The sequence below is a fragment of the Pseudomonas sp. ATCC 43928 genome (assembly GCF_005938665.2).
In the GTDB taxonomy this organism is placed as follows: domain Bacteria; phylum Pseudomonadota; class Gammaproteobacteria; order Pseudomonadales; family Pseudomonadaceae; genus Aquipseudomonas.
Genome location: NZ_CP041753.1, coordinates 230,687 through 692,059, shown reverse-complemented (window position 1 = coordinate 692,059; position 461,373 = coordinate 230,687). Strand labels below are relative to the sequence as shown.

The window sequence follows — 461,373 nt, the reverse complement described above, 5'->3', positions numbered from 1 at the left end:
ACCCCGAGTTTCGCCAGCGCATTGCCAAGGGTCCGCAGTTCCTTGACTCCCTGCTGGACAAGGAAGGCGTGATCTATGGCGTGACCACCGGTTATGGCGATTCCTGTGTGGTGGCGGTGCCGCTGCACCACGTCGAAGCCCTGCCTCGTCATCTGTACACATTCCACGGCTGCGGCCTGGGCAAACTGCTCGATGCCCAGGCCACCCGTGCGGTGCTGGCGGCACGTTTACAGTCGCTGTGCCAGGGCGTGTCCGGAGTACGCGTGGAGTTGCTGGAGCGCCTGCAAGCGTTCCTCGAACACGACATCCTGCCGCTGATTCCGGAAGAAGGTTCCGTGGGCGCCAGCGGTGATCTGACGCCGCTGTCCTACGTCGCCGCGACCTTGTCCGGCGAGCGCGAAGTGATGTTCCGCGGCGAACGCCGGCAAGCGGCTGATGTGCACAAGGAACTGGGTTGGCAACCGCTGGTATTGCGCCCCAAGGAAGCCCTGGCGCTGATGAACGGCACCGCCGTGATGACCGGCCTTGCGTGCCTGGCTTACGCCCGTGCCGATTACCTGCTGCAACTGGCCACACGCATCACCGCGCTGAACGTGGTCGCTTTGCAGGGCAACCCGGAGCACTTCGACGAGCGCCTGTTCGCCGCCAAACCCCATCCAGGGCAGATGCAAGTTGCCGCGTGGCTGCGCAAGGATCTGGCGATCGACGCGCCGACCGCGCCGCTGCATCGCCTGCAAGACCGTTACTCCCTGCGTTGCGCGCCACACGTGCTCGGTGTACTGGCCGACAGCCTGAACTGGCTGCGCTCGTTCATCGAGATCGAACTCAACAGCGCCAACGACAACCCGATCATCGACGCCGAAGCCGAACGCGTGCTGCACGGCGGGCACTTCTACGGCGGCCACATTGCGTTCGCCATGGACAGCCTGAAAAACCTGGTGGCCAACGTCGCCGACTTGCTCGACCGTCAACTCGCGCTGCTGGTGGACGAACGCTACAACCATGGCTTGCCGAGCAACCTGTCCGGCGCCACCGCCGACCGTGCGATGCTCAATCACGGCTTCAAGGCCGTGCAGATCGGCACCAGCGCCTGGACCGCCGAAGCCCTGAAAAACACCATGCCGGCCAGCGTCTTCTCGCGCTCCACCGAGTGCCACAACCAGGACAAAGTCAGCATGGGCACCATCGCTGCCCGCGACGCCATCCGCGTGCTGGAGCTGACCGAACAGGTTGCCGCCGCCACGCTGCTGGCCGCCAATCAAGGCGTGTGGCTGCGCGGCCAGGCTGAAGACGCGCGTCCACTGCCACCGGCCCTGGCCGCGATGCACGAGGAATTGGCCAAGGACTTCCCGCCGGTCATCGAAGACCGTGCCCTGGAAGGCGAATTGCGTCTGTGCCTGCAACGCATCGCCGAGCAACACTGGAGGCTGCATGCGTAGCAAGGGAGTGCTTCACACCGATACGGAAATCCTCGTCCCGTTCTTTGACGTCGACACCATGAACGTGGTCTGGCACGGCCATTACGTCAAATACCTGGAAGTCGCCCGCTGTGCGCTGCTGGACAGGATCGGCCACAACTACGACGCCATGGTTGCGTCGGGTTACGCCTGGCCTGTGATCGACTTGCAGTTGCGCTATGTGCGCGGCGCCGTGTTCGGCCAGAAGCTGAATGTGCGCGCCAGCCTGGTGGAATGGGAGAACCGACTGAAGATCAATTACCTGATCAGCGATCTCGCAACCGGCGAACGTCTGACCCGCGCTGTTTCAGTGCAGGTTGCCGTCGACATGAGCAGCCGCGAAATGCAGTTGGCTTCGCCCAAGGTGTTTACCGACGCGGTTGAAAGGGTGCTGCCATGAATTTGCGATTCCTTTGTAGCAGCTGGCGAAGCCTGCGTTCGACTGCGCAGCAGTCGCCACCGGATATGCCTGAACGACGGCTTCGCCGCCGGACGCAGCCTCGCAGGCTCGGCAGCTGCTACGGGATTGGTGTGAGCTTGATATTTATGCTGGGCTTTTCATCGTTGGCCCAGGCCTTCGATCTGCAGCAACTGAGCGATCAACTGGCCAAACCCGATGTGATCCACGGCAACTTCATCCAGGAAAAACACCTGCGCGCCCTGCCCCAGCCACTGACCAGCAAGGGCACCTTCGTTCTCGCGAAGAATCACGGCTTGCTCTGGCTGCTGAAAACGCCGCTGCAGCAGGACTACCGCATCAGCGACAAGGGCATTGCCCGGCGGGATGCCAGCGGCTGGCAAATGCTGCCGAGCAAGAGTGCCGGCGCCGAACAGAACCGTTTGTTCCTCGCCGTGCTGCAAGGCGACAGCAGTGGCCTGCAACGGGATTTCGAGCTGTCGCTGAGTGGTGATGCCCAGAACTGGAAACTGACCCTGACCCCGCGTTCGATGCTGCTCAAACAGGTGTTCAATCAGATCAACATTGACGGCGGCGAACTGGTACACAACATCGAGCTGCTCGAAACCCAGGGTGACCGAACCCTGTTGCGCATGCAGGACAGCACCAGCGCCCAACCTTTGAGCGATGCGGAGCAACATGACTTTGCCGAGTGAACGGATGCTGCCGCGGCTGTTCCTGGTCCTGCTGCTGGCGGTACTCGCACTCGCCGGTTGGCAGTGGCGCGACGGCACTCCGCTGTCGGCCAACCTGATGGAACTGGTGCCAGGCACCGCGCCGGACGCGCTGGAGCTGCGCGCCGAACAACGCATGCAAGAACCGTTGAACCGGGAAATGCTGGTACTGGTCGGCCATAAAGACCGTCAGCAAGCCATCGCCATGGCGCAAAAACTCGGTGAACAGTGGCAAGCCAGCGGCGTGTTCGAAAAGGTCCAGTGGAACCTGCAAGCCGACTTGCCAGCGCTGCGCACGCAATTGCTGCAAGGCCGACTGGCGATGCTGTCCGCGGCCGACCGTCAGCAACTCATCGAGCATCCCGACGCCTTTATCCAGCAACGGGTACAAGCCCTGTTCGACCCCTTCACCGGGTTCAGCCTGGTGCCGAGCCAGGATGACTGGCTCGGCCTGACCGGGCGCATCCAGAACAGCCAGCCACAGCGCGGTTCGGTGCAGTTGGACATCGGCAGCGGCGTGCTGGTCGCCGATGCCGACGGCAAGAGCTGGGTGATGCTGCGGGCGCGAACCGTCGGCAACGCATTCGACATGAACCTGCCGCTGCAAGTGGCTGACCTGCTCCAGCACAGTCGCGAAGAAGCCGCCCAGGCGGATGTGCAACTGCTCGCTGCCAGCGGCCTGCTGTATGCCGCCAGCGGTCAACGGCAAGCCGCGCGCGAGATCACCTGGGTCGGTGGCGGCGCCACGATGGGGATTTTGTTGCTGCTGTTGCTGGCCTTCCGGCGTTGGCGGGTGGTGCTGGCGTTCGTCCCGGTGCTGGTGGGCATGCTGTTCGGCGCGGTGGCCTGCGTGGCACTGTTCGGTCAGATGCATGTGATGACGCTGGTGCTGGGCTCAAGCCTGATCGGCGTGGCGGTGGATTACCCACTGCATTACCTGTCGAAAAGCTGGAGCCTGAAACCCTGGCACAGTTGGCCGGCGTTGCGCCTGACCCTGCCAGGGCTGACGCTGAGCCTGATCACCAGTTGCATCGGCTACCTGGCCCTGGCCTGGACGCCGTTCCCGGCCCTGACCCAGATTGCCGTGTTCTCCGCCGCTGGCCTGCTCGGCGCTTATCTGTCAGCGGTGTGCCTGCTGCCGGCGCTGCTCAAGGGCGCGCAACTGCGTCCGGCGCAATGGCCGATGCGCATTGCCGAGTCTTTGCTGGCGCTGCGCGAGTCGCTGCTCAAATACGTACGCACGCCGGTGTTGCTGGCGCTATTGATCGCGTTCTGTGTTGGCGGTCTGTTGCAGTTGCAAACAAAAAACGACATTCGCCAATGGGTCGGCGCACCGCAGCAACTGACGGACGAAGCCCAGACCATTGCGCGCATCACCGGCTATCAACCCACCAGCCAGTTTTTCCTGGTGCGCGCGGCCAATCAGCAGGAGTTGCTCGAACGCCAGACGGCACTGAGCGAGCGCCTGGATCAGTTGGTCAACCTGGAAAAACTCCAGGGCTACCTGTCGCTCAACCAGTTGGTCAGCCCGCCGAGCGAACAGCGCAAAGTGCGTGATGCTCTGGGCAAGCTGCCGCAGTTCTGGCAACCGTTGCTCGAGCTTGGCGTGCCTGCCGACGCGCTGCAAGCCGAGTTGGTGAAGCTACAGGCGCTGCCCACCGAAGATATCGACGCGGCCCTGGCTGGCCCATTGGCCGAGCCCTACCGCACCCTGTGGCTGGGGCCGACCGATAACGGCGTGGCCGCGATGGTCAGCCTGCAAGGTTTGAACAATCCGGCGTTGTTGCGGGTCCAGGCGCTGGACTTGCCGGGTGTGCAACTGGTCGACCGCCTCGGCGACCTGAACAAGGTATTTGCCGCAACTCAAATCAGCGCCGCTGAATTGAAACTCGCCTCCTGCGTGTTGATCGTGCTGGTGCTGATTCTGCCATTCGGTCTCGGTGGCGCACTGCGAATTGTCTCCCTGCCACTACTGGCGGCCCTGTGCAGCCTGGCAAGCCTCGGCTGGCTCGGGCAGCCGCTGACGCTGTTCAGCCTGTTCGGCCTGCTGCTGGTGACAGCCATCAGCGTCGACTACGCGATCCTCATGCGCGAACAGATCGGCGGCGCCGCCGCGAGCCTGTTGGGCACCATGCTGGCAGCCGCAACCACATGGCTATCGTTTGGCCTGCTGGCGGTGTCCAGCACACCGGCGGTGAGCAACTTCGGCCTGTCGGTGAGCCTCGGCCTGGCGTACAGCTTCATCCTGGCGCCGTGGGCCGGACGCCAAGTCCACACCGCCCCGGTTGCGGAGCCAGCAGCATGATGGTCGCGGCGTTCTGGGTCATGGCCCTGGTGTTGTTCGCCATGGCCACCCACGTCGGTCGACGTTTCGGTCTGATTCCGATCGTCAGCCAGTTGTTGCTGGCAACCTTCGGCCTGCCGCTGCTGATGTATTTCTGGATCGAACCAGGCTGGCATCTCAGCGGTGCCGACCTGATCTCGCCGGGTTGGCTGAAGAACCTCTACAGCCTGAGCTTTGCCTTGCTGCTGGGGCACATCCTCAGCGACGTGATCGACCTGCGACTGGATCGCCAGAGCCTGAAAATCGCCCTGCCGAGTTTCTGCATTCCCTTTGCCTGCGGGCTGGCGACAGCGGTCTGGTTACTGCCGCCACAGCCGTGGATCAGCTCGCTGGCGGTCGGTCTGTTGTTCGCCATCACCGCGATTCCGGTGTTGTACCTGTACCTGCGACACATCAACTACCCGCGCGCCGCCACCCGACGCCTGGTGCAGACCGCGATCCTGATCGACCTGACTTGCTGGACCCTGTTCGCGTTCGCCCAAGGCAGCCTGCACCTGAGCAGCCTCTTGCTGCCGCTGGCAGGCGCCTGTCTGCCGTTATTGCTGCGACTGCTCGGGTTGCGCCAACCGTTGCTGCACAGCGGCTGCTTCTTCGCGCTGCTGGTGGTCGCCGAGCACTTCAAGCTCAATGCGCTGATTTTCGGCATCGGTTACCTGCTGTGCATGGCCGCGCTCAAGGTGTCGCTGGTACTGCCATTGCCAACGGCGTGGATGAGTCGTTTGCAGACCTGGATCGCCATCCCGTTGATCCTCACGTTCGGCATCGTGCAGATCAACGTACACAGCGCCCTCGACAGTCTCGGTGGGGTGCAACTGGCCGCGCTCCTGTTGTTGCCGATCGCCAGCAAATTGTTGGGCAACTGGCTGGGCCTCGGCTGGGCCGGCGTCTCGTTTGAAGGTGCCAGCCGCTGGCGGGAAAGCCTTTTACTGAATATCCGCGGCTTGAGCGAGATCGTCTTTCTCAACCTGCTGCTGCAACAACAACTCATCAGCCCCGAGCTGTATTTCGCGCTGATGTTGATGGGCCTGGTCGCAACCCTGCTGCCGGCACTCGCCGGCATGCACCGAATCCCTTTGAACATCGCCGCCCCGGCAAGGAGCACCCGTGCCAACAGTTGAAATGGAACGTCGTCAGGTGGTGGTGATCGGTGCCGGCCCCTCGGGCGCCATCGCCGCCGCGCTGCTCAAGCGCAAAGGCCATGATGTGCTGATGATCGAACGCCAGCATTTCCCGCGGTTTTCCATCGGTGAAAGCCTGCTATCCCACTGCCTGGATTTCGTCGAAGAAGCCGGCATGCTCGACGCGGTCAATGCGGCCGGTTTCCAATTGAAGAACGGTGCGGCATTCGCCTGGGGCGATCAGTACAGCACCTTCGATTTCGGTGAGACGTTCAGCAACGGCAAGCCGACGACCTTCCAGGTCCAGCGCGCCGACTTTGACAAACTGCTGGCCGATCAGGCTGAACTGCAGGGAGTCGACGTCCGTTACGGCGAAGCCATCGTCAGCGTTGATTTCAGCTTGGCGAAACCGCAGCTCGATGTGCTTCGCGAAGATGGCAGCCAATACCGCGTCGAGGCCGATTTCGTGCTCGATGCCAGCGGCTACGGTCGCGTACTGCCACGCTTGCTGGACCTTGAGGCACCGTCGAACTTTCCGGTGCGCCAAGCCGTGTTCACCCACGTCGAAGACTGTATCGACAGCCCGGCTTTCGAACGGGAAAAAATCCTCATTACCACCCATCCGACCCAGCGCGACATCTGGTTCTGGACCATCCCGTTCAGCAACGGTCGCTGCTCGGTGGGCGTCGTGGCAGCCGCCGAACACTTCGCAGGCCGCACCGAGAACCTGGACGACTGCCTGCGCGGCTTCATCGCCGAAACGCCAAGCCTGGCAGGGGTGCTGAACAACTCCGTATGGGATACCCCTGCGCGGACCATCGGCGGCTACTCGGCCAACGTCAAAACCCTGCATGGCCCTGGCTTCGCCTTGTTGGGCAATGCCGCGGAATTTCTTGACCCGGTGTTCTCCTCCGGCGTGACCATCGCCATGCGTTCGGCGAGCATGGCCGCCGGGGTGTTGCACCGCCAACTGCAAGGTGAAAGCGTCGACTGGCAGACCGAATTCGCCGAACCGCTCAAGCGCGGCGTCGATACCTTCCGTTGCTACGTCGAGGGCTGGTACGCAGGGACTTTTCAGGATGTGATTTTCTATCAGGGCGGTACAGAGGATATTCGCCGCATGATCAGCTCGATCCTCGCGGGTTACGCCTGGGATGAACGCAACCCGTTCGTCAGCGAAGCCAAACGTCGACTGCGGATGATCTCAGACCTGTGCGCCAGGGAAGAGACATGAGTTATTTGAGCGACAACTACGTCGAAGAAACCCGTTTCGGCTTCTGGTTCCTGCGCAGCCACACCTGGCAGCACCACGTATTGCGAGTGGCGATCAATGACTTGCGCAGCCTGTTCAGCGAGCCATTGCCCAACAAACCGGTCTTGCTGGACGCCGGGTGCGGCCAGGGCAAATCGTTCCAGTACCTGCGCCAGACCTTCGCGCCCAAGCATCTGATCGGACTGGATGCCGACCCTCACAGCCTGAACCTGAGCGGCGAAGAAGCGGCCCGCCAGGGCATGGAGGTAGAGCTGATCGGCAGTGACTGCGCGAGCATTAAAGTGCCGGACGCCAGTGTCGATCTGCTGTTCTGCCACCAGACCTTCCATCATCTTGTCGAGCAGGATCAGGCCCTGGCCGAGTTCTATCGGGTGCTCAAGCCGGGCGGTTATCTGCTGTTCGCCGAGTCCACCGAGGCTTACATTGATACGTGGGTGATTCGCTGGTTGTTCCGCCACCCGATGCACGTGCAAAAGAGCGCCGCCGGCTACCTGGAGATGATTCGTCGGCAGGGTTTTGAATTCGGCCCGAAAAACGTGTCTTACCCTTACTTGTGGTGGAGTCGCGCCAAGGATTTCGGCCTGCTCGAACGCTTCGGCTTGCGCCAGCCAAAACCCTTTGGCCAACGGGAAGAAACCCTGGTCAATGTGGTCGCGCGCAAGCCCCTTGAAGAGAGTGTCTGATGATCCGTTTCCTGCTTCTGGGTTGTGTCCTGCTACTGAGCGCCTGTGCCAGTCAGACGCCGCTGCCCGAGCGAACCCCGAACCTGGCGTTGCCACTGCAACTGCATATCGAACGGCAGATGGCCGAGCAGCGTCAGGACTGGCTCCTGGTGATCCAGCGTGAAGGCCCGGGCATTCGCTGGTCGATGATGGACCCGTTGGGGATTCCCGTGGCACGACAGAAACTGATCGATGGCCAATGGCAAGCCGACGGTCTGCTACCACCCAATCCGGAAGCCCGGGAGCTGTTCGCCGCCCTGTTGTTTGCATTGACTCCCGAAGGCGAGTTGCACGGCAACTATCCCGCTGCCCGGCAGCATGACGGGCAACGATCATTGTCAGCGCGCTGGAACATCCGCTATTCACAACCAAGTCTTTCGCAACCACCGAGCTTTGAATTGAACGTATCCCAAGGCCCGCACTATCGCGTCACCCCGTTAGGCGAAAACACGCCATGACCGCTTACCTGAATGCCCTCGGGGTAATCTGCGCCCTCGGCCGCGACAAGCAGGAAGTCGCCCGCAACCTGTTTGCCGGCGATTGCTCGGGCATACGCAACGAGGCCGGCTGGGTCGCGGAGCGCTCGTTGCCAGTGGCGGCGGTGCGTGGTGAGCTGGCACCGATTCCGGCTGAGCTGGCTCATCAAAGCAGTCGCAACAATCAATTGCTGCTGGAGGCCGCGCTGCAAATTCGCCAAGACATCGAGCAGGCGATCCAGACCTACGGCCGCGACCGTATCGGCGTCATTCTGGGCACCAGCACCTCAGGCATCGACGAAGCCAGCCGCGGCCTGGCCCATTACATCCGCGAACATCACTTCCCGGCCGATTATGACTATCAGCAGCAAGAGCTCGGCGCTCCGGCGACGTTTCTCGCCGACTGGCTGCAATTGAGCGGCCCGGCCTATGTGATCTCCACCGCCTGCACCTCCAGCGCCCGCGCGCTGATGAGTGCCCAGCGGCTGCTCGACCTGGGCATGTGCGATGCCGTGTTGTGCGGTGGTGTCGACAGCTTGTGCAAGCTGACCCTCAACGGTTTCTCTGCCCTGGAAGCGGTGTCCGAGCAACGCTGCAACCCGTTTTCGGCGAACCGCAACGGCATCAATATCGGCGAAGCCGCGGTGCTGTTCCTGATGAGCAAAACCGCCGGCAGCAGCCAACCGATTGCTTTGCTCGGCAGTGGCGCCAGCTCCGATGCACACCATATTTCCGCGCCGGAACCCACCGGCCGTGGCGCCCGGCAAGCCATGCACAAAGCCTTGAGCCGCGCAGGCCTGCAACCCCAACAGATCAGCTATCTGAACCTGCACGGCACCGCCACCCAACACAATGACGCCATGGAAAGCCTGGCTGTGACGGCGCTGTTTCCACAAGGCGTGCCTTGCTCATCGACCAAACCGATGACCGGCCATACCCTCGGCGCCGCTGGTGCCCTGGAAGCGGCGTTCTGCTGGTTGAGCCTGAGCGCGGATAACCACGAGCATGCCCTGCCGCCCCATGTCTGGGACGGGCAGCCCGACCCCGAGTTGCCGGCGTTGCATTGGGTGACCCCGACCGACCACCTGACGTCCATTGCACCCCGCTACCTGATGAGTAATTCCTTTGCCTTTGGTGGCAATAACGTCAGCCTGATTATCGGAGACGCCTCATGATTACCTGGCCGCTCGCCGAATTGCTGCCCCATGCCGGCGACATGATCCTCATCGATCAGATCCTGTCGTTCGACGACGAGCAGATCTATACCCGACTCACCGTCAAACCCGGCGGCCTGTTCAATCGCCCCGACGGCAGTCTGCCGGCCTGGGTCGGCATCGAGCTGATGGCCCAGAGCGTCGCCGCTTATGCCGGTTGCCATGCGCGCCAGAAAGGCAATGCGGTGGAACTGGGCTTCCTGCTCGGCAGCCGCAAATTCGAATGCAACGTGGAACACTTCCCCGCCGGCACCGAGCTGACTATCCACGGGATACGCTCGCTGGAAGACGATAACGGCATGGGCGTATTCGAATGCCACATCACCGCCCCCGGCATCCACGCGACCGCTCGGTTGAACGTGTTCCGCCCGCCTCAAGCCGCTCAATATCTGCATGAATCCCAAGGAGTCGAGTGATGACTGAATCCGTACTGGTCACCGGCTCCAGCCGTGGTATTGGCCGCGCCATCGCATTGCGTCTGGCCCGAGCGGGGCATGACATCGTGCTGCACTGCCGCAGCGGCTTGGCGGACGCCGAAGCCGTCAAAGCCGAAGTGGAAACCTTGGGCCGCAACGCGCGCATCCTGCAATTCGACGTCAGCAACCGCGCCAGCTGCAAAGCGATCCTTGAAGCCGATGTCGAAGCCCATGGCGCCTATTACGGCGTGGTGCTCAACGCTGGCCTGACCCGCGACGGTGCTTTTCCGGCCCTGAGCGAGGAGGATTGGGATGTGGTGATGCGCACCAACCTCGACGGTTTCTACAACGTGCTGCACCCGGTGATGATGCCGATGATCCGTCGTCGCGCCGCCGGACGGATTGTCTGCATTACTTCGGTGTCCGGGCTGATCGGCAATCGCGGGCAGGTCAATTACAGCGCCTCCAAGGCCGGTCTGATCGGCGCGGCCAAGGCATTGGCGATTGAGCTGGGCAAGCGCAAAATCACGGTTAACTGTGTCGCACCCGGCCTGATCGACACGGCGATGCTCGATGAAAACGTGCCGGTGGAAGAACTGATGAAAATGATCCCCGCACAACGCATGGGCACCCCGGAAGAGGTGGCCAGCGCAGTGAATTTCCTGATGTCGGCGGAAGCTTCGTACATCACCCGGCAGGTTCTGGCCGTCAACGGAGGCCTGTGCTGATGAAGCGCGTCGTCGTCACCGGCATGGCCGGCATCACCTCACTGGGCAGCGACTGGGACACCATCGCCGCCAACTTCGCCGCCAACCGCAGCGGCATTCGTCGCATGCACGAGTGGGATCGCTTTACCGAACTCAATACCCGCCTGGCCGGGCCGATAGACGACTTCGAGGTGCCCGGCCACTGGACGCGCAAGCAACTGCGCAGCATGGGCCGGGTATCGCGGCTAGCGGTCGGCGCTGCAGAACAGGCCCTGGCGGACGCCGGGCTGTTGGGTGATGAGTCGATCAAGGACGGGCGCATGGGCGTGTCCTGCGGCTCGTCCACCGGCAGCACCGACGAGATCAAGGCGTTCGGCAAAATGTTGCTCAATTCGGTGGCCGAAGGCCTGAACGCCAACTCCTACGTGCGGATGATGCCGCACACCACGGCAGCGAATATCAGCATCTTCTTCGGCCTCACCGGCCGACTGATCCCGACCTCCAGTGCCTGCACCAGCGGTAGCCAGGGCATCGGTTACGCCTACGAGTCGATCAAGTTCGGCCGCCTGCCGCTGATGCTCGCCGGCGGCGCCGAAGAGCTGTGCCCGACCGAGGCCATGGTGTTCGATGCGCTCTACGCCACCAGCCTGAAAAACGATGCCCCGCAAACCAGCCCGCGCCCTTACGACAGCGGCCGCGATGGCCTGGTCATCGGTGAGGGCGGCGGCATGCTGGTACTCGAAGAGCTCGAACACGCCCTGGCGCGTGGCGCCCGCATCCACGCCGAGATCGTCGGTTTCGGCAGCAACGCCGATGGCCAGCATGCCACCCGCCCCGAGCTGATCACCATGCGCCGGGCCATGGAGCTGGCTTTGGAAGACGCCGGGCTCGACCCAAGCGCCATCGGCTATGTAAATGGTCACGGCACAGCGACAGAACAGGGTGATATTGCCGAAACACTGGCGACCAACAGTTTGTTCGGCGAACACATGCCGATCAGCTCGCAGAAGAGCTTCCTCGGCCACACCCTGGGAGCCTGCGGCGCGCTGGAGTCCTGGTTCAGCATCGAAATGATGAACCGCGACCTGTACGTGCACACCTTCAACCTCGACGAGGTCGATCCACAGTGCGGCAAGCTCGATTACCTGCGCGGTGAATTCCGGCAGATGAGCAACCAGTACGTGATGAACAACAACTTCGCTTTTGGTGGGGTCAACACCTCGTTGATCTTCCGCCGCTGGTCGTAAACGAAATATCAGGGTCAAGGAGACCAGCATGCCGGCGCCAACGCCGTGACCAACCTCGTCAGCTTCTACAAGAGCAATGAGCGCAAGGATGCCAAGACCTATGAGTGCCACGCTGGGGCGATCATGGCCGGGGTTGCGTTGAAGGGGGATTTGGCGAAGCTTCAGCAACAACACTTGTGGTGAGGGGCTTGCCCCCACGCTCAGCGCAGGGGCCGCCCAGACACTTACTGCGCTTGAATCAACTTGCTTTCAGCGACACCAGCACGGCCTGTCTTGTCGTCGACGACTTGCAGGTTGTTACGCGCCTTGATGAAACCCACTTTCACTTCCTGCCAGACAAAGTAGTTTTTGCCCGCTTCTGCGGTGAGTTTCAGTTCCGAGTCGTTTTCCGCCGAAGACACCAGCGTCTGCTGGCCAGCCGGGACGGCCAACATCAGATAGGACTTGGCGACTGTCTGCCCTACAGGCTTGCCATTGAGGGTCACTGGCATTTTCACCCCGGCGCCCATGCTCTCGTTGCGATAAACGTAGATATTGGCTTTGTCGGGGCTCACTTGGAAAGTCTTCGCTTGAGCGTCCTGGGTCTCATCGGCCATTTTTACCGAAGCACAACCACCGGTCAGAGCAAACAATGCCAGCAATGCGGTGAACGTTAACTGCTTGAACATCCTGTATCTCCCTAGTTTGTGATGAGTCCAATGACGGTATCGGCCGATACGTTAAAAGACCTAGGGCTGCACCCAATAAAAACCTTGTAGCGCTATGGCATCAGCTTACGCGTCAACAACTCCACAAACGCCTTGGCCATCGGCGACTTCTGATCCTTGCGCTGCACCAGCCACACCGCCGAAATCGCCTCTGGATCGAGCAATGGCCGATACACCACGCCATCAATGCGCATCCGCTGATAAGACGCTGGCAACACCGATACCCCCAAACCCGCCGCCACCAGCCCGATGATGGTCATCGCCTCGCCCGCCTCCTGGGCAAAGTGCGGGCTGAAGCCGGCGTCCCGCGCCAGGCTGAGCAGTTGTGCGTACAGACCGCTGCCATAGCTGCGCGGGAAAAATACGAACGGCTCGAGGGCCAGAGCGGACAGGAACAGACCTTCTTCGCTGCCATCCACCAGCGGATGCTTGGAGCTGAGCACCGCCACCAATGGCTCACGCATCAGTTCCACCACGCTGAGGGAGTCCGGCAAGCCCAACGGGCGCATGATGCCGACCTCGATCGACTCGTCCACCAGCGCATCGGCCACTTGGGTGCTGCTCATTTCCCGCAGGTTCAGGTGCACCGCCGGGAAGCGCTGGCGAAATGAGAAAATCGCCTGGGGAATGGTCGAGTTGAACGGCGCCGACGAGGTGAAGCCGATCTTCAGTTCACCCAATTCACCAAGTTGTGCCCGCCGAGCCACATCCGCCGCTTTGTCGACCTGAGCCAGCGCCAGCCGCGCCTCTTCCAGAAACAGCCGACCGGCCTCACTCAGCTCGACCCGACGATTGGTCCGCTCGAACAGACGCGCCCCCACTTCCTGTTCCAGCGCCTGAATCTGCTGGCTCAGCGGCGGCTGCGAGATGCCCAGCACTTGGGCGGCGCGGCCGAAATGCAGTTCTTCGGCGACGGCAATGAAGTAGCGCAGGTGACGCAATTCCATGAAAACTCCATTAGGTCGTTAAACCTATCAAACAGGTCGAACAATATATTGGATAGAAACATTAGCCAGCTATATGATTTTTTCATTGCCTGACCGGCTGCGTCCTCCGAGGTCCGAAGTGAAAACTGCTGTCGCCCCACTCGCCCATGAAATCCCGCCCGCCGCGCTGAATGATGTCGTCGCTGAACATAACGAGATCTACATCGAGAAAGGCACACCGATGTTTATGCGCACGGTGCTGGCGCTGTTCTCCGGAGGCTTCGCGACCTTTGCCCTGCTCTACTGCGTACAGCCGATGATGCCGCTGCTGTCCCGCGAGTTTTCCATCAATGCGGCCCAGAGCAGCCTGATCCTGTCGGTCGCCACCGGCCTTCTCGCCATCGGCTTGCTGATCACCGGCCCCATCTCCGATCGCATCGGGCGTAAACCGGTGATGGTCGCCGCACTGTTCGCCGCCGCACTGTGCACCATGGCCAGTGCGATGATGCCGAGCTGGCAAGGCGTGCTGGTGATGCGGGCGCTGGTCGGGCTGTCGTTGAGCGGTCTGGCGGCGGTGGCGATGACTTACCTGAGCGAAGAGATCCACCCGCAGCACATTGGCCTGGCCATGGGCTTGTACATCGGTGGCAATGCCATCGGCGGCATGTGTGGACGCTTGATCGTCGGGGTGCTGATCGACTTCGTCAGCTGGCACACGGCAATGCTGGTCATCGGCGGCCTGGCGCTGATTGCCGCCGCGGTGTTCTGGAAAATCCTCCCCGAATCGCGCAACTTCCGCGCCCGCTCGCTGCACCCGCGTAGCCTGCTCGACGGCTTCACCATGCACTTTCGCGACGCCGGCCTGCCGCTGCTGTTTGTCGAAGCGTTCGTGCTGATGGGCGCGTTCGTTACCCTGTTCAACTACATCGGCTATCGCCTGCTGGCCGAGCCGTATCACATGGACCAGGCCTTCGTCGGGCTACTCTCGGTGGTGTACCTGTCGGGCATCTACAGCTCGGCGAAAATCGGCGCCCTGGCCGACCAGCTCGGCCGGCGCAAAGTGCTCTGGGCAACCATTGTGGTGATGCTCGCGGGCCTTGCGTTGACGATGTTTACGCCCCTGCCAGTAGTGATCTTCGGCATGCTGGTCTTCACCTTCGGCTTCTTCGGCGCGCATTCGGTGGCCAGCAGCTGGATCGGTCGTCGCGCGACCAAGGCCAAGGGGCAGGCGACGTCGTTGTACCTGTTCAGCTATTACGCCGGGTCGAGTATCGCGGGTACGGCGGGCGGTATGGCCTGGCATCTGGGTGGCTGGAACGGGATCGGGCTGTTCATCAGCGGATTGCTGGTGATTGCGCTGTTGGTGGCGTTGAAATTGGCGAAGTTGCCGCCGTTGGAGAATTTGAAAGCTTAAGGCTGCGATCTTTTTGATTTTGATGCAAAAACGCCCGGCAAATGCCGGGCGTTTTTTATCGGGCGACGATCACTCGTGATACTGCGCCGACAGCTCATGCACCGCGCGCAAGAAAGCGCCTGCGTGCTCCGGATCGACTTCCGGGGTAATGCCATGGCCGAGGTTGAACACGTGGCCGCTGCCCTTGCCGTAGCTGGCGAGGATCCGGCCGACTTCGGTGCGGATGGCCTCTGGCTTGGCGTAAAGCACGGTCGGGTCCATGTTGCCTTGCAGGGCGACTTTGTTGCCGACGCGTTGGCGGGCTTCGCCAATGTCACAGGTCCAGTCCAGGCCCAGCGCATCAGCGCCGGCGTCGGCGATGCTTTCCAGCCACAGGCCGCCATTTTTGGTGAACAGGATGACCGGCACTTTGCGGCCTTCGTGTTCGCGGATCAGGCCGCTGACGATTTTGCGCATGTAGGCCAGGGAGAATTCCTGGTACGCCGCCGCCGAGAGATTTCCGCCCCAGGTGTCGAAGATCTGCACTGCTTGTGCGCCGGCCAGGATCTGGCCATTGAGGTACGAGGTGACCGACTGCGCAAGCTTGTCCAGCAGCAGGTGCATGGCTTGCGGGTTGTCGTAGAGCATGGCCTTGGTCTTGCGGAAGTCTTTCGACGAACCGCCTTCAACCATGTAGGTGGCCAGGGTCCATGGGCTGCCGGAAAAACCGATCAGCGGCACACGGCCGTTCAGTTCGCGGCGGATGGTGCTGACTGCGTCCATGACGTAGCCGAGGTCTTTCTGTGGATCAGGAATCGGCAAGGCTTCGATGTCAGCCAGGGTGCTGACGACCTTTTTGAAGCGTGGACCTTCACCGGTCTCGAAGTACAGGCCCTGGCCCATGGCATCGGGGATGGTCAGGATGTCGGAGAAGAGGATCGCCGCGTCCAGTTGTGGATAGCGGTCGAGCGGTTGCATCGTGACTTCGCAAGCGAACGCCGGGTTCATGCACAGGCTCATGAAGTCACCGGCCTTGGCACGGCTGGCGCGGTATTCCGGCAGGTAGCGACCGGCCTGACGCATCATCCACACTGGGGTGACGTCTACGGGTTGCTTGAGCAGGGCGCGAAGGAAACGGTCGTTCTTCAGGGCAGTCATGTCGGCATCCGGAAAAAAAGTGCGGGCATTTTCTCAGAGCGCGACGCAAAAGGCACGGCAAGAGCCGATCCTTTTGTCTATCGGGTCAATTTGTCGCGGTGAAATGCAGACTTTGCAGCACCACAAAACACTGTAGGAGCCGGCTTGCTGGCGATTCAGACGACGCGGTGTATCAGGTACACCGCGTTATCGTTCATCGCCAGCAAGCTGGCTCCTACAGGGTCAGGCGTCGATCAGACGCCCAGGTAATCGAGGATCCCTTCAGCGGCATTGCGGCCTTCGAAGATCGCCGTCACCACTAGGTCGGAACCGCGCACCATGTCACCACCGGCGAAGATTTTCGGGTTGCTGGTCTGGTGCTTGTACTGGCCTTGCTCCGGCGCCACGACGCGGCCCTGGCTGTCGGTCTGGATGCTGAACTGCTCGAACCACGACGCCGGGCTTGGACGGAAACCAAACGCGATGACCACGGCGTCGGCCGGGATGATCTCTTCGGAACCCGGGATCGGCTCGGGGCTGCGACGGCCACGGGCATCCGGCTCGCCGAGACGGGTCTCGACCACCTTCACGCCTTCGACACGGTCTTCTCCGACGATTGCGATCGGCTGGCGGTTGTAGAGGAATTTCACGCCTTCTTCCTTGGCGTTCTTCACCTCTTTGCGCGAGCCCGGCATGTTCGCTTCGTCACGACGATAGGCACAGGTCACCGCCTTGGCGCCCTGACGAATCGAGGTACGGTTGCAGTCCATCGCCGTGTCGCCGCCGCCCAGCACCACCACCTTCTTGCCTTTCATGTCGACGAAATCTTCCGGCGACTTTTCAAAGCCCAGGTTGCGGTTGACGTTGGCGATCAGGAAGTCCAGCGCGTCGTGCACGCCTGGCAGGTCCTCGCCGGCGAAGCCGCCCTTCATGTAGGTGTAGGTGCCCATGCCCATGAAGACCGCATCGAACTCTTCGAGCAGTTGTTCCATGGTCACGTCCTTGCCCACTTCGGTGTTCAGGCGGAACTCGATGCCCATGCCGGTGAAGACTTCGCGGCGATTGCTCAGCACGGTCTTTTCCAGCTTGAACTCGGGAATGCCGAAGGTCAGCAGACCGCCGATTTCCGGGTTCTTGTCGAACACCACCGGCGTCACGCCGCCACGCACCAGCACGTCGGCACAGCCCAGGCCCGCAGGGCCCGCACCGATTACCGCAACACGCTTGCCAGTCGGCTTGACCTTGGACATGTCCGGGCGCCAGCCCATGGCGAACGCGGTGTCAGTGATGTACTTCTCGACCGAACCGATGGTCACTGCACCGAAACCGTCATTGAGGGTGCAGGCCCCCTCGCACAGACGATCCTGCGGGCACACCCGGCCGCAGACTTCCGGCAAGGTGTTGGTCTGGTGCGACAACTCGGCGGCCTGGAGGATGTTGCCCTCGGCCACCAATTTGAGCCAGTTGGGAATGAAGTTGTGCACCGGGCACTTCCATTCGCAATACGGGTTACCGCAGCCCAGGCAGCGGTGGGCCTGGTCGGCCGACTGCTGGGGTTTGAACGGTTCGTAGATTTCCACGAACTCTTTCTTGCGTTGACGCAACAGTTTCTTCTTCGGATCCTTGCGCCCGACATCGATGAACTGGAAGTCGTTATTCAGACGTTCAGCCATAGTTAAAACCTCATCAAACTCTTCAGGCGCATATCACTGCGGGTTGGCACGGGTGCTGGAAAGCAACGATTTCAGGTTGGCAGCCTTGGGCTTGACCAGCCAGAAACGACGCAGATAGTCATCGAGGTTTTCAGCGAGGTTACGACCCCACTCGCTGTCGGTTTCCTCGACGTATTCGTTCAGCACGCGTTGCAGGTGGCTGCGATAGGCTTCCATCGCCTCACCGCTGATCCGCTGGATTTCCACCAGTTCGTGGTTGACCCGGTCAACGAAGGTGTTGTCCTGGTCGAGCACGTAGGCGAAACCACCGGTCATGCCTGAGCCGAAGTTGTAACCGGTCTTGCCCAGAACGCAGACGAAACCACCGGTCATGTACTCGCAGCAGTGATCGCCTGTGCCTTCCACCACAGTGTGAGCACCGGAGTTACGCACCGCGAAACGCTCGCCAGCGGTGCCGGCGGCGAACAGCTTGCCGCCAGTGGCGCCATACAGGCAGGTGTTGCCGATGATGGCACTGTCCTGCGTCTTGTAGAGGCTGCCTTTCGGCGGAACGATGACCAGTTTGCCGCCGGTCATGCCTTTGCCGACGTAGTCGTTTGCGTCGCCTTCCAGGTACATGTTCAGGCCACCAGCGTTCCACACGCCGAAGCTCTGACCCGCCGTCCCTTTGAAGCGGAAGGTGATCGGCGCGTTGGCCATGCCCTGGTTACCGTGTTTGCGGGCGATTTCACCGGAGATCCGCGCGCCGATGGAACGGTCGCAGTTGCAGATATCCAGGGCGAAATCGGCACCGCTCAGGTCGTTGATTGCCGAGGTGGCCATGTCGACCATTTTCTCGGCCAGCAGGCCTTTGTCGAACGGCGGGTTGCGGTCGACCTGGCAGAATTGAGGCTTGTCTGCCGGGATGTGATCGCTGCCGAGCAACGGAGTCAGGTCCAGGTGGTTCTGCTTGGCGGTCTGGCCTTCGAGGACTTCCAGCAGATCGGTACGACCGATCAGCTCTTCGAGGGAGCGCACGCCCAGCTTGGCCAGCCACTCACGGGTTTCTTCGGCGACGTAGGTGAAGAAATTCACCACCATGTCGACGGTCCCGATGTAGTGATCCTTGCGCAGCTTCTCGTTCTGAGTCGCAACGCCGGTGGCGCAGTTGTTCAGGTGGCAGATGCGCAGGTATTTGCAGCCCAGGGCGATCATTGGCGCGGTGCCGAAGCCGAAGCTTTCAGCGCCGAGAATGGCTGCCTTGATCACGTCGAGGCCGGTTTTCAGGCCACCATCGGTTTGTACCCGGACTTTGCCGCGCAGGTCGTTGCCACGCAGGGTCTGGTGGGTTTCGGCCAGGCCGAGTTCCCACGGTGCGCCCGCGTATTTGATCGAGGTCAGTGGCGATGCACCGGTGCCGCCGTCGTAGCCGGAGATGGTGATCAAGTCCGCGTAGGCCTTGGCCACACCGGCCGCGATGGTGCCGACGCCCGCTTCTGCCACCAGTTTCACCGAAACCAGCGCATTCGGGTTGACTTGTTTCAGGTCGAAAATCAGCTGCGACAAGTCTTCGATCGAATAGATGTCGTGGTGCGGCGGAGGCGAAATCAGGGTCACGCCCGGCACTGCGTAACGCAGCTTGGCGATCAGACCGTTGACCTTGCCGCCTGGCAACTGACCACCTTCGCCGGGCTTGGCACCCTGGGCGACTTTGATCTGCAGCACTTCGGCGTTGACCAGGTATTCCGGGGTCACACCGAAGCGGCCAGTGGCGACTTGCTTGATTTTCGAGCTCTTGATGGTGCCGTAGCGCGCCGGGTCTTCGCCGCCTTCGCCGGAGTTCGAACGCGCACCGAGGCGGTTCATGGCTTCGGCCAGGGCTTCGTGGGCTTCCGGCGACAGGGCGCCCAGCGAAATACCAGCGGAGTCGAAGCGCTTGAGCACCGACTCCAGAGGCTCGACTTCGCTGATGTCCATCGGCGTGTCGAGGGTCTTGACCTTGAGCAGGTCGCGGATCATCGACACCGGGCGGTTATCCACCAGTGACGTGTATTCCTTGAACTTGCTGTAGTCGCCCTGCTGCACTGCGGCTTGCAAGGTGTTGACCACGTCAGGGTTGTAGGCGTGATATTCGCCACCGTGGACGAACTTCAGCAGACCGCCTTGCTGGATCGGCTTGCGCGGGCTCCAGGCTTCAGCCGCCAGGGCTTTCTGCTCGGCTTCGATGTCGACGAAGCGTGCACCCTTGATGCGGCTTGGCACACCACGGAAGCTCAGTTCGCAGACTTCTTCGGACAGACCGATGGCCTCGAACAGCTGTGCACCGCGATACGACGTGATGGTCGAGATGCCCATCTTCGACAGGATCTTGAGCAGGCCCTTGGTGATGCCTTTGCGGTAGTTCTTGAACACCTCATAGAGGTCGCCCAGCACTTCACCGGTGCGGATCAGGTCACCCAGCACTTCATAGGCCAGGAACGGGTAGACCGCCGAGGCGCCGAAACCGATCAGCACCGCGAAGTGGTGCGGATCACGAGCGGTCGCGGTTTCCACCAGAATGTTGGAGTCGCAACGCAGGCCTTTTTCGGTCAGGCGATGGTGCACGGCACCAGTCGCCAGCGAAGCGTGGATCGGCAGCTTGCCCGGAGCAATGTGACGGTCACTCAGTACGACCTGGGTGCGACCGGCGCGAACGGCTTCTTCAGCCTGATCGGCGACGTTACGCACCGCGGCTTCGAGACCGACGCTCTCGTCATAGTTGAGGTCGATGATCTGACGCTCGAAGCCTGGGCGATCGAGGTTCATCAGCGAGCGCCACTTGGCCGGAGAAATGACCGGCGAGCTGAGGATCACGCGCGAGGCGTGTTCCGGCGACTCCTGGAAGATGTTGCGCTCGGCACCGAGGCAGACTTCCAGCGACATGACGATGGCTTCGCGCAGCGGGTCGATCGGCGGGTTGGTGACCTGCGCGAACTGCTGACGGAAATAGTCGTACGGCGTGCGCACGCGCTGGGACAGCACGGCCATCGGCGTATCGTCGCCCATCGAGCCGACGGCTTCGTAGCCTTGCTCGCCGAGCGGACGCAGCACCTGGTCGCGCTCTTCGAACGTGACCTGGTACATCTTCATGTACTGCTTGAGCTGGTCGACGTCGTAGAACGCTGAACCGTGGTCGTTGTCTTCCATGGTCGCCTGAATGCGCAGGGCATTCTTGCGCAGCCATTGCTTGTACGGATGACGGGACTTCAAGCGGTTGTCGATGGCGTCGGTGTCGAGGATCTGACCGGTTTCGGTGTCCACGGCAAAGATCTGGCCCGGGCCGACACGCCCCTTGGCGATCACGTCCTCAGGCTGGTAGTTCCAGACACCGATTTCCGAGGCCAGGGTGATGAAACCGTTCTTGGTGGTCACCCAACGCGCCGGCCGCAGGCCGTTACGGTCGAGCAGGCACACCGCGTAGCGACCGTCGGTCATTACTACGCCAGCCGGGCCGTCCCACGGTTCCATGTGCATCGAGTTGTATTCGTAGAACGCACGCAGATCCGGGTCCATGGTTTCGACGTTCTGCCACGCAGGCGGGATGATCATCCGCACGCCACGGAACAGGTCGATGCCACCGGTGACCATCAGCTCGAGCATGTTGTCCATGCTGGAGGAGTCGGAACCGACACGGTTCACCAGCGGGCCGAGTTCATCCAGATCCATCAGATCATTGGTGAACTTGGTGCGACGGGCCTGCGCCCAGTTGCGGTTGCCGGTGATGGTGTTGATTTCGCCGTTGTGGGCAAGGAAGCGGAACGGCTGCGCCAGCGGCCATTTCGGCAGCGTGTTGGTCGAAAAGCGCTGGTGGAACACGCAGATCGAAGTTTGCAGGCGCTGGTCGCTCAGGTCTGGATAGAAGGCGGTCAAGTCCGCCGGCATCATCAGGCCTTTGTAAATAATGGTCTTGTGGGAAAAGCTGCAGATGTAGTGATCGACATCGGCGGCGTTGGCCACGGACGAACGACGACGGGCGCTGAACAGCTTGATCGCCATGTCCTGATCGCTCAGGCCTTCACCACCGACGAACACTTGCTCGATCAGCGGCAGGCGCTCGAGGGCCAGGCGGCCGAGGACGCTGGTGTCGATCGGCACTTTGCGCCAGCCGACCAGGGTCAGGCCTTCGGCCAGGATTTCGCGGTTCATGTTCTCGCGAGCGGCTTCGGCTTTCACCGGATCCTGGTTGAAGAAGACCATGCCCACGGCATATTGCTTGGGCAGTTCGACGCCGAAGGTTTCCTGGGCGATGGCACGCAGGAACACATCCGGCTTTTGAATCAGCAGACCGCAACCGTCACCGGTCTTGCCGTCGGCGTTGATCCCACCGCGGTGGGTCATGCAGGTCAGGGCCTCAATGGCCGTTTGCAAAAGGGTATGACTGGGCTCGCCCTGCATATGGGCTATCAGGCCAAAACCGCAGTTATCCTTGAATTCATCTGGTTGGTACAGACCTGCTTTCATAGACACTTTCTCACCAGGCTGCCTCTTATCGAGGCAAATTTCTTTTCAATTCAACCAGTTACCATCCGCGCCGAACGTACGCCAGCTTTGCGGGGGCAAAAGGGAGGTCATTGTACACACCGACACAGAGGCTCACAAATTTGACGACGAAATGTCGCAAATCCATGTCGCATTTGTGAAAGGTTTAAAGCGATATGCTGTGCTAGTCAAAACTTTTTTAATTTTGACCGCAGCGACTCAAAGACTACTGTGACGCAGACACCACAAGGCACGCGGCCGCAGGGACTGTTGGCGCTTGCTGGCGAACCGCGTTGCACGCCAACGTGCGCGAGGCAAGGCGCGGGATGCTGCCAATGGTTGTTCCCTTGGCAAATCCCGCAACGCAGCCTCGCGCACGTTGGCGCGCAACCCGAAGGGACGCGCCCCATTTGACGCTGGGCAGCGTTGCTCGGAACTTATTTGGAAAAACCAAACAGCGTTCCTCGCGCCTCGCCCAGCGTCAAATGGGGCTGCGTCGCGGTCGTCAGCAAGCGCCAACAGTCCCTGGAGGCGGCATGCGCTTGTAGAAATTTTGAGGTGCTTGGAGAGGCGGCCTGGGTAAGGCCGCCGAATCTTCAGCGAGTTGTTGCCAGTTCCTGTTGGACGCTGGCGACAGTGCGAGGCCAAGGTTTACCAGCCTGAACCTTCGCTGGCAAGGCCTTGATGGCAGTAACGGCTGCATCGCGGTTGGCGAAGCTACCGTAGGTGATGACGTAAAGCGGCTTGCCGTTGAGCACTTTCTTGAAATAACGGTACTCGCCGCCCTGCTCCTTGACGAAGTTTTGCGCGGTCGATTCGGAGCTGGTGCCAAGGATCTGCACTACATAGCTGCCCGGTGCCTGGCCTGCGTACCAGCTGCCACCAGCGGCTTTGGCCACGGTAGCTGGCTTCTCGGCGGGTTTGGCCACGACGGCCGGCTTGGCGGGCGCTGGAGCCGGTTTGGCAGCCGGTGCAGGCGCTGGCGCTGGCTTGGCCACAGGCGCGACAGGCTTGGCGGTCGCGACTTGAGTCGGCGCAGGCGTCGGCTTGGCAGCCGGTGTCGGCGCGGGCCCCGCTGGAACGCCTGCCGGTGGCGCAGTGGTGGTCACGGTCGGCGGTGTGGCGCTGGAGCCTTCGACCGGTACGCCATCATCGCCTTCGGTAATGCCTCCAGCCGCTTCGGCCAACGGACCACGCATCACTGGCTGCGAGTTACCGACCAACGGCAATGGCATCGGTTGCGTATTACCGGCGAACTCCACGGAGGGAGCGCCTGCACTGTTAGGTTTTGGCGTGCCCTGGCCCAGCGGCAGTTGTGCCTGTTCGTTGGCAGGCGCGCCGGTGGTCGGTGCTTTGTTGCGACCTGGCATCAACCAGGCGGCAGCTACCGCGACCACGACGACGGCGGAAATTGCCAATACGTGTTTCTTCGGCATGTTGAACCCCATACTTGGACGCTTGACCGCTGAGCGGCTGGCAATCATGGCTTCGATCATTGCATCGCGGGCGACCTGGTTGATGTTGCCAGGCCAACCGTCGGAGCTTTCGTGAATATCAGAGATCTGATCCGCGGTGAAAAGTTCGATTCCCCGGCCAGCACCTTCAAGACGCTGATCCAGATATTCGCGGGTTTCTTCTTCGGTGTAGGGCTGCAATTCGATGACGTGAAAACGCTCTTCCTCGAGGCTCAGCGCATCAAGTTGAGCAATCAGCGAGGACTCACCGAACAGGAATACATGCGGACGACCTTCCGGCGCGCCGGCAGCCAGGGCCAACAAGGCTTCCAGTGCAGACTCGTCGAGTTGCTCGGCGTCATCCACCAGCAAATAGACTTCCTGCCCCGTGAGCGCAAGCTGCACCACTTGAGCCAGGATCGCACCGATCTCGGCCTGAGCAACGTCCAGCGCCTGAGCCACTTGATTCAGCACGCCAGCGGCGTCGCCGGCGCCACGGGCGGAAACCACCACGCTCTGCACTGACTGTTTGTTGGTGCTGGCTACCAGGGCCTGACGCAACAGGGTTTTGCCGCTGCCTTGCGGACCGGTGACCACCAGCAGCAACTGGCTGTAGCGAGCCAGGTGGTGCAACTGGCCCAGCACCGGCTTGCGCTGGGCCGGGAAGAATTTGAAGCCAGGCACCCGTGGAGCGAAAGGGTCATGACTTAACTGGTAATGGCCGAGGAAAGCCTCGTCGGCATGCAAACTAGTCATCGGGATCTTATTAACCTTTAAGCTGAGCCAGGGCGCGGTAATCCGCTCCCAGCGTGGCCTGTAAAACCTCTTTCGGATAATCGTCGGTCACCACCGCTTCGCCCATGTGGCGCAGCAGCACCAGGCGCAAACGACCGTCGATCACTTTCTTGTCAATTGCCATGTGTTCGAGAAAATCGGCTTCAGTCATCTCTTCCGGCGGGATGACCGGCAGGCCGGCGCGCTGGAACAGGCGAATACCGCGATTACGCTCCTCTTCGCTGATCCAGCCCAGCCGTGCGGACATTTCCAGAGCCATCACGGTGCCAGCAGCGACTGCTTCACCATGCAACCAGACACCATAGCCCATATGGGTTTCGATCGCGTGGCCGAAGGTATGCCCCAGGTTCAACGTGGCACGCACGCCGGTCTCTTTCTCGTCGGCACCCACCACTGCCGCCTTGGCCGCACAGGAACGTTCGATAGCGTAAGTCAGGGCGACCTGGTCCAGGGCGCGCAGTCGATCGACGTTTTCTTCGAGCCAGGTCAGGAATGGCTCGTCACAGATCAGCCCGTACTTGATGACTTCCGCCAGCCCGGCAGACAGTTCGCGGGCCGGCAGTGTATTGAGGGTGGCGGTATCGATCAGCACCACGTTGGGCTGATAGAAGGCGCCGACCATGTTCTTGCCCAGCGGATGATTGATCCCGGTCTTGCCGCCCACCGAAGAATCTACTTGCGACAGCAACGTGGTCGGCACCTGGATGAAATCGACGCCTCGCTGGTAGCAGGCCGCGGCAAAACCGGCCATGTCACCGATCACGCCGCCACCGAGGGCAATCACCGTGGTGCGACGGTCGTGCCGAGCAGTCAGCAGGCCATCGAAAATCAGTTGCAGGGTTTCCCAGGTCTTGAAGGCTTCGCCATCGGGCAGCACCACGGAAATGACCGAGAACTGCGCCAGACTGCGGGTCAGACGCTCGAGGTAGAGCGGCGCGACGGTCTCGTTGGAGATGATCGCCACCTGCCGCCCGCGGATATGCGGGGCTAGCAGCTCAGGCTTATCCAACAAACCTTCGCCAATATGAATCGGGTAGCTGCGCTCGCCTAGATCGACCTTGAGTGTCTGCATGTGTCCCCACAGTGAAGATGGAATCAGGCGTCCTGCCTTGAGTTTACGAATTCCATGGCGTCTGCTGGTGTGACGCCGTCCGGTAATCATCCGCCACAACTTTGAGCGGCTGCGACAGGACGCCGAGGATAGCGCATTTCGCCCCGTGCATTAACGGGGCGGCAGCTGCTGCAAGCGTTCGAGAATATCGAGCACCACCATCCGCGGTGGCCGCTCATCGGTTTCCACCACCAGGTCGGCGATTTCCCGATACAGCGGGTCACGGATCGCAAGCAAGTCCCGCAGGGTCTTGGCCGGATCGGCGGTACGCAGCAGTGGCCGATTGCGATCGCGAGCCGTTCGGCCCACTTGCTGCTCGACAGACGCGTGCAGATAGACCACCCGACCACCGGCGTGCAGCGCCCGACGATTGGCCTCGCGCATTACCGCTCCGCCACCGGTCGCCAACACCACGCCGTCGGACGCGCACAGCTCGGCAATCATCGCCTGCTCGCGGTCACGAAAGCCCGGTTCGCCTTCTTTATCGAAAATCCACGGGATATTGGCGCCCGTGCGCAATTCAATTTCCTTATCGGAATCTTTGAACGGCAGGCGCAGCTCTTTGGCCAGCAACCGGCCGATGGTGCTTTTTCCAGCCCCCATCGGTCCAACAAGAATCAAATTTCGCACAGAATCAATGACTCACAGCAATCGCCTGATTGTTCATGATACGCGGAGTGAGAAATACCAGCAGCTCGGATTTTTTCTCCGAAACCACGTCACGCCGGAAAAGGCGGCCAAGATACGGTACATCACCGAGAAATGGCACCTTATCTACAACCTTGCTCTGAGTATTTGAGAAAACCCCACCAATCACGATGGTCTCGCCGTCGTTGACCAATACCTTGGCGTTGACCTCGTTTTTCTTGATCGGCGGTACATCCTGCACTTTGTTCAGGTAGTCCGGTTCGTCCTTGGTGACCTTGACCTCCATGATGATGCGGTTGTCCGGGGTGATCTGCGGCGTCACTTCCAGGGACAGCGAGGCCTCCTTGAACGACACCGAAGTGGCACCGCTGGAGCTGGCTTCCTGATAGGGGATTTCGGTGCCCTTGAGGATTTTCGCGGTTTCCTTGTCTGACGTGACCACCTTGGGCTGCGAGACGATTTCCCCGTTGCCGGTTTTTTCCATGGCCGTCAGCTCAAGGTCCAGCAGCACATTGTCGGTAATGAAGGCGATGCCGATCCCCGAGGTGTTGGAGGAAGTCCCAAGGTCGACGAACGGCGAGTTGGTGCTGGTGCTGCCCGGCGTGCCGACGGTGGTCGAAGAGCCGTTGACCCCGGAGCCGTTCCAATTACCCTTCTGCACCGAACCGCCCCAGCGCACGCCGAGGCTTTTGTCGTAATCGACGTTGGCTTCAACGATGCGCGCCTCGATCATCACCTGACGCACTGGAATATCCAGCTGTGCAACGATGCGACGCAGCTCGTCGAGGCGGTCCTGGGTCTGGTAGGCAATGATGTTGTTGGTCCGCTCATCGACAGTGATTGAACCGCGCTCGTCGACTTTCGCCTCGGCGCTGGTCACCGACTGGAACAGCTTGGCGATATCGGCAGCCTTGGCGTAGTTGACCTGCAACAGCTCGCGACGCAGAGGCGCCAGTTCGGCGATTTGTTTCTGCGACTCCAGCTCCTGACGCTCCCGGGCGGCGATTTCATCGGCCGGCGCCACCAGCAACACATTGCCAATCTTGCGCTTATCCAGGCCTTTGGTTTTCAACACCAGGTCCAGCGCCTGATCCCACGGCACATTCTGCAGGCGCAACGTGATGCCGCCCTGCACCGTGTCACTGGCCACCAGATTGAGGTTGGTGAAATCGGCGATCAATTGCAGCACCGAGCGCACATCGATGTCCTGGAAATTCAACGAGAGCTTTTCGCCGCTGTAGGCAAAACGTTCGGCGTTGCGTTTTTGCAAGTCATCGACAGTCATCGGCCGGATGCTGATGGTCAGTTTGTTATCGGTCTGGTAGGTCGAATAATCGAAGGCGCCGCTGGGCTCGATGCTGATGATGGCCCGGTCGCCCGTGGCGCTGGCGTTGACGAACTGCACCGGGGTAGCGAAATCCTTGACGTCGAGGCGTACGCGCAACCGCTCAGGCAATTGAGTTTTGGTGAAGCCGACGATGATCTTGCCATCGCGTTCCTGAATGTCCGGGGCAATGGATGGATCCGACAGATCGATAACCACGTTGCCTTCACCCTGGGTGCCACGCTGGAAATCCACGCCACGAATAGCCTTGCCCACGGGAGCACTGGCTCTGGCGGGTGCGGGTACCGCCGTGGCCGCGCGTGGTGCGCTGGCAATCGGTTTTGACGCCTTGTTACCGGCCGCCTGCCCGACGACCACGAACAGGTTGTTGCCTTCGACACGTGCGCTATACGGAGTCAGTTGAGTCAGACCGATGATCAGCCGCGTGCGGTCCTTGGCTTCCACCACCGTGGCGCTGCGGGCATTGCCGCCGCCCAGGTCACGACTCTTGTTCGCCAGCTGACTGGTAACTCCCGGCAAATCCAGCGCAATCCGCGCAGGCTGCTCAGTCGTATAGCCATGAGGCTGCGGTGGCGGCCCGTCGAACGACAACTTCAGCTCGACACGGTCACCAGGCAGCGCGGCGACATCCAGCGCTTTGAGGTTGGCCGCCTGTACCAACGGCGACAGAAACGCTATCCATAGCGAAATACCGAAGGTTGAGAAAATCCTGTTCATTGTTCGAGTTCCACTATGAGTGCTCTTTCAAAGGGATGGTCCGCGGCCGCTCCAGCCAGGCGCCTTCGCCATCGGGAACGATTTCGACCACATCGACTTGCGAAGCGCTGATGGCGACGATCCGTCCATCATTACGTCCCAGGTAATCGCCGACTTTCAGCCGATGCACACCGCCCGCCCCGCGCAGCAGCGCAAAGGAGCCGGAGGCATTGGAGATTGTGCCGACCATTTCAAATTGTTCGATGTTGAAGCCTTCGAGGTACTGCTTGACCCGGTTGGGGTCGGGCTTGACGTTGCGCGAGCCGTGCTTCTGGCCAGCCAGATCGACTCTGACCTGCCGGGAGAACGGACTGCGCAGGTTGGCAGCGCTGTAGGTGAATGTCGGATAAGACTGGAATGTCGGCGTTGGTTCAATTTTGCCGGGCGCTCGCAGGCGCACTTCGTTCAGGTAGGCGTCGATGTCGCTGAAACCATTGTCACCGCCACAACCGGCCAGGACGACCAGAGACATCACCATCGACAGGCAACGAATCGGGTTCATTTCTGCAACCCCTTGTCGTTGTAGCGGTAGGTCTTGGCAAGGATGCTCATGCGCAACTTCGGACCGCCTTCGGGATTGGCCGGCACCAAGTCGAAATCATGCAGGGTGACGATCCGCGGCAACCCCGCCACGCCGCTGACGAAAGTGGCCAGGTCGTGATAGGCGCCGGTGACGGTGATCTGGATAGGGAGTTCGATGTAGAACTGCTGGGTGACCTCCGGCAGCAGCTTGATCTCTTCGAACTCCAGGCCACTGCCCAGGCCGGTGCGGGTGATGTCCTCCAGCAGGCCGGGCACTTCGGTGTCGCTGGGCAATTGCCGTAATAGCATGCCGAAGGAGTTCTCCATTTCCTTCATCTGCTGGGTATACAGCTCAAGATTGGCCGCCATGTGGGCTTTGGTCGCAAACTGCTCCTTGAGCGTCGACTCCTCCTCACGCTTGAGTTCCAGGTGGCTTTCCAGGTCGCTGATCAGGAAGCTATAGCCCAGAGCCATCACCAGCACCATCAGCAGAACACTCGCAAGAACCTTGATCGCCCTTGGCCAGGAACCCATGTTGTTGGTGTCCAGATCGCTGATGTCGATCTGGCGCAACCCTTCGAGCCATTCGGACAGCCTCATTTAGCCACCCCCACAATTGCCGGCTGAGTCTGACGGACGGTCAACTGAAAAATATTGGCCTGATCCAGCTGACCGGCGGTGGTCGCTTTGACTTCCGTGAGATTGGGCGCATCAAACCAGTCGGATGCATCTAGATTGCGCATCAAATCCGAAACACGATTGTTGGACTCCGCCGCGCCGGTGATGGACAAGGTCTTGCCGATCATTTTCACTTCGGTGAAATACACGCCGTCCGGCAAGGTGCGCGCCAACTGATCGAAGATCCTCCCGCTGATCGGCCGGTTGCCTTGCAGGTCCTGGATGATGCGCATACGCTCAACGAGCTGCTGGCGACGAGCCTTCAGATCGCTGATCTGTTTGATCCGTTCGTCGACCACGGCAATCTGCTTGGCGATGTAATCGTTACGCGCGACTTGTCGATCAATGGCGCTGTTAATGACCTGGTCCGTGATCAGCAGTGCCCCCACCGACCCTGCCAGCACACCGGCCAACGCCAGCAAAAAGCGTTTGCGCCGCGCTTCGCGCAACTCTTCACGCCAGGGTAAAAGATTGATCCGTGCCATCAGTCGAAACTCCTGAGGGCCAGCCCGCAGGCGATCATCAGTGCCGGCGCATCGCTCGCCAGGGCACTGGCGTTGACCCTGCTGCTCAGGGTCATGTCGGAGAATGGGTTAGCGACCTGGGTCGGCGTACCCAGACGCTGCTCGATCAACCGATCCAGCCCTGGGACCGAGGCAGTGCCGCCGGCCAGGAGAATGTGATCGACCGAGCTGTATTGGCCGGAGGCAAAGAAAAACTGCAATGAGCGCGATACTTGTTGCACCAACGCATCCCGAAACGGCTGCAAGACCTCACTGACGTAATCGTCCGGCAAACCACCCTGTTTCTTCGCCAACCCAGCCTGCTCGACCGTCAGGCCATAACGGCGCTGGATTTCTTCCGTCAGTTGTCGGCCGCCGAACAATTGTTCGCGGGTGTAGATGATCCGCCCATTATTCAACACGCTCAGGGTGGTCATGGTGGCGCCGATATCGACTACCGCCACGGTCAGATGCTCCTGAGAGGCGGCCAGCTGGGTTGCCAGCAAGCCGAACGCTCGCTCCAGGGCATAGGCTTCGACATCGACTACTCGCGCGGTCAGCCCGGCCAGGGCCAGGGCCGCTTCACGAACCTCGACGTTTTCCTTGCGACAGGCGGCCAGCAGCACATTGACCCGCTCGGGGTTGCGCACTGACGCGCCTTGCACTTCAAAGTCGATCGCCACTTCATCCAGCGGATACGGGATGTACTGATCGGCCTCGATCTTCAGCTGGTTTTCCATCTCGTCGTCGGAAAGACCGGCGTCCATCTCGATGGTCTTGGTGATCACCGCCGAGCCGGCGACCGCCACGGCGACGTTCCTCTGGCTGGTTTTGGCCTTGAGCAGCACGCGCGCAAGGGCCTGCCCCACGCCTTCGAGCTCGGCAATATTTTTTTCGACCACGGCACTGGCGGGCAGCGGCTCGACCGCATAGGCCTCGACCCGATAACGGTCGCCTTGGCGGCTTAACTCCAACAGCTTCACCGACGTAGAGCTGATGTCGATCCCCAGAAGCGCATTGGTTTTTTTATTGAAGAGTCCTAGCACTACCAATTCCCTATGACTATCCGTGAGTTACGGACTCTGTAATATCCATTGCGTTCAATACCCCCCGTCTTGACAGAAGCGCAAATGACGCTCCCTGCGGAAAAATGCTTATAATGCCGAGCGTTTTTCCGCTTTCACTGCAAGCGCGGGTCATTCTCTTTATAGCCTGAACCCTGATGCCTAATTCATTCTTTGCCCTGGATATCCAAAAGCCTTGATTCGTCTGCTGAAATTCTTCGGTTGGTCCATCGTCGCCGTTTTCTGCGGACTGCTCCTGGGTCTGAGCGGCGCCTTTCTTTACCTTAGCCCTGGATTGCCATCTGTGGAGGCGCTGAGAAGCATTCAGTTGCAGATTCCTTTGCGGGTGTACAGCAGCGACAACAAGTTGATCGCAGAATTTGGCGAAATGCGCCGTACGCCGATCCGTTTCGCCGACATTCCCCCCAATTTCATTAATGCGTTACTAAGTGCTGAAGACGACAATTTCGCCAACCACTACGGCGTCGATCCCAGCAGCCTGATGCGTGCCGCCACCCAGCTGGTAAAGAGCGGACACATTCAGTCCGGCGGCAGCACCATCACCATGCAGGTGGCGAAGAACTTCTTCCTGAGCAGCGAACGCAGCTTCTCGCGCAAAACCACCGAAATCCTCCTGGCCCTGCAGATCGAACGGCAGCTGACCAAGGACGAAATCCTCGAGCTGTACGTCAACAAGATTTATCTGGGCAACCGCGCCTATGGCATCGAGGCAGCGGCGCAGGTCTATTACGGCAAGTCGATTCGTGACGTCAGCCTGGCGCAGATGGCGATGATCGCCGGTCTGCCAAAAGCCCCGTCGCGCTTCAACCCGCTGGCCAACCCGGCCCGCAGCAAGGAGCGTCGCGACTGGATCCTGGGGCGCATGTACAAGCTCGGCAAGATCACCGAAGCCGACTACACCGCGGCGATCAACGAACCGCTGAACGCCAGCTATCACGTGCCGACTCCGGAAGTGAACGCACCGTACGTCGCCGAAATGGCCCGCGCCGAAATGGTCGGTCGCTATGGCAGCGATGCGTACACCGAAGGTTTCCGCGTCACCACCACGGTGCCGAGCGATTTGCAGGAAATGGCCAACAGCGCGGTTCACGAAGGCTTGATGACCTACGATCAACGGCACGGTTATCGCGGCCCCGAGTCACGCCTGCCGGGTAAAACCCGAGAGGCCTGGACCCAGGAACTGACCAAGCAGCGGACCATCAGCAGCCTGGAGCCGGCGATCGTGACCCAGGTCGACAAGAACGGCGTGCAGGTGCTGACCCGCACCGGCGAAGAACACGTCGCCTGGGACACCATGAAGTGGGCCCGTCCGTTCCTGAACACCAACAGCATGGGCGCCAATCCGAAGCAGCCGTCGGACGTCGCGCAGGTCGGCGATCTGATTCGCGTACAACGTCAGCCGGACAATTCGCTCAAATTCAGCCAGATTCCGCAGGCCCAGGGCGCACTGGTGTCCCTCGATCCGCAGAACGGTGCCATTCGTTCCCTGGTCGGCGGTTTTGCCTTCGAGCAGAGCAACTACAACCGCGCCATGCAGGCCAAGCGCCAGCCAGGTTCGAGCTTCAAGCCGTTCGTCTATAGTGCCGCCCTGGATAACGGCTACACCGCCGCCAGCCTGGTGAACGACGCACCGATCGTGTTCGTCGACGAGTACCTGGACAAGGTCTGGCGCCCGAAGAACGACACCAACACCTTCCTCGGCCCTATCCGCATGCGTGAAGCGCTCTACAAGTCGCGCAACCTGGTATCGATCCGCCTGCTGCAAGCGCTGGGCGTCGACCGCACCATCGACTACATCAGCAAGTTCGGCTTCAACAAGCAGGACCTGCCACGCAACCTGTCCCTGGCATTGGGCACCGCGACCCTGACGCCAATGGAGATCGCCACTGGCTGGAGCACCTTCGCCAACGGCGGCTACAAGATTTCCCCGTATATCATCGACAAGATTGAAAGCCGCAACGGCGACACACTGTTCGTTGCCAACCCGCCGAGCGTTCCGAAAGGCAACGTAGTCAGCGACGGCATCGCCGTGCCGGCCGCCAATACCTTCACCGTCAACGCCATCCCAGGCGAAGCGCCGGGCGCCCAGCCAGTGTCACAAGCGCCAGCGGTGGCCGAACGTATCATCGATGGTCGCACCACCTACATCCTCAACAGCATGCTTGAGGACGTGATCAAACTCGGTACTGGCCGTCGTGCGCTGGCCTTGGGCCGCAGTGACATTGCGGGCAAGACCGGCACCACCAACGAATCCAAGGACGCCTGGTTCTCCGGCTACAACGCCGATTACGTGACCACCGTCTGGACCGGCTTCGACCAACCGGAAAGCCTGGGTAAACGCGAGTTCGGCGGCACCGTCGCCCTGCCGATCTGGATGAACTACATGGGCGCTGCCCTCAAAGGCAAGCCAGCCCATACCCAGCCGGAACCTGAAGGCATCCTTAGCCTGCGGGTCGACCCGGTCAGCGGTCGTGCAGCCACCCCAAGCACGCCAGGCGCCTACTTTGAGCTGTTCAAGGCCGAAGATACGCCACCGTCGGTGAACGAGCTGGGTAACGGCAATGTGCCGGGCAGCCCGCTACCAGCGGACGAAGCGGCGCCGATCGATTTGTTCTGATCGCCACAACACCAAAAAGCCCCGCCTTCGAAAGAAGTGCGGGGCTTTTTATTGCCTGCCTGCAAACCACTCAGATACAAAAAAGCCCCGACTCAGAATGAGCCGGGGCCTTTGGTTGAAGCGCTACAACGGCTTAGCCGTTGAACACGTCATCCACGCTTTTCAGCGGGTAGTTCTTCGGATACGGCAGGGTCGCCACGCCGGTCTCGATTGCAGCCTTGGCCACGGCATCGGAGATCAGGGTGATCAGACGGGCATCCATTGGTTTCGGGATGATGTACTCACGACCGAATTCCAGCTTGATGCCGCCGTAGGCATCGCACACTTCCTGAGGCACTGGCAGCTTGGCCAGTTCACGCAGGGCGTTGGCAGCAGCCACTTTCATTTCTTCGTTGATGCGCTTGGCGCGAACGTCCAGGGCGCCACGGAAGATGAACGGGAAGCCCAGTACGTTGTTGACCTGGTTCGGGTAGTCCGAACGGCCGGTGGCCATGATCACGTCGTTGCGAGTGGCGTGCGCCAGTTCCGGGGAGATTTCCGGATCCGGGTTCGAGCATGCGAACACGATCGGGTTGGCCGCCATGGATTTCAGGCCTTCAGCGCTCAGCAGGTTCGGGCCGGACAGGCCAACAAACACGTCGGCGCCTTCCAGTGCGTCAGCCAGGGTGCGCTTGTCAGTCGCGTGAGCGAAGACGGCCTTGTACTGGTTCAGGTCATCACGGCCGGAGTGGATCACACCGGTACGGTCAACCATGTAGATGTTTTCGATGTTGGCGCCCATGCTCACCAGCAATTTCATGCAGGAGATGGCGGCAGCACCGGCGCCCAGGCAGACGATCTTGGCTTCCGGCAGGGTTTTACCGGCGATTTCCAGGGCGTTGATCATGCCGGCAGCGGTCACGATCGCGGTACCGTGCTGGTCATCGTGGAATACCGGAATGTCGCACTGCTCGATCAGAGCGCGTTCGATTTCAAAGCACTCAGGCGCCTTGATGTCTTCCAGGTTGATGCCACCGAAGGTGATGGAGATACGTTTGACGGTGTCGATGAAGGCTTGCGGGCTTTCGGAGTCGACTTCGATGTCGAACACGTCGATGCCGGCGAAGCGCTTGAACAGAACACCTTTACCTTCCATCACCGGCTTGGAAGCCAATGGACCGAGGTTACCCAGGCCCAGAATCGCGGTGCCATCGGAAATGACTGCAACCAGGTTGCCTTTGCCGGTGTATTTGTAGGCCAGTTCAGGATCGCGGGCGATTTCGCGTACTGGTTCGGCTACGCCGGGGCTGTAGGCCAGCGACAGGTCGCGGGCGGTAGCAGTGGCCTTGGTGAGCTCGACACTCAGCTTCCCTGGACGAGGATTGGCGTGATATTCGAGAGCGGCAGTTTTCAAATCAGACATGTGGGCATTCCGCTTTTTACTGTTGGACAGACGGACCGCCGAGGATACTCGTGTCGCAAAGTCCCCACAAGACTGACCAGTCACCCCTGTCAAGCGCCCTGCCCTACGACTTTGGGCCAAGAGCCACGGAATACAAGGGATAGACTGTTCACAATCCACAGAATAAATGTCTACAATTTTTCTTGCGGCGCGACCTGCAACATCGCCGGATCGGTCAGCGGCAAAAGCCAGCGTGCCTGCCCGGGCTTCAGCCCGCCACGGCGCGAACGATCCACGACCCAGCCACGAGCCTCGATTTGCTTGCCTTTGAGCTTCTCAAGCGACGCGCCATCGAATTGCCCCAGCAAATTGGGTGCAACCCGCAACACAACTGAATCCTGCAACTCGATCCAAACCCCGCCGCGATTGCGCTGAACCTTGCTCACACGACCACTGAGCACGGCGAAGCCGGACGCGTTGATCTGCTCCGCTTTCAGTACAGGTGACTGTCGCCACAGCCCGAGGCCGGCCTGACGAGCACTGCGTTCCGCCGCCTGCTGGCAGCCGACCAAATCGACGTTCGGCGCTACCGCGACCTGAAAACCGAGACCTTCAGCAAGCATCTGCGCTTCGAGGTTGGCGCCATCGACGCTGTAGACATGGGCCAGGGTGCGGCCGTAATGGTCCTTGCCTTCTTTACCCGGCAGCAAACCGACCCGCCCGTCGCTGGCGGCCACCAGGGCTTCCAGGCGTTTGCGCGCGGCCTCGGCGAACGGCTCGTCGGAACGACCCTGCTTGCCCAGCTCCGGCGTGTTCAAACCGATCATGCGCACACTGCGCCCATCGCTCAGACGCAAGGTGTCGCCATCCACCACCCGCTGGACTGCGACCGGCGTCAGCCCGCTCGGCGCCGGGCAGAAGGCCTGGGCACCGGAAAGCCAAATCGCAGACATAAAAAAGGCGCCCGCGAGGGACGCCTTTTTTATCAGCATGGAAAAACCGTAACGGCTTCCCAAGTTGATCGGCCTTAGGCCTTTTTCGCGCCGAAAGCACCGAAACGGTCTGCGAAACGCTGAACGCGGCCGCCAGTGTCCAGAGTCTTTTGCTTACCGGTGTAGAACGGGTGGCATTCGTTGCAAACGTCGATCGCCAGGGCTTTGCCGTAGGTCGAACGGGTTTCGAACTTGTTGCCGCAGCTGCAGGTAACAGCAACTGCTGGGTATTCTGGATGGATATCAGCTTTCATGGTGTCTTCCTCAGGCTAGCGTGCCGCCACCCAACACTATTGTTGAATACCGCACGTAATTAGGCCGCGGATTCTACCAGACCTTTGCAAACACGCAAGCTGTCGTGGGTGCCCTCCATCAGGAAAGACTGTTCAATGTTGACGGCGTCTTTTAACGCCATGCTGCGTTGCTACTCCTCCCCATAGCGCGCTATGAGTCGTCGTAGCGCCTTGCCTGGCATTAAAATCCACTCGTCAACACTTGAACGCTTTCCTGATGGAGGACACAAATCCGACCGTCTGCTAGGCTCCCGGCCTTCGTCATCGCTCCCCTATCGAGAAAACAATCGCGTGCCCAACGCCATTCTGCGCCTCGCCCTGCCTTCGCCCCTGCGCCGCCTGTTCGACTATCGCGCCCCGGCTGGAGTCCTGCGCGCCCAGTTACACCCGGGCATGCGTTTGCGGGTGCCGTTCGGCCGGCGGGAGATGATCGGAATTCTGGTGGAGATCACCGACCACAGCGAAGTCCCGACAGAAAAGCTCAAACCGGCGCTGGCCCTGCTCGATGCCGTACCGCCGCTGCCACCCGCGCTGTTCAAGCTGTGCCTGTGGACGTCCCAGTATTATCAGCACAGCCTCGGCGACACGTTGAGCTGGGCGCTGCCGGTGTTGCTGCGTCAGGGTGAACTGGCCGAAGCCCGTCAGGAGCGGTTCTGGTCCGCCGCGCCCGGCGCCAGCCTCGATGACCCGCGCATCGCCCGCGCCCCGCGGCAGCGCGAAGCCCTGGCGACCCTGGCGCAACATCCCCACGGCGTCGCCCATCAGTTGCTGAGCAAACTGATGCTGAGCAAGGACAGCCTCGATCTGTTGCTGGCCAAGGATCTGGTGCAGGTAGACATCCGCAGGCACGCGCCCGGCGCTCGCCACGAACACTGGCTGGCACAACCGGAATTGCCGCTCAACCCGGAGCAGCGCGCCGCTTATGAAGCGATTCGCGCCGGGTTCGACAGTTATCACGCGTTCCTGCTGGCCGGCGTCACCGGCAGCGGCAAGACCGAAGTCTATTTGCAACTGATCCGCGAAACCCTCGAGGCCGGCAAGCAAGCCCTGGTGTTGATCCCGGAGATCAACCTCGGCCCGCAAACCCTGGCGCGCTTCGAACAGCGCTTCAATGCACGCATCGCACTGATCCACTCCGCCGTCAACGACCGCGAGCGCCTGGACGCCTGGCTGGCCGCCCGGGATGGCGAAGCCGACATTATTATCGGCACCCGTTCGGCGCTGTTCACACCGATGAAGAACCCCGGCCTGATCATCATCGATGAAGAGCACGACGGCTCCTATAAACAGCAGGAAGGCTTGCGCTACCACGCCCGCGACCTGGCGCTGGTTCGCGCCCGGCAGGAAAACATCCCGATTGTCCTCGGCTCCGCCACGCCTTCGCTGGAAAGCCTGCAAAACGCCTACACCGGTCGTTACGGCCTGCTGCGCCTGAATGAGCGCGCCGGTGGTGCCAAGCAACCGCGCTTCCTGCGCCTGGACGTGAAAAGTCGTCCACTGGACAGCGGCATTTCCGGGCCGATGCAGCAAGCCATCGGTCAGACCCTCGCCGCCGGCCAGCAGGTGCTGGTGTTCCTCAACCGTCGAGGGTTCGCCCCGACACTGCTCTGCCACGATTGCGGCTGGATGTCCGAATGCCAGCGTTGCGACGCGCGAATGACCGTGCACCAGCGCTCGGGCGAATTGCGTTGCCATCATTGTGGCTACGTCGAGCGCGTGCCTCGGCATTGCCCAAAGTGCGGCAAGGTCGATTTGCGGCCCGTGGGCGCCGGTACCGAGCGTGCCGAGGAACGCTTGGGGATTCTGTTTCCGGACGTCCCGGTGCTGCGGGTCGACCGCGACAGTACTTCACGCAAAGACGCGATGAATCAGTTGTTCGCGACCATCCAGAAAGGCCAGCCGTGCATTCTGGTCGGCACACAGATGCTTGCCAAAGGGCACCACTTCCCTCGGGTGACCCTGGTGTCGATTCTCGATGCCGACGGCGGGTTGTTCTCTGGCGACTTCCGCGCCAGCGAGCGCATGGCGCAGTTGATCGTGCAGGTCGCCGGGCGCGCGGGGCGGGCCGAAGAACCGGGCAAAGTGATTATCCAGACGCACCTGGCGGACCACCCGCTGCTGGTGCAACTGACCGAACAGGGCTACTTCGCCTTCGCCGAACAGGCGCTGAGCGAGCGCCGCTCCGCCGGGTTGCCGCCATTTGCGCATCTCGCGCTGCTGCGGGCCGAAGCGCACAAACCGGGGCAGGCCGAAGGGTTCCTCGATGAAGCGTGCAGTGAGGCCGAACGACTGCTGACCGAACAGCATCTGACCGGCATCGAGTTGCTGGGGCCGGTTCCGGCACCGATGGAGCGCCGGGCCGGGCGCTATCGCGCACAGTTATTGCTGCAAGCCACGGCCCGGGCGCCACTGCATCGATTGTTGAGCAGTTGGTTGCTGGCTTTGGAGCAGATGCCCAGTGGGCGGGCAGTGCGTTGGTCTTTGGATGTCGACCCTGTGGATTTGTATTGATTGGAAGGTTGCTTTCGCGAGCAAGCCCGCGATAGCGGTCGAATAGTCACCACATATCCATAACCTGCCCGCTATAGTTGGCAAGCCCGTCTTCGCAACGGATAATGCCCAGTTTTTCCACTAGCGCACTGAAGCGCCGCCGCGCCTGCGGTCGAAAGAGAAGACCATGAAAGACACCATTCGCCAGCTGATCCAACAAGCCATCACCCAACTCGTCAACGAAGGTGTGTTGCCTGAAGGCCTGTCGCCGGCGATCCAGGTGGAAAACTCCCGTGACAAGACTCACGGCGACTTCGCCAGCAACATCGCGATGATGCTGGCCAAACCGGCCGGCATGAAACCCCGTGACCTGGCCGAGAAAATCATCGCCGCGCTGCCGGCTGACGAAAACGTCTCCAAAGCCGAAATCGCCGGCCCTGGCTTCCTGAACTTCTTCCAGAACACCCAAGCCCTGGCGACCCGCCTGGACGCGGCCCTGGCCGACGACCACATCGGCGTACGCAAGACCGGCCCGGTGCAGCGCACCGTGGTTGACCTGTCGGCCCCGAACCTGGCCAAAGAGATGCACGTCGGCCACTTGCGCTCGACCATCATCGGCGACGGCGTGGCCCGGGTGCTGGAGTTCCTCGGCGACACCGTGATCCGTCAGAACCATGTCGGCGACTGGGGCACCCAGTTCGGCATGCTGATGGCTTATCTGCAGGAAAACCCGATCACCAGCGACGAGCTGTCGGACCTGGAAAACTTCTACCGCGCCGCCAAGCAGCGCTTCGACGAATCCGAAGAGTTCGCCGACCGTGCCCGCGGCCTGGTGGTCAAGCTGCAAGCCGGCGACCCGGACTGCCTGGCCCTGTGGACCAAGTTCAAGGACATCTCGCTGTCCCACTGCCAGAAAATCTACGAGCTGCTGAACGTCAAACTGACCATGGCCGACGTGATGGGTGAAAGCGCCTATAACGACGACCTGATCAACGTGGTCAACGACCTCAAGGCCAAGGGCATGCTGGTCGAGAGCAACGGCGCCCAGTGCGTGTTCCTCGACGAGTTCAAGAACGCCGAGGGCGAACCGCTGCCAGTGATCATCGTCAAGGCCGACGGCGGCTACCTCTATGCCACCACCGACCTGGCGGCCGTGCGCTACCGCAGCGGCGTGCTGAAAGCCGATCGCGCGCTGTACTTCGTTGACCAGCGCCAGGCCCTGCACTTCCAGCAGGTATTCCAGGTCGCGCGTCAGGCCGGCTTCGTGACCCATCCGATGGAAATGGAGCACATGGGCTTCGGCACCATGAACGGCGCCGACGGCCGTCCGTTCAAGACCCGTGACGGCGGCACCGTGAAGCTGATCGACCTGCTGACCGAAGCCCAGGAACGCGCCTACACGCTGGTGAAGGAGAAGAACCCGGAGTTGGCCGAAGACGAGCTGCGCAACATCGCCAAGGTCGTGGGCATTGGCGCGGTGAAGTACGCCGACCTGTCCAAGCACCGCACCAGCGACTACAGCTTCAACTTCGACCTGATGCTGAACTTCGAAGGCAACACCGCACCGTACCTGCTGTACGCCTACACCCGAGTGGCCGGCGTGTTCCGCAAGCTCGGCAAGGACTTCAGCGAAGTCGAAGGGCAAATCGTCCTCGAAGCGCCGCACGAACATGAGCTGGCGGCGAAACTGGCGCAGTTCGGCGAAATCCTGAATAACGTGTCCGACAAAGGCACGCCGCACATTCTCTGCACCTACCTGTACGATGTTGCCGGCCTGTTCTCCAGTTTCTACGAGAACTGCCCGATCCTCGGCGCCGATACCCCGGCGCAAATGCAGAGCCGTCTGCGCCTTGCTGCGTTGACCGGCCGCACTCTCAAGCAAGGCCTGGAACTCTTGGGTCTGGAAACTCTGGAGCGTATGTAAGTTGGCTGCCAAGAAAAAACCTGCACCCAAGCGTGGCGCCAGCCGTTACCAAGCTCCTGCAAAGCAACCGATCCCGGGCTGGCTGTGGATGGCCATCGGCCTGACGGTCGGCGCGTTCATTGTGTTCCTGATGAAGCTGGAGCCGGGCAAGGGCAGTGACAGCGTCAAGCGCGAGAAGGTCGAGCAACAGCAGAAAGCGACCAAGATCGCCGAAGCCAACAAGACCCCGCCGAGCCCGACGCAACCGGTGAAGCCGAAGTACGACTTCTACACCTTGCTGCCGGAATCGGAAGTGATCGTGCCGCCGGATGCGGTACCGGAGAAAACCCTTCCGACGCCACAGGTGCCGGCCGTGCCGACCACACCGGTGACGCCTGCGGAAGCGGCGAAGATCGACACCGCCCGGGCTCAGGCGGCATTGGCCGGCATCACTCCGCCGCCACCGCCACCGGTGGCTAAAGCGGCGCCGGTGACCAAGTTCTTCCTGCAGGCCGGTTCGTTCCGCAAGCAAGCCGATGCCGACAAGGTTCGGGCGCAGATCATCCTGCTGGGTCAGGCCGTGGCGGTTGAATCCGGCACGGTGAAGGACGAGACCTGGTACCGGGTGCTGGTCGGCCCGTTCAGCAACCGCGAACAACTGACCACCGCCCAGAAGCAACTGGCGGGCAGTGGCTTCAGTAACCTGTTGTTACAACAACGCCAGAGCCGCTAATTTCGTCAAGGACACTGCGTCATCGTTCTTCGCGGGCAAGCCTCGCTCCTACAGGATCACGTAAATCTCTGTAGGAGCGAGGCTTGCCCGCGAAGGCGTCAGAACAGACAACACATTCATCCCTGCCCACCACCGCTCGTCCCCCGCCGCGTCCTACAGTTGAAAAACGCTCCACCACCCCCATATGAGTTGGCATAAGGCATTTTCGCCCCGCTGCGTGGAGACTCTCCCTTGACCACCATCGTTTCAGTTCGCCGCCACGGCAAAGTCGTCATGGGCGGCGACGGCCAGGTTTCGCTCGGCAATACCGTGATGAAAGGCAACGCGAAGAAAGTTCGCCGCCTGTACCACGGTCAGGTTATCGCCGGTTTTGCCGGGGCTACCGCTGACGCCTTCACCCTCTTCGAACGTTTCGAAGGCCAACTCGAAAAACATCAGGGCCACCTGGTTCGCGCCGCTGTCGAACTCGCCAAAGAATGGCGCACTGACCGCTCCCTCAGCCGCCTCGAAGCCATGCTCGCGGTCGCCAACAAGGATGCCTCTCTGATCATCACCGGCAACGGTGACGTGGTTGAGCCTGAAGAAGGCCTGATCGCCATGGGTTCCGGCGGCGGCTACGCCCAGGCTGCGGCCAGCGCGCTGTTGAAAAAGACCGACCTGTCGGCCCGGGAAATCGTCGAAACCGCTTTGGGCATCGCTGGCGACATCTGCGTGTTCACCAACCACAACATCACCATCGAGGAGCAGGATCTCGCTGAGTAAGCCTGTCTTGGCCTAGCGCCACGGCTCACTTTTGCTTGAGGACCGCCAATTACTATGCCCATGACCCCCCGTGAAATCGTCCACGAACTCAATCGCCATATCATCGGCCAGGACGATGCCAAACGCGCCGTCGCCATTGCCTTGCGCAACCGCTGGCGCCGGATGCAGCTGCCCGAAGAGCTGCGCGTCGAAGTCACCCCCAAGAACATTCTGATGATCGGCCCGACCGGCGTCGGTAAAACCGAGATCGCCCGCCGCCTGGCCAAACTCGCCAACGCACCGTTCATCAAAGTCGAAGCAACCAAGTTCACCGAAGTCGGCTACGTCGGCCGCGACGTCGAGTCGATCATTCGCGATCTGGCTGATGCCGCGATCAAACTGCTGCGCGAACAGGAAATGACCAAGGTTCGCCACCGCGCCGAAGACGCCGCCGAAGAACGCATCCTCGACGCCTTGCTGCCACCGGCACGCATGGGTTTCAGCAACGAAGACGCCGCCCCGGCCCAGGACTCCAACACCCGCCAGCTGTTCCGCAAGCGCCTGCGTGAAGGTCAGCTGGACGACAAGGAGATCGAAATCGAAGTCGCCGAAATCACCGGCGTCGATATCTCCGCGCCACCGGGCATGGAAGAAATGACCAACCAGTTGCAGAGCCTGTTCGCCAACATGGGCAAGGGCAAGCGCAAGAGCCGCAAGCTCAAGGTCAAGGAAGCGCTGAAACTGGTTCGCGACGAAGAAGCCGGTCGCCTGGTCAACGAAGAAGAGTTGAAGGCCAAGGCGCTGGAAGCTGTCGAACAGCACGGCATCGTGTTCATCGACGAAATCGACAAGGTCGCCAAGCGCGGCAATACCGGTGGCGTCGACGTATCCCGTGAAGGCGTACAGCGCGACTTGCTGCCGCTGATCGAAGGCTGCACCGTCAACACCAAACTGGGCATGGTCAAGACCGACCACATCCTGTTCATCGCCTCTGGCGCATTCCACCTGAGCAAGCCGAGTGATCTGGTGCCGGAGCTGCAAGGTCGCCTGCCGATTCGGGTCGAACTCAAGGCCCTGAGCCCGGAAGATTTCGAGCGTATCCTCAGCGAACCGCATGCCTCTCTCACCGAGCAGTATTGCGCGCTACTGAAAACCGAAGGCCTGCTCATCGAGTTCCAGCCGGACGGCATCAAGCGTATTGCCGAGATTGCCTGGCAGGTCAACGAGAAGACCGAGAACATCGGCGCCCGTCGCCTGCACACCTTGCTGGAGCGTCTGCTTGAAGAGGTGTCGTTCAGCGCCGGCGATCTGGCCAGCACCCATGACGAAAAGGCGATCCTGATCGATGCCGATTACGTCAACAGCCACTTGGGCGAATTGGCGCAGAACGAAGACCTGTCCCGTTATATCCTGTAGGTCTCATTCTGTGTGAGCGGGCTTCCGTGGCGAGGGAGCTTGCTCCCGCTGGGTCGCGAAGCGGCCCCAAAGTCGGTGAATGCGGTTTATCTACAAGACCTCATTCGCCGGATTTACGACTGCTACGCAGCCGAGCGGGAGCAAGCTCCCTCGCCACAGATCACCCGCCGACACAGGGCCTTCATACAAACGGAAGATCGGCCCCATGACGACCCAACTCCCCACCGACATCAAACTGCACAAAGCCTCGAAAACCCTGACGCTCAAATACGCGTCCGGCGAGGAGTATCACCTGCCCGCAGAATTCCTTCGCGTGCACTCTCCTTCCGCCGAGGTCCAGGGCCACGGCAAACCTATCCTGCAATTTGGCAAGATCGGCGTAGGCCTGAGCAAGGTCGAACCAGCCGGTCAGTACGCACTGAAATTGACCTTCGACGACGGCCACGACAGCGGCCTGTTCACCTGGGAATATCTGTACCAGTTGGCGGTGCGCCAAGAGGATCTGTGGAACGATTATCTTGCCGAACTCAAAGCGGCTGGAAAGACCCGTGATCCGAACGAGTCGGTCGTCAAGCTGATGCTCTAGGTCAGGCCTCGAGGTATTTAGAGGGCATTTTCTAATTCCATCTGTTTGAATGCTTGGCTGCCGGGTCAACGATTGGCCCGCTTGCGAAAAAAATTAAACTCGGGTAACCAATGGAGCTGGCAAGTTCCGTGCATTTGTAGCTATGCGCAATTAACGGTCACCCCGAGCAGTAGTACCTGGCGTTTGCTGTGTGACTACACAGCTGGGCTCAGGTACTCGCCTCAGGACAATGGAGCGTCGTAGATGAGTAACAAGCAAAACGATGACCTGAAATTCCAGGCTTCAGAAAATACCTTGGGACTGAATCCTGTTGTTGGGCTGCGTAGAAAGGATCTACTGGGCTCTGCCCGAATGGTGCTGACCCAGGCCATCAGACAACCCATCCACAGTGCCAGGCACGTCGCCCATTTCGGCATCGAACTCAAGAACGTGCTGTTCGGAAAATCCGAGCTTCAACCGCAAAGCGACGACCGCCGTTTCCTCGACCCGGCCTGGAGCCAGAACCCTCTCTACAAACGTTATTTGCAAACTTATCTGGCGTGGCGCAAGGAGCTCCATACCTGGATCGATAAGAGCAATCTCTCGCCCAAGGACGTCGCTCGCGGGCATTTCGTGATCAACCTCATGACCGAAGCCATGGCCCCGACCAACACGGCAGCCAACCCGGCGGCGGTCAAACGCTTCTTCGAAACCGGCGGCAAAAGCCTGCTCGACGGCCTCTCTCATCTGGCCAAGGATCTGATCCACAACGGCGGGATGCCGAGCCAGGTCAACATGGGCGCGTTCGAAGTCGGCAAGAGCCTGGGTGTGACCGAAGGCGCGGTGGTCTTTCGCAACGACGTGCTGGAGCTGATCCAGTACAAGCCGATCACCGAGCAAGTGCATGAACGCCCACTGCTGGTGGTGCCGCCGCAAATCAACAAGTTCTATGTTTTCGACCTCAGCCCGGACAAGAGCCTGGCGCGCTTCTGCCTGCGCAACAACATGCAGACGTTCATCGTCAGCTGGCGCAACCCGACCAAGGAACAACGCGAGTGGGGTCTGTCGACCTACATCGAAGCACTCAAGGAAGCGGTCGACGTGGTCACCGCGATCACCGGCAGCAAAGACGTGAACATGCTCGGTGCCTGCTCCGGCGGCATTACCTGCACCGCGCTGCTGGGTCATTACGCAGCGATCGGCGAGAAGAAAGTAAACGCCCTGACGCTGCTGGTCAGCGTGCTCGACACCACCCTCGACAGCGACGTGGCCCTGTTCGTCGACGAGCAGACCCTCGAAGCCGCCAAGCGCCACTCCTACCAGGCCGGTGTGCTGGAAGGTCGCGACATGGCGAAAGTCTTCGCCTGGATGCGTCCCAACGACTTGATCTGGAACTACTGGGTCAACAACTACCTGTTGGGCAACGAGCCACCGGTGTTCGACATTCTGTTCTGGAACAACGACACCACTCGCCTGCCGGCCGCCTTCCACGGCGACCTGATCGAGATGTTCAAAAACAACCCACTGATCCGCCCCAATGCACTGGAAGTGTGCGGCACACCGATCGACCTCAAACAGGTCGATGCCGACATCTTTTCCCTGGCTGGCACCAACGATCACATCACCCCGTGGAAGTCCTGCTACAAGTCGGCACAACTGTTCGGCGGCAAGGTCGAGTTCGTGCTGTCCAGCAGCGGACATATCCAGAGCATTCTGAACCCGCCGGGCAATCCGAAAGCACGCTACATGACCAGCACCGACATGCCGGTCAAGGCCGAGGACTGGATGGAAAATTCCACCAAGCACACCGACTCCTGGTGGTTGCATTGGCAGGCGTGGCAGGCCGAACGCTCGGGCAAACTGAAGAAATCCCCCGCCAACCTTGGCAACAAGGCCTATCCCGCGGGTGAGGCGTCGCCAGGCACGTATGTGCACGAACGTTGAGCTTCAAACAACTCGCAGTCCGCGGCACTGGGAGGTGCCGCGATTGTCATTAATCAGCCTCGAGGCCAGCCTCGAACATTCTGCGACGGCCCGGGATGGCCCGATCAGCGTTTAAAACCTACAGGGCTTCGTGCATGCCGCAACCGTTCGTATTTCGTACCGTCAACCTGGATGGGCAAACCCTCCGCACCGCGGTACGCCCCGGCAAGCCTCACTTGACGCCCTTGCTGATTTTCAACGGCATCGGCGCCAACCTGGAGCTGATATTTCCGTTCGTCCAGGCGCTGGATCCGGACCTGGAAGTCATCGCCTTCGACGTACCCGGTGTCGGCGGCTCATCCACTCCCAGCCGGCCGTATCGCTTTTCGGGCCTGGCGAAACTGACCGCGCGAATGCTCGACTATCTCGATTACGGGCAGGTCAATGTGATCGGCGTGTCATGGGGTGGCGCCCTGGCGCAGCAATTTGCCTATGACTATCCCGAGCGCTGCAAGAAGCTGGTGCTGGCAGCCACAGCGGCCGGCACAGTGATGGTACCGGGTAAACCGAAAGTGCTGTGGATGATGGCCAGCCCACGACGCTACATCCAGCCGTCCCATGTGATTCGCATCGCGCCGATGATCTATGGCGGCTCGTTCCGTCGCGATCCAACCCTGGCGGCCAGTCACGCCGCGCGGGTTCGCTCGGCAGGCAAACTGGGCTACTACTGGCAGCTGTTCGCCGGGTTTGGCTGGACCAGCATTCACTGGCTGCACAAGATCCAACAGCCGACCCTGGTGCTGGCCGGCGACGACGACCCACTGATCCCGCTGATCAATATGCGCATGCTGGCCTGGCGAATTCCCAATGCCCAATTGCACATCATCGACGACGGGCATCTGTTCTTGATTACCCGGGCCGAAGCGGTGGCACCGATCATCATGAAGTTTCTCGAAGAGGAACGTCAGCGCGCTGTGATGCATCCGCATCCGGCGCCATCGGGCAGTTGACCGGCCCCGGCTTTGGTTCAGGAAAAGAGCGTCGACAGGACGTCGTACCGCGCAACAATCCGCAACAACGTCTATGGTGATTTGTTCGGTGAGTTTGTTTTTGGCCTGATGACGAAGGAGTGTTGACTCATGCGCGACAAACCAGCGAAGGGCTCCTTGCCCACTCCCGCTGCATTCATCAACGCACAGAGTGCGGTTACCGGTCTGCGCGGCCGGGACTTGCTTTCAACCTTGCGCAGCCTGGCCACCCATGGCCTGCGCAACCCGGTGTACACGGCCCGGCATGCCTTGAAGCTGGGCGGCCAGCTTGGCCGCGTGTTGTTGGGTGAAACCCTGCATCCGATCAATCCGCAAGACAATCGCTTTGCCGACCCGGCGTGGAGCCTCAACCCTTTTTATCGCCGCAGCTTGCAGGCCTACCTGAGTTGGCAGAAGGAGGTCAAAAACTGGATCGACGAGAGCAACCTGAGCCCGGACGATCGCGCCCGCGCCCACTTTGCGTTTGCCTTGATCAACGACGCCGTGGCGCCGTCCAACACCCTGCTCAATCCGCTGGCGGTCAAGGAGATCTTCAACTCTGGCGGTCACAGCCTGGTGCGGGGTATCGGCCATTTGCTTGACGATCTGCTGCACAACGACGGCTTGCCCAGACAGGTCACCAAACAAGCATTCGAGGTAGGCAAAACAGTCGCCACCACCACCGGCTCCGTGGTGTTTCGCAATGAGCTGCTGGAACTGATCCAGTACAAGCCGATGAGCGAAAAACAGTATTCCAAGCCGTTGCTGATCGTGCCGCCACAGATCAACAAGTTCTACATTTTCGATTTGAGCCCCAGTAACAGCTTCGTCCAGTTCGCCCTTAAAAACGGCTTGCAGACCTTCGTGATCAGCTGGCGCAATCCTGATGTGCGTCACCGCGAATGGGGGCTGTCGTCTTACGTCGAAGCCACCGAAGAAGCGATGAATGTGTGCCGGGCGATTACCGGCTCCCGCGACGTCAACCTGATGGGTGCCTGCGCCGGCGGGCTGACCATCGCCGCGCTGCAAGGGCACTTGCAGGCCAAGCGGCAGCTGCGGCGGGTGTCCAGCGCGACCTATCTGGTGAGCCTGCTCGACAGTCAGATAGAAAGCCCGGCCACCCTCTTCGTCGACGAACAAACGCTGGAAGCGGCCAAGCGCCGCTCATATCAGAAGGGCGTTCTGGAAGGTCGCGACATGGCCAGGGTTTTTGCCTGGATGCGCCCCAACGATTTGATCTGGAATTACTTCGTCAATAACTACCTGCTGGGCAAGGAGCCACCGGCGTTCGACATCCTCTACTGGAACAATGACAACACGCGCCTGCCGGCAGCGTTTCATGGCGATCTGCTGGACTTCTTCAAGCACAACCCGCTGAGTCATCCGGGTGGGCTGGAAGTGTGCGGCACACCGATCGACCTGCAGAAAGTCACCGTCGACAGTTTCAGCGTGGCCGGCATGAACGATCACATCACCCCGTGGGATGCGGTGTATCGCTCGACTTTGCTACTGGGTGGCGAGCGACGCTTCGTGCTGTCGAGCAGCGGTCATGTGCAGAGCATTCTCAACCCGCCGCACAACTCGAAAGCCAACTACGTCGAGAACCCGAAACTGAGCAGCGACCCGCGGGCCTGGTATTACGACGCCAAACGCGTCGACGGCAGTTGGTGGACACAATGGCTGAGCTGGATTCAGGAACGCTCCGGCGCACTACACGAAACCAAGATGACCCTCGGCAACCAGAACTATCCACCGATGGAGGCGGCACCCGGTACTTACGTGCGCGTGCGCTGACGTTCAATGAACCACGGCCGCCAATGGCCGTGGCCTGACTCGACCATTAAGAAGACTGGATGAAAACCCGCGACCGGATTCTCGAATGTGCCCTGCAGTTGTTCAATCAGAAGGGCGAACCGAACGTGTCCACCATGGAGGTGGCCAACGAAATGGGCATCAGCCCGGGCAACCTCTACTACCACTTCCACGGCAAGGAGCCGCTGATCCTGGGGCTGTTCGAACGCTTCCAGACCGAACTGACGCCCTTGCTCGATCCACCGTCCGATGTGGAGTTGGCCCCCGAAGATTACTGGCTGTTCCTGCACCTGATCGTCGAACGCCTGGCACAATACCGGTTTCTGTTCCAGGACTTGTCGAACCTTGCCGGCCGCCTGCCGAAACTGGCCAAGGGGATACGCAACCTGCTCAATGCGTTGAAGCGCACACTGGCTTCATTGCTGGCACAGTTGAAGGCTCAGGGGCAGTTGGTCAGCGACACCCAGGCGCTGGGACAACTGGTGGAGCAAATCACCATGACATTGCTGTTCTCGCTGGACTATCAGCGGATTCTCGACCGTGAAGGTGAAGTACGACTGGTGGTGTACCAGATCATGATGCTGGTGGCGCCGCATTTGTTGCCGCCGGTCAAAGTCGCGACCGAGCGGTTGGCGTTGCAGTACCTCGAAGAGCACAACTGACCCGGTGGGTCTTCGATGGTTTCTGGAATCCATGCACAAACAAAAACGCCCGACCTTTACAGGCCGGGCGTTTTTTTGCGTCCTGGAAATCAGGACTGACTGGTTGGCGCCGATGGAGTCGGTGCGATAGTCGGGGTTACAGCAGGGGTCGGCGCAGCGGCGGAGTTCGCCGGACTGACCGGGGTTGCCGGTTTGGCGGCAGCCACTGCTGGTTTCGGAGCGGCCGCTTTCGGGGCGGCTGGTTTTTTCACTGCTGGCTTCTTCGCCGCAGCGGGTTTGGCCGCTGCGGTTTTAGCTGCAGGTTTGGCCGCCGGTTTAGCGGCTGGTTTTGCAGCAGCTTTTGCAGCGGGTTTAGCGGCCGCTTTGGCTGCAGGTTTCGCAGCAGCAGTTTTGGCGGCAGGTTTCGCTGCGGCCTTGGCCAATGGTTTGGCAGCGCTTTTGGCTGCCGGTTTGGCCGCTGCGGTTTTCGCCGCAACAGGCGCAACCTTGGCACCGGTGAGTTTTTCGATTTGCTTGGTCAGGGTATCGACCTTGCTGTGCAGTGCCTTGACCTCATTGCGGCTCGGTACACCCAGGCGCGAAATGGCGCTGTTCAGGCGCTTGTCGAAAGCCCCTTCCAGCTCATCCCACTTGCCCAGTGCGCGATCTTTCACTCCGCTGATGCGCGACTTGGCCGACGAAGCGGAGTCCTTGGCAGCATCGACTTTCTTGCCGACAGCGCTCTTGGTGAGCTTCTCGGCTTTCTCGCCGTCCTTAACCAATGCATCGAAGAGTTTGCTGCCGTCAGAATCAATCTTCGAGTACACGCCTAAACCAGCCAGCCAGATCTTGCGGGAGTAGTCTTCGACCTTCCCGATCCACGAGCTGCCTTCTTTTTCAGTATTCTTTTTGCCAGCCATCCCGTTCTCCTTAAGATTTACGCGCGACACGTTCGAGCAATGCTGTCAGCTCATCGAGCTTAGCAGAGAGTGTCTCCACGTCATGTTTAGACGGAATGCCGATACGATTCAAGGCACTTGCGATACGCGTATCGAAAGCCTTCTCGACTTTGTCGAGTTGAAGTTCGACTTTGCCTTTGAAAGTACTCACTTCACTCTTGGCTTCATCGATCTCGGCATTAGCCGCTTCAAGTTTCTCAGCAACTACTTTTTTGCCTTTCTTTTCAACAGCTTGACCAGCCTTGATCAACTCTTGAACGTACTCGCTACCTTCTTGACCGACCTTGGTGTAAGCACCCAGGCTCGCCAGCCAGATCTTGCGGGCATACGATCTGACGTCGTTCAGAGTGCTGGTCTCAACGTCGACTTTTTTCTTCACAATAACTTTGGCCATGGTCCACCTCACGCGCAGAAGGGTTGAGGAACTGCCCGCGAAAGTGTCGGGCTCAGGCACAAAGTAGGGAGAAAAATTAGAAACGGCACCCTAACAACCGCAACAATTGCGTGCCGTGGAATACCTGTAGGAGCGAAGCTTGCTCGCGAAGGGGCCGGTCCATCCGCACCATCTTCGATGGCAGGAACTCTGCCTTCGCGAGCAAGCTTCGCTCCTACGGGTCGTCATCACGCGAGGGCTTTGTCGAGAGCCCTTTCGATTTCCGATTTGATGGTGCTGCTCATGGCGGACATCAACAGCCCCAGTTCGACATCGACCCGGATCGAATCCTCGCCCACATGCACCGCCCCTTTCACACCGGAGCGCTTGAGGTTCAGCGTGTCGCCAGACCACTGTGGCTCCAGGCCATATTGATCGGACAGTTTCTGCGCCAACTTGTCGGCCTTCTCGCGGGCCGCTTCCTTACCCAGGCCATGGGCACGCTCAACACTAATATGGGCCATCGAATGACTCCTGCTTTATGGACACTTCCTGAAGCATCTTGACCGTTACTGCGTCAAAACGTCCCGGTTTCTCTATATCTTACCTTCAGCCTTGCCAAGACAAAGCAGGCCACCGGGATTAGAATGTCCCGCATTCTATTTTGGTGACAGCGATATGACTGATCAGCGCAAAGGCAGCGATGCCGAACCCACCACTCACTTCGGCTTCAAAAACGTTCCGGAAAGCCAGAAAGCGGAAAAAGTCGCTGAGGTTTTCCACTCGGTAGCCGCCAAGTACGACTTGATGAACGACCTCCTGTCGGGCGGCATGCACCGTCTGTGGAAGCGTTTCGCGATCGAACTGTCGGGCGTGCGTGCCGGTAACCGCGTGCTGGACATCGCCGGCGGCACTGGCGACCTGACCAAAAAGTTTTCGCATCTTGTGGGACCGACCGGTCAGGTAGTGTTGGCCGACATCAACGAATCCATGCTCAAGGTCGGTCGTGACCGCCTGCTGGATCTGGGTGTGTCCGGCAACGTCGAATTCGTCCAGGCCGACGCTGAAAAGCTGCCGTTCCCGGACAACCACTTCGACTGCGTGACCATCGCTTTCGGCCTGCGCAACGTGACGCATAAAGAAGACGCCCTGCGCTCGATGCTGCGCGTGCTCAAGCCCGGCGGTCGCCTGCTGGTGCTGGAGTTCTCCAAACCCACCAACGCACTGATGTCCAAAGCCTACGATGCCTATTCGTTCGCCTTCATGCCGTTGATGGGCAAGCTGATCACCAATGATTCGGAAAGCTATCGCTACCTGGCCGAATCGATCCGCATGCACCCGAATCAGGAAACCCTGAAGTCGATGATGGTCGAGGCCGGTTTCGACCGCGTGACCTACCACAACATGACCGCAGGCATCGTCGCCCTGCACCGTGGCATCAAACCCTGATGTTGCTGGCCGGCCTGCTCGCCAGCGTTGAACTCGGTCTGAACCGGGTGCTGCGTCTCGACAGCACGGCGCTGCCGCGGCTGGCGCATTTGAGTGGCAAGGTGATTGCCGTCGACTGCCGCAGCCCGGCGTTGCAATTGTTCATCCTGCCCAGCGATGAAGGCCTGATGCTGGCGTCCCACTGGGAAACCGGTGCCGACTGCACCTTGCGCGCACCGGCCTCAAGCCTGCTGAAACTGGCGACGAGCAAAGACAAGACGTCGGTGCTGCATGCCCCGGAAGTCGAACTCGACGGCGACAGCGGCGTGCTGCTGGAACTGGCGGCGGTCCTTCAGGACCTGGAGCTGGACTGGGAGTATGAACTCTCGCGCTGGCTGGGGCCTGTGGCCACGCAACTGGTCGGAGGTCATCTGCGCAGCCGCGCACGCTGGTATCAGCAAGGGTTCGCCAGCCTCAACCAGAACCTGGGCGAATACCTGGCCGAAGAATCGCGCACCCTGGTCGGTCAGCGCGAAGCGGAAGCCCGTTTCAGTGAACTGGACCAGATCAAACTCGATCTGGAACGTCTCGAGGCGCGTTTCGAGCGCCTTTCCCGATCCCTCGACCCAAGCGATAACGCATGAAGCTGCTTGCCGTCCGCCGTTTGTTGCGCATCCAGCGCGTCGTGATCCGCTACCGCCTCGATGACCTGCTGTTCGCCCTGCCATTGCCCTGGTTTCTGCTGGCGCTGCGCTATGCCTTGCCGTGGCGCTGGTTCCCGCGCAAGCCCCTGGACCTGAGCCGTGGCGCACGATTGCGCCTGGCGTTGCAGGACCTTGGGCCGATTTTCATCAAGTTCGGCCAGATCCTTTCGACACGCCGCGACCTGCTACCCGAAGACATCGCCGATGAGTTGATGATGTTGCAGGACCGCGTGCCGCCGTTCGACTCACAAGTGTCGGTCCGGCTGATCGAAGAGCAGCTCGGCAAAAAGATCAGTGAAGTCTTCTCTCGTTTCGACGTCGAACCGCTGGCCTCGGCCTCGGTGGCGCAGGTGCATGCCGCGCAGCTGAAAACCGGTGAAGAAGTGGTGGTCAAGGTGATCCGCCCGGGCCTCAAACCGGTGATTGCCCAGGACCTGGCATGGCTGTTCATTCTGGCCCGCGCCGCGGAAAAACTCTCGGCCGACGCCCGTCTGCTACACCCGGTGGACGTGGTCAGTGATTACGAAAAAACCATCTACGACGAACTCGACCTCCTGCGCGAAGCCGCCAACGCCAGCCAGTTGAAGCGCAACTTCGACGGTTCGCCCCTACTGTATGTGCCGCAAGTCTATTGGGACTGGTGCCGACCGAAAGTGCTGGTGATGGAGCGCATCTACGGGATTCAGGTCACCGACCTCGCGACCCTGGCCGACCAGCGCACCGACATGAAAATGCTCGCCGAGCGTGGCGTGGAGATCTTCTTCACCCAGGTGTTCCGCGACAGCTTCTTCCACGCCGACATGCACCCCGGCAACATTTTCGTCAGCACCGTGCAGCCCTGGAGCCCGCAGTACATCGCCATCGACTGCGGCATCGTCGGCAGCCTGACCCCGGAAGACCAGGACTATCTGGCGCGCAACCTGTTCGCGTTTTTCAAGCGTGACTACCGGCGTGTCGCGCAATTACACATCGACTCGGGCTGGGTACCGGCGGAAACCAAGCTCAACGAATTCGAAGCGGCGATCCGCACGGTGTGCGAGCCGATCTTCGAAAAACCGTTGAAAGATATTTCCTTTGGTCAGGTACTGATGCGCCTGTTCCAGACCGCTCGACGCTTCAACATGGAAGTGCAGCCGCAGTTGGTCTTGCTGCAAAAAACCCTGTTGAACATCGAAGGCCTGGGTCGTCAGTTGTACCCGGACCTCGATCTGTGGAACACCGCCCAGCCGTTCCTCGAACGCTGGATGCGCGAGCGCGTCAGCCCCAAAGCCTTGCTGGGCAACGTGCAGAGCCAGTTCGAGCAACTCCCGCACCTGGCCAACATGGCCCGCGACCTGCTTGAGCGCATGTCCCAACCCCACGCCAACGACCCGCCGCCTCCGTGGCACCGGCGCAAGGACGACGTGTTCCTGCGCCTGCTCGGTACCGCTCATCTGGCGGGTGGCACGATACTCGCAGCCGGTGGCCCGTTGCACGAACTGGGGCATTGGCCCGCCGGAATCATGGTGGCGATCGGCTTGTATCTGGTCGTTCGCCGATAGCCAGTTGGATCATCGGCTGGCACACTGTTTGAACGCTGAATTTGAACATTGGCCTCAACTATTGAAGTAGAGCCCGCTGTCGGAGTCGAAGATGAAAAACTGGCTGGACGAGATCAAGTGGGACGCCGATGGCCTGGTGCCCGCGATTGCCCAGGATCACAAGACCGGACGCGTCCTGATGATGGCCTGGATGAACCGCGAAGCACTGCAATTGACCGCCGCCGAGAACCGTGCCATTTACTGGTCACGTTCCCGTGGCAAGCTGTGGCGCAAGGGCGAAGAGTCCGGCCACGTGCAAATCCTGCATGAGATGCGCCTGGACTGTGACGCTGACGTGATCATCCTGATGGTCGAGCAGATCGGCGACATCGCCTGCCATACCGGCCGTCAGAGCTGCTTCTACCGCGTTTTCGAGAACGGCGACTGGAAAACCGTCGACCCGGTTCTCAAAGACCCGCACGCTATCTATTGCGCAGGACATACTCATGACTGACACCCTGACCCGTCTGGCCCAGGTGCTGGAAGAACGCAAAGGCGCCGCCGCCGACAGCTCGTACGTCGCCAGCCTGTACCACAAGGGCTTGAACAAGATTCTGGAAAAGGTCGGCGAAGAGTCGGTCGAAACCATTATCGCCGCCAAGGATGCCGCCATCAGCGGTGACTGCAGCGATGTGATCTACGAGACCGCCGACCTGTGGTTCCACAGCATGGTCATGCTCGCCCAGTTGGGGCAACATCCACAGGCTGTGCTCGATGAACTGGACCGTCGCTTCGGTCTGTCCGGACACGTCGAGAAAGCCTCGCGTCCGTCCGCCTGAATAATTATTAGAGAGGAACGCAACATGGGCATTTTTGACTGGAAACACTGGATCGTCATCCTGGTTGTCGTGGTGCTGGTGTTCGGCACCAAGAAACTGAAAAATCTCGGCACTGACGTGGGCGAGTCGATCAAGGGCTTTCGCAAGGCCATGAACGACGAAGAGAAACCGGCCGACCCGACTGCGACTCCGGCCCAACCGGTTCCGCCGACCCAGCCACAGGCCACAACGTCTGTGAACCCGCCGCACACCATCGACGTGCAGGCGCAAAAAGTCGAAGAGCCGATCCGCAAAGACTCGTGAGCACTGACTAATGTTTGGTATCAGCTTCTCTGAACTGCTGCTCGTCGGCCTCGTCGCCCTGCTGGTGCTGGGCCCCGAGCGCCTGCCGGGTGCTGCGCGCACCGCTGGCCTGTGGGTCGGGCGGCTGAAGCGCAGCTTCAACGCGATCAAACAGGAAGTTGAACGTGAAATCGGTGCCGACGAAATTCGCCGGCAACTGCACAACGAGCACATTCTGTCCCTGGAGCAGGAGGCGCGGAAGATTTTCACGCCGACCCAGCAGGAGCCAACGCCGGTGGAACCTGTGGCGACGCCGACGATTCATGCGCCAACAGCTGAAGTCACGCCGGCGGTTGCAGCTGCTGAACCTGCGCCTGCCAGCCCAGTAGAACCTGTTGCTCCTGCCGCTGCGCCGACAACCCCGGCGCCTCACGACACCACTTTGCCGCCGCGAGCCCCATGAGCGATCTCCCCGAAAACGACCAGCACATGCCACTGGTCTCGCACCTCACCGAGTTGCGCACCCGTCTGCTGCGCTGTGTAGCGGCGATTTTCATTATCTTCGCCGGGTTGTTCGCCTTCACCCAGCAGATCTACACCTTCGTCTCCACGCCGCTGCGCCAGTACCTGCCGGCCGGCGCGACGATGATCGCCACCGACGTGTCGTCGCCGTTCCTGACGCCGCTGAAGCTGACCATGATGGTCTCGCTGTTCCTGGCAATCCCGGTGATCCTGCATCAGATCTGGGGTTTCATCGCGCCAGGCCTGTACAAGCACGAGAAGCGCATCGCCGTGCCGTTGCTGGTCTCCAGCATCCTGCTGTTCTACACCGGCATGGCCTTCGCCTATTTCCTGGTGTTCCCGCTGATCTTCAAGTTCTTCGCCGCTGCCACCCCGGCCGGCGTGGAAATGATGACCGACATCACCAGCTACCTCGATTTCGTCATGACGCTGTTCTTCGCCTTCGGCGTGGCGTTCGAGATCCCGGTGGCCGTGGTGCTGCTGGTGTGGATCGGCGTGGTCAACGTCGCCTACCTGAAGAAAATCCGCCCGTATGTGGTCATCGGCTGCTTCGTGGTCGGCATGATCCTGACGCCGCCGGACATCTTCTCGCAGACGCTGTTGGCCGTACCAATGTGGTTGCTGTTCGAGATCGGCGTCCTGTTCGGCAGCCTGATCAGCAAACGCGGCGAGCACCCGGACGAAAAACCGGCTGACGATCACAACGATCAGCCGCCAGCGACCCAAGCGTGAACCTGCTGCTCCTCGAGGAGGCCGATTTCATTGCGGCCGACCGGGCGATCCTGCGCGATCGCCGCTTGACCCATATGCAGGAAGTCCATCGCTGTGAAGTGGGTGACAGCATGCGCGTCGGGCGTATCGACGGGCTGATGGGCGCCGCCGAAGTACTGCGCCTGGACGCCGACGAAGCCGAGTTGCGCGTCACCCTCGACCAGCCGCCACCAGCCAAGCTGCCACTGACCCTGGTGTTGGCCCTGCCACGCCCGAAAATGCTCCGCAGGGTGTTTCAGACCGTGGCCGCCATGGGTGTGCCACGAATCGTTCTGGTAAACAGCTATCGCGTCGAGAAGAGCTTCTGGCAAACCCCGTTCCTGGAACCTGAGGCGATTCGCGAACAATTGATCCTGGGGCTTGAACAAGCCCGGGACAGCGTGCTGCCAGAGGTCGTCATCGAGAAGCGTTTCAAACCTTTTGTCGAAGATCGCCTGCCAGCAATCACTGAAGGCACTTTCGGCCTGGTCGGTCATCCCGGCAATTACCCGCCCTGCCCCCGTGGCTTGGACGAACCCGTGACCTTGGCCATCGGCCCCGAAGGCGGCTGGATTCCTTACGAAATCGACCTGCTGGCCAAGGCCGGCCTGCAACCGGTGCAGCTCGGCGAGCGCATCCTGCGGGTCGAAACCGCCGTCACTGCACTGCTTTCGCGGCTGTTCTAACCCAGACACTTACCCTTGTGGCGAGGGAGCTTGTCGGATCGCCGCACCGTCCCGCTCGGCTGCGAAGCAGTCGTAAAACAGGTGAATGCGGTCTTGCCGGGAAAAGCGGTGGCCGCTTCGCGCCCAAGCGGGAGCAAGCTCCCTCGCCACAGGTTTTGCTCACCTACAGGTTCCAGCCTGCCTGCCGATACAGTCCCCATAAAACCAATCAATGGTCCGAGGGAGTCGCTGCATGTACCGATGGCTAGCCGAGAAACTGGGAAACGTAAGCGTCAATCGCAAGTTGAGTGTCGGCTTTGGCCTCGTGCTGCTCATGACCCTCCTGATCACTTTCACTGGCTGGAATAGCCTGGGCAGTGTGATCAGTCGCGCAGACAAGCAGAGCTACATCTCCGGCCTCAACGAGTTGGGCAAGGATTTGCGAACCGCCCGTCTCGACTACGAAATGCGCCGTGGCGAACAAGGCCCGGCAGCCGTCAGCGAACTCTTGGGCAAGCTTGACGATGGCGTGCAAGTCGCCCTCAAAATGTTTGTGCGCATCTCGGACCAGGAAGTGCTCAATCAGCAACTGGCCACCATCGGTGATTACAAACGCGCCTTTGCCGACATGACTCAAGCGACGCAGAACCGCGAATCGGCCCGATCCAAGCTCGGCGCCACCGCCGACAACGCTGTGGCCAAGGTGACAGAAGTCGAAAAGTCCTTGCTGCAAGGCGACAGCGTCACTCAATTCAACAACGTGGTCGAGCTGAGCAAACTGCTCCAGCAAGCGCGCTTCCAGGTTCGCGGTTATACCTACAGCGGCAAGCCCGAAGCCGAGCAACCCGCGCTGGATGCCATCGACAACGCCCTGAAAAACCTTGAAAGCCTGCCGGGCAAACTGCCAGAACAACACAGCGCCAACCTGCAACAAGCCACCGAATCGCTCAAGGGCTACCGTGTCGCAGTCAGCCAGTTCCGCGATTCGCAAGTGGCCAGCGCCGTCGCCCTCAAGAAGATGGTGGATCAAGAGACCCGCTTGAATGACCTGAGCGCACAACTGACCCGCTCGCAAACCGACAAACGTAACCAGGAGACGGCCCAAGCGAAAAGCACGCTGATCATCGTGACCGTCCTGGCATTGGCGTTTGGTCTGCTCGCAGCCTGGATCATTACGCGGCAGATCGTCGTTCCACTGCAACAGACGTTGGTGGCAGTCGAACGTGTTGCCTCGGGCGATCTGAGCCATAACCTTGAGGTCGCTCGCAGCGACGAGCTGGGTCAATTACAAAGCACCCTTCAGCGGATGGTCGTCAGTCTGCGGGAACTGATCGGCGGCATCAGCGACGGCGTGACCCAAATCGCCAGCGCTGCTGAAGAACTGTCTGCCGTTACCGAGCAGACCAGCGCCGGGGTCAACAGTCAGAAGGTCGAAACCGATCAGGTGGCCACCGCCATGCACGAAATGACCGCCACCGTTCAGGAAGTCGCGCGCAATGCCGAGGAAGCGTCCGAAGCCGCCGTCGCCGCCGACCAGCAGGCCCGCGAGGGTGACAGGGTGGTCGGCGAAGCCATCGCCCAGATCGAGCGCCTGGCCCTCGAAGTCGGCAATTCCACTGCCGCCATGGGCGATCTGAAGCGCGAAAGCGACAAGATCGGCAGCGTGCTCGACGTGATCAAATCCGTGGCCCAGCAAACCAACCTGCTGGCGCTCAACGCCGCCATCGAAGCCGCTCGCGCCGGTGAAGCCGGGCGTGGCTTTGCAGTGGTCGCCGACGAGGTCCGCAGCCTGGCCCAGCGTACTCAGAAGTCCACCGAAGAAATCGAAGAGCTGATCGTTGGCCTGCAAACCGGCACTCAGCAAGTCGCGACCATCATGGACAACAGCCGCAGCCTGACCGACAGCAGCGTCGAACTGACCCGCCGTGCCGGTGGCTCACTGGAAAGCATCACCCGTACCGTGTCGGCGATCCAGTCGATGAACCAGCAGATCGCCGCTGCCGCCGAACAACAGAGCGCGGTGGCCGAGGAGATCAATCGCAGCGTGTTGAACGTGCGTGACGTGTCCGAGCAGACCTCGGCCGCGAGTGAAGAGACCGCGGCCTCCAGCGTCGAGCTGGCGCGGTTGGGGACGCATTTGCAGATGCTGGTGGGCAGATTCAAGGTTTAACACCACACAAAGCAAAAAGATCGCAGCATTCGGCAGCCTGTAGTAGGAGCTGCCGAAGGCTGCGATCTTTTTTGGGCGATGCGGTTACAAAACCTGGCGCAAAAACGCCTGCGCACGGGGATCCTTCGGTGCATCGAAGAACTCGGCCGGCGAGGCGTCTTCAAGCAATTTGCCGTGATCGAAGAACAGCACCCGGTCCGCCACTTCCCGGGCGAAGCCCATTTCATGGGTAACGCAAACCATGGTCATGCCTTCCACGGCCAGGGTCTTCATCACATCCAGCACTTCACCGACCATTTCCGGGTCGAGCGCCGACGTCGGCTCATCGAACAGCATGACTTTCGGCTCCATCGCCAACGCCCGGGCGATGGCCACGCGCTGCTGCTGACCACCGGACAGGCGCGATGGAAACTCGTGGGCCTTCTGAGCGATACCAACCTTTTCCAGCAACACCATGGCCTTGGCCTCGCGCTCCTTCTTGCCGCGCTTGCGCACGACTTTCTGGGCCAGGCAGAGGTTTTCCAGCACGGTCATGTGCGGGAACAGGTTGAAATGCTGAAACACCATGCCGACTTCGCGGCGGTAGGCATTGACGTCGGTTTTCGGGTCGGCCAGTTGCAGACCGTCGATGCTCACCGAACCGGAGTCGAACGCTTCCAGGCCATTCAGGCAGCGCAGAAAGGTCGACTTGCCGGAACCGGACGGGCCGATCACCACCAATACTTCGCCCTTCGCCACTTGGGTGGTGACGTTGTCCACCGCGCGAACCACCTGGCCGCGGGTGTCGAAGACTTTTATCAGATCGCGGACTTCAATCACTTTGCGCGAGCCTCCGCTCAAGCCGACTGGCGATTTTCGACAGCGGCAGGTTGATCAACAGGTACAACCCGGCCACGCAGAACAGGATTTCGAACGGCGAGAACGAGGTGGTGATGACTTCACGACCGCTTTTCAACAGTTCGGTAATCGCGATCACCGACACCAGCGAGGTGTCTTTGACCAGACTGATGAACTGCCCGGCCAGCGGTGGCAGCACGCGCTTGAACGCTTGCGGCAGCACCACGTGGCGCATCGACTGGCCACCGCTCAAACCGAGGGAGCGCGCCGCTTCGTTCTGGCCGCGTGCAATCGATTGCACGCCAGAGCGGATGATCTCCGCCACGTAGGCACCGGTGAACAGCGATAGCGCGGCGATCCCGGCGAACTCCCGGGAGAGGTTCATCACGGTGCCGATGAAGAAGTAGAAAATGAAAATCTGCACCAGCAGCGGCGTACCGCGCACCAGCTCGACGTAGATCGTCGAGAGGTCGCGCAGGGTCGGGTTGTTCGACAGGCGGCACAGCCCGGTGGCCAGGCCGATCAGCAGGCCAAGCACGCCAGACACCAGGGACAACCACAACGTGGTCCAGAGACCCCATAGCAGCGGGCCGGCGGCCCAATGCCGGGTCACGCCGATCACATCGCCTTCGGCCACATCATCGCCTTGCGCGACTTGCAGGCTGTTGTCGTCAACCGTCAGGTGCTGCTCATCCCCGGCATCATTGCGCAGGGTGACTTCAGCCTTGCCGCCCTTGCGCACCAGCTCGCTGACGGTGGAGATGTCGGCCGCACGCTGGGACTCTTCGGCGTGGTAGGCGAAGTACTGCGGCACGCGGTTCCAGCGCCACTCGTAGGACATCAGCGAGGTGGCGTAGTACAACGCGCCGGCCAGGCCGATCAGCACCAGCACGGTTAATACGTGCCAGGGCCATTGGGCTTTTTTCTGTTTCATTAAACGTTTCTCTGATTCGCTCGTTCCCACGCTCTGCGTGGGAATGCATCCAGTGACGCTCTGCGTCACGCTTGCGAAGGAACGCGGAGCGTCCCGGGCGGCATTCCCACGCAGAGCGTGGGAACGATCAAGTAGAGGTGTTACTCCATGTCCTTGAGCCAAGCGGTGTCTTTAAACCACTTGTCATGGATGCGATCGTAGGTGCCGTCCTCGTGAATCTGGTGCAGGAAGTTGTTGATGAAGTTGAGGCTGTCGTAATCGCCTTTCTTCAGGCCGAAAGCCAAAGGCTCATAGGTGAACGGCTTGTCGAGGAACAGCAGTTTGCCGTTGCCGACCTTGTTCACCGCCACGACGTTGTAAGGCGCGTCGTAGATGAAGGCGTCAGCCTTGCCGTTGACCACGTCGAGCACCGCTTCCTGCTCGTTGTCGTAGCCGTGGTACTTGGCTTTGGAAATGAGTTTTTTGGCGACCATCTCGCCGGTGGTGCCGAGCTTGGAGGTGATGCGGTAGTCGGCGGTATTCAGGTCTTTATAGGACTTGATGGTGCCTTCCAGCTCCTTGCGGATCAGCAGTGTCTGGCCGACCACGATGAAGGGCTCGCTGAAGTTCAGGCGCAGGTTGCGTTCCTGGGTCAGGGTCATGCCACTGCCGATCATGTCGAACTTGTCGGTCAGCAGGGCCGGGATGATGCCGTCGTAGCCGGTGGATACCATTTCCAGCTTGACGCCCATGGCCTTGGCCATGGCTTTGAGGATGTCGACTTCGAAGCCGATGATTTCGCCGCGCTTGTTGGTCATTTCGAACGGCATGTAGGTCGGGTCCATGCCGACTTTCAGCGTGCCGCGTTTGACCGCGTCATCGATGGCACCGGCCTGCACCGCGCTGACTGCAACCAATGCCGTGACGCCGACCAGCAGCATCGACAGATACTTCTTCATCTTCAAGTCCCCAAAACCCATCGCATTGTGAGGCACGCAAACCGCAGGTTTCCTTTGGGAAACCGGCAGATACGAACAGAAAGTTGTCCGGGCGCACCAATTCGGGGACGGATGCTAACGCACTCGGCCGTTTGCACAAGGGGTTGAGGGAGATTTGTTTGATCGTTCCCACGCAGAACACGGGAGCGATCATCAGCACAAAAAAAACCCCGCTTTCGCGGGGTTTTTCATTATGCCAACTGAGGCTGCACGCTCAACGGCTTGAGCGGCAACAGCGGCGCATGCGGATCGGCATCCACCGAAGTGCGCCAGGCCTGCAGCCACTCGGCATGGCCTTCGCTCCAGACCTGCTCATGCAAGCGACCCAGTGCCACCGGATCACTCAGCAGGGCCACGCGCTCGTTGTTGGTCAGCCCTTCAGGCCCGACCTTCATCGCATGGCGAACCCGCTCGATGCGCAGCCATTCGATCGGCTCGGCCTGACGGTGACGAGACGTCGCCAGCGCACACGCCAACGCGTTCTGCTGTGGATCGACCACCGACCGGACGAAGCCGTCGTGCAGTGCATGCCAGCGGTTTTCGTGGGTGTACTGATCGGTCGCCAGCAATGCCTGCGGCGGATTGTATTCCTCAGGAATCAGGAACAGGCTCTCGTCACGGGATTTCAGGCCCAGGCCGACACGACTGGAGATCACCGACACCGGAATCGACAGCATCAGCGAACCGACGATCGGCACCAGCCACCAGAGGAAGCTCGGGTTCAGCCAGATCACCAGCAGCGCCCAGAAGAAACCCAGCGCTGTTTGCGGACCGTGACGCTTGACCGCCTCGCTCCAGGGCGTGGAGTCGTCGTCACGTTGCGGCGAGTTCCAGGTCGCGGCCCAGCCGAGGAACGCGGCGAGCACGAAACGGGTGTGGAAAATCATCCGCACCGGCGCCAGCAGCATGGAGAACAACATTTCCAGCAGCATCGACAGCGTCACCTTGAACCTGCCACCGAACTCTTTCGCGCCTTTGGCCCAGATCAGGATGATGCTCAGCAGCTTCGGCAGGAACAGCAGCACGATAGTCGTCGAGAACAGTGCGATCGCCTTGTCCGGGTGCCATTGTGGCCACAGCGGATAGAGCTGGCGCGGTTCCAGGAAGTACTGCGGCTCCATCAGCGTGTTGGTCGCCAGCAGGGCTGTCGACAGCACGAGGAAGAAGAACCACAACGGCGCCGACAAGTAAGACATCACGCCTGTCAGGAACACCGCACGGTGTACCGGGTGCATGCCCTTGACCAGGAACAGCCGGAAGTTCATCAGGTTGCCGTGGCACCAGCGACGGTCACGCTTGAGTTCGTCCAGCAGGTTCGGTGGCAGTTCTTCGTAGCTGCCCGGCAAGTCATAGGCAATCCACACGCCCCAGCCGGCACGGCGCATCAGCGCCGCTTCAACGAAGTCGTGGGACAGAATCGCACCGGCGAACGCGCCTTTACCGGGCAACGGCGCCAGGGCGCAGTGCTCGATGAACGGCTTCATGCGGATGATCGCGTTGTGGCCCCAGTAGTGGGATTCGCCCAACTGCCAAAAGTGCAGGCCAGCGGTGAACAGTGGACCGTACACGCGGGTGGCGAACTGCTGCATACGCGCATAAAGGGTGTCCATGCCCGACGCACGCGGCGCGGTCTGGATGATCCCGGCGTCCGGCGTGGCTTCCATCAGGCGCACCAGGCTGCTCAGGCATTCGCCACTCATTACGCTGTCGGCGTCGAGCACGACCATGTATTTGTAGTCACCACCCCAACGACGGCAGAAGTCGTCGAGGTTGCCGCTTTTACGTTTTACGCGACGACGACGGCGGCGGTAGAAGATCTTGCCGAAGCCCTTGGCTTCACGGCAGACGTCCAGCCAGGCCTGCTGTTCGGCGACGCAGATATCGGCGTCGTTACTGTCGCTGAGCACGAAAAAGTCGAAGCGATCCAGGTTACCCGAGGCTGCAACCGACTCGAAGGTCGCCCGCAAACCGGCGAACACCCGCGGCACGTCTTCGTTGCAGATTGGCATCACCAATGCGGTGCGTGCGTCCTTGGCGATCGGCTCGTTGCCGGCGCTGGCGCCGGAAATGCGGTACTTGTCGCGACCGGTGATCAACTCGAGGAAGCCCATCAGCGCGGTCCAGAAACCGGCCGACACCCAGCAGAACAGAATCCCGAACAGAATCAGGATGCTGGTTTGCAACACGTAAGGCAGCACCTGGGCCGCAGTTTGCAGCAGCGGTTGGTGCAGGACTTCTTCCAGATCGACGAACGACCAGCCCTGGTACGGCATGATGCCTTTCATGTACCAGCCGGCGACGATCGTCTGACCGAGCATCAGCACCAGCAGAATGTAACGACGGATCGAACCGACGGTGCGCCAGCGAGCTGCTGGCAACACGTTCTCGTCTTTCGGCGGCTTCGGCGGGTTGGTGCGACCGGTCAGCCGACGCCAGCCACGCACCAGGATATTGGTGCGCCATGGCTCCGGAACGACTTTGGTCCGACGGATCGGCGGGGCTGCCTTGAGGCAAACCCGACCACTGGCGTCGAGTCCCAACATTTGCGCATCCGCCAGTTCTTCGGCGGTGTTCAGGGTCAGGCGCCGCCCGACCGACGCCTGGGCGGCATCGGTCGGCGCGTCGAACGCCTGGGACGACAGACGTTCGTGCAACTCACTGAAAGACTTGCAGCCCGCGAGTTCCGCGCGCTGCTCGTCGGTCATCGGCAAATGCGCCAGGTACTCGGCAAGCGTTTGTGGCTGTACTTGTGAATTACTCATCGGCAGGCAACTGATAGCTCCAGGTCTCGGTCAGGACTTGTTCAGTCGGTGCCGATTCCGGTGTGGCAGGGGCCGCTTCGGCAGCGACAGGCTGCTTGGCGTCTTTGTTGTCCTTGTCCTTGGTGTCCTTGACTTGCTGGGCTTGCGCTTCAGCTTGCTTGGCCTCCTTGTCCTTCTTCTCCTGCTGCTTGGCGGCGATCTTGTCGGCCTTGGCAACGGAAGAGCTGGACGCTGGCGCCGTGGTCTTGATCGTCTCGGCCGGCGTGATGGTCTTGACCAGTGCTGCACGCATTTCAGTGGACTTGCCCGGATCCTTGATCTTCATCCGCAGGGTCAGGCGCCAGCCCTTGGTTTCAGGGTTGTAACGGACACTGTTCTCGACCAGTTCCGCGTTGTCGCCAACGCTAACCTGGCTGCGTACTTCAGCATCTTCTGGCAAGTCTTGCAGGGACGGACCTTGGAAATCCACCAGGTAGGCCACGCTGCCGTCCGGCTGACGAATCAGGTTCGACTGCTTCACGTCACCCGTGGAACGCAGGGTCTGTTGAACCCAGGCGCTGTCCGCCGAATGCAGGGCGGCTTCGTCGATGGTCCAGTGCATGCGATAGGCGACGTCCAGGGGTTGGCCAGGCTCTGGCAGTTTTTCCGGACTCCAGAAAGCAACGATATTGTCGTTGGTTTCGTCAGCGGTAGGAATCTCCACCAGATCGACGGAACCCTTGCCCCAATCGCCTTTCGGCTCGATCCAGGCACTTGGGCGCTTGTCGTAGCGGTCATCGAGGTCTTCGTAGTGGCTGAAGTCACGGCCACGTTGCAGCAAGCCGAAACCGCGCGGGTTCTCGATCGAGAAGTTGCTCACGGCCAGGTGTTTCGGGTTGTTCAATGGGCGCCAGATCCATTCGCCGTTGCCGGCATGGATCGACAGACCGCTGGAGTCGTGCAGTTCGCGACGGTAGTTCAGCACTTTCGACGGCTGGTTGGCGCCGAACAGGAACATGCTGGTCAGCGGCGCAACGCCAAGTTTGGTGACCTTGTCACGCAGGAACATCTTGGCCTTGACGTCGACGACCGTGTCGCTGCCCGGACGCAGGGTCAGGCGATAGGCACCAGTGGCGCGCGGCGAATCCAGCAGGGCGAAGATCACCAGGTGCTTGTCACCCGGCTTCGGCTGCTGAATCCAGAACTCGGTGAAACGCGGGAACTCTTCGCCGGACGGCAAAGCGGTATCGATGGCCATGCCGCGAGCGGACAAGCCATAGGTGTGGCCCTTGCCGACGACGCGGAAGTAACTCGCGCCGAGCATGGTCATGATTTCGTCTTGCTTGTCGGCCTTGTTGATCGGGTAGAGCACACGGAAACCGGCATAACCCAGCTGCTCGGTGGCTTTAGGATCGAACTTCATATCGCCGAAATCGAAACGACTTGGGTCGTATTTGATCTCTTCGACGGTGTTGGCCGTGATTTCGTTGATTTTCACCGGCGTATCGAAGTGCATGCCCTGGTGATAGAACGACAGCTTGAATGGGGTTTTCTGGTTAGCCCACTCGGCTTTTTCGGTGAGGAAGCGGATTTTTTGATAATCCGCGAATTTCATTTCACGAAATTCATTCGGCAGGTTACTGCGCGGGGCTTCGTATTTTTGCCCGGCCAGCTCTTTTGCCTTGACCGATACGTCATCCAGATTGAATGCCCAAAGCTGGCCGGCGCTGAACAGGCAGAGCAGTGCAGAGCCCGCTACCAGAGCATTTCGAAACCGTTTGGCAGACAATTTTGGTGCATTACAGGGACTAACAATCACGAGCAACCCTCGCCGAAAACAGATCAAAAAACCAACGGCCAGTTAAAGTGCCAGCACGGTGTACGGTGGAAAAAACCGACCCTGCGGACCACTCTTGCCAAGTTGGCGAGCATTGTTCCGACTCCCATGGGGCAAAATGATTCCCCAACAGGCCGCGGACAAGTCTCTACCTAAGTCAAAATGGACCAACGAACGCTGATCCCCGTAGCGCGCGATTATCTAGTAGGCCGCGTTACAACGCATCAGGGGGAAGCAAGTATTTATCGGGAAAAGCCTCTGTTTTCAGCCGAAATGCCCTTAAAAACATGTTTCAAGCGCTTTCACGTCTGTAACAGGAAGGTTACCGGGCCATCATTGACCAGGTGCACCTGCATATCCGCGCCGAATCTACCTGATGCCACAGTGCCATGCACCTGTTTCGCTTTGCCCAATAGATAGTCGAACAGCGCCTCGCCCAAGGCCGGGGGGGCTGCAGTCGAAAAACTCGGACGCAACCCGTTTTTGGTATCGGCGGCCAGGGTGAACTGCGAGACCAGCAACAACCCGCCGTCCACGTCAGCCAAGGACAGATTCATCTTGCCCTCGGCGTCACTGAATACTCGATAGTTAAGCAGTTTATGCAGAAGTTTGTCGGCGCTGGCCTGCGTGTCGTCGGGTTCGACCGCCACCAGCACCAGCAACCCCTGATCTATCGCACCCACCACCTCTCCCGCGACCTCGACTCGCGCGCCGCGCACGCGTTGCAGCAGGGCCTTCATGCTTCGTCAGGCGACAGGTCGAGCAAGCGACGGGCCATCTGATCGGCGGCGCGTACCAATGCATCGGTGATCCCCGGTTCGGACGCCGCATGGCCGGCGTCGCGGATCACCTGCAGTTCGCTGTTCGGCCAGGCTTGATGCAGTTCCCAGGCGTTGTCCAGCGGGCAGATCACGTCATAGCGACCATGGACGATGACGCCGGGCAAATGGGCGATCTTGCCCATGTCGCGGATCAGCTGATTCGGCTCAAGGAAAGCGTTGTTGGTGAAGTAGTGGCATTCGATGCGGGCGATGGACAACGCACGCTGGGGTTCGGAGAAACGATCGACCACAAGCGGGTTCGGACGCAAGGTCGCGGTGCGGCCTTCCCAGATGGACCAGGCCTTGGCCGCATGCATCTGGGCGATCTGGTCGTTGCCGACCAGGCGTTTGTGGAATGCCGTGAGCAAGTCGTCGCGCTCGTCCAGCGGGATCGGCGCGATGTAGTCCTGCCAGTAATCGGGGAACAGGCGACTGGCGCCACACTGGTAGAACCACTCGATTTCCTGGGGACGGCAGAGAAAAATCCCGCGCAGAATCAGACCGTGCACGCGCTCCGGGTGGGTTTGCGCGTAAGCCAGGGCCAGGGTCGAACCCCAGGAACCGCCGAACAGCACCCATTTGTCGATGCCCAGGTGCTTGCGAATCCGCTCGAGATCGGCGACCAGATCCCAGGTGGTGTTGTTCTCAAGGCTGGCGTGGGGCGTGGAGCGACCGCAACCGCGCTGGTCGAAGGTGACGATGCGATACAGGTTCGGATCGAAATACCGGCGGCTCTGCGCATCACACCCGGCGCCAGGGCCGCCGTGAATGAACACTACCGGCAAACCTTCCGGTGAACCGCTTTCGTCGACATACAGCGTATGGGTTTTATCGACGGCCAGATCGTGCCGGGCGTGGGGTTTGATCTGCGGGTACAAAGTCTGCATTGCGCGCTCCGTAAGGGGTCGAGGTCATCCCTGTAGGGACTTCTATTATTCTGCCGTCCGGCATCATAAACCCGAATTACTTCAATGAGCATGCCCCTTGCAGCGTCAGCGCTTGTCAGCCCGTCTTGTCAGCCAAATAGCCGAGCAGGGTTTCATAGAGTCGGTCGACCTCGGCAACCTGCCCCCGCGCCCGCAAGCACCCGTGAACCAGCCCCTGACCGTAATAAAGCATTGCGCTCACGCCGGCGGCGTTGAGTCGCCCGGCGTAAAGCACGCCGTCATCGCGTAGCGGATCGAACTGCGCCACAGCGATCAGCGCCGGCGGTAGGCCGCTGAAGTCGGCGGCGAGCAAGGGCATCGCATAGGCCGTTGGCTGACGGATACCACCCAGGTACAGCGTGTGATAACAATCCAGATCGCTGCTGCTGAGCAATGGCGCGTCGGCGCATTCGCCGCGTGATGGCAACCGGTGATCACCGCCCAGGCCCGGATAGATCAGCACCTGCGCACAAGGCGCCGGTTCGCCGGCATCGCGCAAGGCCAGACACAGCGCAGCGGCAAGGTTGCCGCCAGCGCTGTCGCCAGCCACCAGCGTCCGCGCCGGGTCGAGTTGAAACGGCCCCGTGCGCAACGCACGCCAGACACTCAGACAGTCATTGAACGCCGCTGGAAACGGATGCTCCGGCGCCAGCCGATAATCGACGGCGATCACCAACACACCGAGCACCGATGCCAGTTCGGCGCAGATGAAGTCGTGGGAATCCAGATCCCCCACCACCCAACCGCCGCCATGCAGATACACAATGCAGGGCCAACCGTTGGTCGGCGGAGGAACCGGTGGTTGCCAGGCGCGCACCGCGACTCCCGCCAACTCGAAATCGACCACCTCAAGCCCCGCGGGATGTGGCGGGGTAAACGCCCGGCACATCTCGCTGTAGGCCTGACGCATACCGGCGAGGCTGCTGTCGGTGCTGTTGAAGCTGAGGGTTTTCTCGACGAAAGCCGCCATCTGTTCAGAGAGTGGATAACAAGCCATGGACTACAGCCAGTCAGTTCGAAGTTTTTGATTGATAACCTTTGCCGCGGTCAATTTTTGAGACTGGCCTGAACGGTTGCCACGCCATCCTTGCCATCGAAACTGCTGACACCCGCCAGCCAGCGCTGAAGGTCTTCGGGATGATCACGCAGCCACTGTTTGGCGACATCCTGCGGCGTCTTGCGCTCCATGATCGGCACCATCAACTGGCTTTCCTGGGCAGCGGTGAAGGTCAGGTTTTCCAATAGACGGTTCACGTTCGGGCAACGCTCTGCATAGTCCGGCGCGGTCACGGTGGAAACGGTCGCCGCGCCTTCGTTCGGGCCATAGACGTCTTCGCTGCCGGTCAGGTAGGCGATGTTCATGTTGATGTTCATCGGATGCGGGGTCCAGCCGACGAATACCACGAACTCCTTGCGATTGACCGCCCGCTGCACGGCGGCGAGCATCCCGGCCTCACCGGACTCGATCAGCTTGAAGTCCTTCAAACCGAAGCGGTTGGTCTCGATCATGGTTTTGATGGTGGTGTTGGCGCCGCTGCCCGGCTCGATGCCGTAGATCTTGCCGCCGAGCTGCTCCTTGAATCTGGCGATATCGGCGAAGGTTTTCAGGCCGGCGGCAGCGACGTAGTCAGGTACGGCGAGCGTTGCCTGGGCGTCGGCCAGGCTCGGTTTGTCCATGACCTTCACTTGATTGGCCGCGACGAACGGGGCGATGTTCTTGTCCATCGCCGGTTTCCAGTAGCCGAGGAAGATATCGAGGCGTTTGTCGCGAATGCCGGCGAAGATGATTTGCTGCACGGCGCTGGTTTGCTTGCTTTCATAGCCAAGGCCATTGAGCAGCACATCAGCCATGCCGCTGGTGGCAATGACGTCGGTCCAGTTGACCACGCCCATGCGCACGGTCTTGCAGGAAGCGGGGTCGTTGGCGAAAACGCTGGTGCTCAGAAGAGCAGTGCCGGTGAGGATTAACAGACAGCGGTTGAACAGTCGTTTCATCGGGAAGGCTCGCTCGGCAGCAGATTATTGTGGGCCCGGTGTCTTTGTGCACCGTGCCCACAACGTTACGCAGCGCCGAGTCGGCAAAAGTGACCTGTGGCGACCGTGTTTTGCACGGTGGCGACTGTCCTGATGCGTTACCAAGGTGAACACTAATCTATGGCGAGGGAGCTTGCTCCCGCTGGGTTTCGAAGCTGCCCCCAAACCATTCAACCGAGTTTCATCAGATACGCCCGACCAACAGGGTTTACGACGGCTTCGCCGCCGAGCGGGACGGTGCGATCCGACAAGCTCCCTCGCCACAAAGGCCTGTTCGCCACGGGGTTACGCGCTGTAATGCTTTTCGCCCCACGCCAACAGCCCTTGCAGCAATTCCCGGAGCACCACTTGCGTCGGCTCGGCCAAATCCGGGCGATAACGGAACGGCTGGAACTCTTCCATATACGTACACTGGCCCAACTCCAGTTGCACGGCATGAATGTTCTCGGCCGGATTGCCATAATGCCGGGTGATGTGACCGCCCTTGAAGCGACCGTTCAGCACATGGCTGTAATCGGTGTGCTTCGCGCAGATCGCTTCCAGCTGTGTGGCCAACTGCGGATCGCAACTGGCGCCGTTGAAGGTGCCGAGGTTGAAGTCCGGTAGTTTACCGTCGAACAGGTGCGGAATCACCGAACGGATCGAGTGCGCGTCGAACAGCAGCGCGTAGCCGAACTCGGCTTTCAGCCGCGCCAGTTCTTCCTGCAAGGTGCGGTGGTACGGCGTCCAGATCTGCTCCAGATACGTCGCCCGTTCCGCAGCCGACGGCTCCAGCCCTTCGCGGAACAACGGCACGCCATCGAACAGCGTCGCCGGATACAGACCGGTGGTGGCGCCGACATATAAAGGCTTGTCGTCGGACGGCCGGTTCAGGTCGATGACAAACCGCGAGTACTCGGCCGCCAGGGTGCTGGCGCCCAGTTCGGCAGCGAACTCATAAAGCCGTGGAATGTGCCAGTCAGTGTCCGGCAGGCTTTTCGCGTCGGGGATCAACCCCGCTTCCACCGTCGGGGTCAGGCGCAGGCCGGCGTGGGGCATGCTGATCAGCAGTGGCACGCGGCCTTGTTTGAAGTTCAGAACCTTATCCACAACCGCTCTCCTACAAATTTGATTCAACGCCGTGACGCACGACGCGTTTTTCCAGGTCGCCGCCCAGCCAGTACGACAGGTCGGCCGGACGATCGATTTGCCAGGCGACGAAGTCTGCGACCTTGCCGGCTTCCAGCGAACCGTGGGTTTGGCCCATGCCCAAGGCGGTGGCGGCATGAATAGTCGCGCCCGCCAGCGCCTCTTCCGGAGTCATGCGGAAGCAGGCGCAGGCCATGTTCAGCATCAAGCGCAACGACAACGCCGGCGAAGTGCCCGGGTTAAGGTCGCTGGCAATGGCGATTTTCACCCCGTGTTTGCGCAGGGCTTCCATCGGCGGCAATTGGGTTTCCCGCAAGAAGTAAAACGCGCCGGGCAGCAATACCGCGACGGTGCCGGACTTGGCCATGGCGATGGCGTCGTCTTCGGTCATGAATTCCAGATGATCGGCGGACAATGCGTGGTAACGCGCCGCCAGGCTCGAACCGTGCAGCGATGACAATTGCTCGGCGTGCAGCTTCACCGGTAAGCCGAGGTTCTGCGCGGCGACGAACACCCGCTCGACCTGCTCTGGCGAAAACGCCAGGTATTCACAGAAAGCGTCTACCGCATCCACCAGCCCTTCGGCCGCCAGGGCCGGGAGCATTTCGCTGCAGATGTGATCGATGTAGGCGTCGGCGCGGTCGGTGTATTCCGGCGGCAAGGCGTGGGCCGCCAGGCACGTGCTGCGCACGCTAACGGGTAGCTCGGCGCCGAGACGACGGATCACCCGCAGGATCTTGCGTTCGCTGGCCAGGTCCAGGCCGTAGCCGGATTTCATTTCGACGGTGGTCACGCCATCACGCATCAGGCTTTTCAGACGCTTGGCGGCGCTGGCGAACAGTTCGTCTTCACTGGCGGCGCGGGTGGCGCGCACGGTGCTGGCAATGCCGCCGCCGGCAGCGGCGATTTCCGCGTAGCTGACGCCTTGCAGGCGCTGCTCGAATTCGCCGCTGCGGTTGCCGCCGAATACCGTATGGGTGTGGCAGTCGATCAGGCCCGGGGTGACCCAGGCCCCGCTCAAGTCATTGACCGCCGGGTACTCGCCGGCCGGCAGTTCGGCGCGTGGGCCGATCCACTCAATGTGCGCACCGGACGTCACGATGGCCGCATCCTCGATGATCGAGTAGACGCCTTGCGCCATGGTTGCGACGTGGCAGTGTTGCCAGAGCGTTTTCATCCTTGGCCTCCGTTAGGTTATCGATGAGAAAAAATGGGTTCCTGTTCCACCGGTACCGCCTTGCCTGCCGCCGGTTTGACCCACGTCAGGTAGGCCAGCACCAGCAACACAATCCAGACCACGCCGACGATCAACGCCGCCTGGGTATCCGGGAAATAGCCCAGCACGCCGAAGATGAACAGCATGAAGGCAATCGCCGCCATCGGCGCATAGGGCCAGAACGGCACCGGGAATTTCAATTGTGCGACCTGCTCGGCACTCATGGAGCGACGCATGGCCACCTGGGTGAACAGAATCATCAGCCAGACCCACACCGTGGCAAAGGTCGCGATGGAGGCGATCAGCAGAAACACGTTTTCCGGGATCAGGTAGTTCAGCAACACACCCAGCAGCAGCGCGCAGCTCATCACCATCACCGTCAGCCACGGCACGCCATTGCGCGACAAGCGAGCGAAGCCTTTCGGTGCGTGCCCTTGCTGAGCCAGGCCATACATCATGCGGCCCGCGCCGAAGATGTCACTGTTGATGGCCGACACCGCCGCCGAGATCACCACGATGTTGAGGATGGTCGCCGCCGAGCTGATCCCAAGGTTGTCGAAAATCTGCACGAACGGGCTGCCTTGGCTGCCGATCTGCTGCCACGGGAAGATCGACATCAGCACCAGCATCGTCAGCACGTAGAACAGCAGGATTCGCAACGGTACGGCATTGATCGCGCGAGGCAGCACATGCTGCGGGTCTTTGGCTTCACCGGCGGTAACGCCGATGATTTCAATACCGCCAAAGGCAAACATCACCACCGCAAACGAGGCGATCAAGCCGCCCACGCCATTGGGCATGAAGCCGCCCTGGGTCCAGAGGTTGCTGATATCGGTCGCCTGGGCACCGGGCGCATTGCTGATGCCGAACAGCATGATGCCGAAACCGCCAAGGATCATCGCGACGATGGCCGCGACCTTGAGCAGTGACAACCAGAACTCCATTTCGCCGAAGACTTTGACGTTGCACAGGTTCAAGCCGCCGACCACCGAAACGATGCCCAGCACCCAGATCCAGCGGGAGACTTCCGGAAACCAGAACCCCATGTAAATGCCGAATGCGGTCACGTCGGCCATACCGACGATGACCATTTCAAATGCGTAGGTCCAACCGAGGATAAAGCCCGCCATTGGCCCCAGATAGGTGCTGGCGTACTGGCCGAAAGAACCGGCCACCGGGTTATGCACCGCCATTTCGCCAAGGGCGCGCATGACCATGAACACCGCCGCGCCACCGATCAGGTAAGCGAGCAGGACCGCGGGGCCGGCCATTTGAATGGCCGAGGCAGAACCGTAAAACAGCCCGGTGCCGATCGCCGACCCCAGTGCCATGAAGCGAATATGTCGGGCAGAGAGCCCGCGTTTCAAACCTTTTGCTGGCTGTTGCATCTCTCGTCCTTAATTATTCTTATTCGACGCTAAATGATCGTTCCCACGCTCCGCGTGGGAACGATCATCAGGGAAGGAGCTATTACAGGCTAGGCAACAACTTCGCCGTCACCAGGCCATTCAGGCAACGCGTCGCCAACAACTCACTGGCCGCATTGATGTCCGGCGCAAAGAAGCGGTCCTTCTCATAGAACGGCACTTCAGCACGCAGGATCGCGCGGGCTTTTTCCAGTTTTGGCGAGGTTTTCAGACCGTCGCGCAGATCCAGACCCTGGGCCGCCGCCAACCATTCCACCGCGAGAATCCCGCGAGTGTTCTCGGCCATTTCCCACAGACGCTTGCCGGCAGCCGGCGCCATGGACACGTGGTCTTCCTGGTTGGCGGAAGTCGGCAGGCTGTCCACCGAATGCGGATGGGACAGCGCCTTGTTCTCGCTGGCCAGTGCCGCAGCCGTTACTTGAGCGATCATGAAGCCGGAGTTCACGCCGCCATTGGCCACCAGGAACGGCGGCAGTTGCGACATGTGCTTGTCCATCATCAGCGAAATGCGGCGTTCACTCAGGGAGCCGATTTCGGCAATGGCCAGGGCCATGTTGTCGGCAGCCATGGCCACCGGCTCGGCGTGGAAATTACCGCCGGAGATCACGTCGCCTTCAGCGGCGAACACCAATGGGTTGTCCGATACGGCGTTGGCTTCGATGGCAAGCACTTCGGCGGCCTGACGGAACTGGGTCAGGCAGGCGCCCATGACTTGCGGCTGGCAGCGCAGGGAGTACGGATCCTGGACCTTTTCGCAGTTCTGGTGCGAGTCGGACACTTCACTGCGCTCGCCCAGCAGATCGCGGTAAGCAGCAGCGGCGTCGATCTGGCCTTTCTGGCCGCGAGCAGCATGAATACGTGCGTCGAATGGCGAGCGCGAACCCAATACCGCTTCGACCGTCAGGCCACCAAGAGCCAGGGCGCCGGCAAACAGATCTTCGCCTTCGAACAGGCCACGCAGGGCGTAGGCGGTGGACACCTGAGTGCCGTTGAGCAGCGCCAGGCCTTCTTTCGCTGCCAGGGTCAGCGGTGTCAGACCGGCGACTTTCAGCGCTTCGGTGGCGGGCAGCCATTCGCCTTTGTAGCGCGCCTTGCCTTCACCCAGCAGTACCAGCGACATGTGCGCCAACGGCGCCAAATCGCCGGATGCACCAACCGAACCTTTCAGAGGAATATGCGGGTAAACCTCGGCATTGATCAGCGCGATCAGTGCGTCGATCACCTGACGACGAATGCCGGAGAAACCACGGCTCAGGCTGTTGACCTTGAGCACCATGACCAGTCGCACCAGGGCGTCGCTGATCGGCTCGCCGACACCGGCGGCATGGGACAGCACCAGCGAGCGCTGGAGGTTTTCCAGGTCTTCGCTGGCGATGCGGGTCGAGGCCAGCAGGCCGAAACCGGTGTTGATGCCATACGCGGTGCGGTTCTCGGCGAGGATCTGTTCCACGCAGGCAACGCTGGCTTCGATTTGCGCCGAAGCGCTTTCGTCGAGAGTGATTTTGACCGGTTGCTGATACACATCACGCAGTTGGGCAAGGCTCAGTTGGCCGGGAATCAAATTAAGCGCAGTCACATTCATTCTCCTTTTGAGAGCATTTTTATTAACTAACCAGACGCTCCGGAGATATCCGTTGTCCGTCGCTTCCCGCCTTTTGGAGGGGCCGCGCCTTGGCACGCTGGTGGTTGTGGAAATCAGTTGAGGTTCGGTACAGCCTTGTGCAGCAAAATCGGGTCTTTCAAAACAGCAGCGGCGCTGGCGATGTCTGGCGCCAGCCAGCGGTCCTGGTCGTAGGCCGGAATACGTTCGCGCAGCAGGCGCCACGCGGCATCGGTGCCGGCGCCGAAGCGTTGTTCTTTCAGGAATTCAAAAGCCTGAGCCGCCAACAGGTACTCGATGGCGAGGATCTGCGTGCAGTTTTCCAACGCGCGATGCAGCTTCAGCGCGGCGTTGGTGCCCATGCTCAGGTGGTCTTCCTGCAAGCCCGAAGTGACGTAGTTATCGAGCACCGCCGGCTGCGCCAACTGGCGGTTTTCCGCACACAGCGACGCCGCGACGTATTGCACGATCATCATCCCGGAGTTCACGCCCGGGTTGGCCACCAGAAAGGCTGGCAAACCGCTGACGTGCGGGTTGACCAAGCGGTCCAGGCGACGCTCGGCAATAGAGCCGATTTCGGCCATGGCAATGGCGAGCAAGTCAGCCGCCAAAGCAACTGATTGGCCGTGCGGATTGGCCTGGGACATGACGCGGAAATTGTCCGGAGTGCCCAGCAGCAACGGGTTATCGGTCGCGGAGTTGAGCTCGGTTTCGATCTGCTTTCTGGCGTGTTCCAGCTGATCGCGGGCAGCGCCGTGCACTTGCGGAATCGAGCGGATGCTCAGTGCATCCTGAGTGCGAATGCCTTTGCTGTTGGCGATCACTTCACTGCCGTCGAGCAACGCCCGCAGATTGATACCCACCTGTTGCATGCCCGGATGCGGTTTGAGCGCAATGATCTCGGCATCGAACGCGGCAATCTGACCACGCTGGGCTTCGAAGCTCATGGCGCCGATCACATCGGCCCACTGCACCAGGTTCGTTGCATCGGCCAGGGCCAGGCAGCTGAGGCCGGTCATGCACGGTGTGCCGTTGACCAGGCACAAACCATCTTTGGCACCCAGTTGAACCGGTTGCAGCCCTTCTTCGGCCAAGGCTTGTTGTGCAGAAACGATCTGCCCGCGATAGCTGACATTGCCGACGCCCAGCAGCGCGATACCGATGTGGGCCATGTGGGTCAGATAACCGACCGACCCCTGGGACGGCACCTGCGGAGTGATGCCGCGATTGAGCAGCGCCAGCAATGCTTCGACCACCCGGCGGTGAATGCCGGATTTGCCATGGCTGTAGTTGTGGATCGCGGCGCAGAGGATCGCGCGAGTCTGCTCGTCGGACAGTGGAGCACCGACGCCGCAGGCATGGCTGAGCAAGGTGTTGCGCGACAGCTGGCTGAGTTGTTCATCCTTGAGCGAGACGTTGCACAAGGCGCCCAGGCCGGTGTTGACGCCATAGGCGCGCTCGCCGCTGGCGACGATGCGCTGGACGATCGCCTGGGCATTCTCGATCCGCGCCCAGGTTTGGGCCGACAGCTCAAGCTGCGCACCGTGGCGGGCGACCGCGACCACATCCTGCCAACGCAACGGGGCATCGGCGATAACGATTTTTTCAGCCTGGGACATCTAGAGCCTCATACAAAATTCATGGACGTATGACACCTGTGGCGAGGGAGCTTGCTCCCGTTCGACCGCGCAGCGGTCGCAGATTTTCAGGGCCGCTTCGCAACCCAGCGGGAGCAAGCTCCCTCGCCACAAAAACGATCAACCTCAAACCACCGCAGCCCGCCGCTGTACGAACCGGTCTACATACTCATCCGCCGGCGAATGCAGGATCTCTCGTGGCGTGCCGACCTGAATCAGCCGGCCATCCTTGAGGATCGCGATGCGGTTGCCGATGCGCACGGCCTCATCGAGGTCGTGGGTGATGAAGACGATGGTCTTGTGCAGGGTCTTTTGCAGTTCCAGCAACTGGTCCTGCATTTCGGCGCGGATCAGCGGGTCGAGGGCGCTGAAAGCTTCGTCCATCAGGATGATGTCGGTGTCCGCCGCCAGGGCGCGAGCCAGGCCCACACGCTGGCGCATACCGCCGGAAAGCTGATGCGGGTATTTGTTTTCGTAGCCCTTCAGGCCCACGGTGTTGATCCAGTGCAGCGCGCGCTCGGCGCACATCTGCTTGCTCTCGCCACGCACTTTCAGGCCGTAGGCGACGTTATCCAGCACGCTTTTGTGCGGCAGCAGGCCGAAGCTCTGGAACACCATGCTGATCTTGTGCCGGCGAAATTCGCGCAAGGCTTCCATGTCGTATTGCAGGATGTCCACGCCGTCCACCAGGATCGCGCCGCTGGTCGGGTCGATCAGGCGGTTGAAGTGACGCACCAGGGTCGACTTGCCGGAACCCGACAGGCCCATGATCACGAAGATCTCGCCGGTGCCGATGCTCAGCGACAGGTCATTCACGCCAACCACGCAACCGGTTTCGGCCAGTACCTGGTCTTTGGTTTTGCCCTGGCTAATCATAGCCAGCGCATCCTTGGAACGGTTGCCGAAAATCTTGAAGACGTTTTTGACTTCGATCTTGCTGATGGCTGCGTTGCTCATTTGCTCACCTCATGCCGTGCACGACCGTACGCCTGTGTAATGCGGTCGATCACCACTGCCAGAATCACGATCGCCAGACCGGCCTCAAGACCACGTCCGACGTTGAGGGTCTGAATCCCCACCAATACGTCTTCACCCAAGCCACGGGCACCGATCATCGAGGCGATCACCACCATCGACAGGGCCATCATGGTGGTCTGGTTGATCCCGGCCATGATGCTTGGCAGGGCCAGCGGCAGTTGCACGCCGAACAGTTGCTGCCAGCGGTTGGCACCGAAGGCGTTGATCGCTTCCATCACTTCACCGTCAACCTGGCGAATACCCAGATCGGTCAGGCGGATCAGCGGCGGCGCAGCGTAAATAACGGTAGCGAAAATCGCCGGGACCTTGCCCAGGCCAAACAACATCAGCACCGGGATCAGGTACACGAAGCTCGGCATGGTTTGCATGATGTCCAGCAACGGCATCAACACCGAACGCAGGCGATTGCTGCGCGCAGAAAGAATGCCCAACGGAATACCGATCAGCACCGAGATGACCGTCGCCACCATCATCAGCGCCAGGGTCTGCATCAGCTTGTCCCAGAGACCGACCGCGCCCACCAGGAACAGCAGGCCGACGATGACCGCCGTGGTCACGACTTTGCGGGTCGCGTGCCAGGCCACGCCCGCCACGATCGCCAGCATCAGCCACCAGGGCGCCGCACGCAGCAGCCCTTCAAGATTGACGATGGCCCACAGCAGGGTGTCGGAGATGCTGCGGAACACGTCGCCGTAGTTGGTGACCAGCGTATCGACCCAACCGTTGACCCAGTCGGCGATGGAAAAGGTAAAGCTTTCGGGAAACATAAGAGACTCTCAATCAAGGGGTTGCGATCAAGCATCCGACTGCCGTTGCCGACAGTCGGAGAGGCTCAACCTACAAGGCCGCGTCGATTTTCTTGGCTGCGTCTTCGCTCACCCACGCGTGCCAGACTTCAGGATGTTCCTTCAAGAAGATCTTGGCCAGTTTTGGCGACTCGATCCGCTCTTTGGCCATACGCCCCAGGTTCTGATTCAACAGGTCGATCGGCAGGTTGACCTTTTCCAGCACGGTCACCAGTTCCGGGGCCTGCTCGTGGAAAGTCTTGGAGAGGCCGACCTTGATGGTCACGCGCTTGTCGACACCCGGTTTTTCTTCCAGTTTGACCACGTCGATCTGGCCCATCAGCGGGGTTGGCGACCAGTAGTAGAAAAGGATCGGCTCGCCACGCTTGTAGCTCGACAGTACCGCCGCATCCAGCGCCGGGCCGGTGCCTGGACGGAAGTTGGTGTAGCTGTTTTCCAGGCCGTAGCTTTTCAGCATTTCGCTGTTATCCAGCTCGCAGGTCCAGCCGGCCGGGCAGTTGTAGAAACGCCCTTTGGATGGCTCTTCGGCGTCCTTGAATACCGCGGAATATTTAGCCAGATCGGCAATGTTTTTCAGGTCCGGCGCCTTGGCTTCCAGTTTGCGCTTGGCGTCGCCTTCGATCACGTAGCGCGGCACGTACCAGCCTTCGACGGCACCCACCACCGGAGCGCCGACACCGACGACCTTGCCGGCCTTCTCGGCCTTGTTCCAGACTTCGCTGCGGCCGACCCACTCTTCGGCGAACACTTGGATGTCGTTGCTGCTCAGGGCGTTTTCCATGGTGATGGAGTTGCCCGGCAGGCTGTCGGTCTTGCAGTCGTAGCCTTTCTCCAACACGACTTGCAGCACGTCGGTCAGCAGCATGGCGCTTTCCCAGTTCAGGCCGGCGAATTTCACCGGTTTACCCGATTCGCACCAGCCAGCCGCCTGGGTAGCACCGGCACTGGCCAGCAGGCCCATGGAAAGCAAAGTGGTCAGCAGGGTCTTGTTCGATTTCATTGTGTGACGCTCCTAATCATGAGTTGGCTTACGGCAGTCAAGAGGCATCCAGCCCTGTCCACGTCCAATCAGGCCTGCGCTACGCGCGACCCGCCCCGCTTATTGTTGGGTCTGCAACATCGTGATCTCTGCAGGAGCAGCCGCGACAGCTCCTGCAGTGGTCTTTTCTCTTATTTGCCGGTGATCATCGGCAGGTTCAGCCCCTGTTCCTTGGCGCAGTCGATCGCGATCTGGTAACCCGCATCGGCGTGACGCATGACACCGGTGGCCGGGTCGTTGTGCAGCACGCGAGCGATACGCTCGGCCGCTTCGTCAGTACCGTCGCAGACAATCACCATGCCCGAGTGCTGGGAGAAGCCCATGCCGACGCCGCCGCCGTGGTGCAGGGAAACCCAGGTCGCGCCGCTTGCGGTGTTCAGCAGAGCGTTGAGCAGTGGCCAGTCGGACACGGCGTCGGAACCGTCCTGCATCGATTCGGTTTCGCGGTTCGGGCTGGATACGGAGCCGGAGTCCAGGTGGTCGCGACCGATCACGATTGGCGCGGACAATTCACCGCTACGGACCATTTCGTTGAACGCCAGACCGAGCTTGGCGCGCAGGCCCAGGCCAACCCAGCAGATACGTGCCGGCAGACCCTGGAAGCTGATGCGCTCGCGAGCCATGTCCAGCCAGTTGTGCAGGTGGGCGTCGTCCGGGATCAGTTCTTTGACTTTAGCGTCGGTCTTGTAGATGTCCTGCGGGTCGCCCGACAGCGCAGCCCAACGGAACGGGCCGATGCCACGGCAGAACAGTGGACGGATGTAAGCCGGTACGAAACCCGGGAAGTCGAATGCGTTTTCCACGCCTTCTTCTTGCGCCATCTGACGGATGTTGTTGCCGTAGTCGAACGTCGGCACGCCCATTTTCTGGAAGTCCAACATCGCTTTAACGTGCACGGCCATCGATTGCTTGGCGGCCTTGACCACGGCAGCAGGTTCGGTCTTGGCGCGAGCGCGGTATTCGTCCCAGGTCCAGCCGGCCGGCAGGTAGCCGTTGAGCGGGTCGTGGGCGCTGGTCTGGTCGGTGACCATGTCCGGGCGCACGCCACGACGGACCAGTTCCGGGAGGATTTCCGCAGCGTTGCCCAGCAGGGCGATGGAGATCGCCTTGCCTTCGGCAGTGTATTTGGCGATACGGGCCAGGGCGTCGTCGAGGTCTTTGGCTTGCTCGTCGACGTAACGGCTTTTCAGACGGAAATCGATACTCACTTGTTGGCATTCGATGTTCAGCGAGCAAGCGCCGGCCAGGGTTGCAGCCAGAGGCTGAGCGCCGCCCATGCCGCCGAGGCCTGCGGTCAGGACCCAACGACCTTTCAGATCATCGTTGTAATGCTGGCGACCGGCTTCGACGAAGGTTTCGTAGGTGCCTTGAACGATGCCCTGGCTGCCGATGTAGATCCAGCTGCCGGCGGTCATCTGGCCGTACATGGCCAGGCCCTTGGCGTCGAGTTCGTTGAAGTGCTCCCAGTTCGCCCAGTGGGGTACCAGGTTGGAGTTGGCAATCAGAACGCGTGGTGCGTTGCTGTGGGTCTTGAACACGCCGACCGGCTTGCCGGATTGCACCAGCAGGGTCTCGTCGTCGTTCAGGTTGGTCAGGCTTTCGACGATCTTGTCGTAGCACTCCCAGTTACGTGCCGCACGACCGATACCACCGTAAACCACCAGTTCTTTAGGGTTCTCGGCGACTTCCGGGTCGAGGTTGTTCATCAGCATGCGCAGCGGCGCTTCAGTCAGCCAGCTCTTGGCGGTCAGCTTGTTACCGCGGGCAGCACGGATTTCAACGTCACGAAACTTAGTAGGTTTATTCTCAGTCACGAAAAGAACTCCTCAGCAATCAATCCAAACCAACCCAGGTAGTGGGCGAGCAAGCCGATGGGCATCAGTGCACATCAGCGAATCAGTGGACGATGGTTGAGTCTTCGTGACTCATACACATACGTCTTTACTTGTACATACAAGCATATGCAATCAAGCGGCCAACTTGTTGAATGAGCATCCAAGAAAATTTCTTACAGGGCTGGAAAGCGCCTGGATCAAGGGTTCTGGCGTAAGTGAAATTTTTCGCGGGGATTTATTCGGGGACGTGCCGGTTGTTACTTGAGCATGGTTTTGCGCCACACTGGGGCGTTCGGTAACAAATTGGTGCGCGATGGGGAACGGATTTGCGAGGACGAAAAGCATCGCGGGCAAGCCTCGCGCCCACAAGATTGTCATCGACCTTGTGGGCGCGAGGCTTGCCCGCGATAGAGGCGACTCGATATTGGATCAGCGTGCAGTCAGCTCAATGACGCAGCACGAATCATTGATGGCGACGTCCTGCAGACCGACGTTACCGTCCAGTTGCAGGCAATCATGGCGACCGAGTTGCGATGCTTTGTTACCGACCTTCACTTCCAGCGCTTCACTGACACTGAACACCAGCAGAGTCCCGGCTTCACTAAAAAACCGCTGCTTGCCTTCCAGCCACTGCAACCGCGCACTGTAACGATCCGGTGCATAAATCAGGTTGAAGTCGCGAATCGGCCCACCGAGCAATGCGCAGGACACGTGACTCTCGCCATTGAAAGCAAACGGGTCGAGCGGTAACAACGCCCGCGTGTCCTGGCCATCGACGCGCAAGGTCATGCCCTCGCCTTGCAGTACGGTGATCACCCGCTCATAACCGGCAAAGGTGGAAAAACCGCCCGACTCGCCGATGTCGGCAATCGACAGGCGCCAACCAAAACCATCAAGACCTATCCCCGTATCACGGGTGATTTCTTCAGTGCTGCCGCCGCCGTTCTTCCACGGCATGCGCGGGTAATCGGCCGCGCGTAATACCTTCAACTGACTCATTTATGGCTCTTTTTATTTGTGGAACCGTCCTTCCAGACGATGACGGGAACCGGGGTGGATCAAGCGGGCGGCGGTCACCGGCTGACGGCCGGACCAGGTGCGGCGACGAATCAGCAGGCACGGTTCGCCCTTTTCAATCTGTAGCAGCTTGCATTCGGATGGCTCGGCAAGAATCGCTTCGACCACATGCTCGCCCTCGGTCAACGGCGCGACCTGATTCAGATAGGCGTAAGGCGTTTGCAGGGTGAAGTCTTGCTTGAGGTAGTCCGGCGCCACCAGCGCGTTGACGAAACGGTCTTCGATTTGCACCGGGATATCGTTTTCGAAATGCACGATCAGCGAGTGGAACACCTTCTGGCCTTCGCGCATGTCCAGGGCCAGGGCCCGCTCGGAACCGGCGGCCTCTTCTTCGAGGGTGATCACCTTGCACGTGTGACGATGACCACGGGAGGCGATCTCGTCGGCGATGTTATGCACTTCAAACAGCGCAGACTGACTTTTCGGCTCGGCGACGAACGTTCCGACGCCTTGCATACGCACCAACAGGCCGTCGGCAGTCATCTCGCGCAGGGCGCGGTTGATGGTCATGCGGCTGAAACCCAGCTGGTTGACCAGTTCGCTTTCCGACGGAACGCGGTAGTGCGGCGGCCAGTTTCCACTGTCGATTTGCTGGGTGATCATCTGTTTTACGCGGGCGTACAAGGGCGCCGGACTGTCGCCCATGTTCGCGGCCAACGGGGAGACTGGAGGCGGAGTCGGCACGGTTAATCCTTGTTCATTTGGTAGAGGTTGCTAGCTTGCCGGAGTTTACCGAGCAGGCAAACGTCTGTATATGTATATACAAATAACACACGATGGGGTGCTGAACCATGTCCGCCTTCTTTGCCGAACGCGCGCTGCTGCCTAGTGGATGGGCCAACAATGTACGTCTTGAAGTCAACGCCGATGGCGTGCTGACCCGAATCCAGGCCGATTCCCACGCAGATGGCGCCGAACGGTTGAGCGGTCCGCTGCTGCCGGGAATGCCGAATTTACACTCCCACGCCTTCCAGCGGGCCATGGCCGGCCTGGCGGAAGTGGCGGGTAATCCGAATGACAGTTTCTGGACCTGGCGCGATCTGATGTATCGGCTCGTCGGAAAAATCAGCCCGGACCAACTCGGCGTTATCGCCCGTCAGCTGTACATCGAAATGCTCAAGGCCGGTTACACATCGGTCGCTGAATTTCATTACGTCCATCACGACAATAATGGCCAGCCGTATGCGGACCCGGCCGAACTGGCACTGCGCATCAGCCAGGCGGCCAGCTCTGCCGGTATCGGTTTGACCTTGCTGCCGGTGCTCTACAGCCATTCCGGTTTTGGCGGACAGACCCCGAACGAAGGCCAGCGCCGCTTTATCAACAGCACCGAAAACTACCTGAAGCTTCAGTCGCGTTTGCAGCCGATTCTGGCGCAGCAACCGGCGCAGTCGCTCGGCCTGTGTTTCCACTCGTTACGCGCGGTCACACCGCAGCAGATCAGCGAAGTGCTGACAGCCAGCGACAAGCAGTGCCCGGTGCACATTCACATCGCCGAGCAGCAGAAGGAAGTCGACGACTGCCTTGGCTGGAGCGGTCGCCGTCCGCTGCAATGGCTGTACGAAAACACCGAAGTCGATCAACGCTGGTGCCTGGTCCACGCCACCCACGCCAACCCGGAAGAAGTCACGCTCATGGCCAAGAGCCGCGCCATCGCCGGCCTGTGCCTGACCACTGAAGCCAACCTCGGCGACGGGATTTTCCCGGCGGTGGACTTCCTGGCGCAGGGCGGGCGCATGGGTATCGGTTCCGACAGCCATGTATCGTTGAGCGTGGTGGAAGAATTGCGCTGGCTGGAATACGGCCAGCGTCTGCGCGATCAGCGGCGTAATCGGTTGTATGGCGCAAATCAGCCGATGGTCGGCCGCACGCTGTACGACGCCGCGCTGGATGGCGGCGCCCAGGCGTTGGGGCAGCCGATCGGCGCCCTGGAAGTCGGTAAGCGCGCGGATTGGTTGGTGCTGGACGGCAACGATCCGTACCTGGCGACGGCCAGTGGCGACGGGATTCTCAATCGTTGGCTATTTGCCGGTGGCGATCGCCAGGTGCGGGATGTGCTGGTCAATGGCCAGTGGGTCGTGCGCGATGGGCGGCATGCCGACGAGGAAGAGAGTAACCGGGCATTCACTCAAGTCCTGCGCGATCTCTTGGGCTGACGCAAAAAAAACTGTGGGAGCGAGCCTGCTCGCTCCCACAGTTTTTGCTTTTCGGTGACCGTTAGTTCGAGGTCTTGGCCATCTTGGCATCCGACGTACGCCAGATCAGTCGCGTCGTGTCATAGCCCTGCTGACGCGCCCTGCTCAGCAGTTCTTCACGCACTACGCCATTGACCGTCGGGGTCCGTGACAGCAGCCAGAGATGATGGCGGCTCGGGTCGCCGACAATCGCAGTCTTGTAGTCATCACTGACGTACAACACCCAGTATTCTCCCTTCGACACACCGGGTATCAATCGCGAGAACCAGGTGTCGAATTCAACCCACAGCTTGTCGGCCTTGCCGACTTCCTGTGGATAAGCCCTGCCCTTGGCCTCTTCCCATTGCCATTGCGAAGTCAGGCAGCGGTTCAGCACCGCCATCTCACCGTCAGGCTTGAGGCTGTAATGGGCTTCGGATTGCGCACAGTTACGCTGGAAATACACCGGCAGACGCGCCAATTCGTACCAGGTTCCCTGGTAACGCTTGAGGTTGACACTATTGACGGTCTTGGGCGCCAACGGATCTACGCCAGAAGAGGCGCAGCCGGCCAATACCAGGCCGGCAAAAAGAACGATCAGGAACCGCTTCATTATTTTTTTCTCCCGTGGGCGAAAAGCCCCGGTTTACTTCAGGCCTTGGCCCGAAAACATCAGCACTTTGTCACCGGCATACTGCACGCTGATAAAGCTGTTTTTGTCGCCCCAGGTGCAGCTGGACATGCCGAGTGCGCCCGAGCAATCGGTGGGTTTGCCCAGCAAGGTTTCAACCTGGGCCTTGGGCATGCCGGTCGACAGCTTCGAATAATTTTCCTGATTGATCTTGCTGCACGCGGCCAACAGCACGCAGAACGAGAGCAAGGCGATAGAACGCAGCGACATGGTGTAACTCCTGGAGCGGAAGAGAGGTGGCATGTTGCCAACCAGAAGCTTAGAAGAGAAAACCCTAATCTGGTTCCCCGACCGTCCGCCTATTTATTAGGCCACTCGTCAGCCTTTTACCGATAAATCAGCCCCTTTCTCAGGTCATTGGGTATTTCGTCGGTTTTCGTCAATACCCGCCTAATCTTTGGCGCTGGCCAGTCGACATAAAAGCAGCGCCAAGCCCTCGACTGTGGCAAATTGACGCCCCTTTGCTGACCAGCCACTGCGCGGTAGATCATTTAATGACCAGAAACATGAAATTCAGCCACAAGATCTTGTTGGCAGCCGCTCTCGTGGTGGCCGTTGCATTCGCCTGTTTCATCCTGTTCAACGATTACCGCCAGCGTCAAACCCTGCGCAGCAGTACCGAGTCCTCGATGCAGGAACTCGGCAGCCTGACCACCAGCAACATCCAGACCTGGCTGGAAAGCCGCATCCAATTGCTGCAATCGCTGTCCCAGCAGATCGCCGTGGACGGCAGCGCCCCGGCCAATCTCAAACGCGCCATCGACCTGCCGGCCTATACCAGCAACTTCCAGCTGAGCTACTTCGGCGGCACCGATGGCGTGATGTTCTCGATCCCGGCCGGCAACCGCGCCGCGGACTACGACCCTCGCGCCCGTGGCTGGTACAAGGCAGCCAACAACGCGCAACAGACCATCGTCACCGAACCCTACATCGCGGCGTCGTCGGGCAAACTGGTGATCACCGTGGCCACGCCGGTGAAGTACCAGAGCCAGATGATTGGCGTCGCCGGCGCGGATATCGACCTGTCCAGCGTCAGCGCGATCATCAACTCGCTGAACTTCGGCGGTCATGGCCATGCGTTCATTGTCAGCGCCGACGGCAAAATTCTGATCCACCCGGACAGCAAACTGGTGCTCAAGAACCTGGCCGACGCCTACCCCAACGGCGCGCCGAAAGTCAGCCCGGGCCTGAAAGAAGTCGAACTGGACGGTAAAACCCAGTTCATCTCCTTCACCCACGTTAACGGTGTGCCGTCGGCGGACTGGTACGTGGCGCTGGTGCTGGATCAGGAAACCGCGTTCTCGATGCTCAGCGAATTCCGCACCTCGGCGATCATCGCCATGGTCATCGCCGTGGTGATCATCATCGCGCTGCTGAGCATGTTGATCCGCGTGCTGATGCAGCCGCTGCTGATCATGGGCCGCGCCATGCATGACATCGCCGAGGGCGAAGGCGACCTGACCAAACGCCTGACCATTCACGGCCAGGACGAATTCGGTGCACTGGGCACCTCGTTCAACCGTTTCGTCGAGCGTATCCACACCTCGATCCGCGAAGTATCTTCGGCCACCGGCCAGGTCAACGAAGTTGCCCTGCGCGTAGTGGCGGCCTCGAACTCGTCAATGTTCAACTCCGATCAACAGGCCTCGCGCACCAGCAGCGTCGCGGCAGCGATCAACCAGCTCGGGGCCGCCGCCCAGGAAATCGCCCAAAACGCCGCCCTCGCCTCGCAACACTCGAGCGACGCACGCAGCCTGGCCGAAGACGGTCAGCAGGTAGTGGATAAAACCATCGCCGCGATGCACCAGCTTTCGGCAAAAATCAGCGATTCGTGCGGCAACATCGAAACCCTGAACAGCAACACAGTGAACATCGGACAGATTCTGGAAGTGATCACCAGCATCTCGCAACAGACCAACCTGCTGGCCCTCAACGCGGCCATCGAAGCTGCCCGTGCCGGTGAAGCCGGCCGTGGTTTTGCCGTGGTGGCCGACGAAGTACGCAACCTCGCCCACCGCACTCAGGATTCGGCGCAGCAAGTGCAGAAGATGATCGAGGAGCTGCAAGTTGGGGCCCGGGAAGCGGTCAGCACCATGACCGACAGCCAGCGCCAGAGCGAAAGCAGCGTCGGCATCGCCAACCAGGCTGGCGAACGCCTGGGCAGCGTGACGCAGCGCATCGGTGAAATCGACGGGATGAACCAGTCGGTGGCTACCGCGACTGAAGAACAGACCGCCGTGGTGGAATCGATCAACGTCGACATCACCGAGATCAACACGCTGAACCAGGAAGGCGTGGAGAACTTGCAGTCGACTTTGCGTGCGTGTGCCGATCTTGAGCAGCAAGCGGCGCGGTTGAAGCAGTTGGTGGGTAGTTTCCGGATCTAAGGCGCTCTCACCGGCGGCATCGCGGGCTTGCCCGCGATGCCGGCATCAGCAACAACGAAAAGCTAGAAGCGCGATCCTGGCCCCGAAAGAAACTCCAGCTCCTCAGCCGTAGACTCACGCCCCAACACCGCATTGCGATGGGGAAACCGCCCAAATCGCGCAATGATCTTCTGATGCCGTTCGGCGTAATCCAGGTTGCTGGCAAACACCGCCCGATCCGCCTCGGGTTGCTGTTCAACCAGATCGAGAAACCGCGAAACCGCTTCGTTCTGCACCGCCAGGTTTTCGCAGTGTTCGAACACCAGATAGATAAAAACCCGCTGGATCGGTCGCAGTTGCCGATCGAAATCCGCGGCAATGCCTTGCGCCACCAGTGCCTGGGCCCTGACGTCGCCGGAAAAGGATTTGGGTGTGTCGCGAAAGATCATTCGCGGCAATTGATCGAGCAACAGCACCAGGGCCAGCCAACCTTCGGGGCGTTGCGCCCATTCGGTCAATCCGCCGGCCAGTGCCTGCTCGACCAGATCCCCGAAACGCATCCGCGCTTCGAGGTCCTGACTGTCACGCTTGCCGAACCATAACTTGCCCTTGTCAGCCGCTATTTCGTTGGGTGATTCGAAAGATCCAAACCACCATTCGAGTAACGGCTGCCAGGGCGCGGTCATGTTTTATTCCTTGTGGTAAGCCGTGACGCGGGCAACTTCTTCTTTCGAACCGAGGAACACCGCAACACGCTGGTGCAGGCCTTCCGGCTGGATGTCGAGGATGCGCTGGTGGCCGTCAGTGGATGCGCCACCCGCTTGCTCCACCAGGAACGACATCGGGTTGGCTTCGTACATCAGGCGCAGTTTGCCCGGCTTCGACGGCTCGCGGCTGTCGCGTGGGTACATGAACAGACCGCCGCGGGTCAGGATGCGGTGCACGTCGGCCACCATCGCGGCGACCCAACGCATGTTGTAGTTCTTCTTCAGCGGGCCTTCATCGCCAGCCAGCAATTCGTCGACGTAACGTTGTACCGGCGCTTCCCAGTGACGCTTGTTGGACGCGTTGATCGCGAATTCCTGTGTGGACTCCGGAATCGTGATGTCTTCATGGGTCAGTACGAAGCTGCCCATTTCACGATCCAGGGTGAAGCCTTTGACGCCATTGCCCAGGGTCAGCACCAGCATGGTCTGTGGACCGTAAATCGCGTAACCGGCGGCAACCTGCTGAGTGCCTGGCTGCAGGAAGGCCTTTTCGTTCAAAGGCTCGTTCTGGGTCAGGTATTCGTTCGGGCAACGCAGCACCGAGAAGATCGTACCGACCGGCGCGTTGATGTCGATGTTCGACGAACCGTCCAGCGGGTCGAACACCAGCAGGTACGCGCCTTTCGGGTATTTGCCCGGGATCTGGTAGGCATTGTCCATTTCTTCGGATGCCATGCCGGCCAGGTGACCGCCCCATTCGTTGGCTTCGAGCAGGATGTCGTTGGACATCACATCAAGCTTCTTCTGCACTTCACCTTGGACGTTTTCAGTGCCCATGCTGCCCAGGACACCACCCAGGGCGCCTTTGGAAACGGCGTGGCTGATTTCCTTACAGGCACGCGCCACCACTTCGATCAGGAAACGCAGATCGGCAGGAGTGTTGTTGCTGCGGGTCTGCTCAATCAAATAGCGACTCAGGGTAACGCGGGACATGGACGGCTCCGGAGGAATGGGGGGGCTAAAAACCCGCGCAGTTTAACGCGAGTCGGGGCGCATTTCCTCCTATCAGACGTGATACGCCCAATAGAGTTCATGCGCGGGGTTGAGCGTAGTTCGAAATGGGCCGCGATTGGGCGCCAGTTTCGATATTTTTGGTGGCAGGAAGGACGTCTTCGCGGGCAAGCCTCGCCCCTGCAGGAGCGGCTTGCCCGCGATCTGGCGCGCAGCGCCAGCCATCCTCAGGATTTAGCAGCAGGCTTGCGCAGCAAACTGAACGCCATCCCTCCCAGAAACAGCACACTGAGCAGCAACACCGCCCACAACCCGATCTTTTTCCAGTTCATGCCCAGCACCGTTGGTGCTGTCGCCGCCGGGGTCACCACGGCCCCGCCGTCCACCGTCGCCTTGCCCAGCGTCGCCAGCTTCGCCGCGCTGTAATCGGGAATCAGCGTCGACAACGGCAAGCTTGCAGCCTTCACCGTCGCACTTCCCAGCGCCAGCGTATAAGGCCCGGCACCGCGCGCCAGGAACACCAACTGCGTGGAGCGCACGGCATACCGCACGGTGGGTGCTTCGGCGCCCAGGCCGCCGCCGCGTTCATCCACCGTCAGTTTCAATTGCTGCACGGTCTGGCCCGACAACTGCAATTCGTTCTGCACCACATCCTGGCCATTCTGGGTCAGGCGATAGAGCAAACCGTTGGTCAGCGGTTGCCACGGCAGGCTGGTCTCCCGGCGCCCCGACAACGTTACCGGTGCCAGGCTGTTGGGCTGATTCAGCTCGACCTGCAAACGCTGGACGTTCAACCCCATCGGCAATTGCCAGATGTACTCACCGGCCTTCACGCTGCTGCCGGCCAAGGGTTGCGACCAGACCAACGGCAGCGGCAAGGTGCGAGGGTTGGTGCTTTCCAGCTGCGCCGAAGTCAGCACTGGCGCCGACTGAGGCGAATTCCAAAGCAAACGTAGATAGCGCGCCGATTGCCCCGGCAGGCCGACTTCATGTTGCTCGACCCGTTCGTCGGCAAACGTCAGACGCGCCACCTGCCCTTCACCCCATGACTGCCAATGCTGCAAATCGTTGCTGGCTTCGATGCTGAAACGCTGGAAGCCGTCGCGTTCACTGGTCCAGTCGAGGATTAATTGCTGCAACGGGGCCTTGATGCCGCTGGCATCGAGTAACCAGCCGCGCAGCTCTTCTTCGCCCGCCTCCAACTGGCTGGACGGCTGCACTTCGATCAACGTGCCGTTGGTGTTCGATTGCACCCGTACGCTCGGCGTGCGCTCGCTGGCATCCGCCGAGTTGTACAACGGGAACCACTTTACGTCGGTCAGCGTGCGGTTTTCGTGGGTCTGAGCAGGCTCTCGGGCCAGAGCGTACGCCTGAGGCTCACCGGCGGCGTTGAACACACGCACATCGCTGAGATCGGTTTGCCGCGCGTTCAGTTGCACGCCCAAGGGCAATTCCAGGCGATACCACGGGCCCTCGCCGCTCACAGACAATGGCACCTGCGTGGCGAAATCCGCAGGTTTTTCCTGCGCGCCAGCCGACAGTGTCACCCCCAGCACAACAGCAGCCCACCAGCCCAGGTTCAGCTTCTGACTCAAGATGACACTCCTTCGGTTTCAGGGGCCGGTTTTTCAGCACCCGGCACGGCTTCGGCACGCTTGGGTGGCAGCGGGGCGAAATAGCCCACCACCAACAGCAACACGCCAACGCCGATAAACGACACGATCCGCGCCAGCCCGCCGCGGTTACTCAATTCAACGAAGAACAGCTTGGCAACCACCAGCGCGATCAGCCCTGCGCCGATCAGCCAGACTTCACGGCGGTGACGCAGATGCCCACCGATCATCAGACTCAGGGCCATCAGCGTCCAAACGATGGACAGGCCGGCCTGCACCAGCATCGATTCAAGCAGCAGATCCAGCGCGAACGGCACGCCACCCCAGTGGTGGGCCGCGCGCATCACCAGCGCGGTAAAGAAGGCAAACAGCGAAACACCGGCAATCACCTGCGTGGCGTTATCGGTGTAATCCTTGCGGATCGCCAGTTGCGTGACTGCGTTGCGGGACCAGACATAAACGCCGAACAGGGCGAACAACAGGCCCAGCTCCAGCGGGTTGATCAGTGGCACATAGGGCAACGGCTCGGCGGTGCCGTCGCTGGCCATGTTCGCCAGCCAGAACCAGCCGAGCATCAACAACGCCAATGGCGCGGCGGCATAGACCCGGTACTCGCGGGGATAAGCCGACACTGGCCATGGCCACGCGCGCGGTGCGGCCATCAGCACCAGATACAGGCTCGGCAGAATCGCCCAGCCCAACCAGCGCCAGGCGTTGTACTGCTCCGACAACAGCAGCAAGCCATAACGCAGCTCCAGGGCCAACACGCCGATCAATAGCCAGCAACCGAGTACATGGGCGGTGCTCTGGGCTTTTTCGGGCAGCATCGACGCCAGACGCTGCAACGAGATGAAATGCACGACGAACACCGCGGCCCAAACCAGCCAGCCGAAGTTGGCGGCCGGGTGATAACGCGAATGCCAGGCCGCGAGCAACACCAGACCGGCGGCGGGAATCAGCAAGGTGCAGAGCAAACCCAGCGACGACCACTTCAGGCGCAGCGCCAGCACCGCCCACAGCGCCACACTCACCGCCGCGACCGCCAGCAGCAACGTCGCTTGCAGGTTCACAGGCGCAAAACGCAGCACTTCGCTGATCCACGCCAGTGCCCACCAACCCGTGCCCCACACCAGCAACACTTCGGACAAGCGCTGCAGGCTCAACACATCGAAAGCCGAAGCATGGTTGCCTAGCTGCAAACGCCAGGCCCCGACAAATGCCGCCAGCCCCAGCACCAACGGTGTCCAGAACCCGCTATGCGCCAACGGTCGCAACCCTTCGCTGAGCAGCGGCCCGAGCAGGTCTGGCCCGGCGAACAGGAACGCTACGCCGCCGATCACCTGCAACAGCAGACCAAAGACAAAACTCACACGCTGCTTCAGGTACAGACTCAGCCAGATGATGAACAAACCACTGGCCGCCCACACCGCACTCGCGGTTTGCCACGGCAACACGAACAGCACAGCCAGGTTGATCAGCACCAGACCGGCCAATAGCACCACCGACAAGCCACGCAACAAACGCACGTCACTGCGCACCATTTCGTCCCGGGCCGCCAACAACATGCCGGCGATCAGTGCCAGCCCGATCAAGGATGCGCTGAGCAAACCGCTCCAGCCGGCGCTGAATACCGCAGCCGAGTCTCCACTCGCCCCTCGCAGCCGCACCAGGAACAACGCACCGCCGAGCAGTTGCACGGCGAACGCACTGAACAGGAACGCCCGCGATTGCAGGCGCAGGCCGACGAACAGCGTCGCCAACCCGGCCAGCGCCCAGCTGATCGCCGTGCCGTGAGTGAAGAAAAACAGCGGCGCCAGCAGATAGAGGAACGTCAGGCCCAGGCAGGCCAGCACCGGCAACCCTTGGCGTTCCCATGGCAACGCCTGTTCAGGCAACGCTTTGCGTAATTGGTAGAAGCTGAACAGCAGCGCCACGCCGAGCATCAACGCCCCCAGCGGCGCACCATCGAGCAGGCTGCTCTCGCCGCTGTGCAATTCGCTGATAAAGGCCAACGCCGAGCCCAATTGCAGCAGCAAGGCAAAGGCCCGCGCCAGCGGCCGTCGTTGACGCAGGCCGAGCCAGAAAATCCCCGCCCCTTCCACCGCCCAGGCTGCGGCAGTCCAACGCGCATCAAGCCCCAGAGGAATCGCCAGACTGGCGAAGATCACCCCCAGCGCCAGACAGGTTTCGGCCAGCAACAGTGCTCGCCCCCCCATCAGCAACCGGGCCAGCCCCATGTAAATCATGCCCAGGGCCAAGGCGCTGAAGGCCGCGGCAAATTCAAAGTGCTCCACCAGCGCGAACTGCAGACCGAAGCCCACCAACGGTGGCGCGAACAGCATCATGCCGTCGACGTAATCGCCCTTGTGCGCCGACCAGCGCAGCAGCGCTTCACGGCTGTCGTCCTCGGGCGCGTCGCTCATTTCCAGCAACTTGCGCCGGGTGAACAACAAACCGATGGCCAGGTACATCAGGAAGAACAGAATCAGGAACGGCTCGGTACTCCACAGCAGCTCCGGTCTATAGGAGCGCAGGCCCCAGGCAAAGCCGATGCCGAAGGTGCCGACAAACCCGATCAGGTTGAGCAGCCGCCAGGCCTTGAACCACGCGATGGCGAGGATGCCAGCGTTGAGCAGGGCGAAATAGCTGAACAGCGCGACGTGATTGCCAGCGCCGGTGGAGGTCAGGATCGGCGCGGCGAAACCGCCCAACGCGGCAGCGGCGGCCAGGCCCAACGCATTTTGGGTAATGGCGAGAATCGCCGAGAACACCGTCACCACCACCAACAGGCCCAATGCTGCCTTGGGATCAAGCAACGGATGCAGACGCATCGCGGCAAATACCGTCAGGTACAACACCGCGATCCCGGTGCCTTGCAGCATCAGCGCGTAGTTGCTGTTGCGCAGTCTCAGCCACCAGCCCAGAGCGAGCAGGCCCAAGGCCGCCGCCGCGACACCGGCGTAACGCAACTCGATCGGCACCACCATGCCTTCGGTGGCATAACGCAACAGGAAAGCCAGGCCGAGGAACAACAGCACCACGCCGACCCGCAATACGGTATTGCCGCCGAACAGCCAATTGCGTGCGCCGCTGATGGCGCGCTCGATGAAGTTCGGGCCGCGCGGCTCGGCCGGTTGCTGTGGTTCGCGGGCGACCGGCTCGGGTTGCCAGACATCGGCGGGCAACGGACGACTGGTTTCGGCAGCGGCCGCGGTGATGGGTTCGAATTCGGGGGGTAGCTCCCAGACCAGCTCCGGAGGTGCGACAGGGGCTTGCTCAAGAATGATTTCAGGCGACTCAGCAGGTTCGCTGACAACCGGTTCGCCTGGTTCAGGTGCCTTGGCACCCGACACTTCCAGCAACGCCAGTCGCTGCTCGACCGCATTCAGCGCAACCTGAGCCTGATCGAGTAAACGTCGCTGCTCGGCCGTTTGAGTGCTCAAGCGGCCGATACGCATGGCCTGGCCGAGACCCAGCCCGAGCAAAGCGCCCAACAGCGCCTCGCTGAACGACTCGTCAAGAATCCAGCCCAGCAGCAGCCCAATCAGCATTAACATCCATTGCATGGTCGATATCCCTAAGCGGCCCCGTGGCGGGGCTGATCCGTGCGATACAGCCTCTGGCTCAGTCTAGTGAGCAGACACCCGGAGTCCAGTGTGGGAGCGGCGGTGCGCCGCCCCCACACTGGGGTCAAGTTGGCGCTTAGTATATCGATCAGGCCCAACGGACGTTGGGCCTTGCGCACATTTGTTGCTAAAAATTACTCCAAAGCCTTCCAGATATCCGTTGCGTACTCGCGAATGGTCCGGTCGGACGAGAACCAGCCCATCCGCGCGGTGTTCAATACCGCCGAGCGCCACCACTCTTTCGAGTCGTGCCAGTGAGCTTCGACCCGCATCTGCGCGTTCCAGTAAGAGTCGAAATCGGCGCAGACCAGGAAGCGGTCGTAGTCCACCAGCGAATCGATCAGCGCGGTATAACGGGACGGATCGTCTGGTGAGAACACCCCGCTGCGAATCGCTTGCAGCACGTCGTTGAGCCGATGGGAGGCGGCGATGTCCGGCGCGGCGTTGAATTCATGGTTACGCTTGCGCGCTTCCACTTGCTGGGCGCTGAGACCAAAAATAAACATGTGCTCGGCACCGATGCGCTCGCACATTTCCACGTTGGCCCCGTCCAGGGTACCGATGGTCAGCGCGCCGTTGAGGCCGAATTTCATGTTACTGGTGCCCGAGGCTTCGAAGCCGGCAGTGGAAATCTGCTCCGACAAGTCCGCCGCCGGAATGATGCTCTCGGCCAGGCTGACGTTGTAGTTGGGCAGGAACACCACTTTGAGCAAGCCGCGCACCGTCGGGTCGTTGTTGACCACCCGCGCAATGTCGTTGGTCAGCTTGATGATCAGCTTGGCTTGGTGATAACTGGCCGCCGCCTTGCCGGCGAAGATTTTCACCCGCGGCACCCAGTCGGTTTCCGGCTCGGCACGAATCGCCTGATACAGCGCGACGGTGTGCATCAGGTTAAGCAACTGACGCTTGTATTCGTGGATCCGCTTGACCTGCACATCGAACATCGCCGCCGGATTGACCGCGATCCCCAGCCGCTCATGAATCAGGTACGCCAGGGCTTTCTTGTTGTGCAGCCGCTGTTCGGCGAACTGCTTGCGAAATGCAGTCTTCTCGGCAAACGGCTCCAGCGCGAGCAAGCGCTCCTCGGGGTTGTCCAGCAGATTCGGGCCGAGGGCGTCGACCAGCATGGAGGTGAGTTCGGGGTTGGCCTGATAGAGCCAGCGGCGGAAGGTAATGCCATTGGTCTTGTTGTTGATCCGGTCCGGGTAAAGCTTGTGCAGCTCGGAGAACACCGTGCTGCGCATCAGCTGCGTGTGCAGGCCGGACACGCCATTGACGCTGTGGGAACCCAGGAATGCCAGGTTACCCATGCGCACGCGGCGACCGTTGTCTTCCTCGATCAGCGAAATCGCACGCAGCACGTCGAAATCGTGAACACCTTTGGCTCGCAACGAGTCGATGTGCTGGGCGTTGATCAAGTAAATGATCTGCATGTGCCGGGGCAGCATCCGTTCCATCAGACTGACCGGCCAGGTTTCCAGCGCTTCCGGCAACAGCGTGTGGTTGGTGTACGACAGCGTGTCGACCGTGATCTGCCAGGCCGCATCCCACGCCACGTCATAGACGTCGACCAACTGACGCATCAGTTCGGCCACGGCGATCGAGGGGTGAGTGTCGTTGAGTTGGATGGCCGCGTGATCGCCCAGGGTCAGCACCGAGGTGTGCATGTTTCGATGGCGACGCAACAAGTCCTGCAAGGACGCGGAGACGAAGAAATATTCCTGGCGCAGGCGCAACTCCTGGCCGGCCTCGTTGCTGTCCGCCGGGTAAAGCACGCGGGAGATACTTTCTGCCCAGGCCACTTCCGCGACCGCGCCCAAGTGGTCGCCCGCGTTGAAGCGCTCCAGATGCAATTCTTCCATGGCCCGGGCGCGCCACAGCCGCAGGGTGTTGACGCTTGCACCACGCCAACCGACCACCGGGGTGTCGTAGGCGATGGCCCGCACGGTTTCCGACGGAGACCAGACTTGCCTGGACTTGCCGGCTTCATCGGTCACGGTTTCGACACTGCCGCCGAAACCGATCGGGTAGGCCACCTCTGGTCGTTCGAACTCCCACGGGTTGCCGAAGTCCAGCCAGTGTTCGGTCTGCTCCTGCTGCCAGCCGTCGACGATGGCCTGGCGGAACAAACCGTGTTCGTAACGAATGCCATAACCATGGCCGGCGATGCCGAGGGTCGACATGCTTTCCATGAAGCATGCCGCCAGACGTCCGAGGCCACCGTTGCCCAGTGCCGCATCGGGCTCCAGTAGACGGATGCGTTCGATGTCGACCCCCAGTTCGGTCATGGCCTCGCGGGCCACATCGAGCAAGCCGAGGTTGCTCAGGCTGTCGTAGAGCAAGCGACCGATAAGAAATTCAAGGGAAAGGTAATAAACGCGTTTCTGGCCTTTGCGGTAGATCTGCCGGGTGTGGTCCATCCAGTGCTCGACCATGTGATCACGCGCCGCCAGGGCAATGGCTTCGAACCAGTCATGGTCGAAGGCGTGATCCGGGTCTTTGCCCACTGCGTAAGTGAGCTTGGTCAAGACGGCGTCGCGGAATGCGGCCACCTCTGCTTCGCGAACAAGTGGTTCTTGAGTCATCGATAAGACCTCGAGCGAGCGTGAAGTTGTCTGAGCCTAGTCGGTCTGACAGACCGTAGAGACTCTGGTTCGGCAGTTTTTCCTGTTAGTACGAGATAGATCGACATTACGTCGTCGTGTGCCAGAAACAATGCAGGGGCCGTGCCGGACACAGGACTATTTTGCGACAAGCAAAAAAATCTGGCGAAAGGTTGTTCAAAAATCCACCAGTCCCGGTATGATCGCGCGCCCTGATGCACACGCTGGTAACAACCGATGATGAAGCCCAACCTGATCGCCGCCGCGGAAATCGATCGCCTCGATACCTGGGCCAAGTACTCTGCCCCAATGTGCGGCTCGTGCATGTCCAGCTGCTGCACGCTGCCGGTCGAGGTCAAGATCAAGGATCTGATCCGTATCGGCATCGTCGACGAATTCGAACTGGGCGATCCACCCAAGAACATCGCCAAGCGCTTGCAGAAGGAAGGGATTGTCGAGCGCTACAACCAGAAGTCCGAGATCTTCACCCTCCAGCGCATGAGCAACAACGATTGCCTGTACCTGGATCGTAAAAGCCGTTTGTGCACTATTTATGATAAGCGCCCGGACACCTGCCGCAACCACCCGAAGATCGGACCGCGGCCAGGGTATTGCGCGTACAAGCCTAAAGAAGTGGTGCGCGAGAATAATCCGCGGACGCTGGACAAGTTCTGATTCGCGATCTCGCTGCCTGAAAGGGCGTCATCGCGGGCATGCCTGCGAGAGGGGCGGCACAAACACCGCAGACAAACAAAAACGCCCCCGGCCTTTCGACCGGGGGCGTTTTCATTCAGCCTGAGTTAACTCAGTTCTTGGCTTTCTTGGCAGCGCGGGTACGCTCGCCTTCGTCCAGGATCTTCTTACGCAGGCGGATCGACTTAGGTGTCACTTCGCACAGCTCGTCATCCTGGATGAATTCCAGGGCCTGTTCCAGAGTGAAGCGAACAGGTGGAACCAGAGCGATGGTTTCGTCTTTACCCGAAGCACGCATGTTGTCGAGCTTCTTGCCTTTGGTTGGGTTGACGCCCATGTCGTTGTCACGGCTGTTCAGACCAACGATCTGACCGTTGTAGATCTCTTGACCGTGTTCAACGAACAGCTTGCCACGCGCCTGCAGGGTTTCCAGGGAGTAGGTCAGCGCCTTGCCGGTTTCTACCGATACCAGAACACCGTTCTGACGACCGGACATGTCGCCGGACTTCATGGTGTCGTAGCGATCGAAGATCGAGGTCAGGATGCCAGCACCGTTGGTCAGGGTCAGGAACTGGTTACGGAAACCGATCAGACCGCGAGCAGGGATGTTGTACTCCAGACGAACACGGCCTTTGCCATCCGGCACCATGTTGGTCAGGTCGCCTTTACGCAGGCCCATCTCTTCCATGACCTTGCCCTGGGATTCTTCAGGGGTGTCGATGGTTACGTTTTCGAACGGTTCCTGCTTCACGCCGTCAACTTGACGGATGATCACTTCCGGACGACCAACGCCCATTTCGAAGCCTTCGCGACGCATGGTTTCGATCAGTACCGAGAGGTGCAGCTCACCACGGCCGGAAACCTTGAACTTGTCAGCCGAGTCGCCTTCTTCAACGCGCAGTGCAACGTTGTACAGCAGCTCTTTATCCAGACGTTCCTTGATGTTACGGGAAGTCACGAACTTGCCTTCTTTACCGCAGAAAGGCGAGTCGTTTACCTGGAAGGTCATGGAAACGGTTGGCTCGTCAACGGTCAGAGGCTTCATCGCCTCGACGTTGTCCGGCTGGCACAGGGTGTCGGAGATGAACAGCGAGTCCATACCGCTCACGCACACGATGTCACCGGCAAACGCTTCTTCAACGTCGATACGGTGCAGGCCGTGGTGACCCATCAGCTTCAGGATACGACCGTTACGCTTCTTGCCGTCGGCGCCAATGGCCACGACTGGAGTGTTCGGCTTGACGCTACCACGAGCGATACGGCCAACACCGATAACACCCAGGAAGCTGTTGTAGTCCAGTGCCGAGATTTGCATCTGGAACGGGCCTTCACGGTCAACTTTAGGAGCCGGTACGTTGTCGACGATCGACTGGTACAACGGGGTCATGTCTTCAGCCATGTCGGTGTGGTCCAGACCGGCGATGCCGTTCAGGGCCGAGGCGTAGACGACTTTGAAGTCCAGCTGTTCTTCGGTAGCACCCAGGTTGTCGAACAGGTCGAAGATCTGGTCCAGAACCCAGTCCGGACGCGCGCCTGGACGGTCAACCTTGTTGATGCACACGATTGGACGCAGGCCGGCTTCGAACGCCTTCTTGGTCACGAAACGGGTTTGCGGCATAGGGCCGTCTTGAGCGTCAACCAGCAGCAGAACGGAGTCGACCATCGACATTACACGTTCAACTTCGCCGCCGAAGTCGGCGTGGCCCGGGGTGTCCACGATGTTGATGTGGTAGCCGTTCCAGTTGATGGCGGTGTTTTTCGCCAGAATGGTAATACCGCGCTCTTTCTCCTGGTCGTTGGAGTCCATCACGCGCTCGTCGTTGAGCTCGTTGCGCTCCAGGGTGCCGGATTGACGCAAGAGTTTGTCTACCAGGGTGGTTTTACCATGGTCAACGTGGGCAATGATGGCGATGTTGCGTAGATTTTCGATCACTTGTGTATCTCGATCAGAGGATTCGGTGTGCTGACAAGTCTTGGCAGCGATTAACAGTAGCGTCCGTACAAGCCGTTACAACTTGACGGTGGCATCGGGGGGCCGGTGACGCAGGCCACAGGCAAACAGCCCCGGGCACTTAGCTCGGTCGATAAACGCGCACATTGGCATGCCCCTCACTGAGCAAATGGTGGGCATGCAGGCGACTCATCACGCCTTTGTCGCAATACAGCAGGTACTGGCGAGTAGGGTCCAGTTCCTTGAAACGAGCGTTCAGTGCATAAAACGGCATCGTCTGTACCTCGATACCAGGAAGCTCCAGCGGGTCGTCTTCGGCGGCATCCGGGTGACGGATATCGATGATGATCTGGCCCGCCAGCGCTTCGCTGACTTCTTCAATCTGCAAGTCCTGGCCCAATTCGTCGATCACCCGATCGATCGGCACCAGTTTGGCGTTCTCGAGCGCGCGCTCAAGGACTGCCATGTCGAATTCTTTCTCTTCGTGCTCCACGCGGTAGCGCTTGGCCGCCGTCTTCGGATTGACCGAGATGACCCCGCAGTACTCCGGCATGTGCCGGGCGAAATCGGCGGTGCCGATCTCGTTGGCCGTGTCGATGATGTCCTGCTTGTGACTGGCGATCAGTGGACGCAAGACCAGCTTGTCGGTCACGCAGTCGATCACGGACAGGTTCGGCAACGTCTGGCTCGACACCTGGGAGATCGCCTCACCCGTGACCAGCGCTTCGATGTGCAGTCGATCGGCAATTCGGGAAGCAGCGCGCAACATCATACGCTTCAAAACTACACCCATATGACTGTTATCGACTTTCCCGAGAATTTCTCCCAGAACTTCCTCGAACGGCACACTGACAAATAACACGCGTTGGGAGCTGCCGTACTTCTTCCAGATGAAGTGCGCGACTTCCATCACGCCCAGCTCATGGGCTCGTCCGCCCAGATTGAAGAAGCAGAAATGGCTCATCAGCCCGCGGCGCATGATCTGGTAGGCCGCAACGGTGGAATCGAAGCCGCCGGACATCAGTACAAGCGTCTGTTCCAGGGCCCCGAGCGGATAACCGCCGATGCCGTTGTGCTGGCTGTGGATCACGAACAACCGTTGGTCGCGAACTTCGATACGGACTTCGATTTCGGGCTTTTTCAGGTCGATCCCGGCGGCACCACACTGACGGCGCAACTGGCTGCCGACATATTTCTCGATGTCTATCGAACTGAATGGGTGCTTGCCGGCGCGCTTGCAGCGCACCGAGAAAATCTTCCCGGCCAGCGCATCGCCGTAGTGCTGCTTGCACTTCTCGACGATGTCGTCGAAGTCGCCCAGCGGGTACTCGTCGATCTGCAAAAAGTGCGCGATGCCCGGCGTGCAAGTCAGGCGCTCGCCCATCTCTTTCAGGACCTTGGGGTCGCTGACGCGGGTTTCCAGCTCGAGATTGTCCCACACACCGTTCACCACCACGGCCGGGTCCAGATCGCGGAGCACGGTACGGATGTTTTTGGCCAACTGGCGGATGAAACGCATCCGTACCGGGCGGCTCTTGATGGTGATCTCGGGGAAGACTTTTACGATTAGTTTCATGAAAACAGCGCGCGCAGGGCCAGCCGAAAAAGGGGGGCGCGGATTATAGCGGAAATTGCTCAAGGTTTAACCAGTTAATGTGCAGAAGGTTTTGCATGCACCAAAACGGGTCATTTATGGAAATCGACGCTACATTACAGGGCGATATTTTGCGCTTTATGGTGCGCCACCCCCTTGCAAGCGTGATATTGGGGCAAAAAACCCATGATGAGGCACTGGCATGCAATTTGCTCCCTTGTGAGGCAGGTTGCCATGGCAGAGTATTCGCGCCGGCATCACCCACATTTAAGGGCATCCATTACTAGCCCTAAGCCACCCGGAGGACACTATGTCGAAGTCGGTTCAACTCATCAAAGATCATGACGTCAAGTGGATTGATCTGCGCTTCACGGACACCAAAGGCACTCAGCACCACGTGACCATGCCGGCTCGCGATGCGCTGGATGAAGCTTTCTTCGAAGAAGGCAAAATGTTCGACGGTTCCTCCATCGCTGGCTGGAAAGGCATCGAAGCTTCCGACATGATCCTGATGCCGGACGACACCACTGCCGTTCTCGACCCGTTCACCGAAGAGCCGACCCTGATCCTGGTTTGCGACGTGATCGAGCCTTCGACCATGCAAGGCTACGACCGTGACCCACGGGCGATCGCCAAGCGTGCCGAGGAATACCTGAAGTCGACCGGTATCGGCGACACCGTATTTGTGGGTCCAGAGCCTGAGTTCTTCATCTTCGACGAAGTGAAGTTCAAGTCCGACATCTCTGGCTCGATGTTCAAAATCTACTCCGAACAAGGTTCGTGGATGTCCGACCAGGACGTGGAAGGCGGCAACAAAGGCCACCGTCCAGGCGTCAAAGGCGGCTACTTCCCGGTTCCGCCGTTCGACCACGACCACGAAATCCGTACCTCCATGTGCAACGCCATGGAAGAAATGGGCCTGACCATCGAAGTTCACCACCACGAAGTGGCGACTGCCGGTCAGAACGAAATCGGCGTGAAGTTCAACACCCTGGTTGCCAAGGCTGACGAAGTTCAGACCCTGAAATACTGCGTACACAACGTAGCTGACGCATACGGCCGCACCGCGACCTTCATGCCTAAGCCGCTGTACGGCGACAACGGTTCGGGTATGCACGTTCACCTGTCCATCGCCAAAGATGGCAAGAACACCTTCGCTGGCGAAGGCTATGCCGGCCTGTCCGACACCGCTCTGTACTTCATCGGCGGTATCATCAAGCACGGTAAGGCTCTGAACGGCTTCACCAACCCGTCGACCAACTCCTACAAGCGTCTGGTCCCAGGCTTCGAAGCTCCAGTGATGCTGGCCTACTCGGCCCGCAACCGTTCCGCTTCGATCCGTATTCCTTACGTGTCCAGCCCTCGCGCTCGCCGTATCGAAGCCCGCTTCCCGGATCCGGCAGCTAACCCGTACCTGGGCTTCGCTGCACTGTTGATGGCTGGCCTGGACGGCATCCAGAACAAGATCCACCCTGGCGATGCAGCTGACAAAAACCTGTACGACCTGCCGCCTGAAGAGGCGAAAGAGATCCCACAAGTTTGCGGCAGCCTGAAAGAAGCCCTGGAAGAGCTGGACAAAGGTCGTGCGTTCCTGACCAAAGGCGGCGTTTTCAGCGACGACTTCATCGACGCTTACATCGCTCTGAAAAGCGAAGAAGAAATCAAGGTTCGTACCTTCGTACACCCACTGGAATATGAGCTGTACTACAGCTGCTGATCCGGTAGCGCTGCACTACGCAGCGTGACAAAAGAGAGGCCTCCTTCGGGAGGCCTTTTTTGTGGGCGAACGTCTGTCATCGAATGCCCGGTTGCGTGCATCATGGCCTTCACCCGATAAAGTCGAGATCCTCCATGCGCCTACGCTCATCCCTTGCCTTGCTCACTGCCCTGCTGGCCAACAGCGCTTTCGCCAGCCCGGCACCTGCCGCCCTCGCCCCACTGCTTGGCACCATAGAGGAGCGCCTGGCGATTGCCGATCAAGTCGCGTTGAGCAAATGGGACAGCGGTAAACCCGTCGAGGACCGTCAGCGCGAGCGTGAGGTGATTGCCGGCGCCGTTGCCCTGGCACCTGCTTATAAATTGAGCAACGAAGCCGTCGAACAGTTCTTCTCGGCGCAGATCGAGGCCAACAAACTGGTGCAATACGCGCATTTGTCTGACTGGCATGCGCAAGGCAAGGCACCCGACGATCCTCGCCCCGACCTCGTCGGGCAGATCCGCCCGCAACTTGATCAGTTACAAAAACGCCTGCTGCAACAACTGGCCGATTTCAGCCCTTATCGCAACGACCCGCAGTGCCCGTCCTGGCTGGCCAAGGCCAATAAAACCGGCACCCAAGTATCTCTGCGCGAGCTCGCCAAGGTACGCGCCAGCGCTGAGTTGTGCAGCGCCAGCCGCTGAGCCGGCCTGCCGACATGCGCTGATGTGCTCTATGCTCAGCGCTTAGTCGCCACGAACGGAACAGGGCCGGACACTTGCCCAACAGCCAATGGAAGCCTGCAATGCGCTCATTGTTGTTATGCCTGCTCGTACTGATCGCCCTGCCCGCCGCTGCGCAGATCTATAAGTACACCGACGCCAATGGCAACACCGCCTACAGCAATCAGCCGCCCGACGGCGTCAAAGCCCGGCCGGTCGAATTGCCACCGCTCAACAGCGTCGAGCGTCAGTCGCCCAGCGAACCCGTAGCACCTGCGCAAGCCAGTAGCCGTGACCAACCGCACAGCGCCTATCAGGTGCTGGAGCTGAGCGGCCTGCCCACCGAAGAAGCCTTGCGCGCCAACAACGGCACGTTCACCGTCAGCGTATTGATCAATCCACGCCTGCAAGGCACTCATCGATTGAGGCTGTTACTGGACGGTCAACCCTACGGCCAGCCGAGCAACGTGCCGACTCTGCAACTGGTGAACATCGACCGTGGCGAACATAACCTTGCGGTTCAGGTGATCGACGGGCAAAACGTCGTGCAACAGAGCCCCACCGTGACGCTCACCGTGCAACGGGTGCATAAACCTTGAGGGCCTGGCTGTTGATCGCGTGCCTGGTCAGCCTGCCGGCGATGGCCGAGGTCTTCACATATATCGACGCTCAGGGTAATCGGGTCTTCACCGATCAGCCGGGCGCCCGCAATGCCAAACGTGTGCCGTTGGCGACAAGCAATCGAATGTCAGCCAACCCGAGTGGCGCAGCGCCCATGACCGCTGCGAAAACAAACCCGGCCAAACCACTGTTTCATTACGACATGCTTCGAGTGCTGGTGCCGGAACCGGATGCCACGATCCGTAGCAGTGCCGGTGAATTGATCGTCAGCGTTACCAGCGAACCCGCGCTGCAACAGGGTCATCGTTACCGTTTGCTGCTGGACGGCCAGCCCACCGCCGAGCCCGGCCCCAGCCCGGTGTTCGCCCTGAGCAATATCGACCGCGGCAGTCACAACCTGTCGGTGGAAATCCTCGACGAACAGGGCCGCACCGTCGAACGCACGGCCAATCAACCGTTCCATATGCTGCGCATTTCCCTGGCGCAGAAACGCCAGGTCAAACCCTGCACCCTCACCGACTACGGCCAACGGCCGGAATGCCCCCTTAAAGACAAGCCTGAAGAAGAAAAAAGCGCCTTCTTGCCCTTCTTCTAACCTCGTTCAGGTTTGCGCACTATATTGGTGCAAACATCTGCACCATACCCACATCTCAGCCCATTTTGGTTCGAAAGCACTCGAAAAAACTGGCATAACGCCATGCAAACGAGCGTAAAACGCCCGTTTCAGGCTCTAAACGCTTCTTTTCGGAGCCTTGGTTTGGTTTTTGCATTTTCCTCATACCGGCGCGTTATTCATGCGCATGCCCTGCTCCAAAAGAGGGAGTAGGGCGTGCTCACCGTAAATGGCGATCGCGCAAAGCCCCACGAGACGCAAGACTAGGCATGAGGAGAGAAGTTTGGTTGCTCCAAATGAACGACGAATAACGACGGATTGCGTCTCGTGGGGCTTTGCCCTTCGGGTTGGCGCTGTGATCGCGCCATGCTGCGTTGTAGGACTTGAAAAGGGAACGCCATTCTCTGCGTCCTACGCCTTGCCTGGCGCGATCACAGCGCCAACGCGATTCGCCATTTACGGTGAGCACGCCCTACTATGACCATTAGCGACGCACTACACCGCTTGCTACTCGACAACCTGACCACCGCCACCATCCTGCTCGACGCCGAACTGCGCCTCGAGTACATGAACCCGGCGGCGGAAATGCTCCTGGCCATCAGCGGCCAGCGTAGCCATGGGCAGTTCATCAGTGAGTTGTTCACCGAGTCCACCGAAGCGCTGAACTCCCTGCGCCAGGCAGTCGAGCAGGCACACCCGTTCACCAAGCGCGAAGCGATGCTCACCGCCCTCACCGGCCAGACCTTGACCGTCGACTACGCCGTGACGCCAATCCTGAGCAATGGCGACACGATGCTGCTGCTGGAGGTTCATCCTCGCGACCGCCTCTTGCGGATCACTAAGGAAGAGGCGCAACTGTCGAAGCAGGAAACCAGCAAAATGCTGGTGCGTGGCCTCGCCCACGAGATCAAGAACCCTCTCGGCGGCATTCGTGGCGCGGCTCAGTTGCTCGCCCGTGAGTTGCCGGAAGAAAGCCTGCGCGATTACACCAACGTCATCATTGAAGAGGCCGATCGCCTGCGCAATCTGGTGGATCGCATGCTCGGCTCCAACAAGCTACCGTCGCTGGCCATGTGCAACGTCCACGAAGTGCTGGAGCGTGTGTGTCAGTTGGTGGAGGCCGAAAGTCAGGGCTGCATCACTTTGGTGCGCGACTACGACCCAAGCATTCCAGATGTCTTGATTGATCGCGAACAGATGATTCAGGCAGTCCTGAACATCGTGCGCAACGCGATGCAGGCCATCAGCAGCCAGAACGAGCTGCGCCTTGGCCGCATCAGCTTGCGTACCCGCGCCATGCGTCAGTTCACCATCGGCCACGTGCGCCATCGCCTGGTGACCAAGATCGAGATCATCGACAACGGCCCGGGGATCCCCGCCGAGCTGCAGGAAACCATCTTCTTCCCCATGGTCAGCGGCCGCCCGGACGGTACCGGGCTGGGCCTGGCCATTACCCAGAACATCATCAGCCAGCACCAGGGCTTGATCGAATGTGACAGCCATCCAGGCCACACCACGTTCTCGATCTTTCTGCCACTGGAACAAGGAGCCACATCGACATGAGCCGTAGTGAAACCGTGTGGATCGTCGATGACGACCGTTCTATCCGTTGGGTCCTGGAAAAAGCCTTGCAACAGGAAGGCATGACCACCCAAAGCTTCGACAGCGCCGATGGCGTGATGAGCCGCCTGGCGCGCCAGCAGCCGGACGTGATCATCTCCGACATTCGCATGCCGGGTGCCAGCGGCCTGGACCTTCTGGCGCGGATTCGCGAACAACACCCACGGCTGCCAGTCATCATCATGACTGCCCACTCCGACTTGGACAGCGCTGTCGCGTCCTATCAGGGCGGCGCGTTCGAATACTTGCCCAAGCCGTTCGACGTCGACGAAGCCGTTTCCCTGGTCAAGCGCGCCAATCAACACGCACAGGAACAGCAAGGCCTGGAAGTCGTCCCGACGCTGACCCGCACCCCGGAAATCATCGGCGAAGCGCCGGCGATGCAGGAAGTGTTTCGCGCCATCGGGCGCTTGAGTCACTCCAACATCACCGTGCTGATCAACGGCGAATCCGGCACCGGTAAAGAGCTGGTGGCCCACGCCCTGCACCGTCACAGCCCACGGGCGGCCTCGCCGTTCATTGCGCTGAACATGGCGGCGATCCCCAAGGATCTGATGGAGTCCGAACTGTTCGGCCACGAAAAAGGCGCGTTCACCGGCGCAGCCAACCTGCGTCGCGGGCGCTTCGAACAGGCCGACGGCGGCACGCTGTTCCTCGATGAAATCGGCGACATGCCGGCTGACACCCAGACTCGTTTGCTGCGGGTACTGGCGGACGGCGAGTTTTACCGCGTCGGCGGTCATGTGCCGGTGAAGGTCGATGTACGCATCATCGCCGCGACTCACCAGAATCTGGAAACCCTGGTGCATGCCGGAAAATTCCGTGAGGACTTGTTCCACCGCCTCAACGTAATCCGCATCCACATTCCACGGCTGTCGGACCGTCGCGAAGACATCCCGACCCTGGCCAAGCACTTCCTCAGCCGCGCCGCGCAAGAACTGGCGGTGGAACCGAAACTGCTGAAAAGCGAAACCGAGGAATACCTGAAAAACCTGCCATGGCCAGGCAACGTGCGTCAGCTGGAGAACACCTGCCGCTGGATCACCGTAATGGCTTCAGGTCGCGAAGTGCACATCAGCGACCTGCCGCCGGAGCTGCTGAGCCTGCCGCAGGATTCAGCACCGGTAACCAATTGGGAGCAGGCGCTGCGCCAGTGGGCCGACCAGGCTTTGGCACGTGGCCAATCGAGCCTGCTCGACAGCGCCGTACCGGCCTTCGAGCGGATCATGATCGAAACCGCCCTCAAACACACCGCCGGCCGCCGCCGCGACGCCGCCGTGCTGCTGGGCTGGGGGCGTAATACCTTGACGCGCAAGATCAAGGAATTGGGGATGAAGGTAGACGGTGGGGATGATGATGAGGGGGATGAGGGTTAAGTAGCCCTTTAATCATCGCCGTTCTGTAGATCCATTCGCGGGCATGCGTCGCTCCCACGGGATTTTCACCCGTCCTGAGCGAGGCTTGCCCGCGATGCTTTTGGGGCCACCGTGCACCGCGGCAATGCACCGTGAACCGCAATTGCGCACAGCAACCCGTCCCAAATCCCGCATTCATCTGCAGGAAAAACCATACCGCAAAAACACAAAAGCCCCGGAATACGGGGTTTTCAGCGCTACTCAGCGATTTTTCATTCCAGCATATTAAAAACTGGCACGCCCCCTGCAATAGTCCAATCAGTGGTTCGATTCACTACCCAGTTTCGGGGACCTTGGTACAGGCAGGCCGGGGATTCCCCTCTTTATACCGGGCTCATACCGCAACAGCGACGAGCCCACCCGTTTTGGGGTCCTTGGTACAGGCAGGCCGGGGATTCCCTCTTTACACCGGGCTCACGATACAAAGCGCGAGCCCTCCCGTTTCGGGAACCTTGGTACAGGCAGGCCGGGGATTCCCTCTTTACACCGGGCTCACGACACAAAGCGCGAGCCCTCCCGTTTCGGGAACCTTGGTACAGGCAGGCCGGGGATTCCCTCTTTACACCGGGCTCACGATGCAATGCGCGAGCCCTCCCGTTTCGGGAACCTTGGTACAGGCAGGCCGGGGATTCCCTCTTTTATTGCTCTCGGAGATGGATCTCCAGCCGCCAGCGGTCATCGACCTTGCTACCGGCCCAGTCGCCCTGCAGGGGCCGGGCCGCCACCACCGTCAGCAACAATCCCCCATCACTCAATCGCGTTCGCCAGTTCACGTCCTTGCCGTTGAGCTTGAGCTGACCTTTCTGTGCACGGCCTTCAGCCTCGAACAACAGCGCGACACTGCCGTCGACCAACTCGCCGTGGGTTTTGGGCTCGTTGTTGAACCAAACCACCAGTCCATCATTGGTCACCTCGACCTGCTGCAAAACGCTGGGGTCGGGCGCAGTCAGACGACCGATCATCAGGCCCACCATCACCCCGACAATCGCCAGTGAACCCATCACCCGCAGGAATAGTTTCGAACGGGGATCGGCTTGCGGCGTAGAATGCTGCTCATCTTTACCTTCGGAGCCGTGCATGTTTCACGTCATCCTTTTCCAACCAGAAATTCCGCCGAATACCGGCAACGTTATCAGGCTGTGCGCCAACAGTGGCTGCCACCTGCATTTGATCGAACCGCTGGGCTTCGAGATGGACGACAAGCGCCTGCGCCGGGCGGGCCTCGATTACCATGAGTATGCCACCCTGCAACGCCACGCAGACCTCGCCAGCTGTCTGGAAAGCCTCGGCCACCCTCGGCTGTTCGCCTTTACCACCAAGGGTTCGCGACCGTTCCATGATGCCAGCTTCGCCGAGGGCGATGCCTTCCTGTTCGGTCCGGAAAGCCGTGGCTTGCCAGCCGAAGTGCTCGAAGCCCTGCCCGGCGAACAACGCCTGCGCCTGCCCATGCGCGAAGGCTGTCGCAGCCTGAACCTGTCCAACACCGTGGCCATCGCGGTGTACGAGGCCTGGCGTCAGCTCGGGTTCAAGTAACCTCACGATCCGACTACAGGTTTCGTTTGCTCCATGAAAAAAGCGCCTTTGAAGGCGCTTTTTTCATGGAGCAAACAAAGCTTCTTTTTACTGGACGGTCGGAGTCTCGCCAGCCGCTTGCATGCGTTGCAGCTCTTGTGCGTACAGCGCGTCGAAGTTCACCGGGGCCAGCATCAGGGCCGGGAACGAACCGCGGGTCACCAGGCTGTCCAGGGTTTCGCGAGCGTACGGGAACAGGATGTTCGGGCAGAACGCGCCCAGGGTGTGGCTCATCGAAGCCGCGTCCAGGTTCTTGATCAGGAAGATCCCGGCTTGTTGCACTTCAGCGATGAACGCCACTTCTTCACCGTTTTTCACGGTGACCGACAGGGTCAGCACGACTTCGTGGAAGTCGCCTTCCAGTGCCTTCTGACGGGTGTTCAGATCCAGACCGACGCTCGGTTCCCACTGCTGGCGGAAGATTGCCGGGCTTTTCGGGGCTTCGAAGGACAAGTCACGTACGTAGATGCGCTGCAAGGAGAATTGCGGTGCGTTTTCTTCTTCGCTAGCTGCAGTGTTCTGTTGGTCAGTCATCTCAGATCCTTTCTGATCTCGGGTCTTATAGGGTTAGCTATTTCTAAGTAACGCAGTCAGGCCTTGAGCATGGCGTCGAGCTTGCCGGCGCGCTCCAGGGCAAACAAATCATCACAGCCGCCAACGTGGGTGTTGCCGATCCAGATCTGCGGCACGGACGTTCGTCCGGCCTTCTGAGCCATCGCGGCACGCACCTGCGGCTTGCCATCGACCTTGATCTCTTCGAAGGCCACGCCTTTGTTCTCGAGCAGGTACTTGGCTCGCGAGCAATAAGGGCAGTAATCGCTGGAATAGACGACGACGTTGTTCATATCACTTCACCAGCGGCAGATTATCGGCTTTCCAGCTGGAAATACCGCCAGACAGCTTGGCAGCGGTGAAACCGGCTTTCACCAGTTCACGGGCATGAGTACCGGCGGTCTGGCCCATGGCGTCGACCAGGATAATGGTCTTGGCCTTGTGCTTTTCCAGTTCGCCGACGCGAGTGGCCAGTTTGTCCTGAGGAATATTCAACGCGCCAACGATGTGACCGGCGGCGAAATCCTTGGTCGGACGAATGTCGACCACCACGCCTGCGTCCTTGTTGACCAGCCCGGTCAGTTCACCGGTGCTCAGGCTGCGGCCACCGCCTTGCATCTGATAGGCCAATAGCAGGGCCGCCAGTACAACGAAGATACCCACGAGAATGTAGTGGTTGGTGGCGAATTGAATCAGGTGATCAACCATCGAAGGAGGTTCCAGGGCGTTAAAATGTCGGCCAGTATACACAGCCACTATGGTGGGCCAAACCCCGTCCGGCGGTGACGTGGCCGGAACTTCGCTTTAAACTGCCACTCCCTTTTCCATCGCCCTCTTTTAATTCAGCCACGAGTGGAATCCATGACTACCACGCCTAAACCTTTGGTCCTGATTATTCTCGACGGCTTCGGTCACAGTGAGAGCCCTGAATCCAACGCCATCTATGCGGCGAAGAAGCCCGTACTGGACCGTCTGTGGGCCACCGTGCCGAACGGCCTGATCTCGGGCAGCGGCATGGACGTCGGCTTGCCGGACGGCCAGATGGGCAACTCCGAAGTCGGCCACATGAACCTCGGCGCCGGCCGGGTGGTGTATCAGGACTTCACACGCGTGACCAAAGCGATCCGCGATGGCGAGTTCTTCGAGAACCCGACCATCTGCGCCGCGGTGGATAAAGCCGTCGCTGCCGGCAAAGCCGTGCACTTCATGGGGCTGCTGTCCGATGGCGGCGTTCACAGCCACCAGGACCACCTGGTCGCCATGGCTGAGCTGGCCTTCAAGCGCGGCGCCGAAAAAATCTACCTGCACGCCTTCCTCGACGGCCGCGACACGCCGCCGAAAAGCGCCCAGTCGTCGATCGAATTGCTGGATGCAACCTTCGAAGCCCTCGGCAAAGGCCGGATCGCCAGCATCATTGGCCGTTATTACGCCATGGACCGTGACAACCGTTGGGATCGCGTGTCCCAGGCCTACAACCTGATCGTCGATGGCGCCAGCGAATTCAATGCCGCCACCGCCCAGGAAGGCCTGCAAGCCGCGTACGAACGTGGCGAGAGCGACGAATTCGTCAAAGCCACCAGCATCGGTGAGCCGGTGAAGGTCGAAGATGGCGACGCCGTGGTCTTCATGAACTTCCGCGCCGACCGTGCCCGCGAACTGACCCGCGTGTTCGTCGAAGACGATTTCAAGGAATTCGAACGTGCTCGCCAGCCAAAACTGGCCGGTTTCGTCATGCTGACCCAATACGCCGCCAGCATCCCCGCGCCGTCGGCTTTCGCTGCGGGTAGCCTGGAAAACGTACTGGGCGATTACCTGGCGAAAAACGGCAAGACACAGCTGCGCATCGCCGAAACCGAGAAGTATGCCCACGTGACCTTCTTCTTCTCCGGCGGCCGCGAAGAACCGTTCCCGGGCGAAGAACGCATCCTGATCCCGTCGCCGAAAGTCGCCACCTATGACTTGCAGCCCGAGATGAGTGCCCCGGAAGTCACCGACCGCATCGTCGATGCCATTGAAAACCAGCGTTACGACGTGATCGTGGTCAACTACGCCAACGGCGACATGGTCGGCCACAGCGGTGTATTCGAGGCGGCGGTGAAAGCTGTGGAATGCCTGGACACCTGCGTCGGCCGTATCGTCACGGCACTGGAAAAAGTCGGCGGTGAAGCCCTGATTACCGCCGACCATGGCAATGTCGAGCAAATGTCCGACGCCTCCACCGGCCAGGCCCACACCGCCCACACCACCGAGCCGGTGCCGTTCATCTATGTCGGCAAGCGTGACTTGAAGGTTCGCGAAGGCGGCGTGCTGGCCGACGTGGCGCCGACCATGCTGAAGTTGCTGGGGCTTGAGAAGCCTGTGGAAATGACCGGGACTTCGATTCTGGTGTAATCCGCTTCTTCAAAAACACCGCCAAACCCTGTGGGAGCGGGCTTGCCCGCGATAGCGATCTGACAGCCAACCGCTATGTTGAATGTCAGGACGTCATCGCGGGCAAGCCCGCTCCCACATTGGTTTTCAGTGTTTTTCACTCCAGTTATCACACAGTCCCAATTGGGCGTTTTTTTTGCAGCGTGGGGCGGGCATACTAGGCCGTCCCTTTCCCTGGTGTCGCCCGCCTCTATGCTTCGCGTCCTGATAGCCCTCGCTCTGACATGCCTGCTCCAACCGGCCTTTGCCGACGAGCGCACGCAAACCCAACAACAGTTGGACGCCACGCGTCAGGACATTGCCGAACTGAAAAAGCTGCTGGGCAAGCTGCAGGAAGAAAAATCCGGGGTGCAGAAAGACCTCAAAGGCACCGAAACCGAGATGGGCAAGCTCGAGAAGCAGGTCGATGCGCTGCAAAAAGAGCTGAAGAAAAGCGAATCCGAGCTCCAGCGACTCGATGCCGAGAAAAAAAAACTCCAGAGCGCGCGCATTGACCAGCAACGACTGATCGCCATCCAGGCCCGCGCGGCCTATCAGAATGGCCGCCAGGAGTACCTGAAACTGCTGCTCAACCAGCAGAACCCGGAAAAATTCGCCCGCACCCTCACCTATTACGACTACCTGAGCCAGGCCCGCCTGGAGCAGCTGAAGAATTTCAACGAAACCCTGCGCCAACTGGCCAATGTCGAAAAAGACATCTCGATGCAGCAAGCGCAATTGCTGGTGCAGAAAAGCAGCCTCGACAGCCAGCGCGACGAACTCGACAAGGTCCGCAAGGAGCGCCAGCAAGTCCTGGCCAAGCTCAACGACGACGTGAAAGCTCGAGACCAGAAACTGGCCGCCCGCGAGCAGGATCAGGCAGACCTGTCTAAAGTCCTTAAAACCATTGAAGAAACCCTGGCCCGCCAGGCCCGTGAGGCAGAAGAAGCGCGGCAAAAAGCGCTGATCGCCCAGCAGGAAGCCGAAAAAAAGCGGTTACGTGAGGCTCAGGCAGCAGCAGACGCCACCGATGCCCCACGCAAACCCGTCAAATCGACGCCCGGCGCCCTGGTTTCAAGTTCAGGCGAGACCTTTGGCGGCCCCTTTGCTTCCACCCGCGGCAAACTTCCATGGCCGGTTGATGGTCGACTGCTGGCGCGCTTCGGTGAAACCCGTGGCGACGATGCCCGAACCAAATGGGACGGCGTGATGATCAGCGCCTCCGCCGGCAGCCAGGTGCATGCCGTGCACGGCGGTCGCGTGGTGTTTGCCGACTGGCTGCGTGGGGCCGGGCTGCTGGTGATTCTCGACCACGGCAATGGTTTTTTGAGTCTTTACGGTCACAACCAGACGCTGCTCAAGTCTGCGGGTGACGTGGTAAAAGCCGGTGAATCCATCTCCACTGTCGGTAACAGTGGCGGGCAGGACACACCAGCACTGTATTTCGCTATTCGTCAGCAGGGTCACCCGAGTGACCCGGCGCAATGGTGCCGCGCGCAAGGATAGGCGTTGAGTCACCTACATTAGGAGTTCGTTCGACATGCTGCATTTGTCCCGCCTTACCTCGCTGGCCCTGACGATCGCCCTGGTGATCGGCGCGCCTCTGGCGTTTGCCGCTCAACCGGCCCCGGCGGTCGCGCCTGCCGGCACTGCTGCGACCACCAAGGCGCCATTGCCGCTGGACGAGTTGCGCACCTTTGCCGAAGTCATGGACCGGATCAAGGCAGCCTATGTAGAACCGGTAGACGACAAGACCCTGCTGGAAAACGCCATCAAAGGCATGCTCAGCAACCTCGACCCGCACTCCGCCTACCTGGGCCCGGAAGACTTCGCTGAATTGCAGGAAAGCACCAGCGGCGAATTCGGCGGCCTGGGCATCGAAGTCGGCGCGGAAGACGGTTTCATCAAAGTGGTTTCGCCCATCGATGACACCCCGGCCTCCAAGGCTGGCATCCAGGCTGGCGACTTCATCGTCAAGATCAACGGCCAGCCGACTCGCGGCCAGAGCATGACCGAAGCCGTGGACAAGATGCGCGGCAAGATCGGCCAGAAGATCACCCTGACCCTGGTCCGCGACGGCGGCACTCCGTTCGACGTGACCCTGGTCCGCGCCACCATCCAGGTGAAAAGCGTCAAGAGCCAGCTGCTGGAATCCGGCTACGGCTACATCCGCATCACCCAGTTCCAGGTCAAGACCGGCGAAGAGGTCTCCAAGGCCTTGGCCAAGCTGCGCAAGGACAACGGCAAGAAACTCAGCGGCATCGTCCTCGACCTGCGTAACAACCCGGGCGGCGTGCTGCAATCGGCGGTGGAAGTGGTCGACCACTTCATCACCAAGGGCCTGATCGTCTACACCAAGGGCCGCATCGCCAACTCTGAACTGCGCTTCTCCGCCACCGGCAAGGACGAAAGCGAAGCCGTGCCAATGGTCGTGCTGATCAACGGCGGCAGCGCCTCGGCCTCGGAAATTGTCGCCGGCGCCCTGCAGGATCAGAAACGTGCGGTGGTCATGGGCACCACCAGTTTCGGCAAAGGCTCGGTCCAGACCGTGTTGCCGCTGAACAACGATCGCGCACTGAAAATCACCACGGCGCTGTATTACACGCCGAACGGCCGCTCGATTCAGGCTCAGGGCATCGTCCCGGACATCGAAGTGCGAAAGGCCAAGATCACCAACGAGCAGGACGGCGATTACTTCAAGGAAGCCGATCTGCAAGGTCACTTGGGCAATGGCAACGGCGGCGCCGACAAACCGAGCGGTTCGGGCGGCAAAGCCAAGGCCATGCCGCAGGATGACGATTACCAGTTGGCCCAGGCCCTGAGCCTGCTCAAAGGGCTGAGCATCACCCGCGGCCACTGAGATGCGCCTGCGGTTACTACTCGGTCTGCTGTGCAGTCTGGCGGGAGTTGCTCACGCAGCACCTGCCACGACAGCGACCACACCTCACAAGGCTTATCTGAGCCTGATCATCGATGACCTGGGGCAGAACCTGCCCCGGGATCGCCGCGTGCTGGCCCTGCCAGGCCCGGTCACCACGGCAATCATGCCCGATACACCCCACGCCACCGAATTCGCCCGCGAAGCCCATCGCGCCGGCAAGACTGTCATTCTGCATATGCCCATGGACCCGGCCACCGGACCATTCGCCTGGCATCCCGAGTTGCCCATCGAAGAACTTGAAAAGCGCCTGAACGCCGCGTTCAACATGGTGCCCTATACCGCCGGCATCAATAACCACATGGGTAGCCGCATGACCGCTCAGCAACCGGCCATGGCCTGGCTGATGGCGGACTTGCAGCGTCGGCACAAATTCTTCGTCGACAGCCGCACCAGTGCGCAAACCGTGGCCGCCGCCGAGGCGCAGAAGATTGGCTTGGCAAGTGTTTCGCGGGACGTGTTTCTGGATGACGAGCCCACCGAAACGGCGATCTTCACGCAGCTACAGACGGCGATCAGCCTGGCGCGCAAGCAGGGTTCGGCGGTGATGATCGGGCATCCGTATCCGCAGACTCTGGCGGTGCTGGAACGTGAGTTGCCCAAGCTCAAGGCACAGGGAATTGACTGGATCGACATCAAATTGATGATCAGCGTGCGCGGCAATCGTGCGACGGCTGCTCATGGCAAGGATGGTGTCTACCGCTGACTTGCCGCACCTCCCACAGTGTTTTGCGTAAGTTACGAGGTTCGGTGTTGGGATTTAGAGATACCGCGCCATGATGTCGTCCACCACGCCTTCCTTGCGCAACTGATCCAGCGCGGCTTGCAGCTTGGCGACAGTCTCATCCGGCACGTCCTTGTTCAGCGCCAGGTACAGCTCGGCGCTGTTGAAGCGCAGTACGGTCTTGAGCCCGGTTACCCCGTCCAGCCGCGCCAGGTAACGTCCCGCCGGATCACCCGTAGCCCACAGATCGATCTGACCGTTAGCCAGCTTCTTCGCATTGTCCTGGTCGCGCAGCACCACAATCGGCTTCAGCCCTTGCTTGGCCAAAGTCTCGGCAATCGCATCGCCTTTGTAGGCACCAATTGTGTACTTACGCGCCTCATCCAGCGATTCCAGGGTGATCTTGCTATCAGCCTTGGCCAGCATGATCCAGTCGTCCGGGCCTATAGGGCCGACCCACTTGAAGAGATTCTCGCGGTCCGGCAGCCGCGCCATTACGAACACGCCATAACCGGGCTTTTCCAGAGCGAGTTTGTAGATTCGCTCCCAAGGGAAACGCAGCGTCAGGCTGTAGGGGATGTCCGCGCGCTTGAACATCTCGCGGACGATGTCCACGGCGATGCCATTGATGTTCTCGTCCTGGGCGAAGTTCTTGCCGTTCTTCGCCATGTTGTACGGGGGGAAGTTTTCCGTCAGCAATACCAGGCCGGTGTCGGGACCTTCTTCGGCGCGAGCCCCGTTGATGAGCAACAGAGAAGCGCTGGCGAGGACAAGAAGAAGACGTTTAAGCATGTCGGGCTACCGAAATCCATGGCGTGCCCAAGAGTGCCTTGAGCCCGCCATGCTGTCTACTGGCCTTTTGATAACGGCCTTATATGCATCATTAAAATAATGGGTATCACAGTCACTGTGGTAGATAGTTACCACCCTCCATCCAGCCTCACCTGATTAATTGCAAATACCCGGCCACAGGCCGTTTCTTCAATTAATCAGAGGCACCCTTCAATGAATTCGATCCCCATACTTCTTGCCAGTGCATTGTGCTCACTGTGTACACCCAGTTTTGCGAACAACAGCGATTATGGCGAAGGCCTGCAGAACCTGACCCCTTCCAAAACCCTTGAAAATACCGACGGCTCCCGCGACCACTGGCAAGGTATCGGGCGCCTGGAGATCAATGACGGGAGCTGTACCGCGGCCCTTCTGGATACACGCGATGAAATAGAGTTGCCGGAAACGCCCGCTTACGTACTTACTGCGGGACACTGCATTGAATTGACCAATGGCAACATCGTGACCGACAGCCCGGTCAGCGGCACCATCACATTCAATTATTTCACCGACACCTCCAAGTTCAAGGCCTATCCGCTGAAGACGACAATATGGCGGAGCATGCAAGGCGTTGATATGGCCATAGTTGAATTGGATGTCAGCCTTCAAAAGCTCATTGCGGATGGCATACAACCGTTGAAACTGGCGAGTGAGACACCAACGAATGGCACCGATGTCTTGATCGTGGGGGCGCCAACAGGTTTCGACCAAATCACATTGCGCATGGCGGCTTGTACTTTGCAGCCCACCCAGGACCTTGTTGAAGGTCCATGGGTGTGGCGGAACACATTTATGACTCGCTGCAAGGACATTCGAGGCGGCAGCTCCGGAAGCCCCGTGCTGGATCGCTATTCAAACGAGATCGTAGGGGTAGTGGGAACAGGAAATTTCGAGGTTGATGTTGTCCCATGCCGCGATCATGCGCCCTGCACGCGCGTTGGAAATGACTATGTGGCGGTACACGAAAATGTGTATGGCAACCCCACGGCGCTTCTCAACGGGTGTTTCTCACAAGGCCGTATCGCTCCAAATCCGCCATCGTCCTGCCAACTCTACCCGGCGTTTACCGTTGACGATGGCGCAGCCGAGCTGGACAGATACAAGAGAGTTAAACAGCTCAATAATGGTTCCATAATCATCCCGACCTGGAACTATCGATTTTCGATCAATACTCCCTTCTACCGTCATAAAACCGTTTCCTCCGCAATGAAATGCGAGGAAACCAAAAATTACAGCGATCCAATAAGCTCAACAGATGCACAAATCAATTCTGAGATAGGTACGAAACCTGGATTCTATTTTCTATGCATTTTAGGTCTGGAATCAGCTGAACAGCACGCCTCAAGAGGCCTCTTGAAAAACGCGTTGTCTTTACCCGTAGAGATATTGGATAACACACCAACCGCGCAGGCCAACTTGTCCTTTGAAAGCAACGTGTTTGTAACACTGGCGAAAGCAGAAGAGCCGTATCGGACCTACTCCATCAAGTTTGGTCCTGTAGAAACAACGGACTGTCATCAACCCGAAAAATACATTGAAGACATGACAATGGACTTCTTTATTCCGAGCGAGAAACTTCCGGGAAAGCTTTGCGTCATTGCCTACGACAAATCGGGACAGGCGTCCGAACCGAGGATCGACTTACTGAGCCCGGTAACTGGGACTCATAAGGCTGCGTCATCCAACGCTCAAGTTGCCCCATAACATCGGCCCGGAGCGTTTTCTCCGGGCCGCGGGCCTTCATCGCATCACGATTCCGCGATGGGCCATGTAGGCCTTGGCTTCCTGAACGGTGTATTCGCCGAAGTGGAAAATACTCGCCGCCAATACCGCACTGGCGTGGCCTTCGAGAATACCGTCGGCCAAATGCTGCAGGTTGCCGACGCCACCTGAGGCGATCACCGGAATCCCCAGCGCATCGCTGATAGCGCGGGTGACGCCCAGGTCGAAACCGTTTTTCATGCCGTCCTGGTCCATGCTGGTCAGCAGGATTTCGCCGGCACCGAGGCCTTCCATTTTCTTCGCCCACTCAACGGCGTCGAGGCCGGTTGGCTTGCGACCACCGTGGGTGAAGATTTCCCAGCGCGGGGGTTCGCCCGGGCCGGAAACTTTCTTGGCGTCGATCGCGACGACAATGCACTGCGAGCCGAAATGCTGCGCCGCTTCGCCGACGAATTCCGGGTTGAACACTGCAGCGGTGTTGATCGAGACCTTGTCCGCACCGGCGTTCAGCAGATTGCGAATGTCCTGCACGGTACGCACGCCGCCGCCCACGGTCAGCGGGATGAACACCTGGCTGGCCATGCGCTCGACGGTGTGCAGCGTGGTGTCGCGGCCGTCGACGCTGGCAGTGATGTCGAGAAAGGTAATCTCGTCGGCACCCTGCTCGTCGTAGCGACGGGCGATTTCCACCGGGTCGCCGGCGTCGCGAATGTTCTCGAACTTGACGCCCTTGACCACCCGGCCGTTATCCACGTCCAGGCAAGGGATGATGCGTTTGGCCAGCGCCATGGTGAGTCCTCAGCCTTTGTACGAATCGCAGAAAGCTTGCGCTTCAGCGACATCGAGGGTGCCTTCGTAGATCGCCCGGCCGGTGATGGCGCCGATGATGCCTGGTGCCTTGGCGTCGAGCAGCGACTTGATGTCACCCAGATTGTGGATACCGCCGGATGCAATGACCGGGATCTTCGTCGCCGCAGCCAGAGCAGCGGTGTAAGAGACGTTGCAGCCCTGCATCATGCCGTCTTTGGCGATGTCGGTATAAACGATCGCGGACACGCCGTCGGCTTCGAATTGCCTGGCCAGGTCGATGACCTGCACGGTGCTGATTTCAGCCCAGCCGTCGGTGGCGACAAAACCGTCTTTGGCATCCAGGCCGACAATCACCTTGCCCGGGAACGCGCGGCAGGCTTCGGCGACGAAGGCCGGATCTTTCACGGCCTTGGTGCCGATGATCACGTAGCTCACACCCGCTTTCACGTAGTGTTCGATGGTTTCCAGGGAACGGATACCGCCGCCGATCTGAATCGGCAGGTTCGGGTAGCGCTTGGCGATGGCGGTGACCACTTCGCCGTTGACCGGCTGGCCTTCGAACGCACCGTTCAGGTCGACCAGATGCAGACGACGGCAACCGCCCTCCACCCACTTGGCAGCCATGCTCACCGGGTCATCGGAGAACACTGTGGAATCTTCCATGCGGCCCTGGCGCAGACGAACACAGGCACCGTCTTTGAGATCGATAGCGGGAATAATCAGCATCTGGCAAACCTTCAAATTCGAGTGTTCAGCTTCGCTCGGAAATCAGTTTTTCTCGAGCGCCCACAGGTCGCTTTCGATGCTTTCGAACCTCTCTTTGAGGTGCGTCTGCACATCGAAAATCGCCCTGTTGTAATAGTGCGGAGCAATTTCGCGGGTAAACAGCTCAAGGATTTCAGCCGCTTCGAACGAACCCAGGTCCAGTTCGAAGCGGTCCTCCATGAAGCGCTTGATCTTGTGATTGGCCTCGCTCTCCTGCTCGGGAGTGAGGGTCAGGATCGGCGGCTTCTTCTTGGCAGCCATTTACCAGCGGCCATCCCACGCGGCGAAGTTCTGCAGCAATTGCAGGCCATGGGTGTGGCTCTTCTCCGGGTGGAACTGCACGGCGAAACGCGAGCCATCGGCCAGCGCGGCGGCGAAATCGACCCCGTAATGACCGCTACCGACCACCTGCCGCGCATTGCCGGCAGCGATGTAGTAGCTGTGCACGAAGTAGAAGCGCGCCAGGTCCGGAATGTTGTGCCAGAGCGGGTGAATCACCGTCTGCTTCACTTCGTTCCAGCCCATGTGCGGCACTTTCAAATGTTCGCCGTCTTCGTGCAGATCCTTGCCGAAGAACTTCACCTGGCCTGGAAACAGACCGATGCAGTCGACGCCATCGTTCTCTTCGCTGCTGTCGAGCAAGGCTTGCATGCCCACGCAAATGCCAAGGAACGGACGGTCCTGGCTGACTTCACGCACCAGCGAATCGAAGCCCAGGCGACGGATCTCCGCCATGCAATCGCGAATCGCGCCGACGCCGGGGAATACCACCCGGTCGGCTTCGCGAATCACGTCGGCATCGCTGGTGATCAAGACCTTGCCGGCGCCGACATGCTCGAGGGCCTTGGCCACCGAGTGCAGGTTGCCCATGCCGTAATCGATAACCGCGACCGTCTGCATTACAGAACGCCTTTGGTCGAAGGCATTTGCCCGGCCATGCGGTCATCCAGCTCCACGGCCATGCGCAGCGCGCGGCCGAAAGCCTTGAACACGGTCTCGATCTGGTGGTGGGTGTTGTGCCCACGCAGATTGTCGATGTGCAGGGTGACGTTGGCGTGGTTGACAAAGCCCTGGAAAAACTCCTGGAACAGGTCAACGTCGAAGCCGCCGACAGTAGCGCGGGTATACGGAACATGCATCTGCAGGCCAGGACGGCCGGAGAAGTCGATCACCACACGCGACAACGCTTCATCGAGCGGCACGTAGGCGTGGCCGTAGCGACGGATGCCTTTCTTGTCGCCGATGGCTTTGGTGAAGGCCTGACCCAGGGTGATACCGACGTCTTCCACTGTGTGGTGGTCGTCGATATGCAGGTCGCCCTTGCTGACAATATCCAGGTCGATCAGCCCATGACGGGCGATCTGGTCCAGCATGTGCTCAAGAAAAGGCACACCGATATCAAATCGGGCCTTTCCGGTGCCATCCAGGTTGATCGAGGCTTTGATCTGGGTTTCCAGAGTGTCGCGCTCGACAGACGCCATACGTTCGGCCATCACCAGCTCCGCAAAAAATCATTGGGGCGAAAAAGGCAGCCATTATAGGGTCGCGGGCGCTAAACAGAAACACGGGAGGTGATATCACTGACGGAGTGAACCCCGTGCTGTCGGGGATAGACATGTCCGTACAAGCATCTCAGGACCACTGATCGCTCACACGCAAGCGTGTGAGCGATCAGCTACAGGGGTGATGCGTCTACTTAGTGGAAGAGGACAGCCGTTTTCTGCAGCGTCACCCAAACACCCCACGCCAACGGAATCCCTACCACCAGCCACGCAGCCACCGCCAATGGTTTGGTGCCCGCATCCGCTTTCCACTCCAGCACGGTGCTGGCGTCAGCACCCTTGTCGTGGCCCAGCGCCTGTTCGGCGGCCAGTTCGGCGTCGGTCATGAAGTACTTGTCCGCCACCGGACGCACCAGCAGGTTGCAGATGAAACCCAGCACCAGCAGGCCCGCGAGGATGTACAAGGTGATGTCGTACGCCGCGGCACGTTCAACACCGATGCTCAGCTGATATTCACGCAGGTAGTTCACCAACACCGGCCCCAACACACCCGCCGCCGCCCAGGCTGTCAGCAGACGACCGTGGATCGCGCCGACCATTTGCGTACCGAACAAGTCCGCCAGATAGGCAGGAACAGTCGCAAAACCACCGCCGTACATCGACAGGATGATGCAGAACGCCGCCACGAACAGCGCAACGCTGCCCAGGTGACCGAGGTTCGGGATCAGCGCGTACAGGGCGAAACCCAGGGCGAAGAACACAAAATAGGTGTTTTTGCGACCCAGGTAGTCCGAGAACGAAGCCCAGAAAAACCGGCCACCGATGTTGAACAGGCTCAACAGACCGGTGAAACCGGCAGCAATGGCGGCGATCGAGGCCAGTTGCGAAGCGTCCAGTTGACCGAACGTCAGGTCGTTGCCAAGCAATTTACCGGCGAACACTTCCTGCAACAGCGGCGAAGCCATGCCGAGGATGCCGATACCCGCCGACACGTTCAGGCACAGCACCAGCCATACCAGACGGAATTGCGGGGTTTTCCACGCCACATTCACATGCACATGACGGTGCGTGATCATCGCGTTCGAAGCTTTTTTCGCCGGAGCCGTCCAGCCTTCAGGCTTCCAGCCGGTTGGCGGAACGCGGTAGGACAGTGCGCCACCGATCATGAACACGAAGTAGATCGCGGCCATCACCAGGAAGCTCTGCCATACACCGACGCTGGTTGGCGAAGCAAAGTGGCCCATCAGGGCCGCAGCCAGTGGAGCGCCGACCATCGCGCCGCCACCGAACCCCATGATTGCCATGCCGGTCGCCATGCCACGCTTGTCCGGGAACCACTTGATCAGGGTCGAGACCGGCGAAATGTAGCCCAGCCCCAGGCCGATACCGCCAATGACCCCGGAACCGATCCACATCAGCCAAATCTGGTGGGTATAGACCCCCAGCGCCGAAATCAGCAGACCGCCACACCAGCACAGTGCCGATACAACGCCCGCCTTGCGAGGACCGGCGTGTTCGAGCCAGCCGCCCCAGATCGCTGCCGAGCAACCCAGGAAGATGAAGAACAGGGTGTAGATCCAGCCGAGCATCGAGATCGGCCAGTCGCATTGCGACGAAAAGACCTGAGCGATGAAGCTCATGTCCGGCGCGCAAGCCACGGCTTTGGTGACGCCCAGGGCCTTGGACAGTGGCAGCCAGAACACCGAAAAGCCGTAGGCCATGCCGATGCAGAGGTGGATGGCCAGAGCGGCCGGTGGTACAAGCCAACGGTTAAAACCGGGCTTGGCGATGATGCGTTCCTTGGACAGGAACGCGGGCCGGTCGGCAAAGCCGTCCGCCGTAATGCTCGTAGTCATGGTGTTTCCCCCAATTATTAGTAGGGTTCGCCAGCCGCTCCTCACCCCCAGCCTTTATGCACGCAGACATGACTGTTTTTAGGTGAAGCTTCATTTTGGTGCGACATCACGTCGCAGAAGGACGGACGAACGGGCAGAGGTTACCATTTGCACGTGACAGAAAAACCAAACTGATATCACGTTTTGTATGTCATCCGATCTCGTACCACTGGATGAACATTGTTTTCACGGGGAATGGCTCCGTTTAACTTCACAGGAATTTCCATGCCGATCATTGTCGAGCTGCTGAACCAGGTCACTTATCAGGATCAGCAAGATCTGCAGAAGATCTACCGCGATGCCCCGAGCTGGCTGTTTGCGCCGTTTACAGGGGATGCTGAGCTGATCGAAAGCTGCTTGCGGGACGGCTCGCTGGTCGCCGGACGCTTCAACGATCGGTTGCTGGGCGCAGCACGTCTGCAACGGCACCATGACACCTGGCATTTGTCCCATTTATGCGTACGAAAAATCACCCGCCGCCGTGGTGTTGCCGAGCGCCTGGTAAGCGAAGCGCAGAAAATGGCGGTGCAATCGGGCGCGACATTGCACCTGCTGGCGCCCGCCGGGCACCTAGAAGCCCAGGCGCTGGCGGCTAAGCTGAAAGTACCGCTGGATGTGCTCCCGACATGATCGCTGACCGGGTGGCCACTTCGGGGCGCTATACTCCCCGGCTAAATTTCGAATTCGACTAATACAAGGACTCGCCCATGAAAGCGTTCGGCAAAATCCTGGGTCTGGTACTTCTCGGGCTGTTGCTGATCATTGTGGCGCTGGGCTTTGCCCTGACCCACCTCTTCGATCCCAACGACTATAAAGACGAGATTCGCCAGATTGCCCGCGACAAGGCCCACATCGAGCTGACGCTCAATGGCGATATCGGCTGGAGCCTGTTCCCCTGGCTGGGCCTGGAATTACACGAAGCCAGTGTGGCGACCCTGGCCAAGCCCACCGAGCCGTTTGCCGACCTGCAGATGCTCGGTCTGTCGGTCCGCGTGATTCCGCTGCTGCGCCGCGAAGTGCAGATGAGCGATGTGCGCGTCGAAGGCCTGAACCTGCGCCTGAACCGTGACAAGGACGGCCATGGCAACTGGGAAGACATCGGCAAGGTGCCGGCACCTGCGGCTGCGACGACCTCGACCACAACGCCCGCCACCACCGGCGAACCCGCACCAACGACCACCGCCCAGGCCGAAAAACCGGCTCAGCCGGTCCGCCTGGACATCGACAGCCTGACCGTCAACAACGCCCGCGTTGAGTACAGCGACGAAAAAACCGGCAAGCAGTTCAGCGCCGAAAGCATCCAGCTGAGTACTGGCCCGGTCCATGACTCGACCAACATCCCGGTCAAACTCACGGCGTTCCTGGGCACCAACCAACCAGTTCTGCGGGTGCGGACCGAGCTGGCTGGCGAGCTGCGCTTCGAGCGGGCGCTGCAACGCTACAAGTTCGAAGACATGAAACTCTCCGGCGAAGTCGCTGGCGATCCGCTGCAAGGCAAGACCATGACCTTCGCCGCTCAAGGTCAGTTGCTGCTGGACAAAGCCGCCAACGTCGCCGAATGGACTGGCATCAAGATCTCCGCCAACCAGTTGCGTGCCTTGGGTGAACTGAAAGCCAACGACCTCGACAAGACCCCGCAAATCAGCGGCGGCCTGTCGATTGCCCAATTCGACCTGGCGAAATTCGTCGACAGCATCGGCCAGAAACTCCCGGCGATGGCCGAAGGTAGCCTGAGCAAAGTTGAACTGGTCAGCCAGGTTGCCGGCACGCCGACCAGCCTGTCGCTCGATAACATCAACCTGAAACTTGACGACAGCAACTTCAGCGGCCGCATCGCCATCGAAGACTTCGCCAAGCAATCGCTGCGGGCAACCCTCAAGGCTGACACCTTCAACGTCGACCGTTACCTGCCGCCGAAATCCGCCGAAGCCAACAGCGCAACTCAGGTACGCAAGGCAGAAGTGGCCAGCACCGAGGCCGATGCCCTGGCCGGCCCTGGCAGCACACCGCTGCCGCCATCACCGACCAAAGGCCCGTGGAGCAGCGACCGCTTGTTCCCGGTGGAGCGCCTGAGCAAACTCGACGTGGACGCCGACCTGACCTTCGGCCAACTGACCCTCGACAAACTGCCGTTCCAGAACGCGGTGCTCAAGGCCAACGGCCAGGGCGGCCTGCTGACCCTGGAGAACCTGCGCGGCGATCTGTACGACGGTAACTTCGAAGCCAAGGGCACCCTGGATGTGCGCCAGCAAGTGCCAGCGCTGAACATACAGACGCGCATCAACAACGTGCCGGTGGAGAAAATCCTCGAGGGCCAGGGGAAAAATCCACCGGTCAAAGGCCAGGTCACGCTCAACAGCACCCTGACCGGCAGTGGCAATAGCGAGAGCGCGCTGATCGACAGTCTCAACGGCAACGCCAGCTTCGTCATCAACAACGGCATGCTGCTCAATGCCAACCTTGAGCAACAACTGTGCAAAGGCATCGCCACCCTGAATCGCAAAACCCTCAGTGGCGAACCACGGGGCAAGGACACGCCCTTCGAGGAGCTCAAGGGCAACCTGACTTTGCGCAACGGCGTGGCCAATAACCCGGACCTGAAAGTGCGCGTCCCAGGCATGACCGTGAACGGTAACGGCGACATCGACCTGCGGGTGCTGGGCATGGATTACCGCCTGGGCATCATCGTCGAAGGCGACAAGAGCGACATGCCGGACCCGGCTTGTCAGGTCGGCGAGAAATTCGTCGGCATCGAATGGCCGCTGCGCTGCCGTGGCCCGCTGGAGCTGGGCGCCAAGGCTTGCCGCCTCGACAGCGAACGCATGAGCCAGGTCGCCAGCAAACTGGCCGGCGAGCGCATCAGCGAAAAAATCGACGAGAAGCTTGGCGATAAAGTCAGCCCGGAACTGAAAAACGCGCTCAAGGGGCTGTTCAAGCGATGAGAGCCGAGCAGTTTTCAACGGCCGTACTGGATTGGTACGACCGCCATGGCCGCCACGATTTGCCTTGGCAACAGGGCATCACCCCTTATCGGGTGTGGGTCTCGGAAATCATGTTGCAGCAGACCCAGGTCAGCACGGTGCTGAACTACTTCGACCGGTTCATGGCCTCGCTGCCAACCGTCGAAGCCTTGGCCGCAGCACCGGAAGACGAGGTACTGCACCTGTGGACCGGCCTCGGTTACTACACTCGCGCGCGCAACCTGCAAAAGACCGCGAAGATTGTGGTCGCCGAATATGGCGGCGAGTTTCCCCGTGATGTGGAAAAACTCACCGAGCTGCCGGGTATCGGCCTGTCCACCGCCGGGGCGATTGCCAGCCTGAGCATGGGTATCCGCGCGCCGATCCTCGACGGCAACGTCAAACGGGTGCTGGCGCGCTTTACTGCGCAAGAGGGTTATCCGGGCGAGCCGAAGGTCGCCAAACAGCTGTGGGCGAACGCTGAGCGCTTCACGCCGCATGATCGGGTCAACGCCTACACCCAGGCGATGATGGATCTGGGCGCCACGCTCTGCACCCGCAGCAAGCCGAGCTGCCTGCTCTGCCCACTGAAAAAGGGCTGCGAAGCACACATGCTCGGCCTGGAAACCCGCTACCCGATCCCCAAGCCACGCAAAGCGGTGCCACAGAAGCGCACGCTGATGCCGATGCTCGCCAACGGCGACGGCGCGATTCTGCTTTACCGACGCCCTTCCACGGGCCTGTGGGGCGGTCTCTGGAGCCTGCCGGAACTCGATGACCTCGACGACCTGCAACATCTGGCTTCGCAGCACTCGCTGGAACTGGGCAGCCAGCAGGCACTGCCGAGCCTGGTGCACACCTTCAGTCACTTTCAATTATCCATCGAACCCTGGCTGGTGCAGGTCCAGGAGGCCGGCCATCACGTGGCCGAGGCCGACTGGCTCTGGTATAACCTCGCCACCCCGCCGCGCCTGGGCCTTGCCGCCCCGGTCAAAACCTTGCTCGAGCGCGCGGCCGCCGTATTGAACGCAGGAGAGTCGTCATGACCCGCACCATCATGTGCCGCAAGTACAAAGAAGAACTGCCCGCCCTGGAGCGCGCTCCATTCCCGGGTGCAAAAGGTCAGGACATTTTTGACCACGTCTCGGCCAAGGCCTGGGCCGACTGGCAGAAACACCAGACCCTGCTGATCAACGAAAAACGCCTGAACATGATGAACGCCGAAGACCGCAAATACCTTCAGGGTGAGATGGACAAATACTTTTCCGGCGAGGAATACGCCAAGGCTGAAGGCTACGTTCCACCTGCTCAATAATTGATCAAAATCCGGGGTCGGCACGTAAGCGACGGTAATAATTAAATATTTTTTGAAAACTTGCTTGACGACCCCCTGAAAAACCCGTTTAATGCGCCCCGTTGCCCAGATAGCTCAGTCGGTAGAGCAGGGGATTGAAAATCCCCGTGTCGGCGGTTCGATTCCGTCTCTGGGCACCAAATACCGAAAACCCTGAATCGCAAGATTCAGGGTTTTTTTATGCCTGCGATTTAATCGGACATCACGCAAGCCACCTCTCCTGACTAGTTTTGACCGCCCCAGTGGAAAACCAGATTGCGAGCGGCACCACTGCCCACATCCGCCGTATCACGCCGCACCTCACCTTTATGCGTGGCGATAACGGTGTACTTGCCGGCAGGCAGCTGAACGTAAACCAACGGTCCAGCCTCACTCAGTGTCAGCACGGTCTGCCCTGCGGCTTTCTGAATAACCAGATCCACATCGGGAACGTATTCGTCCTGAGGCCCGGTGGAGAATGTCATGTGCAGGTTGTAGCCCTTGGTTTGCTGAATGGCTTTAGCCTCGTCCTCTCCAATCCCCCCGGACAGGTAGGTAATCCCGTTTTGTTGTTGCTGCTGGACTTGCACGGCCGAGCTGTCAATTGGCTCAAGGCTGGCGGCGTTAAGCGCGATTGGCAACAGCAGTACGCCGACAGCGGCGATGGGCAGCATGAATGAATGGACGTACTTCATGATGGCGACTCCCGGGTTACGTAGAACCCACTCGTTACTCCTTTTAGATTTATCGCCGAATACTCAAGTTTTAGATCGATTCGGAATTGAGCTCACTGCGAATCGGACTACACGATCTGCTCCTCAAGTACGAGCTGTAGTCGGTGGTGTCCTGCAAGACGAATCCGGTATTTCCTTCCGATTTACCAGCAGCGCCCGGCATCGTCGACTATCGCTCTCCTGCCATCCTCTTGCGCCTGTTCCCTCCAGCTGCGGAAGATGTCATGAGCCACCTCAAACCCGATAACACTCAAGATCCACAAATGGTTTCACTGCTCGGCAGTCTGGGCGAGCTGATCCGTGAAGCGCGCCAAAAGGTGCTGCGAGCGGTCGATACCGTTCAGGTGCAAACCTGTTGGCAGATCGGCCGGCATATCGTGGAGTTCGAGCAGGAGGGGGCTCGGAGGGCGGCTTATGGCAAGCAGCTGCTGTCGACACTGGCCAAAGTCCTGACTTCCGAGTTTGGAAAAGGTTTTGATGAACGCAACCTGCGATACATGCGGGATTTTTATCAGACCTTTCCAATCTGGAACGCAGTGCGTTCCGAATTGAGCTGGACCCACTACCGCAGGCTGCTGCGAGTCGACAACGACAACGCTCGCCACTGGTACATGAACGAATCAGCACTCCAGAACTGGTCAAGTCGCGCCCTTGAGCGCCAGATCAACACCCTCTACTACGAACGCCTGCTGGCGAGCCGCGACCGGGTTGCCGTCAAGCAGGAAGCCGCCATCAACATCCAGCAAATGAACGCCAGCCCTCGGGATTTCATCCGGGATCCGGTGCTGCTCGAGTTTCTCGGCCTGCCCAATGCAGGCCTGAGCAAGGAGGAACCTCATGCAGAACCGGATAGGGAACGGGATGCTTGAGGAACGGTTACTCAAGCGCCCCCGATAAGCGCGGGCAGATTGTTCATAAACGGCATGACGACTATGGTGAGTAACTCGCCGCAAAGGTTCAAAGCCGATGAACTTACAGGACATACCCTCACTGGCCCCGACTCAACTCGAGTTACCGTTGCCCACCCGCACACCTGGCGAATCCTTCAGGGAGCCCGCCGCCGATGGCTTCCTCCTTGGCGGCTTCACCTGGCGACACCCCCATCAAGACCCAACTCGCCCGGTGGTTATCGTCAACGCTGCCACCTCTGTCCGTTGCCGACACTATTCGCGCTTCGCCGATTACCTGTTCGCCAACGGCTTTGACGTGATCACTTATGACTACCGTGGCATCGGCGAGTCGCGCCCCGCATCACTGAAAGGGCTCGAGGCCTCATGGTCCGACTGGGGCGCGCTGGATTTCGAGGCGATGCTGCAAAGAGCGCAACGCGAATTTGCGGGACAACCCATCAATGTCGTCGGCCACAGCTTCGGCGGCTGTGCTGCAGGGCTGGGGGCCTCCGGGCATTTGATCCGACGCCTGGTGACAGTGGGCGCGCAGTTCGCTTACTGGCGCGACTACGCCCCCGCTCATCGCTGGCGGATGTTCGCCAAGTGGCACGTGGTGATGCCGTTGATGACTATGCTTTGCGGCTACTTCCCCGGCAAACGCCTGGGTTGGCTCGAAGACACCCCCGCTGGCGTGGTTCGCGACTGGAGCACGCCCAGCAACCGATATGAGAAACGCCCCAGCGGTCGCCTCATCCACGCCAGAACCGGTCGACTGCCCTTCGCCAACGTCAGCGCACAAACCCTGGCCATCAGCCTCAGCGACGATCCCTACGGCACGATTCCAGCCATAGAACGCCTGCTTGGCTACCTCACCGGCAGTACAAATACCCACCTGAGAATCACACCTGAGGACATCGGCGAAGAAGAAGTCGGACATTTCGCCTTTTTTCGCAGCGCATACCAAGCCACACTATGGCCCATTGCATTGTCCTGGCTGCAGACCGGCGAGCTGGCCCCTGATACACCCGGGCGGCGAGTGCCACGCAACTGATTGATGCACCCTCTCAACGAAATACGGAACGACGCCCATGGCCTCCGCCAACAAGCAGAACAAACGCGCCTCCCGCGCCAAAGCCAAGGCCAAGCAGAACCGCACCCAGCGGGCCGCCGCGCCGGTCGAGCTGGACCCGAACGACGATCGCATCGACTTCGAATCGGTGGACCTGACCGAACTGTTCAAAAAAATGATCGACGCCGAAAAGTCCAGTCAGCAGGCCATGTGCACAGCCTTCCTTGAAGACCCGTTGCTGGAGTTGGTGTACGAACAGGAAGGCGAAGAAGGCGCGATGGACTTCATCCTCGCGGCGCTGATCGAATACCGCCAATGGTCCACCGAGACCGACGAAGCAGGCGCCCTGGCGTGGATCGAATCCCCAGCCTTCCAGGCTGATTACGTGGCGGCGTCCGACGCCATCGCGGCCCAAACCCAACAGAAAACCCACTGAGTTCCCATGGCATCCCTGAATAAGCAACAGAAACGCGCCAAACGCGCAAAGGCCAAAGCCAAACAGATCCGCATGGTCGGCAGAAAGCCTGCCGATCTGAACGATGACCTGGGTGAGATCGGCGAGCCGATCCCGGAATACACCCTGGCGATGTTCAGCAAAATGCGTGACGCCGAAGCCACCAGCCGCAACGACATGCTGCTGACCCTGCTGTCGAACCTCGCCGGCATCATCAGCGACCATCCAGAACTGCTGGACATGGAAAACGCCGACAACGAAGCCATGGCCGCCACGCACCTGGCCGCCGACATGCTGATCGACTACCGCATGTGGGCCGATGGCATGGACCGCGATACCGCCCAGGCCTGGCTGACCGATCCGCAATTCATCACTGACTTTGGCGATGCGCTGGACAGTTATCGTCAGTCGCTGGATGCGCAGGAAGAAAAGGGCGAGTAGACACTCCTCCTCTTCAGAACTGAAAACGGCCGCGTGTCATCACTGACAGCGGCCGTTTTGCGTTACGCGGTACGGATCAGCTCAGCACCACAGCGCCCAGTTTCTGCAGCTTGCGACGACGCGCCACAAACAAACCGGCAGCCACCACCAACACGCTCAGCAAGCCAGTCGCGAGGATCTCCACGCGATGCGCTTCCTGGAACAGCATGATGGTCAGGGCGGCGATGATGAATACGATCACCGCGTAGGTCAGACCCGGGAACAGCCACATGCTGAAGGCGATTTTTTCACCGCGAGCCATGCGCTGTTTGCGCATACGCAGTTGCGAAAATGCAATCACCAGGTACACCAGCAACGCGATGGCGCCAGAGCTGGCCAGCAGGAATTCGAACACGGCAGCCGGGGCCACGTAGTTGGCGAAGACTGCGAGAAATGCCGCAGCGGTCGACAACATCACGGCCCAATAAGGCGTGCCGCTGCTATTGGTGCGCTGGGATACGGCCGGCGCATCGCCGCGTTTACCCAACGAGAACATCATCCGCGAAGCGGTGTAGAGCGCGGAGTTCAGGCAGCTGGTGACCGCAACCAGAACCACGATATCAACGATCAGCTTGGCATTCGGGATCCCCATGCGCTCCAGCACGGTCTGGTAGGAACCGACGCTGGCCAGAATCGGGTCGTTCCACGGCACCAAGGCCACAACGATGAAAATGGAGACGAGGTAGAACAAGCCAATCCGCCAGATGACCGAGTTGGTGGCCTTGGAGATCTGCTGGCCAGGGTTCTTCGATTCCGCGGCCGCAATGGTCACGATCTCGGTGCCCATGAAGGAAAACATGGTGGTCAGAATGGCGCCGAGCACCGCGCCCATGCCGTTTGGCAGGAAGCCTTGAGTGTCAAACAGGTGCGACACACCGCTGACCTGGCTGGTGGGCAGGAGGCCGAAGATCGCCAGAATGCCCAGACCGATAAAGCCGATGATCGCCACGACTTTGACCAGGGCGAACCAGAACTCGAACTCGCCATAGTTCTTCACGCTGAACAGGTTGGTCACCGTCAGCAGTAACGTGATGACCAAGGTGAAGGCCCAGATCGCCACGTTCGGGAACCAGGCATGCAGAATGGTCGCCGCAGCGTTAGCTTCCAGCGGGATGACCAAAACCCAGAACCACCAGTAGAGCCAGCCGATGGTGAAACCGGCCCAGTGACCGATCGCACGATCGGCATACGTCGAGAAGGAGCCTGTATCTGGCGATGCAACGGCCATCTCGCCGAGCATGCGCATGACCAGAACCACCAGCGCACCGGCGGCAGCGTAGGCCAACAACACGGCCGGGCCTGCAGCGGCGATGGCGTGGCCGGAGCCGACGAACAGGCCGGCACCGATAACCCCGGCGATCGACAGCATGGTCACATGACGCGGTTTGAGCCCCTGTTCAAGGCCATTGGAGCTTGGGGAACTGCTCATTAAAACTACCTTTGTAAGGAAAAGCGGAAGCGTGCATCCCGTTTGGCGTTCCTTCTCGTAAAAAGAAACCAACAGGGCGTTTCGTATTCTGCACGCAATAATTGCGCCAAAATGTTGCAAGCTCCTCAACCTCGGGGCTCTCAGCCTGACCGGGCAGTTATCGCAAGTCATTGAGATTAATGGCAATCCGCCAGAACGTTACCTGGCGACCCACTTTAATAACGAAACAGCGCACCAGAAACACACCCCGGAATCACCCCTCGCACAATAAAAGTGCAGATCAGGAACGTTTGGCCGGTTAGCGCTTCCAACACCCCGCCAAAGCTGGCAACATCGCGCCTTTTTTTACGGGACAGCCGGACCACATCGGGTTCAAACGGCTGTTCGGTTGATAGCAGCGCGACAGTCTGCTGTACCGATGCGACAACCTGCCACACGCCATCCGTTTACCGTCCCGAGCGCTGTTGGCTGCCATTCGAACGCTATGCTAGCTTGGCCGCCTCGCCAGGAAGGCGACCAACAGCAGGAGCGCAACACACTATGAGGAACGCACATGGCTGAGGCCACGCCCGCGCTTGAAATCCGCAACTTGCACAAACGCTACGGACAGCTTGAGGTGCTCAAAGGCATCTCGCTGACCGCCCGCGACGGCGACGTGATCTCGATCCTGGGCTCCTCCGGTTCCGGCAAGTCCACGTTCCTGCGTTGCATCAACTTGCTGGAAAACCCGCACCAGGGCCAGATCCTGGTGGCCGGTGAAGAACTCAAGCTCAAGTCCGCCAAGAACGGCGAACTGGTCGCTGCCGACGGCAAACAGATCAATCGCCTGCGCAGCGAGATCGGTTTTGTGTTTCAAAACTTTAATCTCTGGCCGCACATGACCGTGCTCGACAACATCATCGAGGCCCCGCGCCGCGTACTCGGCCAGAGCAAGGCCGAGGCCATCGAAGTCGCCGAAGCCCTGCTGGCCAAGGTCGGCATCGCTGACAAGCGCCACGCCTACCCCGCGCAACTCTCCGGCGGCCAGCAGCAACGCGCGGCCATCGCCCGTACCCTGGCGATGCAGCCCAAGGTGATCCTGTTCGACGAACCCACCTCCGCCCTTGACCCGGAAATGGTCCAGGAAGTACTTAATGTCATCCGCGCATTGGCCGAAGAAGGCCGCACCATGCTGCTCGTGACCCATGAAATGGGCTTCGCCCGTCAGGTTTCCAGCGAAGTGGTGTTCCTCCACCAAGGCTTGGTAGAAGAACAAGGATCGCCGCAGCAGGTGTTCGAAAACCCGCTTTCGGCGCGCTGCAAACAATTCATGTCCAGCAACCGCTAACGGAGCTACCCGCATGCAGAACTACAAAAAGATCTTCCTGGCTGCGGCCGTCACCCTGGCCTTCAGCGCCGGTGCCGCCGCCGAGACCTTGAAGATGGGCATCGAAGCGGCCTACCCGCCGTTCAACAATAAAGATGCCAGTGGCAATGTCGTCGGCTTCGACAAAGACATCGGCGACGCCTTGTGCGCCAAGATGAAAGTCGAGTGCACCGTGGTCACCTCCGATTGGGACGGCATCATCCCGGCCCTGAACGCCAAGAAGTTCGACTTCCTGATCTCCTCGATGTCGATCACCGATGAGCGCAAGCAAGCGGTGGACTTCACCGCACCGTACTATTCCAACAAACTGCAGTTCATTGCCAAAAAAGACGTCGACTTCAAGACCGACAAGGCTTCGCTGCAAGGCAAGGTGATCGGGGCCCAACGCGCGACCCTGGCCGGCACCTGGCTGGAAGACAACATGGAAGGCGTCGAAGTCAAACTCTACGACACCCAGGAAAACGCTTACCTGGACCTGACTTCCGGTCGTCTGGACGGCATCCTGGCCGACAAGTACGTCAACTATGAATGGCTGAAAAGCGACGCCGGCCGTCCTTACGAATTCAAGGGTGACCCGGTTGAAGAAAGCGACAAGATCGGTATCGCCGTTCGCAAGAACGACCCGATCCGCGAAAAGCTGAACGCTGCGCTGAAAGAAATCGTCGCTGACGGCACCTACAAGAAGATCAACGACAAGTACTTCCCGTTCAGCATCTATTGATTCTGACCTGCCCGACCGGCGCCGTTCGCTGACGGCGCCAGTCCTTGGCATTGCCTGCCGCGATTTGAAAAGAAATCCATGATTATCGACCTCTACGGATTCGGCCCGGCGCTCGCCGCTGGCGCACTGATGACTGTGAAACTGGCACTCTCGGCCTTGTGCCTGGGGCTGGTGCTCGGTCTGCTCGGCGCCTTGGCCAAGACTTCCCCGTACAAGCCGTTGCAATGGCTTGGCGGCACTTATTCAACGCTGGTTCGCGGCATCCCGGAATTGCTCTGGGTGCTGTTGATCTACTTCGGCACAGTCAACCTGATGCGTGCGCTGGGTGAGTTCTTCGGCAACCCCGAGCTCGAACTCAACGCCTTTGCCGCCGGCGTGATTGCGCTGGGGCTGTGCTTCGGCGCCTACGCCACGGAAGTGTTTCGCGGGGCGATTCTGGCGATTCCCAAAGGTCACCGTGAAGCCGGTGTGGCCCTGGGCCTGTCGAAATTCCGCATCTTCACCAAGTTGATCATGCCGCAGATGTGGCGCATCGCCCTGCCGGGCCTGGGCAATCTGTTCATGATTCTGATGAAAGACACTGCGCTGGTATCGGTCATCGGCCTTGAAGAAATCATGCGTCACGCGCAAATCGGCGTGACCGTGTCCAAGCAACCGTTCACCTTCTATATGGTGGCTGCCTTCATGTACCTGGGCCTGACCATTCTGGCCATGACCGGCATGCACTTAATGGAACGACGCGCCGCTCGCGGCTTTGCGAGGAGCACCCAATGAATTGGGAAGTCATCATCAAGTGGCTGCCAAAACTGGCTCAGGGCGCGACGCTGACCCTGGAACTGGTGGCCATCGCCGTGATTGCCGGGTTGCTGCTGGCAATTCCGCTGGGCATCGCTCGCTCATCGCGACTCTGGTATGTGCGGGCATTCCCCTACGGCTACATCTTCTTTTTCCGTGGCACGCCGTTGCTGGTTCAGCTGTTCCTGGTCTACTACGGCCTGGCGCAATTCGATGCGGTGCGTAACAGCTCGATGTGGCCGTACCTGCGCGATCCGTTCTGGTGCGCCACCGCGACCATGACCTTGCACACCGCGGCCTACATCGCCGAGATCCTGCGTGGCGCGATCCAGGCGATTCCACCGGGCGAGATCGAAGCGGCGCGGGCGCTGGGCATGTCCCGGGCCAAGGCGTTGTTCTACATCATGCTGCCACGTGCTGCGCGTATCGGCCTGCCGGCGTACAGCAACGAAGTGATCCTGATGCTCAAGGCCAGTGCCCTGGCCAGTACCGTGACCCTGCTGGAGCTGACCGGCATGGCCCGCACCATCATTGCTCGCACCTACCTGCCGGTTGAGATCTTCTTCGCCGCGGGCATGTTCTATCTGCTGATGGCTTACGTGCTGGTGCGCGGCTTCAAGCTGCTGGAGCGCTGGTTGCGCGTCGATGCCTGCCAAGGGCGTTGATGCCTGCGTGCTGACGGGCGAGACCCTACTCGCCCGCTTCGCTGCGCTGGATGCTTTTCTGATCGAGCATCAGGCGCTGTGGAAGCCCCGACCGTTTACCCATCTGCAACTACCCTGGGAAGCGTCCTACCCGGAACTGGCGTTGTGGCTACGCGGACGGTCGCTGGAAGATGCGGAAAACAGTCATAACCAGCCTGGCTGGCTCGATGCGCCGGAGCCGTTTGCTTCATTGGCAGCGATGTCTCTTGAGCTGAGTGCGGTAGGCGAATTGCCGGCTCGTGCACTCGAAGCGGCGGGCCATCGGTTGAATGTGGATGTGCCGGGGCGCAAGTGGCAGCAGATTGAAGCGTTCGCCGGCTGCTTGCAGTTTGCCCGTGCACCGACGCATTGGCTGGACTGGTGTTCGGGCAAGGGCCATTTGGGGCGACGCCTGCTGCAAACCGGTCAACAACTGACCTGCCTGGAATACGACCCGGCACTGGTCGCCAGCGGCCAGGCACTCAGCCAGCGCCATCAAATGCATGCGCTGCATGTCGAACAGGATGTACTCGCGCCTGGCGCAGCCTCTTTATTGAATGCCGATCACACACCCGTAGCACTGCACGCCTGCGGGGATCTGCATGTGCGACTGATCCAGCTCGCCAGCGCCACCGGTTGCAAACAACTGGCCATCGCACCGTGCTGCTACAACCGGATCAGTCTGAACACCTATCGGCCACTTTCCTGTGCGGCTGAGCGCTCCGACCTACACCTTTCCCTCGATGATCTTGCGCTGCCGATGAGCGAAACCGTCACCGCCGGCGCTCGCGTCCGACGCCAGCGCGACACCTCCATGGCTCGGCGCCTGGGGTTCGACCTGCTGCAACGGCAACTTCGCGGTGTCGACGAATACCTGCCCACCCCTTCCCTGCCCAGCGCCTGGCTGGACAAACCCTTCGCCGATTACTGCCGCGATCTGGCCGCACTCAAAGACTTATCCACAGTCGGCACGCCAGATTGGACCGAACTGGAAGCCGCCGGTTGGCAGCGACTGGCCGAAGTGCGCAACCTGGAGCTGCTGCGAGGCCTTTTCCGACGGCCTCTGGAGCTGTGGCTGGTACTCGATCGGGCACTTTTCCTCATTGAGCAGGGTTATGTCGTTCGTCTCGGCACCTTCTGCGAATCCCCACTCACACCGCGCAATTTCCTGCTTCTGGCAGAGCGCCCTTAAACAGTCACAGCCTGTGGATAACTCTGTTGATGGAATTATCGTGGATCCAATATCCACGCTGTTTTACGCCTAAAACACTACTGGTCATTTTTTGTTCACAAAAATAAAAAACCCGTAAAACAGGCATTTGCGGACAAATGAGAACGAGTCCACAAAAGCGCAATGAACAAGCAGATTCCGCCAGCCCGTTGTGCATAAGCATTCAATCAAAACGACATAACCGCCGAACTCCAGACACCACGGGCGAAAAATTGCGCCTTGTAATCCCTCTTGCTATACACGCATACGAAGGCGCCGACAGTGCGGCCATGAACAAGAAAAATCTTCGACCGTGACGTTCTGCAGAGGCCATCAATTCAGCCACCCCGTCACCAACACCGAAAACCACCTCCCCGCCGCCCTGCAACGCGCTGAACACGCCGAAGCGCAACTGCGGGCGATGCAAAACAGCCGAGCCTGGCGCACCCTGCAAAAACTCAAGAAAGTACTGCATCGCGCCTGACCGAAAGCCTGCGCAAAAATAGTCTGAATTCAGGGGTTTACAGAACCAACCCAATCGCTATAATCGTCGCCCTGACACGCCGGTATAGCTCAGATGGTAGAGCAACTGACTTGTAATCAGTAGGTCCCGGGTTCGATTCCTGGTGCCGGCACCACATTAGGCTCCATTGCATTCCACCGAATGCTCTGGAAGCCCCGAAAACCCGCCCTTTGGCGGGTTTTTTCGTTCCAAGACCCTCTGTCGGGATCCAACAAAATCCCCCTTCCCCGAGGGTATGTTAGGGGTACTGCGATTTTCCGGTCAGGAGCGCGTACCCCTATGCCACGTCTAGCGATCCCTCTCAGCGACCTGCAATGCCGCACGGCCAAAACCCGCGAACGCGCCTACAAACTGTTCGACGGCGGCGGCATGTACCTTTTCGTCAAACCCAATGGCGTGAAGACCTGGCGCTTGAAGTACACCAAGCCCAACGGCAAGGAAGGTACGCTCATTATCGGCAATTACCCCATCGTTACCCTTTCCGTCGCACGGCGTAAGCGAGACGAAGCCAAGGCATTGCTGCTCGACAATCTCGACCCAATGGAAGAAAAGAAGAAGGCCAAGATCGTAGCCCAGCGGGCGGCACTGCTTTTCGAAACCGTTGCTCTGGAGTGGCACGCCGACATGTCCCGTCGCTGGACCGAAGGCCACGCAAAAACCGTAATGAGCCGACTGCGCACCCACGTCTTCCCGCTGATCGGCCAACGACCCATCGCCGAACTCGATACCCACGACCTGCTAGAGATCACCCAGCGCATCAAGGAACGCGGCACCATGGATGTGGCGTTAAGGGTACAGAACTACTTATCCACCATCATGCGCGGGGCCAAAAGGGCTCGGCAGATCACCATGAATCCTGCACTGGATCTGGCAGGCTCGATTCACGCGCCGCGCACAGTCCATCGCCCGGCCCTATCCCTCAACCGCCTACCCGAACTGCTGCACCGTATCGACAACTACAATGGCCGCGAACTGACGCGCCTTGCCGTCCTGCTCACGCTGCATGTGTTCGTCCGCTCCAGCGAACTGCGCTTCGCGCGATGGAGTGAGTTCGACTTCCAACGCGCCATGTGGGAAATCCCCGATACCCGCGCACCGATTGAAGGGGTACGCAACTCCACACGAGGGACCAAGATGAACGGCGACATTCAAATGGTTCCGCTATCGCCGCAGGTCATCGAAATACTGGAGCGACTGCGCAACCTCAGTCGCTTTTCAGAGTTAGTGCTACCGGGCGACCACAAATACTGGAAACCCATGTCCGAGAACACGGTGAACACCATGCTCCGCAACGTCGGCTATGACACCAGCAAGGACGTGTGCGGCCACGGCTTCAGGACCATGGCCTGTAGCGCCCTGCTGGAGTCTGGGTTATGGACCGACGCAGCCATCGAAAGACAAATGAGCCACAAGGAACGCAACCGCGTGCGCGCCGCGTATATCCACAAGGCCGAATTTCTGGAACAGCGCAGGCTGATCATGGCGTGGTGGAGCAACTACATCGACGCCAACCGCCATGGGCATGTGACGCCCCACGAATTCGCTCACCCAGTTGGCGACAACATCACCGCCCTGCAAAAAAGCCGTGGCGCATCCAAACGTGGGTAAGCCTGCGAGGTCACCGCTGTCCGCCCTTCCACCTCACTTAAAAAATCTAAAGCTCACCCAACTGTCTGTGGAAAACCACGGATTTCCACCGGTGGATAATTTCATCCACAGCCGCAGAACTCCCAAAAATTCGAGCCTTGACCCAAATTATCCACAGGCGTAGAAAAGATCGGGCAAAGCGCTGTCGTTGACAGCAACCCAGGTAGCCAGAACCTTTAAGGCTACGCCACACCGTGGTGGTTCCCCCAAAGTGCGATTAGCGTCCGGCGGCTCGCACGGTCACTCACCGAGTGATGGATGCCCACTCCAGATCATTGCCATTGCGGCAAATACATCCCCCTACCCAACTGCCCTGCAGCAACCTATCCGCGTGGCCATTTCATTGCGCCAACCTGCGCCCGTCTCTTTCTCCCGGAAAGAGACGGGCGCTCCTACCACTGCTGCAGCCCAACTCGTACAAGGCTTTGCGGCATTCCCCCTCGTGACAATTGGCGTGACAAACACCGAAGTCACCAGCAACAGCGATGCCGATGATGGTGCCGCAGCCCACGGAATGGACTGCACCTGACTGACAGTCAGGCATGCCCCGGTCATCGCATTACTGCCTTCACCCGACTCAGGATCTCGCGGCGCTGGTCTCGTCAACCAATGCAGCCTCCACCCGCCCACCGGTAACGGTGTCCAGGGGGCCAGATCATGAGATGCCCAAGCTCCCGGTCGTAAGGAGCCGCCAGTCCCGCGCTAGTGGGCAACCCTCACAGGTCGCAGGGACCTTGATCCCTGATAACACTCAACATTCGTGGCGGGATGACGTGGGGAAAGTTTCAAAGGTTTTGGCTTCGAGAGGAGTTTGATCATGGCGCTAGTAGGTAGACGTGATGGGCGCAATTTTGGCTATGGCCGACAGCTGAGTTATGCCGGACCGCAGGCGTTGCGCGACCTATTTGGCGGCGGGCATTACGGCACGGTCAAGGCGCACAGTGATCGCTGGCAGGCGTTTGTACGCTGGTGTCGGTCGGAGGAAGGGCCGGGGTTTAACGATGCGCGGCAGATTGATCGGCAGACCTTGCTGGACTACGCCGGACATCTGCGCCAACAAGTTGAACAAGTTGAACAAGGTGAGCTGGCCGTCGCCACTGCGCAAAACCGGTTGTCCAGTGTGAATCGGACCATGGCCGCGCTTCGCGGTGATCAGTTTGTGAAGGTGCCGAGCCCGAGTAAGGCGCTGGGAATGCGCCGCACCACTGTTCGTCGTTCAGTGCCGCAAGGCCAAGACCGCGAACAGGTGAAGCGGATCGTAGAGGTGCTTTGCGAACACCAGCAGGCGCGCGCCGCCGCCATTGCGCAGTTGACGCGAGCCACCGGTATGCGCTTACGCGAGGCCATTTTGGCCGACCTACCGCGTCTAAAACGTGAGGCCGAACACTACGGCAAGATCAACATCCAGGATGGCACCAAAGGGGGCCGCTCAGGTGCGTCGGCACCTCGCTGGATCAGGGTAGATGATCATATTCGTGACGCCCTGAGGTTTGCCGAAAAGGTCTCGCCCGACGGTAGCCGCAACCTGCTTGCACCGAACGAAAGCTACCTCGATTTTGTGCAGGGAATCGTCCGTCCCGCACGGGACATCCTCCATATGCACAACCTCAAAGGTTTCCACGAATTGCGGGCTGCCTATGCATGCGAACGCTATGAGCAAATCACTCGACATCTCGCGCCCATCAATGGCGGCAACTGCTACCAGCTCGACCGACGCCTTGATCAGGAGGCCCGAGTCCAAGTCAGCTGCGAGCTGGGGCACGGTCGTATCGACGTGGCATCTGCTTACATTGGTGGCCAACCATGAGCACGCCATTCGATATGGAGCTGTTCCTGGCGGGCGTACTGACCGGTTCGCATACCACGCGCCAACGCCATCTCCGCCAGGCAAATGCCATCCAAACAGCAATCGCTGATCGCTGGCACCGAGATAATCCATGGACCTGGCAGCGAAAGCATCTCGCCTGGTTTCTAAATCAACACCTGAACCAGCGCGCGGAGTCGACGCGATATTACTATCTACTAACGATATGCTTACTCACTCTGAGGTTAGCTAAGTCGTGGGCATTCAACTTCCGGCCGAATCTCAGTAACCGATCAACGCATAGACTTCAATCGCGCCTGATATCCAACGGTAAAACATGATAATGTTTTGGGATCGTGAGAAGTTTGGATAGGGTTAACAAAAATTTATGCCACCCAACTAGCAGACGTACGCGCACCTCCCATCTGAACACGCACCCACCAGAAAAATTGAAGCGCTCCAAAAAAGTTGATAACTTTAGTCAAACGTAGCAATATATCCAGTATCACATTTATACTCTGCCATGCAAATAAAACCAAGGACTGGATGATGCCTGAAAAAAAATATCGCCACTTTAATATCTTCATGATGAAACCAGGCTCCGTAACGAATGGTTTCTCCGACTTGCTCGCGGCGGATAGGGATGTAGTTTCTTATGAGCTTAATCCAGTCTTCGAAATTGACGGTATTTTGTATGTGAAGCGCACGACTGAAAAAAGACCAAACTGGAGTGAGTTAGTTGACACTCTCACTGGAACCGACGTGACACAAATCGGCAACAAGTCGAGCTCTGCTGTTTTACTAATTAAAGCAGGGGATGATATATTTGCAATAACTTTTGGCTATGGACGGCACTTATTAGATCTTTCACACTTTGTACAAGATTTCGGGCTAAAAACTGCTTTAAACACACTGAATCATGAAAGCTTACGAAGCGTTGACATTCACACATTAGACGATCAACCTGTTCAAAAAAGATCACAGGCTGCACGCGATTCAGAAATCAGTGTATTTGGCATTGATATTTCCCGCGATATATTAAGAGCCGTGACCGGAACACCTAAGCCGGGAATAGATTTCAAAAATATCTCTGGCGGTGATGCAATGTTTTCTTTTGGTATTGAGATGGAGCTCGGTGATTTACCTAACCTCTTCGAAACCCTAAAAGCTCATTACTTTAAAGATGACTATAAAACAGAATTTCTCTGGGTAGATAATGTTAGAAAAATCAAAGAGAAATCCGACATAGACCGATTGGATCAACTACTACTTGATGCTATAAAAAGCCGAGACACGCAACTAGTCATAACCCTCCCCGAAATAGAAAAATGGGACTCAATTATTGGATTTAGCTTTACTCGCGCAAAGAATGATCGAGCACCAACATTATCTTCGGACAACTATTTAGCCACTATCGACAATAGCAAAGTAACAATCGACACAGTAAAAAGGGACAATCTATATGTTTTCGACATTCACGAAAACGAGTTCTCTCACTCAATATACAAATGTATTTACTTCGAAATTGTCATTGAGAACAAAACAAACATAATATTTGGAGGGACATGGTACGAGATCGACAATTCATTCATTGGAAGAACCAACACTAGCCTAGCCAAAATTGTCGTTTCTGAGCTTAATTTCCCGGGAGTCCATGTATGGGAAGAAAACAACGAAACAAAAATTGAGTCTGAAGGTGACTACAATACCAGAGCATCTTTACTCTACGGATATCACTTATTAGACAAACGGTTAGTCAAAAGTAACAGATCCACTAGCTCTATTGAACTATGCGATCTTCTTACAGAGAATAAACAATTTATTCATGTCAAGCATCGCAAAGGCGGATCTGCCGGATTAAGCCATCTATTCGCTCAAGGGAGTGTCGCAGCAGAAATTTTACTCGGCGATCGGGACTTCAGAAAAGCAGCAAGAAAAGTATTAAACACATTTGGCAATGACGTGCGTGAAATCGTTCCACTAGACAACTTTCGAAGCTCAGATTACCAAGTAGTGTTTTTGATTTTGGGAGACGACGCTATGACTGTGAAAAACAATCTACCTTTCTTTAGCAAAGTTAATCTTGTGCGAGCATACGACAGCCTATCACAGCGTGGCTTTTCGGTGAAGATATCAGCCGCTGCGAAAATTCCAAGGCCTTAAAGCGTTTTAAACATCTATACATTGCCGATTGATTTAAAAAGTGACCTCCTACAAAGTCTAATAAAGAGGTAAGTCGGTAATTATGTTAAGAGAGCTAGACAGATAAAGTTTCTATCTTAAGCAATTTTATAAACATATATTTCATATTTTTTCCGCCTCAACAATTCAAACCTTAACCATCCATCATTAGAAGGGTAGGGTCAACGGCCAGCAACCGGTCATTGGTTGTGTCTAGAAAATAAGGGCAACTCTCTGTCTTTTGGCCAGAAAACAGTTTTCACTCAAAAAGATCTTTAGCGAGGCCAGTAAAAAGCCCCAAACCACATGATATGTGGAGGGGCTTTGAATACAATTTATTAGTACTTCGAATGATCTATTTTTTAGTTACCAGAGAATCATATACCCGTCATTCAAATCACCAACAATTCATAACAGAATCAGACTATGCCATGCATAAAAAACTCGACTGGAACTTTAAAAAATTCAGAAAAGCCTTTTATTTGAGCGACAGTCATTTTTCTCTTATTATTTAGTATTTCAGAAACAGCACTTTGAGTTGCTATATCAGACAAATCCTTTTGCTTAACTCCCCTATCCGAAATGAGGAAAGCTAGTGCTTCCGACTGAGAGGAGTAAGGAATCAAAACTGTTTCAGTCTCGTACTCATACACGCGATCAGCAACCAACTCCGCAAAGCGTGCGGCTGCGTGATCTTCACTATCTGCATGAGAGTAAAGCTCATCAATTAGCGCCATCCGTCCCTGCAAGTCATCATCATTTTTAATTGGATCATGACATGCAGATAACAACTGGGACATCGTAGCTATCTGATCGCTTAGACCATCAAGCATTGGTGAAATATTAGCTATGAAGGAATCTAGTCCAGTGGCTTCGATCTTATCATGCTTCATCTTGTCACCTATAATTACATTATACATAAATAGAACAGATCATCCTGATCAACTACTTAACGTCACTCTTGCACCACTTGTCATATCCAGCGTGAGGCAGAATGTCCTTTATATAAATGGTGCCATTTCGCGGGTTAATCCACGAAATAATCCGACACTCATTTTTCTTGATATCGAAGACATATATATCAAGAGGCCCTTTAAGGCTTGTATGCCTTAGCTTTGAGCGAGGGATTCGATCGACGTTCCATCCAGAAGCGGTGGCCCAGGTTTCTCGAAGCTGCTCAAAGGACTCAAAGCGAAGGGTCGCCCTGTCGAAGGTGGTTAGCCACAAGCTCAGTGGGTCTTTCCACTGGCTATGGGCTTCAATGGCTTGTGCAACCGCCGTTTTTGCTATCACTCGCATAATTTTTAGTCTCCGGCGTCCCTACATGGAGGCAACATTATCTCTGATCCAGATATCTGTCAACCAGATATCTGGATCAGAGATAATCACATGCCGTTTGCGATTTCGGGTCGAAGCGAAATCTCACGACGACAAGCGCTTTCGGAGCATCCGGTTTGTAGCCGGAAGCCCTATATTGCCCGACGTGAGAAGAGAGTGAACGGGGGATGACATCTTGGTGCTCGACGGGCTATATTAATTTCAGGTGCTCCGCAGGTGCCTGCTACCCGTCTTTGTGAAGCTGGAAACGGCACTGCTTTGTATTACATATTTCCATGACTTTTCTTTGGTCCTGGAAGCTGTGGTAGACGGGTACGCAGCAGCAGGGCCGGAGAATTGTTATGTCCAGCATACCTGTTGCACCATCCTCCTTGAATGGCATCAAACGTCGCGCCAAATCCTTGGGACGCGAGCGTAAAATCCCTCATCACGAAGCCCTCGATCTGGTTGCCGGCGAAGCTGGCTTTCAGAACATTCGCCATGCTCAAAATCATTTCGCTAAGCTGAAGCCGTTGCTTTACACAGCGTACTTGACAGCCTATTGGTCAGAGGGGCGCACCAGGGGCCGTGAGACCCTCACCGTTCAAATACCGTGCCCACTGACCGATATCGTTGCTCGGCATCAGCTCCAGACGAGGAGCCTTTGGTCTTTCCGGCTTGAATCGACAGACCACCTTGAACGCAAACTCGACACCAACAGCCAGGAGCGGGCACACAAAGAGCTGTTTGCCGCAGTGCGCACATTGAGATTTATGGCGGTGACTGGACTGAAGCCCGCGACGACTATCAAGCAGCGGCGACCTTTGGAGCGCTTTGAGAGCTTGCCTGGGCGAGATCACATGTCAGAATGGTTCCACACCGAAACTGGTGCTTGGGTTTATATGGACGAGCCTTATTCCAAGCCAAACCTTGAGTTACGTAGTGGTTGGGCATCAGAGCACGGACTCCAAATGATTACTCCGGAATGGGAGGGGCTATATTTTCCAGGCTCGAGCATTCCTTACCTCTTCTGCGAAGATTCAAAATATGCGACGCAACTAACGGGACAGCTCTCGAAGCTGCAGTTAGGTGTCAGGACACCAGTATGGAATGGAGAATCCGCATCCTATTATTCACAGTTTGTAAGTCCAGCTCGTGAAACCACAGGAAAAGCGCGCAGCCCTAGACCCATGCCAGCTTATCCCGGTATAGCAATTGGCGGTGCCATACCTTATGGCGCGCGCACTGGTGGGGCGAAGTCATCGTGGCGCCCAGAGAAAAGAATGCCTCTTAAAATGCACCTGATGGTGGGCCCACTACTCCACGCCCTCATCAACTCAAAACTGCCACAGACTCAACGTAGCGGCATTGCTTATCTGCGGACCACTTTGGACGATTGGTTGATGATGGAATATCCCGATGCTAAGGAAATGACCGCCGAACAATTCCACGACGCCTACTACGGTACTCATCGTGAACCAATCAGGGGTCGTCAGAAGCAAATCAAGGCTGTGCGGCGGATCACCGTCTTGCTTCAGAAAGGTTATGCCGACTGCAAGCCACAGCGGAAAATGGTGAAGGTGCTCGGAGAAATTGAAGCAGCCTTGGCCGAATCGTTGTAACTACAAAAGACGTTAATCTTACTAGGCTCCTCATATGAGGAGCCTTTGTTATTTCTGTGAAGGGCCAAACTCAGGCTGTACATCATTGATAACAGGATGGCCTCTCAAGCTGAATTGCCCCTGATTTCTTAGACGCATCCGAGTAGCGGCATTTGGCGGGAATGCCGCGACTCGGAGCTGACCGCCCGCTTCACGCCGATTCCTGCCTAGTTGGCAACGTTCAACCTCAGCAGGTTTACCGGGCCATATGCTGCTCTGGATGATTTACGCACAGACCGACAACGTGCTAACGCCCTATAAATCCCGGATTCGATTCCACTGAGTGCCATAACTAGCTGATTTATTTATAGTTACTAGTTGGGTACTCCAAATTTTCCGGCGAATTCCAGACCCGCAGAAAATCTAGCCTCCAAAGCTACCGTTCGTCTGGTGCCGCACCATACGCAATATCGAAAAAGGCTCACCGAAAGGTGGGCCTTTTTTGTTTGTGCCCTCCCCGCTTCAAATTTCACCCGTTCCTACCGACTCGACCTAAACCGACTTGCCGTCGATCCGCACACTTGCCTTGCCGCCTGAGTTAGGTATCCACAGTTCAACCAGCTTGCCCGACTCGGTGGTGACCTTGATGACCACACTGGTGGGAGGCGGTCGTAAGTCGTCTCCACATATCAGCGCAACAACATCCTCACATGAGGCGCCTGCATCGAGCGGATCCCACAAGTCGCCATTCACGAGCGGCGTAGCTAAAGTAATGATTGGCATTCGATATCTCCTGGCCGGTTCGGTTGGCATCGACGTTACCAGAGGCGCCGCAAACATTCCCACCACAAACATCGCCGCAAGGCCGCGTATCTACCTCGCCAACTTGTCGTGCCTCCCGCCAAACCTTTATGCCACTATCGCCAATGTCCACGTAGGTGAACATCAGCCATCGCAGAAAGATTGAAGCATGGAACGGTACGGAAACAGAGGTGGTGATTCAGGCGTCGCTGGGTACGAGATTGGGCCAGGATCAATAGTCGTCGCATTCAGCGATGGATGGAAATATCTCTACGATGGCACGCAACCTGGCGCAGCCGTGGTTTCCGAGCTGCAGCGGCTCGCTCGATCTGGCCACGGGCTCAATAGCTACCTAACCAGGGTGGTAAAAGGAAGGTTTGCCAGGAAGTTCAGGTAGCGTTTACGGGGGTAGTGAAACGCTCCCCCCTCCACCAAAGGTAGGCGGAAACTTCCTCAATTTGAGGGGGTATAAATTTCCCTCCACGAATAAAAAATGGGTATCCCCCTTTCTTAGAGCTTAGCGAGCCACACAGCCAAAAAACGGTGTGGCAAAGTAGGGATTCAGGGATCATACGGCCCATGGCCATCATTCTTGGCAGCCTATAAGGACATTACCCGTGGAACCTTCAACAACCATCCAAAAAATGATGGCCAACAACCGCATCGTGGTTCCCGCATACCAGCGTGCCTATTCCTGGGAGACACCCACCGATACTAGTAGCCGCAGCACCCAGACTGACGTCTTCCTTTCGGACTTGGAAGAGTACCGAGCCAGCAATACCCGAAGCCCTTACTACTTCGGGTATTTTCTGTTTGAGGAAGCCGGACAACTCTTTCGGGTGATCGACGGCCAGCAGCGTCTGACTACCCTGACCTTGTTTCTAGCAGCGCTGTTCACCCGACTCAAATCCCTTCGCGAATTGACCGACCCCGAGCATATTTGTTTCGAAGACATGATAAGGCGGCGCAGCGAAATCCGCTTCAACACAGTCGAATATGACAATCAATTGTTCGTTGACTACGTAATTGACCAATCCAAAACCGATCACCATGGCCTCGAAACCGCATCCGCCCAGCGAATCGTTCGGGCATTCGACTACTTCAAGGTGCAACTTCGAGATAAATCGGAAGATTATTTGACCGAAATGTTAGCAATCGTCTGCCAGGCGGTTTGCACCACGCACCCGGTGCGAGATGAGTCAGAAGCGATTCAGATGTTCATCTTTCAGAACAACCGCGGTAAACGCCCCTCGAACCTTGAAGTCGTCAAGGCGCAGTTTATGTATAGCGTGCACTTGCATGGTCATGACGACGATCATAAGGCGCAGTTAATCGCCGAAATCAAAGGGCGGTTCGAGAACATCTACAAATCCATCTCCTCCATTGAATACCGAATCAACGAGGATGATGTATTGCTATACACCCTTCGTGTTGATTTCAATTCTCTATGGGAAAGCAATACTCTAGAAAAAATAGGGAAAATGCTCGCTGGCAAGGAACCCATCGAGTTCATTCAGTCTTTCACCCGATCGTTGTCTGCTAGTTTCCTCCACCTGTCCGATTTTTTTGGCAAGCACGAGAAGGAACATTTCCAGATCCATTCGTTGGTGACGCTCAGTGGGATTGCGATCACTCTGCCGTTTATCATCAAGGCCTATCGCTACGCTTTGCCGATCACTGACATTGGTGCACTGTGCAGCGCTTTTGAAGGTTTGATCGTGCGCCATCGACTGATTGGTACGCGTGCCGACATTACCGCTCGAATCAACGGAGTTTATGAAGCCTTCACCACTAAAGACAGTAGTATCAGCCCGATACTTGAGCACATCGATTGGTTGAAAAACACGGATCAATCCTGGTGGGCCTATTGGAATACCGAGAAATTGGAAGAGGCGCTGCAGGGGGAAATCAACCATGCAACAGCCAAGCACCTGCTCTGGAAATATGAGATTCACCTGGAGCGTCGCGGCCAGCGGGGCTACATGCCAAAGCGTTTTGACACCATCCAGAGCCCAGAACTCGAGCACATTGCACCTAGGAATGAACCCACAGGCATGCCCCACGGATACGATGAATACGATGAAACGTTCACCTCTGAATATCTGAACTGCCTCGGCAATTACCTACTGCTTTCCAAATCCCATAACTGTGCCGTGGGCAATATCGTATTTGCCAGAAAGCTGGCTACCTACACACACAACGCACAGCAGCGAGAAATAACCACGTTCGTCACCAACATGCAGATTTGGGGGAAGGACGCGATTCAGTTAAGACACGACAAAATAATTGAAGCGTTGATGACTGAGCTATGAAGCGGTGCTCACCCTAGGACGCGCTAGCGAGCTCAGGCTTCAGGTCAGGCTCAATTTGAATAAATTGCTACTCGCCAGTGAAGCCCCAGTTCGATTCCACTGAGCGCCATAACTAGCTGATTTATTTATAGTTACTAGTAGGGGTACGCCAAATTTTCTAACGAATTCCAGACCCGCAGAAAACCTAGCCCCGCTGACCACTACCGTTCGTCTGGTGCCGCACCATACAAAACGAAGCCCTCGTAGAAATACGAGGGCTTTGTTGTTTCTGGCATCTAGAGAGGCGGCCCTTGTAGATACCGTCTTAACCCTCCCCTGCGCCAAATCTACCTGCACACCGCCCCATCACAATCTCACTTCAGCGCTAAGCACTTAACTGCCTAATCCAGTCAAGGCTCGCCACGGTAGAACCGGAAGGACGGTATTCACACCCGATCCATCCTGTGTAGCCACGCTGCTCCAGCGCTGCGAACAAGGCTGCAAAGTCGATGCTCCCCGTTCCCGGCTCGTGACGACCCGGGCAGTCGGCAATTTGCACATGAACTGTTCTGTCGTAAAACCGAGCCAGAACATCTGCTGCGTCTCCAGTCAGAAGCTGGGCATGGTAAAGATCGAGGATCAGCCCGACACTCGGGAAGGTTTCCAGCACTTGTTGCGCCTTGCTGAAGTCAGCCATGTAATAGCCCGGCATCTCCTGCGCACAAATTACTTCGATTAGCGGCCGCAAACCCTGATCCTCGAAGTACTTGACGGCATACTCCAGGTTGCTCCCGAAGACACGCCCTGCGTCATCCTGCGTCGTAACACCAGACATAATGTGGACATCCGAACATGCCAGCGCCTTTGCATAGCTGGCGGCCCGAAGCAAACCGTTGCGAAACTCTTCCTCCTTACCCTGCAAGGCAGCGATGCCTTTGGTAACACCAGCCGGTGCGGCGAACTGAATCAACGGCAGACTGTATTGAGCCAGATGGTCGGCCAAGAGACTCGCGTCGAACTCATAGGGTGATGGGAACTCCACCGCCCGAAAACCAGCTGCGGCGGCTGCTTCGATGCGTTGCAGAAAAGGCAATTCATTGAATTGGAAGCCGAGATGAGCATTGAACTTGAGCATTGGGTAAATATCCATCCTGGGAAGAAAATCATCAGCCTGGAGCATCCTTTGCAACTCCAGCACAGCACTATAGGTTGACGTTGTCAGCAAGCTCAAATCGTGCGGGACTTTTTTGCTCAAACCAGGGATACGACGATTTCCATTTGGGAAAATAACGTTGCCCCTTTTCCACTTCTCAGAGGCCATCGTTCCCGGATGCCGCTCCTGGCTGGGGCTCTTTGCCAATAAAAGGGGCGGTTTCCACTTCCAGCATCAGCAACACCATTTCCGTCAACTCGGCGTCGGATTTCTGTCCCGCATAGAGGTCATGGAGTGCTTTGGCGAAGGGGATGCGCAGGTCCTGGTTTTCTTCGCGGGCGGTATCGCTGGATTGCATGAGTTCGCTGATGGCTCGCAGCACAGCCGCTTGCCACCGAGCGGTGGTCCTGGGACCACCGCTGGTGATTGCAATCAACTTATCCTTCGTCAGCTGGCGAAGGGCAGGTTCTCGCAACGGCTTATGCGGCTTTGGGTTGCGAGTGATCTTTGACATACCGGACGATACTCAGCGTTTCCTGCCGGAACTGCTCGTAGTCGATCTGCTGGGCGTTAATAAAGGTGCTGCCCATCATGGTCAGCGAGCCCATAAAGCTGGCTTCGGAAATTTCCTCATCGCTCGCGCCAAACAAGCGCGCGGCTTCGGTATGGAACAGAGCGCAATACTTGCAACGGGTCGCCCCGGATACCGCCAGACCTATCAACTCCTTGTACTTATTAGGAATCTTGGTATCTGCCAGCCAGAAATCCCGGGCTACGCCCCAGAATCCGATCGCGCCGCCTTCCGGCATCTGCTTGATCCACTCCGGAACCAGACCCAGGGTCTGTTCAATTTCCTGATAGGTATCACGAATGGCCATTTGACACCTCCTTACCTCTGTAGAGACATCCTCTATAGAGATATAACTAGTTTAGTTCCCTGGCGGCCATGCCAGAGCCGGCTGCAGCACGACTTCAGCAAATGAACTCTTAACCATCGTAGAAACAACAGGATGGATTTAGACTTTTCGGGCGCAATGACGCACCGCTCAGTACCTGGAGTTATCAGACTTGGCGGGTTGGCTAAGGGACGATCTTCGGATGATGCACGTGCTGGTAAAGCGTGCACCATACAAAACAAAGCCCTCGCAAAAACGCGAGGGCTTTGTTGTTTCTGATGTTTAGAAAACAGGTCTTAGTGACCCGCACTCTGCCCGCCATCAACGTGCAGAATTTCCCCGGTGACAAAGTTGGCGCTGTCCAGATACACAACAGCCTGAGCAATATCGCTGATCTCGCCCATGTGCCCAACCGGATGCAAACTCCCCAGCGCTTCATGGGTTTCCTCTCCGTGCATCGGCGTTTTGATGATGCCGGGGCTAACCGCATTCACTCGAATCCCGCGCTTGGCGTACTCGATGGCCAGTGATTTGGTCGCCGCGTTCAAGCCACCTTTGGTCAACGAAGCCAGTACCGATGGCACACCGTCAATGGCGTGGTCCACCAGGCTGGTGGTGATGTTGACGACGTGGCCTTTGCCCAGCTTTTCCATCTCTGCTATCGCGAGTTGCGTGATGTAGAAGAAACCATTCAGGTTCACCGACAGCACCGCGGCATAGTCTTCCGGGGTGTAAGCAGTGAACGGCTTGGCAACGAAGATCCCGGCGTTGTTGACCAGGGTGTCGATGCGGCCAAAACGTGCGATCGCTTCACGAATGACTTGCCGAGCGACTGCCGGGTCGCCGATGTCGCCCGCCACGGTGAGGATATCCGGGTCGGTGGACGGTTTGATCGAACGCGAAGTGGCGACAACCTTGTAATCGAGATCACGGAAAGCCTTGACCATGCCTGCGCCGAGCCCTTGGGATGCGCCAGTAATTACGATGACTTTTTTCGAATTGCTCATGATGAACCTCTACTCATAAATGATGGTTTGAAAAAGTGATTAATCAGGCTTCAACAGGCGCCTGTGCCATTTGTCTCAACATCTGTTCGTAGTACTCGACCGATTGCGAACCAGACACCAGGTGACGGCCGTTCAGCACCATGGCCGGTACCGAATTAATGCCGCGCTCGCGGTAAAACACTTCAAGCTCACGCACTTCCTGGGCAAACGCTCCGGACACCAACACCTCACGCGCACTCGCCGCATCCAATCCCACTTGCGCCGCCAGCCGAACCAGCGTCTCGCGATCGTTCGGGTTCTGGCCGTCGGTGAAATAAGCACGCAGCAGGGCTTTCTTGAGTGCGACCTGACGCCCTTCCTGCAACGCCCACAACAGCAATCGGTGAGCATCGAAGGTGTTATGGAAGTGGGTGCGCTTCTCCAGATCGAACTTGAACCCGATGGCCTCGCCACGAGCGATCTGCATCGCTTTACCGGCGGCGACGTCCTCGGCGCTGCGCCCGTACTTGCGCATCAAGTGCGCAACCGCGTTCTCGCCTTCGGCCGGCATGTCGGGGTTCAGTTCGAAAGGCTTGTAGGTCAGCTCGACCGAGACTTCACCCGCCATGTTCTCGATCGCTTGCTCCAGCGCCGTTGCACCCAAGGCGCACCACGGGCACACCACATCGGAAATGAAATCGATGGTGACGGAGGCGGTCATGACTGCCCCTCCGCCTCAGCCAGTTGCTTGCGGTACTGGGTGGTGGTGATACCGGCATAGCCCCAGTTATCGGTGTCGACTTCCTCGATCACGATGTGGGTCAGGTCCGGGCGTTTGTTGAGGACGCGTTCCAGGGTTTCAGTGATTTCGGCGATCACCTGAGCTTTCTGCTCCGAGGTAACACCATCGCGGGTAATGCGTACGCTGACAAAAGGCATGATGAGTCTCCAGTGACCTGCCCTTCGGGATGAATGGGTAGGTGGGTGGAGCTCAATGTAAGAGGTTGGTTTGGGGGGATAAAGGTGGGGGTAGGAACATCATTAGTTACGCGGTGTAATGAACTTGGATGGAGCTTTAGCCAAGATGAACCATCTTCAGGTGACTACTCTGTAGGACTAGGCTCCCATCCCTGTAATCCACTTTTTTTTACGTGTCACATTTTTTCAGTTTGTGAGACACGTTCTGGGAACGTGTCACTGACAACGACATGTGCGCTTCGAAGCGCTCCAGCTTGGCTAAAACTCACACCCACGCCACCGCACCCTCCTACCTCAAGCGAAAACGGCACGGCGTTTTTCTACACTTCCTGCTGCCTTAACCTGTGTAGTTTTTGAATTCGTTGCTATCACGGATGAGTAACTGCATCAGTTTCGGATGGATAAAAAGCTTCTCCTTACCCACCTGAACCTCCTGCAAAACTCCAATGAGCACCAGTTCTTTCAAGTGACGTGATGCAGCTTGGCGCTGAGCGATTTTCTTATCGACCACGTTGCTGATACGACAGTAAGGCTGCTCGAAAATGACATCCACCAGCTCGCGCGAGTAGGTTTTGGGCAGTTGTTCACGCACAAACTGAGTGGTGTGTTCGGACAATGCGCGAATAGCTGCAATCTTTGCTGTCGTCCAACGAGCGGTTTCTTCTACAGCGCTCAGCATGAACAACACCCAAGGCTCCCAAGCTCGTTTGGTCGTTACTTCCAACAAGAGCCGGTAATAATCGGCACGGTAGGCAATGATGTAGCGACTGAGGTAAAGAATAGGTAGGTTTAACAGGCCTTCCTGGATCAAAAACAAGGTATTGATGACTCGCCCGGTGCGACCGTTACCGTCAATAAAAGGATGAATTGCCTCAAATTGATAATGTCCGACAGCCATACGAACGAGGGGGTCGAGATCGGTTTCGTTGTGTAGAAAGCGCTCCCAGTTGGCGAGAAGATTACGCAAGTGCTCCTCCCCTTCGGGCGGGGTATAGATAACTTCACCTGTACGGTCATTCGCGAGCTGTGTACCCGGTGTACGGCGAATATCCAACTTCGCGCCCTTGAGCGTGCGACAGATTTCTACTGCAGTGTTAGTGGACAACGGTCGTTGGCTGAGAGATTGGAAGCCTTGATTCAGAGCGGTTCGATAACGCAAAGCTTCCTTGGTCGCCGGGTCCGCATGGTTCTCAGTATCTTGGGCATGCTGAAATAGCAAATCAGTAGTAGTGACAATACTTTCTATTTCCGAGCTGTCTTTGGCCTCCAGCAGTGGGATTGTATTGATCAAGACAGTCTGATTAGGAATCAGCTCTGCGGCCTGCTTTAACTCGGCCAACGCGGTACGTGCCTCAATACATTGTTTGAGGACAGCCCGTGTTTCCAACTCGATTCCTGGCGGTAGCAATGGCAGCTGGTTATATGGTTTATCGGCCTGCCATGGCAGCAGCGGTTCGGTCATGGATACGATCCTGATCATTTTGTATGATTTTTGAGCAGAAAGAGCCTTCACTCGTGTCGTCAGTGTAGACATGAGACATTAACGTGTCGCAGTTTTTCACTTTTTGCGACACGTTTTTGGAACATGTCGCCGCGGACGACATATTGGCCACACGTGTTACCCAAATCGAGTTTTGGCGACACGAGCTCATCCAAGGCGTGGGCCTCCCGAATTCAATCTGGGCTTTTAGTTTCCGGTGTCACACCTCACTGACTTCAAACACAAACGAGATCCTGCGACTGCTCGCACTCCACACATACCGAATGTGCTTCCCCTGCTTCGGAATGGACACGGCCGGCGGCCGAAACGCGGCAACACATTCATGCCCGGGCAATCGAACGCTGTTGTAGAGCAATCCCCAGGACAACGTTTCGCGCAGTTGCCGGGCAAAGGTCTGGGCTGGACCGTAGGCGTTGGGATCCGGGTCGTGCAGGTGTGGGTAGTCGGCGCGGATGTCGTGCAGAGGTTTGACCACCCGGTTGACGTAGGTACGCATGGTCAACTCAAGATCCGGTTCGTTGGTCGCGGCGAGGAAGCGTTCCTGGTGATAACTCGTCTCGGCAATGGCGGCGGCCTGGCTGCTGGCGGCGTAGTAGACGCCAAAGGTGCCGTCGGTGAAGCGCCTGGTTTTGCCGATGTGGGTGAACGCGGCCATCACCGGTGTGGAGCCGGGACCGGAGATGCGGTCTTCGGGGCGCACGCGGGTGAGCACGCCGGCTTCTTCCATCAGCCGATCGTTGGTCAAGGCTTCCAACGCGTAGGCAGTGGGCAGGTCTTCGGGGTCGAGGACGTCTTCGAACAACGAGATCGGCGGGAAGCAACTGTTGACGATCCGATAGGCCCGCGGCCACTGCGGGTCGGCCAGTTCCGGCGCCATCAACCGCGTACCCCGTCGAGATAACGGCGTACGTCAGCGATGTCGACCACGCGACCGGCCAGCATGTAGCTCAATGCCGATTGGCCATTGAACGGTGCGGCGGTGTTGGGGCTGCTGACCCATGTGTAGGCACGTTCGCGACTGTTGCTGAAGATGATGCTCAGCGCTTTGTGGATGCCCATCAAATACGAGATGCGCTCCAGGGTGTCGTGGGGCAGGCGCACGTTGGGTGGCAGGTGTTTGTATTTGTAGAAAGTCGTATTACCGACTTTGCCCAGGAGTGTGCGTTGTTGCTCGGCGGTACAGCCCCAGCGCTCCATGAGGTTGAAGAAAAACTTCAGCGCGACTCGACCGGCTTCTGGGGAGTCGAGTTGTTGCTGTGGGCTGAGGACAGTGGATGAGGCAGGCATGGGAATAGCCTCCTTGGGTATGATGTCTTGATTTCAGACTAGTACAGATACGAACAAAAATGAATTTTTAATTCATAAGCGTATTAATCTGCTCCCCCTTCGAAAAGAGCATTCACACCCGCTTTTCCGCAGCCTGAAAAGACGCCGACATACGGTCCGACACACACGTTGACACCCCCACTATAGGGGCAGAGAATTAAATCGAGAGCGCGAAACCGACTGCCTCCAAGTGGCAATAGTCGGCGGAGGGACCTCGTTGATGACTTGGAAATCGACGCCTGGTGAGACCTCTTCTCCCCTGCTTGAGGGAGCACAATATCAAGCACCTTTTCATGAAAGCAGCCTGATCAGGCTGCTTTTTTTTGCCTTGGGAAAAGGTTTCGTTGATAAAACAAGCAGCCAAAAAACGCCCACACCTCCCCCATCCGGGCCACTTTCTTGACCCCGATCATCTCCCCTCCAACAAAAATCTCGATCCTGTGCAAGCCTCCAGCCATCGGACGCAGAATCATTTCGCTACTAAACTCGGGACAAGCATGCTCTGGTGCAGGATCATAGCCAGCACGCGACCCACGCCCACCGGGCGGCAAGGTACACAACAATAGCCAGCCCACTTTAGAGGGCATTACCCAAATGGATAGCAGAACCTTACGCAACCTCATGCGCATCGTGCAGACCGGCTCGTTGTCGGCGGCGGCAGAGCATTCCTTTTTGACCGTGCAGGCATTGGCCGCGCAGTTGAACAAGGTCGAAGAGCAGTTCGGTTTTCGGTTGTTTCGTCGCTCCAACAAGGGGCTGACCCTGACCACACAGGGCACGGAGCTCACGCCCTACATGGACAAAGTGTTGGTCGCCACGCGGCAGCTGGAAGAGAAAGTCGCCGCGCTCAAGGTGCCCGGGCAGCGCACGCTCAAGGTTGCGCTTAACACCACGCTCTCGGCCGACTTCAACCGGCGAATGATCGGACGCCTCATCGAGGTGTTTGCTGATTATCAGCTGGAATTCAGCTACGCCGAGTCGATGGAAAACCTCAGCAAGTTGAAGAATGAGGACTTCGACCTGGCCGTGCTGATCGGGCCGCAACAGCCGGGGTTGCCCAGTATTGCCCTACCCGGTGTGCAAGTGCAGGTGGTCGGTGCTCATTGCGGTCAGGAAAACGACCCGCTGGTGCTGCTTGGCAATAAATTTCAGGTTCGGCCGGCCGACGACTGTCCGTATTCCCACAGCTTCTTGCGCTTTCTCGACGCAGGCCTTGGCAACTACGAGTCAGGCAAGCGGATGATCTATTCCTGCAGTGAAACCCTGACCCTATCGTTGATCACGCAAATGGACGGACTGGGCATGGTTTCCCGTGAGGCGGCCCTGCGTAACGGCCTGACCATTTTCCCGGGGTTCGAGGACTCCCTCGAAGTGCGGCTGGCGATCAATAATCCCGAGTTGTCGGGTCAGGCCTTGAATGAAGTGGTCGATCTGCCGTTACATGAACGAGCCGAGCGCAATGTACGCAGCCGTTCCCACCGCAACGGAGAGAAAGAGGTTTTTGCTGAAATACGCACATAACAACGTCGGAATGGCTGCATAAAATTCCGGGCGATCGAGCTGCACATGCTGATCCTTGATCAACAGGGGCGTGAGGCTGATGGCAGCCACGATCGCCACCGGCAGGTATTCCAGCGCCCGGGCGACCAGAGGTGGCCAATGATCGGTGCTCACCTGCAGCGGCAACGCGCGTGGCAGGAATGTCACGGCCATCATCAGCGCGACGACCAGGATCAGGAACGTTTGGTCAGGCATACACCCACTCCGCAGCCCACGAATGTGGCGATGAATACATTGAAGGGTGAGTTGCCAATCAGGCTCAGTGCACCCATGCAAGCGACCGCGGCCAGTGCGGCGATCAGTTTGTTGCGGGTGTTGCAGAGCGATACCAGCACGTAGAGCATCATCGCGGTCAGTGCATAGTCGAGCTGATATTTGATCAGGTGCGCCGCGTACTGCGCGCAGATCGCCCCCAGCAAACCGCCGAGTACCCACGAGGTGTGGCAATACAGATTGAAGCCGATCAGGTAACGCACATTGACCGGCGAGCCCTTGCCCAGTTTGACGCTGTGGAAGGCGAACGATTCATCGGTCAGCCCACCGGCATAACACCAGCGTTCCAGACGACTGAGCCCCAGCGCTTGCAGGGCCTTGGCCATATAGACCGACATCAGCATGTGCCGCGCATTGATCAGAAACGTGGTGAGGATGATAGTGGTCAGCGACGCGCCGCTGGAGATCAGCGCCAGAGCGGCGAACTGCGAGGCACCGGCGTAGACGAACAGGCACATCGCGACCGGCAGCCACACGGGCATCCCGGCATTGACGGCCATCAGACCGAACACAAACGACACCGTGAAGTAGCCCGCAACCACCGGGCTGGCTTCAGCAAACGTGCGCGAGGGCTGGGGCTCGACCATCAGCGGCTGGCTGCTGGACGTCTCATTCATAGGTCCCTCTCAAAGGTAGTTTCGCCGCGCGGCTCACAAAAGCCCTGGGCACTCCAAAAGCGTTTGCCGGCAAGGTTAGCATCGTCGACGAACAGGAACATCCGCAGCACACCCACCCGTTTCATGTCCGCCGAGGCCGCTTCCACCAGACGTTGACCGACGCCCTGGCTGCGATACAACGTGCTCACCGCCAGGTGATTGATGGTGCCACGGCTACCAAGCATGCCGCCCAACACCGCGCCGACCACTTCGCCACCGACATCGAGTGCGAGGAACGCGGTGGTGGTTTTCTGCTCCAGCACACCGCGCAGGCATTTGGCGTCCTGCCATTCACAGAACGACACTTCTTCGAATTGCCGAAAGAAGCGCTCCAGGCGTTGGGCATCCTTGGCCGTCGCGCGTCGCAGCATCACCGGTGCAGAGCACTCGGTGATGTTCATCATGGGGTCGAACTGTTCAGCGAACAATGTCGAAAGCGGTCCCGGGCCGCGAGAAGGAAATGGCCAGAATCTGCCGATAGGCCATTTCGTGAGCATGGGTGTTGCGCGCCGGTGTCACGTAGTGACGCATCTCGCGATCGAGGAAGTAGGTGGTGTCGAGGATTTCCAGATAGGTCGTTGCCGCCAACTGTTCCTCTTGGGCCGAATACAAACGGCTCTCCGCCCCGTCCACATTGTTGCGACCCCAGAAATGCACACCGCTGAACGGATAACCGTCGCAATGAATACCTTCCGGGGTGATTTCCAGTTGCTTGCCCGGCTTGATTTCGATGCGGATCTGATGAATCTGGCATTGCCAGATTGCGTCGTGCAGTTCCGGCGGCAATACGTGTTTGTACACCTCGAAATCCGTATCGATGAGGCTGCGCATCACCGGCGAATTAATGACCTCATTAGAGAAGTCCTGGAAGTGCCGCTCCAGTCCACCGACGTAGCTGTTGTTGGCCTTCGATTGCACGTAGGCGCGGTGTTCCAATTGCTTCAAGTCACGGGTGACCGGGTTGTATTCAAAATCGCTGTAGCGACGAAAACGCATGCCCGCATCGGCTTGGCCGTAATAACTGTCCGGCTCCATGTTTTCCCAACTTTTGGTCAGTCTGACGAAGTCGGAAAAATGACCGAAGAGGTTGAAGTCGGCTCCCTGGACGTTGACATACTTGTCGCGCCGTAGCGATTCGCCAACTTCTCTGTTCAACACGATCATTACTAGGTCTCCGCTGCATTAAGCGGCCTAATCTAGTAGGTGCCGGATTGACGGCCCATGAGAAAGAATTTCAGGCATATCAAGCGTTGCTTGAAACGCAGGATAAAGTTGCTCCAATTCGACTTTTTACGATCGAAAACAGCCTTTTTCGGTGCTTTCATATGGTTATGAGGCAAAAAAAACCCCGAACCAGTCAGGGTTTTTATCGAGTCTGAACAACTCAGCCGATCATCAGAAGATGTTGATCGGGTAATCCACGAATACGCGCAGTTCGTTGCCGCTGACGTTGTACTCGCTGGATTTCTGCGACACACGCAGGATCGAGCTGCGTACCTTCACGCTCAGGTCTTTGGCCGGGCCACTCTGCACGACGTACTTGAACTGGTTGAAGATCTCGCGCTCGGTGCCGCCTTCACTGGTGGAAGTGGTGATGTTGTCGCCGCGCACGTAGGCCACGTTGTAGCTCAGGCCCGGAACGCCGAAGGCGCCGAAGTCCAGACCGTAACCCAGCTGCCAGCTGCGTTCGTCTTCGGCGTTGAAGTCGGACCAGTAGGAGTTCGCCAGGTAAATGGTGTTGCCGCCGTCGCCGACGCGGTTCTGGCCGCGCTGATAGCCACCGTAGGCATAACCCAGGTTGCTGTCGCCGGTGCTGCGCTGGTGGGCGAGGGTGAACGAGTGCGGGCCGGTGGCAAAGGTCGCTGCCAGGCTCCAGATTTTGTTGTCGTCGCCGGTGACACCGTTTTCCCGGACGTAGGAGTTGTCCAGCTTGGTGCGATAGCCGTTGAAGTCCAGGGTCAGGGACTGATCCTTGGCAATCGGGAACACGTAATTGGCGTTCACGTATTGCTTCTTCAGTACGTCTTCGACGTCGGAAGCGTACAGCGCTGCCTTGAACTGCTCAGTGAACTGGTAGCTACCGCCCAATACGTTGATCGACTTCAAGCCACCGCTGTCACGGCCTTCAGCGCTTTTGCGCGATTCGGCGGTGAAGCGACCGGCGTTCAGCTCCAGGCCTTTGATCTCTTTGGAGGTGATCAAGGTGCCGGTATAGCTTTCCGGCAGCAGGCGGGAGTTGTCGTAGTTAAGCACCGGCAGGGCCGGCATCTGGTCACCGTAGGTCAGGACAGTGCTGGAGATACGGAATTTGACCGCGCCACCGAACTTGGACAGGTCATCCGCTGCGTTACCGCTGTCGCCCTGCTTGAAGAAATCGATACCACCGGCGCCGCTGCGGCCTTTGCCGCCGTCCAGACGCAGTGCGTACAGACCGAAGGCATCCACACCCACACCGACGGTGCCTTGGGTGAAACCGGATGAGTAAGTACCGATGGCCGCTTGGCCCCATTCGGCTTTGTCCGGGTTGCCGTCTTTATAGTCACGATTGATGTAGGCGTTGCGCAGCAGCACTTTGAGGCTGCTGTCTTCAACAAAACCCTTGGATTCGGCCTGGTCGTTAGCCATGGCCTGTGTGGCGCTCAACATCCCCAGTGCGATCAGGCTGATTCGCTTGTTCAACATGTTATTTTCCTTATTACGGGTTGATACGCTCTGTGCCGAACAGCTGAAACGGCGCTATCGCGCTCTTTTTTCACCGCAAAAACAAAAAGGCCCGCCCACGAAAATTCGCGGCGGGCCTTTTATTGTTTTGTCAGTCGTGGCGGTTAGCCACAGGCGTTGGGGCGCATCCTATCTGCGCCCTTAATGATGTGTCAATTTCGTGAATCTTCTGTAAATAGGCGAAAATCGTCTAAGAAATCACTTGTCAGCGATAGCCAATTGCACGACATGGCTGTCGACGAATTGTTCGAAATGGGTGACTTTTCCGTCGGCCAGAGTCCACAAGTGCGCGACTCGGGCATTCATCGCACGACCGGTGGCTTTATAGACACCGCTGTAATTGCCGTAGGCAAATACCTTGTCGCCCTGAGCGACATAGTTCTCGACCTTGAACTGAAAATCTTCCCACTCAGTGCCCAGGCGCTTGAAGACATTTTCGACGATCGCGTCGAAACCGACGTAGGTCCCGGCATACGGAAAACCTGCGGCTTCGGTCCAGCGAGCGTCATCGGCCAGCGCCGCGGCGGTGTTGCGCGCATTCTCCTGGGAGTTGACGCCTTCGTAGGTGCTTTTGATCAGGCTCAGGTTATCCATGGTGACTCCAGGTGAGTTCAATGGGCGCAGCCGTCGAGGCCACAGGTTTGAAACGCGGATGAAGACTCCGTTGCCGAAAGCGACTGGCTCAACCATTGGGCGAAGGCCTGCGGCTTGCCGAGCCAAGGGCCGATATCGACCAGGGTGAACTGGCCATCCTGTTCCAGCGCGAAGGTCGGGAAGCCCTGACCGCCGACACGGGCCAAGAGTGCGCGGCTGTCCTTGATATGGCGACCGGTATCAGCTGCACTAAATGCCTGCTGGAAAGCCTCGGGCTCAAGACCTGTCTGTGCGGCAAGTTCAAGCAAAACAGCCTCGTCAGCGATGCGTCGACCTTCCACGTAATGAGCCGTCTGCAAACGCCCCAGCAACTCCAGTCCGCGCCCGGCGATCTGCTCGGCTGCCAGCACGGCGGCAATCGGCGGCGTGGAGTCGAACACCGCCGTCTCATCACGCAGCAATCCCTCAAAATATGCTTCGCCAAACGGCTGGCCGGTGTACTCGGCGATGCGCCGGTCGTGGGGCATGACGTAATTGCGTAGTTGTGGCGAAACGGTTTGGCGATTGGCACCGCTCATCATGCCGCCGCCGTGGCCGATCACCGGCAACACGGTTTGGGCAGCTTGCACCAAGGGTTTGGCGCCGTAGCACCAACCGCACAATGGGTCGTAAATGTAGTGAAGGGTCATGGGAAGACTCCGGCAATAAAGTAGGAAAACTCAATGCCGGCAGACTAATACTCAGATCGTTTTGGAAAAACGCCGGAATCGATTTCAGTCTGTTTCAAGAATCGGTCGAATGCCCCTTAACGGGCACCCACCGATCTTGCAGGCACCCACTTTTGCGACGGGCATAAAAAAGCGCCGCCTTCCCGGCAGCGCTTTTATCCATCCGTTGTTTTTCTTCTTATCCTTCCATCACATCCCACAATGCTTCCAGTTCCGCCTCGCTGAATAAACCAGCGGGATAGCGCTCGATCATCATCCGGCGCGGATCAGGTTCTCTGATCTGACGCGTTCCATTGGACTTCAACCACTGTGCCAGGACTTGAAGCGATTCGCTGTTAACTGCCAGGGGATGCAGTGCCCGCTCGCCCACTACGTTCATTTCGGCGTTCATCTCAGCGCTCTCTCCTGGTTTGTGAGCGGCTAACTTATCCAAGGTTTATGACAGAACATCGAAGTTCTCTCCCTCCCCGTGTTGCGCCATCGAAGATACAAGAGCTATGCCAATGTTTTCGAAGTGTCGATAAGTAGATACAAAAAAGCCCGAAGTCCTGATGGGCTGCGGGCTTTCTGCGAGATAAGGAGGCCAAAATCGTTGCTCAATCGATTTTTCAATCAACTCAAGCTGTTACGTCCTCACTCACTCCTTGTGTGGAGCGGGCTGTTGTTGGGTAAGGCAATGGATGTTACCGCCCCCAAGTAACAGTTCGCGACCAGGCACCATGACCACTTCGTGTTGCGGAAACACGCTCTGCAAAATCTCTTTGGCAGGCCCGTCCAGTGGGTCGTCGAAGCTTGGCGCGATGATGCCACCGTTGACGATCAGGAAGTTCACATAAGAGCCGGCCAGGCGCACGGTCGGATTGCGCTCCTGAGTGCCGTCCACCGGGTCCACACCGGCGCACTCTTCTTCGGTCGCATACAGCGGCCCCGGAATCGGCATTTTGTGCACCGTGAACGAGCGCCCCTTGGCATCGGTGCTGTTTTGCAGCACGTTCATGGCCGCCTGGCAGCGTGGGTAGTTCGGGTCCTGCGGGTCGTCGGTCCAGGCCAGCAGCACTTCACCCGGACGCACATAGCAGCAGAAGTTATCCACATGGCCGTCGGTTTCGTCGTTGAACAAGCCGTCCGGCAGCCAGATGATCTTATCCACAGCCAGGTTTGCGCTGAGCACCGCTTCGATTTGCTCGCGGCTCATGTGCGGATTGCGATTGCGGTTGAGCAGGCACTCTTCGGTGGTGATCAGGGTGCCTTCGCCATCGACATGAATCGAGCCGCCTTCGAGCACAAAACCCTCGGTGCGGTAGCGCGGGCTGCGCTCGATTTCGAGGATCTTGCCCGCCACCTGCGAGTCACGGTTCCACGGCGAATACAAACCGCCGTCGAAACCACCCCAGGCATTGAAGTCCCAATCCACGCCACGGACTTCGCCGCTGTCATTGATGACGAACGTCGGGCCGGTATCCCGGACCCAGGCGTCATCGCTGGACATCTCCACCACACGAATATTCGGCACGTCAAGACGGGCGCGGGCATTTTCGTACTGGCCAGCGGAGACCGCCACGGTCACCGGTTCGAAACGCGCGATGGCCTTGGCCACTGCAACGTGCGCGGCTTGCGCCGGTTTGCCACCCAGGCGCCAGTTGTCCGGGCGCTCGGGCCAGACCATCCAGGTCTGGGTTTGGGGTGCCCACTCGGCAGGCATGTAAAAGCCGTCGGCGCGAGGGGTGCTGTTCAACGTGGTCATGGCTTCAGGACTCCAGGGAACCGTCGAGGGTTTTAATCGCGCCGTACAGGTTCGGACGACGGTCGCGGAACGAACCCCAGGCGCTGCGAATGTGCTCCAGCTCATCGAGGTCGAAGCTGTGAACCAGAATGCCTTCTTCGGTTTTGTTCAGCTCTTGGACCTTCTCGCCAAACTGGTTGGCGATGAACGACGAGCCGTAGAAGGTAATGTCGTAGCCGTCCTGCTCTTCATTGCCGATGCGGTTGCTGGCGATCAGCGGCATCAGGTTGGCACCGGCATGGCCCTGTTGCACGCGCTGCCAGTGGTCGCGGGACGAAATGGTCTTGTCGTGCGGCTCACTGCCAATGGCTGTCGGGTAGAACAGAATTTCCGCGCCTTGCAGCGCCATGCTGCGGGCGCACTCAGGGAACCACTGATCCCAGCAGATGCCCACGCCGATTTTCGCGTAACGGGTGTTCCACACTTTGAAACCGGTATCGCCCGGGTTGAAGTAGTACTTTTCGTGGTAGCCAGGGCCATCCGGGATGTGGCTTTTACGATAAATCCCGAGGTTGCTGCCGTCGGCATCGATGATCGCGATGCTGTTGAAACGCGCGCGACCGGCCAATTCGTAGAAGCTGATCGGCAGCACCACTTGCAGTTCCTTGGCGACTTTCTGGAAGTGCTTGATGGCAACGTTGTCTTCTACGGTCGTGGCCAGTTGCAGGTAGTCCGGGTTCGGCTTCTGGCAGAAGTACGGAGCCTCGAACAGTTCCTGGATCAGGATGATTTGCGCACCTTTGGCCGCTGCCTCACGGACCAGCTTCTCAGCGGTCTCGATGTTGGCTTCAAGGTCCCAGGAACAAGCCATCTGGGTGGCGGCGACGGTAACGATACGACTCATGAATCATCTCCTGGGCAAGTGCTTGAGGGTCAGTGTGGCATCGACCGATGACAGAACGGGAATCACCGGGCGTGGTTCGTCCACACCGTGGGCAGTGGCGACTTTATAGCCGATAAAAATCGGCTTTAAAAGCAATAAATATCCACCACCTCTAAATAACCTCAAAAATTCCCGATAACAATCGACATTTTCAACCTCTACGAGCTGCCTACAAACCTTCGCCCAGCACCTTCGACAGCATGTCCACAAAGAAGTCCACACTCTGCCGCGACGTGACCATCGGCGGTTTGATCTTGAGGATGTTCAGGTAATCACCCGTCGGCTGCATGAAAATCCCCAACTCACGAAGGCGATCGCACAACGCCGTGGTTTCTTCGGTCGCCGGTTCAAGGGTTTCGCGATTGCGGACCAACTCCACGCCCAGATAAAAGCCGGAACCGTGCACCGCTCCCACCAACGGATGCCGGCCGATCAGGGCTTCAAGACGCTCCTTGAAGTACCCGCCCACGACCTGGGCGTTTTCCCAGAGTTTTTCTTCTTCCATCACATCCAGCACCGCCATGCCGATCCGGCAACTGACCGGGCTGCCGCCAGCGGACGAGAAGAAATAACCCTCGGCCTCCAGCGCTTCGGCAATCTCCCGACGGGTAATGACGGCGCCCAACGGCTGGCCGTTACCCATGCCTTTGGCCATGGTGATGATGTCGGGCACCACGCCCTGCTCTTCGAAACCCCAGAAAAATTTACCCATGCGGCCGTAACCGACCTGCACCTCATCGGCGATGCACACCCCACCCTGAGCACGGACCAGCGCATAGACCTGCTTCAAATAGCCCGGCGGTAGCGAGATGCCGCCGGCATTGCCATACACCGGCTCGCAGATGAAACCGGCGAGTTGGCGTTTCTGCCCGGCGATTTTCGCCAGGTTGTGTTCGACGCTGCGCACGTAGTCCGGCGCGCTGTCCGGGCCACGGAATTCGCCGCGATAGGTGTTCGGTGCGGTCACCGGGTGCACCCAATCGGGACGGCTGCTCAAGGCCTTGGGGTTGTCGGCAATCGAGGTCGAGACCGCATCCGCCGCCACCGACCAGCCGTGATACGCCTCCAGCACACTGAGCATGTCGCGGCCGCCGCTGTAGGCCCAGGCCAGGCGAATCGCCAGGTCATTGGCCTCGGTGCCGCTGTTGACCAGGAATACCCGGTCCATGTTGTCCGGTGCCAACTTCAACAAGCGCTCGGAAAACTCGGCAATCGCTGCGTAGTGAAAACGCGAGTTGGTATTGAGCAACGACCATTGACGGCCGGCGACGGCGGCCATGCGCGGATGACCATGACCCAATACCGCGACATTGTTGAGCATGTCGAGGTAGGAGCGGCCCTGCATGTCGATCAAATGATTGCGCCAGCCACGCTCGATGCGCGGCGGGTCGACGTAATAATGCTTCTGGGATCGGGCAAAACTGGCGTCGCGGCGGGCCAGCAAGGTTTGCGGGTCGAGTTCTTCTTCGGCATCGCAGGCCAGACCCAGCAACGCGGCCGGCGAGGGGCACAACAACTGCCAGGCGGCAGCGCGCGAAGGTGTGCAAAACAACGGTGCGTCGAGCTGAGCACTGCGGCACAACTGTACGATCAACGCTCCACTGACAGAGCCCAGCACCTGGCCTTTGACCAATGCTGCGCCCGCGTGCAACGACGGTGTCACACCCCACAGCCGTAAACTCAGTTGTGGACCATCCAGTTGCAGCACACCCACTGCCGGCTGGTGAACCGTTCCGGCAAACGGCGATTCGACCGCCGTGCCATGAGGCACTCGCAACTCGACATGCAGAGGGCAAGTGGCCGGTTCAGTGGCGCTGTCCGGTTGGGTGCGAGACAGACGATATTGCCCATAACGACTGGCCGCCAGACCATGAGCCGCTGCAGCTTCGGTCAACAGATGCTGGTCGATCCCCTCTTGCTCCCAGTTACCCGCTTCGAAATGCGGGCTGAGCACGCCCAGATCGATCAACGCAAACTCACGCCCCACCAGACTCGGCAACAAGGGCGCAAAGCTTTCGCTGCCGATGCTCGGCAGGCCTTGACCAACCGCAGCAAGAATCGCCGCCTCCATCAACGCCAGCGGCACCGATGTGGCCACGCGGAAAATTTCCCACTCATGGGTCAGGTTGTCGCGACTGTACTCATTGCCCGGATCAATGGTGACCTGCTGTTCGCCACTCAGCACCAACACCGCCGAACGCGCAACGATCAGCGGCCAGAGCGCCAGCAGTTCTTCATGTTGCAGCGGATTGATCGCGTGATAGGCCCGAACCGCCGGCAAGATGTAGAACGGATCGCCATCAGCATGGTGCAGCAGCGCGGCACAGGTCACCGACAGATCGGTGATCCGCCAGGTTCGGACCAGGTCGCCGAAATCGATGACACCCTGCAACTGCCATTGGCGCTGCGCATCTCGCTGCCAGACCACGTTGTCGTCGGTGATGTCCATGTGAATCGCCTGCACTGGCAGCATATCCACCAAGGGCTGCAAATGGCGCTCGGCCTGCTCGGCCGCTTCAGCAATCAGCTTGCGTTGCTGATCATCCTTGATCACCGGCAGCAAATGCGCGATCAACGCGTTGGCGTGGCGGGCGTCCCATTGAAGGGTGCGCTCAAGGCCAGGATGGTCGAAGCCGACCAGCGCCAGGTCCATCTCGCCGCAGAGCCGACCGAAACCGGCGACCACGGCCTGGCTCAGATGGTCGAGGTGCGTCAGGGACTGGCCGTCGATGTAATCGAGCAGACGTACATGCACTGCTTGACCGCCGACCTCCAGGGAGAGCAGGTCTTTACCATTTTTGGCCGGGATCACTCGCGGCACCTTCACGCCGGGATGTTCGACCAAGCGCTTGAGCCCTGCGTGCTGGGCTTGCAGCTCCAGCACCGAATAATCACCACGGCAGATTTTCAGGACGAAACGCCCCTGCTCGCTGTCGACGCGGTAGTTGAGATCCTGCTGGCTTCCAAGAGCCTGCAACCGTCCGCTCAGCCCGTAATGTTCTTCCAGCAACTCAAGCGCTTGCGCCGCGGACACTTGCGGGCTGGGCAGACTGGCGCGGTGAATCAACGTGGCGAGCGGCATACAACGACCCCTGAAATTTTATTAGGCGCTTATATCGCCACTGCCGGGTGCGATACGCAACCCCCCTTCCCTGATTGGCCCGAATCAATGCGTGAGCAACTCTCTTCGCCGTCCCACTCGCGCCTGCCGGCACTTTGCGTAAGAATGTCGCCCATCAACGCCTATTGCTGGAGAAACACCATGAATGTAGTCACCACCGACCTGCCAGGTGTTCTGATCATCGAGCCCAAGGTATTTGGTGATGAGCGCGGCTTCTTCTATGAAAGCTTCAACGCCAAGGCTTTCGAAGAAGCAACCGGCCTGAACACCCGATTCGTGCAGGACAACCATTCCCGCTCGCAAAAAGGCGTACTGCGCGGCTTGCACTACCAGCTGGAAAACACTCAGGGCAAACTGGTCCGCGTCACCGCCGGTGAAGTGCTGGACGTGGCCGTGGACATTCGCCGCAGCTCGCCGCATTTCGGCAAATGGGTCGCGGTGCGCCTGTCCGCCGACAACCATCGCCAGCTCTGGGTACCAGAAGGTTTTGCCCATGGTTTCGTGGTGCTGAGCGATTTCGCTGAATTCCTCTACAAAACCACCGACTACTACACCCCGTCGGCTGAACGCAGCATTCGCTGGGACGACCCGGACTTGGGCATCGACTGGCAGCTGGACGAGGCACCGCAGCTGTCCGCCAAGGATCAGGCCGCCGCGTTCTTCAAGGACGCTGAAGTCTTCTCCTGAATTGCCGTCTGAATTTTCAGCGCCAGCATGCACTTGATCCAGGGTGCGCAGACTGCGCCCGCAAGCCTAGGGTCTATTGAGGTTTGGTAGCGAACCGCGTTGCTACCAAACGTCAACAGACCCTAGGCATAATGCGTCTGTCCCCACAGGCGCTTGATGCTCATGACACCGACCCTCCCCCGCTGGCGCAGCCTGGCACTGCTTGCGTTGTGCCTGGCACCCTTGCTGTGGCCGCTGGAGCATCTGGCCGAGCGTTATTACCGCAGCGAGCTGGCCGGGCAGAACCGTCAGACCCTCGACCTCTACGTCGCCAACCTGTTGGGTACCCTGCACCGCTATGAAGTGCTGCCGCAGATTCTCGGCGACCTGCCCGCCCTGCGTGCGACGTTGGGCGCCCCCGACGAGGGCGTGATTCAAGGCAATGCCAATCGTCTGTTGAAACACATCAGTGCCCAGACCGGCGCCGAAGTCATGTACCTGATGGACACCACCGGCAAGACACTGGCGGCCTCCAACTGGGACAAACACGACAGCTTCGTCGGCCGCAATTTCTCTTTCCGTCCATATTTCAGTGAAGCCATGGCCGGGCGCCTGGGGCGCTTCTTTGGCCTGGGCACCACCTCGGCCAAGCGCGGTTACTTCTTCGCTGCGGCGGTACACGATCGTGAAAAAATCATCGGCGTGTTGGTGGTCAAGGTTGACCTCGATCACACCGAAAGCCTCTGGGGCAAAACCCCGGAACAACTGCTGGTCACCGACCACAACGGTGTGGTCATCCTCACATCGCGGCCAGAATGGCGTTTCCGCTCGACCCGTCCATTGAGTGATGAGGAGAACAAGGCCGTCGCCGCGATTCAACCCTATCCGACCCGCGATCCAAAGCCGTTGAGTCTCGACCCCAATGCCTGGCTGACCCAAACCCGGCAGATCGAAGAAACCGGCTGGAGTGTCAGTATCCTTGCTCCACGCACCCTGATTGACCGCCCCGTGCGCACAGTCGTGGCCATCGGCGGCGCAACGCTGCTGGTATTGATGCTGCTGCTTGGCCTGATGATGCAACGCCGACGCCATTACCTGGAGCGGATCGCCTTCGAAGCCAAGACCCGCCAGGAACTCGAAGGCCGGGTCGCCGAACGGACCAGCGACCTTGAGGGCCTCAACCGTCGACTGAAACAGGAAGTGCTGGAGCGCGAACACGCCCAGCAAGAACTGGTACGCGCTCAGGATGATCTGGTACAGGCCGGCAAGCTCTCGGCGCTGGGAACAATGTCGGCGAGTATCAGCCATGAACTCAACCAACCGCTGGCGGCCATCCGCAGCTACGCGGAAAACGCCGAAGTGCTGCTCGATCATCAGCGCACCGAGGATGCTCGCGGCAACCTCAAGCTGATCAGCGAGCTGACCGGGCGCATGGCGTCGATCATCGCCCACCTGCGCGCCTTCGCCCGACGTGATCGCCATGCCCCGGAAAGCGTGGCCCTGCAACCGGCGCTGGACGACGCCCTGGCGTTACTGGCCAAGCGTCGGCGCAGCATGGAAGTCGAGCTGATCCGCGACCTGCCGGCCGCCACCCTGTGGGTCGAGGCTGGAGAAACCCGTCTGCGCCAGGTACTCGGCAATCTGCTGGCCAATGCGCTCGATGCCCTGACGGAAAAAGGCCCGCCGCGTAAACTCTGGTTGAGTGCCCAATCCACCGCCGACGGCGTCACTCTGTACATTCGCGATAACGGCCCCGGGTTCTGCCTGGAAGCGCTGGGTCGTGCCGGCGAGCCCTTCTACACCACCAAGACCCGCACTCAGGGACTTGGGCTGGGGCTGGCGATCTGCGACACCCTGATGCGCGCCTTCGGTGGTGAACTGTCGTTCTCCAACCATAAGGAAGGCGGCGCCCTGATTACCCTGAAGCTGCGCGCAGGCGCGCCGGGTGTGAGCCTGCAACCGTCCGAGGACCGAAGTGCATGACCATCGACAACCGCATCCAGGTCGTGTTGATCGACGACGATCCCCACCTGCGTCAGGCCCTGAGCCAGACCCTGGACCTGGCCGGCCTGAAGATCCTGCCGCTTGCTGAAGCCAAGGGCCTGGCCGGGCAACTGGAACGCGACTGGCCAGGCGTTGTGGTCAGTGACATCCGCATGCCGGGCATGGACGGCCTCGAACTGCTGACCGAACTCCACGCCCAGGATCCGGAGCTGCCCGTGCTGCTGATCACCGGCCACGGCGATGTCCCCCTGGCGGTGCAAGCCATGCGCGCCGGGGCTTATGACTTTCTGGAAAAACCGTTCGCCAGCGACGCCCTGCTCGACAGCGTACGTCGCGCCCTGGCCCTGCGCCGTCTGGTGCTGGACAACCGCAGCCTGCGGCTGGCCCTGAGCGATCGCAACGAACTGAGCGCCCGACTGGTCGGGCAATCGGCGCCGATGCTGCGCCTGCGCGAGCAGATCGGGGCACTGGCGGCGACCAAGGCTGACGTGCTGATTCTCGGTGAAACCGGTGCAGGCAAAGAAGTGGTGGCCCGCGCGCTGCACGACTTGTCGAGTCGGCGTAACGGCCCGTTCGTGGCAATCAACGCCGGGGCCCTGGCCGAGTCGGTGGTGGAAAGCGAGCTGTTCGGTCACGAACCCGGCGCGTTTACCGGCGCGCAAAAGCGCCGCATCGGCAAGTTCGAATTCGCCAACGGCGGCACGTTGTTCCTCGATGAAATCGAAAGCATGAGCCTGGACGTGCAGGTGAAATTGCTGCGCTTGCTGCAAGAGCGAGTCGTCGAACGCCTGGGCGGCAATCAGTTGATCCCGCTGGACATCCGCATCATCGCCGCGACCAAGGAAGACCTGCGGCAATCCGCCGATCAGGGGCGCTTCCGTGCCGACTTGTATTACCGCCTGAACGTTGCGCCGTTGCGCATTCCGCCGCTGCGCGAACGGGGCGAAGATGCGCTGGTGCTGTTCCAGCATTTCGCTGACGAAGCCAGCGCCCGCCACGGCTTGCCACCCCACGAACTGCAACCGGGGCAACGGGCGCTGCTGCTGCGTCACAGCTGGCCAGGTAACGTGCGGGAACTGCAGAACGCCGCCGAGCGCTTTGCCCTGGGCCTGGAGCTGGCACTGGACAACAGCGCACCGGATGGCGGTGTCGGCACCACGGTTGAAGTGGTCAGCGGCGGCTTGAGCGAGCAAGTCGAGAACTTCGAGAAGAGCCTGATTGCCGCCGAACTGGCGCGCTCGCACAGCTCCGTGCGCAGCCTCGCCGAAGCGCTCGGCATTCCGCGCAAAACCCTGCACGACAAGCTGCGCAAGCATGGCCTGAACTTCGCCGATGGCGGCACCAGCAGCCATACCGACGACCTCGATTGAGCTACCGTAAAATCATCCCTATCAAACAAAAGGCCCGCGAATGAACCGCGACAGTCGTCACCTGGAATCGATCCTCTATCGCGACATCCCCCTCACGCGGGATATGGGCCTCAAAGTGCTCGACTGGCATGACCAACAACTGCGCCTGCATCTGCCGCTGGAGCCCAACGTCAATCACAAGAGCACCATGTTCGGTGGCAGCCTGTATTGCGGCGCGGTGCTCGCCGGCTGGGGCTGGCTGCATTTGCGTTTGCGCGAAGAAGGCATCGAAGACGGGCACATCGTGATTCATGAAGGGCAGATCAGCTACCCGCTGCCGGTCACCACGGACGCGACGGCGATCTGTCAGGCACCGAACCCGGCAGTGTGGAGGAAGTTCCTGGCGATGTATCGACGCTATGGGCGGGCGCGGTTGACGCTGCATTCGCGGATCGTGAATGCCGGGAGTGATGAGGATGCGGTGAGGTTCGTGGGGCAGTACGTACTGCACCGCTAGGAACCAGGGCCAATACAGAACCTGTGGCGAGGGGGCTTGCCCCCTCGCCACAGAAGTTCGGCGTGCTCAGGAACGAGCGAGCGCCAATAGTTTCTCCCGCCAAGCCGCTTTAGCCGGCAGCGCCAGGAAGAACTCATTCAGCAACGATTCCCGCGCCGGATAACAGAACGGCGCGCCGCTCAAATCCAGCACCTCACCGCCGGCGCCTTCCAGCACACCTTGAGCCGCGGCCGTGTCCCACTGCGAAGTCGGCGCCAATCGCGGATAACAATCCGCCGCCCCTTCCGCCAGTAGGCAAAACTTCAGTGAGCTGCCGATATTCGCCAGTTGCAGCTCGCCCAGACTGTCACTCAACCCCGCCAGTAAGCGCTCCTGCTCAGGGCTTGAATGCCGACGACTGGCGACCACCGTGAAGGCTTCACCCGCCGCCGGCACCTCGCGAACCTGAATTGGCAACGGCTCGGCGCCTTTATCGCCACGCCAGGCACCCAGCCCGGCACCGCCTACATAAAAACGCCCGCTGGTCGGCATCGACACCACGCCGAACACCACACGCCCCTGCTCGATCAGCGCAATGTTCACGGTGAACTCTTCGCTGCCGGAGATGAACTCCTTAGTGCCGTCCAGGGGGTCGACCAACCACCAACGCTGCCAGCCGGCACGCACGCTCTGGGGGATGTTGGCATCCTCTTCGGACAGCACCGGAATAGTCGGGTCCAGCGCCGTCAACCCGGCCAGGATCACATGGTGAGCGGCCATGTCGGCAGCTGTGACCGGGGAATCATCGGATTTTGCAGTCACGGCAACGTTGACGCGCCAGAATGGCAGGATCGCCTCGCCAGCCTTCAATGCCAGCTCGACCACCGGCGCCATCAACGGATGGGGGAAACTCATGAACGTCTCACTCATAATTGAAAAATACCGCGCTGGATCAACAAGTCCCGGGCCAGATACAGCGCCGCCAAGGCACGGCCCTCGGTGAATCGCGGGTTCTGCGCCAACGCCGACAATTCCCGCAGGTTGATCTTGTCCATCCCCATCGGCTCGGGCTCGTCACCCTCCAGGCGTTCTTCGTACAAATCGGTGGCCAGCACCACTTGGATCTTCTGGCTCATGTAGCCGGGTGACAACGACAACTCGGTCAGGTGCTCCAGTTGCCGCGCACCATACCCGGCCTCTTCCTTGAGCTCCCGCTCGGCCGCCGCCAACACGTCTTCGCCCGGCTCGATCAAGCCTTTGGGCAGGGACAATTCGTAGGCATCGGTGCCACCGCAGTATTCCTCCACCAACACGGCGTGGTCCGCGTCGAGCATCGCCACGATCATCACCGCACCATAACCAGCGCCTTTGCCGACCAATCGCTCGTAAGTGCGTTCCACGCCATTGGAAAAGCGCAATTTCAGCTCTTCGACACAGAATAATCGGCTGGTGGCGACGATCTCGCGGGCGAGTATGGTGGGTTTCTGGCGCATGAGAAGCTCCTTGGCGTGAACGCGTTACTATACCCGGCCTATCCTGATTGTTTACCTCGGATATCTTTTTTACCGCTGGAGAAGTTTTTTATGCCCCTGCTGCCCTGGCGCGACATCGATACCGTTCTGCTGGATATGGACGGCACGCTGCTGGACCTGCACTACGACAACCATTTCTGGCTGGAACACCTGCCAAAGCGTTATGCCGAGTTGCACGGGGTGAGCCTGGCCATGGCGGAGCTGGAATTGCAGCCACTGTTCGAGCGCCACGCCGGTCAGTTGCAGTGGTATTGCCTGGACTTCTGGAGCGCCGAACTGAAGTTGTCGGTGCGCGAACTGAAACTGGAAACCGCGCACCTGATCGCCTTGCGTCCGGATGCGGACACTTTTCTGGCCGCGATCAAACAGGCCGGCAAGCGCGTGGTACTGATCACCAACGCCCACCGCGACTCGTTGTCATTGAAACTGGAAAGAATTGAACTGGCGCCGTATTTCGAGCGCTTGATCAGCTCTCACGATTACGGTTTCGCCAAAGAAGACCCGCAGTTCTGGGATGCCTTGCAGGCCGATATCGGCTTCGACCCGGCACGCTGCCTGTTCATCGACGACACCCTGCCGATCCTGCGCAGCGCACGCAATTTCGGGGTGGCGCACCTGCTGGCCGTGAGCGAGCCGGACAGTCGCAAAGGGCCGAAGGACACGGCAGAGTTTGCGGCGGTGGGGGATTATCGGGAGCTCATCGCAGGGCTTTAGAGTCTGACGCGGTCGTTGTGGCGAGGGAGCTTGCTCCCGCTGGAGTGCGAAGCGCTCCCAATCTGGCTGAGTTCCTTCAGAAAGGTGCATTGGCCAGATTGCGACTGCTGCGCAGCCGAGCGGGACGGTGCGGCGATCCGACAAGCTCCCTCGCCACAGGTTCTGTGTTATTCAGGAATCCGCAACACCTGCCCCGGATAGATCTTGTCCGGGTGCGAAAGCATTGGTTTGTTGGCTTCAAAGATTTTGTTGTACTTGTTCGCGTCGCCGTATGCCGCCTTGGAAATCGCGCTGAGGGTGTCGCCCTTTTTAACGGTGACGAACTGCGCTGCCTTGGCAACCGGCCCCGTTACGGTGATCTGGTCATCGACACTACCGACACCGGCAATATTGCCCACGGCCAACAGAATTTTCTCCTTCTCTTCCTGGCTTGCCACTTCACCGGTGACGGTGACTTTGTCGCCATCGATGGTCGCCTGAACATTCGGGTTACCCAAGCCGACCTTGCTGATATGTGCCTTCAGCTGCTCGCTGGCGTTGGCATTGCCGGGTGTCAGCAGATCAATAAGTTTTTCACCTGCTTCTTTCACAAAGCTAAAAATACTCATGGTGCACGCTCCTTGGGATTTGGGTTCCAGACGCCCAAGACTAGACCAGTCGTTTGAAGACCGGCTCCCAGCCGACCAATGACCCAACCCCGCGCAGGCGGTAGAATCGCAAACCTTGCCGGCGCCCTGGAGCGAAGATGGACATCAAGCAGCTGAAATTCCTCATCGCTCTCGACGAAACCCGACACTTCGGCCAGGCCGCCGCGCGCTGTCACATCACTCAGCCGACCTTGTCCATGCGCCTGCGCAGCCTTGAGGAAGAACTCGAGCTGCCGCTGGTCAATCGCGGCCAACGCTTCGAAGGTTTCACTGCGCCGGGTGAGCGCGTGCTGGCATGGGCGCGTACGGTGCTGGCGGCCTACGACGGTTTGCAGGCCGAAGCGGCGGCCTGTCGCGGCAACCTCGTGGGTACGTTGCGTCTGGGGGTGGTGCCGCTGTCGAGTTTCGACCCGGTGCCGCTGATGCAACGCCTGCATGCCGCACACCCGAACCTGCGGTTCGAACTCTCGGCCCTGAGTTCCGAACAGATCCTTGAACAACTGGCGAATAACCGTCTCGACCTCGGCGTATCGTACCTGGAGCATCTGGACGGCGAGCGCTTCGACTCCCTGGCGTTCAGCGAAACCCGCATGGGCCTGCTCTACGATCAACGCTTCTTCAGTTTCGGCGAGGCGCCGCTGAGCTGGGAGTCGCTGATCGAACTGCCCATGGGCATGCTCACCAGCGGCATGCACTTTCGCCAGTCCATCGACCATAACTTCCACAGCCGTGGCCTGACCCCACAACCGTTGCTGCAAACCGATGCAGTCCACCAATTGTTACAAGCGGTACACGGTGGCCTGTGCTGCGCGGTGATGCCGCTGAACAGCGGCCTCGAAAACCTCACCGATCACTTGCGCCTGCAACCCATCGAAAGCGCCCAGACCCTCGCCCGGCTGGGGCTGATCATGCGTCGCAGCGCTCCGCGTTCGGCCTTGGCAGAAGCCTGTTTTGCGATCTATCAGAAATCACTGACAGACTCTTGATCGACGCCATCTATCGGTAGATCAGTAATAGCGATTAGACGCGACATGTTGACGCGCCTAGGCTTAAAGCTGACCAAACCGTCGGTGATGCCTAATGAACGCCAAGCGCCCCGGCTGCGCGGCGCCCGCTCTCGAAACGCCCGCGCCCGCCGCAAGCCAGACATACAGTTACTGCAACCTCGAATACTCCGAATCATCCAGCACCGCGCTGGCTGAGGAAGTCGCGTTGGCGATCGCCTACAACGGCATCAGCCAGGCCGTCATGTTGGTGACGCCGACGGACCTTGAAGACTTCATCGTCGGCTTCAGCCTCGGCAGCGGCATCATCGACGACGCTTCAGACATCTATGACCTGCAACTCAGCGGCTCGGGTTCGGCGCAATACGCGCAAGTGACCATCGCCAACCGCGCCTTCTGGAACCTCAAGCAGCAGCGCCGGCAACTGGCCGGCACCAGCGGTTGCGGGCTCTGTGGCGTGGAAGCGGTGGAGCAAGCGCTGCCTGATCTCAAGGTGTTGCCCGGCGCCCCGCTGCCCCCGGCCGAATGGCTGGACGGCCTGCGCCATCGCATCGGCGAATTCCAGCCTTTGGGCCAGCATTGCGGCGCGGTGCATGCGGCGGTGTTCATGAATGGCAAAGGCGAATTGCTGCTGGGCCGTGAAGACATCGGCCGACACAACGCCCTCGACAAGCTGATTGGCGGGTTGATCCGCCAGAAAATCCCGACCACCGATGGTCTGGCGATTGTCACCAGCCGTTGCAGCCTCGAATTGATCCAGAAAGTTTTACGCGCCGGCATCCAGACCCTGGTCAGCCTGTCATCGCCCACGGGCCTGGCCGTGCAATGGGCCCGTCGACACAACCTCAATCTCATCCACCTACCTCAGAAAAGTGCACCAAGGGTCTACAGCCCTGCGTTGGAGAATCAAGCGTGAGTCAACACCAACAAGCCGACCAGAAACCTGTTCCACGTTACAAGCCCTATAAGGGTGCGGCCGGTGGCTGGGGCGCGCTGGCCAGCGTCGCCCGGGCCTGGCTGACCAGCGACAACGCGTTGAAAAATCTGCGCATGATGCTCAAGACCAACAAGAACGGCGGGTTCGACTGCCCCGGTTGCGCCTGGGGCGATTCCCAGGAAGGCGGCATGGTGATGTTCTGCGAGAACGGCGCCAAAGCAGTGAACTGGGAAGCGACCAAACGGCGTGTCGATGGCGCGTTTTTCGCCAAGCACAGCGTTAGCTCGTTGCTGGAACAAAGTGATTATTGGCTCGAGTACCAGGGCCGTCTGACCGAGCCGCTGAGCTACGACGCCGAAACCGATCGTTACAAACCGATCAGCTGGGAAGCCGCATTCGCCCTGATCGGCAAACACCTGCAAGGGCTGTCGAGCCCGAATCAGGCCGAGTTTTACACCTCGGGCCGTGCCAGCAACGAAGCGGCGTTCCTCTATCAATTGTTCGTGCGCGCCTATGGCACCAACAATTTCCCCGACTGCTCGAACATGTGCCACGAAGCCAGCGGTGTGGCATTGGCCCAAAGCGTCGGAGTCGGCAAAGGCACCGTGACCTTCGACGATTTCGAACATGCAGATGCAATTTTTGTCTGGGGCCAAAACCCTGGCACCAACCACCCGCGGATGCTCGAGCCACTGCGCGAAGCGGTGAAACGCGGTGCGCAGGTGGTGTGCATCAACCCACTGAAAGAGCGCGGCCTGGAACGCTTCCAGCACCCGCAACACCCGATCGAAATGCTCACCAATGGCGACAAACCGACCAACACCGCGTACTTCCGTCCGGCATTGGGCGGCGACATGGCGATCATGCGCGGCATGGCCAAGTTCCTGCTGCAATGGGAGCGCGATGCGCAGAAGGCGGGTGAGCCTGCGGTGTTCGACCACGACTTCCTCAATGAACACAGCGTCAATGTTCTGGAATACCTCGGCATCGTCGACGACACCCCGTGGGAGCAGATCGTCGAGCAATCCGGCCTGCCCCTGGTGGAAATCGAGCAAGCGGCGCGCATGTACGCCAAAGGCAAGAACGTGATCATGTGCTGGGCGATGGGCATCACCCAGCATCGCCATTCGGTGGCGACCATCCAGGAAATCGCCAACCTGATGCTGCTGCGCGGCAACATCGGCCGGCCGGGGGCCGGTCTGTGCCCGGTGCGCGGCCACAGTAACGTGCAGGGCGACCGGACAATGGGCATCAACGAACGTCCGCCGGCGGCGCTCCTCGACTCCCTGGAGCGGCGCTTCCAGTTCAAGGTCCCGCGCGAAAACGGCCACAACGTGGTCGAGGCGATTCACGCCATGGCCGAAGGCCGTTCGAAAGTTTTCATCGGCCTGGGCGGCAACTTCGCCCAAGCCACCCCGGACAGCCCACGGACCTTCCAGGCCCTGAGCAACTGCGACCTGACCGTGCAGATCAGCACCAAGCTCAACCGCAGCCATTTGATCCACGGTAAAGACGCGCTGATCCTGCCGTGCCTGGGCCGCACCGATATCGATATCCAGACCGAAGGCGCCCAAGCGGTGACCGTGGAAGACTCCTTCAGCATGGTCCACGCCTCCAACGGTCAGTTGCAACCGTTGTCGAATCTGATGCGCTCGGAGCCTGCAATCATCGCTGGTATCGCCGCCGCGACCCTGGGCAGCAAACCGGTGGACTGGAACTGGCTGGTGGCTGATTACAGCCGCATCCGCGACCTGATCGCCGACACCATCCCGGGCTTTCGGGACTTCAACGAGAAAGTCCAGAACCCTGGCGGTTTCTACCTGGGCAGCAGTGCCGGCGCACGTCGCTGGAATACCCCATCGGGTCGGGCCAATTTCCGTCCGAACATCCTGCCCAAAGACCTGGTGCACGAACGCACCCGCGCCACCGGCGTACTGCCGGACCTGATCATGCAGTCGATGCGCTCCCACGATCAGTACAACACCACCATTTATGGTCTTGATGATCGTTATCGCGGGGTGAAAGGTCAGCGGGATGTGTTGTTCGTCAATGAAGCCGACATCATTCGCCTGGGCTTCAAACCGGGGCAAAAGGCTGACATCGTATCGATCTGGGATGATGGCCGTGAGCGGCGGGTCAAGGGTTTTACCCTGCTGGCGTTTGATATTCCTGCCGGGCAAGCGGCTGCGTACTATCCGGAAGTGAACCCGCTGGTGCCGTTGGAAAGCACTGGCGATGGCAGCCATACGCCGACGTCGAAGTTTGTGGCGATCCGGCTGGAGGCGGCGAGTGAAACCGGGTTGATCATGGCCAAGTCAGCTTGACGCAGCGATGGCGGTAGCCCACTCAACAAATTTTTCCGATCCGTACTTTCCAATCGCCCACAAAAAAGGCCGTTTTCATATGAAAACGGCCTTTGAGAAGTAGCTAAAGACCGGCGAAAAACACTTAAGTTCCGCCCAAAAAACAGCAACTTATAGAAATGTGCTCAAGTCGTGTTATTCGTCGGATTTCTATTGTCACAACCATGACACAGCCTCAGGATCGCGCCGTCATCCCCTTGAGGTTCCTCTATGAAGTTCTCCTCGATTCTCTTGTTGTCCCTTGGCCTGGTCAGTGGCTTCGCGTCTGCTGGCGGCACCACCGAAGCAGGTGTGGGCGGCGCATTGGGCGGGGTTCTTGGCTCGGTCGTCGGTCAATCACTAGGCGGCAGTACAGGTTCAACCATTGGCGCGGCCCTGGGCGGCGCGGGTGGTAGCGCAGTTGGCGCAGACAGACGCAGCCGTGGCGAAGCCGCCATTGGCGGTGCGTTGGGCGCAGCTGGCGGTAACGTGGTCGGCCGCAGCATGGGCGGCACCACCGGTAGCCTGATCGGCTCCGCAGCAGGCGGCGGCCTCGGTGGCGCGCTGGGTAACCATATGGGCAACAGCAGCAATGACGACGATGATCGTCGTTCCTATCGTCGTGGTTATGACGATGATGATCGTCGCTACTACCGTGGTCACCCGGGTCGCGGCCATGCGTATGGGCATCGCAAGCATCACCATCGCTATCACGATGACGACTGAGGCTTGAATCGCCTCGTCGACCGTTAGATCCAAAAATCGCAGCCCTCGGGCTGCGATTTTTTTTGCCCTCAGATCGCCAGTCGCTCCAACGCCCCGCGCAACCCGGCAGGAATCGCCACCGGCTGATTCGACAGCCGATCGACGAATACATGCACGAAGCGCCCTGCCGCGCAGGCCTCATCTTCTCCAGCCTTGAACACCGCCAGCTCATACTGCACCGAACTGCTGCCCAACTTGCCGACCCGCAGGCCAATCTCGATCCGATCCGGGAAGGCGATAGACGCGAAGTAATCGCAGGCCGAACTCACCACAAAACCCACCACCTCACCGTCATGGATATCCAGGCCGCCGACTTCGATCAGGTAGGTGTTCACCGCCGTATCGAAAAAACTGTAGTAGGTGACGTTATTGACATGACCGTAGGCGTCATTGTCATGCCAGCGGGTGGTGATGGGCTGGAAATGGGGGTAGTCGGTGCGATGGGGCATCGGGTTGGACATCAGCGTCGGTTCCTGGAGTTGGATGGCCAGTTTAAGGTGAAACTGCGAAGGCGCTGTCACAGGCACTACCTAAATCACATGTCGGTAAACCCTCTGCCCTGCGCCGCCAACTCCCCAATCAACCGTGCCGGGGCCCAGTGATCCCCCTGTTTGGTCTCAAGCTGCAACAACCGCAGATGAATATCGTCCAGCCCTTGCTGATCCGCCCAGGCCATCGGCCCGCCCTTGTCCGCCGGGAAACCATAACCGTTGAGGTACACCAGATCGATGTCGTGCGCCGACGCCGCAATGCCTTCCTGAAGGATCTTTGCCCCTTCATTGACCAGTGCCAGCAAGCTGCGCTCAAGAATCTCCTCTGGCCCCATCTCACGCCGCTGGAACCCCAACCCTTCGCTGATTTCCAGCACCAGCGCATCGACTTCCACATCATGCTCAGCCTGACGACTGCCCGGCTCGTAATGGTAATACCCGTCGCCGCTCTTCTGACCGAAACGCCCGAGCTCGCACAAACGATTGTCCACCTGAACCTCCGGCGCATCCTGGCCCTTGCCAGCCAGCTCCCGCGCGCGCCACTCCAGGTCAATGCCGACCACGTCATACATGCGGAACGGCCCCATGGCGAAACCAAAACCTTGCAGCGCCGCATCCACCTGATAAGGCAACGCCCCCTCCAGCAGCATCTTGCGCGCTTCGAGCACGTACGGATGCAGCATGCGGTTGCCGATGAAACCGTGACAGTTGCCCGAGACCACGCTGACCTTGCCCATGCGCTGGCCCAGTGCCAGGGCTGCATCAAGCACCGCCGGAGCGGTCTGGGCGCCGCGTACGATCTCCAGCAATTTCATGATGTGCGCCGGGCTGAAGAAGTGCAGGCCCAAGACCTGCTGCGGGCGGCGAGTGGCGGCGGCGATGGCGTCGATATCCAGCGCCGAGGTATTGCTGGCCAGAATCGCTTCAGGTTTGAGCAGGCCGTCGAGTTCGCGGAAGATTTTCTGCTTCAGCTCGAGGTTTTCGTAGACCGCTTCGATCACCAGATCAACATCGCGGATCGCCGCGTAATCGGCAGCCGCCGTTACCCGTGCAATGCGCGCATCCGCCTCGGTCTGATCGATCCGCCCCTGACGCACGCTGTGGGCGTAAGTGTCAGCCACGCTGGTCAGCGCCTGCTCAAGCATCTGCGGATTGTTATCGACCCACTGCACCGGCACCCCGGCGTTGGCCAGGCACATAACAATGCCCCGGCCCATGGTGCCCGCGCCAATCACGGCGGCGCGCTGAATATCGAACGATGTCTGGCTCATGGTTGTTGTTCTCTTATTGGCGATCCAAAGACAGTCCTCACCATAGTCAGCCGATGGGTGTTTTTGAAGTTTATTCCCGTGATGGGTGACATTCAGCTGATGGATACGCCCCAGACAATCCCTACAGATTAGAGGTTCGCCTCAGCCCACGTCCGGACCTCGCCATACGGATACTCCTCCAGCGCCGCAAACCCCGGAATCGACCGCGCCTTGAGCTTGGTAAACAACGGCACGCTGATCCCGCACAGAAACCGCGTCACGCGCTCCGCCGATGGAGCACTTCCCGTGTGCTGCTGGTGCCTGTGGATAAAATCACCGCACAGCGCCTCGAAATTTTTATCCACAAGCGCCGGCAATACCGGTGGTTCGGGTAACCGCGCTACGTGGCCGTGACACACCGAACAATGCCCGCATCGCTGTGGCGCGTTTTCGTCGCCGAAGTACTCGGCCAGGCGATATCCCAGGCAGTGGTCGGCGGCGAACAGATCCAGCATGGCGTGAATCCGCGAAATCTCGGTGCGTTCGTGCTGGGTGAAGTAGGTGTGCAATTCGGCGCTCAAGGCCTGGGAATCGAAGTCGGCTTGCAGCAGGCTATAGACCTCCGTCATCTGCTTGCTTTCAAGCTCCACCCAGCCCTTTTCCTGGAAGTAATCAAGTGCCTTGACCACTCGACTGCGCTCGGCGGAATGCTGCTGATACAGTGCGTCGAAATTCACCGTGGCCCAGGTCCGTGCGCGGCTGGAAGTCTGGATGATCGCCGAGACGAAGTCCCTGCGCTCACCCTCGAAACGGGCCAGCAACGCTTCCGGCTCCTGCAAATACTTGAAGCGGTATTCGGCGTAATAGGCATAGCGTGGAGCGATCAGCCCACGCAACTCCAGCTGTACCAGCAAGGTCTTGAGCGGCAACTGGCGGATGTTGCTCTGATCGGCCAAAGGCCCCAGCAGAAACTCCCACTGCCCCTCGGGCGCTGCGGCTTGCAACTCGTCGAGCACACAACGAATGCCGTCCCGCTCCGGTGTGTCGCCGTAGACGAAATTCTCCAGCACATTGAGGCTGTCGCGGTTGGCCAGCACCAGGCAATCGGACGGCTGCCCGTCACGCCCGGCGCGGCCGATTTCCTGGCTGTAGTTTTCGATGGATTTGGGCAGGTCGAAATGCACCACGTTGCGGATATCACTTTTGTCGATGCCCATGCCGAAGGCGATGGTGGCGACGATGCAATTGGACTGCCCGCCCATGAACCGGCGCTGAATCGCTTCCCGTTGCTCGTGGGGCAAACCGGCGTGATAGGCCTCGGCCTGTATGCCGTTGCGCGCCAGATGTTCGGCGATGTGCTCAGCGGTTTTTTGCAGAGTGACGTAGACAATGCTGGGCTGGCCGGGACGCTGGCTCATCCACTCGACCAGGCGGCGGCGCTTGTCCTGGCCACGCACCGGTTCCACCAATAGTTTGAGGTTGGGCCGGTAGAAACCGGTGGTCACCACATCCTCAGGCGCAATGGCGAACCTGGCCTCCATGTCGGCGATCACCTTGGGTGTCGCGGTGGCCGTCAGCAACAGCGCTTGAGGGATGTTGAACTGGCGCTGATAGTCCGGCAGCTTGAGGTAGTCGGGGCGGAAGTTGTGACCCCACTCGGAGATGCAGTGGGCCTCGTCCACCACCAACAGCGAGATTGGCACCTGCTGCAGAAAATGGCGGAAACGCTCGTTCTTCAGGCGCTCCACGGAAATCATCAGAATCTTCAATTCACCGGACTTGGCCCGGGCCATCACATCGCTGGCGTCATCGCGACTCTGGGCCGAATCGATGCTGCCCGCCGCGATGCCGTGGCGTTGCAAGAACGCCAACTGATCCTGCATCAACGCCAGCAGAGGCGAGACCACCAGCGTCAGGTGCGGCAGTAGGATGGCCGGTAACTGATAGCACAGGGATTTGCCCGAGCCGGTAGGGAAAATCGCCGCCGCCGAACGTCCGGCCAGTACCGCGCTGACCGCTGCCTCCTGGCCGGGCCGAAACTGTGGATAACCGAAAACCTGTTCCAGGGTGTTGTGCATAAGCTGTCACTCCGTTGACCGCTGCGAAGCCCAAAGCCTAGCCGGCGAACGCAGCGAGTCGAGAAAAGGTCGGGGGCAAAAACGATACGGGATGATACAGCGTCGGCCCATCGATTCCTTCGCCACAGATTGAAACAAACGAGGCACTTTGCCCCCTGACATCAGCCCCCTGTCAGCCGGTAAGGTGCGCCCCGAGAAAAACCATTATCCGCGAAGTTTTCATCAAGGCAGGACGCCTGCACGCGGATCCTCACAAAGGAACAATCATGCCTGACACTCTGTTTTTTCCAGTCGCCCTTTTCTTTGCATCCCTGCTGCTGAACGGGTGCATGAAGCTCCCTGACGACCCCCTCTACGCTGCGCCCACAACGCTGGACAGTGCCTCACAGACTTAGTCGTCGATCGACTGACCTCGGGTAGCTACGGCACCAATACCGCCACCCGCAACTGCTCATCCAGCGCCTGTTCATGAAATACCCGGCTCTTGCTCGCCCACGTCGCATAAGCCGGGCTTATTTCCCCCGTAAACGCCGCCGCCAGCTGACGCAAATCGGCGACCCTGCGCACACGAGGACAGAAGAGTTGGTCCTCGCAGTTCTGACTGGCACTGCGATAGGTTATCAGCAACCGATCCCACAACCCGTCACGCACTTGCCTGACCGACTTGAGCTTCACAGCCCGCACGCCCAGTCGCTGTTTCAGCCCCTGCTCATCCAGCGCTTCGCTGGCCAGCAATGCCTTGCCCACCATTAACACCTCGGCGCGAGATGCGGTGTCGATGTCCGCTTGGGTGGTCAGCGCACCCGGCCAACCGGTTCGCTCCATGTTGGCCAGGACGAGCGAATGACCGACGTCAGCAGCACCCGCTACCCGACAAACACCGGCCCACAACAATAAAATCGAGGCCACACGCAGCCATTGCATACCTAATTCCCTTTAAGAGTCGACTCAGACGCTTCGAAACGTCCTACACATTCTGGCGCGCACCCTCCAGAGGCTGGATGCGTTAAGCCTGACAATCCCGTAGGAATATCGACCACCAAGGGAAAAGCTTAAAAAATAGTCGAGGGATGCGTAGGCAAAGGGCGATAACACCGCTAAATCCCCTACAAAACCTGTCCACTTGCACCACCTTGCGACGCCTCGCTGCGGCCCTCTATAGTTTTCGACGCGGCTGAAAACACTGTGTCGGCCCGCCGGCGAGACTGCCCGACTTCCCACAGGACTGACTTCGATGAACACGCGCCACTCGTTAACAGACCGCTATCGCCCGCTCAAAACCAGCTACAGCAATACCCCCGTGTTGGTCATCGACACCGAGGCCGATCCCCACGAAATCCTCGATGCCGCCCGACAACGCATCCGCGCCGCTGGCGACCTGCTCGAAACACTCTATTGCCTGTGCTTCAAACAGGCCGACGTGAAAGACATTCCCAATATCGTCAACGCGTTGTACCTGCTGACCCAGGACGGCAACGAACTGCTAGAAATCGCCCGGCAACGCCTGCCGAAAACCACGGCAGTCTGATGGCTGAAACAAATTCAAACTTAAACGAAGATCCCTGCGGGAGCCGGGCTTGCCCGCGATGATCGATAACGCGGTGTACCTGACGAAAACAAAATGCCCGACACTCAACAACGACTCGACAAAGCGGCCTACGACGCATGGTTCAAAGCACAAGTACAAACCAGCCTCGACGCCCCTCGCCCCAGCATTTCAGATGAAGAAGTCAAACACCTGATGGCAATCAAACGAGACAAACTGCAAAAGAGATAAGTCCGTAGGCAACGCCCTATCAACGCTTCGTCCCGGTCCTACAACCGAAGACACCTTGTCGCCTATCGCTGCCCGGCGGCTCAAACCTATAGTCGTGACTGTCGCTGCCAAATCAGCGACTCGGGCTTGGTCACCCGAATGGCTCATATCTACGCGTCCGTTGTATGCTGCCGGCACTTCAAGTGCCTGCACGCTATATGGTGGCTGTGTTTGGGACGCCCTCGGGCGTGCCGGGATGTGAGCCTCATCGGTTGACCAACCCGAACACAGTCCGCCTCCCATCGCTTGGTCACGGTGACGGCGGTTCTTCCTGATGCATTTGAGGCTAAAACCAATGAAGACATGGAATCCGCTCTCCAGCGATCGTTACCTTTCACTCCAATCCAACCTCACCGACACCCCGCCCCTGATCATCGACACAGAGGCCAACCCGCAAGACATCCTCGAAGCCGCCCTCCAGCGCATCCGAGCCTCCAGTGATCTCCTCAAAACCCTGCACTGCGTTTGCTTCAAACACGCTGATGTCGAAGACATCCCCCACATCACTCACGCGCTCTTCTTGCTGACCCAGGATGGCTGCGACCTACTGAAAGTCGCCCAACAACGCATGATGGGCTGGAAAGCGCCAGCCTGACCACGCGCTAACAGGCAAGCCGCGCCCCTGTGGGAGCTGGCTTGCCTGGGTAGTAACCGGAGACATCCTTTACGTTTTAACCGCTGCCATCGGGCTTGCGCCCTTCCCCACGAATCCGACGCCCAATAAGATCCTCCAAAGCCCAACCGGATGCCCCGTAATGATCCTCGCCCCCAACTTCCCCGACGACCACGCCATGCACCTGCTCATGCAGTTGCTGCACGAAGAACTCGGCCTGCCCGAACGCAAAACCATCAGTCTCACCACCTCGATCAACTTTGACCTGGGTTGCGATGGCGCTGATGCGCGGCAGCTGATGGAAGCGCTGGAGGAACAGTTCGCCATCGATTTCGTCGACTACGACGCATATCGGTATTTTCAACCGGAAGGGTTTGATGTGTTTCTCAAGCGCCGAGCGAAGGGTCGTGGCGACAAAGTGCCGCTGACTATTGAGATGCTCTACAAAGCAGTCAAGAAACAACGGTGGGATACGCAGGAAGTGGAAGGGGTCGAGGGGATCTGATCAACAGAAGTGGAATTATTCTGGCTGTTTAGCGTGTTTACTGCGGGAATATTGCCAGTTTTGCCTCAAGGGAACTGAATCAGCGCTCACAAAAAAGCCGCCCCAAAGGGCGGCTTTCTCATTGCATCAGACCAACTCTTACAACTTCGGCCCAGCAGCCTTGATCGCGTCGCTCACGTCGAACTTCTTGAAGTTCTCGACAAACAACCCGGCCAGTGCTTTAGCAGCTTCATCGTAAGCAGCCTTGTCAGCCCAGGTGTTACGTGGGTTCAGCAGGCCAGTCTCAACGCCCGGCACAGCCAATGGCACGTCAAGGTTGATGGTGTCCAGGTGCTCAGTCTCGGCACCGATCAACGCGCCGCTCTGGATCGCTGCGATCACGCCGCGGGTGGTCGGGATGTTGAAGCGTTTGCCGACGCCGTAGCCGCCGCCGGTCCAGCCGGTGTTGACCAGGTAGACCTTGGAGCCGAAGCCGCGGATGCGTTTGATCAGCAGTTCTGCGTATTCGCCAGCCGGACGCGGGAAGAACGGTGCGCCGAAGCAGGTGGAGAAGGTCGACTTGATGCCGCTGCCGGAACCCATTTCGGTCGAGCCCACCAGAGCGGTGTAGCCGGACAGGAAGTGGTAGGCCGCTTGTTCTTCATTGAGGATCGACACTGGCGGCAGCACGCCGGTCAGGTCGCAGGTCAGGAAGATCACTGCGTTTGGCTCGCCGCCCAGGTTCTTCTCGGAACGCTTGGCTACGTGCTCTAGCGGGTAGGCGGCGCGGCTGTTCTGGGTCAGGCTGACATCGGTGTAGTCGGCGTGCTTGGCGTCGTCGATAACAACGTTTTCCAGGACTGCGCCGTGTTTGATGGCTTTCCAGATGACCGGCTCGTTCTTCTCGGACAGGTCGATGCACTTGGCATAGCAACCGCCTTCGATGTTGAACACCACGCCTTCGCCCCAGCCGTGTTCGTCGTCACCGATCAGGTAACGGCTTTCGTCGGCGGACAGGGTGGTCTTGCCGGTGCCGGACAGACCGAAGAACAGGGTCACGTCGCCCGCTTCGCCGATGTTGGCGGCGCAGTGCATTGGCAGCACGTCGGCGGCCGGCAGCAGGAAGTTCTGCACCGAGAACATGGCTTTCTTCATTTCACCGGCGTAGCGCATGCCAGCGAGCAGCACTTTTTTCTGCGCGAAGTTGATGATCACGCAACCGTCGGAGTTGGTGCCGTCACGCTCTGGCACGCACTCGAAGTTGGCGACGTTCAGAACTTGCCACTCTTCACGACCGGCCGGGTTGTACTGGGCCGGGTTGATGAACAGGCAACGACCGAACAGGTTCTGCCAGGCAGTCTGGGTAGTCATTTTCACGGCCAGGTAGTGCTCTTCAGCCGAACCTACGTGCACGTGGGAAACGAAATGCTCTTGCGCGTTGTTGAACGCCTCGACGCGAGCCCACAGGGCATCGAACTTGTCGGCCGGGAACTTGCGGTTGATCGGGCCCCAGGCAATGGCGTCCTGAGTAGTCGGCTCTTCAACGATGAAACGATCGACTGGCGAACGGCCGGTACGGTGACCGGTGCGAACAACCAGCGCGCCGGTATCGGCAAGCTCGCCTTCACCGCGATTCAGGGCTTGTTTAACCAGATCATCAACACTCAGATCGGTGTACACGGCGTTATTGGCTTGCGTCATGAGGTTCCCCGTCGGCCAGTGGCCGAGTGCTCCAAACGTTTTGTAGTAGAAAGTCGTGCACTACTACCGCGAAAAAAGTGGGCCGGATTATGCCAGAAAAGCCCAAAAAGTGTAGGGCCCTCCCGTCAGAACGGCGTTATTCCGGCGCTAAGCAGTGAATTTACCTGCGCTGAAGCGTTTTAGTGACGAGTATCTGACGGCGTATCAACCCCTGCACCGGCGAATAATTGGGTGATATCGGCCGCGTCGAACAGATAGCGCTCGTTGCAAAACTGGCAATCGACCTCGATGCTGCCGCCATGCTCGACGACCAGCTGCTGCGCATCTTCCAGTCCCAGACTGACCAGCGCATTGCCCGAGCGTTCCCGGGAGCAACTGCAATGGAAGCGCAGTTTCTGCACATCGAACAAACGCACTTGTTCTTCGTGGTACAGGCGATGGAGCACGGTTTCGTTGTCCAGGCTCAGCAATTCGTCGGCGGTCAGGGTGCTGGCCAGGGCGGTGATGTGCTGCCAACTGGCGGCGCGATCTTCTTCATCTTTCAGACGGTCGGCAGGCAATTGCTGCAACAGCAGGCCACGGGCACGACGGCCGTCGGCGTACAGCTTGAAGCGGGTGCCAACCTGCTGCGACATGACGAAATAGTTGGTGAAGCAATCGGACAGGGTTTCACCGTCGAGATCGACAATGCCCTGATAACGCTGGCCTTGAGTCGGGTCGACAGTCAGCGCCAACACGCCATTGGGCATCAGGTCGGCGAGCGTCGCATCGGGCGCGATCTGCTCGGCGTCGTAGCGGGCCAGGCCGCGAATTTCGCGCTCGCTGGAGCACTCGATCATCAGCATCGGCACCGGGCCTTCGGAACGGGCCTGAAGAATCAGCAAGCCATCGAACTTCAAGGTGCCTACCAGCAACGCTGCAGCCGCCATCAGCTCGCCCAGCAGTTGCGCGACCGGCTCCGGATAGGTGTGTTTGGCGAGGACTTCGGCATAGCTACGCTCCAATGCCACCAGTTCGCCGCGGGTGTCGCTGTCATCGAAGATGAAGCGTTGGGTGTAGTCGGTATCCGGTAGATCGGTCATAGGTCTGGGTATCTGAAGTGGTGACAAAAAAGGTTACAAAAAATGAAACACGCCGTAGCAGCACGTTTGGGGGTGAGCTTAGCCATAGCGGCATTTTATGAACAATTCGGGGTTGTTCCAAGCAAGGTCAAACCTCGGTTTTCGACGAGCGGTGCTTTCACCTGCGAAATGCGCCGTTGGCGAATATCCCCCATATGGCTGCACAGGCAGGCGATTACAAGTCTGCGCCCGACGGCCGTCACTACTCGTCGTTGCTGCTGCCGCGAAACTTGAACAAATCCCGGCGCTGTTTCTTGCTCGGTTTGCCGTCGGTGCTCACGCCCAACGCCCCGGCCTTGCGCATGGCCGCCGCCGCTTCGCGCTTGGCAACGCTGGCTTCGGTTTCGGCATACAGGGCCTGGGCTTCCGGCGCGCCACGACGCACGATCGACAACGCCTGGACCACCACCGTGCGCTCCTCGAAGCCGGTGCGAATCTGAAACTCGTCGCCGATCCTCGGCTCCTTGCCTGGCTTGCAGCGCTCGCCCCGGCAATGCACCTTGCCGCTTTCAATCGCGGCCTTGGCCAAGGCACGTGTTTTATAAAAACGCGCAGCCCACAACCATTTATCGAGACGAACCTTGTCGTCCTCTTCGCTTTTTTGTGCCATTGGATGTCCTCATTCTGAAATATCGATGAACTGTACTACCGTTTCTGTCGTGCCATGAATCACAACGCCGTGGATTAGAATGCAGGCATTCCCCCCCTGTTTGAGGGATGAAAATCCGGGCCGTAGATATCTGTCGCCTTTTACCCATTATTCTGCGTGAATACCGCGAATTCGGCCGCACACGGCCTGAGCGGTTTTTGCCGGTTGAGCACTTTTGAAGACATTTGACCATTTGACCGTTGTCGGTCTGCGCGAGTGGGTGGCGCTCCCGGATTTGGGAGTCGCGGGCCTTCGGGCAAAAATCGACACCGGCGCCAGTACCTCCAGCCTGCATGCCACCGACATCGAGCCGTTCGAGCGCGACGGCGAACAGTGGGTGCGCTTCACCGCGCACCTGGGCACGGTGGTGCAATTGCGGCACCGGCGCTGCGAAGCACCGCTGGTAACGATGAAAACCATTAAAAGCTCCAACGGCCACGCGCAGATGCGCTATGTGGTCAGTACCACCCTGGCCCTCGGTGATCGGGTCTGGCGGGTCGAGTTCACCCTCGCCTGCCGCAAGTCCATGCGTTATCGCCTGTTACTCGGTTCCAAAGCCCTGATCGACGGCCAGTTGGTGGTCAATCCGGGCATCAAATATGTACAAGACAAGCCGGTGTTCCCGGTATCTACCCTCTCCACAGGTGTTGCATGAAGATCGCTGTGCTGTCGCGGAATCCGCGTCTGTATTCCACCCGTCGCCTGGTCGAAGCCGGTGTAGAGCGTGGCCATGAAATGGTGGTGATCGACACCCTGCGCGCCTACATGAACATTGCCAGCCACAAGCCGCAAATTCACTACCGTGGCAAACCGCTGGAGGGTTTCGATGCGGTGATCCCGCGGATCGGCGCATCGGTCACGTTTTATGGCTGCGCGGTGCTGCGCCAGTTCGAAATGATGGGGGTGTTTCCGCTCAACGAATCGGTGGCCATCGCCCGTTCCCGAGACAAACTGCGTTCCCTGCAATTGCTGTCGCGCCGGGGGATCGGTTTGCCGGTCACCGGTTTTGCGCACTCCCCGGATGACATTCCCGACTTGATCGAGATGGTCAACGGCGCACCGCTGGTGATCAAAGTGCTGGAAGGCACCCAGGGCATCGGCGTGGTGCTGTGTGAAACGGCGACGGCGGCGGAGTCGGTGATCGAGGCCTTCATGGGCTTGAAGCAGAACATCATGGTTCAGGAGTACATCAAGGAAGCCGGCGGCGCGGACATTCGCTGTTTCGTGGTCGGTGACAAGGTGATCGCGGCGATGAAGCGCCAGGCCAAGCCGGGGGAGTTTCGCTCCAACCTGCATCGCGGCGGTAGCGCGAGCCTGATCAAGATCACCCCGGAAGAACGCATGACCGCGTTGCGTGCAGCGAAGGTCATGGGTTTGGCAGTGGCGGGTGTGGATATCCTGCGTTCCAATCACGGCCCGTTGGTGATGGAAGTGAACTCGTCGCCGGGTCTGGAAGGGATTGAAACCACCACCGGGAAGAACGTGGCGGGGATCATCATCGAGCATCTGGAGAAGAATGGCGGGCCAAATATGACGCGGACCAAAGGTAAAGGGTGAAGCTTACTCAGGCCCTGCGGCGAGGGAGCTTGCTCCCGCTGAACCGGGCTGGTGGTCCAGGCCGAAGGACTCCCGAAACCGGCAACCGTGTTTTTTCATTGAAATACGGTTGCCTGATTTCACGGTCGCTGCGCAACCGAGCGGGAGCAAGCTCCCTCGCCACAGAGGTTGTGTACGACGCTTAAACCGCGTCCCGCGGCAACATCAACCCAAGCGGCAACCGAACCCGTGCTTCCAGCCCACCACCGGAGCGGTTGCGCAGCTCGACATTCCCGCCATGCATCGAGGCGATCCGTTTCACGATCGCCAGCCCCAACCCCGTCCCCTTTCCGCCCCGGGCCCGATCGCCACGGGTGAACGGGTTGAAAATCGCTTCCAGCTCCGACGGATCAATCCCCGCGCCACGGTCCATGACACTCAGCACCACATACGGCGCGCTGGTATCCCCGGACACATAAGCCGCCACTTCCACTCCACTGCCAGCGTGATGCAGCGCATTGCCGATCAGGTTGTTCAGCAGCCGCTTCATCGACACCCGACGCAACGGGAACGGCTGGATCGGCTCCAGGCGCAAGTGCACTTTTTCTTCGTTCTGGTTGTACGGTGCGGCGACTTCGCGAACCAGATCGCTCAGGTCCACTTCTTCCACCAACTCGTCACGACCGTCGCGAATGAAGGCCAGGAACTGGTCAAGAATCGCGTCCATGTCTTCGATGTCGCGGATCATGTCGTCCGTCAGGTCACTGTGATCGCCCATCAGTTCCAGGGACAGCCGCAAACGGGTCAGCGGCGTGCGCAGGTCGTGAGACACCCCGGCCAGCATCAGCTCGCGCTCGCGCCCCGCCTGTTCGACGTCTTCGGCCATCTGATTGAAGGCGCGATAAACCTCGGTCATTTCACTCGGCGTGTCGCTGATCGGCAGACGCACGCTGCGGCCCTGACCGAGTTGCCGCGCGGCATAGACCAGACGTTTCAACGGTTGATTGAGCTGGCTGACGAAAATCCACGCCGAAGCGGTCGACAACAAGCCGATGGCGAGGAACCAGCCGAGCACGTTCCAGATTTTCTGGCCGCGCAACGGATGCGGATACAGCGGCACTTTCAGCCAGCCATCGCCCAGGCTGGGCGCCCGGACCCACAGCGCCGGTGGCGAGTGCATGCGTAATCGTACTTCGGTGTCGGCACCCAGTTCGGCCTGCATCTGTCGCTGGTAGATCTCGCTGTACGGCCAGTGCTGCTCGCCTTCGGGCACACCGGCCCCTACCACCCGGATCAGGGTCGCGGCATCGGCAATCTTCGCGCGGTTCTCTTCATCGGCGGCCCAATAGGCGCGCAGCGTCAGGGCGACGCCGTGGCTGTATTGGCGATCCACCAGCACGTCTTCGTTCATCAACAGATAAACCAGGGTCAGCGCCTTGGAGAACAGGACGACGATCAGCACCAGCCACAGGGTGCGGGAGAAGAAGCTCTGGGGGAACCAAACAGGGGTTTTCATGGGTAACCGCTACACACTTGCAGGAGCGAGCGATGCTCGCATATTGCGGATCGCGAGTCTGCGGGAAAGGTCATCCGACCCGTTGCCCGCAGGACCCGCTCCTACAAATCACCGATCACTTCGTGGCGGCGCCATCCGGAACGAACACGTAGCCCACGCCCCAGACGGTCTGGATGTAGCGCGGTTTGGACGGATCGGGCTCGATCATCCGGCGCAGACGGGAGATCTGCACGTCGATGGATCGCTCCAGGGCATCCCACTCGCGGCCACGGGCCAGGTTCATCAGCTTGTCGCGGGTCAGCGGTTGACGGGCGTTCATGACCAGGGCCTTGAGCACCGCGAACTCACCGGTGGTGAGCATGTGCACTTTGTCGCCACGCTTGAGTTCGCGGGTGGCCAGGGACAGCTCGTAGTCACCGAAGGTCACGCTTTCGTCTTCGCTGCCCGGTGCACCCGGCACCGGTGCTGCCTGGCGCCGCAGCACCGCTTTGACCCGGGCCATCAGCTCGTCCGGGTTGAACGGCTTGGCCAGGTAATCGTCGGCGCCCAGTTCCAGGCCCTTGATGCGGCTCAGCTCGTCGCCCTTGGCGGTGAGCATGATGATTGGAATCTGATTGTTCGCCGTGCGCAGGCGGCGGCAGGCGGTCAGGCCGTCTTCGCCGGGCAGCATCAGGTCGAGGACGACCAGGTTGAACACTTCACGCGCCAGCAGGCGGTCCATTTGTTCGGTGTTCGGGACGGCGCGGGCACGGTAGCCCTTGCTGACGAAAAAGCGTTCCAGCAGGCTGCTCAGCCCTGGATCGTCGTCAACGATAAGAATTTTTTCGCCTTCAGCAGTTTGTGCAGTGCTGCTCATTGGATGCTCCTTTGATCTCGGCGCGCATTATGGCGTAGCTGCCGTTATACGCACCGAGTGCATTGTTAGCAGATTTTTCCTTCACCGCCAGAAAACCAGTCTTTTCGCCTACAGCCTGCAATGCCCCCGAATGACACAACGCTGGTTATAATGCGCGGCCTTTTGTGTCAGGCAACGTCTGATCGTTATTGCCGGCAACCACTTTTTATTTTCATGGCGCTGGCAGTAATTGTTCGATTTCACGGGTCAACGGCAATGCCTGTTGATCCAGGTAGCGGCGCTCGCCAGGCCGCTCAACCAGACTCGCGAAGGCCCTATTTCCGCGCCTGCGAGCCTGCTTTCACAATTTGTCAGGTGGTTTTATGGACAGCATCAACAGCCGCATCGCCGAGGAACTCGGCGTCCGCCCACAACAGGTCGAAGCGGCCGTCGCGCTACTCGATGAAGGCTCCACGGTGCCCTTCATCGCCCGCTACCGGAAAGAAGTGACCGGCAGCCTCGATGACACGCAACTGCGTCATCTGGAAGAGCGTCTGCGCTACCTGCGAGAACTCGACGAACGGCGTATCAGCATCCTCGCCAGCATCGAGGAGCAAGGCAAGCTGACCCCTGCACTTGAGCGCGACATCAAGCTCGCCGACACCAAGACCCGCCTCGAAGACTTGTACCTGCCGTACAAGCAGAAGCGCCGCACCAAGGGCCAGATCGCCCTGGAAGCCGGCCTCGGCGAACTGGCCGAAGGCCTGTTCAACGATCCAACCCTGAATCCGGAAACCGAAGCGGCGCGCTTCATCGACGCCGAAAAAGGCGTGGCCGATGTGAAGGCCGCGCTCGAAGGCGCCAAGTACATCCTCATGGAGCGCTTCGCCGAAGACGCCGGTCTGCTGGACAAGCTGCGCAATTACCTCAAGCAGGAAGCCACCCTCAGTGCCCGCGTGATCGCCGGCAAGGAAGAGGAAGGCGCCAAGTTCCGCGACTACTTCGAACACGACGAACCGCTGAAAAGCATGCCGTCCCACCGCGCACTGGCGATTTTCCGTGGCCGCAACGAAGGCATTCTCAGCTCCGCGCTGAAAGTCGGTGACGAGCTGCCGGGCACCATGCACCCGTGCGAAGGCATGATCGGCCAGCAATTCGGCATCCAGAACCAGAACCGCGCCGCCGACAAATGGCTGGGCGAAGTGGTGCGCTGGACCTGGAAGGTCAAGCTCTACACCCACCTGGAAACCGACCTGCTGGGCGAGCTGCGCGATGGCGCGGAAACCGAAGCGATCAACGTGTTCGCCCACAACCTGCACGACCTGCTGCTGGCCGCGCCGGCCGGCCCGCGTGCCACCCTGGGCCTCGATCCGGGCCTGCGCACCGGCTGCAAGGTCGCCGTGGTCGACGCCACCGGCAAGCTGCTGGACCACGCCACGGTTTACCCGCACGTGCCGCACAACAAGTGGGACCAGACCCTCGCCGTGCTCGCCGCCCTGTGCGCCAAGCATTCGGTGGACCTGATCGCCATCGGCAACGGCACCGCCAGCCGCGAAACCGACAAACTGGCGGCTGAACTGATCAAAAAATACCCAGCCATGAAGATGACCAAAGTCATGGTCTCCGAGGCCGGCGCATCGGTGTACTCGGCTTCGGAACTGGCTTCCAAGGAATTCCCGGACCTGGACGTGTCGATCCGTGGCGCGGTGTCCATCGCTCGTCGCTTGCAGGACCCGCTGGCCGAGCTGGTGAAAATCGATCCGAAATCCATCGGCGTTGGCCAATACCAGCACGACGTGTCGCAGCTGAAACTGGCGCGCGGCCTGGACGCAGTGGTCGAAGATTGCGTGAACGCCGTGGGCGTGGACGTGAATACTGCATCCGTGGCGCTGCTGGCGCGCATCTCCGGCCTCAACGCGACCCTGGCGCAGAACATCGTTGCCCACCGCGACGAGCACGGTGCGTTCAAAACCCGTGCGGCATTGAAGAAAGTCGCCCGCCTGGGTGAAAAAACCTTCGAACAGGCCGCCGGCTTCCTGCGCGTAATGAATGGCGACAATCCGCTGGATTCGTCGGCGGTTCACCCGGAAGCCTATCCGCTGGTGCAGCGCATTGCCGCTGAAACCGACCGCGACATTCGCTCGCTGATCGGCGACGCCGCGTTCCTCAAGCGCCTGGACCCGAAGAAGTACACCGACGAAACGTTCGGCCTGCCGACGGTCACCGACATTCTGCAAGAGCTGGAAAAACCTGGCCGCGACCCGCGTCCCGAGTTCAAGACCGCCGAGTTCCAGGACGGCGTCGAAGACCTCAAGGACCTGCAACTGGGCATGATCCTCGAAGGCGTGGTCACCAACGTGACCAACTTCGGTGCCTTCGTCGACATCGGCGTGCATCAGGACGGTCTGGTGCACATTTCCGCGCTGTCGGAGAAGTTCATCAAGGATCCACGCGAAGCGGTGAAGGCCGGTGATGTGGTCAAGGTGAAGGTCATGGAAGTCGATATCCCGCGCAAACGCGTCGGCCTGTCGATGCGCATGAGCGACACCCCGGGCGAGAAGATCGACGGTGCCCGTGGTGCACGTCCGGGGTCGGCTCCGCGCCAATCCCAGAACACCGCGCCGCGCAAGGAAACCCCGGCAGCGGCTCCGACCAACAACGCCATGGCGTCGCTGTTTGCCAACGCCAAGCAGTTGAAGAAACGTTGATGGAGATCCCGGCCGGCTTGACCGAAAGCGCATTTTTCAAGCTGCTGGGGTGTCGCTTGCACAGCCTGGACACCGGGGTGGCGCAAGTCGCCCTGGCGCTGGAGCCACAGTTGCGCAATCGCGGCGGCAAGCTGCACGGCGGGGCCTTGTTCAGTCTGGTGGACATTGCCATGGGGCTGGCCTGCTCCAGCACCCACGGCTTTGACCAGCAAAGCGCGACCATCGAGTGCAAGATCAACTACATCCGCGCCGTCGCCGACGGTGAAGTGATGTGCACGGCCAGGGTGATCCACCCGGGCCGTCGCACGCTTGTCGTCGAGGCCGATGTGATGCAAGGCGACAAACTGGTCGCAAAAGCACAAGGCACGTTCGCTGTCCTGTAGCCCCCAATCATCAATTTGAGTTAATTTCGGCGCTGTGACTACAGCGTCGGAGTTTCGTTCGCTCGTGTCTGCCAGATTCAAGGATTGAAGTTGGCCTTTCAATACGGGCCTGTATGGCTCAAGAACCAGGCGAAAACGCCAGTTTCAACTTCACCCTTGTAGACCGTCTTGCCCACCCCCATATTGGGGCGACTGACGCGTGAAGGAATCCAACTTGAGCGAACTTCTCAACCGCCGCCTGGCTCTGCTCGGCGAGCGCGCTAACCTCTCTCTGCTCGAACAGTGCCTTCACGGCATCGAACGTGAATGCCTGCGCGTGACAGGCGAAGGGCGCCTGGCACAAACGCCGCACCCCGAAGCATTGGGTTCCGCGCTGACCAACGAACAAATCACCACTGACTACTCCGAGTCGCTGCTGGAGTTCATCACGCCGGCCCTGCCAGACCCGGCGGATACGCTGGCGAGCCTGGACAAGATTCACCGGTTTGCCTACAGCAAACTCGGCGACGAGTACCTGTGGAGTCCATCGATGCCGTGCCCGTTGCCGGCCGAGGAAGACATCCCGATCGCCTATTACGGCACCTCCAACATCGGTCAGCTCAAGTACGTCTATCGCAAGGGCCTGGCCCTGCGTTACGGCAAGACGATGCAGTGCATCGCCGGGATCCACTACAACTTTTCCCTGCCGGAAAAGCTCTGGCCGCTGCTTAAAGAGGCCGAAGGCTTTGTCGGCACCGACCGCGATTATCAGTCGTCAGCCTACATCGCGCTGATCCGCAACTTCCGTCGCTACAGCTGGCTGCTGATGTACCTTTTCGGCGCGTCCCCTGCACTGGACGCCGGTTTCCTGCGCGGTCGCTCGCATCAACTGGAACAACTGGATCCGGACACCTTGTACCTGCCGTACGCCACCAGCCTGCGCATGAGCGATCTGGGTTACCAGAGCAACGCCCAAGCCGGCCTGACGCCGTGCTACAACGATCTGACCAGCTACACCGACAGCCTGCGCAAAGCGGTAGCTACGCCGTATCCAGCGTACGTCGAGGTGGGTACGCACAAGGACGGTGAGTGGGTTCAGCTCAACACCAACATCCTGCAGATCGAAAACGAGTACTACTCCAACATCCGCCCCAAGCGTGTGACCTACACCGGCGAACGGCCGATTCAGGCGCTGGTGGCCCGTGGCATCCAGTACGTCGAAGTCCGCTGCCTGGACATCAACCCGTTCCTGCCGATGGGCATCGACCTCACCGAATCACGGTTCCTCGACGCATTCCTGCTGTACTGCGCGCTGAACGAAAGCCCGCTGTTGACCAGTACCAGCTGCGGTAACGCAACGTCGAACTTCCTCAGCGTGGTCAAGGAAGGTCGTCGTCCGGGCCTGCAACTGCAACGCGACGGGCAAGCGGTGGACATGAAGGAATGGGCCGGCGAATTGCTGGAGAAGATTGCGCCACTGGCGGCGCTGCTGGATCAGAGCCATGGCGGCGATGCCCACAGCAAGGCGCTGGACGCCCAAATGGCCAAGGTCCAGGACTCGTCCCTGACGCCATCGGCCCAGGTGCTGGCAGCGATGGCCGAGCACAAGGAAAGCTTCGCCCAGTTCTCCTTGCGCCAAAGCCAGGCGCATGCGGAGTTTTTCCGCAGCGAGCCGCTTTCAGGCGAAGAACAGGCCAGGTTTGAAGAGTTGGCGCGTTCGTCGTTGGCTCAACAGGCTGAACTTGAACAGAACGAAGTCGGCGATTTCGATGTGTTTGTCGGGTCGTATCAGGCGAGCATTCTGGCGATCAGCAATTAGACGTAAACCTCTGTGGCGAGGGAGCTTGCTCCCGCTCGGCTGCGCAGCAGCCGTAAAATCTGCGACGGTGTTTAATCTGGCACAACACCTTCGCTTTTTTTGAGAGTCCTTCGGCCTGGAGCGCCAGCCCGGTCCAGCGGGAGCAAGCTCCCTCGCCACAAGAGCAATACACGACTATTCTCCCTTAGAATTTTCCGCTCATATGCTAATTCTAAAAAGTTATTTATTTTAAGTTTCTTATATCATTTAGTCTCTTTTTCACGCCGACTCCCGGTCGTCTGAAAAGGAGCTTCCCCATGAAACTGATTTCCCCCCTTCGCCTTCTGGTGGCCGCGTCGTTGGCTGCGGCGAGCTTCCTGGCTCAGGCGGCAGACGTGACCGTCGCCTACCAGACTACCGTTGACCCGGCCAAAGTCGCCCAAGCCGACGGCGCCTACGAAAAAGCCACCAAAGCCAGTATCGACTGGCGCAAATTCGATAGCGGCGCCGACATCATCGCCGCCATCGCTTCCGGTGATGTGCAGATCGGCTATCTCGGCTCCAGCCCCCTGACGGCGGCAATCACCCGCAAAGTCCCGGTGGAAACCTTCCTCATCGCCACCCAGATCGGCGCCGCCGAAGCCTTGGTCGCGCGCGACGGGTCCGGGATCAAGACCCCGCAAGACCTGATCGGCAAGAAAGTCGCCGTACCGTTCGTCTCCACCGGCCACTACAGCCTGCTTGCAGCGCTGAAACACTGGAACATCGACCCGTCGAAAGTCACCGTGCTCAACCTCGCGCCGCCAGCGATCATCGCGGCATGGAAACGCGGTGACATCGACGCCACCTACGTGTGGGACCCGGCGCTCGGTGTGGCCAAGGAAAACGGCAAAGTGCTGATCACTTCCGGCGAACTGGCCAAGTTCGGCGCGCCGACCTTCGATGCCTGGATCGTGCGCAAGGACTTCGCCGAGAAGCATCCGGAGATCGTCACCGCATTCGCCAAAGTGACCCTCGATGCCTACGCCGACTACCGCAAGGATCCGCAAGCCTGGCTGGCCAACCAAAGCAACGTCGACAAACTGGTGAAACTCTCCGGTGCCAAGGCCAGCGATATTCCGCTGCTGCTGCAAGGCAACGTGTATCCGCTGGCGGCTGATCAGGTGATCACCCTCGGCGCGCCGACCACCAAGGCCATTACCGACACCGCGGCGTTCCTCAAGGAACAGGGCAAGGTCGAGGCTGTGCTGCCGGACTACGCGCCGTACGTCAGCGCCAAGTACATCACCAACTGATCGGGAGTTAACCGCGATGGCTTTGCTACAGCTGGAGCGCATCAGCGCACAGTACCCCGGTGCAGCGGAACCTGTGCTGGCGGATATTTCCCTGAGCCTTGGGCCCCGGCAGTTGCTGGTCGCCCTCGGCCCTTCCGGCAGTGGCAAGACTTCGCTGTTGAACCTGATTGCCGGTTTCGTCGAGCCCAGCGCCGGGCGCATCACCCTTGACGGCGTGCCGGTCAAAGGCCCGAGCGCCGAGCGCGGCGTGGTGTTTCAGGACGACGCCCTGCTGCCTTGGCAGGACGTGCTGGCCAACGTCGGCTTCGGCCTGGAACTGGCCGGCGCCGCGCGGGAAAAACGTGAACAGCGCGCCCGGGAAATGCTCGCGCTGGTAGACCTTTCCGGTTTCGAAAACCGCCGCATCTGGCAACTCTCGGGCGGGCAGAAACAACGTGTCGGCCTGGCCCGCGCCCTCGCCGCCGACCCTCGGGTGTTGCTGATGGACGAACCCTTCGGCGCCCTGGATGCCTTCACCCGCGAACAGATGCAGGAGCTGCTGCTGCAAGTCTGGCAACGCACCGCCAAACCGGTGTTCCTGATTACCCACGATATTGAAGAAGCGGTGTTCCTCGCCACCGACCTGATTCTGCTGGCGCCGAATCCCGGGCAAATCGTCGAGCGCCTGAGCCTGGATTTTGGCCAACGTTACGCCGCAGGTGAATCGGCGCGCTCGATCAAGTCCGACCCGCGTTTTATCGAAACCCGCGAACACGTGCTCGCCAAAGTGTTCTCCCAACGCAGTGCCGTCCAGCGGCAGGAGCACGCATGAGCAGCTATGGAATTCCCGCCGCAACGGTAAAACCCGGTTCAAAGGTGAAGGGCTCGGCGGTGATCGCGCTACGCCGCCGTATCAGCACCCGCTGGATCAGCGTGCTGACACTGATCGCGCTGTTGGCGATCTGGTGGGCCGTCACCGCCACCGGTTTGATCGAACCACTGTTCCTGCCGCCCCCCTCCGCCGTGCTGCAAAAAGGCTGGTTGCTGGTGACCAGCGGTTACATGGATTCGACCTTGTGGCAGCACTTGGGCGCGAGCCTCAGCCGCATCGGTTTGGGCCTGGGCTTCGCAGTGCTGACCGCAGTGCCGATCGGCATTGCCATCGGCCACAACCGCATTGCTCGCGGCATTCTCGATCCGCTGATCGAGTTTTACCGCCCGATTCCGCCCCTGGCCTATTTGCCGCTGATCGTGATCTGGTGCGGCATCGGTGAGCTGTCGAAAGTGTTGCTGATCTACCTGGCGATCTTCGCCCCGATAGCCATCGCCACCGCCACCGGCGTGCGCACCGTCGACCCGGCGAAATTGCGCGCCGCGCAGTCGTTGGGTGCGACTCGGGCGCAGTTGATTCGCCATGTGATTCTGCCCAGTGCCTTGCCGGACATTTTGACCGGCGTGCGCATTGGCTTGGGGGTAGGTTGGTCGACGCTGGTGGCTGCCGAGTTGATCGCTGCCACCAGCGGTTTGGGCTTCATGGTGCAGTCGGCGGCGCAGTTCCTGGTCACCGATGTGGTGGTGCTGGGGATTCTGGTGATCGCGCTGATCGCCTTCGCCATGGAGATGGGCCTGCGCGCCCTGCAGCGCAAACTGGTGCCGTGGCATGGCCAGGCTCACTGAATATTCATGTGTCGACACCCCGGATTGAAGAGAACCACCATGAGCCACCTGACTATCGTCCCTTTAAGCTGCGCCCTCGGCGCGCAAATCAGCGGCGTCGACATCAGTCAGCCGCTGAACGCGGAACAACGCGCCGCCATCGAGCAGGCGCTGCTCAAGTATCAGGTGCTGTTCTTCCGCAACCAGCCGATCGAGCCACAGCAACAGGCGCGATTCGCCGCCTATTTCGGCGACCTGCATATTCATCCGATCTACCCGAACGTGCCGGAACAACCGGAAGTACTGATCCTCGACACCGCCGTCACCGACGTGCGGGACAACGCGATCTGGCACACCGATGTGACGTTCCTGCCGACCCCGGCGATGGGCGCGGTGCTCAGCGCCAAGTTGCTGCCGGAGTTTGGCGGCGACACCCTGTGGGCCAGCGGCATTGCGGCGTATGAAGCGTTGTCCGCGCCGATGAAAACCTTGCTCGAGGGGCTGACCGCCACTCACGATTTCACCCGCTCGTTTCCACTGGAGCGCTATGGCAACACGCCGGAGGCGTTGGCCCAGTGGGAAGAAGCCCGGCGCAAGAACCCGCCACTGTCACACCCGGTGATTCGTACACACCCGGTGAGCGGGCGCCGGTCGTTATTCGTCAATGAGGGCTTCACATCGAAGATCAATGAGTTGTCGGAAACCGAGAGCGAAGCAGTTCTGAAGTTCTTGTTCGCCCACACCACACGGCCGGACTTCACCATCCGCTGGCGCTGGCAGAAAGACGACATCGCGTTTTGGGATAACCGCGTGACCCAGCATTACGCGGTGGATGATTACCGCCCGGCACGGCGGGTGATGCAGCGGGCGACGGTGTTGGGGGATGTGCCGTTTTTTCGTTGATCCGCCAGTTCCCGATCGTTCCCACGCTCTGCATGGGAACGATCAGTACTCAGTTACTCAGCCATCGAAGGCTTCTCCCACAGATTGATCCCGCCCTCCTGGGCAAATCGATCAATCTCCGCCAGTTCTTCCACGCTAAAACTCAGGTTCTTCAGCGCCCCGACGTTCTCGATGATCTGCTCCGGCCGGCTCGCGCCGATCAGCGCCGAGGTCACCCGTGGATCGCGCAGGGTCCAGGCCAACGCCAGTTGCGCCAGGCTCTGACCACGACGCTTGGCGATCTCATTGAGCGCCCGCACTTGGGCGATGTTGGCTTCGGACAGGTGAGAGGACTGCAATGAATCACCGCCCGGGCGATTGACCCGCGCATCCTTCGGAATGCCATTGAGGTATTTGTCGGTCAACAGGCCCTGCGCCAACGGCGTGAAGGCGATCACGCCGGTACCGAGTTCGTCGGTGACATCCAGCAGGTCCTTTTCCACCCAGCGATTGAGCAGGTTGTAGGCCGGCTGGTGGATCAGCAGCGGGACTTTCCACTCCTTGAGCAACGCGGCCATTTCCCGGGTTTTCACCCCGGAGTAAGACGAGATGCCAATGTACAAGGCCTTGCCCTGTTGCACGGCGGTGGCCAGTGCGCTGGCAGTTTCTTCCAGCGGGGTGTCCGGGTCAAAACGGTGGGAATAGAAGATGTCCACGTAATCGAGGCCCAGGCGTTGCAGGCTCTGGTCGAGACTGGCCAGCACATACTTGCGCGATCCGCCGCCCTGGCCGTAAGGGCCGGGCCACATGTCCCAACCGGCCTTGCTGGAGATGATCAGCTCATCGCGGTACTGCTTGAAGTCTTCGCGCAGCAAACGACCGAAGTTGATCTCGGCGCTGCCGTACGGCGGGCCATAGTTGTTGGCCAGGTCGAAGTGGTTGATGCCCAGATCGAACGCCGTGCGCAGCAGCGAGCGCTGGGTGTCGATCGGCGTGCTGTCGCCGAAGTTGTGCCACAGGCCCAGCGACAGTGCCGGCAGCACCAGTCCGCTGCGACCTACGCGGCGGTAAGGGATGGAATCGTAGCGGTTTTCGGCAGCGGTGTAGGTCATCGAATCCTCTCTTGTGGGTCTTGAATGGGGTATCGACTGCTTTGCAAGCTGCCCAGCATACGCCCAGACAAACGCCAGGAAACCCCGGATTCGACTAATTGCTGAAACGTTTCATAGATTATGAAAAACTGAGTTCCCCCATAGAGTCGATATCCACGCCCAACACTTACGCCGACAACTCACGTAGCGCGGCAGCCGCCAAAAAGCCAGACCTTGAGCTATATCGCTGATCTCGTCTGACCGTCTGATCGATACGCTCAAGCAACTGCTCAGGAAGCGTGGCATTGAAGCGCACCGACTTGCCGAAATAGGGTGTGATATCGAATTCGACCACACCCCACACACCGCCAGCGTAATCAGGGTTATCAAGATGAGCGTCAATTTCACGCACCTGCGGAAGTGGATCACCATCGGCGACCAGACCTTCGTAGTGCAAAGCCAACGCTTCTTTCACGTTTTCAAATGCCTGCGCCACTGTAGCGCCTGCGGAGAAGCATCCCGGCACGTCCGGGATAATCACTCCGTATTCTGAGTCGGCATCCTTGTGCAGAACGACCGGGAATTTCATTTCGATGAGTCCTTCCTGTGATGTGGCCCCTTCGAGGCTTTCGTTTCCGATGTCGGGCCTCATTTCAGACCCGCCTGTTTCAATATGCTGTTGATCGTGCCTTTTGGAAGATCCGAATCAGGGTGTTTTATCGTCACCCTGCCTGACTTACACGGGTGCTTGTACTGATGATGGCTACCTTTCACGGCCACCAGATACCAACCATCCTCCTCGATCATCCTGATCATTTCCCGACTTCGCATCACCTTCGTCCTTGTGGGCAGCATCTGCTGAGCACATTACGCGATGATCACACCTTCAATACACACGATACACACTCTGATAAATATTAGCCGAACACAAGCAGGCCAGATTGCTCGCAGACCATCGGTTACCGGGCACCCGCAAACACCTCCCCCAACCAATCCACAAACACTCGAACCCGTGGCGACATGTGTCGGTTATGCGGATACAACACCGAAACCGGCATCGACGGCGGCGGTGTGTCGGTGAGGATTTCCTGCACCAACCCTTGGGCAATTTGCGTTTCCATTCGGTAATGCGGGCACTGAATCAGCCCCAATCCGGCAATTGCCGAGGCCGCATAAATCTCCGCGCCGAACACCGACAACGCGCCATCGATGGCCACTTCTTTCAGCTCGCCATCCACCATGAACTCGAATGGAAACAGCTTGGCCGTGGTGCGCGAAACGTAGTTCACCGCGCGGTGGTTTTTCAGGTCTTCGAGGTTTTTCGGTTCGCCGTACTTACGCAAGTATGCCGGGCTGGCGCAGGTGATCTGGCGCAAGTTGGCGACACGTTTACCGATTAGCGCCGAGTCGCCCAAGGTGCCGGCGCGCAACACGCAATCAACGCCTTCGGCGATCAGGTCGACGAAGCGATCAGCTTCGCTGATGGACAGTTCGATGTCCGGGTAGCGCGCCATGAATTGCGGCAACGCCGGGATTACAAAGTGCTTGGCCAACGTGCCATGCAGATCCACCCGTAATCGGCCTTTCGGCGCAACGCCGCGAAATGCCAGTTCGGCTTCTTCCAGTTCTGCCAACAACTGCACGCAACGCAAGTAGTACGCCTCGCCATCCAGCGTAGGACGGACCTTGCGCGTGCTGCGCTCCAGTAAACGGGTACCGAGCCAGGCTTCGAACTGATTCAGCGTATGGGTCAGGGTGGCACGCGGCAGGTTCAGGTCATCGGCCGCCAGCGTGAAGCTGCTGCGCTCGTAGATCCGCACGAAAACCTTCATCGCCTTGACTTGATCCATACGGCGCTCCTGACGATCGATTGTTGGCGATTATTGAACAGTAAAGGCAACTCTCGTGCATCTATCACCCTGAGTAAACATGTGAATCTGGCACCACACCCCAGCCACTCCAAGGAATCAACGCCATGACTACTCAAACTTCGAAAGTTGCCATCGTGACCGGCGCCTCCCGCGGCATTGGTGCCGTGATCGCCCAGCAACTGGCCGCCCAGGGTTTCGCCGTCGCCATCAACTACGCTAACAGCGCCACCGTGGCGTCGGCACTGGTGGTAAAACTGCGTCAGGCCGGTCACCGGGCCATAGCGATCAAGGCTGATGTGGCCAACGCCGACGATGTACGCCGGCTGTTCGACGAAGCCGAAACCCAACTGGGCAAGGTCGACGTGCTGGTCAATAACGCCGGCATCCTCAAAGTGCTGCCGCTGGCGCAACACAGCGACGAACTGTTCGACCAGAACTTCAACATCCACGCTCGCGGCACTTTCAACACTCTGCGTGAAGCGGCAACGCGCCTGAACAGTGGTGGCCGGATCATCAACTTCTCCAGCAGCACCGTCGGCATGAACCTGCCGGGCTATGCGGTGTACATCGCCAGCAAGGCGGCAGTGGAATCCCTGACCCAGGTGTTCGCCAAGGAAATGCGCGGTCGCAACATCACCGTCAACGCCGTGGCCCCGGGCCCGGTCGCCACCGACCTGTTCCTGCACGGCAAGAGCGAAGAACAGATTCAGACCTTCGCCAAGATGCCACCGCTGGAACGCCTGGCTCAGCCAGAAGACATCTCCCGCGTCGTGTCCTTCCTGGTCGGCCCGGATTCGGCCTGGGTCAACGGGCAAATCCTGCGCGTTAACGGCGGGTTGGTTTAACTATGCTCGATGTATTGGGCCGTAAGGCAGCACACATCTGAAGGACGGAACGCATCATGCACACTACGATCATCATCTTCTTCGGCCTGATCCTGCTGGCACTGATGCTGTTCATCGGCGAGAAAATCGGTTTCTCTCGTCAGACCCTGGCCTACAGCTTTGTCGTGCTGTGGCTGGCGTTGACCTTGATCAACGGCGCAGTCGGAATGGTCAACGCTGGCCAACCGTTGAGCGCGGAACTGGTGGTGGGCAGCGCGGTGTTCGGCGTACCGGTGGCGGCACTGGTGCTGTTCATGGTGTTGAGCAGCGAGACCTGAGCGCCACCGGTCGATCAACGCACCAAATGCAAAAACTGCATGTGCCGTTCGTACTGGTCGAGGATGTCGTTGATCACCTGATCCTTGGTGTAACCCACCAGATCGTAGTCTTGACTGCCCTCGCGCAAATGCACTTCGGCACGGTGGTAGCGACGGTTGTTGAGTTGCTTGGAACCCATGCCGCCACGGGCGAAGGACGGTGTGAAGTAGCCGCGCATTTGCACCTGATAGATGAACGGATGCAGTTCGCCGTGACCGATTTCCAGGCTAACGTTGTCGTTGGCCGGGTCGGGCTGAGTGACCACGTGCAACCCCTTCTCGACAAACACGGCGGTCACTTCCTCGATCGCCGGGCGCACCGTCGTATCAAGGAAGCGATAGACCTCATCCCGAGACGGGAAATGCACCGCCTGACTCAAGCGCTGACGCCATCCACCGCGTCGCGAACCGGCCACCGGCGCGAGGGAATGCAATTGCGCGATCTGCTTCTGCGACTCCAGATAAAACGCCTTGTGCAGGCCCCACATCATCAGCAGCAAAATCATCGAGAACGGTAACGAGGTCAGCACCACCGCCGACTTCAAGGCATCGATGCTGCCGGAGAACAGCAGTGCGCTGGTCACCAGTGCCGTCATCGCGCCCCAGAACACTCGCAGCCATTTCGGCCCGTCCTCATCGGGATTGCCACCCTTGGCGGACAAGGTCGACAACACCACGGTGCCGGAGTCGGCGGAGGTGACGAAGAACACAAAGCTGATGAACACCGTGACCGCGATCACGGTTTTGCTCCACGGGTAGGTCTCCAGCAACAGGTAAAGCGTCATCGACGGGTTGTCGATGGCCGACATGCCGAGCGCGCTCATGCCGTGATTGAGAACTTGATCGATGGCGCTGTTGCCGAAGATCGACATCCACGCCAGGGTGAAACCGAGCGGGATCAACAGCACGCCGAAGACGAATTCGCGGATGGTCCGGCCACGGGAAATCCGCGCAATGAACAAGCCCACGAACGGCGACCATGCAATCCACCAGGCCCAGTAGAACACCGTCCAACCGCCCAGCCAGTCGCTGGGTTTGTCATAGGCGTAGAGGTCGAAACTCTTCATCGGCAAGGCGCCGAGGTAATCGCCGAGGTTCTGGATAAGGGTATTGAGCAAGTGCTGGGTGGGGCCGGCGAACAACACGAACAGCAGCAGCGCACAGGCCAGCAGCATGTTGATGTCGGACATCACCCGCACGCCTTTGTCGACGCCGGACACGGCGACGATGATCGCCGCGCCCATCATCAGCGTGATCAGGCCGACCTGAATCCACTGGGTGTGGGCGATGCCGAACAGGTAGTCCAGGCCGGAGTTGAGGTGCAATACGCCAAAGCCCATGTCGGCGCCGAGGCCGAACACCGTGGCGATGATGCCGAAGCCGTCCACCGCGTAACCGATGGGCCCGTTGATGCGCTTGCCGATCAGCGGGTACAGCGCCGAACGCAGGGCCAGCGGCAGGTTATGCCGATAGGCGAAATAGGCCAGCGCCATGCCGACGAAGGCGAACACGCCCCAGCCGTGCAGGCCCCAGTGCAGAAACAGAATCTGCATCGCCTGACGCGCCGCCTCCGCCGTACCGGCCTCGCCTTGCGGTGGTTGCACCAAATGCGTAAGTGGTTCGGACACACAAAAGAAAAACAGCGTGATGCTGATCCCCGCGGCGAACAGCATGCCGGCCCAGGACAAGTAACTGAATTCGGGCTCGTCGTGGTCGGCACCGAGCTTGATCTTGCCGTAGCCGGACAAGGCGGTGACCACCACGAAGACCAGATACAGCGTCATCGCGAGCATGTAGTACCAGCCGACCGTATTGGCCGCCCAGTTTTGCGCTTGCAACAGCCAGGCACCAGCCTGTTCGGGGATCGCCATGACCACGACGGCGAACAACAAAATGAAGGTCGCCGCGAAATAAAACACCGGCGGATTCATGCGGACCTGGCCGCTTGCGGGGATGGACGATGCACTCACGAAAGGTGCACCTCGAGGGGGGAAAACGTGGCTGTAAAAATCGGACTCAGCAAAGGCAAGCCTCCTGTTGTGAGCGGGTGGCGAACCACCGGTTTAACTTGAATGAACGTTCAAGTTAAACATGAATAGGGTGCTAAGGACTAATCGCAGGGCTCGGCGGTAGCTTTTCTGCGCGAGTGCAAGGAAGGGTATGACGCGAGGTTTACGGGATTTGTTCTGTGGAAAATTAGCTGGATGCCATTATCTCGGTTTGGCTTGAAACCATTCGCGGGCAAGCCTCGCTCCTACAGATTTTGTGTCGGTCGCCAAGTCCCCGATCGACACTGATTCTGTAGGAGCGAGGCTTGCCCGCGAAGACTGCATGTCAGTCAGCAAATATCAGGGAGCCTTACTTCTGCGTCCCGTCATCATGCTGCAGATTCGCCTGGGTCAGGTTGCACCCCGCTGGCACGCTGCGGGTCAGCCAGACGTTGCCACCAATCGTCGAGCCCTTGCCGATGGTGATCCGTCCCAGAATCGTCGCGCCGGCATAGATCACCACGTCGTCCTCGACGATCGGGTGCCGCGGATGGCCCTTCTGCAACTGGCCGTCTTCGTCCGCCGGGAAGCGCTTGGCGCCCAACGTCACGGCCTGATAAATCCGCACCCGCTCACCAATGATCGCGGTTTCGCCGATCACCACACCCGTACCGTGGTCGATGAAGAAACTGCGACCGATCTGCGCGCCAGGATGGATGTCGATACCGGTGGCCGAGTGGGCGATTTCCGCGCTGATCCGCGCCAGCAACGGCAACCCGGCGCGGTACAAATGGTGGGCCAGGCGATGGTGAATCACCGCCAGGATTCCCGGGTAGCACAGCAACACTTCATCGACACTGCGAGCCGCCGGATCGCCGTGATAGGCCGCCAGCACGTCGGTGTCCAACAGGCTGCGCAATTCCGGCAGAGCGAGGGCGAAGTCCTGAATGATCCGGATGGCCTTGGCTTCGACTTCAGAATCGACCCCGGCACTGTGGCGAGCGACGTAACGCAATTCGAGCCGCGCCTGAGCCAGCAATGCATTCAACGCCACGTCGAGCGTGTGGCCGACGTAGAAGTCCTCACTCTCCTCGCGCAAATCCACCGGCCCCAGACGCATCGGAAACAACGCACCGCACAAGGCTTCGAGAATGTCCGCCATGGCCGCTCGGGACGGCAACTCGCGACCGCCCTGCTCGGTGCTGGCGCGGCCGTTTTGTGCGCGCCACTGGTCGCGCGCCGTACGCAGTTGGCTGACGATGGTCTGCAATTGCCAATGGCTGGAACGCTCGCTCACGGTAAAAACTCCTCACGGGCGGCCGGACTGTCTGGCCGCGCTGACGGCGATTACTTTACGGCAACGACTTGCAGCCGAATTAAGAACCAATAGTGCTGGGAACAATACTTTTGGCTATAAGCGATTGGCAGTTGCCCCGCTAAATACCCGTGCCTATAGTCCTGACATCTTCCTCCGCCAGTACGGACCCATGATCAAACAACAGCTTGCCCGTTTTAACCGCCTCGACCTGCTCGGTCACCCTACCCCGTTGGAAAAACTCGAACGCCTGTCGACCTGGCTGGGCCGCGATGTGTACGTCAAACGCGATGACCTGACGCCATTGGCACTGGGCGGCAACAAGCTGCGCAAACTCGAATACCTCGCCGCCGACGCCCTGGCCCAAGGCGCCGATACGCTGATCACCGCTGGCGCGATCCAGTCCAACCACGTGCGCCAAACCGCCGCCATTGCGGCCAAGCTTGGCCTGGGCTGCGTGGCGCTGCTGGAGAACCCGCTCGGCACTGACGATAGCAACTACCTCGGCAATGGCAATCGGCTGTTGCTGGACCTGTTCGATGCCAAGGTCGAACTGGTGGAAAACCTCGACAACGCTGACGAGCAATTGCAAGCGCTGGCCGCACGTCTGCGCAGCAACGGCAAGAAACCCTATCTGGTGCCGATTGGTGGCTCCAATGCGGTGGGCGCTTTGGGTTATGTCCGTGCGGGTCTGGAACTGGCCGAGCAGATCAAGGACACCGGGCTGCAATTCGCCGCCGTAGTCCTGGCTTCCGGCAGTGCCGGCACCCATAGCGGCCTGGCGCTGGCATTGAGCGAAGTACTGCCGGATTTGCCAGTCATCGGCGTGACCGTTTCCCGTAGCGATGAAGCTCAACGACCGAAAGTCCAGGGCCTCGCCGAACGCACTGCCGAGCTGTTGGGCGTGGGCCTGCCGGCGAGTTTCAAAGTCGAACTGTGGGACGAATATTTCGGCCCGCGTTATGGCGAGCCGAATGCCGGGACGCTGTCGGCGGTGAAGCTGTTGGCGAGCCAGGAAGGGTTGTTGCTGGACCCGGTGTATACCGGCAAGGCCATGGCTGGTTTGCTCGACGGCATCGGGCGCCAGCGCTTCGATGCGGGCCCGATCATCTTCCTGCACACCGGTGGAGCGCCGGCGTTGTTTGCCTACAAAGACTTTTTATAGCCGATAGTCCTGTGGCGAGGGGGCTTGCCCCCGTTGGGTCGCGCAGCGGCCCCTTGTGTCCGGCAGTCATATCGAGTCAGCAGACATTACGACTGCTTCGCAGCCGAACGGGGGCAAGCCCCCTCGCCACAGGAATGCATTCTTCCAATATTCAATTAAAGAATAACAAACTTAATATTTATTATTTTCCTATCTAAAGACGACATCATATAGTCGCGCCGCAGGCGAATTTGCAGCAAGACGCATAAGCTGCTTTAGGGCAGGATATCGCAGTCGTTCAAATCCCGAATTTGCCAACTTTCCTTAAGCGTCTTCCATAAGAAAACACAGGGGCTTGTCATGAATTTTTCCGCACTACGTAGAAATCTGCTGGTGGGCTCGTTGGGCCTGGCGCTGAGCGCCGGCCTGCTCGGGCAAGCGGTTGCCGGAGAGCAACTGCAAAAGATCAAGGACGCGGGCGTGATCAACGTCGGCCTGGAGGGCACTTATCCACCGTTCAGCTTCGTCGACGAGGCCGGCAAACTGAGCGGCTTCGAAGTCGAGTTCTCCGAAGCCTTGGCCAAAGAGCTGGGCGTGAAGGTCAAACTGCAGCCGACCAAATGGGAAGGCATCCTCGCGGCCCTGGAATCCAAGCGTCTGGACGCGGTGATCAACCAGGTGACCATCACCGAAGAGCGCAAGAAGAAGTACGACTTCTCCGAGCCGTACACCGTTTCCGGGATTCAGGCGCTGACCCTGACCAAAAACAAAGACACCATCAAGACCGCCGCCGATCTGGCCGGCAAGAAAGTCGGCGTAGGCCTGGGCACCAACTACGAGCAGTGGGTGAAAGAGAATGTGCCTAAGGCTGACGTCCGCACCTACGAAGATGACCCGAGCAAGTTCCAGGATCTGCGCGTCGGCCGCATCGACGCCATTCTGATCGACCGCCTGGCCGCGCTGGAATACGCCAGGAAGGCCAAGGACACTGCCGCCGCCGGCGAAGCGTTCTCCCGTCAGGAGGCCGGTATTGCCCTGCGCAAAGGCGAGCCTGAACTGCTGGCCGCGGTGAACAAAGCCATCGACAAGCTGCGTGCCGACGGTACGCTGAAAAAGCTTTCGGAAAAATACTTCAGCGCTGACGTCACTCAATAATGGGAGAAGCTTTCCAACTCGCGCTGGACTCCGCGCCCTTCCTGCTCAAGGGCGCGTATTACACGGTCATCCTGAGCCTGGGCGGAATGTTCTTCGGCCTGCTGATGGGCTTCGGCCTGGCGTTGATGCGCCTGTCGCGCTTCAAACTGGTGAGCTGGATTTCCCGCATCTACGTGTCGTTCTTTCGCGGCACGCCGTTGCTGGTGCAACTGTTCGTGATCTATTACGGCTTGCCGCAATTGGGCATCGAACTTGATCCGCTGCCGGCAGCCCTGATCGGCTTCTCGCTGAACATGGCGGCCTACGCCTGCGAAATCCTGCGTGCCGCGATCAGCTCCATCGAGCGCGGCCAATGGGAAGCTGCGGCCAGTATCGGCATGACCCGCGCGCAAACCCTGCGCCGGGCCATTCTGCCGCAAGCGATGCGCACGGCCCTGCCACCGTTGGGCAACAGCTTCATCTCGCTGGTCAAGGACACCGCGCTGGCGGCCACCATTCAGGTGCCGGAGCTGTTCCGCCAGGCGCAGCTGATCACCGCCCGTACCTTCGAAATTTTCACCATGTATCTTGCCGCCGCGCTGATCTACTGGGTTCTGGCCACGGTGCTTTCGCACCTGCAGAACAAGTTGGAAGAGCGGGTCAATCGGCACGACCAGGAGTCCTGACCCCATGATTGTCGTGGAAAAGCTGACAAAGCAGTTCAAGGGTCAGGTGGTGCTCAACGGCATCGATCTGCAGGTGAAGGAAGGCGAGGTGGTGGCAATCATCGGCCCCAGCGGCTCTGGCAAGACCACGTTCCTGCGTTGCCTGAATTTTCTGGAAGAACCCACCAGCGGCCGGATCAAGGTCGGTGACATCGAGATCGATGGCAGCCGCCCCCTGAACCAGCAGCAGAGCCTGGTACGACGCCTTCGCCAGCACGTGGGTTTTGTGTTCCAGAACTTCAATCTGTTTCCCCATCGCACAGCCTTGGAAAACGTTATCGAAGGCCCGATCGTGGTGAAAAAGATTCCACGAGCCGACGCCGTTGCCTTGGGTAAAAAGCTGTTGGCCAAGGTCGGCCTGGCGGGCAAGGAAGACGCTTACCCGCGACGCCTCTCCGGCGGTCAGCAACAGCGTGTGGCGATTGCCCGGGCGCTGGCGATGGAACCGGAAGTAATCCTGTTCGATGAACCGACCTCGGCGCTGGACCCGGAATTGGTGGGCGAAGTATTGGCGACCATCCGCGGCCTGGCCGAGGAGAAACGCACCATGGTGATCGTCACCCACGAGATGGGTTTTGCTCGGGACGTGGCCAACCGTGTGGTGTTTTTCGACAAGGGTGTGATTGTCGAACAGGGCGAAGCCAAGGCACTCTTTGCCAACCCGAAAGAAGAACGGACGAAGCAGTTTCTCAGTAAATTCCTTAACAACGCTTAGTTGCATCCTTTCAAAAAAACGTCAACTTCCATGGATGGAAGTGACACCCCCCTTCTTCTAAAAACCTCATGCCCCTCCTCCCCCTGACCTCTTTGATTCACCCAAATCATAAACAACTTCCAGCCCTCCCGTGCGGTACATATATATGTCCTGCAACAGATTCACTTCCCTTAAAATCCATGAAATCCCTCACCACCCTCACTCAACGGGCTGCTGCTCCCAAGGCGTAAAACCCACGAAATATTGGACTAAATTCGACACCACGATGCGGTTTACTAACTACACTGCGTAGGAAATTTCTGAATAACCCAAGAACCAACCTTTAGCCAATCAGTTCTATTGACACCTATTCGAACGCACTCTTATCTAGTCTCCAACAGGCGACTACCACCACACTCGATCATTCTTAAAACACACAAACAGTGAATCGTTTTGTTGCCTGGTAATACACGCCTTTCGATCTTTCAGAAACGGACTTCGCGGTAAGGCTTCAAGGAGAGAACCCCATGACAAGCACTTCGAACAAACCCGAGCTTGCAGCCCCGACCCTGGCGCAAACTCACAAGACTGGTATCAACATCACCTCGGCCGCTCACCTGATAATCGACGTGCCTCCCTATCCCCGTATGTACGAAGGCGACCTGATCGAGCTGTTCTGGAACAACTGCTACGTGGCCTCCAGCGTATTGGGAGCGGATCATGGCAACAAAGCGGTGAGCTTGCGGGTGCCGGAAAGCTTCATTGCCAACGGTTCTGCTCGCGTCCATTACAAGGTCATGCAGATCGGGCAAGGGCCAGCGGTATCACCGGCGGCGCGTGTCCAGATCAAACTCGATTGCCCCGGCGGTCAACCCTCGCCCCTTTGCGATGAGGAAAACCAGAGCCTGGCGCCGGTGTTCATCCCCGAGACCATTCGCCGTCAGGGGGTCAATCCGAACCAGGTCAAACGCGGTGTCCCATTGACCATCGAACCGTACCTGAACATGGCCACCGACGACGAAATCACCCTGCGCTGGGGCGATGTGCGCATGGACCTGCCCAAACTCAAGGCCGACGATGTGGGTCAGCCGATTCACGTCTGGGTGCCGCCGGCAATCATTCTCGAAGCCGGCGAAGACCTTCGACTGGAAGTGACCTACTGCATCCTCGACCGGGTGGGTAACAACTCGCGCTGGGCACCGGCCCGCACGCTGAAGATCGGCTGTGCCAATCCTTACCTGAAAGTGCCGCCCAAAGAAACGCTCAAAGCAGCAGAACCCCGCAAACAGTGAGGCCCTGTAGCAGCTGGCTTCGCCAGCTGCTACAGGGATGTGTGACACCTCTTCTATCTATATTCCTAAAAGTTAGTTCATTAATTATTTATACGCGTTTAGGGTATATACACCGGACCACCGGACATTCGTGTTTTTCGTTCGCCGCAACACCTGCGGCGTTTTCATGAGATGTGAGGTAGGTATGGTCCGGAACACAATCACCCCAGTGCAAATCGCCAGGGCATTGCGTGCAGCCAAGGAGCGGCACTGATGTCCAGTCTGGCAGATGCAATCATCCAGAGTGATCTGGACATCGCCCCATTGTTGTTGCCCGCGCAGGTCTTGCGCAACGACGCACAAGCCATCAAGGCTGCCCAAGAGCTGGCGCAAGTCGCCCGCCTGCACGCCGCCAAACGTGACCAGCAGCGCAAGTTGCCCTGGTCGGAAATCGAACAGTTCACCCGCAGCGGCCTGGGCAGCATTGCCATCCCGCGTGAGTACGGCGGCCCACAGGTTTCATTCGTCACCGTTGCCGAAGTCTTCGCGATCATTTCCGCAGCCGACCCGGCCCTGGGGCAGATCCCGCAGAACCAGTTCGGGATTCTCAACCTGATACTGGGCAGTGCCACCGAGTCGCAGAAAAAACAGCTGTTCAAAAGCGTGCTCGAAGGCTGGCGGATCGGTAACGCGGGGCCGGAGCGCGGTACCAAAAATACCCTGGAGCTCAAGGCGCGAATCACCGCAGACGGCGATGGCTTCGTCATCAACGGGCAGAAGTTCTACTCCACCGGCGCCTTGTTCGCCCATTGGGTGGCCGTCAAGGCGCTGAACGACGACGGCAAGCAAGTGTTGGCCTTCGTTCGTCGTGGCACGCCGGGTTTGCGCATCGTTGACGACTGGTCGGGATTCGGCCAGCGCACCACCGCCAGCGGCACCATTTTGCTCAACAACGTGCGGGTCGACGCCGAGTTGGTGGTGGATAACTGGAGGATCAACGACAGCCCGAACACTCAGGGCGCCGTATCGCAGCTGATTCAAGCAGCCATCGACGCCGGCATCGCCCGGGGCGCTATCGATGACGCCATCGAATTCGTGAAAACCCGTGCCCGGCCCTGGATCGACGCCAAGGTCGAACGGGCCAGCGACGACCTCTACGTGATCGCCGATATCGGCAAGCTGAAAATTGAACTGCACGCCGCCGAAGCGCTGCTGCGCAAGGCCGGGCAAGTGCTCGATCAGGTCAACGCCGCGCCGCTCACCACCGAGTCTGCGGCACGCGCCTCGATTGCCGTTGCCGAGGCCAAAGTGCTGACCACCGAGATCTCGCTGCTGGCCAGCGAAAAACTCTTCGAGCTGGCCGGCAGCCGCGCCACCCTCGCCGAGTTCAACCTCGACCGCCACTGGCGCAATGCCCGGGTGCACACGCTGCACGACCCGGTGCGCTGGAAGTATCACGCGGTTGGCGCTTATCACTTGAACGGCACGTTGCCGGCTCGCCACTCCTGGATTTAACGACCAGATCGCTGGAGAAACACATGTCTCTTTCTCGAAACGTCGCGGTCATTACCAGCGATGAGCAAGCCCTGATCGTCGCCGGTGACCTGGCCGACGACTTCAAACGCGACAGCGCCCTGCGCGACCGCGAACGTCGTTTGCCGCACCCGGAACTGGAAGTGTTTTCCCGTTCGGGTCTTTGGGGCATCAGCGTGCCAAAGGAATACGGCGGCGCCGGGGTTTCCAACGTCACCCTGGCCAAAGTGATCGCGTTGATCGCCCAGGCTGACGGCTCCCTGGGGCAGATCCCGCAGAACCATTTCTACGCCCTCGAAGTGCTCCGTGTGAACGGCAGCCATGAGCAGAAAAAACGCCTGTACGCCGAAGTGCTGGCCGGCCAGCGTTTCGGCAATGCACTGGCGGAACTGGGCACCAAAACCGCCCATGACCGCGTCACCCGCCTGACCCGCGACGGTGATGGCTATCGCATCAACGGCCGCAAGTTCTACGCCACCGGCGCCATTTACGCCCAGCGCATACCCACCTCAGTAGTGGATGAAAACGGCGTGCAACAGCTGGCCTTCGTCCCGCACAACAGCAAAGGCCTGACGGTCATCGACGACTGGAGCGGCTTCGGCCAGCGCACCACCGGCAGCGGTTCGGTGGTGTTCGAGGATGTCTACGTTGCCGCCGAGGACGTGATTCCATTTCAAAGCGCGTTCGAGCGCCCGACCACTGTCGGCCCATTGGCGCAGATTCTCCACGCCGCGATCGACACCGGCATTGCCCGCGCAGCCTATGAAGATGCATTGCATTTCGTGCGCACCAAAACCCGACCGTGGATCGACGCCACGCATGAAACAGCCACCGAAGACCCGCTGACCATCAAGAGTTTCGGCCACTTGAGTATTCGTCTGCACGCCACCGAAGCCTTGCTGGAACGCTCCGGCGAATTCCTCGACCGGGCCCAGGCCGACACCAATGCCGAGACCGTCGCCGCCGCGTCGATTGCGGTTGCCGAAGCCCGGGCCATCAGCACTGAGATCTCCCTCGCCGCCGGCAGCACGTTGTTCGAACTGGCTGGTAGCCAGGCGACCCTGATTGAGCACGGCCTCGATCGCCACTGGCGCAACGCCCGGGTGCACACCCTGCACGACCCGGTGCGCTGGAAGTATCACGCGGTGGGCAATTACTACCTCAACGATGAAAACCCGCCGTTGCGGGGGACCATTTGATGAGCAAAAAGAAGATCCTGCTCAACGCGTTCAACATGAACTGCATCGGGCACATCAACCATGGCCTGTGGACCCACCCACGGGACACGTCCACCCAGTACAAGACGATCGAATACTGGACCGAACTGGCGCAACTGCTGGAGCGCGGACTGTTCGACGGTCTGTTCATCGCCGACATCGTCGGCGTGTACGACGTCTACCAGAACTCGATCGACGTGCCGCTCAAAGAGTCGATCCAATTGCCGGTCAACGATCCGCTGCTCCTGGTCTCGGCCATGGCAGCGGTCACCAAGAACCTCGGCTTCGGCCTGACCGCTAACCTGACCTACGAGCCGCCGTATCTGTTCGCCCGACGCCTGTCGACGCTTGATCATCTGAGTCGCGGCCGGGTCGGCTGGAACATCGTCACCGGCTATCTGGACAGCGCCGCCAAGGCCATGGGCCTCAGCGAGCAGGTGGAACACGACCGACGTTACGACCAGGCCGACGAATACCTGCAAGTGCTCTACAAACTCTGGGAAGGCAGCTGGGAAAACAGCGCGGTGCTCAACGACCGCGAGCAACGGATCTACGCCCAGCCAGACAAAGTGCACAAGGTCGAGCACAAGGGCGAGTTCTATCAGGTCGAGGGTTATCACCTCTGCGAGCCGTCGCCGCAACGCACGCCGGTGCTGTTCCAGGCCGGCAGCTCCGATCGCGGTTTGCTGTTCGCCGGTCGGCATGCCGAGTGCGTGTTCATCAGCGGCCAGAACAAACCGGCGACCCGGGCTCAAGTGGACAAGGTTCGCGCCAGCGCCGTCGAGGCCGGGCGCAATCCTTGGGACATCAAGGTGTTCATGGGCTTGAACGTGATCGTCGGCGCCACCGAAGCACTGGCCTGGGCCAAGCATGCCGAGTACCTGAGCTACGCCAGCGCCGAGGCCGGCGTGGCGCACTTTTCGGCGTCCACCGGGATCGATTTTTCCGAGTACGAACTCGACGAACCGATCCAGTACGTGAAGAGCAACGCCATCCAGTCCGCCACCAAGAACCTGCAAAACAACGACTGGACCCGCCGCAAACTGCTGGAACAACACGCCCTCGGCGGCCGCTACATCACCGTGGTCGGCTCGCCTGAGCAAGTGGCCGATGAGCTGGAATCATGGATCGCCGAAACCGGCCTCGACGGCTTCAACCTGACAAGGATCGTCACCCCGGAAAGCTATGTGGACTTCATTGAGCTGGTGATTCCCGAGTTGCAACGCAGGGGCTCGTACAAGACCGCTTACGACGGCGGCAGTCTGCGGGAAAAGCTGTTTCAGCGTGACGCACATTTGCCTGAGCAACATACGGGCTCCCACTACCGACACTAACCCCCGACCCTGATCGTTCCCACGCTCTGCGTGGGGATGCAGCCAGTGACGCTCTGCGTCATCGCCGCAGGGACGCGGAGCGTCCCGGGAGGCATTCCCACGCGGAGAGTGGGAACGATCGGCCTTAACTTGACTGGAAAACTCATCATGAAAAAGACCTACCTCTCCCACCCAGTCAAAGCACTGGCCCTGGCCCTCGGCCTCTTCAGCTCTATCACCTTCGCCGCCGACGCGCCGTTGAAGGTCGGCACCACCGCCGCCTTCGCCATTCCGCTGGAAGCCGCCGTAGAGGAAGCCAGCAAACAAGGCCTGAAAGTCGAACTCGTGGAGTTCAGCGACTGGATCGCTCCCAACGTCAGCCTCGCCTCGGGCGACATCGACGTGAACTATTTCCAGCACATCCCGTTCCTGGAAAACGCCAAGGCCGCGGCCGGCTTTGATCTGGTGCCGTTCGCCCCGGGCATCATCAACAACGTCGGCCTCTATTCGAAGAAATACAAAAGCTTCGCCGAGTTGCCAGAAGGCGCCAGCGTGGCCATCGCCAACGACCCGATCAACAGCGGTCGTGGTCTGCAACTGTTGGCCAAGGCCGGCCTGATCACCCTCAAACCGGGCGTCGGCTACAAGGCCACCGAAGAGGACATCATCGCCAACCCGAAGAAAATCAAAATCCTTCAGGTCGAAGCCGTGCAACTGGTACGCGCCTACGACGACGCCGATCTGGTCCAGGGTTATCCGGCCTACATTCGCCTGTCGAAAACCTTCGATGCCAGCTCGGCCCTGCTGTTCGATGGTCTCGATCACAAGGAATACGTGATCCAGTTCGTGATCCAGCCGAAAAGCAAAACCGACCCGCGCCTGATCAAGTTCGTCGACATCTATCAGCACTCGCCAGCCGTTCGCGCGGCACTGGATAAAGCCCACGGCAAGCTCTATCAAGCCGGCTGGGAAAGCTGAGCATGACGGCCGCCATCCAACGGCGACTGGAGACTCCAGAGCCACACAGTGCTGAACGCACCGAGCTCCACCCCGAGCTGAACCGCGCCCACGTGCGCTTCATCGGCCTGGGTAAAACCTACAATGGCCAGCAAGGTCCGGTGGCGGCTCTGCACGGTATCGACCTGGCAATCCAACGCGGCGAAGTGTTCGGCATCATCGGGCGCAGCGGTGCCGGCAAGTCGTCTCTGATCCGTACCATCAACCGCCTCGAACAACCGAGTAGCGGGCGAGTGCTGATCGATCAGGTGGACATCGGCGAGTTCGATGAAGACCGCCTGGTGGCGCTGCGCCGACGCATCGGCATGATCTTCCAGCACTTCAATCTGATGTCGGCCAAGACGGTTTGGCAGAACGTCGAGTTGCCGCTGAAAGTCGCGGGTGTACCCAAGGAAAAACGCGAGCAGAAGGTCCGTGAATTGCTCGAACTGGTCGGCCTGCAAGGTAAACACAAAGCTTATCCGGCGCAGCTTTCCGGCGGGCAGAAACAACGTGTCGGCATCGCCCGCGCGTTGGTGCATGACCCGGAGATTCTGCTGTGCGACGAGGCCACTTCGGCCCTCGATCCGGAGACCACCCAATCGATCCTCGGCCTGTTGCGCGAGATCAATCAGCGCCTGGGCCTGACCATCGTGCTGATCACCCACGAGATGGCGGTGATCCGCGACATCTGTGATCGGGTCGTGGTGTTGGAACACGGGCGAATCGTCGAGCAAGGGCCGGTCTGGGAGGTCTTCGGCAACCCGCAGCATGAAGTGAGCAAGACCTTGCTCGCGCCGCTGCAACACGGCCTGCCGGATGAACTGCAAAGCCGCTTGCGGGCACAGCCGCAGTCTTCGGGCGCTGCCGTGGTCCTGCGCTTGCAATTCACCGGCAATACCCGCGACGAGCCAGACCTGGCGGCGCTTTTCAGCGCCCTCGGTGGCCGCGTGCGTTTGCTGCAAGGGGGCGTGGAACGGATTCAGGGCCATGCGCTGGGGCAATTACTGCTGGCGGTGACCGGTTCGTCCCTTGGCGCAGAGGAATTACGTCAACGCGCCGGGCATTGGGCGCAACAGGTGGAGGTGCTGGGTTATGTGGTTTGATCGATTGCTGCAAGGTTTCATCGACACCTTCCTGATGGTCGGCGTGTCATCGCTGATAGCGCTGCTGGCGGGCATTCCGCTGGCGGTGATCCTGGTCACCAGCACCAAAGGCGGGATCTACGAAGCACCGGCGCTGAACCGCGCACTGGGCGCGTTCGTGAACCTGTTCCGCTCGATTCCGTTTCTGATTTTGATGGTGGCGCTGATTCCGTTCACCCGGTTGATCGTCGGCACCACCTATGGCGTTTGGGCAGCGGTGGTGCCGCTGACTATTGCCGCTACGCCGTTCTTCGCACGCATCGCCGAAGTCAGCCTGCGGGAAGTCGACCACGGGTTGATCGAAGCGGCGCAGGCAATGGGTTGCCGACGCTGGCATATCGTCTGGCATGTGCTGCTGCCCGAGGCGCTGCCGGGGATTGTCGGCGGCTTCACCATTACGCTGGTGACCATGATCAACTCGTCGGCCATGGCCGGGGCGATTGGCGCTGGTGGGTTGGGCGACATTGCTTATCGATATGGGTATCAGCGCTTTGACAGCCAGATCATGTTGACGGTGATTGTGTTGCTGGTGGTGTTGGTGGCGGTGATTCAGTTGGGTGGGGATCGGTTGGCGCGGGGGTTGAACAAGCGCTGAATCAAGATCAAAAGTGCGAAAGCGCTTATAGTCAGTGCTTCTTTCTTTTTCTGTGCAGCCGACCATGAAACAGACTCCCGCCGACCTGGAGCAGATCACCTCTACCACCCTGGGCCATTACAACGCGGTGGCCGAGGACTTCCGTGAAGGCACTCGCGATCACGATGTCAGCCAGAACATCGATGCCCTGCTACGGCACATCCAGGGTAAGGCGCCCTTCAGCATTCTCGACTTTGGCTGTGGCCCCGGCCGCGACCTGAAAACCTTCACCCGCCTGGGCCACATCGCCATCGGGCTCGACGGTTCGGAAAAGCTTGCGCAGATGGCTCGGGACGACAGCGGGTGTGAGGTCTGGCAGCAGGACTTCCTGAAGCTCGATCTGCCAGCCGAGCGGTTTGACGGGATTTTTGCCAATGCGGTGCTGTTTCATGTCCCGAGTCAGGAGTTGCCCAGGGTGTTGAAGCAACTGCGCGCGGCATTGAAGCCGGGCGGTGTGTTGTTCAGTTCCAATCCCCGTGGCGAGAATCAGGAAGGCTGGAACGGACCGCGTTATGGGGCGTATTACGACCTGGCGGCGTGGCAACAAATGCTGACCGAGGCGGGGTTTGTGGAGCTTGAGCATTACTACCGGCCGGCAGGGCTGCCGCGGGAGCAGCAGCCTTGGTTGGCCAGCGTTTGGCGTCGAGCCGACTGATCGTTACGGCGCTTGTTTCTTCGGCTCGCGTACCTTGTACCAGGCCACATACAGCGCCGGCAAAAACAGCAGCGTCAGCAAGGTGGCGATGATGATCCCGCCAATCATCGCGTAGGCCATCGGCCCCCAGAACACTTCCCGGGCAATCGGGATCATCCCCATACTCGCCGCCGCTGCCGTCAACAAAATCGGCCGACGCCGATGTTCCGTGGCCTGCACCACCGCGTCCCACGGCGTATAACCGCTCTTCTCGAAAGAATCGATTTGGGTCACCAGAATCACCGAGTTGCGGATGATGATGCCGATCAGCGCCAGAATCCCGAGGATCGCCACGAAGCCCATGGGCGTGCCCGTCGGGATCAGCGCCAGCACCACGCCGATCAAGCCGAGCGGCGCGACGCTGGCCACCAGGAACAGCTTCTGCACGCTGTGCAACTGGATCATCAGGAAGGTCGCCATCAAAAACAGCATCAACGGCACGACCTTGGCAATCGGTCCCTGGGCCTTGCCGCTTTCCTCCACCGTGCCGCCAGTGGCGACTTTGTAGCCCACCGGCAAACCGGCGGCGAACTTGTCGATGTCCGGTTGCAACTGCTTCACCAGGTCGGTCGGCTGAATCTCGTCGCGCACCGCAGCCTTGATGGTGATGGTCGGTTTGCGGTCACGACGCCATACCAGCGGTTGCTCCAGTTCGTAGCGCACCGTGGCGAACGCCAGCAGCGGTATCGAAGTACCGCCGGGGGTGACGATCTGCAAGTTCTGCAAGGTTTCCGGGCTGCCGCGCTCGGCATCTTCAGCGCGGCCGACCACGTCGATCAGGTAGATGTCGTCATCGACCTGCGTCACCGGCGAGCCGACGACGATGCTGTTCATCAGGTTCGCCACGTCTTCCGACGACAGCCCCAGTTGCCGCGCCTTGTCTTGCGCGATGTCGATGCGCAGCACTTTGCCCGGTTCGTTCCAGTCGTAAATGATCTCGCCGATGTGCGGGTTTTTATCCAGTTCAGTGGCCAGGGCGATCGCGTGTTTGCGCACTTGATCGATGTCTTTACCGCTGACCCTGTATTGAATCGGACGCCCCACCGGCGGGCCCATTTCCAGGGCCTGGACGTAACTGCCGATGCCGACGAACTCTTCACGCAAGCGCTTTTGCAAACGAGCAGTCAGCGCCGTGCGTGACTCCAGGCCTTTGCTGACGATCACCAGTTGCGCGTAGTACGGGTTCTGCAATTGCTGGTCGAGGGGCAGGTAGAAACGGATCGCGCCCTCGCCGATGTAGGTGCTCCAGCGCACGATGTCCGGGTCGCCCTTGAGCGTCGCTTCGAGCTTGTCCACGGCTTTGCGGGTTTCGGCGATCGAGGCGTTTTGCGGCAGGTTCAGGTCGACGAGGATTTCCGGGCGGTCCGAGGACGGGAAGAACTGGTTCTGCACGAACTGCATGGAAAACACCGAGAGCACGAACAGCGCCACGGTGATACCGATGGCCCACCAGCGGTTACGCATGGCCCACAGCAGGCCGCCATTGAACGCCCGACCGATGCGCCCTGGCTCTGCGTCGTGAGGTTTCACATTGCTGCTCAGAATATGCACACCGAGTACCGGGGCGAACAGCACGGCGACGATCCATGACACCAGCATGGCCACCGCGATCACCGCGAACAGCGTGAAGGTGTACTCACCGGCGGAGCTCGCGTTCAAGCCGATCGGCACGAAACCGGCGACGGTAACCAGCGTGCCGGTGAGCATCGGGAACGCCGTCGAGGTGTAGGCGAAGGTCGCCGCCTGTTCTTTGGTTTCGCCCATTTCCAGGCGTGTGACCATCATCTCCACCGTGATCATCGCGTCGTCCACCAGCAGGCCGAGAGCGATGATCAGCGCTCCGAGGGAAATCCGCTGCATGGTGATGCCACTGTATTCCATGAAGAGGAAGACCATCGCCAGCACCAACGGAATCGAACACGCCACCACCAGCCCGGCGCGCACGCCAAGGCTGACGAAGCTGACGATCAGCACGATCACCACGGCCTCGAACAATGCACTGGTGAAACCGCCGACAGCTTCTTCCACCACTTCGGCCTGATCGGAAACGTTGTGCACGCCAACGCCCACCGGCAGGTCGGCCGTCAGCTCGTTCATGCGCAGATGCAGCGCCTTGCCAAATGCCTGGATGTTGCCGCCCTTCTTCATGGCGATTGCCAGGCCGATGGCCGGCTGGCCGTTGAAACGAAACTCCGGGGTGGCAGGATCGACATAGCCACGGCTGATGTCGGCGATGTCGGCCAGGCGGTAGAAGCGGTCGTTGAGCTTCAGGTTGACGTTGGCCAGGTCTTTCTCAGAGGCAAACTGCCCCGAGGTCCGCACCGAAATCCGCTCCGGGCCGGCCTCGATCACTCCCGCCGGGGTCACGGCATTCTGTGATTGCAGGCTCTGCACCACCTGGCGCTGATCGATGCCGAGGGCGGCGAGTTTGCGGGTGGAGAAGTTCAGGTACAGCACTTCATCCTGCTCGCCGATCATTTCGACCTTGCCCAACCCTGGCACTTCACGGATTTCGGCACGCACCTGTTCCACGTAATCGCGTAGCTGGCGCATTGACAGGCCGTCAGAGGTAAAGGCATACACCGAACCGAACACGTCACCGAACTCATCGTTGAAGCCCGGCCCTTGCAGGCCTTGCGGGAAGTCGCCGCGGATGTCGTTGATCTTCTTGCGCACCTGATACCAGATTTGCGGAATGTCCTTGGCGCTGGTGGTGTCGAGCAGATTAACGAAGACCGTCGATTCACCGGGGCGGGTGTAGCTTTTCACGTAATCGAGCGAGTCGAGTTCTTCGAGTTTTTTCTCGATCCGGTCAGTGACCTGCTTGAGGGTTTCTTCCTGGGTCGCGCCGGGCCAGCGGGTCTGGATCACCATGGTTTTGATGGTGAACGACGGGTCTTCTTCGCGGCCCAGGTTCAGGTAGGAGAACACGCCCATCAACAGCGCGACGAACATCAAATACCATACAAACGACTGATGCTTGAGGGCCCACTCGGATAAGTTGAAACTCCCTTTCATTGCGGGCTGCCCTCGTCAATTCTCACTTTCTGCCCCGGTTTGAGGCTATTCACACCGGCACTGACCACCCGCTCGCCGGATTTCACACCGTTGGCCACGACCACTGTGTCGTCGGTCCGGCTGACCAGGCTGACCTCCCTTGGGGCAACGGTTTGCGTCTGTGGATCGACGACCCAGATCCGTGTTTTCCCATCGACCTCCTGCAATGCGCTCGCCGGCAGTTCGAGGCGTGGTTTGATTTCAGAGCTGAGGGTCACGCTGATCGCCGTGCCGAGGTGAAAACCCGGTGGCGTATCAGTCAGGCTCAGGCGGGCACGACGGGTACGGGTCGCGCTTTGGGCCTGGGGTTCGATTTCGCGCACGATGGCGGTGCTGGTGATGCTCGGGTCCAGTTGCGAGGCGACCTGGAACACCACGTCGGCCGGCAAATCATCGACCAGGGTGTCGGGCAAGTCGATCACCGCTTCCTTGATGTCCGGCTGCGCCAGGGTCACCACTTGCTGGCCGGCGGTCACCACTTGCCCGGCTTCGGCATTCCACGCGGTGACAATGGCTTTGTGATCGGTGCGCAGCTCGACGTAGTTGAGTTGATCCTGCGCCTGGTTGACGGCGGCCCTGGCTTGATCGAGGGACGCCTGGGTGGTTTTCAGTTCGGTCTGGGCGATGTCCAGTTGCGCCTGAGCGCCGACCCCGCGATTGAACAACTCCTGCTGACGCCGGGCGTTGGCCTGGGCGTTGATGAGCTGCGCCTGAACACGCGCCAGGTCACCCTGGGCCGAGCGCAACTGGTTCTGCTGATCGGTGGGGTCGAGGGTGGCGAGCAAGGCGCCTTTCTGGACTTCGGCGCCGACATCGACATTGCGGCTGGCGATACGCCCCGGCACCCGGAAACCGACATTGCTTTCGTAACGGGCCTGAATGCTGCCGGCGAACCGGCCGAGATCCTCTTGATGGAGCGCTTTCACTTCCACAGACAACACCGGCCGCACCGGTTCTGGCGGCGCTTCTTCCTTGGAACAGGCGACCAGCAGTACAGCGGCGGACAACAGCAACAGGTGCTTCATGGTTGGGCTCCTGTGGTTGGGGTCTGATCGGTATTTTCGACGACCTCCACCCGTACGCCCGGGTGCAGCAACTGGCCGCCCGCAGTGACGACTTTTTCGCCACCGGTGAGGCCGGCGCTGACAATGACTTTGCCGGTCAGGTAACGGCCAACGGTGACCGTGTGCAACTGCGCCTTGCCCTCGGCGTCCACCAGCCACACGGCCGGGTCGCTGAGGTTTTTGGTCAGGGCCGCCCAGGGCAGTTCCACTGCGGTTTTACCCACTGGCTTGGCCGTGGCGCTCACCACCGAGCCGAGCTGCATGCCTTCAGGGAGACCATCGAGGCTGACTTTGACTTGCACCGTGCCGGTCTGCGCGGACACCGCTGGCGTGACCTCCCGAACGGTGCCCGTGGTCTTGATTTTCGGATTGTCGAGCAGGCTGACCACAATCGATCGGTCTGACGGCGGTTCGGTCAGTAGCGATTCGTAAACATTGAACACCGCGTCACGCTCGCCATCCCGGGCCAGGCTGAAAATCGGCACCGTGGCCTGCACCACCTGGCCGACTTCGGCCTGGCGCGCAGTAATCACGCCTGGCGCATCGGCAATCAACGCGGTGTAGCTCAGTTGATCGCGGGCGTTGGCCAATTGCGCTTGAGCCGCGCTCAATGCGCTCTGGCTGCTGCGCAAGGCCGCTTGGGCGGAGTCGTATTCGCTCTGGCTGGTGTAGCCCTTGGGCAGGAGTTTTTGCTGGCGAACGAAGGCGGCGGCAGTCTGTTTGACCCGTGCCTGCTCGGCAACCACCTGGGCCTGGGCCGAATCGACATTGGTTTGCAGGTCTTTGGGGTCAAGCCTGGCCAGCACTTGTTTGGCCGACACCCGGTCACCGACATCGACCATGCGCTGGATGATCTTGCCGCCCACGCGGAACGACAACTCGGTCTGGACTCGGGCCTGAACATCACCGGTGAGTGTCACCGCGGCGGCGTAATCGGTTGGCTTGACCTCTTGCACGAAGACTCGCGGACGGTCCTTCTCGACGGGCTTTTTTTCACCACAGGCGGTCAGCAAGGCGAAGAGGCTCAGGCCAACCATTAATTTCAATCCAGGACCCGCCATGCAGACTCCTTTGCGTTGTACGTACGTGCCAGTGACGATACGACTGTGAGCTTAGAACAGGGTTCAACAGGTGCACGGGTTTGCTACGTACCTTATGGCCTGGGGACTATCCTGTGGCGAGGGAGCTTGCTCCCGCTCGGCTGCGCAACAGACGCAAACCTGCTATCTCGTTTTGCCTGACACACCTCGTTTAACTTTTTTGAGCCGCTTCGTAGCCCAGCAAGAGCAAGCTCCCTCGTCACAGACGATCACAGTCGCCGACGATAAGACAAACTGGCGGACCCTGCAGCAGGAAGCTCCCCATGCTCAAAACCCTCGCGGTGGCCAACTACCGCTCGATCAATAAATTGGTGATTCCGCTCGAACGGCTGAACCTGATCACCGGCCCCAACGGCAGCGGTAAATCCAATCTCTACCGCGCCTTGCGCCTGCTGGCGGAAACTGCTCAGGGTGGAGTGGTCAATGGCTTGGCACGCGAGGGTGGGCTGGATTCGACCTTCTGGGCCGGGCCGGAAACCATCACCCAGCGCATGCGCACTGGTGAAATCCCGGTCCAGGCAACCATGCGACACGGCGTCAAGCGCCTGCGCCTGGGGTTTGCCGGCGAAGACTTCAGCTACTCGATCGCGCTGGGCCTTGCGGAACCGAGTCTTTCCGCGTTTTCTCTGGACCCGGAAATCAAAAGGGAATGCATCTGGTCCGGGCCGTTCTATCGCCCGGCCAGCCTGCTGGTGGATCGCGACGGCCCGATGATTCGCACACGGGCCGGACGCGGCTGGGAGGTGCTGGCCCAGCGCACGCCGAATTTCGACAGCCTGTTCGATCAGGTTGGTAGCTTGCGTACCTCGCCGGAAGTCTTGCAGCTGCGTGAATTCATCCGCCGTTGGCGCTTCTACGATCACTTTCGCAGCGATGCCGAAGCTCCGGCGCGACAACCACAACTGGGCACTCGCACACCGGTGTTGCACCACGACGGTCGCGACCTTGCGGCGGCATTACAGACCATCCGCGAAATCGGCGATCCCGAAGCCTTGCAGGCGGCGATCAGCGATGCGTTCCCTGGCGCGACGCTGAACATCGCATTGCTGCAAGGTGGCCGATTTGCAATCGAGTTTTATCAGGAAGGGTTGTTGCGGCCACTGTCCGCCGCCGAATTGTCGGACGGGACGTTGCGCTATCTGTTGCTGGTCGCGGCATTGCTGACACCCCGGCCGCCGACGCTGATGGTGCTGAATGAGCCGGAAACCAGTCTGCATCCGGACTTGTTGCCGGCGTTGGCGCGGTTGATTATTCGAGCGTCCGAACAGTGCCAGGTGTGGGTGGTGTCCCATGCGCGGCGCTTGATCTCGGCATTGCAGCAAGACCCGGAATGCAATTGCATTGTGCTGGAGAAAGATTTCGGCCAGACCGGGATGGTCGGGCAGCGGATGCTGGATGAGCCGGTGTGGTATTGGCCTGACTGAGACACACTGATCGTTCCCTCGCTCTGTGGCGAGGGAGCTTGCTCCCTCGCCACAGGTGGGAGCGATCATCTGAAGCCAATCAACCCTGCCACTTCCCACCCTCGACAATCACGCTCTCAGGCCTGGTGTCGTCGCTCAGCTCTTTGCGCACATACTGGTCGTATAGCTTGAGCAAAAACTTATCCTCACCCAGCTTCGCCAACTCCGCATTCACCCAATCACGCAGTTCGATGTTGCCCTTCTTCACCGCCGGGGCGATCGGTGCTTCGGCGCCCAACTTCTGCTCCAGTACACGGTAGCCCGGGTTTTGTTTGGCCCAACTGAACAACACCAGATTGTCCTGCGCATAAGCGTCGCCGCGACCATTGGCCAGGGCTTGCAGAGACTCGGAGTTTTTCTCGAACTTCAGCAGTTTCCAGTCCGGGTGATTTTTGGTCAGCCAGACATCGGCTGTGGTGCCCGTGGTCACGATAGTCGTGCGGGTCGCCAGGTCATCAAGGTTCTTCACTGAACTGGCCTGCGGTACCAGCGCCTGCACCGCCACCTTGAGGTTCGGGTTGGTGAAGTCCACCGCTTCCTTGCGCTCCGGGGTGACGGTCATGTTGGCCAGGATCAGGTCGACCTTGTCGCTTTGCAGGAATGGAATCCGGCTCGCCGGCTCCACCGCCACGAACTCGACTTTGTTTTCATCGCCCAACAGATCCTTGGCGAATTGGCGGCCAATGTCGGTATCGAACCCCACGTAGCGCCCGGCTTCATCGACAAAACCGAACGGCGGTTTGTCGGTGAACACGCCGACAATCAGCTTGTCCCGGGCTTTGATCTTTTCCAGGTAACCGGCCGGTGCGCTGCTGACGCTGGCGACTTTCGGCTTGGCCGGCTCTTCGGTTTTGTTGCAACCGGCCAGCAGCGCCAGGCCGAACAGCGGGAGTAGCAGCAGAGAAGACTTGGCAGTTTTCATGGCAGTTCCAATTCCTTTATTTGAGTCGTTTTGGGTAGTGCGGCGACGAAGGAGAACTTCTCCAGGAACTGCTGCGCTCGTGCGGTTTGCGGGTTCGTAAAGAAAATCTCGGGGGGTTGTTGCTCAAGGATGCGCCCGGCGTCCATGAACACGATGCGGTCGGCCACGGCGCGGGCGAAGGCCATTTCGTGGGTGACAATCAGCAGGGTCATGCCCTCGCGGGCCAGCCCCTGAATCACTTCGAGTACCTCCTTGACCATCTCCGGGTCGAGGGCGGCGGTGACTTCGTCAAAGAGCATGACTTGGGGGTTCATGCACAGCGAACGGACGATGGCGATGCGTTGCTGCTGACCACCGGAGAGCTGACGCGGGAACGCGTCGCGCTTGTCCAACAGGCCTACGCGCGCCAGCAAGGCTTCGGCCTGGGCACGGGCTTCGCGGCGGTCGCGCTTCTGCACTTTCACCGGGCCAAGCAGCACGTTATCGAGCACGCTCATGTGCGGAAACAGGTGATAACTCTGGAATACCATGCCGATCTGCTGACGCACTTCGCGCCAGTCGGTGCCCTTGTCCAGCAACTCACGCCCGGCAAAATTCAAGCTGCCGCTGTGAGCGACTTCCAGGCCGTTGAGGCAGCGCAGCAAGGTGCTTTTGCCACAGCCGCTGGGGCCGAGGATGACGATCACCTCGCCCGTTCTCACCTTCAGGTCGATGCCGTTGAGCACCTGCTGCTCGCCGAAAAACTTGTTGAAACCCTTGAACTCGATCAATGCGCTCATGCTTGCGTCCAGCGCCGCTCCAGCACGCGGGAAGCGGCTGACAGCGGGTAGCAAATGAAAAAGAAAAACAGAAACAGCGCGCCGTAGATCAGTACCGATTCGTAGGTGCGCTCGATGATCTGCTGGCCGACCTTGATCACGTCCACCACGCCGATCAGCACCGCCAGGGAGCTGGTCTTGATGATCCGCGTGTAGACGTTGATGGTCGGCGGCGTCATGCGTTTCAGCGCCTGGGGCAGCAGTACGTAGCCGTAGAGTTGCGGGCCGTTCAAGCCAATCGACAATCCCGCTTCTCGCTGGCCGCGCGGTAACGAATGCAAGGCGCCGCGCACCACTTCCCCGACTTCGCTGGCGCCCCACAGCGACAGCACCAGCACCGCGCACCAGAAGCCCGGAATGCTCAGGCCGAAAAAAATCGGCAGGCCGAAGAACAACAAATACAACCAGACCAGCACCGGGATCGCCCGGAACAATTCCAGATAAACCCGCAGCATTGCGTTGAGCCATGTCGAATTCAGCGTGCGCAACACGCCGTAGAGCACCCCGCCGACGGTGCTGAAGGCGATGCTCAGGAAAGAAATCGACAAGGTTTGTGCAGCGCCCTTGCCCAATTGCGGCAACGACACCATGAGCAACTCAAGACCCGAACTGGCCATGCTGGAGCCTCCTTTCCAGACGGCTGAGCAGCAGCGACAAAGGCAAAAACAACAGCACGCAGATCAACGTCAGCATGGCGAGCATTTCGTAGGTTTTGTAATAGAGCGCGATGTAGCTCTTGGTGGTGTAGAGAATCTCCGGCACCGCCACCGCCGAGACCACCGTGGTTTCCTTGAGCAGGAAGATGAAATTGGCGAACAGCGACGGCAGGCTGAGGATGCCGGCCTGCGGCAAGATCACGTAGCGCAGCAATTGCCCGTGGGACAAGCCAATTGAACGACCGGACTCAAGTTGCGCCTGGGGCACGGCATCCACGCCGGCGCGCAGGACTTCGGTGAGGTAGGCTCCGCCGAGAAAGGTCATGGTGATGATCGCTGCGGCGAAGCCCGAGACTTTGATGCCCAGGGCCGGCAAGGCGAAGTAGACGAAGAACAACTGGATCAGCAATGGCGTGTTACGCGCCAACTCCACATACAGCCCGACCAGGCGCTGCAGGTAAGGCGTGCGAAACACCAGAATCGTCGCGTTGATCAGCGCCACCAGCAACGAAGTGCCGATAGCGATCAAGCCGACCTGCAGCGTCACGCCAACGGCTTTGAGAAACGCCGGCAGGGTGCTGAGGATAAACGCGTAATCGAAGGTCATTGAACATCCTGTACGCCGCTCGGTAAGCGACGATGGCGCAGTCCATGGGCAGTGGATAACCACCCGGCAGGCGCCAACTTTAAAGGTATAAAAAGAGGAATTTAAATACCGTTAAAGCATATTGATATCACACAAAAAACTATTCTGCGGATTTGCGACGGCAGCGGGGGACGGTTATTTTCCTTTGCGCTGTAGGAGGGATCTTTTTTTCAAAATGCCCCTCCAAGGACGTGCAGCTTTTGGCCAGACTCCCCCGGCCGAACCATCACAAGGAAGAGAACATGGCTGACGTAAAAGTGACGCCGCGGCTGGATCCGCAGGACATCGTGAAATTGCTGGTGGCGCTGCGCAAGGCGTTGAAGACGCGGGTGGCCTGAAATCTTAAAGCAAAAGATCGCAGCCTCGTTTCACTCGACAGCTCCTACAGGGGATACGCATTTCAATGTAGGAGCTGTCGAGTGAAACGAGGCTGCGATCTTTTGATCTTGGCGCAATAAAAAACGCCGACGCTGTAGTAGCCGTCGACGTTTGAAACCTTGAAGGGTTCGAGACGGCGGTGAATCAGAACGCCGGCAGTACCGCGCCGCTGTATTTCTTGTCGATGAACGCCTTCACTTCCGGGCTGGTCAGAGCCTTGGCCAGTTTCTGGATGGCAACGCTGTCCTTGTTGTCCGGACGTGCCACCAGGAAGTTCACGTAAGGCGAATCGGCACCTTCGATCACCAGTGCGTCTTTAGCCGGATTCAGGCCCGCGTCCAGCGCGTAGTTGGTGTTGATCATGTCCAGATCGACCTGGTCCAGAACACGCGGCAGCATGGCCGACTCCAGTTCCTTGAACTTGAAATTGTGCGGGTTCTTGGCGATGTCTTTCGGGGTGGCCAAAGCGTTTTTCGGGTCTTTCAACTCGATCAGGCCAGCCTTCTGCAGCAGGATCAGGGCACGGCCGCTGTTGCTGCCTTCGTTCGGGATGGCGATGGTTGCGCCGTCCTTCAGCTCAGCCAGGGTTTTGACTTTCTTCGAGTAGCCGCCGAACGGTTCGACGTGCACGCCGATCACAGTCACCAGGTTCGTGCCTTTGCCTTCGTTGAAGCTTTTCAGGTACGGCAGGGTCTGGAAGTAGTTGGCGTCCAGACGCTTCTGGTCGACCTGCACGTTCGGCTGAACGTAGTCGGTGAAGACTTTGATCTCCAGGTCCACGCCTTCTTTGGCGAGGGTTGGCTTGATCAGTTCAAGAATCTCGGCATGTGGAATCGGCGTCGCCGCAACCACCAGTTTCTCGCCAGCCTGGGCCAGGCCCGCGGTCAGGGCAGCCGCCAATGCGGTGAACAACAGAACCTTTTTCATGCAGTGTCCTTATCGAAAATCACGGTCGTCATCGACGACGGCTAAATGTTTAGGTGCCAGTGAAGTGCTATCGCTGGCGTGACGCGGACGATACCGGGATTTTTTATTCCCGAACAATATCTTTTATTCACTTTCATATTCCATTTTGTTCATACAGCCCCCCTTCCATAAATCCATCCACGACCCTGCAGGAGCGCGACTTGCCCACTAAGCCGTCCTCCAGACAGACCGAGTTGTCTGATTCGCGAGCAAGCTTCGCTCCTACAGAAGCCCCGTCGCTTTGAGCAGGTCTTTCAAGGCCTCTTTTTCGGCGGCGGAGCCGCTGCCGAGGATTTTTTTCAGTTGCTGCTCGATCTGTAGCAACGATGCAGGCGCCTCGGGCAGATTCAAATGCTCCGGCAAAATCTCATCGCCCGTACTCACCAGCAGCGCAAAGTGAATGACGTTCTCCAGCTCTCGGGTGTTGCCCGGCCAACTGTGTTGCTCCAGCAGATGCTGCGCGGCTTCGCTGATCAGTGGCACCGGCAGGTCGAGGCGCTGGCTGTAGATGCCGAGGAAGTATTCGGCCAGCGATAAAATATCGCCCACCCGCTCACGCAAGGCCGGCAGTTCGAGCTGGCCCTCGCTGAGGTAGTGATAAAGCCGCTCATGGAATTTTCCGGCCGCCACTGCCTGGGCCAGATCGATGCTGGTGGCCGCCACCAGACGCACGTCCACCGGGCTCGGCTGGTGCGCACCGACGCGGGTGACTTCGTGGTTTTCCAGGGCTGCGAGCAACTTGATCTGGATCGGCAGCGGCAGGTCGCCGATCTCGTCCAGGTACAAGGTGCCGCCGTTGGCCGAGCCGAACCAGCCGGCACGACTGCTGGCCGAACCGCTGTAACTGCCGGCGGCATAGCCGAACAGTTCAGCATCGGCGTAAGTCGGGCTGATCGCGCCGCAATTGACGGACACGAACAACCCGCCACGATCACTGGCGCGATGGATGTGCCGCGCCAGCAGTTCTTTACCGCTGCCGGTTTCACCGCGAATCAACACCGAGATCGAACGTGGCGCCAGTTGTTCCAGCTCCTGGCGCAATTGCCGGGAACGCGGATCGACAAACACCAGCGCCTTGGCGCGGATGCTCAGCGGGCTTTTCTCCGCATCGGGAAAGGTCAGCAATGGCTGACCGAAGGTTTCATGCAAACTCATGGCAGACTCCCGCCCAAAACCGCCGGGAGACGGGGGCGATTTTTAAAGAAAAAGAATGAGGTTCAAGCGCGACGCAGGGCGTGCTGTTCCATGCGATTCTGCAACCGATAAAGGTAGGCAAAACCCTGCTCCCAGCGCCGGTGACCGGACTTCACGTTGATGTGCCCGGCCCCCGATAAAATCCCCGCCTCGGCGCCCCACTGACGCGCCAGTTCAAGCGCACGTGGCGCGCTCACGGCAGCGTCGTTGTCAGAGCTGACGACCTGGCTCGGGAAAGGCAATAAATGGGTCGGGATCGGCGCAAAGTTGCGCAGCGCCGGCGCACAGGCCGGGCGCTCGACGTCCGCCGGCGCGACCAGCAAGGCGCCGCGCACTTGACGCAAGAATTGTAGCGGCGCGGTGGCTGCCCAATGGGCAACGGTGATGCAACCCAGGCTATGGGCGATCAGGATCACAGGCGTGCTGTCGGCGGCAATCGCCTCGGCCAACGCCGCGACCCAGTCTTCACGACGAGGCGTCAGCCAATCGGCCTGCTCCACCCGCGCGCTGTTTGGCAGACTGTTCTGCCAGTGGGTTTGCCAATGATCTTCTGGCGATCCTTGCCAGCCCGGCACAATCAGGTAGCGAATTGATTCGTTGCGCATGGGGGAGCTCTCCTGCTGTGTGTCTGTTCCTGATCGAGTATAGGGAGGAGAGTTATATTCGTTAAGGAATAAGAAGCTATTTATTAAGACCAATATCGAATATATGTTTGCCCGAAATAAAAAAGGGGCCGCACCCTGCCAAGGAGACGGCCCCGGAAACTCAAAATCTGTTTGCGCTGATCAACAATCCTGAAGCCGATGATTGGCGAAATCGGTTATCCAATAAAGGAATATTTAATTATTTTATTAGACCTAAATCACATATACGAATCATCTTCGGCAATCGCCGACCCCTCGCTGCTTGCGTCACAACTTAGCGTCCCTTTGGGTCAAATTGATGACGAGCGTTTTTCGCCTTTGAGTTTCCGGGTGCCTTGCTCAAACCTGAGCGGGATGCACTTGACGGGGTTCTATGGTCGCCTTGTGCGCAAATCGGTTCGCCCGTGCAAACGTCCCGAAATCATTGAACCGAACCCCCATCTCACGCATCACCTCATGCGCCACCGGCACCGTCATCTGGCGGATGTAAAACGGCTCCTTCACCACAAAATGATGGATCCCGTGGCTGCTGCCGAAGTTGAAGCAGAACGCCTGCAACGGCCACAGCCACCAAGGGTTCAAGACCTGAGTCTGCTGAATCACATTCCCCGGCTCGACGTCACCGTAGTAGTGCATGTTCGAGCTGACAAAATGCAGGCAGAACGTGCGCAACACGTTCGGACCGATGATCACCACGACAGCGATGTCGATCACTTGCATCACCGCCAATGTCGTCGCCGACCATTCGATGGGCGCCCCCGATAGATGCGCGATGCCGTTGGCGGCGTGAAAACCGAGGAACACATACCACGCCCCCCAATGCATCAGCGCCAGCGGTGCGTAAACTTTCAGGGAGCGCTTGAGGATGCTGAGCTTGTGCGCCCAGGTCTTGGCCCGCAGCATGCGGATAAGCGCCGACATCACGTTGTCGCCAACCATCAACAGCCGCGCAAAACCCCAGGGCTCACCGTTGGTGATCGCCCGCTCTTCCATGTCGGCTTCAGTGCCGGACACCTTGTGGTGGTTGAGGTGCAAATGGCGGCGGATCCACGGATTGATGGTGCTCGGCCGCGCCAGCCACACCAGGCCCATCATCAGGTTATGCGGCACCCGCTGTTTGCGAAAATACATGCTGTGGATCAGGTCATGCTCAAGTTCATGGGTCAACGAGGCGAAAAACGCGTTGACCAACAAGCATGCCCACCAGTCCATGTATCCGTTGATATAGAGCACTGCCGAACCGATCATCCCGGCCAGGGCGAAGGCCAGGATGCCCGCACCCAAGGCGTCCTGATGGTTGAGAATCGGGTAGCGCCGACGCAACTCGACGCCCTTGGCCAATACCACCTGGCGAATATGCGCTGATCGTTGTGCTGCATTCAGTCGCTGGGGACTTGCAGAAGTACCGTCCATGCTTCCATCCTCTGGTTATTGATGTTCGCATCCTGCCCTGTGATGCTTCACACAGCGGTAGCCGTGAACGCCAACCTGTTGACCGGACGCGCCAATCGACATGACTGAACCGACCTCCCTCGCAAGCTGGACCCGCGCCCTGCGCAAGCAGCTCGATGCGCTGGGCCTCGACAGCACCGCCCTGTGCCGACAGGCGGGGCTCGATCCGCAGTTGATGGACGACCCGAACGCCCGTTACCCGTTGTCCGGCACCACACGCCTGTGGGAAATCGCGGTGCAGGTCAGTGGCGACCCGGCGATTGGCTTGCGGGTGTCGCGGTTTGTCAGCCCGACCACGTTTCATGCGCTCGGTTATGCGTTGGTGGCCAGCGGCAGCTTGCGGGAAGTGTTCGAGCGCATCGTGCGCTATCACCAGGTGGTCAGCGATGCGCTGGACCTGGAGTTGACCCGCGCCGAGGATCGCTATCGCTTCCGCCTGAAAATCCCCCAAGGCAACCCCGCGCCTGCCTTCGAAGCCATCGACGCCTTCGCGGCGATTTACGTGCGCACCTGCCGAAACCGGCTGGGCCGTGACTACGCGCCGCTGGCGGTTTATCTGCGCCGTCCGGAACCTGCCGACCCGCATCAATGGCACAAAGTGTTCCGTTCGCCGGTGTATTTCGCCGCCGAGGAAGACCGACTGGAATTCGCCCTGGTGGATTTCGACAGCCACCTGGACGACGCCAACCCGGAACTGGCCGAACACAACGAAACCGTGCTCAAACGCACCCTGGCGCAACTCAAACCCCTGACCTGGGAGCGCAAGGTTCGCGACGCCATTGAAGAGCAACTGCCTGAGGGCGAACCTTCGGCCGATCGCATCGCCGAAGCACTGCACTTGAGCTTGCGCAGCCTGCAACGGCACCTGGCGGACGAAGGTTGTCGGTTCGATACGCTGCTCAACGAAAGTCGGGAAAACCTGGCGCTGCTGCACCTGCGCGATCCGCAGTGCTCGTTGAGCGAGGTCAGTTACCTATTGGGATTCGCCGACACCAGCAGCTTCAGCCGCGCGTTCAAGCGCTGGACGGGGATGACGCCGGGGCAGTTTCGGGATGGGTTGCGGTAATAGATCCGCAAGGCGTGTTGCGATTTCCGGCCCCCATCGCAATTTCTCAAGCACCACTGAAACCGCTACTGCTACCGCCCCCGATCTCGCCGCAATAGCTTGCGCACCCGCTTCACCAGCTCACTGACGGTAAACGGCTTGAGCAGGTAATCATCCTCATGCAGCTCCAACCCGCGCAGCCGGTCCTCGATGCCGTCCGTGGTGGTGAGCAATAGCACCGGCGTATCGCCGAGCTTGCGGATCTGCTGCAGCAACTGCCAGCCGTTGAGCCCCGGCAGCATCACGTCGAGGATGATCAATTCATATTCGCCAGATTCGATAAAGCGTCGGCCGTCCATGCCGTTGAGCGCTACATCCACCGCATAACTCGCTTCGCTCAGACCTTTGGCCAGGAGCTTGGCGGTCTCGGGTTCGTCTTCCACTAACAGCACACGCATGGCACACCTCGATTGTCGTCTTCACAGGCTAGGCGCGTTCGTGGACAAAGCCCATCAATAAAATCGACAGCGCCTGCAAGTGCACATCAAACCACCGCCAACGCCCGCAACCGCTGCGCATCCAGAATCTCGATCTCGCCATACCTGAGATTCAGAATCCCCTGCCCCTGCAAGTCCTTGAGGATCTGGTTGGTGGTCTGGCGCGACAGCGACAGCATCGACGCCAATTGCTCTTGCGGCAATTGCAGAACGCGGCGCGGCAGGTCGATTTCACCATAGCCCTCGGCGATCATCAGCAAGCGATGGGCCAGGCGCGCCGGGGCCGGCATCAGGCTCAGCTGTTCGAGGTTGATGAAGGTCAGGCGCAGTTTGTGGCTCATCAGCAATGCCAGTTGCCGCCAGTACACCGGGTGTTCGTCGAGCAATGCCAGCAGCGCTGTTTGCGGGATGTGCAACAGAATGCACTGGCCCACGGCGTAGGCATCATGGGTTCGCGGCTGGCCATCGAACAGGCAGATTTCGCCGAACCAGTGCGGCGGTTCCACCAGGCTTAGCAGCGCTTCCTTGCCCTGCTCATTCACCGCGCCAATGCGCACCGAACCTTCAAGCACCGCATACAACCCGCACGGGGGATCACCGCGTTTGAACAGCAGTTGCCCAGGCGATAGGCGCCGAATCCTGGCGATTGCCAGCAGACTATCCTGTAAGGAAACAGGCAAGTGACTGAACCATTGCCCCGTCATCAGGCGCGAACGCCAAACCTGCATGTCCATGAAAACTCCTGGAGATTGTCGCCTGGCTGACAGAGCGAGAGATGAACCCGGGGCATCATCAATCACCCTACAGGAGGAATAACAATGAAAAGCCTCGTTGACCATCTCAGTCAATACGCCGCCTACCACCGTGATCCGCGCAATATCGCCAGCCACTTCGTGGGCATTCCCCTGATCGTCGTGGCGGTCGCGGTGTTGCTGTCGCGTCCGCAATGGGCCGGGGGCTGGCTGTCACCGGCAGTGCTGGTGTCACTGATGTCGGCGTGGTTTTACCTGCGCCTGGAACTACGGCTGGGGGTGCTGATGACGGTATTGCTGGGTCTGTCGGTCTGGCTGGGGCATGTGCTTGCGCAGCAAAGCACATTTGCCTGGCTTGGCGCCGGCATCGGGATGTTTGTGGTGGGCTGGGCGATACAGTTTGTCGGTCATCATTACGAGGGGCGCAAACCGGCGTTTGTCGATGATGTGACGGGGTTGATTGTCGGGCCGTTGTTTGTGGCGGCTGAGTTGGCGTTTTTGCTCGGGATGCGGCATGAGCTCAAAGAGCAGATCGAGGCGCGAGTGGGTGGTGTGCGAATCAATCCGAAAAATGCGGCGGCTTAGGCCGCTTTAAAAGATCGCAGCCTGCGGCAGCTACGGGGTTTTGGGTTGGCCACAGATGTGTGCTCGACCCAAATCCATTGTAGGAACTGGCGCAGCCTGCGATCTTTTGATCTTAAATGTTGGCGACTTTCTGCCAGACCTTGGGTTTGAAGAACAACGTCTCACCCTTCGTCAATCCAACCAGGCTGTCGTGATCCTTCACCACTTCAGCTTCAATCAACTCGCTCTGGCCTTCGACCTTCAGCGTCACCCGCGTGGTGGCGCCCAACGGACGAATATCCCGCACTTCAGCGGCGTGGTGGTCTTCCAGTTCATGCCGCGACAGCGACACTTCATGTGGACGGAACAGTACGTGCCGGTCTTCACCCAAATGCAGACGGTTCGAATCGCCGAGGAAGTGATAGACGAAATCGCTGGCCGGATTTTCGTAGACGTCGCCCGGTGAACCGATCTGCTCGATCACCCCCTTGTTCATCACCACGATCCGGTCGGCAACTTCCATCGCCTCTTCCTGGTCGTGGGTCACGAATACCGAGGTCAGGTTGATGTCCTCGTGCAACCGCGCGAGCCAGCGACGCAGTTCTTTACGGACCTTGGCGTCGAGTGCGCCAAAAGGCTCGTCGAGCAGCAGCACTTTCGGCTCCACCGCCAGGGCGCGGGCCAACGCGATGCGCTGACGCTGGCCGCCGGAGAGTTGTTCCGGGTAGCGATCGGCCAACCAGTCCAGTTGCACCATGTTCAGCAGTTCGTGGACTTTCGCCGCGATCTGGCTTTCGTTCGGACGCTGGTTTTTCGGCTTCATACGCAGGCCGAACGCAACGTTGTCGAACACCGTCATGTGACGGAACAAGGCGTAGTGCTGGAACACGAAACCGACGTTGCGATCACGCACGTCGTGGCCGGAAACGTCTTCGCCGTGGAACACGATGTTGCCCTGATCCGGGGTTTCCAGGCCGGCGATGATTCGCAGCAATGTGGTCTTGCCGCAGCCGGACGGCCCCAGCAGCGCCACCAGCTCGCCGCTTTGAATGTCCAGGCTGATGTTGTCCAGCGCCTTGAACGCGTGAAAGTTCTTGCTGACGTTACGCACTTCGATCGACATGACTTATTCCTCCGCGGCGCTGGCGCGCAGGCGGTTAATACGGTTTTCGCTCCACTGCTTGAGCAGCAGGATGAAGAGCGCCAGGATCAGCAACAGGCTCGCCACGGCGAACGCGGCCACGTGGTTGTATTCGTTGTAGAGAATCTCGACGTGCAGCGGCAAGGTGTTGGTCACCCCGCGAATGTGCCCGGATACCACCGACACCGCGCCGAACTCACCCATGGCCCGCGCGGTACACAGCACCACGCCATAGATCAGGCCCCATTTGATATTCGGTACGGTGACGTGCCAGAACATCTGCCAGCCATTGGCGCCGAGCAGACGCGCGGCCTCTTCTTCCTGGGTACCTTGTTCCTGCATCAGCGGGATCAGCTCACGGGCCACGAACGGCACGGTGACGAAAATCGTCGCCAGCACAATGCCCGGCAAGGCGAAGACGATCTGGATGTCGTGATCCTGCAACCATGGGCCGAACAAGCCCTGGGCGCCGAACATCAGCACGTAGACCAGACCTGCGATCACCGGCGACACCGAGAACGGCAAGTCGATCAGGGTCACCAGCATGCTCTTGCCGCGGAACGAGTATTTGCTCACGCACCACGCCGCGCTGACACCGAACACCAGGTTCAGCGGCACCGAAATCAACACCGCAATCACCGTGAGTTTCAGGGCCGACAACGCGTCCGGCTCAAAGATCGCGGTGAAGAACGCCCCCAGGCCCAGCTTCAGGCCCTGGGACACCACGATGAACAGCGGCAACAACAGAAACAGCGCAAAGATCAGCCAGCCGAGGCCGATGAGGATTCGCCGCGAAGCTGCACTGCCACGGCGGGCGGCGTTCGAGGAGGCCGCTGCAATAGACGATTGGGACATTTTTCGCGCCTCCTTATGGGGTTTCGATGCGCCGCTGCAACAAGTTGATCAGCAGCAACAGGACAAAGGAAACCACCAGCATCAGTACACCAATGGAGGTGGCGCCGGTGTAATCGTACTGGTCGAGTTTGACCATGATCAGCAGCGGCAGAATTTCGGTTTTCATTGGCATGTTGCCAGCGATGAAAATCACCGAACCGTACTCGCCGACCCCACGGGCAAAGGCCAAAGCGAAACCGGTCAGCCAGGCCGGGAGCAGCGCCGGCATCAGAATATGGCGGAAAACCTGCAACGGATTTGCCCCCAGGCACGCCGCCGCCTCCTCCACTTCACGGGGGATATCGGCCAGTACAGGCTGTACCGTACGTACTACGAATGGAAGTGTTACAAAAGTCAGCGCCAGGGTGATGCCGAGGGGGGTATACGCGATCTTGAAACCCAGGTCCGCCGCGAACTGACCCACCAGGCCGGTGGGGGTGTACAGCGCGGTCAACGCGATACCGGCCACGGCAGTGGGCAATGCGAAGGGCAGATCGATCATCGCATCGATGACTTTGCGCCCGGGGAAGGTGTAGCGCACCAGCACCCAGGCCAGCAGCGTGCCGATCACGCCGTTGATGATCGCGGCGTACAACGCGGTGCCGAAGCTCAGCTTCAACGCGGCCAGCACCCGAGGTGCCGAGATGATTGCCCAGAACTGGTCCCAGGTCAGTTGAGCGGCATGCACGAACATCGCCGCCAGTGGAATGAGCACAATCAGGCTGAGGTACACCAAGGTGTAGCCCAGCGTCAGCCCGAAGCCGGGTATGACGGGGGAGATACGACGCGACATAAAAGTCCTTGGTTGAAAACGCACTAAGCCCCGACGGCAAGATCGGGGCCCGTTGGCAGATCTATTTCAGGCTACTGCGCCTGGTAAATCTGGTCGAACACGCCACCGTCATTGAAGAATTTCGGCTGGGCGGTTTTCCAGCCGCCGAAGTCCTTGTCGATGGTCACCAGTTCCAGGGTCGGGAACTGTTTGGCGTACTTGGCAGCTACGTCCTTGTCACGTGGACGATAGAAGTTTTTCGCCGCAATTTCCTGGCCGGCCGGGCTGTACAGGTGCTTGAGGTACGCTTCGGCGATTTCGGTGTTGCCCTTTTTCTCGGCGTTCTTGTCGACCACGGCCACCGGTGGCTCGGCAAGGATCGACAGCGAAGGCACGACGATGTCGAACTTGTCGGCGCCGCCGTCTTCTTTCAAGGCCAGGAAAGCTTCGTTTTCCCAGGCCAGCAACACGTCGCCCTGGCCGTTGTTGACGAAGGTGATGGTCGAACCGCGAGCACCGGTGTCCAGCACAGGCACGTGCTTGAACAGGGTCTGTACGTACTCTTTGGCCTTGGCTTCGTTACCGCCATTGGCTTTCAGGCCATAGGCCCAGGCCGCGAGGAAGTTCCAGCGTGCACCGCCGGAGGTTTTCGGGTTCGGGGTGATGACTTCCACACCGTTCTTGGTCAGGTCACCCCAGTCCTTGATGCCTTTCGGGTTGCCCTTGCGCACCAGGAACACGATGGTCGAGGTGTAAGGCGTGCTCGCTTCCGGCAGACGCTTCTGCCAGTCAGCCGGCAGGCTCTTGCCGAGCTTGGCGATTTCGTCGATGTCGCCGGCCAGGGCCAGGGTCACCACGTCGGCCCGCAGACCGTCGATCACCGCCCGGCCCTGCTTGCCTGAGCCACCGTGGGACTGCTGGATCTTCACGTTGTCGCCAGCGTGGTCTTTCTTCCAGAAGTTGATGAACTCGGCGTTGTAGTCCTGATACAGCTCACGGGTCGGGTCATACGACACGTTGAGCAGTTCGTAATCCTTGGCAACCGCGGAACCAGCAAAAAGGGCACTGGCCAGGGCGGCCAACGCAAAATGGCGAATCGACGACATGGTGAAAGCTCCTGGAATTCTTGGTGTGGTGGCTTTTTCTTATGGTCTGGAACGGGTTGCCTGACTCAAGGATCGAAGCCTTCGACGCTCCCGCAGGGGCCGCCGAAGGCCGCGATCTTTTGATCTTTGCTTCAGCTCGACTTGTTGCCCGGATGCTGCAAACGGAATTTCTCTTTGCGTTCGATCTGTACCACCTGGGCGTTGTGCACGGTGATTTCCACCGCGCCAAAACGCAGATCGCGCAAGGCGCTCTGGATTTCACGCAAAATGATGGCTTCGTCCTGCCCGTCAACACTGCGTAGGGATGCGCTCATGGTGCTGCTCCTTTAATGAGATATGCCTGGCAGTGGCGGGCACTGCGTACGGCGTGAGAGCAATAGTAGATAGGCGCAGATATTCTTAAAAATACTATTTAAGAATGTTTATATAACCAGAATGAATTATTTGATGGGACAAGGGATTGCGGGGGATCTACTATTTTCAGGGCCACACAAAACCCTGTGGCGAGGGGGCTTGCCCCCGTTGGGTCGCGTAGCGGCCCCAATTTATTGCGTCTGCTACGCAGCCGAACGGGGCGGTGCGGCGTTCCGACAAGCCCCCTCGCCACAAGAAGCAGTTCAGGCACTCATCCAATCACCGGCGCCCGAACCCAATCCAAGGAAGCCGCCGGCACTGGCCGCCCAAACCAGTAGCCCTGCCCCAGATCGCAATCGTGCTCGAGCAGGAAAGCCGCCTGTTCGACCTGCTCGATCCCCTCGGCATGCACCTGCATTCCCATGCTTTGCGCCAACGCAACGATCACCCGCGCGATCGCCGCGTCATCCTCATCACCCGGCAAGCCTGCGACGAATCCCTGATCGATCTTGAGTTTTTGCACCGGTAAACGCTTGAGTCGCAGCAACGACGAATAGCCCGTGCCGAAGTCATCGATGGCCAGCCGCACGCCTAACTCACGCAAGCGATGCATCTGCTCCAGCGCCACTTCCGGATCCTCCATCACCGCGCTTTCGGTGACTTCCAGCTCCAGATATGCCGGATCCAGGCCGGTGTCGTGCAGCACCTGAGCCACCTGCTGGTACAACTCACGGCGAGCGAACAGGCGCGAAGAAACATTCACAGCAATAAACGACAACACCACGCCCCCGGATTGCCATTGGCACATTTGCTGACAGGCCTGGCGCATGACCCAGGCATCGATCTCGGCAATCAACCCGGTGCGTTCGGCAATGGGGATGAACTCAGCCGGTGACACCAGCCCGCGCTGTGGATGCTCCCAGCGCACCAGGGCTTCGACGCCGATCAGACGGCTGGTTTTGAGGTCGTGCACGGGTTGGTAATAAACCCGCAACTCTTGCTGCTCCAGTGCTCGGCGCAATTCGAACGCAATCTCGACACGTTGCTGGGCATGCGCGGTCAGCTCTTCGGTATAAAGGGCATAACCGTCTCGACCCGCGCTCTTGGCCTTGAACAGTGCCGAGTCGGCGTTGCGCAACAATTGCTCGGCACTCAAGGCATCACTGGGGAACAGGCTGATGCCGACACTGGCGTTGATGAACAACGAATGCCCGTCGATCTGGAACGGCTCCTTGAGCCCATCGACGACCTGCTGAGCCAACGCTGCGGCGTGCCCCGGTTGCGGGCAATTTTCAGCCAATAGAGCAAATTCGTCGCCACTGAGCCGCGCCAGGGTGATGCCCGGGCCGAACAAGGTGTTCAGACGCTCAGCCACGCCCTTGAGCAATTGATCACCAACACTGTGACCGAGGCTGTCGTTGATCAATTTGAAGTGATCGAGGTCGATCATCAGCAACGCACAACCGCGCTTATGGGCCTGCGCCGAGGCCACAGCCTGCCCGGCACGGTCGGTAAACAGCAGGCGATTGGGCAGATTGGTCAGCGGATCGTGGTGGGCCAGGTGCGTCAGTTCATGCTCGGAGTTCTTGATCGCACTGATGTCGGAAAACACCGCAACGTACTGGCTGAGCCGCCCCTGATCGTCATGAACGAGGCGGATCGTCTGCCATTGCGGGTAAATCTCGCCGCTTTTGCGACGATTCCAGATTTCCCCGCTCCACTCACCCAGGCTTTCGAGTGTCGCGAACATCGCCTGGTAGAAACTCGGCGGGTGATGGCCCGACTTGAACATGCTCGGTCGCTGACCCAGCACTTCCTCACACTGGTAGCCGGTGATTTCCATGAACGCCCGGTTCACATGGACGATCAGCCCGTTGCTGTTGGTGACCAGTACCCCTTCGCGGGTGCAATCGAACACCGCAGCCGCCTGTCGCAAACGCTCCCGGTCGGCATTACGTTCCCGCAATTTGGCGCCGACGCCCAGGCAGCGAAACAAACGTGCGCGCGCGATGAAAATCAGCCCGGCACTGAAGGCCACCCAGGCATAACCGTTGATCAGTTGCCAGCGCAGCAGGTCGGTGGAGTTATCGAAGAAACTGTTCAATAAATAACCACTGAATTGAAGCCAGACTACGGAAAGCACCAGGTAAAGTAGCGCTGCACGCAAGGCATCGCGATATGTGGCTGACATTCGAGCGTCCATGTCCCTACAAAAAAGACTGGAATTATAGATTAAAGAAACATCCGGCCACTCTTATCTGAAAGGGCGACTGGTTTTATCTGTGGGCTAAGTGATAATGCGACGGCTGTTTTTTTCTTTATCGAGGGTCCTATAGGCTATGTGGTACGAAGGTTTTCTTGGCTTATCGCCCTGGTCACTGGTGGCAGTCACCCTGCTGATGACCCACGTCACGATCGTCGGCGTCACGGTCTATCTGCATCGCTATTCAGCCCATCGCTCGCTTGAGCTGAATGCCGGCCTGAAACATTTCTTCCGCTTCTGGCTGTGGCTGACCACGGCGCAGAACACCCGCGAGTGGACCGCTATCCACCGCAAGCATCACGCCAAATGCGAAACCGTCGATGACCCGCACAGCCCGGTCATCAAGGGCTTGTCCACCGTTCTGCGCAAAGGTGCCGAGCTGTACCGCGCCGAAGCGGAAAACCCCGAGACCCTGCGCATCTACGGCAAGAACTGCCCCGAAGACTGGATCGAACGCAACCTCTACAGCCGCTTCCCGCTGCTGGGCGTGGCGATCATGGCCGTCATCGACCTGCTGCTGTTCGGCACCATCGGCATCACCATCTGGGCCATCCAGATGATGTGGATCCCGGTCTGGGCCGCCGGCGTGGTCAATGGCCTGGGCCATGCCATCGGCTACCGCAACTTCGAATGCCGCGATGCGGCGACCAATCTGGTGCCCTGGGGCATCCTGATCGGCGGCGAAGAACTGCATAACAACCATCACACCTACCCTAACTCGGCCAAACTGTCGGTGAAGAAGTGGGAATTCGACCTCGGCTGGGCCTGGATCCAGGTCTTCAGCTTCCTGCGCCTGGCCAAGGTTCAGCGGGTTGCGCCGATCGCCCACCGTGTCGAAGGCAAAGGCAACCTGGACATGGACACCGCCATGGCGATCCTCAACAACCGCTTCCAGATCATGGCCCAGTACCGCAAGCTGGTGATCGCGCCGCTGGTCAAGCAAGAGCTGGAAAAGGTCGATCACTCGGTCCGCCACCAGTTCCACCGGGCCAAACGCCTGCTCTCGCGGGAAACCAGCCTGCTGGACGACAAGCACCACCTGCGCATCCAGACCATGCTCGAGCACAGCCAGGCGCTGAAGGTAATTTACGAGAAACGCCTGGCCCTGCAGCAGATCTGGGTCAAGACCAGCTCAAATGGTCACGACATGCTGGCCGCCATCAAGGATTGGGTACACGAGGCCGAGGCCAGCGGGATTCAATCCCTGCGCGACTTCGCCGACCAACTGAAAACCTACTCCCTGCGCCCCGCCACTGCCTGACCCTGAATCAAGGGCACACCTGTGGCGAGGGAGCTTGCTCCCGCTCGGCTGCGCAGCAGCCGCAATACCTGACGACGCGTTTTAACTGAAAAAACGCGTCGCCAATACCGCCCGGCGGGAGCAAGCTCCCTCGCCACGAAAGGCGGGAACTTCGCCCCAAATCTCCTATCTCAAAGACACTTCGCCACCCCGGCGGGCTTTGTGTTGGCCGCTGTCGAAATAGCGGCACGCCCTTTGAGACTTGTGCCGATGGTCAATAAAAACCTACAAGACACATCCCTTCCGCAGTGGCCCGAGGCCGCGCAAACGCTGATGGCGCTGATGCATGCGCAGGGCGAAGTGGCGCGCCTGAGCGAACGCGAACAGCTGTTCAGCTCGCTGCTAGTCAGCGTCAACGCCGTGCTTTGGGCATTCAACTGGGAAACCCGTCAGGTCCTCTACGTCAGCCCGGCCTATGACCGGATCTTCGGCCGCCCCGCTGGCCTGTTGCTGTCCGACTACAACCACTGGCGCGACAGTGTTTATCCCGACGATCTGGACTACGCCGAGCGCAGCCTGGCGCAAGTGCTGGTCAACGGCGCCGTTGAAGACCGCGAGTACCGCATCATCGCCGCCGACGGCCAGGTGCGCTGGCTCAGCGACAAGTGCTTCATCAACCGCCAGGCCGAACCGGGCCAGCCAGTAATCATCGTCGGCATTGCCGAAGACATCACCGAAAAGAAGCAGATGGAAACCGAGCTCCACCGCCTGGCCACCACCGACGTACTGACCCAAAGCAGCAACCGCCGACACTTCTTCGAATGTGCCAATCACGAATTCGAGCAGGCACGCCAGCAAGGCAAGCCGCTGGCCTTCCTGCTGCTGGACATCGATGACTTTAAAGTGATCAACGACACCTACGGCCATCCGGAAGGCGACAAGGTGCTGCAACGCATCGCTGAGAGCGGTCGCGCGGCCCTGCGGCGTGGTGATCTGTTCGGGCGGATCGGCGGTGAGGAATTCGCCGCGGTGTTCCCCGGATGTGCACCGGACATGGCCATGCAAGTGGCCGAGCGCCTGCAACGGGAGATTCAACGGTTGAGTTTCAGCCATGACGACCAGACGTTCGGCATCACCGTCAGCCAGGGCCTGACCAGCCTCACGCCCGAGGATGAAAACCTCGACAGCCTGTTCGCCCGCGCCGATGCCGCGATGTACCAGGCCAAGCGCCAGGGCAAGAACCGGATAATCTCTGGCTGAGCCCATGTAGATCGTTCCCACGCTCTGCGTGGGAACGATCTACAAAGCCTATTTTTTGCGCAAGCGCATCAGCTCCGGCAATCCGATCTTGAGCAACCGCGCCGTGCGGCTCTTGGCCAATGCCTCGATCCCCTCATGCTCGGTCAGGCGCGCCAGTTGCGCGGCCATGTTCATCACCAGCGCTTCGCGGGAGTAAACCCCGCCACCGAGCTGATAAACCGCCGCAATCAGCTCACGCAGCTCCAGCGGCAGGCGCCAGCGGGTACGCAGCGCCGAACCGTAGGCCGCGCCGAATTCGGCCAGGGCATCGCCGACTTCCTCCCATTCATCCAGCTCACCACCGGCCTGCTTCCACTCCTGCAAACAGCGCAGCAACGCCAGGTCGCCGAGGCGGTGCAGCATGCCCGCGCAATAACAGCGCTCCTGATCCAGATCCAGCAAGCGCGCCAGCGTTCGCGCGTATTCCGCGGTGTGCAGGGACAATTCCCAATAGCGCTCGGCATAGTCCGCCAGTTGCGGATCACTGAGCCGGGCACTGCGTTTGAGGGCGAGGCCCAGAATCAGGTTCATGCTTTGCCCGGTCCCCAAGCGATGCAACGCCTGGGACAGGGTTTGCACGGCGGCGCCATGATGCTGGGCCGCGCTGTTGGCGGCGGCGATCAGCACGGCGGTGACTTGCGGATCCGTGCGGATCTCGTCTTCAAGCCGCACCAGATCGAGGCCATCGGGATTGAGGCTACGTTTGATCGCCACCTGCACATCGGTCATCAGCGGCGCGCCGTCGGCCAGTTCGCGCCGCCGCTCCAGATACACCGACAAGGTCATGCCCGGCGCCAATGACGGCACCTCGCAAGACACCTCTTCACCCGCGCTCAGCAGCAAATCCTGCAGGCGCTGGGTCAGGTTTTCCATGTCCAGGGGTTTGGTCAGGTACGCCGTGGGCGCCAGGGGCAAGGCTTCACGCACGCTGGCGCTGTCGTTGCGGCTGCTCATCAGAATGAACGGCAACGGCGGATTACGTTTGCGCTGACGAACACTGCGCAACACATTCAGGCCATCGACGCCGGGCAACTCCCAGTCGACGATCACCAGGTCATAAGGGTTCTCTGCCAACAGCTGCAGGGTTTCCTGGCCATCGGCACACAGGTCCAGCCGTGCGTCACAGCGCACATTCAACAACACCTGCTTGAGCAGGTCGCGGGACCAGGGGTCCGCCTCGGCAATCAGCACTCGCGGTACAGCGGGTAACACCACAGCAGTCATCTGCACACTCCAACGGCAATGCTTGCACCTTAGTCAATGCTGGCCATTCGATACAGCCCAATTGCCCCTGATGTGTTTCAAGGGACATAAAAAAACCCGCCGAAGCGGGTTTTTTGTCGATCAGTTCACAAACGGATCAGAGCTCGGCGAAGCACTCTTCGATGATCGCCAGGCCTTTGTCCAGTTGCTCGTCCGGCGCGGTCAGCGGTACCAGCACGCGCAGAACGTTGCCGTAGGTGCCGCACGACAGCAGGATCAGGCCCTTGTCGCGAGCCTTGGCGACAACGGCGGCTACAGCAGCCGGGTTCGGCTTGTGGCTGTCGCCGTTTTCGAACAGCTCGACAGCGATCATCGCACCCAGGGCACGCACGTCGCCGATCACCGGGTATTTGGCCTGAATGGCTTTCAGACCAGTCACCAGACGCTCGCCAACCGCTTTGCAACGGTCCAGCAGGTGCTCTTCTTCGAACACTTCCATCACGGCCAGGGCCGCGGCGCAAGCGATCGGGCTACCGGCGTAAGTGCCGCCCAGGCCGCCTGGAGCGATGGCGTCCATGTATTCGGCCTTGCCGCACACACCGGCCAGCGGGAAGCCGCCAGCGATGGATTTGGCGAAGGTGGTCAGGTCGGCGGCGACGCCCATCTGTTCCATGGCGAAGAAGGTGCCGGTACGGCCAGCGCCCGTTTGCACTTCGTCAGCGATCAACAGAATGCCGTGCTGGTCGCACAGGGCGCGCAGACGCTTCATGAACTCTTTAGGCGCGACGTAGAAACCGCCTTCGCCCTGCACCGGCTCGATGATGATCGCGGCGATGTCACGCGGCTCGGCGTCGTTCTTGAAGATGCGTTCGATGCTGGCGATCGAATCGTCGATGCTCACACCGTGCAGCTCGTTCGGGTACAGCGCGCGGAAGATGCCGCCTGGCATCAGACCCATGCCGGCCGAGTAAGGCACGACTTTACCGGTCAGGCCCAGGGTCATCATGGTGCGACCGTGGTAAGCGCCGGTGAACGCGATCACACCGGCACGGCCAGTGGCGGCGCGGGCGATCTTGATGGAGTTTTCCACAGCTTCGGAGCCGGTGGTCACCAGCAGGGTTTTCTTGGCGAAATCACCCGGCACCTTGGCGTTGATTTTTTCGCACACTTCCACGTACGGCTCGTAGGCCAACACCTGGAAGCAGGTGTGGGTCAGCTTGTTCAACTGCGCAGTCACGGCGGCGATGACTTTCGGGTGCAGGTGACCGGTGTTCAACACGGCGATACCGCCGGCGAAGTCGATGAACTCACGACCTTCAACGTCGGTCACGGTGGCGTTCTTCGCGTGGTCGGCGAAGATCGGGTGAATCTGGCCAACACCACGGGGTACAGCAGCGGTGCGGCGGGCCATCAACTCAGCGTTAGTCTTGCTCATACATTCCTCATTCGCCGCTCATCGGTCGGCGTGGTTCAAGGATTAAGCGGCGGGGAAGCAACTACGGCAGCATGCGATGATCGACTGCCACAGCGTTCCCGGCCACAGAGAAAATTCCGTTTGAAGCGCGCAAAGGGACAGCGCTCTCGTGCCCTTTGCGTTTGAAGCAATGCCTTGCCGGGCCTATCCCTTCAGGCTTAGATGCCCAGGCAGAGGTATTTGATTTCCAGGTAATCTTCGATGCCGTACTTGGAGCCTTCACGGCCCAGGCCCGACGCCTTGATGCCGCCGAACGGCGCGACTTCGTTGGAGATCAACCCGGTGTTGACGCCGACCATGCCGTATTCCAGGGCTTCAGCCACACGGAACACACGGCCCAGGTCACGCGCATAGAAGTACGAGGCCAGACCGAACTCGGTGTCGTTGGACATCGCGATCACGTCGGCTTCGTCTTTGAAACGGAACAGTGGCGCCAATGGACCGAAGGTTTCTTCCTTGGCCACGGCAGCGTTGTTCGGCACGTTGGTCAGGATGGTCGGCTCGAAGAAGTTGCCTTGCATGCTCTTGCCACCCGCCAGCACGGTGGCGCCTTTGCCGACGGCGTCAGCAATGTGCTCTTGCACCTTGGCCACGGCCTTTTCGTCGATCAGCGGGCCAGTGGTGGTGCCGTCTTCCAGACCGTTGCCGATCTTGAGTTTGGCCACAGCCACTTTCAGTTTTTCGGCGAACGCGTCGTAGACCGAATCCTGAATGTACAGGCGGTTGGCGCAGACGCAGGTCTGGCCGTTGTTGCGGTACTTGGAAATGATCGCGCCTTCGACGGCCTTATCCAGGTCCGCGTCGTCGAACACGATGAACGGCGCGTTGCCGCCCAGTTCCAGCGAGACTTTCTTGATGTCCTTGGCGCACTCGGTCATCAGCTGACGACCGATTTCGGTCGAACCGGTGAACGACAGTTTGCGCACGATCGGGTTGCCGGTCAGCTCGCTGCCAATGTCGCCGGCGCTGCCGGTCACCACACTGAACACGCCGTTCGGAATACCGGCACGCTGGGCCAGTTCAGCCAGGGCGAATGCAGAGAACGGAGTTTGCGATGCAGGCTTGAGCACCATGGTGCAACCGGCGGCCAGGGCCGGGCCTGCTTTACGGGTGATCATTGCAGCCGGGAAGTTCCACGGAGTAATCGCAGCGGTCACGCCGATCGGCTGCTTGATCACGATCAGGCGCTTGTCTGGCTGGTGGCCCGGAATCACGTCACCGTAGACGCGCTTGGCTTCTTCGGCGAACCACTCGATAAAGGAAGCGGCGTAAACGATCTCGCCCTTGGCTTCAGCCAATGGCTTGCCCTGTTCCAGGGTCATCAGGCGAGCCAGGTCATCCTGGTTCTCGATGATCAGCTCGAACCAGCGACGCAGCTTGTTCGCGCGCTCCTTGGCGGTCAGTGAACGCCAGGCCGGCAGCGCTTTATCAGCAGCTTCAATCGCACGGCGGGTTTCGGCAGCGCCCATTTTCGGCACAGTGCCCAGAATTTCGCCCGTTGCCGGGTTATTGACCTTGATCGTCTGACCGTTGTCCGCATCGACCCAAGCGCCATCGATAAAGGCTTGCTGGCGGAACAACTGGGTGTCTTTAAGCTGCATGTCGGCTTTCCTTAACAGCACCGCGGCCAGCGCGGAGCGAATTATGATTGTAGAAAGGCGCCTTATAGGCTGCCGTCAGGGAAATCATTCACCGGGCTGAAGCACATAAATAGCGCACTGATCGAACTCGTGCGGTTCAGCACCCAGACAAGAGCGTTTGAAATCTCAAACGAATCCTAGGATCAAAGGGGGTAAAGGACAATAGCCTGTTCGAAAAAAAGAACGAAAACGCCGCATTTGCCTATTTTTTCGGATCAGCGTAGCAATCGTAGGTTACGCTTTGGAAAAACGCAGGCGATTCAGCGGCATGGACGCCCGCAGCGCATATGAGTATCATGGCGCCCGCATTGCACCAGTAGCTCAGCTGGATAGAGTACTGCCCTCCGAAGGCAGGGGTCGTGGGTTCGAATCCCGCCTGGTGCACCATATGTAGAAACGAGAAAGCCTCAGGTCTTAGGGTCTGGGGCTTTTTTGTGGGTGGTGTCTCGTCCTGGATAAGGATGACATCTGTTCCAAGACTAGACGCACCTTATCCTCATGCCTTGAGGACAAATTGCTAATGACAGCACCTCGAACTGAAGCTGATAAGCCAAATGCTGGATAAGCTCATGATCGCCCGCCGAGCGTCTGAAAAAGGCAATACACGCAAGCAAATGCCTAGGCTACGCTGCTACTGAGTTGACAAAAGTTGACAAGCAGCTACAGTGCGCACCATGGAAAAAACACTAGCTACAACACAAATCACCCAAGCCATGGAAACGGCAGGGCTCAGCCAGGCGACCCTCGCTGAGCGCCTGGGCGTATCTCGCGAAGCCGTTTCGAAATGGCTAAAAAAAGACTCCTTTCCCAAACCGGACAAGCTACTGCGCCTAGCAACAATCCTAGGACTCAGCTTCAGCGAGCTGGTTGTGAAAGACGACCCCAATGCTCCAGTTGTTGCTTTTAGAAAGGTGAAAGCAACAAAAACAACTGATGCACACTATGCTCATGCACAGACAATGGGAAAAATGCTTAGGCATTTAGTCCCCTATTTACCTTTTGACAAACTTGAAATGCCACCTGTACTGAGAAATCCAGTACTGGAGTATAGCTACCTCCAAGAAGTTGCAAAAAAAATAAGAAACGAAATCGGTTTAGATGAAGAATCAAAAATTGATTTTGAGCACTTAATACTGCACTTCAAAAAATTACAAGCCGTTCTTATTCCGGTACTTTGGGGCCATAAAAATAGGCATGAAAATGCCACTCATATATTCCTTCCAGATTCAATGAGCACCTGGGTTTATCTTAACTTAGATGTAAATATTTTAGACTTCAAGTTTTGGATGGCTCACGAACTCGGCCACTGCTTAGCACCGGATATTCGTGGGAATGAGGGCGAGGATTTTGCTGATGCTTTTGCGGGATCATTGCTTTTCCCCCATGAGTTAGCTGAAAAAGCTTACCGAACAATTTCGAACTTAAGCTCTGAACGGTCACAAATCAGCGAAATAAATAAAATAGCATGCAACTATGTAATTTCGCCTTACTCGGTTTATTGCCAAGTTAACGCATATGCTGAGAACAAAGGCCTAAAACCTCTTGACCTTGTTCCGGCCATTCACAAGGCATCAACAAATATCAATCGCGAGCTTCCGCTGGTGAGCAAATTGATATTTGAAGAAAACATAGAGCCAGATTCGTTACTTTATATTGAACGCACCAAGGAAATATTCAAAACTTCTTTTTTCGATATTTTAGGCGAATATCTCAAAGAATCAGAAAAAGGACCAGGTTTAGTACAAACCATCATGGACGTCTCTGCACTTGACGCCCGGAGTATTCACTCTGAGCTCTTATAATGACGCAATCCAAAATTCTAGCAGATACAAATAGCTATCTTAGGCTAGCTAACAACATTCGACCTCTTCTTTGCGTAGAGTTTGGAGCAGAAAAGTATTGCCTGTACGTATTGCATGAGACCAGCCTTGAAATTCAAAGAAGTAACCGTCTAAAACACAAATTTTACTGGGCGCTAGAGGACGAGCATTGTATCGAGCGCGCGACTACTCCCACCATTTCGAGAAAGCACAAAAAGGAGATTGAGGCAGCCTTCTCCGTTATTTGGGAGCATGTTCAAGCAGAGTTGCCAGGTCCATCAAGAACCGATGCTATGTATCTGGCGCACGGCTTCGTGCTAGGTTTTCCCATTGTCACCGATGATCGTGACATGCGATCACTTGCGGAAGTGTTCAGCATACCAACACACAAGACCCTTGAGTTGTTGAAAATAATGGTTGATGTGGCGCACATAACGCTAGAGAAAGTTACCTCTATAGTCGCTTATTGGAAATACAATGAGGACTTTCCGGCCGACGTGCACTCAGATACGCACACGATCTTCGCAGGTCAAGTTAGTATTTCATAACACTCCCTTACATAGCTTCTTGGGTGATCAATGAAGTTGCTGCTGGCGTGTCCGCCACATCCGTTGCGCTTCATATCCCAAAAGGTCAAACCTGGTAAAAAACCGTTTAAGCGATTTGGATGACGATCCTGGCTGGACTCGAAGTCATCATCAACGTCCTCTTCTTCCGGCTGATTCAGCAGAAAATTCCTTACGACTCTCAGAGGTTGCAGGAGATCAGCCTGCACGATACCCTTCCGACGTCGCTGCCAATTCAGCGACCGGGCTTGGAAACCCGACGACATCAAGGCGCAACAGCGCCCCATCACGATTGCAGGCGTTTTTTTTCGCCCGCAATCTTGTGTTATGGCGGCTGTGCGTGGGACGTCTTCTGACGTGCCGGTTTCCTTGATTCCCGGTTTTCCAACCTGCGCACAGCTGTCACCCATTCGCTTGGAAACGAATGCGGCAGCTTCTCAAATCAAGGAAGTGAACTATGCGCAGCATTAATCCGTACGAATTCCAGCTTTTCCCTCACCTCGATTCCACATCGCGTAACGCCCCATCGCTTGTTCTCATGCACTGCTTCGCCAACATCGGAGGTGGTCAATGAGTGAGCAATCTGAACTGAAAACAATCGGTTTTACCCCCTTTCACTACGGCTCTGTTGAACCGCTGTTTCGAGTGAATGGTGGTGTACCAATCAGCGAAGCGTTGGCGCAGGCGTCCGACCTGTTGTTCCTGGCCAAGTCATTCGCCGAGGATGCAGCCTACGCCAAAGACACCGACCGCCACGCCTGGGCCGCGCACTATTTGACGGCGATGGGTAAGGCGGTGGTTGATGATGTGGTGAAAGTGCTGACGCAACCACCGCAGACGGCGACGCAGCAAGCCGCAGAATAACGGCAACTCACCCATGAAAACGGCCCCGATTTTTCGGGGCCGCTTTCATGGGCGGCTACGCTCCGCTTCAACCTCATCAATGAGCGCATCAAGCTCGGCAAATAGTGTTTCGGCAGGAATAGCCGGACGTGGGTCATTACGGCTGACGCCTATAGACTCACGTATTTCTGCGACTCGCTGCTGATAGGCGGTGTCCGGCAAAGAGCGAGCAGCAGGATGGTGATGGTTGAGAACGGCAACGGGCCGCCAGAGCGTTTTTTTCATTCTGTCGTCCAATCAAACTCGTCGTATTCATCATCATCTTCTTCGTCCTCGATCAACTCATCATCAAGAACGTCTTCCTCAAGTTCATCTTCTGCCTGCTTTGCCAGAAGAAACTCCTTACGACTCTCAGTCACTGCTCGCCGCAGTTCCTCACCCTTCACCGGGCAGTTGAGCATTTGGGCGATGCGGTCGATTTTTTGGGCCACGGCATCCTCCAACGCATCGGCTATAGGCCGATAGTGCGCGCTTTCGGGTGTTGTTGCCAAATCGGCGACCGCTGTTCAGCTCATTTTTTCTGCAATTCCTTGAGTTTGGCCGCCAGGTTTTCCTTGGGAAAGCGCTTGTGCAATGTCGTCATCAGCGCTTCGGCGGCTTGGGTTTGTCCGGCCTCTTGCAGGCGCATCACTTCACGTAATTGATCATCCAGTGACTTGGCCGGCGCGGCGGCGCGTTTGCTGAGTTTGGCTTCGTCGGCCATTTCGCTATTGATCGACTCTCGTTGCATCGGTGCAGCAAAATCCGCCATTGGCGCAGCGGGTGCGGGTACAGCCTGGGACCGAACAGCGCCTTCCTGTTTGGCGGCCGGTGCGGACGCTTTCGGCGCGGGGGCGAAGTCGTAACTCGGCAATTGCTCTGGCGTGCGTTGCACCAATGCCAGCATCAGCGCGACGCCGACGAGGCTGGCGAATGCCACTTGCCAGCGGGGTTGTTGGCAGGCGCGGAGCCAGCGTTGCCACAGGTTTGGCTTCGGCTTGGGGGCTTCGCGGTGGGCGGTGGCGAGGATGAAGGCGTCGAGATGCGCCGGTGGTTCGCCGCTGCTGTGATCGCGAAAATGCTTGAGCATTTCATCGTCGGGCGATGACGGTGTTTGTTTGGCGTCAGTCATGTCAGTACCTCCTCGGCCAGCAGCCGACGCAGTTTTTGCTGGGCGTAGCGTAAGCGGCTTTTCACGGTTTCCAGCGGTGTTTCGGTGAGGGTAGCGATCTGTGGCAGGTCGAGGTCGCCGTGGGCGCGCAGCAGGAACACTTCGCGCTGGTCGGCGGGCAGGGTTTGCAGGGCGGTTTCGAGGCGTTGACCGTCGCGGCTCAGGCTCAGCAGTTGTTCAGGGTCGGCTGCGTCGTCGATCAGGGCGTGGGCCTGTTCGTCATAGCTGTCGAGCAAGGGGTTGTGGACACCATGTTTGCGCCAGTGATCGATCAGGCGGTTGCGGGCGATCTGGTAGAGCCAGGTACGAAAGTTCGCCCGGCCTTGTGGCTGACTGGTGCTGCGGATCAGGCTCAGCCAGGTTTCCTGGTACACCTCTTCGGCCAGTTCAGGTTTACCGCTGAGGCCGAGAAGGAATCGATACAGGCCCTGGCGGTGGCGGGCGTACAAAACTTCGAACGCCGGCCCGTCGCCAGAGCGGTAGCGCGCCAGCAGCGATTCATCGCTGCTGGCGGTTGAGCTGATTGCAGGATCGGACATGTCAGCTTTCACTCTATCCGGTTGTCGTTGGGCGGTTGATTCGAGGCGGTGGAGGCTCGCAGGCTCTGCGCCAATTCCACCAATTGCACGAACTCACCGCGCAGGCCAAACGGGTCATCACCCCGTGCGCCACGGGCCAGGGCTTCGGTGTCTTTCAGGCTGTAATTACCGGTGTAGCGCCCATCCTTGAGCTGCTGGGAAAAGGCAGCGACGGCGGCGGCAAAGCGCAGGTCATCGCTGGCGGCCGAGAGTTTACCGGCCTCCCCCTTCAGGATTGGCCGCTCGATCAAGCGACTGTTCCCACCTTCCGGTAACTGATAACGCACCCGCAGCATCGCCAATTCTCCGGTTTTTGCGGAAACTTCTGCCCCGGAATTGCCGTAGCGCAGCGGTTCCAGCCAGCCCTTTTCGCCCTTGGGCACAATTTCGTACAGTGCCGTCACCGTGTGCCCTGCGCCGATTTCTCCGGCGTCGACTTTGTCGTTGCTGAAATCCTCACGCTTCAAGGCGCGGTTCTCATAACCCAACAGCCGATATTCGCTGACCTGAGCCGGGTTGAACTCCACCTGCAGCTTCACGTTTTTCGCCACCACCGCCAGGGTTGAGCCGAGTTGATCCACCAGCACTTTGCGCGCTTCGCGCAGGTTGTCGATGTAGGCGTAGTTACCGTCGCCGGCGTCGGCCAGTTGCTCCATCAGGTGTTCATTGTAGTTATCCACACCAAAACCCAGGGTGGTCAGGGACACGCCAGTCTTGCGTTTATCCACAGCCATTTGCTTGAGGCTGTCGAAGTCGCTGATGCCGACGTTGAAGTCACCGTCGGTGGCCAGCAGGATGCGGTTGATGCCTTTGGGGATAAACGCCTGTTGCGCCATTTGGTAAGCCAATTCGATACCCGACGCGCCGGCGGTCGAGCCGCCCGCCGCCAATTGATCGATGGCGGTACGAATTTTCGCTTTTTCCCGTCCGGAAGTCGGCTCCAGCACCACACGGGATTCTCCGGCGTAGACCACCAGCGAAACCCGGTCCTGCTCGCGCAATTGATCGACCAGCAATTTCAGGGTGCTTTTGACCAGAGGCAGGCCTTCGCGACGGTCCATGGAGCCGGACACGTCCACCAGAAATACCAGGTTCGCTGGGGCCAGCTCCGCCACCGCGTGATCAGACGCCTTGATGCCGATGCGCAGCAATCGGGTATGCGGGTTCCAGGGTGACGGCGCCAGCTCGGTGGTCACACCGAACGGCGAGCCGTCGGTGGGCAAGGCGTAATCGTAGGGGAAGTAATTGACCATTTCTTCCAGCCGCACCGCTCCTTCCGGCGGTAAACGCCCCTGATTGAGCAGGCGCCGGACATTGGCGTACGCGCCGGTATCGACATCGGCGCTGAAGGTCGAGACCGGCGCTTCGGCCACGCTGTGAATCGGGTTATCCGCCAGCGCCTGATATTGCTCGCGCTGTTCATCCCGGTAGCCCTGTGGATAAGTTTCACCCGCGGGCACTGGCGCGAAAGCGACCAACGGACCAGGTCGTGCGCTGCGCTTGGCCATCGCGGTGTCCGCCATGGCCGCTTCGCGCACCAATGCTTCGGTTTTCGGCGCATTTTGAGCCGGAGGCGCAACCGCTGCCGGGTTGCCCGTCTCAGAGGGTGGTGTGGATGAACCGCCGCAACCGGCAACGGCCAGCAGCAACCCGGCGGCGAAACCCTGGGCGGCCGGGCGGAGGACATGCAGAGGAAGGGACATGGGGGCTGACCTCAGGAGGAAATTGACTCATTCATCCTCTGAGACGGACAGCCCGCCGGGTTCGGGTTAAGCCGACGTGAAAAATCTTCAGCGGTGATAACGCCGCACCACGCTGCTGTTTTTCAGCACATGGCCTTTGATCTGCTCCAGCAGCTGCGCGCGGGTCAGGCCGGCGGGCAAGGCTTCTGGCGCCAGGTCCAGGGCGTAGATCTGGATGATGTAGTGATGGGTGCTGTCACCGATGGGCGGGCACGGGCCGATGTAGGTGGTGGTGCCTTTGATGTTGGTGCCACCCACGCCTTCGAGGGTGGATTTAGTGCCGACACCGGCCGGGATCTGCCGCGTCGTGGCCTTGATGCCGTAACGAATCCAGTGATCGACGCCCAGGCCTTTCTGGCCGTCCGGGTCGTGCATGACGATGGCGTAGCTGAGGGTGCCCTGGGGGCCGGCGCTCCAGCTCAGGGCCGGAGACTGATTCTTGCCACCGCAACCGCTGGCATCGCTGGCCTCCGCCGACGTGAACAGCCGATTGTCCGAAACGCCGGGGATGCTGAGGGTGAAACGCTCCTGGGCCTGCGCCGGTAACTGCACGCAAAGGGCGACTGCAACGGCCGCCAGCCAAGGGTTCAAAGAGGTCAATCGGGTCATACCGGAGCACCTTGTGCGGGGTGGGGCCGTCGTCGGCACGCAAACTATAGCCGGACCGTTCGTGCGGTGGCAGTGGGAATTGGCTGAACCTGGGAATAAGCGCCAAACTCGTAAGTGAAATACCTGCCTGGAGATCGATCATGGCACTGCACCGCGTCGCCCGTTTCGCCGATGTGCCCCTCGACCGTGGCCTTGAAGTCCGGATCGACAAGATGAAAATCGTCTTGCTGCGGGTCGGCGATCAATTGCGCGCCTATCAGGGCAGATGCCCCCACGCCGGGGCACCCTTGGCCAAAGGTGCGCTGTGTGAGGGCCGACTGATCTGCCCGTGGCACAAGGCGGCTTATCGGCTCGAAGACGGCGCGCTGTGCGAGCCACCGTCCCTGGACAGTCTGCGGCGCTATCCGCTGGAGTTGCGCGACGATGAGGTCTGGGTCGACGACCAGCCGATGCCCGGCCCCAGCACACCGCCGGAGGATGATAAGCGGACCTTTGCGATCATCGGCGCCGGTGCAGCGGGGACGGCCTGCGCGGCGGCGCTGCGGGAGAAAGGCTTCGGCGGTCGGGTGCTACTGATCGACCGTGAGCCCGAAGCCGGATACGACCGTACGGCATTGAGCAAATTCGTGATTGCCGGGGAAATGCCACCGGACGAAGTTCCGCCGCTGCGCGATGAGGACTTTTATCGTGAACAGCGCATTGAACGGATAAACAGCGATGTGATGGGCCTGGATGCACCGAACCGGACCCTGCGCCTGGCCGATGGCCAATCGTTGAGCTATGACGCCGCGGTGATTGCCACCGGTGGCATACCAAAATCCCTGTCGCTGCCAGGCGCCGATCTGCCGCAGATGTTCGTGTTGCGCTCGAAGGCGCAGGCGCAGCAGATTCTGACCACCGCAAAACCGGGTCAAAGGGCAGTGATTGTCGGCGGCAGCTTCATTGGTCTGGAATCCGCTTCATCCCTGCGTCAGTACGGCTTGGATGTCACCGTCCTGACCCGCCATGCCATCCCTTTCGAGGCGCAATTCGGCGAGGCCGTCGGCAAGGCGATTCGTGCCCTGCACGAGGCCAATGGTGTGGTGTTTCATACCGATGGCGAAGCGGCGAAGATCGAAGGCACAGGCAAAGTCGAAGCGGTGCTGCTGGACAACGGCCAGCGCTTGCCGGCGGATCTGGTGCTGGTCGGCATTGGCGTCACCCCGGCGACCACCCCGTTTACCGATCTGCCGAAGGAAAAAGATCAGTCATTGAAGGTCGACGGCGGCATGCGCGTGACCGACGGGCTCTGGGCCGTCGGCGATATCGCGACCTTCCCGCTCAATGGCCAGCCCCAACGGATCGAGCACTGGCGCCTGGCCCAGCAACAGGCGCGGATTGCAGCGGCGAATATGCTCGGCGGCGACGAACGCTACCTCGACGTGCCGTATTTCTGGACCTGGCACTTCGGCAAAAACTACGACTACCTCGGACACGCCGAGGCCTGGGACGAGGTTGAATTCAAAGGCGACCCAGAGCATCCACCGTTTATTGGCCTGTTCGCCAAAAACGGCGTGGTAGCGGCGGCCGTTGCCTGCGATCAGGAACGGGCCATGGCGATGCTCGCCGAACGGATGAAACAACCGCTGTCGATGGACGAGGCGTGGCGCCTGGTTCGGGATTTTGCCTGACGCACGTCCGCAACGCGTCAGGCTCAGATGTGGCTTATCGGCTCGCGGTTGTCATCATCTTCGGCCGGCAGGCGGATCACCAGTGGATGCTCCAATGGCGCCAAGGGCGGCGGCAGTTGAGACGGGTCGACCGGGGTGAAGTGCGTAACGACATGGCTGACATCGCCTTCCTGATCGTTGTGAATAGTCATCGAGCCCGGTGCGCGCAGTTTCGCCAGCCGGTCGCCGGTGAGCTTGAAGCTTTTGCTCAGCCCCTGATCGTCCACCACCGGCGCCGGCAAACGGCGCTGGGCGAAGCTCTTGCTTTTGCGTTGTTGATAACGCGCCCAGCCAATCAGGATCACCGCGTTCGCCAGCGCCACCCACAGGTAAATCTGCAACGTGCCGAGGGCGTCGAAAAACGACCCATCGATGCGCGGGCCGTCATGGGTATCGATCAGCGGCCACAAACCCCGCGCCAGCAAATACAGCAGCCCGATCCAGGCCAGCACGGTGAAGAAAACATCGAGAACGACCAAAAATGGCCGCTGCCGGGTTCTGATGATTTTCATTTGATGACCTCCTCTTCATCGTCATCCAGCGGCTTGATGCCCCGGTCCGGACTGACCCACCGCGCGCGCTTCTGATGTTGGCCAAACAGTACTTTGGGGAAGCTGACCAGGGTGGTGAGCAGGCTGATGAACCAGAACACCAGCGGGTACCAGACCACCCAGAACATGGTCCTGCCGAGCCCTTTTTCGTAACGGCGATCGATCATGATGCTGACCGCGAATTGCACCAGGCAGACCACCGCCAATAGCAGCCCGGTAAAGGCCGGTGGCATCAGGTGATGGACGGCAATGGCGGGCGGCATTTCGACGAAGTTGCCGACACCCCAGAAAATCACCGACAACAGGAAGGTGAAGGCCCAACCGGTGGACAGGCAGTATTCGAACAGCAGCGGCCACAGGTAACGATGGCGGTATTGCCAGATGCCCCGGATGTTCTTGAACAACACCTCGGCGCCGCCCTGGGCCCAGCGCAAGCGCTGCTTCCACAGGCCGCCGAGGGTTTCCGGCATGAGGATCCAGCACAACGCGCGGGGCTCGTAGAAAATGCTCCAGTGATCCAGTTGCAGCTTCCAACTGATGTCGATGTCTTCGGTGATCATGTCCGGGCTCCAGTAGCCGACCCGGTTCAGGGCCGTACGACGGAAGGCGACGATCACCCCGGAGACGGTAAAGATCCGCCCGAACACCCGCTGGGTACGCTTGATCAGGCCGATGATCGAGGAGAACTCGCCGACCTGTACCCGACCGATCAGGGTCGAACGGGTGCGGATTCGCGGGTTGCCGGTCACGGCGCCCAGTCGCGCGTTGTCGAGCATCGGCGCCACCAGATAGGCCGCGGTGTTCGGCGCCAGCAGCGCATCACCGTCGATGCACACCAGGTACTCGCTGCGCGCCGCGATGGCGCCCATGCGCAGGGCAACGGCCTTGCCCTGGTTCTCCGCCAGGTGCAGCACCCGCAAACGCGGATCCTGCGCCGCCAGTGCGTCGAGCACCGCGGCGGTGTTGTCCTTGGAGCCGTCGTTGATCGCGATCACTTCGATGTTCGGGTAATGCTGGGCCAGCGCCGCGTGGATGGTATCGGCGGCGTTGTCGCCTTCGTTGTAGCAAGGGATCAGGATCGAGATCAGCGGTTCGCCGGCCAATGGTGGCGGCAAGGTGTCGTCCTGCCACGGCCAGTGCCGCTCCCAGTGCAACCAGAAATACAGGCCGCCGGCGATCCACAGCCCCGACATGAATAGTGGGTAGAAGAACACGAAGTCCATCAGGAATTGCCCGGTGACCAGAAAGATCAGCCCGAGGGGAACCCCCAGGACGATCGCCAGAACCAATAGGGCCAGAAGTCTGTCCAGCATGTTATGGATTCCACTTGTTGGAGAGCGCCGGCCGCACGGCTTTCAGGTCCGGCTGGTTCTCGAGGAAGTTGTCTGGGTAGTAGCCGAAACTGGTGGCGCCCTGACGCTTGAGGCGACCCATCCAGTCAGCCAACTGCCCGCCGTCGATGTCGGCGTGTTTATTTTTCGTCCAGTCGCGGGCCTGCAATTCGAACACCGTGCGGTCGAGGGCGCCGGGGCGCGATTTGACCGTCGCCACCAGTGCTTCAAGCCAGGGGCCGGATTGCTGATGGCTCTGTTTTTCCATCAATGGCATGGCCATCGGTGCCGTCCAGTCGTAGGCGCCCAGGAAGTCGTCGAGATTCTGCGCAAACCAGGCTTCGCTCTCGGGGTTGAGCATCGGCTCGGCGAAAATATTGCGGGCCGTTTTCACTTGCGGGCCGCGAATGGCGCGAACCTTGGCGGTCAGCTCATGGGTGAAATCGATCAGGTAGCGGCTCTTGAACCGCGTCCAGCGTTGCAGGGTGGCCGGATCCTCGCGCAGGGCGGCAATCGAACCGGGCAGACCGTTGGCGGCATAGATTTTCAGGGCTTCGGGGCCGGCGTCTTCGAAGTCCGACAGCACCGCGTCATCGTGATAGAGGATGCCGTCGACCGAGGTCAGGCGGGCCACGTCTTCGTAGATTTCACCGATGATGCGCCGCACGTTCGGATCGAACGGTGACAAGCGCTTGTACTGGTCCGGATCAATCGACGTGGTGCCGGTTTTCGGGTCCCAGCGAGTGACTCGCGGCAACTTCGAATCCAGGGCAAAACTCAGCACCGGCATCCACGCGAAAACTTTGACGTGAGCCCGGGTGCGCAGCTGCCAGGCCACACGGTCAAAGATATCGGCACGCATCGGCAGGTGGCGGTTGGGGAAGTACAGCGAATGCACCAGGCCATCGCCCGCAGGGTCGGCGAAGGCTTGCAGGAACACCGTGTTGGCGCCCATGTCGGCCATGCGCTGGATCAGTTTGCCGAGGTTGATTTCCTGTTGGGCCGGGTCCGGGTCGTAGACGTTGTCCAGGTCCACATGCACCACGCGCATCGGCGATTCGGCCTGCACCGCGACGACGCTGTTGGCGAAGTGTTCGCCATCCGGGTCCGAGGCCACCAGAAAGCGCGGGCTGCTCATCAGGTTGTCGAGGGCATCGAGGCCGTCGTCCAGTGTCAGGGCCATCTTATAACCCTGGTCGTTGATCACTTGCAGCGAGGTGCCATCCGCCACGCCGTACGGCCAGACCCAGACTCGCGGTTTGTAGCCAGTGACCTTGCGGATCTTCTCCGAGATGGCCGCTACGTCGGCGCGCATCCGGGCCTGGAATTGGGCTTCGGTTTCATAGCGACCGGTGGCGGCGTCATAGCGCCGGGTCGCGGCCGCCGGCTGCAGGTTGCCTTGCGGGTTGGCCAACACGCCTTTGTGGCTGGCGTCGGTGTGGGCGGCGATTTCCACCAGGCCAGACCGGGAAATCTCGCGGATCTGCTCCCAGGTCAGGAAATCCGAACGCTTGCGCGGTGTGCCGGCGAAGTCGACTGGCTGGTTCGGCGGCGTGTCGATCCACACCCCGACCGGCGCCAGCAAGGCGTGCCAGTTATAGGCACGCAGCACCGGCAACACGCGGGTGTAGAAACTCGAATAACCGTCGTCGAAACTCAGCAGGATCGCCCGTGGCGGCAATTCAGGGCCGCCATTGCGAGCGGCGATGATCTGGTCAACGGTGACCGGTTGGTAGTTGTTCTCCCGCAACCATGCCAGTTGCTCGATCATGCGCTCGGTGCGCACGGCCACCACCGCCTGATCGGGGTCGCGGTCTTCGACATCGTGGTAAGCGATCCCCAATACATGGTTTTTCGGCCACGGCTTTTCATTGGCCGACACCGGGCGTTCGGACGGCGGTGCGAAGGCTGGGGCTTGCTGGGCACAGGCGCTGATCAACAGCACTCCCAGCAGGAGGATGAAACGCGAAATAAAAGGCATCTTCAAACTCTTCTAGAAGCGGTAAGTAAGGTCGACGAGCAGGCGCAGATCGGTTTCCCGGTCACCGTCAAATGGCCGGTTGATCACGCTCAGCAGGCCGCCCACCTCGAACACGTCGTTCCAGCTGTAGCGCTGGCCGTAGCCCAGCAGGGCGATACCGCCGGTGCCGTGATCGCGCTGGCTGTAAGTGCCCGCACCGGCCTGGAACTGCTGGCTCCAGGAGGTTTCGTAGCGGTGGTAGAGCACGTGATTGACGTTCACCGTCGGCAGCACGCTTAAGTCGGATTTGGGGTTGAAGTACGGCACGTCGTCGGACTTGGAGTTATGGCTGCTGCCGACTTCCAGACCGAGGTCGACTTGCAGCCCCGGCGCGCGATAAATGCCCTCGCGACCAGTGAGCACAGCTTCGATACGGTTGTTGCCGTCGCTGAAGTGCGACGGGCTGACGGCCAGTCTCCACTCACGGCTTTCATTGGCGCGCCAGCGGATAAAGCCGCTGCCGCCGTTGGCCGTGATGTCGCTGTTCAACGCTCGCAACGGCGTTTGTGCCGACAGGTATTCGAGGCTGCCGCCGTACTGCCAGTGATCGTCGATGTCTCGGGCAATCGCCAGGCGCGCGCCCTGTTTATCGCCAAAGCCGTAGGAATGGTTGGAAACTTCCGCTTCCAGGGACATGTCACGGGTCCGGCGTTCGAGCCCGACACGCTGGAAGCGATGGTGGCCGGTGCCTTCCTGGAAATCGCCAGTGGCGTAGCCGGCACCGGCGAACAGGCGCCAGTCTTCATCGATGGGCGGGCTGTACAGCGTGGTTTCGATGCCGAAATCGCGGCTGCCGTTGACCGCCCCGACATCGCCGTTGCCGCCGCCATAACTCTTGCCGCCGTAGGCCTGCACTCGCAGCTCGGCCATATCATGGACCGCACGCTGACGCTGCAAACGCTGCACCTGACGGTTGTCCGGAAAACGCGCGACCACATCGTCGGTCAGCGCATCCATCTGCCGCCATTCCTGCAGGTCCATGGCAGTGTGGCCCTGAGCGACTTCCAGCCCGATATCCCGCGGGGCCATGCTCTCGGTTTCCTTGAGCTGATTCTCGGCGCGTCGTGGCCAGTCCCGGGCCAGGTACAGATCGGCCTGGGCCAGGCGCAGGCCGATGTTGCCCGGCGCCTGATCCACCAACGCCTGTAAACGCTGCTCGCCCGATGGCAGGTCGGCGCCGTAGGTGCCGGCCTGGGCGGCGAGTTGCTGCGCGTCCATCCATTCATCGTTGGGGTTGCCCACCGGCAAGCCCTTGAGCTCGACCCGTGGCTTTTGGGTCTTGGCCAGGTCCTCGGCGACCTTGCGCGCATCATCGGCCTTGTCGCTTTCGAGCAGGGAGTAATAGAGCGCGGTGCTGTCTTCCAGGCGATCGCCGACATCGGCATCCGGCGCCACCAGCACCTGGCGATACAAATCGGTGGCGATTTCCGGCTGACGCTGATCCAGATAGGACGACGCCACCCAACGCAGGGCATAGGTCGGAATCTTCACGCCTTCGGCGAGCAGCTTCTGGTATTCGGTGATCACATCGGCGGTGCGTGCACGGGCCTTGAGGGCGCCCATGCGGTCGATTCGCCAGCGGATGACGTCATCGTGGGCCGCAGGGTCCGGCGTCTAGGTCGCCAGCAACTGGTCGTAATCGGCCAGGGCCCGATCGGCGATCACATAACGTTCTTTTTCGCTGCGGGTGGCGAGTTCGGCCAGGCGCACGCGTTCGGCGGCCAGGTCACCTTCGAGACGGCGTTGCGTGACCGGATCAATCAACCCCGGCCGCTGACGCGCCAGGCGCAAGGCCGGCTCCGGCAAACGAGCGCGTTGCAGGGCAATCACGTATTCCCGAGCGACTTCGGGTTTGCTGCCGGCGCGGGTGAAGGCCTGGTCGTATTCAAACAGCGCATCGTAAGTGGCACCGGCGCGGGTCAAGGCGTAGGCCAAAGCCAGACGGCGGCCAGGATCATCCGGTTTCGCCGCCACCAGAGCCCTGGCGCGGGCAACCGCCTCGTCAGGTTTACCGGCGTCGGCCTGGGTCATCGCCAGGCCCAGCTGCAGGTCGGCATTTTGCGGTTCAAGAGCCAGGGCCTTGTTGTACACCTGGGTCGCCGAGTCCCAACGCTTGAGGTTGCGATAGGCCCGCGCGGTGGCAGTCAGGGCCTGGACCGGCAACGCTCGATCACGTCCCTGGGTTTCATAGACCTGTACCACTTCGGCATCCAGACCGGCCCAACTGGCGATCTGCAAGTGATCGCTGATCTGGCCAGTGGAGGCCTGGCTTACCGGCACCTGGCGCAACACCGTCAGCGCAGGCGTGTAATTGCCGGCCCGCGCATCGCGAACCATTTGATCGTAAGGGGTATCGGCGAGCGCCAGCACCGGCCACAACAATTGGCCGCACAGCGCAACGCGAAACAAGGGGCGCAGCCCACGGTGAATAAAGGGACCAGCAATACGCGGCATTCGTCAGCATCCTTACATGGCCAGCCGGGTCGCAATGCCCCTTGCCCACTTGTGACGGAAAGCCGGATCGAAAGACCCGGCCAAGCTTTATCGAAGCAGTCTTGCATGCAAGCGTAGTCAATAATTCAAGACACAATATTTCTTCAGATTCGTGACGGGCCTCCCCTCACCCCGTTTCGGAACCCCAGACAGCAAAACGCCCGGCGTCTGCGTGTTGCAGAGGCCGGGCGTTGCGCTGAAGCCTGCGGTTTTACTGGATGGTGACGTCGCCAGTGCCGCCGAGCTTACTCATCACAAAACCGACAAACTCTTCGAGGGTCATTTTCTGGCCGTTGAAGTCCACCTGATTGTTGGCGTAATGCAACTTGGTGACGACGTTGTTACCGTCCAGTTTTGCCAGTTGCGTACCGACCGCCATGCTGCTGAACATGTCGGCGGTTGCGCTCGCCTGATCGGCGATGAGCTTGGCATCGGTCTGGCCGTCGATTTGCGACTGTACGGTGAGCAAATCAATGAGCATTGGCTTGGACACCAGTACGTTGAGTTCCAGCAACGCGATCAACTGCTTGACCAATTGGTCCGGCGGCAGGTCCATGGATTGCGGTTTGGTCAGGTCCAGCACCAGGTTGGCGCGGCTTTCGCCGTTGCTGGTGTTGAACGACAGGTTTTCCAGGGCCACCTGGGGACCTGCGGCCAGCAGTTTCTCCAGACCGGTCTTGACCTGTGCCTCTTCGGCCGGGGTCAGGTTCAGCGGCGGCGCCGGCAGACCGGCGGCAGTGGCTTCGGCGGCGGCCCGCTCGTACGGTTGCAGTTTGGTCTGATAGATCTGCATCAGCGACATCGTCGACGGGATGTCGAGGTTTTTCAGGCTCATGGCCATCTGCGCAGAGCCGATAACCTTGCCGTTCAAGGACACTTCACCGACCTTGTAATCGGCACGCCCCGAAGCGTTGGTGCCTGATTCCCCGGTCTGATTCTTCATTTCAAAGTTCTTGAAACCGAGTACCGATTGCTTGGGGCCAAAGGTGGTTTTGCTGTTTGTCAGCTCGAGGGTGTTGTCACCGACGTAATAGCCGTAGGTGCTTTTGTTCAGGTTACTGGCCAGGGTCAAGCCGTTGAGCTCGACCTGAACCGGGGTCTGGTCTTCAGCCACAGTGGTCAGCTTCAGGCTGTCCATGTAACCGTCGGCCTTGACCTTTTGCGCCTGGGCGCTGGCGGCCACGTCGAGTTTCAACCCGGAGAACGTCAGGTTGGACTTGTCATCCAGTGCCGCTTCCAGCGGCAGGAATTCGAGCGAGCCCTTGGTGGAGTTGTCGTAGCCGATGTTGACCACACCCTTGACCGGGGATTTGTCCTTGGCGGCGGCGAACCACTTTTCGGTCAGCGGGGTTTTTTCCAGCTCATAGTGACTGGTGGCCAGGACTGGCAACCACTTGAACGATACCAGGCGCGAGAACGGCAGCGGGCCGTGTTCGATGCGGTCGACGAACAGCATCTCCATCGGTGCTTCACCAAACATCTCGCCCTCGCCCTTGAGGCGGTAGTGCGCGGTGCTGCTGAACACATGACGCTCCAGCGACACCAGCTCCAGCGACGCCGTGCCGTTGGAACCTGCCAGCGCGGCATGCAGTTCTTTGTTGGCGTCGGCGATCGAGCTGTTCAGCACCCCATCGAGTTTGCTGCCGGTGTACCAGGCGCCGCCCGCGCTGATTGCACCGATGGCCACGACAATTCCTAGAAGCACGCCTGCTGATTTATTCATGAAGTACCCGATCAATGTCCATTGTTGAAAGTGTGGTCGTCTTCCCTGAACCCATAACGGGTCGCGGTCACGACTGCGCTGAAAGTGGCGAGGAGATTAGCATTTGCGCCGTGGGACGGCCCAATGATTAAAGGTGAAAGAGTGTCCATGGGCTGCGGCGGCCTGTGGACAACTGGCAGGGGAGAGTTTCGGCGATCGTTCAATCGCCTTCGCGAGCAGCCCTGCCAATACAACCTTACGAATACTGAACCTCGATCTCATCAAGCTGATGATCAAAACTTTTTAGCCGCGCGGTCCACGTATACACCAGCACTTCAAAATCCCGATTGATCACCGCCCCGCCAGTCACTTCCGCGCGTGGGTCACAGAAATCCAGTTGATAGCGTTCGCGGGCCATGGCGTTGGCGACATCGGACAGTTCTCGGGCATTGTTGAGCCAGTGCCAGCCCTCGTCGGCCACTTGCTTGTCCAGCGCCTGGCATTGCTTCTTCAAGGTTTCGAGGCTTTTTTCCAGTGGTGTGCCGGTCAGTTCGCCCATGACTTCCTGAAACGTGCGACCCGGTTGCCAGTAACTGCCCCAGAAATATCGGTCGAACACCGTTTCTACCCGACGCAACGCCACCTTGGTGTCCCAGATCAGTACCAGGGTTTTGCCTTGTTCGAGTTGTCGTTTCTTGATGCGCTGGTTCTGGAGGGAAGCCCAGGCGACCACCACGATGGCCATCACGGCGATCAGTGCCGCCGCGCTGTCGAGGAATATCAGCGCCTTGTCGATCTGGTGGGCCAGCATGACGCCATAGAAATAGGTGGCCGACAGCAAAACCAATGCCGCAATGGCGCACCAGAAGCCGGGAGCGTAAGGGTTTTTCATTATTAGATCCCCATGACCAACGCAAGCCTTGATCGACGGGTTCGCCGCGCGACCCCATCAAATCAAAGCATAGCAACGGCCTCAGGGTTTGCCGGGTTGTGAGCCTTGCGTTCGTCCGCTTTCCCAGCCGCCGCCCAAGGCGAGGAACAGATCGATCTGGCTCATGGCGACCTGGGTGTTGGCCGAGGCCAGTTGCGCCCGTGCATCGGTGTAGGTGCGGGTGGCTTGCAAGTCCGCCAGGAACGACGCGCGACCGGCCTGGAAGAAGCGGTGGGTCTGGTCCGCCGCCAATTGCGCCGACTGTTCGGCGTCCGCCAACGCATCGCGGCGCTGAAGTTGCGCGGAGTATTGCGCCAGGCCGGTCTGAGTCTCGCGGATGGCGTTGAGTACCACGCCATCGAAATGCGCCAGCGCGCCTTGGGTTGCGAACTCGGCCTCACGGATTCGCGCGCGGGAGCCGTTGGACGGTACGGTCCAGGTCAGCAACGGACCGAAGCCCCAGCGATTGGTCGATGGTTTGCCGAGATTTTCCAGGATGCCGACCGTGCCCACGGTCGCGCCGATGCTGATGTCCGGGTACAACTCGCCGGTGGCAATGCCGATGCCGGCGGTGGCCGCCGCCAACTTGCGCTCGGCCTGGCGCACGTCTGGTCGGCGTTTGAGCAGCGCGGCGCCGTCACCCACCGGCAACAATTGGGTAACTTTCGGCAGCTCGGCGCAGTCACTGGTGCCCGCCGGCAGTTGCTCGACCGGTTTGGCCAGCAGCATCGACAAGCGGAACAACCCGGCCTGACGTGCGGCTTCATAACGCGGCAATTCGGCGCGCAAGGATTTGAATTGGGTTTGCGAACGGGTGACCTGGGTTTCATCGCCGCGCCCGGCATCGCGCAAGCGCTGGGTCAGGGAGGTGCTCTGGGCTTGCAGGTCGAGGGAATGCTGCGCGATCTCCCGCTCTTCGTTGGCCGCGCAGACCTGGGTGTAAGCCCGCACCACATCGGCCACCAGGGTGATGCGCGCGGTGTCCGCTGCCGCCTGGGTCGCATCGGCATTGGCCTTGGCCGCTTCGATGCCGCGCTGCAAGGTGCCGAACAAGTCGAACTGATACGAGGTCGTGATGCCGATATCGCCGACGTTGGCCACGGGCACTTTTTCCGGTATCAAGAATGCTTCGCCGGACTCCTGCAAACGCTGGGCGCCGACCTTCACGCCGCCGCTCCAACCGCCCGCCGCCTGCGCTTCGTCGACCTGAGCGCGAGCCCGCGAAAGATTCGCCGCCGCCACCCGCAAATCGGTGTTGGAGGCCATGGCCTGCTGCACCAATTGGTCCAGACGCGGATCCTGATACAACCGCCACCAATCGGCGGGCACCGGTGCCGAGACGACATGTTTGCCGTTCACCGCCAGGTCGCCCTGAAAGTCTTCACGGTGCACGGCGGCCTCGTCCGGCAAGTGATAATCCGGCCCCACTACCTGACAGGCCGACAGCAACAAGCCCAATCCGGCAACCGCCAAACCCGAGGCCCTGCTCATTTCGCCGGCCCCCCGATTTGATCGTCGATGATCGACACGGTGGCCGTACGCCCGGCAATCATGCGGAAATCTTCCGGCACCTCATCGAAAGCGATTCGCACCGGAATCCGCTGGGCCAGCCGCACCCAACTGAACGCCGGGTTGACGTTGGGCAACAGGTTGCTGCCGCTGCTGCGGTCACGGTCTTCGATGCCGGCGACGATGCTTTCGACATGCCCGCGCAGGCGCGCACGGTCGCCGATCACTCGAATGTCGACGCTCTGGCCGACATGAATGCCGTCCAGTTTGGTTTCTTCGAAATAGCCGTCGATGTGGAAGGAATTACTGTCGACCACCGACAACACCGGGCGCCCGGCGCTGACGAACTCCTGAGAGCGCGGCGCCCGGTCGTTGACGTAGCCATCCACCGGGCTGCGGATCACCGAGCGGTCGAGGTTGAGCTGGGCGCTGTCCACCGTTACTTGCGCTTCTATCAACGCCACTTCGGCGCGCGCCACCCGGGACTGGCTTTCTTCCAGTTGCTCGGCCGGGACCAGATTGCCCAAGCCACGGTTACGCTTGGCCTCGCGCTGGGCCTGGGCCAAGGTTTCCTGACGATCGGCGACCGCCGCTTTGGCTTGGCGCAGGGCCAGCTTGAAGCGGTCCTGATCGATGCTGAACAGCACCTGGCCGCGTTTCACCCACTGGTTGTCGCGCACCTCCACTTGCTGGATCAGCCCCGATACATCCGGGGCAATCTGCACGATGTCGGCACGGATGTGCCCGTCCCGGGTCCAGGGCGCGAACATGTAATACATGACCATGCGCCAGACCACGACAATCGCGAAGGTCACGATCAACAACGTCAGGACCACACGGCCGAGGGTCAATAAAGGTTTTTTCATGTCATCAGGTATCGACTGAGTGAGTCCACGGCGCCGAGCAGCACAGCGTAGAGAGCCACGTTGAACAATGCCCGGTGCCAGACCAGACGGTAAAAGTGCAGGCGCGTCAGCACCCCGTGCACCAACAGGAACAACACGTAGGTAATGCCCATCAGCACCAGCAGCGTGGGCAGGAACACCCCGCTGATATCCAGATCACCGATCATAAAGGCGCTCCATCGATGCCATGGGGAAGCGGTTCTTCGAGTTCGCCCGTGCCGACAAACTCGACGCCCGGCAACAGCGCCAGACGCAGGCCGCTCAAGGCGTGCAGCAAATGCAGACGGGTTTCGTCATCACCTTGGCCGCCGAGGGCGCGGCGGGTGCGATCGAGGGTCATCAGCAACGGACTCGGCGCCGGCAGACGTTCGCCAGCCTCGAGGCACGCCTTGAAGTACTCGCCGACTTCAGCCACCACCTGGCGCAGCAGCGCTTGCGGCGCACCCGGCACTCGCGGCGAATAGGCGAGCAGGTCCAGCAGATTCAGGGCCACGCGCACTTCGCGCAGGGCGATGCCGGTGTCCTGGCCGGTCATGGCCAGTCGCGGCAAATGCTGCATCAGGCGATCGAGCATCTGCACGCCCATGTGCCGGTGTTCGGCCAGCGTGGCCGGCTCGGTCAGGCCGACGATGTCGCGCCAGCTGAAACGGGTCAGGCGCTTGGCCGCCAGTTCCGCACCGAATGGCCGGGCGATCAGGGTCCAGATGAACGCGAACAGCAAACCCATGGGCCCGGCCAGGTTGGAGTTGGTGAAACTGAGAAAATCCGCGTCGTAGGCGCCCTGAATGCTGATGAAGGACGAGGTGTTGACGATGGTCAGCAACATCCCCAGATAAAAACGCGGCTGCACCGTCAAGGTACCGACGCAGATGAACGGGATGGCGAACGCCAGCACCAGCATCGGGAAGTCATGCAGGTTCGGCAGGATCAGAAACAGATAAAGGCCGGCGAACAGCACCGACATCGCGGTCCAGAAAAAGAACCGGTAGATCTGCGGCGCCGGGTCGTCCATCGACGCAAAGAAACTGCACGCCACCGCCGCCAGGATCACCGCGCTGCCGCCGTCGGTCCAGCCGAGCAGAATCCACAACACCGAGGCAACGATGATCGCGGTGACCGTAGAAGCCGCCGAATAGAGCATCAAACCACGGTCGAGAAACGGTGACAGTCGCCCCAGCCGCCAGTGCCGATACACCGCGCGCCAGTTGTCCTGACTCTCACACTGAATGGCGTATTGCAGGCTGCGACAGTCTTGCCACAGGTCGATCCACTCGCCGAGGCGATACAGCGCGTTGGAAAACAGCAACTGCTTGCGATCGTCCAGCGCCTCGGCACTTGGTTGCAACGCTTCGAGCCGGTTTTTCAGGGCCTGCCAACGGTCGAGATCAGCGTCTTTGTGGTCAAGCCATTCGGTGGTTACGGTCAGCAGTGGCGCGAACTTATCCACAAGCTCCGGCGTGCGCCGCTCGAGGGCATAAAGCGCATCGTCGAGGGCGTCGATCACCGGCAACAGATGAATCATCCGCCCGCGCAGCTCCTTGGTGTTGCGCACCGTTTGCGCTCGCGCGCCCTCGTGCGGCAGCTGACCGATCATCAATTCCAGGCTGTTGAAGTTCGCCACCATCGATGAACGCAAGGCGCTGACTTCCTCCGGCTGCACATTGCGGCTAAGGAAACGCAGGCTGTAGGTTGAAGCATCGGCAAACCATTTGTTCACCGAGTCGTTGAACACCGGCGCCAGCCGCCGTGGCCAGAACATGGCGCCGACGACCGCCGCGCAGGCGATGCCGAGAAAGATCTCTTCGGTCCGCGCCTCGGCCACGTCCCACACCGCCAAAGGGTTAGCCACCACCGGCAAGGCGATCAGCGGCAAGGTGTAACCGGCGAGCATCAAGGCGTAGTTGTTGGCGGTGCGCAGGTGCAAGGACAGGAACAGCAAAATCCCGGTCCACAACGCGATGACCACCACCAGCACATAAGGGCTCTGAACGAACATCGGCACAAAAAATACCGCCGCCGCCGCACCGAGCAAGGTACCCGCCGCGCGATACAACGCCTTGGAGCTGGTAGGGCCGAGGAACGGGCTGGAAACGATGTACACCGTGGCCATCGCCCAATACGGACGAGGCATTTGCATGAGCATGGCGATGTACAGCGCAATCATCGAGGCCGCAAACGTGCGCACACCGTAGAACCAGTCCCGCGCCGGGGGCACGCCGGTGAAAAAACCGCTCAAGGCTGAACCACCGGCAGATGATTGGCCGCTTCGAAGGCTTTGAGTACCCGCAGTGCCGCTTCCAGGTCACTCTGGTCGATGCCTTCGAGCACGTCCTGGCGCAAACGCACCAACTCAGCTTCGACCGCCTGCACCAACTCGCGACCGGTCGCGGTCAGGCTCAGGCATTTGGCGCGTCGGTCATGAATGTCTTCGGTACGGCAGACGTAACCGGCATGGCACAGCTGATCCAGCAACCGCACCAGCGACGGACTCTCCATCCCCGCCGCCTGCGCGACCGTCACCTGCCGCACACCCTCGCCCAAGCGCCCGATCATCAACAGCGGGACAGCGCAGGCTTCGGAGATTCCATAGTTGACCAGCGTGGTCTGGCAGATCTTCCGCCAATGCCTGGCGGCCACCACCATGGAGCTGCTGATGTTCATCTGGAGAGCGGCGAGATTCTTTGGCACGAGGGAATGCACACACTGTTAGTTTGCTAACTATCAATATGGCATTCGAGGGGAAAGTTGGTCAAGTTTTGAAACAAATTGGCGAGCAACGGCCAGACGCGGAAAAAGCTAACAAACTCAGTTTCTGCCCAGTTTTTTTTACCACTCACCAGTTTTTTTACATTTCGCCATTTTTCTCCAGATTTTTTTACACCCCCCGCCCCTTCCTCAGCATTACATCCAACTGATCCACCACCTCCGCCCAATCCGCGTCATCCAGAATTTCCTCACGCAGCAACTCTGCCTGGCTCTCGCTCCAGAAGAACGCGTCCGCCAGGTGCAATTCGGGTTTGAGCGGCGAGTGGGTAGCGATGAATTTATCAATGCTTTCGGGGTCGTCAGGCAGGCCGAGTTGTTTGAACAGGGCCGGGAGGCTGTGGGTGGGGGATTCCATGTGGCGCTCCTTTGTGATCGCGTATTGGATGGGTGACTGTGGCGCGGCCATTCGCGGGCAAGCCTCGCTCCTACAGGGACGCGCGGTCGAATGTAGGAGCGAGGCTTGCCCGCGATGACGGCAGTTATGTCGACACTAGGCCGACTGACTCAACTCGCAGACCTCGGCATGCGGCACCATTTTCAGATATTCAGGCACGCTCATGTGTACCAGGTTGTTGTGGTTGCCGGCTTCGAGGTAGATGTCTTGCTGCCGGGTCAGCAATGGGTCGATGACCATGTCCAGGCCATAGGATTCGCCCAATGCAGGCACGGCGCCGCGTTCGCAATCGTCGAACAGGTGCGGCAGGTTGCTTTCCCGGGTGACTTGCCATTCGCTGCTGCCACGGACTTTGCTCAGGTCCAGGTGACGGCTGGCGGGCAGTACGGCCATCAAGTAATGCCCGTGGCGATCGTCGAGGATCACCGATTTGGCCACCCGTTCAGCAGGAATGCCTGCGAGCCGCGCCGTTTCAAGGCTGCTGGCCGAGTGCGGATGGGAAACGATGTCATATTCGCAGTGCGCCTTGTCCAGGCTGGTCTGCACGGTTTTTGCCATACGCATGATGCACCTCGGTGTCCGCAACAACGAATGGCGGACGATGGTTAGAATTTTTTCTCTCCATTAAAAGTCTAGGCCCGCGGGTGGAATCCGGCGGGAAATCCGCCCGTCGGAGGCGGTCAACAACTGGTCAAAATTCATACAGCCACAGGCTCAACTAGACTTGTACACAGAGCCACGAACGGCTCGCGGACGGATGACTCTCCCGGAGGGTCAAGTGAACATTCGTTGCTGTGTAATTGCGCTGCTGTTGGCCCTGAGCGGACCGGTTTTCGCAGCGGACACCGTTGTAGTGCTGGTTCCCGACCCGATCGGGATCTGGCTGATCACCTTCGGCATCGCGTTTATGATCGCCGAGGCGGCATTGCCCAATTTCGGCGTGGTCGGTTTTGGCGGCATTGTGATGTTCGTGATCGGCGCACTGATTCTGACCGATGCCGAAGTGCCTGTTCCCTTGATCATCGTCCTGGGGCTGATCAGCGCACTGCTGCTGATTTTCCTGCTGATTCGCGCCTTGAAAACCCGGCCGCGCCGCAACTTCAGCGGCGACGCCGAATTGCTGGGCAGCGTGACGCCGATAACGTCGTTGCAGGCTGGCAACGCTTATGTCGGCTGGGTGCACCTGCAAGGCGAACAATGGCAAGTCATGAGTGCCACACCGCTTAAACCGGGACAACAGGTCCGGGTGGTGGCACGCAAGGGTCTACTGCTGCAAGTGGCCGCGACTGACGCGGCACCGGGTGGAGAATAGTCATGGGTCTGCAATTGGGTTTTGCCGCGCTGCTGTTATTGCTGATTGCACTGGCGGGGTCGACTTTCCGCATTCTGCGCGAATACGAACGCGGCGTGGTGTTCCAGCTCGGACGCTTCTGGCAGGTCAAGGGCCCGGGTCTGATCCTGCTGATTCCGGCGGTTCAACAAATGGTTCGTGTCGACCTGCGGACCGTGGTGCTCGACATACCGCCACAAGACGTGATCACCCGCGACAACGTCTCGGTCAAGGTCAATGCAGTGCTGTATTTCCGGGTGCTCGATCCGCAACGGGCGATCATCCAGGTCGAGGACTTTCTCATGGCCACCAGCCAACTGGCTCAGACCACGTTGCGGGCGGTGCTCGGTAAACATGAACTCGATGAATTGCTGGCCGAACGGGAACGGCTGAACGTCGACGTCCAGCAAGTGCTCGATGCCCAGACCGATGCCTGGGGCATCAAGGTGGCCACCGTCGAGATCAAGCACGTGGACCTCAACGAATCGATGATTCGCGCCATCGCCAAACAGGCCGAAGCCGAACGGGAACGCCGGGCCAAGGTGATCCACGCCGAAGGCGAATTGCAGGCCTCGGAAAAACTCATGCAGGCTGCCGAAATGCTCGGGCGTCAGCCGGGGGCCATGCAGTTGCGCTACATGCAGACGCTGAGTTCGATTGCCGGTGACAAGAGTTCGACCATCGTCTTCCCGCTGCCGATCGAATTGCTCAAGGGGATGGCGGATTTGTCGTCAAAATCCTGATCCACCGATAACCTGTGGCGAGGGAGCTTGCTCCCGCTGGGTCGCGAAGCGGCCCCAACATCTGCGACTGCTACGCAGCCCCAGCGGGAGCAAGCTCCCTCGCCACAATAAGATTATATTTTGCGCAATTGTTCCAACGCCTCATACGGCTCCCGCGCCCAGCGCTCCACCCGTTCATGAAGCAACGCCGAGGCTTCGCGACGCTTGTCATCGCCGTCGCCGACAAACACCTGCGACGGCTGCTTGGCATGTTGCCCCACCGCTGCAAACACTTGCCGGCGCTGCTCGATGTCCAACGCAAAGAACGCCGCCAACCGCCCCGCCATCGCCTGCGGCAGTTCGCTGTAATTCACCGCCCAGCCACCAAATGCCTGGCATTGCGCCAACCCCGACGCCAGCAATTGCCCCAACCGCCGAGCGATGTAATCCTCACGGCCGCTGAATGGAAATTCGTCATCCAGCACACTGGCGCCGATCATCCCCGGCACCATGTGCACGCCCGGGCGACGCAGATGCGAGACAGCAATCTCCAGCGGATCGCGATAAAGAAACAGCCACGGTGCTTCAGGGAAGCACTCGCGCAGTAACGGCAGTTCACCGATGTTCCAGGCGTCGAGTTTGATCACCAACCGTTGCTCCACGCCACGTCGACATTGCCCGTAGGCCGACAGTAACCCCTTGATCGCGGCACGACGCTCGACGGCAGGCAAATCGCTGCGCAGCAACGCGTCCAGTGGCGGTGGTTCGCTGATGACAATGTGATTGTCGAGTCGCGCCAGCATCTGGCTGATCAGGGTCGAGCCACAGCGGGACGCGTGAAAGATAAAAGCGCTCGGCGTCAGGCCGGGACTGCAAGCCCGCCAGTCCGCGAGGGTCGACAACGCCGTTTTCCGCCGAAACGCCTGATTGAACGGCAGCCGCAGCGCATCCTCCACGGCGTCACGAAAAAACGGCTGATGCAGCCGCGTGTCACCGAACCAGCACCAGTCGACTTGCCATTGCCCAGCCTCTTGCCACACGCGAATCGGCAACCAGCCTTCGAGGTTCAGGCGCTCCATTGTTCAGTCCACTGGCGGCGACCATCGCGCATCGCCGCACGCAATTCTTCGCGGGTGAACACAAGGCCACGCTCGGCGGCCAACGCCAGGGTGCGGTCGATAAAGGCTTCGTTGTCCGGCAAACCTTGCAAGGTCTTGCACAGCTGCGGATCGCTGGCCAACAGTGCCTTGAATTGCTCTAAAGCTTGATCACCGATTTGCGGCGACGGCGTGGTTGCCAGCCCGTCGATAATCGCCTGCTCCAGCCAGGCACCGGGCCGGCAATCGAGCACCAGATGAATCCGTGTCTGGGTATCGCGATTGTCCACGCGATGAGGTCGCGCCAGGTCGAGGTACCAGCACTCGCCAGCGGCCATCGGCATGCGCTGGCCGTCCAGCATGAAGTCCACTTGAGGGGGGCTGAGCAGCGGGATGTGCAGACGCAAGTCCGCATCCGGCTCGCCCAGGTCATAGTCACGATGCTCATGGATACGCCCGCCCGGGCCAAGTCGCAACAGGCGCGCGCAGACGATCTCCAGCGGCAGATCCCGCAGCCCTTGCTGCCATCGACCATCCCGTTGCCAGGGTTCGCGCACTCGAGGCTCACCGCTTCCGGGCGCCAGCTCGGTCAAGGCATCGGCCGCGGAAATCAGCGCCACGCCGCTCCAGTCACCGGTGTAGTAAGCGCTGTTGAAATGACCGTGCCAGTCGTCCTCACCGATCGCCGCCAGCGCCTGCAACAGCAACGGCAAATCCACCGTCACCGGCAATCGGGAGAATGCCGGTCGGCTCATCGTTTTGGCAGCACCGCACATTCGCCGAGCCAGGTCAGCAAACGGTCAAGACAGGCCTCGACCGATTGCGCGCCCGTATCGAGCACCAGCGACGCACACGGCGGTGGTTCGTAAGGCGCGGAAACACCGGTGAACCCCGCCAACTCACCCCGTCGAGCCCGGGCGTAATGACCTTTGGGATCACGCTGCTCACACACCGCCAAAGAGGCGCTGCACCAGACTTCGCGGTAATCCTCGCCCAGCCGTCGGGCAAACAGTTCGCGCAACTCCACCAAGGGCGCGATCATCGCGAGGATGACAATCTGCCCGTTCTCGACCAACAGCGCCGCCAGTTCGCTGGCGCGGCGGATGTTTTCCAGGCGATCACTGTCGGTGAACCCCAGATCGCGATTGAGCCCGACCCGCAGTCCATCGCCATCGAGCACCACACTCTGCACGCCATGTTCGAACAGCTCGGCGTGCAGTGCCTGGGCCAATGTCGACTTGCCCGCCGCCGGCAAACCAGTCAGCAGAATCGCCGTGCCGCGATGGCCGTTGCGGGCCTCCCGTTGGGCACGGCTGATGCTCGCCGTCGGCGCCAGCAGGTTAGTGGACCGGGGCATGGGCCACCGGCGGTACTGAGATGTTGCCCGCCGCCCATGCCGCTTCGCGATTGGCCAGTGCGGTGGCGATGGACTGGACTTCGGTAGATTGCACCTCGTCCGGCAGCGGATCGAGACCGGCGCTGGCGAAGATTTGCCCGTAAGCGTTGCGCAGGTCAGCGTAGGACAGGTCGCGACGCAGATCGGCCTGCAACGTGTTCAGTTCGCCCTGGATCAGATCCAGTTCGCCCAGCCCGGCCGCCTGATAGCGGTTGCGCAGCTGGCCGATGATTTGCCCGTCGATGTTCGACAATTGCTGATTGGTCTGGAACTGCCGCAGTGCTTCGCGGTAGTTGGCGTTGGCCACGTAGAGCTGGGCCAACACTGCGATGGACATTGCCTGACGACGTGCCGCGGCGACTTCTTCGCCGGCCTTGGCGACATCGATCGCGGCGGGTGCGGAAATCACATTGAACAGGTTCCAGGTGACTTTCACCCCGTAATCCGCCCAGCTCTGTTCCACCAAAAACGAGTTGCTGTCGTAATGCCCGCCAGCGGAGAACTCCAGCCCTGGTAACAGGCGCAGCATAGCTTTGCGGGTTTCGGCCGCGCTGATGCGGGTCTGGTAATCCTGCTCGCGCAACTCCGGCCGACTGGTCAGGGCTTCCTGCTCCAGGCTGGCGAGGTCGACTTTGAGTTCCGGAATGTCGTAATCGTCCTGGGTCGCCAGCGTCAGCTCGGTATTCAGTGGCAGGTTGATCAGGGTCGCCAACTCGGTTTTTGCCAGCGACAGCGCGCGGCGTTGCTCTTCCAGTTGCCGGGTGGCTTCGATCAGCGAGCGCTGATAAGCCAACGACTGGATCGGATCGCCGATACGCTGTTGGCTCATGCTCTGGCTATTTTCACGGGCGGTATCGACCCGGGCCATCAGGCTGTCGATTTGCTTGAGCAAACGTTCGGCGGCCACGGCTCGCCAATAGGCCGAGCGCACGTCCTGGACGATGGTGTTGATCACCTTGCGCCGACGTTCCTGCACGATCAGCCGCTGATCGCCCTGCTGCTTGGCGCTGATGTAGCTGACGCCGAAGTCGAGCACGTTCCAGACCATGGTCAGGTCCGCCACGTCACGGTCGCGGTCCTGGGAGGTCGACGGTTCCAGAGACTGGGTGCCGGTACGCACGCTCTGGCTGCTGGAGGCGTTGACGTTGTTGCGCCCCACGTAACCGGCATCCAGCGCCATGCGCGGCAGCATGTCGAAACTGGCGAGGTCGAGTTGGCGCTTGGCCAGGGCTTCTTCCATGATCTTGAGCCGGCCTTCGAGGTTGTATTTCACCGCGCGGGCCATGGCCTGGTGCAGGGTCAGCGGGCCGCTGAGGGGCTCCTGACCCTTGTACATGTTTTGCAGATCGCTTTTGGCGCGCTGTTGGCTGACGCTGCGTTCGATCGGTTGACTGGTGACTGCACATCCGCTGATCGCCAGCGCCAGCAGGCTGGCGCCGAACAACTTATGACTTCTTTTCATCCTTGTATTGCCCCCGGTGCCGCACTGCTTTAATGATTTTTTCAGGCCTGCATTTCACTGATGCCGACCTGTTGCAAAGCCGCGGCCAGGCTGTCGACCTGCCGTTGCTCGGTGTCTTTGAGCTGTTGTAATTGCTGGCCAAGACTCGGTGCGCCAAACACGCCGCGCAGCCCTTGGGAAACATCCCCCGCCCTGATTGACTGATTACCAAAGGTGTTCAGCGAATCCCCCTCGCTACTGGTGGCCTGATTGAACAGGCTCGACAGCGTGCTGCTGCCGAAGACCCCGCCATCGCCCCCGCCAAAGCCGAGGAAGCCGTGGCCTGAGCCATCGCCGCCGTTGTCGCTGCTGGTGAATACCTGGGCAATAAAACTCGGCGTCAGCGCCCCGTGGTTTATGAAAATGTCGCCCAGAGGCCGAATGCCATTGCCCATCACCCGTTGTTCAAACAACGGGGCAAAGGTCAGCGGCGAGCCGAGATCGCCAGTGGGTGGGGTGAAGATGATCGGTTGCAATGGCACGTTCGGTGGATCGGCCACGACCACCGGTGTCAACACCAAGGGGGGTGGCGTCGGTACGGTGTCGATTGTGTAGTTATTGGATACCGCGACGCTGGCGCCCAGGTTGCCCGCCAGGTCCGTCACATTGCTGGTGTCCAGCGCAATGAAGTTGCTCGGGTCGGTAATGTTCGCGGTGGGCGTGAAGGTCCCGGTCCAGGTCTTGCCGCCGTCGCTGCTGGCCAGATTGGTCAGTTCACCGTTGGTCACGCTCAGGTCCGACAAGTCGAAGTTGCTGACCACTTCGCTGAACGTGAAGGTCACCAGTGTCGTCTGGCCAATTCCCAACACCGGATTGGCAACCACGATGCTGACGGTCGGACGGGTCGCATCAAGTGCGTAGTTGTTGGAGATGGCGATGCTGGCGCCGGCATTGCCCGCGGCGTCGAGCACATTGCCGGTGTCGAGCAGGATCAGGTTGGTCGCATCGTTGACGCTGGCGGTCGGCGTGAGTGTGGCGGTCCAGGTCACTCCGCCGTCGCTGCTGGCCAGGTTGGACAACACGCCATTGGCCACGCTGAGGTCGGACAGGTCGAAACCGGACACCGCTTCGCTGAAGGTAAAGGTCACCGTGGTGGTTTCGCCGATACCCAGTTTATTGTCCGCGACCACAATGGTCGCGGTCGGACGCACGGTGTCGATGGCGTAGTTGTTGGAGTCGGTCACGCCGACGCCGCTATTGCCCGACACGTTGGTCACACCGCTGTTGTCCAGGCGGATCAGGTTAGTGGTGTCCGTGACACTGGCGGCAGGCGTGAAAGTCGCCGTCCAGGTCACGCCGCCATCGCTGGAAGAAACACTGCTGAGGGTGCCGTTGGCGACCGTCAGGTCAGCATTGGTGAAACCGCTCACCGCTTCGCTGAAGGTAATGGTCACCAGCGATGTTTCACCGGCCTTGAGGGCACTGTCGGCAACGACGATGGTGGCGGTCGGCACCTGGGTTTCCACCACATAGTTGGCCGAGTTGGTGGTGCCCGCTCCAGTGTTGCCGGCCACGTCCGACACGCCGCTGTTGTTCAGGGTAATGATGTTGCTGGCGTCGGTAACCCCGGCAGTCGGGGTGAAGGTCGCGGTCCAGGTGATGCCGCCGTCGCTGCTGCTGACCGCGCTCAAGGTACCGTTGGCGACGCTCAAGTCACTGTTGTCGAAACCCGTCACCGCTTCGCTGAAGGTGATGGTCACCAGGGCGGTTTCCCCCGGTTTCAGGGTCGAATCACTCAACACGATGGTGGCCGTCGGACGCTGGCTGTCGATGGCGTAGTTGTTGGAGTCGGTAGTGCCGCTTCCAGTATTGCCGGCCCCATCGGTCACCCCGGTGTTGTCCAGGGTGATCAGATTGGTGGTGTCGTTGATGCCCGCCGAAGGCGTGAAGGTCGCCGTCCAGGTGATGCCGCCATCGCTGCTGCTCACCGCGCTCAGCGTACCGTTGGCGATGGTCAGGTCGGCGTTGGTGAAACCGCTCACCGCTTCGCTGAAGGTGATGGTCACCAGCGAGGTTTCGCCGATTTGCAGCGCCGTGTCCGCGACCACGATGGTAGCCGTCGGGCGCACGGTGTCGATCGCGTAGTTGTTGGAATCGGTGGTGCCGCTGCCCACGTTACCGGAGGCGGCCGCCTGCACGCCGGTGTTGTCCAGGGTGATCAGGTTAGTCGCGTCGGTGATGCTGGTGGTCGGGGTGAACGTGGCCGTCCAGGTGATGCCGCCATCGCTGCTGCTCACCGCGGTGAGCGTACCGTTGGCGATGGTCAGGTCGGCATTGGTGAAACCGGTCACCGCTTCACTGAAGGTAATGGTCACCAGCGACGTTTCACCGATTTTCAGCGCGTTGTCGGCCACCACGATGGTGGCCGTTGGCAGCACCGTATCTATGGTGTAGTTGGCCGAGTTGGTGGTGCCACTGCCGGTGTTGCCGGCCACATCGGTCACACCGGTATTGTTCAGGGTGATGACGTTGCTCGTGTCATTCACGCCGGCAGTTGGGGTGAAGGTCGCGGTCCAGGTGATGCCGCCATCGCTGCTGCTCACTGCCGTGAGCGTACCGTTGGCGATGGTCAGGTCGGCATTGGTGAAACCGGTCACCGCCTCGGAGAAGGTGATCGTCACCAACGATGTTTCTCCGGCACTCAGGGCGGCGTCCGCCAGGACGATGGTGGCCGTCGGGCGTTGGCTGTCGACGGCGTAATTGTTGGAGTCGGTAGTGCCGCTTCCAGTATTGCCGGCCCCATCGGTCACCCCGGTGTTGTCCAGGGTAATCAGGTTGGTCGCATCGGTGATGCTCGCCGCCGGCGTCAGGGTGGCGGTATAGGTGATGTTATCGCTGGTGCTCAGACTGCTCAGAGTACCGTTGCTCACCGTCAGGTCGGCGAGGCTGAAGCCGGTCACCGCCTCGGAGAAGGTGATGGTCACCACTGATGTCTGACCCACCGCCAGCGCCGAGTCCGCGACCACGATGGTGGCCGTCGGGCGCACGGTATCGATGGCGTAGTTGTTCGAATCGGTGGTGCCGCTGCCCACGTTACCGGAGGCGGCCGCCTGCACGCCGGTGTTGTCCAGGGTGATCAGGTTGGTCGCGTCGGTGATGGCGCTGGTCGGTGTGAACGTGGCCGTCCAGGTGATGCCGCCGTCGCTGCTGCTCACCGCCGTGAGCGTACCGTTGGCGATGGTCAGATCAGCGTTGGTGAAACCGCTCACCGCTTCGCTGAAGGTGATCGTCACCAGTGAGGTTTCACCGATTTTCAGCGCGTTGTCGGCCACCACGATGGTCGCCGTCGGCAGCACCGTATCGATGGTGTAGTTGCCGGAGTTGGTGGTGCCGCTGCCGGTGTTGCCCGCCAGATCACTGACCCCGGTGTTGTTCAGGGTGATCAGGTTGGTCGGGTCATTCACACCGACGGTCGGGGTGAAGGTTGCGGTCCAGGTGATGCCGCCGTCACTGCTGCTCACCGCCGTGAGCGTACCGTTGGCAATCGTCAGGTCGGCATTGGTGAAACCACTCACCGCTTCGCTGAAGGTAATGGTCACCAGCGAGGTTTCGCCCGCGGTCAGCGTTGTATCGGCCAGCACAATCGTGGCGGTCGGGCGCACGGTGTCGATGGCGTAGTTATTGGAATCGGTGGTGCCGCTGCCGGCGTTGCCCGCCAAATCGCTGATCCCGGTGTTGTCCAGGGTGATCAGGTTGGTGGTGTCGTTGATGCTCGCCGAAGGTGTGAAGGTCGCGGTCCAGGTGATGCCGCCGTCGCTGCTGCTCACCGAGGTCAACGTGCCGTTAGCGATCGTCAGGTCCGCGTTGGTGAAACCGCTCACCGCCTCGGAGAAGGTGATGGTCACCAGCGAGGTTTCGCCGATTTTCAGTGCCGTGTCCGCGACCACGATAGTGGCCGTCGGGCGCACGGTGTCGATCGCATAGTTGTTGGAATCGGTGGTGCCGCTGCCCACGTTACCGGAGGCGGCCGCCTGCACGCCGGTGTTGTCCAGGGTGATCAGGTTGGTCGCGTCGGTGATGGCGCTGGTCGGTGTGAACGTGGCCGTCCAGGTGATGCCGCCGTCGCTGCTGCTCACCGCCGTGAGCGTACCGTTGGCGATGGTCAGATCAGCGTTGGTGAAACCGCTCACCGCTTCGCTGAAGGTGATCGTCACCAGTGAGGTTTCACCGATTTTCAGCGCGTTGTCGGCCACCACGATGGTCGCCGTCGGCAGCACCGTATCGATGGTGTAGTTGCCGGAGTTGGTGGTGCCGCTGCCGGTGTTGCCCGCCAGATCACTGACCCCGGTATTGTTCAGGGTGATCAGGTTGGTGGTGTCATTGACGCTGGCCGACGGCGTGAAGGTCGCGGTCCAGGTGATGCCGCCATCGCTGCTGCTCACCGCGCTCAGCGTGCCATTGGCGATGGTCAGGTCGGCGTTGGTGAAACCACTCACCGCTTCGCTGAACGTAATGGTCACCAGCGAGGTTTCACTCGCGGTCAGCGTTGTATCGGCCACCACAATCGTGGCGGTCGGGCGTACCGTATCGATGGCGTAGTTGTTCGAATCGGTGGTGCCGCTCCCGGCATTGCCCGCCAGGTCGCTGACTCCGGTGTTGTCCAGGGTGATCAGGTTGGTGGTGTCGTTGATGCTGGCGCTCGGGGTGAAGGTTGCGGTCCAGGTGATGCCGCCGTCGCTGCTGCTCACTGCCGTGAGCGTACCGTTGGCGATGGTCAGGTCCGCATTGGTGAAACCGCTCACCGCTTCGCTGAACGTAATGGTCACCAGCGAGGTTTCGCCGATTTTCAGTGCCGTGTCCGCGACCACGATAGTGGCCGTCGGGCGCACGGTGTCGATCGCATAGTTGTTGGAGTCGGTCGTGCCAATGCCCACGTTACCGCTGGCGGCCGCCTGCACGCCAGAGTTGTCCAGGGTGATCAGGTTGGTCGCGTCGGTGATGCTGGCGGTCGGGGTGAAGGTCGCCGTCCAGGTAATGCCGCCGTCGCTGCTGCTCACCGCCGTGAGTGTACCGTTGGCGATGCTCAGGTCCGCGTTGGTGAAACCGCTCACCGCCTGATCGAAGGTGATGGTCACCAGTGAGGTTTCGCCGATTTTCAGTGCGTTGTCGGCGACCACGATGGTCGCGGTCGGCGGGACGGTGTCGATCATGTAGTTGTTCGAATTGGTGGTGCCGCTGCCGGTGTTGCCCGCCAGATCACTGACCCCGGTATTGTTCAGGGTGATCAGGTTGGTGGTGTCATTGACGCTGGCCGACGGCGTGAAGGTCGCGGTCCAGGTGATGCCGCCATCGCTGCTGCTCACCGCGCTCAGCGTGCCGTTGGCGATGGTCAGGTCGGCGTTGGTGAAACCACTCACCGCTTCGCTGAACGTAATGGTCACCAGCGAGGTTTCACTCGCGGTTAGCGTTGTATCGGCCACCACAATCGTGGCGGTCGGGCGTACCGTATCGATGGCGTAGTTGTTGGAGTCGGTGGTGCCGCTACCGGCGTTGCCCGCCAGGTCGCTGACTCCGGTGTTGTCCAGAGTGATCAGGTTGGTCGTATCGGTGATGCTGGCGGTTGGGGTGAAGGTTCCCGTCCAGGTGATGCCGCCATCGCTGCTGCTCACCGCCGTGAGCGTACCGTTGGCAATCGTCAGGTCCGCGTTGGTGAGACCGGTGACCGCTTCATTGAAGGTGATGGTCACCAGCGAGGTTTCGCCGACTTTCAGCGCATTGTCCGCCACCACGATGGTCGCGGTCGGGCGTACGGTGTCGACCGTGTAGTTATTGGAGTTGGTGGTGCCGACGCCGGCGGTGCCCAGGCCGTTTATCACGCCGGTGTTGTCCAGGGTGATGACGTTGGTCGTATCGGAAATACTGGCGGACGGGGTGAACGTTGCCGTCCAGGTGATGCCGCCATCGCTGCTGCTGACGGCGCTCAGGGTGCCGTTGGGGATAGTCAGGTCCGCGTTGGTGAAACCGGTCACGGCCTCGGAAAAGGTGATCGTCACCAAGGACGTTTCGCCGATGCTCAGTGTGGTGTCGGCGACCACAATGGTCGCGGTCGGCGGTGGCGAATACGCGGTGTTGAGTACGCCACCGTCGTTGTAGATAGTCGAGAAAGAGGTCGGCGAGGTGCCGGTTGAACCTCCGCCCTGCGCGGTACCGCCTGCACCACTGGCTGCGGCATTACCGGCCAGGGCCGCGAAGTTGGCAGCCGTGATCAGTAGCGTGCCTTTGTTCCAGATCGCACCGACGCCCCGGCCGCCAATGCCGCCATTACTGGCATTGCTGCCTTGGCCACCACCACCGCCACCACCGCCACCGGCGCCGATGTTGTTGCTGATGGTCGACGTGCCGATGACGGTTATGGTGCCGCTGCTGGCGTTGTAGATCCCGCCTACCGCGTTGCCGCCAGCACCACCTACCTTGTCCCAACCGGCCCCGCCGCCGCCACCGCCAATGGAAATCGTGCCATTGGTGGCCGTCGCACCGTTACCGCCGTTGCTGTAATAGGAAACGCCCACCCCGCCAGCACCGCCAGTGGTGGAACCACCGCGACCGCCCATGTGGGTGGCGTCATAACCGCCGCCATAACCACCGACACCGCCGCTGCCCGCCTGGCCGCCCAATGTGCCGGTGCCCGGCCCTGCCGATCCGCCGTGCCCGCCGCCCTGGCCGCCCAAACCGCCACCACCGCCGCCGCCACCGCCGTAAAAAGCGCCCGTGACACCACCGCCGCCACCACCACCGGAAGCGGCGTTGGAGGTCACGGTAACGTTTTTCAGGGTCAGGTTCCCGGCGTTGAAAATCCCCCCGGCCATTGCGCCCGTGGCGCCGTAGCCACCGTTGCCACCGTTGCCCGCCACCAGGCCACGGGTGATCACCAGGCCATCGAGCGTCACGGTACTGCCAGACGCCACTTCAACCACTCGGGTCTTGTACTGACCATCAAGAGTCACATCTGCCACACCGTCGTTGTTCAAGTCGCCATCAACGTAGACGTTCTTGTTGATCAGCAATTCGGAGGTCAACTGCACCGTCATGCCGGTGCTGAATGTGACGATATCGCCGTTCTGCGCCGAGGCGAGGGCGGCACGCAGCGAGCCGACGCCCGTGTTGGCGTTGTTGGTGGCGGTCCAGGTGGCCAGGCCCCACTGATACTCGCTCATGGCCGTGGTCGAGAGCACGTTGGCGCTTTCGATGTTGCCGGTGGCAATTTCCAGATTCCAGTCGCCACCGACCCCGGTGCGGTTGCTGGAAGCGGCGATATCACGGCCGGTCAGTTGCGCCAGCGAGTCGACGAAACTCAAGCCGCGCTCGCCTTCGGCGGTGTAGCAGCCGTAGATCATGATGTCGCCGCCGACGTTCATGTCCTTGCCGATTTCCGCCAGCACGGCGCTGCGGGCCGCGACGTTATCGGCCGACAGATAACTATTACCCAGCCACAGATCGCCTGCGTTGCCGTGGGCAATGATCTGCACCGAACTGATGCCCTGATGGGTGTCGAGGTAGTCGGCAATCTGCTGCAAGCCGTCCTTGCCCGCGTCCAGCTGGACCACCTGAGTGCCCGGCGCGACGCCTTTAAGCAGGCTGTTGGCGTCCTTGACCCGCGAATCGACGAACACCACGCTTTGCCCTGGCACCGCGACAGGTGTCGGGGTTGGCGTGGCATCGGCCTGGCCGTGGGTGTCCTTGCTGGCGACCGACTTGTCGGCAGTCGGTGCCTTGACCGCGTCGGCCGTGGTATGGGTGTCAGCCTGGGCAGTATCGGCCACTGTGGCGGCCACCGCGCCGTCGAACAGCATGCGCGGCTCCAGGGACATGATCATTGGCGTGGCCAGCGCTCGTGCGCCTTCGGTAACCCGCGACTTGCCTTTGCTCCACCACATGCTGCTCACCCGGACTCGAACTTTTTGACAGACCAATGAAAACGCCGCGATCAACTGATCGCGGCGTCGGCTTTCATACGAATGACATTGGCGGCGCTGGCTGAGCCATCGAGCCAAAAGGACAACTCGGCGTATTGCTTGAACAAATCCGGCGGCAGGATCGTGCGCCTGGACTGCAATTGAACCTTGGCCTTCACCTTGTGCAGCCCCGAGAGGCCAAGGGCCTGGTCGAATTCCGGCGCGTCGTAGGCCAAATGATCGAAATCATGTTCGAACCAGGGTTCACCGATGAAGTCGTAAACCAGCCGCATCACCCGCTCTGGCGCCTGGCTCAGCAGGTCGTAATCGATGATCAGCAGTGAGTCGGCGTGTTCGCCGTAATAGGCTTCCTTGAGGGCGGCCCAGGAAAACCCCACCAACCGATTGCGTTGGGCCAGGGTTTCGCAGCGGCTGTAGACCGTGTTGCGCTCAACCGCATCGCCGAACAGCTTGGTGTTTTCGAAGGGATTGGCGCGGTACAGGCGCTCGATGCTGTCCATGACCCAGGCGACATTGCGCACACAGGCAATGATCTTGGCTTGAGGGAACAGATCGCTGATCGCCGGCAGGCGCGAACTCCACAGGCGGTTGGTGTCGAACACCACCGGTTTGTCGGCCTTGTCGGCGTAATAAGAATCGAACAGGCCACGCAACAGGCGGCGACGCAGGTCGGTGTCGATCACCGCGCCGAATTCGCTGCCGGCGCTGCATTGCTCCAGAACGCCGGAAAAGAGTGCGCCCACGGGGCTGGTCATGCCGGCATGGAAACGCGGATTCTGCAAAAGAATGGCAGAAAGCAGGGTCGAGCCCGAGCGCGGCAAGCCGGAGATAAAGTGGAATTGTTGCAATCCATTCACCCGTCATTCAGTCCTTTGTACGACGGAGCGTAGACCATGAATGGCCTTACAGCTAGTGGTGTTTTGATATCAAATTGGAGCTAAATCGACTGGAAAACGCAATTTATATAACTGTTTAAAAGTTGAATCGTTTAAGCCCTGAAACCACGAATTACTTCAGCACATACAAGCGTGCCACGGCGCCTCCCCCCCGGGCTTCGTCGACGCGTTGCCAGCCCGCGGGCAATGGAGCGAACTCGTCCGCCCCCTCGAGGGTACCGACCAGCCATACCCGACCAGTACCTTTGGGCAAGGCATCGAGGCTATCCAGGTAGATGTCATTGGTCACCAGCGTACCGAAACCATAGGCGTTCGGCCGGCTCGACCGGCCATCGGCCAATGGTGGCGTGTACAGCATCGGTTTGGCGTTGGTATGGTTGTAATAGACGTAGCTCAGATACCAGAGCATGTCGCTGGTGACGATTCGGTCGCCGGGCATGAAGTGCTGGTTCACGTGTTTGGCCATGACGCTGATCTGATCCTCAGTATCCACCGTGGCATTGTTCTTCACCCCCACCAGCTCGACACCGGCAAACAGCAGCAGCACGGCCAGTGCCAAGACCTTGAAGTCTGCGTACAAGCGATCGACGGCCAGCGCGACAACCATCGGCAGACCCAAGGCGTAAGCGGTCAGGTAACGCTCGATGAACACCGGCGAGATGAACGACACCGCAAACACCAGCAATAACGGGACTGCGGTGTAGATCACCGCCAGCGCACTGCCACGGAACACACTGCGGTCGCGGGCCAGCGCCACGCCCGCCAGGGCCACCAATGCCAGTGGCAGCGCGATAAAAATCAGCGTGGGCAGGTTCTCGCCATCGTCCTGGATCAGGAGCGACCAGATCATCGACGGCAATGAGTCGAGCATGACGGGGGGCTCCCATCCCACATCACCATTGGCTTTGAGCAGATCCAAGTGCTGGATCAGATCGATCAGGCTGGGCACCCACGGCAGGTACAACAGCACAATCGCCACATTGGCCAGCCACCAGCCCGAGCGCTGAATGTGTCGCAGTCGATACCCTGGCTGTACACGTATCATGCCCAGATACAACCAGTGACACAGCACGCACAGCGCGGTGAAGTAATGGGTGTAGAACGCCGCTGTCATCAGCAGGGTGTAGATCACCAGATAGCGCGTGCGTTGTGGCCGTTTTATCCAGTACACCAGGGCGATCGTGGCTCCGATCAGCCACATCCCCAACAGCGAATACATCCGCACTTCCTGGCTATACCGCACCGCCGTGGGCAACAGCGCCAGCAGAACCCCGGCCAGCAACGCGGCGCGGCGGGTCGCGAGCAGGTCCACCAGCCAGACACCGAGCCCGACCGTGGCAATCCCCGGCAGCGCGCTCAGGCAACGAATCGAAAAAATGCCGTCGCCGAACAGCCCGATCCAGCCGTGCAGCAGCATGAAATACAGCGGCGGATGCACATCATGGGCTGCATGTTCCCAGATCCCGGCCAGAGAGTACTGGCTCAACAACAGGCTGGACCCTTCGTCACCCCAGATCGCCGCCGCCGTCAGGTCGTAAAAACGCACCAGCGCAGCCAATGCCAGGATCGGCAGCAGCCAGTGCTCCCGCGCCCACCGCAATAAGCGACGGGCAGCCGCCCATGAGCCCGGTGTCGCGTGCGGATCCTGAGTGTCACCCAGCGGTGTTTCTCTGCGCGCCTCCATTGCCTCCCCTTGTTTCAACCTGATGTGCCTCGACCTGATGAACTTCGACCAGTGAATACGCAATTTTCTCAAGCACTGTAGGACAGGCTCAGGCCCGTCGTCGATGCTGGCTTTACGACGGACGACGTCCGGCAATCATTCCGATCAGCGTCTACGCTTTGGCGTGGCGTGACCCAGCCACGGAGATGAACGGAGTCGGCTGATCACTGCGATCCGCCCGGATAACCGGGCCTGCGATGTGACATATCAGACACTAACCTGAGGGATGAGGAACTATGGAAGTATTCATGGGCACTATCCAACCTTTCGCCTTTAACTTCGCCCCCAACGGCTGGGCCCTGTGCTACGGCCAGACGCTGGGGATCTCGCAATACCAGGCGCTGTTCTCACTGCTGGGAACCTACTATGGAGGCAATGGCACCACCAATTTCATGCTGCCCAACCTGCAGGGCCGCATGCCGATTGCCCAAGGCAACGGCCTGGGCCTGACCCCGCGTGTCATCGGTGAGGTCTCCGGGACCGAAAACGTCACCGCAACCATCAATAACCTGCCCAACCACACCCACGCCCTGTCCGGGCTCACGGCCACCACCACCCTGCAACTGGCCAGCCCGGCGAGCAACCCGGTCACCAACCCGACCGCAACCAACTCCTACATCGGTGCCTCGGGCGGCGGGCCAGGCTCGGCGAGCATCTACTCCGATCAGCAAGGTGCTGCGGCGGTACCGCTCAAGGGTGTCACTAGCACGGTGACGGGGGAAATCTCGTCCGCCGGCAATGGTTTGCCCATGACGGTGATGAACCCGTTCCTGGTGCTCAACTTCAGCATCGCCCTGAACGGATTATTCCCTTCGCGTAACTGAGGGTCTGGCTGGGGGATGCACATCCCCCGGCCACTTTTGCTTGATGGAGGGATGCCATGCTGCAACAGGTTCAAAGCCAACACTTTCAGGCACTGCTGGGCAAGACCGGGACGCTGCGGCTGCCCGATGGCAGTGAATTGCCGATCCATATCGACACCCTTAAAGAAACGCCCCATTCACAGATGCCCAAAAGCGAGCGCATGCCGTTCAGCGTCGAGCTCAACAGCCTGCAACCCACCGACTTTGTCGATGGCTTGTGTGCGCTGGAGTTGCCGGAACTGGGCCAGGTGGAAAATATTTTCGTCTCGCGAGTACCGACCATGGGGCGGGATCCCGACGTGGGTTATTTCTACATCGCCTTCAACTGAGACTTTGTGGGAGCGGGCTTATGTGGTGAGCCCCTCACCACGGTTTTTTATATTGCTCTTAACCCTGCGGGTACCACACCAACCGCTCCGCCGCCGGGTTGCGCTCTTCAACCTGAAACCCCAGCGCCAGGTAATGCTGGCGCGCATGGGGATTGTTGGCCCAGACCACCGTCGCCACCGGGCAGCGGATTTGTTGCGCGGCTTTCTGCACGCCTTGCAGCACCGTCCGCCCGTAACCCCGGCCTCGGGCCTGGGGGATGAACGCCAGGTACAGCACGCGAATTTCATTGGGACCGAAGTCGGTGGTCAACGCGCCGATGGCTGTGTCGAGTTTCTCGATCACGTAATGCATGGCGTTGGGAAAGTTTTCCCCCAGTCCTTGTTCCTGCACGGTGAATTGCTGGGCAACCACCTGTTGAACCACTTCCTGTTCGCCGTCGATCCATTGCAGATCCGGCCGCGCCGCCTGGTAAAGGCTATGCAGAAAAGGTCCATCGCTGGTGCGCGAAGGCCTGACCACCAGGCCGTCCGCTACCACTGAATCGCTGTTCGCCATCGCTGTTCTCCCTAGAAACCGCTTTCCCTGACCCCCAGGGCTGCCATGCGCCGCCAGGCAACGCCCAACAACGATTCGCCGCTGCCCTGCAACACCACAATGCCGCGCAAAGGTTGCACCGGCGTCGGCGTCTCTTCGAGGACGCTCAACCGCGCGCCATACTGCGCCTGCACCGGCTCGGCGCGCTGATGCTCATCCCGGCGTACGGCAATCGGCCCGTGATGATCGGAAGTCAGCGCCTCTTGATCGACATAGGCCGCGCCGTTGGTATCGATTTCGCTTAATTGCACGGCAATCGCCGGGTGCATCGGGTCATCGGCGATGAACCGCCCGCGAGCACCCGAAGCAACACGCCAGAGCTCGGCTTCAGCCAGATAACCGCGCAACCGCGCGCCGTCTTCGACCACCCGAGCCAAAGGATCTTTAGTCGAAAGCCAGCGACCGACCGTTAACTGCGGCAACAGGTCGCGCACCTTGCCGGCGTGGGGCGCACGCAATAGCAGTCGCTCACGCTGGGCGACCAGGCCGCGGTATTCAGCCACCGCTTCCGCCAGGCGCTGCTCGACGATTCCGGCGTCGGCCGCGGTTTCGCTACGGCTGGCCTGACGACGCATCTGCAACTGCTGAATCTGGATCTCGCGGCGGACGATGGCCTGGCGTGAGTCCAGGTCCGGTGATTCCAGCTCGATCAGCACCTCGCCCTGGGCGACAACCTGACCGTCATGCACATTCACCGTTTTTACCCGCGCCGCCACCGGCGCGTGCAAGGCGCTGGTGTGTCCCGCCTCCAGCATCGTCGGCAGCTCCACCGCGCTGCGCCACGGCAGCGCCAGCAGCAACAACAGCCCGAACAATGTCAGGCTGCTGAGCAGTACCCGAGGTGTATGCGCCTGTTCGCGACGACTCCACCATTGCCGCCACTCGCTCAGGATCGGCAGGAAGATGAACCACACCAGCTCCACCAGCATCAGGAAGATCCCCAATACCTTGAAGAACAGGTGATAAACCGCCAGCGCAATCCCGAAAAACAACGCCGCGCGCCATAGCCACGAGCCGTATCCCCAGATCAACAACCGCCGCTGCATCCTCGGCGCCCACGGCTCCGGCGCCGGGGCAGCGTAGCCGAACAGGAACTCGCGCAATCGCCAGCGACACAAGGCAAAGGCACGTCCCTGAAGGTTGTCCACTTCCCAGAAGTCGCTGAGCAAGAAGTAGCCGTCGAAACGCATGAACGGGTTGAGGTTGATCACCAGCGTAGTAATCCAGGTCGCACTGGCGAGCATGAACGCCGCCGTGCGCCCGGGGCCATCGGGCAGCAGTGACCAGGCGAGCAGCGCGATACAGGCCAGCACCAGTTCCGCCAGCACCCCGCCGGCGCCGATCAGCAAACGCGCACGTCTATCGTTGACCCGCCAGGCGTCGCTGACGTCCGTGTAGAACATCGGCAGCAGCACCATGAACGCCACGCCCATGCTCTGCACCCGACAACCGGCGCGCTTGGCCATGAAGGCGTGGCCGAACTCGTGGCACAGCTTGGCGAAAAACAGCGCCACCGCGAACGCCAGCGCACCACCGAGGCTGAACAGGTGTGGAAAGGTGGCAATGAATCGCTGCCAGTCCCGCGACACCAGAAACACCCCGAGCCCCAGCGTCGCGGGCAATCCGTAGCGCAATGCGCGCGGGCCGAAACGCTCCAGCCACGGCCAGACGCGATTGAGAAAGGCGTCCGGACGCCACAGCGGAATCCGGAAAAACAGGTATTGATGCAGCAGAATTTTCCACAGGCTCTGGCGCTGAGCCGCGGCCTTCAGGCTGTAACTGGCGCGCTGCGATGGGTCGAGGGCGCTGATCAGGTCGTGGCCGCGCAAAAATTCCAGCAATTGCTCAAGCGCCGCGCCGTCCAGCGGCAGCCCTGGCTCGCGGTTGGCGGCACGCAGCACCTGCTCGGGATCACCCAGGGACCAATGACGCAGCAAGCGCATCGCCGCCGCGCCGAGTTTGAAATAACGTCCACGCACCGGGTCGGCCAGGGTCCAGCATGGTGACCCGTCGAGGGCCGGCGCCGCCGTCGACAATTGCAGGTCTGCCCGCAGGCTCGGCAGGCTCATCTAAAGGCCTACGCTCTGACGCAACCCGGCCAGCGGTCGACGCAACAGGTACAGCGCCAGCGGCGCACGGTCACCGAAGACTTTCGCCGTGCCACGCAAGCCAATGCGCGGCGGTGCGCCGTCGAATGTCGCATCCAGTCGATAAGCCAGTTGCCCGCCAGCTGTTGGCTGCGCTTCATAGGCCGAACGTTCGAGCCTGGCCTGGTGCCGCTGCAGTGGATCGCTGTCGAGAAACAGTGCGACCTGCGCCCCAGGCTCCAGGGCGATCGCATCGCCCACGGCCAATTCGATGCGCAACTCGGCCTGATTCGGGTCGGCGAGTTCCATCAAGCGCTCGCCGGTCTGTACCGGTTTGCCGGTCCAGCGTTCGGCATCGGCGAACACCGCGATGCCATCCCGCTCGGCACGCACTTCGCTGCGTTTGAGCAGTTCACGGGCGTAATCCCGTTCGGCGCGTTTCTGCTCGACACGTGCGGCCAGCAGATCGATTTTCGAACTGGATTCGGCATCGGCGAAGGAACGTTGGGAATTGGCCTTGAGTTCCGCTTCGGCAACGCCCAGAGCGCGCTCGGCCACATCAGCCTGAGCCTTGAGCGTGGTGCTTTCGAAGCGCAGCAGCAGGTCGCCGGTCTTCACCGTCTGGTTGGGTTTGACCAGGAACTCGGCGATCACCCCGTCCAGCGGCGCCGCGACCACCCGACCGCCCAACGGGACGACCTCAGCCGGCGCCAACACCGATTGGCGCACCGGAATCAGTAACCCGAGCAACAACACGGCGACCAGTGCCACCTGACGCTTACGCGTCCAGCGCAGTCGCCAGGGTTTGCGCGGTTGCAGCGCCAGCCAGGCATGGCTGTAGGTGTCGCCCAGTTGCGACAACAGCACCTGCTCGGCAGGGTTCCATGGCACATCTCGCGCCAGCCACAGCCCGCCGAAGATCTCGCCCTGATGATCAATCAGTGGCAACCAGAACACCTGAGCGGCCGACAGACTTTGCCAATCGGCCTGAATCGATTCACTGAGCAGATCGGGCGCGATCACCCGTGCCTGTTTCAGCACCTCGAGCTTGAACAGCTGCGCGACCGCTTGTTCGACAAACGCCACAAACGGTGCATTCGGCTCCACCGCACTGACACCGGTCACCGCCTGCACCTTGCCAGCGATCAACAACGCGGCATGGCGAAAACCGAACAGCGCTTGGCCGTCATTGACCAGGCTGTAGGCCAGTTGCGAAGGATTACGAGCCGCGCGGGTCTGGCGTTCGAGGTCGAGAAACCTGGCGAACACCTGCTCGGCGCCGCCCGTTACCGGGGCGTTCACTTGAGCTCCGCGAAACGGGCCGTTCCGCTCATGCCGGCCAACAGGCCGCTGGCGTTGGGCAGTGTCGCCACCAGCAGCAAGGTCTGGCTGCCTTCGTCGATCCGCGCGCCGAGGCGCTTGACCGTGGCATCCAGCGGCTGACCGGTTTCATCGGGGACAAAACTGAACGTCTGGCCGGGCTTGAGCTTGCCCATCCAGCGTGAAGGCACCAACAGGTGAATTTCCAGGGTGCGGTTATCGACCACATCCAGCAAAGGCGCGCCAGCGGCAACGCTTTCGTAGCGCTTGACCTTGCGCTCGACGACCTGGCCATCGAACGGCGCGACCACGCTGCAGCGTTTGACCTGAACCTGATAAACCTGAGATTGCGCCTGGGTTTCGCTGACCTTGGCCTCGGCCCGCGCCACTTCAAAGCGCCCCACCGAATTCAACGCCGCCAGTTGCCGATTATGGGCCAGCTCCTCACCGGCGCCACGATTGGCGGCCTGTGCCGCGTTGAGCTGAGCCTGATAAGCCGAACAGTCAAACCGCGCCAGGGTGTCGCCCTTTTTGAACGACTCGCCCTCACTGAACGGCAACTCGACAATCCGCCCCGACAACTCACTGGCGAGCACCGCCTGATCCCGGGCTCGCAACACACCACGGGCCTCACTGCTGGCTGACGCGTTACCGCCGACCGCGTTGCTTTCCAGCAACGGATCGTCTGGCGCAGGCGCTTGCGCCTGTACTACGCACGTTACAAAGGTCAATCCCGCAACCCAAACACGAAAACGCCGCATAACCGTAACTCCCTGACGGATGAGCGGAGTCTACGACAGCGGGGGAACGCGTCAAGCGGATGGCCATCATTGGTTGGAGCGCGCATTGGCGGATAGGTATTAATTTCCTTACGAATCATCCATATCAACGCTGCGCCATCTCCGCCACCGGATACACCGACTCCCATCCCCCACCCAACGCCTTGTACAACCCCACCATCGCCAACGACACCCCGGTCGAGCTCTCGACCCACTGCTGCTGGGTCGCCAGCAATTCGCCTTGCACGGTGAGGATGTTGATCTGATCTGGATTGATTCAGACGCAATGCTAGCAAACATCCTTCTGACTGATGTATTGGCAGGTCTGCCGCCATCGCGGGCAGCCCGCGAAGGGGCCAGATCAGACACCGCAAAACTCAGCGTTGCATCCCCCAACGCTTCACCGTCACCCGCTCCAACGTATCAAACACCAGATTCTCCACCAGCAAACCGATCAGGATTACCACCGCCAACCCGGCAAACACCTTGTCGGTGTACAGCTCATTACGGTTCTGGAAGATGTACCACCCCAACCCACCCTTGCCGCTGGTGGCGCCAAATACCAGTTCAGCGGCGATCAGCGTGCGCCAGGCGAACGCCCAGCCGATTTTCAAACCGGCGAGGATCGACGGCAACGCGGCCGGGATCAGGATGAACAACACGAAACGCATGCCCTTGAGGCCGTAATTGCGCCCGGCCATGCGCAGGGTTTCCGAAACGCCAAGAAACCCGGCGTAGGTGTTCAACGCCAACGCCCAGAGCACCGAATGCACCAGTACAAAAATCAGACTGTTCTGCCCCAGCCCGAACCACAGCAGCGCCAGCGGCAACAGCGCAATCGCCGGCAACGGGTTGAACATCGAGGTCAGCGTGCTCAGCAGATCGCGACCCAACTGCGTCGACACCGCCAGCGTGGTCAGGGCAAACGCCAGGACAATCCCGATCAGGTAACCCTTCAACAACACCACCAGCGAAATCCACACCTTGCTTAGCAGCTCACCGCTGAGCAGGCCGTCGTACAGCGCGCTGGCGGTTTGCAGAAAGCCTGGCAGCAGCAGGTCGTTATTCTGGTAACGGGCAACGGCTTCCCAGAGCAGCGCGAGCACAATCAGGATCAGGCTTTTACGCAACCAGCCCTGTTGCCAGAGACGCTGACCGAGGGGTAACTCACGCTCCAGAGGGACGCTCGTCAGCGGCTGCAAAACGGTTTCGTACTCTTTACGCGCGGATGATAGCGGGCTCATCGGGCACTCCTCTCAATGGCTCAATAAGCGATGCGAATATCGGCGAAATCCAGCTCACGCGCGGTTTCCGGTGACTGGCCTTCATCGAACAACAGCCGATGAATCCGCCGTGCCGATTCCTGGAACGCCACGCCGCCGAGGCTGTGCAAATCGTATTGATGGCTGTGGACTTCGGCTCGTACCCGCCCCGGATGAGGCGACAGCAGCAGAATCCGATTACCCACCACCAACGCCTCTTCGATGGAGTGAGTGACGAACAGCAGCGTGAAACGCACCTCCTCCCAGAGCAGCAGCAACTCTTCCTGCATCTTGCGCCGGGTCAGCGCGTCGAGGGCGGCGAAGGGTTCATCCATCAACAGGATTTTCGGTTGCATCGCCAACGCCCGGGCAATCGCCACCCGAGCTTTCATGCCGCCAGACAAGGTATGCGGATAGGCATCGGCAAACCCCGCCAAACCAACTTTGTCCAGATAGTGCAGCGCCCGCTCTTCAGCCTCTTTACGCTTGAGGGTTTTGGACGCGAGCAGCGGAAACATCACGTTCTGCTTGACGGTTTTCCACGGCGGCAGCTGATCGAACTCCTGGAACACCACGATCCGGTCCGGCCCCGGCGCATCGACCCGCTGGCCTTGCAGGCGAATCTCGCCCTCACAGGGCGGGATGAACCCGGCGACCGCCTTGAGCAACGTCGATTTTCCGCAGCCGGACGGACCGAGCAACACAAAGCGGTCCGCCGGATCGATCTCGAAACTGACCTGATGGGTCGCTCGAACCACACGCGCAGGCGTGCGGTATTCCAGGCTGACCTGGTCGACCGACAGCAGCGCTAGCGCGGCCGCGATCGGATTGCTGGCCGTGTGGCCTTGCAAGGGGGCGTTCATGTCGATCAGCTCCCTTGCAGCGGTTTGGCATCCTGGAAGAAGTAATCCTTCCACGAATCCGGTTTGTTTTTGATCGCGCCGACGCGGTAGAGGAACTCGGCCAGTGGGTAAGTGTTTTTCGGCGTGACGGTAAATTCGAACTGCGGGTTGTCGATGATTTTCAGCAACGCCGCACGGTCGATTTTTGCCTTGGTGACACGGATGTATGTGTCGGCCGCCGCGTCTTTATCGCTCTGCGCAAACTCGGCCGCTTCGGTCAGCGCCGCGATGAAGGCTTTATAGGTTTTCGGGTTCTCGTTGCGGAATTTCTCGGTGGCGAACAACACGGTCGGCGAGTTCGGGCCGAGCAGGTCATAGGTGTTCAGCACCACGTGCACGCTGGGGTTTTCCAGCGCCTGATCCTGGAAGGGCGGGTTGGAGAAGTGCCCGGTCAACTCGGTGCCGCCAGCGATCAGTGCCGCAGTGGCATCCGGGTGCGGAACGGCGATGGTGTACTTGTCGAGGCGATTGAACTCTTTGTCGCCCCATTGCTTGGCTGCTGCGTATTGCAGGAAGCGCGACTGCACCGACACTCCGACCGCCGGCACCGCAATGCGGTCCTTTTCGGTGAAGTCAGCGATGGTTTTGACCTTCGGGTTATTACTCACCAGGTAGTAAGGGAAGTTGCCCAGGGAAGCCACGGCCTTGACGTTCTGTTTGCCGTGAGTGCGGTCCCAGATGGTCAGCAGCGGCCCGACGCCGGCACCGGCAATGTCGATGGAGCCGGAGAGCAACGCATCATTGACCGCCGAGCCGCCGGAGAGCTGGGTCCAGTCGACCTTGATGTCGATGCCTTCCTGCTTGCCGTATTTCTCGATCAGGTTCTGATCGCGCACCACGTTGAGCAGCAGATAAACGATGCCGAATTGTTCGGCGATACGAATTTCACCCTCGGCGTGGGCCACGGTCGGCGCCACCAGGCTGCCGGCGAGCAGGCTGAAACCCAGGCCGATAGCGGCGGCCAACGGTGCAAATGGAAGACGTTTGGACATGAGGGTTCTCCGAAATCAGAAAGGCGCGTCGCCCTGGATGGTGGTGCGATACAACTTGCGGCGCAGATGGCTGGGACATCCGGCGGCGAGGTGAATCAGCGAGCGGTTGTCCCAGAACACCAGGTCGTGGGCCTGCCATTGATGGCGGTAAATGTTTTGCGGCAACACGCTGTGGGCGTAGAGCTCGTCGAGCAATTGTTTGCTCTCGTCTTCCGGCAAACCGACGATGCGGGTGGTGAAGCCCTCGCTGACGAACAACGCCTTGCGACCGTTTTCCGGGTGGGTGCGGACGATCGGATGAACAACTTCAGCGACCTGAGCCAGTTGCTCCGGCGTCAGGGTCGGACGCCAGTTGCCCTCGAATTTGCTCTCGCTGTAGCGCGCCGTGTAGGAATGCGCGGCCGAACGACCTTCGACGGCTTTACGCAGCGCCTCGGGCAAGCTGTCCCAGGCTTTGTGCATGTCGGCGAACAGCGTGTCGCCGCCTTCGGAGGGCAGCTCCTGGGCATGCAGCATCGAGCCCAGGCTCGGCAGTTCTTTATAAGAGAGATCGGAGTGCCAGAACTTGCCGGCATCACCGAGGCCGATGGATTGGCCGTTTTCGATGATGTTGGAAACGATGAGGATTTCCGGATGCCCGGCCAGCAGGAATTGCTTGAGCACGTGGATCTGCAACACGCCGAAACGGCGGCTGAAGGCGATCTGCTGTTCGGGGGTTATGCGCTGGTCGCGGAACACCACCACATGATGATCCAGGTGCGCACGGTGGATTCGGGAGAAGTCCTGGTCATTGATTGGGCGAGACAGATCCAGGCCGATGATTTCGGCACCGACGGCGCCGCTGAACGGACGGATTTCGAAGGCTTGCGACGCGAGGGTGGCGGCGCTTGTTGGCTCAGGCTTTGGGGAAAAAGAGACAGCTGGCATAAAAATCACTCCCACGCACGGCGCGCTCAAGGGCGCGCGTCGATCAGAAACTCACGGAGGTCCCGTGTTGGTTCGTGTCGTGCGGCGCGCCGATTGGTCGGCAGGTACGCAGGGAAGTGACTTTATAGGTATAAGAATTTAAATTTAAATACCGTTAGCGAATAACGATATGGCTTTTGAAGTGTGGTGTCTTTGAGGACGCTTTCGCGGGCAAGCCTCGCTCCTACAGAAGCCCCGCGTCCTGTAGGAGCGAGGCTTGCCCGCGAAGAGGCCATCAGCCTCACCCGAAAACTACCGCTCGTGCAACGCCTCGGCGCGAGCCCGGATAATCGGCTTGAGCAAATAACTGAGTATGGTCTTCTTGCCGGTAATGATATCCACCGACGCCACCATCCCCGGAATGATCAGCAACGGCTTTTCATCCGTCCCGAGGTGGCTGCGCTCGGTGCGCAGTTTGATGATGTAGTACGTGGTCTTCTTGTCTTCGTCGGTGATGGTGTCGGCACCGATCTGCTCCAGCTTGGCTTTCAGCCCGCCATAAATGGTGTAGTCGTAAGCCGTGAACTTCACCGTGGCGTCCTGACCCGGGTGCAGGAAGGCGATGTCTTGCGGGCGAATCTTGGCTTCCACCAACAAGGTATCGTCCAGCGGCACGATTTCCACCAGGTCGCTGCCCGGCTGGATCACGCCACCGATGGTGTTCACCAGCAACTTGTTGACGATGCCGCGCACCGGCGATGTCACCAGCGTCCGGCTGACCCGGTCTTCCAGCGCCTTGCCGGTAGCCTGGGCCTTGTTCAGATCGGTGCGCGCTTCGTTGAGTTGAGTCAGGGCTTCGCTGCGGAATTTGCCGCGAGTCTCATCGATCTTGCGCTGAACTTCCTTGATCGCCGATTCGGCGCGAGGGATCGCCAGGGTGGTGGCGTCCAATTGGCCGCGGGTTTCGACCTCGGCACGCTTGAGGCGCAAAACCTCAACCGGAGATACCGCGCCCTGAGCCACCAACGGCTCGGACATGGCGATTTCCTGACGCTGCAAGGCCAGACCGCTGCGGTACTGGGCCTGTTTGGAGGTGAACTCGCGCAGCTCCTGTTGCTTCTGGATCAACTGCTCCTGCAAGCCACCGATCTCATCGTGCAGTTGCTGACGACGGCTGACGTACAACGATTCTTCGCTGGCAGCTTGGCCGGGCACGGCTTTGAGCACATCAGCGGGGAAATTCAACGGACGGTCATCGACCTCGGCGCTCAAGCGCTCCACGCGCAACAGCATCGACAGCCGATCGGCCTCGGTTTCGCCAACATTGGAGGCAAACCGTGTGTCGTCCAGACGTATCAGCGGCGCGCCAGCCTCGACGATTTGCCCTTCCTTGACGAACAACTCGGAAACGATGCCGCCCTCAAGGTTCTGGATTTTCTGGATCTTCGACGACGGAATCGCCTTGCCGTCACCCTTGGTGACTTCATCGATCACCGCAAAATTGGCCCACAGCATCAGGAACACGAAGAAGCCGATGATCGCCCAGATCGTCAACCGCACCACGCGCGGGGCGTCCTCGATCAGCGCTTTGTTGACCTCGGGAAGGGGTTGGCCTTGCAGCGACGCGGAGCCTTTGAAGTAGCGGCGGATGGATTCTTTGACCCCAGACTTAAGCAACACTGATCTGCCCCTTTTTCAACGCTTCCATCACGGCGGCTTTCGGGCCATCGGCGAGAATCTGCCCGCGGTCGATCACCAGCAGGCGATCCACCAGCGACAACAGCGAAGCCCGGTGCGTCACCAGCACCACGGTCTTGTTTTCCACCACGGCAGCGAGGCGTTGTTTCAGGCGCTCTTCGCCAGTGTTGTCCATGGCGCTGGTGGGTTCGTCCAGCAACAGGATCGGCGGGTTGAGCAGCAGCGCTCGGGCCAGAGCCACGTTCTGGCGCTGACCGCCGGACAGGTTCTGCCCACGCTCACCGACTTGCAGCTCATAACCTTGCGGGTGCAGGCGGGCGAACTCGTGGACGCCGGCCAGTTCCGCGGCTTGCAGCACCAATTCGTCTTCGACATAGCGCGCGCCCGACACCAGGTTGTCGCGCAACGTACCGGCGAGCAATTGGATGTCCTGGGGCACGTAGCCAATATTGTGGCGCAGTTCGCTGACGTCGATCTGGCGGATATCCACACCATCCACCAGCAACGCGCCGTCGTCCGGCTGATAGAGGCCCACCAGCAGTTTGGCCAGGGAGCTTTTGCCCGAACCGCTGCGACCGATGATGCCGATCTTCTCGCCCGGCTTGATGATCAGGTTGATGCCCTTCAGCGCGGGGTTCTGTTGATTCGGATAGGTGAAGGTCAACTGACGGCATTCAATGGCGCCTTGCAGGACCTTGCGGCTCAGCGGGCGCTCGTCGAAATTGCGCTCCTGAGGCAACTCCATCATCTGATCGACCGAGGTCATGGTCACGCGGGCTTGCTGGTAGCGGGTCAGCAGACCGGACAGCGAGGCCAGCGGGCTGAGGGCGCGACCGCTGAGCATGTAACAGGCGATCAAACCGCCCATGCTCAGGTTGCCGGCAATGATCTGGTACACGCCGAAGACGATCATGATCACCCCGGCCAATTGCTGAATCAGCAAGGTGATGTTCATCGCCAGACCAGACAGCATTTTCACCCGCAGCTCAAGGCGGCTGAGGGTGCCGATAGTCTGTTCCCACTGGTACTGGCGCTCGCTTTCAGCGTTGTTGACCTTGACCGCATCAAGACCGGCGAGGGTTTCGATCAGGCTCGACTGGCGCTCGGCGCCCAGGGCCATGGTTCGCTCCATGGTCGCCACCAGCGGCTTCTGCAAGGCATAACCGATCAGCAGCGCAATCGGGAACGCCAGCACCGGAATCCACACCAGATGCCCGCCGAGGATCGCGATGACCAGGAAGATCAACAGCGTAAATGGCAGGTCGATCAGGCTGGTGAGGGTCAGCGACGCGAGGAAGTCGCGCAGGCTCTGAAATTCATGGATGTTCTGGGCGAAGCTGCCGACCCGCGCCGGGCGGTACTTCATGGCCATGCCGACGATGCGCTCAAACAGCGTCGCTGAAATGATCAGGTCGGTTTTCTTGCCGGCCAGGTCCAGGCACAGACTGCGCAGGCTCTTGAGAATCAGGTCGAACACATAAGCGCCGGTGATGCCGATGGCCAGCACCCAAAGGGTCGATTCGGCCTGGTTCGGCACCACGCGGTCGTAGACATTCATCACGAACAGCGGCGCGGCCATGGCGATGATGTTGATCAGCAGACTGGCAGCGATGGCGTCGACGTACAGCCAGCGCGAACGCTTGAGGGTGTCGCGAAACCACGAACGCGCGCGCGGGATCAGCGTGCCGTGGTTAACGTCGAATTTGTGCTGGGGTTGGGCGAAGAACACTTTGCCGATGTAGTCGTCGGCGAGCAGTTCACGACTGACGCAGACTTCGCCACCATCGCTTTCACTGAGCAGCAAGCGGGCCTGGTCTTCACCGTGCCAGCCGAGCAGCACCGCACTGCGTCCGTCCTTGAGCAGCAACAGCGCCGGCATGGCGATCGCCGGAATCTGCTCCAGTTTGCGTTGCAGCACCCGCCCTTGCAGCCCGGCGCGAGCGGCCGCACGAGGCAGCAGTTCGACGCTCAGGCGCTGTTTGGGCAACGGCAGGCCGGTGGTCAGCATCGCCGCGCTGGCCGGCTTCTGGTGCAAAGTGCAGAGGGCTAGCAGGCCGTCCAGTAACGGATCGTCATGCAGCGCGCGTGGATCATGAATGAGTTGAACTCGACTGACTTCTGATTCCACGCTCGACACTCTTGGCTAACAGTTGAAATGGGGCAGGACTCAATTCATCCCAGGCAGCTGGACCTTGGGCTTCACGTCATTCTGCACAACGGATGCCAACGGTGCGACTACGCCCTGACTTTTGAGCAATTCGCCCATGGTCGCCTTGATTCGGTACTGAGTAAATAACTGAATGTTTTTGATCTCGACCAGCCGACGGGAAGCGGTGAACAGCTCGTTTTCACTGTCGAGCAAGTCAAGCAGCGTCCGTTCGCCGAGGCTGAATTGCTTCTGATACGCGCCGCGCACGCTGGCGCTGCGATCGACATATTGCTGGGCGATCGGCACCTGGGCGTTGGCGTTGTTCAGGGCATTCCAGGCCAGGCCCAGTTCTTCATTCAACACGCGCAGGGCGTTGTTGCGAATATCCAGCGCCTGGTTCGACAGGTAGGACTTGGATTCCAGATCGGCCTTGTTGCTGCCACCGGCAAACAAATTGAAGCGCATGCGCAGCATGGCCTGCCATTCGTTGTTGTGACCGTTCTGACCATCGAGGTCGTTGTCGGCGGTGCGACCCAGTTCGGCATCGAAGCGCGGGTAGAAGCTCGACTTGGCGGCTTCGTACTGTTTCTCGGCAGCAGCGATATCCGATTCGGCGGAACGCAGGATCGGGCTGTTTTCCAGCATCTGCGCCCGGGCTTCATTCAAGTTGGCCGGCAACAGCGCCATAAAATCGGCAGGCCGCTCCAGTTGATCGGGCATTTGGCCGACGGCACTGAGGAAGTTGGTCTGGGCGTCTGCCAGGTTGGTCTGCTCGGTGATCAGGTTGTTGCGGGCCTGGGCCATGCGTGCTTCGGCCTGATCGAGATCGGCGCCGCTGCCCACGCCGCGCTGGGTGCGCAATTTGATCTGGTCAAAAATCCGTTCGTGGTTTTTCAGGTTGTCTTCGGCCAGGCGCACGAATTCGCGGCGGGTCAGCACATCGAGATAAACCTGAGCGACGGTCAACGCGGTGCGTTCCGAGGTGCCCATCAAGGAATAAGCACGGGAATTAACGGTGGCTTGTTGACGCCCCACTTCGCTGGACGTCGCAAAACCGTCAAAAACCATCTGTGACAGACGTAAACTTGACTCGCTCCGGTTCAGCGTTTCCCAGTGGTTGCTGCCGCCAGCGGCACGGGTGGAGACACTGTCGGTGCCTTCGCGACCATAACCGCCCAGCAGATCGACCCGTGGCAGGTATCCACCTTTTGCAGCCTTTAATTGATAATCCGCGGCCAGCCGACTATTGACCCCTGCCTGGATTTCCGGATGGACATCCAGTGCCTGTTGCATGGCCTGCGGAAGGGTTTGCGCCTGAACAACGCTGGCGGCAAAGGCGAAGGGTAGAACCTTGAACAGGTGCAAACGCATAGATGGAATTCCCGGGACTTCTTGTCTTGAATCACTGCAGAACATGGCGCTGCATCGCATGATGGCAACCGGAATGACCGTATGTCGGAAAGTTCAAAATCGGAACTGGATCACACGCTGTAGGACAGGTCGCCGCTTAAATATCAATGTGACATTACTTGGACGATTGTGTAGGATGACTCCCATAAGGTCAATAGTTTGGCATAAAGTTAATTTCGAAAGAATATAGCCAAATTATTGACGATTCGAGCGTCAAAGTTATGTATCGAATTTTGTAAGAACGTCCAGCCCCGATCGGCGAACGCGCCCGAGCGGTTCATGGAAGTCAACTGAACGTGACACCCGGAGAGTCTTCAATGAGCAGTGTTGTTGCCATCGTCAAAAGCATTGTTGGTCAGGTTTTCGCGGTGTCCCCAGAGGGCATCCGCCGCGTACTCGTTGAAGGCGACCGGTTGTTTGTGGGCGACCAAGTGGACACCGGTGCCGCCGGCGCCATTACCCTTGAACTGGCTGACGGGCGGACCCTGGACCTGGGCCGCGACACTCAGTGGAGTGGCAGCAATCCGGACTCCAGCACCGACCTTGCACAAGCCACTGCACAAGCCGCGCCATCGGTTGACGAATTGCAGCAAGCCATCGCTGCCGGTGTCGACCCGACCACCGCTCTTGAAGCCACCGCGGCCGGCCCTACTGCCGCGAGCGCGGGCGGCTCTGCCGGTGGCGGCCACAGCTTCGTGGCTCTGGAGGCAACCGCTGCCCGGGTCGACCCGACCATTGGCTTCCCTACCGCAGGCCTCGCCACTGCGGCTTTGGCAACACAAAACACCACTGGCGGCCAGACCGCCAATACCAGCTCCAATGCTCTGCGCGAATCGACCCTGAGCCTGAGCGCCACGCCGACCATCACCGAGGCCGGTGGTGTACTGGTTTACACCGCGACCCTGACCCAGGCACCGCTGACCGACCTGACCATCACCCTGTCCAACGGCGCGGTGATCGTGATCACAGCCGGCCAGACTACCGGTACCGTCAACGTTCCTCTGGCGCCGAACGACACTGTTTATAACGATCCGACCCAAATCGACGTGACCGTCACTGGCACCACGGGTGGCAGCGGTATCGTGGTCACCCCGCCGACTGCTCCGGCCGTGACCCAGGTCACCGACACCGTCGACACCACTACCGTTACGCTGACAGCGGGTTCAAGCGTCACTGAAGGTGGCCAGATCACCTACACCGCCACCCTGACCAACCCGGCGCAGACGCCGGTCACCGTGACCCTGTCCAACGGTTCGACCATCACCATCGAAGCCGGAAAAACCACCGGCTCCGTGAACGTCGAAACCCCGGCCAACGACGTCTACAACAACGGCAGCACCGTCAGCACCACGATCACCGGCGCTACCGGTGGCAACTTCGAGAACCTCGTACCGAGCACCACGCCGGCCGTCACCACCATTACCGACTCGATCGACAGTACCGGCCTGAGCCTCAGCGCCACCGGCACCGTTGTCGAAGGCGGCCAGATCACTTACACCGCCACCCTGACCAACCCTGCTGGCACGCCAATGACCGTGACCTTGAGCAATGGCTCGGTCATTACCATCGAAGCGGGCAAAACCACCGGCAGCGTGACCGTCGAAACCCCGGCCAATGATGTCTACAACAACGGCAGCACCGTCAGCACCACAATCACCGGTGCGACCGGTGGCAATTTCGAGAACCTCGTACCGAGCACCACGCCGGCCGTCACCACCATTACCGACTCGATCGACAACACCGGCCTGACCCTGACTGCCACCGGCAGCGTCACTGAAGGTGGCCAGATCACCTACACCGCCACCCTGACTAACCCGGCGCAAACACCGGTCACCGTGACCCTGTCCAACGGCTCGACCATCACCATCGAAGCCGGAAAAACCACCGGTTCCGTGAATGTCGAAACCCCGGCCAATGATGTCTACAACAACGGCAGCACCGTCAGCACCACAATCACCGGTGCGACCGGTGGCAATTTCGAGAACCTCGTACCGAGCACCACGCCGGCCGTCACCACCATTACCGACTCGATCGACAACACCGGCCTGACCCTGACTGCCACCGGCAGCGTCACGGAAGGTGGCCAGATCACCTACACCGCGACCCTGACCAACCCGGCGCAGACGCCGGTCACCGTGACCCTGTCCAACGGTTCGACCATCACCATCGAAGCCGGAAAAACCACCGGCTCCGTGAACGTCGAAACCCCGGCCAACGACGTCTACAACAACGGCAGCACCGTCAGCACCACGATCACCGGCGCTACCGGTGGCAACTTCGAGAACCTCGTACCGAGCACCACGCCGGCCGTCACCACCATTACCGACTCGATCGACAGTACCGGCCTGAGCCTCAGCGCCACCGGCAGCGTCACGGAAGGCGGCCAGATCACTTACACCGCTACCCTGACCAACCCTGCTGGCACGCCGATGACCGTGACCTTGAGCAATGGCTCGGTCATTACCATCGAAGCGGGCAAGACCACCGGCAGCGTGACCGTCGATACCCCGGCCAATGACGTCTACAACAACGGCAGCACCGTCAGCACCACGATCACCGGCGCTACCGGTGGCAATTTCGAGAACCTCGTACCGAGCACCACGCCGGCCGTCACCACCATTACCGACTCGATCGACAACACCGGCCTGAGCCTCAGCGCCACCGGCACCGTTGTCGAAGGCGGCCAGATCACTTACACCGCCACCCTGACCAACCCGGCTGGCACGCCGATGACCGTGACCTTGAGCAATGGCTCGGTCATTACCATCGAAGCGGGCAAAACCACCGGCAGCGTGACCGTCGATACCCCGGCCAATGACGTCTACAACAACGGCAGCACCGTCAGCACCACGATCACTGGCACCACCGGTGGCAACTTCGAGAACCTCGTACCGAGCACCACGCCGGCCGTCACCACCATTACCGACTCGATCGACAGTACCGGCCTGACCCTCAGCGCCAGCGGCACCGTTGTCGAAGGCGGCCAGATCACTTACACCGCCACCCTGACCAACCCTGCTGGCACGCCGATGACCGTGACCTTGAGCAATGGCTCGGTCATTACCATCGAAGCGGGCAAGACCACCGGCAGCGTGACCGTCGATACCCCGGCCAATGACGTCTACAACAACGGCAGCACCGTCAGCACCACGATCACCGGCACCACCGGCGGTAATTTCGAACAACTGACCCCGAGCACCGAGCCGGCACTCACCACCATCACCGATTCGAAAGACGACACCGGCCTGAGCCTGTCGGCGTCCACCGAAGTGGCCGAAGGTGGTCAGATTCTGTACACCGCGACCCTGACCAATCCGGCGGGCACGCCAGTCACCGTGACCTTGAGCAACGGGGCCGTGATCACCATCGCTGCAGGCGCGACCACTGGCAGCGTGAGCGTCGCCGCCCCTGCCGATGACGTTTATAAAGATGCCGGCCAAGTCGAAGTGACGATCAAGGATGCGACGGGCGGCAATTTCGAGAATCTAGTGCCTAACACTGCCCCGGCAGTCACTACCGTCAACGACACCATCGACACCAGCACCGTTTCGCTGACTGCGACCACGAACGTCGCCGAAGGCGGCACCGTGGTGTACACCGCGTCCGTCACTGCTCCGGTGACTGGCTCGCCAGTGGTTGTGACCCTGTCCAATGGCCAGACCATTACCATTCCGGTCGGCGCGAGCAGCGGCTCTGTCAATTTTGTTGCACCCAACGATGCGTTGGCGGGTGGCGGCTCCCTGAGCGTCAAGATCGGCGACGCCAAGGGCGGCAACTACGAGAAGCTGGAAGTCGACGGCAAGTCGGCGGATACCTCGGTGACCGACACACCGGACACCACCAACCTGTCGCTCACTGCGACCGGCGCTGTAGATGAAGGCGGTCAGATCACCTATACGGCGACCCTAACCAATGCCGCCGGCACGCCAGTGACCGTGACCCTGAGCAACGGTGCGGTGATCACCATCGAAGCAGGCAAAACCACTGGCTCCGTAACCGTCGATGCGCCGAAGGACGACGTCTATAAAGACGCCGGCACCGTTGAAGCAACCATCAAGGACGCAACCGGTGGCAACTTCGAGAACCTGGTAACCAGCAATACGCCTGCGGTCACTACCGTCAACGACACCATCGACACCAGCACCGTTTCGCTGAGTGCGACCGCGAACGTCGCCGAAGGCGGCACCGTGGTGTACACCGCGTCCGTGTCCGCACCAGTCACCGGTTCGCCAGTGGTTGTGACCCTGTCGAATGGCCAGACCATTACCATTCCGGTCGGCGCGAGCAGCGGCTCTGTCAATTTTGTTGCACCCAACGACGCATTGGCCGGCGGCAACTCCCTGAGCGTCAAGATCGACGACGCCAAGGGCGGCAACTACGAGAAACTGGAAGTCGACGGCAAGTCGGCGGATACCTCGGTGACCGACACACCGGACACCACCAACCTGTCGCTCACTGCGACCGGCGCTGTAGATGAAGGCGGTCAGATCACCTATACGGCGACCCTGACCAATGCCGCCGGCACTCCGGTCACCGTGACCCTGAGCAATGGCGCCGTCATCACCATCGAAGCAGGCAAAACCACCGGTTCCGTAACCGTCGATGCGCCGAAGGACGACGTCTATAAAGACGCCGGCACCGTTGAAGCAACCATCAAGGACGCAACCGGCGGCAACTTTGAAAACCTGGTGCCGAGCACTGCCCCGGCAGTGACCACCGTCACCGACACGATCGACACCAGCACCGTTTCGCTGAGTGCGACCGCGAACGTCGCCGAGGGTGGCACCGTGGTGTACACCGCGTCCGTCACTGCTCCAGTGACTGGTTCGCCAGTGGTTGTGACCCTGTCCAACGGCCAGACCATCACCATTCCAGTCGGCGCCAGCAGCGGCTCTGTTAATTTTGTTGCACCCAACGACGCATTAGCCGGCGGCAACTCCCTGAGCGTCAAGATCGACGATGCCAAGGGCGGCAACTACGAGAAGCTGGAAGTCGACGGCAAGTCGGCGGATACCTCGGTGACCGACACACCGGACACCACAACCCTCAGCCTGAGCGCATCCAACTCGGTGGCTGAAGGCGGTTCCATCGTTTACACCGCGACCCTGACCAACGCCGCCGGCACTCCGGTCACCGTGACCCTGAGCAACGGTGCCGTGATCACCATCGACGCCGGTAAAACCACCGGCACCGTGACCGTCCCGGCTCCATCCGATGACGTTTACAAGGATGCGGGCACGATCCAGGCCACCATCTCCACCGCCACCGGTGGCAATTTCGAAAACCTAGTGCCGAGCACTGCCCCGGCAGTCACCACCGTCACCGACACCATCGACACCAGTACCGTTTCGCTGAGTGCGACAGCGAACGTCGCCGAAGGTGGGACCGTGGTGTACACCGCGTCCGTGTCAGCGCCAGTCACCGGCTCGCCAGTGGTTGTGACCCTGTCCAACGGCCAGACCATTACCATTCCGGTCGGCGCCAGCAGCGGCTCTGTCAATTTTGTTGCACCCAACGATGCGTTGGCGGGTGGCGGTTCCTTGAGCGTCAAGATAGACGACGCCAAGGGCGGCAACTACGAGAAGCTGGAAGTCGACGGCAAGTCGGCGGATACCTCGGTGACCGACACCTCAGACACCACCAACCTCAGCCTGAGCGCGACCGACTCGGTAGCCGAAGGCGGTTCGATCGTTTACACCGCGACCCTGACCAACGCCGCCGGCACTCCGGTCACCGTGACCCTGAGCAACGGCGCCGTGATCACCATCGAAGCGGGTAAAACCACCGGCTCCGTGACCGTCGATGCGCCGAAGGACGACGTCTATAAAGACGCCGGCACCGTTGAAGCAACCATCAAGGACGCAACCGGTGGCAACTTCGAGAACCTGGTAACCAGCAATACGCCTGCGGTCACTACCATCAACGACACCATCGACACCAGCACCGTTTCGCTGACTGCGACCGCGAACGTCGCCGAAGGTGGGACCGTGGTGTACACCGCGTCCGTCACTGCTCCGGTGACTGGTTCGCCAGTCGTTGTGACCCTGTCCAATGGCCAGACCATCACCATTCCGGTCGGTGCCAGCAGCGGCTCTGTCAATTTTGTTGCACCCAACGATGCGTTGGCGGGTGGCGGCTCCCTGAGCGTCAAGATCGACGACGCCAAGGGCGGCAACTACGAGAAGCTGGAAGTCGACGGCAAGTCGGCGGATACCTCGGTGACCGACACACCGGACACCACAACCCTCAGCCTGAGCGCATCCAACTCGGTGGCTGAAGGCGGTTCCATCGTTTACACCGCGACTCTGACCAATGCCGCTGGCACACCCGTGACCGTGACGCTGAGCAATGGCGCCGTCATCACCATCGATGCCGGTAAAACCACCGGCACCGTGACCGTTCCGGCTCCATCCGATGACGTTTACAAGGACGCGGGCACGGTCCAGGCGACCATCTCCACCGCCACCGGTGGCAATTTCGAAAACCTGGTTCCGAACACTGCCCCGGCGGTCACCACCGTCAACGACACGATCGACACCAGTACCGTTTCGCTGACTGCGACCGCGAACGTCGCCGAAGGTGGGACCGTGGTTTACACCGCGTCCGTGTCAGCGCCAGTCACCGGCTCGCCGGTGGTTGTGACCCTGTCCAATGGCCAGACCATCACCATTCCGGTCGGTGCCAGCAGCGGTTCTGTCAACTTCGTTGCGCCAAACGATGCCTTGGCTGGCGGCGGTTCTTTGAGCGTGAAAATCGACGACGCCAAGGGCGGCAACTACGAGAAACTGGAAGTCGACGGCAAGTCGGCGGACACCTCGGTGACCGACACACCGGACACCACCAACCTGTCGCTCACTGCGACCGGCGCTGTAGATGAAGGCGGTCAGATCACCTATACGGCGACCCTGACCAATGCCGCCGGCACTCCGGTCACCGTGACCCTGAGCAACGGCGCCGTCATCACCATCGAAGCAGGCAAAACCACCGGTTCCGTAACCGTCGATGCGCCGAAGGACGACGTCTATAAAGACGCCGGCACCGTTGAAGCAACCATCAAGGACGCAACCGGCGGCAACTTTGAAAACCTGGTGCCGAGCACTGCCCCGGCAGTGACCACCGTCACCGACACGATCGACACCAGCACCGTTTCGCTGAGTGCGACCGCGAACGTCGCCGAGGGTGGCACCGTGGTGTACACCGCGTCCGTCACTGCTCCAGTGACTGGTTCGCCAGTGGTTGTGACCCTGTCCAACGGCCAGACCATCACCATTCCAGTCGGCGCCAGCAGCGGCTCTGTTAATTTTGTTGCACCCAACGACGCATTAGCCGGCGGCAACTCCCTGAGCGTCAAGATCGACGATGCCAAGGGCGGCAACTACGAGAAGCTGGAAGTCGACGGCAAGTCGGCGGATACCTCGGTGACCGACACACCGGACACCACAACCCTCAGCCTGAGCGCATCCAACTCGGTGGCTGAAGGCGGTTCCATCGTTTACACCGCGACTCTGACCAACGCCCCCGGCACACCGGTCACCGTGACCCTGAGCAACGGCGCCGTGATCACCATCGATGCCGGTAAAACCACCGGCTCCGTGACCGTCCCGGCCCCGTCCGATGACGTTTACAAGGATGCGGGCACGGTCCAGGCCACCATCTCCACCGCCACCGGCGGCAACTTCGAAAACCTGGTAACCAGCAATACGCCTGCGGTCACTACCGTCAACGACACCATCGACACCAGCACTGTTTCGCTGAGTGCGACCGCGAACGTCGCCGAGGGTGGCACCGTGGTGTACACCGCGTCCGTCACTGCTCCAGTGACTGGTTCGCCAGTGGTTGTGACCCTGTCCAATGGCCAGACCATCACTATTCCGGTCGGTGCCAGCAGCGGTTCTGTCAACTTCGTTGCGCCAAACGATGCCTTGGCTGGCGGCGGTTCTTTGAGCGTGAAGATCGACGATGCCAAGGGCGGCAACTACGAGAAGCTGGAAGTCGACGGCAAGTCGGCGGATACCTCGGTGACCGACACACCGGACACCACAACCCTCAGCCTGAGCGCATCCAACTCGGTGGCTGAAGGCGGTTCCATCGTTTACACCGCGACTCTGACCAATGCCGCTGGCACACCCGTGACCGTGACGCTGAGCAACGGCGCCGTGATCACCATCGAAGCGGGTAAAACCACCGGCTCCGTAACCGTCCCGGCTCCATCCGATGACGTTTACAAAGATGCCGGTACGGTCCAGGCCACCATCTCTACCGCCACCGGTGGCAACTTCGAGAACCTGGTGCCGAGCACTGCCCCGGCAGTCACTACCGTCAACGACACCATCGACACCAGCACCGTTTCGCTGAGTGCCACGGCGAACGTCGCCGAAGGTGGGACCGTGGTTTACACCGCGTCCGTGTCAGCGCCAGTCACCGGCTCGCCAGTGGTTGTGACCCTGTCCAACGGCCAGACCATTACCATTCCGGTCGGCGCCAGCAGCGGTTCTGTCAATTTCGTTGCACCCAACGATGCGTTGGCGGGTGGCGGTTCCCTGAGCGTGAAGATCGACGACGCCAAGGGCGGCAACTACGAGAAGCTGGAAGTCGACGGCAAGTCGGCGGATACCTCGGTGACCGACACCTCAGACACCACCAACCTCAGCCTGAGCGCGACCGACTCGGTAGCCGAAGGCGGTTCGATCGTTTACACCGCGACCCTGACCAACGCCGCCGGCACTCCGGTCACCGTGACCCTGAGCAACGGCGCCGTGATCACCATCGAAGCGGGTAAAACCACCGGCACCGTCACCGTCCCGGCTCCATCCGATGACGTTTACAAAGATGCCGGTACGGTCCAGGCCACCATTTCCACCGCCACCGGTGGCAATTTCGAGAACCTGGTGCCGAGCACTGCCCCGGCAGTGACCACCGTCACCGACACGATCGACACCAGCACTGTTTCGCTGACTGCGACTGCGAACGTCGCCGAAGGCGGCACCGTCACTTACACCGCAACCGTCGGTGCGCCAGTGACCGGCAGCCCGGTCACCGTGTCCCTGGCCAACGGCCAGACGATCACCATCGATGTCGGCAAAACCACCGGTACCGTGACCACCGCCGCGCCGAACGACGCATTGACCGGCCATGCTCCGCTGACCAACTCGATCACCAATGTCAGCGGTGGCAACTACGAGAACCTGGTGGCGGACAAAACGCCGGTCAGCACCACCGTGACCGACACCGTCGACACCACCAACCTCAGCCTGAGCGCGACCGACTCGGTAGCCGAAGGTGGCCAGATCACTTACACCGCAACCCTGACCAACGCCGCCGGCACACCGGTCACCGTGACCCTGAGCAATGGCGCCGTCATCACCATCGATGCCGGTAAAACCACCGGCACCGTGACCGTCCCGGCTCCATCCGATGACGTTTACAAGGATGCGGGCACGGTCCAGGCCACCATCTCCACCGCCACCGGTGGCAATTTCGAAAACCTGGTGCCGAGCACTGCCCCGGCGGTCACCACCGTTACCGACACGATCGACACCAGCACCGTTTCGCTGACTGCGACTGCGAACGTCGCCGAAGGCGGCACCGTGGTGTACACCGCGTCCGTGTCAGCGCCAGTCACCGGCTCGCCAGTGGTTGTGACCCTGTCCAACGGCCAGACCATTACCATTCCGGTCGGCGCCAGCAGCGGCTCTGTCAATTTTGTTGCACCCAACGATGCGTTGGCGGGTGGCGGCTCCTTGAGCGTCAAGATCGACGACGCCAAGGGCGGCAACTACGAGAAGCTGGAAGTCGACGGCAAGTCGGCGGATACCTCGGTGACCGACACCCCGGACACCACCAATCTCAGCCTGAGCGCATCCAACTCGGTCGCCGAAGGCGGTCAGATCACTTACACCGCGACCCTGACCAACGCCGCCGGCACTCCGGTCACCGTAACCCTGAGCAACGGCGCCGTGATCACCATCGATGCCGGTAAAACCACCGGCACCGTCACCGTCCCGGCTCCATCCGATGACGTTTACAAAGATGCCGGTACGGTCCAGGCCACCATTTCCACCGCCACCGGTGGCAATTTCGAGAACCTGGTGCCGAGCACTGCCCCGGCAGTGACCACCGTCACCGACACGATCGACACCAGCACCGTTTCGCTGACTGCGACTGCGAACGTCGCCGAAGGCGGCACCGTCACTTACACCGCAACCGTCGGTGCACCAGTGACTGGCAGCCCGGTCACCGTGTCCCTGGCCAACGGCCAGACCATTACCATCGATGTCGGCAAAACCACCGGTACCGTGACCACCGCCGCGCCGAACGACGCGTTGACCGGCCACGCTCCGCTGACCAACTCGATCACCAACGTCAGCGGCGGCAACTACGAGAACCTGGTGGCGGACAAAACGCCGGTCAGCACCACCGTGACCGACACCGTCGACACCACCAACCTCAGCCTGAGCGCATCCAACTCGGTCGCCGAAGGCGGCCAGATCACTTACACCGCGACCCTGACCAACGCCGCCGGCACTCCGGTCACCGTGACCCTGAGCAATGGCGCCGTAATCACCATCGACGCCGGTAAAACCACCGGCACCGTGACCGTCCCGGCTCCATCCGATGACGTTTACAAGGATGCGGGCACGGTCCAGGCCACCATCTCCACCGCCACCGGTGGCAATTTCGAAAACCTGGTGCCGAGCACTGCCCCGGCGGTCACCACCGTCACCGATACCATCGACAAAACCGAAGTCAGCATCAGCGGCAGTACCTCGGTGACCGAAGGCCAGACCGCCAGTTACACCGTCAGCCTGACCCACCCGGCGCAGACCGAAGTGACCCTGAAAATCGTCTACAGCGGTACCGCCGCCGACGGTTCGGACTTCACCGGCGTGTACACCGTGAAGATCCCGGCCGGTGCCAGCAGCGCGAGCTTCAACGTCGCGACGCTGGACGACAAGCTCACCGAGGGTACCGAGAACTTCGTGGTCAAGATCGACTCGGCCACCGGCGGCAACTTCGAAAACCTCGCGGTCAGCAGCACCAACGGCAGCGTCAGCACCTCGATCATCGACAACGATGCCGCACCGGTTCTCGACCTGGACGCCAACAACTCCAGCGGCGCCACCGGGGCCAACTACAACGTGACCTTCACCGAAGGCACCACCGGCCAGGGCGTCTCGATCGGCGACACCGACCTGAGCATCACCGACCCGGACAGCACGATGCTGACCGGCGCCACCATCGTGCTGACCAACCGTCAGCCGGGCGATGCGCTGAACCTCGGCAACAGTGTCAATGGCATCAGCATCAACGCCAATAGCCAGGACGGTACGGTCACCCTGACCCTGTCGGGCAACGCGACGCTGGCCGACTACATGCAGCAGATCAAAAACATCAGCTTCACCAACAGCAGTGAGGATCCGAGCACCGTGCCGCGGATCATCACCGTGACGGTGACCGATGGCAGCAATTACTCCAACACCGCGACCACCACCGTCAACGTGGTGGCCGTGAACGACGCGCCGACCGCCGCGCCGGTTAACGTCACCGGTACCGAAGACACCCCGCTGATCCTCGGCTGGTCGACCTTCGGCGTCAGCGATGTCGACAGTCCGGCCGCCAACCTGGGGGTGAAAATCACTCAGCTGCCGGGCGAAGGCAAATTGCAGTACCTGGACGGTGCGACCTGGAAAGACGTAACGACCAACCAGACCATCAGCAAGGCCGACATCGACGCCGGCAAGTTGCGCTTCACGCCGGATGCCAATGAATCGGGCGTTGACGGCTATGGTGGCAGCGGTGCGGGCAATAACCAGGCGGACTACGCGCAGATCAAGTTCCAGCCAACCGACGGTCAACTGTTGGGCAACACCGGCACGGTGAAAATCGACATCACGCCGGTTGCCGACGCGCCATCCCTGAGCGTCGCGGACAACAGCGTCAAGTCCACCGGACTGATCAAGGAAGTCTGGACCGGCCTGTCGGGCCTGGGCACCGATGGTAGTGGCGCGCCGTCCGGCACGCTGAAATCGGTCATCGACGCCGCAGGCACGCCGAACTCCACCGGCACCGTGACCAACGTTCAGTCCGACGGCGGCGTCACCGCCGGCACGGCCTCGAAAACATCCGGCCTGATCTACCTGGAAGCCGGCAAGACGTACACCTTCAGCGGTACCGGCGATGACAGCCTGTTGGTGACCATCGGTGGCCAGAACGTGGCCGCGACGACTTGGGGTGCAGGCGGCAAGCTGAATGGTTCGTTCACCCCGACCACCAGCGGTTACTACACCCTGGACATCTACCACCACAACCAGAGTGGCCCCGGCAGCTATGACGTCAACCTGTCGGTCAACGGCGGTACAGCGGTCGACCTGAGCAGCGCCGGCGTGCCGCTGTACACCGGCGTGGCGGATCTGGCCGCCTCTGGCGTGACGGTTTCCGACCTGCACGGCACCAATGGCGAAGGCTACTACAACGGCTACAAACTCAACGAAGGCGCCGAAGGCACCAGCGTTCACCTGTCCGCGATCAAGACCGCACTGACCGACACCGACGGCTCTGAAAGCCTGAGCGTGAAGATCAGCGGCATGCCGGCGGGCTCCGTGCTCAGCGATGGCGCGGGCCACACCTTCACCACCACCAACGGCGAAGCCAACGTTACCGGCTGGAATCTCGGCAGCCTGACCGTCACCCCGCCGCCGTACTACAACGGCCAGTTCACCCTGACCGTGACCTCGACATCCACCGAAGCACTCGGTGGTTCGGCACTGAGCACCGCGCAGATTCCGGTCACGGTATACCCGGCGGTCTACAACGCCGTGACCGCCACGGCGGCCGACGACACGATCACCGGCACCGACGGCAACGACATCATGATCGCCGACATCGGCGGGCTGACCGTGGTGCCAGGCACCAATTACAACATCGCATTCATGGTCGACAGCTCGGGCAGCATGAGCAGCACGTCGATCAATGCCGCCAAGGATTCGTTGACGGCGGTGTTCAACACCCTCAAGCAAAGCCTGGGCGGCAACTCCGGGACCGTGAATATCTTCCTGGTGGACTTCGATACTCAGGTCAACAAATCGGTGTCGGTGAACCTGAACGACCCGAACGCGCTGACTTTGCTCAAATCCGTTCTGGATTCGATGTCGTCGGGCGGAGGCACCAACTACGAGGACGTGTTCAAAACCACGGCCAATTGGTTCCAGAGTGCTGACGCCATTGCCAACACCGGTGCGAAGAACCTCACGTACTTCATCACCGATGGCAAGCCGACCTACTACCAGAGCGGCGAGCAGACCAACCCGACCTTGTACGGCAACGTGAAGCTCGATGATGTCATCACCACCACCAACTACAAGTTGGGGCAGACCTATTCCAACTATCTGGACAGCACTCACTACCTGAGCATCGACAGCGCCGGCAACGTCACGCTGCAGACTCTGAAAAACTCTGGCCGCTGGAGCAGTTCCGAACTGGGCACCCTGCATGCCGAGGGTAACGGTACGTACGAATTGTCCTATCGCGATGGCACCGGCAGCAGCACCGATTCCACTACCATCGACAACTCCAGCAGCAGCTTCACGTTGCTGAGCAACGTGTCGACGGTGGAGGCCATCGGCCTGAACAAGGACGTCACCCTCACCGACCTCAAGCCGTACGATTCGGATCAAACGCCACAAACCAACATCGACCCCAAGGACCTGGCCAACTCGATCATCGGCCATACCGAAGCGACAATGCCGGGTGCCGACACGGTCAGCGGCGGTGACGGCAACGACCTCCTGTTCGGCGATCTGGTGAGCTTCAATGGCATTGCCGGCGAGGGTTATCAGGCGATGCAGGCGTTCGTCGCCCAGCAAACCGGCGTCGACGTCAGCAAAGTCACCACCAGCAACGTGCACCAGTACATCACCGAGCACTACACCGCGTTCGACGTGTCTGGCGCTCACGATGGTAACGACACGCTGCTGGGTGGCGCGGGCAACGACATTCTCTTCGGCCAGGGCGGCAACGACATCCTCGACGGCGGCAAGGGCAATGACATCCTGCTCGGCGGCACCGGCAATGACTCGCTGATCGGCGGCCAAGGCAACGACATCCTGATTGGCGGCTCAGGTGCCGACACCTTCATCTGGAAGGCTGGCGACACCGGCAGCGACGTGATCAAGGACTTCAAGGCCAGCGAAGGCGACCGCATCGACCTGCGTGATTTGTTGCAGGGTGAAAGCGGCAGCACGATTGACCACTTCCTGAAGATCACCACCGTGGACGGCGTGTCGTCCCTGCAAGTCAGCTCCGCCGGCAAGTTCAACGGCGCCGATGCCGCAGCGACCACCCCGGACGTGACAATCAAACTGGAAGGTAACAATTGGTCCAGCGCCAGCATCAACTCGCTGATTGCCGGTAGTGACCCGACCATCAAGATCGATCACAACAACAGCTGATACGCAGGCTGACGGCCGCCCCAACCGGGCGGCCGTCATGTATGCCCACACCTCACGGGTGACGATTTCGTCGTCGCACCGCATACTCGCCTGCGTTGGCCTATGCTGCTGACAGCACGACGCTGGTCCATTTCCGAGGGATGCTTAATGTTTTACGTGCAACGCGATGCGCAAGGTCAGTTAGTGCGCGTGGAAGCCACGGCCTACGCCGAGGCCACGGAAACGCTGCCGGCCGACCACCATGAAATCCAGGCCTGGTATGCCCACGAAGTGGTGGAGACCAGCCTCAAGCAGCTCAAGCAGAGCGACCTGGAGATGATTCGGGTACTCGACGACTTGATTCAGGTGCTGACCCAAAAAGGCGTGATCCGCGTCACCGACCTGCCGCCGGCCGCACAGGCCAAGCTGATGGACCGGACCCAGGCACGTGAGGCGTTGGGCGGGTTGAGCCAGTTGATCGATGATGATGAGACGGGGTTGATTTAACCCCTGACGCCGATCATTCCCACGCTCTGCGTGGGAATGATGAGCGGGCTACTGCCAAGGCTTCGGCTCACCAAACAACTGCCCCTGAACCCCGTACAACCCCATCTCGCGAATCACCGACAACTCCCCTTCGGTCTCGACCCGCTCGGCAATCAACGGCAAATCGATGCTGTGCGCCGCTCGCTGAATCGCCTCGATGAACAGACGCTTGTCGCTCTCCTGATCAATCGCGCGGATGTAACTGCCGTCGATCTTCAGATACGCCAGCCCCAGCCGCGCCAGGTTGCCGATCATGCTGAAGCGCCCACCAAAACGCTGCAGACTCAGCGAGAACCCAAGCTCACGCAAACGCCGCGTCAGCTGCTCCAGTACCGCCTGCTCGGGCAGTTGCTCTTCGCCGATTTCCAGGGTCAGTCGTTCGCCAAGATTCGAATGCTGACGCAGGATATCGAACACTGCGTTCAGCGCCTGCGGGTCCGCCAGTGTCGCCGAAGACAGGTTCAGCGCCAGCGACTCCTCATGGTCGACCATCTGCTCGAGCACCAACTCCAGCATCAAACGGTCCAGTCGCGCGGTCCAGCCGAAACGCTCAAGCCATGGCAAGAAACGCCCGGCGGGAATGGTCTGGTCCTGCTCGTCGAGCAGGCGCGACAGCACTTTGTAATGCAGCACCAACTCTGTGTCGTGGCTGGCCACCACCGGCTGGAAATACAGCTCGAAACGCTGCTGGTCCAACGCCTGATCCAGCAGGGTGTGCCAGGCGTGGTGATCGTCGCCAACCCGCGCCGGCGCGCCCTGATCGAGGCATGCCCAGCTCGGTTCACCCTGGCTTTCTGCCTGGGCCAGTGCCTGATCCGCCAAGCCGATCACCGCTTGCGGCGAGTCGCCATGGGCAAACGGCGCCAACCCGATCGAAGCCACCGAAGCCACGTCCGTGGCGCCCGTCGCATGCAGGCTCCCCAAGGCACTTTCGAGATTACTCGCCAGTTGCAGCGCTTCTTCACGCACCAGCCCCGGTGCCAGCACGGCGAATTCCCCGCCACGAATACGCGTCACGAGGTTCTGGGTTTCCGGGTACTTGGCACACTCGCGGGACAACTGCTCGCCGACCGCTTTCAACAATTCATCGGTACGCTGACCGCCCAGCCGCTGGTTCAAACCGGCCAGATCCTTCACCCGCAACAGCAGCAAATAACCGGAGCTGGCCTGCTCCGAGTTGTTCAAACGCGCGTTCAATTGCATTTCGAAATAGCGCCGGTTGGCCAGGCCGGTCAGGTTGTCCTGATAGGACTCGGCCCGCAGCTTTTCACTGCGTTCGGCCTGCTCCTGGAACAGCGCCTTGAGCTTCTCGACCATCTGGTTCATGGCCTGCACCACCCGGCGCAGTTCCGGGGTGCGCGGCAGTTCTGGCAGGCTTAAGAATTCCCGGCGAGCAATGGCATGGGATTGCTTGACCATGTAGTCCAGCGGCTTCAGTTGCCGACGCAGCAACAACGCGCCCAGCACCGCACTCACCGCGCCGCAGAGCAGCAACCAGCCGAGGCTGCCCAACGCGCTCTGCCACAGCTTGGCCAACGCGAACATCGGATGGCTGACCACCTCGACCCGCGCGGCCTGCTCCCAGCCACGGCTGACAATCGCATCGCCACCGGCCGGTTCCAGGCCGATCAGTTTGACGAACCAGTCGGGCACGTTGGTGACCGCGGGGATGCCGCTGCGCTCGACAATCGTCTTGTCATTGGCCAGATCGACCACGCGGATGCTCGCGTAGTAACCGCTGTCGAAGATTGAGCTGACCAGCAACTCGACCATCGCCGGGTCGTCGATGTTCGGCGTCAGGGACAGCGCCAATGCCGTCGCGGCGTCCTGGGCGTGAGAACGCAACTGGTTGACGTACTGGGTGCGAGAGCTTTCCAGACTGACCATGAAGCTGCCGGTGAAGGCGACCACCAGGAACAGACAAATAGCGATCAACAGCTGTTTGAACAAAGACATCTGAGCGCGTGCTCCTAGTTAATCGTCTCGACCGGGAAACCTTCGGCCTGCATTTTCTTCAACACGTCCTGCCAGCGAGACAGGCGTTTGGTGTCTCCGACCTTCTTGTTGCCCTTGGCACCCGGCAGCCACAACCCTTCGGCATTGAAAGAGTAGACCGGCAGCAAATCGGTTCGCTGGTTGGCGGGCTTGATTGCATCGATCAGGCTGTCGAGCACCAAAGGCATGGCCTCGGGGCTCGCGTAGTAGGTCAGCACCATGTGCGCGCGGTTCAGGCGCAAAGCCTTGACGTAGGTAATGCGCAGCTTGTCACTGGAGACACCAAGATGACGCAGACTGAAATACTTGGCGATAGCGTAGTCTTCGCAATCGCCGGCGCCCTTCCACAAGGCTTCGATGGGGGTTTCCCAATAATCGACCTCGTGCCACAGGTCGATGTCTTCTTCGTAGCGCATCTGCCTGTTGAAGAACTGGTTGACCACGTTGAGTTGCTCCAGCTCGCCGACTTGTTTTTGCGTGGCCAGCAACTGCTGCCAGGCATCGATGCGCTGCCGCCCTTCACCCAAAGGCCCGTACAATGCCTGCGCACGACGGCTGATCAGCGAAAAATCCCAGTCGGCATGCAGCCCGCCCAGCATGACGCCGGCCAGCAGCAGTGCGCAGCCTAGCCAGCGCAAAGTCCGAGGGATCGCGAAACGTACCGCCAATGCGAGGCATCCAGATCAGGCAGATGGAAATCTGGCTTGATGGTGAAGGTTAGTCTGCTAAAAGACAATGGCACGGTGAGATCACCGCCAACACGCTAAACTTTGCATTACGGGTGCAATAAAAAGATCGCAGCCTTCGGCAACTCCTGTGCCGAAGTCTGCAGGAGCTGCCGAAGACTGCGCCTTTTGACCGTTTGACAACCCGTCAGGCAGTCACTAGTGTCCATTTGGATCCAAATACTTCAGCCAATCAGGGTGCGTTTGTCGTGACACAGAAGCCCAACCCTCTCAGCAGCATCAAGGTCAACGGGCCGATTCCCGCTCATCTGGCACGCTCGGTGATCGAAGAAACCCTGCGCGCGGCCATTCTCGACGGTCGAATTCCTTGCGGCACCGCCCTGCGTCAGCAAGACCTCGCCGACCTGTTCGGCGTTAGCCGCATGCCGGTGCGCGAAGCCTTGCGCCAGCTTGAAGCGCAAGCGCTGCTCAACGTGATCGCCCATAAAGGCGCGGTGGTCGCACCGTTGGTTCAGGGCGATGCGGCAGAGACGTATGAGTTGCGGATCCTGCTGGAGTCCGAAGCCTTGCGTCGGTCGATCCCCCTGCTTGAAGACGCCGATTTCAAACAGGCTGCACACTACATCGACGAGTTGGAAACGGAACACGACTACACCGAGATCGGCCGGCTCAATCGCCTGTTCCACATGGCGCTTTACAACAAAGCCCCCAACCAGCGGCTGCTGAAGCTGGTCGAAGACGGGTTGAACGAAGAGGAACGCTTCCTGCGATTCAACCTGGAAGCCATGGGCCTGGGCAAACTGTCCCAGGAGGATCACCGAGCGCTGTTGCGGGCCGCCGAGGACCGGGATATCGAGCACTCGGTGATGTTGCTCGAAAACCACCTCAACCGGGGTGTCGAAGTCATTACGCACTACCTCGCAAGCCCTGAGGCGCAGCGCAGGAAAACCTCGAAGTAAACCGCGGTGACAACCCCGAGCGAGCCATTGAACGGCTCGCCGCGATTTCTGGTTGATCCGCCCCTGGACTGCTCGACGAACAAATCTGCTTACAAATCCCCCTTTCGCCCACACCGCGCCGGTGTGCAGCGACTTCATGCCCACTCCCAAAGCCCTGTCACCCACGAGCCCGATAATTGCACCTATCAGATCATGCAGGGGTGATAGCGAGCGCCGTGAATTACGCTCACTCTTGAGCTGCCAACGAATAATGACGGGCGACGCACCGCACCCCGGAGCAGTCACCCGCACCACAAGAACCAACGGAAGGAGTCTTGTCACGGGAAAGGAAGAACCGGCGTCGCTCCCAGCCAACTTCCACCCCCTCAGATCACATCAATGACCCAAGTAGAAAGTTGCTTCGAGTGAGGCATTCACTCTTTATTTGAATTTTGGCTTATATACGCCGAAAGGAGCAACTACGCCCAAATAAAACTTTAAATAAAAGTCTTATTGGAACTTGTCGCACTCGAAAAAGTTAAACTTTCAATTAATTAAAAAAACACTTGCCCGACACTTTATTCATGCATTAGTTTTTCTCCGCCGCCCACAAACACCGGGGCCAAGCACTACTCAGCGATTGCATAACCCTAATAAGCATCAATTCAATTGAGGCACCCGCTCGCCAATAGAAAACTTCAAGCAACCGTTACTTATTGATCAACACCCCCTCAACGGTATTCCAGATCACTTATAGGCTCGCTCATGAAACCGACTAAAGATCGTCTTAATCAGAAGAAAGCAGAACTTAGTGCGCACCCGATTTTTTCTGAAATACATTCGTTATCGGTGCTTCAACGCTTCATGGAAACCCATGTGTTCGCAGTGTGGGATTTCATGTCGCTGACCAAACGCCTGCAACAGGAACTGACCTGCGTTCAGCTGCCCTGGCTACCGCCACGAGATCCGCAGGCCGCGCGTCTGATCAACGAGATCGTGCTCGGTGAAGAGTCCGATGATCGTCCCGCCCAAGGTCACTACAGCCATTTCGAGTTGTACCTGGATGCGATGCGCGAAGTCGGTGCAAGCACGGTCGCCGTCGAACGCTTCGTGGCGTTGCAAAAAGAAGGCGTGAGCTACGACGTGGCCTTGCAAAGCGTGGACGTCGACCCGGCGGCCGCACAGTTCGTACGCCACACCTTGCACACCGCGTTGCATGCGCCGGGGCATAGTGTGGCGGCGGCGTTTCTGCACGGCCGCGAGAGTGTCATCCCGCAGATGTTCCAGCGGATTCTCGACGACTGGGGCATTGGCATCGAACAAGCGCCGACCTTCCGTTACTACCTGGAACGGCACATCGAAGTCGACTCCGAAGACCACGGCCCGGCGGCGGAAAAACTCCTCGCACGCCTGGTCAATGGCGATCCGCAGCGCGAAGAAGACGTATACGCCAGCGCCATCGCCGCCGTGGAAAGTCGCATCGCCCTGTGGGACGGCTTGCGCCTGAGCATGAGCGAACCGGTTGCCGAGGTGAACGCATGAATGCCGCCGACTACCAATCCTTCGCCGACGCCTGGGAAAGCCGCGCAACCATTCGCACCCGCCCCCGGCGTGTGCTGGAGAACGACGACAAGCTGATCTATCCGCTGAGCCGCCAGCCGCTGGTGCTGAGCGAAACCTTCCTGCGCGAATGCCCGGAACAACGGGACTTCGCCCTGGTACAGACGCTCTACAAGTTCATCAATGACGTGGTGATTTTCGAAACCGAGATCGTCGACAAAACTGCCCGCAGCATCGCTAAAAACCGCTTCAGCGTGGCGTTCCCGTTCGCCTGTCGCTACGACGCCATGACCGTGGTGGTGGACGAGGATTACCACGCTCTGGTGGCCATGGACTTCATGCAGCAGACCGTCGCCATGACCGGCATCACCCCCATCGAACTGCCGGATGAAATCGAACTGAGCCGTGCCATCCCGGCGGCCGTGGCCCTCGCACCGGAGCACCTGCGCAGCGCTGTGGAGCTGATCTGCGTGGCCATCGCCGAGAACACCGTGACCGGCGACGTGGCGGCGTTCGCCAAGGACGACACGGTCAAGCAATCGATCAAGGGCCTGATGGCCGACCACTTGCTGGACGAGGGCCGTCATTCCGGGTTCTGGTCGCGGTTGGTGCGCATCTACTGGCACACCGCAAGCGAAGACGATCGCCAGTGCATCGCGCACATCCTGCCGGTGTTCATCGGCCATTACCTGACCAACGACATCCAGAAGTCCTTCGACTTCCGCCTGATCGACGCCTTGCAGATCAGCGACGCAGCACGTCAAGCCCTCAAGAGCGAAATGTCGGGGCTGGCCTTCCCGATCAATCGCCATCACCCGCTGGTCGCCAACATCGTGCGGTTTTTCCGCAGCAGTTCGCTGCTCGATTCACCGTGCGTGCAAAGCGCCCTGAGCGACTACCTGGTTTAACGAGGAGAACATCATGAGACGTCTCGATATTTTGCTCATCGGGCAAAGCCAGGCCCTGACCGAACTGGCGCTGGAGCTCGAACAACACGGTCATTCACTGGCGCGACTTGCGAATGTGGAAGAACCACCGCCAGGCCTATTTGATTTGCTGATCGACGATGCGAGCCTGCCATTTCGGGACTTCGGCAATGCGCCGCACCTGATGCTGCAAGTGGGTGTCGGGGTGTCGGGAACTAGCGGGCTGCCACCGCTGGACCTGCTGTGCACGTACAACTCGACGCCGTTGAGTCGCGTGCCGGTCGCCGAAGAGTTGTCCGGCAACGGCCAGGCATTGCGCCTGCGAGCGGTGGCCGAGCTGGTCGATCATGTGGCGCTGCTGGTCAGCCGCTTCTCCCGGGATGCCGACTATTTCCTGCAGGCCGAGCCGACGATTTCCGCGCACTTCGAACAGGTGGAAAACCTGCTGTTTTTAGAGCACCTGGCCTTCGTCCACCGTCTCAACAACACGGCAGAACCACGACTTCTGCAACTTGGGCAGATCCCGATGATCGAGCGGCTTGAACAGCGCTTTATTCAGTCTGCCGAGCGTGCGGCGCTGAACATCGCCGGCACGTCGCTGACCTATCGAGAACTGCACGCCCACAGCCGCGCCATCCAACAGCGATTGCAACCGTTGCTCGATCAGCATCAAGGGCCTCTGGTGGTCGGAGTTTGCCTGCCAAAATGCAGTGCGTTGTATGCGGGGATTCTGGCGATCCTCGGCAGCGGTGCGGTGTACCTGCCGCTGGAGCCGAGCCACCCGCTGCAACGTCAGCAGTACATTCTGGAAAACGCTGGAGCGGTGTTGTTGCTGCATGACGGAGAGCATCCACTCAGCGAGACGATGCCGGGGCTGGACATCAGCCGTATCGACAGCGGCGATGTGAACCTCGATCAACCCTTGATGCGCCAACGCCCCGATCTCGACGCGCCATGCATGGCGCTCTACACCTCGGGCACCACAGGTCACCCCAAAGGCGTGCTGCTCAGCCAGGCCAACCTCGCGCACTTCACCGCGTGGTACGCCGACTACGTGCAGCTGACCGAACAGAGCCGGGCGTTGCAGTTTTCATCGTTGAGTTTCGACTCGTCATTGATCGATATCTTCCCGACCCTGCTGCAGGGTGCAGAGCTGATCGTGCCCAACGAGGACCAACGTCGCGACCCGCTGCAACTGGTCGAGCTGATCCGCCACCAACAACTCAGCCATGCCTTTTTGCCGCCAGCCTTGCTGAGCATCCTGCCGCTGGATCAGTTGCAGGTCCTCGATCATGTGATGACCGGCGGCGATGTCTGCGAACCCTACGTAGTCCAGCAACTGACCCGCCAAGGCAATCTCTACAACCTCTATGGCCCGACCGAAGCCACGGTGCTGATCACCGCGCGGCAACTGCGTACCGGCGACAGCAACCGGACCCTCGGTGCACCGATTGCCAACAGTCAGGTGCTGATCCTCGATGAGGATTTGCAACCGGTGACCGAGCAAACCGTCGGTGAGTTGTACATCGTCGGCCCGGGGGTGTGCCTGGGTTACCTGAACAATCCGCAGCAGACTGCCGAACGCTATCTGAACCTGCACCTGCCGAACGGCCAGAGCCTGCGCGCCTACCGCTCCGGCGACATGGCCAAGTGGACCGCCGACGGTATCGAGCTGTGCGGACGGCGAGACAATCAGGTGAAGATTCGCGGCTTTCGGGTCGAGCCGGAAGAGATCGAACGCTGCCTGCGCGACAGCCAGCTATACCGTCAGGTGGCGGTGGTCATCGATTGTCATCGACGGATTCTGGCCTTTCTCGCGCAACCCCAGGAAGCGCAACCCGGTGCCGCTCGCGAAGCCTTGAAAGCCCATGCGATGCAGTTTCTGCCGGACTACATGCAGCCGATCGCCTGGACTGAACTGGCGAGCATGCCGTTCGCCAGCAACGGCAAGGTCGACCGCAAAGCGCTGCTGGAATTGCCCGTCAACGTGACCGAAAACAGCCCACGGTGTTTGCCCGCCAGCGCCGATGAAGCGCTGTTGTTGGAAATCTGGGCTGAGCTGCTGGAGCTGCCCGCCAGCGACATTTCCACCGACGAAAGCTTCTTCAACCTCGGTGGGCACTCGATCCTGCTGTCGCGCATGCTCCTGCGTTTGCGTGAGGAGTTCGGCCGCAGTATCTCGATCAACCGCTTCATCGAACTACCGACGATTGCGAAGCTGGCGACGTTGGTGCGCGGCTCCGGGACCGAGGAAGTGTTGAGTGAAAAAGCCCTGGCCGATGCCTTCCGTGAACTGGACATCGAGCCGCTGCCGATCAGCCGAATGGGCGATGTGCACAAGGTGATCGTCACCGGCGCCAACAGCTTTGTCGGTGTGCATATCGTCGAAGCGCTGCTGGCCTGGGGCGCCAGCGAAGTGGCGTGCCTGGTGCGCGATGGCGATGGGCAATCGGCGGCGCAACGCTTTGCGGATGCGTTGCGGGAAAACCGCCTGGAGCATCTGGACCTGAGCCGGGTGCAGGTTTACGCGGCAGACATCACTCGCCCGCAACTGGGGCTCAGCGAAGCGGTTTACGAACGGCTGGATCGAGAGTTCGGCGCACTGGTGCACAACGCCGCCAACGTCAATCACGTCCTCGATTACGAGTCGTTGGCGCGGGATAACGTCGAACCGATTTTCGAGTGTCTGCGCCTGTGTGAAGGACGCAGCAAGAAGATCTTCAACTTCGTCTCGACGCTCTCGGCGTCCAGCACGATTTCCGACGATGGCCGGGTCCTGGAGTTGCCCGCCGCGCAGACACCGCCGATCTACATCAAGAACGGCTACAACCTGTCCAAATGGGTCGGCGAGCGGATCCTCGAAAGGGCGCGGGAACGTGGGGTTCGGGTCAATCTTTATCGCCCCGGCAATATCAGCTTCAACAGCCTCACCGGCGTCTGCCAGCCCCACAAGAATCGCCTGATGCTGATGCTCAAGGGCTCGATCCAGCTCGGTCAGGTACCGGAGTTCGCACTGAATTTCGACCTGATGCCGGTGGATTTTCTCGCCCGTTTCATCGCCTTCCATGCCAGCCGTTACCAGGCCGAAAAAGCGGTGTTCAACCTGCACAACCCCGAACCCCTGAGCTGGGACACCTACGTGGCTTCCTTTCGCGAAGCCGGTCGGGAGTTCTCGATGGTCAGCGTCGCCGACTGGCAGCAGCAATTGGGCCGGGTCGACAGTGATAACGCGCTGTTTGGCGTGCTGGGTTTCTACCTCAACGGCTTCGAGGAAGACATCGGCGACATCTCGATGATCGGCCACGACAACGCCCAGGCCGGTGTACGGCAGATGGGCGCGCACTACCCGGAAAAATCCCCGGCGCTGCTGCGACGCGGCTGCGACTACCTCAAAGAAATCAACTTCATCTGATTCACCCTAACCCCGCACGGAGCAAAAAACATGAATACTCTGCAACCCGATACCCTGATCAAAAACCCTCAAGGCTGCCACGTTGTGTCTTCGGTGGAAGTACCGGCCGACGCGGCGCGAGTCTGGACAGTGGTCGGCAATTTTGCCGGCTTCGACCGATTCATTCCGGCGCTGTCGCACATCGAGATGACCGGCGAAGGTGTGTCGTCGCTGCGCAAGAAGTTCTTTAAGGACGGCAACCTGGTGGTCGAGCAGCTCAACTCCCGCAACGACCAGGCGCTGAACATGACCTGGACCACGATCTACAACACCTTGGGCGTGGCCAATTTGTGGGCGGCGATGAGTGTGGAATCCCTGGGTACAGACAACTCGCGGGCGACCTGGACGATCATCGCCGAACCGGCCCAGGGCGGCGCCGAGGCCCTGCCGGGGTTCAAGCAGTTCGTTCAGGGGTTTGCCGATGATGCGATGGGGAATGTGGTGAAGCTGTTTGTGTAGCGCTTCGGTTCAGCGGTGACTGATCTACCGCTATCGCAGGCAAGCCTCGCTTCTACAGGTTAGCTCTTGTAGGAGCGAGGCTTTCACGCGAAGAACGATAACGCGATCCTACTGACCTCAATCAGATCTTGAAGCTATCAACCAGTTGCTTCAAACGATTGGCCTGCTGGGACAGCGCATCACAATCCTTCAATGTTTCATTGAGGTTGGCCACGCTCTGCTGGTTCAGCAGGTTGATCTGGTTGACGTCGACGTTGAGGGTTTCGACCACGGCCGTCTGCTCTTCGGTCGCCGCGGCCACCGATTGGTTCATGCCGTCGATTTCGCCGATGCGCTGGGTCACGCTGACCAGTCGCAGGCCGGCCTGGTTCGCCACTTCGACGCTCTGCTCGCTGGACACCTGACTGGCGTTCATCGTAGTCACCGCCTCGCGAGAACCGATCTGCAGCGAGCTGATCATCTTGTGGATCTCTTCCGCCGACTCCTGGGTGCGATGAGCCAGGTTGCGCACCTCATCCGCCACCACCGCAAAACCACGACCGGCCTCACCGGCACGGGCCGCTTCGATGGCCGCGTTGAGCGCCAACAGATTGGTCTGCTGGGAGATGCCTTTGATCACATCCAGAATGTGGCCGATGTTGTCGGTGCTCGCGTTCAGGGTCTCGATCTGCGTGCAGGACAGGCTGATTTTCTGCGACAGCTCGGTCATGGCCTGGATGGTTTGTTCCACCACCTGACGGCCGTCATCGGCCTGCTCGCTCGCGCCGCTGGCGTGTTGCGAAGCATCAGCGGCATTGCGGGCGATTTCCTGGGTGGCGGCGCCCAATTGGTTGATCGCCGCGGCCACGCTGTTGGTGCGGGCGCTTTGTTCGTCGGAGCCGATGATAGAAGCGTTGGACGATGCCATCACCCGTTGCGACAGATCATGAACCTGGCGGGTCGCCGAGGACACTTCGCAAATCGATGCGTGAATCCGCTCCACGAACTGGTTGAAGGATCCACCCAACTCGCCGAACTCGTCTTTGCTTTCTACGACCAGACGACGGGTCAGGTCGCCCTCGCCCTGAGCGATGTCCTGCATCGCACGGCCCATCGTGGTCAGCGGACGCATCAGCACGTTGATCAGCAAGCTCAGCAGCACGGCAATGGCCGTCACAGCGATGAACATCGCGATCAGCGCCGAGGTGCGGAACTGGCTCAGTGGTGCATAGGCCTTGGCCTTGTCGATCGATAGACCAACGTACCACTCGGCATTCGGCAAACCGCTCACCGGTGTGAACGAGAGGATGCGGTCCTGCTTGTTCAGTACGACTTCCTGGATGCCTTTCTCGATGCGAACACTGGAACCCGGATAGATGTCTTTCAGGTTCTTCATCACTTGGTCTTTGTCCGGACTGACGATCACCTGACCGTCGGCACTGACCAGGAATGCGTGACCGATACCACCGAAGTCCACCGAGTTGATGATTTTCACCAGGGTTTCCAGGCTCAGGTCACCGCCGACCACGCCCAGCAGTTCGCTGTTCTTTTTCACCGGTATGGCAACGGTCACCACCAGCCCGCCGACCGCAGCCATATAAGGCGGGGTCAGCATGGTCTTGTCGGCGACCACGGCTTGTTTGTACCAGGGGCGCTGACGCGGGTCGTAGCCGTCTGGCATCTTCGCGTCGGGGCGCTGGGTGAACATGCCATTGGCCTGCCCGACGTAGGTGAACTGGAAGTTCGAGGTGAGGGCCGGTTGATCGACCAGCCCTGGCAAGTCAGCATTGGCACCCTGATGGGCGACGTTCTGCGCGAGGTTTTCCAGGACCAGCACGCGGCCGCTCATCCAGTTCTGCACGCTGCTGGCAGTCAGGTCGCCTGCTTGCTCAACGGAGGACTCGATGTTTTGCCGAATGGTGTTTCGTTGCAGATAGTCGTTGTACAAAGTGAACAACGCAAACGCCAGCACCACGACGCCTGAAGCGGCCAGCAGGATTTTATGGCTGAACTTGAGATTCATTTCATGGGACTTCTTATGCCAAAAGTGGGGATGCGTTCCGGGTTGCAACATTCCATGTAACAGCGCAGACGGCATTCTGAAGCCGCTCTACTTTGGTGCACGCATGTCTCACCAGTCTTTCGGCACGAGCGGGAGAAAACTTAAGGATTTGTACAAAACTCGTCAGATAACCGCCGAACGGCGTGCTAGAAGGGACGGATTATTGGGCTTACCGCACGTCATGATCGCGGTGTTGGGTGTTTTGGCTGTGGTGTATCGATGAGGGGGGTCTATATCTGATGCTACTGGCTCGAAGGAGTAGCGAGACACGCAGACCTGGATTTGACCCGCTTCAGACTTAGACTTCTATAAGCCCAGAAAGACAAAACCCCTGTCTGCATAAGCAGACAGGGGTTTCGGAATTTAATCTTGACGATGACCTACTCTCACATGGGGAAACCCCACACTACCATCGGCGATGCATCGTTTCACTTCTGAGTTCGGGATGGGATCAGGTGGTTCCAATGCTCTATAGTCGTCAAGAAATTCTGTGACCAGCCCGTTACAGCGGTAACGTGCCGGCAAAATTGGAGACTTCTACTAAAACAAAACCCCTACCTGCATACGCAGATAGGGGTTTCGGAATTTAATCTTGACGATGACCTACTCTCACATGGGGAAACCCCACACTACCATCGGCGATGCATCGTTTCACTTCTGAGTTCGGGATGGGATCAGGTGGTTCCAATGCTCTATGGTCGTCAAGAAATTCGGGTACCGAACCGTCTTTCGACGCTTCAGCAAATTGGGTATGCGATAGTTTGTGCGGTTTTTGTGAATGCTTGCGAACTTTCGGTTCATTGCGTCTTCACACACCGCAATCTGGTGTCCTTTCGGATCAGCAAATTGCTTGGGTGTTATATGGTCAAGCCTCACGGGCAATTAGTATTGGTTAGCTCAACGCCTCACAGCGCTTACACACCCAACCTATCAACGTCGTAGTCTTCGACGGCCCTTCAGGGGACTCAAGGTCCCAGTGAGATCTCATCTTGAGGCTAGTTTCCCGCTTAGATGCTTTCAGCGGTTATCTATTCCGAACATAGCTACCCGGCAATGCCACTGGCGTGACAACCGGAACACCAGAGGTTCGTCCACTCCGGTCCTCTCGTACTAGGAGCAGCCCCTCTCAAATCTCAAACGTCCACGGCAGATAGGGACCGAACTGTCTCACGACGTTCTAAACCCAGCTCGCGTACCACTTTAAATGGCGAACAGCCATACCCTTGGGACCGGCTTCAGCCCCAGGATGTGATGAGCCGACATCGAGGTGCCAAACACCGCCGTCGATATGAACTCTTGGGCGGTATCAGCCTGTTATCCCCGGAGTACCTTTTATCCGTTGAGCGATGGCCCTTCCATACAGAACCACCGGATCACTAAGACCTACTTTCGTACCTGCTCGACGTGTCTGTCTCGCAGTCAAGCGCGCTTTTGCCTTTATACTCTACGACCGATTTCCGACCGGTCTGAGCGCACCTTCGTACTCCTCCGTTACTCTTTAGGAGGAGACCGCCCCAGTCAAACTACCCACCATACACTGTCCTCGATCCGGATAACGGACCTGAGTTAGAACCTCAAAGTTGCCAGGGTGGTATTTCAAGGATGGCTCCACGCGAACTGGCGTCCACGCTTCAAAGCCTCCCACCTATCCTACACAAGCAAATTCAAAGTCCAGTGCAAAGCTATAGTAAAGGTTCACGGGGTCTTTCCGTCTAGCCGCGGATACACTGCATCTTCACAGCGATTTCAATTTCACTGAGTCTCGGGTGGAGACAGCGCCGCCATCGTTACGCCATTCGTGCAGGTCGGAACTTACCCGACAAGGAATTTCGCTACCTTAGGACCGTTATAGTTACGGCCGCCGTTTACCGGGGCTTCGATCAAGAGCTTCGCGTTAGCTAACCCCATCAATTAACCTTCCGGCACCGGGCAGGCGTCACACCCTATACGTCCACTTTCGTGTTTGCAGAGTGCTGTGTTTTTAATAAACAGTCGCAGCGGCCTGGTATCTTCGACCGGCGTGGGCTTACGCAGCAAGTGCTTCACCCTCACCGGCGCACCTTCTCCCGAAGTTACGGTGCCATTTTGCCTAGTTCCTTCACCCGAGTTCTCTCAAGCGCCTTGGTATTCTCTACCCAACCACCTGTGTCGGTTTGGGGTACGGTTCCTGGTTACCTGAAGCTTAGAAGCTTTTCTTGGAAGCATGGCATCAACCACTTCGTGTTCTAAAAGAACACTCGTCATCAGCTCTCGGCCTTAGAATCCCGGATTTACCTAAGATTCCAGCCTACCACCTTAAACTTGGACAACCAACGCCAAGCTGGCCTAGCCTTCTCCGTCCCTCCATCGCAATAACCAGAAGTACAGGAATATTAACCTGTTTTCCATCGACTACGCTTTTCAGCCTCGCCTTAGGGACCGACTAACCCTGCGTCGATTAACGTTGCGCAGGAAACCTTGGTCTTTCGGCGTGGGTGTTTTTCACACCCATTGTCGTTACTCATGTCAGCATTCGCACTTCTGATACCTCCAGCAAGCTTCTCAACTCACCTTCACAGGCTTACAGAACGCTCCTCTACCGCATCACCTAAGTGATACCCGTAGCTTCGGTGTATGGTTTGAGCCCCGTTACATCTTCCGCGCAGGCCGACTCGACTAGTGAGCTATTACGCTTTCTTTAAAGGGTGGCTGCTTCTAAGCCAACCTCCTAGCTGTCTAAGCCTTCCCACATCGTTTCCCACTTAACCATAACTTTGGGACCTTAGCTGACGGTCTGGGTTGTTTCCCTTTTCACGACGGACGTTAGCACCCGCCGTGTGTCTCCCATGCTCGGCACTTGTAGGTATTCGGAGTTTGCATCGGTTTGGTAAGTCGGGATGACCCCCTAGCCGAAACAGTGCTCTACCCCCTACAGTGATACATGAGGCGCTACCTAAATAGCTTTCGAGGAGAACCAGCTATCTCCGAGCTTGATTAGCCTTTCACTCCGATCCACAGGTCATCCGCTAACTTTTCAACGGTAGTCGGTTCGGTCCTCCAGTCAGTGTTACCTAACCTTCAACCTGCCCATGGATAGATCGCCCGGTTTCGGGTCTATTCCCAGCGACTAGACGCCCTATTAAGACTCGCTTTCGCTACGCCTCCCCTATTCGGTTAAGCTCGCCACTGAAAATAAGTCGCTGACCCATTATACAAAAGGTACGCAGTCACCCAACAAAGTGGGCTCCCACTGCTTGTACGCATACGGTTTCAGGATCTATTTCACTCCCCTCTCCGGGGTTCTTTTCGCCTTTCCCTCACGGTACTAGTTCACTATCGGTCAGTCAGTAGTATTTAGCCTTGGAGGATGGTCCCCCCATATTCAGACAAAGTTTCTCGTGCTCCGTCCTACTCGATTTCATTGACAAGAGATTTTCGCGTACAGGGCTATCACCCACTATGGCCGCACTTTCCAGAGCGTTCCGCTAATCTCAAATCAACTTAAGGGCTAGTCCCCGTTCGCTCGCCACTACTAAGGGAATCTCGGTTGATTTCTTTTCCTCAGGGTACTTAGATGTTTCAGTTCCCCTGGTTCGCCTCTTGCACCTATGTATTCAGTACAAGATAACCATCTTATGATGGCTGGGTTCCCCCATTCAGACATCTCCGGATCAAAGTCTGTTTGCCGACTCCCCGAAGCTTTTCGCAGGCTACCACGTCTTTCATCGCCTCTGACTGCCAAGGCATCCACCGTATGCGCTTCTTCACTTGACCATATAACCCCAAGCAATCTGGTTATACTGTGAAGACGACATTCGCCGAAAATTCGCATGCTCAATTAAGAGCAACTCACAAATTTTACCTTAGCCTGATCCGTTACCAGTGAAAGTAACGTTCAGTCTATCTTTCTATCACATACCCAAATTTTTAAAGAACGATCTAATCAAAAGACTAGAAATCAATATTCACAGCGGAATATTCATTTCTAAGCTTTAACGATTCAAGGCCACCTCACATGGTCAGCCTATCGTCTTCTTCAATGAATCAAGCAATTCGTGTGGGAACTTATGGAGCAGCTGATGTCGTCGATTAAGGAGGTGATCCAGCCGCAGGTTCCCCTACGGCTACCTTGTTACGACTTCACCCCAGTCATGAATCACACCGTGGTAACCGTCCCCCCGAAGGTTAGACTAGCTACTTCTGGTGCAACCCACTCCCATGGTGTGACGGGCGGTGTGTACAAGGCCCGGGAACGTATTCACCGCGACATTCTGATTCGCGATTACTAGCGATTCCGACTTCACGCAGTCGAGTTGCAGACTGCGATCCGGACTACGATCGGTTTTATGGGATTAGCTCCACCTCGCGGCTTGGCAACCCTCTGTACCGACCATTGTAGCACGTGTGTAGCCCAGGCCGTAAGGGCCATGATGACTTGACGTCATCCCCACCTTCCTCCGGTTTGTCACCGGCAGTCTCCTTAGAGTGCCCACCATAACGTGCTGGTAACTAAGGACAAGGGTTGCGCTCGTTACGGGACTTAACCCAACATCTCACGACACGAGCTGACGACAGCCATGCAGCACCTGTCTCAATGTTCCCGAAGGCACCAATCCATCTCTGGAAAGTTCATTGGATGTCAAGGCCTGGTAAGGTTCTTCGCGTTGCTTCGAATTAAACCACATGCTCCACCGCTTGTGCGGGCCCCCGTCAATTCATTTGAGTTTTAACCTTGCGGCCGTACTCCCCAGGCGGTCAACTTAATGCGTTAGCTGCGCCACTAAGAGCTCAAGGCTCCCAACGGCTAGTTGACATCGTTTACGGCGTGGACTACCAGGGTATCTAATCCTGTTTGCTCCCCACGCTTTCGCACCTCAGTGTCAGTATCAGTCCAGGTGGTCGCCTTCGCCACTGGTGTTCCTTCCTATATCTACGCATTTCACCGCTACACAGGAAATTCCACCACCCTCTACCATACTCTAGCTCGACAGTTTTGAATGCAGTTCCCAGGTTGAGCCCGGGGATTTCACATCCAACTTAACGAACCACCTACGCGCGCTTTACGCCCAGTAATTCCGATTAACGCTTGCACCCTCTGTATTACCGCGGCTGCTGGCACAGAGTTAGCCGGTGCTTATTCTGTCGGTAACGTCAAAACAATTACGTATTAGGTAACTGCCCTTCCTCCCAACTTAAAGTGCTTTACAATCCGAAGACCTTCTTCACACACGCGGCATGGCTGGATCAGGCTTTCGCCCATTGTCCAATATTCCCCACTGCTGCCTCCCGTAGGAGTCTGGACCGTGTCTCAGTTCCAGTGTGACTGATCATCCTCTCAGACCAGTTACGGATCGTCGCCTTGGTGAGCCATTACCTCACCAACTAGCTAATCCGACCTAGGCTCATCTGATAGCGCAAGGCCCGAAGGTCCCCTGCTTTCTCCCGTAGGACGTATGCGGTATTAGCGTTCGTTTCCGAACGTTATCCCCCACTACCAGGCAGATTCCTAGGCATTACTCACCCGTCCGCCGCTCGCCACCAGGTACAAGTACCCGTGCTGCCGCTCGACTTGCATGTGTTAGGCCTGCCGCCAGCGTTCAATCTGAGCCATGATCAAACTCTTCAGTTCAAACATCTTTGGGTTTTTAAGAAACCCTAAACTTGGCTCAGCAATCGTTGGTTACATCTTTGATTTCTCGCGGAGTAACTTGTGATGCTGATAATCTTGTTGACTATCAGTCTGACTCCACAAGCACCCACACGAATTGCTTGATTCAGTTGTTAAAGAGCGGTTGGTTAAGAGCTTTCGTCTCAACCGAGGCGCGCATTCTACAGCAGCCCCTGTTGCTGTCAAGCGGTTATTTTCAGAAGCTTTCAAAGTTTCCTTTGCAACTTCAACCACTTGCGCTTCCGATCTCTCGTTAGCGGGAGGCGAATTCTACAGCGTTAGTCGCTGCTGTCAACACCTCTTTTTCTCCGCTTTCGACCGAGAAGATCGAACCGTCAATAAGGCGACAACATCATGCCCTACCAACTCCTTCTGGCTTCGATGAACTGAAGCGTAACCGCTGTCGAAAACTGCGTAACTCGTTGTTTACCAAGGAGTTTTCCGTTTCGACTGCGCCGGAAGTGGGGCGAATTATAGACGTCCAGAATCTGCCGTCAACCTCTAATTTGGCTTTTCTATCAATAGCTTGCAGAAAGCCGGAAAACCGCCCGTTTTCCTTCTTATAGAGGAGAGCAAAACCACTCCTTCTATATAGAAGAGGACTTCAGAGCACCCCCGCCTCTTTGAAAGCAGCGACTGCACCGGCATCCAGACCCAATACCCGCTGCAAAACCTCCAGCGTGTGCTCACCCAATAAAGGAGGTGCGCTACGGTACTCCACTGGCGTCTCGGACAGGCGTATCGGGCTCGCAACTTGAGGTACGATCCCGGCCAAAGCATGAGGCAGCTCAATAGCCAACCCTCGAGCCTGAACCTGAGGGTCGGCAAACACCTGGGCCAAATCATTGATCGGCCCACACGGCACGCCTGCCTGCTCCAACTGCGTCACCCATTCAGCAGTGGTCTTGAACACGGTCGCCTGGCGGATCAGCGGGATCAGCACCGCCCGATTTGCCACCCTTAACTTATTGGTCGCAAAACGCGGATCATCCGCCCACTGCGGCTGCCCGGCCACCTCCGCAAATTTGCGGAACTGCCCATCATTACCCACGGTAAGGATGAAGTCGCCATCGGCTGTAGGGAAGTCCTGATAAGGCACGATATTCGGATGGGCGTTGCCCAGGCGCTTAGGCGCAATGCCCGTAGTCAGGTAGTTCATCGCCTGGTTCGCCAGACACGCCACCTGAACGTCCAGCAATGCCATATCAATGTGCTGACCGCCGCCACCATGATCCCGATGAGCCAGCGCAGCCAGGATCGCTACCGTTGAATAGAGCCCAGTCAGAATGTCTGTCAGCGCCACGCCAACTTTCACCGGGCCTGCACCTTCATCTCCTTCGGGGCGACCGGTCAAACTCATCAGACCGCCCAAGCCCTGGATCATGAAGTCATAACCCGCACGCTTGGCATACGGGCCGGTCTGACCGAACCCGGTAATCGAGCAATAGATCAGCTTCGGATTGGCCACCTTTAGCGACTCGTAGTCCAGCCCATATGCCGCAAGACCACCGACCTTGAAGTTCTCGATGAGGATATCCGACTTCGCCGCCAACTCACGCACCAGCCGCTGCCCCTCTGGTCGCGTGAAGTCGATGGTCACCGATTGCTTGTTGCGGTTGGCGGACAAGTAATAGGCCGCTTCGCTGGTGTTCTCGCCATAAGCGTCCTTAAGGAACGGAGGCCCCCAGGCACGCGTGTCATCGCCATTACCCGGGCGCTCGACCTTGATGACGTCAGCGCCAAGGTCCGCAAGGATCTGCCCGGCCCAAGGCCCGGCGAGCACCCGCGACAAATCCAGTACCCGTAGATGCGAAAGCGCGCCCATGGCCGTTCTCCTATTAATAGAACGCCTGGAGGCCGGTCTGCGCGCGACCGAGGATCAGCGCATGGACGTCATGCGTACCTTCATAGGTATTCACCACTTCCAGGTTGACCAGGTGGCGAGCCACACCGAACTCATCGGAGATACCGTTGCCACCCAGCATGTCGCGCGCCATGCGAGCGATGTCGAGGGACTTGCCGCAGGAGTTGCGCTTCATCATCGAAGTGATCTCGACCGCAGCAGTACCTTCATCTTTCATTCGTCCCAGACGCAGGCAGCCTTGCAGCGCCAGAGTGATTTCGGTCTGCATGTCGGCCAGCTTCTTCTGAATCAACTGAGTGGCCGCCAATGGACGACCAAATTGCTGACGATCCAGGGTGTACTGGCGAGCGGTGTGCCAGCAGAACTCGGCAGCGCCCAGTGCACCCCAGGAAATACCGTAACGCGCCGAGTTAAGGCAGGTAAAAGGGCCTTTCAAGCCACGGACATCCGGGAAAATGTTCTCTTCAGGAACAAACACGTTGTCCATGACGATCTCGCCGGTGATGGATGCTCGCAAGCCGACCTTGCCGTGTATCGCCGGAGCGCTCAGACCTTTCCAGCCCTTCTCAAGCACAAAACCACGAATGTCGCCCGCGTCGTCCTTGGCCCAAACCACGAATACATCAGCGATCGGACTGTTGGTGATCCACATCTTGCTGCCGGTGAGGCTGTAGCCACCTTCCACTTTGCGTGCACGCGTAATCATCGCGCCCGGGTCGGAGCCGTGGTTGGGCTCGGTCAGACCGAAGCAACCAATCCATTCACCCGTGGCCAGCTTCGGCAGGTATTTCTGCTTCTGTGCTTCGGTACCGAATTCATTGATCGGAACCATGACCAGCGAAGACTGCACACTCATCATCGAGCGATAGCCGGAGTCGACACGCTCGACCTCACGGGCAATCAGGCCGTAGCTGACATAGTTCAGGCCGCTGCCACCGTATTGCTCAGGGATGGTCGCACCCAGCAGACCCACCTCACCCATCTCACGGAAGATCGCCGGGTCAGTCTTCTCGTGACGGAAAGCTTCGAGAACACGCGGTGCGAGCTTCTGCTGAGCAAACTGCTCGGCCGTGTCGCGAATCATGCGTTCTTCTTCAGTGAGCTGTTGATCCAGCAACAGGGGATCGATCCAGTTGAAGCTAGCTTTACCGCCCATGAGTGAGTCCTCTCGAATCGGGTCAAATAACGTGGATTGATCCTAGGCCGGGTTCGGCGTCCCGGCAAACGAGGTTTTCGCATACTGTTGTGCTAATTTCTCACTTCGAAACGTTGCAAAATCGCCTTTATGCAATGCATTAGTGAGGTTGACGTACATGCGCAGGAAGATCCCCAGCACAACAGCCCTGATCAGCTTTGAAGCGGCAGCGCGCCACGAGAGCTTTACCAAGGCTGCCCAGGAGCTTTCTCTCACTCAGGGAGCGATTTGCCGACAGATAGCCAGCCTCGAGGAGTTCCTCAATGTCGAGCTGTTCCGGCGTTCACGGCGCGGAGTGAAGCTGACAGAAGCCGGGCTTTCCTACAGTCGCAGGGTGGCCACCCAACTCGACGCGGTGGAACGGGACACTTTGTCAGTGATGGGCCAGCAAGGCGCCAACTCGATCGAACTGGCGGTGGTTCCGACCTTTGGCACTCAATGGCTGCTGCCACGTCTCAAGGATTTCCAGCACAAACACCCGGAGGTAACGGTCAACCTCACCAACCGTACGCGCCCCTTCCTGTTTGCCGACACCGACTTCGACGCCGCCATTTATTTCGGCGACGCGGACTGGCCAGGTACCGAATCCCACAGGTTAATGGGCGAGAACCCGATGCCGGTGTGCAGCCCCACGCTGCTGGGCCAAAAAACCAACCTGAGCCCCGGTGAAATCGCCGAGCTGCCCTTGCTGCAACAGACCACTCGCCCTTATGCCTGGCGCCAATGGTTCAACTCCCAGAACCTGAATATCCCGCGAGACATGACAGGGCCGCGTTACGAGCTATTCTCCATGCTCGCCCAAGCAGCGATGCATGACATGGGGATCGCGCTGATTCCGCCTTTCCTGATTCAGCGCGAATTGGCAGAGAAGCGTCTGGTCATTGCCAATACCCAAGCACTATCGAGCATCAAGGCCTACTACCTGATGATTCCTGATCGAAAGGTCGAATCAGCCTCTTTAAAGGCATTTCGCGATTGGCTGGTGAATCAGGCACACAGCTACAACCTAGAAGGATAAAGGCTCACAGCCATTAGCTGACCGCGTAGTCAGCAAAACAAAAGCACTACAGATATAAGTATTTGTCGCATATTGACAGACTGTACCGACAAACAGCACAAACGTCCCACAAGCGTTTGAGTACGTGGCCTTGAGCCTCTATTGGCAGGCAATGACAACCTATTCACCGTGCGGATGTGTAAATTCTTGAATTTTGGCAAAAATCCTTAGAAGCCACGGCCTGCAAGGGATTTAACGGAAAGGTGCGACATTCGGTCACGGGGTGACTTGTAGTTAATTTTCCGTCACCCGTCATAATCCCTTGAAGGGCACAAAGTTCGCCTGCAAAATGCCGCGCCCCGCCCTGATTTGGTGGGGTCGTGCTGATCGGCCGCCCCAGCCGCACCATCCGAAGTGCCTGGGTTTACTCAATAAGATCACGCAGGAGATTTGACGTGCACATTGGTGTTCCTCTCGAAACCCAGACGGGTGAAACACGGGTTGCTGCAACCCCGGAAACCATCAAGAAGCTGATCGGCCAGGGTCATAAGGTCACTGTACAAAGCGGCGCCGGCATTAACGCCAGCGTTGTCGACAGTGCTTATGAAGCGGCAGGCGCAACCATTGGCAGCGCCAACGATGCGTTTGGTGCCGAGCTGATTCTCAAGGTGGTCGCCCCCAGCGACAGCGAACTGACGCTGATCAAGAGCGGCACCGTAGTGGTCGGCATGCTCAACCCGTTCAGCAATGAAACCATCGCCAAACTGGCCGAATGCGGCATTACCGCGTTTGCGCTGGAAGCTGCGCCACGCACCTCCCGCGCCCAGAGCCTGGATGTGCTGTCCTCCCAAGCGAACATCGCCGGCTATAAATCCGTGCTGCTGGCCGCTCACTACTACCCACGCTTCATGCCGATGTTGATGACCGCCGCGGGCACTGTGAAAGCGGCGCGCGTGCTGATTCTCGGTGCCGGTGTGGCCGGCTTGCAGGCGATTGCCACGGCAAAACGTCTGGGTGCCGTGATCGAAGCGTCCGATGTGCGTCCTGCGGTGAAGGAGCAAATTGAATCCCTGGGTGCGAAATTCGTCGACGTGCCGTACGAAACCGATGAAGAGCGCGAATGCGCCGTCGGCGTCGGCGGCTATGCGCGCCCCATGCCGGCCAGCTGGATGCAGCGTCAGGCCCTGGCCGTACACGAACGCGCCAAGCAGGCTGACATCGTCATCACCACGGCACTGATCCCGGGTCGCAAGGCGCCGACGCTGCTCAGCGCCGAAACCGTGGCGCAGATGAAGCCAGGCTCGGTGGTTGTCGACCTCGCTGCAGCCCAGGGCGGCAACTGCCCGCTGACCGTGGCGGACCAGGTCGTGGTCTCGAATGGCGTGACCATTGTCGGCCCGACCAATCTGGCCGGTGCGGTGGCGGCAGACGCTTCGGCGCTGTACGCACGCAACCTGCTGGACTTCCTGAAGCTGGTCTTCAACAAGGAAGGCCAGTTCGAAGTGAACCTAGAAGACGACATCGTCGCCGCGTGCCTGATGTGCCGCGACGGCCAAGTCATCCGCAAAAACGCCTAAGCAGGGATTCAGACGATGGAAGAGCTTATCTCCCCCGGTATCTACAACCTGATCATCTTCGTGCTGGCGATTTATGTCGGTTATCACGTGGTCTGGAACGTTACACCTGCACTGCACACGCCATTGATGGCGGTGACCAACGCCATTTCGGCGATTGTGATCGTCGGCGCGATGCTGGCGGCTGCTTTGACCGTAACACCATTGGGCAAAACCATGGGCACCCTGGCGGTGGCTCTGGCGGCCGTGAACGTGTTCGGTGGTTTCCTGGTCACCCGTCGCATGCTTGAGATGTTCAAGAAAAAAGCCCCGAAAGCCGTAAAAGAAGAGGCGCCCAAGTAATGAGCATGAACCTGGTAACGACGCTGTACCTGATCGCGTCGATCTGCTTCATCCAGGCCCTCAAAGGCCTGTCGCACCCGACCACGTCGCGGCGCGGCAACGTGTACGGCATGCTCGGCATGGCCTTGGCGATCCTCACCACCATCGGTCTCATCTATAAGCTGGCGGCGCTCTCCATTGAGCAAGGCGGTGCTACCGCCGGCATCGGCTACGTCATCGTCGGTCTGCTGGCCGGCGGTACCGCCGGCTCGATCATGGCCAAGCGCGTTGAAATGACCAAAATGCCGGAGCTGGTCGCCTTCATGCACAGCATGATCGGTCTGGCAGCGGTGTTCATCGCCATTGCAGCCGTCGTCGAGCCGCAGTCGTTGGGCATCGTTAAACATCTGGGCGATTCGATTCCGGCGGGTAACCGTCTGGAGCTGTTCCTCGGCGCGGCCATCGGTGCAATCACCTTCTCCGGTTCGGTGATCGCGTTTGGCAAGCTGTCGGGCAAGTACAAGTTCCGCCTGTTCCAGGGCGCACCAGTACAGTTCAGCGGTCAGCACAAACTGAACCTGCTGCTGGGTCTGGCGACGCTGGCACTGGGTGTCACGTTCATGCTGACCGGCAACTTCAGCGCCTTTGCCCTGATGCTGATCCTGGCCTTCGTGATGGGCGTGCTGATCATCATCCCGATCGGCGGCGCCGACATGCCCGTCGTGGTGTCGATGCTCAACAGCTACTCCGGTTGGGCGGCAGCGGGTATCGGCTTCTCGCTGAACAACTCGATGCTGATCATTGCCGGCTCGCTGGTGGGCTCAAGCGGTGCGATCCTCTCGTACATCATGTGCAAGGCGATGAACCGTTCGTTCTTCAACGTACTGCTCGGCGGCTTCGGCAACACCGCGGATGCTGGCCCGGCGGGCTCCAAAGAAGCCCGTCCGGTGAAATCCGGTTCGGCTGATGACGCCACCTTCCTGCTGACCAACGCCGACACCGTGATCATCGTTCCAGGCTATGGCCTGGCGGTAGCACGGGCGCAGCACGCCTTGAAAGAGCTGACCGAGAAACTGAGCCACCGCGGCGTAACCGTGAAGTATGCGATTCACCCGGTTGCCGGCCGGATGCCTGGCCACATGAACGTATTGCTGGCCGAGGCCGAAGTGCCTTACGACCAGGTGTTCGAGATGGAAGACATCAACTCCGAGTTCGGCCAGGCCGACGTGGTGCTGGTGCTCGGCGCCAACGACGTGGTGAACCCGGCAGCCAAGAACGACCCGAAATCGCCGATTGCCGGCATGCCGATTCTCGAAGCGTTCAAGGCCAAGACCATCATCGTCAACAAGCGCTCGATGGCCAGCGGCTATGCCGGTCTGGACAACGAGTTGTTCTATCTGGACAAGACCATGATGGTTTTCGGCGACGCCAAGAAAGTCATCGAAGACATGGTTAAAGCCGTCGAGTAAAACCCTTCGGCAACCTGAACGCCCCGACTCGTCGGGGCGTTTTTGTTTGCGTCTATTACCGATCCTGCAAAGGTGTTTTGCCTGAAAGCACCGGAATAGACGCCCCGAATGCGACCTTGGTAGCGGGACGGGCACCGCTCGAATTCACTAGACTGCGCACCTTGCTTCCGTTGCCCGAGATAACAATCATGTACCGTGACCGTATTCGCTTGCCTTCATTGTTGGACAAGGTAATGAGCGCCGCCGACGCTGCCGCTCTGATTCAGGACGGCATGACCGTCGGCATGAGCGGCTTTACCCGAGCCGGCGAAGCCAAGGCCGTGCCTCATGCACTGGCCGAGCGCGCCAAGGTCACGCCGCTGAAAATAAGCTTGATGACCGGCGCCAGCCTGGGCAACGACCTCGACAAACAGCTGACTGAAGCCGGCGTACTGTCGCGACGCATGCCGTTCCAGGTGGACAGCACTCTGCGCAAGGCGATCAATGCCGGCGAAGTCATGTTCATCGACCAGCACCTGTCGGAAACCGTAGAGCAGCTGCGTAACCAGCAACTCAAGCTGCCGGACATCGCGGTGATCGAAGCCGTGGCGATCACCGAGCAGGGCCATATCGTGCCGACCACCTCGGTGGGCAACTCGGCCAGCTTCGCGATTTTCGCCAAACACGTGATCGTCGAGATCAATCTGGCGCACAACCCGAATCTCGAAGGCTTGCACGACATCTATATCCCTACCTACCGGCCGACCCGCACGCCGATTCCACTGGTGAAGGTCGATGACCGTATCGGCAGCACTGCCATCCCGATACCGCCGGAAAAAATCGTCGCGATCGTGATCACTAATCAATCCGACTCGCCCTCTACTGTGCTGCCGCCGGATGTGGACACCCAGGCCATCGCCGACCACCTGATCGACTTCTTCAAGCAAGAAGTGGCTGCCGGTCGCATGACCAACAAACTCGGCCCACTGCAAGCCGGAATCGGCACCATCGCCAATTCGGTGATGTGCGGCTTGATCGACTCGCCATTTGAAGACCTGACCATGTACTCCGAAGTGCTGCAGGATTCGACTTTCGATTTGATCGACGCCGGCAAGTTGAGCTTCGCTTCGGGCAGTTCGATCACCCTGTCGAGCCGGCGCAATGCCGATGTATTCGGGAATCTGGAGCACTATAAGGACAAGCTGGTGCTGCGCCCCCAGGAAATCTCCAATCACCCCGAAGTGGTGCGGCGCCTGGGCATCATCGGCATCAACACCGCGCTGGAGTTCGACCTGTACGGCAACGTCAACTCCACTCACGTCTGCGGCACGCGGATGATGAATGGCATCGGCGGCTCGGGCGACTTCGCGCGCAATGCGCACCTGGCGATTTTTGTCACCAAGTCGATCGCCAAGGGCGGGGCGATTTCCAGCGTGGTCCCCATGGTCAGCCACGTCGACCACACAGAACATGACGTCGATATTCTCGTGACCGAGATCGGCCTGGCCGACCTCCGAGGCCTGGCGCCGCGTGAGCGTGCCCGCGTCATCATCGACAACTGTGTGCACCCGGACTATCGCCCAGCCCTGAATGACTACTTCACTGCTGCTTGCGCGGTCGGCGGGCATACCCCGCATATCCTGCGTGACGCACTGAGCTGGCACATGAACCTGGAAGAAACCGGGCGCATGCTGGCGGTGTAATTGATACAGATAGCAGCTGACGCAAACACAGTTTCGTCAGCTCGCTGTTGCAGCATTCCTTTCAATCAAAAACTGTACTGCTGTACCGGTCTTTTCCTACCGTAATTGCCTACCTTTTCCAGCCAAAGCCCTATAAATGCACCATAATGGTGCCAATAGGTACAGTTGCCTCAATTTAGACCAGTACACCACCGTTTAACAGTTAACTGGTCTCTCACAATACAGGTGAACTGTATCTACAGAGACTGGCCAAACGAGAGGATCATTGGCATCAGTCAAAGTTAAACCACTACCTAATCCCGCCATAAGCGGAAGGATGTCAACCATGGAACGTACACTCAGTTCCGAACTGTTCTTCGAAGACACTGCTGCAAAAACCCAGGCTTCCCTGCCTTTGCGCGTTATCGCCAACCTGATGCTGTGGCAGCGCCGCATCTCCAGCCGCCATCAACTGGCTCGCCTGGATTCGCGTCTGCTGGCTGACGCCGGGATTAGCGAAGCACAACGCTACGAAGAGCTGAGCAAGCCGTTCTGGCGCTAAGTTAGCGTCGCTGGCTCTGACCCACCGGGTCCACCGCCAGCAACCCGAATTGAACAAACAGAACCCGTCGTGGGAAACCACGACGGGTTTTGTCGTTTTAGGGCTTCATATTGGGGGCGTACAGAAGAGAAAATTACCGACAGTTACAGTTTTTAAATATAAAAAAACAACCAGTACAGTTTATTCTAAGGGTGTCTGCGCTCGCCTGCATGAACAAGCGGGACTGTTCTAACCGATGTACGCAGGCCTAATATCTGTATAAAACGTGGCGAACGCTTTAAGACGACAGGCGTCTGATCCTTTGCCACCTCTCTATCGGTCTATCCAAAGGAGCTACCTCATGTCCCCCCTTCGCCTGCTCAGCGCTGCAGCCCTGCTTGCCATGGCTGCCAATGCCCACGCCTCCAGTTTTATCGTGACCACCGACTCCATCGTTAATGGCCTGAAGGCTTCCTCCGACGCGACTTCGGATGTCTCGTCCTCCTTTCGCGACAACAAAATCGTCCGTGCTGCCCGTGATGATGCCGCCAGCTTCGTTGCCAGTGAAGGTGCCATCCGTGGCGTGAAACTGGAAAGCGCGCTCAACCATATCCGCCAACAGGCTCCACAACTGAATGCGACCGACGCACAGCTGGCCCAGGCCATCCTGACGATCTAGGCAACTGCGCTGAACCGGGACACGCCCGTCGTGTCCCGATGTTTCGACGCTGGCTCTAGCCCGGGCATTGCGCTAGCCTTGGGGCTCGCTTTCAGCTATCGAGCCTCATGCGTTTTCTTTCAAGTCTGTTGATCACTCCGGTTTTTCTCGCGGCCTGCTGGTCGGGTTCGGCCCATGCCTTCGACGCTTTCAACCTGTCCACACAAGGCACCGTAGCCAGTGGTTACGCCACCAGCATGGTGACCTCCGCGCCCTTCGACCATAAAATGCTGATCGCCGCCCGGGATGACGCTGCAGCGTTCATCGCCAGTGACGGCCAACTGCGAGGAGCACAACTGGAATCGGCCTTGATCTACCTGCGCCGGACCCAGCCAAAACTTCATGCCAGCGACCTTGAACTGGCGCAGGCAATTCTCGTCCAATAGTTATCCTTGTTTCTCCGGAGTCACTCCATGCGTAGCCCGCTGATTGCTGCCACCCTTGGCCTGCTGCTATTGGCCGACGTGGCCCAGGCCCACACCCTGGTAGCCACCAGCAACATGATTATTCGTGCCTCCCAGCGCACGCTTGATTTCACTTCCGATACCACCACGTCCATCCGCGATTCGAAGATCGTCCGTGAAGCCCACGACGATGCGGCCAGTTTCGTCGCCAGCGAGGGTGAAATCCGTGGTGCACACCTGGAAGCGGCCTTCGATACCTTGCGCACCCGCGTACCGGAAGCCCGCGACGCCAGTGATCAGGTTCTCGCCGAAGCCGTCCTCGCACTGTGAAATCACTAAGCGCCTGGCTGCTGGCCGGGGTTGTGTTGCTGCTTGGCAGCACGGCCCAGGCCGGCTTGCAATTGCGGCTCAAGACCGACGGCCTGAGCCCCGCGCAACAGCAGGCCAGTCAGGCGCTGCTCGATGAAGCCATGCAGGCGTTACCGCCACGCTTCATCGAGCAGCTGGACCGGCACATCGATGTCGGCTGGACTGACAACATGCCGAGCAATGCCTATGGCCAGGCATCACTGGTGTCCGAGCTCGACCTGAATCGCAACCTGCTCGCCAGCCTCACCGACGGCAGCGCCGCGACCAAAAAAACCTATCGCCCCCACGGCACCGTGCGTCAGGAACTGCTCGCCACGGTGTTGCACGAGCTCACCCACATCTACGACCGCGCACGCCTGTGGCCGGACGCCGAGCGCACACTGATCCAGCGCTGCACACAACGTAACAGCAGCTCCGGACTGATCGGCATCCCGGATCAGTGCCGCGGACAGACCGACCGACGCTGGACCCTCAGCGACGACCCTCGCCTGCTTGATCTGGCCGGCTGGCCGCAATACGTCGGTCGGCGCGGCGAGCGCGAACAGCACAACCGGCAGATTGCCCGCAGCCCGGACATCTACGAGACGAGCAGCCCGAAGGAGTTCGTCGCGGTCAACATGGAGTACTTCCTCCTCGACCCAAGCTATGCCTGCCGTCGCCCTGCGCTGTATCGCTACTACAAAGAACACTTCGGCTGGGCGCCCGCCGCCAAAGACACCTGCGCCCGATCATTCGCCTTCCTCAATGCCGGTAATGATTTCGCCAAACAGCCCTTGGGCCAGGTCGATCCGGAACGGGTGTATGCCGTCGACTATCTGCTGGCAGAAGCCAACCAGAACTGGGTCAGCCGCTGGGGTCACAGCATGCTGCGACTGGTGATCTGCGCGCCCGGTCGGCCTCGCGGGCCGGATTGCCGCCTCGATCTGGATCAACATCTGGTGCTGTCCTACCGCGCCTTCGTCGGCGACGTACAGTTGTCGAGTTGGGATGGGCTGGTGGGCAAATATCCATCGCGCCTGTTTGTGCTGCCGCTGGCCCAGGTGATCGACGAATACACCAAGACCGAACTGCGCAGCCTGGCCTCGGTACCGCTGAACCTGTCGCGCAGCGAGATCGAAGACGTGGTGGAGCACGCCGCCGAGATGCACTGGAGTTACGACGGCAATTACTTCTTCCTGTCCAACAACTGCGCCGTGGAAAGCCTGAAGCTGCTGCGCAGCGGCAGCAATAATGCCCAGCTGACAGGGCTCGACAGCATCATGCCCAACGGCTTGCTGGAAGTACTCAAGAGCCGTGGACTGGCGGATACCAGCGTGCTCGACGACCCTCGCGAAGCGTTACGCCTGGGCTATCGCTTCGACTCCTTCCGCGAGCGTTATCAAGCGATGTTCGAGGTGCTGAAAAAGCACTTGCCGATCAAGCAGGAAAAGGTCGAAGACTGGCTGGCATTGAAAGCTGATGAGCGCCGCAAATGGATTGACCAGGCGGACCTGCGCACCAGCGCGGCATTGCTGTTACTGGAGCAGGCGAGCTTCCGCCAACAATTAGTATTGGCCCAGGACGAAGTGAAGCAACGCTATCTGGGCGCTCAGGAATTGAACAACGGCAGCATGGATAAGGCCAACGCGACCTTGAAGCAGATTCTCGCCAACAGTGGCTTCCTCAGCCGTCCGGCCGAACTGCTCGGCACCGGTGGCTATGGTTTGCCGCAGCCGAACGAGTGGACGCGCCTGGAGTCGGAAAGCAATCTGCGTCAGAAGCAGCTTCAAGTGCTGACCGGGGACCTCGACAAGGAAGTGCGAGCGCTGCTCGAGCCAAGCCGCGCTGCTGAAATGGCCGCCAACGAAGAGAACCTGAAACAGGTTGGCGAACATTTGAGGAAGTTGCACAAGGCTGCGGGTGGGTTGGAGTTGCCCTGAAAGCAAAAAGGGCTTCAGAACATAGTCCTGAAGCCCTCGGTCTTGCTGTATGTGCTGTGCCGCGAGGCACTAATTCCTCTCTTACTTTCAGCTGACCCGCGCTTTACGCACGCCGTCGGACAAGGCCGCGCACAGGCTGAGTACGCCCTCCACAGCCTGATCAGGGGTCGAGGCGTTGGCGATGTGATCAATCAGCGCCGACCCCACCACCACACCATCAGCCAGACGCGCGATTGCCGCTGCCTGTTCCGGTGTGCGAATACCGAAGCCGATGCTGATCGGCAGATCGGTATGGCGACGCAGACGGGTGACGGCCTCTTCGACATGTTCCAGAGTCGCCGCGCCCGCACCGGTCACACCCGCCACCGACACGTAGTAAACAAATCCGGAACTGCCATTCAGTACGGTCGGCAGACGCCCATCGTCAGTCGTCGGAGTGGTCAGACGGATGAAGTCCAGGCCCGCCGCCTGTGCCGGGTCGCACAATTCAGCGTTATGTTCTGGCGGCATGTCGACCACGATCAGGCCATCGACACCGGCTTCTTTGGCTTCAGCGATGAAACGCGGCACGCCGTACATGTGAATCGGGTTGAAGTAACCCATCAACACCAGCGGAGTCTCGCTGTTGCCTTTGCGGAACTCGCGAACCATTTGCAGGGTTTTCGCCAGGTTCTGCTTGGCGCCCAAGGCACGAATGTTGGCCAACTGGATCGCCGGACCATCGGCCATCGGATCAGTGAAGGGCATGCCCAACTCGATCACGTCGGCGCCGGCACCGGGCAAGCCTTTGAGGATCGCCAGGGACGTGTCATAGCTCGGATCGCCGGCGGTCACGAAGGTCACCAGGGCGGCGCGGTTCTGTTCCTTGAGTTCGGCAAAACGCGTTTGCAGGCGGCTCATCAGTGTTTCTCCTGCTTGGACTGCACTTGTTGAGAGTTTTCCATGTGGTGCATCACGGTTTGCATGTCTTTGTCGCCACGGCCGGACAGGTTGACCACCATCAGGTGATCTTTCGGCAGGGTCGGTGCGCGCTTGAACACTTCGGCCAGGGCATGGGCGCTTTCCAGTGCAGGAATAATCCCTTCCAGGCGGCAGCACTTATGGAATGCGTCGAGGGCTTCGTCGTCGGTCACCGAGGTGTACTGGACGCGGCCGATGTCATGCAACCAGGCGTGTTCCGGGCCGATGCCTGGATAGTCGAGACCGGCTGAAATCGAGTGCGCGTCAATGATCTGGCCATCATCGTCCTGCAACAGGAACGTACGGTTACCGTGCAGCACGCCTGGTACGCCACCGTTCAGGCTGGCCGCGTGCTTGCCGGTTTCGATGCCGTAACCGGCCGCTTCGACGCCGATGATCTCGACGCTCTTATCATCGAGGAACGGGTGGAACAGGCCCATTGCATTGGAACCACCGCCGATGCACGCCACCAGGCTGTCTGGCAGACGACCTTCCTGGGCTTGCAACTGCTCGCGGGTTTCCTTGCCGATGACGGCCTGGAAGTCGCGAACCATGGCCGGGTACGGGTGCGGACCGGCCACGGTGCCGATCAGGTAGAAGGTGCTGTCGACGTTGGTCACCCAGTCACGCAGGGCTTCGTTCATTGCGTCTTTGAGGGTGCCGGTGCCCGCGACTACCGGGATCACTTCGGCGCCCAGCAGCTTCATGCGAAACACGTTGGCTTGCTGACGTTCGATGTCAGTGGTGCCCATGTAGATCACGCATTCGAGGCCGAAACGCGCGGCCACGGTGGCGGTCGCCACGCCGTGCATGCCGGCGCCGGTCTCGGCGATGATGCGTTTCTTGCCCATGCGCCGCGCCAGCAGGATCTGGCCGATGCAGTTGTTGATCTTGTGCGCGCCGGTGTGGTTCAGCTCTTCGCGCTTGAGGTAAATTTTCGCGCCACCGCAGAACTCAGTCAGGCGTTCGGCGAAATACAGTGGGCTTGGACGTCCGACGTAATCACGCTGAAAGTAGGCCAATTCTTCTTTGAATGCCGGATCTTCCTTGGCTGCTTCGTATTCACGGGCCAGATCGAGGATCAACGGCATCAGGGTTTCGGCGACGTAACGGCCACCGAACGCGCCAAACAGGCCGTTGGCGTCGGGGCCGTTGCGCAGATTAGTCTGGGTCATGGGTCGCTCCAGTTGTATTCGAGAGGTGACGATGGGGTTCACTCTACCCCTGACATCCCACGCTGAAAACCGATAAGATCGCCGCAACCTGTCAGGAAAACTCACAGATCCCATGAGCCATGACCTCCCCCCGCTGAACGCGCTTCGCGCCTTCGAAGCCACTGCCCGCCTGAACAGCGTCAGTCAGGCTGCCGAACAGCTGCACGTCACCCATGGCGCGGTCAGCCGGCAACTCAAGGTACTGGAGGAACACCTCGGCGTGAGCCTGTTCATCAAGGATGGACGCGGCCTTAAACTCACAGATGCCGGCGTTCGATTGCGCGATGCCAGCGGCGAAGCCTTCGAGCGTTTGCGCAGCGTTTGCGCCGAGCTGACCCAAAGCACCGCCGATGCGCCGTTCGTGCTCGGCTGCTCGGGCAGTCTTTTGGCGCGCTGGTTCATTCCGCGTTTGGGGCGCCTGAATGCGGACCTGCCGGATCTGCGCTTGCACCTGTCGGCTGGCGAAGGCGATCTCGATCCACGACGGCCCGGTCTGGATGCCCTGCTGGTGTTTGCCGAGCCGCCGTGGCCGGCGGATATGCAGGTCTACGAGTTGGTGAGCGAACGCATCGGCCCGGTCATGAGCCCGCGATTTGCCGGCTACGAAAGGCTACGAAACGCACCAGCAAGCACACTGTTGAGCGAACCCTTGCTGCACACCACCTCACGTCCGCAAGCCTGGCCGATCTGGGCACAGCAAAGCGGCCTCGACGACAAGGCGCTGAAGTACGGTCAGGGCTTCGAGCATTTGTATTATTTGCTGGAAGCGGCAGTGGCCGGGCTGGGCGTGGCCATCGCGCCCGAGCCGCTGGTGGCCGAAGACGTGAAGGCCGGTCGCCTGGTTGCGCCATGGGGCTTCCGTGAAACCCCGGCGCAACTGGCGTTGTGGCTCCCCAAGCGCGCTGCGGACGGGCGCGCTCGGCAGTTGGCGCAGTGGCTTAAAAACGAACTGCGCCAGACACCTTAATGACCGCGCTTGAACAATAAATAGGCCGCAAGCAATCCCAGCGCACCAACGGCAACACCGGCTGTAGTCCAAGGGTGCTCCTGGGCGTAGTCACGAGTCGCGATCCCGGTTTCACGGGTTTTGACCTTAACCTCTTCATAAGCATCGGTGAGCAGATGGCGTGAGTGTTTCAGCGCGTTCTCGGCGTTGCTTTTCAACGTCTTGATAGTTTTACGCGACTCGTCCGAGGCGTCGTCCTTCAAGCTTTCCAACGATTTCAACAGACTCTCGATCTCGGCTTCCATGCTTTGCAATGAGGCGTTGCGTAACGACGTGTTGGCCATGATGGCTCTCCTGCATTGTTGATGAGTGACGTGTGTTGGTTGGGACTTCAGGGGTTCGAGAAAGTGCAGTAAATCTGAACGTCACTACGGATTGGTCGACAGAAGAAATAAGAAAAATCACTGCTAGGCTGTATTTCACACCTCAAGGAGAACGCCATGTCTGACCATCACACCTACAAGAAAGTCGAACTGGTTGGCTCGTCCACCAGCAGCATTGAAGACGCCATCAACAATGCCTTGGCCGAAGCCAACAAAAGCCTCAAGTACATGGAATGGTTTGAAGTGACCGAAACTCGCGGGCATATCAAAGACGGCAAAGCTGCACACTTCCAGGTGACACTCAAAGTCGGGTTCCGGATTGCCAGCAGCTGAGTTTGAGCCAGCCGTCTGAACTTGCGCGACGACTGAATGCCATAGGAAACAGCAAAGCGCTACAGAATGAGCGCATCCGGTAGCTGGATGCCCTCCCTCTATTGATCCGACCAAGGAGTGCAACCCATGAAGAAGTTTATTCTGGCGGTAGGTTTGTTGAGCCTTGCGGGAACAGCCTTTGCCCAGGTCAAGTCGTGTGAAGAGCTGAAAGCCGAAATTGCTGCAAAACTGGACGCCAAGGGTGTTTCCAATTACACGCTGGAGATCGTCGACAAAGGCACTGCTGCCGGTGGAAAAGTCGTCGGGAAATGCGAGAAGGGCTCCAAGGTAATCGTTTACAAACAGGGCTGACTTCCCTCAATAACGAAAAGCCGACGCCATGGCGTCGGCTTTTTGTGGATGCCGTTTAAGTGTCAGCCCTTCATGACCTGCGCCAACAGTTCATAGGAGTGCACGCGATCGGCATGTTCATACAGGTCACAGGTGAAAATCAGTTCATCCGCCTGGGTCTGTTCGATCAGCACCTCAAGCTTGGCGCGGATTTTCTGCGGGCTGCCGACCATCGCCAGCCCCAGGAAATCACCGACCGCTTCTTTCTCATGGGGCAGCCACAGGCCGTCCATGGTCTTCACGGGTGGGCGTTGCACCAGGCTCTGGCCACGCATCAACGCAAGAATCCGCTGGTACACCGAAGTGGCCAGGTAATCGGCCTGCTCGTCGGTGTCTGCCGCCACCAGCGGCACACCGAGCATCACGTAAGGCTTATCCAACACCGCTGATGGCTTGAAGTGGTTGCGGTAGACGCGAATCGCTTCATGCATGAAGCGCGGTGCGAAATGTGAAGCGAAGGCGTAGGGCAATCCGCGCTCACCGGCCAGCTGCGCACTGAACAGGCTCGAACCCAACAACCAGACCGGGACATTGGTGCCGGTACCTGGCATGGCAATGATCCGCTGATCCGGCGTGCGTGGGCCGAGGTAGCGCATCAACTCGGCCACGTCTTCCGGGAAGTCGTCGGCGCTGCCGGAGCGTTCACGACGCAAGGCGCGGGCGGTCATTTGATCGGAGCCGGGCGCACGCCCCAGGCCCAGGTCGATCCGGCCTGGATACAGGCTTTCAAGGGTGCCGAACTGCTCGGCGATCACCAGCGGCGCATGGTTGGGCAACATCACGCCCCCCGAGCCGACACGAATGGTCGAAGTGCCACCGGCCAGATAGCCCAGCAGGACCGAGGTCGCCGAGCTGGCGATCCCGTCCATATTGTGGTGTTCGGCGACCCAAAAGCGGTTGTAGCCAAATTTTTCGACGTGCTGCGCCAGGTCCAGGGAATTGCGCAGAGACTGGGCCGCACTGCCGTTCTCGCGCACGGGCACCAGATCGAGGGTCGAAAACTTGATCTCAGACAGTCGTTTCATAAACCTGCTTCTCCAATGGGTAAGCAGGTTTTTCCCAACGAAAACCTGCCGAGTCTGTAAGCGTGTTCTCTGCAATGAGGGCATATACCCGAGTTTCAATAGGAGAGACAAAATTCCTGTGCAATTAGAGGACTGATCAGATGAGGTGAACTTTGCCCGACGGTCTATCCTCAGAACCCTGGTAACCGAAAACCACGAAGGCGCGACGTTTCGCACCGGATCTTGAGGAGGCAGACATGGCTATCACAAAGAAAGCATCGGCTCATTGGGAAGGTGACCTGAAAACCGGCATTGGCTCAATCTCCACGGAAACCGGCGTACTCAGAGAAGCCCCTTACGGCTTCAAGGCCCGTTTCGAAGGCGGTAAAGGCACCAATCCGGAAGAGTTGATCGGTGCGGCCCACGCGGGCTGTTTCTCCATGGCATTTTCAATGATTCTCGGCGATGCCGGCCTCAAGGCCGACAGCATCGACACCAATGCCGAAGTCACTCTGGACCAGGTGGACGGCGGCTTTGCAATCACCGCAGTAAAACTGATCCTCAAGGCGAAAATCCCTGGGGCGACCCAGGCGCAATTCGAGGAATTGAGCAACAAGGCCAAAGAGGGCTGCCCGGTGTCCAAGGTGCTGAATGCGAAAATCAGCCTGGATGCGACGTTGGTCAGCTAAACCGATAAAAGATCGCAGCCGTCGGCAGCGCCTGGATTATTGATTGATCGGTAGGCGCTGTCGAAAGCTGCGATCTTTTTTTGCGTTGGAACAAAACATGGCTGGCGTAATTGTGGTCGAATAAATGACAGCAGCTTTAGCGCATCACCGTGCGCGCTGCCTCAAGGGAGCTTCAACCATGAAACGTTTTGCCTTGGCGGTTATCTGTTGCACGCTGGCCACATCGGCTCTCGCGGTAACCAAATCGTGTGAGGAACTCAAGGCTGAGATCGAAGCCAAGATCCAGGCCAATAACGTCTCGTCCTACACCCTGGAAATCGTCACCAACGACGAAGTGCACGATCAGAATATGGTGGTCGGCACGTGCGACGGCGGCACGAAGAAAATCATCTACCAAAAAAATGACCGTTGATTCGCCTCACATGAGGCAGTAGCTCTCGCGATCTTCGGCGACAATCTCCCGCTTGGCGTTATACAGCCGGGCGCTGGGGCTGAACGCTATGGAGCGAGCCTCCAACAGATAACGCTGGCCGGCCTCGAAATGGTCGTAATTGATGGTCAGGTAGCATATTCGCTCCAGAGGAGTGTTCAGCAACCCCGGTCCTCCGCCAAACACTTCAAAGTCAAAACGTACCCTGAGCTCATGACTACCCGGGGTGACCTGAAAGTAACGGCCATCGCTCAACCGCTGGTTGTCCAGACGATCGGCCATCAGCAGTTTCCCGCCGGGAACTGGCGTAGCGAAGTCGACCCAGGCCATCTGCGGATTGACCGCCGGCAACGGACTCGTGCAGCCGACAAAGGCACCTGCAGCGAGCAACAGCAACAACCTGCGCATGATGAATATCCCAAGGACTGATCATTCAGCATAGCGCCGATCAGGTGCGTTGGCAGCCCGCTGGCTTACCCTGCCCAATCACTTTTCGCTGCTGATCATAAAGCTTTGCCCACGGCCGAAAGCCGATATTCCCCGCTTGCAGCTGATACCGCTGCCCGGCGTTGAAGTCCTTGAATTTCACATTCAACTGGCAGTCGCGCCACAACGGCTCGGCATCGGGGCCAATGTTGGTTGGCTGGACCGCGAACAAATAGCGAACCTTCAGCTCATGGCTGCCGGGCTGCACCTGGAAGTAGCGCTTGTCGATGGACGCCTTGTCATCGACTTTCAGCGCTTGCAGCGCGGCGTCTTGTTGTAATGGATCAAGATCGATCCAGGCCTGCGAAGGATCAGGGGTGGGCAATCCGGCACAGCCGGCCAGCATCAGCAGGCCTCCCGTCAGCATCAATTTGCGCATAGCGGAGCTCCAATAGGCGGGATAGTCTTGCGGGCAGACTTTCCAGGGATTTTTTTATTTTGATCAGGCCGCGTCCAAGCCTTGGGTTACTTGATCGCGTTTTACGCATTTTGTTTCCGGGTGTTTTTCTTTTGTTGCTCAATGGCTGCGCGAGCGTCAGCTATTACGGCCAATTGGCCAGTGGTCAGCTGCACTTGCTGCGGGCCCGGGAGCCGATTGCCAATGTGATTGCCGACCCCGACCGCGATCGGCAATTGCGTGCGCACCTGGCCCAGTCACAAAAGGCCCGAACGTTCGCCAGCCAACACCTGCATCTGCCGGACAACCAGAGCTACCGCTTGTACGCCGACATCGGCCGACCGTTTGTAGTCTGGAATGTCTTCGCCACGCCGGAGTTTTCGCTGAAGCCGCAGAACCATTGCTTCCCCGTCGCCGGCTGCGTCGCTTATCGCGGTTTTTACAGTCAGAGCGCTGCTCGCGGTGAGGCCGCCTTGCAACGCCTGCAAGGTATGGACGTGTCGATCGGCGGCGTCGAGGCCTATTCGACGCTCGGTTGGTTCAACGATCCGATTATTAGCTCGATGATGGCGTGGGGCGACGAGCGGTTGGCGACGCTGATATTCCACGAACTCGCGCACCAACGTTTTTATGTGAAAGACGACACCGAGTTCAACGAGTCCTTCGCCACGTTCGTCGAACAGGAAGGCACTCGCCAATGGCGCGCATTCCGAGACATGCCGCCGGACAATGGAGCGTTGGTACGCCAACGCGACCAGTTCATCCAATTGATTCTGGACACCCGCACCCGGCTTGAACGGCTTTACGCCCTACCGCTGCCGGCCGACCAAATGCGTGAGCGAAAAGCGGCCGAGTTCGAACAACTGCGCCGTGAGTACAGGACCCTGCGTGACAGCCAATGGGCTGGCAACAATCGCTACGATGCATGGATCAACGCCCCGATGAACAACGCCCGATTACTGCCGTTTGGTTTGTATGACCAGTGGGTGCCAGCGTTTACCACACTGTTCAGGCAGGTCGATGGTGATTGGGTGAGGTTTTATGCGGCAGTGGAGAAGGTAGGCACGTTGCCGGTTGGGGAGCGCAAGGCGGCGTTGAGGGCGTTGGCAGGATCAGCGAATTCCGGTGGCTGAACGGGCCCCTTCGCGGACTTGCCCGCGAGGGGATTTGATCAGCGCTGCAAAAACGCCTGATGCAACTCATCCAGCGTCTCGAAGTGATACGCCGGTGCTTCGGCGCTCAATTCTTCCCGGCTGCCAAACCCATAACCCACCGCTGCCGCGTCCAGCCCATTGCTGCGGGCACCGATCAGGTCGTGCTTACGGTCGCCGATCATCAGCGTATTGGCCGGGTCGAGACCTTCTTCGGCCATCAAGTGTGCAATCAGCTCGACCTTGTTGGTCCGCGTGCCATCCAGCTCACTGCCATAAATCATCTTGAAATGCTTGGCGAAGTCGAAGTGCCGGGCAATTTCCCGGGCGAAAACCCATGGCTTGGAGGTCGCGATGTACAGCTGCCGCCCTTGGCCACCGAGGGTTTCCAGTAGAGGCGTGACGCCGTCGAACACGCGGTTTTCATACAGGCCGGTGACCTTGAAGCGTTCACGATAGAAGTTCACTGCCTTCCAGGCCTTGGGTTCGTCGAAGTCATAGAACTGCATGAACGCCTGCAACAATGGCGGGCCAATGAAATGTTCGAGCCTGGTCAGGTCCGGTTCATCGATACCCAGTTTGCTCAGGGCGAACTGGATGGAGCGGGTGATGCCTTCGCGCGGGTCGGTCAGCGTGCCATCGAGGTCGAACAGTACGGTTTGGTAATGCATGGAAATTCCTGAGCAATAGCGAGACGCTTTCCGTTATCAAGCGGCTTAGAGCTGGTCGTAGCCTTCGGCCAGATGCAGGTCCTTGAGCTTCACGTAATTCGCTGCACTGTAGGTGAAAAAGGCTTTTTCCTTGTCCGTCAGCGGCCGGATCTGTTTCACCGGGCTCCCGACATAAAGGAAACCGCTTTCCAGGCGCTTACCTGGTGGCACCAGGCTACCGGCGCCGATGATCACATCGTCCTCGACCACCGCACCGTCCATGACGATGCTGCCCATGCCGATCAGAATCCGGTTGCCCACGGCGCAACCATGAAGCATGACTTTATGCGCGATGGTCACATCGTCGCCGATCAGTAACGGAAAGCCATCGGGGTTGAATGGCCCTGCATGGGTGATGTGCAACACGCAGCCGTCCTGCACGCTGGTGCGCGCACCGATCCGGATGCAATGCATGTCGCCGCGGATCACCGTCAGCGGCCAGACGGAGCTGTCTTCGCCGATTTCGACGTCGCCGATCACCACTGCCGAGCCGTCGACAAAAGCGCCTTTGCCCAACAGCGGCGTGTAGTTCTGATACTTGCGAAGGGTCACGATAGGGTTTCTCTCTGTTGCCGATAGCTGCGGTGAACGTCGATTGTAATTAAGATGGGCGCATGTTTCTTCCCGCATGTTTTCCAGCCAAGGTGCCAACCGTGAGCGTGAACAACCCTCTTCTGCAGTCCTACGACCTGCCGCCGTTCTCGGCGATCCGTGCCGAACACGTGCAACCGGCCATTGAAAAAATCCTGGCTGACAACCGCACCGCCATTGTCGAAATCCTCAAGACCCAGGCCAAACAACCGACCTGGGCCGGCCTGGTGCTGGCGATGGACGAACTCAACGATCGTCTGGGCGCCGCCTGGAGCCCGGTCAGCCACCTCAATGCCGTGTGCAACAGCGCTGAGTTGCGCGAGGCTTACGAGTCCTGCCTGCCGGCCCTGAGCGCCTACGCCACCGAGCTGGGCCAGAACCGTGAACTGTTTCAGGCCTATGAAGCGCTGGCGAACAGTCCTGAGGCCGCCGGTTTCGACGTGGCGCAGAAAACCATCCTGGAGCACGCCCTGCGTGACTTCCGCCTGTCGGGTATCGACCTGCCTGAAGCCGAACAAAAGCGTTATGCCGACGTGCAGAGCAAACTGTCGGAGCTGGGTAGTCGCTTCTCCAACCAGTTGCTCGACGCCACTCAGGCCTGGACCAAGCACATCACTGACGAAGCCGCCCTCGCTGGCCTGACCGATTCGGCCAAGGCGCAGATGGCCGCCGCCGCGCAAGCCAAAGACCTCGACGGCTGGCTGATCACCCTGGAATTCCCGAGTTACTACGCGGTGATGACCTACGCCCAGGACCGCGCCCTGCGCGAAGAAGTCTACGCCGCCTACTGCACCCGTGCGTCGGACCAAGGTCCGAATGCCGGTCAGAACGATAACGGCCCGGTCATGGAAGAAATCCTCGACCTGCGTCAGGAACTGGCAAAACTGTTGGGTTTCACCAGCTTCTCGGAGCTGAGCCTGGCGACCAAAATGGCCGAATCCAGCGATCAGGTACTCAGCTTCCTACGCGACCTGGCCAAGCGCAGCAAGCCGTTCGCCGTCCGGGATCTGGAGCAGCTCAAGGCCTACGCCGCCGAACAGGGTTGCCCGGACCTGCAAAGCTGGGACAGCGGTTTCTACGGTGAAAAACTTCGCGAGCAGCGCTACAGCGTTGCCCAGGAAACCCTTCGCGCGTACTTCCCGATCGACAAGGTTCTGGGTGGGCTGTTCGCCATCGTCCAGCGGCTGTACGGCATCGAGATCGCCGAGCTGAAAGGCTTCGATACCTGGCACCCGGACGTTCGCCTGTTCGAAATCAAGGAAAACGGCCAGCACGTCGGCCGCTTCTTCTTCGACCTCTATGCCCGCGCCAACAAGCGTGGCGGTGCCTGGATGGACGGCGCCCGCGATCACCGCCGCACAATCAATGGTGTGCTGCAAAGCCCGGTAGCGAACCTGGTGTGCAACTTCACCCCGGCCGACAGCGGTAAACCAGCCCTGCTGACCCACGACGAAGTGACCACCCTGTTCCATGAATTCGGTCACGGCCTGCATCACCTGCTGACCCGCGTCGAGCACGCTGGCGTGTCCGGCATCAACGGCGTGGCCTGGGATGCGGTCGAGCTGCCAAGCCAGTTCATGGAAAACTGGTGCTGGGAGCCGGAAGGTCTGGCACTGATTTCCGGACATTACGAAACCGGCGAACCGTTGCCTCAGGATCTGCTGGAGAAAATGCTCGCGGCGAAGAACTTCCAGTCCGGACTGATGATGGTCCGCCAACTGGAGTTCTCGCTGTTCGACTTCGAGCTGCACGCCACTCACGGCGACGGCCGCAGCGTGCTGCAAGTGCTCGAAGGGGTACGTGATGAGGTTTCGGTCATGCGTCCACCGGCCTACAACCGTTTCCCCAACAGCTTCGCCCACATCTTCGCCGGTGGCTACGCGGCGGGTTACTACAGCTACAAGTGGGCTGAAGTATTGTCGGCCGATGCCTTCTCGAAGTTCGAAGAAGACGGCGTGCTCAATGCCCAGACCGGTCGTGCCTTCCGCGAAGCGATCCTGGCACGAGGTGGCTCCCAGGAACCGATGGTGCTGTTCGTCGACTTCCGTGGCCGTGCGCCATCGATTGACGCACTCTTGCGCCACAGCGGCCTGACCGAGGACGCGGCAGCATGAGTGAGGGACCTGTGATTACCAAAAAACGCTTTATCGCCGGGGCGGTCTGCCCGGCCTGCAGCGAGCCCGACAAGTTGATGATGTGGAACGAAGATACCGTTCCACATCGTGAGTGTGTGGCCTGCGGTTATTCCGATACGCTGAATGAACAAGGCCTGTCGGTGCCCAAGGAATTGGGCACCCGGGTTAACACCTCGGCACCCAAGGTGCCGGACGCCAAGGTTCAGGCCGTGCAGTTTTTCCCGAACCCGAAGCTGAAGAAAAAGCCTGACGAGCAACACTGAGTATCGAAAAACACCTTCCACTGCGCAACGCAGTGGAAGGTGTTACTTACTCGACATGGGCCGAGTTGAACCAACTCTTCATCGAACACATGGCAAACGGACTTGTGCTGCACTCACCATTGGCCAGCGCCGTACGAAGTTTGTCGACATCGGCCTGCATCATGTAGCGAATGCCGTCCTTGAAGTGGGTGCTATCGCCAAAACCGCCCTGAGTCATTTCACTCAGCGCATCTTCCTTACTCCAGCCCTGCACCACCACACGGTACATCGCCGCCATCAGGCCGGTGCGATCCGAGCCGTGTTTGCAGTGCATGAGCACAGGCCCTTTGGCCTCCGCGCTCTGAATCGTGCGAAGGGCCTTGAGCACATCACTGTCATCCACATGATTGGTGCGGTAGGGCAGTTGTATCTGGGTGATTCCGGGTTTTGACAACCAGCTCGAGTCCGGTTCAGGCAGGAAGTTGATGACGGTGGCGACCTTGAGTTTTTCCAGCAACGGCACCGCCCCCTTGTCCGGCAACGCACTGCGATAGAGGGTCGGGGACATCTGATAGAGGTTGTACTGAACCTCCACCGATTGAGCCCAGTCCGCAGGCCGGGATAGAGCAGCGTCGTCAGCGTGGGCCAGCGTCAGGTTGAAAAGTGCGGCCAGCGACAAAAGAAGCGTCGCAGGTAGAAGGCGCAGTAGGGACATGCTCAGGCGACCGTGAAGTGGTGGATAAGTGATCGATAGCCTGAACTCGGGACAGTCAAAGACCTGTGAGGGCACTGTCAAAGAATCGTGAATAGAACAGCAAATGCCCGAGGCTGGTGGTCATTCAGATCAGTCAGACTGTCCGACATCGCTAGTTGCCTGAGAGACACTATCCGGCAAGACCTTGAGTTAATAGACACCGATAAAACCAGGCCTGCATGGAGTTTCATGCAGACCTGGCAACAACTATCAACTTCAGGGATTTACGATACTGGAATAAGCCTTGGCCAAGGCCAGCAGTTTTGCTTTGTCATCACCATCGATATCGCCATCACCGTCCACATCGCTGTTAATGGTTTTGATCGTGAAGGACTGACCACCATCGCTGGAAACCGCTGTCACATAGACGGAATCGACCAGTGCCTCTGTCTGCACTTCATTTACCGCATCCCATCCCGGCTCTTTACGGGCAAGCTGCATCGATACTTGTGCTTCGCGAGGATTGGTTATGCTGGGCGCCAACAGTTGTAAAAAAATACCACGCTGATTAAAAAACGACATGACTAAATCCTTTTAATTAATAATCCACGACAACTTCGTGTGGCGAGGATAGTACTAACAGCCTTTGTAATTGCGCCACTTGATATATATTTCCAGTGATGACAGTTGCGCGATGCGCTTGATCCATAAACTTGTCTTGTTAGTTCCTTTATATAATCTCCGATGTTCACTCGCCGAACGGCACTGGCTTGTCGCTTTCCCCCTTGATACTGTATGCACATACAGCCAATGGGTTTTTATCGATGAACACGCCTCTGCCACCCCGCGGTCGCGGCACCGCCACCAACCCTCACAACCGTTTCGCACCGAACCGTTCGGTGGCCGAGGATGACGGCTGGTATCAGGAAGCGCCAATCACCCAAGGCACCGAGGTGCGCATCGAGACGGCGAAGACCATCATTACCCGCAACAACTCGCCGGACTTGCCCTTCGACCGCTCGATCAATCCCTATCGTGGCTGCGAGCATGGCTGTATCTATTGCTATGCTCGGCCCAGCCACGCCTACTGGGACATGTCGCCAGGGCTGGATTTCGAAACCAGACTGATCGCCAAGACCAACGCCGCCAATGTGCTGGAAGAACAACTGTCCAAACGCGGCTATCAATGCGCGCCGATCAACCTGGGCTCCAACACCGATCCTTATCAGCCGATAGAGCGTGAATACAAAATCACCCGCAGGACCCTCGAGGTGCTGCTGCGCTATCGCCATCCGGTGACCATCATCACCAAGGGCTCGCTGATTCTGCGCGATCTGGACCTGCTGGCCGAACTCGCCGAACAACGACTGGTGGCGGTAATGATCAGCCTCACCACTCTGGACGATGAGCTCAAACGCATCCTCGAACCCCGTACGGCTGCGCCCAAGGCACGACTGCGGGCGATCCGGGTAATGCGTGAAGCGGGGATTCCGGTGGGTGTCTTGTGTTCACCGATGATTCCGATGATCAACGACAGCGAACTCGAAAGCCTGCTGACTGAAGCCCATGCGGCCGGAGCGCAAACTGCGGCTTATATGATGTTGCGCCTGCCGCTGGAAGTGGCGCCGCTGTTCGAAGAGTGGCTGGCCGCCCATTACCCTCAGCGTGCAGCTCATGTGTTGAGCCTGATCCGCCAGAGCCGTGGTGGGGAGCTTTACGACAGTCGGTTTGGCGCCCGTATGCGCGGTGAAGGACCGTTTGCCGATCTGCTGGCGCAGCGTTTTGCCAAAACCATCAAGCGCCTGGGGCTCAACCGTCGGGAAGGTTTCGATCTGGACTGCAAAGCCTTTTGTCCGCCGGGTCGCCAGATGTCATTGATTTAAGGACAATCGGACCTATGGTGGAGTAGTGAAAAAAGCACGTCGTGTTCAAGCTGGTCATATTTCTTATGACCTGGAACGCACGTTCTAGAGCGCTTGATTCAGTTTGAGTTAAGCTTCAGCCGCTACCTTATTCATCGAGTGACTGATGGGTCTGCTTTTCGACCTGGATGTTTTTTATACAGCCACTGGCTTCACATCGGACAAAACGGGAAAATTCCCTGACTCCGCCAAAGAGGATGAATCATGAGTGACAAGGATAAACAGCCTTTGGCTGCGTCGGCTTCAGCCCAACCCGAGGCGGAAACCGCCGATGCAGCGTTGCAGCATATCGTTGACGGCTTTTTGCATTTTCATCACGAGATCTTTCCGCAGCAGGAAGAACTCTTCAAAAAACTCGCCACGGCCCAGCGGCCTCGGGCGATGTTCATCGCGTGCGCCGATTCGCGCATTGTTCCCGAGCTGATCACCCAAAGCGCCCCCGGCGACCTGTTCGTCACCCGTAACGTCGGCAACGTCGTGCCGCCTTATGGGCAAATGAACGGTGGTGTTTCCACAGCCATCGAATACGCAGTGCTGGCGCTCGGCGTACAGCACATCATCATCTGCGGCCACTCTGACTGCGGCGCCATGCGCGCGGTACTCAACCCGCAGAGCCTGGAAAAGATGCCGACGGTCAAAGCCTGGCTGCGCCATGCGGAAGTGGCGAAAACCATGGTTCAGGACAACTGCCATTGCTCGAATGAAAGCGAGAGCATGCACATCCTTACCGAAGAGAATGTGATCGCTCAGTTGCAGCATTTGCGCACGCACCCGTCGGTAGCCTCGCGCATGGCCAACGGTCAGCTGTTTATCCATGGTTGGGTGTACAACATCGAAACCAGCGAAATCCAGGCTTACGACGCGGATCAGGGTTGTTTCCTGCCGCTCGATGGCAGCCATCCGATTCCGGTGGCGACGCCCAAAGCGCGCTTCTAAATCCTCTTCGTAGCCTGTCTCACAACAACGTTTGCGAGACAGGTCACCAGATCCCTGTGTGGTTTAGCCGAGGCTGCTGATCAGGCAGCCCGGCTTTGCCATGCCTGAAGAAAACTTCGGGAGAGTCACCATGCGTGCCGCTCAATTAAAAGCTGTTCTGCCACGGGAGCTGCTGGCTTCGGTGGTTGTGTTTCTGGTTGCCCTGCCTTTGTGCATGGGCATCGCCATCGCCTCGGGGCTGCCACCCGCCAAAGGCCTGATCACCGGCATCATCGGTGGGCTGGTAGTTGGCTGGCTTGCCGGTTCACCGCTGCAAGTCAGCGGTCCGGCGGCAGGCCTGGCGGTATTGGTGTTCGAACTGGTGCGCCAGCATGGTATCGCCATGCTCGGGCCGATCCTGCTACTGGCGGGTTTTCTGCAATTGGTAGCCGGGCGTTTGAAACTGGGTTGCTGGTTTCGGGTCACGGCGCCGGCTGTGGTGTACGGCATGCTCGCCGGCATCGGCGTGTTGATCGTGCTGTCGCAGGTGCACGTAATGCTCGATGCCGTGCCCAAGCCCTCAGGGCTGGATAACCTGGCGGCCTTCCCTGCTGCAGTGATTCAGGCTTTGCCTTCGTTTGGCTGGCAAGCGGGTTTGCTCGGGCTGTCGACCATTGCCGTGATGTGGCTGTGGGAAAAATTCCGCCCGCATTCCCTGCGTTTCGTTCCCGGCGCATTGCTCGGGGTCGGTCTGGCAACGATCGCCAGCCTGGCGCTCGCCTTGCAGGTCAAACGTGTGGAGGTCCCGGCTAACCTGGCGGAGGCCATCGATTGGCTACGCCCGGCGGATCTGCTCAACCTGGCTGACCCAACCCTGCTGATCGCCGCCTTCGCCGTGGCCTTTATCGCCAGCGCCGAAACCCTGCTCTCGGCCGCCGCCGTGGATCGCATGCACAGTGGTCAACGCTCGGACTTCGACCGCGAATTGTCGGCACAAGGTGTGGGCAACATGTTGTGTGGCCTGCTCGGCGCGCTGCCGATGACCGGGGTGATCGTGCGCAGCTCGGCCAACGTTCAAGCCGGCGCCACCACCCGCCTGTCGACGGTGTTCCATGGCCTGTGGTTGCTGGCTTTCGTGTTGCTGCTATCGAGCGTGCTGCAAAGCATTCCGGTGGCGAGCCTGGCGGGCGTGCTGGTTTACACCGGTTTCAAACTGGTGGACCTCAAAGCCTTTCGCGGCCTGGGCCGTTATGGCCGGATGCCGATGTTTACCTATGCGGCGACTGCACTGGCAATCATCTTCACCGACCTGCTGACGGGCGTGCTGATCGGCTTTGGCCTGACGCTGGCCAAACTGGCCTGGAAGGCTTCGCGCCTGAAAATCAGCCTGATCGATCTACCGGCGGACGGCGAGATGGAACTGCGTCTGGTGGGGGCGGCGACTTTCCTCAAGGTGCCGGCGTTGACCCAGGTGCTGGGGAGCATTCCCGCTGGCGCGACGGTGCATGTGCCGCTCAATAACCTGAGCTACATCGATCACTCGTGCCTTGAGTTGCTGGAGGAGTGGGGCCGGGCCAATGCGGCCAAGGGTTCGAAGTTGGTGATTGAAGCGCGGGGGTTGAAGCGCAGATTGGAAGGACGGTTGCGGACCACGACGGGCGTAGGTTCCGCCGGATAGATAACCGTGTGGGAGCGAGTTTGTTCGCTCCCACAGGTGTTCGGTTCTTACCGTTGGATCAAGCCGCTGGCTGATCCAGCTCCAGCTCGACACCCAATTGGCGCGACAGGCACGGCCAGCGCTTCCACGCGGCGCCGGTGTCCGGGCTGTTGAGTTTCTCGCGGTAGGCCTCCACCGACTCCAGCGCGAAACTTTCATCGTCAAGCATCTCGTCCACGGCGTGATGCACCGCCTCATCCAGTTGGTTGGCAAATTCCTCGCCAATCAATTGGTGGGCAATCAGGTTGGCGACAGTCATGTCCAAGGGGATCAACGGCTGGCCAAAATGCTTGATGTACAGGTCGTTGACCTCTTCGACCAGGCGGTGCGCCAGATAAGCTTCGTCCAGCAGGCTGTCCAGGCCAACGTGACCGGCCATGATCGCCGGCGGTTGGAGGAAGAACTGCTCGGCGATTGTCAGCACCGGCTTGATCTGCGATTCGATGCCCGCCTCCCTGGCGACTTCATTGGCAGCATCCAGCAGGTCTGGCACTTGTTCTATATACGCGGCCACAAAACGCGTCATCACGCCGTTAGCGTCGACATCCGGCAATTGGATGGCGGAGTGAAGGTGCGGCAGTTGGGTTTCCAGCTGACGAGTCAGCAGGCCGGTCTCGGCCTCGTGTTGTTGGGCTTGTTGGATCTGCTCGCGCAATGCGGCGGTGTTCATGAAAACTCCAGGAAACAAAGGCAATGAAATAGGGAAGACATAACTTAGCTGGCTCAGGAAAAAGGCTAAGACGCATTTGTCATAATTATTTCATTCTTGAGATGCCTGCGTTATATCGATTTGCCACCACTCGTCTGCATCCTTCTCCATTCGTGACCTGGAACGCAAGTCCAACCTGTTTCAGCTGATTTACCCCATCGCGTTGCGAGGTGGCAGTCGCTGTCTATACTCGGTTCTGAATGGAGTTAGCTGATGACACCCGACTGCATACGCAGCAAGGCTCGGCGATTCAAGTTCGTGGTCTGAAAATGCCGCTCCCTTGCCGCAGGCGTTACGCCTACGGGATAACAAGAACGATAAGGGGAACCCGCAATGATGCGACATCCACATGTCTGGATGGGCCTCCTGTTGTGGTCGATTTTCAGTCAGGCGCAAGCGGCCTGGACTGTCAATATGGCGCCTGGAGCGACTGAGATCAGTCACGCAGTATTCGATCTGCACATGACCATTTTCTGGATTTGTGTGGTGATCGGCATCATCGTCTTCGGCGCCATGTTCTGGTCGATGATGATCCACCGCCGCTCGACCGGGCAGGTGGCCGCAAAATTTCATGAAAGCACCACCGTTGAAATCCTCTGGACCATCGTCCCCCTGCTTATCCTGGTGGCCATGGCGGTCCCTGCAACCGCCACACTGATCAAGATGTACGACAACACGGAGCCGGATATCGATATCCAGGTCACCGGCTATCAGTGGAAGTGGCATTACAAATACCTGGGTCAGGACGTCGAATTTTTCAGCAACCTGACTACCCCCGCCGATCAGATCCACAACAAGGAAGCCAAGGGCGAGCATTACTTGCTGGAGGTCGACAAGCCACTGGTGCTGCCGATCGGTGCCAAGGTGCGTTTTCTGGTGACCTCCGCCGACGTCATCCACTCTTGGTGGGTGCCGGCCTTCGCAGTCAAGCGCGATGCGATTCCGGGCTTCGTCAATGAATCCTGGACCCGAGTCGACAAGCCCGGCATCTACCGCGGCCAGTGCGCCGAGCTGTGCGGCAAGGACCACGGCTTCATGCCGATCGTGGTTGAGGTCAAGGAAAAGGCCGACTACGAAAAATGGCTGGGCGAGCGCAAGGCGGAAGCCGCGCAACTCAAAGAGCTGACCAGCAAGGAATGGACCCTCGACGAGCTCAAGGAGCGCGGCGACAAGATTTATCACACCACTTGCGTGGCCTGTCACCAGGCCGAAGGCCAGGGCCTGCCGCCGATGTTCCCGGCACTCAAGGGCTCGAAAATCGCCACCGGGCCGAAAGAGGCTCACCTGAGCCTGGTCTTCCACGGCAAGCCCGGCACCGCCATGGCGGCGTTCGGCAAGCAGCTCTCGGAAGTCGATATCGCGGCGGTCGTGACCTACGAACGTAACGCCTGGGGCAACAACAAAGGCGACATGGTCACCCCTAAAGAAGTGCTGGAGCTGAAACAGGCGGAAAGCAAATGACCCGGTCTATTGCGTACTCAAGGAATCGGTCGGGGCATGACGTCCCGGTTCGCCCAGCCCAGCCGTTTGCAGGAGACAGGACATGACTGTTGTAGTCGATGACCATGTTCATACCGATACCGCCCACGCCCACGGCCCCGCCAAAGGCCTGATGCGCTGGGTGTTGACCACTAACCACAAGGATATCGGCACGCTGTACCTGTGGTTTGCATTCACTATGTTCCTGCTGGGCGGCTCGTTCGCCATGGTGATCCGTGCCGAGCTGTTCCAGCCGGGACTGCAAATCGTCGAACCGGCGTTCTTCAACCAGATGACCACCATGCACGGTCTGGTGATGGTGTTCGGTGCGGTGATGCCGGCCTTCGTCGGCCTCGCCAACTGGATGATCCCGTTGATGATCGGCGCGCCGGACATGGCCCTGCCGCGAATGAACAACTTCAGCTTCTGGCTTTTGCCGGCCGCGTTCCTGCTGCTGGTATCGACCCTGTTCACCCCCGGTGGCGGGCCGAACTTCGGCTGGACCTTCTACGCACCGCTGTCGACCACCTACGCGCCGGAAAGCGTGACGTTCTTCATCTTCGCCATCCACTTGATGGGGATCAGTTCGATCATGGGCGCAATCAACGTGATCGCGACCATCCTCAACCTGCGCGCCCCCGGCATGACGTTGATGAAAATGCCGCTGTTCGTCTGGACCTGGCTGATCACCGCGTTCCTGCTGATCGCGGTGATGCCGGTGCTGGCCGGCTGCGTGACCATGATGCTGATGGACATCCACTTCGGCACCAGTTTCTTCAGTGCCGCCGGTGGCGGTGATCCGGTGCTGTTCCAGCACGTGTTCTGGTTCTTCGGCCACCCCGAGGTGTACATCATGATCCTGCCGGCCTTCGGTGCCGTCAGCTCAATCATTCCGGCGTTCTCGCGCAAGCCGCTGTTTGGCTACACCTCGATGGTCTATGCCACGGCCAGTATTGCGTTCCTGTCATTCATCGTCTGGGCGCACCACATGTTCGTGGTCGGCATTCCGCTGGTGGGCGAGTTGTTCTTCATGTACGCCACGCTGCTGATCGCAGTGCCGACCGGCGTGAAGGTGTTCAACTGGGCCAGCACCATGTGGCAAGGCTCGCTGACCTTCGAGACGCCGATGCTGTTCGCCGTGGCGTTCGTGATCCTGTTCTCCATTGGCGGATTCTCCGGGCTGATGCTGGCCATCGCCCCGGCAGACTTCCAGTACCAGGACACCTACTTCGTGGTCGCGCACTTCCATTACGTGCTGGTGCCGGGGGCGATCTTCGGGATCTTCGCCTCGGCTTACTTCTGGCTGCCGAAGTGGACCGGCCACATGTACGACGAAACCCTCGGCAAGCTGCACTTCTGGCTGTCTTTCATCGGCATGAACATGGCGTTCTTCCCGATGCACTTCGTGGGCCTGGCGGGCATGCCGCGGCGGATTCCGGACTACAACCTGCAATTCGCCGACTTCAACATGGTGTCGTCGATCGGCGCGTTCATGTTTGGTGCCACGCAGATCTTCTTCCTGTTCATCGTGATCAAGACCATTCGCGGCGGCGAGCCGGCACCGGCCAAGCCGTGGGATGGTGCCGAAGGCCTGGAATGGAGCATTCCATCGCCCGCGCCGTATCACACCTTCACCACACCGCCGGAAGTGAAATGAAACGCCTCGGTCCTGTAGGAGCCGGCTTGCTGGCGATGAACGCAGCGCGGTGTGTCAGACACTCCGCCTTCGCTGGCAAGCCAGCTCCTACAGGATATGGCGTAGAGGCTGGAAATAATGGCTGACTCGATCTCGATGAAGAAACTGGTCACCCGCCTGTTGCTGGTGGTGGCGGCGATGTTTGTCTTCGGCTTTGCCCTGGTGCCGATCTACGACGTGATGTGCAAGGCATTCGGCATCAATGGCAAAACCGCCGGGCAGTATGAAGGCGAGCAAACGGTCGACGCCTCGCGGCAGGTTCGCGTGCAGTTTCTGTCGACCAACGCTGCTGACATGCCCTGGGACTTCTACCCCAAGACGGATGAGCTGACCGCGCACCCCGGGGCGGTGAACGAGATGATTTTTATCGCCCACAACCCCACCGACCGGCCGATGAGCGCCCAGGCGGTGCCGAGTATCGCGCCGAGTGCAGCCGCGGCGTACTTCCACAAGACCGAATGTTTCTGCTTTACCCAGCAAGTGCTGCAGCCCGGTCAACGCATCGAGATGCCAGTACGGTTCATCGTTGACCGCGACATGCCCAAGGATGTGAAGCACCTGACGCTGTCCTACACGCTGTTCGATATCACCGCACGTCATCCGCCCGTGGCTATTGCAGCAAGCACAGGTGGCTAGGCGTTAAAGCGTGCCCGATAAGGAGAACAATAAATGGCAACTCATGAACATTATTACGTTCCAGCCCAGAGCAAATGGCCGATCATCGCCACGATCGGCATGCTGGTCACGGTGTTCGGCCTGGGCACCTGGTTCAACGACCTGAAGGCTGCGCGGCCGGAATCCCATGGCCCGCTGATCTTTTTCGTCGGCGGACTGCTGCTGGCCTACATGCTGTTCGGCTGGTTCGGGACGGTGGTCAAGGAGAGTCGCGCGGGGTTGTACAGCCCGCAACTCGACCGCTCGTTCCGCTGGGGCATGAGCTGGTTCATTTTCTCGGAGGTGATGTTCTTCCTGGCCTTTTTCGGTGCGCTGTTTTATGTGCGCAACATCGCGGGCCCGGCACTGGGTGGTGAAGGCACCAAAGGCATCGCCCACATGCTGTGGCCGACGTTCGAGTTCACCTGGCCGCTGCTGAACAACCCGGACTCGAAACTCTTTCCTCCCCCCAAGGAAGTCATCAGCCCCTGGGGCCTGCCGTTGCTCAACACCGTGCTGCTGGTGAGTTCCAGCGTCACCGTGACCATCGCTCACCACGCCTTGAAGAAAGGCCATCGCGGGGCGCTGAAAATCTGGCTGGCGCTGACCGTGTTGCTCGGTTGCGGCTTCCTGGGCTTTCAAGCCAAAGAATACCTGCACGCCTACCACGAGCTGGGCCTGACCCTCGGTTCCGGCATCTACGGCGCAACGTTCTTCATGCTCACCGGTTTCCACGGTGCCCACGTGACCATCGGCACCATCATTCTGTTCGTGATGCTGATGCGCATCATGCGCGGGCACTTCAATGCAGACCACCATTTCGGCTTCGAGGCGGCGACCTGGTACTGGCACTTTGTGGATGTGGTGTGGATCGGGTTGTTCGTTTTCGTCTACGTACTTTGAGCCTGGTACTCATGACTACCAAGGCACGTGAGACACCAACTGGCCGCTGAAAAAACCCCAGGCGATCAAGCCGACAGTGATGGCGGCCAGCGCAACACGAATACTCAAGGCGATGACCAGGCGATTCGAGCTGCTGTCGTCCTTGACCAGAAAAAACAGGCCGCTGAACAGGCTGACAACCGTGGCAATCAGCATCAGGACGATGGCTGCTTTGAGCATGGTGACACTCCGGGGGACAGGCGATGCATGTGAGTATAGCTATCGCGATGACCGACTTTCTGGCGACGCCATGAAGCGCTTCCGGCTGGGCCTCGTGCCGACTCTGGTGGTCGCGGTGCTGCTGCCCTTGCTGGTGTCACTCGGCTTCTGGCAGTTGAGCCGGGGCGCGGAGAAAAGCGCGCTGCTGCAAAATTACGCCGAGCGCCGGGCGGCCGAACCGATGGCCAGCACCGAACTGCAACACACCGAAGATCCGGCCTTTCGCCGGGTTCGCCTGCACGGCCAGTTCGATGCCGAACACAGCCTGCTGCTGGATAACCGGCAGCGCGACGGCAAGGTCGGGGTCGAGCTGTTGCAACCGTTTCAGGATCAGGCCACCGGGCTCTGGTTGCTGGTCAATCGCGGCTGGCTGCCGTGGCCGGATCGGCGCACCCCGCCGTCATTCACCACACCGACTCAGGTGTTGAGCCTCGACGCCTGGGTCTACGTCTCCCCCGGCGCAACGTTCCAGTTGCACGCCGACCCCAACACCACGACCTGGCCACAACTGATCACCGCCGTTGAACCGGCCAGGTTGTGGACGGCGCTTGAACGTGACGGTTTCGCCTACGAATTACGCGCGCAAAGTGGCCCTGCGACCTACCGCGCCGATTGGCCGGTGGTGGCCATGGGGCCGGAAAAGCACCTGGCTTACGCCGTGCAGTGGTTCGCCCTGGCGATCGCGCTGTTCGGCCTTTATCTCTATCTCGGATGGCACAACGCAAAGGAGAACAATAATGGGAGTGGCCATGAATCCACCCGGCATGTCTGAGGCGAAAACACCGGTGAATCGGCGGCGCGGACGCTTGCAGTTGCTGCTGATCCTATTGGGGGTGATCGGTCCGATGATCCTCGCCACCGGCATGTACAAATTGCAGTTCTGGGTACCCGAAGGCCGCAGTTATCACGGTGAACTGATCGGTAACGGCCAGACCCGCGCCGACATCGGCGTACAGGCCCAGGAAGACCGCTGGCAGTTGCTGGTAACGGCACCGAAGGACTGCTCGGTGGATTGCCAGCAGCTGGTTTATCTGGCGCGGCAGATCCAGATCGGCCTCGGTCGCGATGCTGCCCGCGCCAGCCATGCGCTGGCGATCGCGCAGCCGCTGAACAGCGATTACGAGACTAAACTTCAACGCGAGTACCCACAGTTGCAACGCTATTCATTGGACCTGCCGTCCTACATCAAAGGCGCGCAGAGCAATGACACGCCGCACCTGTGGATCATCGACCCTCACGGCAATCTGGTGCTGCGTTACGACCCGACGGTGAAGGGCAAGGATCTGCTCAACGACCTGCGCCACCTGCTGAAACTGTCGAACATCGGATAAGGGCATCGTCATGGCCAAACCAGGATTTCGCCTCGCGCTGTTTGCCACCTTGCTGGCACTGATTGTGGTGTTGCTCGGCGCTTACACACGCCTGACCCACGCCGGCCTCGGTTGCCCGGACTGGCCCGGCTGCTACGGTTTTATCAGCGTGCCGCAAAGCGAAGCCCAATTGGCTCATGCCGAACTGCATTTTCCAGACACTCCGGTGGAAGCCCACAAGGGCTGGAACGAAATGGTCCATCGCTACTTCGCCGGCACGCTGGGGCTGCTGATCGCGGTGTTGGCGGGCCGCGCCTGGGTCCATCGTCATCATCCGGGGCAGCCGGTGAAGTTACCGCTGTTCCTGCTGGCGTTGGTCATTGGCCAAGCGGCTTTCGGCATGTGGACGGTGACGCTCAAGCTTTGGCCGCAAGTGGTCACCGGACATTTACTCGGTGGTTTTGCGACCTTGAGCCTGTTGTTTCTGCTGACCTTGCGCCTGTCCGGCGTATTGCCAGCGCTGACCGTGCCTCGACGTTTGCAATACTGGGCAACCGCCGGCTTGCTGCTGGTGATCCTGCAAATTGCTCTCGGTGGCTGGGTCAGCTCCAATTACGCGGCGGTAGCCTGCATCGACTTTCCGACCTGCCACGGCCAATGGCTGCCGCCGGCTGATTTCGCCAACGGTTTTCACCTGACCCAGCACATCGGCCCGAATTATCTGGGCGGGCAGCTGGACAGCGATGCCCGCACCGCGATTCACCTGACTCACCGCATCGGCGCATTACTGGTCACCTTTGTTCTGCTCGGTCTGGCCTGGCAACTGAAGGTCGTCGGCATGACGCGCCTGGCCGTCATGGTGCTGATCGCCCTTGCCGCACAAATCACCTTGGGCATCAGCAACGTGGTGTTCCACTTGCCGCTGCCGGTGGCCGTCGCCCACAACGCCGGCGGTGCGGCGCTGTTGCTGACGATGGTGCTGGTCAATTATCACGCGCGAACCAGCCTGGTTCGGGTCAAGCATCAGCCCCCTCGTCGCTGGCGTCTACGCCTGCGTAAACACTCGGCCGGGCCCATAACAATAAAAGGAGAGATGCCATGGCGACTCTGATCGGCGAACGTCACAGTCAGGCCATCTGGCGAGACTATCTGGAACTGACCAAGCCGAAAGTGGTGGTGTTGATGCTCATCACCTCGCTGGTCGGCATGTTCCTCGCGACCCGCGCCGGGGTGCCATGGACGGTGCTGGTGTTCGGCAATCTGGGGATCGCCCTGTGTGCCGGCGGTGCCGCGGCGGTCAACCATGTGGTGGACCGGCGCATCGACGCGGTCATGGCCCGGACCCACAAACGGCCCCTGGCCGAAGGCCGGGTATCTCCAGCCGCCGCGCTGACCTTCGCCCTGATACTGGCGATGCTCGGCCAGGCCTTGCTACTGACTTTCACCAACCCGTTGACGGCGTGGCTGACCCTCGCCTCCTTGCTCGGTTATGCCGTGGTCTACACCGGTTTCCTGAAACGCGCGACGCCGCAGAACATCGTCATCGGCGGCCTCGCCGGAGCTGCCCCGCCACTGCTCGGCTGGACCGCCGCCACCGGTCATGTCGGCGCCGAACCATTGTTGCTGGTGCTGATCATCTTCGCCTGGACCCCGCCGCACTTCTGGGCGCTGGCGATTCACCGCAAGGAAGAATACGCCAAGGCTGACATTCCGATGCTGCCGGTTACCCATGGCGAGCACTACACCAAAGTCCACATCCTGCTTTATACCTTTGCGTTGCTGGCCGTCAGCCTGATGCCCTACGTGATCCACATGAGCGGCGTGCTCTACCTGATGTGTGCCCTCTTACTGGGCGCAAGGTTTCTGCAATGGGCCGTGGTGCTGTACCGTGGCACTCGACCGCACGCGGCGATCAACACGTTCAAGTACTCTATCTACTACTTGTTCCTGCTGTTTATCGCGCTGCTCGTAGACCACTACTTACTGCTGATCCTATGACCCGAACCCAGAAAACCGTCTTCATCCTCGTTGCCCTGATCGCGCTGATCCTGGGCCTGACCGTCAATAAAGTACTGACCGGGAAAAACCAGGGAGACCCGACGGCGCTGATTGATGCAGGGATCATCCTGCTGCCCCAAAGCCGTAATCTGCCGGACGTGAAGATGACCGATCAGGACGGCAAGCCAGTGGCGGTCAACGAACTGAAAGGCAAGTGGAGTTTGCTGTTCTTCGGCTACACCTTCTGCCCGGACATCTGCCCGACCACCCTCGCCCAGCTGCGGCAGATCAAGAGTGAACTGCCGGCGGATGCGGTGAACAAGTTGCAGGTCATCCTGGTCAGCGTCGACCCGAACCGCGATACGCCCAAGCAACTCAAGCAGTACCTGGGCTACTTCGATCCGCAATTCATCGGGCTGACCGCAGCCTCGGTCGAAGACCTTCAGAAAATGGCCAACGCGGTGAGCATTCCGTTCATTCCGGCGGACACCAGCAAGCCGAACTACACCGTCGACCACAGCGGCAACCTGGCGGTGATCGGACCGGACGGGACTCAACGCGGGTTCATTCGTGCACCGCTGAATAACCAGAAACTGGTGGCGCAGTTGCCGGTGATGCTCAACCGTCAATAAGCACCACAGGTACGGTGTTTCAGGCAAAAAAATGGGGCGCATTCAATGCGCCCCATTTTTTTCGTTAAAACTTCAGATCAGAACGCCGGCAATACCGCGCCTTTGTACTTCTCGAGAATGAAGGCTTTCACTTCCGGGCTGTGCAGGGCAGCAACCAGTTTCTGCATTGCCGCGCTGTCCTTGTCGTCCGGACGGGCAACGAGGATGTTCACGTACGGCGAGTCGCTGCCTTCGATGACCAGCGCGTCCTTGGACGGATCGAGCTTGGCTTCCAGCGCGTAGTTGGTGTTGATCAGCGCCAGGTCGACCTGAGTCAGCACGCGGGGGATGGTCGCGGCTTCCAGTTCACGGAATTTCAGATCCTTGGTGTTCTCGGTGATGTCCTTCACGGTCGACAGGATATTTTTCGAATCCTTCAACTTGATCAGGCCAGCCTTCTCCAGCAGCAACAGCGCACGGCCGCCGTTGGTGGCGTCGTTCGGGATCACCACGTTGGCGCCGCCCGGCAGCTCTTCCAGTTTCTTGTACTTGCTGGAGTAAGCGCCCAGCGGCTCCAGGTGCACACCGGCAACGCTGACGAGGTTGGTGCCCTTGGCCTTGTTGAACTCATCCAGGTACGGTTGGTGCTGGAAGAAGTTGGCGTCCAGACGCTTCTCGGCCACCTGTACGTTCGGCTGGATGTAGTCGGTGAAGACTTTGACTTTCAGGTCCACGCCTTCTTTGGCCAGGGCTGGTTTAACGAACTCGAGGATTTCCGCGTGGGGCACCGGGGTGGCCGCAACGGTCAGGGTGTCGGCAGCGTGGGCGGAAAAGGCTGCAATGGCAGCGAATGCGACGAGTAGTTTTTTCATTCAGCTAACTCCTTGTGAGGCGCCAGTCTTCGGCGCCTGCCAGCGAATGGCCGGCTCATGTCTTAAGTGACGAAAACTGTTTATTTGCGGGAGAAATGAACCACCAGCTTGTCGCCGACGGTTTGCAGCACTTGAACCAGCACCAGCAGCAACACCACAGTGACCACCATCACGTCGGTCTGGAAACGCTGGTAACCGAAACGGATCGCCAGGTCGCCCAAGCCGCCAGCGCCGACCACACCGGCCATTGCTGTGTAGGACACCAGTGTAATCGCTGTCACCGTAATCGCTGCGAAGATGCCCGGGCGGGCTTCCGGCAGCAAGGCGTTGGTGATGATCTGACGGGTCGTCGCGCCCATGGCCTGGGTCGCTTCGATGATGCCGCGATCCACTTCACGCAGGGCGGTTTCCACCAGTCGCGCGAAGAACGGCGTGGCGCCCACCACCAGCGGTGGGATCGCACCGGCGACACCGAGGGAGGTGCCGGTAATCAATACGGTGAACGGAATCATCACGATCAGCAGAATGATGAACGGCAGCGAACGCAGAATGTTCACCACCAGCGATAGCATCGCGTAGACGCCTTTGGCTTCCAGCAACTGGCGCGGGCTGCACAAGAACAACAGCACGCCCAACGGCAACCCCAGCAGCACGGTGAACAACAGCGAACCGCCAAGCATCAGCAGGGTGTCGCCGGTGGCCAGCCAGATTTCGTACCAGTCGATATTGGAAAAGAAACTCATCAGGACTTCCATCAGCGCAGCACCTCCATATGGACATCAGCTGCGGTGAAGTGAGCAAACGCCGCTTCCATGTCGCCACCGGTGACGGCCAGGGTCAATTGGCCGTAGGGAACCTCTTTGATGCGATCGATACGACCGGCCAGGATGCTGTAGTCCACGCCCGTTTCCCGGGCGACGGTACCCAGCAATGGTGCATAGGTCGCTTCGCCCTGGAAGGTCAGACGCACGATGCGGCCCGGCACATGAGCGAAGTCGTCGCGCTGTTCGCTCTCGTCGATCTGCTCGTCTTCCTGGACGAAGCGCTTGGTGGTCGGGTGCTTGGGGTGCAGGAACACTTCGGCCACCGAACCTTGCTCGACGATCACACCGGCATCCATCACCGCCACCTGATCGCAGACTCGACGAATCACATCCATCTCGTGGGTGATCAGAACAATGGTCAGCTTCAGCTCGCGATTGATCTCGGCCAGCAATTGCAAAACCGACGCCGTGGTCTGCGGGTCGAGGGCACTGGTGGCTTCGTCGCACAGCAAAATTTTCGGCTTGGTTGCCAGGGCGCGGGCGATGCCGACACGCTGCTTCTGACCACCGGACAGTTGCGCCGGGTATTTTTTCGCATGGTCGGCCAGGCCAACCCGCGCCAGCAACTGCGCCACACGCTGGTCGATTTCGCTACGCGACAGCTCACCGGCGAGGGTCAGCGGCAGCGCGACGTTATCGGCCACGGTCTTGGACGCCAGCAAGTTGAAGTGCTGGAAAATCATCCCGACCTGCTGACGGAAACGTCGCAGGCCGTTGGCATCCAGCGCTGTGACTTCTTCACCATCGACGATGATCTTGCCGCCACTGGAGTTTTCCAGGCGGTTGATCAGGCGCAGCAGGGTACTTTTTCCCGCACCGGAATGGCCGATCAGGCCAAAGACCTGACCGTTCTCAATCGTCAGACTGGTCGGATGCAGGGCGGGAATATCCTTACCGGCGACGCGGTAAGTTTTGTGGACGTTTTGAAACTCGATCACGTAGCGAACCTTGTGGGGCGCGTTAGAAAAGGATCAGCGGTTAGCCGGGCGCGCATTTTAGCCTGTCCGTATAGAGGTTCTTAGCATTTATTTCGCTTTCAACCAGCGATTTGGCAATAACGCGATCAAAGGTCAGAAAAAAGGAACGGCGCCAGCGCCTCATCAGTCACTCATTAAGCAACTCGAAAAAGCCCGGGCAATGCCAATGAGCCCTGACCACGACGGGAATCGCAACGAGGAGTCTACGTCTGATGAGTACTAAAAAGCCTGCCGCCACCAGCGCACTGGCCGGGACCGATACCCTGGACCGCAGCAACACCAATCCCAAGCTCGACAGCCTGGAACAATTTCGCTCCGATGCCACCGAGCAGGCCCTGCGCACCAACCAGGGCGTGAAGGTCGCGGACAATCAGAACACGTTGAAGGCCGGCGCCCGTGGGCCGTCATTGCTGGAAGACTTCATCATGCGTGAAAAGATCACGCATTTTGACCATGAACGTATTCCTGAGCGCATCGTTCATGCCCGCGGCACTGGCGCCCACGGTTACTTCCAGGCCTACGAGCCCCATTCCGTACTGACCAAGGCCGCATTCCTACAAGATCCACATCAAAAAACTCCGGTTTTTGTGCGCTTCTCCACGGTGCAAGGCCCGCGCGGGTCGGGGGATACCGTGCGCGACGTACGCGGTTTCGCGGTGAAGTTTTTCACCGACGAAGGCAACTTCGACCTCGTGGGTAACAACATGCCGGTGTTCTTCATTCAGGATGCGATCAAGTTTCCTGACTTCGTGCACGCGGTAAAACCCGAGCCCCACAATGAAATTCCTACCGGCGGTTCGGCCCACGACACCTTTTGGGACTTTGTTTCTCTGGTGCCGGAGTCCGCGCACATGGTGATCTGGACCATGTCTGACCGGGCGATCCCCAAAAGCCTGCGCAGCATGCAAGGCTTCGGCGTGCACACGTTCCGCATGATCAACGCCGAGGGCAAATCGCGGTTCGTCAAATTCCATTGGCGCCCCGTCGCCGGCACCTGTTCGCTGGTGTGGGATGAAGCGCAGAAGCTCGCCGGGAAAGACGCCGACTTCCATCGCCGTGATCTCTGGGAGTCCATCGAGACGGGGGACTATCCAGAGTGGGAATTGGGCGTACAGGTCATCGAGGAGGAAAGCGAACATGCCTTCGACTTCGACATCCTTGATCCGACCAAGCTCATCCCCGAGGAAATCGTACCGATCACTCCCCTGGGCAAGATGGTGCTCAACCGCAACCCGGACAACTTCTTCGCCGAGACTGAACAGGTTGCCTTCTGCCCAGGGCATATCGTGCCCGGAATCGATTTTTCGAATGATCCGCTGCTACAAGGCCGGCTGTTTTCCTACACCGATACGCAGATCAGCCGACTTGGCGGACCGAACTTTCACGAGATCCCGATCAACCGCCCACTGGCACCGTTCCATAACGGTCAACGGGATGCGCAGCACCGCACCACCATCGACAAGGGGCGTGCTTCCTACGAGCCGAACTCCATCGACAGTGGCTGGCCGAAGGAGACCCTGCCCGCAGCGCAGGACGGCGGCTTCGAGAGTTACCCGGAGCGCGTCGACGCCGCCAAGATCCGCCAGCGCAGCGAGTCGTTCAGCGACCACTTCTCCCAGGCTCGGCTGTTTTTCCACAGCATGAGCAAGCACGAACAGGAGCACATCATTGCCGCCTACAGCTTTGAGCTGGGCAAGGTCGAACGCGAGTTTATTCGTGTGCGTCAGGTCAATGAGATCCTGGCCAATATCGATCTGGAACTGGCCAAACGCGTGGCGCAGAACCTGGGCTTGCCGGTTCCGAAGGCTGGAACGGTCAAGGTGCGTAACACCTCACTGGATCACTCCCCTGCCCTGAGCCAGGCTAACTTGTTGCCCGAAGACATTAAAACCCGAAAAGTCGCGATCCTGGCGGCCAACGGTGTCGATGGCGCGGCGATTGACGCCATGAAGAAAGCGCTGAAGGCCGAAGGCGCTCACGCCAAACTGCTCGGCCCGACCTCGGCCCCCGTGACCACCGCCAATGGCAAAGCACTGCCGGTGGATGCGTCGATGGAAGGTTTGCCGTCCGTGGCCTTCGACGCGGTGTTCGTGCCGGGTGGCGCGGCGTCGATCAAGGCACTAAGCAGTGATGGTGTGGCGCTGCATTACCTGTTGGAGGCATACAAACACCTGAAGGCGATCGCCTTGCATGGCGAAGCGAAGCAGTTGCTGGAGGTATTGAAACTGGAAGCGGACGCGGGGTTGATCGTGGGTACGGATACCAAGTTGTTCAAGGCGTTTTTTGCCGCGATCGGTCAGCATAGAGTATGGGACAGGGAGCCTAAGGCCAAGGCGATTCCGGCTTAGGGATTTCTATCGACAGGAAGGGCGCCTTCGCGGGCAAGCCTCGCTCCTACGGTTTTGGGTCGTACACATAATGTGTGATCAATCCGGGCCTGTAGGACCTAGGCTTGCCCGCGATGCTTTTAGGGCTTGCGAGGGCTCAAAACCATCTGCGCCGGAATATTGCGCAGAATCTGTTTCTCCAGCTTCAGATCAAACCCCGAATCCAGCTTCTTCACCCGTTTGGTCAGCAACGTGGCCAACCATGGGTAGTCCTGAGTACGGGGAACCTGAATGCTCACGTCGCACTGATAATTCACCACATCGGCGGCGATAGCATCCAGTTGACGACGAAGTTTGCTCATATCGTTGAGGTTCAATGCCACCGTCGTGCTTTCAGCCGTCGGGTCGATCACTTTGGCCTGCGGTCTGGCTTCGGCAGCCTTGAGGGCCGCTTCGGCTTTATCCAGTTCAGCCTTGCGTGCATGAACAATTGCATTATTAACGCCACCGGTCAGCGCCGGGGCCTTGGGCATCAATACCCGGGCACGGCTGAGGGCAGTGGCCGCGGCATTCACATCACCTTTTTGCAACACGATCTGGCTGCGCAGCAAATAGGCTTCGGCCAATTGCCGCTGGTATTGCTCAAGGGATTGATCGTTGGGCGACTCGGCCTGCAAGGCCGCCAATTGATCCTCGGCGGTGGCCAGCTCGCTGCTGGCCAGGCTTTGTTCCAGCTGTGCAATAGCCGTGGCCCGTGCATCGGGGGCCTCGGTGGCCGCCGGCGGCGTGCTTTGGCAAGCACCCAGTAGCAGCGAAAATGCGACAAGGAGCAGATAACTGGAGGCGAACGGCTTCATTCCTGCGACTCTCTATTTGCGCAAAAAACGAGCAAGTCTACACCCCTCGACGGGGCAGGACAAAACTCAGCAGAAACAACGCGGCGGCCGCCACCACAATCGACGGGCCAGCCGGGGTGTCCTTGAACCAGGACAACGCCAGCCCGCCACACACCGCGAGCATGCCCAGCAGGCTCGCGCCCAGTGCCATCTGCTCCGGCGAGCGGGCGTGACGTTGTGCCGCAGCCGCCGGAATAATCAGTAACGAAGTAATCAGCAACACGCCGACGATTTTCATCGCCACCGCGATCACCACGGCGATCAGCAACATCAGGACCAGACGCAACGCCGCCACCGGCAAACCTTCCACCCTGGCCAGTTCTTCATGCACGGTGATCGCCAGCAAGGGTCGCCACAGCGTGACAAGCAATACCAGCACCGCCGCGCTGCCGCCGAGGATCCAGGCCAGATCGGTCGGGCTGATCGCCAGCAGGTCGCCGAACAGATAGGCCATCAGGTCGATCCGCACTTCATGCATGAAGCTTAGTACCACCAGGCCCAGGGAGAGCGTGCTCGGTGCGAGAATTCCCAACAGCGTGTCAGACGCCAATGGCTGCCGCTGTTGCAGCGTCACCAGCAACACTGCCAGCAACAGGCAGCCTACGGTGACAGCCACGGTCGGGCTGACATCCAGCAGAAAGCCCAGCGCCACACCCAGCAGCGCGGCGTGGGACAGGGTGTCGCCGAAATAAGCCATGCGCCGCCAGACCACAAACGAACCCAACGGGCCCGCAACCAGCGCCAGGGCCAGACCTGCAAGCAGGGCGAAGAGCAGAAAATCAGCCATGCTTGCAGCTATCTCCATGAATATGGGTATGGGCCGACGGGGTCGCAATGACCACCGAGCCATGCAGGTCGTGAGCGTGGTCGTGATGGTGGTGATAAATCGCCAGACTTTGTGCGTTCTTTCCGAACAGTTCGACGAACGCGGGATCGCCGCTGACCTGCTCGGGATGCCCGGAGCAGCAGACATGGCGATTCAGACACACCACCTGGTCGGTGGTGCTCATCACCAGATGCAAATCGTGAGAGACCATCAATACGCCGCAGCCATGACGGTCGCGCAGACGTGTGATCAGGCTATAGAGCTCGGCTTGACCGGCCACGTCGACGCCTTGTACCGGCTCATCGAGCACCAGCAACTCCGGCTCGCGCAGCAATGCCCGGGCCAGCAGTACTCGCTGCATTTCGCCACCGGAAACACTTTGTACCGGGCTGTCGATCACCTGCTCGGCGCCGACCTCCTTGAGGGCGGCCAAGGCCCGAGCGCGGTCCACGCCAGGGACCAGACGCAAGAAACGCAGCACTGATAGCGGCAGGGTTGGATCGACATGGAGTTTTTGCGGCATGTAACCGACGCGCAACTTCGGCTTGCGCCAGACGCTGCCGCTGTCGGGCTTCAACAAACCGAGCACCGCGCGCACCAGCGTGGTTTTGCCGGCGCCATTAGGGCCGATCAGGGTAACGATCTGCCCCGGCTCGACGCTCAGTTCGATGTTATCCAGCACGTTTTGCCCGGCAAAAGTGACGGCCACCTGCTCAAGACGGATCAGCGCATTGCTCATTAAGCCCCCTGGCAACCCGAGCAGAGACCGATGACTTCAACGGTCTGGGCCTCGACGATAAATCCGACGTCCCTGGCGCTGCCGACGATCGCGTCGCTGATGGACTTCTGTTCAAGCTCGATGGCGGCGTGGCATTGGCGGCAAATCAGGAACTGGCCTTGGTGAGCGTGTTCCGGGTGATTGCAGCCGACGAAGGCGTTCAGCGAGGAGATGCGGTGTACCAGGCCGTTTTCCAGCAGAAAATCCAGCGCGCGATACACGGTCGGCGGCGCAGCTCGGCGGCCGTCCTGCTCGCTGAGCACCGCCAGAATGTCGTAGGCACCCAGCGGTTTATGGCTTTGCCAGACCAGTTCCAGCACCCGCCGGCGCAAAGCGGTCAGGCGTAGCCCCTGACGTGCGCACAAGGCATCGGCCTCAGACAATGCGCTATGGACGCAATGAGAGTGGTCGTGGGGACGACTGGCAATCGGTGTTTTAGGCATGAGCGGCGACGAGTGTTGTGAGAGACGTTATTATGTTACCCGTTCTCGCCTCTTCGAGTGGTCATCGTGTCCCGACTTTTTTCTATCTTTGTCGCATTTGTCGCAAGTTTTCTGCTGATCGGTTCAGCCCAGGCCGAAGTCAAAGTACTTACCAGCATCAAGCCGCTGCAGCTGATTGCTGCTGCGGTGCAGGAAGGTGTGGCGATTCCGGAAGTGTTGCTGCCGCCCGGAGCATCACCGCATAACTATGCCTTGCGCCCATCCGACGTACGGAAGGTGCAGTCGGTGGACCTGGTTTACTGGATCGGTCCGGACATGGAGGGTTTTCTGCCTCGCGTACTGAAAGGTCGTACGCTGCCCAGCGTCGCAGTGCAGGATTTGCCTGGCCTGAAGCTGCGACGTTTCGCCGAAGACAGCCACTCCCACGCCGAAGAAGCCGATGAGCATGACCACGATCATCGCCCCGGCAGCCTGGATGCGCACTTGTGGTTGTCACCGATCAACGCCCGAGTGATCGCCAGCAAAATGGCGGCCGATCTGAGTGCAGCCGATCCGGCTAACGCGGCGCGCTATCAGAGCAACCTCAAAGCCTTCGATGAGCGCCTGGATGCCTTGGACCTGCGCCTGAAGGCTCGCCTGGCAGGGATCGCGAACAAGCCTTACTTCGTGTTCCACGAAGCCTTCGACTACTTCGAAGACGCCTACGGCCTCAAGCACGCCGGTGTGTTCAGTGTCGCAGCCGAAGTACAGCCCGGTGCCCAGCACGTCGCGGCGATGCGCGCGCGGTTGCAGGAAGTCGGCAAAACTTGCGTGTTCAGCGAACCGCCGCTGCGCCCGCGCCTGGCAGAAACCCTGGTGGCCGGGCTACCGGTGAAACTGGCGGAGCTGGATGCATTGGGCGGATACACACCAGCGACTGCCCAAGGGTATGAGCAGGTGCTGGAAAAGTTGGGGAATGATTTGGCCGGGTGCCTGGAGTCGTTGTAAGCATCCCATAGACCCTGAGGCGAGGGGGCAAGCCCCCTCGCCTCATTTTAAAGGGCGAAAGGCAGCGGCGTGTCGACCTTCTGCCGCTGCGCCAAGCGCAGTTGAAACTCCATCGGATCGTGAATCAACACGTCCTGCCCAGCGAAAGACTCCGCCGCAATCAACCGCGACAACCAGAACCGCACGCACGCCACGCGCAGCATGGTCGGCCACAACTCAGCTTCGGCAGCGGTGAACGGTCGCAGCGCGGCATAAGCGCCCAGCAACGCCCGCGCCCGAGCCCCGTCGAGCTGCCCTTGCTCATCCGAGCACCAGTCGTTCAAGGCAATCGCCACGTCATAGAGCATCGGCCCTGAACAAGCGTTGTAGAAGTCGATCAACCCGGTCAGGTGCGTGCCTTCGAACATCGCATTGTCGCGGAACAGATCCGCATGGATGTTGGCCCGCGGCAGCGCCAGAATTTTCGTCTTCTGCTGGGTGATCTCTTCCAGAGCCCGTTGCAGCAAATCGCTTTGTTCGGCGTTCAGGTGCGAGAGAAACTGCGTGCCCTCTTCCAGCATCCAGTCCAGGCCGCGATCGGTTTTGCGCTTGATCATGTTGGCCTGGGTCGCCAGGTGCAGGTGAGCCAGCAGCTCGCCGACCTGAGCGCAATGCTGGGCGTTGGCGTCCTTGATGTGCTTGCCCGCCAGGCGTGGCTGCAACAGCGCAGGTTTACCGGCCAGCTCACGCAATGCAACGCCGTCGGTGGTGCGCAGGGCATAAGGCACAGGCAGGTTGGCGTCGTGCAGCACGTCGAGCAGTTCGATGAAGAACGGCATCTCCTGCACCGGACCGCGTTCGACCAGGGTCAGGACAAACTCGCCCTGCTCCAGGCTGATAAAGAAATTGGTGTTTTCGCTACCGGCGGCGATCCCCTGGAAATCAAGCAGGCGGCCGAGCCCGTAAGGGGCGAGAAAGGTTTCCAGCTCGGGCCGAGCCAGGGGGGTGAACACAGACATGGTTAAAACTGCCAGTACGGGCGCCGCGGTTGAGCCAGCGCCGATTGAAATTAAGAAACTACTTCCACTCAAAGATTTTCCACGAGGGAATCAGCATATCCGGCTGATCCGAGCGGATATAGTTTGCATCTGTTCCGTCCGCACGTATCAGAAAGTACGGTTTTCCGACCTTCGGGGTGACCTTGATCGCGTACACGAAGCCGTTCTGGCGATACTCCTGAATGGTTTTATCGCCTTCCGTGCGGATCGTTACTTCCGGGTCCGCCGAGGGCTTGTCATCCGCCGCCATGACAGCCAATGGAGTGATTGCAAAGAAGCCAGCCAGCAACAAGCGATTTAGTGTGCGCATGATAACCTTGTCCCTTTGTCGTCAACGGTCCCGCTATTCTAGCGCCGGACCCGCCGAAAAGGTTGATCCTGCTCATGAGCCAAGCCCCCCTCGTCCTGGTGGACGGTTCTTCTTACCTGTACCGCGCTTTTCATGCGCTGCCACCGCTGACCACGTCCAAAGGCCTGCCGACCGGTGCGGTCAAGGGCGTATTGAACATGCTCAAGAGTCTGCGCAAGCAGTACCCGGACAGCCCGTTCGCCGTGGTGTTCGACGCCAAGGGCGGGACGTTCCGCGACGCGATGTTCGCCGAGTACAAGGCCAACCGCCCAAGCATGCCTGACGATATGCGGGTCCAGATCGAGCCGCTGCACGCCAGCGTCAAGGCCTTGGGCTTTCCATTGCTGTGCGTGGACAACGTCGAAGCGGACGATGTGATCGGCACCCTGGCCCGCAGCAGCGCGGCCGCCGACCGTCCGGTGGTGATTTCCACCGGTGACAAGGATATGGCACAACTGGTCGACGGGCACATTACCTTGGTCAATACGATGACCGGTAGCGCGCTGGACGTGGAAGGCGTGAAGGAGAAATTCGGCGTCGCTCCCGAGCAGATCATCGATTATCTGGCGTTGATGGGCGATTCGTCCGACAACATCCCGGGCGTTCCGGGTATCGGTCCGAAGACCGCTTCCGGCCTGCTGGTTGGCGTGAATGGCGGCCTGACCGAGCTCTATGCGCAGCTCGATATCGTCCCGACCCTGCCGATTCGCGGCGCCAAGACCCTGCCGGCCAAGCTCGAAGAGCATAAGGAAATGGCCTTTCTTTCTTACCGATTGGCAACCATCAAGATCGACGTGCCGCTGGACATCGGCCTCGACGATCTGCAGATGGGCCCACCGGATCACGACAAGCTTGCCGAACTCTATTCCCTGCTGGAGTTTAAGAGCTGGTTCGAAGAGAACCAGCGCGACGCCAAGCGTTCGGGTCAGGACATCGTCGAGGTCGCCCAGGAGCAGCCGGGTGCCGCCGAAGCGAAATACGAAACCATCCTCGACCAGAAGCGCTTCGAGGCCTGGCTGGACAAACTCGACAAGGCGCCGCTGATCGCCTTCGTCACCGAAACCAACGGCAGCGATGCCCAACACGCGCAACTGGTAGGCCTGTCGTTCTCTGTCGCGGCCAACGAAGCAGCCTACATTCCGCTGACCCATTCCTACATGGGCGTACCGGAACAACTGGACCGTGACTCCGTGCTGCTGGCGTTGAAACCGCTGCTGGAAAACCCGAATAAACTGAAAGTCGGCCAACATGCGAAGTTCGACACCAATATCCTCGCCAATTGCGCCATCGGTGGCGATCAGAACAACGGGATTACTGTTCAGGGTATTGCCTACGACACCATGCTCGAGTCCTACGTACTGGACTCAACGGCCACCCGCCACGACATGGACAGCCTGGCGCTCAAGTACCTGGGCCAAAGCAAGACCGACATCCAGGAGATTGCGGGCAAAGGCGTCAAACAGCTGACCTTCGACCAGATTTCCCTTGAGCTGGCGGGTCCCTATGCCGCCGAAGACGCCGATGTCACCTTCCGCCTGCATCTGGTATTGCAGGAAAAACTGGCCGCGACGCCAAGCCTGGTCAAAGTGCTCAACGAGATTGAAATGCCGCTGATGCCGGTCCTGGCCCGTATCGAGCGTCAGGGCGCGCTTGTAGACGCCAACCTGCTGGGCATCCAGAGCGTCGAGCTGGGCGAGAAACTGGTCGCCCTTGAGCGTGAGGCCTTTGCCATTGCCGGTGAAGAATTCAACCTTGGCTCGCCAAAGCAACTGGGCGTGATCCTCTACGAAAAGCTCGGTTTGCCTGTACTCAGCAAAACCGCCAAGGGTCAGGCGTCGACTGCCGAAGCCGTGCTGGCCGAGTTGGCCGAACAGGACTACCCGCTGCCCAAGGTGCTGATGCAATACCGCTCGCTGAGCAAGCTCAAAAGCACCTACACCGACCGTTTGCCAGAGCAGATCAACGCACGCACCGGGCGCATTCATACGTCTTACCAGCAAGCTGTCGCAGCCACCGGGCGTTTGTCGTCCATCGACCCGAACCTGCAGAACATTCCGATCCGTACCGCCGAAGGTCGCCGGATTCGTCAGGCGTTCGTCGCGCCGAAAGGCTACAAACTGCTGGCCGCGGATTACTCGCAAATCGAACTGCGGATCATGGCGCACCTGGCCAAGGACGAAGGCTTGCTGCATGCCTTCCGCAACAACCTCGATGTCCACCGGGCCACGGCCGCAGAAGTGTTCGGCGTCGAGCTGGATGCGGTTACCAACGATCAGCGTCGAAGTGCGAAAGCCATCAACTTCGGCTTGATCTACGGCATGAGCGCGTTTGGCCTGGCCAAGCAGATCGGCGTCGATCGCAAACAGTCCCAGGCCTACATCGACCGTTATTTCGCCCGTTATCCCGGCGTGCTGCAGTACATGGAGCGCACGCGCGCCCAGGCCGCCGAGCAAGGCTTCGTCGAAACCATCTTTGGTCGTCGCCTGTACTTGCCGGAAATCAACGCGAAAAACCAGGCCCTGCGCAAAGCTGCCGAGCGCACGGCGATCAACGCCCCGATGCAAGGCACCGCGGCGGACATCATCAAGAAAGCCATGGTGGCGGTGGACAACTGGCTGGCATCGTCAGGCCTGGACGCCAAAGTCATCCTGCAGGTACACGATGAATTGGTGCTCGAGGTGCGTGAGGACCTGGTCGACCAGGTACGCGAGGAGATTCGCGTGCACATGAGCAACGCCGCACAACTGGACGTACCGCTTCTGGTTGAGGTGGGCGCAGGCAACAACTGGGATGAGGCGCACTGAGCCACCTGAAAAGACGTTTGTGCTGCGGCCTGGCGCCGCAGCACATGACGAAGGGCTATAGAGCGAAAAACGACAGTGATTATTTCCAAAGGATTTTGAAAATAGTCTGAACTAAATCCGCGAACCGCCACTCAGAGATACTGAATGGCTGGTGAAGCCCTTCGATGCTCCTATGTTGTGTTAAGTGTTGGCAGATATCTGGACCCCGCCCTAGCGGTCCGGAACTTGAACCCCGGAACTTCTCCCTCCCCATACGAAGTCCGGGGTTTTTTTTGCCTGCCAATTGGCCTCGAGAGACTTACTGGGCAGCCTCGGCACCCTTGTCCGCCAACTCCATCCAGTCCGCCAGTACGGTGTAGGCTTCTTCCAGGCCCATGCGCTTGGGGGCCGAAAACAGCTGGATAGTGATCGTATCGCCCCAACCCTTGCGGATTTCCGATTGAACCTTGAGCAGCGTGTTTTTTGCCGCGCCGTAGGTCAGTTTGTCGGCCTTGGTCAGCAGAATATGCATCGGCATGCCGCTGGCGACGGCCCAATCGAGCATCAACAGGTCGAAGTCGGTCATTGGATGACGGATGTCCATCATCAGAATCAAACCTTTCAGACTCTCACGGCCACCCAGATAGGCTTCCAGGTGACGCTGCCAGTGCATCTTCAACGGGATCGGTACTTTTGCATAACCGTAGCCTGGCAGGTCGACCAGACGGCGTTCATCGTCTAGCTTGAAGAAGTTCAACAGCTGTGTGCGACCCGGTGTTTTCGAGGTCCGTGCCAGGCTGGCGTGGGTCAGAGTATTCAATGCGCTGGACTTGCCGGCGTTGGAACGCCCGGCGAAGGCCACTTCAAAGCCTTCGTCGTCGGGACATTGGTCGACTTTGGCGGCGCTGAGCATAAAGGTGGACTGTTGGCACAGGCCGAGGATGGGATTCTTGAGTTGCATGGGATTTCCGATGTGGGCGGCGCCGGGAATGGACGCGGCAAGCAGTGTCGTTTCCGTTTCAGTGACGCCAGTATATAATGCCGCAGATTTTGTGTGCGCTTTGTCCCAGCGTAGGATGAAGTTCACGAGAGCGATTGACCTTGATTGCGCATTAGAACGCAGCACGCTCTCAACCCTGAAAAGGTCGTTTTATGACGAAATGGCTGCTAGCTGCCGGTGTCTTGATGCCGCTTTACAGCGCTCAGGCTACACAGGATCCGGAAGCTGTGTACAACCGTGTTTGTGGTGCCTGTCATTCCGGCCAACTACCCATGGCGCCCCGCAAGGGCGATCAGGAAGCTTGGACGCCGAGGTTGGCGAAAGGTATGGAGACGCTGGTGCAACACGTGACCCAGGGTTTCAAGGCGATGCCGCCGCGTGGTTTGTGCATGGACTGCAGTGCCGAGGATTACCGAGACATCATCCAGTGGATGAGCGAGTAAACCCGGTCCATAACTCTTTAACCCTTAGCCGTAGTTGGATTAGCTGATGAACAAATTGATCGTGAGTCTGCTGTTGACCGTGGGGATCTCCGGTATTGCCCATGCTGCAGGTGATGCGACTGCTGGTCAGGCGAAAGCCGCAGTATGTGGCGCCTGTCATGGCCCGGATGGCAATAGCATGGCGCCTAACTTTCCGAAACTGGCAGGCCAGGGCGAGCGTTATCTGAACAAGCAGCTGCACGACATCAAGTCCGGCAAACGCACGGTGCTGGAAATGACCGGCCTGCTGACCAACCTCAGCGATCAGGACCTGGCCGATATCTCCGCCTACTTCGCCAGCCAGAAAGGCAGCGTCGGTGCCGCCGACCCGAAAATCGTGGCTCGCGGTGAAGCACTGTTCCGTGGCGGCGACCTGGCCAAAGGGCTGCCAGCCTGCACCGGCTGCCACTCGCCCAATGGCGCAGGCAACGCAGCTGCCGGCTTCCCGCACCTGGGCGGCCAGCATGCTCAGTACGTCGGCAAGCAACTGACCGAATTCAGAAAAGAAGAAGGTGGCCGGACCAACGACGGCGACACCAAACCAATGCAAAGCATCGCTAAAAAGCTGAGCGACGAAGATATCGCCGCCGTCTCCAGCTATATTCAAGGCTTGCACTAAGGCCTGTGATCGAGCGTTGTGAGTGATGTACATCTCTTGCAACGTTAACTCTCGATTAATCCGTCGATGCAAACATAAAAAGGGTAGCTTTGGCTGCCCTTTTTTGTGGCCGCTGCCGTTACACTACAGAACTCAAGCCCGCCGGAATCTGTCTGAAAACAGGTCGCGCGAGGCGCCCAAATTGTCCAGGAGTAAAGCATGCGTAATCTGATCATCAGCGCCGCACTCGTCGCTGCCAGCCTGTTCGGCATGACTGCCCAAGCCGCCGAAAAACCTGAAGCGCCCTATGTCGAACTGAGCAACCCGGTCCCGGTGGCCGAGCCTGGCAAGATCGAAGTCGTGGAGCTGTTCTGGTACGGCTGCCCGCATTGCTATGCCTTCGAACCCGTCATCAACCCATGGGTTGAAAAGCTGCCTTCCGACGTGAATTTCGTACGTATCCCGGCCATGTTTGGCGGCCCTTGGGATGCCCACGGCCAGATGTTCCTGACGCTTGAGGCCATGGGTGTCGAGAGCAAGGTTCACGCTGCGGTGTTCAACGCAATCCAGAAAGAACACAAGAAACTGACCGACAAAGAAGACATGGCGGACTTCCTGGCGACCCAAGGTGTAGACAAGGACAAATTCCTGGCCACCTTCGACTCCTTCGCCATCAAGGGCCAGATCAACAAAGCCAAAGAGCTTGCCAAGAAATACGAAATCACCGGGGTGCCTACCATGATCGTCAATGGCAAGTATCGCTTTGACATCGGTTCTGCCGGCGGCGCCGAACAAGCGTTGAAACTGGCCGACCAACTGGTCGCCAAAGAGCGAGCGGCAACCAAGGCCGTTGCCAACTAAGCGCGGCACCTGCCATGCGCCGCTGGGGAACTGAACGCATCGTTGGCCTGCACGACCCGCGGGTCAACGAGCATCACCTGGAATCGACGGGGTTGCCCGTGGACAGCCGTCTGCGTTTGCTCAGTTTCAATATCCAGGTCGGCATCAGTACCGAGCGTTATCGGCACTATCTGACCCGCGGCTGGCAGCATCTGCTGCCGCACACCGGGCGTGCCGACAACCTGCAAAAAATCGGCAATCTGCTGGGCGACTTCGATCTGGTCGCCTTGCAGGAAGCCGATGGCGGCAGCCTCCGATCAGGCTACGTCAATCAGGTCGAACACCTGGCGCAGCTCGGCGCCTTCCCTTATTGGTATCAACAACTCAATCGCAATCTCGGTCATCTCGGCCAGCACAGCAATGGCGTGCTCAGCCGCCTGCGCCCGTGGGCGATCGAGGATCATCCGCTGCCGGGGCCCAAGGGTCGCGGGGCCATTCTGGTGCGCTTCGGCGAAGGTCCGGAGGCGCTCGTGGTGGTGATGATGCACCTGGCGCTGGGCGCTCGCGCCCGTAGCATGCAACTGGCTTACATCCGCGAGTTGATCGGCGGTTATAAGCACCAGGTGCTGATGGGCGATATGAATACCCACGCCGGTGACTTGCTGCAACATTCCCCGCTGCGCGATTTAGGCCTGCTCGCGCCGCAGATGGAAGCGACATTTCCCAGCTGGCGCCCACAGCGCTGCCTGGACCACATTCTGCTCAGCCCCACCCTGACGCTTGAAAAGGTCGAAGTGCTGGCACAACCCATTTCCGATCACCTGCCGGTCGCGGTAGAGATTCGTCTGCCGGGCTCGCTCACGGCCGATGCATTCCCCGCGTTGAGTCCTGCCTGAATGAGCGACGAAGCACAGCGCTGGAAAGAGAAATACCTCAAAAGCATCGAACAACAGGAAAAGCTCGAACGTCGATGGGACGCCCGGCTCGACCTGCTGCGTCGCGGACTGGTGCGCAGCACCCTGGCTGCCGAAGGCACCGATCGCGCCGTTGACCTATGCATGAAGGAAATGCGCGAAGTCGTACGCACAGACGACATGGACGCCGGCCTGGCAGCCTTGCTGCCGCGCCTGGAAAAAGCCGTGCTCGACTCCGAGCAACGCCGGGAAACCCGGGTTGATCAAGTCAGCGCCGCACTGACGGCGCTGGTCTCTCAGTTGCAAGCATTACCGCTGCCACGGGAAGTGAGCCGGCCACTGAAGAGTTTCGCCAAGCAGCTGAACGGACGTGTCGGCCAGGCTCGCGAAATCCCGTTGCTGCTCAGCGAACTAAGCGGCTTGCAAGGCAAAGCCTTGAGCATGTTGGAGAACCCTGTGGAACCGGGTCGTCCGGGTTTTCTGCAGCGCCTGTTCGGTAGCCGGGATGCAGACGAGGCTACGCCACAGATCGTCGCCCCCGAATTGCCAATGCCTGCACCGCAACCTGTCGAACCGGTTGCCGCTCCACTGGCCGAACTCCCACTCGCGACGGTCAATCTCGCGCCAGCCGCCAACAAACCGCAAGCGGTAATGCCAACCGTTGAAGCTGCCCTGCCCGCCGCTGCGCCCGCTGAACCCGTGGACACTCCGGCTCCCACAGCAACAACGGCACCCATAGCCGAAGTCGTGGCGTTCGCCCCGCCCATCCTGGAGCCAGAGGCCACGAGCAGCCAGGCCCCGGAGCCACAAATCCAGCCGAACCTCGAACACCCGCAAGAGCCGGCTCCATCGATCGCCGTACCGGCCACCCAGGCTCCGCCGGCAATCAACCCGGATGAACTGATCCCGGAGGCCAGCGATCCGCAAACGTCAGAACACGACATTCTGTATGCCCTGCCGGACTCGCCGGAACCGTCCTACAGCTCTGTGGCCAAGCACATCGAAGACACTCTGCTGGGCCTTCTCGACGACCTGACGCTGCCCGAACGCCATCGACCGCAAGCCGAAGCGATGCGCAATCGTCTTCAAAACGGCTTGAATTGGTACGAACTGCTACCCATCCTCGATGATCTTGCAACATTAATGCTGGCCATTACCGACAGCGGCCAACACGAATTCGAAGCCTATCTGCAACGACTCAACGAACGCCTCGAATCATTTCAGAGCAACCTGCAAGCCGCCAGCGAAGGCCACGCCGACAACCGCTCTGCCGCGCGAGTGATGGACACGCAGATTCGCGAGCAAGTCGACGGCCTGCAAAGCAGCATGCAGGACGCGGCGGACCTCGATGACCTCAAGCACATGCTGGAAGACCATCTCGAAGGCCTGCTCGGCACCATGGACCAGCACCAGAAGCAACGCGACGAGCGCGAGCAGGAAGTCGCTGCCCGCCTGCAAAGCCTGGCTGAAAGGGTGGCCCACATGGAGCAGGAAGCGCTGGGTTACCGCGAGCACCTCGAAGAACAGCGCCAGAAGGCTTTGATCGATCCGTTGACCGGCCTGCCGAATCGAGCGGCCTGGAGCGAACGGCTGGACCACGAAATCAGTCAATGGCAACAACACGGCAATACCCTGTTACTGGCGATGCTCGACCTCGACCATTTCAAACGCATCAATGACAACTACGGCCATCTCGCGGGCGACAAGGTGCTGAAAATCATCGCCAGTGTGCTGCGCAAGCGTCTGCGCGGGACGGACTTCATAGCCAGGTTTGGCGGTGAGGAGTTTGTGCTGTTGATGCCTGCCACGGCGCCGATGGCCGGCGCGAAACTGTTGGAAACCTTGCGCGCATCGATCGAAGCTTGCCCATTCCACTTCAAGGGCGAGCGAGTCACTATCACCATTTCCATGGGACTGACCGCCTTCAGAGCGGGCGAACATAGCGACCTGGTGCTTAAAAGAGCTGATCAGGCGTTATATCGCGCGAAAAACACTGGGCGTAATCGGATAGAACTGGGCTGACAGTTAAATGTTCCATTTTGTTTAAAGGCGCGCTTTTGCGGTCGGCGCGCAAGGCAATACGTTACACTGTTGCATTATTGTCTCGTGTATATTGCCTCCACCATGAAACTTCTTGCTCTTATTGCTTCGCTGCTCGTATTAGCCGGTTGCGCCAGCGGTCCCCGGATTGATACCAGCCACCCTTCAGTCAATCACGACAGCCGTATTCAGTTCGTGGTGATGCATTACACCTCCGCATCCCTGGAGGACTCGCTGCAATTGCTGACCCATGGCGAAGTCAGCAGCCACTACCTGATCGGCGACGACGAGCACGCCACCATCTATAAGCTGATGGATGAAAATCTTCGAGCCTGGCACGCAGGCGAAAGCCAATGGCAAGGCCGGACCTGGCTGAATTCCAGTTCCATTGGCATCGAAATCGTCAATCCGGGCTTCCAGGACACCCCGACCGGGCGTCTCTGGTATCCCTACAGCGAAGCCCAGGTCCAATCGATGATCTTTCTGCTCAAGGACATCAGCAAGCGCCAGGGCATCAGCCCTCGCCATATCATCGGCCATAGCGACATCGCCCCCATGCGCAAGCTCGACCCTGGCCCGCTGTTCCCCTGGAAACGCCTGGCGGCCGAAGGCCTGGGAATCTGGCCGAACGAGCAGGCCGTGGCGCGTCAGCAAGCGCAGTTCGCCATGCAGCTGCCAAGCATCAGTTGGTTTCAGGCACAACTTGCCCGCCTGGGCTACGCCACGCCACAAACCGGCGAACTGGATGCAGCGACACGCAATGTGCTGGCGGCTTTTCAGCTGCATTTTCGCCCGTCCCGTTTCGACGGCACGCCGGACGCGCAAACCGCGGCGCTTCTCCAGGTGTTGAACCAGACAAAATAATGACGCCCGCCCGACGGTCAGGGTCTTTTCCCAATCAGCAGCTATAACTCATTGGTAATCCTTCGGATATTCCATGATGACGGCTGCTCGAGAGAAGCTGCGTAGCTGGTTCTATCGCCCTTGGTTTCTGGCGACGCTGGCGGCTGCCTTGAGTGCCACGCTGCTGATGACCGGCAGTCTGTTCATTGCGATGCATCAGGTCGAGGACAACGAAAGCCAGGAGATGAACGCCCAGGGGGAGCGCTTTCTGGTCCGTCTGGAGCAGCTGTTCGGGCAACTGCGCGAAAGCCTCGACGACCTTGAAGCTCAACCGCTGCGGGGCTGCGACGATGAAATGATCGCCACATTGCAGCAAGTCAGCTTCAATTACCGCTTCGTTTACGAAGCCGCTTACATGGATGCTTCAGGAATCTGCTCCAACCGCCCACGCCAGGAAGGGCTTTCGGTGATCCGGCCACCGGACATCGAGGGCCCCACCTACAGCTATTGGTTGAACACCACCACAGAACCCGATGAGAACCGCGCCGCACTGATGCTGGGGCGTGGCAATTTCCGGGTGGCTACGTCTCGCGGGCATTTGACCGACATGGTTGATCTGTCTCCGGGGAGCAGCCTGCTGGTGGTGCTCGACCACGACACCCGCGCGATTCCCGTGCTCGGTGCCGAGCAGGAGTGGCCCCCGACGCAACCCTGGCCCCCGAAAAATCACGATGCACTGCAAGTCACCCCTACCCGCCTGATTTACCGAATGCCGACCAACACTCCCGAATACCAACTGGTGCTGATCACCCCGCGTACCGGGATGCATGTGCCGGCCGTTTGGTGGTGGCTGCTTCCGGCCAGCCTCGCGCTAAGTGCCTGCGTAGGCATTCTGGTGTTTCTGCTGGTGCGCCAGCGTCAATCACTGGATGCCGAACTGCACGGCGCGATACAACGAGGCGAATTGCAGGTGTTGTATCAACCGATCTTCGACCTCGACAGTCGCAACTGTGTCGGAGCCGAAGCCTTGCTGCGCTGGCGAAGGCCGGACGGCACCTTGACCAGCCCCGAGCTGTTCATTCCCATGGCGGAAAACACCGGCCAGATCCGCCAGATGACTGATTTCGTATTACAGCGCCTGCTGGAACAGCTCGGACAACTGTTGCGCGCCAATCCGCAGTTGTATATCTCGGTCAACCTGGCGGCCTGCGACGTCATGGTGCCGCGTATCGGTCAGGTGATGGCGCGCCTGCTGGCCTTGCACCGTGTAGCCGCCAGACAGATTGCCTTTGAGGTGACCGAGCGCGGATTGGTTGATGTCGTGGTGGCCAGAGAAAACCTGCAGGCCTTGCGCGATGTCGGGCATCAGGTGCTGATCGATGACTTCGGCACTGGCTATTGCAGCCTCGCCTACCTGCAAACACTGCCCGTGGACTGCCTGAAAATCGACAAGGCATTTATCGACGCGCTGGGTCATGACGCCGCCAGCAGCGGCGTGGCACCGCACATCATTCGCATGGCCCAGGCCCTGCAACTCAAGGTGATTGCCGAGGGCATCGAACATGAAGCCCAGGCAGAGTTTCTGAGCAGCGAGGGGGTGAAGTTCGGTCAGGGCTGGCTGTTCGCGCACCCATTGAGCGCTGTGCAATTCATCGAATTGATTACCCGTGGCCGCCGACAGGCAACGCGGCGTCTGGATGACGAAGACTGAGAGGGTTCAGGCTTATACCGCCAGCGCCATGTAGAACTGCGAACCCTGCCCCGGCCGTGAATACACGCCCATCCGCCCACCGTGCAACTGCACGATCTCCTTGCACAGCGCCAGACCGAGCCCGGCGCCGCCCTTCTTGCGGCCGACCTGAACAAAAGGCTCGAATATCCTTCCTTGCTGGCTGTAGGCAATGCCTTCGCCGTTGTCTTCGACACTGATAATCACCCGCTCCCCATGACGTCGAGCCTGCAAACGTATCAGCCCGTCGCGGGAGGTATGACGCAAGGCGTTGTCGATCAGGTTATCGAGCACCCGCTCCAGTTGCGCCTGATCGGCCTGCAGCCGCGGCAACGTTCCCTGCACTTCCACCAACAGCTCAATGCCCTTCTCCTGCGCCGGACCGGCAAAGCGTGCCTGGGCCTGCTCCAGTAAATCTTCGATGGAGCACGGCGCCAGGGTGAGTTTTTGCAGGCCGTTCTGATAGCGAGAGAAATTCAGCAAGTCGTTGATCAACTGCATCAAGCGCTGCATTTCTTCATTCACGGTATTCAGCAAGTCGGCCTCACGGGAGTCCTCGGCAAAATGCGCCCGCTCGCGGAACAGGCCGAATGCCATGTGCATCCCGGTGACCGGCGTGCGTAACTCATGGGAAGCACGCAAGACGAACTCGCTGCGCACCCGTTCGAAGGCACGCTGCTCGGTGACGTCATGCAACACCATCACAGCGCCGAGAATATGACCCTGGGTATGGCTGACCGGCGTCAGGCTATACGTCAGCAATCGCGACTCCCCGTCAACCTCGATGCTCAGGTCGTCCGGCACTCGTTCCAGGGTGCCGCCGCGCAGCACCAGATGCAGTTGTTCATCCAGTTCGGGACGCTCAAGTGCCGTGCCCAGCCCTTGGCCGAGACGCTCGGTGTCCCAGCCTAACTGGCGCTGAGCCACCGGGTTGAGGTGCTCGAGCTGACCTTGACGATCAATGATCAGCAAACCGTCGTCGATGCTATCGAGCACTGCTTGCAAACGCTGCTGTCCGGCGAGTAGCTCGTCGATATTAGTGGCTTGGTGCTGTCGCAGGGCCTCGGCCATGATTCCGAAGCGTCGGGTCAGCTGGTTCATTTCCACTGCGGAGGAAATCGGCAGAGTCACTTCGAAATTGCCTTGGCCGATGTTGTCAGCCGCCGCCGCCAGGGCCTCGATCGGAGCTCCGAAACGCTGGGCGATCGCATGGGCGGTAATGAACCCGATGAACAGCACCCCCACCCCGATCAACCCGAGCAGGCCGGCAATCAGCAACGCGCGGTCCCGGGCCTGGCGTTCGGTTTCACTGATGTTATCCAGCGCGCGCTTCTGTTCGGCGATCAAACCGTTGCGCAGCGTGTTGAATTTTTCCGTGAGATCCCCGCCCCCAGTGAGCACCTGTGCCGTATCGCGGGAAAGATCGTAGGCCTGCAGAAAGCTCTGGTAATCAGCCTTGGCCTTTTTGAAACCGTACTGGGCGCCCTCGCTGGACGGCTCGCGAGCAATGCCTTCATCGAGCAATTCGAGGTAATGCTGCCTGGATGCCTCGAGCGCCGCGGGATCAGGCTTCTCGCCGAGCATGATGATCAGTTGATCACCCAGGGTCTGGCGCAGCTTCAATCCCAGGTCCAGCCTGACGAAGTTGTCACGGATCAGGGCCTCCTGCGTACCAGCCATCTGCATCACGCTGACCAGCCCGAGCAACAGCCCGAGCAGCGCCACGGTGATCAAGGCTGAAATACTCAGGAACAACCGGGTGCGCAATGTCATCGCCAGTTTCATCGGGTGCAGCTCACAGGTTGTACTGCTTGCGTTTGCGGTACAGGGTCGAGGCGTCGATACCCAGGGTCTTGGCCGCCTGATCCAGGGTATCGGCGGTGGCAAGGACCGCGCCGATGTGGGCTTTCTCCAACTCATCCAGGCTCAACGCGGCGCCAATGCGTGGCGTACTGTTGGTCGGAGCTTCGGCCATGCCCAAGTGGCTGATCTCGACCCGCTCCTGCGGACAAATAATGCTCGCCCGTTCCACCACGTTGCGCAGCTCGCGGATATTGCCGGGCCAGCGGTAGCTGAGCAGCGCCTCGCGGGCCTCGTCGCTGAAACACCGGGCCGGACGCGAGTATTCCTTGACGAAGCGCGCCAGGAAACGGTCAGCCAGGTTCAGGATGTCTTCCCTGCGTTCGCGAAGCGGCGGCAGGTGCAAAGTGATGACGTTCAGCCGATAGAGCAAATCCTCACGAAAGCGCCCGTCGCGGACCATGTCTTCAAGGTTGAGGTTGGTAGCCGCGAGGATTCGCACGTCGGCGCGACGGGTCACCGGGTCACCCACACGCTCGTATTCCTTGTCCTGGATGAAACGCAGCAACTTTGGCTGCAAAGTCAGGGGAAAATCGCCGATCTCGTCAAGAAACAACGTTCCGCCATCAGCCTGATTGACACGCCCCAAGGTGCTTTCGCTGGCACCGGTGAACGCGCCACGGCTGTGGCCGAAGAGTTCACTGTCCATCAATTCCGCTGTCAGGGAGGGGCAGTTGATGGTGATGCAGGATTTCTTCTGGCGTTTGCTCCAGCCATGAATGGCCTGTGACAGCTCACCTTTACCGGTGCCGGACTCTCCGAGAATCAGAATGTTGGCGTCGGTACTGGCGACCTGGCGTGCGGTTTCAAGCACCACTTTCATCGCCGGGCTGTGGGAGTCCAGCCCCTCCTTGGGTTTACGCACTTCACCTTCGAGGGCTTCCAGGCGTGCCGAGAGTTGCCGCACTTCCAGCTGTTTGGCGGTGGCCAGACGTAACTGATCGGGGCTGCAAGGTTTGACCAGATAGTCGGCGGCACCGGCCTGAATTGCATCCACTGCAGTGTCTACGGCCGAGTGAGCGGTGACGATCACCACACGCATCCAGGGCGCCTGAATTCGCATCTGGGCCAGCACATCGAGGCCATTGTCTTCACCCAGGCGCAAATCGAGGAAGCACAGATCGAAAACCTGACGCTGCAACAAGGCTTCGGCCTGAGCAGCGCTGGTCGCGGTGGCCACGCTGTAGCCTTCGTCTTCGAGGCAATAGCGAAAGGTTCGAAGGATGGCGGATTCGTCGTCCACCAGCAGAATGCGGCCTTGATGCTCAGTGGCTGATTCCATGTTCCTACGCTCCTTTAATAGGTGTTCTTGGTTAGTCCCGGAAAAATCGGGCAAGTTGCATGATTGATTCTGGTCGATTCCAGCCACAACAGGCTATCTATCTACTCAAAGTTCAGCTAATACGCTGATTTATTTGAACTTTTATTTACAGACCATTCTTTCAGCGATTGCCTGCGTCCCTTTCTGACATCTACGCCCTCCCCGCAATTCCAAAAATATTGAAAGTGCCTGCGAACTCATCGTGCATTACGCACGACTGCAAACGGATCATCGTGCAGGATGCGTCCAAAACGATTTCTACAAACACAATAACCTTTTGATTTATATCGTATTTATTCTTTATTAAAGCTGGCATGCAGGCTGCAATGGTCTAGGTAATCAGGGCATTTAATGAACCAGCGCCCGCCAAAGATCACTACCCGTATGGGAGGAACTTCAGGATGAATCGCCAAAGTGCCGCCCAATTGCGTCTTTCGCCACTGCATGTCCAGCAAGGCTTGTTTGCCCTGTTGGCGTTGTTGATCACCCTGATTGGTGGCCAGCAGTACATGCGTTGGGAGCAAAGCGCGCAACCGGCGCCAGTGCACCTTTCGATTCCACATCCCCCCCAAAGCCACTTCAGCGCCGTCAGCAGCAACCCGGCTGACAACGCCTCAATACGAATGATGGGCGTCGACCAGGCCCGGCCTGTGGACGAGACGCCCTCCCAGGAACGTTGGGTGTTTTAAGTAAACGAACTTGGCGCGCTAAACGCGCCGGGAAATGCACCACAAGCAACATCCTTAAATAGAAGCGTAAGGAGAATCACCATGTTGAGCTGGGCAATCACATTCCTGATCATTGCCATCATCGCTGCAGTATTGGGCTTCGGTGGTATCGCGGGCACCGCCACGGGCATCGCCAAGATTCTCTTTGTCGTATTCCTGGTGATGTTCATTGCTTCCTTCTTCTTTGGCCGTCGCGGTCGAGGTTGATATGTGTGTTTCGGTTAAAGACATTGGCGGCCGCCCTGCTTCTGGGCGGCAGTGCCATGACGATCGCGGCCACCCACGCGACATGCCGACTACCGCTTACTCGGTAAACCGGACGAAGGCATGCAGAAGATGTGGATGGCGCGACTGAAGAAAGATCCAGGCAGGTATTGAGTTTGAAACACGAAAGAGGCCTGGCGCTTCTTTCCACTGCGCTACCCGAGGACGGTAGACGCATGACCAAGGGGTCGGGACGTTCTGACTGCTTCAGGGTCGGAGTGACCTACGGGTACAGGGAGTAGCCGCGCAAGGGCCGGGTCAGGTGAAGCTGCGACGCAAGTTCGTCGGCCTAGCGTGGCTCGACGGACTTGCGGAGAGCTTCAACGTGCAAAACGTTGATCTAGAGCATTCTGCTCATATGTTCTTGCTGCATATTCCCCGCAAAACCGTTTCGCGGTGTTTCTTCGTGACCGTATATCGAGAAAGCTCTGACTTTCATGAGAAGAAAAATCGCAGTCGAACGTAGGACATCTCCTAAATTTTCACTGGTTCAAAAAAACATCAACCGGCGCTGAAATGGCCGGTTCACGGCACTTATACCTGCCGAAATGTCGCATTCGAACCGGCTGGGACGTGGGTTTCAGTTGAAAAATCTCATGCCGATTCGGCATAGGGTAGGCGTTTACGGCATTAGACGGCGCTTCCCCGCATCGGAATAGTTGCGCCTTTTTCGCTGCCAGAGAGCTGTAAATGCTCGCTCGCGGGGACCTTATACGGGGGTTGGTGCAAGACGGCTTCGCCATTGAGCGTTGCAGTTCATGCATCAGCCTGAGTCAAACGCAAGTAAGGGTAAAGATATGAAGAAGGCAAAGCTTAGCCTCGCCTGGCAGATCCTCATCGGTCTGGTTCTGGGGATAGCAATAGGTGCACTGCTCAACCACTTCAGCGCTGAAAAGGCCTGGTGGATCAGCAACGTCCTGCAACCAGCAGGCGATATCTTTATCCGTCTGATCAAGATGATCGTGATCCCGATCGTAATCTCCTCGCTGGTCGTCGGCATCGCTGGCGTTGGGGACGCGAAAAAACTCGGGCGTATCGGTCTGAAGACCATCATTTACTTCGAGATCGTCACCACCATCGCCATTCTGGTCGGTCTGGTGCTGGCCAACGTGGTCCATCCGGGCAGCGGCATCGACATGAGCACCCTGGGTACCGTGGATATTTCCAAGTACCAAGCCACTGCTGCCGAGGTTCAGCATGAACACGCGTTCATCGAAACCATCCTCAACCTGATCCCGTCGAACATCTTTGCGGCCATGATGCGCGGCGAGATGCTGCCGATCATCTTCTTCTCCGTGTTGTTCGGTCTCGGTCTGTCGAGCCTGCAATCGGACCTGCGCGAACCTCTGGTGAAGATGTTCCAGGGCGTGTCGGAAAGCATGTTCAAAGTCACCCACATGATCATGAACTACGCCCCGATCGGCGTGTTCGCACTGATCGCGGTGACCGTGGCCAACTTCGGCTTCGCCTCCCTGCTGCCACTGGCCAAGCTGGTCGTCCTGGTTTACTTCGCCGTCGCCTTCTTCGCCTTCGTGGTGCTGGGCCTGATCGCTCGCCTGTTCGGCTTCTCGGTGATCAAGCTGATGCGCATCTTCAAGGATGAGCTGGTCCTGGCCTACTCCACCGCCAGTTCCGAAACCGTGCTGCCGCGCGTGATCGAGAAGATGGAAGCCTACGGTGCGCCGAAAGCCATTTGCAGCTTCGTGGTACCGACCGGCTACTCGTTCAACCTCGACGGTTCGACCCTGTACCAGAGCATCGCGGCGATCTTCATTGCCCAGCTGTACGGCATCGACCTGTCGATCAGCCAGCAATTGCTGCTGGTGCTGACCCTGATGGTCACCTCCAAAGGCATCGCCGGCGTACCGGGCGTGTCCTTCGTGGTGTTGCTGGCCACTCTGGGCAGCGTCGGTATTCCGCTGGAAGGCCTGGCATTTATCGCCGGTGTCGACCGCATCATGGATATGGCCCGCACCGCGCTGAACGTGATCGGCAACGCCTTGGCCGTGCTGGTCATCTCGCGCTGGGAAGGCATGTACGACGACGCCAAGGGCCAGCGCTACTGGAACTCCCTGCCGCACTGGCGCAGCAAGGAAAAGCTGCCGGTTGGTGAAACCTCCAGCAACTAATGCCCGCTCCCACAAGAGCCCCCAACAAACCCCGGAGAAATCCGGGGTTTGTCGTTTCTGCCTACCCCGCTATCATTCGCCGCATCTTCCGGGGGATTTGACTGATGCTTAATGGCCTGTGGCTTGGCTTCTTCATCGTGGCAGCCGTATCGGCGCTGGCGCAGTGGCTGATCGGTGGTAACGCCGGGATCTTTGCGGCGATGGTGGAAAGTATTTTCGCCATGGCCAAATTGTCGGTTGAGGTCATGGTCCTGTTGTTCGGCACCCTCACCCTCTGGCTGGGCTTTCTGCGGATCGCCGAGAAGGCCGGGATCGTCGAGTGGCTGGCCAAGGCGCTGGGGCCACTGTTCCTGCGTCTGATGCCGGAAGTGCCGGCCGGTCATCCCGCCATCGGCCTGATCACCCTGAACTTCGCCGCCAACGGCCTGGGCCTGGACAACGCCGCCACACCGATCGGCCTCAAAGCCATGAAGGCGCTGCAAGAGCTCAACCCCAGTGCAACGATCGCCAGCAACGCGCAGATCCTCTTCCTGGTGCTCAACGCCTCCTCCCTGACCCTGCTGCCCGTGACGATCTTCATGTACCGCGCCCAGCAAGGCGCGCCCGATCCGACGCTGGTGTTCCTGCCGATCCTGCTCGCCACCAGTTGCTCAACCATCGTCGGCTTCCTGACCGTAGCGTTCATGCAACGCCTGCGCATCTGGGACCCGGTGGTGCTGGCATACCTGATTCCCGGCGCCCTCGCCCTTGGCGGCTTCATGGCACTGCTGGCGACGCTCTCGGCGACCGCGCTGGCGAGCCTGTCATCGGTCCTCGGCAACGTGACGCTGTTCGGCTTGATCATGCTGTTTATGATCATCGGCGCATTACGCAAGGTGAAGGTCTACGAGGCATTCGTCGAAGGCGCCAAAGAAGGCTTCGACGTCGCCAAGAACCTGCTGCCATATCTGGTGGCAATGCTCTGCGCCGTGGGCGTGCTGCGGGCGTCCGGGGCGCTGGACTTCGGTCTGGACGGGATTCGTCACCTGGTGGCGTGGGCCGGTTGGGACACGCGCTTTGTCGATGCCTTGCCGACCGCATTGGTCAAACCCTTTTCCGGCAGTGCCGCCCGGGCAATGCTGATCGAAACCATGAAGACCGAGGGGGTGGACAGCTTCCCGGCGCTGGTGGCGGCGACAGTCCAGGGCAGTACCGAAACGACCTTCTATGTCTTGGCGGTGTATTTCGGCGCGGTGGGCATCCAGCGTGCACGGCATGCGGTGGGCTGTGCGCTGCTGGCGGAGCTTGGCGGGGTGCTGGGGGCCATCGGGGTTTGCTACTGGTTCTTCGGTTAAACGAAAACCCTGTGGCAGCGGGCAAGCCCGCTCCCACAGCGGTGGCTTCAGGGCCTCAGCGGCGGCACGACTTTCTGACCCTGCTCCACCGTCCAGGCCACCACCTGCGCCGTCAACTGGTCGCTGGCCTGGCCGAACCCGGCGACCACCGCCGGCACCTTCACATCGCTCAACGGCTGGCGTACTTCAAAGCGCCGACTGGCGAGGATGCGCTGGTCATACCCACGCACCAGCAATGCATCCAGCCGCACGACCACGCTCGCCGTCGTGCCTTGGTATTCGGTCTGGAACGCCTGCAGGTTGCCGCCCAGCTCCAGGTCCGCCTGCAAATTGCTGTCATCGGTGCTGAGCAACGGCACCCGACCGTCACGCTGGAAACCATCGAGCAGACGATTGCGCAGCAGCACCGGCGCCGGGTCGCTCCAGCGGGAAGCCTTGTAGCTGCTGATCAGGTCACCCTGAGGGATCACGGCGATCTTCGGGGTGTTCAAGGCTTCGCTCGTCTGCGGCTTGGCCAGCCGCAGCGACCAGTGCAGCGCCGTGCTGTGATTGGCCGGTGCGCCGCTCTGGGCCGAGGGCAACCGGTAGACATCGGATGGCTCGGACTTGGGCAGAATCGAGCAGGCACTGGTCAGGGCAAAACCGACAGCCAAGGCTAACGGGATCAGCTTCATGGCGTGAACTCCTTGTTCTTGTCACTGCCCAGCAGGTAACCGCTGGGGTTGGCCTCAAGCCGCTGGGAAATGGTGCGCAGCGAGCTCAAGGTGTCGCGCAACTCACGCACTGCCGGCGCCAGGCCATTGAGGCCCTGCATGCCGTTGTTGAGGGAATCCTGATTAGTGGTGAGCAATGAGTTGATGGTCGCGCTGCTCCGTTCCAGGGACTTCATGGCTTGCTCGGCACTGCCGAACATCTGCTTGCCCTGATCGTTGAGCAGGCTGTTGGCGTTGCGCATCAGCCCAGCAGTTTGTTCGAGTGTGGCGGAGGCCTGTTTACTGATCGACGCCAGTTGCTGCATGGCTTGGCCGATGTCGCCGCGCTGGTCGGCGATGATGCCGGTGGTTTGCTCCAGATGCTCAAGGGTCTTGCTGATGCGCTCGACGTTTTCCGAAGAAAACATCTGATTGGCGTTCTGCATCAACACGTTCACACCGGTCATCAGATCGTTACTGTCGCTCATCAAACGGGCGATAGGCGAGGGTGATGCCACGATGGTCGGCAAATTGCCGCCCTTGCCCTTGAGCGTCGGACTTTGCGGTGTACCACCGCTGAGCTGAATGATCGAGGTGCCGGTGATCCCGGTCAGCGCCAGTTTGGCCTGGGTGTCTTCCTTGATCGGGGTATCGCCGCCCAGGCGGATCCGCGCCAACACCCGGCGTGGATCGTTCGGGTCCAGGCGCAGCGTCACTACGTCGCCGACCTTGATCCCGCTGTACTGCACGGCGCTGCCCTTGGACAAACCGCTGACCGCCTCGTTGAAGACGATTTCGTAATCCTTGAATTCGGTGTCGACGCTGGACTTGGCCAGCCACAGACCGAAGAGCAGGGCGCCTGCCACCACTATGACGGTGAACAGGCCGATCAATACGTGATGGGCTCGGGTTTCCATGTCAGACCTCGTTGAGCTGGTTAGCGGCCGTCAGCGCCGCGCGGCCGCGAGGGCCATGGAAGTATTCGTGAATCCACGCGTCGTCGGTTTCCGAAACCTTGTCGATGGCATCCGCCACCAGTACTTTCTTTTGCGCCAGCACCGCCACCCGGTCGGTGATGGTGTAGAGCGTGTCGAGGTCGTGGGTGACCAGAAACACACTCAAACCCAACGCGTCGCGCAGGGTCAGAATCAATTGATCGAACGCCGCCGCGCCAATCGGGTCGAGACCAGCGGTGGGCTCGTCGAGAAACAGAATGTCCGGGTCCAGCGCCAACGCCCGGGCCAGGGCGGCGCGCTTGATCATGCCGCCAGACAGTGAAGCAGGGTACTTGTCGGCCGCCGACAAGGGCAATCCGGCCAATGCCAGTTTCACCGCCGCCAGGTGCTCGGCATCGGTACGGCTCAGGCCGGCGTGTTCGATAAGGGGCAGGGCGACGTTCTCGGTCACTGTCAGCGAAGAGAACAGGGCGCCTTTCTGGAACAACACGCCGAAGCGCCGCTCGACCAGCGAACGCTCGTGCTCCGACAGGCTCGGCAAGTTCTTGCCGAAGACCTTCACCAGCCCTTCGCTGGGCTGGCGCAAGCCGACGATGCTGCGCAACAGCACCGATTTGCCGCTGCCGGAACCGCCGACCACCGCCAGAATTTCGCCTTTGTACAAATCCAGGTCGAGGTTCTCGTGCACGCTCTGGCGGCCGAAGCGATTGCACAGCCCACGGACTTCGATCACCGCCTCGGAAGGCGCTCGGGGTAGACGACTCACCAGCCCATCTCCATGAAAAACAATGCGGCCACGGCATCGAGGACGATCACCACGAAAATCGACTGCACCACACTCGACGTGGTGTGCGCGCCGACGGACTCGGCGCTGCCGCTGACCTTGAAGCCTTCAAGACAGCCGATGGCGGCGATCAGGAACGCAAAAATCGGCGCTTTGACGATCCCCACCAGGAAGTGCTGAACGCCGATGTCCGATTGCAGCAGCGACAGGAACATCGCCGGCGATATATCCAGCGACAGCGCACACACCACGCCACCGCCGACAATCCCCGACAACATCGCCAGGAAGGTCAGCATCGGCAGCGCCACCAGCAACGCCAATACCCGCGGCACCACCAGCAACTCCATCGGGTCGAGGCCGAGGGTGCGGATCGCATCGATTTCTTCGTTGGCCTTCATCGAGCCGATCTGCGCGGTGAACGCACTGGCGGTGCGGCCGGCCATCAGGATCGCGGTGAGCAACACGCCGAATTCGCGCAAAAAAGAAAACGCCACCAGGTCCACGGTAAAAATGCTCGCGCCGAAGCTCGCCAGCACAGTCGCACCGAGAAACGCTACCACGGCGCCCACCATAAAGGTCAGCAGGGCGACGATGGGAGCGGCGTCGAGGCCAGTCTGCTCAATGTGCGCGACCATCGGCGTGAGGCGCCAGCGCTTGGGACAAAACAGCCCGCGCGCGATGGTTTGCAGGATCAGGCCGACAAAACCCAGCACCTGCAGGGCGTCCTGCCAGACCGCATCGACCGCACGGCCGATACGGGTCAGCAGTTGAATGCCGACGCTGATTTCCGGCTCTTTGATCGGTACGCAGAAATCAGTCAGCGAGCAATACACCGTCTGCAGCAAGGCGCGATCGGCGGAGGAAAGGGTGCAATCAGGGTGTTCGGCGGACTTGCCCAGACGCTCGGAACCCAGCAACTCCACCAACAGCGATGCACCCGCCGTGTCCAGGGCACCGAGGCCGTTGAGGTCGATGGGGGTGTTGTTGTCGTATTGGCCACGGAGCTTTTCGCTCAGGTGGCTGAGATCGGCGTAATGAGCGAGCGTCCAGTCACCCGTGACCCGCAGCAGGGCAGGGATGTGCGAGGTATCCAGTCGGACATTGCCAGGCGTTGTGCTGCTGGTCATAAGCTCCTGCTTGTTCGGCAATTGCGCAGACCAGATTAATAGCACGAACCGCGTTACTTATCTTTGATGGGTGTGCTGTCCATGACCTTGAAGCGCAGCACGCCGATCAACTGGCCGTCTTCGGTGAGCACCCGAACTTGCCATTTACCCGCGGGATTGCCGGGGAAATTCTGCTTATGGGTCCAGGCGCGGTAGCCTTCCTTGCGCCCGCCGTGGATATCCAGAGGGATGCGGTCGACCTCTTTACCGTTGAACATCCAGACGTGATAAATCCGCTCGTCCAGCCCCCGTGGGGCATTGATCGCGGTGTAGGCGTACAAACCGTCGCCACGAATCTGCTCGGCGCTGACTTCTTCCAGGCTCTTGCCGGGGGTGCGGTCCTGCATTTGGGTGCTGATCGCCACATCGGTCATCCACAGGGTGGCCGGCGGAACCCAGGAACGCAGCACCCAGCCGACAGCGCCGATGCCAACGGTGATGCTGAGGATCGCCAACGCATTGCGCACGGTCCGAATCGGGAAGATCGACGCCAGACTGGGGAACGACAGCACCATGGCGATGCCCAGCGCCAGTTTGAAGCTCTGGGAGGTGGTCAGGTGCAGGATGACGGGCAGGGCGGTCAGCAGGGCGGCGAAGAGGGTCAGGGTATGCAGCGCCAGGAACGCCCAGCGGCGCGGCGCCAGCCATTTGTAGTAGAGCGGGTCGGTGATCGAGATCAACGCCGCCATGCCCAACAACCCCGTGAAAAACAGTTGGCCGCTGTTCCAGGTGGTGGTGATGAAAAAGAACGGCAGGACGAAGAACAGGCTTTCCTGATGGATCATCTGCGTCGCATAACGCAGCAGGGGCTGGGGTATTTCGCGCTTGAAGACCTTGGCGAACAACTCAGTGAGGCTGTTTTCCAGCATCAGCCAGACCCAGCTGACCAGCATGATGGTGGTGATCCAGGTCGCCAGGCCTTGCTGGCGATCCACCAAGATGAAGCTGCCGACCCCGGAAATGAAACCGCCGAGCGCGATGACCCCGGGGTAGCGCTTCATCAATTCCAGGATGCGCTGTATGTACAGGGTCAGAGTCGGCATTCGGCGGTTCACAATAGTCGTGGGAAAAATCCCCGACAGGGTACCGTCCGAGGGGGCCTGTGGCGAGGGTTCCGGTTACGTTGACCAACCCCAAACCCTGTGGCGAGGGAGCTTGCTCCCGCTGGGTCGCGAAGCGGCTCTAAAACCACCCACCGCGTAATTTCAAGTAGATCTCCGATACCGGTTTACGGCTGCTGCGCAGCCGAGCGGGAGCAAGCTCCCTCGCCACAGGGAAATAACTACTTTCTGCGGTGAACACGCCAACCCAATGCCCCAAGCACCATCAATCCAAATACCCCGGCAATCGCCCACATCAACTGGTCATAACTCACCAACGGCTTCTCGATCCGCAAATACCCCGGTTGCAGCAGCAACTCACGCATCGCCTGGTTCGCCTCGGCCAGCGTCACTTCTTGCAGTGCCTTGGCCGGGTTGGTGAAATGGCCGTCCTCGTAGTCCCCAAGGGCGCTCCAGTAGTAATCCGCCAGGGCGCTATTGCCTTGCACGGCCCAGGCCTGACGGGCGATGGCGGCCTGCTTGAGGCGGGCGAAGGTGGTGGCGTCGAGACCGTCCTTGAGCAAACCGGCTTTGAGCTCATCCAGCACCTGTTCAGCTGCCGGCACGTCGCCGCGTTCAAGATCGGCGTTCAGGCTCATGAAGCCCACTCCGCCAAACACCTCACGCTCGGCCGAGGGCCCATAGGACAACCCATGGACCAGGCGCAGTTGGCGATAAAGCGCCCAGTCCAGGTAGTCTTTGAGCAGATCGAACGTTTCGTCGGGCTGGTCTTCCTGCACCGGTTCCGGCACCAGCCAGTGCAACTTGGCGCCGCCACCGACAAAACCGTGGCTCAGAGTACGCTCGTGGGCCGCGCTGGCCTGGATTGTCGGCAAGGGCAGGTGATCGGCAGGCTCGACGGCTACGAGCGCGCCATACGCCCGTTCCAGATAGGCCGGCAGCAGGCGGTCGAGCTCGCCGACCACGATCAGGGTCATGTTGTTGGGCGCGTACCAGGCTTTGCGCACCTTCTCCAGTTGCTCGCGGGTCAGGTGACTGACTTCGGCGCGCTCCTGGCATTTGAGGCCCAGTTCCACCGCCAACTGATTACTGGCGGTGTGGCCCAGGTCCTGGCGATCCAGCCAGCGTTGCAGGTGCGAATAATGGCCACCGTCTTCGCGCTCGACCACCTGCTTGGCGACGTTGATAGCGTTGTCGTCGATACGGGTCTGGGTCAGCAGAGCCAACAACAGATCGAGGGCCTTACGCTGGTTTTTCGCCGGTGCTTCGATGACGAACGTGGTGTCGGCGTTGCTGGTGTAAGCGTTCCACTCACCCCCCAGGGCCTGCATGCGCTCCTCCAGACCACCTTCGCCGGTGGCGTCAATGCCGCTGAACAGCAAGTGTTCGAGCAGATGCGGCAGCTCCTTGTCGGCGCAGTTGAAATCATCCAGACCCACGCCGACTACCAGCCGAATCGCCACATGCCCGCGCTCGGTGCCCGGTTTGAGGACCAATTGCAGACCGTTGGGCAGCGTATAGCCCTCGACCTGAAAGCGATCCAGGGCAAATGAGGGCAGGGCGCCGAGCAACAGACAAGCGAATAGCAGACAGCGCATAACGAGTTTCCGTACGACAGCGTAAGTACAACAGACTTCAGGCAACTGTGGACGTTCAGGGTGAATGAGTGATGTCAGCCAAATCGTCGACCGCCAGAGCACCGGTGTCCGAAGTGCCCAACACCGCATAGGCACTGCTGCAAAACAGCGAATTGAGGCGCCTCATGTCAGCGATCAGCTCCAGATGCAGCGAACTGGTCTCGATGCTTTGCACAATCTTACGGTGCAAACGACTGACATGAGCGTGGGCCAGGCGGCGTTCCTGTGCGCGAAAGCGACGTTTCTCACGCAGTAACTGGCGAGCACTTTCCGGATCGGAACTGAGGAACACCGACAACCCCAGGCGCAGGTTGGCAATCAGCTGGCTGTGCAGGCCCGCCAATTCTTCCAGACCGACCTCGGAAAACGACCGCCGCTGCGCGGTTTTCTGCTGCTGAACCTTGCGCAGCATGCGTTCGATCAGGTCACTGGCCAGTTTCAGGTTAATCGCCAGCTCGATGGTTTCAGCCCACCGTTGGCTATCTTGTTCGCTGAGGTCTTCCCGAGGCATTTGCGCCAGATAGAGTTTGATCGCGCTGTAGAGCGCTTCGACATCATCGGTCAGGCGACGGATTTCCTGGGTAACGGCGGTCTGTTTGCCACGCAGTACGGCGAGCATGGCTTCGAGCATGTTGTCGACCAGATCGCCGATGCGCAGGGTTTCCCGGGCGGCATTGGCCAGCGCCAGGCTGGGGGTCACCAATGCCGTCGGGTCAAGGTGCCGCGGTTTGGCCGTGCCGTTGATGTCCGGCCGCTCCGGCAGCAGCCAAGCACAGAGCCTGGCCATCAGCCCGACGCTGGGCAACAGGATCAGGCAGCGCGCGGTGTTGTAGAGCAGGTGGAAGCCGATGACCATTTCCTGAGCGCTGAAGTCGAAGCTGTCGATCCAGTGCACCAGTGGATCGAGCACCGGAATGATCAGCAGCAGACCAATCAGTTTGTACAACAGGCTGCCCAGCGCCACCTGACGGCCGGCGGCGTTCTGCATGCTGGTGCTGAGGAAGGCGAGAACGCCGCTGCCGATGTTGGCGCCGATCACCAGGCCGATGGCCACTGGCAGGCTGATCACGCTGGCACCGGCGAGGGTCGCGGTCAGCAATACGGCGGCCAGGCTGGAGTATGAAATCATCGCGAACAGTGCACCGACCAGCGCATCGAGCAGGATGTCGCCGGTCAGTGAGGCGAAAATCACCTTCACTCCCTGAGCATGAGTGATCGGCGTGGCGGCCTCGACGATCAGTTGCAGCGCCAGAATGATCAGCCCCAGACCGATGCTGACCCGCCCCATCTGCCCGACCCGGGTCTGCTTGCGCGACAGAAAGAAAATCACCCCGAGGAAGATCAGCAGCGGTGACAGCCACGACAGGTCGAGGGTCAGTACCCGCGCCATCAGTGCGGTACCGACGTCGGCACCGAGCATGGTCGCCAGGGCCGGGGTCAGCGCCATCAGGCCCTGACCGACAAATGAGGTGACGAGCATGGCGGTGGCGTTGCTGCTCTGGACCATGGCGGTCACCATGATCCCGGCGATAAACGCCAGCCAGCGCCTGGCCATGTTCTGGCCGATCACATGGCGCAAGTTGGAGCCATAAACCCGCAGGATGCCGGTTCGGACGATGTGCGTGCCCCAGATCAGCAAGGCCACGGCCGATAATAAATTGAGCAGGGTGAGCATACAGGCCCCCTGTGGTGGTAGCGCCCCAGCGGGGCAAGTTAACGATGCCGCGTTCTTCTACGTTCTGTACTTAAGCTGTAGTTGGCTAACGGTCTGGACGCCAGCATCGCATAGCTAAAGAAGCGATTGAAACAAAACTGTCATGAAAACAGTTTGATGCAGACATGACAAAGGGGCCCGAAGGCCCCTTTGTCACAGCAGGGTGTTCGGGTTACTGACCCGGAACATCCTTGCGCAGTTTCACCGGCTCTTGCTGTGTGCGTTTTTTCGCAATCGCGGTGCGCATCCTGATGTTGATCGCTTCCACTGCCAGCGAGAACGCCATGGCGAAGTAGACGTAGCCTTTCGGCACATGCACATCGAAGGATTCGGCAATCAGCACGGTACCGACGATCAACAGGAAAGACAGCGCCAGCATTTTCAGCGACGGGTGCTTGTCGATGAACTCGCTGATGGTGCCGGAAGCCCACATCATCACCAGCACTGCGACGATGATTGCCGCGACCATGACCGGTACGTGGGACACCATGCCAACGGCAGTGATGACGGAGTCCAGCGAGAACACGATGTCGATGATCGCGATCTGGATAATGGTGTAGAGGAAGTTACCGCCCTTGCCACTTGGCTCGTCGCTGGTTTCATCCTCGCCTTCCAGCGCGTGATACATCTCTTGCGAGCTTTTCCACAGCAGGAACAGACCACCGAAGAACAAGATCAGGTCACGCCCGGAAATACCCTGGCCGAACACTTCGAACAGGTCCGCGGTGAGACGCATGACCCAGGTGATCGACAGCAGCAACAGAATCCGGGTGACCATGGCCAGCGCCAGGCCGAAGATCCGGGTACGCGCCTGCATGTGTTTGGGCATGCGGCTGACCAGGATCGAGATCATGATGATGTTGTCGATGCCCAGGACGATCTCCAGGGCGGTCAGGGTGAAGAAGGCAACCCAGATTTCAGGGTTGGTCAGCCATTCCATGTGTATTCCTTTGAGGATGTGTTTAAACCACGAAGGGCCCAGGCTTCAAACAAAGCCTGGACCCCTCATGGCGAGTCTTGGCTTATAGCGTGCTGAACAGCGGAAAGATCCCCATCAGCAAGGCTGCCACCAGTATGCACAGGCAAACCAGCACCGCCCACTTCAGGGTGAACCGCTGATGGTCACCGAATTCGATACCGGCCAGGGCCACCAACAGGTAGGTCGATGGTACCAGCGGGCTCAGCAAGTGGACGGGCTGACCGACGATCGAGGCACGTGCCATTTCTACCGCGGTTATACCGTAATGACTGGCGGCTTCAGCAAGCACTGGCAACACGCCGTAATAAAATGCGTCGTTCGACATGAAGAACGTGAACGGCATGCTCACCAGCGCGGTGATCACGGCGAGGTACGGGCCGAGGAAATCCGGGATGACTGCCAGCAGGCTCTTGGACATGGCGTCGACCATGCCGGTGCCCGTCAGGATACCGGTGAAGATACCCGCGGCAAAGATCAACCCGACCACCGCCAACACGCTACCGGCGTGGGCCGCAACGCGGTCCTTCTGCTGTTGCAGGCAAGGATAGTTGACGATCATCGCGATACTGAACGCCACCATGAACAGCACTGGCAGCGGCAACAGGCCGGCGATCAAGGTGCCCATCAGTGCCAGGGTCAGCGCGCCGTTGAACCAGATCAGTTTTGGACGACGGGCGTCCGGGAACTGCGAAACGCTGATTTCGCTGTGGTCGATTTCATCACCGACCAGATGCAATTCACCCAGACGCGCACGCTCGCGTTTACCGTAGACATAGGCAATCGCCAGAATCGCCACCACACCGGCCAGCATCGCCGGAATCATCGGCACGAAGATCGCGGACGGGTCCACATGCAGCGCACTGGCCGCACGAGCGGTCGGACCGCCCCAAGGGGTCATGTTCATCACGCCACCGGCGAGGATGATCAGACCGGCCATGATCCGCGGGCTCATGCCGATGCGGCTGTAGAGCGGCAGCATGGCGGCCACGCAGATCATGTAAGTGGTGGCGCCATCACCGTCCATGGACACGATCAGCGCCAGCACGGCGGTACCAACCGACACCTTCAACGGGTCGCCCTTGACCAGTTTGAGGATCTTGCGCACGGCCGGGTCAAACAGGCCGGAGTCGATCATCAGGGCGAAGTAAAGGATGGCGAACATCAGCATCACGCCGGTCGGCGCAAGCTTGGTGATGCCTTCGAGCATCATCGGGCCGATCTTCGGCGAGAAACCGCCGAACAGGGCGAAGATGATCGGGATGATAATCAGGGCAATCAGCGCGGACAGGCGCTTGGTCATGATCAGGAACATGAACGTGATGACCATGGCAAAGCCAAGGAAAGTCAGCATAGGAATACTCCAGGCGTAGCGCGGCTAGGGAATGGGCGAACCGATGAGGTCAGCGCAGAACGGGAAGCACGAAACGTACGGGCGGAGGTGCAGCGAAGAGGCGGATAGGAGCGGACATCAGAATCACCATTGTTGTTGTTAAATGGGCCGGGCGGGCAATGAAACACTCGCGTTGGCCAACCGGTCTGTTGCCGGCAGTGAGGCGATCCTAATCGGGGAAGCTTTCAGCCAGCTTTCGCGGATGAAAGCATTGACCGAATGTACGACCGGTCGTCGGCCGGGTTGAAAGTCAGTAAACACAGGCTCAGGAGGAAAAAACATGGGCGAACTTCACACTGGCGGCTGCCACTGCGGACAAATCCGCTATCAATTCAGCGGGCCATTGCAGGATATCGCCCACTGCCATTGCTCGATTTGCCGGCGGGTCAGCGGCGGGATCGTGACCACCTGGATCACCGTCCCCGCCTCGGCATTTGCCTGGGTCGCGGGTACACCGTCCCGGTATGGCTCATCATCCACTTGCACGCGGTATTTCTGCCCCAACTGCGGGGCGCAGCTGGCGCTGGTAACAACGCTCAGTCCCGAAAGCGTCGACGTGACCATCGCCACCCTTGACCACCCTGAGCAGGCGCCGGCCGAGCGGCATATCTGGACGGACAGTCGGTTGCCCTGGCTGCATCTGGACGAACATTTGCCTGGCGAGGCCGAAGAACAACTCTGATCAGAAAAAAGACAGGTCCAGCGGCCGGATCGCACCCATCCAGATCGCGTGTTCGGTGTGGTCGAGCAGATCGTTGCCGGTCTCCGGGTGCAGGAACACCACCAACCCCTTGCGATTGAGCGCCAGCCACGGCAATACCTCGCCAAGGTATTGCGGCTCGAAAGCCAATTGGCAGCTCCAGTCCGGGTGCGGGCCAACCAGGCGTTCATGCACGCGGCCCATCTTCAGTGGAAACAATTGTGCGGCCTGCTCACACAAGGCCCGGGCCTGCGGGAGAGTATTGGCGTCGAAATAGACATGGGCGTGGTAGCCCTTGATCTGTTGCATCTGAAACCCCTTTGAACCTGGTCGAACCCACACCGTTCCCCACAGGTCTTACTTTATATAGGCAGGACGTTCGGAGCACAGCCATGAAAAACGCCGAAACCCCGGTAGTGAAGGTAGTGCTTTATGGTGCCATGAGTAGCCTGGGCAGTGCGCTGATGGCGGAAATGCTGCGGCGCCAACATGAAGTGATCGCGATTCTCGATGACCTGACGGCACTCGCGCCACGCCCCGGATTGCGCACCAAGGCCGGCAATCTGTTCGATGCCAAACGGGTCAAGCAAAGCGTGGCCGGCTGTTCGGCGGTGATCTGCCTGCTGGATGCGCCGGGGTTGCCGATGAACAGCGAACACATCGAAAAATCCATCGTGCCTGGCCCGGTCGAGCAGGTGCTGGCAGTGGATGCACTGATTGACGGCATGCAGGCCGCGGGTATCGCGCGGTTGTTTGTGGTGGGTGATTTCGAGGTGCTGGACGATCCGGAGATAGAAGACGAACTGCAACGCCACGCCGCAGAAGAAATCCGCGAGGCACTGCAAAGCAGCCCATTGCACTGGACCCTGGTGAATGCCCCACGCGGCGTACCAGGACTGTCCATCGAGCATTTCAGTCACGTCAGCACGAGCCTGGAACCTGGCCTGGCCGAACCGCTGGAACGGCTGAACCGAGTTGCCGTCGGGATTGCCGATGAGTTATGGCTGAATTTGCATGTCGGTCAGCATGTGAATTTTGTCGCGACTTCGGAACCGTAAAGCCCTCATACCGCAATCGATGGCAAAGGAAGACCATTAAGCGATTGCGCACTGCTGGCCTGTTCCGCCATCAACCAATCCACAAATGTTTGAATCAACGCCCCGCGCCGTTTGCGCTGGGGCAGGACCACGTAATAACCCAGCCTGGAAATCACTGTCTCGGCAATCGGTCGACACAACAGACCTTGCGCCAGCAAGTTATCCACAAGGTGCCGCCAACCGATCGCAACGCCCTGGCCGCCAATCGCCGCTTGAATCAGCAAGGTGTAATTGTCGAAGCGCAGTTGCCCCGGCGCTGGCGCCGACGTGATCCCCAGTTCGCGAAACACGCCGCTCCAGTCGAACCAGTTGCTGCTGTGTTCGCCACGCAGGTGCAACAGCGGAAACTCCAGCAATGACTGAGCCGGCAAGGGCAGGGGACGATCCTTCAAGAGCAGCGGGCTGCACACCGGAAACACTTCTTCACTGAACAACCAATGGCTCTCGCCTTGCTTGAACCGGCCATCGCCGAACAGCACCGCCACATCGATATCAGTGCGCAGCATGTTGTGGCTGCGCTCACTGGTAACCAGGCTGACGTCCACTTGAGGATGGGCGGTATGGAAGCGGTGCAGCCGTGGCATCAGCCAGTACGCGGCGAAGGCGAAGTCGGTGGCCACCTGCAACACTTCGTGTTGCTGCTGTGCACTGATCGCGCTCAATCCGGCGTCGATATTCTGTAAACCGAGCCGAACTTGCTCAAACAGAATCGCGCCAGCCTCGGTCAGTTCGATACCGCGATAAATGCGGTCAAACAATCGTGTAGCGAGCTGCTCCTCCAATCGTTTGATCTGCTGACTGATGGCCGGTTGCGTGGTGCCGAGCTCCACTGCAGCGGCAGTGAAACTGCGCTGGCGGGCCGCGGCTTCAAAGGCGCGCAACAGGTCCAGAGACAAATCACCGAGGGCGTCATACATAAGCTGTGCTTATCCTAGTCATTGCCTGGCGTGGGCTTTACCACAAGTTCCATGGGTTGCATGCTCGATCACAGCACTCTCGCATAAATATCCACTATGGAATGCCGCGATCACATGAAGCGCAAAAATATTCTTTTCATCATGGCCGATCAAATGGCCGCGCCAATGTTGCCGTTCTACGGCCCTTCGCCCATCAAACTGCCGAATCTGAGCCGGCTCGCCGCCGAAGGTGTGGTGTTCGACGCCGCGTACTGCAACAGCCCGCTCTGCGCACCGTCACGTTTCACCCTGGTCAGCGGTCAGTTGCCGAGCAAGATCGGCGCTTACGACAACGCGGCCGATTTCCCTGCCGACGTTCCGACCTATGCCCACTACCTGCGGCGCCTCGGTTACCGCACCGCGCTGTCGGGCAAGATGCACTTCTGCGGCCCGGACCAGTTACACGGCTATGAAGAACGTCTCACCAGCGACATCTACCCGGCCGACTACGGTTGGGCGGTGAACTGGGACGAGCCGGACGTGCGGCCGACCTGGTACCACAACATGTCGTCGGTGCTGCAAGCCGGGCCCTGCGTGCGCACCAATCAGCTGGATTTCGACGAAGAGGTGGTGTTCAAGGCCCAGCAATACCTGTTCGATCACATCCGCGAGGATGGCGATCAGCCGTTCTGCCTGACCGTGTCGATGACGCACCCACACGACCCGTACACGATTCCCAAGGCGTTCTGGGATCTGTACGACGACGCCGACATCCCTTTGCCGGAAACACCCGCACAGGATGAACTCGATCCTCACTCCCAGCGCCTGCTCAAAGTCTATGACCTGTGGGACAAGCCGCTGCCTGTGGATAAGATTCGCGACGCGCGCCGTGCCTACTTTGGTGCGTGCAGCTATATCGACAGCAACGTCGGCAAACTCCTGCAAACACTCGAGGAAACCGGGCTGATCGATGACACCATCATCGTGTTCTCCGGTGACCACGGCGACATGCTCGGCGAGCGTGGTCTCTGGTACAAGATGCACTGGTACGAAATGGCCGCCCGCGTACCGCTGCTGATCAGCGCGCCGGGGCAATTCGGCGCCGGACGGGTCAGCGCAGCGGTATCCACCGCCGACCTGCTGCCGACCTTTGTGGAACTGGCCGGCGGCTCATTGGAGCCAGGCCTGCCGCTGGACGGCCGCTCGCTGGTTTCACACCTGCAAGGGCAGGGCGGTCACGACGAGGTGTTCGGTGAATACATGGCCGAAGGCACCATCAGCCCGTTGATGATGATTCGTCGCGGCGCCTACAAATTCATCTACAGCGAAGACGACCCTTGCCTGCTCTTCGATGTGCATAACGACCCGAGTGAACAGGAAGAACTCAGCCATTCGCCGCAACATCGTCAGCTGTTCGAGGATTTTCTCGCCGAAGCACGGGCCAAATGGAATATCCCGGCGATCCACCAACAGGTGCTCGCCAGTCAGCGACGCCGGCGTTTCGTCGCCGACGCCCTGACCATCGGCAAGCTGAAGAGCTGGGACCACCAGCCGCTGGTAGATGCCAGTCAGCAGTACATGCGCAACCACATCGACCTCGACGATCTGGAGCGTAAAGCCCGTTATCCACAACCCTGCCAAAACCAATAATGTTAAGGGGACGTCCATGCAAAAGTTATCCACAGTACTGACAGTCGGGCTTCTGGCTCTGGGCAGCACCTCGGCCTACGCCGAGCAAAGCTGCGAAACGGTGAAGATGGCCGACCCTGGCTGGAGCGACATCGCCGCCACCAACGCCATCACCGGGTTTCTGCTGGACGGCATGGGCTACAAGGCCAAGGTCGACACGCTGGCAGTGCCGATCACCTTTGGCGGTCTGAAGGATGGCCAGGTGGACGTGTTTCTGGGTAACTGGATGCCGGCGCAGCAAGGCTTCTACGACAAGTTCGTGGCCAACGGCGATGTCACGCAGCTGGCGAAGAACCTCGACGGCACCGAGTTCACCCTGGCGGTCCCGGATTACGTCTGGGACGCGGGTGTGCATAACTTTAACGACCTGAACAAGTACGCCGAGCTACACCCCAAAGAAGTCGACAAGAAGATCTATGGCATCGGTTCCGGCGCCCCGGCGAACATTTCGCTGCAAGAGATCATCAAGAAGAATGACTTCGAGATGGGCCAGTGGAAACTGATCGAGTCCAGCGAGCAGGCGATGCTGGCCGAAGTATCCCGCGCGGTGAAGAAACAGAAGTTCGTGACCTTCCTCGGCTGGACGCCACACCCGATGAACATGCAGTTGAAAATGCATTATCTGAAGGGTGGCGAGAAGTACTTCGGTGACACCGGCAGTGTTTATACACTGACCCGCAAAGGTTATGCACAGGCCTGCCCGAACGTCGGCAAACTGCTCACCAACCTGAGTTTTACTCAGGAAATGGAGAACAGCATCATGGCCGAAGTGGTGAACAAGAAGGTCAGCAACGCCGACGCGGCCAAGGCGTGGATCAAGGCCAATCCGGTGGTGCTGGATAAATGGCTGGAGGGCGTGAAGACCGTGGACGGCAAGGATGCTCTGCCGGCGGTCAAAGCCAAGTTGTAAGGTTCCGCTGTGGCGAGGGAGCTTGCTCCCGCTGGAGGGCGTAGCACTCCCATTTCGGCAAACTCGGTTTATCAGCCTCACCGAGTTGTCCGGATTTGCGACTGCTGCGCAGCCGAGCGGGAGCAAGCTCCCTCGCCACAATGATCTGCCCACTACGAGCCAATGCTTTACCCTGACGATTTACCCCGTACCGAGAGGACCCATGGCCTTCCCCAGCCGCCATTCACTCTTTCCCTTCCTGACCTGGTTGCCCCGGCAAACCCGCGCCAGCGTTGGTCGTGACCTGATCGTCGGCCTGAGCGGTGCGATTCTCGCGTTGCCACAATCCATTGCCTACGCCCTGATCGCCGGCCTCCCACCGGAATATGGCCTGTACGCCGCCATCATCCCGGTGCTGATTGCCTGCCTCTGGGGTTCGTCATGGCATTTGATCTGCGGCCCTACGGCGGCCATTTCCATCGTCCTGTATGCCAGCGTCAGTCCTCTGGCCGTCCCTGCATCGCAGGACTACGTCACGCTGATCCTGCTTCTGACTTTCCTTGCGGGCATTTTCCAGTGGTTACTGGGTTTGCTGCGGTTCGGTGCCCTGGTGAATTTCGTCTCTCACTCGGTGGTGCTGGGCTTCACCCTCGGCGCGGCGGTGGTGATTGCCATCGGGCAGCTGCCGAACCTGCTGGGGCTGGATGTGCCCAACCAGGCCACGGCGCTCAACAGCTTGATGATGCTGCTCAATCATCTCGGCGAAGTGGACAAACCCTCGCTGCTGCTGGGCCTGGCCACGGTCGCGGTTGGCATCGTGCTGAAACTGCTGGTGCCGCGCTGGCCGACGCTGTTGATCGCTCTGGCCCTGAGCGGATTGCTGGTGTGGCTGTGGCCAGCGATGTTCGGTCATGTGAAGCTGGTCAGCGCGTTTGTCGGGCGGCTGCCGCCCTTCAGCTCGCTGCCGCTGGATCTGGACCTGATATTGCGCCTGCTGCCCAGTGCGGTGGCGGTCGGCATGCTCGGGCTGGTGACGAGCCTGTCGATTGCCCGCTCCCTGTCGGCCCGCTCGCAGCAGTTGCTCGATGCCAATCAGGAAGTTCGCGCCCAGGGTTTCTCGAACATGGTCGGGGCGTTTTTTTCCGGTTCGCTGTCCGCCGGTTCCTTCACTCGCTCGGGCCTGAGCTACGATGCCGGCGCCTGTTCACCGCTGGCCGGGTTTTTTTCGGCGCTGTGGGTGGCACTGTTCGCGATCTTCGGTGCGGCATTGATTGCGCACATCCCGATCCCGGCCATGGCTGGCAGCATCCTTTTGATCGCTTGGGGATTGGTGGATCATCGCGGCATTCGTGCCTTGTTGCGGGTCAGCCATGCCGAATTCCTGGTCATGGCGCTGACCTGTGTCGCCACCCTGTTGCTGGAGTTGCAGACGGCGATCTACGCCGGGGTGCTGGCGTCACTGTTCTTCTACCTCAAACGCACCTCACAGCCACGGGTGCAGCACTGGCGCAATGGTGACGAAGACATCCTGAGGGTCGGCGGCTCGATCTTTTTCGGCGCCAGCCATTACCTGCAAGTGCGCCTGCAACGGATGCAAGGCCCGCGAGTGGTGATCGAAGCACAGCAGATCAACTTCATCGACTACTCGGGCGTGGAAATGCTGCACCAGGAAGCACGACGGCTGCTGCGTCAGGATCGCAGCCTGACTCTGCGGCAGGCACGGCCGCAAGTGGTGGAGGAATTGAGGAAGCTGGAAGGCGCGGAGAAATGCCCGATCCGGTTTGAGGACTAAACGCCACTGTTTTGACAAACAGATAACCTGTGGCGAGGGAGCTTGCTCCCTCGCCACAGAACTACAGCGCCAGTTGCCGGCGAAGTTCGGCCAGCACCGGCGCCGTATCCGGGCGCACACCGCGCCACAGATAGAAAGCTTCCGCCGCCTGCTCGGCCAACATGCCCAAGCCATCCATCGACACGCCAGCCCCATGTTCACTGGCCCAACGGCAGAACGAGGTTGGGTCCTTGCCGTACATCATGTCGTAGCAAACCGTCTTGCCCGGTTCGATCAAACTGCCGGCAATCGGCGGTACATCGCCGGACAAACTGGCGGATGTGGCGTTGATGATCAGGTCCACCGGCTCGCGCAGCCAGTCGAAACCGCTGGCCGACACCGGCCCCAGATCGGCAAACAATTGCGCCAGCAATTCGGCTTTTTCCACGGTGCGGTTGGCAATGATCACCGACGCCGGTTGCTCCGCCAGCAGCGGCTCCAGCGCGCCGCGCACCGCACCACCGGCCCCCAGCAGCAGGATGCGTTTGCCCGCGAGGCTGAATCCGGCGTTGACCGTCAGGTCCCGCACCAGCCCGGCACCATCGGTGTTGTCGCCCAGCAGACTGCCATCAGCCAGTTTGCTCAGGGTATTCACCGCGCCGGCCCGTTGCGCCCGCTGGGTCAAGCTGTTCGCCAGGCGATAGGCGTCTTCCTTGAACGGCACTGTCACATTCGCCCCACGGCCTTCGCGGAAAAATTCCAATGCACAGCCGGAAAAATCGTCGAGAGGTGCCAGCAAGGTGCTGTAGTCCAGTTTCTGCCCGGTCTGCTCGGCGAACAGACGGTGGATCAGCGGCGACTTGCTGTGGCCGATCGGGTTACCGAATACGACATAACGGTCCATCAGAATTCCTCGTTCAGGCCTTGGCCAACCAATCGCGGTCTTGCAGGAAGTATTCGGTCAGGCGTGCTTCTTCACTGCCCGGCTCGGCCTTCCAGTCGTAGGCCCAGCGTACTTGCGGCGGCAGCGACATCAGAATCGACTCGGTACGCCCGCCCGATTGCAGGCCGAACAGCGTGCCGCGGTCATAGACCAGGTTGAATTCAACGTAACGACCACGGCGAAACTCCTGGAACTCACGCTGTTTGGCGGTGAACGCATCATTCTTGCGGCGTTGCACGATCGGCAGGTACGCGTCGATGAACGCATCGCCGATGGCGCGCATGAAAGCGAAGCTGGTATCGAAGTCCCACTCGTTCAAGTCATCGAAAAACAGGCCGCCGATGCCCCGTGGCTCATGGCGATGCTTGATGTGGAAGTAGCTGTCGCACCAGGCCTTGTAGCGCGGGTAAACGTCCGGGCCGAACGGCGCGCAGGCCTGTTCGGCGACGCGGTGCCAATGCACGCAATCTTCTTCATTGCCGTAATAAGGGGTCAGGTCAAAGCCACCACCGAACCACCAGACCGGCTCTTCACCTTCTTTTTCGGCGATGAAAAAGCGCACATTGGCGTGGGACGTCGGCACATGGGGGTTATGCGGGTGTATCACCAAAGACACACCCAGGGCTTCGAAGCCTCGACCGGCCAGTTCCGGCCTATGAGCACTGGCGGACGGTGGGAGACCGCTGCCAAACACGTGGGAATAGTTGACGCCGCCCTTTTCGATGACTGCGCCGTTCTCAATCACCCGGGTGCGACCACCGCCGCCGGCAGGCCGGGTCCAGGCGTCTTCGACGAAACGCGCGCCGCCGTCTTCGGCTTCCAGGGCAGCGCAAATACGGTCTTGCAGGTCGAGCAGGTAGGCTTTTACGGCCTCGGTGCGGGTAGTCATGGCATCACCTTGAATCGGGCAAAGCTACGCGGCGCTCCATCAGAGCGGGGGGCCGGCGCAAATGGGTCCGTAGCATAACATCGCAGGCGAGCCTGCCGCAGTTGACGAAGATCAAGCTTGGGAGTTCGATAGGGCGCTTGGCGCTACGACTCTAGAAGCCAAAGACCTAAGGAGAGAGCAGATGGCAAAGCGTATCCAGTTCCGCGTCCATGGCGGCCCCGAAGTGCTCGAATACGTGGATTACCAACCCGCCGAGCCCGGCCCGCAACAGGTACGCGTGACCAACAAGGCCATTGGCCTGAACTTTATCGACACCTATTACCGCAGTGGCCTTTATGCACCGCCAGCCCTGCCATCGGGCCTGGGCGCCGAAGGCGCGGGCGTGGTCGACGCAGTCGGTAGCGAAGTCACCCGCTTCAAGGTTGGCGATCGCGTGGCTTATGGCAGTGGCCCGTTGGGCGCCTACAGCGACGTGCATGTCTTGCCGGAAGCCAACCTGGTGCACCTGCCGGACGCCATCAGCTTCGAACAAGCCGCCGGCGTGATGCTCAAAGGCCTGACCGTGCAATACCTGCTGCGTCAGACTTATGAGCTCAAGGGTGGCGAAACCATCCTGTTTCACGCCGCGGCCGGCGGCGTCGGATCGCTTGCCTGCCAATGGGCCAAGGCCCTGGGGGTGAAGCTGATCGGCACGGTCAGTTCAGCGGAAAAAGCCGCCCTGGCGAAAGCCAATGGTGCCTGGGCGACCATCGATTACAGCCATGAGAACGTCGCACAACGCGTGCTGGAATTGACTGACGGTAAAAAAGTCCCGGTGGTGTACGACGGTGTAGGCAAAGATACCTGGCTGACATCGCTCGACAGCGTTGCGCCTCGGGGGTTGGTGGTGAGCTTTGGTAATGCTTCAGGCGCAGTCGACGGGGTGAATCTGGGGATTCTCGCGGCCAAGGGTTCGCTGTACGTGACCCGGCCGACGCTGGCGACCTACGCCAACAATGCTGAAAACCTGCAACGCATGGCTGATGAACTGTTCGAGATGATCATCAGCGGCAAGCTGAAGGTGGACATCAGCCAGCGGTATCCACTGGCTGATGCAGCGAAGGCGCAGACTGAGTTGTCGGCGCGCCGTACGACTGGTTCAACGATTCTGTTGCCCTGACACCAGACTGTGGTGAGGGGGCTTGCCCCCTCGCCACATCAATCCGGGCGCACCACATGCCCCGTCGCCAGATCGCGAATCACACTCGGATTCTTGCGCCCGCCCAGATTGCCACCGAGTACATAATCAACCTGCCCCCGGAAATACTGCTCCACGCGAATCCGCGTCCGTGCCGCCGGTCGGCCCTGAGGGTTCGCCGAGGTCGACACCAGCGGGCCGACCACCGCACACAAGTCCCGCACCAGAGGGTGGTCGCTGACCCGCAACGCCACCGTTTCATGCACACCGGTAATCCACTGGGGCAACAGATTCTGATGCGGCACCAACCAGGTGTTGGGGCCCGGCCAGGTGCTGGCCATGCGGTCCATCCACAACTCCGGGAAGTCTTCGAACAGGAAGTCGAACTGACGAATATTGTCGGCCACCAGAATCAGGCCCTTATCCACAGATCGGCCCTTGATCATCAGCAGACGATCCACCGCCTCTTCGTTCCACGGGTCGCAACCCAGTCCCCAGACGGCTTCCGTTGGGTAGGCAATGACCGCCCCGGCGCGAATTTCTCGTGCGGCTTGTTGCACACGCCAACTGTTAACCATGAAAAAACTCTCCGGAATAAGGCTCTGCGCAGTTTACCGATCTTCCTTATAAAACCTAGTTTACCCGCGCAAACCATCGACCGCTCTCACAGACCGCCCGGCCATCCATCTCCAGCTCCGTCAGCGCTGCCAGCACTTTCGACAAGGCCCAGCCGCTGGTGACCGCCAGGGCTTCGCTGGTATGAGGCGCCGCGTGGAGCAACATGAGCAGTGGATGAGTTACCGTCGTTTGCGGCGTTTCTGTGGATAACGGCAGCCGTTGCCAGCCGCGCAAGGCCTCAAGGATGTGTTCGATGGTTTCCACCAACACCGCACCGTCGCGGATCAACTGATGGCAACCCTTTGCGCCAGGGTGGTGAATCGAACCTGGAATCGCATACACCTCACGCCCCTGTTCCGCCGCCAGCCTCGCGGTAATCAATGAACCGCTGGCAATACTTGCCTCGACCACCAACACACCAAGGGACAAACCGCTGATGATTCGATTGCGCCGGGGGAAGTTGCCCGGGGAAGGCCCGGCGTCCAGCGGGAACTCCGAAAGTACCGCGCTTCCCGAGGCGATCATGGCGTCCGCCAGTCGTCGATTGCGCTGTGGATAAAAATTTTCAAGTCCCGTGCCAAGCACCCCTACCGTTTGCCCGCCAACGTCCAGAGCCGCCTGATGCGCGGCGGCATCGATGCCCAGGGCCAGACCGCTGGTGATGACAAAACCGGCGCCGGCCAGACTGCGGGAAAACGCACTGGCGGTATCCATGCCCGGTCGCGATGCGCGACGGCTGCCGACCATCGCCAACTGCGGTTTTTCCAGAATGCCCGGATCGCCCGCGACGAATAATAGCGGCGGCGCATCACTGATTTGCGCCAGCAGCGCGGGGTAGTCAGGTTGGTCCCACATCAGTAAATGCTGGCCCGGACGCTCTAGCCAGGCCAATGCGTGGCTGGCACCATCACGAATTTCACTGCAGCGCCGGGCCTCCGCGCAAGCGAGGGGCAGGCCCAACGCGCGCCAGGCGCTGGCCGGTGCGCTGATGGCTTTGGAGGCAGAACCGAAAGCCTCCAGCAACTTCTTGAAACGTGCCGGACCGAGTCCAGGCAAAAGGTGCAGGCGTAAACGGGCTTCCAGTTCCGCAGGGGAAACGGACGTACAGGCAGACAGCGACATGGATCATCCTTGATCGTTATAAGGTCCCGTCGAATCGGGAATAAGCTGTGGATAACTCTGTTGGTAACTTGTGAGCAGGCTTAAGGATTTCGCACCTTGTCCATCACCGCCAAGGAGCGCGATGCGTTGAGCACCAGCCCGTAGCTGAGCTTGTCGTAGGTGCGGAATACCATCAGCAGGCCGGCCCGTTCGTCGGGGATTTTCAAGGGCTGACCGGTGATCCGGTCGCGCACGGTTTCGCCGGTTTTCATCACCACCAGCACATTGCCCTCGGCCAGGCCATCGCGCTGCCCCTTGTTCAGCGTGACGACATCCAGCGCGCCAATCTGGGTGACCCCACGCGGCACATCGATGATCAGGCCATTGATGTCGGTGCTTGGCGCACTGGGCATGAAGGTCGAATTGATCGAGCGCTCTTCGCCGCTGAACAACCGGTCGCCGAGTCGCACCTCCTGAGTGGTGCGTTGCAGGGCCAGGGTGGCGACGTCACCTTCAGTGGCAATGATCTCGCCGCCACCGATGTCGTCGGCGTTGATCCCCAGGAACTCCTTGCTCTGCGGATCGGTGTAGACCTTGCCCTGACGAAAGATGCCGTAGACCGGTTGTGCCGGATCGAAATGGCCACGCGCGAAGATTCGATCGCCGGTGCCGCTGAGTACCCGTTCGGCATCTCCGGCAACGATGTAGGGCGCCTTGTCGAAATCCTCGACCTTGTCGACGATGCGATTGCTCAACAGAAAACTGTTGATCGACTTCAGCGGAATGCTCGGGATGGCGTCGGCCACCGGCGAACTGCGGACTCGTGGCGACAGCTTGATGGTGCCCCGGGAAGCGCCGCGGTTGAGGGTCAGGCGTGGCTGACCGTTGACGTAGACCAGCGACAGCGTATCGCCGGGATAGATGAGATTGGGGTTTTCAATCTGTGGATTGGCTTGCCAAAGCTGCGGCCACTGCCACGGCTCACGCAGGTATTTGCCGGAAATGTCCCAGAGTGTGTCCCCTGCCACCACGGTGTATTGCTGTGGAAAACCTTCCCTGAGTTGCACTTGCCCATGCGCAAAACCGGCCGAGGCCAGAAGGAGCAAGGCGAGTAGTGATTTCCTCATGCGGTGAATCCCTTTATTATGTACGTTCGCGTGAAACGCCAGAGCCCTCGTGGCTCGCCTCCGGCTCATTATTGAAAAGCCGGAAGCTACGTTCACAACGGTAGCCTGCATCTTCGGACTCGCCAGGCCATCGACCCGACTTTACCTCACACGTGCAGCAATTAAGCTTATGGCCATTTTAGACATCCTCGAATTCCCCGATTCGCGCCTGCGCACTATCGCCAAACCGGTGGCCGTAGTGGACGACGAAGTGCGTCAGTTGGTCGATGACATGTTTGAAACAATGTATGAAGCGCCAGGCATCGGCCTCGCCGCTACCCAGGTCAACGTGCACAAACGTATCGTCGTGATGGACCTCTCCGAAGACCGCAGCGAACCGCGGGTGTTCATCAACCCCGAGTTCGAAACCCTGACCGACGAGATGGGCCAGTATCAGGAAGGCTGCCTCTCGGTGCCAGGCTTCTACGAAAACGTCGATCGCCCGCAAAAGGTCAAGATCAAGGCCCTGGACCGCGACGGCCAGCCTTACGAACTGATCGCCGAAGGCTTGCTCGCCGTGTGCATCCAGCATGAATGCGACCACCTCAACGGCAAGTTGTTCGTCGATTACCTGTCCACGCTCAAACGCGACCGGATCAAGAAGAAACTGGAAAAGCTCCACCGCCAGAACGCTTGATGCCCTTCTTTCAAAGGCTTGCCGCGGCAAGCCTTTTTCTTTTCAAGATGCTTTGCAATTGAGAGCTTCCATGACTGAGCCACTGCGCATTGTCTTTGCCGGCACCCCGGAATTCGCCGCCGAACACCTCAAGGCCCTGCTGGGCAGTCCTTACGAGATCGTTGCGGTCTACACCCAACCGGACCGTCCGGCGGGCCGTGGGCAGAAGCTGATGCCAAGCCCGGTCAAGCAATTGGCTCTGGAGCACAACATCCCGGTGTTGCAACCGCCAACCCTGCGCAACGAAGACGCTCAGGCGGAACTGGCCGCGCTGAAACCGGATTTGATGGTGGTGGTCGCCTACGGCCTGATCCTGCCGCAAGTGGTGCTGGATATCCCACGCCTGGGTTGCATCAACAGCCACGCCTCCTTGCTGCCACGCTGGCGCGGTGCGGCGCCGATCCAGCGTGCCGTTGAAGCGGGCGACAGCGAAAGCGGCGTGACCGTGATGCGCATGGAAGCCGGCCTCGATACCGGACCGATGCTGCTCAAGGTCACCACGCCAATCAGCGCCGAAGACACCGGCGGCAGCCTCCACGATCGCCTCGCAGAGATGGGCCCACCGGCCGTGATCCAGGCGATTGCCGGCCTGGCTGCGGGCACACTGGAAGGCGAAGTGCAGGACGACAGCCTCGCCACCTATGCACACAAATTGAACAAGGACGAAGCGCGCATCGACTGGAACCGCCCGGCGGTTGAGCTGGAGCGTCTGGTCCGCGCCTTCAATCCATGGCCGATCTGCCACAGCACGCTGAACGGCGAAGCGCTGAAAGTGTTGGCCGCAAGCCTGGCCGAAGGGCAGGGCGCACCGGGGAAAATCCTCAGCGCCAGCAAGGACGGCTTGATCGTCGCCTGCGGTGAACAGGCGCTGTGCCTGACCCGTCTGCAATTACCCGGCGGCAAGGCACTGAACTTCAGCGACTTGTTCAACAGCCGTCGTGAGAAATTCGCCGTCGGCACCGTCCTCGGTCAAACGGCAGACGCTCAATGAACCCACGTCTGGCCGCCGCCAAGGCACTTGCTGCAGTTCTTAACGGAAAAGCCTCACTCAACAGTTCTCTGCCGACACAAATGGACAAGGTCGAAGACCGCGATCGCGGCTTCACCCAGGACCTGGCGTTCGGCACGGCTCGCTGGCAGCCGCGCTTGTCGGCGTTGGCGGCCAAGCTGCTGCAAAAGCCGTTCAAGGCGGCTGATGCCGATGTCGAGGCGCTGTTGCTGGTGGGGCTTTATCAACTGCTCTATACCCGCGTCCCGGCTCACGCCGCCATCGGCGAAACCGTCGGTTGCGCCGACAAACTGAAAAAGCCGTGGGCCAAAGCCTTGCTCAACGCCGTACTGCGCCGCGCCCAACGGGAAAGCGAAGCGCTGCTGGCCGAGCTGGAACGCGACCCGGTGGTGCGCACCGCCCACCCGCGCTGGCTGCAAAAATCCCTCAAGGCCTTCTGGCCTGAACAATGGGAAGCCATTTGCGCAGCGAACAACGCACATCCGCCGATGATTCTGCGGGTCAACCGTCGTCATCACACTCGCGACGCTTACCTTGGCTTGCTGAGTGACGCTGGCGTGGCCGCCAAGCCCTGCATTTATAGTCGCGACGGCATCATTCTCGATGCTGCTGCCGACGTGCGCAGCCTGCCGGGTTTCGCCGAAGGCTGGATCAGCGTGCAGGACGAAGCCGCTCAATTGGCCGCCGATCTGCTGGACCTCGCGCCGGGCCAACGGGTGCTGGACGCCTGCTGCGCACCGGGCGGCAAGACCTGCCACATCCTTGAGGCCGAGCCCAAACTGGCCGGCGTGGTGGCTGTGGATCTGGAAGCCAAGCGTCTGGTGCGGGTGCGGGAAAACCTCGCACGCCTGGGTCTGAGCGCAGAATTGATTGCCGCCGACGGTCGCGACACCGCCACCTGGTGGGACGGCAAACCGTTCCAGCGCATTCTGCTCGACGCGCCATGCTCGGCCACCGGGGTGATCCGCCGTCACCCGGATATCAAACTGACCCGCCAACCCGACGACATCGCCGCACTGGCGGTGCTTCAGGGCGAACTGCTCGACGCCATGTGGATAACTCTGGAGGTGGGCGGCATTCTGCTTTACGCCACCTGCTCCACGCTGCCGACCGAAAACACCGAAGTCATCGAAGCGTTCCTCGCCCGCACGCCAGGCGCCCGTGAACTGGACCTCGCCACAGCGGCCGGCATCAAGCAGCCCCATGGTCGCCAGTTGCTGGCCCAGGAAGGCGGCCACGACGGGTTCTACTACGCCAAGCTGATCAAGATTGCCGCCGCGCGCGGTTAACCGGGTTTAAGGGAGTGACTGGATGAAGATCATCATCCTCGGCGCAGGGCAGGTCGGCGGTTCGCTGGCAGAACACTTGGCCAGCGAGGCCAACGACATCACCGTGGTCGACACCGATGGCGAACGCCTGCGCGACCTCGGCGATCGGCTGGACATCCGCACCGTGCAGGGTCGCGGCTCGCTGCCGACCGTGCTGCGGCAGGCTGGTGCCGACGACGCTGACATGCTGGTGGCCGTGACCAACAGTGACGAAACCAACATGGTCGCCTGTCAGGTCGCCCACACCCTGTTCCACACCCCCACCAAGATCGCCCGGGTCCGCGAAGCCGCGTACCTGACCCGTGCCGAACTGTTCGACAACGAAGCGATTCCGGTCGACGTGCTGATCAGTCCGGAGCAAGTAGTCACCAATTACATCAAGCGCCTGATCCAGCATCCGGGCGCATTGCAGGTGATCGACTTCGCCGAAGGCAAAGCGCAGCTGGTAGCGGTCAAGGCGTACTACGGCGGGCCGCTGGTGGGCCAGCAATTGCGCCAGTTACGCGAACACATGCCGAATGTCGAAACCCGCGTCGCGGCGATTTTCCGTCGTGACCGGCCGATCCTGCCCCAAGGCGATACGGTGATCGAGGCTGACGACGAAGTGTTTTTCATCGCCGCCAAAGCGAACATTCGCGCAGTGATGAGCGAAATGCGCCGCCTCGATGAAAGCTACAAACGCATCGTCATCGCCGGTGGCGGGCAGATCGGTGAACGCCTGGCCGAGGCCATCGAAAGCCGTTACCAGGTGAAGATCATCGAGATGAACCCGGCCCGCTGCCGCTACCTCTCGGACAACCTCGACAGCACCGTGGTGTTGCAGGGCAGTGCTTCAGACCGGGATCTGTTGCTGGAAGAGAACATCGCCGACGCCGATATTTTCCTGGCCCTGACCAACGATGATGAAGCCAATATCATGTCTTCGCTGCTGGCCAAGCGCCTGGGCGCGAAGAAGGTGATGACGATCATCAACAACCCGGCCTACGTCGACCTGATCCAGGGCGGCGACATCGACATCGCCATCAGTCCGCAACTGGCGACCATCGGCACCTTGCTGGCCCACGTCCGGCGCGGGGATATTGTCAGCGTGCACTCACTGCGCAGGGGCGCGGCGGAAGCCATCGAGGCGATTGCCCACGGCGATGCGAAGTCGAGCAAGGTGATCGGCAAGGCCATCGAAAACATCGGCCTGCCACCGGGCACCACCATCGGCGCGATCATCCGCGATGAAGAAGTGATCATCGCCCACGACGACACCGTGATCGAAACCGGCGACCATGTGATTCTGTTCCTTGTGGATAAGAAGCATATTCGGGATGTGGAGAAGCTGTTCCATGTGGGGTTGAGCTTCTTCTGATCCGAAGGCCTCTTCGCGGGCAAGCCTCGCTCCTACAGGTTTGAGCCGTCCAGCTATTATGCGAACGACTGAACCGTGTAGGAGCGAGGCTTGCCCGCGAAGGCGATTTCGAACTCCCCCAAAAAACCAGAGGTGCCACCCAATGATCGAATCCCTGGAAAAAATGCTCGCCAAGGGTGTGGATAACTCATTGCTGCGCTTCGGCCTGGGCAAGGGTTATCTGGATCTTGGGGAAAACGCCAAGGCCGCAGAGCATTTCCAGCGCTGCGTCGAGTTCGATCCGAAGTATTCGGCAGCCTGGAAGCTCTTGGGCAAGGCCCATCTGGCGCTGGCGGATTACGCGGCGGCGCGACAGGCCTGGGAGCAGGGTCTGGAAGCTGCCCGCGCCCATGGCGACAAACAGGCGGAGAAGGAGATGACGGTGTTTCTGAAAAAGCTTGAACGTCAGGCGCACTGATCAGCGGTAACGCAGGCCAAGATCAATAGATCGCAGCCTGCGGAGTTATCCACAGCAACCTCAATACCAGCGTTCTTCACCCGGCGGACGCTTCTTGAAGCGCTTCATGCTCCACATGTACTGGCTCGGATAAGCCCGCACGTAGCGCTCGACTACCTGGCTCATGGCCGCGCAGGAGGTTTCGGTATCGGTGCTGTACATGGCCTCTGGCGCGGCTTCGAGGATCACTTTGTAACCCGAACCGTCCGGCAGCCGCAGGGCATGCAGGAACACGCCGACCGCTTTGCCACCGGCGAGCATGTTCGGCACGAATTTGCTGGTCAGGGCCTGAGTGGCGAAGAACGGCACGAAGATCCCGGCGGATTCGGCCGGTTCCGGGTCAGCCGGAATGCCTACCGCGCCCCCCTTGCGCACTTCCTTGATCACGCTGAGGATGCCTTCCTTGGTGGAAGCCGCCACGCGGTTACCCAATTGCACCCGCTGCTTGCGCAGCAACTCATCCACCGCCTTCAGTTTTGGCGGACGGTAGAAAATGATCGGTTTGCACTGGCTGCAATAGAAGTGGTTCAACACTTCCCAGTTGCCCAAGTGGCTGGTGATGCCAACCACGCCTTTACCGGACGCCAACGCCTCTTTCAAAACGTCGAGGCCTTCGACTTCGCGCACCAGTTCAATGGAACGCTGGGCCGGCCAGATCCACGCGCAGGCGCTTTCAGTCAGAGACTTGCCGATGTCTTTCAGGCTTTGACCCACCAGACGCTCACGCTCGGCCGGGTCCATCTGCGGAAAGCACTTGGCGAGGTTGATCCGCACCACGTCGCGGGAACGGTTGGGGGTTTTCCACATGATCCAGCCAATCGCCGAACCCACCGCCTGCACTGCCCGCCATGGCAGTAGGGCAAACAGCCGCAGAGCGCCTACCAGCAAGGCGCCTTTAAACTTATCCACAGGTCACTCCTGATCTTGTGCTGTGCGCGAGGCGGCTATTCTAACCGCCGTTCGCCAACGTGGCGTAGCGATCGCAATCCAGAGTGTGATCCATGACCATGCCTGAAGCCTGCATCAGCGCGTAACAAATGGTCGGGCCGACGAACGTGAAGCCGGCTTTTTTCAGGCCTTTACTCATCTCGATGGCGGCCGGTGTCACCGCCGGCACTTCACTGCGATCCTTGAAATGATTGATCACCGGCGTGCCGCCGACGAACGACCAGAGAAACGCCACCGGGTCTTCCAGCTCCAGCCAGGCCTGGGCATTGCGCCGGGCTGCGTTGAGTTTGAGACGATTGCGGATGATCCCCGGATCGAGCATCAGTTCATCGATTTCCGCATCGCTCATCTGCGCCACGCGCTGCACGTCGAAGCCGAACAGCACCTCGCGATAACGCTCTCGCTTGCGCAATACAGTGATCCAGGAAAGCCCGGCCTGGAACCCTTCGAGCAAAAGCAACTCGAACAATCCCTGCGCATCGCGTAGCGGCGTGCCCCACTCCTGATCGTGATAAGCCATGTACAGCGGATCTTCGGTAAACCAAAAGCAGCGTGGCATAAGGCTCCAGGGGGCGTGCGCAGGACCGAATCGGGTATACTCCCGCTCTTTAAATCGCAGCCCAAGAAACAGGTGAATTTCGTGAGCCAGCCTACGCCAGCCGTGCGTACCTTCCAAGACTTGATCCTCGCCCTCCAGCAATACTGGGCCGAGCAAGGTTGTGTGGTACTTCAGCCCTACGATATGGAAGTAGGCGCCGGCACTTTCCACACTGCCACGTTCCTGCGCGCCATTGGCCCGGAAACCTGGAACGCCGCTTATGTGCAGCCCAGTCGTCGCCCGACTGACGGCCGCTACGGTGAAAACCCGAACCGTCTGCAGCACTACTATCAGTTCCAGGTAGTGCTGAAGCCGAACCCGGACAACTTCCAGGAACTGTACCTGGGCTCCCTCAAGCACGTGGGTCTGGACCCGCTGGTGCATGACATCCGTTTCGTCGAAGACAACTGGGAGTCGCCAACGCTGGGCGCCTGGGGTCTGGGCTGGGAAGTCTGGCTCAACGGCATGGAAGTGACTCAGTTCACTTACTTCCAGCAAGCGGGCGGCATCGAGTGCTACCCGGTGACGGGCGAGATCACTTACGGTCTGGAGCGTCTGGCCATGTACCTGCAAGGCGTGGACTCGGTCTACGACCTGGTCTGGGCTGACGGTCCGTTCGGCAAGGTGACCTACGGCGACGTGTTCCACCAGAACGAAGTGGAGCAGTCGACCTACAACTTCGAACACGCCAACGTCGAGAAACTGTTCGAACTGTTCGACTTCTATGAAAGCGAAGCCAAGCGCCTGATCGAACTCGACCAGCCGCTGCCGTTGCCGAGCTACGAAATGGTGTTGAAGGCTTCCCACACCTTCAACCTGCTGGATGCGCGCCGGGCGATCTCGGTGACCGCGCGTCAGCAATACATTCTGCGTGTACGCACCCTGGCGCGTTCCGTCGCGCAAGCCTATCTGCTGGCTCGCGCCAAGCTCGGCTTCCCGATGGCGACCCCGGACCTGCGTGATGAAGTACTGGCCAAGCTGGAGGCTGCACAATGAGTGCTCAAGATTTTCTGGTTGAACTGGGCACCGAAGAACTGCCACCCAAAGCCCTGAACACCCTGGCCGAGGCATTCCTGGCCGGTATCGACAAAGGCCTGCAAGCCGCTGGCCTGAACTACGAGAGCAAAACCGTCTACGCCGCGCCGCGTCGTCTGGCCGTGCTGATTACCGCGCTGGCGACCCAGCAGCCGGATCGCAGCATCAACCTCGACGGCCCGCCACGCCAGGCAGCGTTCGATGCCGAAGGCAACCCGACTCAAGCAGCCCTGGGCTTCGCCAAGAAGTGCGGTGTAGAACTGAGCGAAATCGATCAGAGCGGCCCGAAGCTGCGCTACAGCCAAAGCATCGCCGGCAAGCCGACCGCGAGCCTAATGCCGACCATCGTCGAAGATTCCCTGAACGACCTGCCGATCCCCAAGCGCATGCGCTGGGGTGCTCGCAAGGAAGAATTCGTTCGTCCGACCCAATGGTTGGTGATGCTGCTCGGTGACCACGTCATCGACTGCACCATCCTCGCCCAGAAGGCCGGCCGCGATTCCCGTGGTCACCGCTTCCACCACCCTGAAAGCGTGCGCATCACCTCGCCGGCCAACTACCTGAACGATCTGCGCGCTGCTTATGTACTGGCCGACGCCAACGAGCGTCGCGAGCTGATCAGCAAGCGCACCGAAGAACTGGCGACGATGCAGGAAGGTACGGCCATCGTGCCGCCAAACCTGCTCGACGAAGTGACCGCGCTGGTTGAATGGCCGGTGCCGCTGGTGTGCTCGTTCGAAGAACGTTTCCTCGACGTGCCGCAAGAAGCGCTGATCACCACCATGCAGGACAATCAGAAGTACTTCTGCCTGCTGGATGCCGACGGCAAGTTGCTGCCTCGTTTCATTACCGTGGCCAACATCGAAAGCAAGGATCCACAGCAGATCATCGCCGGTAACGAGAAAGTGGTTCGCCCACGCCTGACCGACGCCGAGTTCTTCTTCAAGCAAGACAAGAAGCAAAAACTCGAAGAATTCAATCTGCGTCTGCAGAACGTGGTGTTCCAGGAAAAACTCGGCAGCGTCTACGACAAGGCCGAGCGCGTGTCGAAGCTGGCGGCCTACATCGCCGCTCGCATCGGCGGCAATGCTTCCTGGGCGGCGCGTGCCGGCCTGCTGTCCAAGTGCGACCTGGCGACCGAGATGGTCGGTGAGTTCCCGGAGATGCAAGGTGTCGCCGGTTACTACTACGCCCTCAACGACGGCGAGCCGGAAGACGTCGCCCTGGCGCTGAACGAGCAGTACATGCCGCGCGGTGCCGGCGCTGAACTGCCGACCACCCTGACCGGTGCGGCCGTGGCCATTGCCGACAAGCTCGACACCCTGGTGGGCATTTTCGGTATCGGCATGCTGCCGACCGGCAGCAAAGACCCGTATGCCCTGCGCCGCGCCGCGCTGGGTGTGTTGCGGATCCTGATCGACAAGAAGCTCGACCTCGACCTGAACGACGCCGTGGCCTTCGCCGTGAATGCGTTCGGTGCCAAGGTCAAGGCTGCCGGGCTTAATGATGCCGTGCTGGAGTTCATCTTCGACCGTCTGCGTGCCCGTTACGAAGACGAAGGCGTGGACGTCGCGACCTACCTGTCGGTACGTGCCCTGAAGCCGGGTTCGGCCCTGGACTTCGACCAGCGTGTACAAGCGGTAGAAGCGTTCCGCAAATTGCCGGAAGCCGCTGCCCTGGCCGCCGTGAACAAGCGCGTGTCGAACCTGCTGAGCAAAGTCGAAGGCTCCGTGCCGACGGTCGTTGAAGCCAAGTACTTCGACAACGCCAACGAGTTCTCGCTGTATTCGGCGATCCAGCAGGCAGACCAGGCTGTGCAGCCAATGGCTGCTGCCCGTCAGTACAGCGAATCGCTGGCGCGTCTGGCCGCATTGCGCGAACCAGTGGATGCGTTCTTCGAGGCCGTGATGGTCAACGCCGAAGACGCCAAGGTGCGAGCCAACCGCTATGCGCTGCTGGCGCGTCTGCGTGGGTTGTTCCTCGGCGTCGCCGACATTTCGTTGCTGGGCTGAGGAGCTGCTGTTGAAACTGCTGATTCTCGATCGGGACGGGGTGATCAATTACGACTCCGACGCGTACATCAAGTCGGTGGAGGAGTGGATTCCACTCCCCGGTTCGATCGAAGCGATCGCGCAGTTGAGCAAGGCCGGCTGGACGGTGGCGGTCGCCACCAACCAGTCGGGCATCGCTCGCGGCTATTACGACATCGCCACCCTGGAGACCATGCACGCTCGCTTGCGCGAGTTGGTGGCAGAGCAGGGCGGCGAAGTCGGTCTGATCGTCTATTGCCCGCACGGGCCAGACGATGGCTGCGATTGCCGCAAGCCAAAACCCGGGATGTTGAAAACCATCGCCGCGCATTACAACGTTTCGCTGACGAATCTATGGTTCGTCGGCGATACTCTCGGTGACCTAGAGGCCGCCAAAGCCGTCGACTGTCAGCCAGTTTTGGTAAAGACCGGGAAAGGCGAAAAGACTCAGGGCAAGACCCTACCGGCAGGCACCTTGATTTTTGACGATCTGGCGGCGATTGCCGCAGAACTTATCCACAACTAAGGCTCTTCTGACATCCTGGCCAAGGACTGATCGGGAGTGCGCTTGAATAGGCGGGCAGTGCCCGCAACGGTAAATGTCGCCATGTCGATACTGCAGGCCATCAGAACTTTCCTCTTTTACCTGCTGCTGGGCACCAGTTCGTTGCTCTGGTGCACCCTGAGCTTTTTTATCGCGCCGTTTCTGCCGTTCAAGGCGCGTTATCGCTTTATCAACGTGTATTGGTGCCGCTGCGCCTTGTGGCTGAGCAAAGTCTTTCTGGGTATTCGCTACGAAGTGAAGGGCGCCGAGAATGTGCCTGAACAGCCCTGCGTGATTCAGTCCAACCACCAGAGCACCTGGGAGACGTTCTTTCTCTCGGCCTACTTCGAACCGTTGAGCCAGGTGCTCAAGCGCGAACTGCTCTACGTGCCGTTCTTCGGCTGGGCCATGGCCATGCTGCGGCCGATCGCCATCGACCGCGACAACCCGAAAGCCGCGCTCAAGCATGTAGCGAAGAAGGGCGATGAACTGCTCAAGGACAATGTCTGGGTGCTGATTTTCCCGGAGGGGACTCGCGTTCCCTACGGCACCATCGGCAAGTTCTCCCGAGGCGGCACCGCGTTGGCCGTCAATGCGTCATTGCCCGTGCTGCCAATTGCACACAATGCCGGCAAGTTCTGGCCAAAAACCGGTTGGGCCAAAAAGCAGGGCGTGATCACCGTGATCATCGGCGCCCCGATGTACGCCGAGGGTAGCGGGCCACGGGCCATCGCCGACCTGAATGACCGGGTGCAGGCCTGGAACGAACAGATGCAGCGCGAAATGGGTTCGCTGCCAGCAGCCCCGGCAGCACCGAGTGCGACCGACCAAGTGACTGTCTGAAGTTCTGTGGATAACCTGTGTACCGTTTTGTTGAAAATCGCTGTATTTAGTTTTTAAGCTTTTGATTTTCATACATATTTCTTAAGCAAATAAAACTTCGGAAAACGTGCATAAGTTTTTTTCGGACGTAAAAAAACCGGCTGATATAGCCGGTTTTTTTATGCCTGTAAAAATGATCAGGCTCACTCGCTCAAAAGGGGTAGCTGGACACTGAACGTCGTGCCTTGTCCCACCACGCTATGACAGGAAATCCGCCCGCCATGACGATCCACCACCGCCTTGACCATGGACAACCCCAACCCCAGGCCGTCACTGCCGTGAGCCGATGCAAAGCGTCGATACTGACTGAACAGCTCGGGAAGCTCTTCGACGGCAATCCCTCGGCCCTGGTCGGCGATCTCGCACGTTAACCAACCCTCGGTACAACTCACCCGCACGGTGATCCGCGAACCCGCCGGACTGTACTTGATGGCGTTTTCCAGCAGGTTGAACAGTGCCCGTGTCAGTAACGACTGATCGGCCAGGACCAGCGCTTCAGCATCTTCGTCGAGGTCATGCAGCAACTGAATGCTCTTCAGATGAGCGATGCTCGAGGCCTGGTCGAAGGTATCGAGCAGCAACATCGCGAACATACTCGGCTGAAACTGATAGGCCTCGGATTCAGCCTTTGCCAACTGCACAAAGGCCTCGGTCAGGTTCAGCGCCTTGCGCACTTGTAACTCGATCTGACTGAACACTTGAGTGTCGCCAGACATCTGATGCCGCTGAACGTCGAGCAAAGCCAGAATCGCCGAGTGGGGGGCCCTCAGGTCATGAGACAGAAAACGCAGCAACACAGCCCGCTGCTCCTCGGCGTCCCGTTCGACGCTCAAGTCAGTGAGGCTCAGTAACCAGCCAATCACCGAGTCGCCTTCGGCCGGCAACAGCGGCGCCAGGTCCAGACGCAGGCTGCGTGCCTGAGTGTCACGAAACTCCAGCAGCTCCAGGGTCGACAACGCCGGCAGCGTTCCATCGGACGGCACCGGGTAACCCAACTCGCTCAGTTGCTCGAGCATCTCCTCGCCCACCAGGCTGCTGGAAAATATCTCCCGAGCCTTACGGTTGGCCAACAGAATGCGCCCATTCGGATCGCTGATCAGCGTCGCCACCGGCAAGTACTCAAGGCCATCGGCAATGAAACGCCGGGTGTCACGTGTCCGGCTCATGGCCTGTTCCAGCGCGACGATTTGCCCTTGCAGCACATCGCCAGCCGGGGCCTGGGTCCGGCGGCGTTCGGGAAACACTTTCGGCTCGCTGTCCAGACGCGCCAGTTCCCAGCCGAAATAGGCGAGCACCGCATTCAGCCTTCGCCAATTCCAGATCAGGTAACCCAACAGCATACCCAGCAGACTCGCGGCCGGTGACCACCACCAACCAAGACGCAACAGCAGGCTCGAACCCAGCAGCGCGACCGCCATTGCCCCCAGGGTCAGCCATAACGCGCGACGCGGACGCACCAGCATAAGGCCCAGCAACTCACCGACAATCACCACCGATAACAACGCCGCCAAACGTTCATCGAGAGCCACAATGTTGCGCTGTTGCAGCAACCCATTGAGGATATTTGCCTGAATTTCGATGCCCGGGGTGGTGCCCATGCTCGCCGATTGCGGTGTCACGTAACGGTCCCCCAAACCTGGAGCGGTGGAGCCGATCAGGATCAAGCGATCGCGCAGCAATTCGGGCGGGACTTCACCGCGCAAGACGCTGACGTAGGGCACACTGGGAAAACCCGCATCGGAACGGATGAAAGGAATCCGTATTTTGTGGGCTCGCTGCCAGCCTTGCGTCGACGGCAGGGCCGGGGTCCCGGGCATCGGTACATTCTCCTTGTCGGCAAGGGTCTGTTCGTACAGCAGCCAGGCCAGTTGCGCGCGTGTTTGTTGTGCCGGTCCTTCGCTTAAATACACACTGCGCACGATCCCGTCGGCATCCGCTTGGGCATTGATGTGCCCGATGCCTTTGACGCAATGGCTCAGTGGCGCCACCGGTTCAATTTCCCCCAAAGGCTGTCCATAACGCGCCACGCCTTCACGCAGCAACGGCACGAAGACATTTCCGGCACGGCAGGCCGCCTGGGCCAGAAGCTGATCGTTGCCGGGATGGCTATCGGGCTCGCTGAAAATCACGTCGAACAGAATGCCTTTGGCGTTCGCAGCGCCTAGCCGATCAAGCAACTGCGCGTGCATGGCCCGCGACCAAGGCCATTTGCCTAGCTGCTGCAAGCTGTAGTCATCGATCGTGACGATGAGTATTCGTGGGTCCACCGGCAGCGGGCTCAGCCGACGCAGGTTGTCATACAGCAGATTGCTCAAGACCAGGCCATGGGTCATGGACAGCACTGCCGTCAGCGGCAACAGGATCAGGCTGACCCACAGCCACTCGCGGACCATCCGCCGAAACAGCCGCTGAGCCTGGGTCGGCTCGCGGCCGTCCTTCCTTGGGCGGCCCTTCATCGGTCGTCGGCCAGGGCGCTATTGGACACGCGTGGTCCTGGGGTAATAGAAAATGTCATACACCCCGGTCTCTCCTTCTAACCCCTGAGCGTCATACGCCGACAGGCGAACATGGTAGAACAACGCCTTCAACCCGCTGAATTTGACCTCGGGCGTGCTGGAAAACTGCTCTTGCTTGATGTCCAGAAAGGCCGCGTCGGTGGCCACTTGCGCCCGATAACGCGTGGCGCCTTCGATGGGCTTCATGATCAATTGCCAGACAGGCACATTACCCGTTTGACCGGCCTGCCCCAACAAACGTGGGGCAGGTAACAAGTCGATTGGCGTCAACGTGCCTTGTTTCTGAATACGCAAACCCTGACGGGCCATGACCTGGACTTCATCATCCTCAGGGCCCTGAGTCCGTTTGGCAGTGGAGCGGGCAGAGCGGGGGCGCGACAGTTCCTCATCACGATTGACCGCCACTTGCCCGTTCAGCACTTCCAGTAATGCCTGGCCACCATCATCGTTGCGCACCCGGAAGTGCGTACCCCGTACGCCCAGTACACCGACCGGCGTGACGATCTGAAAACGATCATGGTCGCTGGCACGCTTGATTACATACGACTCGACCTGACCCTGCTCGAGGATAACCTGAGGGATCGAATGTTCTTCATTGAGGTGTAGCGTGATCTGGGAGCTGGAAGGCAGCACTACCCGCGAGCCATCGCCCAGGGAAAGGCTGACAAACGCCGAAGGCGAGGTCTTGATGCCTTCCTGCTCGTCGATCGGCATGCCTTCCTGCAGTGGCGTCTGTTTACCTTTGGCATCCAGCTTCCAGGCTTCGCCAGTCAGATGTTCGACAGTCGCGGGCAGCGGTTGGCCGCGACATTGTTGATTATCATCGATATAAGGCAGACGTTTTGCCGAGGCGGCAGCCGCCGATGCACTCTGGGTGAACAATTCCATCAACCCGGCAACCAGTAAAAGACAAACGCCAGAACGGCGTGGGAGCAATAAGGTCATGAGGTTCATGGATTGGCTTTTATGCTCTTATACAAATCATGCCGGGAAACGCCCGCGCTGACGCACGATACCTGACCGGATGCTCTGGCAGATAGCCATGGGCGCAAAGGAAATGAGATGACACATCCCTGTGTCAGAACTGAGCAGGCACTCCATGTGTTTTCCCCTGAACTGCAGACCCGCCGAAAACCGGCGATCGACGGTCCTGCAGTTTGGCATTGACGCTCCCTGCGTCGGAGCACATCCCAATGCCCCTGTGCCGCTCAGCGAAAACGAATTTACCGGCATAAGCGACCTTGCGCGGTCATTCTCAATATTTGTTCAGAATTGACTGAAGGCGCCTAAAACACCCAACGTTGTTGCGCCGAACGAATGTCGAGCTGGGCGGCTTCCACCTGTGCGGAGTGCACCGGAGCAAAGCCTGGCGAGTCGCCCATCACCGTGTTCGTCTCTGCAGGGCCGAAGTAACGCGGTGCAACATTCTGCTCGATGACAGATATTGACTGGACCGTGGTGCATCCCAATCCGAGACCCGCGGCCAACATCAACGCTGTTAATCTTGTAAACCCGTTAAAGATAATCTTTAGACGCATTTTTTCCCACAGTCCCTCTGGAGCATTCTGCCGATAATTCATCGCCTACCGGCTAAGTGATATCAGCGTATCCACACTTGGGAAGTTCACAGCAATTCGCCACAATTGTTCAGATTCAATCAATCAGCCTAAACTCCCGCAGGAATTTTCTTAACCGTTGCACTTACGAGATGAAGGAAGCACTCGGCATGCGTGTCGCAATACTGGATGACGAACCCGCCGAACTCCGCCGGGTGGAACAGACACTGCGACAGATCCCCGTCACGGGGGAGCAGGCGTGGACGTTGCACAGTTTCGAGCGGGGAGAGGACCTGTTACGGCAACTTCGCCGGGAAACTTTCGATCTGCTGATCCTCGACTGGCAATTGCCCGACATCAGCGGTCTGTCGTTGTTGCGCTGGACCCGGGAACACATGGACTCACCACCGGCCGCGATCATGCTCACCAGTCGCGATACCGAAAGCGATATCGTCCAGGCCTTGAACGCCGGAGCCGACGATTACGTGAGCAAACCGTTTCGTCCTAACGAGCTGATGGCTCGGGTGAGCGCCGTGCTTCGTCGGCATGGACTGCAACGCGCGGCAGCCACCGAAATACTCACATTCAATGACCTCGAATTCGACGACGCCGAACTCACTGTCACCCGTGCCTGCACCCCCATCAGCCTGACCGAACGGGAATACCGTCTCGCCCGCTGCCTGTTCGCCAATCTGGGCCGACCTTTGTCCCGTGAATACTTGTATGAGCGCTTTTGGACCCATGAAGAAATCGTGTCCTCCCGGCCTCTGGATACTCATATTTATCGCCTGCGCAACAAGCTGGGTCTGACGGCTGATCGCGGTTGGCAACTGCTGACGATTTACGGGTATGGGTATCGGCTTGAGAGCGTAGCGACTGCCAGCGAGTGAACAGCTGTTACATTCCTTCGATCAATAAAAAAGGCCAACGCATAGCGTTGGCCTTTTTTGTTTTAGCGGTCCTGCCGGATCAGAAGTCCAGGTTGGACACCGCCAAGGCGTTGCTTTCGATGAAGTCACGGCGAGGTTCGACCGCATCACCCATCAGGGTGTTGAAGATCTGGTCGGCGCCGATGGCGTCTTCGATGGTCACTTTGAGCATGCGGCGCGAGCCCGGATCCATGGTGGTTTCCCACAGCTGATCAGGGTTCATCTCGCCCAGACCTTTGTATCGCTGGATGGTATGACGCTTGGTGCTTTCAGCCATCAACCATTCAAGGGCTTCCTTGAATTCGGTGACGGCTTTCTTGCGTTCGCCACGCTGGATATAAGCGCCATCGTCCAGCAGGGTGCTCAGTTGAGCGCCCAGGGAAACGACGGTCTTGTAATCGTTGCTGCCGAAGAAGTCGCGGTTGAAGGTGACGTAGTTCGACAGGCCGTGGGAGATCAGTTCGACCTCTGGCAGCCAGACGTTACGTTCACGGTCTTCGCGCAGGCTGGCCTTGTAGACCAGGCCGGACTTCTCGACGGTGCGCAGGCGAACTTCGTACTGAGCCAGCCAATCCTGCATCGCTGCGTGATCGGACAGTTGCTCCATGCTCACGGCTGGCAGGTAGATGAAGTGCTCGGTCAGTTCCTGCGGGTACAGGCGCGACAGGCGCTTGAGGGTCTTCATCACCAGACGGAAGTCATTCACCAGACGCTCGAGAGCTTCACCGGAGATACCCGGGGCTTCTTCGTTCAGGTGCAGGCTCGCATCTTCCAGGGCCGACTGCGTCATGTACTCTTCCATGGCGTCGTCGTCTTTGATGTATTGCTCTTGCTTGCCTTTCTTCACTTTGTACAGCGGCGGCTGAGCGATGTAGATGTAGCCACGCTCGATCAGCTCCGGCAGCTGACGGAAGAAGAAGGTCAGCAGCAGGGTACGGATGTGCGAACCGTCGACGTCAGCATCGGTCATGATGATGATGTTGTGATAACGCAGCTTGTCGATGTTGTACTCGTCGCGACCGATGCCACAGCCTAGCGCGGTGATCAAGGTGCCCACTTCTTGCGAAGAGATCATCTTGTCGAAGCGCGCCTTCTCGACGTTCAGGATCTTGCCCTTCAATGGCAGGATGGCCTGGGTCTTGCGGTTACGTCCCTGCTTGGCGGAGCCGCCAGCAGAGTCACCTTCCACGAGGTACAGTTCGGAAAGGGCAGGGTCTTTTTCCTGGCAGTCCGCCAGTTTGCCCGGCAGACCGGCGATGTCCAGCGCGCCTTTACGACGGGTCATCTCACGGGCTTTACGCGCCGCTTCACGCGCACGCGCCGCGTCGATCATCTTGCCGACGACCAGCTTGGCTTCGTTCGGGTTTTCCAGCAGGAAGTCGGAGAAGTACTTGCCCATTTCCTGTTCGACCGCGGTCTTCACTTCGGAAGACACCAGCTTGTCTTTGGTCTGGGAGCTGAACTTCGGATCCGGCACTTTCACCGAAATGATCGCCGTCAGGCCTTCGCGGGCATCGTCACCGGTGGTGGCGACTTTGTGCTTCTTCGCCAGGCCTTCAGCTTCGATGTAGGTGTTCAGGTTACGCGTCAGTGCCGAACGGAAACCCACCAGGTGAGTACCGCCATCGCGCTGTGGAATGTTGTTGGTGAAGCACAACAGGTTCTCGTTGAAGCTGTCGTTCCACTGCAGGGCGATTTCCACGCCGATGCCGTCTTCACGCTGGATGTTGAAGTGGAACACCTGGTTGACCGCAGTCTTGTTGGTGTTCAGGTATTCAACGAATGCACGCAGACCACCTTCGTACTTGAACAACTCTTCCTTGCCGCTGCGCTCGTCCTTGAGGACGATGCCGACACCGGAGTTGAGGAAGGACAGTTCGCGAATCCGCTTGGCCAGGATGTCCCAGCTGAAGTGGATGTTCTTGAAGGTGTCAGCCGAAGGCTTGAAGTGAATCTGGGTACCGGTGGATTCGCTGTCGCCAACGATTTTCATCGGTTCTTGCGGAACACCGTGGACGTAGGTCTGTTCCCAGATCTTGCCGCTGCGGCGAACGGTCAGGACCAGTTCTTCGGACAGGGCGTTAACCACCGATACACCTACACCGTGCAGACCACCGGAAACCTTGTAGGAGTTGTCGTCGAACTTACCGCCGGCGTGCAACACGGTCATGATGACCTCGGCCGCCGAAACGCCTTCTTCTTTATGCACGTCTACCGGGATGCCACGACCGTTGTCGCGAACAGTGATGGATTCATCCGGGTGGATGATGATGCTGATGTCGTCGCAGTGGCCGGCCAAAGCTTCGTCGATCGAGTTATCGACCACCTCGAACACCATGTGGTGCAGACCGCTGCCATCGTCGGTGTCACCAATGTACATACCGGGACGTTTGCGTACGGCATCCAGGCCTTTCAGCACTTTAATGCTCGTTGAGTCGTACGTATTTTCTTCGCTCAATGCCTTCACTCCCGATGGTCGTGGGTCTGGGTGATACGGCCCTGTTCCACGTGGAACAAAGCGACTGGCGTTTCCGTCTGCCAGCCTTCCCTCAATAATTCGTGATCTACACAGGTGATAAAAACCTGGCAGCGTAAGTCTTCCAGCAAGCGACAAAGCGCGCGACGGTGGTGCTCGTCCAGTTCGGACGGCAAGTCATCCACCAGATAAATACACTGGCCGCGTCGGGCCTGGCTGACCAAGTGCCCTTGGGCAATCCGCAATGCACAGACCACCAACTTCTGCTGACCACGGGACAAAATGTCCGCGGCGTTATGTGCGCCTAATCGGAGACGCAAATCAGCCCGTTGTGGTCCGGCCTGGGTATGACCCATTTGCTGATCCCGCTGAAGGGATCCAGCGAGCACTGCACTCAACTCACGGTCTTTGTCCCAGCCTCGGTAATAGCTGAGCGTCAAGCCCTCAAGCTCAACCAGTTCGCTCAAGGTCTGTTCAAAGACTGGTTTCAAGGCTTTGATGTAAGCGCGGCGGTATTCATCTATTTCATCGCTGGCCTGGCACAGTTCCCTGTCCCAAACCGCTTGCGAAACGGCGTCAAGTGTACCATGCCGCAGCCAAGAGTTTCTCTGGCGCAAGGCCTTCTGCAAGCGCTGCCACGTAGACATAAATCGCGGTTCCACGTGGAACACACCCCAGTCGAGAAACTGCCGGCGAATCTTCGGCGCGCCTTCCAGCAGGCGGAAGCTGTCCGGGTTGATCAACTGCAGCGGCAGAATCTCCGCCAGTTGTGCCGCACTACGGGCGTTCTGCCCGTCGATACGTATCTGGAACTCTCCCTGACGATCGCGAGATATCCCCAATGCGCTGTGCCCACCCTCGGCCAATTCGACCTGGCCAAATACTGTGCACGCCAATTGTTCGTACTGAATAACTGGCAACAGGCGGGTGCTACGAAACGAACGGGCAAGCCCCAGCAGATGAATGGCTTCCAGAACACTGGTTTTGCCGCTGCCGTTAGCGCCGTAAAGAATGTTGATTCGGGGGGAGGGGGAGAAGGTCACCGGGTGCAGATTGCGCACCGCGGTGACCGAGACGCGACTTAAGGACATCTAGCTTCTGCTGAGCATGATTACAGACGCATCGGCATGACAACGTAAGCCGAGTCGTCGTTGTCGGACTCTTGCACCAGCGCACTGCTGTTGGAGTCGGACAGGATCAGGCGAACCTGCTCGGTGGTCATCACGCCCAATACGTCGAGCAGATAGCTCACGTTGAAGCCGATTTCCAGAGAGCCGCCGTTGTACTCAACGCCCACTTCTTCTTCCGCTTCCTCTTGCTCCGGGTTGTTCGCCTGGATCTTCAGCTGACCGTTGGCCAGCTGCAGACGGATGCCGCGGTACTTCTCGTTGGACAGAATCGCGGTACGGCTGAACGCTTCACGCAGGGCCTGGCGATCGCCGAGTACCAGCTTGTCGCCGCCTTTAGGCAGAACGCGCTCGTAGTCAGGGAATTTACCGTCAACCAGTTTCGAGGTGAAGGTGAACTCGCCGGTGGTGGCACGGATGTGGTGCTGGCCCAGCACGATGCTGACGTTGCCGTCCGGTTCGGTCAGCAGACGTGCCAGTTCCAGGATACCTTTGCGTGGCACGATGACCTGATGACGATCCGGCTGACCGATATCGGCCTGCATCGAGCACATGGCCAGACGGTGACCGTCGGTCGCCACGGCGCGGATGATCCCGGCCGAGACTTCCAGCAGCATGCCGTTGAGGTAATAACGCACGTCCTGCTGCGCCATGGCGAAGCTGGTGCGTTCGATCAGGCGACGCAGTTTGCTTTGCTCAAGGCTGCAGGTCAGCGAACCCGGGCCTTCTTCCACCGTCGGGAAGTCGTTGGCCGGCAGGGTCGACAGGGTGAAGCGGCTACGGCCGGCCTTCACCACGAGCTTCTGCTCATCGACCTTGATGTCGATCAGCGCGTCGTTTGGCAGGCTCTTGCAGATGTCCATCAGCTTGCGCGCAGGCACAGTGATGGAACCCGGGTCTGCAGGCTCTTCGAGTTGCACACGACCGACCAGCTCGACTTCCAGGTCGGTACCGGTCAGCGACAGTTGCTGGCCTTCGACAACCAGCAGCACGTTGGAAAGCACCGGCAAGGTCTGTCGGCGCTCGACGACGCCTGCGACCAGTTGCAGGGGTTTCAACAGGGCTTCGCGTTGAATGGTGAAATGCATGGTCTAGTCCCTTGCCTTAATAAGCTGCGCTGGTGTTCATCAAGTGGTCAGTGTACGCAGCAGGTTCTTGTAGTCCTCGCGGATGTCCGCGTCGGATTCCTTAAGCTCGTTGATCTTGCGGCAGGCGTGCAAAACAGTCGTGTGGTCGCGGCCGCCAAACACATCGCCGATTTCCGGCAGGCTGTGGTTGGTCAATTCCTTGGACAACGCCATAGCGACCTGACGCGGACGTGCTACCGAGCGTGAACGACGCTTGGACAGCAGGTCGGAGATCTTGATCTTGTAATACTCAGCGACGGTGCGCTGAATGTTATCCACAGAGACCAGTTTATCTTGCAACGCCAACAAGTCTTTCAGGGATTCGCGAATCAACTCGATGGTGATGTCGCGACCCATAAAGTGCGAGTGGGCGATCACGCGTTTGAGCGCGCCTTCCAGCTCACGGACGTTGGAGCGAATACGCTGGGCGATGAAGAATGCCGCGTCGTGTGGCAGATCGACTTTGGCCTGGTCGGCCTTTTTCATCAGGATCGCTACACGGGTTTCCAGCTCCGGCGGCTCGACGGCAACCGTCAGGCCCCAGCCAAAGCGGGATTTAAGGCGTTCTTCAAGGCCTTCAATTTCTTTCGGATAGCGGTCACTGGTGAGAATGACCTGCTGGCCACCTTCGAGCAGGGCGTTGAAGGTGTGGAAAAACTCTTCCTGCGAACGTTCCTTGCGAGCGAAGAACTGAATGTCATCGATCAGCAACGCATCCACCGAACGGTAGAAGCGCTTGAACTCGTTGATCGCGTTCAACTGCAGCGCCTTGACCATGTCGGCCACGAAACGCTCCGAATGCAGGTACACGACCTTGGCATTCGGGTTCTTCTTTAATAGGTGGTTACCCACAGCGTGCATCAAGTGGGTTTTACCCAAACCGACGCCACCATAAAGGAAGAGCGGGTTGTAACCGTGCTTGGGGTTGTCCGCCACCTGCCAGGCCGCAGCCCGTGCCAGTTGGTTGGACTTACCTTCGACGAAGTTCTCGAAGGTGAAAGTGCGGTTCAGGTAGCTGGTGTGCTTGAGCGCGCCTTCGACCTGCACCGTGCGCTGCTCGGAACGAACCGGGGCCTGTTGCGAACTGGCGCCGGCCATAGGGTCGAAGCTGTCGCGGGACGGCTCTTCACTGACCTCGGCAACTTTTTGCGTCGAACGCTTGGTCGGTGCCGCCGCCGGAGCAGGGGCTGGAGCGCTGACCGGTGCGGCCGCCGCCTGAGCCTGGGACGCCGCTGCGGCCAACGGGGCATTGGGTGCCGCACGTGGTGCCGAACTGCGTTTGCTGCCTATTAATAAGGAAAGCGCCGGCGCCATGCCATTGCCGTGCTCATCCAGCAGTTCAAGGACGCGGCCCAGGTACTTTTCGTTGACCCAGTCGAGAACAAAACGATTCGGTGCGTAGACACGCAACTCGTCGCCTTCGGCTTCGACCTGTAGCGGGCGGATCCAAGTGTTGAATTGTTGGGCAGGCAGCTCATCGCGCAAAAGCTCCACGCACTGCTGCCAAAGTTCCACTGACACGGATATCCCCTAAGTTGAAAGCCGGTGAGGCAAAAACAAGCGGTCATTGTAGCGGCCAGACGCCCACTTATCCACATGCAGGTTGCGCACAGGGCATGAATTATCAACGCGTTAACCCTCAAAAAGAAGACCAACGGTATGTGCATAAGCTCTGTGGATAACCGCCCATGAGGGCACTGGACAAGTGGGGGCGAAACTCGGTGGATAACCTGCCTGTGGATAACTGACCTTTCCACACACAGCTTATCCGATAGCGCAGCACAGGCTGATCACCGTTTTCCACTGTAGTTGTCATTCTCTGTACATCACGGTTTTTAAGGGCTTAAGGCAGTTATCCACAGATGATCGCGTGCCTAGCTTTTACAAGCTTTACAGAAAAGCTTTAAATAATTCCCTTCTTTATTTCTATATCTAGCGAACGACCTGCGGACGAGCAAATCCTCTGGAGATCTATTTATAAGGAAACGTTGGTTGGAAATTGACCTAGAGGCTTGCTTTCTCTAGAATCCCCGGTCTCTTAAAACGGGGGCCATTCCGGCCCGTTGTGGACGAACCAGGTAACACGACAATGAAACGTACTTTCCAACCAAGCACTATCAAACGCGCTCGTACCCACGGTTTCCGTGCTCGCATGGCTACCAAGAACGGTCGTGCCGTCCTGTCGCGTCGTCGCGCCAAAGGTCGTGCGCGTCTGGCAGTTTGATAATCCGGCACTGGAGGTGAGTCAGGACTTCAGTCGGGATAAGCGTCTGCTTACTCCCCGGCATTTCAAGGCAGTCTTTGACTCCCCTACCGGCAAGGTTCCGGGGAAAAATCTCCTGCTCCTTGCGCGCAATAACGATCTTGATCACCCCCGTCTCGGGCTGGTTATCGGGAAAAAGAGCGTAAAGCTCTCCGTCGAGCGCAATCGCCTCAAACGTCTGATGCGCGAATCGTTTCGCCTGAACCAGGATTCACTGGTCGGTTGGGACATTGTTATCGTCGCGCGCAAAGGTTTGGGTGACGTAGAAAACCCCGAATTGATTCAGCATTTCGGCAAACTCTGGAAACGTCTGGCACGCAGCAAGCCGGTACCAGCGGTCAAAGCCGAAACTGTAGGGGTAGACAGTCCCGATGCGTAAACTGGCACTCGTTCCGATCCAGTTTTATCGCTATGCCATTAGTCCCCTGATGGCCAATCACTGTCGTTTCTACCCCAGTTGTTCCTGCTACGCGTTAGAAGCCATAGAAAATCATGGCCTTCTGCGCGGTGGCTGGCTGACCTTTCGTCGTTTAGGTCGCTGTCATCCGTGGAATCCCGGTGGTTATGACCCGGTTCCACCTATCCCTACCTCCCGTTCTTCTTCGATGGCCGAGTAATCATGGATATCAAACGCACGATCCTGATCGTCGCCCTGGCAATCGTGTCCTACGTTATGGTTCTTAAATGGAACCAGGACTATGGCCAGGCTGCCCTGCCGACTCAGAATGTTGCTTCCAGTACTACCGCACCGGGTCTACCGGATACGGCGACTGGCAATAATGCTTCCGCCAGTGACGACATCCCGCGCGCCGCAAGCGATACCAGTGCAACTGCACCTGCTGAAACGCCAGTGGCTGCAAGCAAAGACCTCATCCAGATCAAAACGGATGTGCTCAACCTGGCCATCGATCCACAAGGTGGCGATGTTGCCCAGTTGACGCTGCCGCTGTATCCACGTCGCCAGGACCATCCGGAAATTCCATTCCAGTTGTTCGATAACGGCAACGAGCGGACTTATCTGGCTCAGAGCGGCCTGATCGGCACCAACGGTCCGGACGCAAGTCCTGCCGGTCGTCCGGTTTACTCCTCCGAGAAGAAGATTTATCAACTGGCTGACGGTCAGGA

The 461,373-nt window shown here is 59.6% G+C and carries 402 protein-coding genes, 3 tRNA genes, 4 rRNA genes and 8 pseudogenes (2 of these 417 only partly in view); 198 read left to right on the top strand and 219 right to left on the bottom strand.

Going from position 1 to position 461,373, the window contains the following annotated elements:
• The 13 genes and pseudogenes from hutH (FFH90_RS03155) to FFH90_RS29910 all read left to right on the top strand — a co-directional run.
• A protein-coding gene (hutH, locus tag FFH90_RS03155) for a histidine ammonia-lyase (protein WP_018928593.1) crosses the window boundary here: on the top strand, positions 1-1,439 show its 3' portion. It extends 106 nt beyond the left edge of the window; only the last 1,439 of its 1,545 coding nucleotides appear in the window; its start codon lies beyond the left edge, outside the window; it ends in the stop codon at positions 1,437-1,439.
• Entirely contained in the window at positions 1,432-1,857 is a 426-nt protein-coding gene (locus FFH90_RS03150; protein WP_018928594.1) for a thioesterase family protein, read from the top strand. Before hutH (FFH90_RS03155) ends, FFH90_RS03150 begins: the two co-directional genes overlap by 8 nt.
• A 146-nt stretch (positions 1,858-2,003) precedes the next feature.
• The gene (locus tag FFH90_RS03145; protein ID WP_111453914.1) at positions 2,004-2,570 is read left to right on the top strand and encodes an outer membrane lipoprotein carrier protein LolA; all 567 of its coding nucleotides are present in this window, start codon (positions 2,004-2,006) and stop codon (positions 2,568-2,570) included.
• On the top strand, positions 2,554-4,893 hold the full coding sequence (locus FFH90_RS03140) for an MMPL family transporter (protein WP_018928596.1): 2,340 nt from the start codon (positions 2,554-2,556) through the stop codon (positions 4,891-4,893). The genes FFH90_RS03145 and FFH90_RS03140 overlap by 17 nt, the downstream gene beginning before the upstream one ends.
• Positions 4,890-6,050, top strand: coding sequence for a sodium:proton antiporter (locus FFH90_RS03135; RefSeq protein ID WP_138866672.1), 1,161 nt, complete (start codon positions 4,890-4,892; stop codon positions 6,048-6,050). Before FFH90_RS03140 ends, FFH90_RS03135 begins: the two co-directional genes overlap by 4 nt.
• Complete coding sequence (locus tag FFH90_RS03130) at positions 6,037-7,284, top strand: NAD(P)/FAD-dependent oxidoreductase (RefSeq protein ID WP_138866671.1); 1,248 nt, start codon at positions 6,037-6,039, stop codon at positions 7,282-7,284. Before FFH90_RS03135 ends, FFH90_RS03130 begins: the two co-directional genes overlap by 14 nt.
• Entirely contained in the window at positions 7,281-8,006 is a 726-nt protein-coding gene (locus FFH90_RS03125; protein ID WP_138866670.1) for a class I SAM-dependent methyltransferase, read from the top strand. Before FFH90_RS03130 ends, FFH90_RS03125 begins: the two co-directional genes overlap by 4 nt.
• Positions 8,006-8,503, top strand: coding sequence for a DUF3261 domain-containing protein (locus tag FFH90_RS03120; RefSeq protein ID WP_018928600.1), 498 nt, complete (start codon positions 8,006-8,008; stop codon positions 8,501-8,503). The genes FFH90_RS03125 and FFH90_RS03120 overlap by 1 nt, the downstream gene beginning before the upstream one ends.
• Positions 8,500-9,696 carry a beta-ketoacyl-[acyl-carrier-protein] synthase family protein gene (locus FFH90_RS03115; RefSeq protein ID WP_064615935.1) on the top strand — a complete coding sequence of 399 codons (1,197 nt, stop codon included), beginning with the start codon at positions 8,500-8,502 and terminating at the stop codon, positions 9,694-9,696. Before FFH90_RS03120 ends, FFH90_RS03115 begins: the two co-directional genes overlap by 4 nt.
• Positions 9,693-10,151 carry a hotdog family protein gene (locus tag FFH90_RS03110; RefSeq protein ID WP_018928602.1) on the top strand — a complete coding sequence of 153 codons (459 nt, stop codon included), beginning with the start codon at positions 9,693-9,695 and terminating at the stop codon, positions 10,149-10,151. The genes FFH90_RS03115 and FFH90_RS03110 overlap by 4 nt, the downstream gene beginning before the upstream one ends.
• The gene (fabG, locus tag FFH90_RS03105) at positions 10,151-10,879 is read left to right on the top strand and encodes a 3-oxoacyl-ACP reductase FabG (protein WP_018928603.1); all 729 of its coding nucleotides are present in this window, start codon (positions 10,151-10,153) and stop codon (positions 10,877-10,879) included. Before FFH90_RS03110 ends, fabG begins: the two co-directional genes overlap by 1 nt.
• Positions 10,879-12,105 (top strand): beta-ketoacyl-ACP synthase, encoded by a 1,227-nt coding sequence (locus FFH90_RS03100; RefSeq protein ID WP_018928604.1) that lies wholly within the window; start codon positions 10,879-10,881, stop codon positions 12,103-12,105. The genes fabG and FFH90_RS03100 overlap by 1 nt, the downstream gene beginning before the upstream one ends.
• 15 nt (positions 12,106-12,120) lie before the next feature.
• Positions 12,121-12,288: pseudogene (locus tag FFH90_RS29910) on the top strand (excinuclease); the annotation flags it as partial.
• Positions 12,289-12,329: 41 nt separating this feature from the next.
• Here FFH90_RS29910 and FFH90_RS03095 read toward each other — a convergent pair.
• Both FFH90_RS03095 and FFH90_RS03090 read right to left on the bottom strand, forming a co-directional pair.
• A complete protein-coding gene (locus tag FFH90_RS03095) occupies positions 12,330-12,773 on the bottom strand; it encodes a DUF2846 domain-containing protein (RefSeq protein WP_018928606.1) in 444 nt (147 codons plus the stop codon).
• Between the two features lie 92 nt (positions 12,774-12,865).
• Positions 12,866-13,759, bottom strand: coding sequence for a LysR family transcriptional regulator (locus FFH90_RS03090; protein WP_018928607.1), 894 nt, complete (start codon positions 13,757-13,759; stop codon positions 12,866-12,868).
• Between the two features lie 118 nt (positions 13,760-13,877).
• On the opposite strand from FFH90_RS03090, the gene FFH90_RS03085 reads away from it, so the two are divergent.
• Positions 13,878-15,152, top strand: a complete 1,275-nt coding sequence (locus FFH90_RS03085; protein WP_018928608.1) for an MFS transporter — start codon at positions 13,878-13,880, stop codon at positions 15,150-15,152.
• A 69-nt stretch (positions 15,153-15,221) separates the two neighbouring features.
• Here FFH90_RS03085 and hemE read toward each other — a convergent pair whose 3' ends face one another.
• The 11 genes from hemE to FFH90_RS03025 all read right to left on the bottom strand — a co-directional run bounded on the left by hemE (position 15,222) and on the right by FFH90_RS03025 (position 31,296).
• Positions 15,222-16,289, bottom strand: a complete 1,068-nt coding sequence (gene hemE, locus FFH90_RS03080; RefSeq protein WP_138866669.1) for a uroporphyrinogen decarboxylase — start codon at positions 16,287-16,289, stop codon at positions 15,222-15,224.
• 233 nt (positions 16,290-16,522) lie between these two features.
• Positions 16,523-17,941 carry an FAD-dependent oxidoreductase gene (locus tag FFH90_RS03075; RefSeq protein WP_007936832.1) on the bottom strand — a complete coding sequence of 473 codons (1,419 nt, stop codon included), beginning with the start codon at positions 17,939-17,941 and terminating at the stop codon, positions 16,523-16,525.
• A 33-nt stretch (positions 17,942-17,974) separates the two neighbouring features.
• The gene (gene gltB, locus FFH90_RS03070) at positions 17,975-22,420 is read right to left on the bottom strand and encodes a glutamate synthase large subunit (protein ID WP_064615931.1); all 4,446 of its coding nucleotides are present in this window, start codon (positions 22,418-22,420) and stop codon (positions 17,975-17,977) included.
• A 614-nt stretch (positions 22,421-23,034) separates the two neighbouring features.
• A complete protein-coding gene (locus FFH90_RS03060) occupies positions 23,035-24,648 on the bottom strand; it encodes an AAA family ATPase (RefSeq protein WP_064615929.1) in 1,614 nt (537 codons plus the stop codon).
• A 10-nt stretch (positions 24,649-24,658) separates the two neighbouring features.
• Positions 24,659-25,759: a 3-dehydroquinate synthase gene (gene aroB, locus FFH90_RS03055; RefSeq protein WP_138866668.1), complete on the bottom strand. Its 1,101-nt coding sequence runs from the start codon at positions 25,757-25,759 to the stop codon at positions 24,659-24,661.
• 150 nt (positions 25,760-25,909) lie between these two features.
• A complete protein-coding gene (aroK, locus tag FFH90_RS03050; protein ID WP_019581860.1) occupies positions 25,910-26,428 on the bottom strand; it encodes a shikimate kinase AroK in 519 nt (172 codons plus the stop codon).
• A 4-nt stretch (positions 26,429-26,432) separates the two neighbouring features.
• Positions 26,433-28,508 (bottom strand): type IV pilus secretin PilQ, encoded by a 2,076-nt coding sequence (gene pilQ, locus FFH90_RS03045; protein ID WP_064615925.1) that lies wholly within the window; start codon positions 28,506-28,508, stop codon positions 26,433-26,435.
• Positions 28,509-28,521: 13 nt separating this feature from the next.
• Entirely contained in the window at positions 28,522-29,049 is a 528-nt protein-coding gene (locus FFH90_RS03040; protein ID WP_138866667.1) for a pilus assembly protein PilP, read from the bottom strand.
• The gene (gene pilO / locus FFH90_RS03035) at positions 29,046-29,669 is read right to left on the bottom strand and encodes a type 4a pilus biogenesis protein PilO (RefSeq protein ID WP_018928616.1); all 624 of its coding nucleotides are present in this window, start codon (positions 29,667-29,669) and stop codon (positions 29,046-29,048) included. Before pilO ends, FFH90_RS03040 begins: the two co-directional genes overlap by 4 nt.
• On the bottom strand, positions 29,666-30,232 hold the full coding sequence (locus FFH90_RS03030) for a PilN domain-containing protein (RefSeq protein ID WP_138866666.1): 567 nt from the start codon (positions 30,230-30,232) through the stop codon (positions 29,666-29,668). Before FFH90_RS03030 ends, pilO begins: the two co-directional genes overlap by 4 nt.
• Positions 30,232-31,296, bottom strand: coding sequence for a pilus assembly protein PilM (locus FFH90_RS03025; RefSeq protein ID WP_018928618.1), 1,065 nt, complete (start codon positions 31,294-31,296; stop codon positions 30,232-30,234). Before FFH90_RS03025 ends, FFH90_RS03030 begins: the two co-directional genes overlap by 1 nt.
• Positions 31,297-31,510: 214 nt before the next feature.
• Between FFH90_RS03025 and FFH90_RS03020 the strand changes: the two genes are divergently transcribed.
• On the top strand, positions 31,511-33,952 hold the full coding sequence (locus FFH90_RS03020; protein WP_111453922.1) for a penicillin-binding protein 1A: 2,442 nt from the start codon (positions 31,511-31,513) through the stop codon (positions 33,950-33,952).
• Positions 33,953-34,085: 133 nt separating this feature from the next.
• Here FFH90_RS03020 and FFH90_RS03015 read toward each other — a convergent pair whose 3' ends face one another.
• From FFH90_RS03015 to rpmE, 3 genes are all read right to left on the bottom strand, one after another.
• Entirely contained in the window at positions 34,086-35,354 is a 1,269-nt protein-coding gene (locus tag FFH90_RS03015) for a malic enzyme-like NAD(P)-binding protein (RefSeq protein ID WP_018929144.1), read from the bottom strand.
• Positions 35,355-35,524: 170 nt separating this feature from the next.
• Entirely contained in the window at positions 35,525-36,325 is an 801-nt protein-coding gene (locus FFH90_RS03010) for a thermonuclease family protein (RefSeq protein ID WP_138866665.1), read from the bottom strand.
• Between the two features lie 35 nt (positions 36,326-36,360).
• Positions 36,361-36,579 (bottom strand): 50S ribosomal protein L31, encoded by a 219-nt coding sequence (rpmE, locus tag FFH90_RS03005; RefSeq protein WP_018929146.1) that lies wholly within the window; start codon positions 36,577-36,579, stop codon positions 36,361-36,363.
• 330 nt (positions 36,580-36,909) lie between these two features.
• Between rpmE and FFH90_RS03000 the strand changes: the two genes are divergently transcribed.
• The 10 genes from FFH90_RS03000 to FFH90_RS02955 all read left to right on the top strand — a co-directional run bounded on the left by FFH90_RS03000 (position 36,910) and on the right by FFH90_RS02955 (position 49,891).
• Complete coding sequence (locus tag FFH90_RS03000; protein ID WP_018929148.1) at positions 36,910-39,129, top strand: primosomal protein N'; 2,220 nt, start codon at positions 36,910-36,912, stop codon at positions 39,127-39,129.
• Positions 39,130-39,295: 166 nt separating this feature from the next.
• Positions 39,296-41,032 (top strand): arginine--tRNA ligase, encoded by a 1,737-nt coding sequence (argS, locus tag FFH90_RS02995; RefSeq protein ID WP_138866664.1) that lies wholly within the window; start codon positions 39,296-39,298, stop codon positions 41,030-41,032.
• A 1-nt stretch (position 41,033) separates the two neighbouring features.
• Positions 41,034-41,744, top strand: a complete 711-nt coding sequence (locus FFH90_RS02990) for an SPOR domain-containing protein (RefSeq protein WP_138866663.1) — start codon at positions 41,034-41,036, stop codon at positions 41,742-41,744.
• Positions 41,745-41,975: 231 nt separating this feature from the next.
• Positions 41,976-42,506 carry an ATP-dependent protease subunit HslV gene (hslV, locus tag FFH90_RS02985; RefSeq protein WP_007936812.1) on the top strand — a complete coding sequence of 177 codons (531 nt, stop codon included), beginning with the start codon at positions 41,976-41,978 and terminating at the stop codon, positions 42,504-42,506.
• Between the two features lie 54 nt (positions 42,507-42,560).
• A complete protein-coding gene (hslU, locus tag FFH90_RS02980; protein WP_019581849.1) occupies positions 42,561-43,901 on the top strand; it encodes an ATP-dependent protease ATPase subunit HslU in 1,341 nt (446 codons plus the stop codon).
• Between the two features lie 205 nt (positions 43,902-44,106).
• On the top strand, positions 44,107-44,487 hold the full coding sequence (locus tag FFH90_RS02975; protein WP_018929151.1) for a gamma-butyrobetaine hydroxylase-like domain-containing protein: 381 nt from the start codon (positions 44,107-44,109) through the stop codon (positions 44,485-44,487).
• Positions 44,488-44,730: 243 nt separating this feature from the next.
• Positions 44,731-46,410 carry a class II poly(R)-hydroxyalkanoic acid synthase gene (phaC, locus tag FFH90_RS02970; protein WP_026286647.1) on the top strand — a complete coding sequence of 560 codons (1,680 nt, stop codon included), beginning with the start codon at positions 44,731-44,733 and terminating at the stop codon, positions 46,408-46,410.
• Between the two features lie 134 nt (positions 46,411-46,544).
• Entirely contained in the window at positions 46,545-47,399 is an 855-nt protein-coding gene (gene phaZ / locus FFH90_RS02965; RefSeq protein ID WP_086944125.1) for a poly(3-hydroxyalkanoate) depolymerase, read from the top strand.
• A 129-nt stretch (positions 47,400-47,528) separates the two neighbouring features.
• A complete protein-coding gene (gene phaC / locus FFH90_RS02960) occupies positions 47,529-49,211 on the top strand; it encodes a class II poly(R)-hydroxyalkanoic acid synthase (protein WP_111453925.1) in 1,683 nt (560 codons plus the stop codon).
• Positions 49,212-49,270: 59 nt separating this feature from the next.
• Positions 49,271-49,891: a TetR/AcrR family transcriptional regulator gene (locus FFH90_RS02955; RefSeq protein ID WP_018929155.1), complete on the top strand. Its 621-nt coding sequence runs from the start codon at positions 49,271-49,273 to the stop codon at positions 49,889-49,891.
• An 89-nt stretch (positions 49,892-49,980) separates the two neighbouring features.
• On the opposite strand, the gene FFH90_RS02950 is transcribed toward FFH90_RS02955, so the two are convergent.
• The 3 genes from FFH90_RS02950 to FFH90_RS02940 form a co-directional block, all read right to left on the bottom strand.
• Entirely contained in the window at positions 49,981-50,790 is an 810-nt protein-coding gene (locus tag FFH90_RS02950) for a phasin family protein (protein ID WP_138866662.1), read from the bottom strand.
• Positions 50,791-50,800: 10 nt separating this feature from the next.
• Positions 50,801-51,223 (bottom strand): phasin family protein, encoded by a 423-nt coding sequence (locus FFH90_RS02945; protein ID WP_111453927.1) that lies wholly within the window; start codon positions 51,221-51,223, stop codon positions 50,801-50,803.
• 227 nt (positions 51,224-51,450) lie between these two features.
• Positions 51,451-51,726: a polyhydroxyalkanoic acid system family protein gene (locus FFH90_RS02940; RefSeq protein ID WP_064615913.1), complete on the bottom strand. Its 276-nt coding sequence runs from the start codon at positions 51,724-51,726 to the stop codon at positions 51,451-51,453.
• A gap of 154 nt (positions 51,727-51,880) precedes the next feature.
• Here FFH90_RS02940 and ubiE point away from each other — a divergent pair, with 154 nt between their 5' ends.
• From ubiE to FFH90_RS30555, 11 genes and pseudogenes are all read left to right on the top strand, one after another.
• On the top strand, positions 51,881-52,651 hold the full coding sequence (gene ubiE / locus FFH90_RS02935; protein WP_007936800.1) for a bifunctional demethylmenaquinone methyltransferase/2-methoxy-6-polyprenyl-1,4-benzoquinol methylase UbiE: 771 nt from the start codon (positions 51,881-51,883) through the stop codon (positions 52,649-52,651).
• A complete protein-coding gene (locus FFH90_RS02930) occupies positions 52,651-53,274 on the top strand; it encodes an SCP2 domain-containing protein (protein ID WP_018929159.1) in 624 nt (207 codons plus the stop codon). The genes ubiE and FFH90_RS02930 overlap by 1 nt, the downstream gene beginning before the upstream one ends.
• Positions 53,271-54,875, top strand: coding sequence for a ubiquinone biosynthesis regulatory protein kinase UbiB (ubiB, locus tag FFH90_RS02925; protein WP_018929160.1), 1,605 nt, complete (start codon positions 53,271-53,273; stop codon positions 54,873-54,875). Before FFH90_RS02930 ends, ubiB begins: the two co-directional genes overlap by 4 nt.
• A gap of 91 nt (positions 54,876-54,966) precedes the next feature.
• On the top strand, positions 54,967-55,368 hold the full coding sequence (hisI, locus tag FFH90_RS02920) for a phosphoribosyl-AMP cyclohydrolase (RefSeq protein ID WP_018929161.1): 402 nt from the start codon (positions 54,967-54,969) through the stop codon (positions 55,366-55,368).
• The gene (locus tag FFH90_RS02915; RefSeq protein ID WP_018929162.1) at positions 55,361-55,693 is read left to right on the top strand and encodes a phosphoribosyl-ATP diphosphatase; all 333 of its coding nucleotides are present in this window, start codon (positions 55,361-55,363) and stop codon (positions 55,691-55,693) included. The genes hisI and FFH90_RS02915 overlap by 8 nt, the downstream gene beginning before the upstream one ends.
• Positions 55,694-55,717: 24 nt before the next feature.
• On the top strand, positions 55,718-55,996 hold the full coding sequence (locus tag FFH90_RS02910) for a twin-arginine translocase TatA/TatE family subunit (RefSeq protein WP_018929163.1): 279 nt from the start codon (positions 55,718-55,720) through the stop codon (positions 55,994-55,996).
• A 10-nt stretch (positions 55,997-56,006) separates the two neighbouring features.
• Complete coding sequence (gene tatB / locus FFH90_RS02905; RefSeq protein ID WP_028939612.1) at positions 56,007-56,438, top strand: Sec-independent protein translocase protein TatB; 432 nt, start codon at positions 56,007-56,009, stop codon at positions 56,436-56,438.
• On the top strand, positions 56,435-57,229 hold the full coding sequence (gene tatC / locus FFH90_RS02900) for a twin-arginine translocase subunit TatC (RefSeq protein ID WP_018929165.1): 795 nt from the start codon (positions 56,435-56,437) through the stop codon (positions 57,227-57,229). Before tatB ends, tatC begins: the two co-directional genes overlap by 4 nt.
• Complete coding sequence (locus tag FFH90_RS02895; RefSeq protein ID WP_138866661.1) at positions 57,226-57,933, top strand: 16S rRNA (uracil(1498)-N(3))-methyltransferase; 708 nt, start codon at positions 57,226-57,228, stop codon at positions 57,931-57,933. Before tatC ends, FFH90_RS02895 begins: the two co-directional genes overlap by 4 nt.
• 211 nt (positions 57,934-58,144) lie before the next feature.
• A pseudogene (locus FFH90_RS30560) lies at positions 58,145-59,227 on the top strand (methyl-accepting chemotaxis protein); the annotation flags it as partial.
• Positions 59,219-60,082: a methyl-accepting chemotaxis protein gene (locus tag FFH90_RS30555; RefSeq protein WP_371917767.1), complete on the top strand. Its 864-nt coding sequence runs from the start codon at positions 59,219-59,221 to the stop codon at positions 60,080-60,082. The pseudogene FFH90_RS30560 and the gene FFH90_RS30555, both read left to right, overlap by 9 nt.
• Before the next feature lie 84 nt (positions 60,083-60,166).
• Here the strand turns inward: FFH90_RS30555 and FFH90_RS02885 are convergent, their stop codons facing one another.
• From FFH90_RS02885 to hutC, 20 genes are all read right to left on the bottom strand, one after another.
• Positions 60,167-60,901 (bottom strand): amino acid ABC transporter ATP-binding protein, encoded by a 735-nt coding sequence (locus FFH90_RS02885; RefSeq protein WP_007936789.1) that lies wholly within the window; start codon positions 60,899-60,901, stop codon positions 60,167-60,169.
• Entirely contained in the window at positions 60,894-61,853 is a 960-nt protein-coding gene (locus tag FFH90_RS02880) for an amino acid ABC transporter permease (protein WP_111453929.1), read from the bottom strand. The genes FFH90_RS02885 and FFH90_RS02880 overlap by 8 nt, the downstream gene beginning before the upstream one ends.
• Before the next feature lie 140 nt (positions 61,854-61,993).
• The gene (locus FFH90_RS02875; RefSeq protein WP_026345986.1) at positions 61,994-62,791 is read right to left on the bottom strand and encodes a transporter substrate-binding domain-containing protein; all 798 of its coding nucleotides are present in this window, start codon (positions 62,789-62,791) and stop codon (positions 61,994-61,996) included.
• Positions 62,792-63,021: 230 nt separating this feature from the next.
• Positions 63,022-65,592 (bottom strand): glucans biosynthesis glucosyltransferase MdoH, encoded by a 2,571-nt coding sequence (gene mdoH / locus FFH90_RS02870; protein WP_111453930.1) that lies wholly within the window; start codon positions 65,590-65,592, stop codon positions 63,022-63,024.
• Positions 65,585-67,390 (bottom strand): glucan biosynthesis protein G, encoded by a 1,806-nt coding sequence (locus FFH90_RS02865; protein ID WP_026286649.1) that lies wholly within the window; start codon positions 67,388-67,390, stop codon positions 65,585-65,587. The genes mdoH and FFH90_RS02865 overlap by 8 nt, the downstream gene beginning before the upstream one ends.
• A gap of 320 nt (positions 67,391-67,710) precedes the next feature.
• Positions 67,711-68,148, bottom strand: a complete 438-nt coding sequence (gene dtd / locus FFH90_RS02860) for a D-aminoacyl-tRNA deacylase (RefSeq protein ID WP_018929172.1) — start codon at positions 68,146-68,148, stop codon at positions 67,711-67,713.
• A complete protein-coding gene (gene pip / locus FFH90_RS02855) occupies positions 68,145-69,116 on the bottom strand; it encodes a prolyl aminopeptidase (protein WP_018929173.1) in 972 nt (323 codons plus the stop codon). The genes dtd and pip overlap by 4 nt, the downstream gene beginning before the upstream one ends.
• 115 nt (positions 69,117-69,231) lie before the next feature.
• The gene (locus FFH90_RS02850) at positions 69,232-70,152 is read right to left on the bottom strand and encodes an alpha/beta hydrolase (RefSeq protein WP_138866660.1); all 921 of its coding nucleotides are present in this window, start codon (positions 70,150-70,152) and stop codon (positions 69,232-69,234) included.
• 50 nt (positions 70,153-70,202) lie between these two features.
• The gene (locus FFH90_RS02845) at positions 70,203-71,150 is read right to left on the bottom strand and encodes a choline ABC transporter substrate-binding protein (protein WP_064615903.1); all 948 of its coding nucleotides are present in this window, start codon (positions 71,148-71,150) and stop codon (positions 70,203-70,205) included.
• A gap of 324 nt (positions 71,151-71,474) precedes the next feature.
• Positions 71,475-72,278, bottom strand: a complete 804-nt coding sequence (gene hutG / locus FFH90_RS02840) for an N-formylglutamate deformylase (protein WP_018929176.1) — start codon at positions 72,276-72,278, stop codon at positions 71,475-71,477.
• A 10-nt stretch (positions 72,279-72,288) separates the two neighbouring features.
• Positions 72,289-73,494, bottom strand: a complete 1,206-nt coding sequence (hutI, locus tag FFH90_RS02835; RefSeq protein ID WP_138866659.1) for an imidazolonepropionase — start codon at positions 73,492-73,494, stop codon at positions 72,289-72,291.
• Positions 73,495-73,511: 17 nt separating this feature from the next.
• Complete coding sequence (locus FFH90_RS02830) at positions 73,512-74,921, bottom strand: amino acid permease (RefSeq protein ID WP_018929178.1); 1,410 nt, start codon at positions 74,919-74,921, stop codon at positions 73,512-73,514.
• Positions 74,922-75,003: 82 nt separating this feature from the next.
• Entirely contained in the window at positions 75,004-76,542 is a 1,539-nt protein-coding gene (gene hutH / locus FFH90_RS02825) for a histidine ammonia-lyase (protein WP_018929179.1), read from the bottom strand.
• 113 nt (positions 76,543-76,655) lie between these two features.
• On the bottom strand, positions 76,656-78,179 hold the full coding sequence (gene hutH / locus FFH90_RS02820) for a histidine ammonia-lyase (RefSeq protein ID WP_064615898.1): 1,524 nt from the start codon (positions 78,177-78,179) through the stop codon (positions 76,656-76,658).
• Positions 78,180-78,323: 144 nt separating this feature from the next.
• Complete coding sequence (locus FFH90_RS02815; RefSeq protein ID WP_018929181.1) at positions 78,324-79,154, bottom strand: glycine betaine/L-proline ABC transporter ATP-binding protein; 831 nt, start codon at positions 79,152-79,154, stop codon at positions 78,324-78,326.
• Entirely contained in the window at positions 79,151-80,002 is an 852-nt protein-coding gene (locus FFH90_RS02810; protein WP_018929182.1) for a proline/glycine betaine ABC transporter permease, read from the bottom strand. The genes FFH90_RS02815 and FFH90_RS02810 overlap by 4 nt, the downstream gene beginning before the upstream one ends.
• A 70-nt stretch (positions 80,003-80,072) precedes the next feature.
• Positions 80,073-81,041, bottom strand: a complete 969-nt coding sequence (locus FFH90_RS02805) for an ABC transporter substrate-binding protein (protein ID WP_018929183.1) — start codon at positions 81,039-81,041, stop codon at positions 80,073-80,075.
• Between the two features lie 170 nt (positions 81,042-81,211).
• Positions 81,212-82,894 (bottom strand): urocanate hydratase, encoded by a 1,683-nt coding sequence (gene hutU / locus FFH90_RS02800; protein WP_018929184.1) that lies wholly within the window; start codon positions 82,892-82,894, stop codon positions 81,212-81,214.
• A gap of 450 nt (positions 82,895-83,344) precedes the next feature.
• Positions 83,345-83,914 carry a HutD family protein gene (locus FFH90_RS02795; RefSeq protein WP_138866658.1) on the bottom strand — a complete coding sequence of 190 codons (570 nt, stop codon included), beginning with the start codon at positions 83,912-83,914 and terminating at the stop codon, positions 83,345-83,347.
• 12 nt (positions 83,915-83,926) lie between these two features.
• The gene (gene hutC, locus FFH90_RS02790) at positions 83,927-84,637 is read right to left on the bottom strand and encodes a histidine utilization repressor (RefSeq protein ID WP_161793960.1); all 711 of its coding nucleotides are present in this window, start codon (positions 84,635-84,637) and stop codon (positions 83,927-83,929) included.
• Positions 84,638-84,783: 146 nt separating this feature from the next.
• Here hutC and FFH90_RS02785 point away from each other — a divergent pair, with 146 nt between their 5' ends.
• Entirely contained in the window at positions 84,784-86,148 is a 1,365-nt protein-coding gene (locus FFH90_RS02785; RefSeq protein ID WP_138866657.1) for a formimidoylglutamate deiminase, read from the top strand.
• Between the two features lie 61 nt (positions 86,149-86,209).
• On the opposite strand, the gene FFH90_RS02780 is transcribed toward FFH90_RS02785, so the two are convergent.
• Together FFH90_RS02780 and bamE are read right to left on the bottom strand one after the other, a co-directional pair.
• A complete protein-coding gene (locus FFH90_RS02780; protein WP_064615892.1) occupies positions 86,210-86,779 on the bottom strand; it encodes a lipocalin family protein in 570 nt (189 codons plus the stop codon).
• Between the two features lie 33 nt (positions 86,780-86,812).
• Positions 86,813-87,067, bottom strand: coding sequence for an outer membrane protein assembly factor BamE (bamE, locus tag FFH90_RS02775; protein WP_018929189.1), 255 nt, complete (start codon positions 87,065-87,067; stop codon positions 86,813-86,815).
• Positions 87,068-87,351: 284 nt separating this feature from the next.
• Between bamE and FFH90_RS30550 the strand changes: the two are divergent.
• Positions 87,352-88,386, top strand: a pseudogene (locus tag FFH90_RS30550) (cache domain-containing protein); the annotation flags it as partial.
• Between the two features lie 93 nt (positions 88,387-88,479).
• Entirely contained in the window at positions 88,480-89,244 is a 765-nt protein-coding gene (locus FFH90_RS30545) for a methyl-accepting chemotaxis protein (RefSeq protein WP_372240859.1), read from the top strand.
• Positions 89,245-89,306: 62 nt separating this feature from the next.
• Here the strand turns inward: FFH90_RS30545 and FFH90_RS02765 are convergent, their stop codons facing one another.
• The 5 genes from FFH90_RS02765 to FFH90_RS02745 form a co-directional block, all read right to left on the bottom strand.
• Complete coding sequence (locus FFH90_RS02765; protein WP_018929191.1) at positions 89,307-89,909, bottom strand: DUF924 family protein; 603 nt, start codon at positions 89,907-89,909, stop codon at positions 89,307-89,309.
• Positions 89,910-89,912: 3 nt separating this feature from the next.
• Positions 89,913-90,923 (bottom strand): class 1 fructose-bisphosphatase, encoded by a 1,011-nt coding sequence (locus tag FFH90_RS02760; RefSeq protein ID WP_007933966.1) that lies wholly within the window; start codon positions 90,921-90,923, stop codon positions 89,913-89,915.
• Between the two features lie 245 nt (positions 90,924-91,168).
• Positions 91,169-92,536, bottom strand: coding sequence for a DUF3999 domain-containing protein (locus tag FFH90_RS02755; protein WP_138866655.1), 1,368 nt, complete (start codon positions 92,534-92,536; stop codon positions 91,169-91,171).
• Positions 92,533-96,120 (bottom strand): DUF2339 domain-containing protein, encoded by a 3,588-nt coding sequence (locus tag FFH90_RS02750; RefSeq protein ID WP_138866654.1) that lies wholly within the window; start codon positions 96,118-96,120, stop codon positions 92,533-92,535. Before FFH90_RS02750 ends, FFH90_RS02755 begins: the two co-directional genes overlap by 4 nt.
• A gap of 194 nt (positions 96,121-96,314) precedes the next feature.
• Positions 96,315-98,765 (bottom strand): glycogen/starch/alpha-glucan phosphorylase, encoded by a 2,451-nt coding sequence (locus FFH90_RS02745; RefSeq protein ID WP_064615887.1) that lies wholly within the window; start codon positions 98,763-98,765, stop codon positions 96,315-96,317.
• A gap of 255 nt (positions 98,766-99,020) precedes the next feature.
• Here FFH90_RS02745 and FFH90_RS02740 point away from each other — a divergent pair, with 255 nt between their 5' ends.
• Positions 99,021-99,458 (top strand): YkgJ family cysteine cluster protein, encoded by a 438-nt coding sequence (locus tag FFH90_RS02740; RefSeq protein ID WP_138866653.1) that lies wholly within the window; start codon positions 99,021-99,023, stop codon positions 99,456-99,458.
• 130 nt (positions 99,459-99,588) lie between these two features.
• Here the strand turns inward: FFH90_RS02740 and typA are convergent, their stop codons facing one another.
• Entirely contained in the window at positions 99,589-101,409 is a 1,821-nt protein-coding gene (gene typA, locus FFH90_RS02735; RefSeq protein WP_008028025.1) for a translational GTPase TypA, read from the bottom strand.
• A gap of 139 nt (positions 101,410-101,548) precedes the next feature.
• The gene (gene thiI / locus FFH90_RS02730) at positions 101,549-103,003 is read right to left on the bottom strand and encodes a tRNA uracil 4-sulfurtransferase ThiI (RefSeq protein WP_026286654.1); all 1,455 of its coding nucleotides are present in this window, start codon (positions 103,001-103,003) and stop codon (positions 101,549-101,551) included.
• 328 nt (positions 103,004-103,331) lie between these two features.
• Between thiI and glnA the strand changes: the two genes are divergently transcribed.
• The 6 genes from glnA (at position 103,332) to ntrC (ending at position 109,669) form a co-directional block, all read left to right on the top strand.
• A complete protein-coding gene (gene glnA, locus FFH90_RS02720; RefSeq protein ID WP_018929197.1) occupies positions 103,332-104,738 on the top strand; it encodes a glutamate--ammonia ligase in 1,407 nt (468 codons plus the stop codon).
• A 134-nt stretch (positions 104,739-104,872) separates the two neighbouring features.
• A complete protein-coding gene (locus FFH90_RS02715; protein ID WP_064615886.1) occupies positions 104,873-105,421 on the top strand; it encodes a chorismate mutase in 549 nt (182 codons plus the stop codon).
• 101 nt (positions 105,422-105,522) lie between these two features.
• The gene (locus FFH90_RS02710; protein WP_019650818.1) at positions 105,523-106,038 is read left to right on the top strand and encodes a DUF4124 domain-containing protein; all 516 of its coding nucleotides are present in this window, start codon (positions 105,523-105,525) and stop codon (positions 106,036-106,038) included.
• Positions 106,035-106,655 (top strand): DUF4124 domain-containing protein, encoded by a 621-nt coding sequence (locus FFH90_RS02705; RefSeq protein ID WP_111453936.1) that lies wholly within the window; start codon positions 106,035-106,037, stop codon positions 106,653-106,655. Before FFH90_RS02710 ends, FFH90_RS02705 begins: the two co-directional genes overlap by 4 nt.
• 495 nt (positions 106,656-107,150) lie before the next feature.
• Positions 107,151-108,236, top strand: a complete 1,086-nt coding sequence (gene glnL, locus FFH90_RS02700; protein WP_018929201.1) for a nitrogen regulation protein NR(II) — start codon at positions 107,151-107,153, stop codon at positions 108,234-108,236.
• On the top strand, positions 108,233-109,669 hold the full coding sequence (ntrC, locus tag FFH90_RS02695; RefSeq protein WP_018929202.1) for a nitrogen regulation protein NR(I): 1,437 nt from the start codon (positions 108,233-108,235) through the stop codon (positions 109,667-109,669). Before glnL ends, ntrC begins: the two co-directional genes overlap by 4 nt.
• 677 nt (positions 109,670-110,346) lie before the next feature.
• On the opposite strand, the gene FFH90_RS02685 is transcribed toward ntrC, so the two are convergent.
• Positions 110,347-110,787 carry a hypothetical protein gene (locus FFH90_RS02685; protein ID WP_018929203.1) on the bottom strand — a complete coding sequence of 147 codons (441 nt, stop codon included), beginning with the start codon at positions 110,785-110,787 and terminating at the stop codon, positions 110,347-110,349.
• On the opposite strand from FFH90_RS02685, the gene trmL reads away from it, so the two are divergent.
• The gene (gene trmL / locus FFH90_RS02680) at positions 110,786-111,241 is read left to right on the top strand and encodes a tRNA (uridine(34)/cytosine(34)/5-carboxymethylaminomethyluridine(34)-2'-O)-methyltransferase TrmL (protein ID WP_138866651.1); all 456 of its coding nucleotides are present in this window, start codon (positions 110,786-110,788) and stop codon (positions 111,239-111,241) included. The genes FFH90_RS02685 and trmL overlap by 2 nt on opposite strands.
• 87 nt (positions 111,242-111,328) lie before the next feature.
• Here trmL and secB read toward each other — a convergent pair whose 3' ends face one another.
• From secB to FFH90_RS02665, 3 genes are read right to left on the bottom strand one after another with little or no spacing between them, the layout of a single operon-like run.
• Positions 111,329-111,814 (bottom strand): protein-export chaperone SecB, encoded by a 486-nt coding sequence (secB, locus tag FFH90_RS02675; RefSeq protein WP_007939439.1) that lies wholly within the window; start codon positions 111,812-111,814, stop codon positions 111,329-111,331.
• A gap of 56 nt (positions 111,815-111,870) precedes the next feature.
• The gene (grxC, locus tag FFH90_RS02670) at positions 111,871-112,125 is read right to left on the bottom strand and encodes a glutaredoxin 3 (protein ID WP_018929204.1); all 255 of its coding nucleotides are present in this window, start codon (positions 112,123-112,125) and stop codon (positions 111,871-111,873) included.
• Between the two features lies 1 nt (position 112,126).
• Positions 112,127-112,540, bottom strand: coding sequence for a rhodanese-like domain-containing protein (locus tag FFH90_RS02665; RefSeq protein WP_064615884.1), 414 nt, complete (start codon positions 112,538-112,540; stop codon positions 112,127-112,129).
• 153 nt (positions 112,541-112,693) lie between these two features.
• Between FFH90_RS02665 and gpmI the strand changes: the two genes are divergently transcribed.
• The 4 genes from gpmI to FFH90_RS02640 all read left to right on the top strand — a co-directional run bounded on the left by gpmI (position 112,694) and on the right by FFH90_RS02640 (position 117,885).
• Complete coding sequence (gene gpmI, locus FFH90_RS02660) at positions 112,694-114,223, top strand: 2,3-bisphosphoglycerate-independent phosphoglycerate mutase (protein WP_138866650.1); 1,530 nt, start codon at positions 112,694-112,696, stop codon at positions 114,221-114,223.
• 231 nt (positions 114,224-114,454) lie between these two features.
• Entirely contained in the window at positions 114,455-115,747 is a 1,293-nt protein-coding gene (locus FFH90_RS02650) for a murein hydrolase activator EnvC (RefSeq protein WP_018929207.1), read from the top strand.
• A gap of 34 nt (positions 115,748-115,781) precedes the next feature.
• Entirely contained in the window at positions 115,782-117,101 is a 1,320-nt protein-coding gene (locus FFH90_RS02645) for a S41 family peptidase (protein WP_086944138.1), read from the top strand.
• Between the two features lies 1 nt (position 117,102).
• The gene (locus FFH90_RS02640) at positions 117,103-117,885 is read left to right on the top strand and encodes a divergent polysaccharide deacetylase family protein (RefSeq protein WP_018929209.1); all 783 of its coding nucleotides are present in this window, start codon (positions 117,103-117,105) and stop codon (positions 117,883-117,885) included.
• A 54-nt stretch (positions 117,886-117,939) separates the two neighbouring features.
• Here the strand turns inward: FFH90_RS02640 and FFH90_RS02635 are convergent, their stop codons facing one another.
• Entirely contained in the window at positions 117,940-118,695 is a 756-nt protein-coding gene (locus FFH90_RS02635; protein ID WP_018929210.1) for an ABC transporter substrate-binding protein, read from the bottom strand.
• 213 nt (positions 118,696-118,908) lie between these two features.
• Here FFH90_RS02635 and FFH90_RS02630 point away from each other — a divergent pair, with 213 nt between their 5' ends.
• On the top strand, positions 118,909-120,438 hold the full coding sequence (locus FFH90_RS02630; protein WP_138866649.1) for a serine protease: 1,530 nt from the start codon (positions 118,909-118,911) through the stop codon (positions 120,436-120,438).
• Positions 120,439-120,474: 36 nt separating this feature from the next.
• Here the strand turns inward: FFH90_RS02630 and hisF are convergent, their stop codons facing one another.
• From hisF to FFH90_RS02600, 6 genes are all read right to left on the bottom strand, one after another.
• Positions 120,475-121,245: an imidazole glycerol phosphate synthase subunit HisF gene (gene hisF / locus FFH90_RS02625; RefSeq protein WP_018929212.1), complete on the bottom strand. Its 771-nt coding sequence runs from the start codon at positions 121,243-121,245 to the stop codon at positions 120,475-120,477.
• A gap of 9 nt (positions 121,246-121,254) precedes the next feature.
• The gene (hisA, locus tag FFH90_RS02620; RefSeq protein ID WP_007939449.1) at positions 121,255-121,992 is read right to left on the bottom strand and encodes a 1-(5-phosphoribosyl)-5-[(5-phosphoribosylamino)methylideneamino]imidazole-4-carboxamide isomerase; all 738 of its coding nucleotides are present in this window, start codon (positions 121,990-121,992) and stop codon (positions 121,255-121,257) included.
• Positions 121,993-122,034: 42 nt separating this feature from the next.
• Entirely contained in the window at positions 122,035-122,292 is a 258-nt protein-coding gene (locus FFH90_RS02615) for a DUF2164 domain-containing protein (protein ID WP_018929213.1), read from the bottom strand.
• Positions 122,293-122,931, bottom strand: coding sequence for an imidazole glycerol phosphate synthase subunit HisH (gene hisH / locus FFH90_RS02610; protein WP_018929214.1), 639 nt, complete (start codon positions 122,929-122,931; stop codon positions 122,293-122,295).
• Complete coding sequence (gene hisB, locus FFH90_RS02605) at positions 122,931-123,524, bottom strand: imidazoleglycerol-phosphate dehydratase HisB (protein WP_007939452.1); 594 nt, start codon at positions 123,522-123,524, stop codon at positions 122,931-122,933. Before hisB ends, hisH begins: the two co-directional genes overlap by 1 nt.
• Before the next feature lie 203 nt (positions 123,525-123,727).
• Complete coding sequence (locus FFH90_RS02600) at positions 123,728-125,389, bottom strand: OFA family MFS transporter (protein ID WP_018929215.1); 1,662 nt, start codon at positions 125,387-125,389, stop codon at positions 123,728-123,730.
• A 264-nt stretch (positions 125,390-125,653) separates the two neighbouring features.
• Here FFH90_RS02600 and FFH90_RS02595 point away from each other — a divergent pair, with 264 nt between their 5' ends.
• From FFH90_RS02595 to FFH90_RS02575, 5 genes are all read left to right on the top strand, one after another.
• Positions 125,654-126,058: an acetyl-CoA sensor PanZ family protein gene (locus FFH90_RS02595; RefSeq protein WP_018929216.1), complete on the top strand. Its 405-nt coding sequence runs from the start codon at positions 125,654-125,656 to the stop codon at positions 126,056-126,058.
• Between the two features lie 77 nt (positions 126,059-126,135).
• Positions 126,136-128,370: an AsmA family protein gene (locus FFH90_RS02590; RefSeq protein WP_138866648.1), complete on the top strand. Its 2,235-nt coding sequence runs from the start codon at positions 126,136-126,138 to the stop codon at positions 128,368-128,370.
• The gene (gene mutY / locus FFH90_RS02585; RefSeq protein WP_111453941.1) at positions 128,367-129,434 is read left to right on the top strand and encodes an A/G-specific adenine glycosylase; all 1,068 of its coding nucleotides are present in this window, start codon (positions 128,367-128,369) and stop codon (positions 129,432-129,434) included. Before FFH90_RS02590 ends, mutY begins: the two co-directional genes overlap by 4 nt.
• Positions 129,431-129,703, top strand: a complete 273-nt coding sequence (locus tag FFH90_RS02580) for an oxidative damage protection protein (RefSeq protein ID WP_018929219.1) — start codon at positions 129,431-129,433, stop codon at positions 129,701-129,703. Before mutY ends, FFH90_RS02580 begins: the two co-directional genes overlap by 4 nt.
• A gap of 103 nt (positions 129,704-129,806) precedes the next feature.
• Positions 129,807-129,882 (top strand) — tRNA-Phe (locus FFH90_RS02575).
• A gap of 84 nt (positions 129,883-129,966) precedes the next feature.
• Here FFH90_RS02575 and FFH90_RS02570 read toward each other — a convergent pair.
• Positions 129,967-130,416: a hypothetical protein gene (locus FFH90_RS02570; protein ID WP_064615879.1), complete on the bottom strand. Its 450-nt coding sequence runs from the start codon at positions 130,414-130,416 to the stop codon at positions 129,967-129,969.
• A gap of 263 nt (positions 130,417-130,679) precedes the next feature.
• Between FFH90_RS02570 and FFH90_RS02565 the strand changes: the two are divergent.
• The 4 genes and pseudogenes from FFH90_RS02565 to FFH90_RS02550 form a co-directional block, all read left to right on the top strand.
• Positions 130,680-131,285 (top strand): annotated as a pseudogene (locus FFH90_RS02565) (DUF1016 N-terminal domain-containing protein); the annotation flags it as partial.
• Positions 131,286-131,421: 136 nt separating this feature from the next.
• Positions 131,422-132,396, top strand: coding sequence for an alpha/beta fold hydrolase (locus tag FFH90_RS02560; RefSeq protein WP_064615877.1), 975 nt, complete (start codon positions 131,422-131,424; stop codon positions 132,394-132,396).
• A 37-nt stretch (positions 132,397-132,433) separates the two neighbouring features.
• On the top strand, positions 132,434-132,850 hold the full coding sequence (locus FFH90_RS02555) for a hypothetical protein (protein WP_019581792.1): 417 nt from the start codon (positions 132,434-132,436) through the stop codon (positions 132,848-132,850).
• A 6-nt stretch (positions 132,851-132,856) separates the two neighbouring features.
• The gene (locus tag FFH90_RS02550; protein ID WP_064615876.1) at positions 132,857-133,309 is read left to right on the top strand and encodes a hypothetical protein; all 453 of its coding nucleotides are present in this window, start codon (positions 132,857-132,859) and stop codon (positions 133,307-133,309) included.
• A 76-nt stretch (positions 133,310-133,385) separates the two neighbouring features.
• Here FFH90_RS02550 and gabP read toward each other — a convergent pair whose 3' ends face one another.
• Positions 133,386-134,777 carry a GABA permease gene (gene gabP, locus FFH90_RS02545; RefSeq protein ID WP_138866647.1) on the bottom strand — a complete coding sequence of 464 codons (1,392 nt, stop codon included), beginning with the start codon at positions 134,775-134,777 and terminating at the stop codon, positions 133,386-133,388.
• A gap of 553 nt (positions 134,778-135,330) precedes the next feature.
• Between gabP and FFH90_RS02540 the strand changes: the two genes are divergently transcribed.
• The 11 genes and pseudogenes from FFH90_RS02540 (at position 135,331) to FFH90_RS02490 (ending at position 145,689) form a co-directional block, all read left to right on the top strand.
• Entirely contained in the window at positions 135,331-136,104 is a 774-nt protein-coding gene (locus FFH90_RS02540) for an ABC transporter ATP-binding protein (RefSeq protein ID WP_018929226.1), read from the top strand.
• 13 nt (positions 136,105-136,117) lie between these two features.
• Positions 136,118-136,864, top strand: a complete 747-nt coding sequence (locus FFH90_RS02535; RefSeq protein WP_018929227.1) for an ABC transporter substrate-binding protein — start codon at positions 136,118-136,120, stop codon at positions 136,862-136,864.
• 78 nt (positions 136,865-136,942) lie between these two features.
• The gene (locus tag FFH90_RS02530) at positions 136,943-137,638 is read left to right on the top strand and encodes an ABC transporter permease (protein WP_018929228.1); all 696 of its coding nucleotides are present in this window, start codon (positions 136,943-136,945) and stop codon (positions 137,636-137,638) included.
• Entirely contained in the window at positions 137,635-138,324 is a 690-nt protein-coding gene (locus FFH90_RS02525; protein ID WP_007897471.1) for an ABC transporter permease, read from the top strand. The genes FFH90_RS02530 and FFH90_RS02525 overlap by 4 nt, the downstream gene beginning before the upstream one ends.
• Complete coding sequence (locus FFH90_RS02520; protein ID WP_064615875.1) at positions 138,305-139,534, top strand: methyltransferase; 1,230 nt, start codon at positions 138,305-138,307, stop codon at positions 139,532-139,534. Before FFH90_RS02525 ends, FFH90_RS02520 begins: the two co-directional genes overlap by 20 nt.
• Before the next feature lie 337 nt (positions 139,535-139,871).
• Positions 139,872-140,036 (top strand): annotated as a pseudogene (locus FFH90_RS29905) (FkbM family methyltransferase); the annotation flags it as partial.
• Between the two features lie 78 nt (positions 140,037-140,114).
• Positions 140,115-140,190, top strand: a tRNA-Thr gene (locus FFH90_RS02515).
• 164 nt (positions 140,191-140,354) lie between these two features.
• Positions 140,355-141,683, top strand: a complete 1,329-nt coding sequence (locus tag FFH90_RS02510) for an integrase arm-type DNA-binding domain-containing protein (protein WP_138866646.1) — start codon at positions 140,355-140,357, stop codon at positions 141,681-141,683.
• A gap of 856 nt (positions 141,684-142,539) precedes the next feature.
• A complete protein-coding gene (locus FFH90_RS02500) occupies positions 142,540-143,529 on the top strand; it encodes an integrase domain-containing protein (RefSeq protein ID WP_138866645.1) in 990 nt (329 codons plus the stop codon).
• Entirely contained in the window at positions 143,526-143,867 is a 342-nt protein-coding gene (locus FFH90_RS30200) for a hypothetical protein (RefSeq protein ID WP_138866644.1), read from the top strand. The genes FFH90_RS02500 and FFH90_RS30200 overlap by 4 nt, the downstream gene beginning before the upstream one ends.
• A 208-nt stretch (positions 143,868-144,075) precedes the next feature.
• Positions 144,076-145,689, top strand: coding sequence for a TIGR04141 family sporadically distributed protein (locus FFH90_RS02490; RefSeq protein ID WP_138866643.1), 1,614 nt, complete (start codon positions 144,076-144,078; stop codon positions 145,687-145,689).
• Between the two features lie 437 nt (positions 145,690-146,126).
• Here FFH90_RS02490 and FFH90_RS02485 read toward each other — a convergent pair whose 3' ends face one another.
• Both FFH90_RS02485 and FFH90_RS02480 read right to left on the bottom strand, forming a co-directional pair.
• Positions 146,127-146,600, bottom strand: coding sequence for a type II toxin-antitoxin system HigA family antitoxin (locus FFH90_RS02485; RefSeq protein ID WP_138866642.1), 474 nt, complete (start codon positions 146,598-146,600; stop codon positions 146,127-146,129).
• Positions 146,601-146,652: 52 nt separating this feature from the next.
• Complete coding sequence (locus tag FFH90_RS02480) at positions 146,653-147,006, bottom strand: type II toxin-antitoxin system HigB family toxin (protein WP_168206151.1); 354 nt, start codon at positions 147,004-147,006, stop codon at positions 146,653-146,655.
• A 380-nt stretch (positions 147,007-147,386) separates the two neighbouring features.
• On the opposite strand from FFH90_RS02480, the gene FFH90_RS02475 reads away from it, so the two are divergent.
• Positions 147,387-148,646: a DUF5623 domain-containing protein gene (locus tag FFH90_RS02475; protein WP_138866641.1), complete on the top strand. Its 1,260-nt coding sequence runs from the start codon at positions 147,387-147,389 to the stop codon at positions 148,644-148,646.
• Between the two features lie 531 nt (positions 148,647-149,177).
• On the opposite strand, the gene FFH90_RS02470 is transcribed toward FFH90_RS02475, so the two are convergent.
• Positions 149,178-149,408 (bottom strand): hypothetical protein, encoded by a 231-nt coding sequence (locus FFH90_RS02470; protein ID WP_138866640.1) that lies wholly within the window; start codon positions 149,406-149,408, stop codon positions 149,178-149,180.
• 635 nt (positions 149,409-150,043) lie between these two features.
• On the opposite strand from FFH90_RS02470, the gene FFH90_RS02460 reads away from it, so the two are divergent.
• Positions 150,044-151,738, top strand: coding sequence for a DUF262 domain-containing protein (locus FFH90_RS02460; protein WP_256663653.1), 1,695 nt, complete (start codon positions 150,044-150,046; stop codon positions 151,736-151,738).
• A 364-nt stretch (positions 151,739-152,102) separates the two neighbouring features.
• Here the strand turns inward: FFH90_RS02460 and FFH90_RS02455 are convergent, their stop codons facing one another.
• From FFH90_RS02455 to FFH90_RS02410, 9 genes are all read right to left on the bottom strand, one after another.
• Positions 152,103-152,852 (bottom strand): hydroxypyruvate isomerase family protein, encoded by a 750-nt coding sequence (locus tag FFH90_RS02455; RefSeq protein WP_138866639.1) that lies wholly within the window; start codon positions 152,850-152,852, stop codon positions 152,103-152,105.
• Between the two features lie 175 nt (positions 152,853-153,027).
• Complete coding sequence (locus FFH90_RS02445; protein ID WP_225602989.1) at positions 153,028-153,384, bottom strand: hypothetical protein; 357 nt, start codon at positions 153,382-153,384, stop codon at positions 153,028-153,030.
• Complete coding sequence (locus tag FFH90_RS02440; protein ID WP_007939479.1) at positions 153,350-153,748, bottom strand: carboxymuconolactone decarboxylase family protein; 399 nt, start codon at positions 153,746-153,748, stop codon at positions 153,350-153,352. The genes FFH90_RS02445 and FFH90_RS02440 overlap by 35 nt, the downstream gene beginning before the upstream one ends.
• 314 nt (positions 153,749-154,062) lie before the next feature.
• The gene (locus FFH90_RS02435; RefSeq protein ID WP_111453950.1) at positions 154,063-154,773 is read right to left on the bottom strand and encodes an SDR family NAD(P)-dependent oxidoreductase; all 711 of its coding nucleotides are present in this window, start codon (positions 154,771-154,773) and stop codon (positions 154,063-154,065) included.
• A 43-nt stretch (positions 154,774-154,816) separates the two neighbouring features.
• Entirely contained in the window at positions 154,817-155,473 is a 657-nt protein-coding gene (locus tag FFH90_RS02430) for a DsbA family oxidoreductase (protein ID WP_111453951.1), read from the bottom strand.
• Positions 155,470-155,691 carry a 4-oxalocrotonate tautomerase family protein gene (locus tag FFH90_RS02425; protein WP_007939483.1) on the bottom strand — a complete coding sequence of 74 codons (222 nt, stop codon included), beginning with the start codon at positions 155,689-155,691 and terminating at the stop codon, positions 155,470-155,472. Before FFH90_RS02425 ends, FFH90_RS02430 begins: the two co-directional genes overlap by 4 nt.
• 376 nt (positions 155,692-156,067) lie before the next feature.
• Complete coding sequence (gene fic, locus FFH90_RS02420) at positions 156,068-157,192, bottom strand: protein adenylyltransferase Fic (RefSeq protein ID WP_138866638.1); 1,125 nt, start codon at positions 157,190-157,192, stop codon at positions 156,068-156,070.
• A gap of 238 nt (positions 157,193-157,430) precedes the next feature.
• Positions 157,431-158,108 carry an RES family NAD+ phosphorylase gene (locus tag FFH90_RS02415; protein ID WP_138866637.1) on the bottom strand — a complete coding sequence of 226 codons (678 nt, stop codon included), beginning with the start codon at positions 158,106-158,108 and terminating at the stop codon, positions 157,431-157,433.
• Entirely contained in the window at positions 158,108-158,518 is a 411-nt protein-coding gene (locus FFH90_RS02410; protein WP_007939490.1) for an MbcA/ParS/Xre antitoxin family protein, read from the bottom strand. Before FFH90_RS02410 ends, FFH90_RS02415 begins: the two co-directional genes overlap by 1 nt.
• Positions 158,519-158,777: 259 nt before the next feature.
• On the opposite strand from FFH90_RS02410, the gene FFH90_RS29900 reads away from it, so the two are divergent.
• Together FFH90_RS29900 and FFH90_RS02405 are read left to right on the top strand one after the other, a co-directional pair.
• The gene (locus FFH90_RS29900; RefSeq protein ID WP_155944817.1) at positions 158,778-158,960 is read left to right on the top strand and encodes a hypothetical protein; all 183 of its coding nucleotides are present in this window, start codon (positions 158,778-158,780) and stop codon (positions 158,958-158,960) included.
• A gap of 191 nt (positions 158,961-159,151) precedes the next feature.
• Entirely contained in the window at positions 159,152-160,078 is a 927-nt protein-coding gene (locus FFH90_RS02405) for a LysR family transcriptional regulator (protein ID WP_138866636.1), read from the top strand.
• On the opposite strand, the gene FFH90_RS02400 is transcribed toward FFH90_RS02405, so the two are convergent.
• The 11 genes from FFH90_RS02400 to FFH90_RS02350 all read right to left on the bottom strand — a co-directional run bounded on the left by FFH90_RS02400 (position 159,995) and on the right by FFH90_RS02350 (position 170,837).
• Entirely contained in the window at positions 159,995-160,312 is a 318-nt protein-coding gene (locus FFH90_RS02400; protein ID WP_007897518.1) for an AzlD domain-containing protein, read from the bottom strand. The genes FFH90_RS02405 and FFH90_RS02400 overlap by 84 nt on opposite strands.
• Positions 160,291-161,007 (bottom strand): AzlC family ABC transporter permease, encoded by a 717-nt coding sequence (locus tag FFH90_RS02395; RefSeq protein WP_018929283.1) that lies wholly within the window; start codon positions 161,005-161,007, stop codon positions 160,291-160,293. Before FFH90_RS02395 ends, FFH90_RS02400 begins: the two co-directional genes overlap by 22 nt.
• The gene (locus tag FFH90_RS02390; RefSeq protein ID WP_173861173.1) at positions 161,004-161,417 is read right to left on the bottom strand and encodes a GNAT family N-acetyltransferase; all 414 of its coding nucleotides are present in this window, start codon (positions 161,415-161,417) and stop codon (positions 161,004-161,006) included. The genes FFH90_RS02395 and FFH90_RS02390 overlap by 4 nt, the downstream gene beginning before the upstream one ends.
• A 46-nt stretch (positions 161,418-161,463) precedes the next feature.
• Positions 161,464-162,210, bottom strand: a complete 747-nt coding sequence (locus tag FFH90_RS02385) for a 2OG-Fe dioxygenase family protein (protein WP_018929285.1) — start codon at positions 162,208-162,210, stop codon at positions 161,464-161,466.
• 231 nt (positions 162,211-162,441) lie between these two features.
• Positions 162,442-163,728: an OprD family porin gene (locus tag FFH90_RS02380; protein WP_018929286.1), complete on the bottom strand. Its 1,287-nt coding sequence runs from the start codon at positions 163,726-163,728 to the stop codon at positions 162,442-162,444.
• A 237-nt stretch (positions 163,729-163,965) separates the two neighbouring features.
• Positions 163,966-164,361, bottom strand: coding sequence for a nuclear transport factor 2 family protein (locus FFH90_RS02375; protein WP_064615870.1), 396 nt, complete (start codon positions 164,359-164,361; stop codon positions 163,966-163,968).
• A 17-nt stretch (positions 164,362-164,378) separates the two neighbouring features.
• On the bottom strand, positions 164,379-165,050 hold the full coding sequence (locus FFH90_RS02370) for a DsbA family protein (protein WP_064615868.1): 672 nt from the start codon (positions 165,048-165,050) through the stop codon (positions 164,379-164,381).
• A 217-nt stretch (positions 165,051-165,267) separates the two neighbouring features.
• Positions 165,268-165,480, bottom strand: coding sequence for a hypothetical protein (locus FFH90_RS02365; RefSeq protein ID WP_018929289.1), 213 nt, complete (start codon positions 165,478-165,480; stop codon positions 165,268-165,270).
• Positions 165,481-165,726: 246 nt separating this feature from the next.
• The gene (gene aguA, locus FFH90_RS02360) at positions 165,727-166,833 is read right to left on the bottom strand and encodes an agmatine deiminase (RefSeq protein WP_064615866.1); all 1,107 of its coding nucleotides are present in this window, start codon (positions 166,831-166,833) and stop codon (positions 165,727-165,729) included.
• A gap of 4 nt (positions 166,834-166,837) precedes the next feature.
• Positions 166,838-167,716, bottom strand: a complete 879-nt coding sequence (gene aguB, locus FFH90_RS02355; RefSeq protein ID WP_019581765.1) for an N-carbamoylputrescine amidase — start codon at positions 167,714-167,716, stop codon at positions 166,838-166,840.
• 208 nt (positions 167,717-167,924) lie between these two features.
• Positions 167,925-170,837 carry an aminotransferase gene (locus FFH90_RS02350; RefSeq protein ID WP_138866635.1) on the bottom strand — a complete coding sequence of 971 codons (2,913 nt, stop codon included), beginning with the start codon at positions 170,835-170,837 and terminating at the stop codon, positions 167,925-167,927.
• A gap of 180 nt (positions 170,838-171,017) precedes the next feature.
• Here FFH90_RS02350 and rfbC point away from each other — a divergent pair, with 180 nt between their 5' ends.
• From rfbC to FFH90_RS02330, 4 genes are all read left to right on the top strand, one after another.
• Complete coding sequence (gene rfbC, locus FFH90_RS02345; RefSeq protein ID WP_064615862.1) at positions 171,018-171,563, top strand: dTDP-4-dehydrorhamnose 3,5-epimerase; 546 nt, start codon at positions 171,018-171,020, stop codon at positions 171,561-171,563.
• A gap of 162 nt (positions 171,564-171,725) precedes the next feature.
• Complete coding sequence (locus FFH90_RS02340; protein ID WP_138866634.1) at positions 171,726-173,525, top strand: ATP-binding protein; 1,800 nt, start codon at positions 171,726-171,728, stop codon at positions 173,523-173,525.
• Positions 173,522-174,916 (top strand): sigma-54 dependent transcriptional regulator, encoded by a 1,395-nt coding sequence (locus FFH90_RS02335; RefSeq protein WP_018929295.1) that lies wholly within the window; start codon positions 173,522-173,524, stop codon positions 174,914-174,916. The genes FFH90_RS02340 and FFH90_RS02335 overlap by 4 nt, the downstream gene beginning before the upstream one ends.
• Positions 174,917-174,956: 40 nt before the next feature.
• Positions 174,957-175,412: a thioesterase domain-containing protein gene (locus FFH90_RS02330; RefSeq protein ID WP_138866633.1), complete on the top strand. Its 456-nt coding sequence runs from the start codon at positions 174,957-174,959 to the stop codon at positions 175,410-175,412.
• A 66-nt stretch (positions 175,413-175,478) separates the two neighbouring features.
• On the opposite strand, the gene cysQ is transcribed toward FFH90_RS02330, so the two are convergent.
• Both cysQ and nudE read right to left on the bottom strand, forming a co-directional pair.
• Positions 175,479-176,306 carry a 3'(2'),5'-bisphosphate nucleotidase CysQ gene (gene cysQ / locus FFH90_RS02325; protein ID WP_138866632.1) on the bottom strand — a complete coding sequence of 276 codons (828 nt, stop codon included), beginning with the start codon at positions 176,304-176,306 and terminating at the stop codon, positions 175,479-175,481.
• 11 nt (positions 176,307-176,317) lie between these two features.
• Positions 176,318-176,884 (bottom strand): ADP compounds hydrolase NudE, encoded by a 567-nt coding sequence (gene nudE / locus FFH90_RS02320; protein ID WP_111453961.1) that lies wholly within the window; start codon positions 176,882-176,884, stop codon positions 176,318-176,320.
• A gap of 90 nt (positions 176,885-176,974) precedes the next feature.
• On the opposite strand from nudE, the gene yrfG reads away from it, so the two are divergent.
• Positions 176,975-177,637, top strand: a complete 663-nt coding sequence (gene yrfG / locus FFH90_RS02315) for a GMP/IMP nucleotidase (RefSeq protein WP_064615855.1) — start codon at positions 176,975-176,977, stop codon at positions 177,635-177,637.
• A gap of 167 nt (positions 177,638-177,804) precedes the next feature.
• Here the strand turns inward: yrfG and lysM are convergent, their stop codons facing one another.
• Positions 177,805-178,245 (bottom strand): peptidoglycan-binding protein LysM, encoded by a 441-nt coding sequence (gene lysM, locus FFH90_RS02310; RefSeq protein WP_018929300.1) that lies wholly within the window; start codon positions 178,243-178,245, stop codon positions 177,805-177,807.
• Positions 178,246-178,382: 137 nt separating this feature from the next.
• Here lysM and FFH90_RS02305 point away from each other — a divergent pair, with 137 nt between their 5' ends.
• From FFH90_RS02305 to FFH90_RS02290, 4 genes are all read left to right on the top strand, one after another.
• Entirely contained in the window at positions 178,383-179,270 is an 888-nt protein-coding gene (locus tag FFH90_RS02305; protein ID WP_018929301.1) for a LysR family transcriptional regulator, read from the top strand.
• A 94-nt stretch (positions 179,271-179,364) separates the two neighbouring features.
• Entirely contained in the window at positions 179,365-180,204 is an 840-nt protein-coding gene (fdhD, locus tag FFH90_RS02300) for a formate dehydrogenase accessory sulfurtransferase FdhD (RefSeq protein ID WP_086944155.1), read from the top strand.
• Entirely contained in the window at positions 180,201-182,549 is a 2,349-nt protein-coding gene (locus FFH90_RS02295; protein ID WP_138866631.1) for an FdhF/YdeP family oxidoreductase, read from the top strand. The genes fdhD and FFH90_RS02295 overlap by 4 nt, the downstream gene beginning before the upstream one ends.
• Before the next feature lie 249 nt (positions 182,550-182,798).
• Entirely contained in the window at positions 182,799-183,293 is a 495-nt protein-coding gene (locus tag FFH90_RS02290) for a glycine zipper domain-containing protein (protein WP_018929304.1), read from the top strand.
• 68 nt (positions 183,294-183,361) lie between these two features.
• Here the strand turns inward: FFH90_RS02290 and FFH90_RS02285 are convergent, their stop codons facing one another.
• From FFH90_RS02285 to FFH90_RS02270, 4 genes are all read right to left on the bottom strand, one after another.
• Positions 183,362-183,793, bottom strand: coding sequence for a thioesterase family protein (locus tag FFH90_RS02285; RefSeq protein WP_018929305.1), 432 nt, complete (start codon positions 183,791-183,793; stop codon positions 183,362-183,364).
• Between the two features lie 74 nt (positions 183,794-183,867).
• A complete protein-coding gene (locus FFH90_RS02280) occupies positions 183,868-185,094 on the bottom strand; it encodes a 3-hydroxyacyl-CoA dehydrogenase (RefSeq protein ID WP_138866630.1) in 1,227 nt (408 codons plus the stop codon).
• A 128-nt stretch (positions 185,095-185,222) separates the two neighbouring features.
• A complete protein-coding gene (locus tag FFH90_RS02275; protein ID WP_138866629.1) occupies positions 185,223-187,151 on the bottom strand; it encodes an ATP-dependent DNA helicase RecQ in 1,929 nt (642 codons plus the stop codon).
• Between the two features lie 420 nt (positions 187,152-187,571).
• Positions 187,572-188,075 (bottom strand): polysaccharide deacetylase, encoded by a 504-nt coding sequence (locus FFH90_RS02270; protein ID WP_138866628.1) that lies wholly within the window; start codon positions 188,073-188,075, stop codon positions 187,572-187,574.
• A gap of 310 nt (positions 188,076-188,385) precedes the next feature.
• Between FFH90_RS02270 and FFH90_RS02265 the strand changes: the two genes are divergently transcribed.
• From FFH90_RS02265 to FFH90_RS02255, 4 genes are all read left to right on the top strand, one after another.
• Entirely contained in the window at positions 188,386-188,679 is a 294-nt protein-coding gene (locus FFH90_RS02265) for a hypothetical protein (RefSeq protein WP_111453970.1), read from the top strand.
• Positions 188,680-188,772: 93 nt separating this feature from the next.
• Entirely contained in the window at positions 188,773-188,928 is a 156-nt protein-coding gene (locus tag FFH90_RS29895; protein ID WP_168206150.1) for a hypothetical protein, read from the top strand.
• Between the two features lie 334 nt (positions 188,929-189,262).
• Positions 189,263-189,562 (top strand): hypothetical protein, encoded by a 300-nt coding sequence (locus tag FFH90_RS02260; RefSeq protein ID WP_111453971.1) that lies wholly within the window; start codon positions 189,263-189,265, stop codon positions 189,560-189,562.
• A gap of 160 nt (positions 189,563-189,722) precedes the next feature.
• Entirely contained in the window at positions 189,723-190,085 is a 363-nt protein-coding gene (locus FFH90_RS02255) for a DUF1493 family protein (protein WP_138866627.1), read from the top strand.
• A gap of 138 nt (positions 190,086-190,223) precedes the next feature.
• Here the strand turns inward: FFH90_RS02255 and FFH90_RS02250 are convergent, their stop codons facing one another.
• From FFH90_RS02250 to FFH90_RS02235, 3 genes are all read right to left on the bottom strand, one after another.
• Positions 190,224-191,765, bottom strand: a complete 1,542-nt coding sequence (locus tag FFH90_RS02250; RefSeq protein ID WP_018929314.1) for a phosphoenolpyruvate carboxykinase — start codon at positions 191,763-191,765, stop codon at positions 190,224-190,226.
• A gap of 179 nt (positions 191,766-191,944) precedes the next feature.
• Positions 191,945-192,847 carry an Hsp33 family molecular chaperone HslO gene (gene hslO, locus FFH90_RS02240; protein ID WP_018929315.1) on the bottom strand — a complete coding sequence of 301 codons (903 nt, stop codon included), beginning with the start codon at positions 192,845-192,847 and terminating at the stop codon, positions 191,945-191,947.
• A 241-nt stretch (positions 192,848-193,088) separates the two neighbouring features.
• Complete coding sequence (locus tag FFH90_RS02235; RefSeq protein ID WP_064615830.1) at positions 193,089-193,496, bottom strand: RNA-binding S4 domain-containing protein; 408 nt, start codon at positions 193,494-193,496, stop codon at positions 193,089-193,091.
• Between the two features lie 232 nt (positions 193,497-193,728).
• Here FFH90_RS02235 and FFH90_RS02230 point away from each other — a divergent pair, with 232 nt between their 5' ends.
• Together FFH90_RS02230 and rimK are read left to right on the top strand one after the other, a co-directional pair.
• Positions 193,729-194,190, top strand: coding sequence for an ATP-dependent zinc protease (locus FFH90_RS02230; protein WP_172901254.1), 462 nt, complete (start codon positions 193,729-193,731; stop codon positions 194,188-194,190).
• The gene (rimK, locus tag FFH90_RS02225) at positions 194,187-195,092 is read left to right on the top strand and encodes a 30S ribosomal protein S6--L-glutamate ligase (RefSeq protein WP_018929318.1); all 906 of its coding nucleotides are present in this window, start codon (positions 194,187-194,189) and stop codon (positions 195,090-195,092) included. The genes FFH90_RS02230 and rimK overlap by 4 nt, the downstream gene beginning before the upstream one ends.
• Before the next feature lie 181 nt (positions 195,093-195,273).
• Here the strand turns inward: rimK and FFH90_RS02220 are convergent, their stop codons facing one another.
• Positions 195,274-196,587: an ATP-binding protein gene (locus FFH90_RS02220; protein WP_007939543.1), complete on the bottom strand. Its 1,314-nt coding sequence runs from the start codon at positions 196,585-196,587 to the stop codon at positions 195,274-195,276.
• A 115-nt stretch (positions 196,588-196,702) separates the two neighbouring features.
• Positions 196,703-197,443, bottom strand: coding sequence for a two-component system response regulator OmpR (ompR, locus tag FFH90_RS02215; RefSeq protein WP_007939544.1), 741 nt, complete (start codon positions 197,441-197,443; stop codon positions 196,703-196,705).
• A 362-nt stretch (positions 197,444-197,805) separates the two neighbouring features.
• Between ompR and FFH90_RS02210 the strand changes: the two genes are divergently transcribed.
• The 7 genes from FFH90_RS02210 (at position 197,806) to tauD (ending at position 206,123) form a co-directional block, all read left to right on the top strand.
• On the top strand, positions 197,806-200,130 hold the full coding sequence (locus tag FFH90_RS02210; protein WP_111453972.1) for a Tex family protein: 2,325 nt from the start codon (positions 197,806-197,808) through the stop codon (positions 200,128-200,130).
• The gene (locus tag FFH90_RS02205; RefSeq protein ID WP_018929320.1) at positions 200,130-200,513 is read left to right on the top strand and encodes a PaaI family thioesterase; all 384 of its coding nucleotides are present in this window, start codon (positions 200,130-200,132) and stop codon (positions 200,511-200,513) included. The genes FFH90_RS02210 and FFH90_RS02205 overlap by 1 nt, the downstream gene beginning before the upstream one ends.
• 214 nt (positions 200,514-200,727) lie before the next feature.
• Positions 200,728-202,311 (top strand): glutamate--cysteine ligase, encoded by a 1,584-nt coding sequence (gshA, locus tag FFH90_RS02200; RefSeq protein WP_138866626.1) that lies wholly within the window; start codon positions 200,728-200,730, stop codon positions 202,309-202,311.
• A gap of 296 nt (positions 202,312-202,607) precedes the next feature.
• Positions 202,608-203,585 carry a taurine ABC transporter substrate-binding protein gene (tauA, locus tag FFH90_RS02195; protein ID WP_018929322.1) on the top strand — a complete coding sequence of 326 codons (978 nt, stop codon included), beginning with the start codon at positions 202,608-202,610 and terminating at the stop codon, positions 203,583-203,585.
• A 16-nt stretch (positions 203,586-203,601) separates the two neighbouring features.
• Positions 203,602-204,396, top strand: a complete 795-nt coding sequence (gene tauB, locus FFH90_RS02190) for a taurine ABC transporter ATP-binding subunit (RefSeq protein WP_018929323.1) — start codon at positions 203,602-203,604, stop codon at positions 204,394-204,396.
• Complete coding sequence (gene tauC, locus FFH90_RS02185; protein ID WP_018929324.1) at positions 204,393-205,241, top strand: taurine ABC transporter permease TauC; 849 nt, start codon at positions 204,393-204,395, stop codon at positions 205,239-205,241. The genes tauB and tauC overlap by 4 nt, the downstream gene beginning before the upstream one ends.
• Positions 205,242-205,280: 39 nt before the next feature.
• Positions 205,281-206,123, top strand: coding sequence for a taurine dioxygenase (gene tauD, locus FFH90_RS02180; RefSeq protein WP_086944163.1), 843 nt, complete (start codon positions 205,281-205,283; stop codon positions 206,121-206,123).
• A 53-nt stretch (positions 206,124-206,176) separates the two neighbouring features.
• Here the strand turns inward: tauD and mgrA are convergent, their stop codons facing one another.
• The 4 genes from mgrA to FFH90_RS02160 form a co-directional block, all read right to left on the bottom strand.
• Complete coding sequence (mgrA, locus tag FFH90_RS02175; RefSeq protein ID WP_018929326.1) at positions 206,177-207,214, bottom strand: L-glyceraldehyde 3-phosphate reductase; 1,038 nt, start codon at positions 207,212-207,214, stop codon at positions 206,177-206,179.
• Positions 207,215-207,380: 166 nt separating this feature from the next.
• Complete coding sequence (locus tag FFH90_RS02170; protein ID WP_008005174.1) at positions 207,381-207,845, bottom strand: type II toxin-antitoxin system HicB family antitoxin; 465 nt, start codon at positions 207,843-207,845, stop codon at positions 207,381-207,383.
• Positions 207,842-208,024, bottom strand: a complete 183-nt coding sequence (locus FFH90_RS02165) for a type II toxin-antitoxin system HicA family toxin (protein ID WP_018929327.1) — start codon at positions 208,022-208,024, stop codon at positions 207,842-207,844. Before FFH90_RS02165 ends, FFH90_RS02170 begins: the two co-directional genes overlap by 4 nt.
• A 128-nt stretch (positions 208,025-208,152) precedes the next feature.
• The gene (locus tag FFH90_RS02160; RefSeq protein ID WP_138866625.1) at positions 208,153-209,043 is read right to left on the bottom strand and encodes a LysR family transcriptional regulator; all 891 of its coding nucleotides are present in this window, start codon (positions 209,041-209,043) and stop codon (positions 208,153-208,155) included.
• 125 nt (positions 209,044-209,168) lie between these two features.
• On the opposite strand from FFH90_RS02160, the gene FFH90_RS02155 reads away from it, so the two are divergent.
• Both FFH90_RS02155 and FFH90_RS02150 read left to right on the top strand, forming a co-directional pair.
• Complete coding sequence (locus tag FFH90_RS02155; RefSeq protein WP_019651514.1) at positions 209,169-209,909, top strand: SDR family oxidoreductase; 741 nt, start codon at positions 209,169-209,171, stop codon at positions 209,907-209,909.
• 56 nt (positions 209,910-209,965) lie between these two features.
• On the top strand, positions 209,966-210,226 hold the full coding sequence (locus tag FFH90_RS02150) for a hypothetical protein (protein ID WP_018929330.1): 261 nt from the start codon (positions 209,966-209,968) through the stop codon (positions 210,224-210,226).
• A 14-nt stretch (positions 210,227-210,240) separates the two neighbouring features.
• On the opposite strand, the gene betT is transcribed toward FFH90_RS02150, so the two are convergent.
• The gene (betT, locus tag FFH90_RS02145) at positions 210,241-212,196 is read right to left on the bottom strand and encodes a choline transporter BetT (protein WP_018929331.1); all 1,956 of its coding nucleotides are present in this window, start codon (positions 212,194-212,196) and stop codon (positions 210,241-210,243) included.
• A gap of 427 nt (positions 212,197-212,623) precedes the next feature.
• Entirely contained in the window at positions 212,624-213,550 is a 927-nt protein-coding gene (gene epsC / locus FFH90_RS02140) for a serine O-acetyltransferase EpsC (protein ID WP_018929332.1), read from the bottom strand.
• Positions 213,551-213,740: 190 nt separating this feature from the next.
• Here epsC and FFH90_RS02135 point away from each other — a divergent pair, with 190 nt between their 5' ends.
• From FFH90_RS02135 to FFH90_RS02075, 12 genes are all read left to right on the top strand, one after another.
• Positions 213,741-214,733 (top strand): D-cysteine desulfhydrase, encoded by a 993-nt coding sequence (locus FFH90_RS02135; protein ID WP_064615817.1) that lies wholly within the window; start codon positions 213,741-213,743, stop codon positions 214,731-214,733.
• Positions 214,734-215,072: 339 nt separating this feature from the next.
• Positions 215,073-215,867: a cystine ABC transporter substrate-binding protein gene (gene tcyJ, locus FFH90_RS02125; RefSeq protein WP_019581730.1), complete on the top strand. Its 795-nt coding sequence runs from the start codon at positions 215,073-215,075 to the stop codon at positions 215,865-215,867.
• Positions 215,867-216,532 (top strand): cystine ABC transporter permease, encoded by a 666-nt coding sequence (tcyL, locus tag FFH90_RS02120; RefSeq protein ID WP_007939566.1) that lies wholly within the window; start codon positions 215,867-215,869, stop codon positions 216,530-216,532. The genes tcyJ and tcyL overlap by 1 nt, the downstream gene beginning before the upstream one ends.
• Before the next feature lie 4 nt (positions 216,533-216,536).
• Positions 216,537-217,286: an L-cystine ABC transporter ATP-binding protein TcyN gene (tcyN, locus tag FFH90_RS02115; protein ID WP_007939567.1), complete on the top strand. Its 750-nt coding sequence runs from the start codon at positions 216,537-216,539 to the stop codon at positions 217,284-217,286.
• Between the two features lie 506 nt (positions 217,287-217,792).
• On the top strand, positions 217,793-218,557 hold the full coding sequence (locus FFH90_RS02110) for a hypothetical protein (RefSeq protein WP_111453976.1): 765 nt from the start codon (positions 217,793-217,795) through the stop codon (positions 218,555-218,557).
• A 252-nt stretch (positions 218,558-218,809) separates the two neighbouring features.
• On the top strand, positions 218,810-220,051 hold the full coding sequence (locus FFH90_RS02105) for an SfnB family sulfur acquisition oxidoreductase (protein WP_111453977.1): 1,242 nt from the start codon (positions 218,810-218,812) through the stop codon (positions 220,049-220,051).
• A 23-nt stretch (positions 220,052-220,074) separates the two neighbouring features.
• A complete protein-coding gene (locus FFH90_RS02100; protein WP_138866624.1) occupies positions 220,075-221,268 on the top strand; it encodes an SfnB family sulfur acquisition oxidoreductase in 1,194 nt (397 codons plus the stop codon).
• Complete coding sequence (locus FFH90_RS02095; protein WP_111453979.1) at positions 221,268-222,620, top strand: LLM class flavin-dependent oxidoreductase; 1,353 nt, start codon at positions 221,268-221,270, stop codon at positions 222,618-222,620. Before FFH90_RS02100 ends, FFH90_RS02095 begins: the two co-directional genes overlap by 1 nt.
• Positions 222,621-222,767: 147 nt before the next feature.
• Positions 222,768-223,577, top strand: a complete 810-nt coding sequence (locus FFH90_RS02090; protein WP_138866623.1) for a MetQ/NlpA family ABC transporter substrate-binding protein — start codon at positions 222,768-222,770, stop codon at positions 223,575-223,577.
• A gap of 2 nt (positions 223,578-223,579) precedes the next feature.
• Positions 223,580-224,701 (top strand): methionine ABC transporter ATP-binding protein, encoded by a 1,122-nt coding sequence (locus FFH90_RS02085; RefSeq protein WP_111453980.1) that lies wholly within the window; start codon positions 223,580-223,582, stop codon positions 224,699-224,701.
• Complete coding sequence (locus tag FFH90_RS02080; protein WP_019581723.1) at positions 224,691-225,335, top strand: methionine ABC transporter permease; 645 nt, start codon at positions 224,691-224,693, stop codon at positions 225,333-225,335. Before FFH90_RS02085 ends, FFH90_RS02080 begins: the two co-directional genes overlap by 11 nt.
• 64 nt (positions 225,336-225,399) lie before the next feature.
• Entirely contained in the window at positions 225,400-226,029 is a 630-nt protein-coding gene (locus tag FFH90_RS02075; RefSeq protein WP_138866622.1) for a bifunctional 2-polyprenyl-6-hydroxyphenol methylase/3-demethylubiquinol 3-O-methyltransferase UbiG, read from the top strand.
• Between the two features lie 3 nt (positions 226,030-226,032).
• On the opposite strand, the gene FFH90_RS02070 is transcribed toward FFH90_RS02075, so the two are convergent.
• From FFH90_RS02070 to FFH90_RS02060, 3 genes are read right to left on the bottom strand one after another with little or no spacing between them, the layout of a single operon-like run.
• Positions 226,033-229,086: an efflux RND transporter permease subunit gene (locus FFH90_RS02070; RefSeq protein ID WP_138866621.1), complete on the bottom strand. Its 3,054-nt coding sequence runs from the start codon at positions 229,084-229,086 to the stop codon at positions 226,033-226,035.
• Entirely contained in the window at positions 229,083-230,150 is a 1,068-nt protein-coding gene (locus tag FFH90_RS02065) for an efflux RND transporter periplasmic adaptor subunit (RefSeq protein WP_064615807.1), read from the bottom strand. Before FFH90_RS02065 ends, FFH90_RS02070 begins: the two co-directional genes overlap by 4 nt.
• Positions 230,147-231,250, bottom strand: coding sequence for an efflux RND transporter periplasmic adaptor subunit (locus tag FFH90_RS02060; protein WP_026286661.1), 1,104 nt, complete (start codon positions 231,248-231,250; stop codon positions 230,147-230,149). Before FFH90_RS02060 ends, FFH90_RS02065 begins: the two co-directional genes overlap by 4 nt.
• A 302-nt stretch (positions 231,251-231,552) precedes the next feature.
• Between FFH90_RS02060 and FFH90_RS02055 the strand changes: the two genes are divergently transcribed.
• Entirely contained in the window at positions 231,553-232,713 is a 1,161-nt protein-coding gene (locus FFH90_RS02055; RefSeq protein ID WP_018929347.1) for an AAA family ATPase, read from the top strand.
• A gap of 79 nt (positions 232,714-232,792) precedes the next feature.
• On the opposite strand, the gene FFH90_RS02050 is transcribed toward FFH90_RS02055, so the two are convergent.
• The 8 genes from FFH90_RS02050 to FFH90_RS02015 all read right to left on the bottom strand — a co-directional run bounded on the left by FFH90_RS02050 (position 232,793) and on the right by FFH90_RS02015 (position 240,389).
• Positions 232,793-233,674, bottom strand: a complete 882-nt coding sequence (locus tag FFH90_RS02050; protein ID WP_086944175.1) for a transporter substrate-binding domain-containing protein — start codon at positions 233,672-233,674, stop codon at positions 232,793-232,795.
• The gene (locus FFH90_RS02045; protein WP_064615799.1) at positions 233,671-234,453 is read right to left on the bottom strand and encodes an amino acid ABC transporter ATP-binding protein; all 783 of its coding nucleotides are present in this window, start codon (positions 234,451-234,453) and stop codon (positions 233,671-233,673) included. Before FFH90_RS02045 ends, FFH90_RS02050 begins: the two co-directional genes overlap by 4 nt.
• Positions 234,450-235,109, bottom strand: coding sequence for an amino acid ABC transporter permease (locus tag FFH90_RS02040; protein WP_138866620.1), 660 nt, complete (start codon positions 235,107-235,109; stop codon positions 234,450-234,452). The genes FFH90_RS02045 and FFH90_RS02040 overlap by 4 nt, the downstream gene beginning before the upstream one ends.
• Entirely contained in the window at positions 235,090-235,755 is a 666-nt protein-coding gene (locus tag FFH90_RS02035; protein WP_138866619.1) for an amino acid ABC transporter permease, read from the bottom strand. Before FFH90_RS02035 ends, FFH90_RS02040 begins: the two co-directional genes overlap by 20 nt.
• A gap of 561 nt (positions 235,756-236,316) precedes the next feature.
• Entirely contained in the window at positions 236,317-237,099 is a 783-nt protein-coding gene (locus FFH90_RS02030; RefSeq protein WP_007941045.1) for a MetQ/NlpA family ABC transporter substrate-binding protein, read from the bottom strand.
• Between the two features lie 261 nt (positions 237,100-237,360).
• Positions 237,361-238,293, bottom strand: a complete 933-nt coding sequence (locus FFH90_RS02025; RefSeq protein WP_018929353.1) for a sigma 54-interacting transcriptional regulator — start codon at positions 238,291-238,293, stop codon at positions 237,361-237,363.
• A 62-nt stretch (positions 238,294-238,355) separates the two neighbouring features.
• The gene (locus FFH90_RS02020; protein ID WP_064615794.1) at positions 238,356-238,937 is read right to left on the bottom strand and encodes an alpha/beta hydrolase; all 582 of its coding nucleotides are present in this window, start codon (positions 238,935-238,937) and stop codon (positions 238,356-238,358) included.
• 378 nt (positions 238,938-239,315) lie between these two features.
• Positions 239,316-240,389, bottom strand: a complete 1,074-nt coding sequence (locus FFH90_RS02015) for a fatty acid desaturase (protein ID WP_138866618.1) — start codon at positions 240,387-240,389, stop codon at positions 239,316-239,318.
• Between the two features lie 100 nt (positions 240,390-240,489).
• On the opposite strand from FFH90_RS02015, the gene FFH90_RS02010 reads away from it, so the two are divergent.
• Complete coding sequence (locus FFH90_RS02010) at positions 240,490-241,494, top strand: AraC family transcriptional regulator (RefSeq protein ID WP_019581709.1); 1,005 nt, start codon at positions 240,490-240,492, stop codon at positions 241,492-241,494.
• A gap of 71 nt (positions 241,495-241,565) precedes the next feature.
• Here the strand turns inward: FFH90_RS02010 and FFH90_RS02005 are convergent, their stop codons facing one another.
• Complete coding sequence (locus FFH90_RS02005; protein ID WP_138866617.1) at positions 241,566-241,931, bottom strand: response regulator; 366 nt, start codon at positions 241,929-241,931, stop codon at positions 241,566-241,568.
• Positions 241,932-242,017: 86 nt separating this feature from the next.
• Positions 242,018-242,704 (bottom strand): Crp/Fnr family transcriptional regulator, encoded by a 687-nt coding sequence (locus FFH90_RS02000; protein ID WP_111453987.1) that lies wholly within the window; start codon positions 242,702-242,704, stop codon positions 242,018-242,020.
• An 84-nt stretch (positions 242,705-242,788) separates the two neighbouring features.
• On the opposite strand from FFH90_RS02000, the gene FFH90_RS01995 reads away from it, so the two are divergent.
• The gene (locus FFH90_RS01995; protein ID WP_138866616.1) at positions 242,789-243,307 is read left to right on the top strand and encodes a DUF962 domain-containing protein; all 519 of its coding nucleotides are present in this window, start codon (positions 242,789-242,791) and stop codon (positions 243,305-243,307) included.
• A gap of 112 nt (positions 243,308-243,419) precedes the next feature.
• Here FFH90_RS01995 and FFH90_RS01990 read toward each other — a convergent pair whose 3' ends face one another.
• From FFH90_RS01990 to dibA, 6 genes are all read right to left on the bottom strand, one after another.
• Positions 243,420-244,409: a sulfate/molybdate ABC transporter ATP-binding protein gene (locus FFH90_RS01990; protein WP_028939547.1), complete on the bottom strand. Its 990-nt coding sequence runs from the start codon at positions 244,407-244,409 to the stop codon at positions 243,420-243,422.
• 3 nt (positions 244,410-244,412) lie between these two features.
• Positions 244,413-245,282 (bottom strand): sulfate ABC transporter permease subunit CysW, encoded by an 870-nt coding sequence (cysW, locus tag FFH90_RS01985; protein ID WP_007941037.1) that lies wholly within the window; start codon positions 245,280-245,282, stop codon positions 244,413-244,415.
• 13 nt (positions 245,283-245,295) lie between these two features.
• Positions 245,296-246,114, bottom strand: a complete 819-nt coding sequence (gene cysT / locus FFH90_RS01980) for a sulfate ABC transporter permease subunit CysT (RefSeq protein ID WP_018929362.1) — start codon at positions 246,112-246,114, stop codon at positions 245,296-245,298.
• 71 nt (positions 246,115-246,185) lie between these two features.
• A complete protein-coding gene (locus tag FFH90_RS01975; protein WP_018929363.1) occupies positions 246,186-247,199 on the bottom strand; it encodes a sulfate ABC transporter substrate-binding protein in 1,014 nt (337 codons plus the stop codon).
• 131 nt (positions 247,200-247,330) lie between these two features.
• Complete coding sequence (gene oscA, locus FFH90_RS01970) at positions 247,331-247,513, bottom strand: sulfur starvation response protein OscA (RefSeq protein ID WP_138866615.1); 183 nt, start codon at positions 247,511-247,513, stop codon at positions 247,331-247,333.
• Positions 247,514-247,824: 311 nt separating this feature from the next.
• Positions 247,825-249,744 carry a phosphodiesterase DibA gene (gene dibA, locus FFH90_RS01965; RefSeq protein ID WP_138866614.1) on the bottom strand — a complete coding sequence of 640 codons (1,920 nt, stop codon included), beginning with the start codon at positions 249,742-249,744 and terminating at the stop codon, positions 247,825-247,827.
• 148 nt (positions 249,745-249,892) lie between these two features.
• On the opposite strand from dibA, the gene desA reads away from it, so the two are divergent.
• Both desA and FFH90_RS01955 read left to right on the top strand, forming a co-directional pair.
• Positions 249,893-251,077 (top strand): delta-9 fatty acid desaturase DesA, encoded by a 1,185-nt coding sequence (desA, locus tag FFH90_RS01960; protein ID WP_138866613.1) that lies wholly within the window; start codon positions 249,893-249,895, stop codon positions 251,075-251,077.
• Between the two features lie 249 nt (positions 251,078-251,326).
• The gene (locus tag FFH90_RS01955) at positions 251,327-252,316 is read left to right on the top strand and encodes a sensor domain-containing diguanylate cyclase (RefSeq protein WP_018929367.1); all 990 of its coding nucleotides are present in this window, start codon (positions 251,327-251,329) and stop codon (positions 252,314-252,316) included.
• A gap of 48 nt (positions 252,317-252,364) precedes the next feature.
• Here the strand turns inward: FFH90_RS01955 and FFH90_RS01950 are convergent, their stop codons facing one another.
• From FFH90_RS01950 to gabD, 3 genes are all read right to left on the bottom strand, one after another.
• Positions 252,365-253,579 (bottom strand): response regulator, encoded by a 1,215-nt coding sequence (locus FFH90_RS01950; RefSeq protein WP_138866612.1) that lies wholly within the window; start codon positions 253,577-253,579, stop codon positions 252,365-252,367.
• Positions 253,580-253,715: 136 nt separating this feature from the next.
• Complete coding sequence (gabT, locus tag FFH90_RS01945) at positions 253,716-254,993, bottom strand: 4-aminobutyrate--2-oxoglutarate transaminase (protein ID WP_018929369.1); 1,278 nt, start codon at positions 254,991-254,993, stop codon at positions 253,716-253,718.
• Between the two features lie 197 nt (positions 254,994-255,190).
• Positions 255,191-256,633 carry an NADP-dependent succinate-semialdehyde dehydrogenase gene (gene gabD / locus FFH90_RS01940; protein WP_018929370.1) on the bottom strand — a complete coding sequence of 481 codons (1,443 nt, stop codon included), beginning with the start codon at positions 256,631-256,633 and terminating at the stop codon, positions 255,191-255,193.
• 349 nt (positions 256,634-256,982) lie between these two features.
• Here gabD and FFH90_RS01935 point away from each other — a divergent pair.
• The 4 genes from FFH90_RS01935 to FFH90_RS01920 all read left to right on the top strand — a co-directional run bounded on the left by FFH90_RS01935 (position 256,983) and on the right by FFH90_RS01920 (position 259,922).
• A tRNA-Arg gene (locus FFH90_RS01935) sits at positions 256,983-257,059 on the top strand.
• Positions 257,060-257,346: 287 nt separating this feature from the next.
• Complete coding sequence (locus tag FFH90_RS01930; protein WP_138866611.1) at positions 257,347-258,474, top strand: helix-turn-helix domain-containing protein; 1,128 nt, start codon at positions 257,347-257,349, stop codon at positions 258,472-258,474.
• Positions 258,474-259,040 carry a DNA-binding protein gene (locus FFH90_RS01925; RefSeq protein ID WP_138866610.1) on the top strand — a complete coding sequence of 189 codons (567 nt, stop codon included), beginning with the start codon at positions 258,474-258,476 and terminating at the stop codon, positions 259,038-259,040. Before FFH90_RS01930 ends, FFH90_RS01925 begins: the two co-directional genes overlap by 1 nt.
• A 588-nt stretch (positions 259,041-259,628) precedes the next feature.
• Positions 259,629-259,922 (top strand): DUF3077 domain-containing protein, encoded by a 294-nt coding sequence (locus tag FFH90_RS01920; protein WP_138866609.1) that lies wholly within the window; start codon positions 259,629-259,631, stop codon positions 259,920-259,922.
• A 45-nt stretch (positions 259,923-259,967) separates the two neighbouring features.
• On the opposite strand, the gene FFH90_RS01915 is transcribed toward FFH90_RS01920, so the two are convergent.
• The 6 genes from FFH90_RS01915 to FFH90_RS01890 form a co-directional block, all read right to left on the bottom strand.
• Entirely contained in the window at positions 259,968-260,186 is a 219-nt protein-coding gene (locus tag FFH90_RS01915) for a hypothetical protein (RefSeq protein WP_225602988.1), read from the bottom strand.
• On the bottom strand, positions 260,183-260,452 hold the full coding sequence (locus tag FFH90_RS01910; RefSeq protein ID WP_225602987.1) for a hypothetical protein: 270 nt from the start codon (positions 260,450-260,452) through the stop codon (positions 260,183-260,185). The genes FFH90_RS01915 and FFH90_RS01910 overlap by 4 nt, the downstream gene beginning before the upstream one ends.
• 20 nt (positions 260,453-260,472) lie before the next feature.
• On the bottom strand, positions 260,473-261,072 hold the full coding sequence (locus FFH90_RS01905; protein WP_138866607.1) for a hypothetical protein: 600 nt from the start codon (positions 261,070-261,072) through the stop codon (positions 260,473-260,475).
• Positions 261,069-261,650 carry an RNA polymerase sigma factor gene (locus tag FFH90_RS01900; protein ID WP_138866606.1) on the bottom strand — a complete coding sequence of 194 codons (582 nt, stop codon included), beginning with the start codon at positions 261,648-261,650 and terminating at the stop codon, positions 261,069-261,071. The genes FFH90_RS01905 and FFH90_RS01900 overlap by 4 nt, the downstream gene beginning before the upstream one ends.
• An 8-nt stretch (positions 261,651-261,658) precedes the next feature.
• Complete coding sequence (locus tag FFH90_RS01895; RefSeq protein WP_138866605.1) at positions 261,659-263,392, bottom strand: VWA domain-containing protein; 1,734 nt, start codon at positions 263,390-263,392, stop codon at positions 261,659-261,661.
• Positions 263,393-263,479: 87 nt separating this feature from the next.
• Positions 263,480-264,040, bottom strand: coding sequence for a YbhB/YbcL family Raf kinase inhibitor-like protein (locus FFH90_RS01890; RefSeq protein WP_018929375.1), 561 nt, complete (start codon positions 264,038-264,040; stop codon positions 263,480-263,482).
• 140 nt (positions 264,041-264,180) lie between these two features.
• Between FFH90_RS01890 and FFH90_RS01885 the strand changes: the two genes are divergently transcribed.
• Positions 264,181-265,710: an apoptosis inducing factor family protein gene (locus FFH90_RS01885; RefSeq protein ID WP_138866604.1), complete on the top strand. Its 1,530-nt coding sequence runs from the start codon at positions 264,181-264,183 to the stop codon at positions 265,708-265,710.
• A gap of 23 nt (positions 265,711-265,733) precedes the next feature.
• Here FFH90_RS01885 and pgaD read toward each other — a convergent pair whose 3' ends face one another.
• The 13 genes and pseudogenes from pgaD to FFH90_RS01820 all read right to left on the bottom strand — a co-directional run bounded on the left by pgaD (position 265,734) and on the right by FFH90_RS01820 (position 280,915).
• Entirely contained in the window at positions 265,734-266,261 is a 528-nt protein-coding gene (pgaD, locus tag FFH90_RS01880; RefSeq protein WP_111453997.1) for a poly-beta-1,6-N-acetyl-D-glucosamine biosynthesis protein PgaD, read from the bottom strand.
• Positions 266,258-267,613 carry a poly-beta-1,6-N-acetyl-D-glucosamine synthase gene (pgaC, locus tag FFH90_RS01875; RefSeq protein ID WP_018929378.1) on the bottom strand — a complete coding sequence of 452 codons (1,356 nt, stop codon included), beginning with the start codon at positions 267,611-267,613 and terminating at the stop codon, positions 266,258-266,260. Before pgaC ends, pgaD begins: the two co-directional genes overlap by 4 nt.
• Position 267,614: 1 nt before the next feature.
• The gene (pgaB, locus tag FFH90_RS01870) at positions 267,615-269,612 is read right to left on the bottom strand and encodes a poly-beta-1,6-N-acetyl-D-glucosamine N-deacetylase PgaB (protein ID WP_111453998.1); all 1,998 of its coding nucleotides are present in this window, start codon (positions 269,610-269,612) and stop codon (positions 267,615-267,617) included.
• Positions 269,613-269,624: 12 nt separating this feature from the next.
• Positions 269,625-272,105 (bottom strand): annotated as a pseudogene (pgaA, locus tag FFH90_RS01865) (poly-beta-1,6 N-acetyl-D-glucosamine export porin PgaA).
• Positions 272,106-272,355: 250 nt separating this feature from the next.
• Positions 272,356-273,867, bottom strand: coding sequence for a YdgA family protein (locus FFH90_RS01860; RefSeq protein WP_064615766.1), 1,512 nt, complete (start codon positions 273,865-273,867; stop codon positions 272,356-272,358).
• 235 nt (positions 273,868-274,102) lie between these two features.
• Positions 274,103-274,738, bottom strand: coding sequence for a hypothetical protein (locus tag FFH90_RS01855; protein WP_019651562.1), 636 nt, complete (start codon positions 274,736-274,738; stop codon positions 274,103-274,105).
• An 81-nt stretch (positions 274,739-274,819) separates the two neighbouring features.
• The gene (locus FFH90_RS01850) at positions 274,820-276,268 is read right to left on the bottom strand and encodes an efflux transporter outer membrane subunit (protein ID WP_138866603.1); all 1,449 of its coding nucleotides are present in this window, start codon (positions 276,266-276,268) and stop codon (positions 274,820-274,822) included.
• Complete coding sequence (locus tag FFH90_RS01845) at positions 276,265-277,152, bottom strand: HlyD family secretion protein (RefSeq protein ID WP_138866602.1); 888 nt, start codon at positions 277,150-277,152, stop codon at positions 276,265-276,267. The genes FFH90_RS01850 and FFH90_RS01845 overlap by 4 nt, the downstream gene beginning before the upstream one ends.
• Positions 277,149-277,358, bottom strand: coding sequence for a DUF1656 domain-containing protein (locus tag FFH90_RS01840; RefSeq protein WP_018929385.1), 210 nt, complete (start codon positions 277,356-277,358; stop codon positions 277,149-277,151). The genes FFH90_RS01845 and FFH90_RS01840 overlap by 4 nt, the downstream gene beginning before the upstream one ends.
• Positions 277,355-279,427 carry an FUSC family protein gene (locus FFH90_RS01835; protein WP_138866601.1) on the bottom strand — a complete coding sequence of 691 codons (2,073 nt, stop codon included), beginning with the start codon at positions 279,425-279,427 and terminating at the stop codon, positions 277,355-277,357. The genes FFH90_RS01840 and FFH90_RS01835 overlap by 4 nt, the downstream gene beginning before the upstream one ends.
• Positions 279,424-279,852: a MarR family winged helix-turn-helix transcriptional regulator gene (locus FFH90_RS01830; protein ID WP_018929386.1), complete on the bottom strand. Its 429-nt coding sequence runs from the start codon at positions 279,850-279,852 to the stop codon at positions 279,424-279,426. Before FFH90_RS01830 ends, FFH90_RS01835 begins: the two co-directional genes overlap by 4 nt.
• 214 nt (positions 279,853-280,066) lie before the next feature.
• Complete coding sequence (locus FFH90_RS01825) at positions 280,067-280,312, bottom strand: DUF2789 domain-containing protein (protein ID WP_018929387.1); 246 nt, start codon at positions 280,310-280,312, stop codon at positions 280,067-280,069.
• A 135-nt stretch (positions 280,313-280,447) separates the two neighbouring features.
• Complete coding sequence (locus FFH90_RS01820) at positions 280,448-280,915, bottom strand: aminoacyl-tRNA deacylase (RefSeq protein ID WP_111454003.1); 468 nt, start codon at positions 280,913-280,915, stop codon at positions 280,448-280,450.
• Between the two features lie 214 nt (positions 280,916-281,129).
• Between FFH90_RS01820 and FFH90_RS01815 the strand changes: the two genes are divergently transcribed.
• Entirely contained in the window at positions 281,130-281,663 is a 534-nt protein-coding gene (locus FFH90_RS01815) for an NfeD family protein (RefSeq protein ID WP_111454004.1), read from the top strand.
• A gap of 2 nt (positions 281,664-281,665) precedes the next feature.
• Entirely contained in the window at positions 281,666-282,424 is a 759-nt protein-coding gene (locus FFH90_RS01810; protein WP_018929390.1) for a slipin family protein, read from the top strand.
• Between the two features lie 113 nt (positions 282,425-282,537).
• Here FFH90_RS01810 and FFH90_RS01800 read toward each other — a convergent pair whose 3' ends face one another.
• From FFH90_RS01800 to FFH90_RS01770, 7 genes are all read right to left on the bottom strand, one after another.
• Positions 282,538-283,482, bottom strand: coding sequence for a sulfotransferase (locus tag FFH90_RS01800; RefSeq protein ID WP_138866600.1), 945 nt, complete (start codon positions 283,480-283,482; stop codon positions 282,538-282,540).
• A complete protein-coding gene (locus tag FFH90_RS01795; protein ID WP_138866599.1) occupies positions 283,470-284,255 on the bottom strand; it encodes an aspartyl/asparaginyl beta-hydroxylase domain-containing protein in 786 nt (261 codons plus the stop codon). The genes FFH90_RS01800 and FFH90_RS01795 overlap by 13 nt, the downstream gene beginning before the upstream one ends.
• Complete coding sequence (cysC, locus tag FFH90_RS01790; RefSeq protein WP_111454007.1) at positions 284,252-284,857, bottom strand: adenylyl-sulfate kinase; 606 nt, start codon at positions 284,855-284,857, stop codon at positions 284,252-284,254. Before cysC ends, FFH90_RS01795 begins: the two co-directional genes overlap by 4 nt.
• Complete coding sequence (locus tag FFH90_RS01785; protein ID WP_111454008.1) at positions 284,841-286,358, bottom strand: TolC family protein; 1,518 nt, start codon at positions 286,356-286,358, stop codon at positions 284,841-284,843. Before FFH90_RS01785 ends, cysC begins: the two co-directional genes overlap by 17 nt.
• A 41-nt stretch (positions 286,359-286,399) precedes the next feature.
• The gene (locus tag FFH90_RS01780) at positions 286,400-294,271 is read right to left on the bottom strand and encodes an Ig-like domain-containing protein (protein WP_225602985.1); all 7,872 of its coding nucleotides are present in this window, start codon (positions 294,269-294,271) and stop codon (positions 286,400-286,402) included.
• A 50-nt stretch (positions 294,272-294,321) separates the two neighbouring features.
• Positions 294,322-295,167: a sulfotransferase gene (locus FFH90_RS01775; protein WP_018929397.1), complete on the bottom strand. Its 846-nt coding sequence runs from the start codon at positions 295,165-295,167 to the stop codon at positions 294,322-294,324.
• Positions 295,168-295,318: 151 nt separating this feature from the next.
• Positions 295,319-296,890 (bottom strand): glycosyltransferase family 39 protein, encoded by a 1,572-nt coding sequence (locus tag FFH90_RS01770; RefSeq protein ID WP_138866598.1) that lies wholly within the window; start codon positions 296,888-296,890, stop codon positions 295,319-295,321.
• A gap of 275 nt (positions 296,891-297,165) precedes the next feature.
• On the opposite strand from FFH90_RS01770, the gene FFH90_RS01765 reads away from it, so the two are divergent.
• Both FFH90_RS01765 and FFH90_RS01760 read left to right on the top strand, forming a co-directional pair.
• Positions 297,166-297,753 carry a phage tail protein gene (locus FFH90_RS01765; RefSeq protein ID WP_018929399.1) on the top strand — a complete coding sequence of 196 codons (588 nt, stop codon included), beginning with the start codon at positions 297,166-297,168 and terminating at the stop codon, positions 297,751-297,753.
• A 56-nt stretch (positions 297,754-297,809) separates the two neighbouring features.
• Positions 297,810-298,121, top strand: coding sequence for a hypothetical protein (locus FFH90_RS01760; protein ID WP_007940987.1), 312 nt, complete (start codon positions 297,810-297,812; stop codon positions 298,119-298,121).
• A 58-nt stretch (positions 298,122-298,179) separates the two neighbouring features.
• Here FFH90_RS01760 and FFH90_RS01755 read toward each other — a convergent pair whose 3' ends face one another.
• From FFH90_RS01755 to FFH90_RS01705, 12 genes and pseudogenes are all read right to left on the bottom strand, one after another.
• Positions 298,180-298,677, bottom strand: a complete 498-nt coding sequence (locus tag FFH90_RS01755; protein ID WP_138866597.1) for a GNAT family N-acetyltransferase — start codon at positions 298,675-298,677, stop codon at positions 298,180-298,182.
• 11 nt (positions 298,678-298,688) lie between these two features.
• On the bottom strand, positions 298,689-300,785 hold the full coding sequence (locus FFH90_RS01750; RefSeq protein ID WP_138866596.1) for a biotin/lipoyl-binding protein: 2,097 nt from the start codon (positions 300,783-300,785) through the stop codon (positions 298,689-298,691).
• On the bottom strand, positions 300,786-302,105 hold the full coding sequence (locus FFH90_RS01745) for an efflux RND transporter periplasmic adaptor subunit (RefSeq protein ID WP_138866595.1): 1,320 nt from the start codon (positions 302,103-302,105) through the stop codon (positions 300,786-300,788).
• Positions 302,102-302,884, bottom strand: coding sequence for an efflux RND transporter periplasmic adaptor subunit (locus FFH90_RS01740; protein WP_138866594.1), 783 nt, complete (start codon positions 302,882-302,884; stop codon positions 302,102-302,104). The genes FFH90_RS01745 and FFH90_RS01740 overlap by 4 nt, the downstream gene beginning before the upstream one ends.
• A gap of 124 nt (positions 302,885-303,008) precedes the next feature.
• A pseudogene (locus FFH90_RS29890) lies at positions 303,009-303,170 on the bottom strand (RND transporter); the annotation flags it as partial.
• 109 nt (positions 303,171-303,279) lie between these two features.
• Positions 303,280-304,146, bottom strand: coding sequence for an ABC transporter permease (locus FFH90_RS01735; protein WP_138866593.1), 867 nt, complete (start codon positions 304,144-304,146; stop codon positions 303,280-303,282).
• Between the two features lie 20 nt (positions 304,147-304,166).
• Entirely contained in the window at positions 304,167-305,027 is an 861-nt protein-coding gene (locus FFH90_RS01730) for an ABC transporter ATP-binding protein (RefSeq protein WP_138866592.1), read from the bottom strand.
• Between the two features lie 5 nt (positions 305,028-305,032).
• The gene (locus FFH90_RS01725; RefSeq protein WP_138866591.1) at positions 305,033-306,058 is read right to left on the bottom strand and encodes an ABC transporter substrate-binding protein; all 1,026 of its coding nucleotides are present in this window, start codon (positions 306,056-306,058) and stop codon (positions 305,033-305,035) included.
• Positions 306,059-306,073: 15 nt separating this feature from the next.
• Positions 306,074-306,985: a TauD/TfdA family dioxygenase gene (locus FFH90_RS01720; protein WP_018929408.1), complete on the bottom strand. Its 912-nt coding sequence runs from the start codon at positions 306,983-306,985 to the stop codon at positions 306,074-306,076.
• 291 nt (positions 306,986-307,276) lie between these two features.
• Positions 307,277-308,644, bottom strand: coding sequence for an HlyD family type I secretion periplasmic adaptor subunit (locus tag FFH90_RS01715; protein WP_018929409.1), 1,368 nt, complete (start codon positions 308,642-308,644; stop codon positions 307,277-307,279).
• On the bottom strand, positions 308,634-310,790 hold the full coding sequence (locus FFH90_RS01710; RefSeq protein WP_028939515.1) for a type I secretion system permease/ATPase: 2,157 nt from the start codon (positions 310,788-310,790) through the stop codon (positions 308,634-308,636). The genes FFH90_RS01715 and FFH90_RS01710 overlap by 11 nt, the downstream gene beginning before the upstream one ends.
• A 39-nt stretch (positions 310,791-310,829) precedes the next feature.
• Positions 310,830-312,182, bottom strand: coding sequence for a TolC family outer membrane protein (locus tag FFH90_RS01705; protein WP_018929411.1), 1,353 nt, complete (start codon positions 312,180-312,182; stop codon positions 310,830-310,832).
• A 356-nt stretch (positions 312,183-312,538) separates the two neighbouring features.
• Here FFH90_RS01705 and FFH90_RS01700 point away from each other — a divergent pair, with 356 nt between their 5' ends.
• On the top strand, positions 312,539-326,668 hold the full coding sequence (locus FFH90_RS01700; RefSeq protein WP_138866590.1) for a retention module-containing protein: 14,130 nt from the start codon (positions 312,539-312,541) through the stop codon (positions 326,666-326,668).
• A 147-nt stretch (positions 326,669-326,815) separates the two neighbouring features.
• Positions 326,816-327,154 carry a hypothetical protein gene (locus tag FFH90_RS01695; protein ID WP_019582912.1) on the top strand — a complete coding sequence of 113 codons (339 nt, stop codon included), beginning with the start codon at positions 326,816-326,818 and terminating at the stop codon, positions 327,152-327,154.
• Between the two features lie 48 nt (positions 327,155-327,202).
• On the opposite strand, the gene lapD is transcribed toward FFH90_RS01695, so the two are convergent.
• Together lapD and lapG are read right to left on the bottom strand one after the other, a co-directional pair.
• A complete protein-coding gene (gene lapD / locus FFH90_RS01690) occupies positions 327,203-329,149 on the bottom strand; it encodes a cyclic di-GMP receptor LapD (RefSeq protein ID WP_018930301.1) in 1,947 nt (648 codons plus the stop codon).
• A 14-nt stretch (positions 329,150-329,163) separates the two neighbouring features.
• Entirely contained in the window at positions 329,164-329,856 is a 693-nt protein-coding gene (gene lapG, locus FFH90_RS01685) for a cysteine protease LapG (RefSeq protein WP_018930302.1), read from the bottom strand.
• A gap of 266 nt (positions 329,857-330,122) precedes the next feature.
• On the opposite strand from lapG, the gene FFH90_RS01680 reads away from it, so the two are divergent.
• The 5 genes from FFH90_RS01680 (at position 330,123) to FFH90_RS01660 (ending at position 337,208) form a co-directional block, all read left to right on the top strand.
• The gene (locus tag FFH90_RS01680; RefSeq protein ID WP_018930303.1) at positions 330,123-330,833 is read left to right on the top strand and encodes a GntR family transcriptional regulator; all 711 of its coding nucleotides are present in this window, start codon (positions 330,123-330,125) and stop codon (positions 330,831-330,833) included.
• Between the two features lie 744 nt (positions 330,834-331,577).
• Entirely contained in the window at positions 331,578-332,354 is a 777-nt protein-coding gene (locus FFH90_RS01675) for a DUF3050 domain-containing protein (RefSeq protein WP_019582916.1), read from the top strand.
• Positions 332,351-333,280, top strand: a complete 930-nt coding sequence (locus tag FFH90_RS01670; protein WP_018930305.1) for a diiron oxygenase — start codon at positions 332,351-332,353, stop codon at positions 333,278-333,280. The genes FFH90_RS01675 and FFH90_RS01670 overlap by 4 nt, the downstream gene beginning before the upstream one ends.
• A 13-nt stretch (positions 333,281-333,293) precedes the next feature.
• Positions 333,294-336,710, top strand: coding sequence for a non-ribosomal peptide synthetase (locus FFH90_RS01665; protein WP_138866589.1), 3,417 nt, complete (start codon positions 333,294-333,296; stop codon positions 336,708-336,710).
• 30 nt (positions 336,711-336,740) lie between these two features.
• Positions 336,741-337,208: an SRPBCC family protein gene (locus tag FFH90_RS01660; protein WP_018930307.1), complete on the top strand. Its 468-nt coding sequence runs from the start codon at positions 336,741-336,743 to the stop codon at positions 337,206-337,208.
• A 121-nt stretch (positions 337,209-337,329) separates the two neighbouring features.
• On the opposite strand, the gene FFH90_RS01655 is transcribed toward FFH90_RS01660, so the two are convergent.
• From FFH90_RS01655 to FFH90_RS01625, 7 genes are all read right to left on the bottom strand, one after another.
• Positions 337,330-339,210: a methyl-accepting chemotaxis protein gene (locus FFH90_RS01655; RefSeq protein ID WP_018930308.1), complete on the bottom strand. Its 1,881-nt coding sequence runs from the start codon at positions 339,208-339,210 to the stop codon at positions 337,330-337,332.
• A 406-nt stretch (positions 339,211-339,616) separates the two neighbouring features.
• Positions 339,617-339,732: ribosomal RNA gene (rrf, locus tag FFH90_RS01650) — 5S ribosomal RNA — on the bottom strand.
• Between the two features lie 107 nt (positions 339,733-339,839).
• A 5S ribosomal RNA gene (gene rrf, locus FFH90_RS01645) occupies positions 339,840-339,955 on the bottom strand.
• A gap of 155 nt (positions 339,956-340,110) precedes the next feature.
• Positions 340,111-343,002, bottom strand: a 23S ribosomal RNA gene (locus FFH90_RS01640).
• Positions 343,003-343,318: 316 nt separating this feature from the next.
• Positions 343,319-344,857: ribosomal RNA gene (locus FFH90_RS01635) — 16S ribosomal RNA — on the bottom strand.
• Together the 16S, 23S and 5S rRNA genes form the textbook arrangement of a ribosomal RNA operon.
• 643 nt (positions 344,858-345,500) lie before the next feature.
• Positions 345,501-346,721, bottom strand: a complete 1,221-nt coding sequence (locus tag FFH90_RS01630; protein ID WP_111453142.1) for a CaiB/BaiF CoA-transferase family protein — start codon at positions 346,719-346,721, stop codon at positions 345,501-345,503.
• A 13-nt stretch (positions 346,722-346,734) separates the two neighbouring features.
• Entirely contained in the window at positions 346,735-347,916 is a 1,182-nt protein-coding gene (locus FFH90_RS01625) for an acyl-CoA dehydrogenase (protein ID WP_018927226.1), read from the bottom strand.
• Between the two features lie 157 nt (positions 347,917-348,073).
• Here FFH90_RS01625 and FFH90_RS01620 point away from each other — a divergent pair, with 157 nt between their 5' ends.
• The 10 genes from FFH90_RS01620 (at position 348,074) to FFH90_RS01575 (ending at position 357,928) form a co-directional block, all read left to right on the top strand.
• Positions 348,074-348,973, top strand: coding sequence for a LysR family transcriptional regulator (locus FFH90_RS01620; protein ID WP_018927227.1), 900 nt, complete (start codon positions 348,074-348,076; stop codon positions 348,971-348,973).
• A 434-nt stretch (positions 348,974-349,407) separates the two neighbouring features.
• The gene (locus FFH90_RS01615) at positions 349,408-350,529 is read left to right on the top strand and encodes a Re/Si-specific NAD(P)(+) transhydrogenase subunit alpha (RefSeq protein WP_018927228.1); all 1,122 of its coding nucleotides are present in this window, start codon (positions 349,408-349,410) and stop codon (positions 350,527-350,529) included.
• A gap of 15 nt (positions 350,530-350,544) precedes the next feature.
• On the top strand, positions 350,545-350,868 hold the full coding sequence (locus tag FFH90_RS01610; protein ID WP_003187010.1) for an NAD(P) transhydrogenase subunit alpha: 324 nt from the start codon (positions 350,545-350,547) through the stop codon (positions 350,866-350,868).
• Positions 350,868-352,316, top strand: coding sequence for an NAD(P)(+) transhydrogenase (Re/Si-specific) subunit beta (locus FFH90_RS01605; RefSeq protein ID WP_018927229.1), 1,449 nt, complete (start codon positions 350,868-350,870; stop codon positions 352,314-352,316). The genes FFH90_RS01610 and FFH90_RS01605 overlap by 1 nt, the downstream gene beginning before the upstream one ends.
• 188 nt (positions 352,317-352,504) lie before the next feature.
• On the top strand, positions 352,505-353,998 hold the full coding sequence (locus tag FFH90_RS01600; RefSeq protein ID WP_064615715.1) for an acetyl-CoA hydrolase/transferase family protein: 1,494 nt from the start codon (positions 352,505-352,507) through the stop codon (positions 353,996-353,998).
• Between the two features lie 325 nt (positions 353,999-354,323).
• Positions 354,324-354,539 (top strand): DUF1127 domain-containing protein, encoded by a 216-nt coding sequence (locus FFH90_RS01595; RefSeq protein WP_018927231.1) that lies wholly within the window; start codon positions 354,324-354,326, stop codon positions 354,537-354,539.
• 340 nt (positions 354,540-354,879) lie between these two features.
• Positions 354,880-355,197 (top strand): DUF2388 domain-containing protein, encoded by a 318-nt coding sequence (locus FFH90_RS01590; protein ID WP_064615713.1) that lies wholly within the window; start codon positions 354,880-354,882, stop codon positions 355,195-355,197.
• Positions 355,198-355,304: 107 nt separating this feature from the next.
• Complete coding sequence (locus FFH90_RS01585; RefSeq protein ID WP_018927233.1) at positions 355,305-355,622, top strand: DUF2388 domain-containing protein; 318 nt, start codon at positions 355,305-355,307, stop codon at positions 355,620-355,622.
• A 27-nt stretch (positions 355,623-355,649) separates the two neighbouring features.
• Positions 355,650-355,970: a DUF2388 domain-containing protein gene (locus FFH90_RS01580; protein ID WP_111453141.1), complete on the top strand. Its 321-nt coding sequence runs from the start codon at positions 355,650-355,652 to the stop codon at positions 355,968-355,970.
• Positions 355,967-357,928, top strand: a complete 1,962-nt coding sequence (locus tag FFH90_RS01575) for a DUF4105 domain-containing protein (protein ID WP_064615709.1) — start codon at positions 355,967-355,969, stop codon at positions 357,926-357,928. Before FFH90_RS01580 ends, FFH90_RS01575 begins: the two co-directional genes overlap by 4 nt.
• Positions 357,929-358,015: 87 nt before the next feature.
• On the opposite strand, the gene trpA is transcribed toward FFH90_RS01575, so the two are convergent.
• Both trpA and trpB read right to left on the bottom strand, forming a co-directional pair.
• Positions 358,016-358,828 (bottom strand): tryptophan synthase subunit alpha, encoded by an 813-nt coding sequence (trpA, locus tag FFH90_RS01570; protein WP_018927236.1) that lies wholly within the window; start codon positions 358,826-358,828, stop codon positions 358,016-358,018.
• Positions 358,828-360,063, bottom strand: coding sequence for a tryptophan synthase subunit beta (trpB, locus tag FFH90_RS01565; protein ID WP_018927237.1), 1,236 nt, complete (start codon positions 360,061-360,063; stop codon positions 358,828-358,830). Before trpB ends, trpA begins: the two co-directional genes overlap by 1 nt.
• A gap of 112 nt (positions 360,064-360,175) precedes the next feature.
• Here trpB and FFH90_RS01560 point away from each other — a divergent pair, with 112 nt between their 5' ends.
• A complete protein-coding gene (locus tag FFH90_RS01560) occupies positions 360,176-361,069 on the top strand; it encodes a LysR family transcriptional regulator (RefSeq protein WP_018927238.1) in 894 nt (297 codons plus the stop codon).
• Here FFH90_RS01560 and FFH90_RS01555 read toward each other — a convergent pair.
• Positions 361,066-361,392 (bottom strand): YqjD family protein, encoded by a 327-nt coding sequence (locus tag FFH90_RS01555; protein WP_064615705.1) that lies wholly within the window; start codon positions 361,390-361,392, stop codon positions 361,066-361,068. The genes FFH90_RS01560 and FFH90_RS01555 overlap by 4 nt on opposite strands.
• Before the next feature lie 156 nt (positions 361,393-361,548).
• Here FFH90_RS01555 and FFH90_RS01550 point away from each other — a divergent pair, with 156 nt between their 5' ends.
• A complete protein-coding gene (locus FFH90_RS01550) occupies positions 361,549-361,764 on the top strand; it encodes a dodecin (protein ID WP_018927240.1) in 216 nt (71 codons plus the stop codon).
• 126 nt (positions 361,765-361,890) lie between these two features.
• Positions 361,891-362,115, top strand: coding sequence for a DUF1161 domain-containing protein (locus FFH90_RS01545; protein ID WP_018927241.1), 225 nt, complete (start codon positions 361,891-361,893; stop codon positions 362,113-362,115).
• Between the two features lie 62 nt (positions 362,116-362,177).
• Here the strand turns inward: FFH90_RS01545 and FFH90_RS01540 are convergent, their stop codons facing one another.
• Positions 362,178-363,179, bottom strand: a complete 1,002-nt coding sequence (locus FFH90_RS01540) for an LLM class flavin-dependent oxidoreductase (protein WP_064615703.1) — start codon at positions 363,177-363,179, stop codon at positions 362,178-362,180.
• Between the two features lie 236 nt (positions 363,180-363,415).
• On the opposite strand from FFH90_RS01540, the gene FFH90_RS01535 reads away from it, so the two are divergent.
• Both FFH90_RS01535 and FFH90_RS01530 read left to right on the top strand, forming a co-directional pair.
• Positions 363,416-363,847: an OsmC family protein gene (locus FFH90_RS01535; RefSeq protein ID WP_008152515.1), complete on the top strand. Its 432-nt coding sequence runs from the start codon at positions 363,416-363,418 to the stop codon at positions 363,845-363,847.
• Between the two features lie 178 nt (positions 363,848-364,025).
• Positions 364,026-364,259, top strand: a complete 234-nt coding sequence (locus tag FFH90_RS01530) for a DUF1161 domain-containing protein (protein WP_018927243.1) — start codon at positions 364,026-364,028, stop codon at positions 364,257-364,259.
• A gap of 6 nt (positions 364,260-364,265) precedes the next feature.
• Here FFH90_RS01530 and FFH90_RS01525 read toward each other — a convergent pair whose 3' ends face one another.
• Complete coding sequence (locus FFH90_RS01525) at positions 364,266-364,685, bottom strand: hypothetical protein (protein ID WP_064615701.1); 420 nt, start codon at positions 364,683-364,685, stop codon at positions 364,266-364,268.
• A 40-nt stretch (positions 364,686-364,725) separates the two neighbouring features.
• Positions 364,726-365,142 (bottom strand): hypothetical protein, encoded by a 417-nt coding sequence (locus FFH90_RS01520; RefSeq protein ID WP_018927245.1) that lies wholly within the window; start codon positions 365,140-365,142, stop codon positions 364,726-364,728.
• A gap of 59 nt (positions 365,143-365,201) precedes the next feature.
• Here FFH90_RS01520 and FFH90_RS01515 point away from each other — a divergent pair, with 59 nt between their 5' ends.
• Entirely contained in the window at positions 365,202-366,293 is a 1,092-nt protein-coding gene (locus FFH90_RS01515; protein WP_138866588.1) for an aminopeptidase, read from the top strand.
• A gap of 38 nt (positions 366,294-366,331) precedes the next feature.
• Here FFH90_RS01515 and FFH90_RS01510 read toward each other — a convergent pair whose 3' ends face one another.
• Positions 366,332-366,982, bottom strand: a complete 651-nt coding sequence (locus tag FFH90_RS01510; protein ID WP_138866587.1) for an HAD family hydrolase — start codon at positions 366,980-366,982, stop codon at positions 366,332-366,334.
• A gap of 45 nt (positions 366,983-367,027) precedes the next feature.
• The gene (locus tag FFH90_RS01505) at positions 367,028-367,573 is read right to left on the bottom strand and encodes a gamma carbonic anhydrase family protein (RefSeq protein ID WP_138866586.1); all 546 of its coding nucleotides are present in this window, start codon (positions 367,571-367,573) and stop codon (positions 367,028-367,030) included.
• 101 nt (positions 367,574-367,674) lie between these two features.
• Between FFH90_RS01505 and prlC the strand changes: the two genes are divergently transcribed.
• Both prlC and FFH90_RS01495 read left to right on the top strand, forming a co-directional pair.
• The gene (prlC, locus tag FFH90_RS01500) at positions 367,675-369,726 is read left to right on the top strand and encodes an oligopeptidase A (protein ID WP_138866585.1); all 2,052 of its coding nucleotides are present in this window, start codon (positions 367,675-367,677) and stop codon (positions 369,724-369,726) included.
• On the top strand, positions 369,723-370,010 hold the full coding sequence (locus FFH90_RS01495; RefSeq protein ID WP_064615693.1) for a YheV family putative zinc ribbon protein: 288 nt from the start codon (positions 369,723-369,725) through the stop codon (positions 370,008-370,010). Before prlC ends, FFH90_RS01495 begins: the two co-directional genes overlap by 4 nt.
• A 46-nt stretch (positions 370,011-370,056) precedes the next feature.
• On the opposite strand, the gene FFH90_RS01490 is transcribed toward FFH90_RS01495, so the two are convergent.
• Together FFH90_RS01490 and FFH90_RS01485 are read right to left on the bottom strand one after the other, a co-directional pair.
• A complete protein-coding gene (locus FFH90_RS01490; protein WP_064615691.1) occupies positions 370,057-370,704 on the bottom strand; it encodes a dual specificity protein phosphatase family protein in 648 nt (215 codons plus the stop codon).
• 255 nt (positions 370,705-370,959) lie between these two features.
• Positions 370,960-371,265, bottom strand: coding sequence for a hypothetical protein (locus FFH90_RS01485; RefSeq protein ID WP_064615689.1), 306 nt, complete (start codon positions 371,263-371,265; stop codon positions 370,960-370,962).
• A 242-nt stretch (positions 371,266-371,507) separates the two neighbouring features.
• On the opposite strand from FFH90_RS01485, the gene FFH90_RS01480 reads away from it, so the two are divergent.
• The 3 genes from FFH90_RS01480 to FFH90_RS01470 all read left to right on the top strand — a co-directional run bounded on the left by FFH90_RS01480 (position 371,508) and on the right by FFH90_RS01470 (position 375,198).
• A complete protein-coding gene (locus tag FFH90_RS01480; protein ID WP_138866584.1) occupies positions 371,508-372,566 on the top strand; it encodes a PA0069 family radical SAM protein in 1,059 nt (352 codons plus the stop codon).
• Positions 372,567-372,809: 243 nt separating this feature from the next.
• Positions 372,810-373,541, top strand: a complete 732-nt coding sequence (locus FFH90_RS01475) for a carbonic anhydrase (protein WP_018927254.1) — start codon at positions 372,810-372,812, stop codon at positions 373,539-373,541.
• A gap of 130 nt (positions 373,542-373,671) precedes the next feature.
• Positions 373,672-375,198 (top strand): SulP family inorganic anion transporter, encoded by a 1,527-nt coding sequence (locus tag FFH90_RS01470; RefSeq protein WP_138866583.1) that lies wholly within the window; start codon positions 373,672-373,674, stop codon positions 375,196-375,198.
• 58 nt (positions 375,199-375,256) lie between these two features.
• On the opposite strand, the gene FFH90_RS01465 is transcribed toward FFH90_RS01470, so the two are convergent.
• Positions 375,257-375,907 carry a hypothetical protein gene (locus tag FFH90_RS01465; RefSeq protein ID WP_018927256.1) on the bottom strand — a complete coding sequence of 217 codons (651 nt, stop codon included), beginning with the start codon at positions 375,905-375,907 and terminating at the stop codon, positions 375,257-375,259.
• 372 nt (positions 375,908-376,279) lie between these two features.
• Between FFH90_RS01465 and coxB the strand changes: the two genes are divergently transcribed.
• The 4 genes from coxB to FFH90_RS01445 all read left to right on the top strand — a co-directional run bounded on the left by coxB (position 376,280) and on the right by FFH90_RS01445 (position 380,678).
• On the top strand, positions 376,280-377,407 hold the full coding sequence (coxB, locus tag FFH90_RS01460) for a cytochrome c oxidase subunit II (protein ID WP_019580289.1): 1,128 nt from the start codon (positions 376,280-376,282) through the stop codon (positions 377,405-377,407).
• A gap of 82 nt (positions 377,408-377,489) precedes the next feature.
• Positions 377,490-379,082 (top strand): cytochrome c oxidase subunit I, encoded by a 1,593-nt coding sequence (gene ctaD, locus FFH90_RS01455; protein ID WP_018927258.1) that lies wholly within the window; start codon positions 377,490-377,492, stop codon positions 379,080-379,082.
• Between the two features lie 117 nt (positions 379,083-379,199).
• On the top strand, positions 379,200-379,757 hold the full coding sequence (locus FFH90_RS01450; protein WP_138866582.1) for a cytochrome c oxidase assembly protein: 558 nt from the start codon (positions 379,200-379,202) through the stop codon (positions 379,755-379,757).
• Between the two features lie 33 nt (positions 379,758-379,790).
• Positions 379,791-380,678, top strand: coding sequence for a cytochrome c oxidase subunit 3 (locus FFH90_RS01445; protein WP_018927260.1), 888 nt, complete (start codon positions 379,791-379,793; stop codon positions 380,676-380,678).
• A 15-nt stretch (positions 380,679-380,693) separates the two neighbouring features.
• On the opposite strand, the gene FFH90_RS01440 is transcribed toward FFH90_RS01445, so the two are convergent.
• Positions 380,694-380,897 (bottom strand): twin transmembrane helix small protein, encoded by a 204-nt coding sequence (locus FFH90_RS01440; RefSeq protein WP_018927261.1) that lies wholly within the window; start codon positions 380,895-380,897, stop codon positions 380,694-380,696.
• A gap of 70 nt (positions 380,898-380,967) precedes the next feature.
• Here FFH90_RS01440 and FFH90_RS01435 point away from each other — a divergent pair, with 70 nt between their 5' ends.
• From FFH90_RS01435 to FFH90_RS01415, 5 genes are read left to right on the top strand one after another with little or no spacing between them, the layout of a single operon-like run.
• Positions 380,968-381,708 carry an SURF1 family protein gene (locus tag FFH90_RS01435; protein WP_111453136.1) on the top strand — a complete coding sequence of 247 codons (741 nt, stop codon included), beginning with the start codon at positions 380,968-380,970 and terminating at the stop codon, positions 381,706-381,708.
• Positions 381,674-382,267 (top strand): hypothetical protein, encoded by a 594-nt coding sequence (locus FFH90_RS01430; protein ID WP_086945258.1) that lies wholly within the window; start codon positions 381,674-381,676, stop codon positions 382,265-382,267. The genes FFH90_RS01435 and FFH90_RS01430 overlap by 35 nt, the downstream gene beginning before the upstream one ends.
• Positions 382,268-382,277: 10 nt before the next feature.
• The gene (locus FFH90_RS01425; protein WP_018927264.1) at positions 382,278-383,357 is read left to right on the top strand and encodes a heme A synthase; all 1,080 of its coding nucleotides are present in this window, start codon (positions 382,278-382,280) and stop codon (positions 383,355-383,357) included.
• A complete protein-coding gene (gene cyoE, locus FFH90_RS01420) occupies positions 383,345-384,244 on the top strand; it encodes a heme o synthase (RefSeq protein ID WP_018927265.1) in 900 nt (299 codons plus the stop codon). Before FFH90_RS01425 ends, cyoE begins: the two co-directional genes overlap by 13 nt.
• Positions 384,241-384,876 carry an SCO family protein gene (locus FFH90_RS01415; RefSeq protein ID WP_018927266.1) on the top strand — a complete coding sequence of 212 codons (636 nt, stop codon included), beginning with the start codon at positions 384,241-384,243 and terminating at the stop codon, positions 384,874-384,876. The genes cyoE and FFH90_RS01415 overlap by 4 nt, the downstream gene beginning before the upstream one ends.
• Positions 384,877-384,953: 77 nt before the next feature.
• Here FFH90_RS01415 and FFH90_RS01410 read toward each other — a convergent pair whose 3' ends face one another.
• The 3 genes from FFH90_RS01410 to FFH90_RS01400 form a co-directional block, all read right to left on the bottom strand.
• Positions 384,954-385,727 (bottom strand): MetQ/NlpA family ABC transporter substrate-binding protein, encoded by a 774-nt coding sequence (locus FFH90_RS01410; RefSeq protein WP_018927267.1) that lies wholly within the window; start codon positions 385,725-385,727, stop codon positions 384,954-384,956.
• 80 nt (positions 385,728-385,807) lie between these two features.
• Positions 385,808-386,482: a methionine ABC transporter permease gene (locus tag FFH90_RS01405; protein WP_018927268.1), complete on the bottom strand. Its 675-nt coding sequence runs from the start codon at positions 386,480-386,482 to the stop codon at positions 385,808-385,810.
• Positions 386,482-387,489: a methionine ABC transporter ATP-binding protein gene (locus tag FFH90_RS01400; RefSeq protein ID WP_019651207.1), complete on the bottom strand. Its 1,008-nt coding sequence runs from the start codon at positions 387,487-387,489 to the stop codon at positions 386,482-386,484. Before FFH90_RS01400 ends, FFH90_RS01405 begins: the two co-directional genes overlap by 1 nt.
• A gap of 248 nt (positions 387,490-387,737) precedes the next feature.
• Here FFH90_RS01400 and katE point away from each other — a divergent pair, with 248 nt between their 5' ends.
• On the top strand, positions 387,738-389,876 hold the full coding sequence (gene katE / locus FFH90_RS01395) for a catalase HPII (RefSeq protein ID WP_290371192.1): 2,139 nt from the start codon (positions 387,738-387,740) through the stop codon (positions 389,874-389,876).
• Positions 389,877-389,995: 119 nt separating this feature from the next.
• Here the strand turns inward: katE and FFH90_RS01390 are convergent, their stop codons facing one another.
• Genes FFH90_RS01390 through zur form a run of 4 tightly spaced genes read right to left on the bottom strand, consistent with a single transcriptional unit; the run spans position 389,996 to position 392,798 of the window.
• Positions 389,996-390,712: a PA5502 family lipoprotein gene (locus FFH90_RS01390; protein WP_138866581.1), complete on the bottom strand. Its 717-nt coding sequence runs from the start codon at positions 390,710-390,712 to the stop codon at positions 389,996-389,998.
• Between the two features lie 37 nt (positions 390,713-390,749).
• Positions 390,750-391,538, bottom strand: a complete 789-nt coding sequence (gene znuB / locus FFH90_RS01385; RefSeq protein WP_019580298.1) for a zinc ABC transporter permease subunit ZnuB — start codon at positions 391,536-391,538, stop codon at positions 390,750-390,752.
• The gene (znuC, locus tag FFH90_RS01380; RefSeq protein ID WP_138866580.1) at positions 391,531-392,316 is read right to left on the bottom strand and encodes a zinc ABC transporter ATP-binding protein ZnuC; all 786 of its coding nucleotides are present in this window, start codon (positions 392,314-392,316) and stop codon (positions 391,531-391,533) included. The genes znuB and znuC overlap by 8 nt, the downstream gene beginning before the upstream one ends.
• Entirely contained in the window at positions 392,316-392,798 is a 483-nt protein-coding gene (gene zur, locus FFH90_RS01375; RefSeq protein ID WP_026286509.1) for a zinc uptake transcriptional repressor Zur, read from the bottom strand. Before zur ends, znuC begins: the two co-directional genes overlap by 1 nt.
• Before the next feature lie 66 nt (positions 392,799-392,864).
• Here zur and FFH90_RS01370 point away from each other — a divergent pair, with 66 nt between their 5' ends.
• Complete coding sequence (locus FFH90_RS01370) at positions 392,865-393,785, top strand: zinc ABC transporter substrate-binding protein ZnuA (protein WP_086945255.1); 921 nt, start codon at positions 392,865-392,867, stop codon at positions 393,783-393,785.
• A gap of 47 nt (positions 393,786-393,832) precedes the next feature.
• Here the strand turns inward: FFH90_RS01370 and FFH90_RS01365 are convergent, their stop codons facing one another.
• Together FFH90_RS01365 and FFH90_RS01360 are read right to left on the bottom strand one after the other, a co-directional pair.
• Complete coding sequence (locus FFH90_RS01365; RefSeq protein ID WP_018927273.1) at positions 393,833-394,783, bottom strand: homoserine kinase; 951 nt, start codon at positions 394,781-394,783, stop codon at positions 393,833-393,835.
• Positions 394,784-394,841: 58 nt separating this feature from the next.
• The gene (locus FFH90_RS01360) at positions 394,842-395,132 is read right to left on the bottom strand and encodes a DUF2782 domain-containing protein (protein WP_111453131.1); all 291 of its coding nucleotides are present in this window, start codon (positions 395,130-395,132) and stop codon (positions 394,842-394,844) included.
• Between the two features lie 74 nt (positions 395,133-395,206).
• Here FFH90_RS01360 and polA point away from each other — a divergent pair, with 74 nt between their 5' ends.
• Positions 395,207-397,975 (top strand): DNA polymerase I, encoded by a 2,769-nt coding sequence (polA, locus tag FFH90_RS01355; RefSeq protein ID WP_138866579.1) that lies wholly within the window; start codon positions 395,207-395,209, stop codon positions 397,973-397,975.
• Positions 397,976-398,273: 298 nt separating this feature from the next.
• Here polA and yihA read toward each other — a convergent pair whose 3' ends face one another.
• Positions 398,274-398,915: a ribosome biogenesis GTP-binding protein YihA/YsxC gene (gene yihA, locus FFH90_RS01350; protein WP_138866578.1), complete on the bottom strand. Its 642-nt coding sequence runs from the start codon at positions 398,913-398,915 to the stop codon at positions 398,274-398,276.
• 191 nt (positions 398,916-399,106) lie between these two features.
• Here yihA and FFH90_RS01345 point away from each other — a divergent pair, with 191 nt between their 5' ends.
• From FFH90_RS01345 to FFH90_RS01310, 7 genes are all read left to right on the top strand, one after another.
• Complete coding sequence (locus FFH90_RS01345; protein ID WP_138866577.1) at positions 399,107-399,397, top strand: cytochrome c5 family protein; 291 nt, start codon at positions 399,107-399,109, stop codon at positions 399,395-399,397.
• A 46-nt stretch (positions 399,398-399,443) separates the two neighbouring features.
• On the top strand, positions 399,444-400,055 hold the full coding sequence (locus FFH90_RS01340) for a cytochrome c4 (RefSeq protein WP_007940706.1): 612 nt from the start codon (positions 399,444-399,446) through the stop codon (positions 400,053-400,055).
• A gap of 198 nt (positions 400,056-400,253) precedes the next feature.
• A complete protein-coding gene (locus FFH90_RS01330; RefSeq protein WP_019580303.1) occupies positions 400,254-400,895 on the top strand; it encodes a thiol:disulfide interchange protein DsbA/DsbL in 642 nt (213 codons plus the stop codon).
• Positions 400,896-400,909: 14 nt separating this feature from the next.
• Positions 400,910-401,770: an endonuclease/exonuclease/phosphatase family protein gene (locus tag FFH90_RS01325; RefSeq protein WP_007940704.1), complete on the top strand. Its 861-nt coding sequence runs from the start codon at positions 400,910-400,912 to the stop codon at positions 401,768-401,770.
• Positions 401,771-403,810 carry a GGDEF domain-containing protein gene (locus FFH90_RS01320; RefSeq protein ID WP_138866576.1) on the top strand — a complete coding sequence of 680 codons (2,040 nt, stop codon included), beginning with the start codon at positions 401,771-401,773 and terminating at the stop codon, positions 403,808-403,810.
• Between the two features lie 102 nt (positions 403,811-403,912).
• A complete protein-coding gene (locus tag FFH90_RS01315; RefSeq protein ID WP_138866575.1) occupies positions 403,913-404,692 on the top strand; it encodes an N-acetylmuramoyl-L-alanine amidase in 780 nt (259 codons plus the stop codon).
• 73 nt (positions 404,693-404,765) lie between these two features.
• The gene (locus FFH90_RS01310) at positions 404,766-406,382 is read left to right on the top strand and encodes an EAL domain-containing protein (RefSeq protein WP_018927280.1); all 1,617 of its coding nucleotides are present in this window, start codon (positions 404,766-404,768) and stop codon (positions 406,380-406,382) included.
• 12 nt (positions 406,383-406,394) lie between these two features.
• On the opposite strand, the gene FFH90_RS01305 is transcribed toward FFH90_RS01310, so the two are convergent.
• Positions 406,395-408,185, bottom strand: coding sequence for a KinB sensor domain-containing domain (locus FFH90_RS01305; protein WP_111453128.1), 1,791 nt, complete (start codon positions 408,183-408,185; stop codon positions 406,395-406,397).
• Between the two features lie 10 nt (positions 408,186-408,195).
• Positions 408,196-409,542, bottom strand: coding sequence for a sigma-54-dependent response regulator transcription factor AlgB (algB, locus tag FFH90_RS01300; RefSeq protein WP_086945253.1), 1,347 nt, complete (start codon positions 409,540-409,542; stop codon positions 408,196-408,198).
• A 440-nt stretch (positions 409,543-409,982) separates the two neighbouring features.
• Here algB and FFH90_RS01295 point away from each other — a divergent pair, with 440 nt between their 5' ends.
• From FFH90_RS01295 to FFH90_RS01270, 5 genes and pseudogenes are all read left to right on the top strand, one after another.
• On the top strand, positions 409,983-410,270 hold the full coding sequence (locus tag FFH90_RS01295) for a hypothetical protein (RefSeq protein WP_064615662.1): 288 nt from the start codon (positions 409,983-409,985) through the stop codon (positions 410,268-410,270).
• Between the two features lie 81 nt (positions 410,271-410,351).
• Positions 410,352-410,516: a DUF1328 domain-containing protein gene (locus FFH90_RS01290; RefSeq protein WP_003177151.1), complete on the top strand. Its 165-nt coding sequence runs from the start codon at positions 410,352-410,354 to the stop codon at positions 410,514-410,516.
• 66 nt (positions 410,517-410,582) lie between these two features.
• Positions 410,583-410,687, top strand: a pseudogene (locus FFH90_RS01285) (Ivy family c-type lysozyme inhibitor); the annotation flags it as partial.
• A 683-nt stretch (positions 410,688-411,370) separates the two neighbouring features.
• Positions 411,371-412,702: a glutamate/aspartate:proton symporter GltP gene (gene gltP, locus FFH90_RS01275; protein ID WP_018927284.1), complete on the top strand. Its 1,332-nt coding sequence runs from the start codon at positions 411,371-411,373 to the stop codon at positions 412,700-412,702.
• Between the two features lie 104 nt (positions 412,703-412,806).
• The gene (locus tag FFH90_RS01270) at positions 412,807-414,036 is read left to right on the top strand and encodes a nucleoside recognition domain-containing protein (protein WP_138866574.1); all 1,230 of its coding nucleotides are present in this window, start codon (positions 412,807-412,809) and stop codon (positions 414,034-414,036) included.
• Between the two features lie 47 nt (positions 414,037-414,083).
• Here FFH90_RS01270 and FFH90_RS01265 read toward each other — a convergent pair whose 3' ends face one another.
• The 9 genes from FFH90_RS01265 to FFH90_RS01225 form a co-directional block, all read right to left on the bottom strand.
• Positions 414,084-414,710, bottom strand: coding sequence for an ABC-type transport auxiliary lipoprotein family protein (locus FFH90_RS01265; RefSeq protein WP_138866573.1), 627 nt, complete (start codon positions 414,708-414,710; stop codon positions 414,084-414,086).
• Positions 414,707-415,645, bottom strand: coding sequence for an MlaD family protein (locus FFH90_RS01260; protein ID WP_018927287.1), 939 nt, complete (start codon positions 415,643-415,645; stop codon positions 414,707-414,709). The genes FFH90_RS01265 and FFH90_RS01260 overlap by 4 nt, the downstream gene beginning before the upstream one ends.
• A 1-nt stretch (position 415,646) precedes the next feature.
• The gene (locus FFH90_RS01255) at positions 415,647-416,450 is read right to left on the bottom strand and encodes an ABC transporter ATP-binding protein (protein ID WP_018927288.1); all 804 of its coding nucleotides are present in this window, start codon (positions 416,448-416,450) and stop codon (positions 415,647-415,649) included.
• Positions 416,447-417,595, bottom strand: a complete 1,149-nt coding sequence (locus FFH90_RS01250) for an ABC transporter permease (RefSeq protein ID WP_018927289.1) — start codon at positions 417,593-417,595, stop codon at positions 416,447-416,449. The genes FFH90_RS01255 and FFH90_RS01250 overlap by 4 nt, the downstream gene beginning before the upstream one ends.
• A gap of 53 nt (positions 417,596-417,648) precedes the next feature.
• Entirely contained in the window at positions 417,649-418,677 is a 1,029-nt protein-coding gene (locus FFH90_RS01245; RefSeq protein WP_028940067.1) for a DUF5924 family protein, read from the bottom strand.
• Positions 418,678-418,916: 239 nt separating this feature from the next.
• Positions 418,917-420,293 (bottom strand): pitrilysin family protein, encoded by a 1,377-nt coding sequence (locus FFH90_RS01240; protein WP_138866572.1) that lies wholly within the window; start codon positions 420,291-420,293, stop codon positions 418,917-418,919.
• 55 nt (positions 420,294-420,348) lie between these two features.
• Positions 420,349-422,007: a Na/Pi cotransporter family protein gene (locus FFH90_RS01235; protein ID WP_018927292.1), complete on the bottom strand. Its 1,659-nt coding sequence runs from the start codon at positions 422,005-422,007 to the stop codon at positions 420,349-420,351.
• A 211-nt stretch (positions 422,008-422,218) separates the two neighbouring features.
• The gene (locus FFH90_RS01230; RefSeq protein ID WP_018927293.1) at positions 422,219-422,986 is read right to left on the bottom strand and encodes a TerC family protein; all 768 of its coding nucleotides are present in this window, start codon (positions 422,984-422,986) and stop codon (positions 422,219-422,221) included.
• Positions 422,987-423,068: 82 nt separating this feature from the next.
• Positions 423,069-424,376: a CitMHS family transporter gene (locus tag FFH90_RS01225; RefSeq protein ID WP_018927294.1), complete on the bottom strand. Its 1,308-nt coding sequence runs from the start codon at positions 424,374-424,376 to the stop codon at positions 423,069-423,071.
• Positions 424,377-424,695: 319 nt separating this feature from the next.
• On the opposite strand from FFH90_RS01225, the gene FFH90_RS01220 reads away from it, so the two are divergent.
• The gene (locus tag FFH90_RS01220) at positions 424,696-425,097 is read left to right on the top strand and encodes a GFA family protein (RefSeq protein ID WP_111453125.1); all 402 of its coding nucleotides are present in this window, start codon (positions 424,696-424,698) and stop codon (positions 425,095-425,097) included.
• On the opposite strand, the gene FFH90_RS01215 is transcribed toward FFH90_RS01220, so the two are convergent.
• Positions 425,098-425,424, bottom strand: a complete 327-nt coding sequence (locus FFH90_RS01215) for a DOPA 4,5-dioxygenase family protein (protein WP_138866571.1) — start codon at positions 425,422-425,424, stop codon at positions 425,098-425,100.
• An 83-nt stretch (positions 425,425-425,507) separates the two neighbouring features.
• Between FFH90_RS01215 and FFH90_RS01210 the strand changes: the two genes are divergently transcribed.
• Positions 425,508-426,173: an NAD(P)-dependent oxidoreductase gene (locus tag FFH90_RS01210; protein WP_018927296.1), complete on the top strand. Its 666-nt coding sequence runs from the start codon at positions 425,508-425,510 to the stop codon at positions 426,171-426,173.
• Between the two features lie 5 nt (positions 426,174-426,178).
• Here the strand turns inward: FFH90_RS01210 and FFH90_RS01205 are convergent, their stop codons facing one another.
• On the bottom strand, positions 426,179-427,129 hold the full coding sequence (locus FFH90_RS01205; protein ID WP_064615658.1) for a LysR family transcriptional regulator: 951 nt from the start codon (positions 427,127-427,129) through the stop codon (positions 426,179-426,181).
• A 114-nt stretch (positions 427,130-427,243) separates the two neighbouring features.
• Here FFH90_RS01205 and betC point away from each other — a divergent pair, with 114 nt between their 5' ends.
• From betC to FFH90_RS01190, 3 genes are all read left to right on the top strand, one after another.
• Positions 427,244-428,758, top strand: coding sequence for a choline-sulfatase (gene betC / locus FFH90_RS01200; RefSeq protein ID WP_111453123.1), 1,515 nt, complete (start codon positions 427,244-427,246; stop codon positions 428,756-428,758).
• Between the two features lie 16 nt (positions 428,759-428,774).
• The gene (choX, locus tag FFH90_RS01195; protein ID WP_138866570.1) at positions 428,775-429,707 is read left to right on the top strand and encodes a choline ABC transporter substrate-binding protein; all 933 of its coding nucleotides are present in this window, start codon (positions 428,775-428,777) and stop codon (positions 429,705-429,707) included.
• A 202-nt stretch (positions 429,708-429,909) separates the two neighbouring features.
• Positions 429,910-431,478 carry a SulP family inorganic anion transporter gene (locus FFH90_RS01190; protein WP_111453122.1) on the top strand — a complete coding sequence of 523 codons (1,569 nt, stop codon included), beginning with the start codon at positions 429,910-429,912 and terminating at the stop codon, positions 431,476-431,478.
• A 61-nt stretch (positions 431,479-431,539) separates the two neighbouring features.
• Here FFH90_RS01190 and aroE read toward each other — a convergent pair whose 3' ends face one another.
• Entirely contained in the window at positions 431,540-432,361 is an 822-nt protein-coding gene (gene aroE, locus FFH90_RS01185) for a shikimate dehydrogenase (protein WP_018927301.1), read from the bottom strand.
• 13 nt (positions 432,362-432,374) lie between these two features.
• The gene (hemF, locus tag FFH90_RS01180) at positions 432,375-433,289 is read right to left on the bottom strand and encodes an oxygen-dependent coproporphyrinogen oxidase (RefSeq protein WP_018927302.1); all 915 of its coding nucleotides are present in this window, start codon (positions 433,287-433,289) and stop codon (positions 432,375-432,377) included.
• A 181-nt stretch (positions 433,290-433,470) separates the two neighbouring features.
• On the opposite strand from hemF, the gene FFH90_RS01175 reads away from it, so the two are divergent.
• Entirely contained in the window at positions 433,471-434,448 is a 978-nt protein-coding gene (locus FFH90_RS01175) for an NADPH:quinone reductase (RefSeq protein ID WP_019580323.1), read from the top strand.
• Between the two features lie 38 nt (positions 434,449-434,486).
• Here FFH90_RS01175 and FFH90_RS01170 read toward each other — a convergent pair whose 3' ends face one another.
• The 3 genes from FFH90_RS01170 to FFH90_RS01160 all read right to left on the bottom strand — a co-directional run bounded on the left by FFH90_RS01170 (position 434,487) and on the right by FFH90_RS01160 (position 437,312).
• Positions 434,487-435,044: an L-threonylcarbamoyladenylate synthase gene (locus tag FFH90_RS01170; protein WP_018927304.1), complete on the bottom strand. Its 558-nt coding sequence runs from the start codon at positions 435,042-435,044 to the stop codon at positions 434,487-434,489.
• Positions 435,045-435,099: 55 nt separating this feature from the next.
• Positions 435,100-436,206, bottom strand: coding sequence for a DNA-processing protein DprA (gene dprA, locus FFH90_RS01165; RefSeq protein ID WP_111453121.1), 1,107 nt, complete (start codon positions 436,204-436,206; stop codon positions 435,100-435,102).
• An 80-nt stretch (positions 436,207-436,286) separates the two neighbouring features.
• Complete coding sequence (locus tag FFH90_RS01160) at positions 436,287-437,312, bottom strand: LysM peptidoglycan-binding domain-containing protein (RefSeq protein ID WP_018927306.1); 1,026 nt, start codon at positions 437,310-437,312, stop codon at positions 436,287-436,289.
• Between the two features lie 169 nt (positions 437,313-437,481).
• Between FFH90_RS01160 and def the strand changes: the two genes are divergently transcribed.
• The 5 genes from def to FFH90_RS01135 all read left to right on the top strand — a co-directional run bounded on the left by def (position 437,482) and on the right by FFH90_RS01135 (position 442,178).
• Complete coding sequence (def, locus tag FFH90_RS01155) at positions 437,482-437,988, top strand: peptide deformylase (RefSeq protein ID WP_007941507.1); 507 nt, start codon at positions 437,482-437,484, stop codon at positions 437,986-437,988.
• Between the two features lie 70 nt (positions 437,989-438,058).
• Positions 438,059-439,018, top strand: coding sequence for a methionyl-tRNA formyltransferase (gene fmt, locus FFH90_RS01150; RefSeq protein WP_018927307.1), 960 nt, complete (start codon positions 438,059-438,061; stop codon positions 439,016-439,018).
• On the top strand, positions 439,015-440,325 hold the full coding sequence (rsmB, locus tag FFH90_RS01145; protein WP_019580328.1) for a 16S rRNA (cytosine(967)-C(5))-methyltransferase RsmB: 1,311 nt from the start codon (positions 439,015-439,017) through the stop codon (positions 440,323-440,325). Before fmt ends, rsmB begins: the two co-directional genes overlap by 4 nt.
• 22 nt (positions 440,326-440,347) lie before the next feature.
• Positions 440,348-441,721, top strand: a complete 1,374-nt coding sequence (gene trkA / locus FFH90_RS01140) for a Trk system potassium transporter TrkA (protein ID WP_018927309.1) — start codon at positions 440,348-440,350, stop codon at positions 441,719-441,721.
• Between the two features lie 142 nt (positions 441,722-441,863).
• Positions 441,864-442,178 carry a tetratricopeptide repeat protein gene (locus tag FFH90_RS01135; RefSeq protein ID WP_018927310.1) on the top strand — a complete coding sequence of 105 codons (315 nt, stop codon included), beginning with the start codon at positions 441,864-441,866 and terminating at the stop codon, positions 442,176-442,178.
• Between the two features lie 60 nt (positions 442,179-442,238).
• Here FFH90_RS01135 and FFH90_RS01130 read toward each other — a convergent pair whose 3' ends face one another.
• Together FFH90_RS01130 and tag are read right to left on the bottom strand one after the other, a co-directional pair.
• Entirely contained in the window at positions 442,239-443,126 is an 888-nt protein-coding gene (locus FFH90_RS01130) for a lysophospholipid acyltransferase (RefSeq protein ID WP_018927311.1), read from the bottom strand.
• 40 nt (positions 443,127-443,166) lie between these two features.
• Positions 443,167-443,724 carry a DNA-3-methyladenine glycosylase I gene (tag, locus tag FFH90_RS01125; protein ID WP_138866569.1) on the bottom strand — a complete coding sequence of 186 codons (558 nt, stop codon included), beginning with the start codon at positions 443,722-443,724 and terminating at the stop codon, positions 443,167-443,169.
• A gap of 81 nt (positions 443,725-443,805) precedes the next feature.
• Between tag and glyQ the strand changes: the two genes are divergently transcribed.
• From glyQ to FFH90_RS01105, 4 genes are all read left to right on the top strand, one after another.
• Positions 443,806-444,759, top strand: coding sequence for a glycine--tRNA ligase subunit alpha (gene glyQ / locus FFH90_RS01120; protein ID WP_003213601.1), 954 nt, complete (start codon positions 443,806-443,808; stop codon positions 444,757-444,759).
• Positions 444,756-446,810 carry a glycine--tRNA ligase subunit beta gene (gene glyS, locus FFH90_RS01115; protein WP_018927313.1) on the top strand — a complete coding sequence of 685 codons (2,055 nt, stop codon included), beginning with the start codon at positions 444,756-444,758 and terminating at the stop codon, positions 446,808-446,810. The genes glyQ and glyS overlap by 4 nt, the downstream gene beginning before the upstream one ends.
• Before the next feature lie 4 nt (positions 446,811-446,814).
• Positions 446,815-447,354, top strand: a complete 540-nt coding sequence (gene gmhB, locus FFH90_RS01110) for a D-glycero-beta-D-manno-heptose 1,7-bisphosphate 7-phosphatase (RefSeq protein ID WP_167331188.1) — start codon at positions 446,815-446,817, stop codon at positions 447,352-447,354.
• Positions 447,355-447,435: 81 nt separating this feature from the next.
• The gene (locus FFH90_RS01105) at positions 447,436-448,215 is read left to right on the top strand and encodes a 1-acyl-sn-glycerol-3-phosphate acyltransferase (RefSeq protein ID WP_018927315.1); all 780 of its coding nucleotides are present in this window, start codon (positions 447,436-447,438) and stop codon (positions 448,213-448,215) included.
• Positions 448,216-448,397: 182 nt separating this feature from the next.
• Here the strand turns inward: FFH90_RS01105 and FFH90_RS01100 are convergent, their stop codons facing one another.
• Together FFH90_RS01100 and FFH90_RS01095 are read right to left on the bottom strand one after the other, a co-directional pair.
• Entirely contained in the window at positions 448,398-450,710 is a 2,313-nt protein-coding gene (locus FFH90_RS01100; RefSeq protein ID WP_138866568.1) for a CHASE2 domain-containing protein, read from the bottom strand.
• An 18-nt stretch (positions 450,711-450,728) separates the two neighbouring features.
• The gene (locus FFH90_RS01095; RefSeq protein WP_372240837.1) at positions 450,729-451,715 is read right to left on the bottom strand and encodes a FecR domain-containing protein; all 987 of its coding nucleotides are present in this window, start codon (positions 451,713-451,715) and stop codon (positions 450,729-450,731) included.
• A 781-nt stretch (positions 451,716-452,496) separates the two neighbouring features.
• Between FFH90_RS01095 and FFH90_RS01080 the strand changes: the two genes are divergently transcribed.
• A complete protein-coding gene (locus FFH90_RS01080; protein ID WP_138866565.1) occupies positions 452,497-453,216 on the top strand; it encodes a response regulator transcription factor in 720 nt (239 codons plus the stop codon).
• 79 nt (positions 453,217-453,295) lie between these two features.
• Here FFH90_RS01080 and gyrB read toward each other — a convergent pair whose 3' ends face one another.
• Genes gyrB through dnaA form a run of 4 tightly spaced genes read right to left on the bottom strand, consistent with a single transcriptional unit; the run spans position 453,296 to position 459,506 of the window.
• A complete protein-coding gene (gyrB, locus tag FFH90_RS01075) occupies positions 453,296-455,713 on the bottom strand; it encodes a DNA topoisomerase (ATP-hydrolyzing) subunit B (RefSeq protein WP_007934319.1) in 2,418 nt (805 codons plus the stop codon).
• A gap of 5 nt (positions 455,714-455,718) precedes the next feature.
• Positions 455,719-456,822 (bottom strand): DNA replication/repair protein RecF, encoded by a 1,104-nt coding sequence (recF, locus tag FFH90_RS01070; RefSeq protein WP_018927321.1) that lies wholly within the window; start codon positions 456,820-456,822, stop codon positions 455,719-455,721.
• Positions 456,823-456,842: 20 nt separating this feature from the next.
• A complete protein-coding gene (gene dnaN, locus FFH90_RS01065) occupies positions 456,843-457,946 on the bottom strand; it encodes a DNA polymerase III subunit beta (protein ID WP_007903001.1) in 1,104 nt (367 codons plus the stop codon).
• Positions 457,947-457,985: 39 nt separating this feature from the next.
• Complete coding sequence (gene dnaA, locus FFH90_RS01060) at positions 457,986-459,506, bottom strand: chromosomal replication initiator protein DnaA (protein ID WP_007934322.1); 1,521 nt, start codon at positions 459,504-459,506, stop codon at positions 457,986-457,988.
• 568 nt (positions 459,507-460,074) lie between these two features.
• Between dnaA and rpmH the strand changes: the two genes are divergently transcribed.
• The 4 genes in view from rpmH to yidC are tightly spaced (at most 16 nt apart) and all read left to right on the top strand, a layout consistent with a single transcriptional unit that may run on beyond the window.
• On the top strand, positions 460,075-460,209 hold the full coding sequence (rpmH, locus tag FFH90_RS01055; RefSeq protein ID WP_003213577.1) for a 50S ribosomal protein L34: 135 nt from the start codon (positions 460,075-460,077) through the stop codon (positions 460,207-460,209).
• 16 nt (positions 460,210-460,225) lie between these two features.
• The gene (gene rnpA / locus FFH90_RS01050) at positions 460,226-460,627 is read left to right on the top strand and encodes a ribonuclease P protein component (RefSeq protein ID WP_026286513.1); all 402 of its coding nucleotides are present in this window, start codon (positions 460,226-460,228) and stop codon (positions 460,625-460,627) included.
• Positions 460,620-460,865, top strand: coding sequence for a membrane protein insertion efficiency factor YidD (gene yidD / locus FFH90_RS01045; RefSeq protein ID WP_003213574.1), 246 nt, complete (start codon positions 460,620-460,622; stop codon positions 460,863-460,865). The genes rnpA and yidD overlap by 8 nt, the downstream gene beginning before the upstream one ends.
• Before the next feature lie 2 nt (positions 460,866-460,867).
• A protein-coding gene (yidC, locus tag FFH90_RS01040; protein ID WP_019580342.1) for a membrane protein insertase YidC crosses the window boundary here: on the top strand, positions 460,868-461,373 show its 5' end (the start). It continues 1,180 nt past the right edge of the window; only the first 506 of its 1,686 coding nucleotides appear in the window; its start codon is at positions 460,868-460,870; its stop codon lies beyond the right edge, outside the window.

Excerpts from the sequence above, each read along its gene's own strand:
- FFH90_RS01995 (WP_138866616.1), top strand. The coding sequence starts at position 242,789 with ATGAAAAGCCTCGTTGACCATCTCAGTCAATACGCCGCCTACCACCGT.
- FFH90_RS01700 (WP_138866590.1), top strand. The coding sequence starts at position 312,539 with ATGAGCAGTGTTGTTGCCATCGTCAAAAGCATTGTTGGTCAGGTTTTC.
- tatC (WP_018929165.1), top strand. The coding sequence starts at position 56,435 with ATGAGCGATCTCCCCGAAAACGACCAGCACATGCCACTGGTCTCGCAC.
- FFH90_RS01930 (WP_138866611.1), top strand. The coding sequence starts at position 257,347 with ATGGAAAAAACACTAGCTACAACACAAATCACCCAAGCCATGGAAACG.
- FFH90_RS02480 (WP_168206151.1), bottom strand. The coding sequence starts at position 147,006 with ATGCGAGTGATAGCAAAAACGGCGGTTGCACAAGCCATTGAAGCCCAT.
- FFH90_RS01245 (WP_028940067.1), bottom strand. The coding sequence starts at position 418,677 with ATGCCGACTCTGACCCTGTACATACAGCGCATCCTGGAATTGATGAAG.
- FFH90_RS02210 (WP_111453972.1), top strand. The coding sequence starts at position 197,806 with ATGGACAGCATCAACAGCCGCATCGCCGAGGAACTCGGCGTCCGCCCA.
- FFH90_RS02950 (WP_138866662.1), bottom strand. The coding sequence starts at position 50,790 with ATGGCTGGCAAAAAGAATACTGAAAAAGAAGGCAGCTCGTGGATCGGG.
- hisF (WP_018929212.1), bottom strand. The coding sequence starts at position 121,245 with ATGGCGCTGGCCAAACGCATCATCCCTTGCCTGGACGTGGATAACGGC.
- FFH90_RS02235 (WP_064615830.1), bottom strand. The coding sequence starts at position 193,496 with ATGGCACAAAAAAGCGAAGAGGACGACAAGGTTCGTCTCGATAAATGG.
- FFH90_RS01450 (WP_138866582.1), top strand. The coding sequence starts at position 379,200 with ATGGCTGACTCGATCTCGATGAAGAAACTGGTCACCCGCCTGTTGCTG.
- trpB (WP_018927237.1), bottom strand. The coding sequence starts at position 360,063 with ATGACCCAGACTAATCTGCGCAACGGCCCCGACGCCAACGGCCTGTTT.
- dprA (WP_111453121.1), bottom strand. The coding sequence starts at position 436,206 with ATGTCGCTGTCTGCCTGTACGTCCGTTTCCCCTGCGGAACTGGAAGCC.
- FFH90_RS02560 (WP_064615877.1), top strand. The coding sequence starts at position 131,422 with ATGAACTTACAGGACATACCCTCACTGGCCCCGACTCAACTCGAGTTA.
- gltP (WP_018927284.1), top strand. The coding sequence starts at position 411,371 with ATGAAGAAGGCAAAGCTTAGCCTCGCCTGGCAGATCCTCATCGGTCTG.
- FFH90_RS02945 (WP_111453927.1), bottom strand. The coding sequence starts at position 51,223 with ATGGCCAAAGTTATTGTGAAGAAAAAAGTCGACGTTGAGACCAGCACT.
- FFH90_RS01520 (WP_018927245.1), bottom strand. The coding sequence starts at position 365,142 with ATGCGCAAATTGATGCTGACGGGAGGCCTGCTGATGCTGGCCGGCTGT.
- FFH90_RS02160 (WP_138866625.1), bottom strand. The coding sequence starts at position 209,043 with ATGGATCAAGTCAAGGCGATGAAGGTTTTCGTGCGGATCTACGAGCGC.
- FFH90_RS01705 (WP_018929411.1), bottom strand. The coding sequence starts at position 312,182 with ATGCGTTTGCACCTGTTCAAGGTTCTACCCTTCGCCTTTGCCGCCAGC.
- FFH90_RS03140 (WP_018928596.1), top strand. The coding sequence starts at position 2,554 with ATGACTTTGCCGAGTGAACGGATGCTGCCGCGGCTGTTCCTGGTCCTG.
- FFH90_RS02430 (WP_111453951.1), bottom strand. The coding sequence starts at position 155,473 with ATGACCGCCTCCGTCACCATCGATTTCATTTCCGATGTGGTGTGCCCG.
- thiI (WP_026286654.1), bottom strand. The coding sequence starts at position 103,003 with ATGAAACTAATCGTAAAAGTCTTCCCCGAGATCACCATCAAGAGCCGC.
- FFH90_RS02805 (WP_018929183.1), bottom strand. The coding sequence starts at position 81,041 with ATGAAATCGAACAAGACCCTGCTGACCACTTTGCTTTCCATGGGCCTG.
- ubiE (WP_007936800.1), top strand. The coding sequence starts at position 51,881 with ATGACTGATCAGCGCAAAGGCAGCGATGCCGAACCCACCACTCACTTC.
- FFH90_RS01735 (WP_138866593.1), bottom strand. The coding sequence starts at position 304,146 with ATGAGCCCGCTATCATCCGCGCGTAAAGAGTACGAAACCGTTTTGCAG.
- yrfG (WP_064615855.1), top strand. The coding sequence starts at position 176,975 with ATGCCCCTGCTGCCCTGGCGCGACATCGATACCGTTCTGCTGGATATG.
- FFH90_RS02410 (WP_007939490.1), bottom strand. The coding sequence starts at position 158,518 with ATGCCTGCCTCATCCACTGTCCTCAGCCCACAGCAACAACTCGACTCC.
- FFH90_RS01665 (WP_138866589.1), top strand. The coding sequence starts at position 333,294 with ATGAGACGTCTCGATATTTTGCTCATCGGGCAAAGCCAGGCCCTGACC.
- FFH90_RS01810 (WP_018929390.1), top strand. The coding sequence starts at position 281,666 with ATGGGTCTGCAATTGGGTTTTGCCGCGCTGCTGTTATTGCTGATTGCA.
- FFH90_RS01975 (WP_018929363.1), bottom strand. The coding sequence starts at position 247,199 with ATGTCGTCGATTCGCCATTTTGCGTTGGCCGCCCTGGCCAGTGCCCTT.
- FFH90_RS01475 (WP_018927254.1), top strand. The coding sequence starts at position 372,810 with ATGAGTGACAAGGATAAACAGCCTTTGGCTGCGTCGGCTTCAGCCCAA.
- FFH90_RS01760 (WP_007940987.1), top strand. The coding sequence starts at position 297,810 with ATGCTGCAACAGGTTCAAAGCCAACACTTTCAGGCACTGCTGGGCAAG.
- ubiB (WP_018929160.1), top strand. The coding sequence starts at position 53,271 with ATGAAGCTGCTTGCCGTCCGCCGTTTGTTGCGCATCCAGCGCGTCGTG.
- FFH90_RS01310 (WP_018927280.1), top strand. The coding sequence starts at position 404,766 with ATGATGACGGCTGCTCGAGAGAAGCTGCGTAGCTGGTTCTATCGCCCT.
- FFH90_RS03030 (WP_138866666.1), bottom strand. The coding sequence starts at position 30,232 with ATGGCACGGATCAATCTTTTACCCTGGCGTGAAGAGTTGCGCGAAGCG.
- FFH90_RS02795 (WP_138866658.1), bottom strand. The coding sequence starts at position 83,914 with ATGAGTCAGTTGAAGGTATTACGCGCGGCCGATTACCCGCGCATGCCG.
- FFH90_RS01765 (WP_018929399.1), top strand. The coding sequence starts at position 297,166 with ATGGAAGTATTCATGGGCACTATCCAACCTTTCGCCTTTAACTTCGCC.
- oscA (WP_138866615.1), bottom strand. The coding sequence starts at position 247,513 with ATGAGCGCATCCCTACGCAGTGTTGACGGGCAGGACGAAGCCATCATT.
- FFH90_RS30545 (WP_372240859.1), top strand. The coding sequence starts at position 88,480 with ATGTTCAACTCCGATCAACAGGCCTCGCGCACCAGCAGCGTCGCGGCA.
- FFH90_RS01890 (WP_018929375.1), bottom strand. The coding sequence starts at position 264,040 with ATGACCCGATTGACCTCTTTGAACCCTTGGCTGGCGGCCGTTGCAGTC.
- FFH90_RS02105 (WP_111453977.1), top strand. The coding sequence starts at position 218,810 with ATGTCCAGTCTGGCAGATGCAATCATCCAGAGTGATCTGGACATCGCC.
- gabP (WP_138866647.1), bottom strand. The coding sequence starts at position 134,777 with ATGAGCAGTTCCCCAAGCTCCAATGGCCTTGAACAGGGGCTCAAACCG.
- FFH90_RS01720 (WP_018929408.1), bottom strand. The coding sequence starts at position 306,985 with ATGCCAGCTGTCTCTTTTTCCCCAAAGCCTGAGCCAACAAGCGCCGCC.
- FFH90_RS02940 (WP_064615913.1), bottom strand. The coding sequence starts at position 51,726 with ATGGCCCATATTAGTGTTGAGCGTGCCCATGGCCTGGGTAAGGAAGCG.
- FFH90_RS01525 (WP_064615701.1), bottom strand. The coding sequence starts at position 364,685 with ATGCGCAGGTTGTTGCTGTTGCTCGCTGCAGGTGCCTTTGTCGGCTGC.
- pgaC (WP_018929378.1), bottom strand. The coding sequence starts at position 267,613 with ATGCTGGACAGACTTCTGGCCCTATTGGTTCTGGCGATCGTCCTGGGG.
- FFH90_RS01510 (WP_138866587.1), bottom strand. The coding sequence starts at position 366,982 with ATGCATTACCAAACCGTACTGTTCGACCTCGATGGCACGCTGACCGAC.
- FFH90_RS03040 (WP_138866667.1), bottom strand. The coding sequence starts at position 29,049 with ATGAACCCGATTCGTTGCCTGTCGATGGTGATGTCTCTGGTCGTCCTG.
- FFH90_RS01290 (WP_003177151.1), top strand. The coding sequence starts at position 410,352 with ATGTTGAGCTGGGCAATCACATTCCTGATCATTGCCATCATCGCTGCA.
- zur (WP_026286509.1), bottom strand. The coding sequence starts at position 392,798 with ATGCCTAAAACACCGATTGCCAGTCGTCCCCACGACCACTCTCATTGC.
- FFH90_RS02915 (WP_018929162.1), top strand. The coding sequence starts at position 55,361 with ATGACTGACACCCTGACCCGTCTGGCCCAGGTGCTGGAAGAACGCAAA.
- tcyL (WP_007939566.1), top strand. The coding sequence starts at position 215,867 with ATGGGAGAAGCTTTCCAACTCGCGCTGGACTCCGCGCCCTTCCTGCTC.
- FFH90_RS02205 (WP_018929320.1), top strand. The coding sequence starts at position 200,130 with ATGGAGATCCCGGCCGGCTTGACCGAAAGCGCATTTTTCAAGCTGCTG.
- FFH90_RS01585 (WP_018927233.1), top strand. The coding sequence starts at position 355,305 with ATGCGTTTTCTTTCAAGTCTGTTGATCACTCCGGTTTTTCTCGCGGCC.
- FFH90_RS02975 (WP_018929151.1), top strand. The coding sequence starts at position 44,107 with ATGACGACCCAACTCCCCACCGACATCAAACTGCACAAAGCCTCGAAA.
- FFH90_RS02155 (WP_019651514.1), top strand. The coding sequence starts at position 209,169 with ATGACTACTCAAACTTCGAAAGTTGCCATCGTGACCGGCGCCTCCCGC.
- pgaB (WP_111453998.1), bottom strand. The coding sequence starts at position 269,612 with ATGCCTTTTATTTCGCGTTTCATCCTCCTGCTGGGAGTGCTGTTGATC.
- tauB (WP_018929323.1), top strand. The coding sequence starts at position 203,602 with ATGGCTTTGCTACAGCTGGAGCGCATCAGCGCACAGTACCCCGGTGCA.
- FFH90_RS03125 (WP_138866670.1), top strand. The coding sequence starts at position 7,281 with ATGAGTTATTTGAGCGACAACTACGTCGAAGAAACCCGTTTCGGCTTC.
- FFH90_RS02590 (WP_138866648.1), top strand. The coding sequence starts at position 126,136 with ATGAAAGCGTTCGGCAAAATCCTGGGTCTGGTACTTCTCGGGCTGTTG.
- FFH90_RS01345 (WP_138866577.1), top strand. The coding sequence starts at position 399,107 with ATGACGAAATGGCTGCTAGCTGCCGGTGTCTTGATGCCGCTTTACAGC.
- aroE (WP_018927301.1), bottom strand. The coding sequence starts at position 432,361 with ATGGACCGTTATGTCGTATTCGGTAACCCGATCGGCCACAGCAAGTCG.
- FFH90_RS01990 (WP_028939547.1), bottom strand. The coding sequence starts at position 244,409 with ATGTCGATCGAAGTGCGTAACGTCAGCAAGAACTTTCACGCGTTCAAG.
- cyoE (WP_018927265.1), top strand. The coding sequence starts at position 383,345 with ATGGCGACTCTGATCGGCGAACGTCACAGTCAGGCCATCTGGCGAGAC.
- argS (WP_138866664.1), top strand. The coding sequence starts at position 39,296 with ATGAAAGACACCATTCGCCAGCTGATCCAACAAGCCATCACCCAACTC.
- FFH90_RS01560 (WP_018927238.1), top strand. The coding sequence starts at position 360,176 with ATGAGCCATGACCTCCCCCCGCTGAACGCGCTTCGCGCCTTCGAAGCC.
- hutC (WP_161793960.1), bottom strand. The coding sequence starts at position 84,637 with ATGGGCGACAGTCCGGCGCCCTTGTACGCCCGCGTAAAACAGATGATC.
- FFH90_RS02500 (WP_138866645.1), top strand. The coding sequence starts at position 142,540 with ATGGCGCTAGTAGGTAGACGTGATGGGCGCAATTTTGGCTATGGCCGA.
- glnL (WP_018929201.1), top strand. The coding sequence starts at position 107,151 with ATGACCATTAGCGACGCACTACACCGCTTGCTACTCGACAACCTGACC.
- FFH90_RS01295 (WP_064615662.1), top strand. The coding sequence starts at position 409,983 with ATGAATCGCCAAAGTGCCGCCCAATTGCGTCTTTCGCCACTGCATGTC.
- bamE (WP_018929189.1), bottom strand. The coding sequence starts at position 87,067 with ATGTCGCTGCGTTCTATCGCCTTGCTCTCGTTCTGCGTGCTGTTGGCC.
- FFH90_RS01820 (WP_111454003.1), bottom strand. The coding sequence starts at position 280,915 with ATGCGTATGGCAAAAACCGTGCAGACCAGCCTGGACAAGGCGCACTGC.
- FFH90_RS02520 (WP_064615875.1), top strand. The coding sequence starts at position 138,305 with ATGCCTGCCAAGGGCGTTGATGCCTGCGTGCTGACGGGCGAGACCCTA.
- FFH90_RS02380 (WP_018929286.1), bottom strand. The coding sequence starts at position 163,728 with ATGTTGAACAAGCGAATCAGCCTGATCGCACTGGGGATGTTGAGCGCC.
- FFH90_RS03120 (WP_018928600.1), top strand. The coding sequence starts at position 8,006 with ATGATCCGTTTCCTGCTTCTGGGTTGTGTCCTGCTACTGAGCGCCTGT.
- FFH90_RS01955 (WP_018929367.1), top strand. The coding sequence starts at position 251,327 with ATGGTCAATAAAAACCTACAAGACACATCCCTTCCGCAGTGGCCCGAG.
- FFH90_RS01860 (WP_064615766.1), bottom strand. The coding sequence starts at position 273,867 with ATGAATAAATCAGCAGGCGTGCTTCTAGGAATTGTCGTGGCCATCGGT.
- FFH90_RS01755 (WP_138866597.1), bottom strand. The coding sequence starts at position 298,677 with ATGGCGAACAGCGATTCAGTGGTAGCGGACGGCCTGGTGGTCAGGCCT.
- FFH90_RS02490 (WP_138866643.1), top strand. The coding sequence starts at position 144,076 with ATGCCTGAAAAAAAATATCGCCACTTTAATATCTTCATGATGAAACCA.
- desA (WP_138866613.1), top strand. The coding sequence starts at position 249,893 with ATGTGGTACGAAGGTTTTCTTGGCTTATCGCCCTGGTCACTGGTGGCA.
- FFH90_RS02785 (WP_138866657.1), top strand. The coding sequence starts at position 84,784 with ATGTCCGCCTTCTTTGCCGAACGCGCGCTGCTGCCTAGTGGATGGGCC.
- pip (WP_018929173.1), bottom strand. The coding sequence starts at position 69,116 with ATGCAGACTTTGTACCCGCAGATCAAACCCCACGCCCGGCACGATCTG.
- FFH90_RS02780 (WP_064615892.1), bottom strand. The coding sequence starts at position 86,779 with ATGAAGCGGTTCCTGATCGTTCTTTTTGCCGGCCTGGTATTGGCCGGC.
- tauA (WP_018929322.1), top strand. The coding sequence starts at position 202,608 with ATGAAACTGATTTCCCCCCTTCGCCTTCTGGTGGCCGCGTCGTTGGCT.
- hutH (WP_064615898.1), bottom strand. The coding sequence starts at position 78,179 with ATGTCCCAGGCTGAAAAAATCGTTATCGCCGATGCCCCGTTGCGTTGG.
- FFH90_RS03095 (WP_018928606.1), bottom strand. The coding sequence starts at position 12,773 with ATGTTCAAGCAGTTAACGTTCACCGCATTGCTGGCATTGTTTGCTCTG.
- FFH90_RS03150 (WP_018928594.1), top strand. The coding sequence starts at position 1,432 with ATGCGTAGCAAGGGAGTGCTTCACACCGATACGGAAATCCTCGTCCCG.
- FFH90_RS03060 (WP_064615929.1), bottom strand. The coding sequence starts at position 24,648 with ATGACTAGTTTGCATGCCGACGAGGCTTTCCTCGGCCATTACCAGTTA.
- trpA (WP_018927236.1), bottom strand. The coding sequence starts at position 358,828 with ATGAGCCGCCTGCAAACGCGTTTTGCCGAACTCAAGGAACAGAACCGC.
- FFH90_RS01305 (WP_111453128.1), bottom strand. The coding sequence starts at position 408,185 with ATGAAACTGGCGATGACATTGCGCACCCGGTTGTTCCTGAGTATTTCA.
- FFH90_RS01730 (WP_138866592.1), bottom strand. The coding sequence starts at position 305,027 with ATGAACGCCCCCTTGCAAGGCCACACGGCCAGCAATCCGATCGCGGCC.
- glyS (WP_018927313.1), top strand. The coding sequence starts at position 444,756 with ATGAGTGCTCAAGATTTTCTGGTTGAACTGGGCACCGAAGAACTGCCA.
- FFH90_RS02850 (WP_138866660.1), bottom strand. The coding sequence starts at position 70,152 with ATGGCTTGTTATCCACTCTCTGAACAGATGGCGGCTTTCGTCGAGAAA.
- FFH90_RS02220 (WP_007939543.1), bottom strand. The coding sequence starts at position 196,587 with ATGAAAACCCCTGTTTGGTTCCCCCAGAGCTTCTTCTCCCGCACCCTG.
- FFH90_RS02555 (WP_019581792.1), top strand. The coding sequence starts at position 132,434 with ATGGCCTCCGCCAACAAGCAGAACAAACGCGCCTCCCGCGCCAAAGCC.
- choX (WP_138866570.1), top strand. The coding sequence starts at position 428,775 with ATGCAAAAGTTATCCACAGTACTGACAGTCGGGCTTCTGGCTCTGGGC.
- FFH90_RS01170 (WP_018927304.1), bottom strand. The coding sequence starts at position 435,044 with ATGGTTAACAGTTGGCGTGTGCAACAAGCCGCACGAGAAATTCGCGCC.
- FFH90_RS02000 (WP_111453987.1), bottom strand. The coding sequence starts at position 242,704 with ATGGACATGCAGGTTTGGCGTTCGCGCCTGATGACGGGGCAATGGTTC.
- dtd (WP_018929172.1), bottom strand. The coding sequence starts at position 68,148 with ATGAAGGCCCTGCTGCAACGCGTGCGCGGCGCGCGAGTCGAGGTCGCG.
- FFH90_RS01315 (WP_138866575.1), top strand. The coding sequence starts at position 403,913 with ATGAAACTTCTTGCTCTTATTGCTTCGCTGCTCGTATTAGCCGGTTGC.
- FFH90_RS01885 (WP_138866604.1), top strand. The coding sequence starts at position 264,181 with ATGGCACTGCACCGCGTCGCCCGTTTCGCCGATGTGCCCCTCGACCGT.
- FFH90_RS02810 (WP_018929182.1), bottom strand. The coding sequence starts at position 80,002 with ATGTTTCCCGAAAGCTTTACCTTTTCCATCGCCGACTGGGTCAACGGT.
- FFH90_RS02640 (WP_018929209.1), top strand. The coding sequence starts at position 117,103 with ATGCGCCTGCGGTTACTACTCGGTCTGCTGTGCAGTCTGGCGGGAGTT.
- FFH90_RS02270 (WP_138866628.1), bottom strand. The coding sequence starts at position 188,075 with ATGCAATGGCTGCGTGTGGCCTCGATTTTATTGTTGTGGGCCGGTGTT.
- hemF (WP_018927302.1), bottom strand. The coding sequence starts at position 433,289 with ATGACTACCCGCACCGAGGCCGTAAAAGCCTACCTGCTCGACCTGCAA.
- FFH90_RS02340 (WP_138866634.1), top strand. The coding sequence starts at position 171,726 with ATGACACCGACCCTCCCCCGCTGGCGCAGCCTGGCACTGCTTGCGTTG.
- FFH90_RS02335 (WP_018929295.1), top strand. The coding sequence starts at position 173,522 with ATGACCATCGACAACCGCATCCAGGTCGTGTTGATCGACGACGATCCC.
- FFH90_RS03010 (WP_138866665.1), bottom strand. The coding sequence starts at position 36,325 with ATGCTGATAAAAAAGGCGTCCCTCGCGGGCGCCTTTTTTATGTCTGCG.
- FFH90_RS01540 (WP_064615703.1), bottom strand. The coding sequence starts at position 363,179 with ATGAAACGACTGTCTGAGATCAAGTTTTCGACCCTCGATCTGGTGCCC.
- FFH90_RS01465 (WP_018927256.1), bottom strand. The coding sequence starts at position 375,907 with ATGAACACCGCCGCATTGCGCGAGCAGATCCAACAAGCCCAACAACAC.
- FFH90_RS02035 (WP_138866619.1), bottom strand. The coding sequence starts at position 235,755 with ATGACCTTCGATTACGCGTTTATCCTCAGCACCCTGCCGGCGTTTCTC.
- FFH90_RS02165 (WP_018929327.1), bottom strand. The coding sequence starts at position 208,024 with ATGCGAAGTCGGGAAATGATCAGGATGATCGAGGAGGATGGTTGGTAT.
- FFH90_RS01545 (WP_018927241.1), top strand. The coding sequence starts at position 361,891 with ATGAAGAAGTTTATTCTGGCGGTAGGTTTGTTGAGCCTTGCGGGAACA.
- FFH90_RS01845 (WP_138866602.1), bottom strand. The coding sequence starts at position 277,152 with ATGAAAAAACCTTTATTGACCCTCGGCCGTGTGGTCCTGACGTTGTTG.
- FFH90_RS02550 (WP_064615876.1), top strand. The coding sequence starts at position 132,857 with ATGGCATCCCTGAATAAGCAACAGAAACGCGCCAAACGCGCAAAGGCC.
- FFH90_RS02650 (WP_018929207.1), top strand. The coding sequence starts at position 114,455 with ATGCTTCGCGTCCTGATAGCCCTCGCTCTGACATGCCTGCTCCAACCG.
- FFH90_RS02330 (WP_138866633.1), top strand. The coding sequence starts at position 174,957 with ATGAACCGCGACAGTCGTCACCTGGAATCGATCCTCTATCGCGACATC.
- yidD (WP_003213574.1), top strand. The coding sequence starts at position 460,620 with ATGCGTAAACTGGCACTCGTTCCGATCCAGTTTTATCGCTATGCCATT.
- FFH90_RS02090 (WP_138866623.1), top strand. The coding sequence starts at position 222,768 with ATGAAAAAGACCTACCTCTCCCACCCAGTCAAAGCACTGGCCCTGGCC.
- FFH90_RS01780 (WP_225602985.1), bottom strand. The coding sequence starts at position 294,271 with ATGTGGTGGAGCAAAGGCAAGTCGCGGGTTACCGAAGGCGCACGAGCG.
- FFH90_RS02265 (WP_111453970.1), top strand. The coding sequence starts at position 188,386 with ATGAACACGCGCCACTCGTTAACAGACCGCTATCGCCCGCTCAAAACC.
- FFH90_RS02440 (WP_007939479.1), bottom strand. The coding sequence starts at position 153,748 with ATGGCCATTCGTGATACCTATCAGGAAATTGAACAGACCCTGGGTCTG.
- FFH90_RS02065 (WP_064615807.1), bottom strand. The coding sequence starts at position 230,150 with ATGAAGCACCTGTTGCTGTTGTCCGCCGCTGTACTGCTGGTCGCCTGT.
- FFH90_RS02080 (WP_019581723.1), top strand. The coding sequence starts at position 224,691 with ATGTGGTTTGATCGATTGCTGCAAGGTTTCATCGACACCTTCCTGATG.
- dibA (WP_138866614.1), bottom strand. The coding sequence starts at position 249,744 with ATGTCAGCCACATATCGCGATGCCTTGCGTGCAGCGCTACTTTACCTG.
- FFH90_RS01470 (WP_138866583.1), top strand. The coding sequence starts at position 373,672 with ATGCGTGCCGCTCAATTAAAAGCTGTTCTGCCACGGGAGCTGCTGGCT.
- FFH90_RS02095 (WP_111453979.1), top strand. The coding sequence starts at position 221,268 with ATGAGCAAAAAGAAGATCCTGCTCAACGCGTTCAACATGAACTGCATC.
- rpmH (WP_003213577.1), top strand. The coding sequence starts at position 460,075 with ATGAAACGTACTTTCCAACCAAGCACTATCAAACGCGCTCGTACCCAC.
- FFH90_RS01440 (WP_018927261.1), bottom strand. The coding sequence starts at position 380,897 with ATGCTCAAAGCAGCCATCGTCCTGATGCTGATTGCCACGGTTGTCAGC.
- rfbC (WP_064615862.1), top strand. The coding sequence starts at position 171,018 with ATGAATGTAGTCACCACCGACCTGCCAGGTGTTCTGATCATCGAGCCC.
- FFH90_RS02570 (WP_064615879.1), bottom strand. The coding sequence starts at position 130,416 with ATGAAGTACGTCCATTCATTCATGCTGCCCATCGCCGCTGTCGGCGTA.
- FFH90_RS02260 (WP_111453971.1), top strand. The coding sequence starts at position 189,263 with ATGAAGACATGGAATCCGCTCTCCAGCGATCGTTACCTTTCACTCCAA.
- FFH90_RS01240 (WP_138866572.1), bottom strand. The coding sequence starts at position 420,293 with ATGCGCTGTCTGCTATTCGCTTGTCTGTTGCTCGGCGCCCTGCCCTCA.
- aroB (WP_138866668.1), bottom strand. The coding sequence starts at position 25,759 with ATGCAGACACTCAAGGTCGATCTAGGCGAGCGCAGCTACCCGATTCAT.
- FFH90_RS01430 (WP_086945258.1), top strand. The coding sequence starts at position 381,674 with ATGGGAGTGGCCATGAATCCACCCGGCATGTCTGAGGCGAAAACACCG.
- FFH90_RS01610 (WP_003187010.1), top strand. The coding sequence starts at position 350,545 with ATGGAAGAGCTTATCTCCCCCGGTATCTACAACCTGATCATCTTCGTG.
- tcyJ (WP_019581730.1), top strand. The coding sequence starts at position 215,073 with ATGAATTTTTCCGCACTACGTAGAAATCTGCTGGTGGGCTCGTTGGGC.
- FFH90_RS02685 (WP_018929203.1), bottom strand. The coding sequence starts at position 110,787 with ATGCACGGCTCCGAAGGTAAAGATGAGCAGCATTCTACGCCGCAAGCC.
- FFH90_RS02050 (WP_086944175.1), bottom strand. The coding sequence starts at position 233,674 with ATGAAAACTGCCAAGTCTTCTCTGCTGCTACTCCCGCTGTTCGGCCTG.
- FFH90_RS01580 (WP_111453141.1), top strand. The coding sequence starts at position 355,650 with ATGCGTAGCCCGCTGATTGCTGCCACCCTTGGCCTGCTGCTATTGGCC.
- pgaD (WP_111453997.1), bottom strand. The coding sequence starts at position 266,261 with ATGAAAATCATCAGAACCCGGCAGCGGCCATTTTTGGTCGTTCTCGAT.
- mgrA (WP_018929326.1), bottom strand. The coding sequence starts at position 207,214 with ATGACCTACACCGCTGCCGAAAACCGCTACGATTCCATCCCTTACCGC.
- FFH90_RS01915 (WP_225602988.1), bottom strand. The coding sequence starts at position 260,186 with ATGAAAAAAACGCTCTGGCGGCCCGTTGCCGTTCTCAACCATCACCAT.
- FFH90_RS02615 (WP_018929213.1), bottom strand. The coding sequence starts at position 122,292 with ATGGCTGCCAAGAAGAAGCCGCCGATCCTGACCCTCACTCCCGAGCAG.
- FFH90_RS01435 (WP_111453136.1), top strand. The coding sequence starts at position 380,968 with ATGAAGCGCTTCCGGCTGGGCCTCGTGCCGACTCTGGTGGTCGCGGTG.
- FFH90_RS01925 (WP_138866610.1), top strand. The coding sequence starts at position 258,474 with ATGACGCAATCCAAAATTCTAGCAGATACAAATAGCTATCTTAGGCTA.
- FFH90_RS02400 (WP_007897518.1), bottom strand. The coding sequence starts at position 160,312 with ATGCCTGACCAAACGTTCCTGATCCTGGTCGTCGCGCTGATGATGGCC.
- FFH90_RS02030 (WP_007941045.1), bottom strand. The coding sequence starts at position 237,099 with ATGAAAAAGGTTCTGTTGTTCACCGCATTGGCGGCTGCCCTGACCGCG.
- tauC (WP_018929324.1), top strand. The coding sequence starts at position 204,393 with ATGAGCAGCTATGGAATTCCCGCCGCAACGGTAAAACCCGGTTCAAAG.
- FFH90_RS02510 (WP_138866646.1), top strand. The coding sequence starts at position 140,355 with ATGCCACGTCTAGCGATCCCTCTCAGCGACCTGCAATGCCGCACGGCC.
- FFH90_RS01080 (WP_138866565.1), top strand. The coding sequence starts at position 452,497 with ATGCGTGTCGCAATACTGGATGACGAACCCGCCGAACTCCGCCGGGTG.
- FFH90_RS01105 (WP_018927315.1), top strand. The coding sequence starts at position 447,436 with ATGTCGATACTGCAGGCCATCAGAACTTTCCTCTTTTACCTGCTGCTG.
- FFH90_RS03115 (WP_064615935.1), top strand. The coding sequence starts at position 8,500 with ATGACCGCTTACCTGAATGCCCTCGGGGTAATCTGCGCCCTCGGCCGC.
- FFH90_RS01265 (WP_138866573.1), bottom strand. The coding sequence starts at position 414,710 with ATGAAGCTGATCCCGTTAGCCTTGGCTGTCGGTTTTGCCCTGACCAGT.
- FFH90_RS02910 (WP_018929163.1), top strand. The coding sequence starts at position 55,718 with ATGGGCATTTTTGACTGGAAACACTGGATCGTCATCCTGGTTGTCGTG.
- FFH90_RS01230 (WP_018927293.1), bottom strand. The coding sequence starts at position 422,986 with ATGGAATGGCTGACCAACCCTGAAATCTGGGTTGCCTTCTTCACCCTG.
- ctaD (WP_018927258.1), top strand. The coding sequence starts at position 377,490 with ATGACTGTTGTAGTCGATGACCATGTTCATACCGATACCGCCCACGCC.
- FFH90_RS01855 (WP_019651562.1), bottom strand. The coding sequence starts at position 274,738 with ATGAAAAACCCTTACGCTCCCGGCTTCTGGTGCGCCATTGCGGCATTG.
- FFH90_RS01340 (WP_007940706.1), top strand. The coding sequence starts at position 399,444 with ATGAACAAATTGATCGTGAGTCTGCTGTTGACCGTGGGGATCTCCGGT.
- recF (WP_018927321.1), bottom strand. The coding sequence starts at position 456,822 with ATGTCCTTAAGTCGCGTCTCGGTCACCGCGGTGCGCAATCTGCACCCG.
- pilQ (WP_064615925.1), bottom strand. The coding sequence starts at position 28,508 with ATGAACAGGATTTTCTCAACCTTCGGTATTTCGCTATGGATAGCGTTT.
- aguA (WP_064615866.1), bottom strand. The coding sequence starts at position 166,833 with ATGACCACGTTGAACAGCACCCCTCGCGCCGACGGCTTTTACATGCCT.
- FFH90_RS01825 (WP_018929387.1), bottom strand. The coding sequence starts at position 280,312 with ATGGAATCCCCCACCCACAGCCTCCCGGCCCTGTTCAAACAACTCGGC.
- FFH90_RS02005 (WP_138866617.1), bottom strand. The coding sequence starts at position 241,931 with ATGCGTGTGCTGTTAGTGGAAGACGAACCCGAGACCGCCAAGCTCCTG.
- FFH90_RS02150 (WP_018929330.1), top strand. The coding sequence starts at position 209,966 with ATGCACACTACGATCATCATCTTCTTCGGCCTGATCCTGCTGGCACTG.
- FFH90_RS01660 (WP_018930307.1), top strand. The coding sequence starts at position 336,741 with ATGAATACTCTGCAACCCGATACCCTGATCAAAAACCCTCAAGGCTGC.
- cysQ (WP_138866632.1), bottom strand. The coding sequence starts at position 176,306 with ATGAGTTTCCCCCATCCGTTGATGGCGCCGGTGGTCGAGCTGGCATTG.
- FFH90_RS02350 (WP_138866635.1), bottom strand. The coding sequence starts at position 170,837 with ATGCCGCTCGCCACGTTGATTCACCGCGCCAGTCTGCCCAGCCCGCAA.
- lysM (WP_018929300.1), bottom strand. The coding sequence starts at position 178,245 with ATGAGTATTTTTAGCTTTGTGAAAGAAGCAGGTGAAAAACTTATTGAT.
- FFH90_RS01625 (WP_018927226.1), bottom strand. The coding sequence starts at position 347,916 with ATGGGCGGTAAAGCTAGCTTCAACTGGATCGATCCCCTGTTGCTGGAT.
- FFH90_RS02060 (WP_026286661.1), bottom strand. The coding sequence starts at position 231,250 with ATGGCGGGTCCTGGATTGAAATTAATGGTTGGCCTGAGCCTCTTCGCC.
- FFH90_RS01410 (WP_018927267.1), bottom strand. The coding sequence starts at position 385,727 with ATGAAAAAACTACTCGTCGCATTCGCTGCCATTGCAGCCTTTTCCGCC.
- FFH90_RS01675 (WP_019582916.1), top strand. The coding sequence starts at position 331,578 with ATGAAACCGACTAAAGATCGTCTTAATCAGAAGAAAGCAGAACTTAGT.
- FFH90_RS02425 (WP_007939483.1), bottom strand. The coding sequence starts at position 155,691 with ATGCCTTTTGTCAGCGTACGCATTACCCGCGATGGTGTTACCTCGGAG.
- FFH90_RS01330 (WP_019580303.1), top strand. The coding sequence starts at position 400,254 with ATGCGTAATCTGATCATCAGCGCCGCACTCGTCGCTGCCAGCCTGTTC.
- yihA (WP_138866578.1), bottom strand. The coding sequence starts at position 398,915 with ATGCAACTCAAGAATCCCATCCTCGGCCTGTGCCAACAGTCCACCTTT.
- fdhD (WP_086944155.1), top strand. The coding sequence starts at position 179,365 with ATGAACGCCAAGCGCCCCGGCTGCGCGGCGCCCGCTCTCGAAACGCCC.
- polA (WP_138866579.1), top strand. The coding sequence starts at position 395,207 with ATGAGCCAAGCCCCCCTCGTCCTGGTGGACGGTTCTTCTTACCTGTAC.
- FFH90_RS02025 (WP_018929353.1), bottom strand. The coding sequence starts at position 238,293 with ATGAGTTTGCATGAAACCTTCGGTCAGCCATTGCTGACCTTTCCCGAT.
- FFH90_RS01405 (WP_018927268.1), bottom strand. The coding sequence starts at position 386,482 with ATGGAAGTCCTGATGAGTTTCTTTTCCAATATCGACTGGTACGAAATC.
- FFH90_RS02385 (WP_018929285.1), bottom strand. The coding sequence starts at position 162,210 with ATGATCGTGTTGAACAGAGAAGTTGGCGAATCGCTACGGCGCGACAAG.
- FFH90_RS02280 (WP_138866630.1), bottom strand. The coding sequence starts at position 185,094 with ATGAGCCAGACATCGTTCGATATTCAGCGCGCCGCCGTGATTGGCGCG.
- FFH90_RS02715 (WP_064615886.1), top strand. The coding sequence starts at position 104,873 with ATGCGCCTACGCTCATCCCTTGCCTTGCTCACTGCCCTGCTGGCCAAC.
- FFH90_RS02930 (WP_018929159.1), top strand. The coding sequence starts at position 52,651 with ATGTTGCTGGCCGGCCTGCTCGCCAGCGTTGAACTCGGTCTGAACCGG.
- FFH90_RS01555 (WP_064615705.1), bottom strand. The coding sequence starts at position 361,392 with ATGGCCAACACGTCGTTACGCAACGCCTCATTGCAAAGCATGGAAGCC.
- FFH90_RS01480 (WP_138866584.1), top strand. The coding sequence starts at position 371,508 with ATGAACACGCCTCTGCCACCCCGCGGTCGCGGCACCGCCACCAACCCT.
- hisA (WP_007939449.1), bottom strand. The coding sequence starts at position 121,992 with ATGCTGATTATTCCCGCTATCGATCTCAAAGACGGTGCCTGTGTTCGT.
- FFH90_RS01360 (WP_111453131.1), bottom strand. The coding sequence starts at position 395,132 with ATGCGCACACTAAATCGCTTGTTGCTGGCTGGCTTCTTTGCAATCACT.
- FFH90_RS01920 (WP_138866609.1), top strand. The coding sequence starts at position 259,629 with ATGAGTGAGCAATCTGAACTGAAAACAATCGGTTTTACCCCCTTTCAC.
- FFH90_RS01135 (WP_018927310.1), top strand. The coding sequence starts at position 441,864 with ATGATCGAATCCCTGGAAAAAATGCTCGCCAAGGGTGTGGATAACTCA.
- FFH90_RS03090 (WP_018928607.1), bottom strand. The coding sequence starts at position 13,759 with ATGGAATTGCGTCACCTGCGCTACTTCATTGCCGTCGCCGAAGAACTG.
- tcyN (WP_007939567.1), top strand. The coding sequence starts at position 216,537 with ATGATTGTCGTGGAAAAGCTGACAAAGCAGTTCAAGGGTCAGGTGGTG.
- FFH90_RS01100 (WP_138866568.1), bottom strand. The coding sequence starts at position 450,710 with ATGAAGGGCCGCCCAAGGAAGGACGGCCGCGAGCCGACCCAGGCTCAG.
- nudE (WP_111453961.1), bottom strand. The coding sequence starts at position 176,884 with ATGCGCCAGAAACCCACCATACTCGCCCGCGAGATCGTCGCCACCAGC.
- FFH90_RS01425 (WP_018927264.1), top strand. The coding sequence starts at position 382,278 with ATGGCCAAACCAGGATTTCGCCTCGCGCTGTTTGCCACCTTGCTGGCA.
- znuB (WP_019580298.1), bottom strand. The coding sequence starts at position 391,538 with ATGGCTGATTTTCTGCTCTTCGCCCTGCTTGCAGGTCTGGCCCTGGCG.
- phaC (WP_111453925.1), top strand. The coding sequence starts at position 47,529 with ATGCGCGACAAACCAGCGAAGGGCTCCTTGCCCACTCCCGCTGCATTC.
- FFH90_RS01210 (WP_018927296.1), top strand. The coding sequence starts at position 425,508 with ATGAAAAACGCCGAAACCCCGGTAGTGAAGGTAGTGCTTTATGGTGCC.
- FFH90_RS02740 (WP_138866653.1), top strand. The coding sequence starts at position 99,021 with ATGATGAAGCCCAACCTGATCGCCGCCGCGGAAATCGATCGCCTCGAT.
- FFH90_RS01260 (WP_018927287.1), bottom strand. The coding sequence starts at position 415,645 with ATGGAAACCCGAGCCCATCACGTATTGATCGGCCTGTTCACCGTCATA.
- FFH90_RS02015 (WP_138866618.1), bottom strand. The coding sequence starts at position 240,389 with ATGGACGGTACTTCTGCAAGTCCCCAGCGACTGAATGCAGCACAACGA.
- FFH90_RS02435 (WP_111453950.1), bottom strand. The coding sequence starts at position 154,773 with ATGAGCAATTCGAAAAAAGTCATCGTAATTACTGGCGCATCCCAAGGG.
- FFH90_RS03075 (WP_007936832.1), bottom strand. The coding sequence starts at position 17,941 with ATGGCTGAACGTCTGAATAACGACTTCCAGTTCATCGATGTCGGGCGC.
- hisH (WP_018929214.1), bottom strand. The coding sequence starts at position 122,931 with ATGCAGACGGTCGCGGTTATCGATTACGGCATGGGCAACCTGCACTCG.
- secB (WP_007939439.1), bottom strand. The coding sequence starts at position 111,814 with ATGACTGACCAACAGAACACTGCAGCTAGCGAAGAAGAAAACGCACCG.
- betT (WP_018929331.1), bottom strand. The coding sequence starts at position 212,196 with ATGAATCCGCCGGTGTTTTATTTCGCGGCGACCTTCATTTTGTTGTTC.
- FFH90_RS02070 (WP_138866621.1), bottom strand. The coding sequence starts at position 229,086 with ATGAAAGGGAGTTTCAACTTATCCGAGTGGGCCCTCAAGCATCAGTCG.
- FFH90_RS01850 (WP_138866603.1), bottom strand. The coding sequence starts at position 276,268 with ATGAGCAGGGCCTCGGGTTTGGCGGTTGCCGGATTGGGCTTGTTGCTG.
- fmt (WP_018927307.1), top strand. The coding sequence starts at position 438,059 with ATGACTGAGCCACTGCGCATTGTCTTTGCCGGCACCCCGGAATTCGCC.
- phaC (WP_026286647.1), top strand. The coding sequence starts at position 44,731 with ATGAGTAACAAGCAAAACGATGACCTGAAATTCCAGGCTTCAGAAAAT.
- mutY (WP_111453941.1), top strand. The coding sequence starts at position 128,367 with ATGAGAGCCGAGCAGTTTTCAACGGCCGTACTGGATTGGTACGACCGC.
- FFH90_RS02540 (WP_018929226.1), top strand. The coding sequence starts at position 135,331 with ATGGCTGAGGCCACGCCCGCGCTTGAAATCCGCAACTTGCACAAACGC.
- FFH90_RS02445 (WP_225602989.1), bottom strand. The coding sequence starts at position 153,384 with ATGTCAAAGATCACTCGCAACCCAAAGCCGCATAAGCCGTTGCGAGAA.
- FFH90_RS01905 (WP_138866607.1), bottom strand. The coding sequence starts at position 261,072 with ATGACTGACGCCAAACAAACACCGTCATCGCCCGACGATGAAATGCTC.
- FFH90_RS01695 (WP_019582912.1), top strand. The coding sequence starts at position 326,816 with ATGTTTTACGTGCAACGCGATGCGCAAGGTCAGTTAGTGCGCGTGGAA.
- cysT (WP_018929362.1), bottom strand. The coding sequence starts at position 246,114 with ATGTCGCGTCGTATCTCCCCCGTCATACCCGGCTTCGGGCTGACGCTG.
- FFH90_RS02880 (WP_111453929.1), bottom strand. The coding sequence starts at position 61,853 with ATGAAACAGAAAAAAGCCCAATGGCCCTGGCACGTATTAACCGTGCTG.
- FFH90_RS29900 (WP_155944817.1), top strand. The coding sequence starts at position 158,778 with ATGACTTGGAAATCGACGCCTGGTGAGACCTCTTCTCCCCTGCTTGAG.
- FFH90_RS01205 (WP_064615658.1), bottom strand. The coding sequence starts at position 427,129 with ATGTATGACGCCCTCGGTGATTTGTCTCTGGACCTGTTGCGCGCCTTT.
- FFH90_RS03110 (WP_018928602.1), top strand. The coding sequence starts at position 9,693 with ATGATTACCTGGCCGCTCGCCGAATTGCTGCCCCATGCCGGCGACATG.
- tauD (WP_086944163.1), top strand. The coding sequence starts at position 205,281 with ATGAGCCACCTGACTATCGTCCCTTTAAGCTGCGCCCTCGGCGCGCAA.
- FFH90_RS01225 (WP_018927294.1), bottom strand. The coding sequence starts at position 424,376 with ATGCTGACTTTCCTTGGCTTTGCCATGGTCATCACGTTCATGTTCCTG.
- FFH90_RS02395 (WP_018929283.1), bottom strand. The coding sequence starts at position 161,007 with ATGAATGAGACGTCCAGCAGCCAGCCGCTGATGGTCGAGCCCCAGCCC.
- FFH90_RS02630 (WP_138866649.1), top strand. The coding sequence starts at position 118,909 with ATGAATTCGATCCCCATACTTCTTGCCAGTGCATTGTGCTCACTGTGT.
- FFH90_RS02040 (WP_138866620.1), bottom strand. The coding sequence starts at position 235,109 with ATGGCCAGTTCGGGTCTTGAGTTGCTCATGGTGTCGTTGCCGCAATTG.
- FFH90_RS02135 (WP_064615817.1), top strand. The coding sequence starts at position 213,741 with ATGATCAAACAACAGCTTGCCCGTTTTAACCGCCTCGACCTGCTCGGT.
- FFH90_RS02290 (WP_018929304.1), top strand. The coding sequence starts at position 182,799 with ATGAAGTTCTCCTCGATTCTCTTGTTGTCCCTTGGCCTGGTCAGTGGC.
- def (WP_007941507.1), top strand. The coding sequence starts at position 437,482 with ATGGCCATTTTAGACATCCTCGAATTCCCCGATTCGCGCCTGCGCACT.
- FFH90_RS02010 (WP_019581709.1), top strand. The coding sequence starts at position 240,490 with ATGACTGAACCGACCTCCCTCGCAAGCTGGACCCGCGCCCTGCGCAAG.
- FFH90_RS01390 (WP_138866581.1), bottom strand. The coding sequence starts at position 390,712 with ATGAAGCCGTTCGCCTCCAGTTATCTGCTCCTTGTCGCATTTTCGCTG.
- FFH90_RS01415 (WP_018927266.1), top strand. The coding sequence starts at position 384,241 with ATGACCCGAACCCAGAAAACCGTCTTCATCCTCGTTGCCCTGATCGCG.
- fic (WP_138866638.1), bottom strand. The coding sequence starts at position 157,192 with ATGACCGAACCGCTGCTGCCATGGCAGGCCGATAAACCATATAACCAG.
- FFH90_RS02375 (WP_064615870.1), bottom strand. The coding sequence starts at position 164,361 with ATGGATAACCTGAGCCTGATCAAAAGCACCTACGAAGGCGTCAACTCC.
- FFH90_RS30200 (WP_138866644.1), top strand. The coding sequence starts at position 143,526 with ATGAGCACGCCATTCGATATGGAGCTGTTCCTGGCGGGCGTACTGACC.
- FFH90_RS01620 (WP_018927227.1), top strand. The coding sequence starts at position 348,074 with ATGCGCAGGAAGATCCCCAGCACAACAGCCCTGATCAGCTTTGAAGCG.
- FFH90_RS29895 (WP_168206150.1), top strand. The coding sequence starts at position 188,773 with ATGCCCGACACTCAACAACGACTCGACAAAGCGGCCTACGACGCATGG.
- dnaN (WP_007903001.1), bottom strand. The coding sequence starts at position 457,946 with ATGCATTTCACCATTCAACGCGAAGCCCTGTTGAAACCCCTGCAACTG.
- FFH90_RS02955 (WP_018929155.1), top strand. The coding sequence starts at position 49,271 with ATGAAAACCCGCGACCGGATTCTCGAATGTGCCCTGCAGTTGTTCAAT.
- FFH90_RS02580 (WP_018929219.1), top strand. The coding sequence starts at position 129,431 with ATGACCCGCACCATCATGTGCCGCAAGTACAAAGAAGAACTGCCCGCC.
- FFH90_RS01900 (WP_138866606.1), bottom strand. The coding sequence starts at position 261,650 with ATGTCCGATCCTGCAATCAGCTCAACCGCCAGCAGCGATGAATCGCTG.
- betC (WP_111453123.1), top strand. The coding sequence starts at position 427,244 with ATGAAGCGCAAAAATATTCTTTTCATCATGGCCGATCAAATGGCCGCG.
- gpmI (WP_138866650.1), top strand. The coding sequence starts at position 112,694 with ATGACTACCACGCCTAAACCTTTGGTCCTGATTATTCTCGACGGCTTC.
- hisI (WP_018929161.1), top strand. The coding sequence starts at position 54,967 with ATGAAAAACTGGCTGGACGAGATCAAGTGGGACGCCGATGGCCTGGTG.
- FFH90_RS01235 (WP_018927292.1), bottom strand. The coding sequence starts at position 422,007 with ATGCTCACCCTGCTCAATTTATTATCGGCCGTGGCCTTGCTGATCTGG.
- coxB (WP_019580289.1), top strand. The coding sequence starts at position 376,280 with ATGATGCGACATCCACATGTCTGGATGGGCCTCCTGTTGTGGTCGATT.
- FFH90_RS02645 (WP_086944138.1), top strand. The coding sequence starts at position 115,782 with ATGCTGCATTTGTCCCGCCTTACCTCGCTGGCCCTGACGATCGCCCTG.
- FFH90_RS01270 (WP_138866574.1), top strand. The coding sequence starts at position 412,807 with ATGCTTAATGGCCTGTGGCTTGGCTTCTTCATCGTGGCAGCCGTATCG.
- FFH90_RS02665 (WP_064615884.1), bottom strand. The coding sequence starts at position 112,540 with ATGGTTGATCACCTGATTCAATTCGCCACCAACCACTACATTCTCGTG.
- FFH90_RS02815 (WP_018929181.1), bottom strand. The coding sequence starts at position 79,154 with ATGAGCAACGCAGCCATCAGCAAGATCGAAGTCAAAAACGTCTTCAAG.
- FFH90_RS01175 (WP_019580323.1), top strand. The coding sequence starts at position 433,471 with ATGGCAAAGCGTATCCAGTTCCGCGTCCATGGCGGCCCCGAAGTGCTC.
- gabT (WP_018929369.1), bottom strand. The coding sequence starts at position 254,993 with ATGAGCAAGACTAACGCTGAGTTGATGGCCCGCCGCACCGCTGCTGTA.
- tatB (WP_028939612.1), top strand. The coding sequence starts at position 56,007 with ATGTTTGGTATCAGCTTCTCTGAACTGCTGCTCGTCGGCCTCGTCGCC.
- FFH90_RS02075 (WP_138866622.1), top strand. The coding sequence starts at position 225,400 with ATGAAACAGACTCCCGCCGACCTGGAGCAGATCACCTCTACCACCCTG.
- FFH90_RS02085 (WP_111453980.1), top strand. The coding sequence starts at position 223,580 with ATGACGGCCGCCATCCAACGGCGACTGGAGACTCCAGAGCCACACAGT.
- grxC (WP_018929204.1), bottom strand. The coding sequence starts at position 112,125 with ATGAACAACGTCGTCGTCTATTCCAGCGATTACTGCCCTTATTGCTCG.
- phaZ (WP_086944125.1), top strand. The coding sequence starts at position 46,545 with ATGCCGCAACCGTTCGTATTTCGTACCGTCAACCTGGATGGGCAAACC.
- FFH90_RS01655 (WP_018930308.1), bottom strand. The coding sequence starts at position 339,210 with ATGAATCTCAAGTTCAGCCATAAAATCCTGCTGGCCGCTTCAGGCGTC.
- ompR (WP_007939544.1), bottom strand. The coding sequence starts at position 197,443 with ATGAGCAGCACTGCACAAACTGCTGAAGGCGAAAAAATTCTTATCGTT.
- FFH90_RS03135 (WP_138866672.1), top strand. The coding sequence starts at position 4,890 with ATGATGGTCGCGGCGTTCTGGGTCATGGCCCTGGTGTTGTTCGCCATG.
- FFH90_RS02170 (WP_008005174.1), bottom strand. The coding sequence starts at position 207,845 with ATGAGGCCCGACATCGGAAACGAAAGCCTCGAAGGGGCCACATCACAG.
- FFH90_RS01220 (WP_111453125.1), top strand. The coding sequence starts at position 424,696 with ATGGGCGAACTTCACACTGGCGGCTGCCACTGCGGACAAATCCGCTAT.
- hslO (WP_018929315.1), bottom strand. The coding sequence starts at position 192,847 with ATGACCGATCTACCGGATACCGACTACACCCAACGCTTCATCTTCGAT.
- FFH90_RS01215 (WP_138866571.1), bottom strand. The coding sequence starts at position 425,424 with ATGCAACAGATCAAGGGCTACCACGCCCATGTCTATTTCGACGCCAAT.
- FFH90_RS01535 (WP_008152515.1), top strand. The coding sequence starts at position 363,416 with ATGGCTATCACAAAGAAAGCATCGGCTCATTGGGAAGGTGACCTGAAA.
- FFH90_RS01670 (WP_018930305.1), top strand. The coding sequence starts at position 332,351 with ATGAATGCCGCCGACTACCAATCCTTCGCCGACGCCTGGGAAAGCCGC.
- hemE (WP_138866669.1), bottom strand. The coding sequence starts at position 16,289 with ATGACTGCCCTGAAGAACGACCGTTTCCTTCGCGCCCTGCTCAAGCAA.
- FFH90_RS02020 (WP_064615794.1), bottom strand. The coding sequence starts at position 238,937 with ATGCGCAACGAATCAATTCGCTACCTGATTGTGCCGGGCTGGCAAGGA.
- FFH90_RS02595 (WP_018929216.1), top strand. The coding sequence starts at position 125,654 with ATGCCGATCATTGTCGAGCTGCTGAACCAGGTCACTTATCAGGATCAG.
- FFH90_RS02600 (WP_018929215.1), bottom strand. The coding sequence starts at position 125,389 with ATGACTACGAGCATTACGGCGGACGGCTTTGCCGACCGGCCCGCGTTC.
- FFH90_RS02535 (WP_018929227.1), top strand. The coding sequence starts at position 136,118 with ATGCAGAACTACAAAAAGATCTTCCTGGCTGCGGCCGTCACCCTGGCC.
- gltB (WP_064615931.1), bottom strand. The coding sequence starts at position 22,420 with ATGAAAGCAGGTCTGTACCAACCAGATGAATTCAAGGATAACTGCGGT.
- FFH90_RS03015 (WP_018929144.1), bottom strand. The coding sequence starts at position 35,354 with ATGTCTGATTTGAAAACTGCCGCTCTCGAATATCACGCCAATCCTCGT.
- FFH90_RS01750 (WP_138866596.1), bottom strand. The coding sequence starts at position 300,785 with ATGAGCCTGCCGAGCCTGCGGGCAGACCTGCAATTGTCGACGGCGGCG.
- rpmE (WP_018929146.1), bottom strand. The coding sequence starts at position 36,579 with ATGAAAGCTGATATCCATCCAGAATACCCAGCAGTTGCTGTTACCTGC.
- FFH90_RS01445 (WP_018927260.1), top strand. The coding sequence starts at position 379,791 with ATGGCAACTCATGAACATTATTACGTTCCAGCCCAGAGCAAATGGCCG.
- FFH90_RS02530 (WP_018929228.1), top strand. The coding sequence starts at position 136,943 with ATGATTATCGACCTCTACGGATTCGGCCCGGCGCTCGCCGCTGGCGCA.
- FFH90_RS01595 (WP_018927231.1), top strand. The coding sequence starts at position 354,324 with ATGGAACGTACACTCAGTTCCGAACTGTTCTTCGAAGACACTGCTGCA.
- FFH90_RS01325 (WP_007940704.1), top strand. The coding sequence starts at position 400,910 with ATGCGCCGCTGGGGAACTGAACGCATCGTTGGCCTGCACGACCCGCGG.
- FFH90_RS02875 (WP_026345986.1), bottom strand. The coding sequence starts at position 62,791 with ATGAAGAAGTATCTGTCGATGCTGCTGGTCGGCGTCACGGCATTGGTT.
- hisB (WP_007939452.1), bottom strand. The coding sequence starts at position 123,524 with ATGGCCGAACGTATGGCGTCTGTCGAGCGCGACACTCTGGAAACCCAG.
- FFH90_RS01095 (WP_372240837.1), bottom strand. The coding sequence starts at position 451,715 with ATGACCTTATTGCTCCCACGCCGTTCTGGCGTTTGTCTTTTACTGGTT.
- FFH90_RS30555 (WP_371917767.1), top strand. The coding sequence starts at position 59,219 with ATGGTCGTCAGTCTGCGGGAACTGATCGGCGGCATCAGCGACGGCGTG.
- algB (WP_086945253.1), bottom strand. The coding sequence starts at position 409,542 with ATGGAATCAGCCACTGAGCATCAAGGCCGCATTCTGCTGGTGGACGAC.
- FFH90_RS02100 (WP_138866624.1), top strand. The coding sequence starts at position 220,075 with ATGTCTCTTTCTCGAAACGTCGCGGTCATTACCAGCGATGAGCAAGCC.
- pilO (WP_018928616.1), bottom strand. The coding sequence starts at position 29,669 with ATGAGGCTGTCCGAATGGCTCGAAGGGTTGCGCCAGATCGACATCAGC.
- rimK (WP_018929318.1), top strand. The coding sequence starts at position 194,187 with ATGAAGATCGCTGTGCTGTCGCGGAATCCGCGTCTGTATTCCACCCGT.
- fabG (WP_018928603.1), top strand. The coding sequence starts at position 10,151 with ATGACTGAATCCGTACTGGTCACCGGCTCCAGCCGTGGTATTGGCCGC.
- trkA (WP_018927309.1), top strand. The coding sequence starts at position 440,348 with ATGAAGATCATCATCCTCGGCGCAGGGCAGGTCGGCGGTTCGCTGGCA.
- FFH90_RS01950 (WP_138866612.1), bottom strand. The coding sequence starts at position 253,579 with ATGACTGCTGTGGTGTTACCCGCTGTACCGCGAGTGCTGATTGCCGAG.
- cysC (WP_111454007.1), bottom strand. The coding sequence starts at position 284,857 with ATGCCCCGGTCCACTAACCTGCTGGCGCCGACGGCGAGCATCAGCCGT.
- FFH90_RS01530 (WP_018927243.1), top strand. The coding sequence starts at position 364,026 with ATGAAACGTTTTGCCTTGGCGGTTATCTGTTGCACGCTGGCCACATCG.
- FFH90_RS01795 (WP_138866599.1), bottom strand. The coding sequence starts at position 284,255 with ATGAGCCGACCGGCATTCTCCCGATTGCCGGTGACGGTGGATTTGCCG.
- FFH90_RS01600 (WP_064615715.1), top strand. The coding sequence starts at position 352,505 with ATGTACCGTGACCGTATTCGCTTGCCTTCATTGTTGGACAAGGTAATG.
- FFH90_RS01190 (WP_111453122.1), top strand. The coding sequence starts at position 429,910 with ATGGCCTTCCCCAGCCGCCATTCACTCTTTCCCTTCCTGACCTGGTTG.
- FFH90_RS02405 (WP_138866636.1), top strand. The coding sequence starts at position 159,152 with ATGGATAGCAGAACCTTACGCAACCTCATGCGCATCGTGCAGACCGGC.
- tag (WP_138866569.1), bottom strand. The coding sequence starts at position 443,724 with ATGCCACGCTGCTTTTGGTTTACCGAAGATCCGCTGTACATGGCTTAT.
- FFH90_RS03100 (WP_018928604.1), top strand. The coding sequence starts at position 10,879 with ATGAAGCGCGTCGTCGTCACCGGCATGGCCGGCATCACCTCACTGGGC.
- FFH90_RS02635 (WP_018929210.1), bottom strand. The coding sequence starts at position 118,695 with ATGCTTAAACGTCTTCTTCTTGTCCTCGCCAGCGCTTCTCTGTTGCTC.
- mdoH (WP_111453930.1), bottom strand. The coding sequence starts at position 65,592 with ATGAGTAATTCACAAGTACAGCCACAAACGCTTGCCGAGTACCTGGCG.
- FFH90_RS02365 (WP_018929289.1), bottom strand. The coding sequence starts at position 165,480 with ATGAACGCCGAAATGAACGTAGTGGGCGAGCGGGCACTGCATCCCCTG.
- FFH90_RS02255 (WP_138866627.1), top strand. The coding sequence starts at position 189,723 with ATGATCCTCGCCCCCAACTTCCCCGACGACCACGCCATGCACCTGCTC.
- FFH90_RS02390 (WP_173861173.1), bottom strand. The coding sequence starts at position 161,417 with ATGCTGCGACGCGCGACGGCCAAGGATGCCCAACGCCTGGAGCGCTTC.
- hslU (WP_019581849.1), top strand. The coding sequence starts at position 42,561 with ATGCCCATGACCCCCCGTGAAATCGTCCACGAACTCAATCGCCATATC.
- FFH90_RS01490 (WP_064615691.1), bottom strand. The coding sequence starts at position 370,704 with ATGTCCCTACTGCGCCTTCTACCTGCGACGCTTCTTTTGTCGCTGGCC.
- FFH90_RS01800 (WP_138866600.1), bottom strand. The coding sequence starts at position 283,482 with ATGGAGCGCCTGAACCTCGAAGGCTGGTTGCCGATTCGCGTGTGGCAA.
- FFH90_RS02830 (WP_018929178.1), bottom strand. The coding sequence starts at position 74,921 with ATGCAACAGCCAGCAAAAGGTTTGAAACGCGGGCTCTCTGCCCGACAT.
- FFH90_RS02415 (WP_138866637.1), bottom strand. The coding sequence starts at position 158,108 with ATGGCGCCGGAACTGGCCGACCCGCAGTGGCCGCGGGCCTATCGGATC.
- FFH90_RS02285 (WP_018929305.1), bottom strand. The coding sequence starts at position 183,793 with ATGTCCAACCCGATGCCCCATCGCACCGACTACCCCCATTTCCAGCCC.
- znuC (WP_138866580.1), bottom strand. The coding sequence starts at position 392,316 with ATGAGCAATGCGCTGATCCGTCTTGAGCAGGTGGCCGTCACTTTTGCC.
- FFH90_RS02275 (WP_138866629.1), bottom strand. The coding sequence starts at position 187,151 with ATGCACAACACCCTGGAACAGGTTTTCGGTTATCCACAGTTTCGGCCC.
- FFH90_RS01785 (WP_111454008.1), bottom strand. The coding sequence starts at position 286,358 with ATGAAAAGAAGTCATAAGTTGTTCGGCGCCAGCCTGCTGGCGCTGGCG.
- FFH90_RS02370 (WP_064615868.1), bottom strand. The coding sequence starts at position 165,050 with ATGACCCTTCACTACATTTACGACCCATTGTGCGGTTGGTGCTACGGC.
- lapD (WP_018930301.1), bottom strand. The coding sequence starts at position 329,149 with ATGTCTTTGTTCAAACAGCTGTTGATCGCTATTTGTCTGTTCCTGGTG.
- FFH90_RS01605 (WP_018927229.1), top strand. The coding sequence starts at position 350,868 with ATGAGCATGAACCTGGTAACGACGCTGTACCTGATCGCGTCGATCTGC.
- trmL (WP_138866651.1), top strand. The coding sequence starts at position 110,786 with ATGTTTCACGTCATCCTTTTCCAACCAGAAATTCCGCCGAATACCGGC.
- FFH90_RS01590 (WP_064615713.1), top strand. The coding sequence starts at position 354,880 with ATGTCCCCCCTTCGCCTGCTCAGCGCTGCAGCCCTGCTTGCCATGGCT.
- FFH90_RS02110 (WP_111453976.1), top strand. The coding sequence starts at position 217,793 with ATGACAAGCACTTCGAACAAACCCGAGCTTGCAGCCCCGACCCTGGCG.
- FFH90_RS02760 (WP_007933966.1), bottom strand. The coding sequence starts at position 90,923 with ATGTCCCGCGTTACCCTGAGTCGCTATTTGATTGAGCAGACCCGCAGC.
- FFH90_RS02475 (WP_138866641.1), top strand. The coding sequence starts at position 147,387 with ATGTCCAGCATACCTGTTGCACCATCCTCCTTGAATGGCATCAAACGT.
- FFH90_RS02525 (WP_007897471.1), top strand. The coding sequence starts at position 137,635 with ATGAATTGGGAAGTCATCATCAAGTGGCTGCCAAAACTGGCTCAGGGC.
- FFH90_RS01365 (WP_018927273.1), bottom strand. The coding sequence starts at position 394,783 with ATGTCTGTGTTCACCCCCCTGGCTCGGCCCGAGCTGGAAACCTTTCTC.
- FFH90_RS02055 (WP_018929347.1), top strand. The coding sequence starts at position 231,553 with ATGCTCAAAACCCTCGCGGTGGCCAACTACCGCTCGATCAATAAATTG.
- FFH90_RS01740 (WP_138866594.1), bottom strand. The coding sequence starts at position 302,884 with ATGCGGCGTTTTCGTGTTTGGGTTGCGGGATTGACCTTTGTAACGTGC.
- gabD (WP_018929370.1), bottom strand. The coding sequence starts at position 256,633 with ATGCAGCTTAAAGACACCCAGTTGTTCCGCCAGCAAGCCTTTATCGAT.
- FFH90_RS02845 (WP_064615903.1), bottom strand. The coding sequence starts at position 71,150 with ATGAAACGACTGTTCAACCGCTGTCTGTTAATCCTCACCGGCACTGCT.
- rsmB (WP_019580328.1), top strand. The coding sequence starts at position 439,015 with ATGAACCCACGTCTGGCCGCCGCCAAGGCACTTGCTGCAGTTCTTAAC.
- FFH90_RS02455 (WP_138866639.1), bottom strand. The coding sequence starts at position 152,852 with ATGCTCAAGTTCAATGCTCATCTCGGCTTCCAATTCAATGAATTGCCT.
- FFH90_RS01250 (WP_018927289.1), bottom strand. The coding sequence starts at position 417,595 with ATGACCAGCAGCACAACGCCTGGCAATGTCCGACTGGATACCTCGCAC.
- FFH90_RS02470 (WP_138866640.1), bottom strand. The coding sequence starts at position 149,408 with ATGCCAATCATTACTTTAGCTACGCCGCTCGTGAATGGCGACTTGTGG.
- FFH90_RS01485 (WP_064615689.1), bottom strand. The coding sequence starts at position 371,265 with ATGTCGTTTTTTAATCAGCGTGGTATTTTTTTACAACTGTTGGCGCCC.
- cysW (WP_007941037.1), bottom strand. The coding sequence starts at position 245,282 with ATGTCCCAATCGTCTATTGCAGCGGCCTCCTCGAACGCCGCCCGCCGT.
- FFH90_RS02305 (WP_018929301.1), top strand. The coding sequence starts at position 178,383 with ATGGACATCAAGCAGCTGAAATTCCTCATCGCTCTCGACGAAACCCGA.
- FFH90_RS01840 (WP_018929385.1), bottom strand. The coding sequence starts at position 277,358 with ATGATCGGTGATCTGGATATCAGCGGGGTGTTCCTGCCCACGCTGCTG.
- hutI (WP_138866659.1), bottom strand. The coding sequence starts at position 73,494 with ATGAAAACGCTCTGGCAACACTGCCACGTCGCAACCATGGCGCAAGGC.
- FFH90_RS02250 (WP_018929314.1), bottom strand. The coding sequence starts at position 191,765 with ATGACGCAAGCCAATAACGCCGTGTACACCGATCTGAGTGTTGATGAT.
- hutH (WP_018929179.1), bottom strand. The coding sequence starts at position 76,542 with ATGAATGTGACTGCGCTTAATTTGATTCCCGGCCAACTGAGCCTTGCC.
- FFH90_RS01830 (WP_018929386.1), bottom strand. The coding sequence starts at position 279,852 with ATGAACATCAGCAGCTCCATGGTGGTGGCCGCCAGGCATTGGCGGAAG.
- FFH90_RS02045 (WP_064615799.1), bottom strand. The coding sequence starts at position 234,453 with ATGAGCGCATTGATCGAGTTCAAGGGTTTCAACAAGTTTTTCGGCGAG.
- FFH90_RS02710 (WP_019650818.1), top strand. The coding sequence starts at position 105,523 with ATGCGCTCATTGTTGTTATGCCTGCTCGTACTGATCGCCCTGCCCGCC.
- ntrC (WP_018929202.1), top strand. The coding sequence starts at position 108,233 with ATGAGCCGTAGTGAAACCGTGTGGATCGTCGATGACGACCGTTCTATC.
- FFH90_RS02745 (WP_064615887.1), bottom strand. The coding sequence starts at position 98,765 with ATGACTCAAGAACCACTTGTTCGCGAAGCAGAGGTGGCCGCATTCCGC.
- FFH90_RS02765 (WP_018929191.1), bottom strand. The coding sequence starts at position 89,909 with ATGACCGCGCCCTGGCAGCCGTTACTCGAATGGTGGTTTGGATCTTTC.
- glnA (WP_018929197.1), top strand. The coding sequence starts at position 103,332 with ATGTCGAAGTCGGTTCAACTCATCAAAGATCATGACGTCAAGTGGATT.
- aguB (WP_019581765.1), bottom strand. The coding sequence starts at position 167,716 with ATGAGTCGTATCGTTACCGTCGCCGCCACCCAGATGGCTTGTTCCTGG.
- FFH90_RS01770 (WP_138866598.1), bottom strand. The coding sequence starts at position 296,890 with ATGGAGGCGCGCAGAGAAACACCGCTGGGTGACACTCAGGATCCGCAC.
- FFH90_RS01895 (WP_138866605.1), bottom strand. The coding sequence starts at position 263,392 with ATGTCCCTTCCTCTGCATGTCCTCCGCCCGGCCGCCCAGGGTTTCGCC.
- FFH90_RS01160 (WP_018927306.1), bottom strand. The coding sequence starts at position 437,312 with ATGAGGAAATCACTACTCGCCTTGCTCCTTCTGGCCTCGGCCGGTTTT.
- FFH90_RS01550 (WP_018927240.1), top strand. The coding sequence starts at position 361,549 with ATGTCTGACCATCACACCTACAAGAAAGTCGAACTGGTTGGCTCGTCC.
- FFH90_RS03145 (WP_111453914.1), top strand. The coding sequence starts at position 2,004 with ATGCTGGGCTTTTCATCGTTGGCCCAGGCCTTCGATCTGCAGCAACTG.
- FFH90_RS02750 (WP_138866654.1), bottom strand. The coding sequence starts at position 96,120 with ATGCAATGGATGTTAATGCTGATTGGGCTGCTGCTGGGCTGGATTCTT.
- FFH90_RS01725 (WP_138866591.1), bottom strand. The coding sequence starts at position 306,058 with ATGTCCAAACGTCTTCCATTTGCACCGTTGGCCGCCGCTATCGGCCTG.
- FFH90_RS02485 (WP_138866642.1), bottom strand. The coding sequence starts at position 146,600 with ATGAAGCATGATAAGATCGAAGCCACTGGACTAGATTCCTTCATAGCT.
- FFH90_RS01630 (WP_111453142.1), bottom strand. The coding sequence starts at position 346,721 with ATGGGCGCGCTTTCGCATCTACGGGTACTGGATTTGTCGCGGGTGCTC.
- FFH90_RS01495 (WP_064615693.1), top strand. The coding sequence starts at position 369,723 with ATGAGTGAGGGACCTGTGATTACCAAAAAACGCTTTATCGCCGGGGCG.
- FFH90_RS01320 (WP_138866576.1), top strand. The coding sequence starts at position 401,771 with ATGAGCGACGAAGCACAGCGCTGGAAAGAGAAATACCTCAAAAGCATC.